Here is a 461,373-nt window from a genome sequence, read left to right as displayed (position 1 = left end):
CCGTGAAGAAAAAGCTCAATTGCTTGACAACATGGATCTGGAGCGTGAACGTGGTATTACCATAAAAAGTCACGCTATTCAAATGGAATACACTTACAAAGGTGAGGAATACATTTTGAATTTGATTGATACTCCTGGACACGTTGATTTCTCATACGAAGTTTCACGTTCAATTGCTGCCTGCGAAGGTGCACTTTTAATTGTTGATGCTGCGCAAAGTATTCAAGCACAAACTATTTCTAATTTGTACTTAGCATTAGAAAATGACTTAGAAATTATTCCGGTTTTAAACAAAGTAGATTTACCAAGTGCAAATCCTGAAGAAGTGAGCGATGATATTATCGATTTATTAGGATGCAAATTAGAAGATATTATTCATGCTTCTGGAAAAACAGGTTTTGGTGTTGAAAATATCTTGGCTGCAATTATCGAAAAAATTCCAGCTCCAAAAGGAAATCCTGACGAACCTCTACAAGCTTTGATTTTTGACTCGGTTTACAATCCGTTTCGTGGAATCGAGGTAATCTTTAGAGTTGTAAATGGTGAAATCAAAAAAGGGCAAAAAATTAAATTCATGGCCACCGGAAATGAATATTTTGCTGACGAAATTGGAACTTTAAAATTAAATCAGGTTCCGAAAAATGTAATTTCTTCAGGTGATGTTGGTTATTTAATTTCTGGAATTAAAGAAGCCAAAGAAGTAAAAGTTGGAGATACTCTAACTGATGCTAAAACGCCGACTACTAATATGATTACTGGTTTTGAGGATGTAAAACCAATGGTATTTGCAGGAATTTATCCAGTTGATACTGAAGATTACGAAGATTTGCGTTCTTCTATGGAGAAATTACAATTGAATGATGCTTCGTTAGTTTTTACACCTGAAAGTTCTGCCGCTTTAGGATTTGGTTTCCGTTGCGGATTCTTAGGAATGCTTCACATGGAAATTATTCAGGAACGTTTAGAGCGTGAGTTTGACATGACCGTAATTACTACGGTTCCTAACGTTTCGTATTTGGCTTATACCAAAAAAGATCCTGAAACTGCATTTGTTGTAAACAATCCTTCTGATTTACCTGAACCTTCTCGTTTAGACAGAGTTGAAGAACCATACATTAAAGCAACTATCATTACAAAAGCTGATTTCGTAGGTAACGTAATGAGTTTATGTATTGAAAAACGCGGTCAAATTACCAATCAAACATATTTAACTACAGAACGTGTTGAATTGAATTTTGATATGCCTTTGGCAGAAATCGTATTTGATTTTTACGATCGTTTAAAAACAGTATCAAAAGGTTATGCTTCTTTTGATTATTCTCCTATTGGAATGAGAACTTCAAAACTAGTAAAACTGGATGTTCTTTTAAATGCACAAACGGTTGATGCTCTTTCTGCTTTAATTCACGAAGATAACGCTTACAATATTGGTAAGAAAATGACCGAAAAATTACGTGAGCTGATTCCAAGGCAACAGTTTGATATTCCAATTCAGGCTGCAATTGGAGCTAAAATCATCGCTCGTGAAACCATTAAAGCACTTCGTAAAGATGTTACCGCAAAATGTTACGGTGGAGATATTTCGCGTAAGCGTAAACTTCTTGAAAAACAGAAAAAAGGTAAAAAGCGTATGCGTCAAGTAGGAAACGTTGAGATTCCACAAGAAGCGTTTATGGCTGTTTTGAAACTTAACGACTAGATTTTTTTATTTAGAAAAAAGAATAAAAAGAATAGAATATAGATAAAAACCCGATGACTTATGTTATCGGGTTTTTCTTTTATAGCAAAGTCATTATTAAAAACTAGTAATCAATTCATTACAAAAAAAGCAATTAAATCTAACTCAATTAATTATAAGTAAAAAACTACAAAAACAAAAACATTAACACCCTTTGCAGAATTTTGATGCAGTTCGTCGAATTTAACACGGAATTTAACACAAAAATTATAACTTGTAATCTTACAACTTTAAAACCAGATAATTATGAAAACTAAATTTTTTATTATTTTATCGATGTTAACTTTCTCATTCGTTAATGCTCAACAAGAAGAAGTTGAGTCAGAAATGAAAACTGCAAAAGGAATCACTTTTGCGCATGGGGATATGTTTGTAGAAGGTTCTATACAAATTAGCACTGGCGGCGACCAGGATTACTATGCTTTCAATCCTAAATTTGGATACTTCCTTAATAACAAATTTGCTGTTGGAGGTCAATTAAATTATTCAAGCAACAAATTTGAATCAACAAATACTAAAACAAACATCTTTGGTATTGGAGGATTTGCAAGATATTATGTGCTTGAATTAGATAAGAAACGCTTTAAAGCGTATGGTGAAGCAGGTTTAGGCTATGGCCGAAACAAAGTTGAAACAAGTGCAGGTTCTAACGACAGCAACAGTCTTACTGCCAATATTAATGTTGGTTTAAACTATTTTTTAACCAAAAATATTGCCGTTACATTTACCCTTGCTAACATTTTATCTTACAATAGTGTTTCTCCGGAAAATGGTCCATCATCAGATACTTTTCAATTAAACATCAACTTATTCGAAAACATCTTTGATCAACCAAAATTTGGACTTTTGTATAAATTTTAATTCGTTTCTACGATTTACCTATAAAAGCTGTCTCAATTTGGGACAGCTTTTTTATTTCTTTAAACATCAAACCTTTGTAACTTTGAACTTCTTAACCTTTGAACCAAAAAAAAATGCTCGACGAAACTCCTAAAAGATTTGACCGAATTGTGGCTATCCTAATTCAATTACAATCAAAAAAGATTGTAAAAGCACAAGAATTGGCAGATCGATTTGATGTGAGTTTAAGAACTATTTATAGAGACATTAGAACTCTTGAAGCATCTGGAGTTCCAATCTACAGCGAAGCCGGCGTAGGCTACGCTTTAATGGACGGCTACAGACTTCCGCCGGTTATGTTTACGCGCGAAGAAGTAAGCAGTTTTATTGCTGCCGAAAAACTAATGCAGAAATTTACTGATCCTGCTCTGGGAAATCATTACGCATCGGCAATGTATAAGCTGAAATCGGTTCTTCGAAGCACTGATAAGGACTGGCTTTCTAATATTGAATCTAAAGTTGTAATGCAGACTGCAGAACCAATGTTTAATGACAATTCTCCAAATACTTTAGCAGTTCTTTTTGAAAGTATTGCCGAGAAAAAACAAATTCTGCTTTCGTACAAAACTTTTGAAAGCGATCAAACTAATGAAAGAAATATTGAGCCTGTTGGTGTTTTTCACGATCATAATAATTGGTACTTTTTAGGCTATTGTCATTTGCGAAAGGATTATCGCCAATTTAGAACGGACAGAATTCAAAAAATTCAGAAAACGGACTCTAACTTTACAATCGAACATAATTCGCTCGATACTTATTTATCTAAAAATGAAACTATTCCAACTACAAAAGTCAGAATCCTAATTGACAAAAAAATCTCCCGCTATTTAGGAACCGAAAAAAAATATCATGGTTTTATTTCAGAAAAAGAAGTTGATGGAAAAATAGAAATGACGTTTATGTGCAAGGATATTGAAAGCGGGTTCCCGCGTTGGTTTTTAATGTTTGGGGATTATGCCGAAATACTAGAACCCGAAAGACTAAAAACAAGAGCTTTAGAATTATTAGAAATTAACAGACTAAGACTTTTATAAAAAAAAACTCCTGAAAGAAATCTTCAGGAGTTTTTTTATTTATTTCTGTTTAACAACGTTATAAAAATTATAATCTGTATTTGAAGCATCAGTAATTCCTATATTTCGCCCCATTGTAACAATCTGCCCTCTGTGGTAAGTACCATGATTGATAACCTGAAGTAAATAATCAGAAATTGGAAGTTTGCATTCAAACCACGGATTACTAATTTTAACTTCTTTAACCAAATCTTCTTCAGACAATGAATGGATAATGTTCTTCAACTTTGCAGATGAATTTAATAGTCCCGCAAATATTTCCTCTTTTGATAACTCCTTTTCTTCTTTCTTTTCTATTGGAGAAGTTTCAGAAATGATCGAAAACCAATATTCTTCAGTAGACCAAATATGATCCAATGTTTTCATAATATTTGAAAAACTCGAAGAAACTTCTGCATAAAGCAATTCATCAGATTTCGGCGAAAGCCAATTCACAAATTGTTGATTTACCCATAAATTATAATCTGCATAATTAGACATTATCTTTTTTAAACTCATTGCTGTCGTTTTTAGTTTTTTAAGTTAAACGAATTAAAAGTAATCTGATTATCTTTCCCAGAAAAGCGGCGGTTCAATATTTAAAGCTCTCAAATATACATAACCTTGCCCACGGTGATGCACTTCATTATCAATAAAATACAAAATATTATGAATAATTGGAAATTCATATTGTCCAAATAGATTAAAGTTTTCATTAAAATCTTCTATCGACAATTTCTCCCAATATTTATTAATTTCCTCCGTTGCCTCGTCCCATTTTTCAAGATACTGTGCTTTAAAAATCAATTTTTCAGTTCCTTCTGTATAAGGCTGAACGTCACGATTAACTATCGATTTAAGTGCTGGTGCAGCAATAGCCAAAAGTTCATCAGCTAATTTTGCAAAAGGACGCATACCCCCAATTGAAAATTCAAAAAAATCTTTTTCAGGAAAAGCTTCAATAACACGACGTGTAAGTGCTCGATGTCCTTGCCAATGTTTCAATAATTCTTCTGAAGTAATTACTTGTGCTTCTAATGTTTTCATGATTTTAAAGTTTTAATATTTCTATACTTCAAAAGTAAAATGAGCTGGTGACAACAGTTTGTCAGCAGGAAAAAATAATTTAAAAATTATTTTTTATCTAATTATAGAGATGCCCTTTAGTACATACAGCATACTAGAGATCTACACGTAATTTGTACACGAATGAGACGCACGGCAGTGCGCCTCTACAAAATAAACATGCTAGAAAAAAACTTAGAACCTTAGCCTCTCAGAATCTTAGTGTCTTTAGAAAAAACCTTTGTACCTTTGCACCTTACAAACTTTGGAACTTAAAAAAATGATCGAAGATAAAAATCCTCAACGTACCAGTATAGCGCAATTAGGCGAATTTGGCCTAATTGAACATTTAACCAAGAACTTTGATGTTACTCAAGAGTCTACTTTAAAAAGTATAGGCGATGACGCTGCTGTTCTTGATTTCAAGGCAAAAAAAGTGGTCGTTTCTACAGATTTATTAATTGAAGGTGTGCATTTTGATTTGGCTTATATGCCTTTAAAGCATTTAGGATACAAAGCTGTTGTAGTAAATGTATCTGATATTTGTGCTATGAATGCTAAACCAACGCAAATAACTGTTTCTGTTGCCGTTTCTAATCGTTTTCCATTAGAAGCCTTAGAAGAATTATTTGAAGGGATTACGCATGCCGCAAAAGAATATAAAGTAGACGTTATTGGCGGTGACACTACCTCATCACAAAAAGGATTAATTATCAGCATAACGGCTATTGGAGAAGCTGATGAAGAAGAAATTGTTTATCGAAATGGCGCTAAACAAACTGACTTATTAGTTGTAACCGGAGATATTGGTGCGGCATATATGGGATTGCAGGTTTTGGAACGCGAAAAACAGGTTTTCCAGGTAAACCCAAACAGCCAGCCAGATTTAGATCCTTATACTTATTTGGTCGAAAGACAACTAAAACCTGAAGCTCGCAAAGATGTTCGTACTCTTTTGCATGCGCTTGAAATAAAACCAACTTCGATGATTGATATTTCTGACGGATTATCTTCAGAGATTATTCATATCTGTAAGCAATCTAAAGTGGGCTGTAATTTATATGAAGATAAACTTCCTCTAGATCCTCAATTTATTTCGACTTGTGAAGAGTTTAATATCGACAGCACCACTGTTGCAATTAACGGCGGTGAAGATTATGAACTTCTTTTTACTATTGATATTAATGATTTTGACAAGATAAAAGGAAATCCAAACTTTTCAATTATTGGTCATATGGCTGATGAAAGCGAAGGAATTCATTTAGTAACTCGCGCTAATACAAAAATTGCCTTAAAAGCACGCGGCTGGGATGCTTTGAGTGAATAAATTTTAAAAAATCAAATAAAAAAATCCAAATTCCAATATGTTTTGAGCCATTGGAATTTGGATTTTTTTGCTTTGAAATTTTCTTTTTAAAAGAGTCCTTTGCTCTTTGCTTCTTTTACTAAATCATCATTTGAACCTGATTTTACTTTCAGAAGTTCCATTAAACCAACCCTGCGTCTTTGAATTTCATTTAAAGAAATAGCAATATAATGCGGCATTTCAGAAAGTTCTGTTCCTTTCGAAAAGTGAAACAAAATCTGTTTATCAAACTCATCAATTTCTATAGAATTGTGCGGTGATTGATTTAGCATTTTTACGACTGATTGGCTATAATACTTTTCGCATTTCATTACTTTATCAAATGCAAAAAGCAATTCATCAAAAGTTAAATCATTTTTTATAACTAATCCATTCGGATTAATTGTCCTGATAATGGTTTTGATTTTCAGCAATTCTGTATACATCGTCAGCAAAACGATTTTACAGTGCGGCATTTTTTTAATAATCAATTTTGCCAGATCTTCACCAGAAAAAAGATCCATTTCTTCATAAGCCGGCATACTAATATCTAAAAAAGCAATGTCAAACTCAGGTGTATGCTCATCTTGTAATAACTCGTACGCTGATTTACAATCGTGAGCCTGCGCAATTACAAACTCATATTCTTTGGGATTATAGCGAGTTATTGCATTGTTATATCCTTCAATAATAAAAGGATGATCATCGACAATTAATATATTGGGTTTTATTAATTCCGAAATTGGGGCATTGCTATCAGATGTCATTTTTATGTAGGTTAATTTTTTGATCTATTGGAACTTTAACAACTAGAAGTGTTCCTTCTCCTTTGGCAGATTTTATGGCAACAGTACCCTTGCATTCTGCGGCTCTATATTCTATATTATGCAAACCAATACCCTTTTTTTTACGTTTAGTATTAAATCCAACACCATCATCCATAATTGACAATATGAGATAATCTATTTCGCTTTTAAACTCGACTTTAATGGTTTCTGCATCTGCATACTTATTACAATTTTGAAGTGCTTCTTGAACAATTCTATACAAATTAATTTTAACCGTATTGTTTACGAGTTCCCATTTTATTTGAGAATCAAAAAAAGTAACCAATCTAGAATCGTATGTATTTCTTTGATTTTCAATTAGTTTATTCAAAATTAAAACAAAATTATTGACTAGTTCTGATTTCTCTCGATTTAAATCGTGCGATATTTCTCGAATATCTTCTTCAATACTTTTTAACTCGGCTAAATATTTTTTTCGCTTCGGAGCCGCAAGGCTTTCGTCTACTTTATCTAAACTATCCAAACTAATTCGAATTCCAAACATACGTCCTAAAACACCATCATGCAATTCCTGAGCAACATTTTTCTTTTCTCGAATTCGAGTTGCTTCTATCTCATTTTGCTGCGAAATCATGAGATTATAAATGTCTTCATTTGCCACTTGCTGCTGCTGTTTAAAAAGCAGCTCTCTATTTCTTGCCTGCTGGGTTTTATAAACATAAAAAAACAAACCTAGCAATGTACAAATACTAAAAACATACACTAAGGTTTTGTTTTTTTCTTGCAAGTTCGAATTCTGGTCTTTTATTTCATTGGTTTCATATTGAATACGAGAGAATTTTTCTCCCATTTTTCGCTCGGCTTTCAGCATTTTATCATTCAACCTGATATATTCCTTTGAATAAACCGAAGCATTGGCAGGATCAACAACAGCCAATTGTTTAAGTGCATCTAGCGTACTAATCAATTTTGTTGTACCTCGGGATGAATTTAACGCTTGTTTTGCAAATTGAACGGCTCTTAAAGTATCTTTTTTTAAAGCAAAGTATTCAGACAAATGTATTTTACTAGAAACAACTCCTGATGTAAGGCCTAAACTATCTCTAATTTTTAATGATTTATAAAACAAATCCGGCAAGCTGTCTAATTCTTTTAATTTGAATTTAGAATAACCTAAATTATCAAGTAAAATGGCATATAGACTTACCCTGTCTTTAAAAAGGTTTTCTTGGTTTAAACCTTTTTCAAAAAATCCTTTTGCTTGTTTGTAATTATTCCAATTTAAATATATAAACCCAATATTATTTAAGGAAGCCGCCTTATATTGAAACAATGTTGGGATTGATTTATCATCTAAAATCTTTAGAGCTTTATTTTGAAACTCTAAAGCTTTTGTATATTCACCTCTTTCGTTATACAATATTCCTAGCAAATTGTAACTTTCATAATACAATTCATTTACGTTTTGCTGTTTTTTTAAACTGCTTAAAGCTTTAAAAACCGCTATTTCACTTTCAAAAAAATCTCCCTCGTTATATTGCAGACTTGCTTTGTTTAAAATTGTTTTTGACAGATTAAAATTATCATTCAACTTCAGATAAATTTTTTCTGCTTTATAGTAATGCATGAAAGCACTATCCGAAACGGATTGAGAAGCATAATAATCTCCCAAATAGCTGTATGCTTTTGCCATATGGACAGAATCACCAGAATTAGCCGATCTTTCTAGGATTAATTTAGTAACTTCAAGATAAGATTTCCAGTCACTTACGTTATAATATCGATTTGCAACTTTAAAAAGATTTACTTTATTAAGAGAATCATCCTTCTGATTTAGAATTACATTTAACGCTTTCTCATTGTAACCCTTCTTAATATTCAAAGGAAGCTTATCTTCATTTGCTAATGATAGATATGTAGACAAACTATCTATTGTAGGAATTGCATTTTTATCAAATTCTGCTTTTTTGGAACATGCCATTAAAACAAAAAATAAAAACAATATTATTTTACGTTTTTTTTTCAATTGCGATTTAGAGTTTTACCAAAAATAGTAAAACTATAGACACAAAAAAAAAGCTGTCAAAAAATTGACAGCTTAAATATTTATTCTAAGTTTAATTAATCTAATTTTTTATCTGTTCCAATAGATTGATTAACACTTGCAAAATTTAGATGTGAATTACTTCTTACTTGATGAAAATCAGCTTTCTTTTGTCCTCCTGTAGCACCAGTTCCATCTGTATCCATTAATTGTTCTCTTACTTGATGAAAATCAGCTTTCTTCTGTCCGCCTGTAGCACCAGTTCCATCTGTCTCTCCATCTCTCTCTATTGTCTGATTTTGTGCCAATAGTACTGAATTTGTTTTTGGTGTTGCAAAAGAAGTTGCTACCATTACTAAAGAAAATAGTCCGAAAGTTAAAGCTGTTTTTTTCATGATTTGAGGTATTAATATTTTTATATGATTTTTTTTGGAGTTGTTCACTTAGTGTGAATCATGATGTAAAACTAACACCGTAATCAAAAAAAATTTATACGAAAAAACAGGTTTATGGTAGATCATGCCCAATTGATAGTCAATGAGCGTCAAATCAATGTAATCACTTAATTGTTAGACTTCTAAATAATTTCCGGCAGTAAAATCGGCAATAATTAAGTCGACATTTGATTTATAAGTTTTTGAAAAAGGGATCTTTTTCAATGAGTTTTTTATGTAACATACTGAGTGTCCGCTATGAATTCTTGCAATGTAATTTCTATTTATAATATAACTGTTGTGAATTCGAATAAACGGATACACTAAAACGTTCTCGAAATGCTTTAATGTCTTAAAAGCTGTTATCATTTCACCAGAATTTAAATAAATATCTGTTGAATTATTATCGGCTTGAAAATATGCAATATCATCGGCATTTATATAGCGATGATCTCCATATGATTTAATACAGATTATAAGTGGTCTATCAAATACTTGACCAGTTTTTGTATCTGAGGTAATTAACGTAGAAACTTCTTGTTTAAAAACTTTTAAGTTTAAATCTTCGGTTATTTTGTTCAGTTTCAAAACTGTTTTCAACAAGTCTACGGGTATTATTGGTTTTATTAAATAATCAAACACACCAAATTTGATCGCATTAAAAGCTTGTTCTGTTTTTAACGTGGTAATAACAATGTGAGGAATTGCATCTAAAAATCTGTGCAATTCATTAATAAAAGCAAGCGATAAATTACTTGAACTATCCTGAGGTTCAATTTCCAGAAAAACAACAGACGGCTTATGTTCTAAAACCAAATTTAAGCCATCTTGATAATTAGAAGCTGAAGCCACAAAAGACAACTCCGAAAAACCTTCAGCAATTGTTTTGGTTTTTGAAATACTCTCAGCATCATCATCAATAATTATATACGAATACTTATTCAAGATAGTTTATATTGCTTTTTCATTAATCCCTTGCAGCGCTTTCTATTTGAGATTAGAAAACAGTTTCATAAATACTTTTAGAAAAAATTATTATTTTTCATTTTATCCGCATTTAAAAATACGAATTTCAATATTTTAAGCATTTCATTGTTAATACATTACTTCAAAATGTTAACACATACTGATGAAATGCAAAAATATCCGATGAATTGCATTATTTAAAATTAAAAAAATCCCAAACTCCTGCTAAGGAATTTGGGATTTATATTATATAGTATCCTAAGATTACATCTTCATCAACCAATTTTTCATTGAAACTTCGTTTTCAATAATACCTCTTAATTCAGAAATTTTAACGCGATCTTGTTTCATTGTATCTCTATGACGAATTGTTACTGTTTCATCTTCTAAAGTTTGGTGATCAACAGTAATACAGAAAGGAGTTCCAAGAGCATCCTGTCTTCTGTAACGACGTCCTACTGCATCTTTTTCATCATAAGAAACATTGAAATCCCATTTTAGATCTTCTATAATCTTTTTTGAAATCTCAGGCAATCCATCTTTTTTAACTAATGGAAGTACTGCTGCTTTTGTTGGCGCTAAAACTGCTGGCAATTTTAAAACTGTTCTTGACGAACCGTCTTCTAATGTTTCTTCTTGTAATGATGTTGCAAATACAGCCAAGAACATACGATCTAAACCAACTGAAGTTTCTACTACATATGGCACATAGTTTTCATTCAATTCTGGATCAAAATATTGCAGTTTTCTACCAGAATATTGTTCATGTGCTTTTAAGTCAAAATCGGTACGAGAGTGAATTCCTTCTAATTCTTTAAATCCGAACGGAAAATTAAATTCAATATCTGCCGCAGCATTTGCGTAATGTGCTAATTTCTCGTGATCGTGAAAACGGTAATTATCTTTTCCTAAACCTAAAGATAAATGCCAGTTTAAACGTGTTTGTTTCCAATGTTCGTACCATTGCATTTCTTCTCCTGGACGCACAAAAAATTGCATTTCCATTTGTTCGAATTCACGCATACGGAAAATAAATTGTCTTGCAACGATTTCGTTTCTAAATGCTTTTCCTGTCTGTGCAATTCCAAAAGGAACTTTCATACGACCCGATTTCTGTACATTTAAAAAGTTTACAAAAATACCTTGCGCTGTTTCTGGACGTAAATACAAATCCATTGCAGACTCTGCAGAAGCTCCTAACTTAGTTCCGAACATTAAGTTGAACTGTTTAACTTCTGTCCAGTTTCTAGAACCAGTTTCAGGATCAGCAATTTCCAACTCTTCAATCAAAGCTTTTACATCTTCAAGATCACCATTTCCTAAAGAACGTCCTAAACGCTCTCTAATTTCTCTTTCTTTAGCCAAATATTCAATTACTCGAGCATTTGTAGTTACAAATTCTTCTTCATTGAAAGCGTCTCCAAAGCGAGCTTTCGCTTTTTCGATTTCTTTTTTAGCTTTTAGATTAATCTTTTCAGCATAATCTTCAACTAAAACATCGGCTCTATATCTTTTTTTAGAATCTTTATTATCAATTAATGGGTCATTGAAGGCATCAACGTGACCAGAAGCTTTCCAGGTCGTTGGGTGCATTAATATTGCCGCGTCTAAACCAACAATATTTTCATTCATTTGAACCATTGATTTCCACCAATATTCACGGATATTCTTTTTTAATTCGACACCATTTTGTGCGTAATCATACACTGCACTCAATCCATCGTATACTTCGCTTGACGGAAATATAAATCCGTACTCTTTTGCGTGCGAAACCACATTCTTAAATAAATCGTCTTGTTTTGCCATAGTAATGCAAAAATATAAAAAGTACTTATAAAAAAAAGAAAAATTAAAAAGATTGAAGTTCAAATTTCTTTATTTTTGTAACTAAATTCTTTCTATTTGTGTTTAAATTCATAATCGACCTCTTTTTCCCTAAAGTTTGCTCGGGATGCCGCTCTGTTTTAATGACTAACGAAACCGTTTTATGCACTCGTTGTCGTCATGAAATACCTCTAACTCAGTATTACCTAGACCCAAATAATGAAGCCGTAAAGAAATTTTACGGTAAGATTGAAATTGAACATGCATCAGCATTTGTGTACTTCAACAAAAAAGGAATCGTTCAGGAACTCATTCACAATTTAAAATACAAAGGCCATGAAGAAATTGGAGCAGTTCTAGGAGAATGGTATGTTGAAGATTTAAAAGAACTGCAATTAAAAACGCCTTTTGATATAATTATTCCAGTCCCGCTGCATCCAAAGAAATTTAAAGAACGCGGCTATAATCAAGTTACTTCTTTTGGAAAAGCACTTGCCGAAGGTTTAAAAATACCATATAACGATTCTATTTTATATCGAACTAAGTATTCCAAAACACAGTCAAAAAAGAATCTTTTAGGGCGATCCGAAAATATCGAAAATATATTTGATGTGATTTTAAAAGAAGAAAATCACAATAAGCATTTTTTAATTGTTGATGATGTGCTCACAACTGGAGCTACTCTCGAAGCTTGTTCTCGTGCTTTATTAAAAATTAAAGGAGCAAAAATCAGCATTGCATGTATGGCAATGGCAAATTCTTAAAAAAGAAATTCCAAATACTTTAATTGACGATTATTTTCTTAACCGTTCTTCTGTCTCCATCAATTACGGTAACGAGATAAATTCCAGCTGCTGCGTTTGGCAAGTGAATATTTTGATTGAAAATTCCGGAACTTTCAAAAGTGTTTTCGTAAACTTTTTTTCCTAAAATATCATGAACAAATACTTTACATCCTGCTGCTGACTCACTTTGAAACTGAATTGAAAAGCTGCCTTTATTTGGATTTGGATAAAGGGCAAAATCAATATTTTCGAAATCATCACGTCCTAAAGTAAAACTCTGCGTACAAATATTTACAGAAGCTGAATTAATGGTTCCAGACATTCCCGAAACGGCATCACGAACTCCAAATGTCCAGTTTCCTTCTGGATTTTCTCCATTAAAAACACTTAATTGATCTACAGGAATAACGATTTGTTCTGTTGTTTTACTGCAATCTAAAACAGCACCAGAATCATCAAATCGGAAAATTAAAGTTGAATTCAAACTTGGGCAGGATCTATTAAACAAACGAGCCACAGTTCCCTTTGGACTTACAATTTGAATTTCAAGGTCTGACATTCTTTCGTGTGTTACATTTACTGAAACATTTACATCTGATACTGCACCAGTGGCAGCAGGAACACTAACGGTTTTTGTCGTAAATGTAGTTCCACCCGGAATACTAAAGGAACTTCCAAAACTATAAGAAGTGCAAGTAGTTGATGGAGTATAGCCCACCGCAAAAGGCTTGCTGTTTACCGCATAAAAGATATTAGCCGTTGGCTCAATCAATAATCGGCAATTAGTTGATGAAGCAACACTTGTTGGAAGTATAATCGTTTCTGAACCATCATTTGGAGTATTTGCCGCAAGTACTATTGGAAAAGTTAAACCGCCATCTGTAGACAGTTTAATGTTTACCTGCGATGATCCCTGAAGCGTATTGGTATTATTAACATTCCAAGTTACCGTTTCACTTAAGCCCTGCCACCAGCTCACGTCAGTACCATTATGTGAAGAAATCGTAAATGGTCCTGCAGTAGAAACGACATTTACTACCATAGCATCTGTATTGGTTTGTCCTGAATCTAAAGTTGAATTATCTCTGCCTGTTAAAGTAAAATTTAATGTTCTCGGGATAGAAGAAACTGATTCCCAAGTTGTAGTTAGCCTATTGTCTAAAACATAACTCAACCTTGGCATATATCGAATTGGAGAACTATTAGGAATTACTGATCGAAACAAAGGCCCATCAGGTTTTGTTGGATAAGCAATACTTGTTGATCCTGAAGTTGTTACTGCGTTATCATTTTCTTCCCAATTGAAAGTAACGGTATCACCATCTGGGTCTGAACCACTGCCTTTTAAAATAAATGCCGTACTTATTGGAATGGTATAATCTAAACCAGCATCAATTACCGGTGGATTGTTAGTCAAACTTGTAGTAACAGGACAGCTTTTCCCTGCAAGGTTATTTTGAATCTGCAAAATACTTACGTAGGCAAAATAATCATCTGAATTATCTTGTATATCATAATCCCCGCTTACTCCTGCATAGCCCATTATTGTAGAACCACTTCCTGGTTCAACATTTACATTTGTTCTTTCGGTAGAATCGTATGAAAAAGTATGACTTGCTCCTAATTGATGACCAAATTCATGTATAACAAAATCAACATCAAAAGTATCTCCTTGAGGTTTCCCATCGCCTGGAGATGTATAAGCACTTCCTTTTGCCAAAGAATCACTAGAAGTTGGATTTGCACATACACAGCCTATACAACCTGCATTTCCGCCTCCGCCAGAAGCTCCAAACAAATGTCCTATATCGTAATTATTGTTACCTATTACACTTGTTAAAGTAGTTTGCACTTCTTTATTCCAAGCTCCTTTAACTCCTGTTGATGCAACAGAATAGGGATCTGTCGACGCATCTGTATAAATTACGGCGTCGTTATTTGCAATTAAAACCAATTTCACAGCGAGATCTTTATTCAAAATCCCATTAACTCTGGTCATCGTTGCATTCATTCCTTCTAAAGCTTTTGCCTTTGTACCGCCAAAATAGGCCGTATATTCTCCTGTACAAGACAATGCTAAACGCAGGGTTTTTAAAACTTTTGTGTTTGCTGCTGTTTTTGCAGTTTTACCAAAACTAGAATTGGCAGTAAGTTCGTCTGATGTTTTACAATCTAACTTAACTTTTGAAGTTTTATCTTTAGCCGTAAATAAAACATATTCGGTTTTATTCTCTGGATTTTCTTCTATAAACTCGGTAGCTTTATCTACTCTTAAAACCATTGTTTGTATTCCGCTTTCAGAAACACTAAAATGTACTTTAGCCGATTTATCATCTAATCCTCTTCCTCGATAAGCTCTAATTTCTGGATATTTGGCTTGTAATTCAGGTTCAAAATTGGAAGATTCCCAAACTTGAAACCGCTCTAAAACTCCATTTGAATTTGGAATTGTAATTTCTGCTGTATTATTTACTTCCGATTTTTCGGTTGTTTTTGCCAATTTTGAGGTTAAAAAACCAGCATTCAGCTTATAATAAAGTTTGCCTGAATCTAAAACAACTGTCTTTTTACTAAAAACTGAAGCAGTATTCACTTTTTGCCATAAGTCATCACTTTGAGCTTGTACTCCTGACCAACAAAAAAGTAAGAATAAAAAGAGTAGTGTTTTTTTCATGGCAAGTTGTTCTTTACTACATCAAAATTAAAGGAATTAAATCAAATTCTTACTTTTTAACGACATTTAATATTTTTTAATCGACAAGTCTCACTTTTTGTCGTCAAGGGAAACTTAATCTTCTTAAAAAAAATCAATTCCCCTAAGCCTAAAATTTAAAATAGATAGTATAAATTTGCAGCATCTTAAATTATTTGTTTTGAAGCTCTTTCATTCTATAAACGATTTTCATTCGACCAAGAAAACAATTTTAACTCTTGGTACTTTTGATGGTGTGCATATTGGTCATAAAAAAATTCTGGAACGAATTACTCAAAATACCGAAAATGGCAAATACGAAAGTTTGGTGCTTACCTTTTTTCCGCATCCAAGAATGGTTTTACAGGAAAAATCAGAAATAAAACTTTTAAACACAATTGCTGAAAAAACAAAACTTCTGGAAGCGACGGGAATCGAAAATTTAATCATTCATCCTTTCGACGAAAGTTTTTCGAGACTAACTGCTGAAGAATTTGTGCATTCGATTTTGGTAGATCAATTTCATATTCAAAAAATAATTATTGGTCACGATCATCGTTTTGGAAGAAATCGAACTGCCAATATTGATAATTTAATTGCTTATGGTGCTGAATATGGTTTTGAAGTTGAACAAATTTCAGCACAAGAAATTCAAGATGTCTCTGTAAGTTCTACTAAAATTAGAAAAGCTCTTACTGAAGGAAAAATGGATTTAGCCAATGAATATCTTGGTTACGACTATTTTTTGAGCGGTAAAATTGTAAAAGGAAAGCAGCTTGGAAGAACAATTGGTTTTCCAACAGCGAATATAGAAATTGAAGAGGATTATAAATTGATCCCTAAAACGGGCGTTTATGCCGTTAAAGCTCTTATCGATCAAAAGGAGATTTTTGGAATGATGAATATTGGTTTTAATCCAACTGTAAACGGTCAGAAACAAACTATCGAGGTAAATCTTTTTGATTTCGATGCTGATATTTATGACAAAGAGATCGAGGTTTCATTATTGCATTTCCTACGTGAAGAGCAAAAGTTTGGATCGATAGATTTACTAAAAGAACAATTAAATCAAGATCGAATAAATGCACTGGCATTTATAAATCAATTGTAAGCAAATCTTAAGATATACTTTTCTTTAATTTTAAACCATCGTAGTTATTTTTTTAGTAAATTTGATATACAACTCTGTTTATCAAAACTTTACTATTAACTTCTTTAAAAATAACCACTATGAAACTACCTAAAGAAATAACCAACGGTTTTTTGATATTCCTCGGAATTGGCATTTACTTTTTATTGATGAATGTATTGGGTTTAGCTGATTTGTTTTACCTGCGCGTTTTAAATGTATTTTTTATATTCTGGGGCGTAAACAGAACTATGCAAATGAATCTTCACGAGGGAGAAACGAATTTTGTATCTAATGCTGTTTCGGCAATGGCGACTTCAGTGGTTGGTGTTGCATTGAGCGTTTTTGGATTATTAGTATATAGTTACGCACGCGGCGGTGATGCTTATGTGAGTACACTCTCAAAAACTTTCATGTTTGGAGGAAATCCATCTGTTCCTACTTATTGCATCTGCCTTCTTTTTGAAGGGCTTGCTTCATCTGTAATTGTTACTTTATTGATGATGTTATACTGGAATAATAAATATGTTGCTGATTAATATATCAGAATAAAAACATTCATTCAAAAACACTCTAAAATCATAAAAGCTTTAATATGATGATTTTAGAGTGTTTCTTTTTTTTAAATACCCCGCAAACATTCTTTCCAGCATTCATTATTGTCGATTAGGACAATTTAATTACTTTTGAAGCTTCAAAAACAATGTATTCGATGAGCATTACAAAACACAACTGGACCAAAGACGAAATAATCGCAATCTATAATAAACCTTTAATGGATTTGCTTTATGAAGCAGCGACAATTCATAGACAACAACATGATCCGAATGTAGTTCAGGTATCTACCTTACTTTCGATCAAAACGGGCGGCTGTCCTGAAGATTGCGGCTATTGCCCGCAAGCTGCACGTTACAATACTGGTGTTGAAGGAAATGATTTAATGAGCGTGAGTCAGGTAAAAGCACAGGCTTTGCGTGCAAAATCAAGCGGATCTTCGCGTGTTTGTATGGGAGCAGCTTGGAGAAATGTTAAAGACGGTGAAGAATTTGATCAGGTTTTAGAAATGGTTCGTACTATTAATAAACTAGATATGGAAGTTTGCTGTACTTTGGGTATGATTACTGAAAATCAGGCTCAGCGCTTAGCCGAAGCTGGTTTATATGCCTACAATCACAACTTAGATACTTCTGAAGAATATTATAAAGACGTGATTTCTACACGTGGTTTTGAAGATCGTTTGCAGACTATCGAGAATGTTCGTAAAACAAATGTTACGGTTTGCAGCGGGGGAATTATTGGAATGGGAGAAAGTATTGATGACAGAGCTGGAATGCTAGTTGCTCTTTCTACATTAAATCCGCAGCCAGAATCTGTGCCAATTAATGCTTTGGTTGCTGTTGAAGGAACTCCAATGGAAGAAGAAAAACCGGTTGAAATTTGGGAAATGATTCGTATGGTAGCTACAACTCGAATTGTAATGCCGGAAACTCAAGTTCGTTTATCTGCTGGAAGAACTAATATGACTCGTGAAGGGCAGGCAATGTGCTTTTTTGCAGGTGCAAACTCAATTTTTGCAGGTGACAAATTACTTACTACGCCAAACCCTGATGTAAACGAAGATATGAAGATGTTTGAAACATTAGGAATGGTGCCTCAAAAACCTTTTATCAAAGTGATGCAGCCAAAAACTGTTGAAGCGGCTGATTCTCAATTTACTTCATTGGGTGAAAAACCGAAATGGTCAAGACCTGGACATACTATCGAAAAGAATATTGAAGCTTCAATTAAATCAAAAATTTAATCAACAGAACTCAAAATCTCAATAAATATTTTTAAATTGCTTATAACTTGTGTGTTATAAGCAATTTTTTTATTTAGAAGATGGAGTTAAAACAAATCGAAAGGGTAAAAAAAATCTCTAAGACCGATTTTATTTCCCAATATGTAAAAAAACAAATCCCTGTAGTTGTTGAAGAACTGACCGAAGATTGGCCAGCCTATAAAAATTGGAAGCTTTCTTATATAAAGAAAGTCGCAGGAGATTTAATTGTGCCTTTGTACGATAATAGACCCGTTAATCATGAAGACGGTTTTAATGAAGCTCACACTAAAATGAAAATGAGTGATTATATAAATCTTCTGGAACAAAAACCAACAAATTATCGCATCTTTCTTTATAATTTAATGAAAGAAGTTCCGGCACTAAATCAAGATTTTTTGTGGCCTGATATTGGCTTAAAACTTGTAAAGCAAATGCCTATGTTGTTTTTTGGCGGAGAAAACTCTAAAGTGTTCATGCATTTTGATATTGACTATTCAAATATTCTTCACTTTCATTTTAATGGCGAAAAACAATGTATGCTTTTTGCTCCTGACCAATCCAAATACATGTATAAAGTACCTCACGCTTTAATTTCGAGAGAAGATATAAATTTTGATGATCCTGATTACGAAAAATTTCCTGCTCTTAAAAATGCAAAAGGCTACATTACAAACTTAAAACATGGCGAAATGCTGTATATGCCAGAAGGTTATTGGCATTACATGAAATATTTAACTCCAGGATTTTCTATGAGCCTGCGCTCCTTTCCTAAAAACATAACCAATTTATCAAAAGCGGCTTATAATGTTTTTATTATGCGCTATTTTGATATTATGATGCGAAAGGTAAAGGGACAAAAATGGATTGATTATAAGAATAAAAAAGCAATTCAAAACACTCATGAAAAACTGCAAAAGACTTTTTAAGAAAAATCAATGAAAAACAATCTTTTGAGCTGCTGATTTTCCGCTGTCAAAAACTACATTAATCAATAATATCTGATCACTGGATTTGAAGTTTACAATCTGGTATTCTGTATTATTAATTGTTTTGGTATTGAATAACATTTTTCCTGAAACATCAAAAATTGATACTTCTTTCATAACATCTTTTGTCGAATTTAATATTATGTTTTTTCCTTTAACCGAAACGCAAAGCAAACTTTCTTGATTCTTAAATTGATCCGCTCCTAATGTTTCTATATTATACCGAATTACAAAACGATCTAAAAAAGTTCCTGCTGTGGTTGTAAATTTATAGCTGCTTTCTAGAAGATTATGCACAATATTTTCGGTTTTGTCTTCTAAATAAACAGTTTGTGCACTCAGATCGCCATCTGCATGATCAATTGCAATTGAAAATTCGCCGGCAATTGTTGAACTATATCCCAAAGCCACAAAATCTGATTCTGAAAAAGGCAAAGCACGCCCTTGAATTACAAGTTTTTTATCGTCAATTAAACTATAAAAATCAACAAATTGGTTTCCATCTAATGATTCTGCATCGTAGTTTAAATCGTAAGCGTTGGTAGCTTCATCCATATATCCAATTAAAATTTGTTTATAGGCTCCTTTTGAATTTTCAAAATTTAACCACAATCGATGCTTCTCTATTTTATTACTGCTTGTAAAATTTCCTGCTTTAGACGGTTTAAAAAAAGCATTATTATTTCCTAGTATCCTCATACTGTCATTAAACTCGATTGTACCGAAAGCATTACTTATAACAAAAAATGATTGCCCTGAAGCAATTTTTCCGTCAGGAATAATTTCATTTACCCCAGAATATGATGCTTCGGTATTGACTCCTCCAACCAGATTATAGGCTGCATAATCATCAGAATTATATTCAAAATTAGTTACTGGTGTATGATGCATCCAAAAGTAAAGTGCGCCTTTTGTTTTAAGGTTGTTTTTTTTCAAAAAAATTGCAGCATCTATTGCCGATGGATAGGGATTTCCGACTAAACCAAAACTATCTGTTTCTCCCAATTCTATTTCTACTTTTCCATTATTTGGAATTCCTTTAAAGACTGCTTCATAAACTGCTCTTGATGTTATTGAAAATTCCTGCGGTCCTCTTATTGCATATCCTTTACCTAACAGCATATTATTTAATCGTGGCTCTTCTTTCCAGCCTCCAGCGGTATCAAATGACAAATATTTATCAAACAAGGTATTGGGCGACACATCTATTAATTTTTGATTATCAACTGGTGAAGACCAAAACGTATAATCGTATCTTAAAATTGGTTTTGTTTTTCGAAAAAGGTTAATAATCCCAGTATTTACAACACTATCGTCTGATTGATACAAACTTGCTGTATCTTCTAAAACTAATGTTCCTAAACCTGAATAAGAAAATTCTATACCTAAAGTATTTCCGCTTAAAAGTGTAACTGTTTTGGCAGATTCAATTGTACAGCTGCAAATATTTGCTGAAATGAGATTTGGGAAATTTTCTTTAAAAAACACTTCTTTTCCACTGGACGGATAACCTTTTGTCCAAGAAAAGCCATCCCAAATTGTTGAATCTACACAAAGTTTTAATCGTGCTGCTCGATGTTTAGAAACTCCGTTGACCGAATTAAAATCACCCCCTATTAAAAGTCTATAATCGTTAGTAAAACTTAACGTTAAAAGATTTTTATTGAGTCTCGCATCAAATGAGTTATCAAAATCGCCCGTTTTCAAAAGCCTTATTAATCGCAATGCCTGACTGTTTTTATAGGTTCCTGAAAAGGCGCCTCCAACTAAAAGCTTATCATCTGGCTGCACCAAAATACACCGCACGTCGCCGTTACTAAAACCTGTTCCCGCAGAAAAACTATCGTCCAGACTTCCATTGGGATTTAAACGTATAATTCTTTTTTGTGAAGAGCCTTTAAATGTCAAAAATGTACCTCCAGCGATTATTTTCCCGTCTGATTGCATTGCAAGTGCATAAATGTGTTTATCGAATCCAATACCTATGTTAAAAGTTAAATCGATACTTCCGTCTTCATTTAAGCGAACTAAATGCGGATAGGGCTGTCCATTAAAAGTTGTGAATCTGCCTGCAGCCAATATTTTTCCATCTGGTTGAATCAAAACATCTTCGATAATAGCATCTGCACCGGTACCAACATTAAAAGTAACATCTCGTGATCCATCTGGCAATAATCTTACTATTCTAGCAGCAGATAAATCGTTATTGAACCGGGTGAAGTTACCGGCAGCAATAATTTTATTATCGGACTGTACTGCTAAAGCATAAACTTGAGCATTAAATCCAGTACCACTATTGAAAGTATTATCTAAAGTACCGTTTGATAATATTCTAGCAATTCTATTAGAAGCTGCGTCATTGTACTTGGTAAAATTTCCTCCAAAAACAATTTTCCCTCCTTCTTGAACCACAGCTGCTTTTATTAGTTTATCGGCTCCTGATTTGCCTGTATTAAAATCCAGATCAAGCGAGCCATCTTCCAAAAGTCGTGTAATTCGGTTAACTGGTAAATTATTGAATTTGCTGAAATTACCAAAAACCATTGTTTTTAAATTTGCTAATGGCAAAATCTTTAACACCGAATTATCAAAGCCAACTCCTGCTGACAGATAACCTGTATCTTGCTCTCCATTAGAATCTGTTTTAGCCAAACCTCCTTGATTTTGCCCATCAAAAACAGCAAATGAACCGCCAATAAACCATGATCCTTCTTGATCTTCTGCTAATGCAAAAACAGAAGCTGATCCTGGCCCTGAACCCAAATCAAAATCAGATTTTATAGTTCCATCGGCGTTTAAAAGTACTGCTCTATTTACATCATCATTTCCATATCTGATGGAAAAAGATCCTCCAACCATTATATTTCCCAAATGATCTTCTTTGATTATTTGTACTGAACCGTTATTAAAACCTAATCTTTGAAAACTTTGATCTAATGATCCATCTTCATAAATACGAATAATTCTATTTGCCGTATTTCCATTATAAAGTGTGAAATTACCTCCTAGAAGAATTTTTCCGTCTCGTTGAACAGCAATGGCATTTACATCATCATTAAATCCAGAACCAATATTAAAACTATTATCAACACTTCCGTCAGAATTCAAGCGAATAATCCTATTGCTTAGTGTTCCATTAAATGAAATAAAATTTCCTGTAATTAAAATTTTTCCATTTGATAGAATTCTAACATTAGTAATATTTGTAGAAGATCCTGTTCCTGTCGCAAATGTTCGATCTAATGAACCATTCGGAAGAATTCGTGCTATGCGATTTACAGTTACATTATTGTATTTTGTAAAGCTTCCTACGATTATAATTTTCCCATCTGATTGTTCTGCAATACTATAAATAATACCACTGCCGGCTCCCACAGAAGTGTCAAAAGTTGAATCACGGGAACCATCTGCATTCAACCGAATTAATCTTCCCGAACTTACCGCATTATAACTTGTAAATCCTCCGCCAACTATTATTTTCCCATCGAGCTGTAAATAAGCGGCATAAACTTTACCACTGAACCCTGAACCTACAGTAAAACTTTCATCGATTGTTCCATCTGGTTTTAAACGTACTAAAGATGGAGATGAAATTCCGTTTAGGCTGGAAAAATCACCCCCAACTATTAAATTATTATTGGGCTGCAAAAGCAAAGTTCTAACGGCACTGTCAAAACCATCACCCTTTGTACCATCATCAAATGTATTAAAAGTGGTATCCAATTTTCCTTGCTGCGCATTAACGAAAGTACAGGAGAGAAAAGAAACCCAAAACAGCTGGTAAAGTAGTTTTTTTATCAAAACTAGATGATTATTTAAAATTGTAAGAATTAACCGAAATTAAACTGTTCTGATTTTAAAAACAATACCCACTTTTAGTGATTTTTTATAATGCCCAAAAACGATTTTTTCGCTATGAGTATAAAAATTGAACACTCAAAAGTAAATTTTGAATCTTATAAACTGGGGGATTTATTTAAATTTGCTTTTGGTTTTATAGAAATTTCAAGAAAATGACTATTTGCAGCAATAACAGTTAAAAAGAAAGAAAAACACATGAATTCGACCTGTACTCCGAAAGAAGCCTTACAGAAACTAGAACACTTTTGTGCTTATCAGGAGCGTTGTCATGATGAAGTTGTATCAAAACTTTACAGTTTAAAAATGACTTCTGACGAAATAGATCTTATTATAGTTCAATTAATTGAAGGTAACTTCTTGAATGAAACACGTTTTGCATGCAGTTTTGCCAGAGGAAAACATCGCATTAAACATTGGGGAAAACTTAGAATTACAAATGAACTGAAGTTTCGAAATATTTCCAGCACAAATATAACTCTTGCTCTCAAAGAGATTTCGCAAGAAGAATATATGGAAACTTTTGAAGGCCTTTCTGAAAGATGTTGGAACGGTATACAGGAGAAAAATATATTAAAAAAACGCAAAAAGTTCTGCGACTATATGCTTCGAAGAGGGTATGAAAGTAATCTGGTTTATGAAAAAGTAAAAGATCTTGAAAACCTTTAAACTATTTTAAGCAAAGAGTTCTTAGATGTAAAAAATAAAAAATCCATTTATCACTAGGTAAATGGATTTTTTATTTTAAAGATTAAACTATGCCTTTTCGATTAAAATACTAACAGCATTTCCGCCAAAACCAACAGCATTAATCAAAACTTTTTTAATTGATCTGTCTTTAGTTATTGCTTTTGAAAAAGGAGTTTCGATAAAAATATCATGTTCCATCATTAAAAGCGCGAGCTCTACACTCAATATTCCAGAAGCCCCAAAAGTATGTCCGATTTTCCATTTATTAGTGGTCAGCAAAGGCTGTTTTGAACCAAAAACTTTTTCAATTGCACGAAGTTCTGTCAAATCTCCTTTAATTGTTCCAGGCGCATGCATTACAATAACATCAACGCTATCTAAATCGGTATCTTTTAAAGCCATTTTCATAGACTTTTGAAAACAATCAGCTTCGGCAGAAATTGAGATATTGTGTTCTAAAATTTCAGTTGCGTAACCCACTCCCGTAACGTAGGCAATAGCATTTTCTTTTTCACCAGATTCTAAGCAACATACTGCAGCACCTTCACCCAAAATCATGGTATTTTGTGTTTTCTCAAAATCAAAAGCAAGATTGGGCCAAAAATTATTTTCTTGATCGATGCGTGAATATATTTTTAACGCACGCATTTGTCCGATAGTAAAATCTGTTAAAGGTGCTTCGCTGCCTCCTACCAAAAACTTATCAGCCATTCCTGATTTTAACCATGCAACACCGTTCAAAAGTGAATGTAATGCTGTTGAACAAGTTATTGAATGCGAAATTTCTGGTCCTGCACTTTGCAAATCGTGTGCAATCCATGAAGAAATATTTCCTAAAGTTGTTGTAGGTGATGCTAAAGTCTGTGCTTTTCCTGTTTCAATATAGGCTGCATAATGTTTTTCAAACAAATCTGTTGCTCCTCTTGAAGACCCAATATTTATACCGAAAACATCTTCGGAATTCCAACCTGCATTTTGGACTGCTTTTCGTGAAGCTGCTAATGCAAATAAAACAGAATCGTCTAAAAATTTATATTTAGGATCTGATTCCCGTATTTGAGCAATCAATTGTTTTGAATTTGTACTTAAAGCTGCAACAAAAGTATCTTGTTGATCTAAAAATCGTTTAGTAAAACAATGTTTTCCGTTCAGATATTTATTCCAAACCTCGTCTTTATCGCTTCCTAAAGGAGAAATAGATGAAAAGGCTGTTATGGCAATTTTTTGTGTATTCACATTATTTTATTTAACCGCAAAGTTCGCAAAAGTTTATGCAAAGTTCAACGGGTTTTAGAGTAAAAAATAAAACGATATAAGTAATATATGTTACTAAAAATAAAAGCATTACTAATACAGATCTACAGAGCTAAACCATTTCAATGGCTTCTTCAATTGTTTTATATACTTTTTGAAGCTGTTCATTAGTCATGATATAAGGCGGCAAAATGTAAACAATATTTCCTACTGGGCGCAGAACTACTCCATTTTCTATGAAAAAATTATAAAGCTTTGTTCGCATCGACCCGTAATAACTTTCTTCTGAATCTGATTTAATTTCAACTGCAAAAATAACTCCCAATGTTCTAGCTGTAATTACTTTTGAATGGTTTTCGATTTTCTTTTGAAATTCTAAATGACTGGCATTAATTCTTTCAATATTAGCCTGCATTTCTGCAGTCTGCAATAAATCGATACTTGCCAGCACCGCAGCACAACCTGTTGGATTTGCTGTAAAAGTATGACCATGAAATAATGCTTTATTAATATCATCATCATAAAAGGCATCGAAAATATCCTGTGTAAAAGTTGTAATTGCCATAGGAATAGTTCCTCCTGTTAAGGCTTTAGACAAACAGATCATATCTGGCTTTTCAGAAACATAGTCCATTGCAAATGTTTTTCCAGTTTTACCAAAACCAGTCATAACTTCATCAGCAATTGTCAATACCTTATTTGCTGCACAAATCTGAATTAATTTTGCCAATGCTTCTGGCTCATACATCACCATTCCGGCTGCACCTTGCACCAATGGCTCAAATATAAAACCTGCGCAATTGTGATTTTGAATTACATTTGTCAAAGCGTCAAAACTTGCCTGTTCTTGTCCTTTTATCGGTACCGGAATTCGAACAACATCAATAAACATTCCCTGAAAAGCCTGCGTGTAAAAAGAGATTCCACTTGCCGCCATTGCTGCAAAAGTATCGCCATGAAAAGCATTTTCAAAAGCAATTATAGTGGTACGTTTTTCATTTTTATTAAAGAAATATTGCAAAGCTACTTTTATCGCAACCTCTACGGCGGTAGAACCATTATCAGAAAAAAAGATCTTCTGTTGGTTTTTGGGTAAAATTTCAATCAGCTTTTCCGCTACTTTTACAGCGGGTTCATGTGTAAAACCACCAAACAAAACATGTTCAAGAGTTGTCAATTGCTTATAAATAGCATCGGCAATAAATTTATTACTGTGTCCAAAAGGGTTTACCCACCACGACGCAATTGCATCGATATATTGTTTGCCATTTTCATCCCACAATAAAGCGCCTTCGCCTCTAGAAATTGCAATTGGAGTTTGAGATGTTTTGTGCTGTGTATAAGGATGCCAAAGATATTGGCTGTCTTTTTCTGTTAATGTCATTTTTAAGAAAATAGAAGAAAGAGAATAGAAAAAAGACTAAACTCAATTGTTTAAGCAAAGATAGGAAAGTCTATATTCTATTTTCTATAATCTTTGCTCTATAAATGAAGTAGATTTTCTCGAAACAAATCAGCGTATTCGCGAATTACATTCTGATCAAAATAAGGCTCTTCGTCGATTCTTCCAATTAACTTAATCCCTGTTCTTTCTAGAATTATACTTTCTGTTGCTTTATTTTCGCTTCCGCTGAAAATAATTCCAGCAGTTTCAAAACCTCGATTTTTAATTGCTTCAATCGTCAGTAAAGTATGATTGATGCTTCCTAGATAATGTCTTGAAACGATCACTATTTTATAATCAGGCTGAATTAAATCAATAATAGAATCTTTGTCGTTTAAAGGAACAAAAATACCTCCTGCACCTTCAATTACTAAATGATTATTGGTTTTAGGTTCTTGTATTTGTTTTAAATCGATCGTAATACCGTCAATCTCTGCAGCTAAATGCGGACTTGCAGGGGTATTTAATTTATAGCTGTTCTCGAAAATCTGAGTTTTATTATTCGAAATTTTTAGTTTGATTTTATGACTGTCTGAATTATCTAAATCTCCTGCCTGAACAGGCTTCCAATAATCGCCCTCTAAAGCTTCAACAATAATAGACGATGCAATTGTTTTTCCAACATCGGTTGAAATTCCTGTAACAAATATTTTCATAATGTTCTTTTTTCACAACTATTCTAAAAGCCATTTTATTTCTAAATACCTCTAGAATAATTTCCACAAAAATACCAATAAAAACAAAACCCATCATGGCGACGGGTTTTTTATTATTTCTTATTCTTCTTTTAATTCGTCTATTACTTTTCGGATTTCCTTAGCATATTTTCCATATAAGTGATGTACCCACCATTCTGTAAGCACGCCAATAAGTAAAATCGTGATTACAAAAACAAACATAATCAATCCTAATTTTTTGTTGGTAAAACCTTCATTTAAAATCTGCAGAAAATCAGGCATTTCATAAAGAATAAATCCAAAGAAATAAATTAGAAAAAAAGGTGATAACGAAAAAGCAAATGTCTTATAAAGCTGCATATTCAGCCTGATGTCAAGATACGTTTCATATAAACTGTCTTTAGTTTTCAATGCAGCCTTATCTAATCTTCTGTAAAACAAAAAAAGCTGTGTTAAATAATAAATGCAAATGGCAACCAAGATCCCAAATATAAAATAGTACGGCACTACTAAATTTGATGGAAATTTACTATGCAATGGCAAAAGACCAATAATCACCAAGGACAAAAACTGAATAAAGAATTCCATTCTTAAACTTTTTCTAATTCTATCCAAAGGCATGCTTGCCGATTGTATTTTCTCTAAATTATTAGGAACAACAACATTATCTGTCTTTTCGCTATTCCATGCGTTTTGTATATCGTTAAAATCCATATCCTTGATTTTTAATTATTTCTTTTAATTTTTCTTTTGCTCTGTTTAATTTCACTCTTGCATTCCCCTCTGATATTCCCAGATTCTCCCCTATTTCTTTATGAGAAAAACCTTCGAGCTGATAAAAAATGATGGCTTTATCAATTTTTTCTAGTTTTTGAACTGCTTTATAAAAATGATCTATCTGGCTTTCTTTGATATGGGAGTCGCCTTCATCTTCCTTAATGTTTTCTGAAGCGATTTCGTATTTATCCACCTTTCGTTTTTCTTTTTTCAAGAAAACAATTGCTGTATTTACGGCAACCCGATACATCCATGTCGAAAACTGACTTTCATTTCTAAAAGAATCATACGATTTCCAAAGCTGGCAAATAATCTCTTGAAACAAATCTTGTTGATCATCATGATTATCCATGTACATTTTAGAAACTTTGTATAGTATTCCTTTATGACTTTCGATCCGATTTAAAAATTCTTGTTCTTTTTCTTTCAAAATAATACTAATTCATTACTGGTTTTACTTTGTATCCTGCTTTTCTTAACAAATTAATTACTCCTTCTTCTCCAGCCAAATGTGCGGAACCAACTGCTACAAACAGTGCTTCATTTTTCATCATATCCTTCATTTTCTTCACCCAGTCACTATTTCTATCATCAAGAATGTGTTTTTTAGCTTTTTTACTCATTACCTCTTCATTGGCAATATCTCCATAAAGATCCATTATATTTTCATTTTTATAGTCCTTTACCATTTTTTTTGTTTGAGTTTTACTCGCATCACCTAATGATTTGATCAGTTCTGAATCTGTATAAGCATTAGAAAGCATATTCAACTGTCCTTTTACCGTTTCGAAACCACTTACACTTTTCTTTTCTTTCTGCGCCAAATCTGTAAAATCTGATTCGTATGATTTTAAGGTTTCACAATCAAACGTTTTAATAGTAATTAAACTCATAACTGTTGCTAAACTGTAATTGTCTACCTGCTGCACTTTTATACCTGTAGTTTTTTGTAAAATAGAATCTAATTCTGATAATTGTTCAGGCGTTAATTTTTTACTTAATAACTCTGGAGAAACTGCTAATTTTTGAGCGTCTGCCATTTCATTTGGATCAGAAAAATTGATTTCGACTATTAGTTTATCTGATTTTTGAAAAGCATTCTTCGTTTTTTCTGTCAAAAAATAATCTGTTGGACAAATAGAATGAATCGTTCCGTACAAATATGATGGTTTTGACAATCCATTTCCTGAAACTTCCCATAAAAGAGAGTTTTCAAGTTTTGCAGATTTTGTTTGGGCTTGTGTTGTTCCGCTAAAAAATAATGTGATTACTGCGATTGCTGATGTAAATAAATTTTTCATTTTTGATTGATTTTAAATTTTGATTGATTTTGAATGATTGAAACTCCTCTTTAATATTTATTATTTTTATTTCTCTTCCACCAAACTGCAGCTAAAAAAACTACCAAAATGATGCTGAGTACTTTTATTAAAAAGAAACTTATTAAACCTAAGATGAATCCTATTGAAGAAAAAAAGATAAAATCAAAGATTTTCCCGCTTATTGAAGTTGATGTTGTTTTCATAATTGTTTTGATTTATTTGATTACGACTCGTAAGTAATCAAACATTTAAAACGTTACAAAAAATTTTATTTTTTTTTAAAACATCAATAAAATAAAGGGATTGCAAACATAAAAAATTTAAAAAATGATTTCAATCAATCAAATTCAAACTTACATTTATTGCATTTATACCTGTGTTTTGAATAAATAGGAATCAAAACAAAAAGTAATGAAAGAACAAAAGCTAAAAGAGTTTTTAAATCTTTTATTGAAGTTACCATTTCTATTTCTTCGGCTCCGCAACGGGGGCATTTAATCAATTCATTATTTTCATTTAGAGAATAGGGACTGATTTCTGATAGAATTTTATTTGCTTTTTCAAAATCCTGACTTTTTACAAAAAGCTTGACACCACCTACTGCGTTACTCCAAATAGGATTTGAGTCTACAGTATTAATGTCTCTTAAATACACATCTACACCTTCTGACTCAAGCTTACTGCAAAAAACCTGAGCTTCGTATGAGTACTGGTAACTTCTTACTAATTTAAAATCATCTTCCATACTTAAAATATAAAACCGCTTAATAATTGCAGAACTTGATTAATTTCTTCTTCAGAATTATAACTATGTATACAGAAACGCAGACGCTCTTGTCCTTCAGGAACAGTAGGCGAGAGTATTGGCTTTACATCAAAACCTTTATCTTGAAGTTGTTTTGCCAATTTTTTCACATTTTCATTTCCTGGTACGATTGCCGATTGTATTGCCGATTTACTTCGAACAAACATTGGTTTTAAACCGAGTAAGTTTTTTTGCTGATTAAAAAAAACGATATTTTGACGTAGTTTTTCAATCGTTTCTTTTTCAACATTTAATTGCTGATAGGCGGTAAAAACCGTTGAAACAGAATGTGGAGATAATCCTGTGGTGTAAATAAAACTTCGGGCGAAGTTTATTAAATAATCTTTAAGATCTGTACTGCCTAAAACTGCCGCGCCATGACAGCCTAAACCTTTTCCGAAGGTCATAATTCGAGCAAAAATTCGATTATGCAATTGCAGGTATTGTGTTAGACCTTCACCTTTTTCGCCAAAAACACCTAAAGTATGTGCTTCATCAACTACTAAATAACAATTATACTTTTCCGACAATTCTACCAATTCTTCTAGATTTGGACTGTCACCATCCATAGAAAAAACCGTTTCGGTAACGATATAAATATTCGTATCGGGGAATTTCAAGATCAAACGTTCTAGATCTTCAAAATCATTATGATCGAATTTATACGATTTAGCATTCGACATAAGGATTCCGTCTCTAATAGAAGCATGACTTAATTCATCGTATAAAATAACATCATTTCGCTGCGGTACAGCGCTAAAAAAACCAACATTGGCATCGTAACCCGAATTAAAAATTAAAGCTGATTCAGCTTCATGAAACTGTGCTATAAAAGCTTCTGTAATTTGATATAAGGAATGATTTCCAGAAATCAATCTTGAACCCGTTGCACCGTTCTGAATAATCTCATTTTCGATTAAATAATGATGCGATAATTTAAAAATCGGCTCTGATTTTGAAAAACCAATATAATCATTTGACGAAAAATCGACAAGATTATTAAAACTTGGCAATTGTCGCAACGAATTATTCAGCCTTCTATTTTCAAGCTTTTGAACTAGATTTTTAGGTAATTTCATAAAAGCAAAGTTATAAAAATTGAAGTCGATTTTAAATAATCAGCGGGTTTGATACTGATTAAAGTTTATAATTTAAATTTCAAACAATTGTTAATTATTTTTTTGTCTAATTTCAAACTACGAACTAACTACCACTAATTTAATTATTTATTAAAAAGAAAAAAATGAAAACCATTTGCAAAAACTGTGAAACACCTAGTTACCCAGATTTTAATTATTGCCCTAATTGCAGTCAGAAAATCAATTTACATCGCATAAATCCCCATGAAATTTTTCATGAAGCCGTTCATTATTTTACACATGCCGACAAAGGCATTTTTCAACTCGTTAGAGATCTCACATTAAAAAGCGGCGTTGTAGCTAAAGAATATATAAATGGTAAAAGAAAAAAATACTTTGCACCGCTTAATTTTTTTCTGCTGGTAGCAGCTGTATTTGTTTTCATTTCCAATATCCCAAAAGAAACACCTGCTATCAATATCTCACAGGAAAACAAGGAACTCAGCACTATTTCTGATCCTATCCAAAAGGAAAAAATCATACATCTTTATGAAAGAAAAGAAAAAATGGTTCATTTCATGAAAAAATATTCAAATCTAATGGCGATGATGGCTTTACCACTTACAGCATTCTTTTTCTGGTTGTTTTACAAAAAAGAAAACTACAACTATACAGAGCATTTGGTTGCCGGAATGTATATGCTGGGTTTTTGTATATTGGTCAATACACTTTTAATTTTGCCTATTTCTTTATTATTTCATGTATCGCCTAATTATCAAGCTTTGCTTTTCCTGCTCTTTCAGCTCTTTTACTTTACGCTTTTTTATTACAAGTTTTTAAATAAAAGCACCAAACTTCAATTAGTAAAAGCCTTTTCTACAAGTGCTTTCGGAATTATCTCTTGGGGGATTATCTCAGGTTTTACTGTTAACATGTATGTTTCTACTGGTTTTTGGGGAATATTATAATAACCCATTGAGTGTATAATCTAACATATAGAAACATAGATTTTATATCTAAAAAAGGAGACAAAAAGAAACACGTTTCTTCCGCATAGTGCAGCTACATGTATTAAAAAGAAGTAAAAACGCTTAATTTTCAACTGCAAAAGCTTGTTTTTATGTGTTGAAAATAATTACAGCCAACGGGTTATAATAATATAAAATCATCAATCTAAACAAAAACAAAAAAGCCAAACATTTCTGTTTGGCTTTTTCTTTATTCAAAAATTGTCTTTAGTCAACTAAAACAATTACTTTATTGTCTTTCATCTCGATAGTACCCGACGTGATCTCTAAAGTATAAGTCTGATCGTTTACCTTCGTGAATTTACTCACTACTTCTTTAGAAAAGTTAAAACTTGGCGCTGCAATTTTTACAGTTCCCTTTTCTAGAATAGAAACAATAGGAGCGTGATTATTCAATATTTGAAAGCTTCCATCAACTCCCGGTACAGTAACTGCAGTTACTTCTCCCGAAAATAATTTTGCTTCTGGTGATACTATTTCTAAAATCATCTTTTTTTTAGTTAATAGTTGATGGTTGATGGTTGATGGTTGCTCTCTAACAACTAACAACTAACAACTGACAACCAATTATGCTTCAGCTAACATTTTTTCTCCAGCTTCGATTGCATCTTGAATAGAACCTTTCAAGTTGAAAGCAGCTTCTGGAAGGTGATCTAACTCACCATCGATAATCATGTTGAATCCTTTGATAGTATCTTTAATATCTACTAATACTCCAGGAATACCTGTAAATTGCTCTGCTACGTGGAACGGCTGAGACAAGAAACGTTGTACACGACGTGCTCTTGATACAGAAAGTTTATCTTCTTCAGATAACTCTTCCATACCTAAGATCGCAATAATATCTTGAAGTTGTTTGTATTTTTGAAGAATTTCTTTTACTCTTTGTGCGCAATCGTAGTGCTCATTTCCTAAAATTTGAGGAGTTAAAATTCTTGAAGTAGAATCTAACGGGTCAACCGCTGGATAAATACCAAGCTCAGCAATTTTACGAGACAATACTGTTGTAGCATCTAAGTGGGCGAAAGTTGTAGCCGGCGCCGGGTCAGTTAAGTCATCCGCAGGAACGTAAACCGCCTGTACAGATGTAATAGATCCTTTGTTTGTAGATGTAATACGCTCTTGCATAGCACCCATCTCTGTTGCCAAAGTTGGTTGGTAACCTACTGCAGATGGCATACGTCCTAAAAGTGCCGATACCTCAGAACCTGCTTGAGTAAAACGGAAGATATTATCAACGAAGAATAATACATCTTTACCTTGATCAGATCCAGCTCCATCACGGAAATACTCAGCGATAGATAATCCTGAAAGTGCCACACGTGCACGAGCTCCAGGTGGCTCATTCATTTGTCCGAAAACGAAAGTAGCTTTAGACTCTCTCATTCCTGGCATATCTACTTTAGATAAATCCCATCCTCCATTTTCCATAGAGTGCATGAAATCATCACCGTATTTAATAATTCCTGACTCTAACATCTCACGAAGTAAGTCATTTCCTTCACGTGTTCTTTCACCTACTCCTGCGAATACTGAAAGTCCACCGTGACCTTTTGCAATATTGTTGATCAACTCCTGAATCAATACTGTTTTACCAACACCGGCACCACCAAACAATCCAATTTTACCTCCTTTTGCATAAGGCTCGATCAAATCGATTACTTTAATACCTGTGAATAAAACTTCAGATGAAGTTGATAAATCTTCAAACTTAGGCGCTTGTCTGTGAATTGACAAACCGTTTTCTCCTGTTTTTGGCAAGTTTCCTAAACCATCAATTGCATCTCCAATTACATTGAATAATCTTCCATATACGTCTGGACCGATTGGCATTTGGATTGGATTACCAGTTCCAACTACTTCATATCCTCTGCTTAAACCGTCTGTTGAGTCCATAGAAATGGTACGAACAGTGTTTTCACCGATGTGAGATTGTACTTCTAGAACTAACAATGTTCCGTCTTTTTTAGTGATTTCTAGTGAATCATAAATTTTTGGAAGTTCAACATCCTTACCGTTGAAAACTACGTCAACTACTGGTCCAATGATTTGAGCAACTTTTCCTATTACTTTTGACATTACTTATGTGTTTATTAAATAGCTATTTAGGTTTATCGAAAATACCTCTTTTTTCAGAGCGCAAAGATAATTTTTTAAAATATAAAATCAATTTTTTTTTCATAAAAAATAGCATGATTTTGTTTGATTCTAAAAATGAGAGCTTCAAACTCCCATTTTAAGCATTTTTTACACTAACAAAAAAAGCCGCTGCTTTTAAAAAACAAACGGCTTTTTAATTAAAAAAAATGGTTTTATGGCAATACGGCAGGATATAAAACTGGGTAGTTACCCACATTTACTCCTTTTAAATTTGATCCGTATTTAGCATTAATTGCTTCAATGAATTTATTTGCTATAAATGCATATCCTCTTGGCGAAGGATGAACTCCATCTAAAGAAAAAGTCCCTCCAGTTACAAATGTCGATGTCATTGTAAAACTATTGGCAGAAATTCCTCCTTGATCAATTTGTTTCATAATTGCATTTGCATCTACAAAAGCTAAACCTTTAGATTCTGCAATCGATTTTATGGTTGCATTAAATGCATTTGTCGCCACTTCAAGTTCTGCAACTTCAGTTGGTATCAATACATATTTATCTTGCAAAGGATACGTAATTCCAAAATTATTCAAAGGAGCCGGCGGAGCCATCCCTATTCCTGAATTTTCAGCCGTAGGTGCTGTTCCAATAGCAGATTGTGTTGTTAAAAGAATTAAATCGGCCTTTGTTGCTTGACGCGCCTGACCAAAAACATTACCATAAAAAGTCGCTGTCTGAGCTCCAAGCGTAGGCGTAAAAGCTGCTGTTAATTGCGCAGACAAGTTGGGAAGCGATTCGTCTTTTATCAATAATGGATTTGCAGCAGTTGTTGACAGCAAATTAATTCTTGATCCCGCTCCAAAAGCCGTCAAAGCTTGTTTTAACGGACCGTACAATTGTGTATTCAATGCCGAAATAAGCGCAAGACCTTGAGCAGCATTACCTTTACCTATAGCAGAAGCTGTTAAAGGATTATAAGGAACTGTCTTAAAAAACGGGATTGAAGTTACATATGGTATATTTGCTACAACTCCTTTTGCTCCTCCTGATGTCAAAGTAGTTACTAAAGCTGCATATGTCCCATCAAAACCAACACCCGCAGCTCCAGAAGCTGGCGTAATTGGGTTCGTACCATCTCCTCCAGAAGTTGCATAACCTAAAACATCATTATTACCAATCCACAAAGAAAAAAATGTTGGAGTTTGACTCATTGCATATGCAAGAACAGAAGTTGTTCCGTTTGGAGCAAAACGTACATAATAAGGATTAGCAGTTCCGTTTGCTAAACCAGCCGCAGCTCCATAAGTTGGAGACAGCAAATGAAAACTTTTAGCACCAGGAACACCTGTATTATTATAAGGTCCGGCAGCCGCAATTGCAGGATTCATCACTTCTGTTGTTGGAGTCCCGCTTACTGGATCAACTGTCGAACTTGGATGAGTTGGAGAAACTGTAGTATTAAAATAAAGTCTAGGACCAAATGCCGGATTAGGCTGTCCGCCAAAAAGCAAACCTCCAATGTTATCATTAGTATAAGGAATTTTAAATTCTCCTCCTCCAACAAGTTTAAATTGCTGCGCCATTATATTGGTATACGCCCCTTCTTGTCCTTTCTTAAAAAGAGCTCCATCGCTAAAACCAGACGTTAAGGAATTTCCTAATGCAACATATTTAGAGAAATTAGCAGAACCAGATGTTAGAGGCAATCCGTCTGACGAATCAACAACAGTTACCGCATCGTCATCACTATTACAAGCCATAAAGGTCAAAGAAACCAATAAAAGCCATTTGAAATTTTTTATCATAATTTTTATATTTTAAAATTACCTGTTTCTAAATCGCATCTTCAGAAACATAAATAACGTGTTTGACCTATAGTTAATAATCGATTTATGGATTAATAGTCCATGAAACAAAATATTGCTGCCCAATTAATCCAGCTCCAATTACTTGATAGTACTCTTTACCACCAATATTAGCAGCTCCAAGTTTCACAACAGATTTCAATTTTGGAATTCCGTAATTTATCTGCGCATCTATTACGGTAGCAGATTTAATTGTGCCATCAGCGAAGCCTGATTGCCACTCATATTCACTATTCCATCTTCCGCTGACATTAAACCCAAAATTCTCGAACAATTTATCATTACCAACAGACAATTTAATTCTATGCTTTGGAGTATTAAATCCTGCTTCAAAACTTGGATCTTTTTCTTGATCAAAATCAAACTGAGCATAATTGTAGTTCAACCCTAATTCAAAATTTGAAATTATTTTTTTAGTAAGTCCAACTCCAAATCCTAATGAATGTATCTCTACATCTGAATTGGTATACAATTGATACACTCTATACTCTCCATTTTGAATCGCTCTTACTGATTGAAATCCTGGATCTGTAACTCCTGCCGCAAGATTTGGATTATCTTGAGCCGTTCCGTAATAAGGAGAAATTACATTTAAATTACCAATAAAGTTATTGTATATATTATAGTAACCATTAATATCGATTGACATCCCTTCAAAAACAGAACGATATCCTAACTCAAAAGCTTTTACTTCTTCAGGCTTAACAAGATTAGCTCTTGTTTTTGTTAACAATGCTGCCGCTGCAATAGGATTACTTCCTGCCATAGCTGAAAAAGCACTAACAGAACTTGCCAAATACGAATTATAATAAGCATCATTACCACTCATAACCTTAGTTGGGCCGCCGTTATACAGCTGTCCTTCTGCACTTAAATTAAAAGTTTCATTAAATCTTGTTAAGTTATCCGGGGCAGACCCAACCAATACCGCACTTCCAATATTAAATCCGATATATTGATCTTGAGTTGACGGGTTTCTGAAACCTGTTTGAAATGAAGCTCTAATATTATGATTTTTCTTTTCTCCTCCTGAATACACTAAAGATAAACGCGGCGAATAATTTCCGTCAAAGTTTTTAGATTTATCATAACGAAGAGAACCCGTAAACTTCAATCTATCTTCTAAGAATTTCTTCATTAACTGAGCATAAGCTCCGTACTCATTATAATCAATCGGGCCATTTGCATCTGTATAAATCCTGCCATGAGAATTAAGTTCATAAGCTCTAAACGAACCTCCAACTTGAATTTCGGCAAATTTTATCAAATCTCTAAAGTTATAATTTGCATCAGAATGATAAATTTTGGAATTATCTACCAATTTTGAACCCGTGCGAACATCTGGATCAGCTATAACCTGATTAAAAGCATTTTTAAACTCTGTTGTACCTGGCATAAAACGACCTGTATCAGCTGTAGCCCTTCCAACAGCATGCGCTTGCTGCGGTGTCATACCAGCTAACGTTCCTTGAATATAAGCTCCAGCATATTGACCAAACCAAGTATTATCATCTTTCCATTTTCTATTTACATTAAGACCTGTAAAAATCATATCATAAGATTGCCCTCCGTCTTCGGATGTTGTATAACCTCTAACAAAAAAGTTCTTCCCTTTAACTTCTAATTTATGCTGCTGCATAAAAAAATTATTCAGGTAATATCTATTTCCTCCTTGATAAACAGCATTACCCATACCAAATTTACTTTGCCAGATAATCTCTAATCTTTCATCTCCAAGCGGTCTGCCATGAAAAGAGAAATCAATTTTTGTGTTTCCCGCCTTATTGTTAGTCAAATCAATTTCATTATATCCAGTTCTACTTACATTTGAATCTGGCAAAAGATTAGACGCTCCTGCAGGAATTAAACCCATTGCTTCTAATTTTTTACCTACTCCTTTAATATTTGTCGCAGCTTCGTCACCATAAACATTAATACCATCATAACTCGGATTAGTTCTATCAATACCCGCTCTAGTTTTATCTTCATAATTTGTTGCATACCAATCCGTAGCCTCCATATAGGTAAAGTTAGCTTTGGCCGCAAAATATTTATTAAAAGCATGCGCGAATCGAATACCAAAATCATAATACCCATTTGTACCCGCGGCCTCTTGTGAAGTCACACCATATTTAAAATAAGTTGAAATACCTTGATAAGTAAATGGACTTTTACTATTCATAAACAAAATCCCATTGAAAGCATTTGCCCCATACAAAGCAGAAGATGCCCCCGGCAGCAGCTCAACACTCTGTACATCTATTTCAGAAACTCCAATCATGTTTCCTAGCACAAAATTCAACAACGGAGACGAGTTATCCATTCCATCTACTAATTGCATAAAACGTGTATTAGCAACTGAAGCGAATCCTCTAGTATTAATCGACTTAAAAGTCATACTACTGGTATTCATCTGCACCTCTTTTAAATTTTCTAATCCATCATAAAATGACGGCGAAGCCGTTTTTTTGATATCCTGAATACCCATTCTTTCGATAGTAACGGGAGACTCAAAAACACGCTCAGGTGTTCTAGAAGCAGAAACGACTATTTCATCAAGTTTAGTTTCTTCATCTTTTAAGATTACATTTACTTTTTGATTTGCCGATGTAACACTAATAATTTTCGTTTCAAATCCTACCGCAGAAACCTTTATAGAAAAAGGCAGTTTAGCTTTAGTAGTCAATTTAAACGATCCGTCAAAATCAGTAGAAGCACCACTGTTTTCTCCAGCAACAACAACATTAGCACCAGGAATAGATTGTTTGTTACCATCTGTAACCGAACCTGTTATTGTATTCTGCGCAAAAGATATTCCGCTGAACAACAACATAATTAGCAAGTAGACTCTCATTGGGTTAGTTTTTTCGTTAGTATATAGCCAAAATACACAAATATTTTAATATGCATAAAAAAACGTTAAAAAAAATTAATATTTATCACGTATTTATGCAATATTTTAACTATTTGCTAATTGAATTTATTAGAATAAAAACAAAGAAAACCTAAAGAAAAACTAATTTACTATGCATACATATTAATTTTTATCAAAAAATTGAAAAATTCACAAAAATACATACACTCAAAAAAAAATCTGACAATAAAAAAAAGCGAGACCTAAATCTCGCTTTTTTAACATTATTGATATTTTAAACTTTATTTAGAATCTGATTCCACTTTTTCTAATCTATTTTTTAAATCAATGATTTGCTTGTTTTGCTCAATCATATATAAAGTCATTTCCTCGATTTTTTGCAACAACTTTGCATTCATTTCACCTAGATTAATTCCGTTCTTTAAAACTTCGTCTTCACTTGGAATATTTTCTAAATGTCCTTTTTCAGCAATATGTTTTTCTACTTGTTCAAGCGTTGGCAAATTATACTCTTTTTTGAAAACAAAATCTGACCAGCCATTCATGTCGACTTTTACTTCTTTAGAATGGATTGTTCCATTTACATCTAGTTTATTTGTTGGAATTTTGACACCAATACCAACATTCCCATTTGACTTTATAGTCAATTTTACATCACTTGGAACTCCCGAAAATGTCGATGAGGATTTAAAAACTAAATCTCCATATTCATATCCATCAGAAGAGACAATCCAATTTCGCGAATCATTTTGACTATTTGTAGCTGAATTAAACCTTAATCCTCCTCCATCAGTCTCACTATTTATATTTACGACTCCATTAACGTCTAACTTAAATAATGGGTTTGATGTTCCAATACCAACATTACCATTGTCCATTAAGGTAAAACGATTAGAACATAACCCTCCACCTGCACAACCAAGATTGTCATAAGCCCAAAATTGCAAACTATTACCATAACCACCCGTCATGTTGAAAATATGCCAATTTTTTGCTATACCATTGGTTGTCTTTGATTGATTTTGTATAATTATTTCACCTCCAATATCTCCAGAAACAGAGCTAATGATTGCTCCTTCAAAAACACCATTCCCTCTCACGTCTAAAAGCTGAATTGGACTTGAAGTTCCTATACCAACACCTCCTACAGATGGAAAAGTATTCTGAGCAAAATTAATTTGCGAAATAAACAATGCAATCAATATTATTCTTTTCATAATGTTATCTATTTTCAAGATTCAAAATTCTATTTTCTAATTGTACTTGATTTTTCTTCATTAAATCGTTTTCATTTTTAATCTCTAGATTCTCTTTTTTCATTTCAATCATATACAAAGTCAACTCCTCAATTTTCTGCAATAACTTTGCATTCATTTCACCCAAATCAATTCCATTTTCTAAAACCTCTTTTTCACATGGAATATTTTCCAAATGACCTTTTTCAACAATGTGTTTTTCTACTTGTTCAAGCGTTGGCAAATTATACTCTTTTTTGAAAACAAAATCTGACCAGCCATTCATGTCTACTTTTACTTCTTTGGAATGGATTGTGCCGTTTACGTCTAGTTTATTTAAAGGATTTAAAACTCCAATACCAACATTACCACTTAAATTTACAACCATTTTTGCTGTATATTTTAATTCATCCGCAGAATTACATGCATCTGCCGTTTCAATCAACAAACCATTAACTCCTGTGTCTGTCCCAGAATAAAGCCTCACACCATATGATTGTGTTTGGTTTGTGTGAGTAATCATTTCCAATCCAGTTCGTCCATTTCCGTACTGACCTAATTTTACTTCTTCAAAATTATATACCCCCGGAATAGAAAGCTTAAAAATTCCTCCATTATTATATTCCCCTATTTGCAGTTTATACCTTGGATTATCTACTCCAATTCCAACATTACCATCAATATTTGTCATTAATAATTGCTGCCACTTTCCCCATTGAGAATCTAATGGATAAGCATTTCTATAGAATATTCCTCCATTATTAAAATTCAATTGATGATTAGCTCCTCCAGAGTTATCAGTATCTTCCCATTGCGCGATCGTTAAATTAGTTGAATACATACCACCTCCAGGCACACCTATTATGCTTCGGTCTTTAAAATCTGCTCTAATCGAATGTTCAATAAAGTTAGGAGCATCATTAACTGATCGTGTATCAGAAATCAATAGTGCCCCCGCCACTTGAGCATTAGAAATCAAAGTATATATAAATACTCCAAAAATTAAAGTAATCTTTTTCATTTTTGTTTACTATTAATCAATTCTGAAATTATTTTCTGAAATTCAATTTGATTATCTCTTAAAAGATTATTCTCTTTTTTCATTTCTATCATATACAAAGTTAACTCCTCAATTTTCTGCAAAAGTTTAGCATTCATTTCTCCCAGATTAATTCCATCTTTTAAAACTTCTTTTTCACTTGGAATATTTTCTAAATGTCCTTTTTCAACAATATGTTTTTCAACTTGTTCTAGAGTTGGTAAATTATACTCTTTTTTAAATACAAAATCTGACCAGCCATTCATGTCGACTTTTACTTCTTTTGAGTGAATTGTACCGTTTACATCTAGTTTGTTTTTTGGGTTTAGCTCTCCTATACCAACATTACCAAAGTTATTGATACGTATTCTCTCAATACCAGAAGTGTAGAATCTAACGTTGCTAGCCGCATTGAGAAACAATTCGCCAATAGCCGCATTAATTGCAAAATCATTAACTGTACCACCACCTGATGCACTGCCATTTGCATCACCCATATAACAGAATGGCGCACCATCAGTTTGGCGTAAGAATACACCATAATTGTTTGCAGGTATTGTACTTCTAAAATTGAAAAAGGTCCCAGAACTTATCGCTATTAATTTATCAGTGGTATAAATAGTCCCGTTTACTTGTAACTTATGTCCGCTATCATTTTCAGCAATAGTACCTATACCTACATTACCACTACTAAAAACTGTTAGTTTTGGGTTTTCAAAATTCCCTTTACTTACTATCCAAGAACTAGTATGTAAAGCTCCAAAATACCAATTATCTGTTCCGTTTAACATTTTTGTTTGAATTCCAGCTACAAACCCACCTTCATCAGTGTTTCTTTGTAGTATTAATTTTGGGGAATAATTTCTTATGGTTACATCTCCGCTTGTAGGATATTGATTTGTCTGGGCAATGGCAAAATTTGTAACAAATAGTAAAATAATTATTTCTGTGAATATTTTTTTCATTTGGTCTAAATTAGGAATTGGATATTAATAATATGTAAACTATTGTTTATGGATCCAAAAAAAATTAAATTTTACTAACCTTCTTTAACTTTTTTATTTCTTCTTCCTGAATTTTGTTTTTTATTTTCAATTCATTCATCTCTTTTTTGAAATCAATCATATAAAGAGTCATTTCTTCTATTTTTCGTAAAAGTTTAGCATTCATTTCACCCAAACTAATCCCGTTTTTCAAAACCTCTTTTTCACTTGGAATATTTTCTAAATGACCTTTTTCTTTAATATGTTTTTCTACTTGTTCTAGGGTTGGCAAATTATACTCTTTTTTAAATACAAAATCTGACCAGCCATTCATATCGACTTTTACTTCTTTAGAATGGATTGTTCCGTTTACGTCAAGTTTGTTTTTAGGATTTAGTTCTCCTATACCAACATTTCCACCTTTTCCGTTAAGAATTAAATTATAAAAAGCACTAGGATTATTAAAATCTTGGGGTTGAATCCATCCATAACTCTTTATATTCATTCCTAAATCTAAAACTTCACCTGCTCCATTTATCGAAGATTGTAATCTTAATATAGCTGTAGAATTCTGTCCATTTGTTAAACCTCCTTGGTCCACTACTGTTTGATCTCCAACAATTGTTAGTTTTTGTTTTGGAGCCGTAGTTCCAATTCCAACATTTCCATTTGATTGAAAAGTCATCTTTATTGAATTTTTAATTCCATTATCAAAATCTCCGAATGAAAGGTGTAATTTTCCTTCAGTTAAATTATTTGGCACCCAAGTAAAGCCTGAGTTTTGAATTCCAGAACCTCCAAAGCATAAACTTGCAGAAGACTGACCAGATATTGCGAAAGGTTCTCCGAAATAAATATGAGCAAAATTTTGATCAAGTTTTTTTATAATAGTCAAACTACTTGTTGGTGAAGTTGTTCCAATTCCTACATTATTACCATCAATGGGAAAAATACTTTGAGCAAAATTGATCTGTGCTGCAAATGCCACAAATAATAAAACACACCTTTTCATAATGCTATTTACTTTTAATTTGTTTCTCTAAATCTATTTGATTCTTTTTTATTAAATCATTCTCAAGTTTTATTCTTTCATTATCCTTTTTCATTTCAATCATATATAGCGTTAACTCCTCTATTTTCTGCAACAACTTTGCATTCATTTCACCAAGATTAATTCCATCTTTTAAAACCTCTTTCTCACTAGGAATATTTTCCAAATGTCCTTTTTCAACAATGTGTTTTTCTACTTGTTCAAGAGTTGGCAAATTATACTCTTTTTTGAAAACAAAATCTGACCAGCCATTCATGTCGACTTTTACTTCTTTGGAATGAATTGTACCATTGACGTCTAGTTTGTTTTGCGGACTTGTGGTACCTATACCTACATTACCATTTACATTTATTGCCATTTTAACACTTGAGTCTGTTGCAAAGTTTATTCCTCCATGAGCCCCTCCTGCGTGATTGTTTACAATATTAAGATCATAATAACTTCCTAAACGATGTCCAGCATTGCTGTATCCCGCATTTACTTCAAAATCACAAGTATTATGATAACCAAATCGTACTATACTACTTCCTCCAGTTCCAGTTCCAAACCTTGTAAGAGACGCAATAACTTCATTGTTATTTGTAATTAAGGAATTTGAAACTTCGAATTTAGCAGTAGGAGCTAATGTCCCGATACCAACATTCCCGTCCTCAGGAAAAATATTTTGACCAAAATTGATCTGAATAGTTAATAATGTAATGAATAAAACAAACTTCTTCATTATTTATTGATCTTTAGAGTTTTTATTATTTGATCTTGCATTTCAATTTTCTTATTCATCTCAATCATATACAAAGTCATTTCCTCAATTTTCTGCAACAACTTTGCATTCATTTCCCCAAGATTAATTCCATCTTTTAAAACCTCTTTCTCACTTGGAATATTTTCTAAATGTCCTTTTTCAGTAATATGTTTTTCTACTTGTTCTAGGGTTGGCAAATTATACTCTTTTTTGAAAACAAAATCTGACCAGCCATTCATGTCGACTTTTACTTCTTTTGAGTGAATTGCTCCATTTACATCTAATTTATTTGTCGGGCTTTTTACCCCTATGCCCACATTCCCTCCATAGGGTTGGAAAACCACATCACTTAACGTGGTAAAGGTCTTAGAGTATCCTTGAACAATGCCTACATTATCAGCAGATGTCCCTATAGCAACTCCATTGCTTAGATTATTACCACTAAAATGTGCTGCAAAAGTATCAATGATACTTTCTACTTTTAAATTATTAAGAGGATCCGCCGTAGAATTACTAAACGATGGTAAAGTAGAACAAACAATCCACCAATCTGTACCAGTTGATTTGTAAACATCAAATTCAGATTGACTCACAATTACGGAACTGTAATTAGTAAAATCATTTCCATCAAAAGTTTGATTAAAATAATTACCCTTAACAACTGCTTGTGGGTGCCAACTAGGATTAATTTTATTAGCATTATATTCAAGGCTATTTATACCATCCCATTTTATCATGTAAATAGAAAAACTTTTACCTGGATTTCTCGCAGCAACAATTGCATAACCTGTTGCCCTTGCATTCTGCATCTGTAATTCTGTTAATGATTGCGCATTTAAACTTACTATAGAAAATATAGTAATTACTAATGCATAAAATATTTTATTCATAATTTCAAATTATTTAAAAATCCTATTCTTAACTTCTTTTGTTTATTATCAGAACTTAAGCCACTCCGCAAACTCTCCTTCCTTTGCCCCTTGCTCCTGCACGAACCCTTTCGTGCGGCACATCCTATTAAATTCTCAGATATAAAATTTATAATTTCTACTCATCTTTAACCTTTTTATAAAAAAACTAGGCTTTGATGTGCATACTGCCACATGAAAGGATTCGTGCGGGAACGGGGATATAAACTTGAGCATTTACAAATAAAACTGAGGCAAATTTTAAAAGAAATACTACTTATATTTTCATAATTGTTTTATTATAGATGCTAATTTATTTTTGAGAATCACTATCTCTTCGTTCTGCTTTTCATTTTCCTCTCTCATTTCTATCATGTATAAAGCTAACTATTAAATTTTCTACAAAAGCATAGCATTCATTTCATCCAGATTATTTCCATTTTCTAAAACCTCTTTCTCACTTGAAATATTTTCTAAATGGCCTTTTTCAGTAATGTGTTTTTTCTAATTCTTCAAGAGTTAGCAAATTATACTCTTTTTTGAAAATAAAATCTTATCAGTCATTTATATTTACTTTTTTTAATTAATTATCCTGTTTTCTTCAAACATATAAATATATTTTTAATCCTACAAATTATATGTTAAAAAAACAAAAAGTAATACAAAAAAAGCGAGACCTAAATCTCGCTTTTTTAACATTTTTAATATTTTAAAATATACTTATTCTACTGTAACAGATTTTGCCAAGTTACGCGGCTGATCAACATTACAACCTCTCATAACTGCAATATAATAAGAAAGCAATTGCAATGGTATTGTAGTAATAAGCGGTGATAATGCATCTGAAGTTTCTGGAATTTCGATTACATAATCAGCCAATTCACGAACTTGTGTATCACCTTTAGTAACAACAGCAATAATTTTACCGCTTCGAGATTTAATCTCTTGAATGTTACTTACAATTTTATCGTAGTGACCTTGTTTAGGAGCAATTACAATAACCGGCATATGCTCATCGATTAAAGCAATTGGGCCGTGTTTCATTTCGGCTGCAGGATAACCTTCAGCATGGATATAAGAGATCTCCTTAAGCTTCAATGCTCCTTCTAGTGCTACTGGAAAATTATACCCTCTTCCTAAGTAAAGACAGTTTGGCGCATCTTTAAAAGCCGCAGCAATTTCTTTAGCACGATCATTAGTTTCTAAAGCTTCGCTTACCTTTTCAGGAATTAATTCTAATTCTTGCAAATAAGCATGGAAATCAGGATTTGACAAAGTTCCTTTTGCTTTTCCTAACTTCAAAGCAATCATTGTTAAAACCGTGATTTGAGTTGTAAATGCTTTCGTAGAAGCTACTCCAATTTCTGGTCCTGCATGTGTATAAGCACCCGCATGGCTTTCTCTAGAAATAGAAGAACCTACAACGTTACAAACTCCAAAAACAAAAGCGCCATTTTCTTTAGCCAGCTTAATAGCCGCCATAGTATCTGCCGTTTCTCCTGATTGAGAGATAGCAATTACAACGTCGTCTTTATTGATAATTGGGTTTCTGTATCTAAATTCAGAAGCATATTCTACCTCTACTGGAATTCTCGTAAATTCCTCAAAAATATATTCAGCCACTAAACCTGCGTGCCATGAAGTTCCGCAAGCAACGATTAAAATACGTTTTGCATTCAGGAATTTCTCTAAATTATCCTCAACACCAGCCATTTGAACAATTCCTTCATTGGCATGAAGTCTTCCTCTGTACGTATCTTTAATTACACTTGGCTGTTCGTAGATTTCTTTAAGCATGAAATGATCGTAACCCCCTTTTTCAATTTGCTCCAAATTCATTTGAAGTTCTTGAATATAAGGATCTACCAAAGAATCATCTTTAATTTTTCTGATTTTAAGAGGCTTGTGCAATCTGATATTTGCCATTTCACCATCTTCTAAATATACTGCATTTGAAGTATACTCAATAAACGGAGAAGCATCAGAAGCAATAAAATATTCTCCTTCACCTACTCCAATGGCCAATGGACTTCCTAGTCTTGCCGCAACAATTTCGTTTGGGTTCTTTTTATCAAAAACCGCTATCGCATAAGCTCCAACAACCTGATTCAAAGCCACCTGAACTGCTTTTCCAAGTTTTATATTCTCATTCTTTTGAACTTCCTCAATTAAGTTAACTAAAACTTCTGTATCAGTATCAGACTTAAAAGTATAACCTCTTTTAATCAGCTCTTCTTTTAAAGGAGCGTAATTCTCGATAATACCATTATGAATGATTACTAAATCGCCAGAATTAGAAGCATGAGGATGTGAGTTCACATCGTTTGGAACACCGTGAGTTGCCCAACGCGTATGTCCAATTCCAATATTTCCATTGATTGTAAAACCTTCTTTTGCTTTAGCTTCAAGATCTGAAACCTTACCCTTTGTTTTACAAATTTTAACTCCCGCCTCGTCATCGTATAACATAACGCCGGCACTATCATATCCTCTGTACTCAAGACGCTTTAATCCTTTTATAACAATAGGATAAGCATCTCTATGACCGATATACCCAACAATTCCACACATATATATTTATTAATTTGGTTTCGTGTAGTAAACCTCAAGCCTCAATCTTTTATCCTCTGGTACTGAAGACTTTCCTCCATATAAAATAGTTCCAAGCGGATTCATAACTGACGCTCTTGGCGCTTGAGAAATATTCTCATTCTTATTCTTTAAAAAATTCGAAGTCGAAATCGCTATACTCTCCGTTACAACCAATCCTAAATCAACATTTTTGGCTGTTTTATCTTTTATAAGATTACGGATATGTTCTGTAATTCTAATTTTATAATTTTTTCCTCGTTTATTATCATCAAGGTTAATCATGCCTCCATAAATATACTTAGCCGTTTTAGAATCTGATAATACAAGATTTCCACTTCCATCAGCAAGGTAATCTACAACTGGAACATTATTAGTTAAATCATACAAATAAACTCTTTTCGGCTCTCTAGCTCCTGTCATTTTATCTGCATCGATATTAAACACCAAATTAGCTTCGTTTACTTTCCAATTTTTAGCTCTGATTTCTTCTAGTTTTGCAGCAAAGTCATTAAGCCTAATAATAGCTAGAGAACCTTGACCACCTTTTACATAAAGCCTTTCGTCTCCTTCCGTTTTATTTATGTTTGCCGTTGTAATAGCATTTTGATAATTAGCCGACTTTACATCTTGAAGCAAATTGGCATTTGCACTAGAATTTGCAGGATTTACAATTGTCATTGTAATTGTTTTATCTTCTTTCTCTGTATCAGCATCTGTCGTACTTGCTGTTTTAGCTTTATAAGTAATTACAATTTTTCCTCCTGAGAAATCCAACAAAGCCATATTACCAGGGCTTCCATCTGCTTTTTCGACGCTAAAGTACAAACCTCTAAAATACTCCTGAAACAAATCTGGAGCAGAAAGTTTTGAAGCCGGAGCATTCAATATTTTTTGTTGAAAATAAGCGGTATCTAAATCCAAACGCATTTCTGGCGGAGTATAAGTTGTCGTTTCTTTTCCTGCCGCATCTGTCGTCTTATCCACATATTCTGCTGAACTAAAAAAGAATTGATCATTTTGCAACACGTTACTTGAATTATTCAAACGAGCACCAACTTTATATTGATTAAAAACATTGTTTTCATCTGTATAATAAAACTGTGGCAGCAAAACTCCATTGCTCACATAAGAACTGCGCATTTGAACACCAGATTCATAAACACTTAACTTAAGTTTTCCTTCTGCCGGCCCATAAATAGAATCTAAAGTATAAGTATGAGTTCCATCACTATTAGTCGTTTTCAGCTTCTTAAAATAAGGTATACTTAATCGCACACTTGTAATTACAGGCTCTTCACCAATAGTTACTGGATACGTAGTGCTTAAATCTACCTGTGTAGCAAAATTAGCTTTCGTTGTTCCAAAAACAGGATTATCATAAATACCTAATGCATTAACCGCTAAAACATTGGACTGTATAGGCGTAACCTCCTGATTAAAAGCTATAACATCATATTTTTCAGACTCAAGTCCAAAATGATCGTCACCAATTAAATCATCTCCAATTGCATTAAAATCTTTATCGCACGAATATAAAAGAACAACCGTAAGAGCTAAAAGTATTTTCTTAATAAAAGAAGTATTGTACATGTTTAATAATAAAGTTAAAATTTAAAGTCCCATTTCTTTATAGAAATTTGTATACGCTTCAGCGAATGCATCTTTCGTGGCGAAAGGTAAAAAAGGTTTTCCTGAAGATTCTATAAATTTTGTTAAACTTGGAGAAACGTTTTCTGAAGCAATAATTACAGCATCAGAATGCAATATACTAGCTTTTAAGATGTTCTCATAGTTAGGAACTTCTAGATCTGATACAGATTCATGCGGAACTCCGTCAAATTTTACTTTGTTAATCATCTCCATATCTAGATTCTCATCAAAAGACTGACCATAAACTGATGTTACAATTTTTGTTTCAGAGAATAAAGCTTCATTCTTATAATAGTGTTTCATATAGATTGGCAGCATAGATGCCAGCCAGCCATGTACATGAATAATATCAGGAACCCAGTTTAATTTTTTTACTGTTTCAACAACACCTTTAGCAAAAAATATGGCTCTTTCGTCATTATCAGGATACAAAACACCCTCTTCATCTGCAAAAGTTGCTTTGCGTTTAAAGTATTCATCATTATCGATAAAGTAAACCTGAATTCTCTCTTTAGGAATTGAAGCTACCTTAATAATCAATGGCATATCTAAATCATTCACTACCAAATTCATCCCTGAAAGTCTAATTACTTCGTGTAATTGATGTCTTCTCTCGTTGATATTTCCATATCTTGGCATGAAAATTCTTATCTGACCTCCTTGATCGTTAATCATTTTCGGAACGTCATAAGACATTAAAGAAACTTCATTTTCAGCCAAATAAGGCACGACTTCAGATGATACATATAATATCCTCTTATCTTTCATAAATAGTATTTTACTTAATTTTTGGTAATAAAAACGTTGCAAAATTACAAAAATTTATGCAGTTATTAACTAATATATTATGTTTGCACTAAATTTTAATAATACCGCCATGCATATTTTCTACGGCAAAGTAGCTCTGATAGCCTATTTAAAAACTATCAAAACCGCAAATTCAACTATCGGATTTGTACCAACAATGGGAGCTTTGCACCAAGGGCATCTGGCTTTAATGCAGCGATCGCTCAAAGAAAACGACGACACTGTTGTAAGCATTTTCGTAAATCCAACCCAATTCAACAATCCTGAAGATCTCGAAAAATACCCTCGAACTCTTGAAGAAGATGTAAAAAAAATGCGAGGATTAAGCGATAAAATAATTTTATACGCTCCTTCTGTCGACGATATTTATGAAGGACAAACCATTTCGCAGTCATTTGACTTTGACGGATTAGAGAATCAAATGGAAGGCAAGTTTAGACCTGGACATTTTAACGGAGTTGGAACCATAGTAAAACGCCTGTTCGAAATCGTCACTCCAACTAATGCTTATTTTGGAGAAAAAGATTTTCAGCAGCTGCAAATTGTTAAAAAACTAGTCGAAAAAAATGACCTGCCAGTAAACGTTATAGGATGCCCAATTTTCAGAGAAGATAATCTTCTTGCAATGAGTTCCAGAAATGAGCGACTGACTGCAGACGAAAGAAAAGAAGCGTCAATAATTTACAAAGTTCTTACTGAAGCTAAAGAAATCTTTCAAAATGGTACTCCCGAAGAAACCATCAAATTTGTCGAAGAATCTTTTAAAGAGAACAAAAGATTTGAACTCGAATATTTTGTCATTGCTGACGAATCTACATTATTATCAATCGATCATAAAATTAACGATAAAAAATACCGTGCGTTTATAGCAGTATTTGTTAATTCTATAAGGTTAATAGACACCATTTCATTTAATTAAATTACCTTTGCAACATGCAAATTCAAGTTATAAAATCAAAAATTCATCGAGTTAAAGTAACTGGAGCCGATTTAAATTACATTGGCAGTATTACTATTGATGAAACTTTACTAGAAGCTTCAAACATCATTGAAGGTGAAAAAGTAGCTATCGTTAACATTAATAATGGAGAACGTTTTGAAACTTATGCCATTAAAGGAGAAAAAAATTCAGGCGAAATTACACTGAATGGTCCAGCAGCTAGAAAAGTTCAAAAAGATGATATCATTATCATTATTTCATATGCAACCCTAGAATTTGAAGAAGCAAAAACCTTCAAACCATGGATTATTTTCCCTAATGAAAATGACAATTCACTAACTTAGGTTTCAACCTCAAATTATATCTTATTATACTATTTGTCAAAAATTTATTTTGAACGAATACGACTGCTTTTGCCCAAACCCAAACAAACGCAAAAGCACAAAGACTATTGCTTTTTTTTAAAATCCCAAATTAATAACAGAGCAAATAAAGTATTATATTGCCACACTATTTTCAATACTTTTTAATTCACTGAAATGCCACAAATCATGAAAAAAGTTTACCTACTAATTGCATTTATTTCCATTTCTGTTTTTTCGCAGAAAAAATTCGACAACATTCAATCCCTAAAACTTGGAGAAGAAAGAAGGATAACAATTGGACTTCCGGCTTCATACGAAGCTAAGCCTGACAAAAAATATCCAGTTTTATACCTTTTAGACGGTGATTATTTGTTCGATCCTTTTTCTGGAGCTGTAAGTTATGGTACGTATTGGGATGATATTCCCGAAATGATCATAATCGGGATTCATCAAAACAAAGACGGCGAACGTTATGACGACACAACAATTGATCAAAACGAGGGTCTGCCTTTTGAAAAAGGAGCAAAATTTTTTGAATTTATAGGAGCAGAATTAGTTCCTTATATTGAAAAAAAATACAGAACCTCGCCTTTTAGAATTATTGCAGGACATGATGTAACGGCGAGTTTTGCCAATTTTTATTTATATAAAGAAAACCCGCTTTTCAGTGCGTATATTTGTCTAAGTCCAGAATTGGCTCCAAAAATGGAAGTACGTATTGCAGAAAAGTTTGCCAAAATACAAAAACCAATATTCTACTATCTTTCTGCGGGAGAAGGTGACATAAAAAAAATTAAAGAACCAATAGAAAAATTAGACAACAATATTAAAATCGCAAATAATCCGTTAGTGAATTATAAATACGAGTTATTTAAAAATGCCACTCACTATACCGAAGTTTTGCATTCGATTCCGAGTGCTCTATATCAGATTTTTGAAGTATACAGACCGATAAATTCTGCAGAATATGCTAACAAAATAGCTGTGTTGGAAACGGGTTATGCAGATTATTTAGAAAAAAAATACAATACAATGTCTGAAGTTTTAGGCGTTCAAATTCCAGTTCGAATTAGCGACTTCAAAGTAATTGAAAATATAATCTTGAAAAAGAACGCATACGACGAACTAGGAAAGATGGCCGAAATTGGAAATGTAAATTATCCAAAAGCAATGCTGGGAGAATACGAACTAGGGTTAATGTACGAAAAAATGGGCGATGCAAAACATGCCTCAAAAAAATATCAAAATGCTTCTCAAATGGAACCTATCGGCGATTTGAACAAAGATTTAATGTATGAGAAGATGGACGAAATGAATGCACTTACTAAAAAAAGTAAATAATGTCAAAAGTTAAAACTTCCTTTTTCTGCCAAAATTGCGGCACCCAATATTCAAAATGGCAAGGCCAATGCAATGCGTGCAAAGAATGGAATACTATTGCCGAAGAAATCATTCAGAAACAGGAAAAAGTCGCCTGGAAAAGCGAACCAACTTCAACGGGCAAAGCGCCGAGACCTTTAAAAATAAACGAAATCGACTCGGCTCAGGAAATTCGCATGAACACTACTGATGGCGAATTAAATCGTGTTTTGGGTGGCGGAATCGTTCCTGGTTCTTTAACTCTTTTGGGCGGCGAGCCGGGAATAGGAAAAAGTACACTTTTACTTCAAATTTCACTAAAATTACCATATAAAACTTTATATGTTTCTGGAGAAGAAAGTCAGAAACAAATAAAAATGCGCGCCGAAAGGATAACACCAAACAGTGATAACTGTTATATCCTTACGGAAACAAAAACGCAGAATATCTTTAAACAAATTGAAGCGATTCAGCCAGAAATTGTAATCATCGATTCGATTCAGACTTTACACACCGATTATATCGAATCAACAGCGGGAAGTATTTCTCAAATTAGAGAAACCACTGCAGAATTGATCAAATTTGCTAAAGAAACCAACACTCCAGTTATTTTAATTGGACACATTACAAAAGACGGAAATATTGCCGGACCAAAAATTCTGGAACACATGGTGGATACCGTTCTTCAATTTGAAGGCGACAGAAATCACGTTTACCGAATTTTGCGTTCGCTTAAAAACCGTTTTGGTTCTACTGCCGAACTAGGAATTTATGAAATGCTGGGAAGCGGTTTGCGAGAAGTCAGCAATCCGTCAGAAATACTGATTTCACACAAAGATGAAGAATTATCAGGAACTGCAATTGCCACAACACTTGAAGGAATGCGTCCGTTAATGATCGAAATTCAATCTCTTGTAAGCACCGCAGTTTACGGAACTCCGCAAAGAAGCACAACAGGCTATAATGCTAAAAGACTAAATATGATTTTGGCTGTTTTAGAAAAAAGAGCTGGGTTTCGTTTAGGTGCAAAAGATGTTTTCTTAAATGTAACCGGCGGAATTTCTGTTGATGATCCTGCAATTGATCTTGCTGTTGTTGCTGCAATTTTATCTTCAAACGAAGATATTCCGGTTGGAAAGGGTTTTTGTTTTGCCGGCGAAGTTGGACTTTCAGGAGAAATTCGTCCCGTAAATCGTGTTGATCAGCGTATTCAGGAAGCCGAAAAACTAGGTTTTGATACTATTTTTGTCTCTAAATACAATAAAATTGCTTTAAAAAACACTGGAATTAAAATTGAACTTGTTGCTAAAATTGAAGATGTTGCCAGTATTCTCTTTGGTTGATTTCCGATAAAAATACCACTATGAATTTTCCAAAACAAAAAATATACAAAGCTCTAAAAATACTAGCCGTTATATTGGTTTTGCTTTGCATCGGATTGTACTTTTTTCGCAACTCGCTTCTAAAACAAGCGGTCGCCAAAGTTACCCACAAAATGGCTGTTGATTACAACAGTGATTTTTCTATAAAAGAAGCCTCTTTCAGCGGATTGTCCAGCATAAAACTAACGGATGTTGTCTTGGTTCCAAAAAACGCAGACACACTTTTAAAAATCAAAAACATCGAAACCAGCGTAAGTCTGAGTAATTTATTAATCGGAGATGTTCAAGTTGGCACCTTAAAAGTTAACAACGGCTACATTCAATTAGTTAAAAAAGGAAAGATTCGAAATTTTGATGCTTTTCTAAAAAGAAATCGTGACGATTCTGAGAAAAACGAAAAACGCAAATACGGTACTTTTGCTTATCGCATTATTTCAAAACTGCTAAATCTAGTTCCAACAGATATGAATTTGGAAAACTTCCAATTCAAGATTGATGACAACGGAAAAAAAACAGCTGTTGCCATTAACAAACTGGTTTTAAACAACAAACAGCTCGAAACCAATATTCATGTTCAAAGCAAAGATTTTGATCAACGTTGGAACTTAAAAGGTTTTGCTGATCCAAGAAATCAAAAGGCCGACATTCGTTTCTTTAATTTAGATACTGGAGCCATTCGCGTTCCTTATCTTGATGAACGCTACAATTTAAAAGCAAGCTTTGATTCGATCCGTTTAAATGTTCAAAACATTGACAAAAGCGGCAGCAAATTGCACATTGACGGCTTTACTTCTATCGTTAATCTGAAAATTAACCATCCAAAAATTGCCAGCAAAGATGTTATCATAAAAAATGCTCGTTTTGATTACCGATTTTTACTGGGCGATGATTTTATCTCAATTGACAGCACCTCGTCAATGCAGCTGAATAAGATTAAAGTAAAACCATACGTCTCTTACAGCACAGAAAAAGATACCGTTTATACTTTGAAGGTGAATATTCCAAAAATGAAAGCGCAAGATTTTATTGTATCGCTTCCTGATGGTTTATTTACGCATTTTCAGGGCATGCAGGCAACTGGAAATTTCGATTATAAACTCGATTTCAAATTCAACAAAAACAAACCCAATACGCTTGTTTTTGACAGTAAACTAAACAAAGAAGATTTACGAATTACTAAATATGGCGAAGCCGATTTAAATAAACTAAACGGTGAATTTGTATATCGTGCGATTATTCAAAATGTCTTGCAGCGTCCCGTTTTAGTTGGAAATGCAAATCCGAATTACACACCTTTAGATCAAATTTCGCCTTATTTACGAAAATGCGTTTTAACAACGGAGGATCCTTCTTTTTTCTCGCATCGCGGTTTTATAAATGAAGCTTTCAAACAGTCTATTCTTAAAAACATTAGAACTAAAAAGTTCTCACGCGGTGCCAGCACAATAAGCATGCAGCTGATTAAAAACGTATTCTTAACAAGAGAAAAAACGCTTTCGCGAAAACTTGAAGAAATCCTTTTGGTTTATATTCTAGAAAATAACCGAATAGTGAGTAAGGAAAGAATGCTGGAAGTTTATTTCAATATTATTGAATGGGGACCAAATGTATACGGAATTGGCGAAGCAAGTCATTTTTATTTCCAAAAAAGTCCTTCAGCTTTAAGCGTAGATGAATGCTTGTATTTAGCAACGATTATTCCGAAACCAAGAAAATTCATGTATCAATTTAATGACGAAGGAAACCTGAAAGATTTTGCCATTAAAAACCAGAAATTTTTAAAGAATTTAATGTTTCGCCGAGGTTTGTTAGTTCCAGAAGATACCCTTGGGCAATTACCAGTTTACATTTCTGGAAATGCGCGTTCATTAATACGAATCAAAGCTCCAGATTCTACTGCAGTTCCTGCGGACTCTTTATCTATCAGCGATGAATTTGATTTGTAATTATGAAACCCACTTATTTATTTAAAAGAGTTTTTGCCTTCGGAATTGACTTTATCATTTTAGCGCTGACAGTTAAAATACTATTTCCGTATATCTCTTATAAAAACAGCAGTGGTGAGAGCTACATTAAAACGGAAATTGGTCTTTTAATTTATTATCTCTTTTTTATTCTTCAGGATGTTTTTATGAGTAAAACTATTGGAAAATATATCTTCAAGCTGCAAATGACATTTGATCATCCTATGGAAATAAAAGGATACAAAAGATATTTTAGAATAATTATTAGACGAATTTTTGATCTGCTTGAATTAGTTTGTCCTTTCCTTTATTTAATAACAATTGTTTTGACAAAGAAGAATCAAAAATTAGGCGATTTAATCGCAAAAATAGTGGTAACACAAAAACCTAATAATTAAGACAGCTGCGCTTTTAGCTGTACTTCAAAAAAAACCACAAATTATCACGGATTAATCTGTGTTAATTTGTGGTTTTGTGTTTATTACAAAATCGAAATTAAGGCGCTGGATCAGGAATTATTGCCTGAACTTGATTAATTTCGGCGATAATTTCTTTTGAAAGCACCACATCAATTGTGGCGATATTTTCTTTTAATTGTTCTAAAGTTGTTGCACCAATAATTGCACTGGTTAAAAATGGCTGCTGCAACACAAATCCCATTGCTAATTCTGTCAAAGTTAAACCATGTTTTTTAGCAATTTCTAAATACAACTTTGTCGCTTGCGTACATTGCTCACTATTGTAACGCGTGTATTGAGGAAAAAGTTTTATTCTAGAATTTGGATGCGCTTCTCCTGTTAAAAATTTACCCGTTAAAACCCCAAATGCTAAAGGCGAATAAGCCAGCAATCCAACATTTTCATGCATTGAAACTTCGACTGAATTCACTTCAAAAAGACGATTTAATAATGAATATGGATTTTGAACAGTTTTAATTCTAGGCAGATTTTGATATTTACTTTCTTCCAAAAGACGCATCATTCCCCAAGAATTCTCATTTGAAACTCCAATATGTTTAATTTTCCCTTCTTTAATCAATCCATCAAACGTTTCTAAGATTTCTCTAAAGTTATCTTTCCATTCATCTTCAAAACCTGTAAACGCGCGGTGCCCAAAATTATTAGTTTTTCTTTCCGGCCAATGCATTTGATACAAATCAATATAATCTGTCTGCAAGCGCTTTAAACTGTTTTCTAAAGCATATTTAATACTTGCAGGCGAAAAATCTAATTTCTCACGCATATATCCAAAATTCGGATTTGGCCCAGCTATTTTAGAAGCTAAAACAACCTTATCACGATTCCCTGATTTTTTAAACCAAGTTCCTATAATTTTTTCAGTACTTCCGTAAGTTGCTTCACTTGCTGGAACCGAATACATCTCTGCAGTATCAAAAAAGTTCACGCCTTGTTCCAGTGCATAATCCATTTGAGCATGACCTTCTGCCTCTGTATTCTGCTGACCAAAAGTCATAGTTCCAAGATTGATTTTACTAACTTTTATATCGGTATTTGGTAATGTAGTGTATTTCATTTTTTTTCTAAGGTACTAAGGTTCTAAGAAACCAAGATTCTAAGGTTTCTTTTTTCGAATAATAAGCTTCAAAGATACGATGCTATTCTTCAAATGAAAATTTCGGAATAGTTAAAAAAACTACAAGTTTTTCTGAGGTACTTAGTTAAATTCAAAGCAATAAAAAAGGCTCAAAGCAAAACTTTGAACCTTTTAAAAAATCTTAGCACCTTAGTTCCTCAGAACCTCAGCTTCTTAATTTATACTATTAAGCATCTCTGCAATCTCGTCTAATCTTGGAGTTAAAATAATTTCGATTCTGCGGTTTTTAGCTTTTCCTTCTGGAGTAGCATTACTTGCCAAAGGAGAGAATTCACTTCTTCCAGCCGCAGTCAATTTTTGTTTGTTGATTTTAGCATTTTCACTTAAAATAGCTACAATTGCAGTTGCTCTTTTAGTAGACAAATCCCAGTTGTTTGCAATTGGTCCAGAACCAGCATATGGATCATCATCTGTATGTCCTTCAATAAGAACTGAAAGATCAGGATTGTCGCCTAGAACTTTTCCTAATTCGACAACAGCTTTTCTTCCCTCTGTTCCAACAGCCCAGCTTCCTGAATTGAAAAGCAGTTTATTCTCCATAGAAACATACACTTTTCCGTTCTTTTGCTCCACTGTCAAACCTTTACCTTCAAAACCATTTAAAGCTTTCGATAAAGTTTCTTTCAGTTTGCGCATTGATTCCTCTTTAGCGGCAATCATATCTTCAAGCTCTTTTAATCGGCTTGCTGTTTTATCAAGACTTGCTTGTTCTTCAGCCAGTTTTTTTGATTTTGCTTCTAATTGCGCTAACAATTCGCGGTTTTTATTCATATTTTTCTCCAATGCATCATTGCTGTTTTTTTCAAGAGCATTGTATGAATCTTGTAAAACCTTATATTTATTTTGCGCAGCAGCTAAATCAGCTTTTTGCTTTGCCAATTCATCTTTTGTGCTGTTCAAATCTTTGGTTAAATTGTCGCGTTCTAATTCCAACTGATTCTTAGACTTTTGCAAATCGGCATTTTGATCTGCAATCGAACGGTTTTCTTTTTTAAGATCTGAATACTTTGTTTCCAAATCATTATAAATCTTTTTAGACACACAAGAAGTCAGAGACAAAGCCAAAACCACTAATCCTATCGAAGCTTTCTTAATCATTTTATTTTCTATTTTTTTATTTCAAACGTATTATTAATTCCTGATTTAAACGATAATTCGAATAAAATCTAAATGAACTTTTCCTTTAAAATAAAAGCAAAATTCAATTTATCAGAATTTCCGAACCCCATTTCTCTCAACAAGAACAGTACCAAATTTTACTCAATCTCAACTAAAACCGGACAATGATCTGAATGCATCGCATCTGGAAGAATCACAGCACGTTTTAAACGATGTTCCATCGGAGCGCTTACTAAGTTATAATCGATACGCCAGCCTTTATTATTTCCTCTCGCTCCTGCACGATAACTCCACCACGAATAGTGATGGGGATCTTTATTAAAATGACGAAAACTGTCTATAAAACCAGATTTCATAAAAGCATCCAGCCACGCACGTTCAGCAGGTAAAAATCCTGAAACTGTTTTATTACGCACTGGATCATGGATATCTATTGCTTCGTGGCAAATGTTGTAGTCACCGCAAATAATTAGATTCGGAATTGCTAATTTCAATTCGTTAATATATGTTTGAAAATCATCCATAAACATAAATTTATGGTCTAACCTTTCAATATTTGTTCCTGACGGAAGGTATAAACTCATTACCGAAACATCATCAAAATCTGCACGCAGATTACGTCCTTCAAAATCCATATGATGAATTCCTGTACCGTAAACTACATTATTGGGTTTTGTTTTGGATAAAATTGCAACACCACTATAACCTTTTTTTGTTGCAGGATAATAATATTGATAAGGATAGCCTGCGGCCGTAATATCGTCAACCGGAATTTGATCCTGCGTAGCTTTGATTTCTTGAAGGCAGATTACATCAGGATTTGCCTGTTGCAGCCATTCGATAAAACCTTTGTTAATTGCAGCACGAATTCCGTTTACATTATAAGAAATAATTTTCATCAGATTGTATTTTTAAGGATTCCAAATGTAATAAAAAAGTGGAAAGTTTGCGTTTGAATAAACGAAAAGTAGAGTTTTTTGTTATCTTTGTTGGCTGCTCTAATAATTTAAAAATAGTACATGGGTTTAGTTACCGCGAAAGAAGTTGCAAAAGCAATAAATGTTGATAAGTACGGAGTATTTGGTACTTTTTCAGGCTGGATTCTTATGAAGGTCCTTAAGATCTCTACCCTAAATAAAATTTACGACCACAATAAACACTTAGAGGATGTTGCGTTTTTAAACGGGATTTTGGATGAAATGGAAATCAAATTTGAAATTCCTGAAGAAGATTTAAAACGTTTGCCTAAAGACGGCGCTTATATTACCATCTCAAACCACCCGCTTGGAGGAATTGATGGTATTTTACTTTTGAAATTAATGCTCGAAAGAGAACCAAATTTCAAGATTATCGCTAATTTTTTATTGCACCGAATTGTTCCTCTTAAAAAATACATCATGCCTGTAAATCCTTTTGAAAATCACAAGGATGTTAAATCAAGCGTGGTCGGAATCAAAGAAACTTTACGCCACTTAAGCGACGGAAAACCTTTAGGAATATTCCCAGCCGGTGAAGTTTCGACTTATAAAGACGGAAAATTAGTAGTTGACAAACCTTGGGAAGAAGGCGCTTTAAAATTAATTAGAAAAGCCAAAGTTCCTGTTGTACCCATTTATTTTCATGCTAAAAACAGTAAATTATTCTACTGGCTTTCTAAAATTGATGATACTTTGCGTACTGCAAAATTACCTTCGGAATTACTGACACAAAAAGATCGCGTGATTAAAGTTCGTATTGGAAAACCAATTTCGGTAAACGAACAAAACGAAATCGAATCGTTTGAAGAATATTCTGAGTTCTTGAGAAAGAAAACTTATATGCTGGCTAATCCATTTGAAAAAGACACCAAATTGATTGACACTGCTAGTTTAAAAATAGCAAAAGCACCTAAAAAAATTGTTACTCCGGCGAACGAATCAAAAATGATTGACGAAGTTAATGCGTTAAGAAATAGTGATTGCCGCCTGCTGCAAAGCAAAAATTACGAAGTATTTTTTGCACGTGCAAAATCGATTCCTAATATTCTGCATGAAATAGGTCGTCTGCGTGAAATTACCTTTAGAGAAGTAGGTGAAGGAACCAACGAATCTATTGACTTAGACGAATACGACAAGTATTATCACCATATGTTTTTATGGGATGATGAAACCAAAAAAATTGCAGGTGCTTACCGCATGGGATTAGGTTCTGAGATTTATCCAAAATATGGTATCGAAGGTTTCTACTTGACAGATCTTTTTAGATTTGAACCAGAACTTCACGATATGATGCATAAATCTATTGAAATGGGACGTGCTTTTATCATTCGTGAATATCAGCAAAAACCAATGCCTTTGTTTTTGTTATGGAAAGGAATTATTCACACTACTCTTCGCCATCCTGAACACAAATATTTATTAGGCGGCGTAAGTATCAGTAATCAATTTTCTGATTTCTCTAAATCGTTGATGATCGAGTTCATGAAATCAAATTATTACGACCCTTATATTGCACAATACATTCATCCGAAGAAAGCTTATAAAGTAAAATTAAAAGATGCAGATAAAGACTTTATCTTCGACGAAGCTGAATCTGATTTAAATAAATTTGATAAAATCATTGATGAATTAGAACCAGGAAATTTACGTTTACCTGTTTTAATCAAAAAATACATCAAACAAAATGCTCGTGTTGTTGCTTTCAACGTAGATCCTTTGTTTAATAACGCTGTTGACGGCTTAATGTACATCAGAATCGCTGATATTCCAGAAAGCACTATGAAACCCGTTATTGAAGAATTTCAAATAGAATTAGAGCGTAAATTATCTGAAAAAGAAGATTAGCTGTAATCTCTCAAAACTAAAAAAATCCCATTTGTAATTACAAATGGGATTTTTTTAGTTTCAACGCTTATTTAAAAACAAATTAGACTTTATTCTTTTCCAATTTCATCTAATTCTTCTAATCCATTTTTAGGATCTGCACCATATTGATTTGATCCTTTTTCACCTTCAGTAGCAAGTAATACGATATTGTAAATTGGAATAAGAATATACCAGCCGCTTTTACCAATATCATGCATTCTTCTAATTGCAACAGCAATTCCAGGAATTAAGACTGCTAAACTGTAAATAGTGCTTACGATTGTTAATTTAGGAGAAATAAAGCCTAAACCAAACAACAAACCATAACCTATTATAACATTCAACAAAAAGAACATCCAATATTCTCTTCTTCTGGCTCTTCCGTTAAAGTTTGCGTAGTTTTCCATAACTACTTTTTTGTACATTTCTAACATAATAAAATCTTTAAAATTGCCCTACTCTTTATGGATTTTCAGTTACTCCATTACTTCTTAACAAAGTTCAAGATTACTTACTTTTACAATTATTTAAAGAAACTAACCGACATTATAGTATCAAAAAAAGACATTTTTTTAAGACTGAGCTGCTTACAAACAAAAATCCCATTCATTACTGAATGGGATTTTTTACTATTTTATGCAAATTACTTTTATTTGACTTAAAAAACTAATTGAAAGAGTTATTAATTTTCATAATCAACTATAGATTTTTTAAAACCATCCCATTCTTCTTGAGATAATATCTTTTTTTTCTCTAGCTTTTTACCTTTTATATATTCTAAGATATATTTAGCTCTTGCTTCAGACTCTGGATGTGTACTTATCCAAGATAAAGCCCCTTCAAAATTTTTATCAAATGACATATCATAAAGAAAATCTGCAAATGGAGCTGGATCTATTTTTGCTTTCAACATATACTCTACACTCGTAATGTCTGCTTCTTTCTCAAGTGAACGATCATAAGCTGTAGATGACAATGTATGCATTATTTCTTTTATTATGCCTACATTATTATTGCCTGTTGTAATAGACATAAGAACAGAGAAACCAACTTCTTTAGATAATTTTTTCATAACATGATCGTTCTCAATATGAGCAATTTCATGACCTAACACTCCTATTAAGGCTTGCTCATTTTTTGAAGCTTCAATCAAACCTGAATACACTACCAAATGCCCGTCTGGCAAAGCAAATGCATTCACCTCATCTTTCTTAATGATATATACTTTAAGACTATCGCGAACTATTCCATTTTCTTTACATAATGGTTTTAGTAATTTATCTAGTGACTTGGCAATAGAATCATTTATGATTAAATCTTCTGTCATTTTAATTTGATCCCAAATTATATCGCCAACTCTTTTTTCGGTATCACTTTTAGCTTTATTAATTTTAAAGAAAGTTATATAATCTATCTGTGCCAATAAAAACCATATCCCAAAAAAAACTCCTACAATGGTTAATCCTCTAAATATTGTTTTCATTGGTTTTACAAATTAAATTAGTAATATCAGCAAAAAAATATATTTCGATATGATTTCCTTTTCTAGTCTGGCTTGCGAGATATAAGGTAAAAACGAACTCAACAAGATTAAAGCCTATTATAGTTAATATATAAGCAATGTATGTATTGGTAAATTCTCCCTCTTTGAATATAATCGAAATGGTCCACCAAAAACCTACTGTGTTAAAAAAGAACATTCCTAATTGCGCCAATAATGCTTGCGTGCAATGCCATTTAACAAAAGCTGTACTTTTTCTGTTTCCTAAATAAAAGAAAATAGATGCCAATAAATTCATAATAGGCAAAGGCAAACCTCCCAGCACAGCAACAAGTGACATCAAATAACTATTTGATGCTCTTTCTAACTCACTATCATAAGGCTTGTAATTAAACTTATTTAATGCGGTCATATTTGTTTGTTTATATTCCAAATCCAATTGATAATCACTAAAATAATCAATAGAATTGCAATTTTTCTTGTCCTAACTATTTTTTCTGTTTTAATGTAGAAATCGTAAAAGGATTGTCTTTTTGTGAAGTAATCAAACACAATCCAGCCTGGGGTGATAAGCATAATTCCCGTTACTATAATCCCGAATGGATTTAGATATAAAGAAGTGAGTATATTTCCTTTAAAAAAACTATCCACTGCTCGTGTAGTTCCACAAGAAGGGCAAGGAATAGTGGTTATTCTTTTAAAAAGACAGACCGTAAAATCATGATCAGATTCTAAATGTGATACAAAATCAAAAAAGAACAACCAACTATACCCCAAAAAACAAGCAATTAAAATTAATGCATACAGCTTGTTTTTTCTCATATTTTACAAAAATGTATTGTTAAATGCCATTGCATTTTTCTCTCTTGTTGCTCCTTGAATCAAAAACCAATCTACAATAGCCCAAATCATAAAACCTCCACAGGTAAGTAATTTACCAACTCCCATTCCTGTATCACCAATATAAAAACGGTCGATACCATATGCTCCTGCAAAAATAGAAATCAACAAAGCAGTCGTTGGGTCTTTAAATTGAGTTAATTGTAATCTTTGCCATTGACTCTCGTCTAAGCTTAAAAGTTTTTCCCTGATTGCACTTAAATGATGTCCTTCAAAATACTTCGCGTTCATCATCATGAACATATCGACTTTTTGTGTATCCATTATAAAATTTTGGTTTTGGTTGGTTCCTACTCTATTTGTGGATTTTCGGGTACTCCATTTTTTTGCAAATATAAAAATTACAAGAAATAACCTATTTTTTCTTGCTTTAACACTATGCCTTTAAAAATCAAAAAAAATCCCATTTGCGAATTGCGAATGGGACTATTTGTATTTTAGAACCAGCCTTTTTTACCAACTTGATACGTTTGATAAAAATCTTCATCAGTTTTAGTCAGATAGATTATTCCTTCTATAAGTCCTATTAGACTACCTAATCCACATAAAAGGTTAAGTAGTATTTGAATTATTCCTTCTTTTGTATAACCCAAATAGAATTTATGAATCCCTAAAGCTCCAACTAAAATTCCTAAAATTCCGGCAGTAACTTTTTTATTTTCTTCTCTTGGAGCTGATGGCGTATTCCACGCTTCTGGTTTTGTAGTTTCCATTTATATCTGTTTTAAGTTATTACACTATATTTTTTGTTAAAATCGCAACAATATTATCAAAAATTAATTTTATAAACTAATTATGACGCGAGTTTTTTCACAAGAAAAAACTCGTTATAAACTGTTAACTATTATAGTTGTCTTTCTTTACTTTTTATAAATGGCTTTTATTTTATCTACAATAACCTGCGCAAGGCGCTCATGGCTTTCAAAAGTCCATCCGGCAATGTGCGGTGTTAAGATTACTTTTCTTCCATCTAAAAGATATTGAAAAGCTTCTGGCGTATTTTTATCTTGAAAAAGTGTTTCAAAAGATAGTTTTTCATACTCTAAAACATCCAAACCTGCGCCAAGTACTTTTCCTAATTTCATTGTTGCGACCAAATCTGCCGTTACAATATTTTTTCCTCGTGAAGTATTAATGATCCATATTGGCTTTTTGAATTCATTAATAAATGCAGCATCAACCATTTTATCTGTTTCAGGAGTCCACGGAATATGCAAGCTCAACACATCGGTTTTTTCATGAAGTTCTTTTAATGACACTTGTCTAGCATTTTCATCGCCTACATTATCTTGAATGTCATAGCATAAAACTTCAACATCAAATCCTCTCAGTTTTTTTGCAAAAGCCTTACCCATATTTCCATATCCAATAATCCCAACGGTTTTACCATCAAGTTCATGACCGCGATTACTTTCTCTATTCCATTGACCAGAGCGAATTTCATAATCGGCAATATTCAATTTATTAAAAAGAGAGAGAATCATTCCTAAAGTATGTTCTGCCACGGCATTGCAATTCCCTTCAGGAGCAGCAATTAATTCGATATCCTTATCCAGAGCATAATCACAATCAATACTTTCTAGACCTGCTCCAACTCTTGCAATAAACTGCAAATTGACTGCCTTATCTAGAAATGTTTTGTCGATTTTGAATCGGCTGCGAATTACGATTCCATTATAATCTTGAATTTTCGCCTCAATTTCTTCTTTAGAAGAAGTAAAATCGGCATAATTTTCAAAACCAGCCTCTTCCAATTGCTTCCATAGAATTGGATGGTTACTATCGATATGTAGAATTTTTACACTCATTTTTATTTAATTTATTAAAACAAAAATACGGTTAATTCTCTTAGTTTTTTATTGATTTATTAATCCCATGAACGCTGACAACCTTAAAAAAACTCACCTATACTTTCAATAAATTAAAGAAATGCCTTTCAAACCAACTAAGAACTGCTTTAATCTTCACTTTATAATTACAAAAACAAATCACCGCAATAGTTAATCAATTAATTTTTATAATTTTATATACAACTGTTAATCAAACAAATAACAAAACATCACTTCATTCTTTCTTAACCTAAAAAACAGTTGATTAATCGTTTGAACAAATTGATTCTAAGTTCTAAATAAGCAATTTATATTTTAACCAATTAAACAGTAAAACAATTATGGCAACACAAGATTTAACCATTATTTTGGTTCACGGAGCGTGGGGAGATGGATCACATTGGCAATATGTAATTCCTGAACTGACAAAAAAAGGATACAAAGTACGCAGTGTTCAAAATCCTTTAACCTCTTTACAAGACGATATAAATAAAACAAAAGATTTAATTGATGCTCAAGACGGCAAGGTACTGCTGGTTGGGCATTCATACGGAGGTGCAGTAATTTCTGGAGCGGGAAATCACGACAAAGTTGCAGGCTTAGTTTATATTGCTGCTTTTGCACCAGATGCAGGAGACAGCTTAGGTGCTCTTTTAGGACGCAGAGCCGGCTCGGGAGGCGCCAGTATCTATCCTGATCCTAAAGGATTTTTGTGGATTAAGTATGATGAATTTCACAAATCATTTGGACAAGATTTAGACGAAGAAAGAGCTTTAGTTATGGCACTAGCTCAAAAACCAATACATGGTCAATGTTTTGGAGATCAAGCGGGCGAACCTGCTTGGAAAACTAAACCAAGCTGGTATCAAATTTCTAATCACGATAATATGATTCCTCCGGAAACTCAAAAAGAAATGGCAGAACAATTAAATGCTAAAAAAATCATTCATTTAGACACTGGACATGCATCTCTGGCATCAAAACCAAAAGAAGTAAGTTCTTTAATTCTAGAAGCTGCCGCTGCTCTCTAAAAAAATTTTAAAACCGCCAATTTTAGGCGGTTTTTTTATGGCTTTAGAAAAGAAATACTTCATTACAAAACTTCAGAATTTTTTATTGGTTATATTTTTTTTTAACTTTGAAAAACAGGAGTTAAAGAAAATTCTTTCTTTCTAAATTATTATACCCTTCAAATGAAACTAACCAAAACTTTTAAAGCCTTTTTTGAAAACGAAAAATCAGGCGGGCTGCTTCTATTATTTGTTACCATTGTTTCGTTGTATCTGGCTAACTCTTCTTATGCTGCTGAATATATCTCGTTTTGGGAAAAAGATTTCAATGGTCATTCTATTACGCATTGGATTAATGACGGTTTAATGACTATTTTCTTTTTATTAATTGGTTTAGAATTAGAGCGAGAAATTTATCATGGTGAATTGTCCAGTATAAAAAATGCTTCCCTTCCTATAATGGCCGCTTTTGGAGGAATGCTGGTTCCTGCCGCTATATTTCTAGCGTTAAACTTTGGAACAGCAACCCAAAATGGTGCAGGAATTCCGATGGCAACAGATATTGCTTTTGCAATTGGTATTCTTTCACTTTTAGGAAGCAAAGTGCCATCGTCTCTAAAAGTTTTTTTAACTGCTCTGGCAGTTATTGACGATTTAGGCGCTATAATAGTAATTGCAGTATTTTACACCACTTCGATTGCTTTTGTAAATCTTGCTATTGCATTAGGAATATGGATTTTCTTGTTTGTTTTGAATCGAATGAAAATTCACAATCTAATTCCATACCTAATTGGCGGAGTTGTTATGTGGTATTTTATGCTTAATTCTGGTGTTCATGCTACTATTACAGGTGTTATTCTCGCTTTTGTGATTCCGTTTGGTAATGGAGATGAGCAATCTTCTTCTTATAAACTGCAGCATTTTTTACACAAACCAGTTGCCTTTGTAATTTTACCTCTTTTTGCTGTTGCAAATACTTGTATCGCAATCGAATCTGACTGGCATGAAGGATTAAATCACCCAAATACTTTTGGAATTATTCTAGGATTGGTCGTTGGAAAACCATTAGGAATCTTACTTTTTTCGTCAATTGGTGTAAGTGCCGGATTATGTGCTTTACCTAAAAACTTAAAATGGGCGCATATTTTAGGAGCAGGAATGCTTGGAGGTATTGGTTTTACAATGTCTATTTTTATCACAATTCTTGCTTTTACAGATCCAGAAACTATTGTGTTTTCTAAAATAGCGATTTTAATTGCCTCTGTATTATCTGGTCTATTTGGTTTTGCTTACCTCAAATATGTTTTGGAAAAGAAAAAAGTCTAAAAATAAAAAATCCTAATTCCCAGCTTATCAAGTTTGGAATTAGGATTTTTAAAGATTGATTTTATTTATTCTCAGCCTTTAATTTGTTTCAAAGAAGTCTTAATTCCTTTTATCAATGATGAACTGAAACCATTGTGTTCCATTTCATTCAAACCAACAATTGTACAGCCTTGAGGCGTTGTTACGCGGTCGATTAATTGTTCTGGATGCACTTTTTCTTCTAATAACATCTTTGCCGCTCCTTTTACGGTTTGTGCAGCAATTGCTAAAGCTGTGTTTGAATCGAATCCAATTTCAATCCCTGCCTGCATAGAGGCACGAATGTAACGCAAAGCATATGCAGTACCACACGCACCTAAAACAGTCGCTGCATCCATTAATTTTTCATCAATTACCGGAGCTGTTCCTAAGTCTTGAAATAGATCAACAATTGGCAGTGCTTTTTCGCGGTCTTTTTCTGGAAAAGAAATACAGGTTGCCGATTCTCCAAACTGTGCCGCAATGTTGGGCATAATACGCACAACTGGGTATTCATTATTTGTTTTCGCTTGAAGAATATCTAAAGATAATCCGCTTACTGCAGAAGCAATAGTTTTATTTTGAATAACAGGCAGAATTTCAGCTAAAACGGTATCAACTTGATACGGTTTTATGGTTAAAATCACTACATCAGCTTCCTGAATATTATGTTTATTGTCATTAGAAACTGTAATTCCGTATTCAGATAAATATTGAATACTTGCAGTGTTTCTTCTTGTTACCGTAACTTGATTGTTTTTTGAAAATTTTGCAATTCCTAAGGCAATAGAAACGCCTAGGTTTCCTCCCCCTATAATATGTACTTTCATCCTGCTTGGTTTTAATTTATTGTTGGCTGATTAACAGCTCATTTTTCGGCATGTAAATTACGTAGATTTTCCCCATTTTAAATCACTGTAATCTATCAATTTGTGGCAAAAATCTAAAAGCCGAGAATCCTTTAGCGGCTGTAAAAACCCTAATTCAATGCAGTAAACAAACCTATTTTATTTTACAACAATTTCCCTTTTAAGAGTAAGGACGCAATTGTAAAGTAAATCACTAATCCGGTTACATCAACCAAAGTAGCAACAAAAGGTGCTGATGAAGTTGCGGGATCCAGCTTAAGTTTTTTCAACAAAAAGGGTATCATTGATCCTGAAAGCGTTCCCCACAAAACAATAAATACTAATGAAAGTGAAACTGTCATTCCTATCGCCAACCAATGCTCGCCATATTCATACAATCCGCTTTGCTGCCAAACTAAAATTCTAATAAAACCAACAATACCTAAGATTGCACCTAATAGAAATCCAGATGCAATTTCTTTTTTCATTACATACCACCAATCCTTTAAGGTAAGTTCCTTTAAGGCCATAGCACGAATAATCAAAGTTGCGGCTTGTGAACCAGAATTTCCTCCACTCGAAATAATAAGCGGTACAAATAAAGCTAGAACAACGGCTTTTTCGATTTCTCCTTCAAAAAATCCCATTGCCGAAGCGGTAAACATTTCACCAATAAACAGAACAACTAACCAAGTTGCTCTCTTTTTTACCATTTCACCAAGTCGGGTTTGAACGTAAGGAAGTTCTAACGCTTCAAGACCTCCAAACTTTTGAATATCTTCGGTATCTCTTTTTTCGATTTCATCTTTTATGACGTCGATAATATCATCAATTGTAATGCGTCCCACTAAACGTCCTAATTCATCTACTACAGGTATTGCTTCCAAGTCGTATTTATCCATTATTCGAGCAACCTCAACATCTGGTGTTTCAACATTTACAGAATACAATTTTCTAATGTATATGTCTGAAATTTGCGTTTTAGTAGATGTAGTCAGCAAATCCTTAAGTGATAATCTGCCTTTAAGACGATTTTCATCGTCGACCACATAAATAGAATGTACTCTTGAAACATTTTCGGCTTGAATACGCATTTCTTTCACACAAGTAAGAACGTTCCAGTTTTCATTAACTTTCACTAACTCTTTATGCATGATACCTCCGGCAGTATCTTCATCGTAACGAAGTAAGTCTACAATACTTTTTGCGTGCTCAACGTCTTGAAGTTCGGAAATTACTTCAGCCTTTCGATCTTTCGAAAGCTCACCAATAATATCTGCCGCATCATTTGTTTCAAGCTCATCAAGCTCTTCTGCAATTTCTTTTGGCGAAAGTCGGTTTAAGATTTTCTCACGTAAATCATCCTCTAATTCTAAAAGAATTTCAGCTGTTTTTTCACTGTCTAAAACCTTAAAAATATAAGTAGCATCTGCAATGTCAATTTCGTCAAGTATTTCGGCGAAATCAGCATGGTGCATGTCATTCAATAAAATCTCTAGCTCTTTATTGTTCTTAGCTTGAATAAGCTGTGCTATTTCCTTAATGAGCTCTTTACTGATTTTAAACTCCATCGGCTTCTATTTTTTGAGTCAAAACAATAAATTCCTCGACACTCAGCTGTTCCGGACGTTTATCAAAGATAGTGTCTTCTCGCAGATTATCAGATAAATTTAATGTTTTCAAACTGTTACGTAATGTTTTTCGTCTTTGCTGAAAAGCCGTTTTTACTACTGTAAAAAATAACTTTTCACCACAAGGAAGACTGTAATCTTCCTTTCGGGTCATTTTCATCACACCCGACTTGACCTTGGGCGGAGGAATAAAAACATTTTCATCTACCGTAAACAGATACTCAGTATCATAGAAAGCCTGTGCTAAAACAGATAAGATTCCATAGGCTTTGGAGCCTTTTTTCTCGCAGATTCGTTCTGCAACTTCTTTTTGAAACATTCCCGAAAACTCAGGAATCTGGTCTCTAAACTCTAATGTTCTAAAAACAATTTGAGTAGAGATATTATAAGGGAAATTTCCAATTATTGCAAATTGTTTATCTCCGTATACTTCATGTATATTGTATTTCAGAAAATCTTTAGAGATAATCTGATCTTTTAATTTTGGATAGTTCTCCCCTAAATACGCCACAGATTCGGTATCAATTTCGATCACGTGAGTATTAATTGGTTTCTCGAGCAAATACTTAGTAAGCACACCCATACCAGGTCCTATTTCTAAAACCTCTTCATATCCCTTTAAGCTCAAAGTATCGGCAATTGCTTTTGCGATGCTTTCGTCTTTAAGGAAATGTTGTCCTAAGTGTTTTTTGGCTTTTACTTTTTCCATTTTCTATCTTGTTTTGCCGCGAGGGCGCAAAAGTATTCTTTTTGCTGCAAAGGCTCAAACTTTTTTACTACTAAGACTCAAAGACACAAAGTTTTATTTAGTTTTTGTTCCGATTTTATAACTAAAAACGCAAAACCGAGATTAAAAACTCAAACTAGTGCTCTGAAATAAGCTCCAATTCTGTTCTAAAAGAGAGCATTTTATCAGCAAATAATTCTAATGCTTCTTGTCTTAATTTAGGCGCATCTTCAAGGTAATACTTTTCTAAAGTAGCCTTACTGTCTGTTATATATTGAACTGAATATGTAATACCTCCCATTTCCTCTTCAACTAAAACTCTAACAATTCTTGCCGATGAGAATTTTTGAGTTGCTAAAACTTCTGGTATGTGTTTTTCCTGCATCCATTTTAACCATTGGTCGTGAACGCTTTCGTGTATATTGGTTGTAACGTTGTAAATAATCATTTTTTCTAAAGATTCTGAGATTCTGAGGTATTAAGATGCTAAGTTTTTTCTTTTTAGACTCTTAATTCCTTATTGAATCATCGTATTATTAATTCTTTTCTTTGGGATTTGGAATTTATAAATTCTTATCCCCTCTTAACTCTCGGTATTTTTTTCTGGCATCAACAAAGTAAATACTATCCTGATGATTAAAAATTACCTTTTCATATAAAGGCTTTGCCTTTTCTATATCATGCAATTCGTCGTTGTAAATTTCTGCCGAAAAAAACAACGCTTCATCAACATAAATTCCATCACTGTGATGATCGATAATTTGCTGGTATTGGCTTAAAGCCGAATTGTAATCCTTCAAACTTTCGTAAATCTTACCTAAACGCAACATTGTAACAGCTTCGATTTCCTGCCCTTTATAAGCCTTTAATATACTTTGAAACTGTGCAATTGCTTCTTGTTTTTTATTCTGATAAATTAAAAAATCACCTTTTGCAAACTGTTTCAAAGCTGTTTGTGTCGAATCGGCAGCTTTATTATCGTTTATTAACAAAAAATACTCTAGAGCATCATTGGCAATCAATTGTGTGTTTGCCGATTTTAATGCTTTAAACTGTGTTAAAGCCCACTCAAAATCAGTTTTAAAATAACTTGTTTTAGCGGCTTTTAAACTTGCTTCATACACCATAACATCATTCTTTAGATCTAATTGAATCTGCGAATAATAAATTAATGCCTGATTGAATTTTTCTTCTAATAACAAAATATCTGCAAGTTCCATTTTGGCATCTGCCTGCTGATATGCATTCAAATTTAATTCCAGCGCTCTTTTTACAATTGCCTTAGCTTCTTCTGTCTTTTTTAAATTAAAAGCTAAAAAATGCGCTTGAATTAATTGCAAAGATAAGGTAAAAGGAGTTATTTCGTAAGTTGTGAGCAATTGCTGCAGCTCATTTGTAATTACGGGATAATCTTTTTCCTGCGCTTTATCGATTTTAATCTGCATCAAACGGGCGTTGCTCTCTACCAATAAATCTAAATCTTTGGTGTTTTGAAGAATGAAGTTCAATATTTCTTCTGCTGTATCTGTATCATCTTCATTTATGGCAAACTGACTTAGGTTTACAATGCTTATTAATGATTCTGGTTCGCGTTTGTAAATTGCTTTCTCTTGAATAAATGCTTTTCCAAATTCTTTTTGTTGTACATAAAACCAGCTTAGATAATGATTCCAAAAAACATCCTGATCTTTTTGTGTTTTTAAAATCAAAGCTTTTCGCATAGCATCTTTAAATGCTGTATTATCTGTTTCTCCATTCATAAAACGGGAAAGTTGCGTTTGTATCAAATTGGAGTTTTGGGGATTCTGATACGATTCTGTCAGCAGCATATCGATCATTAAATCTGTTTTCCCAAGCTGACCGTATAACATCCCGATTTGAAAGTTAAAATTATAATTGGGCTGAACCTGCATTCCCGTTTGATAGGCTTTCACGGCATATTCAAGCAGAACTTTTTTCTCAAAAGAATTGCCAATTCCGTAAACATCATTAGGACTTATTTTGATTTTATCGATTGCCTGTTCGTAGTACGATTTAGCCTTAGAATCATTTTTTTGTAACTGAAAATTATATCCTAATTCAACTAAAAAAACACCTTGCTTGTATTTGTTATAACGATCCTGAATCGTTTTTTCGGCAACATCATACATTTGCAGCTGTTGGTAACAGTCTACTGTTCTTAAAAAATACTGCGTATTAGAGGGAGAACCTTTTAAAAGCTCTTCATAAATCAGTTTAGCTTTCTCAAAATCGCCTTTCTCGTAATAATTATTTGCCAATTGCTCGTTTTGCGAAAACACAAAACCAGACCACAACAAAACGATATAGATAAAGATGTTTTTCATATTCAGCTTATTAAGTTGCAGCTTTTTGTTGCCTATAGTAGAATCTCAACACAGTAATTATCAAACTCCTGCGTAATCATTTTTTTGTCTTGATTTTAAAACAATCAAAATTATGCCAATAATTATAAAAGGAATACTCAATAATTGTCCCATATTAAAAAGCATATTATTCTCAAAACTTTCTTGATTTTCCTTAAAAAATTCAATTATAAATCTCGCTAAAAACAATAGTGTCAAAAAGGTTCCAAAAATCAATCCGTTGGCATTTCTAATCCTTTCTGATTTATACATTTTAAACAAAATTCCAAAAATCACTAAATAAGCAAATGCCTCATACAGTTGGGTTGGATGCCTTGGAATCATATCGTCTTTTTGAAAAACAACGCCCCAATTTCCGTTAGTAGCTTTTCCGTAGATTTCAGAATTCATAAAATTTCCAAACCTGATAAATGCTCCTGTTACCGGAACTCCAACTGCCATTTTATCTAAAAGCCACAAAAACTTTACATGATATTTTCGACAGTATAAAACCAATGCAATAAGAACACCAATTGATCCGCCGTGACTTGCTAAACCTTGATATCCAACGAACTTATAAACTCCTGCTGTTTCTTTTATCGGCAAAAGAATTTCTACCGGATGCTGCATAAAATATTCAGGCTCATAGAAAAAAACATGCCCTAATCTTGCACCCAAAATTGTTCCAACAATTACATAAACCAACAGACTGTCAAGATTCTCGACAGAAAGGTTTTCCTTTTTGTAAATATTCCTTACGATATAATATCCTAATAAAAGTCCGCAAGCAAAAAGCGCTCCGTAATACTTTAAAGGAAAACTATCAGTTATCCAATAAATAACAGGATCTACATTCCAATTTAACACTCCATTCATCCTCTTCAATTTTAATTATGCTGACTGTTACAATTAAGAAAACCTAACAAGTTTAAAAAAACCTGTTAGGTTTAACCCTAAATGTACGAAATTTTTAATTTATGATGTCAAAACCGCAGTAAGGACGTAAAACTTCTGGAATTACGATTCCTTCTGGTGTTTGATAATTTTCTATAATTCCTGCTAAAACTCTAGGCAAAGCCAATGAACTTCCGTTTAATGTGTGTGCCAATTGGTTTTTACCTTCTTTGTCTTTAAAACGCAGTTTTAAACGGTTTGCTTGAAAAGTTTCGAAGTTAGAAACTGAACTAATTTCTAACCAACGATCCTGCGCTGTAGAAAACACTTCAAAATCATAGGTTAAAGCTGATGTGAAACCCATATCACCTCCGCAAAGACGTAAAATTCTGTATGGCAATTTTAGTTCCTGCAAAATATTCTTTATATGCTCTACCATTCCGTCAAGCGCTTGGTATGAATTATCTGGATGTTCGATACGAACAATTTCAACTTTATCAAATTGGTGCAAACGGTTTAATCCGCGTACGTGCGCTCCATATGAACCTGCTTCACGACGGAAACATGGTGTATAAGCGGTGTGTAAAACTGGCAATTCGCTTTCGTTTAAAATAACGTCACGGAATAAATTGGTAACCGGCACCTCAGCTGTTGGAATCAAATATAAATCATCAACTCCAGCGTGATACATCTGCCCTTCTTTATCTGGCAATTGCCCAGTTCCGTAACCTGAAGCTTCGTTTACCAAATGCGGCACTTGAACTTCATTATATCCTGCTGCAGTATTTTTATCTAAAAAATAATTAATTAAAGCGCGTTGCAAACGAGCTCCTTTTCCTTTGTAAACAGGAAAACCAGCTCCAGTAATTTTTACACCCAATTCAAAATCAATGATATCGTATTTTTTAACCAATTCCCAATGCGGTTGTGCACCTTCGTGCAAAACTGGAATATCACCTTCTTGAAAAACATTCAAATTATCATCTGGAGTTTTTCCTTCAGGAACGATATCTGCCGGAAGATTTGGAAGCGTGTATAATTTATTAGTCAGTTCAACAGCCAAAGCTTCTGCTTTTTCGCCAAGTTCTTTACTTTTTTCTTTTAATGAAACGGTTTTTTCTTTTAAAATTGCGGCTTTCGATTTCTCTCCCGCTTTCATTAATTCGCCTATATCTTTGGACAATTTATTAGATTCAGATAAAATATTGTCTAGCTCAACTTGCGCAGCACGACGGTTTTCATCTAATTTCACCACCTCTTCAACAACGCTTTTAGCATCGATATTTCGTTTTGCTAAAGCCTTGATTACTTTCTCCTGATTTTCTCTAATAAATGCGATTTGTAACATAGCTTGTTTTTTATAACTATTGTATATTTTTTATAACGGAAGCAAATTTAAGCAAATGTTTCCTAAGATTATGACAAAGTTTTTGAGGAAAGAGATATTTCCCACAGATGCATGTGGTTTATCTAAAGGTTTATAAAGAAATTTTTAAATTTATTCTTTTATCATTTTAAAAGTTTGAACTGAACCGTCAATTGTGATCTTTAAAATATAAAATCCCGAAAGCAAACCCGAAACATTTATAGTTCCGTCGCTTGTTTTTCCTTTTAAAACGGATACAGACTCAAAGTTAAAAAACTCAAAATCATAGTTTTTAGCCTCTAAATTCTCAACCGTAATTGTGGCCACGGCTGGATTTGGAAAAACAAAAGGCTTGTTTTTTACGTCTTCTTTTGGCGGCGTTTTATTGCAAGCACTTTCTAAAAGCATATCGAGATCAAATTCATCATACGTTAAAGTATAATTAAGTTCTTTTGCTTTTGTAAACAACTTACAGGCATCATTATATTTTTTTTGATCTAGATAAATGATTCCAAGATTTTTCATCGCGTAGGAATTGTTTTTATCCATCTCCAGTGCCATTTTTAAATCGACAATTCCTTTGTCTGACTCTCCAAGTTTATGATAGATTAAACCTCTTGTTGTTCTTAAATCTCGTCCGCCGTATGCAATTGTTCTTTCGATAATCGCTTTTTCAGATACAAAAGCAAACATGATATTATCCATTGCTTTTTCATACTCGCCAATATCGCTGTACAATCTGGCAAGTCCCCATCTGGCATGTGCATGATCGGGTTTTGCTGCTATAATTTTCTCTAAATAATAACGCGCCAAATCATACGATTTTCGTTGCTGCAACAATGTTGCAAAATTATATAAAATGCGATAATCATTGGGTGCATTCTGGATTGCTTTAAAATAATAATGGAATGCAAAACTTTCCATTTCCATTGATCCATATATACTTGCCATACGATCATAAAGCTTACTGCGAAAGGCCGCCGTTTTCTTTTGGGCAGAATCTGATAAAACTAAATTCTTGTTTTTTGGATCTTTGTCGATCGCATATTCAACCTTTTTTAAATCCTCAATAGCCAATGTTGTATTGCCAAGACTGATTCTTAAAACCCCGCGATTATAGAGATCATTAATTCTTGTTGGGTTAAAATTGGTCTTTGTATTAATTTCTGTCAGCATTTTTAATGCTTTCTTGAGTGTTTCTTCCTGATCTTTATTAAAAGGAAGTTTATGATCAACTCTGCTCGTTAATTTTCCATGTAAAAAGTTCCATGTTACGAGTTTCTCTCCTTGTTTGTTGAGCTGATAACAATCTCCATTCTTTTTACCGTCTTTATCAAAATAAAAAACTTCATTAAGTTTCCCGCTTGAATAATAGGTTTTAGAACTGTCTGGCTTTTTATCGGCTCCATACCAAATCTCAATAGACACTACATGATCGTCATAAAAATACCGTGTCACATTATCAGACACTTCTCTTTGTTTATCTTGCGCCAACAAGAAAACAGGCAAAATCAGTAAAACAAAAAGTATTTTTTTTAGCATTTTTTTCAGCTTCTATAAAAACATAAAATTATAAAAATCGGTTTTGATCGTCTTTTTTAAACGAGTAGATTTTACCATTGTATCGCAGCCTTTGAAATTCTTTTTTAACTTTTAGATCATTCATTTTCTGAATATCATTTTCTAAATCTTCTTCGGCAGCGGCCTCGTATGAAAATATTTTTGAAACTAATAAATCATAAAATCCATTTGACTGAGCATCAGAAATACTAATACCGGTTTCGAGCGTTTCGATTTGATAAGTACCGCTGCCATCTGAATCTCCATTTACTGATCGAATTGGATATTCGTATAATAATTTCTTCATTTTATTTCCGTCGAAAGTCATGATCGTGAGCTTTTCCTCAGAATACACTACAACTCTGCTGTTTGAATACACTGCTGTGGTAAAAGCAATTGCCTGATTCTTTTCATCCAGTTTCAATAGATTTTTCAAAATATAGGTTTTACCAACTCTTAAACCTTTATTTTCATAATAACCAAGACTAGCATCAGATTCTTCTGCCAGAATTTTTCCGTCGCTGTTATTTACGAAAACATATTTTCTTTCGTAATAATTGCCGCGGTTTTCATCATTTGATTTTAATATGCTCTCTTTTCTAATAATACAAATCACAAAAAAAGTTGTTTGGTCATTGTATTTAATCGAGCTGACATCTTCTACCTTGACAGCATTGTAATTGATTTTCAAGTTTTCGGATGCTTTTTTGAGCAGACTTAAATCTAATTCGTCAGAAGAAATTATGTATTCACTATTCTTGAAAATCAGTTTTTCAACTGGTTTAGGTGTCTCTGTTTTTAGAGCCAGCGATAAAGCATTTTCCTCAATGATTTCTTTCTCTTTTTTTCCACAAGAGGATAAAAAAAGAAAAATGCCACTGAGAATTAAGTAGGTTTTAATTCTCATTGTTCTTGATTTTAATAATTAGGGGCTTCCAAATATAAAATAATCTGCTTACCCTTTTTAATTAAAATCACTTTTTTAAGAGAACTCTTAATTTAACCCACTAGGTATAATTACTTTCAACACATAGTCCCGATAGCTATCAGGGCAGCTTTTGTAATTTAAAATAAGGCGTTTCACTTTTTTAAAATACACATAGCTGCGCTATGCGAAAGAAACTTGTTTCTTTTTGTCTTCTTTTTTAGATATAAAATCTATGTTTCTATGAGTTTAATTATTTTTTTGCAGTTACCTCAGCGAGTTATTTTACTTATACTCTACAAGCAATTCTCTTAATTCATTTGTTTTCAAAAATACCGCAAAGCGTCCAGATAAAAGTAAAACATCTCTTTCCTGAGCCGTAATTCGCAATTTTGTTTCAACATGAGAAGCATATTCATACAGCAGTAATACCTCACTAGCAGTTAATTCTGGAAATTTATCTTTATCAAGTGTTGCCACTATTATTTCGCCATCTTTATCTTTTTTAAAGGCACTTTCGCCAAATCTAGTGACTAAATTTTCTTTAAAATTGGCAAAGAGCTTAATCCAACTGCTGGAATCATCGTTTGTTGCTTTCAATTCAGCAACTAAATCATTATAATCTTGATCTTTTTCCATTTTCAACAAATGGTCTCGAATTGTAGTAAAACCAATTATCTGATAATTCTTAACAGGAATTTTATATCTTTCAAAAGTACTTTCTACATCTTTATCAAAAGTCATATATCGTGTTTGAACGGTATAAAGTGACGCCGTTTCAAACAATGAAAGAAGACCAATTTTTGTATCGTTTATATAAGGTTCCTTTTTTCCTTGACCAAGACAGTCAATAAAAACAGCTTTTTTATTTTTATCATTTACTTTCAAATCGCTGTGTAGCACTTCCGCCAACGTTTTGTATCCCATATTATCCGAAGCGCCGCCGTCGATAATACACAAAATTTTACTTTGATCTTTGACGCCAAATTTAACCTTTGGCAAAACACCCGGAAAGGCAGAACTCGCCGTAATACCATACGTTACAGGGAAATTATATCCGTCATTAATTTCACTTTCGTTTAATGGCAAAGAGGCTCTATTTGGCGCAAGCGATGCATTAAGTTTTAATCCTTTAATAATATGCGGCATAAACGGAATTCGTTCTCCGTTATTAAAAGCTGTTCCGTTTGCAATAAACATTGGCATCAAAGGCACAACATTACTCTCTTTTGGAATAAAAAAATCAGACAGCAGCATTTGTTTTCCAAATTTATCTTTGTTGTCAGGATTTATCGCATCGTATTGCAAAATATCAGCATCTATGCGCTGTGTCATCGATACTCGATCTCCTTTTTCGTTACGACTGTTATTTAAAAGCGACAATATATTGGCCGATTTATCGACATAATCTTTGTAAGCATCTGCTTTTGAAAAATAAAACTCGTTGAAAGAGCAGTTGTCTTGAAATAATTTATTCTTGAGAATGGTTAAATAATATCCTGCCGAAAAACAGCCGCCGGAAACTGTCGAATAATAATCGATTTCATTCAAAAAATTGCGCTGCAGATTGTTTTCGCTAATTTCTTCAAGGCCAAGAAGAACGCCCATACTGAAAAACTGCGCTCTTGAACCACCGCCAGAAATACTTATGCCGAGTGCAATATTAGGATTCTGAAAACTGGGATCTCTTTCCTGAACCGATTTATAATCATTTAAAGAAACTGCAGGAATAGAGCTGTAATTAATTTCGGAAAAAAGATTGATTTTGTTTTGAGAAATTGCTGCTTGTACAAAAAGAACAAGCAAAATTTGGCAGTATTTATTTCTCATTTTGGGCCTTTTTAAAATCTGTAAAACACTCAAAGCGAAATTAATAAAGTTATTTCACAAAATAAGAGCAAGCCTGCGTAAAGATTTGTTAAGTTTTCTCAGTTGGATATAATTACTTTCAACACATAGAAACATAGCTTTGCAATCGAAAATTAGGCGTTTCACTTTTCCTAAATACACATAGCTCTGCTATGCGAAAGAAACATGTTTCTTTTTGTCTCCTTTTTTGGATATAAATCTATGTTTCTATGTGTTAAATTATTATTTTTTAGACAACTACAAACCAAAGAATTAAGCATTGCTCTTAGTAAGACCTTACTCTTTTAAAACAACAGTTTTAAAAAGAATAACTAATCACAAAACCTTTGAACCTTTACTACTCTGAACCTTTGAACCTAAAAAATTACGCTCTTTTTATTTCATGCCCAACAAATTCTTCTAAAACAGCAAATATCTCATCTACAGGAAGCACTTCAAAATCTGGATGATTTTTCAAGAAATTGGCATTTAGTTCTACCAAGTTTTCATCTAATTCAAAATAAGTATTGTTGTTGAGCAAGTCTCTTGTTGGGTTTACACCTTCAAACTTTCCTTTAAGAAATTTAGCAATTTTTACGCTGCTCAATAATTTGACTCTTTTAGCTTGTGCCTGAAATAACTCCAAATGTTTTTCGGCACCAATCAAAGTCAAACCTTCTTCAATCAATTCGTTTAATTCTTTGTTCCAACCAGAATTATAGACAAACTGCGAAAAATTTCCAGCTGCATACTGCGATGCATAATAATCTAAATAATAACTCAACAAAGCATCTTCATGAATCAAATCGTCATCTACTTTTTCTTCACGCATTAGGTTGATTACCGAAATATTAGAGTTGATAATATCCTGTGGATTTTCACTTTCCATTGCTGTTTCAGAAACTATAATTCTACCGAATTCCTCCATTTTGTTTTGTTTTGTGATTATTTTAAAATTAAAGACTTAAGAAATCTACTAAGTTAAACAGCGTCAGATTCGTCGTTCTTCTTCATTTCATTCATTTTCGCAACTAAAGCTTTCAATCGTAAAGCGCGTTCTCTTTTTTCTTCTTGAAGTTTAGCCTTTTTACGATTTAGTAATTTGGTATGTAAAGCCTTGTTTTTAGTATTCTTTTCGGGTCCTTTTGCCATGATTCACATCCTTACTGTTTTGCTTTGCAAATTTCGTCCAAATAATGATATAATCAACAATAATTTTTTGGGAGTTTCCTGTAAGCTATTTATTAGTATCTCTAATAAAAACAGCATTTATTCGAGTCATATTTTTTTGTAAGTTTATTACGAAATTAAAATATTGTCTATCTAAATCTTGAAACTGCCAATTATATGACTCTGCCAAAAAATCTAACCTTATTCTATGTCTCAGGAATTCTCTCTATTATTATTGGAATTATTTATGCTGTAATCCTTATAAACGGAAACTCTGCACCAGATGGATTAATGGGAATTTATATCTTGTTTTGGTTACTGCCCGTTTTTGCGGCTGTATTGATAGATCGTTTTTTGGTCAAGAAATTTGGAGCCCAAAAAGTCAATAAAGTTCAATTCTCTTTTTTGTTGTTTATTATACTTTTATGGATTATTAGAGCTATTGCTAATTTGTAAAAATCTTTTAACTGCATAAAACATGAACCCAATCTTCTTCCCAACCCCAGAAAAATTTAGAGCATGGTTAGAAAAAAATCATGATAAAGAAACCGAACTTATAGTAGGTTTCTATAAAATGAGCACCAAAAAACCATCAATGACCTGGTCAGAATCTGTAGATCAGGCGCTTTGTTTTGGCTGGATTGACAGCGTTAGAAAATCAATTGATGAAGAAAGTTATTCGAACAGATTTACACCCAGAAAAAAGTCAAGCAACTGGAGCGCCATCAACATCAAAAAAGTCGAAGAACTTACCAAGGCAGGACTTATGAGAGAAGCCGGATTAAAAGCTTTTGAATTAAGATCTGATGCAAAATCTGGAATTTATTCTTATGAAAAGGAACCTGAAATTCTCGATCCTGAATTTGAAAAACAATTTAAAGCCAATAAACCCGCTTGGGCATTTTTCGAAAATCAAGCGCCATCGTATAAAAAAGTTATGATTCACTGGATTATGAGTGCCAAACAAGAAAAAACCAGACTTTCGAGACTAGAAAAAGCAATAATCATAAGTGCTGAACAAAAACGAATGTTGTAAAAGCTGTTGTTTTCGTATTTTTTAAGCACTAACTTTATTCCGTCTAAAAAAGTGTAAGCTAAAAAGAAAAAGGAATGGAAGGAAGAAAAGCATTAGAATATTATGTTTTAGATGTATTCTCAAACGAAAGTTACAAAGGAAACCCGCTTTCAGTGGTTTTTACAAATGGTAATTTAGAACTAGAAACCTATCAAAACATCTCCAAAGAATTTGGCTATTCTGAAACTTCATTTGTTTATTATTCTCCAGCACAAAAAGCATTAAATGTGCGCTCGTTTACTCCAACCGGAATCGAAATTGACGGCGCAGGACATAATTTATTAGGAGCTGTCTGTGGAGCTTTATTAAAAGGAATATCCATATTTAAAGAACAAGACGAAAACGCACGTTTCGTAATCATGAAACACGCTGCAATTCCGTTAACCGTAAGTTTTGATCCAGTAAGCTTTTATCCAGTTGTACAAATGCATCAAAAATCGGCTGTTCTTAAACAAGAAATACCAACCTACAAATTAGCAGTTGCACTTGGTTTAAAAATTGAAGATTTAGACAGCAACGATTTTGTTCCTACAATCGTTAAAACTGAAGTTTCGCATACTATGGTTCCCATCAAAAACAGTCAGATCCTGAACGATTGTATTCCAGATCCTAAATTGTTGATTGAAATTTCGAAAGAATATCAATCTGAAGGTTTTTATTGCTTTACCATAAAAGGTCAAAATGAAGAGCATATTGCCGAAACTAGATTTTTTAATCCAATAATCGGAATTTATGAAGATCCCGCAACAGGAACTGCCGCAGGCCCATTAATTGGATTTTTAACTCAAAAAAAACAAGCAAAACTCAATCAAGAATATAAAATTCTGCAAGGCGTAAAATTAAATCAACCTTCGATTATCGAAGCCATGTGCCGTGAAAATGATATTTTAGTTGGTGGTTCATCCATAATTACAATGAAAGGGGAACTTTATCTATAAAACAAAAAAGCTGCATCTAGAAAATGCAGCTTTTTTTATATTCAAATTAGAAAAAATCTTAATTTGTTTTCATTGGAGGCAAATCGAATGCAACAGACTCGTGTTCGAAATTATTTCTGTGTCCGCCATCGCAAAATGGTTTGTTTGCAGATAATCCGCAACGGCAAAGACCAAGTGCAGATCTTCCTTGTAATCCGTATACAGCTCCTTCAGAATCCATGATTTCAAAATCACCTTCGATTTTGATTGATCCATTTTTATTGATGATTAATTTTGTCTTGCTCATAAACTTATTTTTTAGTTTTTTTTCGGAAGGCAAAGATTGCGAAATAAATCTTGAAGATTTTAGTGGCAACGCTAGTTTAAACTGGTTCTATTTTAATGGAGATTTACCACAAATATTGTCAGACTGAGCGAAGTCGAAGTCTCTCAAAGATTTTATATTTATTTACTCTGAAATAATCTCGCAAAGACGCGAAGTCGAAAAATTTCTTTCACACAATCTTGTCATTTCGACGTAAGGAGAAATCTTCGTGAGCAGCTCTACAAAGATTGGCGAATTTCTTGTGCAGATTTCTCTTTTGTCGCAATAAACAAACTTGCCTTTTTTTAGCCCCGATAGAAGTGAAAATCCTTTTGTGGCGGTCCCGATAGCTATCGGGAGCCACAAAAGATTGTAATGGATAGCGGGATTAACTCCTGAAAAAACTGCTAAGAAAAATCAAATCTTTATCGAGTTTCTAGTGTGATTTCTCGTTCCTCGAAATGACAAGCTTAAGTGTTTTTCTTTGCGAATGGCCACGTAATAACAAAATCTCAATTCTATTGCTTATTTTTGCACTCAATAAAATTGAGTTATGATACAAAATCCAAAGAGATATACTATTACAGCAGCGTTACCTTATACTAATGGACCAATCCATATTGGGCATTTGGCGGGGGTTTACGTGCCTGCAGATATATATTCTAGATACTTGCGTTTGCAAAATAAAGATGTTGCGTTTATTTGCGGAAGCGATGAACACGGTGTTGCCATTTCGATGAAAGCAAAAAAAGAAGGAGTTACGCCACAAGAAGTTATTGATAAATACGACGGAATCATCCGTAAATCATTTGCAGATTTCGGAATTTCATTTGATAATTATTCTAGAACATCGGCAAAAATTCATCATGATACGGCTTCAGAATTCTTTAGAACGTTGTATGATAAAGGCGATTTTATTGAAGAAGTTACGGAGCAATTGTACGATGCAAAAGCAAATCAGTTTTTAGCAGACCGTTTTGTAGTTGGAACTTGTCCTAAATGTGACAATCCAGAAGCTTACGGCGATCAGTGCGAAAAATGCGGATCGACTTTGAACGCTACTGATTTAATCAACCCAAAATCGACAATTACGGGTGAAACTCCAATTTTAAAAGAAACAAAACACTGGTTTTTACCTTTGGACAGATATTCTGATTTCTTGACTAAATGGATTTTAGAAGGTCATAAAAACGACTGGAAACCTAACGTTTACGGTCAAGTAAAATCTTGGATCGACGGCGGACTTGAACCTCGTGCGGTAACACGTGACTTAGATTGGGGAATTGACGTTCCTGTTGAAGGTGCAGAAGGAAAAAAATTATACGTTTGGTTTGATGCGCCAATTGGTTACATTTCTTCTACAAAAGAATGGGCTGCTCGCGAAGGAAAAGATTGGGAACCGTATTGGAAAGATGAAGAAACAAAACTGGTTCACTTTATCGGAAAAGACAATATCGTTTTTCACTGTATCATTTTCCCAGCGATGTTAAAAGCTGAAGGAAGTTATATTTTGCCAGACAATGTTCCTGCAAATGAGTTTTTGAATTTAGAAGGAAATAAACTTTCGACTTCAAAAAACTGGGCAGTTTGGTTACATGAATATTTAGAAGAATTTCCAGATAAGCAGGATGTTTTACGTTATGCATTAACATCAAACGCGCCGGAAACAAAAGATAACGATTTTACTTGGAAAGATTTCCAAGCTAGAAATAATAACGAATTGGTTGCTATTTTTGGAAACTTCATTAATCGTGTTGTGGTTTTAACCAACAAATATTATGATGGTGTTATTCCAACGCCAAATGAATTTAGCGAAGTTGATGAAGCTGTTTTAGCAGAATTAAAAGCATATCCAGCTGTAATTTCAAGTTCAGTTGAACGTTACAGATTCCGTGAAGCTTTAGGCGAATTAATGAATGTTGCTCGTTTAGGAAACAAATATCTTGCTGACGAAGAGCCTTGGAAAGTAATGAAAGACAATCCAGAGCGTGTAAAAACTCAAATGTATGTAGCCCTTCAAATTGCTGCGGCGTTGAGCGTTTTGGCCGAACCGTTTTTACCTTTTACAGCGGCTAAATTATCTAAAATCTTGAATTTAGGTGATCTTAAAGAACATTTTGAAGGATTCAGCAAATTCTTGAAAGAGAAAAATCGTGATGCAAAAGACATCATTTTGGATAAAACATTAGGTTGGAATGATATTACTGAAAATTCAGATTTAATTCCTGCTGGACATAAAATTGGCGAAGCTGAATTGCTTTTTGCTAAAATCGAAGACGAAGAAATACAAAAACAAATAGATAAATTGGAAGCAACAAAAACGGCTAATCTTGCTGAAAGCAAACAACCTGAACCACAAAAAGATTTAATTCAGTTTGAAGATTTTGCAAAAATGGATATCCGTATAGGAACTATTCTAGAAGCTGAAAAAATGCCAAAAGCAAATAAACTTCTAGTTCTTAAAGTGGATACAGGAATTGACGTTCGTACAATTGTTTCAGGAATTGCCGAGAGTTTTTCTCCAGAAGAAATCATTGGAAAACGTGTTTCTGTTTTAGCTAATTTAGCGCCAAGAGCTTTACGCGGTGTTGAAAGCCAGGGAATGATTTTAATGACAACAAATGCCGAAGGAAAACTGGTTTTTGTAAATCCTGATGCTGACGCTCCAAACGGATCGACTGTAAACTAAAGATTTATATAGTTATATAAATTGCGTGAGTCGATTATTTTTAATTTGATTCACGCAATTTTCTTTTTATCTATAAGCCTAAAAACAAACAATAATGAAACTCACCAAACCAAGATTAGCCCTAATCTGCGGTATACTCTGCATCTCGATTTTCCCAATATTGGTTAAATTACGTTTAACATCAGGATTAATTTCGGCTTTCTACCGAATGTTCTTTGCTGTTATTCTGCTTTTGCCTTATGTGCTTTTAAGCAAAAACTTTAAACTTCCGAGTTTAAAACTTACGCTTTTGGCAATGCTTTGTGGAATTTTATTTTCATCAGATGTTGCTGTTTGGAATATCGCTATTCAGGATTCGAGTGCCACGCAGGCTTCATTGCTTACAAACTTATCGCCGGTTTGGGTAGGAATTGGTTCCTTTTTATTTCTAAAATCAAAACCTGCGACAAATTTCTGGATTGGAACAATTGTTTCTTTATTCGGAATGGTAACTTTGGTTGGTTTTGAATTCTTTATCGATCTCAATTTCAATCAAGCCTTTCTATTTGCTGTTTTATCAGGAATCTTATATTCGATTTATCTTTTAGTCAGCAAAAATGTATTATCAGAAGTTGATGTACTTTCCTTTATGACAATCAGTTTATTTACATCGAGTATCTATTTAGGAATTCTATGTTATTCTTTAAATGAACCTTTTACAGGATTTTCAAATACAGGCTGGTTTGTATTAGTACTTCAAGCAGTAATATGCCAATTGTGTGCGTGGCTTTCGATTAGTTATGCCACACAGCATATGCGCGCAACAAGAGTATCACTGAGTTTATTAAGTCAAGCAGTAATAACATCAATTTTAGCTTGGTTGTTTTTAGAAGAAAAAATAACTTTACAAATGGTTTTTGGTGGTATTATTTTACTTTTCGGAATTAGAATTACATTTTATGATAAAACCATTTCTTTAAAGAAACTGTTTGCTAAAAATTAAATAAGAAATGTTTCACGCAGATTCTACAGATTTAAACAGACAAAAATTGATTTTTCTAAATCGTTAAAATCACTTTATCCCAATACCTATTGGCAGCGGCAAAAACCTGAAACCTGAAACAACAAAAAACCTAAAACAAAAATACTATGTTACATAAAAGCAAAATACCAAACTTAAAGGTAATCGCATTTGATGCCGATGATACTTTATTTGTAAATGAACCTTATTTTCAAGAAACAGAACATAAATTTTGTGCTTTGATGGAAGATTATCTTTCACATCAAGGTATTTCGCAGGAGTTATTTAAAATTGAAATAGAGAATTTATCTCTATATGGATACGGAATCAAAGGCTACATTCTTTCGATGATTGAAGCGGCGATGAACATTTCAAACAATACAATTCCAATTGAAGTTATCGAAAAGATCATTCAATACGGAAAAGAATTACTTGAAAAACCAATCGAACTTCTAGACGGAGTTGAAGAAACTTTGCAAGCGCTTCACGGAAAATACAAACTAGTTGTTGCGACAAAAGGCGATCTTAAAGATCAGCACAGCAAATTGCATCGTTCTGGTTTGGGTCATTATTTTCACCATATCGAAGTAATGTCGGACAAACAAAATATCGATTACCAAAAACTGCTTGGCCGTTTAGACATTCAATCTCACGAATTTCTAATGATAGGGAACTCATTAAAATCAGATGTTCTGCCCGTTTTAGAAATTGGAGGATATGCCGTTCATATCCCCTTTCATACCACTTGGGAACACGAAAAAATTAATCATAAAATAGAACACGAACATTTTAGTTCATTCGAAAATATAACTGAAGTCCTTCAGAACTTACTATAATGAAAACACTTTTAGATCTAGAAAACTGGAACAGAAAAGAACATTTTGCGCACTTTAAACAAATGGAAGAACCATTTTTTGGTGTAACTCTTGAAATTGATTGTACAAAAGCGTATCAAACAGCAAAAGAATTAAATGTTTCTTTTTTTATTTACTACTTACACAAGACATTAGCTGCTGTAAATTCAGTAGAAAATTTTAAATATAGAATTGCCGATGATAAAATTTACATCAATGATCGCATTGATGCTTCGGCAACAATTGGAAGAGAAGACGGCACTTTCGGATTTTCATTAATTGAATACCATCCAGATTTTAATTTGTTCAAACAAAATGCTTTGACCGAAATTGAACGTATTCAAAATACCAGCGGTCTTTTTACAAGATCATTTGACGACGACAATTTGATCCATTTCTCGGCTATTCCGTGGATAAATTTTACTTCGATTTCACACGCCAGAAGTTACACGTTTCCAGACAGCTGCCCTAAAATTTCTTTTGGAAAAATGACAACTTCTGAAACTGGAAAACGAATAATTCCAATGTCCGTGCATGTTCATCACGCTTTAATGGATGGTTTACATGTAGGGAAATTTATAGATCACTTTGAAGAGGAAATGAATAAAAAATAGTCTTTCTCTCACATTTTTTTACCTTATTCTGTTATTATTATAACTTTTAGTGGCGCCCCAAAATGCTCATAAATTTGTTGGTTTGAGGAAAATTTAAAACTCAAATTACAATGAAAAAAATTGTTATAACTCTGGCATTTGCTTTAGGGTTAATTCATGTAAATGCACAAACAGAAAACACTGCAAACAACTACAATAAGTGGTCTGTAGAATTTGCGGGAGGATTAACTAAACCTCAACGACCATTCTCTTCAGGTTATTCAACAGATACTCCAAGCCCATGGGTTGGAGATTTAGGAGTTCGTTATATGTTTAACAACAAATTTGGTTTGAAAGCTGATTTTGGTTACAACAGTTTTACTTCAAAAAGTAATTCTATCGATTTTGATTCAAAATACTACAGAGTAGATTTACAAGCGGTTGCTAACTTGGGCCGCATCATGAACTTTGAAACTTGGACTAACACTTTTGGTTTATTAGGACATGCTGGTTTTGGTTATGCTCAATTAAGAAGCGACAGTTTTAAAGGTGCTGATGAAGTGGGTAATTTTATTGCTGGTATAACAGGGCAAATTAGATTATCTAACAGAGTTGCTTTAACTGGAGATTTCTCTACTATTTTAAACGCATCGCAAGATCGCGCTTTTAATGGCGCATATCTTGAAGGCAACAGAGGTTTTTCTGGATTACTTTTCAATGGTACTGTTGGTTTAAATATTTACTTAGGTAAAAATACTAAACATGCAGACTGGACAGTAATTTCTGAAAATGTAGACCTTAGAGCTTACGATGAGAAAATCGCTAATCTTGAAAATCAAATCAAGAACATGCCTTCTAAACAAGTTATCGTAGAAAAACCAGTTACAACAACTGTTGTAAACGATAAAGACGTTGTAAAAGAAATGATAAACGATAAATACTATAGTGTTTATTTCGATTTCAACAAATCAACTCCAATCGAAAATTCAACGGCTGCAATTGATGTTGTTTTATCTTATTTAAGAAAAAACCCATCAGCTACACTTGACATTTTAGGATATGCTGATCAGGTTGGAAAATCTGAATACAACGAAAAACTATCAAACACAAGAGCTGTAAATGTTAAAACTATTCTTGAAAAAGCAGGTGTTGCATCTTCAAGATTAAATGTAGTTGCTCAAGGTGCTGATACTTCAATTCAAAAAGACTCTGAAGAAGCTAGAAGATTAGCAAGAAGAGTTACTTTTAGAGTAAAATAACCACTCTTAACTAAACTTAAAAAGTCCTAAGAAAATTTCCTTAGGGCTTTTTTTTATCTTCCTAAAAAGAAAAAGCATAAGTATTAAAGATCATTTTGGTTTCGGAACAGAAAATTTATTTCACTAAATTTGGAATGATTTTTGTCACAAAATACTCATGAAAAAAATAGTACTTTTCCTTGTTTTACTCCATAATTCAATACTGCTAAGTCAAACAGTATTAAATAGCTTTCCGTTAAATTTAAGTAATCCGCTAGAAAATGGTCAAAGCTTAAATATAGAGGATGTAAAAACTAATGAAATATATGTATTTGCCTCAGACAATAGCAATATCAATATTTTAAAATACAATAAATCCCTATTTCTAAGAGGTCAGTATACTGATTCTATAAAAAGTGCCAAAAATGGAATTTTGCTGGGAAGCAGTTTAAGCGAAGACGGAAATCCATCGCTGTATTGGAGCTCTCCTGACTATAAAAACTTAAGAATTATTAAGTATTACTTTGATACAAAAGCTTCCAAAACTTTAAGTTTTGATTTTGGTTCTTACAATTCTTATGTTATAAGCCATTTTCAAAAAGACAACTCGTTTTATGTTTTAGCAAAGGAAATAAAAGAGCCGCATTTACTTCTTTTTATATTTAATAATGGAAAATGCGAAATAAAAATGTTTGATTTCTCAGGGATTTTATTTCAAAATAAAAATGACCAGCGTTTTTCTTTCAGCACAATTCTCCAGTATTTTCCAATAGAAAAAATGGAACATGACAACTTTAATCCGCTCGATAAAAGCGTAAGCAAAAACAAAATGTATGTTTTAGACAATCACATTCTTTTAACTTTAGATTATAATACAAAAAAAACACAAGTTTTAGATCTTAATCTGGAAACTCAGGAAGTAACTGAGAAAAACTACGATCAGCCTATATCTAAAAAGCCTTCTAAAACTTCAAATTCTTTTTACAACGACAATAAACTATTTCAAATCAGCACCAATAACGACGAATTTTTATTTGATGTAAAGGACTTGTCTACCGGCAAATCTGTTAAAACAGTTTCTATTTCAAAAAAAGACACCATAAATTTCAAGAACTCCCCGCTGTTTATTCAAAATAACGGATACAAACCGCAGGAAATTAATACAACAGCTAAATTTCTAAAACAATTATCTGCTTTAAATGTTGGAGTTACGGTTTTTAAAAACAAAGAAAATAGTTTTATCACCTTCGGCGGATTTCTAGAATATCAAATCTCACGGGCACCAAGTTTTAACTACAGTCAAAACGATGCTTTCTTTGGATTTGAAGACTACAATGCTTATCCTGCTTACACACAAAGCCGAATGGTTTACTTTGATTCGATGCTGAATCCTGATTATGAGTTTATAAATAACCAACAAACTGAACCTTTGGCTATTGACAATATATTTTATTTTTTAGGAAAAAGTAAAAACATTATCCTGGAAAACATCATCAAACTAAAAGACTATTCGCTTTTAGGTTATTACGATCTGGGAACAAAACAATATGTTATTCGTAAATTTACTGATGGCTTTACGCGTGAAGATGCAGGAAATCCTATTAGCAATAAAGCTGTTTTTTCGAAAAATTTCCCTGTAAATAAGCCATAATTCTATTGTGAATTAATCCAAATGCGCCATGTTTTCTTGGTTTCGAAAAAATGGAATGAATTATTTTTTCTAACTTTACAAAAAAGACATCATTATGCTATCAAAAAATATTGAAACGGCTTTAAACAAGCAAATTCGCATAGAAGCAGAATCTTCGCAAACTTATCTTTCTATGGCTTGTTGGGCTGAAGTACACGGATTAGAGGGAATCGCTCAATTTATGTACACACAATCAGACGAAGAGCGTGCACATATGCTAAAATTAGTAAAATATGTAAACGAACGCGGAGGACACGCTCATATAACAGATCTAAAAGCGCCAAAAACAAGCTATTCTACTTTTAAAGAAATGTTTGAGGAGCTTTATAATCATGAACTTTTTGTTTCAAAATCGATCAACGAATTAGTACACATAACTTTTGAAGAAAAAGATTATGCAACACATAATTTCTTACAATGGTATGTTTCTGAACAAATCGAGGAAGAAGCAACTGCTAAATCAATTTTAGATAAAATAAACTTAATTGGAGACGATAAAGGCGGACTTTACTTGTTTGATCGTGATATTCAGCAATTAACAGTTACAAGCTCGATTGCAATCAATCCAAAATAAAAAAAGTTAAAGTTTATTTAGAATACTTAAAAATAACTTTTTTGATATATATTTGCTACTGTTTTTATAATACAGAGGAAAATTGGGCAAGAAAGAAAAAGACAAGGACAAGAAAAAGGATAAAAAGAAAAAGAAGAATAAAGCTATCCTTGAAAACATTAAGAAGTTAGAAAACTGTAAATCTTCTTGTTGTGAGAAATACAAAAAAAGTGAAAAGAAACGTTGTTCACGTTGTCCTATGTTTGATTTATTCAAAAAAACTGCTTAACGATATATAGAAAACCCACCAATAGATTTGGTGGGTTTTTAATTTTAAAGTAAATTCATCATCTGATTTTAAAAAACGCTTTCATAACTAAATATGGAAAATCACATAACTATACCCAAATCCAGCCTTGATTTTTTGTCTCAACTTAAAGAAAACAATAATAAACCTTGGTTTGATGCGCATAAACCGGAATACTTAAAAGAATTAAATCACATTGAAACTTTTGCGGGCACATTATTACAAGAACTTTCTAAAACTGATCTTATAGAAACAGCCTCCGGCAAAAAAAGTGTGTACAGGATTTATCGAGATATTCGTTTTTCTAAAGACAAAACTCCTTTTAAAACCTTTTGGGGCGGCAGTTTTACGCGAGCAACAACTGAAAGACGAGGCGGTTATTATTTTCATATCGAAAAAGGAAATACTTTTGTCGGCGGCGGCTTTTGGGGACCCAATGCAACAGATTTAAAACGTATAAGAAGCGAATTTGGTCACGATTCAGAATCGTTTAGAACAATCTTGAACTCTAAATCTTTTGTTTCTACCTTTGGAACTTTACAAGGCGAACAACTTAAAACAGCACCAAAAGGTTTTGACACAACTCACGAAGCAATTGACTTACTGCGTTACAAACAGTTTTTAGTTCTTAAACGCTTTACAGATGAAGAAGTGTTGAGTACTCAGTTTTTAGAACAGGCTTTAGAAACTTTCAAGAACATGAGACCTTTTTTAGATTATATGAGCGAAGTATTAACAACGGATACAAATGGAGTTTCGATTCTATAAATTTCATAAAAAAACCTAACAAGTTTCTAGATCCTGTTAGGTTTAATTTAATTGCAAAAATCAAAAATTATTTACTAAGTAATAAAATCTCATTTACAACAACTTCAGTAATAAATCTTTTCTCCCCGTTTTTATCATCATAACTTCTGTGCGTTAATTTGCCATCTATAGCAACCTCTTTTCCTTTTACAACAAACTTTTCAATGATTTCGGCTGTTTTCCCCCACGCTGTTACTCGATGCCATTCTGTTTTTTCTACTTTATCGCCTTTCTCATTTTTATAAATCTCATTTGTAGCGATAGTTAAATGGGCTAATTTTTTACCTGTTTCTAACGTTTTAATTTCTGGATCATTTCCTACGTTACCAATTAATTGTACTCTGTTTTTCATTGCATTCATGGCTTTTACTTTTTTTAATGTTCATATAAAGAATTCATTGATCAAATTCAACAAGGCAAAGATGCGATCGACCGCAAAAAATATTCGGTTATAAACTACTTACTTTCGGTTGTAAGTACTTGTAAGCGTTTGTAAATGGAAATCTTTTTGTATATTTGAGATAAATCCTACGATATGCAAGCAGAAATCAAAAAAGTAGAACTACGAAATTTAGCTCTTGAAGATTACAAACAATTGAAAAACTCAATGGTTGAAGCGTATCCTGAAATGGCCAATTCGTATTGGAGATCTAGCGATATCAAAAAATTACTTTCGATATTTCCCGAAGGACAATTAGTCATCCTTGTTGATGGTGTAGTTGTTGGATCGGCATTATCGCTTATTGTTGATGAAAAACTAGTCGATAAAAGACATAACTACAAACAAATTATTGGCGATTATACTTTTTCAACTCACAATCCTAATGGAGAAATTTTGTACGGAATTGATGTTTTTATTCATCCCAACTATCGAGGTCTTCGTTTGGGCCGACGTCTTTATGACGCACGAAAGGAACTTTGCGAACAACTTAATCTAAAAGCCATCGTTTTTGCGGGAAGAATTCCAAACTACAATCAATACGCTAAAAAATTATCTCCAAAAAACTATATCGAAAAGGTTAAAGATAAGGAACTGCACGATCCTGTACTTTCTTTTCAGCTCAGCAATGATTTTCATGTATTGAGAATCATCAAAAATTATTTAGAAGGCGACGAAGAATCAAAAGAATTTGCGGTTCTATTAGAATGGAATAATGTCTATTATGATGAAAGTCCTAAACTTATAAATCTAGAAAAAAGCGTTATCAGATTAGGATTGATTCAATGGCAGATGCGTCAGTTAAACAATGTAGAAGCCCTTTTTGAGCAGGCCGAATTTTTTATAGATGTCGTTTCTGGTTATGGAAGTGATTTTGCACTATTTCCAGAACTTTTTATTGCTCCTTTAATGGCCGATTTCAATCATTTATCCGAAGCCGAAGCAATTAGAGAACTAGCACGCCATTCAGATCCAATTAGAAAGCGTTTTCAAGAATTTGCTATTTCGTATAATATCAATATTATAACTGGAAGTATGCCGCATTTGGAAAATGGTAATTTATACAATGTTGGTTTTTTATGTAAAAGAGATGGTACTTCAGAGATGTATTCAAAAATTCATATCACTCCAAATGAAGTACAGCATTGGGGAATGAAAGGCGGTTCTGAGTTTAAAACCTACGATACGGATTGCGGTAAAATTGGTATTTTAATTTGTTATGATGTCGAATTCCCAGAACTTTCAAGGTTATTGGCAGATGAAGGAATGAATATTTTATTTGTTCCCTTTTTAACGGACACTCAAAATGCGTACACGCGTGTAAAACACTGTTCGCAAGCACGTGCAATCGAAAATGAATGCTATGTTGCTATTGCCGGTTGTGTTGGCAATCTTCCAAAGGTAAACAACATGGATATTCAATATGCGCAGGCATCTGTCTTTACGCCTTCAGATTTTGCTTTTCCTAGTAATGGAATTAAAGCGGAAGCAACGCCGAACACGGAAATGACATTGATTGTAGATGTTGATTTAAATCTGCTCAAAGAACTTCATGAACACGGAAGCGTTCGAATTCTAAAAGACAGAAGAACAGATTTGTATGAAACTAAAAAAATAAATTAATGAAAACATGCCTCGAATGTTCAGAAAAACTTGTTGGCAGAGAAGACAAAAAATTCTGCTCAGACAGCTGCCGAAATGCCTACAACAATAAAATAAATAAAGACAGTAACAATTATATGCGTAATGTAAACAATAAATTACGAAAAAATTACCGTATTTTGTCTGAGTTAAATACTGATGGGAAATCAAAAGCAACAAAAGATAAAATGATTAATAAAGGCTTTGATTTTGATTTCTTTACCAATATCTTGCTGACCAAAACAGGAAATACCTACTATTTCCTATACGACCAAGGATATCGCTCTTTGGACAATGATTATTATATGCTTGTTAAAAAAGAAATTTAGTTTAATACTCATCATGAAAAAAAACCCAGCCTCAATTCTGGCAGTAGTCTGCATTTTAACCCTATTAGGCATTATTTATGCCGCTATGATGCCGCAATGGCTGTCAAAAAATGATGAAGCACTCGCTGATTTTTCGACTGAAAGAGCCTTCAACCAAGTGCAGATTATCGCTCAGAAACCACATTATGTTGGGTCAACAAATCATGAATTAGTAGCAAACTATCTTAAACTTGAGCTTAATCGAATTGGTTTAGAAACTAGTGTTCAAGAAGGTTTTACACTAAACGACAAAGGTCTTTTAGTAAAATCAAAAAACATTTTAGCCCGTATCAAGGGTACTAATAATACTAAAGCACTTTTACTTTTATCGCATTACGATAGTGCTCCGCACTCTTTCTCAAAAGGTGCAAGTGATGATGCTTCCGGCGTAGCCACAATTCTAGAAGGAATTCGTGCTTTCTTATACGCTAAACAGCCTCAAAAAAATGATATTATTATTCTTTTTTCAGATGCTGAAGAATTGGGTTTAAATGGTGCTGCACTTTTTGTAAACAAACATCCATGGGCAAAAGACGTTGGTTTAGTTTTAAACTTTGAAGCCAGAGGAACTTCGGGACCAAGTTATATGTTAATGGAAACAAACAAAGGCAATCAAGCACTTGTTCAAGAATTTTCGAAGGCAAAAACAGCTTATCCCGTTTCTAACTCATTAATGTACAGCATCTATAAAATGCTGCCAAATGATACTGATTTAACTGTTTTTAGAGAACAGGGAAACATTCAAGGATTCAACTTTGCTTTTATCGACGGACATTACAATTATCATACGCAGCAAGACGATATTCACCATTTAAGCAAAACTACACTGGCGCATCAAGGATCTTATTTAATGCCTTTGCTAAAATATTTTGCCAATACAGACTTGAACAAAACTTCATCAACAGAAGATAATGTCTATTTCAATATTCCATTCTCATTTATAAGCTATCCGTTTTCATGGGTTGCTCCAATGACTCTTATTGCTTTTGGTTTATTAGTTATTCTTATTTTTATTGGAAAAGCAAAACGAATAATTACTTTCAGAGAGATATTCAAAGGTTTTGTTCCGCTTTTAGGATCTATAATTACTGCTGGATTAGTTACTTTTTTAGGTTGGAAAATTATCTTAGAAATCTATCCGCAATATTCTGACTTACTAAACGGATTTACCTATAATGGTCATGCTTATATTGGAGCGTTTGTAACACTGAGTATTGCCATTTGTTTTGCCTTTTATCATCATTTTTCAGATGCAAAAGCAACTATGAATCATTTTGCAGCTCCTTTACTGCTTTGGATTATTATAAATGCTTTTTTAGCAAACAGCTTAACTGGCGCAGGATTTTTAATCATTCCGGTTTATTTTGGAATAGTACTATTTGCAATCTACGTTTTTTCTCAGTATTCTGGTTTAGGCTTAAATCTGATTTTTAGCATTCCAGCATTGGCAATTGTAGCTCCATTCATTGTAATGTTTCCAATTGGTTTGGGCTTAAAAATACTTTTTGGAAGTGCAGTTTTAACCGTTTTGCTTTTCGGATTATTGCTTCCGGTTTTTAACTCTTTCATAAAAAAAGGCGTTTGGCTTATCGTTTTCTTTGCCTGCTCAATAGGATTTTTTGTTTATGCGGGTTATCACTCAGGGTATGAACCTGGAAAGGCAAAATCAAATAGTTTATTATACATCTACAATGCAAATTCAAACTCAGCAATTTGGGCTACTTACGATACAAATCTAGATGATTGGACAAAAGCTTATCTAGGAGAAAAAAATCAAAAAGCACCGGGATTAAATAATCTACCGCTGAGTAGTAAATACAGCTCAGGTTTTACATACAGTGCAATTGCTCCAGTTGTAGATGTGCCTAAACCAACTATCTCTTTTATTAAAGACAGCGTTGTGGGCAATAATCGCTATTTAAAAATTAAAATTACTCCTAATCGAAAAGTAAATCGATACGATATTTATGCTAACCCAAAAATGACATTTTACAACTTTAAAGCAAATGGAGTTTCAACTTCTGGAGAAAAAGGGAATCGTTTAGAGCGAGAAGGAATGCGTCTTTTATGTTACTATGTTGTAGGCAATGAACCTCTTGTTTTGGATTTCTATATTAACAAATCGTCTATTTTTGATATGGATTTAATCGAAAGTTCTTTTGATTTATTATCCAATCCGTTACTTAAAATCAAACCTAGAAGCGACTGGATGATGCCGACACCTTTTGTTTTAAATGATGCGGTTTTAATTCAACAAAAAATAAAACGATATACGCCGCCGGCACCAGTTTTACCGCCTGCTGCAACTGTAAAAGACTCTGCAATTATTGCAAAAGACAGTTTAAAACCAGTCATTAAACTAGAATAGTTTATTATGACGGCAAATAGTTCAAGAAAAATCTCAAAAGTGATAAAAATCCAATACTTCAAAGCTTAAAAACTTTAATCGAAAATTAAATCTCAGGACAGACTTTTAAATTAAGTGCTGTCCTGTTTTTTTTGAAATCATCTCCGTTAAATACTTAGTTGTTCCTGTAAACATTCTGCAACAGTCATGAAAAAGTCTTTTATAAGCTTTAACTTTGAGCTTTTTCAACATTGAATCTTTACACGAAAATGGCAAAAATAAGCATACTGGGCTGTGGGTGGCTGGGATTACCTCTGGCTAAAAAACTAATTGAAACAGGAAATTCGATAAAAGGATCAACAACTTCTGAACATAAACTTTCTATTTTAAAAAATGCTGGCATAAATCCTTTTTTAATTTCGATTGAGAGCGACGGAATTTCAGAAAGTATAAACGGTTTTCTAAACGGAAGTGAAACTTTAATTATTGATATTCCGCCCAAACTAAGAGAAAATGCTTCAACATCTTCCGATGCCGTTTTTGTCAAAAAAATCGAAAATCTAATTTCTTTTATAGAAAATGCAGCGATCAAAAAAGTACTTTTTATAAGCTCAACTTCTGTATATGGCGATGAAAACGATTTAATTACAGAAGAAACTAACCCAAATCCAGAAACCGAAAGCGGTCGTCAATTGCGTCTGGTGGAACAGATTCTTCAAAAAAATCAAAATTTTAAAACTACAATACTTCGTTTTGGCGGTTTAATTGGAACAGATCGACAACCTGTTAAATTCTTAGCCGGAAAAGAAAATCTTAAAAATCCAGATGCGCCGGTAAATCTTATTCATCAAAATGACTGCATTGGCATAATTGAAGCAATAATCACACAATCAAAATGGAATGAAGTTTTTAATGCCGCAGCTCCTTTTCACCCTTCGCGAAAAGAATATTACACTGAAAAAGCAAAAGAATTGAATTTAGCTTTGCCAATATTTAGTTCTGAAAAATCAGATATAAAAAAGACTATTTCAAGCGAAAAAATTCAAAACCAATTAAACTATCAATTTAAACTGGAGAATTATTAAGTGACATAAGCTCATTTAACTTAAAGCTGTTACGATTTGTACCAATTTTATGCTGTTTATCTTAAAACACAAGGCTTAAATTTCTTATATCACTTATATGGTTTAACTTTGTTTAACATTTTTTGCAATAAATTATGGAAACAGTTTACATCAATTCACCATTAGGAATCACCAAAATTATTGGAGACGAAAATGGCATTTCAGTAATTTCAGTTTCAGATGTTGGCACAAATGAGGTTTCTGAAACAATTCCTGCCGTTTTGCAAGAAGCCGTTTTGCAGCTTCAAGAATATTTTGAGGGCAAAAGGACCGATTTTGATTTGAAACTAAATCCAAAAGGCACCGAGTTCCAGCAAAAAGTGTGGAAATCATTACTTGAAATTCCGTATGGAAAAACAGTGAGTTATATGGATCAAACCAAAAAATTGGGCGATATAAAAGCAATTCGTGCAGTCGCTTCGGCAAATGGAAAAAACCCGCTCTGGATTGTAGTTCCCTGTCATCGTGTTATTGGCACAAATGGTTCTTTAACGGGTTATGCCGGCGGATTATCTCGCAAAAAATGGCTTTTGGAACATGAAAGTCCGAGTACACAACAAAGTTTGTTTTAAAAAAAATAGGTTAATTCTTATATAACGATTGGTTTTTGTACTTTTATAAATCTAAGATGTCTAAATAATGATTGAAAAAATAAACCTCAACAACATACTCTTTCTCGATATAGAAACTGTTCCTGAAGAAGAAAATTTCAATTCGCTTGATGCAGAAATGCAGTTGCTTTGGGATCATAAAACGCAATATCAGCGAAAAGACGATTTTACTGCAGAAGAATTTTACGATCGTGCCGGAATTTGGGCCGAATTTGGAAAAATTGTCTGTATATCTGTCGGTTATTTTACCATTAAAGGCGACATCCGTAATTTTAGAGTGACCTCTTTTTTTGGAGAAGAGAAAAAGATACTAAAGGACTTTAACAATCTACTGAACAATCATTTCAATCAACCGCAGCATCTTTTATGCGGGCATAATGCAAAAGAATTTGACATTCCGTTTCTAGCCCGCCGAATGATAATCAATCAAATTGCAATTCCAGACAAACTAAATTTGTTTGGCAAAAAACCTTGGGAAATTGCGCATTTAGACACTTTAGAATTATGGAAATTTGGCGACTATAAACATTTTACATCCTTAAAATTACTAACTAAAATTCTAGGCGTTCCATCTCCAAAAGGAGATATTGATGGCAGTCAAGTGGCTCATGTATTTTATGTTGAAAAAGATATTGATCGAATTGTAACGTATTGCGAAAAAGATACGATTGCCGTTGCACAGATTTTTCTTCGTCTGCGTCGTGAAGATTTATTAATTGAGGAAGAAATTATTCATGTCTAATTTTTTAAGGTTCATAGACACAAAGGTGCAGAGGTGCAAAGTTTAAATTTATTAGAATTTTGATATTTTAAAAATGACACATTCGGAAATTTCACATCATCGTCTTGTTTCTCAAAAATTGCATAAAACAACTAAATGTTCTCCACAAGAAATTGTACACTATTTAGGTGCGATGCAAGCCCAAGATTATGCTATGGCAAAATGGGCTGTGGGATCTCGATGCGATGCATCTGAAACAAAAATTGAAGAAGCTGTAAATTCTGGCAAGATTATCAGAACCCATATTTTAAGACCGACTTGGCATTTTGTTTCAGCAGATGATATTTATTGGATGCTTGATCTTTCAGCACCGCAAGTAAAAAAATTCACTGCTTCAGCGGCAAAAAAATATGGTTTTGATTCTAAAAAACTAGATCAGATTAATACTTCGATTGAAAAATTATTGGCTAGAAACAATCATTTGACACGAGATGAAATAATGCAGGAACTAGACATTAAAAAAACTTCGAAAGAAGATTTTCTAAGTGCCGCAATTATGATGAATGCAGAACTCGATGGTTTGGTTTGTAATGGAAAAATGAATGGCAAACAAATTACGTATGCACTTCTTGAAGAACGTGTTAAACGGCCAAATACTAAACTTACAAAAGAAGAGGGATTGGCAAAATTAGCAAAACGTTATTTCGAAAGTCATGGCCCGGCAACGTTACTTGATTTTTCGTGGTGGTCTGGTTTTTCGCCTACAGTTTGCAAACTTGCAATTCATTCAATTGTATCAGAATTGAATTCGGTCGAAATTGAAAATCAAACTTATTGGTTTGGTTCTGATGTTTCTAATGAGAATATCTTTCGCGAAAGCGTACATTTTCTTCCTGCTTTTGATGAAATTCTCATTTCGTATAAAACTCGTGAAGCTTCAATTTTATTAGAACATCAAGCTAAAGCCTTTACCAATAACGGCATTTTTAAGCCCATAATTATGGAAAACGGAAAGGTTATTGGAACGTGGAAAAGAACGATCAAAAAAGATCACGCAAAAATTGAAACACAGTTTTTTAGTGAAATCAAAAGCGCTAAAAAAGAACTGCTTTTTAAAGAAATTAAAGCTTTTGAAAATTACCTGGAGACCAAAATTGTCATTGAATAAATCAAAATTTCACTAAATTAGTATTACTTGTGCGAGATACTTCATGTTTCGATTATAAAATCTTTGCGCATATTATCCCTAAATAATTACATTTACAAAAAAAAGCAGCATTATGGTATTAAGCAGATTCTGGTTAGTGATTTTTATTTCTTCGATTGTCTTTATTGTAGTCAGTTTATTTACTGCCAATACTTATACTATTGATTCTGTCTTGAACGGAAAGAAAGATGATCCGATTTTAGTTTCAGAAAAATACATTGAACAACTTCCTGCTTTTATCAAGGACAGTATTAAAAAAGCACCAGATCAAACGATGATTATCAATCGTGATACGCTTAATGCTGACACAACTTATGTTTATAAAAACAAAACGGTAAAAATTTTCAGCGGTCTTCAAAAATCGGATGGTTTACTTCCAACTTGTAAAACTACTTTACTTGATTTAATTCTGCCGCTTATGGCATATCTGGCCTTTTTCTGCGGATTAATGGAGCTTTTAATTGTTTCTGGAGCATCTGGAAGACTGGCTAAGGTATTAAGTCCGGTATTTGTAAAGGTATTTCCAAGTATTCCTAAAAATCATCCCTCAATATCTTATATGACTTTAAACTTTGCTGCTAATTTCTTAGGATTAGATTCGGCCGCAACTCCATTTGGACTTAAGGCTATGGAAAGTTTACAGGAAATAAACCCTGACAAAGACAAAGCGAGCGATGCTCAAATTATGTTTATGTGTCTTCATGCTTCTGGGTTAACATTAATTGCGACTTCTATTATTGGATATCGTGCAGCAGCTAATGCAACAAATCCAGCCGATGTTATGCTGCCTTGTATTATTACATCTTTCATTGGTACAATTGCAGCCTTTTTGATTGTTGGAATTAAACAAAAAATCAATTTTAAAAGCGCTTCTCTTCTTATCGTATTAATGGGATTAATTGCTGCTATTGTTGGCTTGCTGATGTATGTAAATCATTTAGATTTAATTGGAAAAAACTACTTTACTTCTAACCTTTCAGGCTTGATATTGATTGCAATTATTGCTTTTACTTTGATTTTCTCATTTATTCACGAGAAAAAATTTACGGATGCCAATACAACTGTTTTTGAAACATTTGTAGTTGGTGCAAACAATGGTGTAAAAACTGGTGTTACTATTTTTCCTTATGTACTGGGTATGTTAGTTGCTATTTCTTTATTTAGAAACAGTGGTTTATTTGAAATTATAAGTAATGGAATTGCCTTTGTATTCTCGAATATGGGCGTGAGTAAAGAAATCACAAATGCTCTGCCTGTAGCAATGCTTCGTCCATTTAGCTCAGCAGGATCTCGAGGATTTTTGATTGATTCGATGAATACTTTTGGAGCAGATTCATTGACGGCTAGATTAAGCAGTATTTTTCAATGCAGCGCCGAAAGTACTTTTTACGTAATTGCCGTTTACTTTGGGTCTGTAAATATCAAAAACACTCGCTATGCTTTGGGGACAATGCTTTTGGTTGATTTGATTTGTGTAATTACAGCGATTTTTGTAGCTACTTGGTTTTTTTAATTCTCCTTTAATCAAATTAATATAAGTATGTTTAAAAGATTCTTCAGCAAAAAAAAGGAAATTGAAACTATCGAAAAAAATAAGCCCGAAGAGGTTAAAACTACAGAAGAAATTAAAATTGAAGAGAATAAATTCGAACCCAATAAAATTGATTGGCTGATAAACGATTCTATACTGACTTTTATGCCACGTGAATTGTATATGCATTATTGGGATAATAATACTGAGAAAAATCTTCAAGATCCTTCTTGGCAAAATCAGGGTATCTTTTTTTGGGATAACAATGAACCTTTCGAAAAAAAATCTCTACCTGATTTTTTTGAGAATTTTGAAAAAAAACAATTTATCTTTAATACTGTTCCAGATTATATTTCGATGGTATCTGCAAAAGCAATTCCATGGTTTGGGATGCCTGGTGGAGGTGATAAACTTTCTCTACGATATGAAGATAATTCAATTACGCTTGAAGAAGCTCATAAACTGAACATTATAAATTATATTGAAATTATAGAATTAAATTATGAAAATCTAAGCGTTCTTAATGATCGCGACAATTATTATTTTCTAATTAATCCTAATGAAGTTAAATTCCAAAATCAACTTTTTTACCTCAACGCAGAAGTTATTTCGTTAGCTGAACTTTATCAAAAAAAGAAATTATTCGTTATAGCCCTAAAATAATATCGATCTAAAATAATGAAACCACAAGCTCTTTTATTTTTACTGCTTTTAATAAGCTGTCAAAAACCAAAACCTGAAACGCAACTTACAAGCACAACTGCAGAACCTAAGACAGAAACAACTGCTGCAAAAGAACATTTTTTAAAAACAGATACCATTTCAATTTCTGAAGGAGAAGAAAACTCAAAAACCAATTATATTTTAGCTCATCTATTAAATCAAACGGCAGATAAAGACAGCATTGTTACTTCAAAATACCGACTTGATTTCTATGTAAATAAAACTAAAATCACCAATTCAAAAATTTCAATTAAAGGCGTTGATAAAGGATCTGAATGGGGAGCAACATATGGATTAAATTCTACCGCTTCCAAAAATTCTCCTTTTGTTCAAATTACTTTTGGTTATCCTGCCTGCGGTTATAGCCAAAATAATTATTTGTTTTATTTAAAAAACAGCGATTTACAATTGGTTCATGAATGGGATTCTATGCTCGATGGCGGTTGGGGAAGCTGGGTTGAGTTTGACAATCCCAATGCAAAATCTAATCCTGAATCTTTTTATTGTAAAACCGTAACCTATTTTCCTGAAGACGATAATGAAGACATGGGAACTGTTTCTCATTCTGACTCTATTGCTTTTCGTTTAACTGGAAATCATTGGAAAAAACAATTAGTTTCTGCCAAAGACAAGGTTTATTTCGAGAAAAAAGTATCGTTTGACGAATTTCACAAACGAGAATAAACACTCAAAAACAAGTCTTATTCAAATTCTTTCTTAGGTAAATAATTTCTAACTTTGTAAAAAACAAAGCAATGATTGATTTTATATACCAAGATCCTTATCCTATTTTAAAGGATGATACGCAATACCGCAAAATCACTTCTGATTTTGTAAAAGTGGAGCAATTTGGAGAACGTGAAGTTCTTACCGTTGACCCAAAAGGTCTAGAATTATTGGCTGAAGAAGCTTTAACTGATGTTTCGTTTATGCTTAGAACGACTCATTTACAGAAATTAAGAAAAATCCTTGACGATCCTGAAGCGACAGATAATGATCGTTTTGTAGCTTACAATTTACTTCAAAATGCTTCAGTTGCTGCCGAAGGACAATTACCTAGCTGCCAAGATACCGGAACTGCTATTGTAATGGCAAAAAAAGGTGAAAGCATTTTTACCGGTGTTGATGATGCAGAATGGTTGAGTAAAGGGATTTTTAATACCTATCAAAAACGTAACTTACGTTATTCGCAGATCGTTCCAATTTCGATGTTTGAAGAAAAGAATTCAGGTTCAAATCTTCCAGCTCAAATTGATATTTATGCTAAAAAAGGAGCTTCTTACGAGTTCTTATTTATGGCAAAAGGCGGAGGTTCTGCAAATAAAACGTATCTATACCAACAAACTAAATCTTTATTAAACGATAAATCTTTAGATGCTTTTATCCGCACTAAGATTAAGGATTTAGGGACTTCGGCTTGTCCGCCATACCATTTAGCTTTGGTTATTGGAGGAACTTCTGCTGAAGCGAATTTAAGTGCAGTTAAAAAAGCTTCTGCCGGCTATTATGACCATTTACCAACTTCAGGAAACATGGCTGGTCAGGCGTTTCGTGATCACGAATGGGAAGAACGTGTACAGCAAATTTGTCAGGAAAGTGCAATTGGCGCTCAATTTGGAGGAAAATATTTTACACATGACGTTCGTGTAATTCGTTTACCTCGTCACGCTGCTTCTTGCCCGGTTGGATTAGGAGTTTCTTGTTCAGCCGATAGAAATATCAAAGGAAAAATTACGAAAGACGGAATTTTTGTTGAGCAATTAGAAGTGAACCCAAAACAATTTTTACCCGAAACAGCTCCGCATTTAGAAGCGCCGGTTGAAATTGACTTAAATCAGCCAATGGCAGATATGCTGGCAAAACTATCTCAATACCCTATTAAAACACGTTTAAAATTAAACGGAACTGTAATTGTAGCACGTGATATTGCACATGCTAAAATTAAAGAAATGCTTGAAGAGGGAAAACCAATGCCGGAATACTTTAAAAACCACCCTGTTTATTATGCGGGACCAGCAAAAACCCCAGAAGGAATGCCTTCAGGAAGTTTTGGTCCAACTACGGCTGGTCGTATGGACGTTTATGTTGATGAATTTCAAAAACATGGCGGAAGCATGATTATGCTTGCAAAAGGAAATCGTACTAAACAAGTTACTGATGCTTGTCATAAATACGGCGGATTCTATTTAGGTTCTATCGGCGGGCCGGCAGCTATTTTGGCTCAAGATAACATTCTAAAAGTTGAAGTTGTTGATTTTGAAGAATTAGGAATGGAAGCAGTTAGAAAAATCACCGTTAAAGATTTCCCGGCATTTATTATCACTGATGATAAAGGAAATGACTTCTTTGAAAATTTATAGTTTTTTTAGATGCTAAGGAACTAAGGTTCTGAGCCGCTAAGATTTTAAATAAAGAACCGCCAATTGGCGGTTTCTTTTTTACTATAACTTAAAAGTATGTACCTTTTTATGATTTTCCTTTGTGACTCTGAGCCTTTACAACTTTGGACTTTTGAACCTAAAACTAAGCACTTTTATCTTCTTTTTCAAAAGCTATAAAATGAGAAATTTTGCCTTTTAGATTATAAATAGGTATTGCATCAATGTTGCATTTGTAAACTTTTCCGTCTTTTTTATAGTTTTTAAGGGTTTTATTGAATGGAACTTGCTGTTGTATTGCTTCTCTTATTTCATTTAAAACCACTTTTGATGTAGCCGGCCCTTGAAACATTTTTGGTGTTTTTCCTAAAACTTCATCTTCTGTATATCCTGTCATTTTTTTAATTCCATTTGAAGCGAAAATGATTTTCAAATTCAAATCTGTAACCAAAACAACTTCCTTTGTAATACGTTCTTCGATATCAAAGTTTTCCTGATTCCAAACGAACTGATTGGAGATTTTATTCATTCTTTTTAAGTCTGCAAGAAATGCTTTGAGCTCTCTAAAATACTCACAATGAAAATCCCACGCCAAAATAGGAACTGAATTACGATCCGAAATCTCCTCAGATAAGTTTGTTTTCATGCTCAGATATTTAATTTTATCTAAATTTCAACTCAAATATAAGAAGAAAATTCATCACAAATAAAGAAACGAAAACAATTTTAATCAATTGTTAATCTTCTCAAAAAGAAAACTTTAACTGTACAACAACTGCTTTTTTCTCTTCTGTGTTTAAATTATTTAAAGAAATACCGAGCAGTCGAACCGAATCTTTCATTTTTTCCTGATATAGTAATTCTTCAACAATTTCGATAATCAAACTTTTATCAGAAATAAAATAAGGCATCGTTTTACTTCTTGTCTGCTGTGTAAAATCGCTGTATTTTATTTTAAGTGTAACTGTTTTTCCCGAAATATTATGTTTTTTTAACCGTCTTTCTAGTGAAGATGCAATTTTATCAAGCTGCTCCAACATAAAAATCTCCGACGATAAATTAACATCAAAAGTATGTTCTGCCGCCACTGACTTAGTAATACGATGTGCTTTTACTTCGCTGTTATGAATTCCTCTAACAACATTGTAATAAAAAGCCCCAGACTTGCCAAAATGCTTCTCCAGAAACTCCAGCGATTTGCTTTTTAAATCTGATCCTGTAAAAATGCCCAATTGGTACATTTTTTCTGTTGTGACCTTTCCCACACCATAAAACTTTCGAATCGGCAGTTGTTCTAAAAAATCCAAAATTTCATCTGGATTCACCGTTTTCTGTCCGTTTGGCTTGTTGACATCACTGGCAATTTTAGCAACAAATTTATTAACCGAAATTCCAGCCGAAGCAGTTAGACCAACTTCATTTAAAATCCTAAATCGGATTTCTTGTGCCAATAAACTTGCGCTGGGATTTCCTTTTTTATTTTGAGTAACATCCAGATAAGCTTCATCCAGTGAAAGTGGTTCAACTAAATCTGTATATTCATGAAAGATCTTATGAATTTTACTAGAGATTTCTCTATATCGATCAAATCTAGGGCGGACAAAGATAATTTCTGGACAGTATTTTTTAGCTAAAACTCCGCTTATTGCACTTCTAACTCCATACTTTCGAGCTTCATAACTTGCCGCAGAAACTACTCCTCTATTCTCTGAACCACCAACTGCAACAGGTTTTCCTCTCAGCATTGGATTGTCCATCTGCTCAACAGAAGCATAAAAAGCATCCATATCAATATGAATAATTTTTCGATATGTTGGCAAGTCTGACATGATGCAAATTTAAACAGGAAACCTATAACTAGAGAGCTTCTACTGTTATAAATAGTATCAATTTTTAAAGATTAACAACTAAATGATTCCAAACAAATCATTTTATTTATTTTTGTAGTTAATACCCGAAATTTTTAAAAATGCGAACATTTGTTATAGGCGACATACACGGAGGATTACTCGCACTTGAGCAAGTGATTAAAAAAGTTCAAGTTACTACAAAAGATACTCTTATATTTTTAGGTGATTATGTTGATGGCTGGAGTCAGTCAGCAGAAGTGATCGATTATTTGATCGACTTAAAAAGCAAACAAAACTGCATCTGCATTAGAGGAAATCACGATCAATTAGCTTTAGAATGGCTTGAAAACAGACATGATGACCTTGATGAAGAAATGTGGTATAAACATGGCGGAAGGGCAACCGTTGAAGGCTACGCTAAAGTATCTGAAGAAAAAAAGAAAACACATATTGCTTTTTTAGAAACACTTAAAGATTATTATTTAGATGATCAAAATCGTCTATTTGTACATGCCGGTTTTACTAATTTAAATGGTGTTGTTTGGGAATACTTTCCAAAACTGTTTTATTGGGATAGAACATTGTGGGAAACCGCGCTTTCGTTAGATCCAAACTTAAAACCAGATGATTTATACTATCCGAAACGTTTTACGGTTTATAAAGAAATCTATATTGGGCATACGCCTGTTACCAGAATTGGACAGACTGTACCTGTACAAAGGGCTTGTGTCTGGAATGTTGACACTGGCGCTGCTTTTAAAGGCCCGTTGACAATTATGGATATTGATACTAAAGAGTTCTGGCAGAGTGATCCATTGAACGAATTATATTCCGACGAAAAAGGTAGGAATTAGCGTCTAATAAATTAAATTTGCACTCAATAATTAATATTTAAGTTTTATGAAAAAGGTTATTACATTTTTGTTTTTAGTAACAGTTAGTTTTACTCAGGCGCAGCAGGCATTTAAAGGAAAAGGTGATATAAAAGTAAACGTTGGTGCTAATATACAAGATGGAGGTTCTGGAATTCAAGGGTCTGTAGATTTTGGTTTAGGAGAAAATTTCTCTTTTGGGTTTGTTGCTAATTATTTATTAGGTGTAGATAATTTTACTGGTTTTTACAATAACAATCCTTACAACGATTACAAACCAGATTTTGGTGACCGTTTTGATGCCAAAGCAAGAATTAATGCCAATTTAAGCAGTGTTATTGGTGTAGAGCAATTAGATGTTTATCCTGGTTTAAGTTTAGGATTACATAATTTTGGAGGTCACATTGGAGGACGTTATTTCTTTACAGATGGTTTTGGAGTTTTTACTGAAATTGGATTTCCAATTGCAAAATACGGAAGTAATAATGGTGTTTTTGATCACTTAAACAACCAAACAACTTTTAGCTTAGGAGCTTCTTTTAATTTAGATTAAGCTTTTAAGTTCCAAAGGCTCAAAGGCTCAAAGGGACAAAGTTTTTAAAAAGAAAAAAAACCGCCAGTAAGGCGGTTTTTGTGTTTTATATCTAAATTTCTGACACTAGTCTAAGTTTTCTTTTTAACATAAAAATAAAATCATTTAATGTAGTGGAGTAGTCTTCATTTGAATCCTCATCAATCAAAAATCCGGAAAGGTCTTTTTTTCGATGATAAATCAATAAGGAAGAGTAATTTACACCTATACTCGGAGCCCAATTTACAAATGACATCAGAAAGAAATAGAATAGCAAAACTCTAATAAAAACAAAGAACTTCCGAAAACCTTTACTTAAACCATTTTCATTATTTTCTCTAAAAGCTTTAATGGTAAAATAAAGCAGTTGAATTATAAAAATCGGTATAAGAATGTTCGACAGATATAATAAACTCCGAACATCTATCAAAAACATTAACAATGCTATAAAAAGCGTGCTTGCCGTATATATGATGAAGAAATAACTTCCCCATTTAATATCTATTTCAAACTTTTCCAAATTTGCGTGTTTTTTAAGTCAGAGCAAATGTAAATAAAAGATTACACTCTATTAATGCCCTCTCGGAAATAAAAAAAGAACCTTCATTCAAGAAAGTTCTCTTTATCTAAATCACTCTTTGCACCTTTGTGCCTCTGAGTCTTTGAGCCTAAAAATCAAATCGCCATTTCTGGAATTTCTCCTTCAATAATCAAATTGGCTTCAGTTGAAGCGATGATATGCTCAACAGAAACGCCTGGCGCTCGTTCTAAGAGCTTAAAACCTTTTTCTGTTACTTCGAGAACTGCAAGCTCGGTTACAACCTTTTTAACGCATCCTACGCCAGTTAATGGCAAAGTGCATTTTTTTAATATTTTTGATTCGCCTGCTTTATTTACATGCATCATAGCAACGATGATGTTTTCGGCAGAAGCCACTAAATCCATTGCACCTCCCATTCCTTTTACCATTTTACCTGGAATTTTCCAGTTGGCAATATCTCCATTTTCTGAAACTTCCATTGCGCCAAGAATGGTTAAATCTACTTTTTGACTGCGTATCATTCCGAAGCTAAAAGCCGAATCGAAAAAACTCGCACCCGGAAGCGTTGTTATAGTTTGTTTTCCTGCATTGATAATATCTGCATCTTCTTCGCCGGCAAAAGGAAAAGATCCCATACCAAGAACTCCGTTTTCGCTTTGAAATTCAACTGCAATATCTTCTCTGACATAATTTGCAACCAAGGTTGGAATCCCAATTCCTAGATTCACAAAATACCTGTCTTTTACTTCTTTCGCAATTCGTTTTGCGATATCTTCTTTACTAAGTCCCATATTTTAATGTATCGATTAGAGAATTTGATAATTAGATAATCCTAAATAATTATCTAATTGCCACATTATCTCAATTATCTAATTTCTAGTTCTAACAGTACGCTGCTCGATTCTTTTTTCAAATTTTTCTCCTTGAAAGATACGCTGTACCATAATTCCAGGAATATGAATTTGATTTGGGTCTAAAGTTCCAACTGGAACTAATTCTTCAACCTCAGCAATTGTAATTTTACCCGCACCCGCCATACAAGCATTGAAGTTTCTGGCAGTTCCTTTAAAAATCAAATTTCCAGCTTCGTCGCCTTTCCATGCTTTTACAATAGCAAAATCGGCTTTAAAAGCTTGCTCCATAATATGCATTTTACCATTAAATTCGCGTACTTCTTTTCCTTCGGCAACTTCGGTTCCGTAACCAGCAGGTGTAAAGAAAGCTGGAATTCCAGCTTGTGCCGCACGACAGCGTTCTGCTAAAGTTCCTTGAGGTGTCAATTCAACTTCCAGCTCTCCTGAAAGCATCTGGCGTTCGAACTCAGCATTTTCTCCCACATAAGATGAGATCATCTTTTTGATTTGTTTTTTTTGCAAAAGCAATCCTAAACCAAAATCATCAACACCGGCATTGTTCGAAATACAAGTTAAATCTGAAATTGTAGTTTCTACTAAAGCCGCAATGGTATTTTCAGGAATACCGCATAGACCAAAACCGCCAAACATAATTGTCATTCCAGTTTTTATTCCATCAATTGCTTCCTGAACATTATTTACTTTTTTTGTTATCATAACAAAGGGTCTTTATTATCGTATATTTTTGATAAAAATAAGATTTTTAGATTAATTTATATCGATTTCGTAAAAAATAAAATCAACCAATGCAAAAAAAATATCCTTTTGCGTTTTTCAAATCTGAAAGCCGCAAAAGGATATTTTATATTTTAAAAAGAGACTAAATTACAACTCGAATTCGTCTGTATTTTGTTCTGTTTGTGTTGTGTCTTTTACAACAGCAGGTCTGCTGTAACAATCTACTTTTATAGAAAGATTTGCTGGACGTTCAAATTCTGATTTAGAAATTTGAAGTCCTGGATCTGCATAACAAAGTTTCATGAAATAACCCCAAATTGGTAATGCTGCTGTAGCTCCTTGTCCGTAGGTTAAACTTTTAAAACGAGCCGAACGATCTTCGCAACCTACCCAAACTCCAGTTACTAAATTCGGAACCATTCCCATAAACCATCCATCTGACTGATTTTGTGTTGTTCCGGTTTTACCTGCAATTGGATTTTTGAACATATACGGATATCCTGTCCATCTATTATCACCACTTCCTCCGCCTTGCGTACGCAAACGAGCACCAGAACCAGTTTCTGTAACCCCTTCTAACAATTTGATTACGGCAAAAGCAATATCTTTATTTAAAACGTCATGAGATTCTGGAATTGGTTCGTAAATAACCTCACCGCTTTTATTTTCGATACGACTTAAAAATTGTGGTTTTACATATACTCCTTGATTGGCAAATGTACTGTAAGCAGCCACCATATCTTCAACTGTAATATCAACAGCTCCAAGAGCAATCGACGGTTGTGCAGGAATTTCGGTTTTGACACCTAATTTATGTGTTAATTCCACAACAGCTTCTGGACCAGTTCTGTCAATTAATTTTGCTGAAATCGTATTGATGGAATTTGCTAAACCTTGTTTTAAAGTAACCATTCCGCGGTATCTGTTGTCAGAGTTTCTTGGCTCCCAATCTGCTGTAACATTATGACGTCCTTTATGAATCATAAATGGTCCATCAAGAATTGAATCACAAGGAGACATATTTAATTGTTCAATAGCGGTTGCGTAAACAAATGGTTTAAAAGTAGAACCAACTTGTCTTGCTCCTTGCCCAACGTGATCGTATTGGAAATATTTATAATTAATTCCTCCAACCCACGCTTTAATATTTCCAGTTTGCGGCTCCATAGCCATCATACCAGATTGTAAAAAATGCTTGAAATAACGAATAGAATCTAATGGCGTCATTACAGTATCTCGTTCTCCTTTCCAAGTAAAGATGCGCATTTTTGTTTTTACTTTGAATGAAGCAATAATATCATCTTCGCTCTTATCCATGTCTTTCATCTGAGCCCAGCGAACAGAGTTTTTCATTGCCTGCATCATAATACGATCAGTCTCAGCTTGCGTAATGTTTACGAAAGGCGCATTTTTATTGGTTTTCATTTCAATAAAAAATTGCTGTTGCAGATTTTTCATGTGCTCAGAAACTGCTTCTTCCGCATGTGCCTGCATTCTTGAATCGATCGTAGTATATATTTTTAAACCATCTTTGTAAATATCATAATCTGACCCGTCTGGTTTCTTGTTTTCAGCAACCCATTTTTTCATATAATCACGAAGATATTCTCTAAAATAAGTAGCGGTTCCTTCACGGTGGCTTTCTAATTTGAATTTTAAAGCAATTGGCAAAGCTTGTAATCTTAACTTTTCAGCTTCAGTAATCATTTTTGCTTTTTCCATTTGAGAAAGCACTACGTTACGACGATTTTTTACTCCTTCTGGATTACGAACTGGGTTGTATAATCCTGAGTTTTTGAACATTCCGACTAAAATAGCCGATTCGTCCATAGTTAAATCTTTTGGATCTTTTGAGAAATAGGTTTGAGCAGCAGAACTAACTCCAACTGAATAATTTCCGAAATCATAAACGTTGCAATACATTGCCAAAATTTCGTTTTTGGTATATTGTCGTTCCAAACGAATGGCGATAATCCATTCTTTTATTTTTTGTACAATTCTAAAAGGGAGAAATTTAGAACCTTCTCCATGAAATAATTGTTTTGCAAGCTGTTGTGTTAATGTACTTGCTCCTCCATTTGTTCCTAAACTAAATACCGCTCTTAAAGTTCCTCGCCCGTCGATTCCCGAATGTTCATAAAAACGAGCATCTTCGGTTGCAACCAAAGCTTCAACCAAACTTTTTGGCAAATCTGAATATTTAAGTTGTGATCTATTGGTTTTAAAATACTTACCAATTACAACTCCATCAGAAGAAATAATCTCGGTTGCCAAATTAGAATCTGGATTTTCCAAATCTTCAAATGAAGGCATCGAGCCAAAAAGTCCCCAAGAAGCAAATAAAAAGAAAGCCAGAATACCTAATAAGGAATAGGCAAAAATTCTCCAGAACTTCTTTTTATAATAATTAATATCCTTAACGCTATTTGTTTGATTGTTTTTCTTAGCAGCCATAACTATTTTCTAATCTTTTTGTTCTATTCTAAAACCTACATCTGTAATACCATCTAAAGCTTCAACACCAGGTATTTTTCCTGATTCTCTTACGGCTTGTTTAATATGAACTTTGTAGGTTCCTTTAAACTTTACATCTTCTTTGTAAAAAAGTTTACTTTCTTTAATGTCGCTAAAACCGTTTCCTAAAAGAGTTCCGTCAGGATTTGCCATTTGATATTCTAAAGTATCTACTTTTGTAAAACCACTTGGTGTTTCTAAAGCTACAATTAAGAACAGATTATTAAACGGATAATTGTTGTTGTCTCTCAAATTTACAAACAAATTGTATTTTTTGGTAGAATCTAAAACTGGCAGATCAAAAGTTATAATACTGTCTTTGTGCCAAGCACTTCCAACAGATTTATACTCATCGAACACTCTTTTTTTATCGCACGAAAAAAGGAGTATCGCTGCCAAAAAAAGAATTCCGCTATTTTTTATTCTCATTTTTTGTAATAATTATAGGTTTTCTAGGTTCAGCCGTTTTATTTTCATTTGAATTTGGCTTATTCGAATTGTTTCCTTTATTTGGATTTTGCTGCTTATTCTGATTATTTGGCTTATTCGAATTATTTCCTTTATTTGGCTTATTCGAATTTCCTCCAGCAGGTTTGTTATTTGCTTGCTGTGCTTTTTCAGGAGCTGCAACAATCGCATTTTCAGCATTTGGCTTACGCTTGCGATTTGGTTTTTTCTTTCTTTTAGGCTGATCAAAACGAGTTAAACTTTCTTGACCCATTGCATTATTAAAGTCTTTTTCAGGTTCTGAAGTCACTTCGATTGCAAAATCTTCTAATGAAGAAACTTTGTTTTTTTGTTTATTTTCAGCTATAATTTCTTTTACCTGATCAATTTTTAAAACGTGCCAATTTGCAAAATTATTGGTATAAGCAAACCACATTAATCCTTTAAAAATATCTTGTTTTTGACAGATTGCATCTCCTTTTTCAGTCACTAATTTAGTGTCGTAATCTGGAAAATCTTTCAACGCGTCCATGTAAGTATCTAACTCATAGTTTAAACAGCATTTTAGTTTACCACATTGCCCCGCCAATTTCTGCGGATTCAATGAAAGCTGCTGATAACGTGCTGCCGATGTATTGACACTTCTAAAATCTGTTAACCAAGTTGAACAGCAAAGTTCTCTTCCGCAAGATCCAATTCCGCCCAAACGAGCAGCCTCTTGACGAAAACCAACTTGTTTCATCTCGACTCTTGTACTGAATTCTTTTGCAAAATCTTTAATCAAAAGTCTAAAATCGACTCTGTCATTTGCCGTGTAATAAAAAGTCGCTTTTGATCCGTCTCCTTGAAATTCAATATCTGAGATTTTCATCTCTAATTTATGCTGAATTGCCAATTCACGTGCACGAACTTTCATTGGTTCTTCACGATCACGCGCTACAGACCAAATATCAATATCTTTTTGAGATGCTTTTCTATAAATCTTAGGAACTTCGTTACTATCTGGATTTACTCCTTTTTTCTTCATTTGAATTTTTACCAATTCTCCTGTCAAAGTAACAATTCCTATATCATGTCCTGGTGATGCAACAGTTGCTACAATATCACCTATGCTTAACGTTAATTTTTCTGAATTTCTAAAAAACTCTTTACGTCCGTTCTTAAAACGAACCTCAACACAATCAAAAATCAACTCTCCATTAGACGGGCTCATGTTCGAAAGCCAATCAAAAACCGTCAATTTATTGCAGCTGTCGGTGCCGCAAGTCCCATTATTTTTACAACCCTTTGGTGCGCCGCCATCAGAGGTTGAACAACTTGTACATGCCATAATTATATATGTAGTGCTGCTAAAACGCAGCTTAAGTTCATAAACGTTTGATCGGTAAAGATAGTATTTTTTTTATTTTGCTTTTTATAGATTAATTCTAAAGGGTTGTTAAATAAAAAAGACATCTTTTTTTGTCTTATTCTGCTATTTATTTGTCTTGATGACCTTTTATCCTCTTTATTCACTTATATATTTTTGATTTCTAATAAAATAAACATATTCATTCAAACATTTTTTAAACTAAGAATGTTAAATAGTCGGATAAAATTAGTCTTAACACTCTTCATTTCACTAGTGTTATTTATTAAATGCACAAAACAGGACAATCCATCAAAACAGGGTGAGTTACTTACTTTGGAGCAAATTAAATCGCTTAAAGATGATCAACAATGGAATGGAAAATTAATTGAGATTGAAGGTTATCCTGCATTTTGCAGCATGTTTACGAATATAAGATTAGGTGAGAAAAATAAAATTGAAATTTGGACAAAACAAGATTGCAGAGGAGAAATACTTATTGAGGCAAATCTATCTTTTGGAGGAGATAAAGTAATGCTTTTTGATCAAAAGGAAAGAAATGTTGTCCTCGCCCAAAAAAACTTTTCTAATAAAACATTAAAATTCTGCACAGATGATTATCAGGAGCTGCCTAACGGCAAATTCAAATTTAGCGGAACATTAATTTACATAAATAATAGCTTCTATTTAGACAATGTAACTATTCATAAATAACCCTTTAAATTAAAAAATTATGCAAAGTAAAGCAGCAAAAATCATTTTTATTTTTCTTTTAGTATTAGTAGGTTCAGGTGCATTCTGGATGTACAAATTTGGACCAGAATCATTTACTCATAATGAAACCCGAAAAAAATACGAGACTTATGTTCAAACCGAGGGCACCATTTTAACCAAAGAACAAAGAGGCAGCGCTATTAAAAAGAATACCATTTGGACAGTTCAATTTAAAGACAAAGAGGACAAATTACAAACTGTAAAAATATTTGACAATACAACGACAGGAAAAGAGATTGGCGAAAAGATTACGGTATATTACAATCCATCTGATCCGTCTGAATGTATTGATGAAAAAGAATACACTGAGATAATGTAAATAAATTTCTCCAGGACAATCGTTTTGTTTATCAAATTTAAAAAGTATTCATACAATTACCAATCAAAACGTGATCTATAAAACATTAAAAAAGTCTAAATTAAAAAACCTGTCTATTTAACACAAAACAGGTTTTTTTTAAGCTTTTTTTAGGCTGAATATATCTATGTCTCTTTTACTGTAATAATCTTAACTGGACAAGCTTTGGCCGCTAATTCGCAGCTTTCAGCAATACTATGATTTGGAGATTTTAATGTAAAAAAGCCTTTTGCATTTACAGAATGAATCAAAACCGATTTTCCATCTTTTTTTGACATTTGAAAATGAACTGGATCCATTTCTACGCAATAATTGCAGCCAATGCATTTATCTCTTTGTAAAGTTACGATAACCATTACGCCTCAACAATTTTATATAATTTGTCAGACATTCTGATTCTAAATGGAAGTTTAAAAGTACAATCGTCTCCTTTTGTTGCTTTTTCTGCCGTTAAATCATTCACAAACATTTCGTCGATAATCATTTCCTGGGCTCCTGTACTTGGACCTGTCACTAAAATTTTATCACCGATTTTAATGTCATAAGCTTCAATCTTAAACTGCCCTACTTCTGCTTTTGGGAAATAATGTGTTCCTCTTCCAACATAAACCTTTTTTTGTGTTGCTGCAGATCCCGGAATATCGCTCCACTCACCTAATTCCTGTCCCAGATAATATCCTGACCAGAATCCACGATTGTAAACTGTTTCTAAAGCTTTCATCCAAACTGCGGTTTTTTCTTTCGAAAAAGTTCCATCATAATAAGCATCAATCGCTTCACGATACGTTTTGGTTACCGTTGCCACGTATTCTGGCGCACGGCCTCGTCCTTCAATTTTTAAAACTTTAATTCCAGAATCGATAACCTGATCTAAAAAATCAAGTGTACATAAATCTTTAGGCGACATCATGTATTCGTTATCCAATTCAATTTCAAAACCTGTTTCCTGATCGATTACGGTATATTTTTTTCGACAGTTTTGTTTACATGCACCACGATTCGCAGACGAATTATGCGAATGTAAACTCAAATAACATTTTCCTGAAACCGCCATACATAAAGCGCCGTGACCAAAAATTTCAATTTCGATTAAGTTTCCATTTGGACCTTTAATCTGTTCTTTTTCAATCTGATCTGTGATATTTTTTACTTGACGCAAACTCAATTCACGGCTTAAAACCATAGTATCGGCAAATAAGCTGTAGAATTTTATAGTTTCAATATTCGTTACATTCAGCTGTGTTGAAATATGAACTTCCATTCCAATTGATCTTGCCATAGCAATTACGGCTTGGTCAGAAGCAATTACTGCCGTAATGTTTGCTTCTTTGGCTTTGGTCAATAATGTTTTTACGACTGATAAATCGTGATCGTAAATAATGGTATTTAAAGTAAGATAGCTTCGAACGCTTTTGGCTTCGCATCGATTTGCAATTTCTTTTAAATCATCAATTGTAAAGTTCACCGTCGAACGTGCTCGCATATTCAGCTGTTCAACTCCAAAATATACGGAATCACAACCATTATCTAAAGCAGCTTGAAGTGACTCAAAGTTCCCTGCGGGAGCCATGAGTTCAATTTTGTTGGTAAGTGTCATTTTGATTTATTATTCAAATGACAAAAATAATGCGGGTATAGATTAGATTCCTATGATTTATATCATAGTCTATATTTTAAAAATTATTTGTAACACATTAATATAGCCCACGATTGAAACCATGGACTATATTTATATTAATTTTTGGTGGCCAAAATGGCATGAATCCATAATTTGGTAAAATATGGCTGCGCCATTTTAAATTAGGATTTTAAAAATCGCTAATTTAAAACTTTATACAATTTATCTGACAATCTAATTCTAAAAGGAACCTCAAAAGTAACTTTATCACCAATTTTAGCCGTTTCAGTTTCGGCTCCGTCAACAATTAATTTTTCTAAAATCATTTCCTGATTACCTGTTGTTGGTCCCGAAATTAAGATTTTATCTCCGCTGTTTAACTCTTGGTTTTCAATAGTAAATTGTCCTACTTGCGCTTTAACATAATAATGTTCTGCTTTTCCAAGAAGCACTTTTTTCACTTTTACTTTCTGGCGAATATCAACTGGTTTTTCTGCTGCACCCAAAGCTGAATTCGGTAATTCTCCTGAATGCTTGAACTTTAGATTTTCAGATTTTCCTTTTCTAAACACTTTGTTTCCAACTTGTTTTCCAGTTCTTAAACGAACTTGGTCTACTAAAGGCATATGAATAATCTCTAAACATTCTGTAGAACAACAGTTTTCCATAGCAGTTTTACAATCATCACATTGAATAAACAATAAATGACAGCCGTCATTTTCGCAGTTTGTGTGATTGTCGCAAGGTTTTCCGCATTGGTGGCATTGTGAGATAATATCATCCGTAATTCTTTCCCCAAGACGATTATCAAATACAAAGTTTTTTCCAATGAATTTGCTTTCTAAACCTTCTGCTTCAATTTGTTTAGCGTAATTGATAATTCCGCCTTCTAACTGAAACACATTTTTAAAACCTTGGTGCTTAAAGTATGCACTAGCTTTTTCGCAACGAATTCCTCCGGTACAATACATTACCAGATTTTTATCTTCTTTATGGTTTTGAAGTTGATCGTTGATTATTGGCAGACTTTCTCTAAAAGTCTCAACATCTGGAGTAATGGCGTTTTTAAAATGTCCAACTTCGCTCTCATAATGATTTCTAAAATCAACAACTATCGTATTTGGATCATCAAGAATGTCATTGAATTCTTTGGCTTTCAAGTGAACGCCTATATTAGTAACATCAAAAGTATCATCATTTAAACCGTCGGCAACGATTTTATGACGAACTTTAATAGTTAATTTTAAAAAGGAATGGTCATCATGTTCTACAGCTTCATTTAAACGAATGCCTTTCATGAAATCGTAAACTTCAAGAGTTGCTCTAAAAGCCTCCAAATTTTCTTCAGGAATACTCATTTGAGCATTAATTCCTTCGTTGGCAACGTAAATTCGACCTAAAGCGTCAAGTGCGTTCCAGGCTAGAAATAAATCATCGCGAAATTTTTTGGGATCTTCAATTTTTGCATACGCATAGAAAGACAACGTAAGACGTTGTTTACCTGCATCATCGATCATGATAGCTCTTTCTTCTGCGCTCAAAGTGTTGTACAGTTGCATGCTATAAACAGTTTTAAGTTAAGAATATATGTGATTTTTAAAATCTGCTGCAAAAATAAGGTTTATTTTCAGATTAAAAATTCTATTAACATTTTATCTATTTTTTTTGATTAAAGAATTGGGGTAATTCATGCATTTTCTCTTTACTATTCATCAAAACCTCCGTAATTACTGATTATCAAACAAATACAGTCTTTACAAAGTGAGGTAAAATGAAATATACTTTTTTCACTTTTTTATTAAAAAAATGTTAACTTAGCTATGGACTTAATTGGTTTTTAATTAGTTGAATATTAATGCATCTTAATATAAATTAAAAATGAACAAAATTTACCTCTCGGCAATTCTATCCCTTTTCTTTCTTTCAGCCTGCAAAAAAGAAACTCCGCCAGCGCCCAAACCATTAGAAATCTCAATCCTTACAGTTTTGAATCAGGATGTAAAAGTTGAATCTGAATACACTGGACAAACTTACGGGCAATCAGATATTCAAATAAATCCGCGAGTCGATGGCATAATTACAAGCTTAAATTTTAAAGAAGGTGGTTTTGTAACCAAAGGTCAGTTATTGTACAGCATTGATCCGTTACCATATAAAGCAAAAGTTGCCGAAGCCGAAGGAACATTGGCAGAATCGCAAGCACGTTTGGCAAAAACCAAAGCCGACTTAGATATGATTGCACCTTTAGCTAAAATAAATGCTGTTAGTCAGAGGGAATTAATTTCGGCAAAATCTGCCAATAGTGCTTCTCAGGCACAAATTAAAGCATCACAAGCTTCTTTAGAAAATTCAAAAATTGAATTGGGTTACTGCCAAATTCTTGCTCCAATTTCTGGCTTAATTGGAATATCTAAAGTAAGAGTGGGCGATTATGTAAGACCTGGCGCTGCATCCGTTTTAAATACAATTTCTGATCTAGGCGATGTAAGAGTTCGATTTACAATGAGCGAACAGGAATTTCTTCGTCTTTTTAGAGAATTCAGTAAACCTGATTCTCCTTTAAAAGGATCCGGTGCAATAGTTTCTCTAAAATTATCAGATGGATCAACTTATCCAGAAACAGGTCGAGTTAGTTTTGCCGACAGACAAATAGATCCTTCTACTGGTGCCATAACATTTGAAGCTTCATTTGCAAACCCTGATAAATTATTGCGTCCAGGACAATATGTAAAAATTGGTTTGCTTACAGATGTTCGCAAAAATGCAATCGTGATTCCACAGCGCGCAGTAATAGAGGTACAAGGTATTTACCAAGTTTATGTTCTAGGAAAAGACAATAAAGTCAACATGCAGATTGTAAAACCAGGTCCATCGGTAAAAGATGGATACGTTATTGAAGACGGATTAAAACCTGGAGATAAAATTGCCATGGGAGGCACTTCGTTATTAAAAAACGGAAGTGTTATTACACCAAAAATAGTGCAATGGGAATTAGGTCAGACTGGGGCTGGAGCAGCTAAATAATTTATACAACACAGTATTATGGGAGAATTTTTCGTTCGCAGACCAATCGTTGCTATTGTAATAAGTATTATTATTGTGATACTTGGATTACTGGCATTACAAAAAACGCCTATTTCACAATACCCAGACATCAATCCGCCTGTTGTAAAAATTACTACAAGTTTTACAGGAGCTAATGCGTTGAATGTTGAACAAGCTGTTGCTACACCAATTGAACAAAAGGTAAATGGTGTAGAAAACATGCTGTACATGAAATCTACTAATACTTCTGATGGAGCTTGTACCATTGAGGTAACTTTTGATGTAGGAACCAATTTGGACAATGCCAATATGCTTACGCAAAATAGGCAGAATCAATCTTCGCCTTTTATGCCTTCAAGTGTAAAACAACAAGGTGTTGTAGTAAAAAAGTCCCTTTCATTCCCAATGATGTTGTTTACAGTAACATCAAACAATCCAAAATACGATGCTAAATTTTTAAATAATTATGCCAGTATTAATATTGTAGATCAATTGGCACGTATTAAAGGTGTTGGAGAAGTTTCACTTTTTGGAGGAAGTGATTATTCAATGCGTATTTGGCTAAAAGCAGATGTAATGAGCAAACTAGGCGTAACGGTTGACGATGTGAAAAATGCCTTGAATGCTCAAAACATGATTAGCCCTGGTGGGAAATTTGGGGCTGAGCCTGCACCGCCAGGTACTGAATTTACTTATGGTGTTACACTTCAAGATCGTTTAGTTACTGAAAAGCAATTTGGAGAAATCGTTGTTCGAAGTAAAAAAGACGGTGCTCAAGTTTTACTAAGCGACATTTCTAGAATTGAGCTGGGAACTGAAAATTATAGTTCGTCTGCTCGTCGTAACAGCTCTCCAAGTGCAGTAATGGCTGTTTATCAAATGCCCGGCAGTAATGCCCTAGAGGTAGCTAAACTAGCCAAAAGCACAATGAAAGACTTGTCAGAAAAATTCCCAAAAGATATAGAATATCAAGAATCTTTAGACACAACTCTTGCCATTACAGCGGGAGTTGATGACATTGTTCATACACTTTTTGAAGCTATTATACTGGTAATTTTAGTGGTTTTTATTTTCCTTCAAAACTGGCGTGCGACATTAATTCCTTTAATAACAGTTCCTGTTTCTTTAATAGGCACAATTGCCGTTTTCCCGTTATTAGGATTCTCTATCAATACACTTTCACTTTTAGGATTAGTATTAGCTATTGGTATTGTAGTCGATGACGCCATTGTTGTCGTAGAAGCTGTAATTCATCATATCGAAAAAGGAAAAAATCCGAGAGAAGCAACAATCCAAGCAATGCGCGAAGTATCAGGCCCTGTAATAGCAATTGCCTTAATTTTGATTGCTGTATTTGTACCAGTTGCAATGACTCCAGGAATTACAGGCCGTTTTTATCAGCAATTTGCCATAACCATTGCCGTCTCTGTAGCATTCTCTGCATTCAGTGCCTTATCTTTAAGTCCCGCTTTATGTGCCATGCTGTTAAAACCAACAAAACCTATCGAAGAACAAACAGGCTGGTTAGCCAAGTTTTTTACTGGATTTAATAGAATCTTCGAAAAAGTAACAGGCCGATACATAAAAGGAGCTACTTTCTTTGCTAAAAAATCAATGCGAATTGTTGTATTACTGGCGGTTATTCTAGCAGCAGTTGTTTTACTAGGTAAAAAAATTCCGTTAGGATTCATTCCTGAAGAAGATCAAGGTTATGTATTAGTCAATATGTCTTTGCCACCGGCATCTTCATTACAGCGTACCGATGAAGTATCTAGAAAAGTGGATAGTTTTTTAAAAGAAGAAAAATCAATACTGTCTTATACTACCATAAACGGGTTTAGTATGCTTACGAATTCTTACCAGCCTAATAGTGCATTTGTTTTCATTTCATTAAAACCATGGGAAGAAAGAGAAGAAACCTCTAAACAATTTGTAGACAGAATAAACAAAAAATTTGCAACTCAAATAACTACCGCTTCTGTATTTGGGTTTGGCCCTCCTGCAATTCAAGGTCTAGGTGCATCTGCCGGTTTTAGTTTAATGCTGCAAGATAAAGGCGGTAATACGCCACAATATTTAGCCGAGCAAACTCAGGCTTTTATAGCGGCAGCTCAGCAGCGTCCCGAAATAAAACGTATTTACACCACCTTTAATGCGGGTTCTCCGCAAATTAAACTTGATATTGATAATGATAAAGCCATGAAACTGGGCGTACCCGTCTCGAAAGTTACAGAAGCTTTAGGAGCATTTTTAGGAGGAAGTTATGTAAATGACTTTAACCGTTTTGGGCGTCAATATAAGGTTTTCATACAAGGCGAAGCTGTAAATAGAGTAAAACCAGAAGATTTAAATTTAATATATATCAAAAATAATGATGGCGATATGCTTCCAATATCTACATTAGTTACAGCAACAAAAGTTATGGGGCCTGATTTCACCAATCGTCTAAATCTATTTAGATCTGCCGAAATTGGAGGAAGCCCTAGTGATGGTTACAGTAGTGCCCAAGCCTTAGCCGCTCTTGAAGAAGTTGCCAAACAAACCCTGCCTTCAGATATGGGCTTTGATTATATCAACCTTTCGTATCAAGAAAAACATTCTCCCGGCGGGGGTTCAGTATTTATAATGGCATTAGTTTTTGTGTTTCTAATTCTAGCCGCACAATACGAAAGCTGGAAACTTCCATTTAGTGTGCTGCTTGGCGCCCCTTTTGCCGTTTTTGGGGCATTTTTAGGACTGCTTTTAGCGAGAATTGGAAGTGATGCATATGTAAATAACGTTTTTGCGCAAATTGGACTAGTACTGTTAATTGGATTAGTTGCCAAAAATGCCATTCTTATTGTCGAGTTTGCCAAAGAAGAATATGAAAAAGGAAAACCACTTTATGAATCAGCGATGGTGGCAGCAAAACTTCGTTTTCGACCAATTCTAATGACTGCCTTTGCTTTTATACTGGGTGTTGTTCCGCTTTTAACTGCTACAGGAGCTGGCTCTCAAGCTCGTATCGTAATGGGAATGGCCGTATTTAGCGGTATGTTAATCGCAACCGTTCTAGGTGTGTTAATTGTACCCGGCTTATTTGTTATGATTGAAAACATCGGTAAGAAGAAAGATGACGAGGTGACAACCACTGAAAATAATATGGACTCAAATACTACAGACCATGATTAAGAAATATAAAATAATCGTAGTTATATTTATACTTTCACTACTACCGGTGGGCTGTATGGTGGGACCAAAATATACTAAACCAGAACAGCAAAAGTCAGATTCTTATAAAAACGAAAGAAATTTAGATACACTGGCTTCTGTAACCAACTTAAAATGGTTTGATCTATTTAATGATGATGTTTTAAAAGATTTGATCACAAAAGGGCTTCAAAATAATTATGATTTAAAAATTGCAGTCGCTAGAATTGATCAGCTTAGAGCAGAATTAGGATACTCTAAAACAAATTTATTGCCTTCATTTCAATATGGAGCAACAATAAACAGCAATGAGAAAAACTTAACACCATCGAATGCTGGAGCTAGTATGTCATGGGAAATTGATTTTTGGGGAAGATATCGTCATGAAAATAATGCTGTACAAAACGAACTTCTTGCGACAGAAGAAGCTCGAAAAGTTGTTCTATCTGATATTGTAAGCAGTATTGCTACAGCTTATTTTCAGATGCGAAACTTTGACGATCAATTGGAAATTGCAAAACATACTCTTTCTACTAGAGAAAAGTACTATGAAATTATAAGCAAACGATTTGAAAGCGGATATATCTCTGAGGTCGATAAAGTTCAAATTGAACAACAGGTTGCCATAGCGCAAGCCGCTATTCCTAATATCAAAAGGCAGATTACCTATCAGGAAAATATTATTTCTCTTCTTACGGGTCAACTTCCATCTGAAATTCCGCGAGGAAAATCTAACACAGAACTGCGAGTTGTAAATGAAATACCATTATCAATTCCTTCTTCTTTGTTAGAAAACAGACCAGATGTAAAAGCCGCTGAACTAAAGTACAAAGCTTCTAATGAAAGAATTGGAACTGCGCAGACTATGCGCTTTCCTTCTCTAAACCTTGCTGCAATTGCAGGATTTGCGAGTGCAGATTTAAGCAATTTATTTTTAGGAAGTTCTTATTCTCAGAATGCATCAGCTGGAATTGCCGGACCAATATTTGCTTTTGGAAGAAACAAACGAAGAGTTGAAATATACAGACAACAGGCAGAAGAACTCAAATTTTCCTATCAAAAAACCTATATTTCTGCTGTTACCGAAGTAGAACAATCTATTCAAAACATTAAAACCTACAAAGAAGAGTGGGAAGCGCGCAACAGACAGGTAAAAGCGGCTTTAATAAATTTTAACCTTTCTCGCGAAAGATACGACAGCGGCTACGTTTCTTACCTAGAAGTTTTAGATGTAGAAACTAATTTGTTTAATGCTCAATTAAGCTTAGCACAATTATCTGAAAGACAATTAAGCTCAATGGTGGAGCTATATAAAGCACTTGGCGGGGGATGGAGCCTTTAAAGGTTCTGAGTTGCTAAGATTCTAAGGTTTTAAAAACGTTATAAAACAACAAAAGCACTATACTTCTATAGTGCTTTTGTTGTTAATCTTTGTGCCTATTTATCTTTGTCACTTTGAGCCTAAAACCTTAGAACCTCAGCAACTCAGAACCTTAGTCCCTTAAATTAGCAAAACTCGTTAAACGCATCTTGCAAATTCTCAGCGATCATTTCAGCTGGACGACCTTCAATGTGGTGACGCTCTAACATGTGAACCAATTCTCCGTTTTTGAACAAAGCCATAGATGGCGATGATGGAGGAAATGGAAACATATGTTGTCTTGCAGCATCAACAGCTTCTTTGTCTACACCAGCAAAAACTGTAATAAGATGATCTGGTTTTTTAGCACCTTCTAAACTCATTTTTGCTCCCGGACGTGCATTTCTTGCAGCACAACCACAAACAGAGTTTACAACAACTAAAGTGGTACCTTCAGCTTTGATAGCATTATCTACAGCCTCAGCACTATGTAAATCTTGAAAACCTCCAGCAGTTAATTCAGCTTGCATTGGTTTTACCATTTCTTCTGGATACATATTTCTTATTTTTAAATTTTACTTTTGAACTGCAAAGTTACAAAGTTTACTCGCAACTACTTAATTTGAAGTATAAAGTTTTGTTATAGTTCGATTGATTTAGTCAAAAGTTGTAAAGTCATAAAGTCGAAAATCAAAACCAAATTGAAAAACAACCCTTTTTTTTTAAAATAAAACACATAATAAACTTGATTACAATGACATAATCTTATTTACTGAATTTCTTTTGGTACGGATAGGTTTCATAAACAGTATTGTCTTCGTTAATCGAAAATCCTTTCGCAGCATCCTCTCTAGCAATACCTACTAAAGCCACAACTTCTTCTCTTGGTTTACCTTGTTTCAGCCAGCAAATCGCTTTGTAATACTTTGCGTCTGAAAATTCAGGATAGATTTTAATCGCCTTATCAAAAATAGCAATTGCTTCATCCCACTTTTTAAGTTCATATTTTGCAATTCCAAGATAAAAATAAGCTGTCGGATGCTCTAATTGTTGTCTGTTTTTATAAATATCATTTACATAATCATCAAAAAGATGTTCTGCTTTTTCATAGTTATTTAATTGAAGGTAACAGATTCCTTTATAAAAATTAAACGAATGATCCATAACATAACTGTTTCCATACAATTTTATCGCTTCATCAAAATCTATAATAGCGTCTTTATAGTCATGCGAAAAAATACATTTCATAAAAGCGCGATAAGACAACCAGCGTTCTTTATTGTAAAAAACAGCTTTATTTAAATATTGCATTCCAACTTCATATTTTTTACACTTAAAATACGGCATTGCTTTTTGCTGCCAGAGATAGGCAACAGTACTGTCTTTTTTTAATCCCTGATCAAGACAATCCTGCCATTCAGCCATTTCAAAAACATAATTGTGTTTTTCGGCACAATTGGTTAAAAACTCTTCCACAATAGCATCATGCGCTTTATTTGTAGAAACTTGTCCGAATGATAAAAGGGTAAAAAAGAAAGAAATTCCTAAAGTAATATTTTTCAAAAGTTATTGGTTTTGGTTAATTTTATTTGAGAGAAAAATCACCCTAAATAACGCTTTAATAAATGGGAATTTTGGACACTTTAAAATAACTTTAACATCTTCAAAAAAACTCGTTTCTTCGTCTAAGAACTTAAAAATCAATTGAGGATTTCCTTTTCTAAATAAAGAAGAAAAAATAGAACTTCCTAATTCATTATAACGATACAAAATATCTAAAAGCAATAAATCATAAAACCAGAATCGGTTTCTCTTGTGAAAATCTTTCATTTTGAAATTCTCATTTTGAAGAAAATCAACTAATTCCGAAGATTTTTTATCCGAATTTTTAAAGGTATAACCTGTACTTGCTTTTGTCCATCCGCCTGCAGTCCCAATATTTAAAACCCTTTTCGTGTTTTTATTCCAAAAAGGATAACAAGTCATTGGGATACTTCCCTGCTCTTTTTCCTGAATTTCATATTTCTGAATTCCGAGCTTTTCCAAATAAACTTGAATTTCACTTTCGTATTCTTCTGTTGAAAGTCTTTTTTCTGAAAACAAAGTATATTCGACCAAAGCTTCAGTTGTAGAAGCAGGTAAAACATACATAAATCGAGTATTTCCTTTTTGTTCTACCGAAAAATCCATAAAAGTGACTTTCTCAGAATTAAAAATTTCAGTTTCTGTTTTCACAAACCAGCCCACAAAATGCTGTTGTAAAACTGGAAATTTATTCTGACTTTCGGCAAAGGTCTTTGTATAGATACTGTTGAATAAATAATTTCCCGTATAACGATTTTCTTCTGTACCCACAAAAACATGAGTTTCAAGTTCGTTTATATCTGTAATTTTCTCGTTCGAAAAAGTAATATTCGGCTGATCTGAAATCCTTTCAAAAATGAAATTGTAAAAATCTAATCCACTGATTTTATTATATGTATATGGTTCTAATTCAAGATCTCGTTTAAAATCTTTATTAGCAAAAAAAGCTAAATCCCATTTTTTAGAAATGACAGGATTCCAAATCGAATCTTCTTTTTCCCAAAAGCACCAAGTTCTATCATTTCTTTTCTTTGAATCCTGATCTAAAAGCAAAATAGATTTATCTGAGAATTTTTCAGCTAAAATCATTTTGTAAACTGTCATTAAAGCAGCCAGCCCAGTTCCTGTAAAAATGTAATCGAAGTGTTTGATTTGCGAAGAATTCATTCTCAAAAATAAGAAAAATTTATTCTTCCAGTTTCGCTAAAAGAAGTTTAAAATCTTTCGGACTTAAATAGTTGCTATACTGAAGAATGATTTCATAATTCTCATTCAAAATACACAAAACTGGATATACAATTTGATTGTTAATAGTTCCAAGCTGCAAAGCCAGTTCATGAACGCCAACATTGTTTCCTGAAGGCTTGAATTTAAATATCTGATTGTTAAAAGCAATATTGCGTTTTTCTTCGGCATTAAAATCAATGAAATAGAAATTTGAATTCAATGTTTCAATGATTTCTTTATTCTTGAAAGTTGTTGCTTTCATTCTTTGACAAAATTGACACCAATCGGTATGAATGAAAACGATGATTTTCCGTTTTTGAATTTGCTGCAAACTATCCACTTCTTCAAAAGTTCTGCTCTTTAACTGGCAGAATCCTGTTGAAGAGGTTCCGAAGATGATTATTAATAGTATTAGCCTTTTCACTGTTTTGTTTTGTTTTGTTTTTGCCACTCCCGATAGCTATCGGGATCACAGATTAAAAGGATTTCTTTTAATATGATTGATTAGTAATTGTCAGACTGAGCGAAGTCGAAGCCCCGCTCTAATCTGGTAAGTCCTTCGACTTCGCTCAGGGTGACAATCAGAAAAAATTACCTCAAAGTATATCGTAATCCTATAAAACCTCGAATAGTTTGGTTTTGCCCGTAAACATAAGTCGTATCAAAAGTTAAACCGTATGGATTATCAGGTGTAACCAATACTTTTCCAGCCGCATCATATTGTACATTTTTATCGAAAGGATCGTTTGCTCGCGAAATCAAAAATGGATTATTCTGCATTGGAGTAAAATTAAGCAGATTTTTTACACCGCCGTAAAGTTCAAAATTTTTCCATCCTGTATAAGTAAACTGAATATTTTGAATGCTGTACCAAGGTGAGTTCGGATTTCTTGGATCATATTCGTTCAATAAAGGCAGTTTCATTGGACTGTAAACGTTTCCTGTATAATCCAATAATAAGTTCCAAGGTTCAATTTTATACGAAATACTCCAAGTTCCAGTAAAATTCTCTGTTAAAAAAGGCCGTGCAGCAATTCCATCTTCAACATTTTTATTATCCAAAAAAGTCGCACCAAGAATAAATTTCACTCCATTAGTAAAATTCACATCAATGTTCGTACTAATTCCTTGACTTATGGCATATCCATCAATATTATCATAAATAATTTTGTTAGGATCAGTCTCATAATCTGAAATTATTTTATTACTGAAACGTGTATAAAAAGCAGTCGTTTCGATCCCCATAAATGTTCCATTTCCGAAATTAATTTTCTGAATATAATTCAAATTAACATTTACAGATTTTTCTGGTTTCAAATCATTCTGAATCACAACATCTCGAGAACCAGTAAGCGCTGCGTGATCTTCGGTGAATAAATTCACCACTCGAAATCCTGTTCCGGCATTCAATCTAAAAATAGTATTTTCATTTGCTTTTAGGCGATAAGCAAATCTTGGTGTAAAAATCGAACCATGAATGGAGTTATAATCATATCGTGCTCCTAACAAAACTTGGCTTTTTGGCGAAATCGTAATTTCATCCTGAACAAAAATTCCCGGCAGCCAAGTACTTTCAGCTTCTTTTGTTGCCGTTGTGTTATCATCATAATAAGAATATCGAGTGGCAATTCCCGCAAGGAAATCATTTCTGCCTATTTTTTTATCCCAAGTCAATTGCAGGAAACCAATTTTTTGATTGGCGATATACGAAGTTGTTCCGTAACGACTGTCCTGATAATGCACATTTCCAGAGAAAGAAAGCATTAATTTCTCCTCAAACGGTAATTGATAACTTCCTATCAACTCTCCTCTTTTTGTATAAATACTTTCGCCGTAAATTTCATCGCCGCCTCTATATTTTTTCTCCCATCTAACATCTCCGCCCCAGCGATCTTCGTACATTCCACGTGCTGCAATGGTAAACAAACGATTATTATTTCGACGAAAACTCCATTTATTAAAAACCGAAATACGATCAGAAAGCGTTACATCTGTAAAATTATCCTTGTCTTTATCAATAACCTGATCGTAATTGAAGTAATTAACTCCTAAAAGTGAAGTTGCTTTTTTTCCAACATTAAATTTCATTCCCAAATCAAGATTATTCTCTAAATAAGTTGTTGTAAAATAATCTGCAGAAAACATTGGTGCATTTGTTGGGTTTTTAGTGATAATATTGATTAAACCGCCAACCGCTTCGCTTCCGTAAAGAGAAGAAGCTGGACCTTTTACAATTTCAATTCGCTCAACCAATGAATTTGGTATTCCTGACAAACCATATACCGTCGAAAGACTGCTTACAATGGGCATTCCATCAATCAAAACCAAAGTATAAGGTCCTTCTAAACCGTTTATATGAATATCACCCGTATTGCAAACGCCGCAATTAAGCTGAGGACGAACGCCATTTACATTTTGAAGCGCATCGTAAATACTTGGTGTTGGGTTTTTCTTGAAGAAAACAGGCGAATAAACCTCAACTGGAACGGCGCTTTCTAATCGCTTTACGGCTTTTAAAGTCCCAGAAACCACAACTTCATTAAGCTGATTCTCGTTATCGGTTAATTCAAAATCATAAGATTGAATTGAATCTTTAGTCACTTCAATTTTCTTTTTCAAAGTCTGGAATCCCATTTGAGAAATCTGAATAGTGTAATTCCCAAAAGCAACATTCTCGAATGCATAAAATCCCAAACTATCCGAAACAGTTTTTTGCTTTGAACCTAGTAAATGAACATTTGCGGCGTGTATTTTTCTTCCTTCGCCAGATATAAAACCCGATACTTTCGTCGTTTCTTGTGCAAAAGAAAAGTGTAAATTAAATAATATCAATATCCAAATTGAATTTTTCATCGTGGTAAAATTAAATTTAGACAAAACTAAAAATTAAATTTGACAAACAATAACTTTAAGTTTGTAATTTTTCAACTCAAGTCATACCAATATGTTATATTTTTATTTTTAGCCCATTAAAGGCAAAAACCGCAAAGTTATTTTTTATTGCATTCTCTTTATTAAATCTCGCAAAGCCGCGAAGACGCCAAGTTTTTTCATCTCAAGTTTTTTTAATACAACTTAGCGGCTTTGCAAAAGATTTTCGACACATCAATTAAAAATCCTCATCAATAAGTTCCTTATTAATTACAACACCAGCAAATGATCCTGTCGAAACTGCCATTGCAACAGACCGCATTTGAGTTGTGCAATCTCCGCTTGCATAAATACCAGCAATATTCGTTTTTTGCATTGCATCTACTTTTAGTAAACCTTGTTCGCTCAAATCACAGCCTAATACTTCTGGCAAAGCGCAGTGTTGTTTAAAAGGCGGTTTCATATAAACAGCCTTTACAGCCGTTTTTTCACCGTTTTTGAAGATAATATACTCCACATATCCATTTGTATGCTCAAAAGTCTCAATTTCATCCTCAAATAGGGTAACACCGTGTTTTTTTAAAGCCTCAACTTGATCTAAAGTCAAAGTTGATTTTCCATTAGTGCATAATCTAAGATCTTTTGTCCAATTCGAAATTAGCTTTGCATATTCAAAAGCCATTTCACCATTTGCAATAATGGCCGTTTTTTCGTTCTTAACTTCATAACCATGACAATACGGACAATGTAAAACTGAAATTCCCCAGCAATCTCCAAAACCTTTAATTTCAGGGAGTAGATCTTTAACACCAGTTGCAAACAAAATTTTTCTAGCACTGAAAACTTCGCCAGATTTAGTTGAGATTTCAAATCCGTTTTCTCTCTTAACTGCTTCTACCGCAAGTCCATTATAAAAATGAATTGTTTTATAAAGAGCAACCTGCAATTTGGCTTTCGCCGAAATAGCAGCTGGTTTTTCACCGTCCTGCGTAATAAAATTATGAGAATATGGCGTTTGTCTGTTACAAGGCAAACCACTGTCGATAACCAAAACCTCACGCAGCGAGCGTCCTAAACTCATTGCCGCTGACAAACCGCTATAACTGCCGCCAACGATAATCACATCAAAATTTTTCTGTTTCATAACAATACTTTTTAATGATTTTGTTTTTTGTGTAATTTGTAATTGATCAAATGCCCGATAATCATTCCGATTCCTCCTAAATAAATTAAATCTGAATGTACTTCTAGCAATAACTCACTTAAAATGCTTATCCAGATCAACATCATTGAAACAACAAGAATTGTTGAGACCAAAAGAGCAGATTTTTTAATAATTTTGAAGATGGCAAATAAACCTATTGAAGCAAATAATAAATCGATAATTGGATTGTGACTTAAGCCTAAAGGCAGAATGGTTAAAAGCGGAAAAATTAAGCAATGAACCAGACAAATAGTTGCACTCGAAATTCCTAAAATATCGTAAAAGGATGTTGTTGTTTTCTTCATTTCTTGTATTTTTGCTTAATGCAATTTTGTTGCAAATATACACATTAAAATCAATTGCAACATTGTTGCGTTAATTTTTTAATTTATAAATAGAATGAAAACCACGCGCACTACTACAGCAAAGACGGCCGTTTTAGAGATTTTTGAGAAATCTAAAACGGCTTTGTCTCATACCGAAATTCAAAAACAATTGAACGATACCTGTGATCGTGTTACAACTTATAGAATTTTAGATCGTTTAGTTAACGATGATATTATTCATAAAATTTCAAATCTAGACGGCACTGTAAAATATGCAAAATGCAATCATTCACATCAGCGAGTACACATTCATAATCATGCGCATTTTAGCTGTGAAAACTGCCATGAAATTACGTGTCTCGAAAATGTAAAGCCAAGTTATATTATGCCGCATAATTATAAAGTAAACGAGATAAATTTTACATTATCAGGTTTATGTCCAAATTGTTTGAATTCTAACATCTAATATTTAGACTCGCCTAAAAATATTGTTCTACGAATATAATTTATACCTATATTTGTTAAAACAATACTTTTAAAATGACCAAATCTTTAGAAGAGGTAAACCAATCGGTTGCGACAGAGCATAAAAAAACAGGTTTCAGAAAAATATTAGCCTTTCTAGGCCCCGCATATCTAGTAAGTGTTGGATATATGGATCCTGGAAACTGGGCAACAGATATCGCCGGAGGAAGTCAATTTGGTTACACTTTAGTCTGGGTTTTATTAATGAGTAACTTAATGGCTTTGCTGCTGCAAAGCTTAAGTGCGCGTTTGGGAATTGTAACGCAGCGTGATCTTGCACAAGCTTCGAGAGAAACCTATTCAAAATACATAAATTACATATTATATTTTCTGGCAGAAATTGCCATTGCTGCCTGTGATCTTGCCGAAGTTCTTGGAATGGCAATTGGAATTAATTTATTGTTTGGAATTCCGCTTTTTGAAGGCGTTTTAATAACTGTATTAGATACTTTTCTTCTATTATTCTTAATCAATAAAGGAATTCGAAAAATGGAAGCTTTTATAATTGTTTTGGTCGCAATTATTGGTCTCTCTTTCATTTTTGAAATGATTTTTGCACAACCCGAAGTTCCAAAAATCCTTGCAGGTCTTATTCCGTCAATTCCAAATTCGGCAGCTTTATACATCGCTATCGGAATTATTGGAGCTACCGTAATGCCGCACAATTTATATTTGCATTCTTCTTTAGTACAAACTAGAAAATTTGACCGTAGTCCAGCGGGTATAAAACAAGCTTTAAAATACAATTTGATCGATTCTACGATCGCCTTAAATTTAGCTTTCTTCGTAAACGCCGCAATTTTAATTCTCGCCGCTGCAACTTTTCATAAAAATGGAATGTTTGAGGTTGCCGAAATTCAAGATGCTCATCAATTTCTAGAACCATTATTAGGAACTAAATGGGCTCCAATTTTATTTGCTGTTGCTCTTATTGCTGCAGGACAAAGCTCTACTGTAACGGGAACTCTTGCCGGACAGATTGTAATGGAAGGCTATTTGCATTTGCGTATTCAGCCTTGGGTTCGTCGTATTTTAACCCGTTTAATTGCTATTGTTCCCGCATTAATTGTTATATCTATTTATGGCGAAAGTGTTACTGGAAAATTGTTAATCTTAAGTCAGGTAATTTTAAGTCTTCAGCTTGGCTTTGCCATTATTCCTCTTATTCATTTTGTGAGCGACAAATCTAAAATGAATGGCTTTCATATTTCTAAAACTACTCAAGCCGTTTCTTGGATCATCGCCGCAATCATCGTTTCATTAAATGCTAAATTAGTTTATGACGAAATAACTACTTGGCTTGCAACTTCAGCGCATCCTGCAATAATATGGTTTACTGTTGTTCCGCTTGCTTTTGGTTTTTTAGCCTTGCTGCTTTATATCATTGTAAAACCATTTATTGCCAGAGCAAAATCAAACATCGAGAATCACTCTCCACACCATCTTAAATTACAATATGTTCAAAAGGAGATTTACAACAAGAAAAACATAGCCATTTCTGTAGATTTTTCTAAAGCTGATGAAGCGGCGCTCAACAATGCGTTTGAGCTGGGCGGAATTAATGCTCAGTACACTTTAATTCATATTGTTGAAACGGTAGGAGCACTAATGTACGGAGGGAATATTGCTGACCATGAAACTACTATAGACGGAAAATTATTACTGGAATATAAAGATATGCTTTCGCAAAAAGGGTTTAAAATCGAAACAGAACTTGGTTTTGGGAAACCTAATACTGTAATTCCAAACATTATTAATCAAGGAAATTTTGATGTTTTAGTTATGGGAACTCACGGCCACACAGGATTAAAAGATATTCTTTTTGGCACCACAGTAGACAAACTCAGACACAAAATTTCGATACCTTTGTTGATTGTTAAATAAAGGTGCTCAGACACTGAGGCTCTAAGATTCTAAGGTTTCATAAAAGCCGCAAAAGAAAACTTAGAACCTTAGCATCTTAGAACCTCAGAACCTCAAAAAAATGACCTTTTCAGAAGAAAATTACCTTAAATCTATATATCACCTTACAGCTTCTCTTGAAACTGAGGTGAGCACGAATGCCATTGCAGAAATGATGGAAACTAAAGCTTCATCTGTTACTGATATGCTTAAAAAATTAGCCGAGAAAGATTTGGTTAATTATAAAAAATACCAAGGCGTTTCGTTAACTGAAAATGGAAAACTGGCGGCAAAAATGATTGTTAGAAAGCATCGTTTATGGGAAGTTTTTCTTGTTGAAAAACTAAATTTCAGCTGGGATGAGGTTCATGATATTGCAGAACAATTAGAACACATAAAATCGGAGCAGCTAATAAATCGTTTGGATGATTTTCTTGGAAATCCGACTGAAGATCCGCACGGAGATCCAATTCCAGATGCAAATGGCCGAATTATTAAAATAGAGAAACAACTGCTTTCTGAATTGTCAGAAAATCAAACTGGCATTTGTGTAGGGGTAAAAGATACTTCGTCAGAATTTCTAAAATATTTAGACAAGCAAGGAATTGCTTTGGGGTCTAAAATAGAATTTCTTTCTAAAGAATCTTTCGATTTATCAGTAAAAATCAAGGTTGACAATAAGGAATTATCGATTTCGAATAAAATTGCTTCTAATTTGTTCGTAAAATTAGTGTAGAACTATTTATCAATTAGAAATCTAAGTTTGTAAATCGCATTTCTAAACTGCGAATTAAATTATTAGTTCTTTCTAAATTAAAAAGATTAATAACAATCTGTTTTTTCTTACTGGAATTTGTAATTATATAAAGCATAGAATTAGTAATTCTATAGCCTTTTATTTCATTGTATGCCAATTTTTGGGCACCAAATATGTTTCTCGAAATAATAGAATCATTTGTAAATATGACTCTTCTTATAAAAACATTAATTAATAAAATTAGGGCAGAAATAATAATCACAAGAGCTGATAAGACCACCAAGATATTCAAATAAATCGAAGAACAACAGAAATTATACAGCTCTAAAAGACGGGAATTGGAAGGTAAATCAATAAACGGAACTAATAATAAGCTTCCAAACATCAATATTAGTACTACTGAGAAAAAGAAAATAAAAGCTTTCAACCGGCCTGACACTCTATAAACATTCATCTGCAATTATTTTTAATCTGAAAATCACAGCTAAAATAAAGTATTTTTCTTACGAAATAAAAAAAAGCACTAATTTTAACTATTTTAAACAATCCCTTTTTCAATCATCTCCAGCATTACCGGTGAAGCATTTTTAAATGTCGGCTGTTGTTCAATAATACTTCCAGCATTCTTTTTATTTACTTTAAAAGTAACGTCATTGTCTGTTGTAAATAACAAAGCTGTTAAAAACGGATTTTTAATATAGGTCCCTAACACTAATAAGGCTTCGTCTAAAGTGTGAATACTTTCAACTTCTTCTGTTTTATAACGTGTCGTTAATGAAATCGAAAAAGTATTGTCTTCATTTAAAACCAAACGAAAGTAGATGTTTTTAATTTCTGTATCTCCCATTGTTTTGGCCAAAGTAAGTTTCGCAAAAGTTCCATTTTGAATACTTTCTCTAACACGCTCGCAAAAAAGAGCAAATATTGGTTCGTACATTTTTTTAAGGTTCTAAGGTTCTGAGATGCTAAGGTTCTAAGTTTTTAAAAACCTTTGTCTGTTGTTATTTAACCGCAAAGTTCGCTAAGATTTACGCAAAGAACGCAAGAAAAATTAAAAATTTTCTCCCTATAGCTGTCGGGATTACGTAAATCTAAGCGAACATTGCAATTAAGAAAAATTATTTTCCTGTAAATTCAGCTTTACGCTTTTCTAAAAATGCTGTTGTGCCTTCTTTAAAATCTTGTGTTCCAAAACACTTTCCAAACGATTTTATTTCAGTATCAAACCCATTCTTTCCATCGGTAAAGTTCGCATTGATTGCTTTAATCGCTTTACTTATTGCAAATGGAGCATTTTTAATTATTTTTTGCGCGATACCGTTTGCAAACGGTAAAAGTTCTTCTTGAGTAACAACATGATTCACCAAACCGTATTGTTTTGCTTCTTCAGCAGAAATCATTGCTGCGGTCATGATCATTTCCATTGCGCGTCCTTTTCCAACTAATTGAGGTAAACGCTGTGTTCCTCCATAACCCGGAATTAATCCTAAAGTTACTTCAGGCAATCCCATTTTAGCATTATCAGATGCTACTCTAAAATGACAAGCCATTGCTAATTCTAATCCGCCTCCTAATGCAAAACCATTTACAGCTGCAATAACCGGTTTTTTAAGGTTTTCGATAAAATCAAATAGTGATTCCTGACCTTCAGCTGCTAATTGTGCACCTTCTATGATGGTGTAGTTTGCAAATTCTGAAATATCGGCTCCAGCCACAAATGCTTTTTCTCCGCTTCCTGTTAAAATAATAACACGAACATCGTCGTTTTTTCCCAATAATTTAATCGCTTTACTAAGATCGCTGATGGTTGCCTTATTTAAAGCATTCAGTTTTGCAGGTCTGTTAATCGTAACAGTCGCGATTTTTTCCTCAATCGAAATTAAAAGATTTTCGTAGTTCATGACCTTGAATTTATGAGTTTGTTATTGGTAAAGAAACTCTAAAAGTGGTTCCTTTCCCGTATGTTGATTCAAAGGTAATTGTTCCTTTGTAATTTTCGATAATGTTTTTTATAATTCCTAATCCAAGCCCCATCCCGCTGGTTTTAGTGGTAAATTTTGGCTCAAATATTCGGCTTATATCTTGTTTCTGAATTCCAATTCCATTGTCCTTTACGGCAATTTCAACATTATTGTTTCGTCTTTTCACCTTTACAACAATCGATTTATGAAACTGGCTTTCTGGAATTGCTTGTGTTGCATTTTTAACCAAATTGGTAATTACACGTATTAATTGCGTGCGATCCATCTTGGAAATGATCTCTTCTTCATCACTTTCAAAAGAAATATAATCTTCATTAAAAATATCCAATGCCAGTTCTACAACCTCAACAACATTTAAAGTCTCATTTTGCTGTGCAGGCATTGAAGCGAAATTCGAGAATGCCGAAGCAACGGCTGTCATGGTATCGATTTGCTGAATTAAAGTTTCTGAATAATCATTCATCTTCTGCTTTACATCAGGATCGTTCGGGTCGAATTTTCGCTGAAAACTCTGAACGGTTAATCGCATTGGGGTAAGCGGATTTTTTATTTCATGCGCCACTTGTTTTGCCATTTCACGCCAAGCTTCCTCTCGCTCGCTTTGGGCTAGTTTTATGGCGCTGGTTTCAAGTTTATCCACCATTCCATTGTAAGCCTTAATCAAGAAATTTACTTCCTTACTAGTGGCTTCTATTACGATTTTTTCGTTTTTCTGATCTAAATTGGTTTCTTCTAATTTATCAGAAATTGTTTTTAATGATTTTGTAATATAAGTAGAAAGAAAATATGCCAGCGCAAAAGCAACAAGCAGCATAAAAGAATATACTTGGCTTAAGCGGATTAAAAATGTATTCAGCTCGTTATCATAATAACCGTCATCTTCTAAATACGGAAGATTTAAAATTCCGAGTGGCTTGAATTTTTCGTCTTTAATTAAACTGTATGATGATCTATTTTTAACGCCGTCAATGGTTTTAATATCCACAAAACGTTTTTCGATTGATGAACGAACTAATTTCAGAATATATTCAGGAATTGGCGGTGATATTTTATCGACTGCAAAGGATTCTTTTGAGGATTTTAGCAGCTTTCCGTCGAGACTGTAAATATTGATTTCAATTTTATGAATCTGTGCAAGTTCATGAATTTTATCTTTGAAAATTAAATCTAGATTTTGAGTTTTCAAAGGATAAGTGGTTGTAGAAAGCACATAATTAATATGCTCTTTTACGGCATTTTCTTTGCGTTCCAGCCGCTCTTGATGGTATTCTTTTGCTTCGGTTTTGAACTGTATAATAGAAATCGAAGCCAATAAAAAAGATGCCACAACAATCAATACAATCATCGAAAGGAAAATCCTGGTACGAAGTGAAAGCATCGACATTTTGAAGTTGTTAAACATAGTTTTTTGATTTGTTTCTTTGTTTCAGGTTTCAAGTTTCAGGTTATCGACCGCGACAAAATCTGAAACTTGAAACCTGAAACAAAAAACTATTTCTTCTCTCTAATTCTTTTATAAAACCTAAATCCAAGCATAATTAAAACCGAGAATAAAATAATTCCGATTACACCAAAAATCCAATTAATGGCACTTTTTAAAACTACTAAAAAAACAACCGCAAATAGTATAATTGTTGCGCCTTCATTCCATAAACGCATAAAATTATTGGTATATTTTACTTCGTCGTTTTGCAGTTGTTTAAAAATCTGATGGCATTTTCCGTGATATAAATATAACAGAAAAACGAAGCATAATTTTACATGCATCCAAGGCATTTTGATCCAAACGCTTCCGGCATCTGTAAAAAACAGCATCCAAAAAGCAAAAATACTCGCTAAAACTGCCGACGGCCACGTAATAATGTACCACAAACGGTAGGCCATTATTTTGTATTGTGCCTGCAGAATCTCTTTTTCTGGCGATCGTTTTTCGTTTGCCTCAATTTGATAAACAAACAAACGTACAATATAAAACAAACCAGCAAACCAAGTGATTACAAATATAAGATGCAGTGATTTTAGATAATTGTAATATTCCATAAAGTCTTTTTCTTTACTCTTACTTCTATTCTCTATTTAGCCCAATCGTTTATCCAATTTCCAACGGTCTCGCACCATTCGTCATCATCATTCAAACATGGAATTGCCAAGAATTCTTCTCCTCCATTTGCTTCAAAATCTTCTTTGGCACGCATTGCGATTTCCTCCAGAGTTTCTAAACAATCTGAAACGAAAGCTGGTGTTACAACTGCTAATTTTTTAATTCCTTTTGCCGGCATGTTATCAATTTCAACATCAGTATAAGGTTCTAACCATTTGTCTCCCGCTAAACGCGATTGAAATGTTAAACTATATTTATCTTCAGGAAGTCCTAATAGCTTAATAACTTGTCTTGTTGTTTCATAACATTGGTGACGGTAACAAAAATCGTGTGCTGGAGATGGCGTATTACAACAAGAACCGTCAATTTTGCAATGTGATTTGGTTACATCTGTTTTACGAATATGACGCTCTGGAATCCCGTGGTACGAAAACAATAAATGATCATAATCAAACCCAACTAAATGCTTCTGAATCGAATCGGCCAAATTCTTGATATAATCTGGTTTGTTGTAAAATGCCGGAACATCTGTAAAAGTTATATGTGGGAATTTCTTCTTGCGAATTTCTTCTGCTTTCACCAAAATCGTCAAAGTTGAAGCCATTGCATATTGCGGATAAAGTGGAAATAGTAAAACTTCTGTAACACCTTTATCACTCAATTCCTGAAGTCCTTTTTCGATAGTCATGCTTCCGTAACGCATTGCTAAAGAAACAGGAACATTTACTAAAGGCTGTACTTTTTTCTGCATTCTTTCAGAAAGAACCACTAAAGGAGAGCCTTCTTCCCACCAAATTTTTGCATAAGCATGTGCTGATTCTTCTGGTCTTTTTCTTAAAATAATACCGCGAACTAATAATGCTCTCAACAAATACGGAACGTCAATCACGTATTTATCCATTAAAAATTCATCTAAATAAGGTTTTACATCTTTTGTCGTTGGACTGTCTGGAGATCCTAGATTTACTAATAATACGCCTTTCATTATTTTTTTGCTTTAGGCTTTAAGCGCTAGGCTCTAAGCTTTTTATTTGTTTTTAAAAATTTCGTCAAAAGTATTACTTGTAACTTTTTAGAAATATGATATTTATTACTTTTTAATTATTGTGGAATACCCAAAATCAATATTGCTGCAATTTTTCAGGCAGATTTCGCAGATCTTATAGGTTTTTAATTCGTGCTAATTTGTGAAATTAGGGGCAAAAAAAATTCTAAACATTCGCATTAATCGACATTAAATACTTTTTCGGAGTTGTCGCAAATTTTTTCTTGAACGCCGCTATAAAATGACTTCCCGTACTGTAGCCAATTTTTAGTCCAACTTCGTTTACATTATAAGATCCGCTGTCTAAAAGCTTTCTCGCGAAATCCATTTTATAGTCAAATAGAAAACCATAAACTGTATCGCCGTAAATTTGTTTGAAACCCATTTTCAGTTTCTTCAAATTCAAACCAATTTCGTCTGCCAATTCTTGTAATCCCGGCGGTTCAGCCATATTAGCAATGATAATTTCTTTGGCTCTTCGAATTTTCAACACGTTATCTTCATCAATCAAAAACGGACATTGTTCTGCGTTTGGATCTTCGGTTCTATTGAAATACAAACTCAATAATTCGTATCCTTTTCCTTTGTAATAAAGATTTTTTATGGAGGGATGAAGATTATAATGAAACAATTGACTTAAAACAATTGCCATTGACGGACTAATATTTCCTTCGTTATAATACTTTTTATCCTTATTATCAGGACTTAAAAAAGTAATATAATCAGCTTCGGCAGAAAATAACGCGTGAAATTTTTTAATAGAGACAATTACAGAAATCACCCAAGAGTTTGGAGCTAATTCTAAATTCAGCGGTAATTCTTTTTGTGGATTGTACAAAAGCAGCGATTTTTCTTCTTTCAATTCTAAAGCATAATTACCTTGATTGAACAAAAATTTAGCGTTACCTTTTATCCCGAAGTGAAACTGTATCAGTCCACTACCTACTTCATGCTGCCCAAAAAAGGGTTCTGAACTGTCGTTTTGAAAACGGATCAGCGTAAAGTCGTCTTCAATTTTTATAATTTCTTGAGAACTCATAGCGATGTTTTTTAGAAAAAAAAATCAAAGTAAATCCAAAATGTTATTTAGAACGACTCTAAACAAATCATTTCAAACGACTTGATTTTGCTACAAAAGTACTTCTTTTTGCATAAAAACAGTCGTTTACAATCAAAAAAACACATAGCGATACAAAAAGTACTTTAAGCGTTACTTTTATAAACACTATAGTAATAATTTTGTTGCACTTTTATGAAAGTGAATTTATGGAAAACAATAACGTACCGAAACACCTTTATTTTTACTCAGTTGGTCTGAGTTATAAAAAAGCTGATGCTGAGGTCAGAGGTCAATTTAGTTTGGATGCTGTTGCAAAAACTCGTTTGCTGGAACAAGCTAAAAATGATGGAATAGAAAGTTTAATTGTTACTTCAACCTGCAACAGAACCGAAATCTATGGTTTTGCAGAACATCCTTTTCAATTAATCAAACTTATTTGCGACAACAGCAACGGTTCTGTTGATGCTTTTCAAAAAGTTGGTTTTGTTTACAAAAACCAAGAAGCAATTAATCATATGTTTCGCGTAGGAACTGGTTTAGATAGTCAGATTCTAGGCGATTTTGAAATTATATCTCAAATTAAAACCAGTTTTGCCCATTCAAAATCATTAGGATTAGCAAATGCTTTTTTAGAACGATTGGTTAATGCGGTAATTCAGGCAAGTAAAAGAATCAAAAACGAAACAGAAATCAGTTCTGGTGCAACTTCGGTTTCTTTTGCTTCGGTTCAGTACATTCTTAAAAATGTAGAAGACATCAGCAATAAAAACATTTTGCTTTTTGGAACTGGAAAAATTGGCAGAAACACTTGCGAGAATTTAGTAAAACATACTAAAAACGAACATATTACTTTAATCAACCGAACGAAAGACAAAGCGGAGAAATTAGCTGGAAAACTAAATCTGATTGTTAAAGATTACTCTGAATTACATTTAGAACTTCAAAAAGCCGATGTTGTAGTTGTTGCAACAGGCGCTCAAAACCCAACAGTTGACAAAGCAATCTTAAATCTTAAAAAACCTTTGTTGATTTTGGATTTGTCTATTCCGAAAAACGTAAATGAAAACGTAGAGGAATTAGACGGTGTAACTTTGATTCACATGGATTATTTGTCTCAATTGACAGATGAAACTTTGGAAAACAGAAAATTACACATTCCGGCTGCGGAAGCGATCATTGAAGAAATCAAAGAAGAATTTGTAATTTGGATGAAAGGCCGAAAGTTTGCTCCAACAATTAACGCCTTAAAAGAAAAATTAAACGCAATAAAAGCTTCAGAATTAGATTTTCAAAGCAAAAAAATTGCTGATTTTAATGAAGAGCAAGCTGAAATCATCAGCAATAGAATCATCCAAAAAATTACTACTCATTTTGCCAATCATTTAAAAGACGACGATACCATGGTCGATGAAAGCATCGAATGGATCGAAAAAGTCTTCAAAATAAAAGCATCTTAAATAAAATTTTAAACCATATAAGTTATATAAGTTCATTTAATCGCAACGCTTAATTGTTGTCTTTAAGTTCAAACTGCTTAAATTACCTTATATAACTTATATGGTGAAATTCAACAAAATGGCTGAAAAAACAATCAGAATTGGAACACGTGACAGCGAATTGGCTCTTTGGCAGGCACACACTGTCGAAAAGAAATTAAACGACTTAGGTTATAAAACCTCAATTGTTGCTGTAAAATCTCAAGGTGATATTATTCTGGACAAACCTCTTTACGAATTAGGGATTACAGGAATTTTTACAAAAACGCTGGATATTGCCATGATTAATGGTGATATAGATATTGCGGTTCATTCTATGAAAGATGTTCCAACGGCTTTACCAAAAGGAATTGTTCAGGCAGCTGTTTTAGAAAGAGCAAACGTTCTTGATATTTTAGTTCATAAAGGAAATCCTGATTTTACGAATCCAAGTACAATTGCAACTGGCAGTTTACGTCGTCAGGCGCAATGGTTCAACAAATACCCAAATCATACTGTAGTTGATTTACGCGGAAATGTAAATACGCGTATGCAAAAACTAAAAGACAATGATTGGGATGGAGCTGTTTTTGCAGCTGCAGGCTTGGAACGAATTAACTTAAAACCTGAAAATTTCATCAATTTAGATTGGATGATTCCCGCGCCGGCACAAGGAGCAATGCTTGTTGTGGCAATGGAGAATGACAATTATACCTTAGATGCACTTTCGCAGCTAAATCATATCGAAACTGAAATTTGCACCTATATTGAACGTCAATTTTTAAGAACGCTTGAAGGTGGCTGTACGGCGCCAATCGGGGCTTTGGTAAACTATAATGAAAACGAGGATACGCTTCATTTTCAAGGTGTTTTACTTTCTATTGACGGAAAACAGAAATTAGAAATCAACAAAACAGTTGATATTTCAGAATGGAAAAAATTAGGTTTTCATTCAGCTCAGGAAATCTTAAATAATGGAGGAGCAGAATTAATGCAGAAGATTAAAGAATCCCTGAAAAAATAATGACAAAATCAATCCAGATATTATCTACTAAAATATTATCTCCTGTACAAAAACAAGAGTTAACAAAAGTTGGTATCGAAGTAATCGAAGCCGATTTTATCAAAACCGAAAACAAACCTTTTGAACTTAAAAACCTCAACGAAAGTTTGATTTTTACCAGTCAAAATGCCGTTCGAAGTGTTTTATCCAATCCAAAATCAGAAGAATTAAAAAGTAAAAACGTGTATTGCGTTGGCTTAAAAACAAAAATTCTTTTATCTGAAAACGGATTCAACGTTGTAGCTTATACAGGCTATGCGGCTGATTTAGCCGAAATTATCACTTTAATTTACCGCAATGAAAGTTATACTTTCTTCAGTGGAAATCTTAGAAGAGATACTTTACCAACAGCTTTAAAAGAAGCTGAAATAAAACTGAACGAAATTCAAGTTTACGAAACTTCATTACAGCCTCAAAAAATAAAAGCTTCCATTGATGCAATTTTATTTTACAGTCCGTCTGGTGTTGAAAGTTATTTAAAAGAGAATACAATCAAGAAAGAAATCTGTTTTTGCATTGGGGAAACCACCGCAGAAGCTTTACATAAAATTACCAAAAATATCATTATTGCTGATCAGCCAACGGTTGAAGATGTAATTGAAGATGTAATTAACGAATACAAATAAAAACCTTTGCAACTTTGTCCCTTTGCGGCTTTGCAACTAAAATAAAAAAACAATGTTAAAAAACGACCTATTTTTAAGAGCATTAAAAGGAGAAACAGTTCAACGCCCGCCGGTATGGATGATGCGTCAGGCAGGAAGATATTTACCTGAATTTAGAGAACTGCGTGACAAATACGACTTTTTTACACGTTGTGAAACTCCTGAGTTAGCTGCTGAAATTACGGTACAGCCTATTCGCAGAATTGCTCCAGATGCCGCTATTTTGTTCTCGGATATTTTAGTAGTTCCTCGTGCAATGGGAATTCACGTAGAATTGAAAGATAATTTGGGTCCGATTATTCCAAATCCAATTCGTTCTTTGGCAGATGTACACAAAGTTTTTGTTCCAGATGTAAATGAAAGTTTAGGTTATGTTTTTGATGCTGTAAAATTGACTAAGGAAATGCTGAACGACGAAGTGCCGTTAATTGGTTTTGCTGGTTCTCCTTGGACAATTTTCTGCTATGCTGTTGAAGGAAAAGGTTCTAAAAGTTTTGATACTGCAAAAGGATTCTGTTTTTCAAATCCAGCCGCAGCGCATACTTTGTTACAAAAAATCACAGATACGACTATTTTATACTTAAAAGAAAAAGTAAAATCGGGAGTAAATGCCGTTCAGATTTTTGATTCTTGGGGAGGAATGCTTTCTCCTGTTGATTATCAGGAATTTTCATGGAAATATATTAACCAGATTGTTGATGCTTTAGCTGATATTACTCCGGTTATTGTTTTTGGAAAAGGTTGTTGGTTTGCTCTTGGCGAAATGGGTAAAAGCAAAGCTTCTGCATTAGGAGTTGACTGGACTTGTTCGGCTAGAAATGCTCGTTATTTGTCTGGCGGAAACATCACTTTACAAGGAAACTTTGATCCGTCAAGATTACTTTCTCCAATTCCGACTATCAAGAAAATGGTTCACGAAATGATCGACGAGTTCGGAAAAGATAAATATATTGTAAATTTAGGTCACGGAATTTTACCAAATATACCTGTAGATCACGCAAAAGCGTTTGTTGACGCTGTGAAGGAATACGGAAATTAATAAGTTAATAGTTTATGGTTGATAGTTGTTGGATATAAATACTATCAACCATAAACCAACAACTCAAAAATATGCTTGCAAACCTAAATCTCAACAGAAACTCACCATTTTCATTTATCGAATACGGATTTCAGGCTTATTACGCCTATGTGTTTTTGATGGTTTGGACGCATCCAGAATTACATCCAGTTAGCCTTATAAATGACTTAGCTGTTTTGATGGCTTTTGAGTTTATAATGGTCCATTCAGGAGTTTTCATGGCGGTTATGCCAAAAAAGTGGTCGCTTTTTGTGTTTTTCCCGCTCTATGGATTATTTGCCTACTCTTTTAATGAATCGGTAGTTAATACTAACATTCTGTATATTTATCTTCTGACAGTTTTAAACAGAATGAGGTTTGCCTTTTCAAATGTAGCGCCAGAAATCAGAGTATATCAAATGGGAAAATCTGCAGCAAAAGCGGTTTTCTACTTTTTCCTAATCCTAGCGGTTTGCATTGGAAATTCTATAGTCCCTCCATTCGGATTGACAAACGAGTTTTTAGAAAAATCACATTATTTCCAAACCGTTAAATCAAGCGGACTGTTTATAGAAAAACCATATGTTCCAATCTGTATGGGATTTATTTATTACGCTTTACCCGTTTTATATTTTGTTTATCGAATAATAAAAAGCGTTGGAAAAAAGCAGTCTTCCCAAAATGAAAAGTTAATTTTCAGCCGAACAACTGTCAAATCGAATAAATTCTAAATTATGTTGAACAAAGGCTTGCGAGACGAAGAAAAAATAAGAGTTGACAATGTTTTAAAAACGTTGCGAACTCTTGTTTTTGTGCCTTATCCTTTAAATGATTTACAAAAAACAGAAATTGAGAATCAACTGAAAGAATTTGGTTTAAACATTGAAACTTTAGCCGATTATTCAAATGAAGATTTAATCACGTTGTTAATCCGTCTTCATTTTGATTGGGATCAATTAGAACAATTTACTGATATTTTAATTGAATTTTCTAAAATAGAAAGTTATAATTTTACGGGAAAAGCATTAGCCGTTTATCAATATATTCAACAAGAAAGCAAAGTTTTTTCTTTTGTGATAAATACTAAAATTGCATCTTTAAAAAACAATCAATTATGAGTTTTACAGACTGGAAAACAGAGCGAATTGAAAGTATTCTTCCCGAGGAGTTTTACGCGCTTATTGAAAAGAATGCAAAACACATCGAAAAAACTTTTCCAGTTACTTTATCTCATTGCTTAGATTTAGAAAAAACCAAAAATTTCATTGCTTATAATCAAGATAAAGAGAACCATAAAGAAGGATACTATTTTTATCCCAGAGACATACAAACCAATGCATTAATTGGTTATTTATGTATCAAAAGCATTGATAATCGTATTTCTAAATGTGAATTGGGTTATTTTGTTGATGAAGATTATCAAGGAAAAGGAATTACCTCAAAACTGGTTTCAGAAACATTAGATTTTTGTTTTAATACTTTAAAAATGAATAAGGTTTTTATCTGTACTTCAAAAATCAATAAAGCAAGTCAGCAAATTGCATTAAAACATCATTTTAAACAAGAAGGAATATTAAGAGACGAATTTAAAGGCGGCGACGGAACATTTGAAGATGTCGTTTATTTTGGATTACTCAAATCAGAATATAAGCAACATGAAAGATAAATTTTACGCATACATACAACAATTACAAGACCAAATCTGTGCTGGATTAGAAGCTGTTGACGGAACTACAAAATTCCGAGAAGATTTGTGGAAACGTCCTGAAGGCGGCGGCGGAAGAACACGTGTTATTGAAAACGGAAATGTTTTTGAAAAAGGCGGGGTAAACATTTCGGCTGTTCACGGAAAACTTCCTGAAACAATGCAAAAAATGTTTGGCGTTGGTGAAGCTGATTTCTTTGCCTGTGGATTGAGTTTGGTTTTACATCCGAAAAACCCAATGGTTCCTACGGTTCATGCAAATTGGCGTTATTTTGAAATGTATGACGAAAAAGGTAATGTTATCGAACAATGGTTCGGCGGCGGACAAGATTTAACGCCATATTATTTGTTTGAGGAAGATGCAAAACACTTTCACCAAACTTGTAAAACGGCTTGCGATAAGCATAATCCAAAATTTTATCCAAAATATAAAAAACAATGCGATTCTTATTTTTGGAATGCTCATAGAAATGAAGCCCGCGGAATTGGCGGTTTATTCTTTGATTATTGCAAAGCAAATGAGCAAATGTCGATGGAAAACTGGTATAATTTTGTAACCGAAGTTGGTAATAGTTTCCTTGAAGCTTATGTACCGATTGTGGAAAAAAGAAAAAATTTAGAATACACTCCAGAAAACAGAACGTGGCAGGAAATCCGTCGCGGCCGCTATGTTGAATTTAATTTGGTTCATGATAAAGGCACTTTGTTCGGTTTAAAAACAAACGGAAGAATCGAAAGTATTTTAATGAGTTTACCTCCGCATGTACAATGGGTTTACGATCATCATCCAGAAGCGGGAAGCGATGAGGAAAAATTGATCAATATATTAGAAAACCCAATTGAGTGGATTTAATCATCTTGATTTAAAAATTTATTCAACACATAGAAACATAGATTTAATTATCTTAGAGGTGATTTTAGAAAATCATGATTTTTTCACAGTGTGCTATGTGGCTCATTTTGAGTGAAACGTCTTTTAAATTATCTAAAAACTATGTCTCTATGTGTTTAAAATTGATTTACATAGCATTTTTCACCAGTATTCTTGGGTGTTTTGCTCAAAACGATACTTTACAAAATCGTTATTTTAAATCATATAATGATAAAATTACGGCAAGTATTTATTATTTAGATACTTCCAATAGTTTTCAAATTGCCTCAGATGGTCAAAATCCGAAAACATTTGTTAATCTAATTCCGAATCGCAGAGAACAGATTGGTTTTAATCTGAATTACAAAATCATCGATGTTACTCTAGGTTTCGCGCCCAAATTTCTTGGCGGCAACAAAGGCGATTCTAATTCCAAGCATTTTAATTTTAATACCCGTTTTTATTATAAAAAATGGATGCAGTCGTTTACTTTCATCAACCAAAAAGGGTTTTACGTTAGTGATGACATTATAAATGCTCAATTGCCAAGAATGAGAACCACTAAAATCGGCGGATCGACAGCTTATGTTTTTAATGACAAATTCTCGTTTAAAACGCTGGTAAGCCAAAATGAATGGCAGACTAAAAGTTCGGGGAGTTTTATTCCGACTTTTTCATTTTATTACACCAATATAGATTTGAATACGCCCGATTCTTCTCCTGCAGATATTTACGTATTTACGATTGCACCTTCCTACTTTTACAATTTTGTAATCAGCGATCGTGTTTTAATTGGAGCTGGAATTGCTTTAGGAGCTGGAATTAATGATGTTGACGGAGATACATCAGCCTTATATCAAGCAGATCTTAATTTTAAAATAGCCTACAATAATGACCGTTTCTTTGCTTTTGCAAGTCTCAATTCGGTAAGTTTTGCTCAAGACGACAAAGTCGATCCTAGATTAAATGACAATATAGGTACTTTAAAAATTTCTGTCGGTTATCGATTTGATCCTCCAAAAAAAGTAAAAGAAGTTTACGATAAAGTCAATGAAAAAATTGGACTGTAAAAAACGCTCTTTCAATAAGTTCTAAAAAATGCTTAAATTAACGGGAATTTATTCCACCTAAAATTCAGTATTATGGCAAATATGAACAATGAACAATTAAATCGCATGCATTCTGGAAAGGGTTTTATTGCTGCTTTAGATCAAAGCGGCGGCAGTACTCCAAAAGCATTAGCACAATATGGAATACAAGAAAGTAGTTTTTCAAATGACGAAGAAATGTATACTCTGGTGCATGAAATGAGGACGAGAATTATAAAAAGTCCAGCATTTGACAGCGAATATATTCTAGGCGCTATTTTGTTTGAAAATACAATGGATCGTAAAATTGACGGTCTATGGACTGCTGACTATTTGTGGGAGAAAAAACAGATTGTACCTTTTCTAAAAGTAGACAAAGGTCTTGCTGATCTTGCAAATGGTGTACAGTTGATGAAACCTATTTCTAATTTGGATGAATTATTGACACGAGCGGTTGAACGAAACGTTTTTGGAACTAAAATGCGTTCTGTTATTAAAGAGGCAAATGCGGCGGGTATTCGTGAAGTTGTTGAACAGCAATTTGCAGTAGGTATTCAAATTTTTAAAAAAGGGCTTATTCCTATTATTGAGCCTGAAGTTGATATTTATAGTGCTGATAAGGAAAAATCAGAAGAAATTCTAAAAGTAGAAATCTTAAAACAACTAAAATCGTTAGACAAAGATGTAAAAGTAATGTTGAAATTATCAATTCCAACGGTTAATGATTTTTACAAAGAATTAATGTCTAACCCAAATGTCGTTAGAGTTGTGGCTCTTTCTGGCGGATATTCTAGAGAAGATGCCAATGACAGGCTTGCACAAAATAGCGGATTGATTGCAAGTTTCTCACGAGCATTATCTGAAGGACTTAGTGCAGACCAATCTGATAATGATTTTAACAATACGCTAAAACATACGATAAAAGCTATTTATGATGCTTCAATCACCTAATAAATATTTTTTAGAATTAAAAAAAATCCCCGAAATTAATTTTTCGGGGATTTCTATTTTATAAATTATTTAGAAGTCATTTCGTCGGCTAAATCTAGTGTCTGTAAAATGATGTTTTTATCTGATTTTAAAGCATTCAATTTAACTGCAAAAATCAATTTATTATTGATTAGTTTTTTAGGAGACTCAAAAGTAATATCTGAAAATTGCTTCGAAATCTTATTAAATTTCTCAAAATCGGATGTATTCGTGTTTTCTGATTTAGCAAAGACATTTATTGTCTCACCAATATTCAGCTTTCCGAACATATAATTTTTCTTTAAATCTTTTTTTGCTTCAACCAGAAATGATCCTTTTCCTTTACTAAAATAATCAAGCGTATTTGCTACGACAACAACATCTTTGTCTTTGATAATAAACAAATCACCATACTCTTTTGTTCCTTCTATCAGGAAAGTACTTCCGTTTTGAGTTAGAAATTGTTTACGAACACCTAACTGTAAAAGCTTATCACCAAATGTTGGATGTGTAGAGGTAAAAATTACAGCGAAAAGCGGCACCGTTTTCTTAATTTTTTCTTCTTTTTCTATCGGCTCAAAATTTTCATCGTAGTCGTACGATTTAGAAACTACCTCAACTTTCTTGCTGTCGTATAAAAACAAGCTCAAATCACCGTCAAAAAGCTTTGCTGTTGCCTCTTCATCGACAATTGTAGAAATTAAATCCGTAACCACTACCACATCATCTTTCTTTAATGCCGGACTATTAAACAAATCTGTCATTAAAGACGGAATGTTTTCAAGCGCTGCTTGGGTATTGATATGATAAGACATATATCCCAAAGGTTTATTTGCAGGGAAGTAATTAAATATATTTTTATTGATTTTTCTATTGCTGATTTTCCCTACAACTTCTGCAATCTGTTCTGAATATTCGATAACTTCTTCTATTCGTGCATTATTGCTGTCGAAATAAAAATCGAGATTTATCCCTTTTACAAAATTGCCCAAATTTTTCTGGTTTGGTAAAAATTTATCATAACCTCCAAAAATTGCCATCGGATAGGAATAAGAAGAATATAAACCAGTCATGATAGCACCATAATTTACCCATGATGAAATATCTGCAAGTACATTTATTTTATCCGATACTGGCGCTGTAAAACCATTCGCAAACAATGCTTTTATCATCAGGTTTTGCTGTTCGGCCAATTTTTGATTAAAATCATCTTCTTCTTTGGTGTATTCAGCATAATATTCATGGCTGTAGGAATCGTTTTCAGCTGCAGATTCTTCTACAGCTGCTGGATTATCAGTCGCTGCCGGCACTTCAATTGATAAATCTTTATAAGGTTCATCTATCGCAATTGAATCTTGGAGTGTGTCTGCAGCTGGAATATCATATCGGTTGGAGTAAAATTTCTTTGTTAATTTTAATATTACCAAATAATTATCGTTCCATGCAAATGATTCTTTTTCATTTTTTGAAGTAAGAATGCTGAAATTTCCAAAATCTTGAACAATCGGAGCTATAACCGAATCTGTATTTTTATTCAGACTGTATTCTCGCAGTAAAAACTGTCTTGCGGCTTCTTTATTCTTTATCGGAATAGTGATTTGACAATACGGAATGCTGTCTGTAAAATTTCCATGAACGGTTAATTGTTTGTCTAAATAAAAAAGGGATGTGTATTTGCTGATATCAAAACCTGAATTTCCCTCTTTGTACTTATTCAATACAGGATGATTCAACACCTCATCGATGTTTACTTTTTTTGAAAGCTGATTTCCGTTAAATTGTACAAAATAGTCGTATTTATTTTGATTGTTTTGACCAAAGGTCAGATAGGTGGCGAATACTAAAAATAAAGTGCAGAATTGCTTCATAAATCAGGGCGTTAATTGAATTGTATTGTTCATTAATGTCGATTTTTTAAGTACGCTGTACATACTCTGTTTTAAAAAAACCGTCTTTTTGTTTTTGGATATTTTACTATTACTATTTTCTACTGATAAAATGTCTTTGTCGAAAGTATAAATCGCAGTTATACTGGCTTCTTCAAGATCTTTCTTTTTCTTTGGGTCCTTAATTACTTTTTCGGGAACTGGATAGGATGCAATTCTTTCAAAATTTTTAGCATTACTGCTAAAGTGAATCTGATCGCGCTGATTGTTAATTGTATTTACTACAGCGTTTAGAGCTTTTATATTGGCGTAATTAAGTTTGATGATGAAAATATAATTGTCAAAATCTGTTTTAGTTGTAACGTTTGAAATTCCTGCAATTTTTGAAGCTTTGACTTTGAAGTCTTCTAACTTTTGTGAAATTTCCTGTTCATTTGGGATTTTAACTCCATCTACTTCTTCTAAAAAAATAGCCGATTTGGTTTTAAACCATGATTTCGAAAAATCGATCATCAATGTATATTCACCACTTTGGTCGTCGTGGTGTTTGATTCTTTCTGTTATCTCAAAACAACTCGTCAAGAGCAAACAGCAGCAGAAAGCAAGAATTTTCTTCATTTCGCAAATTTATGCGAAATATTTTAAAAACCTATCGCAAAGGTTTCTTAAAATTCAACTTATAAAAGCATCAATTTTTAGATAATATTAACGGATTCTGCACGGGTCTAAACTCCTTATTCTGTTGATTTTTGATTAACTTTGCGCTACTTGTTAAAAAAGTAAAATAATCTTCAAAAAAATAAAAAAACAACTGCACTTTTAGAAACAAAGATGAATCAATCTGTTTTCGAAGAAATCAGGTTTAAAGTCTGAAATCTAAAATCTAAAAATCTAAAATTATATGTTCCCATTACAAAGAAACCGTCGTTTGAGAACCAATGAATCAATTCGTTCTTTAGTACGTGAAACTAGTTTAAGTCCGCAGGATTTTATGCTTCCAATGTTTGTTGCTGAAGGAAAAGATGTAAAAGCAGCTATTCCGTCAATGCCGGGAATTTACCGTCATTCGTTAGATAATACAATTAAAGAAGTAAAAGAAGCTTGGGATCTAGGAATAAAAGCGGTAAATATCTATGTAAAAGTCAGCGATAATTTAAAAGACAACAAAGGAACTGAAGCTTGGAATAAAGACGGCTTGATGCAGCAAACTATTCGTGCGATAAAAGACGCTGTTCCAGAAATGATCGTTATGCCGGATGTAGCTTTAGATCCGTATTCAATCTATGGTCATGACGGAATTATTGAAAATGGTCAATTAATAAATGATGCAACTGTAGACGCTTTAACTCGAATGAGTTTAAGTCATGCAGAAGCTGGAGCTGATTTTGTTGCTCCAAGTGATATGATGGATGGAAGAGTTTTGTCTATCAGAAAGGCTTTAGAAGAAAACGGACATCATAATGTTGGAATTATGAGTTATAGTGCTAAATATGCTTCGGCATTTTATGGTCCTTTTCGTGATGCTTTGGATTCTGCTCCCGTAGATTCTCAAAATATTCCGAAAGACAAGAAAACATATCAAATGGATTATGCTAACCGAATTGAAGGAATTCGCGAAGCATTATTAGATGTTGAAGAAGGTGCTGATATTGTTATGGTAAAACCAGGAATGGCTTATTTAGACATTGTTCGTGAGGTAAAAAATGCTGTTCATGTTCCTGTTGCTGTTTACCAAGTATCTGGTGAGTACGCTATGGTAAAGGCCGCAGCCGAAAGAGGATGGTTGGATCACGATAAAATTATGATAGAGCAACTTTATTGCATTAAGCGTGCAGGCGCTAGTATTATCTCTACTTATTTTGCAAAAGAAGCTGCCGTAATTTTAAATAAATAGCATGAAAAAAGCATTATTCTTATCTGCCGTTTTAGCATTTGCTTCATGCAAAAAAGAAGTGGCTGAAAACCCAAATCATAATCCAACTGAAACATATACTGAAGGAGAATCTGCAGAAGCCAAAACACCAGAAGCTTTAGGAAAAGAGATTTTTGAAGGAAGAGGAAACTGTACTTCTTGTCATCAAGTAGATCAAAAAGTAATTGGACCAAGTATTAAAGAAATCGCACAGATTTACAAAGATAAAAATGCTGATATCGTTACTTTTTTAAAAGGAAAAGCGGAACCAATTGTTGACCCAAGTCAATTTGCGGTTATGAAAACTAATATTCCAATAACACAGGCAATGTCTGATGAAGAATTAAAAGCTATTGAAACGTATATCTATAGTCAATTAAAATAATCTGAAAGTTTTATTTTATTGCTGACATACTGTTGTCACCACTGCGATTTAGATTTGTGCCTTAATAGCTAATTTTTTAAATATGAGCATTCAACAATTTAATGTAATTGGTATTTCGGTAAGAACTACAAACGAAAATGGTCAATCAGCTCAGGATATTCCTGCGCTTTGGAACAAATTTATGACAGAAGGAATTCAGCAAAAAATTCCAGGTAAAATTTCAGAAGAGATTTTTTGCATTTATACCGATTATGAAAAAGATCACACTAAACCTTACACCACTATTTTAGGATGTAAAGTTGAAAGTTTAGATTTCGTACCTGAAAACATGGTTGGTAAAACAATTGAATCAGCTGATTATGAAAAAATTATTGCCAAAGGAAATTTGACCGAAGGTATTGTTTATAATAAATGGCTGGAGATTTGGAATTCGGATCTAGATCGAATTTTTACAGCAGATTTTGAAGTTTATGGAGAAAAAGTCCAAAACCCAAAAAATGCAGAAGTTGATATTTACATTGCAATTCGATAAAACATAAAAACAAAAACGGCGCTGAATCAGCGCCGTTTTTTTATGGATTTTATTTTTACCAGATTTTAACTCTCTTAGCAGGATCGATATACATTTTATCTCCTTTTTTAATATCAAAAGCTTGATAAAAAGCATCTACGTTTTGAATTGGCACAACTGCTCTGTACATTCCAGGAGAATGCGGATCAGTTTTAACCTGACTTTTAATTGCCTCGTCTCTAGATTTTGTTCTCCAAACGGTAGCCCAAGAAATAAAGAAACGCTGTTCTGGCGTAAAGCCGTCAATTAAACCAGGATTTCCGTTTGCTTTTAAATACAATTGTAATCCGTCATAAGCAGCATTGATTCCGCCTAAATCTCCAATGTTCTCTCCTAAAGTAAATTTACCATCTACGTGAATTCCAGGTAAAGGCTCTAAAGCGCTGTATTGATCTGCCAAAGCAGTTCCAAGAGTTGTAAACTGTTTTAGATCTTCTGGTGTCCACCAGTCAACAAGATTTCCATCAGCATTGTAACGTGCTCCAGAATCATCAAAACCATGAGAAATTTCGTGACCAATAACAGCACCAATTCCACCATAATTAACTGCTTCATCAGCTTGATAATTGTAGAAAGGCGGTTGTAAGATTGCAGCCGGGAACACAATTTCGTTATACGATGGATTAAAATAAGCATTCACCGTTTGAGGTGACATTCCCCACTCTGTTTTATCAACTGGTTTACCCAATTTCGCTAAACTTTCTGCGTAAGACCATTTTGATATGTTTTTCATATTATCAAAATAAGTTCCGCCTTCGTTAACGTTTTTAAGTTCTAGTTTAGAATAATCTTTCCATTTATCAGGATATCCAATTTTAATGGTAAGTCTCTTTAGTTTTTCAATTGCTTTTGCCTTTGTTGGCGCAGACATCCAAGGCAATGCATTGATTCTGTTTTCGTAAGCTAACATTACATTAGCAATCATATTCTTTGCTTTGTCTTTTGCTTCAGCAGGAAATAATTTTTCTACATATAGTTTTCCTAAAGCTTCTCCAGTAGCACCATTAATTACTTGTAATGCCATTTCTTCACGAGGACGTTGTTTTAAAGCTCCAGTAAGTGTTTTTCCGTAGAAATCAAAATTTGCTTTTTCAATATCTGTAGTCAACGTTGAAGCATTTCTGTTCAATAAAGACCATTTTAAATACTCTTTCCATGCTTCTACTTTCTTTTCAGAAAGTGTTTTTTCTAAAGCAATCATATAGCGTGGCTGCGCTACATTTACTGAATCTAATTTCGTCATTCCGATTCCAGTGAAATATTTCTCCCATTGAATAGAAGGTGTGTTTTTCTTTAAATCAGCAATCGCAGTTGGATTGTATTGTTTTCTGCGGTCTCTTCTTTCAACACGGTCTAATCTTGGAGCAGAAAGTTCAATTTCTAAAGCTAAAATTTGTTTTGCACTTTCTTTTGCTTTTGCAGGAGATTCTCCAATATATTGTAACATTCTCGCAACGTGTACTTCGTATTTTTCACGTTTTTCTTTTGAATCTTTATCGTCTGAATTGTAATAATCCTTATCAGATAATCCTAAACCTCCCGGTCCTAGGTTAACGGTGTTTTTGTTGCTATTTTTAGCATCAGCTCCAACATATACTCCAAAAAAACCAATACCTCCTTGCGGCTGCATTTCGATAAAGAAATTCTGAAGATCGGTAACATTTTTAATAGCATCGATTTTCTTCAAAACAGGCTGAAGCGGTGTAATTCCGTTTTTATTACGACCAACAGTATCCATAATCGTGTTAAACAAAGCAATTGCTTTACCTTGATCTGTATTTGATTTATATTTAGGATCTTTTGATGCTTCTTTTAGAATAGCAAGAGCGTCATTATCAGTCTTCTGACGTAATTCGTTAAAACTTCCCCATGAATTTCTATCACTTGGAATTTCTGTTTTGTCCAGCCAAGCTCCATTTACGTAACGAAAAAAATCATTTTTTGGACTCACTTTCGTGTCCATATTAGAAAGATTGATACCCGGTTCTTTCTTTTTTGCGTCTTGTGCCTGAGCTGCAGTAATTGTAATCATTGCAGAAACAACACAAAACAGCGGTTTTCTAAACTGTTTAATCATTTTTATTTATAGTTTTTAGTATATACACAAACATATTGCAATTATTCTAAACTATTTGTTAAATACACTAAATAATTAATTTGATACTTTATACAAACAAAAACGGCGCTGAATCAGCGCCGTTTTTTATGGTTTCGTATTATCTTACCAAATTTTTACTCTTTTATCTGGACTTACAAACATTTTATCACCGCTTTTAATTCCAAAAGTAGTGTAAAAAACGTCCATGTTTTGAATTGGAACATAAGCTCTGTACATTCCTGGAGAGTGCGGATCTGTTTTTACTTGATTTTTTATCGCTTCGTCTCTTGATTTTGTTCTCCAAACTGTTGCCCAAGAAATAAAGAATCTCTGTTCTGGTGTAAAACCGTCAATTAAACCAGGATTTCCGTTTTTCTTTAAATACAACTGCAATCCATCATAAGCTGCATTTATTCCACCTAAATCTCCAATGTTTTCACCCAATGTAAATTTACCATCTACATGAATTCCCAGCAAAGGCTCTAAGGCGCTGTATTGATCTGCTAATTTATCGCCAAGTGCTGTAAATTGTTTTAAATCTTCAGGCGTCCACCAGTCTACAAGATTTCCTTCGGCATTATAACGTGCTCCAGAATCATCAAAACCATGTGAAATTTCATGCCCGATTACAGCTCCGATTCCGCCATAATTTACAGCTTCGTCGGCTTGATAATTGTAAAACGGCGGCTGTAAAATTGCTGCTGGAAAAACAATTTCGTTGTAAGATGGATTGTAATACGCATTTACCGTTTGCGGTGACATTCCCCATTCTGTTTTATCAACTGGTTTGTTTAATTTTTCAATTCCTTTTTTGAAGTTCCATTTTGCTATATTGCGTGAATTATCGAAGTAACTTCCGCCTTCTGCAATACTTTTAATTTCAAGCGCTGAGTAATCTTTCCATTTATCAGGATAACCTACTTTAATGGTGATTTTGTTTAATTTTTCAATTGCTTTTACTTTCGTTTCTGCAGACATCCAAGTTAAGTTGTTGATACGATTTTGGTATGCTGTGATTACATTTTGAATCATATCTAAAGCTTTGGTTTTAGCTTCAGCTGGAAAAACTTTCTCAACGTACAATTTACCAAGTGCTTCACCAACACTATTATTTACAATTTGCAATGCTTTTTCTTCTCGCGGCAATTGTTTTATTGCTCCTCTTAAAGTTTTGCTGTAGAAATCGAAATTAGCCGTTTCAACATCTGTTGATAATTTCGTTGCATAAGTATGGATTAAATCCCATTTTAAATACTCTTTCCATTGTCCAACTTTGTTAGCTGTAAAAACAGTTTGAAGCGCTTTCATGTATTTAGGCTCCATAACTACAACTGTATCAAGCTTTGCTAAACCTATTCCAGTAAAATAAGCTTCCCATTTTATAGCTGGTGTTAATTTTTGAAGTTCAGCAATTGTCATTGGATTATACTGCAAACGGCTGTCTCTGCTTTCAACACGATTTAATCTTGGTTTTGACAATTCTGTTTCTAAAGCTAAAATAGCTGAAGCACTTTGTTTTGATTTCTCTGGAGATTCGCCAATAAACTGCATCATCTTTGCAACATGCAATAGGTATTTTGCACGTTTTTCTTTAGAATCTTTATCTTCTGAAATATAATAATCTTTATCTGGTAACCCCAATTGGTTAACTCCAAGATATACCGAATTTTTAGAACTGTTTTTTTCATCTGAACCCACATAAGTTCCGAAAAAACCAGCTGCTCCTTCTTGCTCAACTTCGGTCAGATATTTTTGAAGATCGGCTACGCTTTTAATCGCATCAATTTTTTTCAAATAGGATTGTAAAGGTGCAATTCCTTGTTTGTTTCTTCCTACTGTATCAAGAACTGTTGCAAATAAATTTATTGCTTTTCCTTGATCAGTATCTGATTTGTACTTTGGGTTTTTTGATGCTTCTTTTAGGATAGACATTGCATCTTTGTCTGTTCTCTTAATCAATTCATTGAAACTTCCCCAAGTTGTACGATCACTTGGAATTTCGGTTTTACTTAACCAAGTTCCGTTTACATATTGAAAAAAGTCCTGACCTGGACTAACTTTGGTATTCATGTAGGAAACATTAATACCAGGCTCTTTTGGAGCTGCGTTTTGTGCTTTAACTGCAGTTAATGAAAACATTACAGAAAAGACACAAAATAAAGGTTTTGTAAATTGTTTGTTCATTTTCGAGTGTGATTTTTGTGTTAATACAAAAATATTGTTAATATTTGGAACTTTGTGTTAAAATCAAAGCAATAATTAGCGGCAGTATTTTAGTAAAAAGTATAACCTCCGCCATTTCTGCTTTTTAAGATTTAAACCACATAGAATTTCTAGAAAGTAAGTTTCGGCAGTATGTGCATTTAAATTATAAAATCTGTAAAATCTACATGAAACAAAAAGCACTGCACACTTTATAAGATTAAAAAATCAAAGCTGTTAAAAAGCGTTATAGTTGTGCCTTTTAAAGTGCTCTTTTCGTATTTTTGCGCCAAATTGTTTTTATGAAATCGCTTCTATACAAATACCGCAAATTCTTTATTGTATTAATTGTCTTTTCGGTTGTCACTATATCTTTATTTTATTCGGCTTTAAAACCACAAAAAACACTGCCTATTTTTAATCCTGCCGATGTTAATCCAGAATTAGTCGACAGCACTGTTCAATACAAAAGTAAATACCATACAATTGCTGATTTTTCGTTTGTAAATCAAAATGGAGACACAATTACTCAAAAAAACTACGAAGGAAAAATTTATGTTGCTGATTTTTTCTTTACAACCTGCGGTTCTATTTGTCCAAAAATGACAACAAACCTTGAAGAGGTTCAAAAAGCCGTTTTAAACAATCCAAAAGTAATGCTGCTTTCGCATACAGTTTTTCCAGAAGTGGACAGCATTCCTGTTTTGAAAGCTTATGCTGTAAAACATGGTGTTGTAGACAGCAAATGGAATTTGGTTACGGGCGACAAAAAAGAAATCTATACGATGGCCAGAAAATCGTATTTAGCGGTAAAATTAGGTCGACCTGATCAATTGTACGATATGGTTCATACCGAAAATTTTGTTTTGGTTGATCAAAAAAGACGTGTTCGCGGTTTTTATGACGGAACGAATAAAGAAGAAATTAAACGTCTGCTGGAAGACATCGATTTCTTGTGTAAGGAGTAAAATCCTCAATTTTTAGAAAGATTTAGCATTTTCAAGTGTGTTAAATGCCTTGAAATAAAGAATTATTGCCTATTTTTGCAATCTAAACTCAATCTAAATAAGCTTGCAAAATACAATCCATACCCTGAAAAAAGGCGATAAAGCCATTATCAAAGATTTTGATATCGATTTGATTCCTTTAAAATTGTTAGAGATGGGTTGTTTGCCGGGCAGCTTAGTCGAATTGCTTCAAATTGCTCCTTTTGGAGATCCTTTATATTTAGATATAAATGGTTCGCACGTAGCGATACGTGTTGAAACTGCTCGTGAAATTGAAGTTGAACTTATCAAAAACAATTTGTAATGAGCATTCAAAATATCAATGTTGCCCTTATTGGGAATCCAAATACTGGAAAGACTTCTGTTTTTAATCAACTTACTGGTTTAAATCAACAAGTGGGGAATTATCCCGGAATTACGGTTGAGAAAAAAATAGGTTTCTGTAAATTACCGCATAACATCAAAGCTAATATTCTGGATTTGCCAGGAACGTACAGTTTGAATGCAAGTTCGATGGACGAAAGTGTTGTTATTGAACTTTTGCTGAACAAAAACGACAAATTGTATCCAGATGTGGCTGTAGTAGTTACTGATGTTGAAAACCTGAAACGAAATTTACTGATTTACACTCAGATAAAAGATCTTGAAATTCCGACGATTCTAGTTATTAATATGTCTGATCGTATGGAAAGCAAGGGAATTAGTTTGGATATTCCATATTTAGAAGAAAAACTAAAAACTAAAATTGCTTTAGTAAGTTCTCGTAAAGGTTTAGGAATTGATTACTTAAAAGAATTAATTGTTTCGTACAAAACAATTCCGCACGAACCTTGTTTAAATGCTTCTGTGATTGATCCTGAATATTTTGAAAATTTACAAAAAGCATTTCCAAATCAATTAATGTACAAATTGTGGCTGGTAATTACGCAGGATGTTAATTTCTCGAATTTAGATCGAAATGAAATTCGAAGCACTTTTACCAAATCACATTCAGAATTAAAACGTCTGCAGCAAAAAGAAACTATTAAAAGGTATCAGTTTATAAATGATGTTTTAAAGGAAGGTTTAAAAGTCGATGCCTCGATAGCAAAAGATTTTAGAGCAAAACTAGATCGTGTTTTAACTCATAAATTTTGGGGTTATGCCATTTTTCTAGGCATTTTGTTTATCATTTTCCAGTCTATTTTCAGCTGGTCGACAATACCAATGGATTTCATTGACAGCTCTTTTGCATCATTGAGCAGCTGGGTTGCTGCTGAACTGCCAAGTGGTATTTTGACCGATTTACTTTCGCAGGGAATTATTCCAGGAATTGGCGGAGTTATTATTTTTATTCCTCAAATTGCCTTCTTGTTTTTATTTATTTCGATTCTGGAAGAGAGTGGTTATATGAGTCGTGTTGTTTTTTTAATGGATAAAATCATGCGCAAATTCGGGCTTTCAGGAAAAAGTGTTGTGCCGTTAATTTCAGGAACAGCTTGTGCGATTCCGGCAATTATGGCGACAAGAAACATCGAAAACTGGAAAGAACGTTTAATTACTATTTTGGTAACGCCATTTACAACTTGTTCTGCAAGATTACCTGTTTATGCCATCATGATTTCGTTAGTGATTCCTAACAAACGCGTTTTAGGAATTTTCAATTTGCAGGGATTGTCTTTGATGTTTTTGTATTTACTAGGATTTATTGCGGCTATACTTTCGGCATATGTTTTAAATAAGGTTTTAAAACTAAACTCAAAATCGTATTTTGTTGTTGAGATGCCAAGTTACAAATTACCGCTTTTAAAGAATGTTGGAATCAATGTTGTCGAAAAAACAAAAGCTTTTGTTCTTGGTGCTGGTAAAATTATCTTAGCAATATCTGTTATTTTATGGTTTTTAGCTTCTTTTGGCCCTGGAAAAGATTTTAACGATGCGGAAAACATTGTAAAGGAAAGATTCGCAAATACGACTTTAAATGAAGTTCAATTTGAAAATGAAGTAGCTTCTCAAAAAATAGAGAATTCTTATATCGGGATTATGGGTAAAGCTATCGAACCTGTAATTTCTCCTTTGGGTTATGATTGGAAAATTGGAATAGCTATTATCAGTTCTTTTGCCGCTCGTGAAGTTTTGGTGGGAACTTTAGCAACAATTTACAGTGTTGGAGACAGTGATAATGAATCGACAATTAAAAGCAAAATGCAAAAGGAAGTTAATCCTGAAACAGGCGAAAAGATATTCAATTTTGCCAGCGGTATTTCATTGCTGCTATTTTATGCTTTTGCGATGCAGTGTGCCAGTACATTAGCAATTACAAAAAAAGAGACAAATTCATGGAAATGGCCTGTTGCACAGCTTTTCTTTATGACGGGACTGGCTTATTTTACGGCTCTTTTGGCTTATCAATTTTTAAAATAAAACACCATGATACAAGAAATAATTGCTTTTGGAATCCTTTTTATCGCGGTCGCTTTTTTGATCAAAAAGTTTTTTTGGAAGTCTAAAAAGAAAAAAGACTGTGGTGATGGTAATTGCGGGTGTTCATAGGAAAAAGGTTCTGAGCTGCTGAGGTTCTAAGGTTCTAAGGCTAAAAAACAGTTTCACAGAGATGCTCAAAGTAAAAACACAAAGCCTCGCAAAGATTTAATTCTCTGCGAGGCTTTGTGTTTCTATTACCGTGTCTTTGTGAATAAAAAACTTACTTCACTCCTTCCCACTCTGCATAAAACTGAGCTAGAAATGTTTCCATAAAACGATGTCTTTCTGCCGCAATTTGTTTTCCTTTTTCGGTATTCATTTTATCTTTTAGGAGTAAAAGCTTTTCGTAAAAATGATTTATTGTTGGCGCACTATTTTTCTTGTACTCTTCTTTTGTCATGTTTGTCACGGGCGCAATTTCGGGATTGTGCAAGGCTCTATTTTTGAATCCTCCGTAATTAAATGCTCTTGCAACTCCAATTGCTCCAATAGCATCTAAGCGATCAGCATCCTGAACAACATCTAATTCTATGGAAGAGAACTTTTTTTCGAAATTTCCGCCTTTATAAGAGATGTTTTCAATGATATTAACAACGTGCTGTATAATTTCTTCTGAAACATTTTCTGACTCTAAAAACAACCGTGCTGTTTTGGGGCCAATTGTCTCGTCTCCGTTATGAAACTTACTATCGGCAATATCATGAAGTAAAGCTCCTAATTGAACAACAGTAAGATCACAATTGGTATCATTTGCAATTAAAAGTGCATTCTTGTAAACACGTTCGATATGAAACCAGTCGTGTCCGCCTTCGGCATCATTTAATTTCTCTTTTACAAAAGTGATTGTTTTGGTTATAAGTTCAGAATTATTCATAAGTGTATTTAGTTTGTAATAAAAGCATTCTGATTAAACAGATTTATATTCGCTTTTATATTTAAAATAAAAAAGTTGATTGTTAAAGCTTTAAGACTATAACAATCAACAATGTTTTCAATATCAATTGCAAAAATCAATTTTAAATCTAAAATCAGTACTCTGCAATCTAAAATCTATAATCTCGCTGGTTCAACCCATTTAAAGATATGTCCTTCAGCAGGAATTACTAATCTTTCAGAAATTCTAGCCATACGAGCTGGTAATTTCATTAAGTAATCACGTGCTTTTTCTGCTTCATCAGTCAAATTAGTAACTTTGTCAATTTCCCATTTGTTAATTAATTTCTGCATAATATCAACATAATCGTTAGCGGTATAAACGCCAATACGTTGTGCTGAATCTGAGAATTGCTCAAAAGCAGTACTTATTTTTTGACCTGATTCTCTTAAAAAGTGAGCCGGCATAACAATTTTCTGCTTCATCATGTATTGAAAAGCCAGCATCATTTCGCTTGGATCAACTTGGAAAATTCTGGTAACAAATTCGCTGTAAGCATGATGATGACGCATTTCGTCACCTGCAATCATTTTACACATTTTAGACAACTTGTTATCACCAAATTTCTTAGCGATCTGCGCTACTCTATTGTGGGAAACATAAGTTGCTAATTCCTGAAAACTAGTGTATACAAAGTTTTTGTACGGATCAGTTCCTGTTCCAATATCAAAACCGTCGTTAATTAAATGCTGTGTTGTCATTTCGATTTCACGCATATTTACACGACCAGACAAATACAAGTATTTATTTAAAAGATCACCATGACGGTTCTCTTCTCCTGTCCATTGTCTAATCCATTTAGACCAGCCATTACCACCATTTTCAACTTGGTTTATACCTTCTACATCCATTAACCAAGATTCATATGTTGGCAAAGCTTCTTCGGTAATTGTATCACCTACAAGCGTTACCCAGAAATCGTATGGCAGTTCTTTGGCAATTTCACGCAATTCTTTTACCTCTTCAAAAAAGTTTTCACCTTCAGAATTAGGCAAAAAATCAGACGGCTGCCAAATTTTTTCCACAGGAATTAAATACTGTTCAACGAAGCTGTCAACGTTTTTTTCCAAAAACTGCATCACTTCTAATCTAATGTTTTTTATAGACATTACTTATTTTAAATTTGGATTTAAGTTTAGCTTTTTACTAAAATTAAATCTGTTTATACTCGTTTACTCCTTCTACAACTGCCTTTTCAGTCAAAGCCATTAGTTCTGCAAAATCATACTCTTTTACAGCCATTGCTTTATGCACTGTAAAGGTAAGGCGATTTCCTAAACCAACAGGAAACATTCCATAACGCACCATTTTCCATGAATTGTTAATACTTACTGGCACAACATACGCTGAAGGCGCATATTTACATAGAATTTTTAAACCGCTTTGGGCAAATTCTTTTGGTTTTCCAGTTTTGCTGCGAGTTCCTTCTGGAAAAATCACAGCAGATCTAGTGTTTTTTTCGATATATTCAGACAAGCCTTTGATTACTGGAATCGCTTGTTTAGGGTCTTTACGGTCAATTAGTACAGATCCTCCGTGGCGTAAATTAAAAGATACACTCGGAATTCCGCTTCCTAACTCCTTCTTACTTACAAATTTACAATGAAAACGTCTAAAGTACCAAATCATTGTCACGATATCGTACATACTTTGATGATTTGAGACGAAAATAAGCGGTACTCCTTTAGGAATTGTGTCTACTCCTTCAATTTTATAGGTTGTTCCAACTAGATTTGTACATTTTAAAAGGCAAAAGTTCAAGTAATCAACGCTTTTTTTATGCGCCTGATAACCAAAAAGGTTTAAACAAACCCATTGTATCGGATGAAAAACCGCTAAGCATAATCCAAAACATAAATAATAAATTACAGATATAGGATACGAAATTACCTTTTGCATGCTTCTAAAAATTAAAGGCCAAAAGTAATAAATATATTTTTAGCGGTATAAAAATTAAAAACAATAACCATTTTTATGCTTTAATTGTACCTTTGTACCAAAATTTGCAAATTTTTTCTGAATTAAATGAACTTTACTTACCCTAAAAATGAACGCTTAAAGAGCAAAACGACAATTGGTTTACTGTTTTCTGAAGGAAAATCGGTTTCAAAATACCCGCTTCGTTTGGTTTATTGTCCAGTGGGAGAAAATTCAGAAGAAAAAACAAAAATTGGAGTTTCGGTATCTAAAAAATATTTTAAAAAAGCGGTTGATCGAAATTATTTCAAAAGGGTTTTAAGAGAAACCTATCGTTTAAACAAACATTTACTTTTAGATAATCTGGATCAGCCTTATTCTTTCATGTTTTTTTATCAAACAAAAGACCGATTATCGTTTGAAGAAATCAATACCAAAACGATTCAATTGTTTGAAAAATTCATACTTCAAATTAAGAAAACTCAGGAATCTGAAAATAAAACAGAGTTGTAGACCTCAAAACTCATTTTGTATCTTAATTTAGACAAAAAATTATAAAAAAATTGTAGTTTTAGCTCTAAATTGAAACTTTATGCGATATATTTTCTTTTTAACATGTTGTTTTTTAGTTCTTTCTGGCTGCAATAAAACTAATTCGCATCCTGAAGATCTTGCTGTAAGCAGTGTAGAAATGTCGTCACCGCCGCCGCCAGCAGGTGCAAGTGAATCTGAAGCAAAAGACAAAGTTTCAAATTTAGCTTCACCCGAAATTCCGCAGAAAATTATCAAACAAGCTTCGCTTCGATTTGAAACTAATGATTTAGAAAAAACTTTCGATCAAATCAAAACGGCTATAACGGCTAATAAAGGAACTATTCTAAGTGATTCTGAAGGAAAAGATTATAATAGTATTTTTAGAAATTTAACGGTAAAAGTTCCAAGTCAAAATTTTGATCCTTTTTTAAGTTCGGTCTCAAAAGGCGTTTCGTATTTTGAACGCAAGGATATTTCAGCAGAAGATGTTACAGAACAATATATTGATCTGAATTCGCGATTAAAAACAAAACAAAAACTGGAAGAGCGTTACCTTCAAATTCTGCAAAAAGCAACTAAAATTAGTGAGATTTTAGAAATTGAAAAGCAAATTTCGGCGATTCGTGAAGAAATTGAAGCGAAACAAGGACAACTAAAATATTTGGAAAGCCGAGTTTCTGAAAGTACCGTTACTATTGAATTTTACAAAACAATTGCAGAACAAGAAGGCGTTAAAACGTCATACGGTTCTAAAATCTGGACGGCATTTAAATCTGGATTTTTTGGCTTGTCGAGTTTTTTCATTTGGCTTTTAAGTGTATGGCCATTTGTACTAATAGTTTGTGCGGCGGTTTATTTTATTAGAAGAAGATTTAAAAGAAAAAAACAATAATCATGTATCCTTATTTCAAAAAGAAATTTATCATACCAGCTGTTGCGGCAGCGTTTTTATTTGTTGGAACCAGTTTTAAAGAAGATTTCTTTGAAATTGCCAAGCAAATAGAAATTTTTACGACTCTATTTAAAGCGGTTAACACTAATTATGTAGATGAAACGAATCCTGGCGATTTGATGGATAAAGCCATTAAAAGTATGCTTGGAAGTTTAGATCCTTACACGGTTTACTTTAACGAACAAGATGTTGTTAATTTTAAAATTAATAATACTGGCGAATATACTGGAATTGGCGCAATGATAGCGCGTAAAAAAGACCGTTTAATTGTTCGTGAGCCTTATAAAAATTATCCAGCTGATAAAGCAGGATTGAAAGCGGGCGATGAAATCATACAAATTGGTGATGTTTTAATTGCCGATTTTAAAGATGATGCTTCGCAGCTTTTAAAGGGTGCAAAAAACACCAAAATAGCTATAAAATACCTTCGTCAGGGAAAAATGTTTACTACTGAATTAGTTCTAGACGAAGTTGATATTAAATCGGTTCCTTTTTATGGCAAGATTGACAGCAAAACGGGCTATATAGTGCTGTCTCACTTTAGCCGAAAAGCTTCTGCTGAAGTTAAAGAGGCGCTGGAGAAGTTAAAAGCCGATGGAGCAACACAAATTGTTCTTGATTTAAGGGGAAATCCTGGAGGTTTACTGAACGAAGCTATTGATATTTGTAATTTGTTTGTTCCAAAAAATGAAGTTATTGTAACTACTAAATCGAGAATTGAGAAACACAATAATACTTATAAAACGACCAAAGAACCTGTTGATACTGAAATTCCTTTGGCTATTTTGGTAAACGGACGGAGTGCCTCGGCTTCTGAAATTGTTTCTGGAGCTTTGCAGGATTTAGATCGTGCTGTTATTTTAGGAAGCCGCAGTTTTGGTAAAGGTTTGGTGCAGCGCTCTGTAGATCTTACTTACGGAACGCAGTTAAAAGTGACTATTTCTAGATATTACACTCCGTCTGGAAGATGTATTCAGGCTTTGGATTATGCACATAAAGACAAAAATGGCGTAGCGCAAAAAACGGATGCTAAAAATTTTAATGCTTTTAAAACGAGAAAAGGAAGAACGGTTTATGACGGCGGCGGGGTTTTGCCGGATATTGAATTGGACGAGGCAAAAATGAGTCCGATAACAGCTGCTCTTTTAAAAAATGATGGAATTTTTGATTATGCAACGTCATACTATTACAAGAATCCAAATTTAGGGGACAAAATTCCTGTAATTACTGATGCTGATTACGGCAGTTTTAAACAATATTTAAAATCGAACAAAATTAGTTTTGACACTGAAACTGAAATTGCTCTTAAAAATACTTTGGCCGCTGCCAAAAATGAAAAAATTGACGAAACAATTGCTCCTGAATATCAGCAGTTAATTGCAGCTTTGGAAAAAAGTGAAAACACTTTATTAGATAAAAATCAAAAAGAAATTAAAAATCTAATTCAGGAAGAACTTATAAAAAGATACCAATATCAGGAAGGTTTATATCAATTTTACATCAAAAATAATTCGGAGATAAAAAAAGCTGTTAATGTATTAAATAATCAAACCGAATATAAAACGATTCTAAAAATGTAATGAATGAAACTTTATAGAGCCCTATTTCTGTTTTTAATTTACAATGTATCGGCACAGCAAAAACCTATCGAAACGGTTTATTTTGATTTCGATAAATTTGATCTTACCAGCCAACAGATTGAAGTTGTAAAGAATTTTATTAAAACAATAGATACCTCTAAAGTTGAGTCTATACAAATTTACGGCTACTGCGATGATCGAGGCAGCGATGATTATAATTTTCGACTGTCTCATGACCGGGTAAATACAATTCAAGACTTGCTGCTCGCTTCTGGATTTAATCAAACTAAAATTGTTGTTTTAGAAGGAAAGGGCCGTGTGGTCCTTCGACCAGATACGGTCGAAAATTTATACGAAACGAGATCTAGAAATCGGCGGGTTGATTTAATTGTTGTCAAACGCAATAGTTTTGGCAAAGGTGTTTATTCTTCGTTTAAAGATAAATTAAAGGTTGGTGACAGGATTTATTTAGACAATATTCTTTTTGATCTTGGAAGTGCGAAGCTTACAAATAATTCTAAAAAGGAATTAGACAAAATTGCCGTCCTTTTGCAAAAGCAAAAAAACATACAGTTCGAAGTTAGGGGTCACGTTTGCTGTACTCCGGAAATCTATAGTGACGGAATTGACAAGGACACAAAGGAAAGGCGCTTGTCTTGGAACCGCGCCAAAACCGTTTTTTATTATTTAAGCTCTAAAAAAGTCTCTAAAAACAGAATGACTTATAAAGGCTGCGGCAATAAATTTCCTTTAAAAAAGGGAGACAATTATGATCGCCGTGTTGAGTTTTTGATTACTAGGATTTGATGAAATGAAGTAAAAACTACTGTCTTAACAGAAACTAAAAGAATGCTACTTAAAAAACTTGGCGATTTTGCAAGATTAAATCACAAAATCGCCAAGTTTTTTACTTTCAATAAAGTATCATCTTTATTATTCTCTAATCATTTCAATATGCGGAATATCATCTTCTAAATACATTTCGCTCGATTGTACAAAACCGTGACTTTCGTAAAATTTCTTTAAATACAATTGTGCGCCAATGGTAATCTTTTCTTTATTGAAGTTTGATTTTATTGCAGAAATTGCTTCACGCATTAAATCGTGTCCCCATTTTCTATCACGATAATCGGCATCAACCACTACTCGGCCTATTGAAGCGTTATCAAAACTGATTCCCGCATCAAATAAACGTACATAGGCAACAATTTTATTGTCATACTCACCAATTAGGTGTAATGCTTTCTTGTCTTTGCCGTCAAGATCTAAATAAACGCAGTTTTGCTCTACTACAAAGATCTCACTTCTTAATTTGAGCAAATCATACAGCTCGTTTACATTTAGTGCCTCAAAAGGCTTTATTTTCCATTTTAATTCCATTCTTCCTTATTTTTTGCCACAAAGGCACGAAGGCGCTAAGTTATATAATTTTTGAGCTGCGCTAAAATTTCTTATAGAAATTGCAAAGACACAAAGTTACATCTCCTAGAATAAAACTTTGTGTCTTTGCGCCTATGTTTCTTTATACCTAAAATAGAAAATTACTTTTTCTTCATTATGATTTCCATGCTTTTATATTCTTCTCCGTTTTTCATGTCGAACATTTCCATTTTTCGGGTCTTAGGATCTACAATAGTATAAATTTCTCTGTAAGGTGTTTTAATACCGTTCATTGGATTTACCATATCGCCTTTCAATTCCATACTTTTTGTTTTTTCGTCGTATTTACCAAATCCTACCATCATTCCAGTTCCCATATTATCAATAAAAGTACTGGTGAATTCTTTGCTGGCATTATTGTAGGCTAATGTGCTTTTGCCTTCAAATGGCTGTCCCATCATGGTTCCAATATAAATAGCTTCTTGATAACGTCCGCCAAGAATCATTTTTACATTGGCGGTTGAAGTGGCTTTTTCAGGTTTTCCATTTGGTTCAGACCAAAAAGTCATTTCACAATTCCAAGTTCCAACTTCATCGGCCATTAATTTATGCTCATTTCCTGGAGTTGCATAAGCTGCCCAAGCTTTCATTTGTGCCGCTGAGTCTAAAGGCTGTTCTGCAGCTGGTTCTTCTACTGCAACGCTGTCTTTGATCGTTTTTTCAGCATCTTCTGTTTTTGCTTCTTTTTTACAAGAGGTAAAACACAGTACTGCTAGTAATAATGTTGTGGTTAAATTTTTCATAAGTCTTTGTTTTATTGTTTGTTATAAAACAAAAATAAGAAATATATTAACTGTAGAGGTTTTAAGTTTAAGGTTTCAATGTTTCATGTTTTACATTGTGCAGTTTAACCAAAAAGTTTACGAAAGGATATAGTATTAAAAACTTTCTGATTAGAAAACCTAAAACAAATTTTTATCGTTTATCAATTTTTACCGATTTTATGATGGCTTCTAGTTCTAACATTAAATCTCGTTCTTGATTGGATGGGGAATAACAGAATCCTTCTATAACTAAAATTCTATTATAAACTGGATCGACGATTGCGTAATTGATAAATGGTCCTGCCATGAAATCATTTTTGAGCTCCCAGGTTCCTTTTGTTTCAAAGGCTTCCTTTTGGTCTAAAGTTGTGTTTGAGAAATATGGTGCATAAGCCTCACCGGTAATCATACGTGTATTGGGTTCACGTCCTTTGATGTAATAACCAATTGAATCTCTCATTTTGATTATATTACCAACGACATTTCCTTTGGTTTTAAAGTTGTGAAGTGGTATTTGGTAAATAAGTAAACTTGTATTTCCGCTTATAATGTCTTTTTTAAGCCAAATGAAGTTCTTTTTATGCAGCATGTATTCATATCCGGTTGGAATCTGGAGATCGATATGAAATTTGTTTTTTATAACTGCCGGGTTTAATAGTGATTTGCTGTTGTCATCTTGAATTTTTTGGATTTCGGCATCGCGAATCATTTTGATTATTTGCGCTGAATTTAATTCGATACTGCAAATAATATCATCAACGGATTTTCCGTAAATACGAAATGTATTATGCGGCAGGGCTTTGCTGCGGGTAATTTCAAATTTATCTATTGCAGCTTTTTTTACTACAATTATACTGCGGCTGTCTGTCACAAAACCTTCAAGCAGTCTGGCAGGATATTGATTTATTGTAAATAAGGGTTCTTCTTGGGTAAGGCCCAAAACTGGTGAAGCAAATTTGTTTCTAATACTGTCGCCTACTTCTCCATACCACAATTGATCGTCGATAATGATAGAAATAGTATTCGTTTTTCCAGAAACTGGCTCTGACTGCTTATCTGTCTTTAAACAAGACAACAGTAAAAATGGGATTAACAGCAATAAAAAATGGGTTTTATTCATTTTCTTAATTTATGAAATAAAACCCAAATTTAAATAAGATTTTTTATTATCCGTTTATTTTAAGTTTCATTCCGGGTTTAATGTCTTCATCTTTAATACCATTCCATTTTTTAATATCCGAGATTGTTACTCCTGGATATTTTTTAGAAATACTATATAAAGAATCTCCTTTTTTTACGTAATAATCTTCACCCAAACTTTTTGCAGATGGTGCTTTTTTCTTGAAAGAATCAACAGAATTAAGTGCTATTGCAGTTGATGCCGGCTCTTCGATTTCAGAAACTGTTTTAGAAACTATTAATGTTTTTCCTAAAGCAATTGTATTTGAATTTAGATTATTCAGTTCTTTTAAGTCCGCAATAGTCGTACCGAATTTTTTAGCAATGTTTCCTAAATTATCTCCAGCTGCAACGGTGTACTCTTGAGTTTGCACAGCATTTTTATCTTTGTCGTCAGCAACGGCAATAGCTTCTTCTGAATTTCTTTCGATAACTACCGGATTTTTAGGCTCTTTTATATTTTTAGAAACTGTTTCTGCTTCTGATTTTATTTTTAATGTTCTTCCAAATGCAACTGCATTAGATTTAAGGTTATTCCATTTTTTTAAATCAGAAACATTTACGTTATACTTATCTGCGATTGCGCCTAAGTTGTCTCCTTTTCTAACTTTATAAAACTGAATATCTTTTGATGTTGTTACGGCTTCTCTAGTTACCGCTGGTTTTACTTTTGGCGCCACTTTCATTGCTAATTGTGTCGACATTGTTTTAAATCCAGATTGGTACTTAACGTAGGCATAAATTTTATCTTCGTTTGACACGAAGGTGGCAATCTTATCCTTTGGTAAACGAAGGAAATGCTGCTCTCCTTGATAATAAGGCACTACATTTAACTTATAAGAAGGGTTTAGGAGCTGAATCTGCGATTGCGGCATATCAAGTAAATCAGCAATCTGTTTGAATGACATTTGATTTTTTATTGCAATTGTGTCTGTTTCAAAATTTTTAACGACTGCTCTTTCTGGATTAATTCCGTGCTCTTTATGGTATTCGAAAAGGTACATTGTAGCGTAAAATGCTGGAACATATCCTTGAGTTTCTTTTGGAAGGTGATTACGAATATCCCAATAGTTTGTTTTACCGCCAGAACGACGAATTGCTTTTGTTACGTTTCCTGGTCCTGAGTTGTATGAAGCTAAAACTAGTTCCCAATCATTAAAAACGTTAAACATTCTGGTCATGTAATCTGAAGCTGCGGCTGTAGCTTTAAGAGCATCGCTTCGTTCATCAACATAAGAATCGATTTTTAAAGCGTATTGTTTTCCGGTTCCGTACATAAACTGCCAAAGTCCGGTAGCGCCCATTTTAGAAACTGCTTTAGGATTTAAAGCAGATTCTACAACGGCTAAATATTTAATTTCCAAAGGAATTTTTTCTTTGGCAAACGTTTCCTCAAAAATTGGAAAGTAATATTCAGATAAAGCCATTAATCGAGAAAACGATTTTTTACGATTCTTAAGAAATGACTTTATTATATTTTCTAAACCTTGATTGTATTGAATATCAAATGGTGATTTTTCATTCATTGCGTGCAGACGCTGTTTTAGAAGTTCTGTTGGCAGTTCTTCATCTACTGTAACATCTGAGTTAATGCTTTGAATATCTTTTGTTAAATCGTCATAAATATCTAGACTTACTAACTCATTCATCCAAAGACTGTCAACACGAGTTGCCATGTCATCTTTTTTGAAAGTGCTTTTTATTGAATCTAAATATGATAACTTAACAACTGGCTTAAGTTCTAATTCGGTTTTTGCAGTTTCCTGCGCAAACATCGACATCGAAAAAAGGACAGATACCGCTAGTGAGATTTTTTTTACAATCATATAACATCTTTTTTAAACCCTTATAATTCAAATAATTATAAGACCTCGTTTTTGCAAAAATAAATGGTTTAACGAAGAAAACTATGCAAAAAAATGTTAAATGTGATATTTTAGTCTAAAATCGCAGCGATTCCAGGTAAAGTTCTTCCCTCTAACATTTCAAGCATTGCCCCGCCACCAGTAGAAACATAGCTCATTTTGTCTTCAAAACCGAATTGTTTTACGGCTGCAACTGAATCACCGCCTCCAACTAATGAAAATGCTCCATTTTGTGTTGCTTCGGCAATATAATCACCTAAAGCTATAGTTCCTTTAGAGAATGTTTCCATTTCGAAAACGCCTAATGGACCATTCCATAGGATTGTTTTTGACTCTAAAATTACTTTTTTAAAGTTTTCTAAAGATTTTGGTCCTGCATCAAGTCCTTGCCATCCGTCAGGAATTGCTGTTACATCTACAATTTGTGTATTTGCTGTGTTTGAAAAGTCATCAGCAGCAACTACATCAACTGGAATGTGAACTTGTACATTTTTCTCTTTTGCTAATCTTAAAATTTCAAGTGCTAAATCTAGTTTGTCATCTTCGCAGATTGACTCACCAATTTTACCGCCTTGTGCTTTAACGAAAGTGAAAGTCATTCCTCCACCAATAATCATGTGATCAACTTTGTCAAGGATATTTTCGATAACGGTAATTTTAGAAGAAACTTTTGAACCTCCTAAAACTGCTGTTACAGGTTTTTCGCTGTTTTTAAGTACTTTATTTAAGCTTTCAATTTCTTTTGCCAATAATGTTCCAAAACATTTTTCGTTTGGAAAAAACTGTGCAATAATTGTTGTTGATGCATGCGCTCTATGTGCTGTACCAAATGCATCATTTACGTAAATATCTCCTAGAGATGCTAATTCCTTTGCGAAAGCAACGTCACCAGCTTCTTCTTCAGCATGAAAACGTAAATTTTCAAGTAATAAAACTTCTCCTGGTTTTAAATTTTTAGCTGCTGTTTGTGCTGGTTCTCCAATACAGTTTTCAGCAAACTTAACCTCAACTCCTAAAATTTGAGAAGCTGTTTTTAAAATATGTTTTAACGAATATTTTTCTTCTGCTCCTTTTGGTCTTCCTAAGTGCGACATTAAAATTACGCTTCCGCCTTGTGCTAAAATCGCATCAATTGTTGGTTTTGCTGCATCAATACGTGTCGTATCGGTTACATTAAAATTCTCGTCTAACGGCACATTAAAATCAACACGGATAATTGCCTTTTTATTTTTAAAATCGAAATCGTTTAAAGTTTTCATTTTATAATTTTTTAGTTTTTTTGAAAGAAAAACAAATATAGAACTTTTACAGTTGTATTAAATTCGAAAAAAACAAAAATAACTGATGATTAACAACGAAAACGATGTAAATTATGAAATAAAACAAAAAATGTTTTAATCTATAAATTTTTACTTCGGTTCTAATTAATCGTGTACTGGACTTTGTGTACAAGGACAGTTACTGATTGATGAGAAGAAATCAAAACCAATTGTAATTGAATGTGTACCGGTATTGTAATTTCCTAAATCATTAAACATTACTTGGTATGAATATCCAAAATAGAATTTTGATTTCATGAAACCAACCATTGGCCCTACTGAAAGCGGTTTTGGAAATTGATCGTTTAAGAAACGGTATGAAACTCCAATCCAATAATAATCTTCGTAACGATTATAACGTCTGTACTTAAAGTTGAAATCGGTTGTTGAACGCTTATCGCTGGCAAAATACTGGTAGTAAATCGATGGTTCGTATTCTATACGTCTGTTTTCGCCATCATTAAATATAAAACCTGTATAGACTTGATAGTTTGAAAGCAAACTAGGCTCTACACCACGATATTTATCTGTGTTCTTTTTTAAAACGTTATTGGCATTAAAACTTACATAAAAACCTTTATTACGGTATAATGCACTAATATCGAAGTTACTATTTGTTGTATAACGGTTATCTGTAACGGCTGGATCCAGAATTGGATGTTCTATCGTATTATTAAACTCATCAATATCAATTCTAAACGTATTGAAGTTGTATGAAAGTCCAAAAGATAAATATTGTTTGGAATAATAATCAAGAATCAAATGGTGTGCAAATGAAACTTTTGCTCCTGTTTGTCTGGTATATCCATTTTTATCATTGTAAACATTTAAACCAACTCCTGAACGGTCTAGAATTCTAAAATCGGCATACAGCGATTGATTATCGGGTGCATCTTTAATCCCAACCCATTGCGTTAGGCCGTTGGCACGAATTCTAAGATTATCACCAATTCCTGCAAATGCTGGTGAAATTACAAAAGGATTATCTGCCAAATACTGGGTAAATACTGGTAGGTTTAACTCTTGGCTGTAACTTGTTGTTACAGCCATGAGTACTAAGGATAAAATAAACTTTTTCATTGTAATAATTTTTTTAGACAACATCATAGGGGGCATTTATTTTGTTATCTGTATAAAGTGAAATGTCCAACAAACTCTCTTGCATCATTCTCGTCATTTAGTTTAAGAACATACCAGTAATCACCAGATGGTAATTCAGCACCGTTGTATCTACCATCCCATTTTTGACCATAGTGATATTTAGCAATTATACGACCGTATCTGTCAAATATTGAGAACTCCAGTTTGTCATAGATATTAGTACATCCAGGTCCCCAAGTGTCGTAAACGCCGTCTCCGTTTGGTGTAAAGTAATTGTCGAGACAAACATCAATATACTTAATGTAGTAATCTTGAGAAACTGTACAGCCATTTTTATCTCTTACGGTTATGGTGTAAGTACCTGTTTTGTAAATTTTGAACTCATTTTTAGTACTAAAGTTTACGCCATCGATACTGTATTCGTAATCACCTCCACCACCAGTTGCAGTTGCTTTAATGATGTTCCATACTCCTTTGTCTTCGGCTAATGTTAATGCTAAAGGCTCATATGATACAATCTCGAAACTTGCTGTTTGCTTTTCACATCCATTTATATGTCTTACTGTAATTGTGTGAGTCCCTGGAGAAACATTTGTGAAAACGTTACTTACCTGAACTGCACCACCATCAAGAGCGTAAATCACATCGGCAATATCATTGCTGTCATCAATTTTTACAACTACCATGTTTGCTTGTGCATTGTTGACACAGTGGTAAGATACCTCAGTAATTGGGTCAAGAGTTACTGGCAATGGCATATTAATTTCTACCAAAGCTGTACATCCGTTAGCATCTTTAATATACACTATATGTTTACCTCCGGTTAGACCAATGTACTCTTTGATATTTCCAGTTACCAAATTGAAAATTCCTTTTTCATTATCAAGACTTTCAGTATACGGAGCTGTTCCGCCTTTAATCTCAATTTTGAACTCTCCATCTTTATCACCAGCGCAAATCTCTGGAATCATAGAACCAGCTACTTCAGCCGCAATTAAAGGATTTGGTTGTTTAACCTCAACTTCTTCAACAATATAACAACCGTTTTGATCTTGTGCAATTACAGTGTATTTACCTGCTGCTAATTTTTCGAATGTATTCGTAAAATCAAACTGGTTCAAATCTGGTGAAATAGCATACTTAATTGTACCTGTACCGCCACTAGCTGTAACCACTATTTTACCGTTTTTCTCTCCAAAACAAGAAACTGGTGTTGGTGTAAATGTTGCTTGAATAGCGGTTGCAGGTTCTTTAATGTCAACTGTTTTTAACACAGCGTCACAATCAGCACTTACCACTTTTACAACATAAACTCCTGTAGCAAGGTTTTCAAATCTTCCGCTTGGCTGACCAGGCATGATTTCTACACCTGCAGTGTTTTCTAAACTATATACATAGTTTCCTAAACCACCTTTTGCTTCTGCAACGATAACTCCCGTTGCTTCGCCCATACATTTAATTACTGCATTGCTAATATCTAAATCTAAGGTTAACGGCTCTAAAGCATCAATTTTAATTTCATCAGAAATCGCAGCGATACAACCATTAGCATCTTTTACATAGTATTGGTATTTACCAACCGGTACTGAGAAAGTAACAGAAGATGTAAATGGTGTACTTGTTGCAAAACCTCTATCAGCACTGTAAGTATATGGTGGATTTCCTCCCACTGCACTTAATGTAAGTGTTGACTGCGTATCGCAAGTTTGCGATGATGCCAGCACTAAACTAGGTTTAATCTCTGTTGGCTCTGCGATAACTACATTCGCAGATGTTGCAGCACAATTATATCCGTCTGTAACTGTTATGCTATACGTTCCAGCAGGCAGCCCTGTGAAAATTGGGTCTCTCTGCGGACCAGATGAAATAACTGGTGTTACTGAAAGCATATTTAAAGTGTACATATAATTACTTCCTTGTCCTCCTGTTGGAAGATCTACAGTAATAATACCTGATCTATCTCCGAAACAAGACAATACAGATGCATTTGCTGCAGCAGTAACTACTATTGGGTCTGGAATTTTTAATACCTCGACTGCTGTATCAATACATCCTTTACCATCTCTCACATTTACAGTATAGTTACCCACACCTAAATTTGGAAACTCAGATTGACTAGAGTAATCTACTAATACTGCTCCGTTTAACAACAATTGGTATTCGTAATTATTATCCCATCCTCCTTCTGCAGAAGCATAGATAACACCATCTTTATTACCTGCAGCACAAGTAATCTCTGATTTTCTCAATGTTACTTTAAGAGCTGCGCTAGGCTGACCTATTGAGAAAATAGTTTCGACTGTACAGAAAGGTTTACCTTTTAACGTAGCCGTAACAGTATATTGACCTGCTTTTAATCCCGAAATACTAAGCGGACCAGCATCTGTTGATGTTCCTGAACTTGGAATTGGACCCGTAATGACATAATCAAAAATACCTGCCTCGTTACTTGGAACCAATTGACGATCTACAAAAGTTAAATCTACACTGCCATCTGAAGTACCATAACACACTTCTGAAACAATTGGTGTTGCTTTAATCTCAAATGTATTAGGATCATACACACGATGAACTGCTTGAATTGTACAACCAGTACTAGGGTTTACTACTGTAATAATATATTCGCCTATACCTAATCCTGTAAAAGTACCTGAATTATTTGCTGGATTACCCAGAACCACCGCTCCAGAAGAATAAGCAATAGAGTAGTTTAAAACTACTGGTACCCCAGGTGTTCCTCCTGTAGTTACCACTATAGCTGTTATATCTTCCTTATCTGGGCAAGTGATTGCTTTATCTACTCTTACCGATACTTCATCTAGACGAATGAACGGTTCAACATTAAAAATTCCAGTCGCTGAACCTACACAACCATTTCGGTCGTAAACATTTATTACAAATGCACCTCCTAAGTAATCTGTCAATGTATACACATTTCTAAGACCTTTATAAACTTGTGTTCCATCTTTAATAAACTCATAAGTATAAGCTCCTGTACCGCCTGTCACACCAGTAACGGTAATTGTAGCAAAATTGCTCGTGTTTCCTGTAAGACAAGCATAAGGAACTACAGTAACATTAAGAGCTGGAACTATAATTGGATCCGGTTTACCAACTGTAACCGTTTTTTCATCTGAACATCCTCTCTCAGAAACCACTTTAACCAAATAATCTCCTGCAGTTAATCCTGTAAAGTATGGACTTTCTTGAGGCGTTCCTCCGTCTATGCTGTACATATACTTCGGATTATCGTTTATTCCAGCACTTATTGGTTCTAAACTTGCCGTAATTGTTCCGTCACTTCCGCCATCACAAGATACCGGAGTTGTTTTTGCATCAAACTTTGTAATAGGAGTTGCTTTTTCTAACTCAAATTTAAGTTCGTCTGTACAATTTCCATCATTTACAATTATGATATGTGGGCCTGATGAAAGTTTATCAAACACCATAGGAGCTGTAACTGGAGCTGTCACCGCTACACCATCGATTGTATAAGTATAAGTACCTGTACCACCGGTTGTTGTAACACTAACGATTCCATCTCCTTCTTTACAACTTGGATATACTTGAGTAACAAGACCGCTTACATCTAATGGCTGCAAAATAGTCGCAATTGCCTTAAATTCAAATTCACAACCAAATTTATCTCTAACTATTAGATTGTATTCTTTAGCAACCTTCACCGTAAATGAAGTGCCAGGCTGGAATCCGTTTCCGATACTATATTCGAAAGGTTTCATACCTGTTCCTTCAGTAACAACAATCTCGTAATTACCATTACTATCAGCACAATGTGATGTAACAGTAGCTGTAAATCCAGCAGGTAAAGGATCTGTTGTGATATCTATCTTTAATGGTAAAGAAAGACAACCGTTATCATCTTTTGCATATACATACCAAGATGGTGTCAATGGGTCTAATATTGCAGTATTGCTGCGATCAAATGTACCTGGTGTCGCTGTAGGACTAAATGGAACAAATGAATAAGTATAATTTCCACTTCCTCCTTTTCCTAAAACGGTAACTTTTGCATCGGCACCACAATTTGCATTAATGTTACCTGTTACATCTACTTCAACAATACTTGGTTGTTTTACCGTTACAGCATGAACTGCAGGGCAAGTTGTAATGTCGTCAACAACACTAATTTCAAATTTACCGAAACCTAAGTTTGTTAAAGGAATAGTAGCTGCATTAGTCGAAGTTGGCCCATCAATAACAGTTCCGTCTTTTGTAATAGTGTAGGTGTAATTTCCAGCGAAATTAGAAACTTCAAAAGTTACTTTTCCGTCATTTGTGGTATTACAAGACATATCAGTTAAAACTGTATGCGCTGCCAAAATTTTGGTCACATCATGCACCGTCATCACTTCTTCAAACGAACATCTATTACTATCCGTAACTCTAAACTTATAATTACCAACAGCTAATCCTGTGAAAGTTGCCGAAACTGTGTTATCTAAAACTTTAATTGGCAAATATGCCGGCACAGGTGCTGCGCCATTGAATTCAATAATTTCAAAAGTTAATTCTCCTACACCATTTGTCGCCTTAACCGTTACATCGCTAACATCTTTTCCAGGTGCACATGTAATTGCTGTTGGCGTAAATGTTAGACCGTTTGGTTTGTTTAATGCGTTAACAACTACACTTTGAACGGCTGTTTCGCAATCATTTGCGTCTTTTACTGTATAAGTAACTGTTTGTGGTAAACCATCATTATTATCATAAACTGTAAATGTATCGGTTGTGTCATAACCACGACCATTAAAGTTATAATAGTATTTTCCTGGGGTTATTGGTGTACCATCGTGACCTGTTACCGTAATAATAGTCTCTACACTACAAGATGTATTTGGCGAAAGCGCATGATCAGCCCAAAGTTTTACCGGTTCAATAATCGTAACTGGTATAGATGCAGAAACACATCCTTTTTTATCTGTCACCACTACAGAATACGTACCTGCTTCTAACCCAGTATAAGTACCTGAAATGTCTCCTGTTGTATTTCCAGGCGCCCCTGTAAGCACAAACGTGTAAGGTGCTAACCCACCAGAAGGTGTGATAGTCAAACTGCCATTTGTATCGTCAGCACATTTTAAATCAATATGCTTTTCGATACCGCTTGGTGTTGCAGTTAGCGGATCATTTACTTTTACAGTATTTGTTGTTACAGAACAAGCTGGTGAATTGCTATCTGTAATTACAAAATAATAATCTCCAAAATTAGGAACTGATACTGTAAAATTACCTGTTGCACTCTGCGGTAAACCAGATGGCGCACTGTTAAAATACATTTGATACGTATAAGTACCCTTTCCTCCTGAAATCTTAACATCAATTGTTGCATCTACAGTACCTGTACAATATAAGTCTTTACTTACATCTGCAGTTGCAATTAATTGCTTCTCGACAATATAATCTACAAAAGCTTCACAGTTATTATCATCTTTTAAACCAATTTTGTAAGTTCCTTCAGTAGCAAATGTTGCTATAGAACCATTTATTGGTAATCCGTTTACTGTAAAATATTTTACTCCATTGTAAGTTGTAGAAATAGCTGGAATATTCAAATCTACCGTAAAACTGCTAACAAAACACTGCTGTACCGGCGCTATTAAAATTGGCGCTGCATCATGAGTGATTGATATGGTTTTCTTAGCAAAACATCCTTTGCTGTCTGCTACATAAACATCCCAATCTAAATTGGTTAAAGCTGTATTTACTTTTATTACAGCTGCGCCTACAAATGCTGTTAGAGCTGGCATTGTAGCATTTTTTACTACTACAGCATAAGTATAATTTCCATTTCCGCCTACCACATTTGCGATTGTTATGTCAGTTTCTGATCTGTCACAAAATACCTTAGTTCCTGCAGCATCAAATACAATTGGAGCCGGCATAGAAATTACAACATCTGCAGTTTTAGAACAATTTGTTTTTTTATCTGTTACTGTTACTGTATAAGTTCCTTCTCTAAGACCCGTTACTGTAATAATATCATTTGCAACTGTTGGAAGATCAAATGGTAATGCAAGCGGGGTGCTTGCTACTGCAATATCATAGTTACCAGATGTACTGAAATCAGATACTGTGAAAGTTGCTGTTCCGTTATTATTCGTTCCGTTTGCTGTATTACAACTTACATTTGTCGATGAGGTTTTAAAGACATTAATTTTCGTTAAATTCTCAACTTTGTATGGTCTTTCTATAGAACATCCTCTAGCATCTGTTATTCTGAACGTATAAGTACCTGCAGCTAAACCAGTAAATACAGGTGAAGCTAAATTGTCACGTGATATTGGAGAAATTATTTCATATTTATCAATTGCATAACCTCCAACTGCCGTTAGCGTAACGTCTGTTAATTCTGTTGGACAAGTTGGGTCAGATGGACTAAAATCAATACCCGTTAATTGCTTGAAAGGAGCAACAGTTACGGTACCATTTGCTTTACAACCATTAGCATCGATTACATAATAATCTACTGTATGAGAATTTCCATCATTTGGAATAATCACTTTATTAACATCGTAATACGTTGATCCTCCATCAAAATTGTATTGATATGGACTAGTAGCTGTAGTTGTTCCTCCAGTACCCTGAACTGTTACTGAAGCCTCATAAGGGTTATTACCTGACGTACATCCAAAATCTACAACAGTATGACCAACCTTTAAATCATCCGCTGGTTCATCAACCTGATAATCTTTAAACAGAGAACATAATCTCTTAGAAGTAACTGTAATTCTATAATTCTCTTTTGGAAGATTAGAAAATACATTGTCATTCTGTACAATTCCTACTGGTAATGGTAAACCTGATACTAATGAAATAGCATATGTATAGGCTGGATCATTGTTACCTGGTAACAAGTTTACTGTAATCGTTCCGTTCGCATCACCTTTACAAAGTGCATTGGTAACTACGGCATCAAAAGTAACAGCTGTTCCTTTTTCTAATTTAAATTCTGCAGTAGTAAAACAACCTGTATTGGTATTATCACTCAACGTTAAAGTATACGGAATATCTTCCTTAAGACCTTTAATTGTCTTATTAATAGCATCTATTATAATGCTCGGGCTAGCCGGGCTAATACTATAACCATAATTACCTGAACCACCTGTCGCAACAAATGATATCTCTCCGTTGCTAACACCACAGTCAGGAAGAGCAGTTGGAGTTGGCACAATTTTAAGAGGGGTATCTATATTAATAGTCTGCTCGTTTTCGCAATCATTTTTGTCTTTGATTGTAATTTTATGACTTCCTGAATGGAAACCTGATAATGTAGCAGGGAAAGTTCCTGTATAATCTACAAAAAGACCATTATCAATCTTGATAGCATATGGAGCTACTCCTGCAGTAGTTAAGTTAACCACTATTTGAAAATTGTCTTCAACAACACATTTGTTAGCTACTGATAAAGCAATTATCGGACTAGGGTCTTTAGCTATAATCTGACCAATCTCGAACGGACATCCTTGCGCATCTTTTACTACGATCTTCCAAAATGTAGCTGTGAAAGGGATCTCCAACACATTATCATCTCCGAACGAAACTGGAGCTGAGGCTACAGCAGGATCATAAAAACCATAAGTATACGGTCCTGTACCTCCACCTGCAATTACTGTTACAAATGCACCGTCATTGCAATTTGCAGGTACAACATTCTTAACTGTAGCTTTAAGTGCAGAAGCTGGTTGTTTAATTTGGAATGGGGTAGTTGTTGAACATTTAGTTCCACCAAATTCTTTTACATAAAGTATATAATTACCTGGTTCCAAACCTGTAATTGTTCCGGTATATGGAGCCGTAGTTGTAGTTAAATCTATAAATCCAGATTTAGGATTTGCAATTGGCGAATTGGTTAGATTATCTCTTACCTCATAATCAAGTCGAGTAGTTCCTATTCCTACATCTTTTACTTCAAAACTTAATTCACCATTAGCCGCATTAAAACAAGTTACATTTTTTGGAGTAACATCTGCAGTAATGTCTGAAATCTTAGGTGTTTTATAGTCATAATAAGAAGGACAACCATTTGCATCTACTACCATAAAAGTATATGTAGTGTTTTGTTCTAATTTGTCAAAAGTATATTCTCTGTCTGGTATAGAACCAGAACTAGTACCTATTCCGTAGATAGAATATATGAAATTTGGAACACCTGAAAGACCAGTTAGCTCTAATTTAACAGAAATCCCATCATCACAAGTTGCACCAACCGTTTGCGCACTAAAATCTAAATAAGGAGGCGGTGCAATTCTTATGGCAGCACTTTCAATCTTACATCCATTTACATCTACTACATTTACAAAATAGTCGCCAAAATCTAATCCAGGGAAATTATGTATCAAAAGTGCATCTGCTCTTGTACTAGCAATATGAGTCGCTTTTACTGTCATTGTATTATCATACAAATAGAATGTAAATGGCGCAGTACCACCAGAAGTTGTTTCAAGTTTTACATCCATACTTCCAGGTTGTGTACTATTACATGTAATTCCGTGCGCAAATGTGTATAACACAATTGGATCCGGAGCTACTACATTTGCAGTACCCGTAACCTCACAACCTTTGCTGTCTCGTACTATGTAAGGATAAGGTCCAGCTGCTAAGCCTCCGAAGAAAAATTTATCACCAAAAGGGTTACCATTAAAACTAAATGTAAATGGTCCCTCTCCTGCTGTCGCTTCAAGTCTTACTGATCCATCTTTGTCATAATTACAAGTTGGGTGAACAACTGCTGCACTTGCAGTTACTAACTCAGGATCTTTAACGTCAACTACAACTGTTTCTTTACTACAGTTATTTTTATCTGTAATTTCGAACTGATATGTACCCGCTGCTGTTACTGGGTAATCAAAAAACGTTCCCGTAAAGTCTGTTCCTGTAGCTGGGTAAGAACCACCATTTATTTTTACTTTATAACTGAAATCAGCTTTTCCTCCTGTTACAACTGTAACTCTGATATTTGCATCAGTAGTACCAGATGCCGGACATGTAAGTTCTTTAGTTAATTCTGCATCGACAACTAAGGCATCATAAACGGTAACTACTGTCGTTGCTGGACATCCGTTAGCATCTTTAACCGTAATTGTATATGTTCCTGCACCAACCGTAAATGTATCTGACGGACTTGGTGCAACACCTGTATTAATCGTATAAGTGTATGGTGCAACACCTCCTGTTGTAGAGGCTACAATTTTGAAGTTATTTCCTGAAACACCACATTGATTTGTAACTGATGCTGAAACAACTGGTGCGCTGTCTACTGCAATTGGTACATCTATTTTATAAGTACAGTCATTACCATCTTTTACCCAAACATCCCAATCTGGAGTCGCAGGGTTCAAATCAGCACTTGCGGCTGTTTTAAAGTCAGTATCTGCTGGAGTTACATTATTAGGTTTGAATGCATATTTATAATCTAGTGTTCCTCCTGTAGCATGAACAGTCACTTTTGAAGTTGCTTTTCCGCAATTTGCATTTACATTAGAATCTAAAATTAAATCTAAAGGGTCTGTTGGCTCGTTAATTGTAATTGATCTTGTAACTGTACATTTTGTAGTTTCATCTGTAAATTCTACATCATATATTCCTGCTCCAAGATTAGACAATGTAAATGTAGATAAGTTCTGATTTTCAATAGGTGCCGCTCCATTTACTGAGTAGCTATAAGTACTTACAAAATTTCCTACATCGTATCTAATGTTTCCTGATTTTTCTTTTGGAGTAGTTAAGCAATAAACATCATTCAGTTTAGTTGCCACTGCCGTAATTGAAACTAGTGGAGGAATATTCACAAAGAAATCATCATAACAGCCATTAGCCGATGTTGCTCTAAAAGTATAATTACCTGAATCTAGTCCATCGAAAATTCCAGTTATCGCACCTGTAGTATTGGTTTGTCCAGAAATAATTTCATATAAAGTTGCTGTAACACCATTATTAACTAAAGTAATTGTAGCTGTACTTTTTTGACTTGTGCTAGGTTGGCAGTAGATAGGTGTAACCTCAACTTTTTCAATTTCGATAGAAACAAGAGGATTTACAGTTAATGTTCCACCAACTTCACAACCATTTCCATCCTTCACAGAATACGTAATTGTTTGAACCTTTCCATTATCTGATACCTCTAAAGTATTACCAGTAGAACTATAAGAACCTCCGTTAAAACTATAAGAATAAGGCAAGGTTCCTCCAATTGCCGTTATAGTAACATCTTTAGGTTCTATAGTATTTGATGTGTTACAAGTAAAGGCATCAATCTTCGCGTCAGCTTTTAGTTCTGTCGGCTGTATGATAATCTCTTGCGCTGTACCTTCACATCCTAACGCATCTTTAACCACAATATCATAAGTTCCTTCAATTAAACCTGAAGGATTATTTGTTGTATATTCTGTAGCTGGTGTTCCAACTCTTTTTATAGAGTATGTAAATGGTGCTTTTCCTGAAGTTGGCGTAACTAAAATACTTCCAGTAGAACCATTGTAGCATTTTACATCTGTATGACCTGTATTAAGTGTTAAAACAGTTGATTTAAGTGTTACTGGAATATCTGCTGTATATGCATAACAAACTGGGTTTGCACTATCATTAACTCTAAATCTATAGGTCCCAGCTGCAGTAGCTGTATATGGACTTGTAACTGTTGTATAAGTAGTCCCTCCGTCAGTTGAAACGGCGTAAGTATGAGTACCTATTCCTCCAGTAGAAGATAAACTAATTTTTGTATCTGTAGTACAAGTAATATCTGGCACTACTGTTGGAGTAATTGTTAATTTCTCTGGAACGATATAATCGATAGAAGCAGGACAGCCAAAACCGTCTTTTACGTATAATTTATATATTCCTGGAGTCAAGTTAAAAGTATCCGATGGTCCATAAAAAATACCATCTTTACTAAAACTTGGTGTTCCTGAAAATCTTCCTGTAATCTTGACAACAACAGGTGTACCTGTATAACATTGTGCCGGAATTGGGTCAATTTCTGGTAAATCTTCTGTTAAAATATCAACTGTTTCCATTGCAAAACAATCCTTGGTATCTTTAACATAAACATCAATTTTTGTGCTTAAAGCATTCGTATCAACATCCAAACTAGAGCCATAACCTGTAGTTGGTCCTGTTGACGGACTTGCCGCATAAGCATAAGAATAGCCAGGGCTTCCGCCTCCTAAACCTGTTATAGTAAGTGTTGTAATTTTGTTATCACAACTAATTTTTGATCCAGCAACCGAGAAAACAATTTTTGTTGCTGCTACAATAGTAACCTCAGCAGTATTTGATGTACATCCTGTTGTCTTATCTTTTACTGATAACGTATATTTTCCTGCTGTTAATCCTGTAACCTTAACATCATCACCTGTTACAGTAACTGTAGCAGAAGGTGGTGTTAAAGTATAATCAAAATTACCTGTACTGCTTGCTCCAGCAACTGTAAAAGTTGCTGTACCATTACTGTCTCCAAAACAAACTTCATCTGTTTTTGAACCCGAAACCGAAATTGTCGCAGCTCCATCGATAACAGTTGAACCTACTGCGGTACAACCATTAGCATCTGTTACTTTGAATGAATAATTTCCTGGCAATAATCCTGTAAATACTCCATCGGTATTAGGGGTTCCTGTTACAGGACCAGCTGTAATTTCGTATGTATATGGTGCAACACCATTAACTGTTGTTACAGTAATACTAGTTGTTGTAATATTACATGTTACTGCGTCAGGCGTTGAAAAACTAAGTGCCGTTGGCGGGTTAAACGCTGGTATCTTAATAGTTTTAGTATCAATACATCCTTTAGAATCTTTTACAGAATAAGTGATATCCTGTTCCACTTTTTTATTTGTAACTAATAAAGTATTTTCTGTAGAATAATTTATACTTCCGTCAAAATTGTAGGTATAAAGTCCAGAACCTCCGTTACCTGTTATGGTAACCAAAGTTGTTGTACTACACGTTGTATTAGGATCAAAAGCAGCTGAAGCAACTACTTTTGTTGGATTATTTAAAGTAATTGTATAAACTGGTGAAAGACAACCTTTACTGTCTTTTACCTGATAAGTATAATCTTTAGTCTGAGCTGTCGCTGTGAAAGCATCTAAGCCTTTAATCGTTGCATCTGAACCAAAAGTTGTACTTCCGTTAAAACTATAAGTATATGGAGCGCCCGAACCACCAGCTGCGAAAACCGTAAATTGACCATTTGCATCATTATTACAACTAGGGTCTTCGCTACTTGCTGTTGCCGTTGGTGTTAATTTAGCATTTACAGTAGTTGCAGTAGTAACTACAGAACAACCATTAGAATCAGTCACTTTAAAAATATAACTGCCTGCTTTATCCGCTTTATGAACATTACCTGTCATTGGAACAAAGGTAGTACCGCCATCTGTAGATACTGCATACGTGTATGGAGCAACTCCCTCATAAGCAGTAACTGTAATTTCGGCATCAGGATTTGCTGTACAATCTAACAATTTTGTCACCTCTGCATCTGCTTTTAATTCCTTACCTATTACAATTCCAGTAATGGCATCTGCCACACATCCGTTTGCATCTGTTACCACAATAGTATGTGTACCAGATCCAACATTAGTAAATTTATTCTCAGTTTGACTATCCTGACCATCCAAACTATAATTGTATGGAGCCTTACCTCCCGTTGCTGTAACAATTAAAGTTGAACCGTTTACAGCATCATAACATAGGTCAGATAATGGATCTAGAGATGCTGATGGTTTACCAGGAAGAACCACAGAAACAGGATCTGAAGCTGGTGACGAACAATCACTAGCGTCTTGTATATACACTATATAATCTCCCTCTGGAACATTTGTAAATGTATCTAATGCTTGAAAAGCAGTTACAAGAGTTCCGTCGCTTTTTCTAAGCTCGTATTTATAATTTGGCGTGCCGCCTTCAGCCTTAGCAAATATAGAAGCCCCCAAAATACAAGTTGGCTGAACTGTTATGCTGGCAACTACAGTAAGAGCCAAAGGAGCTCCAATTGTTTTGTCAAAAGAGCTAGAACATAAACCAGCATCATCATTTTTAACAATAATTTTATAATTTCCTGCGGCTAAAGACGAAATAATAAGTGGAGAACTTGTACCTGTACTCCAATTTGCTCCACCGTCTATAGAATATTTAAAACCATTTACAGTATCAAAATTTTCTACAGTAATTGTAATCTTTCCATCATTTTTGTCGCTGCAACTAGCATCGTCAATAATTGGTTCTGAAACTTTAAATGCTTTATCACTGTCAACAATAACTGTATAATCTTTTTCAGCTCCGCAAGTTTCTGGAATTTGACGTACCCAGATATCGTCTATTGCTAAATCGTTCCCTTGAATTACTTGACTATGGGATAAAATAACAAAGTCTAATGACGTATTGTCCCCTGGATTTAATTTTAATACTTGACCATTTCCTAAATCAGTACTATTGTGCCATTGCTCATCTCTAGTAATTTCAGGAGTATCTTTAAAAGCTCCTGGTATTGGCACTCCATTTTTTTGAAGTTGAATCGTTAATTTAGGTGAAGGTAAATTGTTTGTTTTACTCAATAAATTAACCATATAAAGTGAAACCTCTATATCTTGATTTGGTATTACATCATTAATAGTTTTTTTGTATAAAACTCCTCCAGGAGGTACGACACCGCCCACATTAACTGCTAAAAATCTACCATCTGTAATTTTTGGTGTACTATTAATAACCGCAGTATTGTCTTTTGGCAGCCACCATCTAAAATCAGGTGCATGTGCAGGAAGTAATCCTTGAGTTACTACATATTCGCCATCATTTAAAAGTATTGGTCCCCAAGGATTTCCAACATTACAGTCTATTACATCATCTTGTCGTTCCCAACAATAATTGGGGTGGATTCCTGCAATTTTAACGTCTGGTCCTCTTCCAAAATCTTCTCTTAATAAATTACTGTAAGTAGGCACTTTAGTTACTTTATACTTAACTGTAATCGTGTGAGTTCCTGCTGGAACGTTAGTAAACACATTATTTGTAATAGGTGTATTCGCTGTTCCATTTATATAATACTCATACGTATAACTCGTATCTGAAGGATTTGTAACTGTAACTGTTGTAGATGCTTTACCATCACAAGTAAATACAGGATCGGCAACATCAATTGTTGGATCATCAGGTTTAGGTTCTAAAATAATTTGATATGGAATCTCAAAAATACAGCCTAAAGCATCTTTAACTTGTAGAATAAAACTACCTGGCAGAACATCTTTTTCATTACTTGTCTGCCAATTTGCACCTCCGTCAAAACTATATTCATAATCTGGTGTTCCGCCTTCTACATTATTGATTCGCAATTTACCTCCTTGTTTTATGCCATCAACATCTGGTAATGTACAACCTGCTAAAGCCGCAACACCTGCTGATGCTGATATTGCAGAAGCTGGTCCAGTAATCGTAATTTCTTGCGAAGGATCAAAGCAATCTTTTGTTGCAGTATTTGGCCAAACTGGTATAGGATATGTCATACTATACTTAACCTTAACCTTATAAACACCTGGCTGTAAATTAGAAAATACAGGATTAGACTGATAACTTGCTCCATCATTAATACTATAGCCCATAGTATATCCATTCGAAGTTCCAATTAATTTTACTTCAATTTTCGAACTTCCATCGTAACAATTACTATTAGTATGTTCGATCTCATAAGTAGGTTTTGGATTGTCTGGAACTGTGATCGTTCTCGTTATTGTACAGTTGTTTTTATCTACAATTTTAATCGTATAAAGACCTGACTTAGTTACAACAAACTCATTTTCAGTTTGAAAATCAGTTTCGCTGTTTATAAAATAATTATATGGTGAGTTACCTCCTTCTGGTGTAATTTTAACTTTTCCATCGCTGCAAGCTGTTAATGGTTCTATTAAAGCTACTTCTGCTTTGAACTCATTCCAAACTTGATCTATATGGATTTTCTTAGTGTCCGTACAACCATCACTTGTAAGAATCTCTAAAATATAGTCCTGATTAGTCGCTAATTTATCAAATTCGTACTCTGCTGCATCAATTGGTCCTACATTGTATAATACTGATCCGTTACTAGACAGTTTATAATAATATTGAGGATTAGCATCATTTACGGCTACTCTAATATTACCTTTCTCTCCATAACATAAAGGTTGTGTTACTTCGGCCTTTACATTAAAATCTCTCTCTCTAATTTGAATATTAGGAACAGTAAAAATACAAGGGTTTTGTGTTACACCTGTTTGTTTAATATAAATAGTATATAGCCCCGCAGTGGTAACATCAAAACTATTACTCGTATTATAATTTATACCATCAATACTATAAACGTATCCTGCTGGCACATCTCCAATTGTAATATTACCTGGTTTACCACAGATAATATCTTTATGCTTTTCGGTAGGATTTAAATCATTGGTAAAAACATTAAAATAAAAACGATTAAAACATCCATCTTTATAGTTTAATGTTAGTCTATACTGTCCTGCTATTTTAGCATCATAATCTGGGCCTTCTGCAACTTTACTCCAATTACAAGCATCCCCTTCGTTAGCACAATTTGCACTACTTGGAGGTGCGCAGCTTGCTAGGTCTAATTTTTCCCAAACGATAGTAGAACCATCTGAAATATTTGTTTTAATAGGTCGCGAATCATTAGCGCCACATAAGAAAAGATTAGGAAGTTCTTTACCGTCATTTGGACAAATCAAAACTTCTCCTTTATAAGGAGCTTTCGCATAAGGAATTACCGGATTGGTATTATTACTTCCAAATCTTGTAACTGTAAAAGCTTGATAAATTGATCTACATGGCGCTGCTGCAAGGTTATAAACATAATATGTTCCTGGCTGCTTCACATTTAAAATCTGTCCAGTACCTATTTGTTTTGTACGAGCTTCATCACTATACCAGGTATATGAAGTATAACCATTAGCCGCTACTAAGTCTACATCGTCTTTACATAAAATAATACTTTCAGTATACTTACATCCATCAACACCAATTAAAAAGTTAGTTGCTTTTGGAGTTAATAAACACCCTGTATTTGTATTAACACTAGGATCATCAGAAATTACAAAATCTGTATTTAAAGTTCCTCTATAAGTTGCATAAGCAGAGTTATCAATACTATTAGAACATGCTTCGCTCAAAGATTTACAATCTGGAACAACTTGAACTTTAAAACTTATCGTTTTTTCGAGCAATGTGTTCGCTTTTACTACAGAATCATCCACTTTAAAAACAATACTCCTAGTAGCTGCATCATATGATTGTACGGTTACTCCGGCAGGCAGCGGGTTTAAATCAGCATCGTGATTATAGATAATATTAATAGGCAGCTGATCTCTAATTGTCAGCCCCTTTGCATCATCATTTCCTGTATTTCTAAAACCAATTTCATAATTTAACTGCTGGCCTAATACTACATTCTGACCACCTATATTAGCACCTGCTGAGTTTTTTACAATTTTGGTAAGTACAATATTGGGTTCAATAATGTCTACTGCAAAGGCATTAAAATAGTAAAAATAAACATCTTGTGTACTTCCTAATCTAATACTGGCCGAAGTTGCATTATTATCTATAACTATACCTCCTGGATGTTCTTTTGTTGCAGGGTTATTAATGTTTAAAATTCCGGCATCATACCCCAGCGTATTTTTACTGTCAGGCCTCCTACTAAAAAAGTTTTCTGTTTTGTCGGTAGCTGGATCAACATAAGTTACACTACTATTAAAAAAATTGTCTTTTGCTCTAATTGTATTATTGGAAGCATTTGTTGCACTAATAGTTGTTCCATTAATTTGCAAATAATCTCCATCAATCGGTTGATCACCTTCTAGTGCGGCAAAAGCAAATTTTACACGCACTGGGCCTGTAGGAATGGTTTTAAAACCAGAAACGGGAATATCTAAAGTCGTTTTCCCTCCAATTCCGCTGAAGCCATCAAATGATGTAATAAACTTTGCCGGCAGTGTAGGGTCTTCATAAACAATAAAAATGGACCATCCTGCAGATAAACCTGTACCGCCATTAGAGCCTTGACTCGACAAAACATTTGCCACGGTATATTCTCCTTGTGCATCAGCTTGTCCAGCTACTAGGTCGGTAATATCAGCGTAACAGGCATATGCTTTGTTATTATCACTTCCAATTGGTGCGGCTGCGGCATCATAAACAATTTCACCTTTGATTTTATTATAACCTCCTTTCGGAAGCTTAAGCATTACATCTTCAATACCTGTTCTACTGTCTCTCTGTAAAATGGCTCCCCAGTATAAACCAGCATGAACTATTTTGTAACAGGCAGGTTTAGGTATCTTTAAGGTTGCACTGCTAGAACTGAATGTATTAGGATCACCATCGATATCAATATATCTCATATCAAAATCAGAGTTGTACCCTCCTCTATCATAAGCATCCTCTGGGTCTCTCTCATCTGTATCCCGATTTAAAATATTATTGCCTATCAGCAACATATCTCCTTTTAATCGTCTGTCAAATCTTGGGCTAAATCCCTTAAGATTTTGAGAAATTACAATGCAGCTTTGAAGAAAGATCAAAGCCAATAAAATCAATCTTAGGTTAGTAGGTTTTTTCATAATTATTCTGTTGTTTCACTTGCATTCTATTTTTAGAGGGGCGTCTAAAAACAAAACAATTGGTACTCTAAAACATTTAATTTATACTGTTTTACTCTTAAAATCTAAGAGTAAAACAATGCTATTTATTCTTTATTCTTATTAATTCTCCACTTTTACGATAGCCATTTTCCCGTTGTATGGTTTAGATCCTTTAGCTTCTAATGCTTTAGTTGCTTCCGGTAATCCATCGAACTTATCGTAATAGATGTAATATTTACTTGTTGTAACATTGTAAAAGAAATTAACATCTGTGCGTCCAGCCGCTACGGCTTTTCTTAAGAATTCATCTCTCTTTTCAACACTGTTATGAACCGCAATAATTAAATAATAACCATTATCAGAATTTTTAATATTCTTAATAATCTGCATATTCGACTGGTCTTCTCCAAAATCAAAATCACTTGCCTTCAATGGTGTGCTGCTTAATTTTGTGGTCTCTTTTATACGTTTAAGAGCGGCAACGTCCTGTGCATATCTTCCTTGATCGTTTTCATATGCTGCACGTTTAATTCTACGTTTTTTCTCAATCTCCGTTTCGGTCTTAATACGCTCTAAATTCGAAAGCAGAACCGCACTGTCTTGCTCCATTTTTAACTGTGCTGCTTTTAACTCATTTATCTTATCTAAATAAGCTTTATTCAAAGCATCATTTTTATTTGGAACTTTTTTAAGTCTTTCGTTATACAAATTAGTCAGTTTTGCAATCTCTTCTTTTTGCATTCTGCTCGCATCTGCAAGTTGTCCTTTTAAGGCCTCTAACTGACTATTTTCTGCGGCAACACTTTTAAATGGTTTTGGCTCTTTATAAATACCTTTTTCACTTAAATCATTCAAATCCCTTTGTTTATTAGCTACTGTTGTATTAAACTGAGATAATAAATCTTTCTGTACTTTACTTGAATTTTCTAACGACTGTGTTAAGTTTTCAATAGCTTTAGCAGTATCGTCTTTTGGAGTTGCTGCTGCTTTTGCCGCAGCTTCAGCAGCTAATCTTGCCTGAAGCGCTTCTGCATCAGCTTTCGCTTTAGCGTCTGCCAGTAATTTTGCCTCACGTGCTTCTTCTGCTAATCTTAACTGTCTCGTTTCTTCCTCCGCTTTCATTTTTTCAGTCGCTTCTGCATCAGCTTTAGCTTTGGCATCTGCTAATAATTTAGCCTGAGCCGCCTCCATATCTGCTTTTGCTTTTGCATCCGCAGCAAGTTTTGCTTGGCGAGCTTCTGCATCAGCTTTTGCTTTTTCTTCCGCTGCTTGTTTTACTCTAAGAGCTTCGGCATCTGCTTTCGCTTTAGCGTCTGCGGCTAATTTTGCTTGAAGTGCTTCTGCATCAGCCTTAGCTTTTGCATCGGCTGCAAGTTTCGCCTGTAATGCCTCTGCATCCGCTTTAGCTTTCGCATCTGCTGCAAGTTTAGCTTGAAGTGCATCTGCTTTTGCTTTTTCTTCAGCCGCTTGTTTTGCTTTAAGAGCTTCCGCATCGGCTTTCGCTTTTGCTTCTGCAGCTAATTTAGCCAAGCGAGCTTCTTCAGCTTGTTGTAATTGTTTAGCTTCAGCGTCTGCCTTTGCTTTCGCGGTTGCTTCTGCATCAGCTTTAACTCTTGCATCTGCAATTAGTTTCGCTTGTAATGCCGCCATATCGGCTTTTGCTTTAGCTTCTGCTGCCAATCTCGCTTGTTCCGCTTCTGCATCAGCTTTCACTTTAGCTTCAGCTGCCAGTTTCGCTTGTAATGCTTCTGCATCGGCTTTTGCTTTAGCCTCAGCAGCCAGCTTAGCTTGGGCATCGGCTTTTGCTTTGGCATCGGCTACTAATTTTGCTTGAAGTGCTTCAGCATCGGCTTTCGCTTTTGCTTCTGCGGCAAGTTTTGCTTGTGCTTCAGCATCTGCTTTAGCTTTGGCATCTGCAGCCAATTTAATTTTTAAAGCTTCTGCATCCGCTTTCGCTTTTGCTTCTGCTGCTATTAATGCTTGTCTTGCTTCAGCATCGGCTTTTGCTTTTGCATCGGCAGCTAATTTTTCTTTTAAGGCCGCATCTGCAGCTGCTTTTGCTTTTGCATCTGACGCAAGTTTTGCCTTATTTGCAGCATCAATTGAAGCTTTAGTTTTGGCTTCGGCAGCAGCTTTTGCTTTTGCTTCGGCTGCTAACTTAGCTTGCAATGCATCAGAATCTGCTTTTGCTTTTGCATCCGCAGCTAGTATCGATTGTAAATCTGCTTCTTCGGCTTTGGCCTTAGCTTCTGCTTTTCGTTTTGCTTCTGCAGCATCCGCCTTAGCTTTATTGTCTGCAGCTAATTTTATTCTTAATGCTTCGGCATCTGTTTTCGCTTTAGCATCCGCCGCAAGTTTAACTTTAAGAGCCTCAGCGTCTGCTTTTGCTTTATCAGCAGCTAATTGCGCTTGTGTTTTTTGTGGAGCTGCGTTAGCAGCTGCTGGTTTATTTGCAATTGCTTGTGCTCTCGCTGCCGCAGCTGCATCAACTCTTGCTTTATTATCTGCGGCTAGTTTAATTCTGCGCGCTTCAGCATCGGCTCTGGCTTTATCAGCGGCCAATTGTGTTTGTGTTTTTTGTGTTGTGGCAACTGCTCTATTTGCTGTTGCAGTTTGTGCTCTTGCACTGGCAGCGGCATCAGCTTTAGCCTTAGCATCGGCTGCTAATTTTATCTTAATAGCTTCAGCATCTGCTTTCGCTTTATTATCTGCTTCTAATTTTGCTTTTGCAGCAGCTTCGGCATCAGCCTTCACTTTTTCTGCAGCAGCAAGTCTTGCTTGTTTTGCTTCTGCATCAGCAACAGCTTTAGCTTCAGCTGCTAATCTAGCTGTTTCGGCACCACTCACTCTCGTAACTGGAGCACTTGTAGTTTTCTTTGCCATTACTGGTTTTGGTTTTGCAGGATCTATTAATGATCCTTCTTCATCTTCACCGTAATAGTAATTTTTACTTTTGAATTTATATGCAATTGCAAACTCATGAGAACCTCCCATATTGGTGAAATTTCCCATTCCTCTTTCATAGTTATACTCGATAGAAATGCTAGGCGAAATATTAACACCTAAACCAGCCGAAATTCCGTATAAAGTATTATATCCTGCCTGTGCCCAAACTCCTTGCGGAATAGCAAGCATGGCAAGTCCTGAAATAACTGTTTTATCTTTTTTAATCTCTGTTTTTACAAGTCCAGAAAATTTACTTCTGTCAAAAAAACCAAAACTATCCAAATAACCCGTGTACATTCCGTGCAGTTGTATCGCTCTTTCTGGATCATCCTTTACCATTCCTGAACCAAAATTGTAAAGCACTAAGTTGTTTATCGATAATCCGAAATCTAGAAAAGCGGTTCCATAATTAATACCTGGATTAACCGTTAATAAAGTATTTGAAGGATACTCTCCGTTTAAAACTTCAATATCATCCGTAATGATTTTACCTCTGTCTAATCCGCTTTTATAAACTCCTACATTCAAACCAAATGTTAAATTGCTGTCTTCTTGTAAAACGATGTTGTGAGCGAAATTTCCAACTCCGCCAAAAACAGTCATTAAGCCATAATTTTGTTGAAATAAACCAAAAGCAAATGCTTCGTTTTCTCTAAAACGACCTGAATAACTCGCCAAATAAGTTTGCGGCGCATTATCAAATTGTACCCATTGTCTTTTATTATAAAAACTTGCATAAGCACTTGTTTCTCGAACAAAACTAAACGCAGGGTTAATTAAGTATCTGTTGAACTTTAAAGAATTTCTTATAGGCATTGAAAACGAAACAACTCCATTCTCATTTTGATCCTGAGAATAGAGTGCATTTGAAAAACCGTAAAATAAACTTATGAATAGTAAAATTTTCTTCATCTTATTTAATCACAGTTATTGATCCTTTTTTTTCACCGGTGTCTGATTGAATGACATAGTAATATACTGGATTTACATTTTTAAAATCTATTGCTGTCTGCGGCCAATCACCTTGATAGTTGTAAACATCAAGAACTTTTTCGCCGTTTGAACTTAGAATAATTACTTTAGTATTTGCGTTTTTGTAAGCATCTGGAATATTCCAATACGGATTTGCACTGCTTAGCCTAAGTATATTTTGAATCACTGTAGAAGGTGCTGATGGGCCTGTAACTTTAAAACTAAACTCTTGAGATGATATACATCCTGTTGTCTGCGAAATTTTTGCTTTATAATTACCTGGTGCAGCTACCAAGTATGATCTTGATGTCGCTCCTGCAATTACATTTCCATTTAATGACCACTCAAACTCAGGATTAGCAGCATCTGTAGTAAGACTGACATTAACAGTTTCGCCTTCATTAAGAGAAGTAGTATCTGCAACATCTATACTTGCTGTAAATCCGTTACTTTTAAGATCAATAGATCCTGAAGCACTGCAGCCTCCAAAATCAACATCAACTGAATAAATACCGGATTCATTTGTCGCATAAGAACGACCTACAGCATCTTTTATAGCAACTCCATTCTTTTTCCATTGATACTTGTTTCCTGCGGTTGCTGTTAAAATTGTACCAGTACCATTTGCACAGAAAGGATTTCCTAAATTTGAATCGATTGTAACAGCAGAACCTGATCCAGAGCCAGATGAAGTAACTGTTACACGATTAGAACTATAGTTAACATCAGAACATAAACCATAATCAATCTCGACGTAGTACTTTCCAGCAGAATTTACAACTAGATCCTTAGAACTTTGTCCTGCAATTGCAACATCATCCTTATACCATTTGTATTTAAGCTTTGGGAAATTTAATGGTGATGAACCAGGAACAGTTGGTGTATCATTATTAATTGAAAGTGTAATACTGCCGCCTGCACAAAACATTGCAGTATCATTTTTATTATTAATAAAAAAAGCTCCTTCATACTCTTTGTAGTAAGCAGGGAATGAAGTATTGCTCAATGAGCTTTTAAACTTTGGGCTTATAACACCTGTAGAGCTCTTGACTCTTAAACCATAAGAATCAGAACCAGCTAAATTAGTTGGTACAGCGTATTTTATAGTTTGCTGTGTAGCAGAAATATCAAAAGGCTGTATTAAAGTTGTTGCAATAGGATTGTTTGACCCATCTAAAAGTTCTACAACAAAAGTAGTTCCAGCAGGAAAATCAATATAACTAAATGTCGCATTAAATTCATTAAACGAGCTACCTGCACAAAGTTTTTCTAACCCATCAAAGGACTGTGGAACAATAGTCTGCCCATAAGAACTCGATTTAGTAAATAGAATTATGCTAAATAAAATAAGTAATCTGGTAAAAGAAAAAGTAATTTTTTGAATCATATAGTACGCGTTCTAGATAAGTCTATACGTTCAAAAAATAAGATGTCTATGAATGTTTCTGAAAAATCATATTTATAGTTCTCAATAATATCTTTTGCAAGAATTGAAGTTGCACTAATTAATGAATTTTCATTACAGTCTGCACTTAGATCTTTCATTTCAGTTGCAATAGTAAGGCTGTCCTTGGGGGTGGACAGCCCTGCTATAAACTGATTAGAATTCTCTAATTGACTGATCCTTTTAGCAGGATCATTTTTTTGGTTTGTCGCTTTAAACGAAGTCAAACTACACTGTGCTTCAACAGAAACTATAGCTTCTGATGTTGCAGCACTTTGTGCATATAGACTTAACGATATAGGCGAAAACAAAAATATTGTATATAAAAAATACTTTTTTGTAGATTGAGCCATTATGTCTTGATCTTTATTTGGTCCGGTTGAGACGATACATAAATTGTGTCTGGGGACTTTATTAATAAAATTTACGCGTTGAAATAAAAATCGAAATCTATTTATCTATTGCCGCTTGAAGCTGTGATTTTTCCTAGTTGTAATCTAAAATCTGGTTTTTTAGCGTTGAAAATATCAATAAATGTTTCTTTGTTGCTGCTTTGAGAATAAACGTTAAAAAACACGCTGTTTCCATACCAGCTCTCTAAATCTTCATTGTTAGAATTGTACTCTGTAAAGATATTTCCTTTACATAGGTTGAAGTACATTTCTTCAAATTTGATTTTTTTAAGGTTAGCATCATTGATCTCTGTTTTACTGTCTAACAATACAGCAGGATTAAATCCAGAGATTACACTTCTTTTCATTTCAAGAGAAGCATTTTCAGCCACATAAACAGCCTCTTTTACTAAACCTGATTGAATATCAGCATTGATGTTTTCGCTGTCGTTAAGCATTGTGATGTTTGTAGCAACAACAAGAGTTTGTTTTTTAGTAAAATCTGTTTCACTTTTCTTTTCATATGATTTTACTTCCATGCAACGAGATCCGTCTTTGTTACTAGATAAATAAGATGATCTAACAGCTAATGAATTGTATAAACGACATTGAACTCCTTGAGTAAATTTATAATCGTCGTTGATTGATTTATAAGAAACAAATTTTGTAGCATTTACATCACCTCCAAAAAAAGCAAATGAATCTCCTCCAGAGTAACTTACCATTACATTTTCTAAGATTGTTTTATTACCAACTCCAGCGATAGTCAATCCGTTGAAAGTATCAACACCTTTCACTTTTTTTCCAGCAAATTCGATTCTAACAAATCGCATAATACCAGAATTTGAAGCTGTATTATCACCTCCATAAGTAGTAAGAGTTGGGTCTAAGTCTAGGTTATAAGAACCTACATTTCCAAATTTATTAATTGGAGCATCTCCAAGAATAACTACTCCACCCCAGTCTCCTGCTTTTTTCAGGCTTCTGTTAGAAGTAAACACAATTGGATCAGTTTCTAAACCATCAGCCATAATTTGTGCACCTTTAGTAACTACCAATGTTCCTTTTGTTTCAAAATCACCAATAATTAAAGTTCCTGGTTCAATTGTTAAAACTGCATTATTAGTAACATACACGTTACCTTGCAAAACATAAATATTCCTTTTCAGCAATTTTGTGTTAACAGAAATATTTCCTGCTAAAATTTGGTTTGCTTCTCCGTAATCTACTTTGTTAGGCTTAAATTCGGTCCAGTTGTTTAACCAATTGGTGTAGCCCATAATTCCTTTCTCTTGTTGAGCACTCATACTTGTGACTGTCAAAAAGATACAGATCAATAGAGTAATTTTTTTCATGATAAGGGGGGGTATTGGGGGTTAATAATAATTTGGGTATGCGTAAATGAAAAAACTCATCTCGAGATTTTCTGGTGGTATTCAGAACACATCGAGAACGAGTTAATTTTCTTTTTTCTTTTAAAATACTGTGAGAGTTTAAAGCTGTTCACGCATCAAAAAAGAGATTTAAAATATTTTTATAAAAATTACATTTCGTTCAAATCGTTGAATTCGTGTAAAGATTTCAATGTACTTTCGTAAAATAAAATAGCTGCGATTAAGTTTCCTTTATCTGAATATGGCATCATTTTTCTTTGAAATTCTACTGTAGTATCTAAGAAATTTGATGTACCAACAGCCTGAGCATCTAAAACTTTTTTGTGTTCATTATCGTCTGGAATACCTAAGTCTGCCATTGTAACACCCGGTTTTGTAACCAACGCAATATAAGGGAGAGTTTTTACTAATACTTTAATTCGCTCAATGTATAATTCTAACAATTCCCCTTTTTGCATACCACTCAATTCTTTTTGATCGTGATATTTACGAATAAGAGCTGTCGTACTAATTATACTTCTTGGAGCGTTCTTTGCCTGAGCTGAAGCAACAGCAGTTGTCAAGATAAAAAATGCACTTAATAAAATAATTTTCCCTTTCATAAATTCTTATTAAATAATTGGTTGTTGATGAAAACAAAAATATAGAAATTAACTTAAATTGCAACTTTATTGATTTGTTTTTTCAAAAAAAAAGCTTAAAAAAAGCTTAAAAACCAGCGTTATGTCGAGAAAATGTGCGTTTTAACGTGCTTTCTGTTAAAATTGTTAAAATCCAAACCGTAAGATTTAAGCCATAAAACCTAGAGTAAAATCTACTCTAAATAACCAAAAAAAGCATACGATTGTCGTTTTTTCAAAAAAAATATTAACAAAAAAGTCTTTATATTTACTAACATGAACAATTTTATTAACAAAAGTTCGTTAGCAAACCGCAAATATTTCTATAAAAATCCATCAGAATCTCATAAATTAAAGCTGCCGTATAAACTTTATCTGGAAAATTTTTGACTACATCATTTTCTTCTATCTTTGCCTCATGCAATTTTCACAAATTTTAGGTCAGGATTACATCAAAAGCCATTTAATAAAAAGCGCATCTTCTGGACGAATTCCGCATGCTCAATTATTCATCGGCCCTGAAGGAAGCGGTACGTTATCGACTGCAATTGCTTATGCGCAGTATATTTTGTGTAATAACACTGGGAACGAAAATGAAAACGGGAACGATTCCTGCAACTTAAAATTTCAAAACATCTCGCATCCCGATCTGCATTTTATTTACCCAACGGTTACTACCGAAGATGTAAAAACAAAACCAAAAAGCTTAGATTTTATTCAAGATTGGCGAACTTTCATTCACGAAATGCCATACGGCGGTTTATTTGACTGGTATAAAATTCTTGGTGTTCAAAACAAACAAGGAGAAATAAGAGTCGAAGATGCACAGGAAGTTTTAAAATCACTTTCGCTAAAATCATACGAAGGCGGTTATAAAATTATGATTATCTGGATGGCAGATAAGATGAATATTGCGGCTTCAAACAAGCTGTTAAAGCTTCTAGAAGAACCTTCAGACAAAACAATTTTTATCTTAATTTCTGAAAACGAAGAAGATATTATACAAACCATACGTTCTCGTTGTCAAGTAATTCACTTTAACGGACTTCCTGAAAAAGTAATTGCCGAAGCTTTAATTTCAAAAGAAAATCTCGACGAAAAATCAGCTTTTAAAATTGCACATCAAGCGCAGGGAAATTTCAATAAAGCACTTCATCTCCTCAAAGAAGATGACTCTGAATATCCATTTGAACAATGGTTTGTCAATTGGGTTCGCGCCGCTTTTAGAGCAAAAGGAAATGCTGCGGCAATTCAAGATTTAATTTCCTGGAGCGAAGAAATTGCAGGACTTGGACGCGAAAGCCAAAAGAAATTTATTCAGTTTTGTATTGAAATGTTTCGTCAAGCACTTTTACTTAACTATCAGGCTCCAACTTTGGTTTATATTGAACCTAAAGTAGACAAATTTAAATTGGAGAATTTTGCGCCTTTTGTAAACGGCAATAATATTCATGAAATTTTCAAAGAACTTTCAGATGCGATGTATCACATTGAAAGAAACGGAAATGCAAAAATAATCTTAACCGATTTATCTATAAAACTGACTCGTTTAATTCACAAAAAATAATTTTCAGATGAATAATGCCGCCTCTATTTTATTACTAGCATTTTTAGCCATAACTTTTTTACAATCAGGTTATGAAAAGATTTTTTATTGGAAAGATAATGTTGAATGGCTTAAAGGTCATTTTGCCAAAACACCTCTAAAAAATCAAGTTCCTCTTGCCTTATTTCATTTATTACTATTAGAATTAATTTCTGGTGTTTTATGTGTAGTTGGAGCAATTCAATTATTAACAAACAGCGGCCGAGAATATGGCTTTTATGGCGCTATTTTCTCTTGTATTTGTTTGTTAATGATGCTTTTCGGACAGCGATTAGCAAAAGATTATGATGGTGCAAGAACCATCGTAATTTATTTTATTCCTGCTGTAATGGCAGTTTATTGGTTGAATTAATCGACCGCAATTTTTAAAAAAATAAGCCCAATTTAAAAGGTTTTTTAATCTGAAAACGGTGGCAAGAAAATAAAATTTTATCAAAAAATGAATGCAAAACATCCTTCAGAATCCCTAACTATTTTAACCGATTTAGTTTTACCAAGTGAAACAAATCCTTTAAACAATCTATTTGGCGGCGAATTACTTGCCCGTATGGATCGTGCAGCAAGTATTGCGGCACGCAGACATTCTCGCCGAATTGTAGTAACGGCATCTGTAAATCACGTTGCTTTCAATAGAGCTATTTCATTAGGAAGTGTTGTAACTGTTGAAGCAAAAGTATCAAGATCTTTCAAGAGTTCTATGGAGGTTTTTATAGATGTTTGGGTAGAAGATCGTGAATCTGGCAGCAGAACAAAAGCAAACGAAGCCATTTATACTTTTGTTGCTGTTGATGATACAGGAAGACCTGTTGAAGTACCGCCAATCGTACCAGAAACCGAACTTGAAATACAACGATTTGATGCGGCTTTGCGTCGTAAACAACTGAGTTTAGTTCTTGCTGGAAAAATGAAACCGTCTGATGCCACAGAATTAAAGGCTTTATTTTTATAATAAAATTTGTTACAATTTGTGACAATCTGAGTCACTCAAACTTCAAAAAAAAGAAGTATTTTTACCAAATTACAAGCCTAAAAAAATAAAAATCAGGACGCCGTTTACTCTTTTTGATTTTTATTAAAAAGAAACAAAATAACAATTTTAGACAAAAGAAAAAGATGAGTTCAGACAAAGAAGCCAAATTAAAAGCGCTGCAATTAACGCTTGATAAACTTGACAAAACCTACGGAAAAGGAACCGTAATGAAAATGGGCGATAAAGCCATCGTGGAGGTAGAAACGATTTCTTCTGGCTCACTTGGTGTTGATTTAGCTCTTGGAGTTAATGGGTATCCAAAAGGAAGAATTATTGAAATATACGGGCCAGAATCTTCTGGTAAGACTACTTTAACATTACATGCAATTGCCGAAGCTCAAAAAGCGGGCGGAATTGCTGCTTTTATAGATGCTGAACATGCTTTTGATAGAAACTATGCTGAAAAATTAGGTGTAGATATCGAAAACCTAATCATCTCACAACCAGACAACGGAGAGCAGGCTTTAGAAATTGCCGAAAATTTAATTCGTTCTGGAGCTATAGACATAGTTGTTATTGACTCTGTTGCAGCCTTAACTCCAAAAAGTGAAATTGAAGGTGAAATGGGAGATTCGAAAATGGGTCTTCACGCACGTTTAATGTCGCAGGCTTTAAGAAAATTAACTGGAACAATCAGTAAAACAAACTGTACTGTTTTCTTCATCAACCAGCTGCGTGAAAAAATTGGTGTAATGTTCGGGAATCCTGAAACTACAACTGGTGGTAACGCTTTAAAATTCTATGCTTCAGTTCGTTTAGATATTCGTCGTTCTTCTCAAATTAAAGACGGTGAGAACGTTATTGGAAACAGAACTAAAGTTAAAATCGTCAAAAACAAAGTAGCTCCGCCTTTTAAAACTGCCGAATTCGACATTATGTACGGAGAAGGTGTTTCTAAAACTGGTGAAATTCTTGACTTAGCGGTTGAATTTGAAATCGTTAAAAAAGCTGGATCTTGGTTTAGTTACGGAGACACAAAATTAGGACAAGGACGCGATGCTGTAAAAGCCTTAATTAAAGATAATCCAGAACTAGCTGATGAATTAGAAGTAAAAATTAAAGCGCATATCAAAGAATTAGCAAACGCTTAAATAATTAAAAATCTGTAATTTAAAGATTTAATAAATACCACCCGACGAGTTAACTTGTCGGGTTTTTTATTTATAAAACAAATTATATACTTAATCTAACTAACTATGCTAAACAACATCCACAAATTTTTTGATAATTTTAATACCCTCTTTTATTGGTTATTAATACTCACAACTTGGTTGCTTGCGGGAGATATTTCGGGAAATTTATTCTTAAACAAACCACTAAGCATTATTCTAGAAACAGTAAAAATTGATGATTTACTAGTCATTTTTGTATCTCAAATTGTATTTATTCTAACCTCTTTGATTATTTATGAAATGATAAAAATTACAGCCTTACTTATCTCAAAAAATTCACCAGAAAACACTAAAGATGATATTTCTAGGGAATTCATGAGCTATGATGAATTAATTAATACAGCAGTAAAAAATAACAATCAAACAATGTATAATTATTCTAAAGATTTTCAGAATGAAATTAAGCACTTTCAAAATCAAAAACATTTATGTTTTACCATTATTCTATTGATAATCATAAGTTTGTTTCTTGAAAAAAGCATTATAAATATAATTTCGGAAAATTTTAATAATTATAGTTTCTCGAAAAGAACATTTCTATCTTTAATTATAGTTTTTGATCTTCTTGGACTATTGTTTTTCTTTACCAAAAACATGAAAATATCAGTTATTAGACGTAAAAATCAAGATTCTTCGGGTTTCGATAAGTTATGAAATAACTAAAAAAGAATAGTTTACGGCTTCTCAATTAAAACCCGACACACTTATAAACCTTTCCGTTTTTTTATTTTCAAAAAAAACAAAAAAACAACGCAACCATTTTCAAATAAACTCATCTAATAAATAAAATTAATATTGGGGCAGGTATTTGCCATAAATACCTATTCAATGGTTTTTAGAATAAATTTGGTTGGTTAAGGTACAAATCCGTTAGTTTTAGGCTGACGGATTTTATCCTTTTTGTTTTTTTTCATTCCTTCACGCAACCTTTTTCATTTTTTACTATCTACTATTATGTGACGTTAACTGAGTTTTAAACTCTTTATTACCAACCTTATAATATTTTAACCATGAAAGAGAAAATAGAAGTGTTGTACAGTAAAAACCGAAAAAAAACCAAATTGAAATTTAAAAAAGTGCTCCGTTTTATCTCAGAAAAAATAATTCATAGATAAACTTCTTTAAATACAAAAGGACGTTTTTAATTCAAAAAGAAAACCCGATATTCTTAAAGCTGGAATATCGGGTTTTGTATATATTTATTTCTTAGAATCTTTTTTATCAAACTCTAACAGTTCCTTATAAATCAATTGTCTGACTTTATCTCTGAGCTCTTTTCGGTTTTCAGAAGTCAGTCCGCTTGTTTCAACAAAAGGCAAAACTTTTACTCTCATTTTTCCTGGACTCCCGCTAAAAAAAGTATACGAAAAACGTTCTTTATTGTCAGGATAAACGATTGGAACAATCGGAATTTGATGGTCAATAGCCAGTCTAAAAGCACCGTCTTTAAACTCATCCAGTAAAACACTTTCGTCATCTGGAACACCGCCTTCAGGAAAAATACAAATACTTAAACCTTGATTTAAACGACTCTGAGCACGTTTAAAAACCTCATTTTTGCTTCGAGAAGAATTTCTGTCTACTAAAATACAAGTTCTTTTATAGAAAAAACCAAACAACGGAATTTTTACAAGCTCTTTTTTTCCCACAAAAACAAAAGGATTTTTTATGATCGCAAGCGTCAGCATGATATCTGTCATCGAAGTATGATTAGCAACAATCATGTAGCTTTTGTGCTTAATGAGTTTCTGTTCACGTTTTACTTTGTAATAAAACCCCATGCCGTAAAGAATGAATTTAGCCCAAATGCGGGCCATTTTAAAGAAATAGGGATAACCTTTCTCTGAGAGAATAGAAATCACTAAAAACGGCAGCATAATCACTATCGGAATGGCCATTAAAACATAAAACCAAATACGCCATAAAATCCAAAAAACAATTTTAAATCCTTTCATGGTTTCAAATGTAAGAAAACAGAAGTGAATTTAGATTTTTAGAGTATTAGATTTTTAGAATATTAGACTTTTCTAAAAAATAAAACTTTAAAATAGCCCATATCTTCAATAAACTTTGCGGACATTGCGAAAAACTTTGCGAACTTTGCGGTTAAAAAAAATAAACTTGCAATCTTTGTGGTTGAAAGAATAAGAAAAAACTAGAATGGCAAAAATACTTACTGGTGTTCAGAGTACTGGAACGCCACACTTAGGCAATTTATTGGGAGCGATTATCCCTGCAGTTGAGTTATCGAATAATCCAGCAAACGAATCTTATTTGTTTATAGCTGATTTACATTCAATTACACAAATTAAAGATGGTAAAACTTTAAGAGAAAACACATATAGTACTGCAGCAGCTTGGCTTGCCTGCGGTTTAAATCCTGATAAAGTTACCTTTTACAGACAATCTGATGTGACTCAAACAACTGAATTGACTTGGTATTTAAGCTGTTTTTTTCCTTTTCAACGTTTAACTTTAGCACATTCTTTTAAAGACAAAGCAGATCGTTTAGATGATGTAAACGCTGGACTTTTTACATATCCGATGTTAATGGCGGCTGATATTTTACTTTATGATGCAGAATTTGTTCCAGTTGGAAAAGATCAGATGCAGCATTTAGAAATCACTCGCGACGTTGCTTCTCGTTTCAATCATCAAATGGGAGAAACATTTGTTATTCCAGAAGTTAAAATTCAAGAAAACAGTATGTTAATTCCTGGAACAAATGGCGGAAAAATGAGTAAATCTGCTAATAACATCATCAATATTTTCCTTGATGATAAAGTTTTACGCAAACAAGTTATGAGTATTGAAACCGACAGTACTCCGCTTGAAGATCCTAAAAATCCAGATACTTGTAATGCCTTTGCAATCTATTCGTTATTAGGAACAGAAGAACAAATTGCCGAAATGAGAGCCAATTATTTAGGCGGAAACTACGGTTATGGTCATGCCAAACAAGCTTTGTTTGAATTGATTACAGAAAAATTCAAAACAGAAAGAGAAAAATACAATTACTACATAAACAATCTTGATGAAGTTGATGCGCTATTGAAAAAAGGCGCTGCAAAAGCTTCTGTTATTGCTGATGGCGTTTTGGCCAAAGTAAGAGATGTTCTTGGGTTTCAAAAATAATTTATCAAGCCCGACAGGTTTTAAAAACCTGTCGCGCTGATTTAATTTAAAAACTCACAAAAAAATTGCGTAAATAACTAGACCAAAAAATCATTGTAACCATAAAAATACAAGTCATGATGACAGAAATTAAAAAGAAGCAATCATGATAAAAAAAATTACAACATTATTTCTCTTTTTGTTTTTATTAAATAGTTGCAGTGTTATGCAAAAGACTGCAAAAAAAGAATTGATAGACGATTATTATACTCAGAAAACAAATAAGGAAAAACAACAAGTATACGCTGATATAATTGATGATACAGTACGTATTTACGCAACAAAACAAATTAAAAACGTTTTAAAAGTAGATACTACACAAACACCGAAAGTATTTTTACCATTGCAAAACAACAAAGACAATTTGGGGTTTTTACTTTCGAAAACAAGTTTAGACATAGATTTTCTAACAATTCCTTTAAAATATAGATTTTCTAAAAAAAATGTTCAACCTCAGTTAAATACAAATCTTAATGGAGCTTTATATTTAGGGTATAGAACAGATCGATATTTTATAACTTATAAATCAAATCCCTTACAAAAATCTGAAAGAAAAACTACTCATATTGGATATTCAGTCGGCATTTTTTCAGGATTTGGTAATACCTTAATGTCGCCTACTAATACAAATGATAAGTTACTGCAAGAATATGACGGTTTAATTTGGAGCAAAGGAATAGCAGCTATATTTGGTGTCAATAGTTTTACCGTAGGCCTTTCTATTGGTTATGACAACTTAATGGATCGCAACAAAAATATTTGGATTTACGAAAACGAACCTTGGTTAGGATTAGCTTTTGGATTAAACTTGAATTAAAAGTTATCTAAACCAGCTAAAATTCTACCAAATAACTATCCATAATTTTACTACTCAAAATATAAATTTACAAAACATCGATTTTAATTTTTCAAACAGCTTCAAACAATTTACCAGGCAAAGGCCTTACTACGCCTTTAAGTTCCATGTTTAAAAGCGTTCCAGATAATCTAAATAGTGGCAGATCACATTCGATCGCAATTATATCCAGCAATTCCTTACCATTTTTAAGCAAGAAGTCATAAATCCTCTGTTCACAATCATCTAAATCTACAAACAATTGTTTTTGTACTGTTTTTGGCTTGTTTTCGACGTCCCAGTTCAAAATATAAACCAAATCGGCAGCAGAGGTTAAAACGTTTGCTTTTTGCGTTTTTATGAGGTTATTACAGCCTTGACTGTATTTATCAGTTACACGTCCTGGAACAGCAAATACATCTCGATTATAATCGTTGGCTAAATTGGCCGTAATAAGTGATCCTCCCTTATCTGCAGATTCTATCACAATTGTAGCTTCACTCATTCCTGCAACAATGCGGTTTCGGCGAACAAAATTTTCTTTATCAGGATTTGATGAACTCCAAAATTCAGTAATAAAACCGCCATTTTCCTCCATTTTGGTCATGTACTTTTTATGTGTCTTCGGATAAACTTGGTTTAAACCGTGAGCTAAAACTCCAATTGTCTGCAAATTGTTTTCGATTGCCAACTGATGCGCCACAATATCAACACCATACGCAAACCCGCTAACAATTACAGGATCTAAAGGCACGAGATCTTCAATCAGCTTTCGACAAAATTCAGTTCCATATGATGTAATCTGACGTGTGCCTACTATGCTGATAATCTTTCTGTTTTTTAAATTTATATTACCAGAAGAAAAAATCAAAACCGGAGAATCAATACAATGCTTAAGTCTATCTGGATAATCATCATCTTGAAAAAAAGAAACTTTTAAACCATCTGCGTTTATAAATTCAAGTTCTTTACTCGCTTTTTCAAATATTGTTTTGTCTTTCAAATTTTTCATTAAAATGCTTCCAACTCCATCGATAACAGCAATTTGATTTGATTTTGCTTTAAAAACAGCTTCAGCATTTCCAAAATTAGAAAGCAGTTTTTTAGCCATTATATCCCCTACACCATCCACCTTCATTAAGGCTAATAAATAAAACAATTCTTGGTCTGACATTTTCTTAAAACATTATGTAAAATAGAAACAAAAACTAAAGCAATTTAATCGTACAAATATGAATAAAATAAAGTAATTTCCTAATAAATAATTAAATTTAACTTTTGGCGGTTTCAATAAAAAGACAACGAAAACTTTTAAATTATTGAAAACTAATTGTCTATAAAAAAAGCCGAATTGTTAATAAAAATTGTGAATAAAATTTTGATAACTATATTCATTACCTAACTTTGTTTCTATGAAAATCGAAACTTACATCGCACAGTTATTGTATCGTTATCAGTGTGTAACGGTTCCAGGGTTTGGAGCATTTTTAACCGAAATTCAATCGGCGCAGCTTAATGAAAGCACAAATTCATTTTTTCCACCAAAGAAAATGATCTCTTTCAACAGCCATCTTAAAAATAATGATGGACTATTGGCCAATCATATATCACATGCAGAAAGTACAACATATGGTTTTGCTGTAAATGCGATTGCATCTGAAGTTCAGAGTTGGAAAAAAACACTGGAAGAAAACGGAGTTATAAGTTTAAAAAACATTGGTGAAATCCGTCTTAATTCTGAAAGCAATATCATTTTTACACCAAATGATCAAACTAACTTTTTAACAACATCGTTTGGATTAAGTCCGTTTGTTTCTCCATTGATTAAAAAGGAAAATTTCGAGCAAAATCTAGAACAGCTGGAAAAAGAAAGCATTTCTTTGTATGAAAATGAAGAAGGAAGATCATCAAGAACTTTCTTAAGATATGCTGCTATTTTTGTTCTTGGTCTAGGAATTACTGGAAGTATTGGATACCCGCTTTATCAAAACCAAATTGCTGCTCAAACTCTTGTTGTAGAAGGTGTTGTTCAGAAAAAAGTTCAAAGCAAAATACAAGAAGCAACTTTTTTTATTGAAAATCCTTTACCAGCTGTAACCCTTGCAGTTGATTCGGCAAAAGTAGAAACTGCTGCAGAAAAAACAATGCCTTATCATATTATGGCCGGCGCTTTTAGAAGCGAACAAAATGCAAGAAAAGCTTACAATCAATTGATTAAAGATGGTTATGAAGCTAGAATGCTTGGAGAAAATAAACATGGCTTATTCCCTGTTTTATATGGAAGTTATGCTACCATGAATGAAGCTCAAAAAGCTCAAAAAGAAATACAAAAAGGCGAAAATCCTGATGCCTGGATACTAGTCGAAAATTTATAAAAACAAAAAAAAACTATTCTCACCGAATAGTTTTTTTTTGTTTAACGTGAAACAATTTTTGCATTTTGAGAAAGAATCACTTTATCTCCCTGATAAATTGTTAATCTTGCTGGCGGAGAATCTTTTTCACCTAAAAGAATTATAGCACATTCATAAACAAACTTATCTTTTTTAAACTCATACTGGTGATTTCCGCCACTTCCTTCTAAAACCAAATTTCCACCATATAGTATTAAATCAGGCTTTTCGGTCATTTTTTTATTAATTGACCATGACACATAACGATAATTATTCTTCCCCAGATCATCAATTCGAATTCTAAACTTAGTTGTTTCTAAAATACAGATTGGCGTTTGAAAAAATGCAATACTAGAATCCAGCTCTTTCTTTTGTGCGGCAATTAATTTCTTTTTTAAATCTATTTCAAACTTTGATTGATAATTTACAGCCATCAAATTTCCATCGATATCCAGCCAAATACTTCCTTGATTTAGCATTAAACCTCGCCAGCCCATATCCGACCAATCTTTTTGGGCATCAGATTTAATAATTTCATTTTTTAAAACGGCATCAAATATTTCTGAATAACGTTTTAAAAATTCTTCCTTATTTTCAATATCTGGTATAGGATATTCACGCTTAAGCGGATAAGAGACACATGCAGCAAGAGCCTCTTTATTGTCGTTTTTTACATTGGTAATAAATCTATTTACAAAAACCTGCAATTCTGGTTTAATGTCTTGCGAATGAACAAAACCAATGCAAAAAAACATTAATACAACAAATACATTTACTGTTTTCATGTTCAATTTTCTTTTTAATTAATTATAAATACGGTAGTTACAATCAATTATAAAAATAGTTAATTTATGCTGGCTTTAAACATTTTAAGTTCATCCCAGCTAAATTCATCGCCATGTTTTTCTTTCAAACCATTAAGCGATTCTTCTTGATAAAACTCAAAAGCATCGCGCAGCGCAAGTATTTTATCGTAAGGAAGAACATCAGAAATATCAACTTTCTTAGTCTGTATCAATTTTACCAAATGCATTTCGACCGTTTGAACTGTCAATTTTCTAAGTCTCGCAATATCTTCAACAGAATTTTTTTCCAGCCATAGTTCGTGGGTTTCTTCTACAGTAGTCTTTTTTGGGCCTTTTTCGGCTGTTTTATCCACTTTTTTAGAACTATAACGTGTTACTGGCTCCTCGACCTGGAACATGTCTGTATTCGCCATTTTAAACTCTTCTTTGATTCTCGAAACTTTATCTGTTTTATAATTCTTTATCGCTGGCGAAGTTAATTTCTCTTTGCAAATTGTTTCACGGGAAACGACTACTTCGATCAGTAATTTTGCTTTCATCAAACGCAGAACTGCTTTTGTTTGTAAATCATCCAGCAGTGCTAATTCTTCATAAAATTCTTTTACCTTTTTAAATTTCTGAATTTCAGCCATTTTACTCAAAAGATCCGTAACTAATTTATCCATCGGTTTAAAAAAGTAATCATAAGCCGCTGTAACTCTTTCCTGCACAAATAATAAATCAACAGTTTCTTTACTGAATATTTTATTAAGCTGCTGTACAAATTTTTCTGACGGATTAATAAGAGAATCTATTGTTTCTAAACGCTTATGAGCCCATGCAGAATGTTTAGATTTTTCGGAACTGGCTGCATTTTCATTATAACTAAAACGATGATTACGCCATTCTTGCGCTAAATCTGCCCAATTAAAACTATTAATCAAATAGTTATGAATAAAATTTTTAGTTTCAAAATGAAGAGAATTCTTCAAAACATCTTCTGTTGCTTTGTTCAAAGAATAATCCATCACATCCTGATCGTTGGAAAGACCATTCATTTGTATCGGAGAAAGCAAAATAAGCCCATTTAAGGACGTTAATCGCGATAATGCTACATATGCTTGTCCAGGCAGAAAAACTTGCGATACATCAAGCGCTGCTTTCTCAAAAGTTAATCCCTGACTTTTATGCACGGTAATTGCCCAAGCCAATTTTAAAGGATAATGTGCAAATGTGCCTAAAACTTCTTCTTCAATTTCTTTTGTGAGTTCGTTTACTTTGTATCGAATATTTTTCCATTCGTACTTTTCAACTTCAATAGTTTTGTTTTCCTCTGGAAAATGAACAAAGATTTCTTCGGGCGAAAGTGACTTTATAACGCCCATTTTTCCATTGAAATAACGTTTTTCAAAAGACAAATCATTCTTAACAAACATTACCTGTGCTCCCACTTTAAGTTTTAGAGTTTCTTCTACAGGAAATATTTTTTCAGGAAAATCTCCAACTACAAAAGGCCGATAGGTAAACTCATTTCCTGATAAATCACTGATTGCCTGCTCGTTAATAGTATCTGCCTTTGCATTATGTGTTGTAAGTGTTATAAAACCAGGATTGTTTTTTAAATCAAAATCAGGCTTAACATATTGATTTAGAACTTGTACATCTTCTTTTGTAATTTGATTATTACGCAGATTATTTAAAACCGAAATAAAAACATCATCACTTTGACGATAAATTTTAGATAATTCAATATATAATGGCGGATTCTGTGTAATAACGTGAGAATGAAAAAAGAATTTTCCTTTGTAATAATTGCGAAGTGTGCGCCATTCTTCATCTCGAATTACAGGCGGTAATTGCAGTAAATCTCCAATAAAAAGTACTTGAACTCCACCAAAAGCCTTGGTATTTTTACGAACTGTCTGCATCATAAAATCGATAGCATCCAGTAAATCAGCCCGTAACATACTTACTTCATCAATAATCAACAATTCCATATTCCGAATCACGTTTCGCTTAACGTTATTCATCTTAAAATGTCTTCGCAGAGATTCTTTATTTTCAAACTTTACCGTTTCTGTAAACTGAGAACTTTCTTGATAAGTGGGCAAGAAAGCCGAAAACGGCAGTTGAAACATGGAATGAATTGTTACACCGCCGGCATTAAGCGCAGCAATTCCTGTTGGAGCCACAACAACAGTGTTTTTATGTGTAGTCGCAATAATTTCGCGCAATAAAGTCGTTTTTCCTGTACCGGCTTTACCAGTTAAGAATATCGATTTTTGCGTTTGATTTATAAATTGCAAGGTGTAAGCTGCAGCTTCTGAAACGTTTTGCATTAGGCGGGTATTAAAGGTCAAAAATATCGCATTTTTACAAAAGAAAAAAACCTAAATCAACTGGTGATTTAGGTTTTTCAATTTAGTTAGTTAGTTTGGCAGTTTATTTTTTAGCCTCTTCTTTTACAGCTGGTTTATCTTCTGCTTTAGGAGATGCTTTGTATTTATCATTCAAAGCTTTAACAACTTCTTTTGTAATGTCGTACTTGTCTTCAGCATACAATATTGACGCTGCATCACCAGTACCATAGATATAAGAATATCCATTTTTCTTACCGTAATCTTTAATAAATTTTTTAACTCCGCTTACTAGAGAATCCATTTCTACACCGCTTTCTTGCTGCAATTGCTGCGATAATGCTTGTTGAGCATAACCTAATTGCTGCTCTCTTTTTTGCAATTCAGCACCTCTTTGTTGCGCCCATTGCTGACCATTAGCTTGTGCTTGACTTTGAAAATTAGCAGCGTCTTGTTTAAAACGAGTAATTTCAGCTTGAAGTTGTCTTCCCTTTTCTTCGGCTTGAGCTTTGTATTTAGCTTCAAGGTCTTTTGCTTCAGTGTACTCTTTCATTAAAACTGAAGTATCTACGTAAGCTGTTTTTACTTCCTTAACTTCGGCTGCTTTATCACATGAAACAACAAAAATTGAAAGTGCGATAATTACTAATGCTTTTTTCATTTCTAAATTTCTATTTTTTTTAAAGTATTAAAGACAAAAATATAAAAAAATAAATAGCATCCACATAAAGTTTAAAAAATGCTAAAATTTTATGATATTGGTTTTATTTATCGAGTTAAAAGCTACTATAAAATATCACTATTAAAAGTGGCTTTCATATCTTTTTCTAGAGGGATTATCTCAAAAAAGACAATACAAACCCTCAATTATCCTCTAAAAACGCCTTAAATACGCTTATTTTGCGTTTTAGTTGTTTTTTAGTACATAAATATGCGATGAATACTCTTTTGTACTTGACGCTTTTAAATTTGATCGCAATCCGATAAAAAATGCACTAATAAAATTCATTTTTCCAGTTTTGTATTTTTCTGATAAAAGACTCACATAAAATGAATCAAATTTCATTGGCAATACCTTTTCCAATTTCATGTCTACTTTTTCAAAAAGCGATTGAATCGATTTTTTTGAAAAATGCCAGAAATGAATTGGCACATCATAAGCTGCCCAAAAAGATTTGTAATATTCTGCATCAAAAGATTTGAAGTTTGGAACCGCAACAATTAATGTTCCAGTTGGTTTCAATAATCGCTTCAATTCTTGAATTTGAAGTTCTAAATTTGGCACATGTTCTAAAACATGCCACATTGTTACAATATCAAAAGAATGACTTTCGAGATCACTGATTTCATGCACAAACGAAATCCCTTTTTGAATTGCAATATTTTTTGCTCTTTCGCTCGGCTCTACTCCAACAGTTTCCCAACCATCATTTTTTGCCGTCAATAAAAAATCACCCGTTCCAGCACCAATATCCAAAATTCTTCCTTTATGAATTTGTTCAGCATTGATTAAATTTAGTTTGTTTTTTAAAGCAATATTTTTTACAAAATGATATGCTTTTTCAAACAACGAACGTTTATTGTCTGTATGCGAAATATAATCTTCGCTTTCGTAGTATCTTCCTAAATTTTCTAAATCCGGCTGCGGCGAAGTTATCAGCATATCCAGATTCTCATCATAATATAAATCGAAAATTTCTTTTGAAACAGAATGGTCTTTTACAGTAAGAAAATGTTTTTTGTTTAAAACGTCCATTTTTTAAATTAATAGTTTTTAGTAGGTGCGTATATTTTAGATAAACCGAAGTTCAGCTAAACTTAATTTAATATAATTGCAAAAGATGGACAGTTGTCCATATTTCTGCAATTGTATGTTTTTTTCTTTCTTCTTAAACGAAATCTTTTTAGAAATAGTTTCACGTGGAACAAATTTAAAATTGTCTCAAGTTTACTTTGTTTCAAGTACCAAGTTCATTTTGTTCAAAAAACAAAATTTCAGATTCCAATAATAACTTGAAACCTGAAACTTGAAACAACTTTTCTATCGTCCCATATAAATCAAAAGCACAGAAATATCACTTGGCGACACTCCGCTGATTCTTGAAGCTTGCGAAATTGTAACTGGTCGAATTTTGCCCAATTTTTGTTTTGCTTCAATCGACATTGACTTAATTTTATTATAATCGAAATTCTCTGGAATTTTCACTTCTTCTAAACGAGTTAACTTATCCGCGTTATTTCTTTCCTTTTCGATATAACCAGAATACTTAACTTGAATTTCGGCTTGTTCTAATATTTCTCTGTCTAGATCATTCTCCTCAACATACGCTTTTACTTTTTCAAATTTCAGCATATCATCTAAATCAATCTGCGGACGAGAGAAAACTTTAAACATTTTATCACCTTGTGTAATTGGTGCAGTTTCTTTTGCTTCTAAAATTGGATTTGTTTCAGCAACCGAAACACTTGTTTCTCTAAAAAAAGCAACCATCTTTTCAGACTCGTTTAATTTCTTTTCCATTCTTCGCAAACGAGCTTCCGATGCAAGACCAATTTCATGAGACATTGGCGTTAATCTAAAATCGGCATTATCTTGACGCAATAAAGTTCTGTACTCCGCTCTTGATGTAAACATACGATATGGTTCTTCTGTTCCTTTCGTAATTAAATCGTCAATCAATACTCCAATATATGCTTCGTCACGTTTTAAAATTAAAGGTGCTTTTTCATGCACTTTTAAATGCGCATTTATTCCTGCCATTAAACCTTGTGATGCCGCTTCTTCATATCCTGTCGTTCCATTAATTTGTCCAGCAAAATATAATCCCTCAACCAACTTCGTTTCTAAAGTATGTTTCAATTGTGTCGGCGGGAAATAATCATATTCGATTGCATAACCTGGACGAAAGAATTTCACTTTCTCAAAACCAGCAACAGAACTCAACGCTTTAAATTGAATATCCTCTGGAAGCGAAGTCGAAAATCCGTTTACATAAACTTCACAAGTATTCCATCCTTCTGGCTCAACAAAAAGTTGATGACGTTCTTTATCTGCAAAACGATTAATTTTATCTTCAATCGACGGACAGTATCTCGGACCTAAACTTTTGATTCTTCCGTTAAACATTGGCGAACGATCAAAACCTTCTCTCAAAATATCATGAACTTCAAGCGACGTGTATGTCATATGACAAGATCTCTGATTCGTTAACGGAACGGTTAAATCCGAATAAGAAAACTTATCCGGTTTTGCATCTCCTTTTTCTTCATTCATTTTCGAATAATCCAAAGAACGTCCATCAACTCGCGGCGGCGTTCCTGTTTTCATTCTTCCAGCTTCGAATCCAGCTTTCACTAAATCTTCAGTAATTCCAGTTGCAGCACTTTCACCTGCTCTTCCTCCACCGAATTGTTTTTCTCCAATATGAATCAGTCCATTCAAAAAAGTTCCATTTGTCAACACTACCGATTTCGAACGAATCTCAACTCCAAGCGAAGTTTTAATTCCTTTTATTTTTCCGTCCTCAATAATCAACCCTTTTACCATTTCTTGGTAAAAATCTAAATTTGGAGTTCCCTCCAACATCATTCTCCATTCTTCAGCAAAACGCATTCGATCACTTTGAACTCTTGGCGACCACATTGCAGGTCCTTTTGACTTGTTCAACATCTTAAACTGAATTGCAGTTCGATCTGAAACAATTCCCGAGTAACCTCCAAGCGCATCGATCTCACGAACGATTTGTCCTTTTGCAATTCCTCCCATTGCAGGATTACATGACATCTGAGCTATGTTCTGCAAACTCATTGTAACCAATAAAGTTTTGGATCCCAAATTTGCGGCCGCTGCCGCGGCTTCAGATCCTGCATGACCAGCACCAACTACAATAACATCGTATTCTTCTAAAAACATTTTGTTTTATTATTCTCTGCAAACCGTTTAAGGCGATTCTCAGAATTAACTTTATTTACTTTGTTCCACGTGGAACGGGATTTTTTGTTTCAGGTTTCAGGTTTCAGGCTTCAAATCAAACTTAAAAGTTCCACGTGGAACGTCTTTGATTTCTTCTAAATTCAAAACTAAAAACTAAACGTTCCACGTGAAACATTTTACTTCTTTTTTCTGTTCAGAATTAAATTTCACGTGTTCCACGTGAAACAACTTATCAGGCTTAAATCAATTTTTCGTACTCCACGAGAGACACTTTTTAAAATCGTTTTCAAAATAGAAACGTTTCACGTGGAACATAAAATACTTTTCTTTAAAAACATATTCCACGTGAAACATGTTTTCTTGGTTTCTTTTTAGATTTTTAATTACTGTTCCACGTGAAACATCGCAATCTTTTCGTCTTCTTTAGAACGCATAAATTCCGCTTCTGTATCACTTTTGTCTTTATACCCACAGTAATGTAATATACCGTGAGCAAGTACACGTTTTAGTTCCTCCTCAAAAGAGACATTAAAATCTTTTGCGTTATCCTCTACTCTTTCAATAGAAACAAATATATCTCCGTTCAATTCGTTACCAACTGTATAATCAAAACTGATAATATCAGTTAATGTGTCGTGATCTAGATACTCTACATTAATCTTATGAAGATATTCATCATCACAAAAAATATAATTTATTTCTCCTTCGTTTTTATTTTCAGAAACTATTACAGCACTTAACCAATCAGAAAAGGCTTGTTCGTTGTCTAAAATAAATTCTGTTTCGTAATTAAAATTGATCATTTTGTATTAAAATATTCTTGAACCTTTTGATTAAAATTCGAGCGCAAAGGTAGTGATTGTCTGTTTAATATCTCTACACTGTTTAAATAATCCGTCAACGAACTTGGTAAAGCATTCGAACGATTAGAAAATTCAGCTTTATTTGTTTCAGATTGACGCTTAGTATCTTGCCCTTGCTCCTGAACAGCATTATTTAATTTTAACAATTCTTGCTGAATATTCAAAATACGCTGCAGGTTTTCATTCTTGAAACCTTTATTCAAAATCTGTTTTTCTGATGCTTTCATCTGATCAATAACTGATTTACCTTGCATATCTAAACCTTGTTTTGCCAATTCTTTTTGCAATGCTTCACGAAGTTTAACTTGCTCTTTGTATATTTCCATTATCTTTTCAGCATCACCTTCCCCATCATTCTCATCACTTTCTTTCTCTCCTTTATTGTTTCCTTGACCATTTTTGCCATCGCCGGTTTTCCCTTGTCCAGTTTTTCCCTGACCCTCTTTGCTTTGATTTTGCTTTCCTTGTCCTTCCTTGCCATCTCCATTATCGCCTTGTTGGCTTGTACCTGGTTTACCGCCCTGCTTCATTCCATCTTTCATTTTATCCGCAAGACCTTTTTGTTTTTGAATAATATCTGGCAGCTGCATGCCTTGACCATCTCCAGGTTTTGGTTTTCCAGCTCCCGGTTTAGACATAGACATTTGCATATTATTTAATAAATCACTCAAAAAATCAGCCAGCTTATTCGCAGAAGAAACTGAATATTGCTGATGTGAAACTCCTTTTGGAATCTGAACATCGGTTAAAGTTTCAATTGCTTTATCCATATTATACTGCACATTTCCAATTTCCTTCGTTACCTCTTCAGCAACTTTTGGGTTTCTAAGCGATAATGCAAACAAACTATCATCAATATGACGGAACTGCTGCTTTAAATTTTGCTGTATTTTTATGTTCTTTGTATAGGCAGAAGAACCTAATTTCATCGATTTAAACTGTTTCATAACATCTTCTTGAGACAATGAAAATGCCAAAAGATTATCCAGAATCTGACGAAGCATTGCAACATCTTCATGCAATTGTTCTTGCTCTCCTGCTTCCATAGTAGATTGCATTTGCTCTGCCATAGACTTCATTTTCTTAGAAGCATTCTTTTGCTTTGGCTTAGCTGATTCTGTGTTCTTTTTTCCAAGTTCTTCAGAAGCTTTATTCAAATCATTCTCTACCTCTTTTTCTTTTGAGGCATCCTTAGGAATATCTAAAGGAGATTTTAATGAGTTATTCTCTTGTTTCAAATCTTTTAAATCTTCCTGAATTTTATCAAAAGACTTATTAATTTCATCTTGTTTCTCTTTGTTGTTTTCTTTACTATTTGAAAGCTGTTCTTGCTTATCAGCCAATTTATTCAACTTTTCAGCAACCTGCTCCGCTTTCTTCTCTACATAAAAACGCTTTGTTAATTCAACTAATTGTTCTAAATTACGAGATTGATTCTTACTGATTTGTTTGAACTTTTCCATCTTATCAAACAACTCTTCACTGTTTAATTTATCATTTAGGTTCTTCAACTCGTCCATTAATTTCTGATTTTTCTCTAAATCTTTCTCTGCATTGTCTAAACGTTTTTGCAAATCATCGGCAGTTTTGTCTTTCTTTTCAGATTGAAATTTATCCAGATTTTTGTTCATCTTTTCAGCAAACTGTTTCATCAACTCGTCCTGCTGCTTTTGACGTTTAATAAAATCATTAATCTTTTGCTGATCTTTAAACTCTAAATTATCCTTTTCTTTTCCTGTATTTTTTAGTTTATCCATTTCAGAAAACTGCTTTTGCTGATTCTTTAATGACTTAGATAAACTATTAATATTTGCATTTTGCTGCTGTAGTTCTGCATCATGAATTTCATCAGTTGTCGAAACACGATCTGAAAACGTAGATGACTTCGTACTTTTAAATCCGTGTAAAGCATCATTGTCAAAAATCTCAAAATAATATTCATAAGATACTCCTTCTTCAACAGCAAGATTACTAGGGAAATTAAAAACAAACTGATCAAATACTCCCGCCTTTACCGGAATAGTTCCACGTTTAGCAGTGTTAGGTTTTCCGTGCTCGTAGTAAACAACCTGTAACTTTGACAATCCATAATCATCACCTAATCTTCCTAAAACATAACTTTTATCAAGCTTTAAACTATCAGGAGCAGGCGAAACAGCGATCGTTGGAAACTGATCTTTGATAACTGACAGCTGATAATCTAATTTTTCATAGTTTTTAACCTTATTATTTGAAGTAAGAATTTGATAATCTGTGTTTTGACTAATATTCTTAGCCAATTTAAACTCATTTTCAGCTTTATTAAACTTAAAAATTGAGTTTTCGTCTTTCCATACTACTTCTTGAGTTGATTGGGTTTTCATTTTCCAAGTTACCACTGTTCCTTCAGGTACAATTGCATTTCCTGTTCCTTGAATTACCTCGGATTTCTTTTTTAAATAAGATGGAAAATTCAAAACCATTTCGAAGTTCGCAATTGATGGAACTGTAATAACTTTTAATTCATATTCATGTGATGAAACTGAATTACCTTCAAAAGAAAACTGAACATCAGTTGTTGGCTTTTCGATCTTAAATTCGAACTTTCCTGTTTGAGACGATTCCATAAAATAGCTTTCATTCCCAATATGAATCATTACATTTTCAGGAACAACGTTACCTTCTGTCTCAACTTTTACAATAAAATCTTTGTTTTGTTCAGTCTGCAGATTGCTATTTAAAACCACAAATTTGAATGGAGCAGGCGGTAAAAATGAAGCATTGAAATGCACTACTCTATTAAAACTCTGCGAAATTATATTGCTGTTTCCAGAAACAAAAAAGACTGCAAACAGCAAAACTGGAATTAAAGCTAGTGGTAAAAACTTTTTATTTGATTTAAAATTGATAGCATTTCCAAACGGAATTGGCTGCAATGAATTTGCTTTTTGCTCAATCGAAGCCAGCATTAATTCTGAACTTTCAGCTGAATTTTCACTTGAAGAAAGCTGTAAAAAGTTTGTCAGCTTATCACTTACTTCTGTAAAATGATTGCCGATAATAGCTGAAGCCTGATTATAATCGATTCCTTTTTGAAATTTAAAAAGTTTAAAGATTGGAAATAAAATAAATCGAAACAATAAAAAAACTTCTACGGCAATAAATAACCAAAACAAAAGTGTTCTTCCTGCAGGTTTTAACCAAAGAAAATACTCAACAAAAAGGGTAAAAAGAAAATACAATAAACCAAAACCAATAAAAAGAAGTGCTCCTTTTATCAATTCATTCATATAATATTTCTTTATAAATCCTTCTAACTTCTGATATATTGCAGATGACGTTTTCAATGTGAATCTATTTTATTTATAACCCATAAAAGTACTAATTATAACGATAAGTCTGAAAGTCAAAAGTCGAAAGTCAAAAGTTTAGCACACAGCTAAAAACCTTTCAGACTTTCGACTTTTGGCTTTTGACTAATATCGTATCTTTGCAACAAAATTTAAACAAATGTCAAAGCAAGTTCGTGTGCGTTTTGCACCAAGTCCAACTGGACCATTACATATTGGCGGAGTTCGTACTGCCCTATTTAATTATTTATTTGCAAAAAAACATAACGGTGTTTTTTATCTGAGAATTGAAGATACAGATCAGACTCGTTTTGTTCCAGGTGCGGAAGCTTATATCATGGAAGCTTTGGAATGGTTAGGAATTTCTCCTGAAGAAACTGTTGGAAAAAATGAAAAATTTGGCCCGTACAGACAAAGTGATCGTAAAGATTTATACCAAAAATATGCAGATCAATTAATCAATTCAGGTTGGGCATATTACGCTTTTGATACTCCAGAATCTCTTGATACTTTGAGAAAAGAACAGGAAGCGGAAGGAAAAACATTCATTTATAATCATACAAATCGTGAAAAGTTAGATACATCTTTGGTAATTTCATCTGACGAAACTGCTAAAAGAATTGCAAATGGAGAGCATTTTGTAATTCGTTTTAAAACTCCGGTTGATGAAACTTTACATTTAAAAGATATTATTCGTGGTGATGTGAAATTTGAAACGAGTTTACTTGATGATAAAGTTCTTTTCAAAAGTGACGGAATACCAACTTACCATTTAGCTAATATTGTTGATGATCATTTGATGGAAACTTCACATGTAATTCGCGGTGAAGAATGGCTTCCATCTATGCCTCTTCACGTTTTGTTATACAGAGCTTTTGGCTGGGATGCTCCAGAATTTGCACATTTACCACTGATTTTAAAACCTGTTGGAAATGGAAAATTATCTAAAAGAGATGGTGATAAACTAGGATTTCCTGTTTTTCCACTCGAATGGAAAACCGAAGAAGGCGTTTCATCTGGATATAGAGAGAAAGGATTTTTCCCAGAAGCTGTTGTAAACTTTCTTGCTTTGTTAGGTTGGAATGATGGAACAGATAAAGAATTATATTCTTTAGAAGAATTAGTAGAGGCTTTTGACTTAAACAGAGTTCATAAAGCGGGAGCAAAATTTGATCCTGAAAAGAATAAATGGTTCAATCACCAATATTTAATCAAACAAAATGATGCTGATTTAGCGAAAAGCTTCTCTCCTATTTTAGAAGAAAAAGGCTTCACGACTCCGCTCGAAGTGACAACTCGTATTGTATCACTTATCAAGGAAAGAGCAAATTTTGTTTCAGAATTTTGGGATTTAACTGATTTCTTTTTCCAAGCTCCAACATCATATGATGAAAAAGCAAGTAAAAACTGGAAGGAAGAAACTCCAGCTTTAATGCAGGAATTGATTTCGGTTTTAGAAAATATTGAAGATTTTACTTCAGCAAATATTGAAACTATTGTGAAAGATTGGTTAACTAAAAACGAAATCGGAATGGGTAAAGTTATGCAGCCTTTCCGTTTAAGTTTAGTTGGAGCGCTTAAAGGTCCTCACCTATTTGACATTGTTGAAATCATCGGAAAAGAGGAAACTATTTCAAGAATTCATAAAGCAATCGAAACTTTATAATAAAATTTCAATTCAAAATAGAAACGCTAAGAAACATCTAACAAATGTTCTTAGCGTTTTTTTAATGCTTAAAAACCATATTTTAGAAGAATTTTCGTAAATTCCCAAAATCATAAACATAAATTAAAAACCATGAGTACAGCATTTATTATCTTATTAGTATTGGCATTCTTCATTTTCATGTCGTCTTTCTTTACTGTAAAACAACAAAGTTCAGTTGTTATTGAGAGATTTGGAAAATTTCACAGCGTGAGAAATTCGGGATTGCAATTAAAAATTCCAGTTGTTGATAGATTGGCCGGACGTGTAAATCTTAAAATTCAGCAATTAGATGTTATTATTGAGACTAAAACGAAAGACAACGTTTTCATAAAAATGAAAGTTTCGGTTCAGTTTAAAGTAATTCAAGATAAAGTATATGATGCTTTTTATAAATTAGAATATCCTCACGATCAAATTACTGCTTATGTATTTGACGTTGTTCGTGCTGAAGTTCCTAAACTAAAATTAGATGATGTTTTTGAAAGAAAAGACGATATCGCAATTGCAGTAAAAAGAGAATTAAATGAAGCAATGACTACTTACGGATACGATATTATCAATACATTGGTTACTGATATTGATCCAGATATTCAGGTGAAAAATGCAATGAACAGAATCAACGCTGCTGACAGAGAAAAAACTGCTGCTGAATTTGAAGCTGAAAGTTCAAGAATTAGAATTGTTGCAAAAGCAAAAGCCGAAGCTGAAAGTAAACGTTTACAAGGTCAAGGTATTGCAGATCAACGTCGTGAAATTGCAAGAGGTTTAGTAGAAAGTGTTGAAGTTTTAAACAATGTTGGTATTAACTCTCAAGAAGCTTCTGCTTTAATTGTTGTTACGCAGCATTATGATACATTACAAGCAATTGGAGCTGATGCAAATTCAAACTTAATATTGCTTCCAAATTCACCACAAGCTGGAAGTGATATGTTAAACAATATGGTTGCTTCTTTCACAGCATCAAATCAAGTTGGTGAAATGATGAAGAAAACTAATAAAAAGATTGAAAAACCAAAACCAATTCAACCACAATCTGGTTATGAAGATGATATTCAACCTGAAGTTAAATAACTAACTAAAAGAAAAAAGAGGCTTAATTGCCTCTTTTTCTATTTATAAACCAACCTATTATGTACGGTAAAACAGATTGAAGTATCTTGGTATAAGAATTTGAAAAATAATCTGTGTAAGATGAAATAAAACCGTTTACAATATTTTGCGGTGTTATACTTTCTTTTGTTTTTTGAACGTTTAAAACTAACTTTTGATAATTAATATCTTTTTCTAATTTTAAAATTTCTAAATCTCTGTCGATTTCAGCGTATGAAGAGTACTTTTTTGTTTCCATAACTTATTCATTAAAAAATATTTCTGAAAATTTCTCTAAAATTGGCCCCTCTACAAATTTATCTTTTACAAAGAAAAGTAAAACTGTAAAGACCAAATAGATCCCTCCTACTGCTAAGAATCCTAAAGCAATACTTTCGAATAAAGCACCAAAAGCATAAGCTGCAGCAAAAGATCCAAAAAGTAAAACCATACTAAAACACAATAAAATCAATGTAAACTTAAAAATTAAAGTGGTTGATTTCATTGCAACTTTAAAACCCCAGAGTTTATAGTATGCTAAATGACTATCAATGTAAACTTTAGCCTGATCCTGAATTTTTTCTGTATTTTCCTTTAATTCTTCAAAAGCCATAATTGTAGTTTTAATTAAAAAAAGAAGCACAAAATACACTTTGAAAAAAACTGTATTTAGCTGCTACTTAAAATTAAGTAAAATAAACCAAAATACAATTATAAAAATCCAAGTGAACTTTGTGCTCCCTAAATATTATTTCTGAAGTTTAGCGTTGTGCGCTTTTAAATCAGCAAGTTTAGATTCTAGAAAAGTAATTACTTCCTCTGTTTTATAACTCATATTCGAAAGTAACTCATCATAAGTTCCGTCAAGATTACCTTTTGCATGAGCAAACTTTTCGCGCAATACCTCAGAACTAGCTGAAAGAGAATCTTTTAAATTATGCCTGGCATCATCTAAACCTTCTTTTAATTTTGCGCGTGTTTTTGATCCTTTATCTGGAGCAAATAATATTCCGATTGCTGCACCAGCAGCTGCACCAGCCAAGATAGCTGCTACTGTATTTAAGTTCTTTGACATAATAATAAAATTTAAGTGATTAATAAAGGTACTCTTTTTTTAAAATATAAATTATTGAACAAATGATATTTACTAAAATTTAACACTAAAATTAATACGCGTAAGCTACTGCTTCATATTTACCGTTTCCTTTCTCAACAATACTTACAAACGGATATCCATTTGAAGCTGACTTACTTTTGATTCTCATAGCAGTTTGATTCTTATTGGCAATTGGCGGTTCACCTTTTGTCCTTGTCGAGACACCTGTAAATGAAGCCACTTCTTTCAGTCCTATTGTCTTTTCTTGAGGCAGAACTGTTACCATTTTATAATCATCTTTTGAATCTACTATTATTTTATCTGATATTTTTTGTGTTTGATTGGTTTGTTTATTGGTTAATTGAGAAACAGCATACTTACTAATTTTAACTTCTTCAGAACTTCCGTTTAAAGAATAATAAATTAAACCATTTTCGTTTTTAATAAAATTTACATCAAGTTGCTCACCATTGTGTTTTGTAATTTGATGTGTTTGCGAAATTGCAATGTTTGCAAATAAAACTGCCGATAATGTAAAAAATAAATTTTTCATAACATTTAAAATTTAAGGATTAAAAATTCTTAGTTCAAAATGAAAATCAAAATTTCGATACGTGTAAAACTAACTTCATGAAATTTACAAATTATAAATGCTTTCAAAAAATACTTACATCGTAAATGTATTATCAAAAACAAATTACAACTATAAACTGACCATAAAATCAATTTTTAAAATTCAGGTTTAGAATTAACTCTAAAACTAAAAATGAAAATTTTTAAATTTTAGAAAAACTCCAATTCGATTCTTAAAACGCCAATTTTTGAAATTCTAAAATTTCATACTTGAGCTTTTGATAAAAATAGCAACTTTATAAACAATTGTGTGTTAACAACCCGTTAAACTAAGAAAAATTAGGCTAAAAACTAAAATAAAGATCGTAAAACAACAAAAAAACAAAAGTTAATTATTGATATTAAAGAAGTAAAAACGGCGCTTAAAATTAATTTATGAAGGTCATTTTTACTTAAATCTATCTATTAAAATTATAAAAACAATAAATAAAACAAATAATAATTAAAATCATTTAAAAACCAAAAAAACATAATTAAAATTGATATTTTAAAAACAGCAATTTAGAAATTGACGAAACTAAAAAAACAAATTATAATTCTCCTCAAAAAAGGGAATCTCCAATTTCAAAAATAATTTCTACTCAAAAAGACGTAAAAAAACATAAAACAAAATCAAAAATTAAAATAAAGGCTTCTGTTTTACTGTTTTTAAAAATAGGATAATTGACATGGAAGAAATGAAAAAATAACTTAAAATCAATTTATGAAAGTCATTTTTAATCTATAAAAATTATAAAACATTAAGTATTAATAGAAAAAATAAATAATAAAAAAAAGCGCTTATAAAAAGCGCTTTCCATAGATTATAATTATTTTACTGCTTTACCATCTCGGTAAGAATTTCTATTTCTTTTTCCGATGCATTTTTTGGAGGATTTAAATGCAGTTTTGAAATTTGGTCTTCAAACTGATTTCTTAAATTTTCGTTTTCAATATTTTTTAAATTTAAAAGAGCTCTATATCTAACATAAGTCGATTCACTTCTCAAAGACATAGTATATAATTTTTTAATATCCTCTTCTTCAAAATCTGAAGACTTCCAATTTGAATATTTCAAAATAAATAGAGCAAACAACAATGAAGCCTTATTATTGTTGATATTCTTTTTTAATGAATTCTGCAAAAGTGAAAAACTTGAAATAGTGGCTATGTTCTCGCCTATTGCATCTCGAATTGCCAAACGTTCAGCTAAATTTTCTAATTTAAAATATTTATTAATATCTTTTAAAGAATTATTGATACTATTTTCTTCTTTTTTACCTTTTTCTTCCCAAGCATCTTTCAATCCTACAGTCTTGTTAAACACTAATTTTGAAGGAGTTGAATCTTTATCAACAGTAAAATATCCTAAACGTTGAAACTGAAATTTGTCTTCATTTTTAGCTGTTGCTAAACTTGGTTCAACAAATCCAGTTACAATTTCTAATGAATTTGGATTCACAAAATCTAAGAAATTTTTCTCTTTATAACTGTCTGGAGCTTCATCTGTAAACAAACGATCGTACAAACGAACTTCTGCTTCAACAGCATGAGGAATAGAAACCCAATGCAGCGTTCCAGACACTTTTCTTTGACTTGCTTCTGTCCCGCTTCCGCTTAAAGAATCAGTATCATAAGTAACATGAATTTCTGTAATATTACCTTCAGAATCTTTTACAACAGATTCTCCTTTAATAATATACGCATTTTTAAGACGTACTTCTTTTCCTAAAGTCAAACGGAAATATTTAGCTGGAGCTTCTTCTAAAAAGTCTTCTCTTTCTATGTATAATTCACGAGAAAAAGGTACTTTTCTAAATCCTGCATTCTCATCCTCCTGATTATTTTCGGCTTCTAACAACTCTTCTTTTCCTTCAGGATAATTTGTAATTATCACTTTTACCGGATCTAAAACTGCCATTACACGAGGTGCAATTTTGTTTAAATCTTCACGAATACAGAATTCTAAAACCGATACATTTATTAAATTATCACGTTTTGCAATACCAATTGTATTAGCAAAATTACGTAAAGATGCAGCGGTATAACCTCTTCTTCTTAACCCAGAAATAGTTGACATTCTAGGATCATCCCAACCGTTAACATGCTTTTCTTTAACTAGTTGCTGTAATTTTCTTTTACTAACAACGGTATGTGATAAATTACGTCTTGCAAATTCTCTTTGCTTCGGACGTAGTTTATTTTCGTCTAAAATCTGATCTAAAAACCAATCGTATAATTCACGGTGAGGTAAAAATTCCAGCGTACAAAATGAATGTGAGATTTCTTCTAAATAATCACTTTGTCCGTGTGCCCAATCGTACATTGGATAAATTTTCCAGGCATCACCAGTTCTATGATGATGTTTGTGTAAAATTCTGTACATAATAGGATCACGCATCAACATATTAGTCGATTTCATGTCAATTTTTGCACGAAGAATATGTGTACCAGCCTCAAATTCACCGTTTTTCATCCTTTCGAATAAATCTAAGTTTTCTTCAACAGAACGATTTCTGTACGGACTATCTGTTCCAACTGTAGATGGAGTTCCTTTTTGAATTGCCATATCTTCAGAAGACTGACTGTCAACATAAGCTTTATCCTTTTTAATTAATAAAACTGCCCAATCGTATAATTGTTGAAAGTAATCAGAAGCGTAACGTTCTTCAGCCCATTTGTAACCCAACCATTCAACATCTTTTTTAATAGCATCAACAAATTCCTGTTCTTCTTTTTCAGGGTTTGTATCGTCAAAACGTAAATTTACAGGAGACTGATAATCAATTCCTAAACCAAAATTTAATGCAATAGAACTTGCATGACCAATGTGTAAATAACCGTTTGGTTCTGGTGGAAAACGAAAATGAAGTTTACTTTGTGAAAGACCTGATTTTAGATCTTCCTCTATGATTTGTTCAATAAAATTGAGTGATTTCTCTTCTGATGCCATTATTTTATAGTAATTTTAGCAAAGATAAAAAAAAGGTTTCAGGTTTCAGGTTTAAAGTTGTTTAAGTCGCACAAAACCTGAAACTTTAAACGTGAAACAATAAAAAAATGGGAGTTATAAAACTGAAAAATATCCGTACTTTTTCATACCACGGATGTTTAATTGAAGAAGGAAAAATAGGATCAGATTATATTGTTGATCTAAAAATTAAAGCAAATTTACAACAATCAGCACAAAGCGATCATCTTGCTGACACAGTTGACTATGTTCATTTGAATAAAATTGTTGCTGAAGAAATGGCAATTCGTTCGCATTTATTAGAACATGTGGCAAAAAGAATCATAATTCGTGTATTGGCAGAAATTGAATCTGTAGAAAAAACGACTGTTTGGGTTTCAAAAGTAAATCCTCCTATTGGCGGTGATGTTGAAACAGTTACTATAAAAATGACTGAAAAAAGAAAGTAATTCTTTCTACATAAAATCTAATTTTTTAAAATAGTTTACATTAAACTTTTGAAATTTAAAGATTTTAGTTACTTTTGCCATCCGTTCAAGTAATGGCGTCGTGGCCGAGCGGCTAGGCTGGGCTCTGCAAAAGCTCCTACTCCGGTTCGAATCCGGACGATGCCTCAAAAACCTCTAAAGAAATTTAGAGGTTTTTTTTATGCTTAATTTTTAGAAAAAATTAATTAAATATATTGGTTCGAATCCAAACGATGATTCAAAACCTTCAAAGTAATTTAGAATATTTTTTATGTTTAATTTTTAGAAAAAATTGAATAAAAATAGTAGTTCGAATCCTAACGATGATTCAAAACCTTCAAAGTAATTTAGAGTATTTTATGCTTAATTTTTAGAAAAGATTAATTAAATATATTAGTTCGAATCCGGACAATGATTCATAACCTTCAAAGCAATTTGGAAGTTCTTTTTATGCTTAATTTTTTAGAAAAAAGTAATTAAAAATAGTGGTTCGAATCCAAACGACAACTCAAAAATATTCTCAGAAATTAGGAGGTTTTTATAATCTAATTTTCCACAATCTTGTCATTTCGAGGAACGAGAAATCACACTAGGGATTCTACAAAGATTGGCAACATACTGCACGGAATTTCTAGTGTGATTTCTCCTTACGTCGAAATGACAAAATAGACTTAAAAAACTTCTTTAAAAGTTCCAAACAAACATTATAAACATAAAAAAAACCTCTGAAATTCAGAGGCTTAATTTTATAATTTTGGGTTATTAACAAACTACTTTTCAATATTCTCAAAAGCATTTTTAACCATTTCTTTTTCTTTTGGAAACCATCCCTGAATCATTAAAACAAAACCAAAAACCATCAAAACTACACTAATTCCTTTTTTAATTTTTAGAATATTAGTTGGTGTCATTTTAGATTTTAATTGTTTGGCTAATAGAATTTTAATACAATCAACTAATAAATAAGTAATAATTACAGAGGTAAAAAAAGTAAACATTCTTGAATTTTGCATTTCTAATTTTGGTCCTACAGAAATAATAACTGCAAGCCAAAAACCAAGAACTCCAATGTTAATAACGTTCAGTAAAAATCCTTTTACAAACAAACTTCCGTAGTTTCTTTTTAAGATATCTCGATCAATTTCTTCATCATTAATTTTCTCTTCTTTCTTCAGTTTTACAAAAGAAATAATACCATAGGAAAGCATAATTATACCTCCAAAAATAAAAAGTGCCGGCTTGTCTTTTAAACTTGAAATCAGTCTGTAACTTCCTAAATACGCAATGGCAATAAAAAATATATCACCTAATACTACTCCAAAATCAAATACAATTGCAGCTCTAAATCCTTTTGTAATACTGGTTTCTAATAAAACAAAAAATACCGGACCTACCATAAAGCTTAGAACAAGTCCCCATGGCAGTCCAGCCAGAATATCATTTATCATCAAAAATTATTTTACTTCTTCAATTTTACCACCAAAAACCGTTTTTTGGTTAATTTGCTTTGGTTTTCCATAAATGTAAATAGAGCCTCCTGCGCTCACTTTTGCATCGACAAGGGTTGATGCATTCACATCTGCTTTTCCGCCCGCAGAAACGCTTACTTTCGTCTGAGAAGTAGCTAATTTACTTGCCAGCAAATAACCGCCTGCTCCAAGACTTGCATCTTGATTTGAAGCTTTGCCAGTTAATGTTATTGAACCTCCTGAAACTGAGCTTACATTAAGTTTATCAACATCTAAATCAACATTTATTTTTCCGCCTTCCTGTGCACTAACTTTAAAAACAGTTGCTTTTATAGGATCTTTACTTGAAACATAAGCCCCTTCATTTACATCAATAAGCTCTATATTTCTGTAATACAAAGTAATATCAAGATCATCACCAGATAATAGTTTAGGAAAAGGCATTCTTAATTTTAATAAACCTTTCTTGTTAACAACTTCAACTTCTGCTTCTCTTGCTCCTTTAATAACAATTTTGTTTTCAGAAGATTGAACTAATTTAACACTTAATTTATCAAAAACTTTAACCGAATCAAAATCTCCCAGTTCTTTAGTAACTTGACCAAAAGACATTTGTACAAATAAAATTGCTGCTCCAATAATTAGCTTTCTCATACTTTTATTTTTTTAATTAATAATTATTCTGCTCTTCGTAGAAAATGAAAATCAAGTTGTTTTTTAACTAAATCGGCATTTTTTACTTTAACATAAATTTCGTCTCCTAATTGTAAAATGCTGTTTGAAGTAGCTCCAACCAAAGCATATTGTTTTTCATCAAAAGTATAGTAATCATCTTTTATTTCTCTGATTCTTACCATTCCTTCGCATTTATTAGAAACGATTTCAACATAAATTCCCCATTCAGTAACACCAGAAATAACTCCAAGGAATTCTTCGTCTTGATGATCCTGCATGTATTTAACCTGCATGTATTTAATACTGTCACGTTCAGCGTTTGTAGCTAAACCTTCCATATTTGAACAATGCAAACATTTAGTTTCATAAGTTTCTTCATCTACAGAAACTCCTCCATCCAGATAATACTGCAGCAAACGATGTACCATAACGTCAGGATAACGACGAATTGGCGATGTAAAATGACTGTAATAATCAAATGCTAAACCATAATGGCCAATATTATCTGTCGAATATTTGGCTTTACTCATACTTCTAATTGCAAGAGTATCAATTAAATTTTGTTCTTTTTTACCATTTACTTCTTCCATCAAAGCATTCAATGATTTCGAAATATCACCTTTGTTACGGAAATCTATTTTATAACCAAACTTAGCAATTACACCTTGCATTGCAATTAATTTATCTTCGTTTGGTTCATCGTGAATACGGTAAACAAACGTTTTCTTTTGTTTACCAATGTATTCAGCCACTTTTCTATTAGCTAAAAGCATGAATTCTTCAATCAAATGATTGGCATCTTTTGAAACTTTAAAGTAAACTCCTTCTGGTTCTCCTTCTGCATCAAGATTGAATTTTACTTCAACTTTATCAAAAGAAATAGCACCATTTTGCATTCTTTTCTTTCTTAGAATCTTTGCTAATTCATCTAATTTTAAAGTCGCTTCTACAATTTCATCTGAAACTACATAAGAATCTCCAGTTATAGAAATATCAACCGGAATAGTATTGTCTTTTGTTTCAATGATATATTGTGCTTCTTCATAGGCAAAACGCTGATCTGAATAGATTACAGTTCTACCAAACCATTGGTTAATAACTTGTGCATTTGGAGAAATTTCAAAAACAGCAGAGAATGTATATTTCTCTTCATTTGGGCGAAGTGAACAAGCGAAATTAGACAAAACTTCAGGAAGCATTGGCACTACTCTATCTACTAAATAAACCGAAGTTGCTCTTTGATAAGCTTCATCATCTAAGATTGTTCCTTCTTCAAGATAATACGAAACATCGGCAATGTGAATACCTATTTCAAAATTTCCATTCTCTAACTTTTTGAAAGACAAGGCATCATCAAAATCTTTTGCATCTTTTGGATCTATCGTGTACGTAAGTGTACCACGCATATCACGACGTTTTGCAATTTCAGATTCCTGAATTGAGGTATCTAATTTTTGTGCATAAACCTCTACTTCTACCGGAAAATCTGCTGGTAAACCGTATTCGGCTAAAATAGCATGAATCTCTGTATTGTGTTCTCCAGGTTTTCCTAAAACTCTAATTACAGATCCAAACGGACTATCGGCTCTTTTTGGCCAATCTTCTATTTTTACTAAAACTACATCTCCATTTTCAGCTTCACCTATTTTATCCTTTGGAATAAAAATATCGGTATACATTTTTGGGTTTGCAGTCGAAACAAAAGCAAAATTTGCCTGAATATCAATAACTCCAACAAACTCTGTTTTATCTCTTTCTAAAACTTCAATTACTTCACCTTCAGGTCTTTTTCCTTTTCTTCTATTATAAACATAGACTTTAACTTTGTCTTTATCTAAAGCACGATTTAAATTATTAGTCGGAATAAAAACATCTTCTGCAAAATCAGGACAAATAAAATAAGCCGTTTTTCTGCTCGTCATATCAATTGTTCCTTCGTAATAATCCTGACTGATTGCTTTTATTAAATACTTACCAGGTTCAGATTCTATAATCTTTTTTGAAGCAGCGAGAATTTTCAAATCCTTAATAATTTGATTTCTGCTTTTAGTATCGTCAAGTTCGAGCTTTGCTCCTATTTGCTTATAATTGAATGGTTTATTAGGGCTTTGCGATAAAATTTTTATTATTTTTCCAGAGAAATCCTTCTCATTTTTTATCGGCTTTCTAATTTTCTTACTCATATATCTTTTCTTATAAGGCTTAAAATTACAAATAAGATATTAGATAATACTTTTTAACAATTAGAATTATTAAAAATATAACTTTTCGTACATTTACAAAAAGACCTAAAATGGAAAGCTTTCAAACCATCGCTATATTCAATTATCAGCACGAAACGGTAGTTCTCAAACACTTATTGGAACAAGAAGAAATTCCATATTTTTTTGAAAACGAAATGACCCTTTCAGTTGTCCCAATGTACTCGGCTGCACTTGGCGGAATCAAACTCAAAGTTCATCCAAACGATTTCGAACAAGTTCAAGAAATTCTAGACAACTTAAACAATCCTCTTAAAATCGTTTAAACAGTTTCTTTTTTTCAAACTAAATTCATTTTTTTTCTTTTTAAACTTTTTTAGTTTTCAACATATATTAAATACAACAAAAAAGATTTTTAAAAATTTAAAAAAATTTGGTTGTTATTATAGTGTGTTAATATGTCGAATAAATTTATTTTTAAAAGTATTGAAATGAAGTTTCTCTTAGTTATCTTGAGTTATCAACATAGTTATTTTGGGTTAAAAGTTTAATTTTTAAGACTTTTTGTATTTTAATTAACAACGGTTGACAACCGAAAATGAATTCATTTTGTAGATAAGTTCATATGTTGGTATTTGTTGAAAATGGCATTTTTGATATTGATAACTTTTCTAAAAATTCCTGAAACTTTTCTTGCATTTTAAATTCCAGTTTTGGATTAAGCATTTTTTTGACACGACCAAAAAAAACTTCTAATTTTCTTTTCCAACTTATTAACAAATAATGTTAACTTAAAGTTAATTGAATATCAACGAATTACGAATTGCTATTAACACTTTAAAATTTTAACAAAAAAGCTGTTTATTCTTTATTGATAATGAGATACTTATAGAGTTATTAAAATTGTTGATAACTGATAAGGATTTGATAGTAAGATAGTTGTAAAATAAAGGTTTCAGCTTACGAATTTCTAAAATAGAGCTTACAATTATGATTATTGTTTTTTAAAGTTAATAAGTATAAAATTTGTGAAAATTAGTGAAATTCATGGCAAACATTTATTAATTGAGTAAATTTGCACAACACAACTTAATAGTATTAAAAATGAAAATTTCGATAGGAAACGACCACGCAGGACCAGAGTATAAAAAAGCAATTGTTGAAATGCTTAAAGCAAAAGGATATGAAGTAACTAATTATGGAACTGATTCTGAGGATTCTGTAGATTATCCTGATTTTGGACACCCGGTTGCAAATGATGTATCTGAAGGAAAAGCTGATTTTGGAATTGTTATTTGCGGAAGCGGTAACGGAATTGCAATGACTGTTAATAAACATCCTAAAGTAAGAGCTGGTTTATGCTGGACTAAAGAAATTGCGTATTTAACACGTTTACACAACGATGCTAATATTGTGAGTATTCCAGCAAGATTTACTTCTATTCCACAGGCTGTAGAAATTGTTGAAACGTTTTTAGCAACAGCTTTTGAAGGCGGAAGACATCAAAATAGAGTAAATAAGATTGCTTGTTCGTAAAACAGAAAAAAGGGGTGCTTCGCACCAATATATAATAAACACACCGGGTGGATTTTTTAAATTTATCCGGTTTTTTAGTTTCTTAAACTACTGTATTTCAGTTTTATATTTCTATTTTTTAAGGTTATCAACATTGTTAATATCTATATTTTATTATTTACTATTAGGTAAATTAAAACGGCTTGAAGAATAAAAATTATTGAGAATTTTATAATAAATGACATTTTACTCGTTTTATGTCTAAAGATTAACATTGCTGTTAATAAACCAATTGTTCCGCCAATTGCTTCGAGTAAAAAAAGTGTATTTTCGGGAACTCTTTGTTTGTTTTTTCGAGCTTGATATTTATCATATCCAGCAAGAATAAAAACAATGATATTTACAAATAAAAAATACAGTAATAAAATCTCCATTGGTATAAAATTAAAAACAAAGATATTATTTTAGCCAAATCATTGGTAGTTTATTAATTTTATTTAACAAGTAAATTATATCAATTTATAATTAAGAATTTATTTCATTAAAAGTATGACTAATATTCAATTCATTGCCAAGTCTGTACAAACAGCAGCAATTAATATTCAAAATACCGTTAAATTATTAGAGGAAGATTGTACGATTCCGTTCATTTCTCGTTACCGAAAAGACACTACAGGAAATCTTGACGAAGTTGTAATTGAGCAGATTGCAAAGCTTCAAAAAGAATATGAAACGCTTACAAAACGTAAAGAAGCTGTTTTAAAATCAATTGAAGAACAAAAAGCGCTTACGCCAGAATTAAAACAAAAAATAGAACAGAGTTTTGATTTACAGGAAATTGAAGATTTTTATCTTCCATACAAAAAGAAGAAAAAAACAAAAGCTGATGTTGCACGTGAGTTTGGTTTAGAACCATTGGCAAAGATAATAATGTCTGAAAATGATGTTGATGTCGATTTTATTTCGACACAATACATTAATGAAAATGTTGTTAACGAAGAAGCTGCTATGCAGGGTGCACGAGATATCGTTGCAGAATGGATTAACGAAAATATTTACGTTCGTAAACAGCTTCGTAGATTATATCAGCGAAAAGCAACTATTGGAACTAAAGTTGTAAAAAAGAAAGCCGAAGAAGAAGGAGCACAAAAATTCAGTCAGTATTTTGATTGGGAAGAACCTTTGACTAAGACACCTTCGCATAGATTATTAGCTATGCTTCGTGCTGAAAATGAAGGTTTTGTTAAAATGAAAATTGATGTTGATATCGATGATGCTTACGATGTTATTGATGAAATTATCATTAAAAAACAAAATAGTACAACAGCTCATTTGCAATTAGCGATTGAAGACAGTTATAAACGTTTATTGAATCCAGCAATAGGAAACGAAACGTTACAAGAAGCAAAAGCAAAAGCTGATGCTAATTCTATTCAGGTTTTTGCTAATAATTTAGGTCAGTTATTATTGGCTCCGCCTTTAGGCGAAAAACGAATTCTGGCAATCGATCCAGGATTTAGAAGTGGTTGTAAAGTAGTTTGTCTGGATGAAAAAGGCGATTTATTATATAATGAAACCATTTATCCGCACGCGCCGCAGAATGAGGAAACAATGGCAATCAAGAAAATTCGTTCGATGGTAAATGCCTATCAAATAGATGCGATTTCTATTGGGAACGGAACAGCTTCTCGTGAAACAGAATTTTTTATCAAAAAAATCGCGTTCGACAAACCGATTCAGGTTTTTATTGTTTCTGAGGCTGGGGCTTCGGTTTATTCGGCATCAAAAATCGCGAGAGAAGAATTTCCTAATTATGATGTAACAGTTCGTGGTTCAGTTTCTATTGGGCGTCGACTTTCAGATCCGTTGGCTGAACTGGTTAAAATTGACCCAAAGGCAATTGGAGTAGGACAATATCAACACGACGTTGATCAAACGAAATTAAAAGAAGAATTAGACAATACTGTAATTCGCTGCGTAAACTCGGTTGGAATTAATATTAATACTGCAAGTAAACATTTACTGAGTTATGTGAGTGGAATAGGAGAGAAGCTGGCAGAAAACATTGTACAATATCGATCAGAAAATGGTCCTTTTGAAGATAGAAAGCAATTGAAGAAAGTGCCGCGTTTGGGTGATAAAGCCTATCAACAAGGTGCGGCATTTATTAGAATTTCGAATGCTAAAAATCCATTAGATAATTCTGCGGTACATCCAGAGGCTTATCCAGTTGTTGAAAAGATGGCAAAAGATTTGAAACTTTCAGTAAATGACTTAATAGCAAACAAAGAGAAAACAGCGCTTATTAAAGCCGAAAATTATATTACTCCTGAAATTGGTTTACTTACGCTGAAAGACATCATAAAAGAGCTTGAAAAGCCTGGATTAGACCCGAGAAAGTCGGCTAAGGTTTTTGAATTTGATGCAAATGTAAAATCAATTAAAGATTTGAAAACTGGAATGATTTTACCAGGAATTGTCAATAACATTACCAATTTTGGCTGTTTTGTAGATATCGGAATCAAAGAAAGCGGATTAGTTCATATATCACAATTGAAAGCTGGTTTTGTAAGCGACGTAAACGAAGTGGTAAAATTACATCAGCATGTTGATGTAAAAGTTACTGAGGTCGATGAGGATAGAAAGAGAATTCAGCTGACAATGATTTTATAAAATTTCAAAAAAGAGAATTAAACAAAAAAATCCCAAGCTACAATTGTAACTTGGGATTTTTTAATAAGGTTGTAAATGCTTATTTAGTTTCTTCCTCTTCTTTTTTAGGTGCTGTTTGATCATCTTTAGCAGCGTTCTTAAATTCTTTAATTCCGCTTCCTAAACCTTTCATTAATTCTGGAATTTTTTTACCTCCAAAAAGTAATATCACAATACCTACTATAACAAGGATTTCTGTAAGACCTAATCTTCCCATGATTGTATAATTAATGCCGAAGCAAATTGATTTTCAAATTCTACCGCAAAGGTATATAGAATATACGAACAACAAGAGTTTTTGGTTTAAAATATTTGTTACTTACTGCGTTAAATATTCTATAAAATATTTAAATTGCTGTGTTTGCTCATTTTTGTCAGACAGCAGCAATACGATTAATTACTATATTTGCTTGTATAATTAACCAAATGACTAAGAAAAAATTCAATTTTAGAAAAAATTTGTTCATCAAAAACCGCTTGGTAATCTTGAATGAAGAAACTTTTGAAGAAATTTTTTCATTTAAACTCAATTTAATGAACGTTTTTGTAACGTTTACTCTAGGCGGTATATTTTTAATATTAGTAACCACTTTTATTATTGCTTTTACGCCTTTACGCGAATTTATTCCAGGATATTCTTCATCGCAATTGAAAAGGAATGCGACAGAACTCGCAATAAAATCAGATTCATTAGAAAGAGCTTTGAGGAAAAATGAAGCTTATATAAAAGGGGTTCAGAAAGTATTGAAAGGGGAATTAGAATATGCAAAATTCAATAAAGATTCCATATTAGCAGACGTCGATGAACCTTCTGATGTAAATATGAAAACAACCGAAGAAGAAAATAAGCTTAGAGAAGAAGTTGCAAAAATGGAGAAGGAGTCTATCAATTCTAAAGCTGTTAAAAATAAAAAAGAAAAGAAATAATACCATTAAGAATGTCTATTAAATCAGTAGCAGCAAAACTATTTGCGAGCAAAATATACCATAAAACACAGGCTTGGGCCAATAAACCGGTAGAAACTCAAAGTAAAGTATTTGAGAGTTTAATCAGTGATGCAAAAGAAACAGTGTTTGGAAAAGACCATCATTTTAAAAAGATAAAAACAGTTGGTGACTTTCAAAAGAATCTTCCTGTTCGAGATTATGAAGATTTAAAATTGTATATCGATAGAGTAAAGGAGGGGGAAGAGAATATTCTCTGGAAAGGAAAACCAATTTATTTTGCAAAAACTTCCGGCACAACCTCTGGCGCAAAATATATTCCGCTTACAAAAGAGTCAATGCCATCTCATATAAAAGCCTCTCGAAATGCGATTTTGCATTATATCTATGAAACGGGAAATGCTGATTTTGTTGATGGAAAAATGATTTTCCTGCAGGGAAGTCCAATTTTAGTTGAAAAATACGGAATCAAATTTGGAAGATTATCCGGAATTGGAGCTCATTTTGTACCAAAATATCTGCAGAAAAATCGAATGCCCTCTTGGGAAACCAATTGTATTGAAGATTGGGATACTAAAGTAAATGCAATTGTAGACGAAACGATCAATCAAGATATGACCATAATTTCGGGAATTCCGTCTTGGGTACAAATGTATTTTGAGCGTTTAGAAGAAAAAAGCGGTGGTAAGAAAATAGGAGAGTTATTTAAAAACTTTAATTTGTTTATTTACGGCGGAGTTAATTACGAACCCTATCGTGCAAAGTTCGAGAATATGATTGGTCGCAAAGTAGACAGCATCGAATTGTTTCCAGCGTCTGAAGGATTTTTTGCCTATCAGGATTCTCAAAAAGAAAAGGGAATGCTTTTGCTTTTGAATTCGGGAATTTTCTACGAGTTTATTAAAGCCGATGAATTCTTTACCGAAAATCCAAAAAGTTATACGATTGGCGAAGTAGAAATGGGTATTAATTATGCCTTAATAGTTTCTACAAATGCCGGGCTTTGGCGCTATAATATTGGCGATACCGTTCAGTTTACCTCTTTATTTCCGCATAGAGTTATTGTTTCAGGACGTATCAAACATTATATTTCTGCTTTTGGAGAACACGTTATTGCCAATGAAGTCGAAAATGCGATGAAAGAAGCAACAGCAGGAACAAATATTGTAATAAACGAATTTACCGTAGCACCTCAAATTACGCCATCAAGCGGATTACCATATCATGAATGGTTTATCGAATTTGAAAATGAACCAGAAAATATGGAAACTTTTGCGGCAGCAATTGACGATTCAATGCGAAAACAAAACATTTATTACGACGATTTAATTACCGGAAATGTGTTGCAAAAAGTTGTTGTAACCAAAGTTTCGAAAAATGGATTTCAGGAATACATGAAATCGCAGGGAAAATTAGGCGGGCAAAATAAAATTCCGAGATTATCAAATAATAGAGATATTGCGGATAATTTGAAATAAAGGTTATTAAATATGAAGTTAGGCAGATTTCAAGCAAATTAACATTTATAATCCCTAATTTAGTTTAATAAAATACCACATTTATCTTCTAAAGTAAGAAGATTTTAAAATAAAAAACATGAAAGAAACTAAACATATATCAAGATCAAGAGCTCAGGAATCATCTGCAGCGATAGAAAAAATGTACATTACAATGCGTCACTTATTCAACCGTGGTTTTTATAAACCAATGGGAGTTTCTGGTGATAGTTTAAGAGAATCATTATTGGCTTTACGCCCAGAAATTTATGGGAATATTGCCGAAGAAAAAGTAGAATTAAACGGACTTTTGTACGTTATAGAACGTTTACCAATAGGAATTGAACAATGCAGATTCATCAATTTAACTTCAGACGAAGGCTATTCTAAATCGCATTTTCAGCCAATTGTTCCTCCAAAAAGAAGAAGAAACTGTTATAGAATCGATGAGGAACAAATGAATGTTGAAATCACGCGTGGACGTTCTGATATTTATGATATTCTAACGCATTTGACTTTTATTTTTATCGAATCGCATAAAATTAAAAATAGAGTTCTATTAGATGACGGCGGAGAGGTTTCTCGCGATTGGCTTAAATTAGAACAAGCTGTAATGCAGACTAAAAAGCTGGCGCAGATTGAAAAAGAAAAAGCGATTTCGCACGTTGCAAACATTTTAGGCCGAACTTTTGAAGAGGTTTTGGACATTTATGACGCTTTTGGTTCTGAAAATGCACCTGATCGTTTTCTGCACGTTATTTATTGGTTAGGAAAATTAGCAATCGAAGAAATTGTCGAAAACAATAAACGAACAATTACTTTCAGTCCTGTTTTACGCGAACGTTTAGGGCATCACATTCATGGAGAAATCTGGGCTACAAATATCAAAGAAGTTCTAAAAGCAAATGACCTTTTAAAACGACCAATTCACGTAATTAGTGCTAATATGCACAGTGTGATGAACTCGATTTTTGCAACGCCTTTACTGAAAACAAAATTTAAAGGAAAAACAGATTTCTTTATATATGAAGAATTAAGCAACTCAGGATCAAAAGAAATTAGAGGTCATGTTGAAGAGTTGGCTTTGAAAAACGGAATGATTTCACTTCCTGATACTTCAGGAACTAACATTGATGTTCAAATTTTTGATACGGCAAAAATCGACTGGTCAAAAACAGCATTTTCTGAAGCGAAAATCGACGACGAAAAACCGGTAATTATTGTAATGGATTATGCTTTTGGTGAGCAGGCTTATGAAACTATCGATGAGCTTTTAAAACCGTTTAAAAAAGAAACGTTATTAAACGTAAAATCAGTTTCTATAATGGGTAAAGCTGGAATTCTTGAAGGCGGAAAAGGTGATATCATGATTCCTACAGCACATATAAATGAAGGAACGGCTGATAATTATTTCTTCGAAAATGAATTAACAGGCGCCATGTTTGAAGGAAATGATATTGCCGTTTTTGAAGGTGCGATGGTTACTGTTTTAGGAACATCTTTGCAAAACAGAGATTTATTGAAATTTTTCCACGAATCGACTTGGGGCGTAATTGGTCTTGAAATGGAAGGATCATATTACCAAAAAGCAATTCAATCGGCATCAAAAATTAGAAAAAGTGTACCGCACGATATAAAAGTTCGTTATGCCTATTACGCTTCAGATAATCCATTAGAAACAGGAAGTACTTTGGCTTCTGGCGGACTTGGAACAACGGGGGTAAAACCAACTTATTTGATTACTATTAAAATTTTAGAACAAATTTTCAACGTAAAATAAAAAGCGTAAATGAGTACAAAAGTACCCCAAAACAACTCAGATCAGGAAATTGATATTTTTGATTTATCGAAAACAATTGGGAATTTTTTCGACAGAATAAATGCCTTACTTTTTAGATCAATTCAGTTTTTTATTCGAAACTGGATAATTATATTGGTTTTGATCGTTCTTGGATTTGGTTTGGGGTGGTTTTTGGATTCAAACAAAAAGACGTTTCAAAATGAGGTTATTGTAACGCCCAATTTTGGCAGTGTAGATTATTTATATTCTAAAATAGATTTAATCGAGTCTAAAATTGTTTCTGGAGATACTGTTTTCTTAAAAACGGTTGTTGGAATTTCGAATCCAAAAGCAATCAAAAAAATCGAAATTAAACCAATTGCCGACGTTTATAAATTTATTGAAGACAAAGAACAAAACTTTGAACTCATAAAATTAATGGCAGAGGTTGGTGAAGTAAAGAAAGTTTTAGAAGATAATATAACGAGCAAAAACTATACTTTTCATACTATTTCGTTTGTATCAAATAAAGAAGTAAATGACAAAGAAATAGTTGCACCATTAATACAGTATTTAAACAGCTCACAATATTTTAGTGCGCTTCAAAAAATAGGATATAAAAATCTAGAGCAGCAAATTGTCAAAAATGATACTATTATTGCTCAAATTGACGATGTTTTAAATGGTTTTTCGAATACGGTTAAAAATGGACCAAAAAATGATAAATTGGTTTATTACAATGAGAATACGCAGCTTAATGATTTGATTAAAACCAAGCAAACTTTAATAGTTGACCAAGGAAGAAACAGATTAAAGTTAGTGAATTACGATAAAGCAATAAAAGAAATAAATACTACATTAAATATAAATATTGTAAAGCTTACAAATGGCAATTTTAAAATTTTGCTTCCTCTAATTTTTATTTTCCTTTTTGTTTTTATGTACTTATTCAAAAAGTTCTACAACAGTCAGCTTTTAAAATCTCAAATTAAATAACGATGCATTGAAAACGAACAAAATCTTTCAAAGAATTTCGCAAAATGCATTTTTAAAACAAAGTCTTAGTACTTTGTTTTTGAGGATTTTTGGAGTTGTTTTACTTTTTGGATTCACCATATTTCTAACAAAATGTTACAGTCCTAAATTAGTTGGGCAGTATGATTTTGCACGTTCTTTTCTCTTAGCCATTGGAAGCATATGTTTATTGGGTTTCGATCAGTCAATTTTATATTTCAAAGGAAGATTGGCGGGTACGGGAGGACTTGAACAATTGAAAAAAATCTACTTTAAAATGGTTGCAATGTTGTTTGCAACTTCAATTGCAGCAATTGTTATTGTTGCCTTAATTAGTAAGGAATTAATAAATAATTACTTTTCAGATAATGAGGTATATTCTATTTTATTAAAAGGTACAGCAACATTGTTTTTCTACGGAATCTCGACTTTAAACACAGAATTGTTTAGAGCCTTAGATAAATTGTATGCAGCAGAATTGTTTAGAAACATTGTTAAGTATGTTCCTTTAATTGTAGGTTCAATATTTTTATTTTACTGGCACAAAGAGACCTATTTAGTCGATGTTTTTTTAATTGGTTTTGTTTTGCTTTCCATCATTAGCTCTGTGTATGTTTTTAGCTACTTTAAGGAACTTGGAGCTATAGAAGGTGATGAAGGTTTCTCGCATAAAGAAGTATTCTTAAAATCGTATCCAATTGCTATAAGCGGAATGGCAATGTTTCTTTTAATGAGTTTTGATATTATGTTTTTAAAGAAGTATCGAAATGACGAAACGGTCGCTTTTTATTCCGTTGGTTTTAAAGTAATGACCATCGTTTCGGTTATAATTTTGACAATTAATATTACTGTTTCAGCAAAAATTGCAGAGTTTTTTTCTAAAGGAGATAAAGCAGAATTAAAAAGAATTTTACGAAATAGTGTTCGTTTAATCTTCGGAATCACGTTTCCTGTAATAGTTATAATCAGCCTGTGTTCTGAGCATGTATTGTCTTTTTTTGGACATCAATATGTTGTTGCAAAAGAAGCTTTTTTAATTTTAATAATTGGTCAAGGAGTTTGTTCCGCGTTTGGGTCTGCGCCAGTTTATTTGAATATGACGGGAAGACAGCATATTTTTCAGATTGTTTTAATTGCGGCTGTTGTAATTAATTTTCTTTTAAACCGATTTTTAATTCCAGAATATGGAATGGTTGGCGGCGCGATTGCATTTGTTTCAAGCTCTATTTTCTGGAATAGTGTCGTAGCCTTAATTATTTATCGAAAAGATAAAATAGTGATTTTTTTACATTAAGAAATGACAATTTTTATATGAAAATAGAAAAAAGCAAAGCAGCATTTTTACTTATTGCAACAGCCAATCTAGCAGTTGCAGCAGTTGCTTTTTTTATTTTGCCTCCCAAGTTTTTTTATGATGCAGCAATTATTGCATACGATAAAGGAAATGAAATAGGATATATTGGGAGTTATCCAGTTTCGATTTTGTTGTATAAAATTTCTGGACTGCGTTACTTACCTTTTCCAGTCATTGCTTTAATTCAGTTTCCTGTTTTAATGTATGTTTTGTACAAAATAGGTATTCCAGATCGTTTTGAAAAGCTCAATGTCAAGAACATTTTGGTTTATATGGCATTTTTTATGATTGCCATTTTTGTTTCAATGCCGTCAAAAGAGTTTATAACCTTTTTGTATCTCTCTCCAATCGTTTTTATGTGCTTAAATGAACAAATTTCGTTGAAAAGAATAATTATATACACAGTACTTTTATTGTTGATTTTTGGAGTGTTTTTTCGTCCCTATTATCTTTTAATTCCAGTTATTGGCGGCGGGATGTATTTAGTAAGCTTAGTGAGTTTTAAAAGTAAAACCATCACAACCCTGTTTTATGGTTTACTGATAGCAGTTTTTTTATCTTTTAGTCATGGCGTTTTAAAAGGAAAATATCTTTCAGAAATAAGCCGAGAAGTGGTAAACAATGAACGTATAGGTTCTGCTGATGCCAATTCTATTATTATTTCTCCCGTTAAAACAGATACGTGGTACGGAGAAGCTATTGGGATTTTTTACGGATTTTTTACAGTCAATATTCCAATAAACGGTTTAAAACACCTATTATCACCACAAATAATTATATTTATAATCTGGCAGTTATTGTTGTTTTATATTCTATTAGTTCGGTTTGCAAAATGCTTAGCAGATCGAAAAACATATTCGAAAGAACTTTTAATACTGCTTATTATCTTTTCTTTTTTTATTGTACAAGGAGTTTTTGAGCCCGATTTAGGCACCGCAGTACGACATAAAATGGGTGTTTTTCCACTAATTTATTTTGCATTATACTATGAATCTTTCAGAAAAAAACTTCAATAAAATATTTCATGTTTTTTTGTGTCTGATTGCAATTGCAATGATATTCAGAAAACCATGTTCACTGCTTATTATTTTGTTTAGTGTTTTTAGTTTGATCTATGTAAAAAAGCTAAAATTCAGCAAAACAGCTTGGATTTTGGTTGTTTGTATTGCTTCACCGCTTTTGTTAGAATTATTGTTTTTCTGGAACAATGATTCTTTATCAAAAGGATTAAAAGCGGTTGAAAAGAGTACTTCGTTGTTATTATTTCCAATCTTTATTATTGGCCATTATCAGCGTGTAAAATTTTTAAAATTAGCCGAGACTTATAGTATTGCAACAACAATGATGATGTTGTTTTTTTTAACTAGATTTTATGTGGTTTATCCTGATTTAGTAAATAAATATCTAAGCAGAATTGATCTTTGGGAAATGGGTTATAAGTTTGCAGAGAGCATTGGTATTCATGCACCGGCTTTAAATATGCATTTGGCATTTGTTTCTATTTGTGCCTTCTATTTTGTGTTTTACAGCTTTCAGAATAAAGAAAAAAGTACTTTTAAAATACTTCGAATCATTGTTTTTCTACTCTCGTTTTTCTTTGTCCTTTTAGTAAATACCAGAATGGCGTTGCTTAATGCTTTGATTGGTTTTTTAGTTGTTTTCATTTTCGAAATAAAATCAAGATTCAGCATAAAAAAAATGATCCTAACAGCAATAACAGTTTTACTCGTATTAGGCAGTATTTTGTTCGCTTTCATACAGAAAAACCCCTATATGAAGGAGAAATACTCTACAGTAACTTTTGCCTATATGGATAAAGTGGGGAAATTGGATGAAATTGATCATCCAGAAATTTATGCTTTCAATTCATTAGCAACAAGACTTTCAGTTTGGAAATCAGCTTGGGAATTATCCGTTAAAAATCTTCCTTTTGGAGTAGGAGCTTCTGATGGAAAACCAGAATTAAATAAATATTTTAAAGCAACCAATCAGCAGTTTTTAGCTAAATATGAATTTCCAACCCACAACCAGTTTTTAGATTTTTTACTAAAATTTGGAATCCTTGGTCCCTTAGTGGCAGCATTTTATATTTTCAGTATTGGATATATAGGATATGATTTGAAAAATGCGATAATAATTTCATTTTTCATCCTCTTTTTTACTTCAAATTTAACCGATGATTTTTTGCTTAGATTTGATGGAATTGCCTTTAGCGGATTTTGGTTTTCTGTTTTTTCAAGTTATTGGCTGCAGCAAAAAGCTATTCTTGATATAAATCAAAAAGCTGTTTAAAGTTTTTATTTTTATCAAATAGATCCTTGCATCTAGTTAATGCATTTTCTCCAAAAACAGTTCTTGTTTTTGGATCTTTTAAAGCATTAAAGTAACTTTCTAATTCATTAATTTCGTTGAAAAGAAATCCGGTTTTATTAGGAACAACAATGTCTTTATTGCCAATAATATTGGTGGCAATTACTGGTTTTTGTAACGCCATCGCTTCTAGAACCGCAATAGGCAGGCCTTCCCAAAGCGAAGTCTGCAGATAAATATCAATAGAATTTAATGTTTTAAAAACAGTATTTTTATCTAAAACCCAACCCGTAATCTGAATATTTGGCGCTGTAATCAAATGGTTTAGTTCTCCATCACCAATCCAGATAAAATTAAAATCAGGAAATTGTAAAGCAATCTCATTAAATAATTTAGGATTTCTTGCCTCAGTTATTCTGCCCAATATGCCAATGGTTAGTTTTGTGTTTTGATGAGGTAAAAAGTATTGACGAATTTCATTTATATCAACACCGTTTCTAATAAGTTTTGAAGGACCAATATTTTTAGCGATTCCAAATTCAGTATCACCACAGGCAACAATTGTTCCTCTAAATAGATATTGAAAGCTTTTTTCTATAACAGAATAAAACCTTTTTGTGCGATTTGAGATATCAGTTCTTAAAAAAGCATAGCCATGTGGAGAATAAAAAAGTTTTGTTTTTTTGAATAGAAGAAAGGAAGAAATTCGGCCTAAAACCCCAGCTTTTGATGAATGAAGATGAATAATGTCAGGATTAATTTTTTTAAGTTCTTGGATAAGTTTGACTATAGATTTTAAGTCTTTCGCAAGAGAAATTTCGCGAACCATATCTAGGTGTATTAAGTTAATACCTTTCGAGAACTCAGCGTTAACCTTTTGAGTACTAACACCATTTCTATTACTGCTGTAAATAATAGTAGTTTCGATGTTTTTGCTTATTTCTTCATCACCAAAGTAAGCTGACAAATCTTTAAAATAAGTATAAACACCGCCTTCTAGTGCCTCAACAATATGTACAACTTTCAAAACATTTAGAATTTAGAATCGTAAAAATAGAATAAACCAGTTTAATATCGACTTAAAAAAGCTAAATCTCATTTTTAGTAAAAATTTTAGTCAATTTAAAAGGCCGGATATTTTATTACATTTGTGCATATTTACAGCCAATATCAAAACAAAAGGTTCAATAAAATCATTATGAAAAGAATACTTATTACCGGAGCAGCGGGTTTTTTAGGATCACATTTGTGCGATCGATTTATCAAAGAAGGCTATTTTGTTATAGGAATGGATAATTTGATTACCGGCGATCTTAAAAACATTGAGCATTTATTCAAATTAGAACATTTTGAATTCTACCATCACGACATTACAAAATTTGTTCATATACCAGGCGATTTAGATTATATTTTACATTTTGCATCGCCGGCAAGTCCAATAGATTATTTAAAAATTCCAATCCAGACCTTAAAAGTTGGCTCTTTAGGAACACATAATTTATTAGGATTAGCAAGAGTTAAAAAAGCTAGAATATTAATCGCTTCAACTTCTGAAGTATACGGAGATCCTTTAGTACATCCTCAAACAGAAGAATATTATGGAAACGTAAATACAATTGGACCAAGAGGAGTTTATGACGAAGCCAAACGTTTTCAGGAATCAATAACAATGGCGTATCATACTTTTCACGGTGTTGAAACCAGAATTGTACGTATTTTTAATACGTATGGTCCAAGAATGCGATTGAATGACGGACGTGTAATTCCTGCTTTTATTGGTCAAGCTTTGCGTGGTGAAGATTTAACGATTTTTGGTGATGGTATGCAGACTCGTTCATTTTGTTATGTTGACGATCAAGTAGAAGGTATTTTTAGATTGCTGCACTCGGATTATGTATATCCAGTAAATATTGGAAATCCAGACGAGATTACCATAAAAGATTTTGCCGAAGAAATTATAAAACTTACTGGAACAAATCAAAAAGTAGTTTATCATCCATTGCCTATAAATGATCCTTTACAACGTCAGCCAGACACAACCAAAGCAAAAGAACTGCTGGGTTGGGAAGCAAAAGTAAGCCGCTCCGAGGGTATGAAAATTACATATGATTATTTTAGATCACTTTCTAAAGAAGAACTTTCTAAAGAAGAACACAAAGATTTTTCGGGTTATATTAGATAAACGGTAAACGGAATTATTTTGAACATAATAAATTTTGATAAAAAGGCATAGAGGAATTATTTATGATGGCATTTCACACAGGAAGATATTCAAAATATATTAGGCCAATAAGTATTTTAATCGACCTGACTATGATTTCTATACTCAGTTTTTTCATTTTTTTTAATGAACTGGGTTCATCAAATATTTGGATTTTAATATTTTATCAAATTATCGCTTGGGGAATAGTTGCCTTTTCTGTTAAATTTTATGATGTTTATCGTTTTACAACTCCAATTGTTATTACATCAAAAATAATCAAACAAGGAATTTTATTTCTCTTAACCGTTATTGCATTTTTTCCATTTTCTAGACAAGCTATTTTTAACGAATCAAAGATTTTTTTGTTTCTAATTTTGGTTTTAATAGTGGTTACGATTTTTAAATTTGCTTGGTTTTTTTATCTAAAAGAATATAGAATAATAACAGGCAATAATTATCGGAATGCTGTTATTATTGGGTTTACACCAGAAGCCATAAATCTTAAAGATCTTTTTGAAACTAGAAAAGATTATGGATATAGATTTTTAGGATATTTTTCAGATAAAAAAACAGATCATAACATAACGGGGAAATTAGTTGATTTAAAGCCATTTGTGATCGAAAATGAAGTCGATGAAATTTATTGTTCTTTGAACGAAATATCAAACAACAGCCTAAAAGATCTAATTGATTTTGCAGATGAAAATAACAAAACGATAAAGTTTATTCCTGATACAAAGGAGATTTTCTCAAAAAATCTAAAGATAGATTACTACGATTTTTTCCCAGTACTGTCATTAAAACAAACCGTACTTAATGAGCCTGCAATAAAATTTATGAAACGTTTGTTTGATGTTTTATTCTCTCTTTTAGTAATCGTTTTTTTATTGTCATGGTTGATTCCTCTATTAGCCATATTAATCAAATTAGAATCAAAAGGTCCCGTTTTTTTCAAACAGGGCAGACCCGGAATAGATGAGAACGAATTTGTATGTTACAAATTGCGTTCTATGTATATCAATAAAACAACTGAAAAAGAAGCCTCAAAAGATGATCCTCGTGTAACAGGAATGGGGCGTTTTATGAGAAAAACAAGTATAGACGAATTGCCGCAATTTATAAATGTTCTGTTCGGCGATATGTCCGTTGTTGGACCCAGACCTCATTTGTGGTCTCAGAATAAAGAATATGGCAGCAAAGTAAAAAAATACATGATTCGTCATTGTGTAAAGCCCGGAATTACTGGTTTGGCACAAGTAAGCGGTTTTAGAGGCGAAATAACGATAGAAAGAGACATGATAAACCGAATAAAGTTTGATGTTTTTTATATCGAAAACTGGTCTTTAATTTTAGATTTAAAAATAATTCTTCAAACCGTTATTAATATTTTTAAAGGCGATCAAAAGGCATATTAATGAAGGATTTAGTTTCAATTTTAACTCCAACATTTAATGCTGAAAAATTCATTAGAGCCACTATAAAATCAGTTCAAGAGCAGACTTATGAGAACTGGGAAATGATTTTGGTTGATGATGCTTCTACAGATAATACGGTTTCAATAATTGAAGATTTTGCTCAGCGAGATAATCGTATTAAACTATTTAAGTTTTCAGAAAATAGAGGAAATGGTTTTGCTAGAAATGCAGCTTTAGATAAAGCGACAGGAAAATATATTGCGTATTTAGATGCTGATGATTTATGGTTTCCCTCTAAATTGGAGAAGCAAATACAGTTTTTAAATGCAAACAATTTGCATTTCACTTTTAGTTATTACGATTCTATTGATGAAGAAGGAAATAATTTAAACAGAAGAGTTGAATCGCCAAATCCGCTAATTTATAAACAATTGTTTTTCTGCAATTATGTAGGTAATTTGACAGCCATTTATGATGCTGATTATTTTGGGAAAATTATTCTTGAAACTTCGCAAAAAAGACAAGATTGGCGATTATGGCTTACTATTTTAAAACAAATAAAAACGGCGGAAGCCATTCCAGAATCATTAGCTTTTTATAGAATTAGAAAAGATTCTATTTCATCATCAAAATTCAAATTGATCAAACACAACTTTGGTGTTTATAGGGAATTTCACAGATATAATTTTATGTCTTCTGTTTTGTTGATGATGAGATTTTTATTTATTCAATTGATAATCAAACCAAAATATATAAAGAAGATTTAAAATTCAATTTGAAGTCGCAATTTGCGACTTCAAGTTTCAAGGTCACAAATTGTGACCTTGAAGAATTTAGTATAGAATTGGAGGTTGTAATTTGTGACCTCCAATTTTTTTCAAACCTTGATACAAATAACAAACTTGATGTCACAATTTGTGATCTTAAAGAATTATTTTTTATAGCCAATTTTTACTCTTTCAGATTCATTTTCTTTCTTTTCAGTCAATTCATCTAAATAAGAAAAAACCAGTTCAATATTTTTATCGTGATTTTCTAACTTCTTCTGGATGTGAAGTATATCAACCTTAATTTCGGTTGTATCCAAAAGCATTTGTCTCACTTTTGTGAAAATCCGCATGATTTGAATATTGGTTTGAATTGCTTTGTCACTTTTCAAAACACTTGAAAGCATTAAAACACCATGTTCTGTAAAAGCAAAAGGTAGATATTTTTGATATTTACCTCTTCCTTTCTCTAAGGTCACAAATTGTGACCTTAGAGAATCATATTCGATTTTAGTGAGTTCAAACATGAAATCTTGTGGAAATCGAGATAAATTTCTTTTAACGGCTTGTTTTAATACTTTAGTTTCTATTCCATAAAGTAACGCTAAATCGCTATCAAGCATCACTTTTTGGCCACGTATAAAATATATTTTATTAGAAATTGTTTCTTCAGAAAGTAAAGATTGATCTTCCATAAGTTTTTAATTATAAAAACAAATGTAAGATTTTATTTATATTTATAAATACGATTTAAACTGTTTTAGTTTTCCGCGATTGGTTCTTTCTAAAACTGTTTTTCTTGTAAAACTGAAGTTTAAATTGGGCTCTAAATACAAATCGATGACGCTTTTTATTTTTTGAATTTGTTCTGAAACTAATGCTGCATCAGCAACATATTCAATTTCAAAAGTATCCAATTTGGTTTGTTTGATGATAAATTCTTTTACTTTTCCGTCGTCTTCAATGATGCTTTTGGTTACATAATAAAACGTCAAACCAGGCGATTTTTTTCCGCTTGGAAGAATTGCAATATCATTTGTTCTGCCAATAAGTTTTTTGAGAATTGGTTTTTGTGGTGTGCTTTTTTCGTCTAAAACTCCAATGTCGCCAATTTCATATCGGATAAATGGATTTGCTTTATTGAAAAGCGAAGTAATGACAATCTTTCCTTCTTTCCCGTAAGGGAGAGCATTATTATTTTCATCTAAAATTTCTACAAAAAGTGTTTCCGCATTTACCTGCCATTCGTCTTGCGGATTTTTAAAAGCAATTAAATCCAGTTCTGAAGCGCCGTATTCATTGATAATTGGAATGCCGAATTGTTTTTCTAATATTTTTTTATCCATTTCGAAAAGCATTTCTGAAGTAACAAAACAAGCTTTTAATGTTGGACAAATTTTATTTAAAACGATATTTTTCTGCTCTAGAAACTTAGCAAACAGAACAATAGAACTTGTATATCCGTTGATGTAATCGAATTTTTTAGTTTTGAATTTTTTCAAAAATTTAGCCAAAACATCATCTGATAAATCAAACACTGGGAATCGAACCCGGCAACTCAAAAAATCTTTGAAACGTTCTTTTTGGTAGCCAATAAAATCCATCGGAATTCCATAAAAACGCGCTTGATAGGAATGATTAAAATCAATGCCAAACCAGCCAAAACGCATAATATTTGATGCCCAAGTTAAGGAGTGTGAATATTTATCTTTGGCAAAAATTAAAAGAGTTCCGCTTGATCCTGATGTTTTGTTGAGGTAAATGTTTTTTTTAGAATAGCCTTTTGAAAGTCTTTCTTGCAGTGGATTTTGAAGATTCTGTTTATTTAAAATCGGTAAATCTTCCCAATTTTTAAAAGTTTTATCTCCAACTAATGCCGCATAAAAAGAGTTGTTTTTTAAGTGAAAATCAACAATTTCTTTCTTTTTGTTTTCAAGAAATGAAGCAAATTCTTCTTCAGAAAAATGAACAATTTTGTCCAATTCTGCTTTGGCTTTCTTTATCGGAAAACCATTTAACTGAAGAGAAAGATCAAAAAGGCGAATCATTTTTCTTATAATTTTAGTCAAAAGTAATATTTAGCAATTATGAACAGTGAAGAATCAATAAGTTTTTAAGATTTAATTATTTTTTACGTGCAAAAGCAATTATTTTTGCACCACAACTAAATACAACTATACCATGACAATTTTATTATTGGGATCAGGCGGAAGAGAGCATGCTTTTGCGTGGAAAATGATTCAGAGTCCGCTTTGCGAAAAACTTTTTGTTGCACCAGGAAATGCAGGAACAGCTGCAATTGCTACAAATGTTGCAATGTCTCCAACCGATTTTGATGCTATTAAAACATTTGTACTTCAAGAAAAAGTAAGTATGGTTGTTGTAGGTCCCGAAGATCCTTTAGTAAAAGGAATCTATGATTATTTTAAAAACGACGAAAGTTTAAAACATATCCCAGTAATTGGACCATCAAAATTAGGTGCGCAATTAGAAGGAAGTAAAGAATTTGCAAAAGAGTTCTTGATGAAACACAATATTCCAACAGCAGCGTACGACAGTTTTACTGCCGAAACAGTTGAAGAAGGATGTAAATTTCTTGAAACATTACAGCCTCCATACGTTTTAAAAGCGGATGGACTAGCAGCTGGAAAAGGAGTTTTGATTATTCAAGATCTTGAAGAGGCTAAAACGGAATTAAGAAATATGCTTGTTCATTCAAAATTTGGAGCAGCGAGTTCAAAAGTTGTTATCGAAGAATTTTTGGACGGAATTGAATTAAGCTGTTTTGTTTTGACTGACGGTAAAAGCTATAAAATTCTTCCAACGGCAAAAGATTACAAACGAATTGGCGAAGGCGATACAGGACTAAATACAGGCGGAATGGGAGCAGTTTCTCCAGTTCCTTATGTTGATGCTGTTTTGATGGAAAAAATTGAAACTCGTATCGTAAAACCAACAATCGAAGGTTTCCAAAAAGACGGAATCGAATATAAAGGTTTTGTGTTCATTGGTTTGATTAATGTAAAAAACGAACCAATTGTTATTGAATACAATGTGAGAATGGGTGATCCTGAAACTGAAGTTGTGGTTCCAAGATTAAAATCTGATTTGGTTGAGTTGTTTCTTTCGGTTGCCAATCAAAAATTAGACGATTTTACTTTAGAAGTTGATCCAAGAAGTGCAACTACAATTATGGTGGTTTCTGGCGGATATCCTGAAGATTTTGAAAAAGGAAAAGTAATTACTGGTTTAGAAAATATTACAGATTCTATAATTTTTCACGCAGGAACAAAATTAGATAACGAAAATGTCGTTACTAATGGAGGACGTGTTTTGACTGTAACATCATATGGAGATGATTTCCAGCAGGCCATAAAAAAATCTTATCAAAACATAGATAAACTAAGCTTTGATAAGATGTATTTTAGAAAAGATATTGGCTTCGATTTAATTTAAAAATAAATTAACCAGCCCTTTTTAATTAAAGGGTTTGGTTTTTATTTTAAAAATGAATGAGCTGTTGTATCTTGGTTTTCTGTTCCGGCATCATCAAAAATGCGTAATTGCTTAATCCAATAAACGATTGCACATGCACAGATGATCATGAAAATCCAGTTAATTGTGTTTGCACCAAACCAAGTAATTAGTTCTAAATGACGTAAAAAGTCAAGTGGAGCAAACAAAATGTTAACGAATAAGTATTGAATTCCTTCGAAAAAAGCTGTCATAATTTATAAAATTATATGTTATTATTGTTTTTAACGCATTGAATTAAAATTCAAAAAAGAATCTTTTTCAACTTGTTGGTTTTTCCTTTTAAACAAGTATTATATTTACAGTCACAAAAGTATAAAATATCCTTATGATAACAAGTGTTTTTAAAAAATCTACGCCATTAAATTATTCATTGGTTGTAATTTTGATACTGGTTTTCTTTTTTATGTTTCAAATTCGAGAAACGTCTTGGATAAATTCATATTTTACAATATTCCAAAAATTGAGTTTATTGTGCTTTATTTTGGCTTCTTTTTTCATGATTAATTTCATTGTTAAAAAGAATGGCCTCAGTAAAGACAATGGATACGCGATATTTTTCTATTTATTATTTATATTATTTTTCCCTACAATATTTAATAATCCGGATGTAATTTATGCTAATTTTTTCATCTTATTAGCACTTCGAAGATTGGTTTCACTTCAGTCTCTCAAAGCATCAAAAGAAAAAATATTCGATGCTTCTTTTTGGATTTTTGTAGCTTCTTTATTTCAATTTTGGTGTGTCTTATTCCTAATTTTGGTTTTTATATCGATAGTTTTTCACGTTTCGAGAGATTATAGAAACTGGGTTTTACCTTTTATTGCACTTTTGGCAGTAGCCTTAGTGTTTACAATGATATCCTTAATGTTCAATATTGATGCGATTGATTTTTTTCAAAAACGCGCAGTAATCGATTTTAGAATAGATTATTTTAAGAACAATTATGAAAACGGAGCACTTTCAATATATGTTGCAGTTGCTTTATTCTTTGTAGTTTCAATGATTACAACATTATCAAACAGGCCTCAGATTGTTCATGCTTCTTACAAAAAAGTGGTGGCCTGTTTCTTTATTGCCGCTCTTGTTTTTATTGTCTCACCAGATAAAAGCAATGATTTATTACTGTTTAGCATCGCACCGCTTACTATTATGGCAGCGAGTCATATAGAGTATGTACAACAGAAACTTAATAACGAAATTGTATTTTATGTACTGATTTTGTGCAGTTTATTTACGTTTTTCTCGCAATTATAATTTACTTCCAAAAGCAAGATCACCTGCATCACCAAGTCCAGGAATAATATAGTTTTTCTCGTTTAGTTTTTCGTCTAACGAAGCAACCCATAAATGACAGTTTTCAGGAAGGTTTTTTTCTAGATAAGCAATTCCTTCTGGAGCAGCGATAACTACTACAATGTGAATTTCTTCTGGAGTTGCATTTTCAACTAGTTTTTCATGAACCGCAACAATCGATTGGCCAGTTGCCAGCATTGGATCAAGCAGTAAAACGGTTTTATTATTGATATTTGAAACGGCTTGATATTCAACTCTAATTTCAAATTCGTGATCATTATTAGGATGATATCTGCAGGCTGAAACAAAACTGTTTTCGGCATTATCAAAATAATTTAAAAAGCCGGTATGTAGAGGTAATCCAGCTCTTAAAATCGAACATAAAACCAAATCGGCAGCTATTTCTGTTGTGTTTTTTATGCCAAGCGGAGTCTGAATTTCGACGTTTTTATAAGTAAGATTTTTACTCAATTCATACGCCATAATTTCGCCTATTCGTTCTATATTTCGTCGAAAACGCATACTGTCATTTTGAACGTCTATATTTCGGATTTGACCTAAAAAATGATTTAAAATGCTGTTATTTTCAGATATATAATGAATTTTCATAGTTAAATTTTAAAATTATAAATTTGGTAAAAATACGAGAACAAAAAATTACTCGTTATTATTCGCACCATAAAAGTATAAAAAGTATCTTTGTAACTCTAACAAATAAAGACATGTTTTCAAAATTAGCATATTCTGTTTTCGAACAAAGCATCAAAGATTATCATAAATTTGATAATGTAGATCAACCTATAAACAATCCATATCCAAAGGATAAATTCGAACATTTATTATATCTAAAAAATTGGATTGACACTGTTCAATGGCATTTTGAAGATATTATTCGCGATCCGCAAATTGATCCAGTGGCGGCTCTTACTTTAAAAAGAAGAATCGATGCATCTAATCAGGAACGTACTGATATGGTAGAATATATCGATAGCTACTTTTTGCAAAAATACAGCAATGTAAAAGTAAAAGACGGTGCAAAAATAAACTCTGAAAGTCCAGCATGGGCATTTGACAGATTATCGATTTTGGCATTAAAAATTTATCATATGCATGAAGAAGCTACTCGCGCAGAAGCTACACAAGAACATAGAGATAAATGTCAGGAAAAATTAAATGTTCTATTAGAACAAAGATCAGATTTGTCAACTGCAATTGATGATTTATTGACTGACATCGAAAATGGTGATAAATTCATGAAAGTATACAAACAAATGAAAATGTATAACGACGATGAATTGAATCCTGTTTTATACCAAAATAAAAAATAATTGGCAAAATTGTCCAATAAAATTAAGCATATAGCCGTCATGAGACTATCCGCAATGGGAGATGTCGCCATGACGGTTCCTGTTTTACGTGCTTTTGTAAAACAATATCCAGAGGTAAAATTGACGGTTATTTCGCGTCCTTTTTTTAAACCTTTTTTTGATGGAATTCCGAATTTGGATTTTTTTGCTTTTGATGAAAAAGAAAGGCATAAAGGTTTTCTAGGACTTGTACGATTATTTAAAGACGTAAGTAAATTGAAAGTCGATGCTTTTGCAGATCTTCATAACGTTTTGCGATCTAAGGTTGTGAGTTCGCTTTTCGCTTTAAGCGGAAAAAAAAGAGCAACTGTTGATAAAGGCCGCGAAGGGAAAAAAGAATTGACGAGAGCCGAAAATAAGATTTTTGCACCATTAGCAACAATGTTTGAAAGACACGTAAAAGTGTTTGAAGAACTTGGTTTTTCTTTAGATTTATCTAACCCTCAATTCCCAGAAAAGGCAATTTTAAGCGAGGATATTTTAGAAATTATCGGAAACGAAAATCAAAAATTAATTGGTATTGCACCTTTTGCACAATACGATTCTAAGGTTTATCCGTTAGATTTAATGAAAGAAGTTGTTGCAAAATTAGCAGAGAATTCATCCTATAAAATTTTGCTATTTGGAGGAGGAAAAAAAGAAATCGAGATTTTAGATTCAATCGCGCAACCTTTTGAAAATGTAATTAATATGGCTGGAAAAATTAAATTTCAGCAGGAATTACAGTTAATCAGTAATCTTGACGTAATGCTTTCTATGGATTCTGGAAATGCACATATTGCCGCTATGCTGGGCGTAAAAGTAATAACGCTTTGGGGAGCAACGCATCCGTATGCAGGATTTTTGCCTTTTAATCAAAGTTTTGAAAATGCTCTAACTTCTGACAGGAATCAATACCCGCAACTGCCAACATCTGTTTATGGAAATAAAACAGTTGAAGGTTATCAAGATGCGATGAGAAGTATTTCTCCTAATGAAATCGTTCAAAAAATACAGTTAAGCGTATAATCCATTCAAATCATAAAGAAAATATCCAATTGTTTTCTTTTTGTTTCTATTGGCTACAATTACAACAAAATGATTCTCTTTTTCTGTAGAGAGTAAAATGTGTTCAAAGTTCTCTGTTGAATTTCTATAGACTTTATGCACCAATTGAGACTCTTTGATTTTATGTGAGAGTATTTTAGCTGTTTTTAATTTACTAACGTAAGGCCAGATGTTAAAAATATTTTGGTCAGAGACTTTAATTTCAGTCATTTTCCCAATCATTGTTGAGTTGTATTTTTCTGAGGTAAGTAATTTGGGTCCTTTTTTATTTCGTTGTTTTTTAATTATAAAGTAAATACAAAAAAGAGCTGTTACTACAAAAATTGCGATAAATGATAAGCGAAGGAAATGATGTATTGTCATGATATTTAATGTTTAAATGTGTTGACAAATTGGGTTTAGCGCTGTAAATCTATTATAAGAGTATCAGATTATGAGTGCTTTAATTTTACCTCTAATTTAATTAAAAATCAGTAATATTTTAGCTAAAAAATGTTTTTATTGTAATTCCAGCTGTGTTAATTTTTTTCAATCACTACAACCACTGTAAATATTAAAAAACAAAAAAAATCCAAATCCCAATTGTAAAGTTGGAATTTGGATTTTATATTTTAGAATTTAATATAGACTATACGTCGTCGTAATCAACATAAATAGTTTCAGATGTTGGATGTGCCTGACAAGTTAAAATTAAACCTTCTGCAATTTCACTATCTGTTAAAATAGAATTTTTTGTCATTTCAGCAGAACCTGCAGTTACACGTCCTAGACAACTGCTGCAAATACCGCCTTGACAAGAATAAGGAGCGTCAACACCTTGTTTTAAAGCCGCATCAAGAATAGTTTGTTTTTGAGACATCTCAAAAGTAACTTCTTCATCATCAACTAGAACTGTAATTTTTGTATGTCCTTCTAACGAAGTTTTGATTTCATTTTCTTTTGTAGAAGAAGTAAAAAGCTCAAACTTAATAGCAGATTCTTTTACGTTTTTCTCTTTCAAAACGTTAGAAACAGTGTTGATCATTTCTTCAGGTCCACACAAGAAAAATTTGTCAAACTCTAATTCTTTGTGTTTGTTATTTAAAACAAAATTCACTGCCGATTTTTCGATTCGGCCAAATAATGCATTTTCAACTTTTGCCTGGCTGTAAACATAATGTACAAAAAAACGTCCTACGTATTGCAATTGTAAGTCATGTAATTCCTGATGAAAAATAGTTTCTTCAGGAGTTTTGTTTCCGTAAACTAATACAAATGAGCTTTTTGGTTCGCTTTTTAAAACTGATTTTATAATAGACAAAACAGGAGTTATACCGCTTCCTGCCGCAAAAGCCACATAGTTTTTTTGTCTTTCAGCATCAGGTTCAAAGGTAAATTTACCTTCTGGATGACCAACTTCAAGTACATCTCCCGCTTTAAGTTTTGTATTTGCAAATTGCGAGAATAAACCATTTTTAACCGCTTTTACCGCAATTCGTAATTCACCGCTTTCTGGCGCAGAACAAATTGAATAAGCACGACGAATTTCTTGATTATCAAGTGTTAACTTTAAATTTATGTATTGTCCAGCTATAAATTTATAATCTGGTTTAAGTTCTTCAGGAACATTAAAAAGAACAGAAACAGCGTCGGCAGTTTCACGTTTTACCTCTTTAATTATTAGTTTTAAGAATGAAGGCATGATTAATTTTTTATGCAAAAGTAGCAAAGACTAAGTAATTGACACTTACTAAAATATTTTTTTTAACTTTTTTTGTAACGTTTTCCTACATTTGATCTCTTACTACCAAAATCAAAACAAATTAACGATGATTAAAAAGTTTATTTACCTTGAATGGAAAGCCTTTGCCAGATCTGCATCATTTGGTAAAAATTTGGCGATGAAGATTTTACTGGGGTTTTTAATGATATATTTTTCATTAATTTTTATAGGAGCGGGTGTTGGAGTATTTTATGCTCTTAAAAAAATGAATCTCGATCCGTTGCAAACCGTCAATAAATTTTTAATTTATTATTTTTTGTTCGATTTAGTTATTCGATTATTAGTACAGTCTATTCCAGTTTTAAACATTAAACCTTTATTGGTTTTACCTTTTAAAAAATCAGTTATTGTTCATTTCTCTCTGGGAAAAACAATGCTGTCATTTTTCAATTGGGTTCATGCTTTGTTTTTTATTCCGTTTTCGGTAGTACTGATTTTAAATGGATATGATCTTATCGAAATTATTTTTTGGCATTTAGCCATACTCTCTTTAGTATATATCAATAATTTTCTAAATATTATTTTAAGCAACATCGATAAATTGTTTGTTGTTTTTATTGGAATAATTTTAGTTTTGGCGGGTGCTCAGTATTATAAATTATTTGATATTACGACGTTTACAACACCTGTTTTTCAAGGATTTTATGATATTGACGGACTATTTTTAATTCCGGTTTGGGTATTAGCAGGTTTATATCTTTTTACTTTTAAATATTTCAAAAAGAATTTATATCTAGATGCTGGACTTTCAGTAAAACAGGATATTGCCACAACTGAGAATCTTTCGTGGTTGAATCAATTTGGAACTGTTGGAACGTTTCTAAAGAATGATATTAAACTTATTAAAAGAAACAAAAGATCAAAAACAACGATTTTTTTGAGTGTTGTTTTCTTGTTTTACGGCCTGCTCTTTTTTGGAAACTCAAGTCAGCCGCAAGTAATGCAAATTTTTGGAGGAATATTTGTTTCGGGCGGTTTTTTATTTGTTTTTGGTCAGTTTGTACCAAGCTGGGATAGTTCTTATTACCAATTGATGATGACACAAAATATTCCGTATCGCGGATACATTACTTCAAAATGGTGGCTGATTGTTATTGCTACTTTTGTTTCAACCGTTTTGGCTTCATTTTATCTTTTTTACGGATGGGAAGTTTATTTAACCATTGTTGTTGGTGCCATTTATAATATTGGTGTAAACTCTCATTTAGTGCTTTTAGGAGGAGCATTTACAAAAACACCTATTGATTTAAGTAGTGCAGGAGGAGCTTTTGGAGACAAAAAAGCTTTTAATGTAAGTGCAATGCTGCTTTCGCTGCCAAAAATATTTTTGCCGTTGTTATTATATTGGCTTGGACTTCATTTTGCTGATAAAACGGTTGCATTAGCTTTGGTTGCCACGGCAGGAGTTTTAGGTTTAGTCTTTAAAGAAAAAGTGTTTTCAGTAATCGAAAAGAGATACAAAATAGAAAAGTATAGTACGATAAGTGCTTACAAACAAAAGAATTAACGTAATTAGAAAATGTGCCAATTCGATAATTAGATAATTTTTATCTGATTGACAATCAAAGAAGAAATAGATCTTTTAATCTAAAATCTAAAAGTAAAATGATACAAGCAAATCAACTTTCAAAAAAATATAACGGAACTACAGTTTTAAATATTAATAATCTTGAAATCCCAAAAGGACAAAGTTTTGGATTAGTAGGGAACAACGGAGCAGGTAAAACAACTTTTTTTAGTCTGCTTTTAGATTTGGTTCAGCCGTCAACAGGATCTATAAAAAATAATGATATTCAGGTAAATACAAGCGAAAATTGGAAATCATTTACAGGTTCATTTCTTGACGAGAGTTTTTTAATTGGATATTTAACTCCAGAGGAATATTTTTATTTTATTGGTGATTTACGTCATCAGAATAAAGCTGATGTTGATGCTTTGTTAGCAGAACATGAGGAATTCTTTAACGGAGAAATATTAAATAATAAAAAGTATCTGCGTGATTTATCTAAAGGAAACCAAAAAAAGGTAGGTATTATAGCGACTTTAATTGGTAATCCTGAAGTTGTTATTTTAGATGAGCCTTTTGCAAATTTAGATCCAACTACAGTAAGCCGATTAAAGAAAATCATCAGAGAACTGGCAGATAATCCAAATGTAACTGTTTTGGTTTCAAGTCACGATTTACAGCATACAGTAGAGGTTTGCGATCGTATTGTGGCGCTTAACAAAGGCGAAATTGTAAAAGATATTCAAACATCAAAAGAAACCCTGCAAGAGCTTGAATCGTTTTTTGCCGTATAAGTTTCTATATTTCAAAAAGAAGCGTATTTTTACAAGTCTTTATACTAAAAATGCTTTTTGGTAGTTTATGCTTTAAAATCAGTTCTATTGAAAAAGAATACTCTTAAATATAGTTTTTTTCTTGTTTTTTTATTCCTTTTGATAGCTTGTTCTACCAAAAATAACAGCTTTGTGTCGAGGAATTCACATGCTTTAAGTACAAAATATAACATTTTGTATAATGGCGGGATAGGCCTCGATAAAGGTTTACAATCGATATATGCGAATAATCAGGACAACTTTTGGAAAATACTTCCAATAGAAAAAATGCAGTTTGATGAAAATTTTTCTGATGACGAAAAAGCAAAAAATCCTGATTTTGAATTAGCCGAAACAAAAGCTACAAAAGCAATTCAAAAGCATTCGATGAATATTGGAGGACGAGAAAGAAACTCTCAAATTGATGAAGCTTATTTAATGCTTGGAAAAGCCAGATATTACGATCAGCGTTTTATACCAGCTTTAGAAGCATTCAATTATATTTTATACAAATACCCAAACAGCAGTAATATTTATACTGCAAAAATCTGGCGTGAGAAAACCAATATGCGTTTAGGAAATGATGCAATTGTTGTAAAAAACATCAACCTATTATTAAAAAATACAGATTTAAACAAACAGACTTTTTCAGATGCTAACGCACTTTTGGCAGAAGCATTTTTAAATTTAGAACAAAGAGACAGTGCAGTAACAAAGCTTAAAATTGCTGAAAAATTTACCAAAATAAATGAAGATCGTGCCAGATACCGTTTTATTTTAGGACAGATGTATCAAGAGGCTGGAAAAAAAGATAGTGCAAACTATTTTTACGATGGGGTAATTGATATGAATCGTAAAGCCGATCGAAAATATATGATGCATGCTTATGCAAAAAAAGCACAGATGTACGATTACGCAAGCGGTAACGATACTATTTTCTTAAAAACATACAATAAACTAGTTGCAGATCGTGAAAACAGACCTTATTATGATGTTTTGTTTTATGAAATGGCGGTTTATTATGACAAAAAGAAAGATACTGAAAATGCGCTGAAATTTTATAATAAATCATTAGGCAGAAAATCCAAAGACCCATATTTGATGGCATCGGCTTATCGAAACATTGGAAATATGTATTTTAAAAATACAGATTATTCAATGGCTGCTAAATATTATGACAGTACATTAACGAAGTTAAACCCAAAAACCAGAGAGTTTGCTTTTATTGAAAAAAACAGAAAAAATCTGGATAACGTTATTAAGTACGAAGCGATTGCAAAAACTAATGATAGTATAATTAAGGTATATAAACTGCCAGAAGCTGAAAGAAAAACCTACTTTGAAAATTATATTGCTGAACTGAAAAAGAAAGATGAAGCAAAACGAATTTTAGAAGAAAGAGAAAAAGAGAAGCTGGCAAATATTGATCGAAATACGAATGCTTCAAATGCTCCAACAGCAATTAATCCGAATTCATTAGGGAAACCTGTTGATTTTGACGGCGGATTAAAACCTCAATCAGGAAATGATGTTGCAAGTACTTTTTATTTCTATAATCCAACCACAGTTGCCTATGGAAAATTGCAATTTAAGAAAATGTGGGGCAATAGAACAATGGGCGGAAATTGGAGATTGGCAGCTATAAAATCTGCAAATAATGCCGCAATGAATGATACAATAAATAATCTGGAAAATGCAAATGCATTAAAAGATACTGTTGTTGTCGAAAAATATACTACTGCTTTTTATGAAAATAAGCTTCCTAAATCGCAAACGGCTATTGATAGTATTAGTAAAGACCGCAATTTTGCGTACTATCAGTTAGGGCTTATATATAAAGAAAAGTTTAATGAATATACTTTAGCAAGTGATAAGCTCGAACAATTATTAAAAAACAATCCAGAAGAAAAATTGGTATTGCCGGCAATGTACAATTTGTATAAAATTTATCAAATTACTGATCCAGCAAAGGCACAAGCGATAAAAGCAAACATTATAGCAACATATCCGAACTCGCGATATGCTCAAATTTTAAATAATGTAAAAACAGACGACCTTTCGTCGCCAGATAAAGAATATCAAAAATGGTTCAAACTGTATCAAGAAGAGCAGTTTAATGTTGTTTTAGATAATATTGATAATTTAATTAATCAGTATTCAGGAGATGAAATAGTTTCTAAATATGAATTGCTTAAAGCAAATACATTAGGAAAGGTTAACGGATTGGAAGCGTATAAAAAAGGTTTAGAAACAGTTGCAGATAATTATCCAAATAGTGAAGAGGGTAAAAATGCAAGAGAGATTCTAGAAAAGCAAGTTCCAGTTTTAGAACGTCTTAATTTTACAACAGAAGACAATAAAAATTGGAAAATAATATATCCAATTGCGAGTAATGACAGTAAAACAGCTAAACATATCGAAGATGTGATTAAAAGCTTTTTGGCTGTTGAAAATTATCAGCGTCTGACAACTTCAGTAGATAAATACAATAAGACCGAAAGTTTTGTTGTTATTCACGGAGTAAAATCTGAAGCTTATGCTAAAGATGTGGCTGGCGTTTTAAGAGATGATAAAAGATTTAAAATCGCTCAACCTGCAGTAATTATATCGAGCGATAATTACAAGGTGGTTCAAATCAAGAAAAATCTCGAAGTCTATTTGACCCCAAAAACCCCATAATAATGTTTGATAAAGTAAAAAAAAACGGAACAGAACTTCTAGGAAAAACAAATCGAATTGTTGAAGGAACCTCTATAATAGGAGATATTGTTTCAAAAGCTGATTTTAGGCTTGACGGCGAATTGATTGGAAATTTCACATCTGAAGGAAAATTAGTCATTGGAGCAAGCGGTGTTGTAAAAGGAGAGATCATTTGTAACAACGCTGATATTGAAGGCGAGTTTCGTGGAAAAATTAAAGTTCTAGAAATTCTTAATATTAAAGAATCTGCACAAATTCACGGCGAAGTTGCCGTTGGAAAACTTTCTATAGAACCTGGAGCTGAATTTACAGCAACTTGTACCATGATAACTAACAATAAGGAAGTAACCCTAAAAGATGGATAAGGATCCGAATAATAAACAAAATAACAAATGGATTGCACTTATAAATATCCCCTTTCAAATGGGGATAATTATTTTTTTATTTAGTTACTTTGGCATCTGGTTAGACGAAAAGTATTCTAACGGAGGATCGCTTTGGACAATTGTTCTTTCTTTATTCTCTGTTTTTTTAGCACTTTATAATGTCATCAGACAAGTTAAAAATTTAAATAAGTAATGAATAGAACTGTAGATTTCCTAAAGTATTTTATCCCTTTTTCAATTGTGTTGTTTACTGCTCAGTATTTTATAATGCAGTCTTTGTCTGATAAGTATAACTTTTTTTATGCTGCGTGGAGTATTTATTTGTTCAATATTTTGGCCACTTTTTTAGTGTATCTTTTACTTATTTACATCAATAAAAACTTCTCCACTTATACAGGTTTTACTTTTCTTGGTGCTAGTTTTTTTAGAATGATGGCAGCCGTTGTTTTCCTAATTCCGTTTATAAAGTCTGGCGTTGCTGATCCTATAGTAGATGTAAGTGCGTTTTTTATCCCTTATTTTTTGTTTTTACTTTTTGAGACAGTCTTTACAATTAGGCTTATAAACAAGGGTTAATAGTCTCATTATTAAATATATCGCATTTTGAAACGGAAATTTTAAAAATTATATCGATATATTTTCAGTTTTAAATTAAAAATGTACCTTTGCAAAAAATTTTTGAAACCTAAAATTAGATACAGTTTTAATAATGATAATTTCCAATAAACCAGTTCAGTACTTATTAGTTACCTTATTAGCACTTACTTCGTCGATAAATTTCGCATCAACGCCTGTTGACAGTACTTCAGCTGCACACGAAAATGTCGAATTAGCAGAAGGAAGTCATGCAGAGACAAATGGCCACGGAGAAACTGTTGCTCATAAAATCGAAGAAGAATTTAATGCTAGTGAATTAATCAATTCTCATATTGGAGATGCTCACGATTTTCATATTGCTGACTGGGATGGTCATCCAATCTCTTTTAGTCTTCCAGTTATTTTATGGACTGCAAATGGTTTAGAGATTTTTTCATCTGCAAAATTTCACCACGACAATTCAGGAGAACATGTTGTTGATATCAACGGTCAAAAATTTGTTCGTTATAAAGAAATAATTTTTTACGCTGACAAATTTGAAGGATTGTCACAAGAGGTAAAAGATAACGGAGCTTTTGCTTTTGATGCAAGACCTTTAGATTTCTCTATTACAAAGAATGTTTTCTCTATGTTGATGTCGGCAATAATTTTGTTCCTTGTATTTTTTGCAGTTGCAAGATCATACAAGAAAAACGACAAAGCACCAACAGGATTGGCTGGATTTTTAGAGCCGCTTGTAACTTTTGTTAGAGACGAAATTGCTATTCCTAATATAGGTACAAAAAAGTACGCGAAATACATGCCGTATCTTTTAACTATCTTTTTCTTTATTTGGATTAATAACCTTATTGGTTTAATTCCATTCTTCCCATTCAGTTCAAACTTAACAGGAAATATTTACTTTACATTTGTAATGGCATTTATCACTTTTGTAGTTACAACTTTAAGCGGAAACAAAAATTATTGGGGACACATTTTTAATACACCAGGAGTTCCTGTGTGGTTGGCTCCAATTATGATTCCTGTAGAAATCATTGGAATGCTTACTAAGCCATTCGCTTTAATGATTCGTTTATTTGCAAACATTACTGCAGGGCATATTATTATCTTGAGTTTAGTTTCTTTAATCTTCATATTTAAATCAGTTGCAATTGGACCAGTTTCTGGAGCATTTGTATTGTTCATGAGTGTATTAGAGATGTTAGTTGCTGCATTACAAGCATATGTATTTACATTGCTTTCAGCATTATTTATTGGTCAAGCTGTTGAAGAGCACGATCATCATTAATCAGAGTTTTTTTAATTATTAACTATATAAATTTATTATTATGATATTAGCTGGAATCGGAGCTGGATTAGCTGTAATTGGTGCAGGTATTGGTATTGGAAAAATTGGTGGTTCTGCAATGGACGCTATTGCTCGTCAGCCAGAAGCTGCTGGAAAAATCCAGACTGCTATGATTATTGCTGCTGCACTTATTGAAGGGGTTGCTCTTTTCGCAGTAGTTGTTGCGTTAATCGCAAAATAATTAAAACTTAAAACTTCCTGCAGCGGTTGGCTCCAGGAAGTTTTTTTAAAAAAAACGACAAACAATTTTTAAACATATAATGTTATGCAATTAACTTCACCGGAAAGTTTAATTTTTTGGACAACAATTATCTTTATTGTTTTCTTTATTCTTTTAGCAAAATTTGCTTGGAAACCAATTTTAGGAGCTGTAAAAAGCCGTGAGGAATCTATCAACAATGCTTTAGCTTCAGCAGAAGCTGCTCGCAGAGAAATGGAAAACTTAACTGCAGATAATGAGCGTATTTTAAAAGAAGCTCGTGCAGAACGTGATGCTATGTTGAAAGAAGCACGTGAAATGAGAGAGCAAATTATTGCTGATTCTAAAAACGATGCACAAGAGCAAGGTCAAAAATTAATTGAGCAAGCTAAAGCGGCTATCGAAAGTGAAAAAAATGCTGCAATGGCAGAATTGAAATCACAAGTTTCAAGTCTATCTTTAAGCATCGCTGAAAAATTATTGAAAGAAGAATTATCTAACAAAGAATCTCAAACTAAATTAGTTGAGAAAATGTTAGGTGACGTAAAGTTAAACTAAGATTATGGCAAGTACAAGAGCAGCAATTCGTTATGCAAAAGCAATTCTAGACTTAGCAAACTCTAAAGGTGTTGCCGAAGCTGTAAATAACGATATGAAATCAATTGCATCTGCGATTGAAAATAATTCAGAATTAAGCGCATTTATTCAAAACCAAACTACAAAAGTTGAAGTTAAAGAAAGTGCTCTTTTAGAAGTTTTTGCAAATGTAAATGGTGTAACTAAAGGTTTATTTCATTTATTATTCGAAAACAAAAGATTTGAAATTCTAGATGCAATTGCAGTAGAATACAATAAATTATTTGACGAAAGCAACGGAGTTGAAACGGCAAAAGTTACAACTGCAATTCCAATGGATGCTGCATTAGAAGCTAAGGTTTTAGCTAAAATCGCAACTTTGTCAGACAAGAAAATTACAATTGAAAATATAGTAGATCCTTCAATTATTGGTGGATTTATTTTAAGAATAGGAGATAATCAATACAATGCATCTGTTGCAAACAGATTACAAGTATTAAAAAGAGAGTTAAGTAATTAGTTTTATTACACATAAAAGTGTCTAAATTATAAATTAAGATGGCGGAAATCAAACCTGCTGAAATTTCAGCAATATTAAGAAAGCAAGTAGAAGGTTTTGAATCTGGTGCTACGCTGGAGGAAGTAGGAACAGTACTTCAAGTTGGAGATGGTATTGCTCGTGTTTACGGGCTGTCTAATGTTCAATATGGTGAGTTAGTAGAATTTGATAACGGTATGGAAGGTATCGTATTGAATCTTGAAGAGGACAATGTTGGTGTGGTACTTTTAGGACCATCAACAGGAATTAAAGAAGGATCTACTGCAAAAAGAACTCAACGTATTGCTTCTCTTAAAGTAGGTGAGCAAATGGTAGGACGTGTAGTGAACACTCTTGGTTTTCCAATTGACGGAAAAGGACCAATTGGTGGGACATTATATGAAATGCCTTTAGAAAGAAAAGCACCTGGTGTTGTATTTCGTCAGCCAGTAACTGAGCCATTACAAACTGGTGTAAAAGCAGTAGATGCTATGATCCCAGTAGGTCGTGGACAACGTGAGCTTGTAATTGGTGACCGTCAAACAGGTAAATCAACTGTTTGTATCGATACAATCTTAAATCAAAAAGAATTTTACGATGCAGGAAAACCTGTATTCTGTATATATGTTGCAATTGGGCAAAAAGCTTCAACTGTAGCAGGAATCGCAAAAATGTTAGAAGAAAAAGGCGCAATGGCTTATACAGTTATCGTTGCTGCAAATGCTTCTGATCCAGCTCCAATGCAAGTTTATGCTCCTTTCGCAGGTGCTGCAATTGGTGAATATTTTAGAGATTCAGGTCGTCCAGCACTTATTGTGTATGATGATTTATCTAAACAAGCTGTTGCTTACCGTGAGGTTTCTCTTTTATTAAGAAGACCACCGGGACGTGAGGCATATCCTGGAGACGTTTTCTACTTACACTCTCGTTTATTAGAGCGTGCTTGTAAAGTAATTGCTGATGATGGTATTGCTAAAAGCATGAACGATTTACCAGATTCTATCAAGTCTATCGTAAAAGGTGGTGGTTCATTAACTGCATTGCCAATTATCGAAACTCAGGCTGGTGACGTTTCTGCATATATCCCAACAAACGTAATTTCGATTACAGATGGTCAGATTTTCCTTGATGGAGATTTGTTCAACTCTGGAGTTCGTCCTGCAATTAACGTAGGTATCTCTGTATCTCGTGTTGGAGGTAATGCTCAGATTAAATCAATGAAAAAAGTTTCTGGAACTTTAAAATTAGACCAAGCTCAATTCCGTGAATTAGAAGCTTTCGCTAAATTTGGTTCTGATCTTGATTCTGTTACTTTAAACGTAATTGAAAAAGGAAAAAGAAACGTTGAAATCTTGAAACAAGGTCTTAACGATCCTTATACAGTAGAAAATCAAGTAGCTATTATTTACGCAGGTTCTAAAAACTTATTAAGAAACGTTCCTGTAAATAAAGTAAAAGAATTTGAAGCAGATTTCTTAGCTTACTTAAACAGTAAACATAAAGATACGCTTAACGCGTTGAAAGCTGGAAAATTAGATGACAACATTACTGATGTTATCGAAAAAGCAGCAAAAGAAATTTCAGCAAAATATATCTAATTAGAGAATTCGTAAATTAGATAATTAGAAAACATCTTAGGAGACTTTCTAATTATCTAATTTTCAAATTGTCACATTTTTTTAATCGACAAATGGCAAATTTAAAGGAAATCCGTAATAGAATTACTTCCGTTTCATCGACGATGCAAATTACATCGGCAATGAAAATGGTTTCTGCAGCAAAGCTTAAGAAAGCACAAGATGCAATCACTGCGATGCGCCCTTATGCCGAGAAATTAACGGAGTTGCTGCAAAATCTTTCTGCTACACTTGATGGTGAAGTTGGAGGAGATTATACAACACAACGTGAAGTAAAAAAAGTATTACTTGTTGCTATAACTTCAAATAGAGGTTTATGTGGAGCATTCAATGCAAATATTATTAAAGAAGTTAAAAATCGTGCTGCTTTTTATGCTGGAAAACAAGTAGATGTTTTTCCTATTGGTAAAAAAGGAAATGATGTACTAAGTAAATCTTTTAAAGCACACGGTCACCATAATGCAATTTTTGACCATTTAACTTTTGATAATGTTGCTGGAATTGCTGATAATTTGACTGAGAAATTTTTATCAGGAGAATATGACAGAATCGAATTAATCTACAATCAGTTTAAAAATGCTGCAACACAAATCGTTCAGACAGAACAATTTTTACCGCTTGCTCCAATTAAATCTGATGCGCCAGTTTCTGCTGGAGATTATATTTTCGAACCTTCAAAAGAAGAAATTGTTTTGACTTTAATTCCTAAGTCTTTAAAAACACAATTATACAAAGGTATTCGCGATTCATTTGCTTCAGAGCACGGAGCACGTATGACAGCTATGCACAAAGCAACTGACAACGCAACAGAATTAAGAAACCAATTAAAATTAACGTACAACAAAGCACGTCAAGCTGCTATTACAAACGAAATCTTAGAGATCGTTGGTGGAGCAGAAGCTTTGAACGGATAATTTGATATTCAAATACGAAAAGAGCCGACAATTAATTGTCGGCTCTTTTTTTGTATAATAGTTTTGTATTTTCTAGTCAACTTATAAAATGGTGATTCTCAATTTACCCTAAAAATTGAGAACCATTACCATTTTATAAAATTATTGAACAGATTTATCACCTCTGTCAGCTTTGTCTTTTATGGGAACAAACTAGCTTTATTAGTCCCAGTGCTTTGCTTTTTTAGGGTTGTATTGTAGCTTTTCTCATTCCCTATGACACAAAGTTATCAAGAAGGTTCCTAGAAAAATTACAAAATTTTTTCTCTTTATTATAGATTTAACATGTTTGCTTTTTATCTTATTATACAGAGAGCAAAAAAAATAAGTATTTTTGAAGTCTATTTTTATATTATGAATCTACAAATACGTGAGCTTACTTCGATTGAAGAAATGTTGGACCAAATCGACACAATGAGATTTCTATACCCAATGATTACGGTAGAAAAGTATAAATCGTTTCTCCTTGAAATGGTGCCTCATAATTATATTCAAGTTGGTGTTTTTCAAGATGAAACTTGTGTAGGACTTACGGGCTGTTGGTCTGCCACTAAACTGTGGACTGGAAAATATCTAGAGATAGACAATTTTGTTGTAACTCCAGAATATCGTTCTAAAGGGATTGGTAAATTATTAACTGATTTTATTGAACAGAAAGCGATAGCTTTAGGATGCAGCAGTATAGTTCTGGATGCTTTTACGGGAAATTTTGGAGCTCATCGTTTTTATTATAACCAAGGATACAATCCAAAAGGGTTTCATTTTGTAAAAATCTTAGATGAAAGTAAAATAACTAAATAAAATAATAGTTAAGCTTTTATTGAACCTTCAAAAGCATTATTAAACCAAAGAATTGGTTATTTTTGTTTCACGAACTTTATTACAAACTATTTTGGGATTATATAAAAATCTATTCAAACAAACTGCGATTTATGGACTGGCAACGGTTTTACCCCGAATGCTTAGTTTTTTACTGGTCAGATTATATACAGGTATTTTGCCAACGGCTGAATATGGTGAGGTTTCGATTGTTTTGTCTTGGATGGTTTTCTTTAATGTAGTACTTTCCTACGGAATGGAAACGGCTTTTTTTAGATTTTACAGCGCAGAAGAAGATAAGAAAAATGTAATTGCAACATCTACAATATCAATATTTTGGTCGTCAATAATCTTTTTATTTGCTGCTTTAATATTTAGAAATACCTTGGCTGCCTGGGCAGAAGTAGACGTACAGTATATTACCTATTCTGTTTGGATTTTAGTTTTAGATGCTTTGGTTTTAGTACCATTTTCTAAGTTAAGAGCCAATCAGCGTCCAATGATGTATGCGGCTATTAAAATTGGAAATGTCATCGTTAATTTGGTGCTGAATATTTTCTTTTTGATGTATTTACCAAAACTGGCGACTTCAAATCCAAATTCAGTTTGGGATAATTTATATGTAGAAAACTTCCAGATTGCTTATATTTTCATTGCCAATCTGCTCGCAAGTTTGGCCACTTTTGTAGTGCTTTCTCCAAATTATATGTCGCTTGGTCGAAAATTTGATCCTGTACTTTGGAAAAAAATGATGAAATACGGTCTGCCAATATTGGTTGCCGGTTTAGCATTTGCTGTTAATGAGCATTTTGATAAAATTTTGTTGGGCTATTTATTACCTGAGAATTTAGCAAAATCTGAAGTTGGAGCTTATTCTGCATGTTATAAATTAGGCTTGTTTATGGTTTTATTTGCAACAGCTTTTAGATTAGGAATTGAACCATTCTTTTTTAGCCATGCAAAAAATGCTAATGCTCCTCAAACATATGCAGTTATTACAAAATACTTTGTGATTTTGGGCTCATTGATTTTGCTAGGTGTAATTGTTTTTGCAGATGTTTTAAAATATCTTCTATTAGATAACAAATCCTATTGGGAAGCCATGAAAGTGGTGCCCTTAATTATTTTGGCAAATTTCTTTTTAGGAATCTATAACAATTTATCAGTTTGGTATAAACTTACAGATAAAACAAAAATTGGTGCCTACATTTCGATAGTTGGCGCAATCGTAACATTAGTTTTAAACTACTTTTTAATTCCAAAATACAGTTATTACGGATCAGCAATTGCTACCATTTCAGCATACGGAAGCATGATGTTAATTTCCTATGTTTTAGGAAATAAATATTACCCAATACCATATGATATGAATAAGATATCTGCTTATTTAGGAATTTCGATTGTGTTTTCGGCAATTTCTTTCTATGGCTTTAGAGAAAATTATTTCGTTGGCATCCCGCTGCTTTTAGGCTTTATGTACTTTGTTTATCATAATGAAAAAGAGACTATTAAAGGAATCATGAAAAAGTAGAAATTACTTTTTTAATTATTTAAAATATAAAATGAAAATACAAATTATCAATAAATCACAGCACGATTTACCTAATTATGAAACTATTGCTTCTGCAGGAATGGATTTACGTGCTAATTTAACAGAGTCAATTACATTAAAACCTTTAGAAAGAACTATTGTAAAAACAGGACTTTTTATCGAATTGCCAATTGGCTGCGAAGCGCAGGTAAGACCAAGAAGCGGACTAGCTGCTAAAAAAGGAATTACAGTTTTAAATTCTCCAGGAACGGTTGATGCAGATTATAGAGGAGAAATAGGGGTAATTTTAGTAAATTTATCAAATGAAGAATTTGTAATCGAAAACGGAGAACGAATTGCACAATTAATTATTGCGAAACACGAAAGAGCTGAATGGATTGAAGTCGAAGAACTTTCTGAAACTTCAAGAGGTGAAGGCGGTTTTGGCAGTACAGGAGTAAAATAGTTTTTAGTTTTACATTATATAATCTAGAAGCATATTAATTTCTAGCACTTTTAAAGTGAAATGAAAAATCTTAGTAAAGAATCTTCATAGGCTTTATCAAAAAAAATCAAACCAAATCAATGAAGATTTAAATCTTCTCGAAACAAATAAAAACAAAAATGAAAATAATCGTTCCAATGGCTGGCCGAGGATCTAGACTTAGGCCACATACTTTAACAGTTCCAAAACCATTAATTCCAGTTGCAGGAAAATCAATCGTGCATCGTTTAGTGGAGGATATTGCTAAAATTTTAAAAGAACCTATCGAAGAAGTCGCTTTTATATTAGGAGACCCTGCTTTTTTTGGAGATGATCTTGTAGCAAGTTTAGAAGATTTAGCAAAAGGATTAGGAGCAAAAGCATCTATTTATCGACAAGATTTGCCTTTAGGAACAGGTCACGCTATTATGTGTGCAAAAGAATCTCTTTCAGGACCTGCGGTTATTGCTTATGCTGATACTTTAATCAGAGCCGATTTTGAATTAGATCCTGAAGCAGATGCTGTAATTTGGGTAAAACAAGTAGAACAGCCAGAAGCTTTTGGTGTAGTAAAACTAAATGCAAACAACGAAATTATAGAATTGGTTGAAAAACCAAAAGAGTTTGTAAGCGATTTGGCGGTTATTGGAATTTACTATTTCAAAGAAGTTGGCGATTTGAAAAAGGAATTACAAGGCGTTTTAGATAATAACATTCAAAACGGCGGAGAATATCAAATCAATGACGGTATCAAATCAATGATGGCCAACGGAAAAGTTTTTAAAACTGGAAGCGTTGACGAATGGATGGATTGCGGAAACAAAGATGTAACCGTTGAAACAAATACCAGAATGTTAGGATTTTTACATAACGATGGTGAACATTTAGTTGATTACGATGTAAAACTAGAAAACTCAACCATTATTCCACCTTGTTATATTGGTGAAAATGTAGTACTTAAAAATGCAACAGTTGGTCCAAACGTTTCAATTGGTAAAGGTTGTCACGTAACTGATAGTTCGATTAAAAACAGTTTAGTACAGACTTATTCTCAAATAAAAAATGCAAATTTAGACAATGCAATGATTGGAAATCATGTAAGTTATGATGGTAAATTTACCAGCATCAGCATTGGAGATTATTCTGTTTTAGAATAAAAATAGGTTTCAACAGATTCTTTTTGGTTTAAAAATGAAAATATAAAAAGAATGAAAAAAGGTGTTTTAATAATTTTATTTTTCGTTTTGCTTGGCAATTCAAACTCGGTTTTGGCTCAAACTGAACCAGAGGATATTGCTATGGCAACAGATGATTATCAAGATGCTTTTTATGAATCTTTAAAACAAAAAGGAATCGAAAATTATGATAAAGCAATTGTATCATTAGAGAAATGTATTAAACTAAAACCTAATGATGCGGTTGCCTATTTTGAATTGGGGAAAAATTACTTGGCACTGAAAAATTATAAAAATGCTCAAGACGCATTTGAAAAAGCCACTCAATTAAACCCGAAAAACAAATGGTACTGGTTAGGAATTTACGATGTAAGTTATGAAACCAAAAATTATCCGCTGGCAATCGAAACGATTCAGAAAATTATGGTTTTTGATGAAGAGTATAAAGACGATTTAATATCGTTGTATATGATCACAAACCAATTTGATAAAGCTTTGACTGCCATTAATGAAATGAACGATAAGTTTGGAAAATCTGAAGATCGCGAAAGATATAAAATACAGATTTTATCGCAGGGAAAATATCAGGATGCTGCCATTACCAATTTAATAGATCAGATTAAGAAAAATCCAAAAGAAGAATCCAATTACGTTAATTTGATTTTTTTATATTCAAAAGCTGAGGAAACAGATAAGGCATTAGATATAGCAAAACAATTATCAAAAGAAATTCCAGATTCAGAATGGGCACAGGTAAGTTTATTCAAAGTATATCTGGATGCCAATCAAGCAGATAAAGCGATAAAGGCGATGAATATAGTTTTGTCAAGTTCAAAAATTGACTCAAAAATGAAACATCGCACGTTAAATGAATTTTTGATTTATGTGACTAAAAATCCTCAGTATGGACCTGATTTAGAAAAGGCAATTGCATATTTTGATAACGATAAAGAAATTGATGTAGCAAAAGAAATTGGCAAATTTTATCATGGAAAAGGACAATTTGAAAATGCTATTAAATATTACGAGAAAGATCTAAGAACAAATTCAGAGACAGATCGTGAGACTAATTTGCTTTTGCTTGATGCTTATGCGCAGGCAAAACAATTTGAGCCAATGACAAAAAGAGCGATGAGTATGATAGAAGTTTATCCGAGTCAGCCTCAATTTTACTATTATGCAGGACTGGGAAATAATCAGTTAAAGCAATTTAAGAACGCAAAAACCGTTTTAGAAATGGGACTTGATTATGTTGTTGATGATAAAAAGCTCGAAGCAAATTTTAATATTCAACTTGGTGAGGCTTACAATGGATTGGGAGATGCTAAGAAAAAAGAGGAATACTTTTTGAAAGCAAATGAGTTATTAAAACAAAAATAATAAGGAGAATAAAATGAAAAAATATATTGTATTAGTATTGATGTCCGTTTTTGTGATTTCTTGTAAATCAAAACAGACAGCAGTACAAAACAACACTGTAGTCGAAACGATTACAAAAAAAGATAAAAAGGCAATAGAGAAGCATTACGAAAACAAACTTGATTTTTCGACTCTCTATATAAAAGCTGCTGCGAGATATGTAGATGATAAACAAAGTCAAAATGTAACTGCTGAAATAAAAATTGAAAAGGACAAACAGATTTTAGTAAGCGTTCGATTTTTAGGAATTACAATGGCAAAAGCCTTGATTACGCCAACTGCAGTAAGCTATTACGAAAAAATAAACAGTACTTATTATGAAGGTGATTTTAGCAGTTTGAGCAAATGGCTTGGAACGGAATTAGATTATAATAAAGTACAGAATTTATTAATTGGAGAAGCTTTTGATGATTTAAGAAAAGGAGAGTATACGCAGACAATTGTAGAAAATCTTTTTCGTTTAGAAGATGAAAAGGATGAAAATATAAAAAAGGCATTCTATTTAGATCCTGAAAAATATTTACTGCAGAAAGAAGAAATCACACAAGCATCTGAAAACAGAAAGTTAGAAATTAATTATTCTGACAGTAAAACTTTTGCTCAAGGAACAATTCCAACAACACTTACAATTAATGCTGTACAGCCAAAAGGAACAACTAACATTAATTTAAATTATAACAATATTTCGTTTAACGAGGAACTTTCTTTTCCGTATAGTGTACCAAGCGGTTATAAAAAAGTTTTAATTAAGTAAATTTGCAAAAAGAAAAAAGAAACATGCCGAAATTTCTCCTCAGCCTAATTTTTATTTGTGCCACAACTTTTATGTGGGCGCAAGATTCACAGCAAGAAAAACTTGAACAGCGTAAAGCGCAGATTCAGCAGGAAATTAGAGATAATGAAAAAATGCTCCAATCCGTAAAGAAAAAAGAAAAATCGGCTGTAAATGTATTTTTAATTCAGGCGAATAAAATCAAATTAAAAGAGAAATTAATCAATACTACCGCAAAGCAGGAAAAACTGCTGAGTAATGATATGTATATTAATCAAGTTAAGGTTAATAAATTAAAAAAGGAGCTGGAAGTTTTAAAAGCAGATTATGCTAAGATGATTTTAAAATCGTACAAAAGCCGTTCTGAGCAAAGTAGAGCAATGTTTATTTTGTCTTCAGAAAGTTTTTTGCAAGCTTATAAACGAGCTCAATATTTAAAACAATATACTAATTTTAGAAAAAATCAAGGTTTAGAAATAGAGTCTAAAACGGCACAATTAGTTGATTTTAATGCAAAGTTGGACGGGCAGAGACAGGTTAAGAAAAAAATTATTGCTGAGAACGAAAAGGAAAAACAAAGTTTAGAAGTTGAGAAAAAAGAACAACAAAAATTAGTTAACTCAATTAAAAAAGACAAGAATAAAATTATTGCTGATACAAGAGCAAAACAGCAAGAATCAAGAAGAATTGACGCTAAAATTAAAGAACTTATTCGTGAACAAATTAGATTAGCGAATCAAAGAGCCGAAGAAGAGAGACGCAGAAGAATCGCAGAAGGTAAAGCCAGCGAAGCAGAGAAAGCAGAGGCAGCAGCACCTAAAAGTTATTCATCAGACAGAATTGCATTAACGCCGGAAGGTAAAATTTTAGCTGCCGATTTTAAAGCAAACAGAGGAAAATTGCCTTGGCCGGTAGAGAAAGGATTCATATCTCTTGGTTACGGAGATCAACCGCATCCATTGTATCCGTCATTGACTGTTCATAATTCAGGAGTAGAGATTACTACTGAACAGGGAGCAAGCGCACGTGCGGTGTTTGAAGGAGTGGTTTCGAAAGTGATTGCCTTATCTCCTGTAAACAGAGCCGTTTTTATTCAGCATGGAGATTTCTTTACCGTATACCAAAATCTAAGTTCTGTATCTGTTGAACAAGGTGATAAAGTAAAAGTAAAACAAGTTATTGGAAAAGTTAGAACTAGTGGAGACACAGGTAAAACAATTATCAAATTCTTGATTCTTCAAAATACATCAAATAACAATCCAGAAGGATGGCTGCAAAATAGATAATACAGCAATTAAAAATTTTAGAATGTAAAATTTCCTAAAGGATTAAGCTTAAAAAAGTCCTTTTCATCGACATACTGATGAAAAGGACTTTTTTATTGTTTGCATTATCTAGATTTTAAAGTAAAGCAGAATTCTGTATCTAGATCATAATTAAAGGATTTTGAATAAGAAACTCTTTTTTTGTGGCTTTCATTCACTTTAATCATATTGTTCTAAAAAATATTTAATAACATCAGTTGTAGTTACAATTCCTTTCAGTTCTCCATTGTCTACAACAGGCAGAGCATGAAAATCTTCTTTTGCAAAAACTTCCGCTAAATCTTTAATAATGGTATCAGAAGGTAGAGTTTTTGGTTTCGAAGTCATAACTTGCGAAATGCTTAGCATATCTAAGATCGCTTCATCTACACCTTCTTGTCCGTCAAATAAAGCGCCAAAAGTCAGTCGATTAACATCAGTTCGGCTTATAATACCAACGACCACTTTGCCATTAACAACTGGAATATGTCTAATCGAATTCGATTTTAGTTTTTCTACTACTTTTCTTAAATCGTCATTTTGATTTACAGTCACTACGCTTTTAGTCATAATGTGACTAATTGGTTCTCTTTTTTTCATAATAGATAAGTGTTAAATTTATATCAAATATGTAAAATAATTCCGATAATATTTGTGACATTTATCAGCTTTTAAATCAAAACAAATGATTACCTATAATAGTTGAAATTTGAGAATATTGTGAAAATGAATACTAAAAGTGAGAGCTTTTTGAGAAATAGATTTGTAAATTCATTCTTAAGTTAATTTGAAATTGCATCGATTGAAATTAAAAATAGTATTTTTGCACTATGGAAACAAATAGACAGAAAAAAATAGGCAGTGTAATCCAGAAAGATCTGGTTGATATTTTGCAAGGTGAAGTGAGAAAAAATGGAATTAGCAACTTAGTAATTTCAGTATCCAAAGTTAGTGTTACTTCAGATTTATCTGTGGCGACAGTATATTTAAGTATTTTTCCACAAGAAAAAGCCAAAGAAACTTTAGAAGGAATAAAATCAAATACTACCTTAATCAAACATGATTTATCACAGCGCGTTCGTTTGCAATTACGCCGTGTGCCAAATCTAGTTTTCTTTATTGATGATTCTTTAGACTATATCGAGAAAATAGACAACGCTTTGGCAAACAGAGAAAATCCAATTGAAAACCGTGATCTACTAGAAAAAAGAAGAAAATCATAAATTGAATTTCCCCCTTTACATAGCCAAACGATATATTTTCAGCCGAAGTAAAAATAACGCTATCAATATTATCAATCGTATTGCCAGCATGGGAATTGTTGTTGGCACAATGGCTTTGTTTGTGGTGTTGTCCGTTTTTAGCGGATTAAAAGTATTTAGTCTTTCGTTTACAAACGAAATAGATCCCGATTTGAAAATGACTAGTACTTTAGGAAAATCATTTTTTATTTCTAAAGAACAAGAAAATCAGCTCAAAAAAATTGAAGGAGTTGCTTCTTACACCAAAATTATCGAAGAACGTGTTTTGTTCTTATTCAAAGATAAACAGCATGTTACCTATTTAAAAGGTGTAGACAGTGTTTATCCTGTAGTAAACGATATCAAGAAAAAACTATTTAATGGGCAGTGGCTTAGAAGAGACTCTTATCAGGTAGTAATTGGATATAGAATGGCACAGGATTTCTCGATGGGAATTCTTGATTTTGAAAATCCGCTGCAGATATTTGCACCAAAACCAGGAACAGGAGCAATCGAAAATCCAAATGAAGCCTTTACAAAAACAGATGTATTGCCTGTTGGAGTTTACTCAATCAGTGAAGATTTAGATTCAAAATATGTATTTGCTGATTTAGGTCTTACTCAGGAATTGTTGATGTATAAACCCAATCAGATTTCAGGTATCGAATTTAAACTGAAACCAAATGCAGACGAAAATGCCATTACAAATCAACTAAAAAAGATTTTCGATAACAAAGTCACTTTAAAAAACAGAGCACAGCTTAACGAGTCTTTATACAGAATGCTTAATACTGAGAATATTGTAGTTTATTTGATTTTCACTCTTGTAATTGTTGTAGCACTTTTTAATTTAGTCGGTGCTTTGATTATGATGATTTTAGAGAAAAAAGGAAATCTAAAAACCCTTTTTAATCTTGGAACAGAAATCAACAGCCTTCGAAAAATATTTTTACTTCAAGGAACGCTGCTAAGTATTTTTGGAGGATTATTGGGTCTCGCTTTAGGTATTATTCTAGTAGTGCTGCAGCAAAAGTATGAGCTCATTATGCTTACCGCAACTTTGGCCTATCCAGTAGTATTTACAGTAGAAAACGTACTTATTGTTTTAGGTACAATTGTTTCTCTTGGTTTTGTAGCTTCATTAATTGCCAGCAGCCGTGTAAGCAAAAAGTTGTTGGATTAATATATTTCTCTAAAAAATATTACTTACATTTATTGCTTTAAAAATCTACAGCATATGATTGTTTCTGCCTAATCCTAATTTTATTTTTTTAGAATAATTAGGATACTTACGTTTTACTCTCTTAGTTCAGATTATTACATCTGGGCAAATTTTATCATTTATCCTAAATATCATGACAGAAACAGTTATAAAGAAAAGTTTATTTTCTAAAATTTTCACCACCCTAAAACAAGCCTTACAAGGCGACGAATCATTCGATTATACCTCTGGAAGCATTAAGAAAGCCGTAATTCTATTAGCCATACCAATGGTTTTAGAAATGATGATGGAATCGGTTTTTGCTTTAGTCGATTTGTATTTTGTTGGTCACTTAGAACACAGCAGTTTTGCAATTCAAACAGTTGGATTAACAGAGTCTGTTTTAACAATTATATATTCTCTAGACATTGGATTAAGTATGGCAGCGACCGCAGTTGTAGCAAGACGTATTGGAGAAAAAGATCCTGTAGCTGCTGCAAAAGCCGGTATGCAGGCTATAATTATTGCATTTGTACTAAGTGTTTTTATGAGCATTTTTGGAATCATCTATGCCAAAGACATTCTTTTATTCATGGGAGCTTCTGTTGAAGCTGCTGAACATGGGTTTAGATACACTCAAATTATGATTGGCTCAAGTTTATGCATTACATTTTTATTCTTGATAAACGGAATTTTTCGCGGTGCTGGGAATGCTGCAATCGCAATGAAAAGCCTTTGGATTGCCAATATTTGTAATATTATTTTATGTCCAATTTTAATTAATGGTTTCGGATCAATTCCTGCTTTCGGATTAGTTGGTGCTGCTATTGCCACAACTTTAGGAAGAAGCATTGGGGTTTTGTATCAAATTTATCATCTGTTTTATGGAAATGGAGTTTTAAAAATTAAAATCTCTTATTTGATTCCAGATTTCAAGCAGATAAAAGCTTTAGTCAAAATTGCTGCTCCGGGAGTTTTACAATTTGTAATCGCTTCATGCAGTTGGATCTTCTTGGCACAATTAGTAGCTACAACAGGAGGCGATCATGGTTCTGCAGGCTATCAAACGGCATTGCGAATTATGATGTTTTTTATTCTGCCTGCTTGGGGATTGAGTAATGCTGCAGCAACTTTGGTTGGGCAGAATTTAGGAGCTAAACAAATTGAGCGCGCCGAAAAATCAGTTTTTACGACTGCAAAATACAATTTGGTTTTTATGGCTTCTATTACAATTATAACATTAGTTTTTGGACAGTATATAATTTCATTTTTCACCAATGACGAAATAGTAAAAACGGTTGCAGTAGAAGCTTTGCAGATCATGTGCATTGGTTTTGTCTTTTATGGAATAGGAATGGTTTTAATAAATACCTTTAATGGAGCAGGAGATACTTGGACACCAACAGGAATTAATTTCTTCGGATTCTGGTTGTTTCAAATACCATTAGCGTACATACTTGCCAAACATTTTAATATGGGACCAACAGGAGTTTTCATTGCAATTTCAGTTGCTGAGACCGCAATAACATTGGCTGGAATCTTTTTTTATAAAAGAGGAAAGTGGAAAAGAGTTCAGGTGTAAAATTTATTTGTATACTTTTTCTTAAAAAAAGACGTTAAAATTTAGTAACCAAAAACTATATTATGAAAAATCGAATTAAATTTTCAGCGCTTTTAGGAATTTTAGGACTAGTAGTGATTTTTTCGTTTAAGCCATTAGAGGAGAAAAAAACAATTGTAATTGATGCCGGTCATGGAGGAAAAGATCTTGGTGCCGACATGTATGGATTTCAAGAAAAATTGATTACGGAAACAATCGCAAAAAAAATTAAAGCATTAAATAAGGATAGTAACCTTGAAATTATTTTACTTCGAGATAGTGATCGTGAGATAGAATTGAGCGAGAGAGTTTCTATAATCAATAATTTAAAACCAGATTTAGTTGTTTCTCTGCATGTTAACGCAAATATGAATATGAGTGCAAATGGAGTAGAAGCCTATGTTCCATCAAATGAGAAGTTTCATGAAAAATCAAAAGAAAGCGCAATTTTTGTAATTGATAAAATGACTGAAGCTGGAAATCTCAAAAAAAGAAGAGTTTCTGAAGCACCTTTTTATATACTAAAAAATGCCAGCTGTCCTGTTATGACATTGCAAATTGGATTTTTATCAAATGAAAAAGATCGCGATTACATTACCAGCGAAAAAGGACAGACAGAAATTGCATTAAATATTTTAGAAGCTGTAAAGTAAAAAATGATTATATAATCAAAATAAAAGACCTTCAATATTGAAGGTCTTTTTTTATATATCAGATTTTTATCAGAGTTGAAAACTTTGACAAAGATTATATTTTAAACAAATTCATATCCTGCGTAAACCTGCTCAATTTCTTTCATAATTGCGAATAAATCTTCAGGAGCATCAGTAGTAACCAGTTTTTGTTTGAATTCTTTAAAAGAATGAATTCCTTTAAAATAGTTGGTATAATGACGACGCATTTCTACAATTCCTAAACGCTCGCCTTTCCAATCCATAGACCATTGTAAATGATTTCTCGCCGCTTCAACACGGTCAATAACCGTTGGAGCAGGTAAGTGTTCACCTGTTTTAAAATAATGTTTAATTTCATTAAAAATCCACGGATAACCAATTGCAGCACGACCAATCATAATACCGTCAATTCCGTATTCATTTTTATATTTTAAAGCCTTTTCAGGATTATCAATATCTCCGTTTCCAAAAATAGGCATTGTGATTCTTGGATTGTTTTTTACACGAGCAATATGCGACCAGTCAGAGTGGCCTTTGTACATTTGAGCACGAGTTCTGGCGTGAATTGTTAAAGCTTGAACACCAATATCCTGAAGTCTTTCAGCAACTTCATCAATATTAATCGAGTTTTCGTCCCAGCCCAAACGCGTTTTTACCGTTACAGGCAAATCAGTACTTCTAATAACCGCTTTTGTTAAACGAACCATTAAATCAACATCTTTCAAAACACCCGCTCCAGCACCTTTACAAACTACTTTTTTTACAGGACACCCAAAATTAATATCGACTAAATCAGGTTTTACCGTAGAAACAATTTTAGACGAAAGCGCCATTGCTTCCTCATCGCCGCCAAAAATCTGAATTCCAACAGGACGTTCGTAATCAAAAATATCCAACTTCATTCTACTTTTGATAGCATCACGAATCAATCCTTCTGATGAGATAAATTCCGAATACATCATGTCAGCACCGTGCGTTTTGCATAATCTACGAAACGGCGGATCACTCACATCTTCCATCGGAGCAAGCAGTAAAGGAAATTCGGGTAATTCTATGTTGCCAATCTTGACCATCTTCATAATTTTTTGCAAAATTACAACATTTAGTTCAATTTGTGCCAAATTGAGGTTCAAAGGTTCAGAGAAGCAAAGGTTCAAAGGTTTTTTTATCAGACAATTAGATAAACCTTTGTCTCTCTGAACCTTTGCAACTTTGCACCTCTATTAAGTTCTATAGTCAAAAAAACGAATTGGTTTACGGCTCATTGGGTTAAAAACCAAAGGGTTTAAAGTTTCTTTTGAGGCGAATTCTATTTTTGGAGTTACTCTTAATTTAGCTCTAAAATGATCTTTTATTTCCTGCAAAAATTCTGGAGTTTGATTTTTTACAGCAATTTTTATCACGATTTCATCCGTGCCTAAATCGTTTGTTGAAATTTCAATAATATGATTTTCGATATTATCAAAACCACTTAAAACATCGTTCATTGCCGGCGGATAAAGCGTTGTACCCTTATATTTTATCATTTGTTTCTTGCGTCCTAAAACAGGACCAACACGCAAAGTATGTCGCCCGCAGGCACAAGGTTCATTATGAAGCTGTACAACATCGCCCGTTTTAAAACGCAGTAAAGGCATCGCTTCAATACCTAAAGTAGTAAAAGTGAGTTCGCCTGTTTCACCATTTTTTACTGGCAGATTATTTTCGTCCAAAACTTCAACAATGATTAATTCTGGATGATGATGACCGCCTTTTCCATGTTCACATTCTGTAAAAGCCGTACTCATTTCAGTAGAAGCATAAGTCGAAAATAACTTAATATTCCATTTATCCGTGATTTTTTTAGACAAAGTATTCATCGAAAAATCTTGGTCTCTCAGCGATTCTCCAATGCAAATGGCGCCTTTTACACTCGAATTATTATAATCGATTCCGTGAATTTCGGCATATTCAATTAACTTCAATAAAAACGAAGGAACAGTAATTAAATAACTCGGATTGTATTTTAAAATCGAATCCCATTGCATTTCTGGAATACCAGCACCAACTCGAATAACGCCTACTTTTAGTTTTCTAAGTCCCAGAAAATAAGCCAAACCAGCCATAAATTTTCTGTCAATTGTAGTCATCAACTGTACTACATCACCTTCAGCAATTCCTGCGCAGGCAAAAGAAATCGCTTCATTATAAGCCAATCGATCTAAATCAGAATCAGTTAAACCAAAAGTTACAGGATCTCCTAAAGTACCAGAAGTAGAGGCGTAGTCGATAATTTTATTTTGCGGCACGCATACAAAATCATCATTATATTGTTGTAAATCTTCTTTTGTAGTAACAGGCAAAAATTGTAAATCTTCGAGCTTTTTAATTTTCGAAATGTCGATATTCTGCCCAGCAAAAAGTCTTTTGTAAAAAGGTGAATTTTGACTGATATATTCTAAAAGTTCGGTAAGTTTTTTTTCTTGAAAAATTTTAATTTCTTCTAAAGAATCTTTTTCTATTGCTGGAATCATTGTAGTTTTCTTTTGATCTTTTTTAAATATTTTTCAATTTTTTCTTTTTCGGGTGCAGTGGTGATTTCTTTTGTCAAAGCTTTTTCAAAATTAAGCTTTGCCTGATTAAAATCTTTTATTTGGTAAAAGTACAATCCTGGCTTATAATATACAACCCAATAATCAGGGTTTAAGGATTGGTAATTTTGTATAAATGCAGCCGAAATACTTTCTTTTTTTTCAAGTAGAGCATCTATTTTATGATCTTCAATTCTAAATTTTTTATAATTCTCGTAAGCTGTAGTTTTAAGAAAAGGATCTTTGGCAATATTTAAATTTTCTATTTGAAACGAAACCAGAGTATTTGTTTTTCGATTATTAAAAACAGCATCTAAATCGTAGCAGACAAATTCGCCTAATTGATACGGATTTGCAGACACCCAGACTAATTTTTCTTTGGGTTTAAAAATAATTCCATGATGCGCAATAAGCTGATTTAGTGCTTTTTCAGATCCGTAACCAAGCGGAATATTTTTTAAACCGTTTTTATTTCGAAGAATTTCAGAAGCAATTTCAGGATTTATTTTTGGGTTTTCAGATAAAAGTTCCTGCATTCTTTCAAATCGATATTCAGAATGACTGTTGGTAATTTGTGCTTGATTTCTTTTGTCATTTTTAAAGGCATCACCTTGAAAATGATTCGAACAAATTAATTCATTGCTGTTTGAAACATCGAAAACATCCATTTTTTTTGGAGAAACTTCGATTAAAACTGCTTTGTTATCATTTGCACTTCCTACCATTATAGATTCAGAAACAAATACTTTTCTTTTTTTGGCAATTGCAACAGCTTCGTCAATAGTTGCGGCGTGCTGTAAAATTTCTCGAGTAAGAATCGAAATTGGCGTTTTGGCAATTAACGGAATTTTTGATTTTGATGCATTAATCGTAATCGTTAAACCTTCTTGATTCATTCCAGAAACTGCACCAACCATTCCCGGCCAGGTAATCATCATGAATTTATGACCTTCTTTCGGATTTATGAATGCGATAATTTTGTTTTCGGCGAAAGCATCATTTACATAGAAATCAAAATTTCTCCCAAGAATTAAACTTCCATCTTCCGATTTTTCATTCCAAGCAGCAAAAGAAGAACAGCCAACTAAAGCTAAATCTTGAAGGGCGTGACCAATATCGTGTGCAGCGTGTAAATACAAGCCGCGTTGATACTTGGATGCAATATTGTCGAACTCATGCGAAGTATATTCTGAAACTCCAAAAATTTCAGTTTGATATTCCTCAGGAACATTCAAATATAATTTTCGATTGTACCATTTTAAAAAATGACGAAGCATTTTCTGCTCAAAATTTGACGGAATTAGATCGGTTATTTTAGAGAAAAAAATCTGTTGTTGTTTTTTTAAAAGTGAATCTGTCAACGCACCGGTGTTTAAACCAATTTCAAGCGGATCGCCTTCGGTATATAATTCCCAAAGACCTTGTTTATTTTTTAAAAGTGAATTTTTTCCTGAAGTAAAAACAGAGTCAGAAATTTTTTTAACAACCGGTTTTTCTGAATTATATCCCGAAATTTCGGGTTGATGGTGCATTGATTTTGATGTTCCGCAAGAAACAAGCGATAGTAGAAAACCGATAAATAAAAAAAATGAGATTCGGTTATTCATGATTCTTTATTCAGATTCTTTGTTGATTTTGGTAACCAAATATTCTTTACCAATAATTTCAGAGCAGGTCGAAACGGCACCAATTGTGACCCCCAATACTCCGTGCATGTTTATACTTTGACCCGTAAGGTACAAATTATCTAATTTGGTTTTTGCGGGGATCAGCGTTTTCATCGGATTATTAGAATCTTTAACATATCCGTACATATTTCCGTTGTAACCGCCAATATAATCGCGATAAGAAAGCGGTGTCGAGGAATGAATCGATTTTATACAATCTTTAATTCCTGGAAATTTCAGCTCAATTTCATCTAAAAATTTTGCCGTTTTTCTCGCTTTAAATTCTTCATAACTTTCCCCTCGATCGCTTTTTTCGGCAGTTGTATTAAAAGTATCGCTCCAAGGAGCCATATCTTCATATTTCATATAGGTAATAAACGTCATTCCGTCAGCCCAGATTTCATCTTTTTTTGAGGCATTCATCGAAGCCATAAAACCTTTTGGCCAAGAATCATCATCATAATCATGCGCAGTCCATACTTCGCTGCTTTTTTTGAAATGATAAAAATTATGATTGACATATTTAAAAGTTTGAGGTTTAAAAACCAAATACAAACTAAAAGCCGAAATGACACCTTCAAGACTATGAACTCTATTAACAAATGCTTTTCTAAAGTTTTCCTCACCAGCCATTTTCAAAGTTGTTTTGGGTTCAATATTTGAAATAAACCTTGAGCCAAAAACTTTTGTTCCGTTTTTTAATTCAACATATTCAACTTTGTTGTTTTCGACATGAAATCGAGTAACTTCTTTGTATTTGTAAAATTCGCCGCCGTATTTTTTAAGCTGTTTTAAAAGTTGTTTTGTAATCTGGCTTCCGCCGTTAATGCATCGCCATGAACTTTGAATGTATGAGTTTATCGAAAGAGCATGAACGTAAAATGGCGACTTGTCTGGAATTCCGGCATACAAAAAATTAGAGCCGGCAAGAACCGCTTTTAATTTTTCATTCTGCGTGCATTCATCAATTGTTTCTTTGGCGTTAAGCGCAAGAATTTCGTTTTCATATTTTCCTTCCCAGTTTAAATTGTAAAGCGGAAAAGCGTCGCAGATTGCCTTTAGTTTTTCGCAGTATTTATCAATATTGGCTTTTTCTTCAGGAAAAAAGGCAGTCAGCTGTTTGGTGAAATTGTCATATCCCTGCGCATGCGGGTATTCGTTTGGATCATCTTCAAAAGAAATCATATCGTAACAGTTATCATCTAATTTTTTCAAATTTAGATGCTTCATAATACCGATATAATTAAAATATTTATAGAGATTTTCGCCTTTATCTAAGCCTCCGATATAATGAATTCCCGTATCAAAAATAGTTTTATCACGAACAAAAGTCTGCAGATTTCCGCCGTATTGATTGTTTTTTTCGAGCACACAAACGCTGTAGCCTTCTTTAGCCAAAATTATAGACGAAACCAATCCGCCTAAACCGCTGCCAACAATTACTACATCGTAATGCTCTTTCATCCTATTTTTTCTTTAATACAGTTATAGCATTCTCTTCAGCAGCAATTTCAAAACCAGCAGCAATCAGTTTAGCTTTTAAATCTGGACAGCTGATTAAAATTATTGCCGTGCTTAAAATGATTTTTTCAAAAGCAGCAGCATAGCTTTCATCAGAAATTAAAAGAATTTCATGTTGATTTTCAAATGCAGGTTCTATTTGATCAGAATAGAGTATTTTTCTCTTTTTAAGGAAATAATTCGTTTTTGCAACAGCCAATTTTTCTTCATCATTTATAAATGAAAACACCTTTCGCTGCGGTTCCTGCAAAGTCAATAAAACATCGAGCTGCCCGTAATCATTTGTAAGATGAAGTACTTTGGCTTTAGAATCAATGTATTTATTTAAATTATAATACGTTTCTAAATTTTGACTTAGATCTTTTTTTACACTTTTGCCAATTTCAAGTTCTTTATAATCATAGCTGTTAACAAGCATTGACTTGAAATAAGCAGGACCTTCAAGCTGTTCGCGAATTTTACGATATTCAGCTTTAAAGAAAGAACTGATTTGTTTTGTACGTTCAGCATAATTATTTCCGAAAGAATTATTTTCAGGAGTAATTCGCTCTAAAATTGAAACGGTAAGGTTGCTGCGATGAATTACAAAATCGCCTTTTGGAATCGCTTCTGAGGCACCATGAATTACAACGGGAATAATGTCTAAGTTAAATTCTTGAGCAAGAAAGAAGGCTCCTTTATGAAATCTTTTTACAACATTGTTTTCAGAACGGGTTCCTTCTGGAAATACCATTAAAGAGTAACCTTCGTCTACTTTTTTTCTTAGATGTTCCACACCGCCTTCAAGACCTTCAGAAACAGGATAAAAACCTGCTTTTCTAACTGTTCCGCCAAATATAGGAGAGTTGTAAACCCAGTCGCTTACTAAAAAAATAATTTTTGGACTCAGCATTCCCATAGCAAGAATATCTATAAACGAAGAATGATTTGCGATTATAACAGCTGGTTTATCAAACGTTTCATTAAAATTATTGACAACTTTTTTGTGTATAAATGGGTTTGAATACAATACAGATTTCATGAATTTTGAAATCACATATCTAAAACCTTTCATTTTTGTTTTTTTGCTCAGCGGTAAAATCGGCATTATCGTAAAACTGAAAATCGACATTAAAATGCCGCCCATGCCATAATAGAAAAACGAAATTACACCATGAATAAAAGTGCGCAATTGAAAAGGAGGATTTCCGTTTTTAGGCCTATTCGACAAAAATAATTTGAACAGTATAGGATAAAAAATAAACGTGATAATTAAAGCTGCAAAAACTCCAATTAAGGAAACAGAAGAAATAGATCGCAATGCTGGATGTTTTGCAAAAATCATCGCGCCAATTCCTAAAATAGTTGTAATTACCGCCAGAATAATTGAAGTTCTGTAAATGGCAATTTCATTTTTTCCTGACGAATATTCTTTTTGTAAAGCGCTTGTCATGAAAATACTAAAATCAACACCATGACCAAAAATCAAGGTGCAGACAATCATGCTGAAAATATTCATTTGAATACCAAAAATGCCCATAATTCCAGCCGTAACAATTCCCGTTAAAGCAATAGGAATACAACTGATAATCACTAACTCGATTCTTCGGAAGAAGAAAAATAAAATTAAAATTACGGCAATAAAAGAATAATTTACAAGCGAATTAAAATCGGTTTTTAGTGTACTGAAAAAGGTTTCATTCATTTGCTGACGATCAATTGCAATGATGTTGTCTTTGGCAGAAGTTGATTTTACAAAAATATCACGTTGTTTTGGGGTAACTTTTACTAAAGTTGAAATCGTATAAAAACCATTTTTTTCGGTTACAAATTCTTTCAGTTGCAGCGCTTGAACTTTTAAATAATCTGAAATAGATATCGGCTTAAAATCAAAATCTAAATGATCAAAAAAGATCGAATACGTTGTTGGTTTAAAGCCAAGTTTTGAACCTTCGGAAATCAATTGTGATTTTAAATTTTCTTTTTTCTCAGCATTCCAAAATGAATTCCATTTTTCAATTTTCTCTTTTTGCGCTTCTTGCGAAAGCACAATACCGCCAATTGAACTGAAATTCAATATTTTGTTTTGTTCTTTTTCATTCGATAAATCTCCAAAAAGTTTGTTGTTGTTTTGTAACACTTGCTCCATACTTTTTCCGTACGAGGCAACATAAATGGTTTTTGAAGTTAAACTTGTGCTTTCTTCTAATTGTTTTTCGGCTGCTTTAATGTCTTTTGGAACAAAATTTAACTGAGATAAATCGTTATTGAAGCCAACATTATTATAAGTAAAACAACAAACGATTGTAATTATAACACAAAGACCAATCAGGATTTTATTATTATGAAAGGAGAAATGTGCGAGTTTATCAATCGCATTTTTTTTATGTTCGAAATTGTCTTGTTTTGGATTATACAAATGCGGAATAATCAAAAGCGAGAAAATTCCAGTTGCTATAACGATAACAGCTGCAAAAATCCCGAGATCATTTAAGGCATCAGATTTTACAAAAAGCAGACATAAAAAAGCAACGGCAGTTGTTGAACTGCTCATAATTACAGGCATCGTAATGTCCTTGTATAATGTTTTAATATCGCTGTTGTGCTTGTAATGTGTAAGAATGTGAAGCGAATAATCAATCGTAATTCCTAACAAGATTGATCCAATTCCGAGTGAAATAGCTGAAATTTGTTCTTTTACGAAGTATAAAAAGGCAATGGCAAATAAAGCTCCAAAAACGGTTGGGAGAAAAATAATAAGCGGAATTAAAATTTTTCTATAAAACAATATCAGAATCAACATTAAGGTAAACATCGCGATTGATGTTGTTAAAACAATATCGCTTTTAATTTGTTTTGCATTGGCAGCCGCAATTAAAGCGGAACCAAAATAACTCACAGAAGTTTTTCCTTTAAATTGCTGATTTAAGTTTTCCTGAATTGATTTAAGTTTTTCGGCAAAAATGGAATTTTTTTCAGTTTCGCTTGAAGAAATATCCGAGGTTATAAAAAGCAGTAAATTCTTTTTATCCTTTGTCATTACAAAACCATTATCGAGTGTAAAATCGTCGCCAACATTTAATTGCTGTAATTTTTTTAAAGCGATAAAAGAAATTCCAAGCGGATCTTGCAGAATAAAATCTTTGGTAATAAATCCAGATGGAGAAATAATCGATTTGTAATTTCCTTGTACAGTGACCGCAATACTGTCTTTTTGGAGCTTGTTTTGAATAACAGCATAATCGTTATCATCAAGAAAAAGAGGCAGATTATTGTAAACAAAATCAATGGTTTCCTGAATGTTTTCTTCGTCTATTTTTCCTTGAATTCCAGTAATGTACGGTTTACAGGATTTAGAAACGCTGTCTGAAAAAACAGCAGCCATTTCTTTTAAATCATCTTGCGAACCGTTTTTTTCGAGTTTAAAAATAACGGTTGTTTTATCAGCAAAATTCAATTGTTTTAAAACTTTTGCAGTTGCATCGGCTTTTTCATTTGCCGGGATAAGTTTGCTGATGTCTTCTTCAAACTTAATTTGTGAAGCAAAAAAGCCAAATACTAAAAGCATCAAAACGGCCAAAAGTACCGATAAAGATTTTCGTCGGTTTACAAATAAATGAATGGCGTAAAAGTATTGATGCATTATTTTTATTTTTAGCCACAGATTAAAAGGATTAAAAGGATTCTAATCTGTGTTGGTTTGCCGCGAATTTCACGAACTAGCACAAATTAATTCGTGAAATTCGCGAAAAAAAATCTGTTTAATCCTTTTAATCTGTGGCAAAACATTTTAATTATTGTATTTTTTTCTTAGAACTAAAAGTGCTTAAAAGCAAATAACTTATAAAGCCAGCTGATAGTGCCGAAACGGATGCTAAAATAAGACTTCCTGCGATATATTGCGTAGCATTTTTTTGAATATCATCAAACGTGACAGAACTATCTAAAACTAAAGTGTTATCTCCCGCTACAAAAAAACTCCCCATTTTTAAGGAACCATAGATGACAAACGGAATGAAAGGCGGGAAACTTACATTTGAAGCTAGATAGGCAATGACTTTGTTGAGCCTGAGTAAGGCTGCAAAAGTAAAAAGCAGTACGGTTTGAAAACCCCAAAATGGCGAGATACCAATAAAAACTCCCAAAGCAATTGATGCCGATTTTATGAAATTAGAATCGTTGCTTTCTAAAATATCTTCAAGAAAGAATTTTTTAAAACCTTTTTTTTTTGCTCTTCTAAAAAAATCTCTCGGTTTAATGTACAAAAGAGCGTTAATTACCAAAACGGTATTTAAAATACTAATTCGGGTAAAATCTCTAAAGGGGCGAAAATGTGAAACACGTTCTGCAGGATCATATAAAACTTGAATTGGAATATTTTTAACTACAATTCCTTTCCAAGCGGAACGAACAATTACTTCAATTTCAAACTCAAATTTATTGGTGTAAAATTGCTTCGGAATTAATTTTAAAGGATATAATCTAAAGCCAGATTGAGTATCTTCAAGCTTAATACCCGTTTCAAACTTAAACCAGAAATTTGAAAATTTATTTCCAAAACTGCTTTTCTTTGGAACATTTTCCTGAGTCATGTTTCGGCTTCCAATTAAAAGTGAATTGGGTTCTTCTTGAATTGCTGCAATAAAAATGGGAATATCAGAAGCAAAATGCTGTCCGTCAGAATCAATCGTAATGGCGTATTCAAAATTTTGTTCGATTGCTTTTCTAAAACCATTACGCAGTGCTCTACCTTTTCCTAGATTTTTAGGATGATGAATTTGAGTTAGGTGATGATATTGTTTTAGAATTTCGTTTGTCTGGTCAGTCGAACCATCATTAACAATAATGACATTTGAAGTGAAATCTAAAATAGAATCCAGCACTTTTTTCAATGTTTTTTGATTATTGTAAGTGGGTACAATAACACAAAAAGAAGTTGAACTGAGCAGATCTTGCTGAGATAATATAGGTTTCATTGGGAGTTGTTCTTGAGCTTATTTTACAAACTGCTTCTCTTTATCAGAGAAACTTTTAGATTGTAAAACAAAGTCTTTTAGATATAGTTTTAAAGCAGTATTTTGCTCTGCATAGTGAGCGGTAATAAAAGCTTTATCTTCTTTAATATTTTTTTTGTAGCCGGTAATTCCAGGAACATCTTCCTGAATACTTAAGCGAATCATTCTAATTTCGATATTGTTTGGATCACTTTTTAACGTCGCTTCCAGTAATTTGGCGCCTTCCTTAAAACGATCCATTTTGTCTCTTAGTTTTTTCTCGAATTTTGAATCTAATAAAATAGATGCCGCTTTGTAAGCTACCAAAATTTTATCATCGTCATTAGAAACGCCAGAAAGTTTCTGTGTAAATTCTTTTGCATTAGTTTCTGATTTTGCAACATCAGAATACATTTTTCGGATAGAAGCCAGATCAGGAGTTCCAACAAAATTTATCCACAGAAGCAATGATATAAGTAATTTCATAATTATAATTTTTTATACGCATTGCTCAATTTCAGCGCAACGGTATCATTAAAATAAGTGGTGTTTTTCACCTTTACCAAATCATCCTCTGTGACAGTTATATCAAGTTCTAAGCGTAACTCAGGATTTGTCTCAGGATTTATTAATGCCATGAATTTTACATTTGTCAAGGTTTGAATCATCAACGAACTTTTGGTAATAGATTCTGTAAGTTCTTTAATAATTTGAATCATGCAAACGCCTGGCATTATTGGGTTTCCAGGAAAATGACCTTTAAAAACCTCATGATTGGCATTAACTAATATACGAATATTATATTTAGCGTCGCCCGTTTTCTCTTCTGAAAGTACTTTATAGAAGTCTTGTAAAACCATAATTTTATTTTTTTCCAAATGTATATGCAACACCAAATTGAAACACTAAGTTATTGCTGTCACGACTTTCATCATAATAATTTGTAAAAGCATTAGTCAGTCCTTTTTTTACTCTTGCTTCAAATGCAATACCATTTTTTAGACCGTATCCTAATCCTCCAATAATTCCCAAATCGATATCATCACCTTTGTTAAAATTATATTCTTTAGCCTTAGGATTGGCTTTAATATCATCAGCAATCAAAATATCTATAAAAGGTCCTGCCAGAGCATAAAAACTTTCACTAAAATTAAATTTATTTATTGTAACTGCCGAAAGATATTGTAATGAAACATCTACAGTCCCTGTTTCTTGCACATTCATGCTTGAGTTTGTTTCCGGATTATAAGTATAGACGACACCCATACCTGTTGTGCCTTTTCCTCCTTGTCTCGAATAGGTTAATTCAGGTTGAAGTGTATAAATTCTGCCGAGTTTTAAAGCACCAAAACCGCCAATATAAAAATCTGTTTTGCTGTTAAGATCAGTATTTGTCATTTTAGCAATATTAACTCCGGCTTGAATTCCTGGTTTAAAAGTTACCTGAGCTTGTATTTTTCCTATTGCCAAAAAAAGTAATGCAATAATTGATAAATTTTTAATATTCATATTTTATTTAACGTTAAAAGAGTAAGAAACACCTATTTGGAAATTGACATTAGTATTATAATCACCAAAAAGATAATGACTATTAGAATTGTTATAATAGTAATCGCTGTCTAAAACGTCTAAAAGTCCTTTTTTAAATCGAAATTCAAAAGCTAGTCCAGAAGGCATTTTATAAGCAAGACCTGTTACAAATGAAAGATCATTATATGTTTTTCTAAAAGCCAAATTATCGTTTAAAAGAACATCTAAAGCCGGCCCAAATTGTATTTGAAAACCTTGCCCAAATGTAAATTTGTTAATCACAGCGATAGACAAATAACTCATTTGTAAATCTTGATAAACGATTTTTTCTGTTTGTGTATTGGGATCAATAAAATTTCGTGCAACATTATTAGATCCTTGTCGGATATAATTTATTTCAGGCTGCAGCGCATAACGTTTCGTTAGATTTATTTCGCCAAAACCGCCTATATAAAAGTCGGGTCTGTAATCTGCATGCATTTCTGAAATTGTCGAAAGGCTTAAACCAGCACGTAAACCTGGTTTAAAGGAGGCTTGTGCTTGAATGTTTATAACTGCAAAAAAGAGTAAAAGGACAGCTGCTAATTTCTTTTTATACATCTATTTTACTTTAAAAGTGTAACTAATACCAATTTGAAAAACCTGATTTAAGATAACATCATTATAGTAATAATCGTTATTATCGTAATCAATTCCGTCGTAACCATAAATATCAATTAATCCTTGTTTAATTCTAGCTTCAAATGTTAATCCGTTTGGTAATGTATAACCAACTCCGCCAACAATGGCAAGGTCAAAACCTTCGGGATTACTGTTGATATAATTATCAGAAACTTTTAAATCTAAAGACGGACCGCCCAAAATGTGAAAGCCTTTACCGCCAATGTTAAATTTTGCAACCGCACCAAGTGTTAAATAATTTAATTCATACTTTTCAGAATAATAACGACCATTTTCAAAGTATCTTCCTTCATCACCTTGTCTAGAATACGTTATTTCAGGCTGCAACGAAAAATATTTGTTAAATTTAATATTCACTAATCCACCAACATAGAAATCTGTTTTAGATTGATTATCATCAATATTGGTTAATGTTGACACATTTAAACCGCCTCGAAGCCCAGGGCTAACTTTTACTTGTGCTTGAGATGATTGAATTCCGATACATAAAACGAATGCAAGTAAGGCTATTTTTTTCATTATTGGATAAGTTTAGTTTTAGGATAAGTTTAAATTTTCTATTCTGATTTAAAATAATTAAGCTCAATTTTCAGCTTAATATTTTGATGGATAATTTGGATTTTCTCGGCAAAAATATTGTTTTCTGAATTGAAATACAGCGTAAATTTTTCTTTTGTTTTAGAGGCGTGAACTATCTTTTCTAATTTTTGATCTTTTTTAGAGATATAAATATAATTGTCTCGTTTGCCGTCTGCCGATTTATAAATGTCATTTGATTCGTTTTCAAATTGCTCTTGAATCAAATATTGTTTTTTTAAAAGCAGTCTAAAATCTTCTTTTAATGTATTGATCAATATTTTTCGATTTAATTCTGAAACAATAGAATTGACTTTAAAATCAGTTTCAGAAATTTCGAAATCCATTAATTTATTTCCAAATTCTGTTGTAAAAACAATTCGGTGGGTAGTATCGTTTATTTTTTTCGCAATGAAAATCCCTGATAACTCATTTCCGTAAACACTTATGTTGGTTTTATAAACATAATCTATTTTTGAATCTGAAAAATACGGAACGTCATAAGACGTTTTGTCTAGTTTTTTGGGCGTATAGTTTTTTGTGACCGAGCCGCACGAAACTAAAACAATTGCCAGAAAGCAATTAATTAGTAAAAACTGAATCGTCGATTTTTGCATTGATTACTTTATTTTTAAGTACAATTCTAGTATAATCTTCAGATGATTCTAACAATTTTACCTGAACAACAGTTGCCTCTTCTTTGTCAAAAGTCAGTTCAATTTGTTTGATGTATTTTTTCAGCGCAGCATCTTTCGGAATAAATTTTGCCAGATTCTGACCTTTCAATTTAAAGTATGAAATCGTAAATTCTTTGTCGTCAAACATATTTCCGCTTACACTTCCCACAATTAATTTATTAATTCTTGCAAAGATTTTGCTGTTGCCAATATCAACGGCACTTTTCTTTCCTTCGTCATTAATGAGGATTTTTCCGTTTTTGAAAGTAATGCTGTAGTTGTATGGTTTTTTATACTGCCATTGAAGCAAAGCAGGTTCTTTAAAAACCATTTTTCCAGAAGTTTCAATGTCTTTTGATAAAAAATCCAAATGTTTGTATTGAACAAAATCGGTACTTAAAGTTTTGATTTTTTTCGCGACAATATTTACGTCTTCTTTAAATTGAGTGATTTCTGCAGTAGTCATTTTTTGCTCTTGTGCAAACAAACTGCTTGAAATAAAAAGAATTACTAATGCTATTTTAGTTTTCATGTTTTTTAAATTGTACTTTAATTTTTTTGCCACGAATTGCACCAATTTTCACCAATTTTCGATTTAATAAAATCCGTTTTTTCCGCGTTTTCGCGATAGCGAATTTGTTTCATCTGCGTTCAATTTTTATAAGCCTTTAGATTTAAAAGTTCTTCGATTGAAACGACCTGATAATTATTTTGTTGTAAAAATTGCAAAAACTGTTCCAATACCAAAACAGAATGTGAACCAGTATCGTGCAAAAGTACAATTCCGCCGGGAGAAACTCGTTTTATAATTCGGTTGAAGATTAATTCCACATTTGTTGTCCCTCCGTCAAGCGATCGAATATTCCAGCCAATTGTTTTATGTCCCGTAATTTTTAAGGCTCTTCGAATGGATGGTGTCGTAACTCCGTAAGGCGGACGAAAGAAGTTTATTTTTTTTGAAGTATATTTTTTCAGAAGTGAATCTGTTTTTTCGATTTCTTCTTTTATTTGTTTGGCATTATAAAAATCAAAAAATTTAGAATGGGAATAAGAGTGATTTCCTACCAAGTGACCTTCGGCAATAATTTGTTTTACGATTTCAGGATGTGTTTCTACATTTTTTCCAATGCAGAAAAAAGTCGCTTTGGCATTGTATTTTTTTAAAAGCGTTAAAACTTCCAAAGTAAATTCACTTGGTCCATCATCAAAAGTGAGCGCAATTTTTTTCTCTGTTTCTAATGGATTATTGCAGAAAGCTTTTACATGATAATTAGATGAAATTCTCGAAGAACCAAAAGCGTTTATTCCGATCCAAAGAAAAATTACAGCAAAAAAACACCATATACTTATTGCGATATAGACATTCAAAAGAAGCAGTAAAAGCAATAAAAAGATAAAAAATATCGAGATGTTTTTATGCGTTATCATTTTGAAAGTAACGTAAAACTATGATTTTTTCCGCTTAATTGATTGTATAATAAAATGGTTTTGTAAGCGGGTTTCGTAACCGAATTTACTTTTATAATTTCTGGAATTTCCTGCGTTTTTAAAATTTTAGAAGCCATCCAAAAAGCAAATGCCGAAGCTGTATCATATTCTCCGCTCAAATGTTTGTAATACAAAATAGGCGTTTTTGCGAAAGTATTTTCAGCCAGATTGCTGTAATAATTTTCAAAGTCAATATTTCCATCAAAACCTAAAACTATAGCATCGATATCTGAAATCTCTAAATTATTGGATTTCAAAAATGATGTAATTTTAGTTTCAATTTCGTTTTGTTCCAGTGTATTTACAATAACAACATCTAGAAGTTCAGCGTAAGTAGTATCTTTTCTTTCGTTTTCTAAAACAAAAAAGCTCGCACCTTCGCCATAAACGGCACCGCTGGTTGCAGCATTTAAAACATCGTATGGAGCAGAATTATCTGCTTTAATACGTCCGTTTAATTTGAAAAGCGAAGTAGTATATTCTCCGTTTTCGTCAACACCGCCTACTAAAATCGAATTGGCTTCGTCTTCTTCAATCTGCATTTTGGCATCCAAAAGTGCCGATTCAAAAGAAACCGCACCATTTACATACGTAAAATTATAACCTTTACATTGCTGTAAAAGTGCAATTTGTGCACCAACTGTATTATGAGTAGATTGAATAAAAGAAGTTGGCGTTAAAAACTCTTCTTTATTATCTAAAATGCTTTTCAGGAATTTTTCAGAATCTTCGATGCAGCCTAAACCAGTTCCAGTTATGATTGCATCAACATTTTCAACATTGGCATCTTTCATAGCCAAAGCCGAAGCTACGATTCCGTTTTTTACACCTTTTGCCATGCGTCGGCTGGCAGCTGGCGAAATATATTCTTTGTATGCCGGCGGAACTATCGCCAGTACATTTTCATCATGATTTACAACAGCTTCTTCTAAAAAAACAGTATCAAATGTTTTTTGAGTCGAAATACAGCCTACTCCATTTATATATGTTTTTTTCATTTTAGCTTTTTGAAAATATAAGAGTTGAACAATTTCCTCCAAACCCAAAAGAGTTAGATAAAACGTGTTCGATGTTTTTATTTTTTAAAGTAGTCTGCGGTGTCAAATTAAATTCTTCCATCTGCGATTCAAAATTTAAATTCGGATAAACGACATTATTCTGAATCGCCAAAACGCTGTAAACAGCTTCAATTGCCGCTGCAGCTGCTAAAGTATGACCTGTAAATGGTTTTGTTGAACTAAAATCGGGAACTTTTTCCTCTTCATAAATGCGGCGTAAAGCTCTTCCTTCAGATAAATCGTTATTTGGAGTAGCAGTTCCGTGAACGTTGATATAATCTATTTCAGAAGGTTTTAAACCCGAAACTTCAAATGCTTTTTTCATTGCTAGAAAAGCGCCGTCTCCGTTTTCTGAAGAAGCCGTTTGGTGAAAAGCGTCATTTGCATTTCCGTAACCCGAAACTCTTGCCAGTACTTTCTTATTTTGTTTGGCAACAATTTCATCCGATTCTAAAACCAAAAAAGCAGCAGCTTCTCCAAGATTCAATCCTTTTCTGTTATTGTCAAAAGGTTTGTTGTAATCGTCGGATAAAATCATTAAAGTTTTAAATCCGTTGATGGTGAATTTTGCCAAAGCATCGGCACCGCCAACAATAACGCGGTCTAATTTTCCAGTTTTAATCAATCTTGCACCAACCATAATTGAATTTGCTGCAGAAGAACAAGCAGTACTTATGGTTGTAACCATTCCTTTTAAACCCAGTTCTTCAGCAATTTTTTCAGCAACATCGCCGCCGTCGTGACAGGTAATATATTTAATCAATTCAGGTTTTTCGAAATAATCGTAATAATGTGTCTCTGTCATGTCCATTCCGCCTACACTAGTAGCCGAAATAAGTCCGGTTCTAAATTCATTTATAGCCGTGATGCCTGCATTTTCAACAGCTTGTTTTGCCGCCAAAGTACCAATCATAGCAGTTCTCGAAAAATTATTATCGTTGTTTAATTCCAGTTCGCTGATAAGCTCATTGTTGGTTTTTTTGATTTCACCTACTTTAATAACATCTGCATGAACTGTAGAAATATTTGAGATACGAGAAATTCCGATTTTATTTTCGATTAACGAATGATAATTTTCTTCAACCGAATTTCCGATCGAAGAGATAATTCCCATTCCTGTTATTGCAACACCTCTTGCCATTTTAGATTTTAGATTCTTAGAACTTTGTCAAAGTTTCAAACTTTGACAAAGTTGACGGATTTTTAAACATTTAAAATTTTAGATTTCAGCACGAAATCTAAAATCTATTTAGTTCTGTTAGCGCTGATGTAAGCTGCCATAGTTTCGATAGACTGGAAAATTGTTTTTCCTTCTTTCGGATCTACTAATTTAATTCCGTAATCTTTATCTAAAATCACGATCAATTCAAGTGCATCAATTGAGTCCAAACCTAAACCATCTCCAAACAAAGGATCGTTATCAGCAATATCTTCAACGGCAATATCTTCAAGGTTTAGAGTTGTGATAATTTTGTTTTTCAATTCTTCTTTTAATGCTTCCATGATTATTTATTGTATAATGTATTGATAGTTTCGTTTGTATATTTTGCGTTTTCTTCTTTGCTTATAATGCAGAGAAAAGCGTTGTAATTGTCGTTAAAATATTCTACCCAGCCGCACAAAACTAAATCTGCTTTATTCGTATTCAGAAGAATATCCGAATAATTCGACATGAATTCTGTGTTAAAGGCATCAAATATAAAGAAAGAATTCTCACTTTTAAGCTGATGACGAATACTTATTTCGCCCAGACAAATATTTGGCAGTGTATAAACAAAAACCGCTGGACTTGGGTAATAGTTTTCTTTGTCTGAAATAGATTCCTGATATTTTACATCCGTATCTAAACTCGACGATTTATTGGCTAAAACCAAAGCGATATTATTTTCCTGATCCGTTGAGGTAATCGGACTCAAAAGCAATTCTGATCCTAAAAAAGCCAGTTTACTCAAAGTATCCATTTTAAAAAACTTTGGATATTGTATTTCAAAATTACGATACGCTTGTTTCGAAAAATCAGCAAAATCTGTTGGTTCAATTTTGAATACAGAATTTCCGTTCAAAACAATTTCGTTGTTTTGAATGGTGATGTAGGATTGTATGTTGGTTTTGTTGTGAGCCATTTTATTTTATATAATCTTCTGCTTGATAAGCATCAATAGGAAAATTTTCTTCTGTTATTGATTTATAAAAGAAAGTTCCAATACTCATTTTTAGATCAATGTAAACGTTATTTAAATCGTCAATATTTTCTTCTTCCCAAAGAATGTCATGAAAAACATATCCAATATTCAGTGTTTTAGTATTTATAACAATTGGATCACCATTTGCACCTGAACCAATTATAAGTAAATCTTTTTTATAGATTTCTTTGTTCTCTTCTTCAAGATTTTCTATTCTAATTCTATTTACACAATTAAAATATACACTTCCAAAAACGATGTCTTCTCTAAAGGAAAATGCTTTAAAAAAAGTTATTAAATCTTTAGATAGATTTAAGCTTTCAAGAAATTCAATAATTTTATCCGTTACTTTTATTACATCATTTTTGAAATCAAAACCTTGAATTTTTAAACCTTTTTTAAAAAGTGATTGATCTAAGTCCATTTGTTTAAATTTTGAACTTTCAAGTAAAACTTGAAAGCTATTTTTGAACTGTTCGGAATTTCCGAACAGTTCAAATTATTTTATTTTCTCGAAAACAACCGCCGTATTACAACCGCCAAATCCAGAAGCCGTTTTTAGGAAATATTCAATATTCTTTTCTTCATTTTTTTCAATCACATTGATAACTTCACTAACCCCAATTTCATCAAAACCTTTCGATTCAAAAAGCCTATTTTGATTGGCAGATTCTATCGCAATTACTGTTTCCAATAATCCTGAAGCACCTAATGTATGACCATAAAATCCTTTTAAACTATTTACAGGGACATTTTGTAAATCTAAACGAGTTAAAGCAATCGCTTCCATTTCGTCGTTATAAGGAGTGGCGGTTCCATGTGCTGAAATATAATCTAATTTGTTCGTTTCAATTTGAGCTTCTTTTAAAGCATTTTGAATGCTTCTGAACAAACCTTCACCCGTTCTTGATGGACCCGAAATATGATTCGCATCGTTTATCGAACTGTCGCCAATTACTTTTATTTTAGCTTTTTTGGTTTCCGCCGAAACTAAAACAGCTGCCGTTGCTTCGCCTAAACTTACTCCAGTTCTGTTTTTTGAATACGGTTTACAAGGCAGATCGCTCATGGCTTGAAAGGCATTAAAACCAGACAAAACAAATTCTGAAACTTCGTCGCCAGCGACTACAAAAACATTGTCGTAAAGCTCGGACTGAATCATTCTTTTGGCAACTGAAACTGCCAGAATTCCAGAAACGCAGGCATTTGAAACTACAATTGGTTGTGTTTTAAATCCGAAGAAATCTGAAATATTTTTAGCTAAAACATCTAAATGTGCATTATTGAAATTTTCTTTTGAATCATTTTTTAATGCCGTAACATTTCCTTTTGTGGTAGAAAGGATAAAAGCAGTTTTTGAATTGAATTGAATTCCTGAGTTTTTGATAATCGGCTCTAAAGCCAAAATCATCATTTTCTCTAAACGAGAATATTTGGTTTCAGTGCTGATTTTTGAAAAAGCACTGCTTATTTTTTCATCAGAAATAATTGAAGCATAAAACGGATTTGGCATTAAAGAAATATCATTGTGAAGCTGAATTCCAGAATCGCCGCGAAGAATCGCTTCAACATTTGATTCGACATCAAAACCCAAAGGTGTGATACAATTCGTTTGTGTAATGTATGTTTCTCTTAACATTTTATGATTTTCAATTTTTAAAGTTTCACGCAGATTGATATTGATTTAAGCAGATTTAAAAAGATTTTTTTAATTCGTGCTAATTCGTGAAATTAGTGGCTAAAACTTTATTTCAACAGCCCGACTTTCCTTTTCCATTCTTCATAAAAAGGAGGATTCGTCAGCATTAAATTACCTGCTGCATCTAAAAAAACTTGAACGGTTTCGCCTGTGCAAGCTGTTTCACCTTTATCATCAATAATTTTAAAACGGTAAATCATTTTGGCGGCAGGAGTGTCTACAACTGTTGTTTCAATTGTTACGACATCGCCGTAGCGCAAAGACAATTTATGTTCGCATTTAGATTTTACAATTGGCGTTGTATACCCCGTTTTTGCAATATCTAAATAGGTAAGTCCGTGTTCGCGACCAAATGCTTCGCGTCCATCTTCAAAATACGTGATATAATTGCCGTGCCAAACGATTCCAAGCGGATCAGTTTCGTTAAAACGAATTCTGATTTCGTGAGAAACGGTTAAATCTGTGGCTTCGTTAAACTGTTCTTTTCTTTTTGTCATAAAATAAGGCAATGGATGTTGTAATAATAAAGAACAAAAATAACAAACTTATTTTTGGGATGATTTCCAGGAATGAAACGCTGCGTAATAAAACATCATAAAAAGCTTCTAATCCCCAGTTCATAGGTGATGATTTGGCAATGATCTGCATGATTTTCGGCATGGCAAAAACAGGAACCCAAACACCGCCAATTGCAGCGAGAATAATAACGCTTGTTGCTCCAAATGGAGCTGATTGTTCTTGTGTACTGGCAACGGTTCCTAACAAAATTCCGAATCCAATGGCGGCGAAACCTGAAAATAAGGCAACGACACTCATTAATGCTAAATGTCCTTCGATGTTTAAAGAAGGCAATCCGATGGATGGAAATAAAAATACGGCAACGGCAACCATCATATAAAACTGAATCATACAGATGATCGAGTAGGTAATGGTTTTTCCTATTATTACAACTAAATTAGAAACTGGATTGGTTCTTAATCGAACGAAAGTTCCTTGCGATTTTTCTTTTACAATATTAATGGATAAAGGAATTACGATAAAAAATATCGCAAAAAGTGTCCAAGCCGGAACGTTATGCTGTACAGAATTTGGACGAACTTCTTTGTTGTTAATTCTCGGAATTATTTCTTTGAAAGAAATAAAGCTTTTTTGCTCAAAGTCGGCATTTCCTCCTAATTGATTCTGAAAAGTGGTATAAATAGATTTGGTTTCGATTTGCGAAATCATTTTGTCGATCGAATTCATGACCGCATTTTTGAAACTCATTTGAACCGCTGGATCAAAATACAGCTTTACTTCTTTTTCTTTTATTATTCGCTGCGGTTCGCTCGCTGCAGTACTATCAGTCATGCTTAAACTGCTGACAATTTTCTCGACATTTTGATCTACTTTGGCTTGTAAATCAGAACTTAAATCTTTTGGAATTACAATAGCCAGTTGAAATTTTCCTTTGTAAACATTTTCTCTGGCAATATCTTCTGTAATCGTTTTATTATCGATTTGTGTAACAACGCTGAATAAATCACTTTTTTCTAAATTATCGTAAACGGTTTTTGATACAGAACCTTTATCATTATCGACTAATAAAATCGGAATTTTAGAATCGCTGACTTTTTTAAAAGTACTGTCTTGAATTAATGTAACAGTAATAACCAAAACCAATGGCATTATAAATAGAATAATCAAACCGCCTAAATCTCGTTTAAGGAGTAAAAATTCTTTTACGACCGACATCCAAATTTTATACATCATCTCTCAAGTCTTTACCAGTTAATGAAATAAAAACGTCTTCGAGATTTCGAGCATCTTTTGTCGATTCAATTAGAATTGAAGGTGTATTTTGTGCATAAATTTGACCTTGATCTAAAATAGCAATGTTGGTGCAGAAATCTTCGGCTTCAGCCAAATGATGAGAGGTATAAATAATAGTTGTTCCATTTTGGTTCAACACTTTCAGATATTCTATAATAGCATTTTTAGAATGAACATCAACTCCAACGGTTGGTTCATCTAGAAATAAAACTTTTGGTTTATGCAGAATCCCGGCAATTAAATTGACACGGCGTTTCATTCCGCCAGAGAAAGTTTCAACTCGTTTATCGGCAAATTTTAATAAACCCAAGAGATCTAAAGTTTCGATTACTTTATCTTTTAAATCAGAGCCTTTTAAACCGTACATACTTCCAAAATAATGAAGATTTTCTCTCGCCGTAAGAGTAGGATATAGGGCATATTCCTGAGGAACAACGCCTATAATCTTTTTAATTTTTGAAGAATGATGTTGATAGTCTAAATCATCAATTGTAAAATGTCCCGAAGTTGGTTTTATCAATCCGCAGAGCATTGAAATTAAGGTTGTTTTTCCAGCACCGTTTGGACCTAGTAAACCAAAAATCTCGCCTTCATTTATGGCCAGCGAAACATTGTTCAAAGAATACTGGTCGGCATCTTTGTACTTTTTCGAAAGGGATTCTATTTTAATTATAGATTGCAAAATATCTTAGCTGATGGCTTTTTTTAATTTTTTGAAAAAGATTTCTTCTCTATTGGCAATGTCTAGAAGTTCGTCGGCAATAGTATTGTAAGCGTCTTCTTTGGCACTTCTGTTTTTATAAATTCGTGAAGCTTCAACGGCAAAATCTCGCCATGAATCGCCAATTTTTGTCATTTCTTTAGAAAGTGTTTTCAGTTCTTCGTTATTTAAAATAACTGAAGCTTCTTGTAAAAATGCGGCATAAATAAAACGGAAACCTCCGCCGCCGGTTCCAATTTCTTCCTGCATGCGAACCATTTGCGCCAAGTAGTGATTGGCTTTTTTGGTTCCGTGTTTTACAGGCCATTTTCTAATTTGCTTAGATACGAATTTGATTCCGCGAACACCCACAATTGGCATTGGCGCAAGCATATCTCTGCAAGTGTTTTTTATTCCTTTAATGATGGCGCTTTTTAAATCGACTTCATTTGGAATTTGAATTGGATAATACATTTGTCCGCGCGGTGCAAAAGCTCCTTTTGCAAAACGTACTTTGTCTAATTCTTCGTGCGTTAAAGTCGTAACGGTTTCCATAACAGGATCGCTGATCAAATAGTCTTTATCAGTTTTTCCGTAAACCACTAAATTGTGTGCATTGAAATGAAAACGGTATTCGTCAGGGAAATAACTTAAATTATAAACGCCAACTTGTAACCCCGTTGGGATATTATTTTTTAAATTTTCGTCAAGTGCTTTATTTGCATTTGCTGTTGATGAAAATTTTTGTCTTTTTATTTTAAGATTTAAACGGGTTGCCACTTTATTAAAAATTTGCCCCGGCAAAGTTCTATAGCTGATCGCTGGTGCGTAATTGACTTTTATAAATGGTAAATACACAAAGAAAAGTCCCGAACCGATACCAAAAACCATTGGTTCGCTTATGTTGAGTCCGTTATTTTTTAACAGATTCGATGCTACTCCATTTTCACAGTGAGCAGATTGGTGATGTGTAAAAGTGACTTGCATTAATCTGTTTTAAAGTTTTTTAATTCGGATACTGAAATACTAAAGGCATCAGCATATTTTTTCAAAATAGAATCGCTTAATTTGGTAAAAACAACGGGTTTAAAATGTCTTTTGACACGCCATTTCCACATACCAACATAACTTGACAAAATCGTAAGATCCATTTTATTGAGTTCCATATAATAAGAAATCGGACTTACTTCGCCATTTTTAACTTGTTGTTTTGCTTCGGCAATTCGTTCGTTTATTTCGTCGATAGAATTTGATAATGCAATTGTTTTGGGTTCCCAACCTGTACTTAAGGTTGTGGTATAATTGCCGTTTTCATCAGTCGCGTATAAAAGCTCTTTTACGTTGTTTTTTGTTAAGTTGCTTTTATCTTGTGGTACATTTTCTTTTTCCATGACATTTATCGTTTCTATTGGGATTTATTCTGGAACCGAAATTGTTTTTTGAATGAATAAATTAATTTCGCATTCTAAAAGCAGCTGCTCGCTAAGTAAACTTTTGCAGCTCATTGTGCACAAAGTATAATCGTCGCCGGCAAATTTAGAAATTAAATTTGCTCTGGTAATTATAGTGTCGCCGGCTTTTGGCAGTGAATGAATTTTTGCATTTTTTAAAGCACTGATAAATCCAATTACATTTACGTTTTCATTTTCTGTTCCGTCCTCTTCAAAAAAATATTTTTTCCCTACAATTGCAGAGCAGGTTTGTGCTGTGTTTTCGATTAAACCAGCTTCGGTAAAAATACTATTGGCAACAAAAATATTGTCTTCTTTTATCAAAAAAGTGGTTTCTACAAAGTTGGCATCTATATCCAAAATCAAATCTACCATAAGCATTGGTGCTCGGTGGGGCAGGTAATTTTGTATGTCAACTCCAGTATTCAATTTTTATATTATTTAGCTAAAACGGTTTTCATTTGTCCGTTTGCAATTTCTTCATTATTTAATTTGGTAACAATATTCACTAAGGTGATTCCTGCAAATTCTTGTAAAATGGTAACTTCAGATTGAATTGAATCGTTAATTTCGGGCAATTTTTTAATTTCAATTTCTTTAATTGAACCAATATATCCAGTTGGCGCAGTTTCATTTTTTAAAAAAAACTGATAACCAGTATGTAAGGCAACAGATTGTGCCATGTGTTCAATTAAACCTGCTTCTAGAAAAATATTGTTTTCGGTAAAAATATTATCGTTCTGAATTGTTAAACCCGAAATCAAAGAAGTTTCGGTATAAGAATACATGACATCAACCATTACAAAAGGAAACTTTTGAGGCAATAAATTTTTGACCGTTTCTTTTTCTAAAAGTGCTGTTGTTTCCATTAGCAAACTGTTAAATAAGCGTAGGCAAAAGAGAATCTTCCGCTTTCTGGAACTGATAAAAGAATTTTGTCTCCTTTTTTCAAGTTACCTGAATTCATTAATTCTTCTAAAGCTAAATATATTGAGGCAGAACCTACGTTACCAACTCTAGAAAGATTCATGAACCATTTATCATCATTCATTCCGATACCTCTATCATTTAATCCTTTTTTTAATCCTTCAACAAAAAAGTTAGAAGAAACGTGAGGAATAAAATACGTAATATCGTCAGATTTAATATTGTTTTTATCCATGGCATTTTTCATGCTTTCTGCGCCTTTAGAAAGAATAAATTCGTCCAGTAATTTTACATCTTGTTTGATGGCAAAAACAGATTCGTTCAACCATTGTTCAGGTGCGTAATCGCTCCATGATTTGATTTCGCCGTTTTCTAATTTATCACCTCCAGCATACATGCAGGTTTCTAGTTCGTGTGCATACGAAAAAGCCTCCATCCATTCTATTTTTAAAGAAATTGGACCTCTTGGTTTATTTTCTAATAAAAAAGCGCCGGCACCGTCAGACAGCATCCATCTTAAAAAGTCTTTTTTGAAAGCTATGATGGGCTGTTCTTCTAGATTTTTTAAGTTTTCGGCTTCGTGATTGTATTTTTGGGCATTCAGCCAGGTTGAAACTTTTTCTGATCCTGTACAGATTGCATTTTTTGAATTTCCAGATTTTATAGAAAGAAAACCAAATTTTAATGAATTCATTCCGGCACAGCAGACTCCTGTTGAAGAGTTTAGTTCTACCGATTTGTTTTTTAAGAGACCATGAACCATCGCAGCGTGCGAAGGCAGGAATATATCAGGAGTTGAGGTTCCGCACGAAAGTACTTCTAGATCCTGAGATGTAAAGTTTTCGTCGAACAACGGTAAAATAGCATTTCGTGTTAATTCGGCATTACTATGTGTACTTTTTCCTGTTTTATCAACAGCGTAATAACGGCTTGTAATTTTGTTGTTGCGCAAAATAATACGTCTTGCTTTTGAGGCAGTATCGTTGATAAGGCCTAAATAGGCTTCCATTTCATCATTCGAAACAGCTTCGTTTGGCAAATATTTTGCAGCTTTAGTGATATATACTTCAAACATAATCTAATTTAGTATGCTAAACTCCTTGATAATATTGAGTTTCTCTTTTTATGGTTTTTAACTTAAATGGGTAGGAAATAAGGTGCAATATATACACTATTGGCGAGATTAACCAGATCGCAAGGAATAAATAAACATTAAATACTTTTAGAAGCAGTTTTCGGTTTTTTTGATTTTTATAAATGAGGTTTGACCATTTATTAAAAATTTTATTAGCGGTTTTGTCTACGGTCACTAAATAAGGACTGATTTTTACGGCGCCGTTTGCGACTAATTTTGGTTGTAGATCATTCAAATTGTTCGTTTTTAGATCTGTAAGTATTATTTCTCCAAACTTTGGAGATTCCTGAATGTCTTTTTCTGAAACTCCTGGAAGCGGAAAAATTCCTAAGTATTTTTTCTTAACACCAGAGAACATCCATTCTACGATTGTGATAACGCTGATTAGGTTACCAACACGATCTACAAGAGCAACGTTTCCTACTAATTGTGCATTGGCTTCTTTAAGCAAGGTTTTGATTTTTTCCTGTGCCATTATCCACATATTTCGTGAACCGCTGATGGTGATTACGGGTGTATTGTTTAGAATTTTTTTTGCTTCGCCGCTTTTCAAAAAAGAGTTAATAGGAATGGAAGGCGATAAATACCAAACTTGATAATTGAAAAGCACCAAGTCGAATTTTGTATTTAGAATATCTTCTGGAACTGGTTTTAGAGCGGTTGGAATCTGTAAAAATGATTCCGGAAAGGCATCAAAAAACGAATCCTTATTCCAAGGAAAAGGAAAAGGTTTTTCTAATTGTATTTGATAAAAAGTTACATCTATTTCCTCTGAATCTAAAAATGGTTTTGCAATGTTTTGTGCAATGTTTTCTAATTGTCCGGATTGAGTATAGTAAATAACGAGAACTTTTTTCATTTGGGTTTGCTGGCTAAGGTTGCGAACAAAAATAAGTAAATTTATTTAAACGAATTTTCTTGTTTAATGTTTCGTTTTATAAGTTTTTTTGAATGTAGATTTATGGCGGGTTTTTAATCTCGCAGAAAACTTTAAAGCACAGTTTATCATTTCGACGAAGGAGAAATCTTAGCAAGTAGCTCCGTTCCTATAAGCCCATCTTTGTAGAGCTCTTCGTGGAGATTTGCTTTGCCTGTTCGCTGTCGTTCGGGTCTCCTTCGTTGAAATGACAAAAACGAGAAAAAACTTGTGTGATTTTTTACAAATTATGGGAAATCATTCCAAAAATCGAAATAATTAAACCATTGAAGCGGATATTTTTTTAAGATATTTTCTACGCTGGTTACGTATTCTTTCAGCAGTGCTTTTTCGTCACGATGTTTAACTGTGGCTTCTCTTGCGTATAAATGATAATGCAGATTTGGCTCTTTCATAACATAAACAAATACTACAGGAACTTTTAGTCTTGAAGCGATTAAAAATGGTCCTGCAGGAAAGCTGGTTTCTTTACCTAAAATGTTTTCTGAAAGCGATTTTGTTCCTTCAAAGTAGCGATCTCCCGTAAAGCAGACTAATTCGTTATTGGCCAAAGCGGCATTAATCTCAAAAATATGAGACAAATCGTCTTTAATGATGATGAATTTTACGGTTGGTTTTTGAGTAACGCTTGCTAAATAATTTTTAATAGCAGAATGTTCTAAGTCTGTTGTGACTAAATTAATTTGGAAATTAAGATCAATGTCGCCTAGAAAATGTTCTGCGATTTCAAAATTTCCAACATGAGCGCTGATTAAAACACCGCCTTTTTTTTCGGCTAAAAGTTTTTTCAGCGTTTCGATTCCGTCAAACTCATAGGTGAATTTGTTTCGCATTCCTGCCGAAATGGAAATTTTATCAATAATGGTTTGTCCAAAAGTATAGTAACTTTTGAAAACCATTTTTTTTGATTTAAAATAAGAATAGTTGAGTCTTTCTTTAAAGTAATAAAAAATAGCACGATTGCTTTTTCTTAAAAACAGAAAGTAATAAGAGGCAACAAAATAAAGCAGGACATAAGCAGACTTTATACCCGCTTTTTGTATTAAAAAAACGAATATTCTATAGCCTAAAACAGTTCCTTTTGATTTGCCATCCCATTGACTCATTAAGCTGTTTTGGCTTTTAATTTGGTTTCAATAAGGTCGTAGAAACTTTGAAAATCAGAAATTCCAACAAAATCTGCCTCCACTAGTTTTACACCAAAGTTAGATTCTATCGAAACTACTAAATCAACATAATCCAGACTGTCTAACCCAAGTGTATTTTTTAAATTAGCATTTGGTTCAATGTCGTCATTGTCAACTTCAAATTCATCAACTAAAAAACCATTTATTCTTGCTATAATCTCTTCTTTATTCATTGTTTAATTTAAACTTTTTAACCACCAACGCAGAGTTGGTTCCTCCGAAACCGAAAGAATTGGACAAAAATATGTCAAATTTTTTGTTTAACGTAGTTTTAACTAAATTTAATTTAGAAGCATCTTCATCAGGGTTGTCTAAATTGATGTTTGGCGCAATAAAATCGTGCTGCATCATTATGATAGAATAAATGACTTCACTCGCTCCAGCCATCCAGCATTCGTGACCTGTCATTGATTTTGTAGAACTTACGTATGGGTTTTTCTCACCAAAAACTTCAAAGATGGCTTTTGCTTCATTTGCATCTCCAACTGGAGTTGAGGTTGCGTGTGCATTGATATACTCAATATCTGATGCTTTTAGTTGTGCATCGTCAAGAGCTCTTTGCATTGCTGTGGCAGGCCCTTCGACATTTGGAGTCGAAATATGTCCTCCGTTTGATGAAAAACCGTAACCCGAAACTTCGGCAATAATGTTTGCGCCGCGTGCGATCGCAGATTCGTAACTTTCTAGAATTAAAGTGGCACCGCCGCCACTTGGAATTAATCCGTCACGATCTTTGTCGAAAGGCCGTGAAGCTTTTTCGGGATCATTTTCTCTATTCGAAAAAACGCCTAATCCGTCAAAACTGCTCATGGCATATTTATTAATTTCTTGTGCACCGCCGGTAATAATAATATCTTGGAAACCGCTTTTTATTAAAAAATAAGCCAGACCGATAGAATGGGAGCCGCTCGCACAAGCTGCACTAACGGTTAAATTAATACCTCGCAGTTTAAAAATCGTTGAAAGATTCATGGTAACAGTAGAATTCATCGATTTAAAAATTGCTCCAGAACCAATTAAAGCGGTGTCTTTTTTCTCGCGAACAATATCTGTAGCATCAATAACAGCTTTAGAAACGCTGTCATTTCCGTACATAATTCCAACCTCACGATTTTCAAAAAAAGCATCGTCAATATTAGCATTTTTCAATGCTTCGATAGTCGCCATATAAGCATATTCGGTTTCTTCACCAATGCTCATGCGCTGCCTGCGTGTCAATAAATTTTTTAAATCAGCTTTAGGAACCATTCCTGTTAAGGCTGATTGAAAACCAAATTCTTTTCGGTCAGAATCAAATTGAATACCTGATTTTCCGCTATATAATGATTCCTTCACTTCATTTAAAGAAGTTCCGATACAAGAATAAATTCCCATTCCAGTAATTACAACTCTCTTATTCATCGTCTTTCAAAGTAATTTTTTAAGAATATATCCCTCCGTTTATATTGATAATTTCGCCGGTAATATAACTTGATTTTTTTGAAATCAAAAAGCTTACCAAATCTGCTACTTCTTCGGCTTCGCCAAAACGATTTACAGGAATTAGTTTTAATAATTCTTTTTCGTCCAGTTCGCTCGTCATGTCAGTTCTAATGAATCCCGGCGCAACAGCATTTACGGTAATGTTACGTTTTGCTACTTCTTGTGCCAATGCTTTTGTGGCAGCAACAATTGCACCTTTTGCTGCGGAATAATTGGTTTGTCCTGCTGTTCCTTTTACACCAGAAACCGAAACCATATTTACGATTCGGCCATATTTATTACGGAGCATTTTCTGAATGAAAAACTGCGTTACATTAAAAAATCCGTTTAAACTTGTGTTTACAACACCGTTCCAGTCTTCGGGAGTCATCCACATAAAAAGACCATCTTTTGTAATTCCAGCATTGTTTACAATAGCTTCTACAATAGCTTCAGGGTTAGTTTCCTGCCATTTTGTTAAAACATCTTTTACTTGTTCAAAATTAGCAACATCAAAACCTAAGATTTCTCCTGTTGCTCCTAATTTTTGTATTTCCTGAAGTGTTTCTTCAGCAGCGGTTTGGTTTGAATGGTAATTGATCAAAATATGATAATTAGATTCAACAGCTAATTTTTTACAAATAGCACTTCCAATTCCCCTAGAACCGCCTGTTACTAATACACATTTCATAAGTGAAATTTATTTCTTTTTCTTAGCTGCTGGTTTCGGTGTCGATTTAGCAGCAGGTTTTGTTGTTTTTGTTTCTTGTTTTGGAGCTTCAGCGGGAGCTGCAACTGGCTGAGGTTTTTCTGCAGATTTTGAAAATAGTTCAGCATTTTCAAACCATTGATTGCTTAATACTGTTCCGTCTGGTTTAAGAAAACCCCATTTTCCTTCGTTTTTTACTCTTGCAACGCCATCTATAAAACCTTTGTCTTGTTGGGTAAACATAGCAATAATTGCATTTGCGGTAATGCCGTATTGGGTTGGAATAATCAGTTTTCCAGATTCATTAATAAATCCCCAATTGCTTTCTTTAACTGGAGCTAAACCATTTGCACTAAAAACTTCGGCATCGTTGTAAGTTGGTTCAATTACAAATTCTGCTTTTGGATTAATGTATCCCCATTTTTTTCCAACTAAAACGGGCGCTAAATTTTTAGAAAAAGCTTTTCCTTTATCATATATTGGTAAAATGGTCCAGTTTCCTTTTAAGTCAATGTATCCAATTTTTCCATTCTTTTTAGCAAACGTCAAATCTTGTGTTTCAAAATCCCAAATTTTTTCGGCTCCATCAACTGGAATAAATTTACCAGCGCTTACAAGCCCAAAAGTTTTGTCTTTTCTAGCCCAAGTTGTGTTTTTAAAATAGTTTCCAATTTCGGCATAAGCCGGCTCAACTACTTCTTTTCCTTCAGCATTTATAATTCCCCAGTTTTTATTCAGTTCCACTCTTGCAAAACCATTTTCAAAAGGTTTGATCTGATCGTATTTTGGTTCTAAAACAATTGCCATTTTATTGTTGATCAATCCAACTTTATTGTTTTGTCTGAAAAAAGCAACTCCATTATTAAAATCGAACAATTTATCTGATGCAGGATTTTTTTGAATTTCTCCTTTTTTATCAATATAAACCCATTCCTTATCTTTTTGTACTATAGCAATTCCGTTGTTAAAATCTTTAGCATCTTTAAAATCAGCCGGAATTACCCATTCTCCTTTTGTATCAATAAAACCCCATTTTCCGCCATTTTCTACTGCGGCCAAACCTTCAGAGAAACTTTTGGCAGATTTGTACTGCGGTTCAATTTTAAAAGATCCGTCTTTAGAAATATATCCAATTTTGGAATTCTTTTTGACTAATGCCAATTCTTGACTATTAACAACTTGAATAAATACAAGCAACAAAAAAATAAATGGTTTTTTCATGATTTTAAGATTCAATATTAATAATGTAAAACATGTTTTAATTGTTGATCAAATGATCTTTCACTTTTTGAACGAAAGGATACATCACCTGATCTTCTTTAAAAGTAGGAATTATGTTTCGAATTTCATCGTACCATTTTTTAGAAATCGATGAGATTTTATCTTTTTGCTCTAAATAATCAATTGCTTGAACAATGGTAATCATTTCGATAGCTAAAACTTCAAAAGCATTTTCGATTACTTTTGAGGTAATAACAGCAGCATTTGTTCCCATACTTACAATATCCTGATTATCGTTGTTGTTCGGGATACTGTGAACATACATAGGGTTTGATAACATTTGACTTTCGGCAGTTGTTGAGGTTGCAGTAAACTGAACGCCCTGCATTCCGAAATTAAAACCTAATGTTCCTAAATTTACAAACGGAGGCAGCAATTCGTTGATTTTTGAATTTAATAAATAATTCAATTGACGTTCTGCAAGCATCGTTAATTTTGTAATAACGATTTTCAATTTGTCCATTTCAAGGGAAATATAATCTCCATGGAAATTTCCTCCGTGGTACACGTGTTTATTTTTTACGTCGATAATTGGGTTATCGTTTGCCGAGTTAAATTCGTCTTCTAGAATTGAAGCAACGTTATTAATGGTTTCTAAAACCGGTCCAAGAATTTGAGGAACGCATCTTAATGAATAGTATTCCTGTACTTTTTCTTTGAAGATTTCTTCGGTATTTTCACCAGAATATAAATGGTCTTCTCTTTTACGGATTAAAGTACTGTCTGAAAGATTTTGACGCATTTTCGCCGCCACTTCCTGTTGTCCTTTATGACGTTTTGTTTGGTTTAATTCTTCTGAGAAATGATCGTCATAAGCTTGAACTAGCTCGTTGATCGCACATGAAGATTTTAATGACCAATCTAATAATTTTTTAGCGTGATATACATTTACAACACCAATTCCGGTCATAACCGAAGTTCCGTTGATTAATGCTAAGCCTTCTCTAATTTCTACTTGAATTGGTTTTAAGCCTTCGATTTCAAAAACTTCTGGAGTTGGTCTTCTTTCGCCTTTGTAAAAAACTTCGCCTTCACCAATTAAAACTAAAGCTAAATGTGATAATTGTACTAAGTCACCGCTGGCACCAACACCGCCGTGTTCAAAGATTAATGGCGTAATATCTCTATTAATAAGTTCAGACATTAGGTTTATTACTGACGGATGAACGCCTGAGTTTCCTAATGAAAGTGTATTTAATCGTGCTAGAATTGCTGCTTTTGCACAAATTGGACTTAAAGGTTTTCCGGTTCCAGATGAGTGGCTTCGGATTAAATTATATTGAAGCTGAATTTGATCAGATTCTTTAATTCTATATTGCGCCATTGGACCAAAGCCGGTATTTACACCGTAAATTACTTTGTTTCCAGAAAATTCTTTTAGGAAATTAAAGCTTTCATTTACTCGGTTTAGAACGACATCGCTGATTGCAACTTTATTATTTCCAAATATAATAGATTCGAATTCTGCTAAACTTAAATATTCATTAATTGTATTCATTAAATCGGTTTTGATTGTGCTAATTTAATTTTATTAATCAAAATAAATGTAGTTATTTTGATGATGGCAAATGTAAGGTAATAATTGATAATATTTTTATTATGACAAAGGAGTTTGTAGATGTTTTAGTGATAGGCGCCGGACCCTCTGGATGCGTATCGGCATCGTATCTTCATAAAAACAATGTTAAGGTAAAAGTTGTTGAAAAACAAAGGTTTCCGAGACTTGTTGTTGGCGAAAGCTTAATTCCTAGAGTAATGGATCATTTTGCTGAGGCAGAATTGTTTGACGCTCTTAATGCAATGAATTTTGAAAAGAAGCTGGGAGCACGTTTTATTAGAGGTGAAGAAATTTGTGTTTTTGATTTCAGCAAGAAATTTGGAGAAGGCTGGGATTGGACCTGGCAGGTTCCGCGTGCTGATTTTGATAATACAATGGCTCAGGAAGTTGTTCGTAAAGGTGTGGATCTGGAATTTGAAACAGAGGTTTTGGAAGTTTCTTTTGAAGGGAAAAATTCTAAAACTATTGTAAAAGATAAGGACGGGAATTTAAAAGAAATTCACGCGAAGTTTATTATTGATTCAAGCGGTTACGGACGTGTTTTACCAAGACTTTTGGATTTAGATACACCTTCGAAATTAGATCCGCATTCTTCAATATTTACACACGTAAAAGATATTAATAGAGAAGAAGGAGAGGAAGGAACTCAAATTTCATTTGATATTCTAGAAACCCAAGTATGGTTATGGGTAATTCCGTTTTCTAACGGAAATACAAGTTTAGGTGTTGTAGGGCCGACTGATTTTATCAATTCTCTTTCTGAAAATAAAGATAATGCTGAGGCTTTGAAAAATGCTATTCAGCTGTCAGACTTTTATATTAAAAGATTTCAGGGAACTGAGTTTTTGTTTGAGCCTGTAAAATTGGAGAATTATTCTCGAGCGGTAAAAAAAATGTATGGCGACGGTTTTGCTTTAACGGGAAACAGTTCAGAATTTTTAGATCCTGTTTTCTCGTCAGGGGTAGCTTTTGCAACTGAATCTGGAATGCTGGCAGCAAAATTATATTTGAAAGAAGCACAAGGAACTCCTGTTGATTGGGAAGTCGAGTTTACACAATATATGAAACGAGGAATAGCAGTTTTTACAACATATGTACAAGAATGGTACACCGGAAATCTGCAGACTTTATTTTTCCATCAGCCGGAAAATCCTGAAGTAAAAGAAAAAATATGCGCTGTTTTGGCGGGTTATGTTTGGAACGAAGAAAATTCGTTTGTTAAAAAGCATGATCACGTAATTGCAAATATGGCGTATTTACTGAATATGCAAAAAGAACAAAGCTCGGAATAATCTGGTTTTTTCTATTGTTGCACTGTAATAAAAAAGAGGATTCTAAATTTAGAATCCTCTTTTTTAATTAATATTATTTTGTAAAATTTTGTTACCAGAACTTCACATATAATGCTACAATAATCAATAATGTAATAACGATTAACACAGTAGTTTGTGGTTTAACTTTAAACATTTCAGAATCAATTTCAAATGCTTTAGGGTTTACTTTAGGTCCAGCAAAACTGATTGCAATCATTGCCAACATTGTAAAGAAGAATGATAATCCCATACAAATATGGAACGGAATTTCGAATGCGCCTTTTCCATTAGAATAAGCAGTATATAATAAGGTTTCATTTCCGAAAAGCATTGGAGCGTATTCATTGAATAAAACTGATAATACAAATCCTAAAATTACACCCACAATTGCTGCAGTTCCAGTTGTTCTTTTCCAGAACATTCCAAGGAAGAACATGGCAAAAACTCCAGGGCTAATAAAGCCAGTATATTTTTGAATATAAGTAAATCCACCAACACCGCCAATTCCTAATATATCATTCCATGTAAACAATACGGCTAAAAGCATAGCAGCAAAAACAGCATATCTTCCGATATTTACTTGGTGTCTGTCACTCGCATTTTTTTGAATGTATTTTTTATGAACGTCTAAAGTGTAGATTGTCGAAATACTATTTACTTTACCAGCTAATGATGCTACGATAGCAGCAGTTAACGCTGCGACAGATAATCCTTTTAAACCTGTTGGAAGGAAAGTTAACATTGCCGAGTAAGCTCCGTCTTTTCCGCCAATCAATTGTGGTAAACCGCCATTTTGATATAAAACATAAGCAGCAATACCAGGCAGCATAACAATAAGAGGCATTAATAATTTTAAGAATCCTGCAAATAAAATACCATTACGAGCAGTTTGTAAATCGGCACCTAAAGCTCTTTGTGTGATATATTGGTTACATCCCCAATAGTTAAGGTTAATAATCCAGATACCTGCTAGATAAGACATTAAACCAGGGAAAGTTAAATATTTATCAATTTCAAGTTGAGATGAAGCAGCAGTAGGCCTTTCAATTATCATTTTGAAATGTTCAGGTGCTTTTTCCATTAATAGATTGAAACCTGCAAGGGCATCTTTTCCAAAACCAAAATGATCAGATACTACAGTCAAAGCGATATAAGTCGTGACCAACCCTCCAATGATTAAAACTGCTACCTGAATTACATCGGTATAAGCAACAACTTTCATTCCTCCTAAAGAGATAATTAATGCAAAAACAGCTAAGCCTATCATAATGGCATGAAGATATTCTCCGCCAGCAAGACCATTAATAGCAACTGCTCCTAAATATAGAATAGAAGTAAGGTTTACAAATACATACAAAAACAACCAAAAAACCGCCATGATTAAAGCAGTCGATTCATTATAACGTGTTTTTAAGAACTGAGGCATCGTGTAAATCTTATTCTTAAGATATACAGGAATAAACCAAACTGCAACAATAATCAAAGCAATAGCAGCAATCCATTCATAAGCAGCAACTGCAATTCCTAAGAAGAAACCTTCACCGCTCATCCCGATAAATTGTTCTGCCGAAATGTTTGATGCAATTAATGAAGCTCCAATTGCCCACCATGTAAGTGTTCCTTCGGCAAGGAAATAAGCCTTGGCATCGTGTTCATTTTTTTCGCGTTTGCGATAAATCGTATATCCATAGATAGATACTACGAGAAAATAGATAATAAATACTGCATAATCTGCAAGAGCGAGGTTCTGGTTCATTGATAATGGTATATTAGATAATTAGTATAGCGATTGTTTTTTGTGGTTTTGTATGGTTTAATTTGTTTAAAAAATGAAAAATGTGTTTTTATTCTGTTATTTTTTTACTAAAAAAAGAACGGAAGCCAAATTTAAAATAAAAAGTTATATATCTATCATTGTAAATGTATTATTTACATTTATAAATAAATTATTATGTTAAATTTTCGATTCAATACTTATTTTATAAGAAAAATTCAGCCAATTTTTATTTATAATGAACGTCTGATTGTTGCCTTAAAATTTCAGCGCTTTTTTCGGGTGTAATGTCTCTTTGTGATTCTCCCATCATTTCATAGCCGACCATGAATTTTTTTACAGTTGCTGAACGAAGCAGCGGTGGATAAAAATGCATATGAAAATGCCATTCTGGATGATCAAAATTATCTGTTGGTGCTTGATGAATTCCTGAAGAATAAGGGAATGATGTACTGAACAGATTATCGTACTTAATGGTAAGCTGCTTTAAAATTTTGGCATAAGCGGTAACTTCTTCGGCATTAAAATCTGTGATTTTACTAATTGGATTTTTGCTCACAATCATAGTTTCATAAGGCCAGATTGCCCAAAACGGAACTAATGCAACAAAATGGTCGTTTTCGATTACAATTCGGCTGTCAACTCTCAATTCAGCCTTCACATAATCTTCAAGAAGTGTTCTTTGATTTTTGTCGTAATACGCTTTTAAGCTTTTGTGTGTTTTTTCAACTTGAGTAGGTAATGATGACTGCGCCCAGATCTGCCCATGCGGATGCGGATTACTGCATCCCATAACGCTTCCTTTATTTTCAAAAATCTGAACGTGGTTAATGTATTTAATGCTCCCTAAATCAGCATATTCTTTTTGCCAAGTTTTAATAATATTCTCAATATCGGCAACTTCCATTTCAGGAATTGTTAGGTCGTGTCTTGGTGAAAAACAAACTACTCTCGAAATCCCTTGTTCTGGTTCTGCCTTAAAAAAGGTGTGTTTAATATCTTCTTCAAAAATGATTTCATCTTGTTTTAAAGCAGCAAAATCATTGTCGAATACAAAACTGTTTTTGTATACAGGATTACTTACTCCGTTTGCACGAACATTTCCCGGACACAAATAACAAGTTGGGTCATGTTTAGGAAGTTTCTCAGTCGAAATGGTTTCGTTTTGACCCTGCCAAGGACGTTTCGCACGATGAGGTGAAACTAAAACCCATTCATTGAGTAAAGGATTAAAACGTCTGTGAGGATCTTCGTTAATGTCAAAATTTTTCATTTTTTCGGTGTGGTATTTAAAGTAATGTTGTTCCGTTTGAGATTTTTACGTCGTAAAATTTTAATTCAATCCCAAATGTATTTAAATAAAGATTTGAAAACTTACTTTTTACCTCATTTTCATGACCTTTTTTTATTAAATTAATGGTGCAGCCGCCAAAACCGCCGCCCATTAAGCGAGAACCAATTATAGCATTATCTGCTTTTGCCGTATCAACAAGCATATCCAATTCGGCGCAGCTTACTTCGTATTCCTGAGATAAACCATGATGTGTTTCAAAGAGCAATTGTCCTAATTCTTCTATATTTCCTTTGTCCAGCGCTTCGCAGGCTTTTATAACACGGTTAATTTCTTTTACTACATAATGAACTCTTTTAAAAACAGTTTCATCTATTTTGTCTTGAATACTTAAAAGTTGTTCCTCGGTACAATTTCTAAAACTTTTTACCTCAGGAAAATGGCTTTTAATTATCGATAATCCTTGTTCACATTCTATTCTGCGTGTATTGTATTCAGATGTAAAAAGAGAATGTTTAACATTGCTGTCGAATAAAACCAAAGAATAATCTTTAAAATCAGCATTGTGATAATGATAATCTAATGTGTTGCAGTCTAATTGAATAACTTTGTTTTCAAGACCAAGTACACTTGAAAACTGATCCATTATACCACAATTAATTCCTACCCAGTGTTCAGCCTTTTGTCCTAATAATGCTATGTCTACTTTCTCAATTTTTAAATCGAAAAGCTGTTGAATCCCGAAAATCATTCCACATTCTAAAGCGGCAGATGATGATAAACCCGAACCAACAGGAATATTACTGCTGAAAACACAATTGAAACCTTCAAAAGAAAAGTCATTATCCTTCAACTGTTTAATAACGCCTCGAATATAATTTGTCCAGACAATATCGTTTAATTTTACTTCCTGAGTCAAATCAATTTCAAATTCCTCGTTTAAGTCGATGGCAATTATTTTTGATTTTTTGGAATTGTTTTTTTCTAAAGCAAAACAAATTACTTTGTCAATTGCTGCAGGTAAAACATAACCGTCATTATAGTCAATATGTTCGCCAATAATGTTGATTCTTCCTGGAGAAAGCACTATTTTTTCTGGTTTAGTCCCAAAAGATTTTTCAAAAAAAGCAGTAGTGTTTTGTATTAAAATGTCATTCATTATACTGTAATTAGTGTACCGTTTTTAGTTTAAAATTTCAAATTTATAAACGGTTTCTTGATTATATATTTCACCTTTCCTTAAAACTGAATTAGGAAAATGTGCTTGGTTGGGAGCATCTGGAAAGTTTTGAGTTTCAAAGCAAATTCCGCTCGTTTTATGGTAAACAGTTTCGTTTTTTCCTCTTAAAATGTCAAAACAATTACCGCCTACATATATATGTACACTTGGCTGATCCGTATAAACGTTCATTTTTAAATTGTTTTTTGAACTAAATAAAGATGCTGAAGGATTATTGGTTTTATTGATAACAAAAGAATTGTCGATCGAAATCGGACAATTTTTTTCAGTTCTAAAATCAAATTCATGGTTGCTAAGATCAATAAATTTTCCAGTTGGAATATTCTCTTGATTAGTTTCCAGCATTTTTTCGGCATCAATAAAAACTTTTTGATCCAGAACACTGCCATCGTGACCATCAAGATTAAAATAACTATGATGCGTTAAATTTATAATAGTATCTTCTGTTGAAATTGCTTTATAATTTAATTTTAGCTCATTATCTTCTGTCAGCGTGTAAGTTAAGTCAACTTGTAATTCTCCAGGATAATTTTCATCAAGATCTTCACTTAAAAGACGAAATGTTATCGACGGATTTTCATTAGAAGTTTGATTGGTAACGTTCCATATTTTTTTTCCAAAACCAATATTTCCGCCGTGTAAAGAGTTTCCGTTATTGTTTTTTGTTAATTGGTATGTTTTTCCATTTAAAGAAAAAAGTCCTTTATGAATTCGCCCCGCATAACGCCCAACCGTTGTTCCAAAATAAGGAGCGCTTGGTAAATTATAAGATTCTAAATAAGACTTCGGAGAGTCAAATCCCAAAACAACATCAACGATTTTACCTTCAGAAATTGGAATTTGAATGGAACTAATAGTTGCACCGTAATTTAAAATCTGAACCTTCATTCCGTTTTTATTCGATAATTCGAAAGGACGAATTTTTTCGATCTCTGGTCCAAAATCAGAAAAATCGGTATTAGAAGCTTCGTTACTGTGTGATTTGTTTATTGTTTTCATTAAAAATTTAGAAAAATGAAAGTCAAAAATAAAAACATTCTTTATTTTTGCATACCGGTACCTACCAGTTTTTGTGTAAATTTTAAAAGATCTTTATTTTATATGAACATAATTTCGATTCAAAACAACATTGGTCTGCCAAAATATAAGCAGATTATTCTTTCAATTGAAAAAGCAATTGAAGACGAAAAACTGGTTAAAGGAGATAGATTGCCCTCTGTAAATAAAGTTTGTCTGGCATTTTCATTATCCCGAGATACCGTTTTGTTAGGATACGAAGAACTCAAAAAAAGAGGTATTATTTATGCTATTCCCGGAAAAGGATACTACGTTAAGAGTGTAGAAATCACGATTAAGCAGAAGATTTTTTTGTTGTTTGATGAATTGAATATTTTCAAGGAAGATATCTACAACTCCTTTTTAAATAATATTGGGAAAAATGTTCAGGTTGATATTTACTTTCACCATTTTAATAATGTTGTTTTTCAGAAACTGATTAATGACAGTATTGGGAATTATACGAAATACATTTTAATGCCGACAAATTTAAAAGATATAGTTGGCTCTATAAAAACCCTACCAGTGGGTGATGTTATTATACTGGATCAGACAAACGCTGACTTAAAATCGTATCCTGCAATTTATCAGAATCATCAAAAGGATATTTTTGAAGGATTAGAGAAGGGAAAAGAAAGGCTGGCTAAATATGAGAAATTGATTTTGATTTTTCCAGGTTTTCGAGAGCCAATAGGAATGAAAATGGGTTTTGAAGATTTTTGTACGGCACATAATTTTGAATCTGAAATTATTGCTGAATTTACAAATAGAAAGATAAACGCAGGAGATTTGTACATTATACCAAATGACCGTGATTTGGTTCGAGTAATAGAAAGCGCGAGAGATCAAAATTTAAAGCTGGGAACAGATTTTGGAATCATTTCTTATAATGAAACACCTTTGAAAAAAGTGGTAGCCAACGGAATTACTACAATTTCTACCCATTTTGAAGCGATGGGAAAGATTTTGGCAGAAATGGTTTTAAAGGGAAAAAAGGAACAAATCGAAAACAAGTCCTCGTTAATAATGCGAAATTCTTTGTAGTAATTTAGTAAAGAATTTAACATGCAGTTATTCATACTATAGTTAAATCCTTATTTGATTAAAAACTCTCTTGTTTATTAATAAAAAAAATAAAGATGATATTTTTTGTTTTTGAAGAATTATTTTGCTTACATTTGCAAATGTAAATTTTACACTTATTAATGTTTTAGCAGTTAGTGTTCATAATAACAGCTAAATACATAGGTTAAAAGATAATAATTTTGTTTATTTTTTTTAATAGTAGTTTTATTGAAGAAAAAACCCTGAAAATTGTGGAATTTCAGGGTTTTGTTTTTTTATAAATTCAGTACGAAATCATTTAGTAACTTCTCTTCGTATTTTTCTTTATTAAAAGTGTACAAATACGATCCTTTTCTGGACGACTGCATGTCTTTTTCTTCAAGTTTATTTAAAATCTCAAGAGAGTTTATTTTACTAATGAAATTTCTTTTATCTAACTCTTTACTTAAAATAGCTTCGTATAATTCTAAAAGCTGACGCATGGTGAATTTTTCCGGCAGCAATTCAAATCCAATTGGTTTTATCGAAGTTTTATATCGCAGTCTTTTTATTGCATTTTGAACCATTTCATTATGGTCAAAAATTAAATTTGGCGCATCATTTATAGGGAACCATTCAGCATGATAATTTTTAATTAGTTCAGCATTGTGGTTTTCGATATTAATCAAGGCAAAATAAGAAACAGAAATGGTTCTTTCGACAGGATCACGATCAATTTCGCTGTAAGCATACAGCTGCTCCATATAAATATCGTTTAAACCAGTATACGTATTTAATATTCTAATAGCTGCATTATCTAAAACTTCATCACGCTTTAAAAACCCTCCAATCAAGGACCATTTTCCTTTTTCAGGTTCAAAATCTCTTTTGATTAAAAGTATTTTTAGACCTTCACTGTCGAATCCAAAAATAATACAATCTACCGCTAGTAAAACCTTATCAGCAGAGCTATAACTGTTTAGCATATATAATAATTTATTGGTAAAGATATAAACTTCCTAAATTGTTTCATAACTTATTAATGTAACATTTACACTTATGTGAAAATAGCAATAAAAATATGAAGCGGCAATAATTTATTTCGGCATCTGTAAATAGAATATAATTTTTCTATTTATTATTCTTTTTATTACCAAAATCAGGATCAAAGGTAAAAACATTTTTAAAAGAGAATTCGTATCAAGATGGATATTTTATTTTTAAAAAATCAAACCGTCAAAAAAAGCTGCAAACTCCCAGTATTTATTAGTTTTTTGTAGAATTTATAATTTTTAAACTTTTTACGAAAGCTGAATTAAAGTTAAAAAGCTGTTTGTACAAGATAGTTTTCAAAATCATAATTACGAAATCTATTTTTTGCAACCAGTTGTTTTAGAGTTTTAATTTGTTTTTAAGACTTTTTTTTATTTAAATTTACAAATGTTAAAGAAACACTTATTTAGAGTTTGAAGTGAAAAAAAATTAAAACTACAATGATTTTGATTGTAAACGAAGAAGAAGGAGAAATCAATTTTCCTGTCTTTTTAAGTTTTGGTTTGAGAATAAAAGTAAGTTAAGAAAGAAAAAAATCAGATAAAATAGAGTTAGAAAATCAGGTTGTGTTTTGCAGTTTTAGATGATAAGATGAGATAATCGCAATAGAATAAATGTTATTTAAACATTTATTTTGTCTTTTTCTTATAAAGAACTGTTTTAGTGCAATATCTGTAAAAAAAGACTGTGCCTTTTTTATTAAGTGTTTTTTGTACACTTATAAATATTTATAAGTATATTTGTCACCATTAAAAATAAATTTCGAATGAAAAATTACGTAATAGGATTAGACTATGGAACAGATTCTGTTCGAGCGGTGCTTATAGATGCCGAAAATGGGCAGGAATTAGCATCGAATGTTTCTCATTACAAAAGATGGAAGAATAAGCAATATTGCGACGCGGCTATAAATCAATTTCGTCAGCATCCTTTAGATCATATTGAAGGATTGGAAATCACGATTCAAACGGTTATAAAAGAAAGTAAAGTTGATCCTTCATTAGTGAAAGGAATTTGTATAGATACAACAGGATCGTCTCCAGTTCCTGTAACAAAAGATGGAATTCCGTTAGCATTGACAAAAGGTTTTGAAGAAAACCCAAATGCAATGATGGTTTTATGGAAAGATCATACTTCGATAAATGAAGCAAACGAAATTAACGAACTGGCAGTAAGCTGGGGCGGAGAAGACGTTACAAAATATGTTGGGGGAATTTATTCATCAGAATGGTTTTGGGCAAAAATTCTTCATATAGCAAGACAAGACGAGGCTGTTAGAAATGCAGCACACACTTGGATGGAACACTGCGATTTAATGACCTATTTATTAATAGAAGACAAAGATTTAAAAACCTTTAAAAGAAGCCGTTGCGCAGCAGGACACAAAGCAATGTGGCACACAGACTGGAACGGATTGCCGCCAGTTGAATTTTTAGAAAAATTACATCCTTATTTAGCACAGCTTCGTGGTAATTTATATGATGAAACCTATACATCTGATTTAGCAGCAGGAAACTTGAGCAAAGAATGGGCAGACCGTTTAGGACTTTCAACAGATACAGTTGTAGCCGTTGGAACTTTTGATGCACATTCTGGAGCTGTTGGTGCTAAAATTGGAGAAAACACTTTAGTTCGCGTTATGGGAACATCAACTTGTGATATTCTAGTGGGTTCGTATGATGAAGTAGGAACAAAAACCGTTCGCGGAATCTGCGGACAAGTTGACGGTTCAGTTATTCCAGGATTTATTGGTCTTGAGGCAGGACAATCTGCTTTTGGAGATTTATTGGCTTGGTACAAAGAATTATTGCTTTGGCCTACAGATCATTTATTAGGTTCTTCATCTGTTTTAAATGATGCTCAAAAAGAACAATTAAGAGAAGAATTCAGCGATAAATTAATTGTTGAATTAACGAAAGAAGCGGAGAAAATTCCAGTTTCAGAAAGTCTTCCAATTGCTTTGGATTGGATCAACGGTAGGAGAACTCCAGATGCTAATCAGGAATTAAAAAGCGCCATTTCAAACCTTTCTTTAGGAACAAAAGCCCCTCATATTTTTAAAGCTTTAGTAAACGCAATCTGTTTTGGAGCGAAGAAAATTGTAGATCGTTTTGAAGAAGAAGGTGTAAAAATCGACAGCGTTATCGGAATTGGCGGTGTTGCTAGAAAATCTCCTTTTATCATGCAGACATTGGCCAATGTTTTAAATAAGCCAATTAAAATTGCAGCTTCAGACCAAACTCCGGCTTTAGGAGCCGCAATTTATGCAGCAGTTGCAGCGGGAATTTATCCAAATGTAATTGAAGCAAGTCAAAAAATCGGAAGTGATTTTGACGGAGAATATTTCCCTCAATTAGATAAAGTTGCCGCTTACAACAAATTGCTTATTGCTTACGATCAATTAAGTGCTTTTGAAGATCCATCTATTAAAATTAAAGAAAATGAGTTCTCAATATAAAGATTTAAAACAGGAATGTTACGAGGCCAATATGCAGTTAAATGCATTGAATTTGGTGGTGTACACTTTTGGAAATGTAAGTGCCGTTGATAGAGAAAATGGTGTTTTTGCCATTAAGCCAAGCGGCGTTCCTTACGAAGATTTAAAACCAGAAGATATCGTAATTGTCGATTTTGATAATAACGTTATTGAAGGAACTATGCGTCCGTCATCAGACACTAAAACGCATGCTTATTTATACAAACATTGGCCAAATATTGGAGGCGTTGCGCATACACACGCAACATATTCAGTTGCCTGGGCGCAATCTCAGCAAGATATACCAATCTTCGGAACAACACATGCCGATCATTTAACGGCAGATATTCCATGCGCTCCGCCAATGGCAGATTCTCTTATCGAAGGAAACTACGAACACAATACTGGAATTCAGATTCTGGATTGTTTCAAAGAAAAAAATCTTTCGTACGAAGAAGTAGAAATGATTTTGATTGGAAATCACGGTCCGTTTGCTTGGGGAAAAAACGCAGCAAAAGCGGTTTACAATAGTAAAGTTCTTGAAGTAGTTGCTGAAATGGCATACCTGACTTTACAAATAAACCCAAACGCACCAAGATTAAAAGGTTCATTAATAAAGAAACATTACAATCGTAAACACGGAAAAGATTCGTATTACGGGCAATAATTGTTTAATCGGTGAATCGGTAAATCGTTTAATCGGTTCCGTTTTTCACGATTAAACGATTCAACAAATAAACAGTTCAACAAATAAACGATTAAACACAATGATAGACATTTCTCAAAAAGAAGTATGGTTTGTAGTAGGAAGCCAGGAATTATACGGTGAAGAAACACTTAGAAAAGTAGCAGAACATTCTCAGATAATTGCAAAAGGATTAGACGCTTCATCTTCAATTCCAGTAAAAGTAGTTTACAAAGATGTGGTGAAATCACCTTCGCAGATTTTAGATGTTTGTTTGGCTGCGAATTCAGAAAAAAACTGTATCGGAATTATTGCTTGGATGCACACTTTTTCACCTGCAAAAATGTGGATTGGCGGTTTGAGTATTTTGAAAAAACCATTATGTCATTTACATACACAATACAATGCTGAAATTCCATGGGGATCTATCGACATGGATTTCATGAACCTGAATCAATCGGCTCACGGAGATCGTGAATTCGGTTTCATCATGTCTAGATTGCGTAAAAAGCGTAAAGTTGTAGTTGGGCATTGGGAAGATGAAAGAGTTCATAAAAAAATAGGAATTTGGTCAAGAGTAGTTCTTGGATGGGACGAACTTCAGAACCTAAAAGTAGCTCGTATTGGAGACAATATGCGTGAAGTTGCCGTTACAGATGGTGATAAAGTAGAAGCTCAGATTCGTTTCGGAATGTCGGTAAATGGATACGATTCTTCAGATGTGACAAAACATATCGAAAAAATAACAGACAAAGAATTAGCTGATTTATTAGCGGTTTACGAACAATCATATACTTTGACGGATTCTTTAAAAGAGGGCGGAGCACAAAGAAGTTCTTTGGTTGAAGCAGCAAAAATCGAATTAGGTTTGAGAGCTTTCCTTGAAGAAGGAGGTTTCGGTGCCTTTACGGATACGTTTGAAAATCTTGGAGCTTGGAAACAATTACCAGGAATTGCAACACAAAGATTAATGGCCGACGGTTATGGCTTTGGCGGTGAAGGAGATTGGAAAACAGCTGCAATGGTTAGAGCTTTAAAAGTAATGAACATTGGTCTTGAAGGCGGAACTTCTTTCATGGAAGATTACACATACCATTTCACTCCGCAAAAATCATATGTTTTAGGATCGCATATGTTGGAAATTTGTCCATCTATTGCTGATGGAAAGCCTTCTTGCGAAGTGCATCCTTTAGGAATTGGTGGAAAAGAAGACCCAGCTCGTTTGGTATTTAATTCGCCTGCTGGAGATGCAATTAATGTTTCTTTGGTAGATATGGGAACTCGTTTTCGTTTAATTGTAAACGAAGTGGAAGCGGTTAAACCATTGGCTGAATTACCAAAATTACCAGTTGCCAGAGTTTTATGGGATTGTAAGCCAAACCTTGATATTGCGGCAACAGCTTGGATTTTAGCAGGAGGAGCTCATCACACCGTTTACAGCCAATCGATAACAACTGAATATATGGAAGATTTTGCAGATATTGCTGGAATCGAATTATTGGTTATTGATGAAAAAACAACTGTTAGAGAGTTTAAAGATAAGATTAATGCGAATGAAGCTTATTTTCATTCGTTTCAACATGGACTTTAATTAAAGGTACAAGGTTCAAAGAGGCAAAGGTTCAGAGGTTTTAATTTTGTCGCTTTTGATTTTTTCATATCTTACATTTCACTTTTTACAATTAAAAATATTATTTATGAATGTATTAAAACGTTGTGTTTTTGGAATCGGCCTGTTAAGTCTGGCTTTAGTTTCAGTTCAATGCAAAAGCGATAAAAAAATGGATGCTACAGTTTCAGATCAAAAAGCAGCAGTAACGATCGAAAAATCGGCTTACGGAACAACTGCAAAAGGAGAAAAAATCGACAGTTATAAGTTGAAAAATCAAAACGGAATGGAGGTAGATATTATCACTTTTGGTGGTATTATTACTGATTTGAAAGTTCCCAATAAAGAAGGTGTTTCTGAAAATGTTGTAATCGGATTTAATTCTTTGGCACAATACGAAAAAGAGAATCCGTTTTTTGGAGCTTTAATTGGAAGATACGGAAATCGCATTGCGAAAGGAAAATTTTCTTTGGATGGAAAAGAGTATCAATTGGCTATAAATAATGCGCCAAATGCTTTGCACGGAGGACCGAACGGTTTTTTTAAAGTGGTTTGGAAAGCAGATGAGGTTAAATCTGGAGAAACAGCTTCTTTGAAATTATCATATTTAAGTAAAGATATGGAAGAAGGTTATCCGGGAAATTTACAAGTTTTTGTGACTTATACATTGACAAATGATAATCAATTAGAAGTTTTATATGAAGCAGCAACAGACAAGAAAACAGTTGTGAATTTAACGCAGCATTCGTATTTCAATTTATCTGGAGATTTTTCTAAAACAATCTTAGATCACGAATTGACTTTAAATGCGGATAAAATTGTTCCAGTTGACGCGACTTTAATTCCAACAGGAAAATTAGAGGATGTTGCCAATACACCTTTTGATTTTAGAACACCAAAATTGGTTGGTAAAGACATCGAAGCTAAAAACGAACAACTAGAAAGAGGAAAAGGTTACGACCATTGCTGGGTATTGAACAATCCCGAAAAAGGAAAAACAATCATCGCAAAAGTATATCACGCACCAAGCGGAAGAGTTTTAGAAATGACTACTGATGAACCTGGAATTCAGTTTTACTCAGGAAATTTCCTTGATGGAACTTTGCCAACACGCGACGGAAAAACATACGGACACAGAACGGGATTATGTCTGGAAACAGAACATTATCCAGATTCTCCAAATCAGAAAAATTTCCCAACAACGGTTTTAAACCCGGGAGAAAATTATAAAACTAAAACTACTTTTAAATTTTCAGTAAAGAAATAGTTTTGGAATTTGTTAATTAGTTCAGTTCTCTAAAAACCTCGAAAGTATTGCTTTCGAGGTTTTTTTATGAAAGCACCAATAGAAATAAAGAATTTGCTCATTTTTGTCATTTCGACGAAGGAGAAATCTTCGCGAGTAACTCGATAAAGATTTGAGAATTCCTATGTGGAGCTTCTGGTGAAGATTTCTCCTTCGTCGAAATGACAAGATTGCGGACAAAACTTTACGACTTTGCCAGATTAATTGATTCGAAAAAGAAAAAACTTAATTTAGCAATAAAAAGAAAAATGAAACATTTATTCAAAGCAGAATTAAATTGGACTTCAAAAAAAGAAGAAAATCCAACTTCAAAAACTTACAGCAAAAGTCATCAAATAAAAATTGAAGGCAAGCCAGTTTTGGATGTTTCGGCGGCAAAAGCATTCAAAGGAGATCCCGCATTATATAATCCAGAAGATTTATTGTTAAGCAGTTTAGTTTCCTGCCATATGATGTCCTATTTATATGTATGTTCTCAAAACGGAATAGAAGTTCTCGAATATGCAGATAATGCCGAAGCAGTACTTGAAGTTTCTACAGATGGAAGAGGGCGTTTTGTTGAGGTTAGGTTAAATCCAAAAGTAAAAATTTCAAATCCAGATCAAATTGAATTGGCTCTGGAATTACATTTTAAAGCAAACCAATTGTGTTTTATAGCAAATTCGTGCAACTTTCCTGTTTTGCATGATGCGAGTTGTGAAGCTTAATAATGTGTTTTATTGTTTTAAATTGATTAAGGTATGTTTTTCCGTAATATCTTAAAGATATTATTAGGGTTATTTGTACTGCAAAGACTTTATTAAGTTTTGCGAAATAATTTTATAACTTTAAAAATAATTAAATTATGGAAACAATCCAAGCAATTAAGCCCGGTCCAAAACCTAAAACACCAGACGGGACACCAGATGAAAGAAGAAGGGTTACACCACCAAATCAACCAAAACATCCAATTTTAAAACCTCATATCCATAAACCAAAGGATTAGAGTTAGGAGTATTGATTTAGTATAAAACAAAAAAACCTCTTCATTGCTGAAGAGGTTTTACGTACCCGGAGCCGGAGTCCGTTAATACTTTAGTTATTTTTACCTGTCTTTAGTGTTCTTTTTATTGCTATATTTGAGATAGATATAGTGCGGAAAGGATTTTTTTCTTAGTTTTTTCAACTTTTAAAATCAAAATAAACCACCTTTTTAGCCACCCTTTATTATAATTTAATCCGTTTTAGCTAGAATGAAAGTGATTTTTGAACTAAGGAAAGAGAAAATAACATCAAATGGACTAATCCCAATTCAGTTTGTTGTTAGAGCTGAAGGAATTAGAATAAGAAAGAATGTAGGGGTTAGTACCAAAGAAATCTATTGGACAGGCTCTAGAATAAAACCTAATCTAAAAAAAGAAGAGTCTAATAATTATCAATTCATTAATGATGAATTACAAAGAATTGAATCGAAAGTAAATGATATTTTTTTCTTTTTCAGGGCAAATAAGATACCTTTCTCAAAAGAAAATTTCTTGGAGCAGTATGAATCTAAAGAAACCAAAATAAACTCTGAATTTGATTTTTTTGAATGTTTTGATGAATATTTATTATCGGGTTCATTATCCAAAGCCTATAACACAATAAAGGCGCAGAAAACAATAAAAGGTTATTTACAATCTTTTCAGAATGAAACAGGGTTCAATATTTCATTTAATAAAATTGATAATATTTTTTATGAAGAATTAATGAAATATTCTTTTTTCGAGAAGAAGATTAAGAATAACTATTTCGCAAAGATAATAGCCGTTTTAAAATCCTTTTTAAAGTGGTGTACAGACAAAGGTTACAACAATCTTAGAGAATTCGAGAAGTTTAAAGGAATAGAGCATGATGTAGATATTATTTATCTTACGCATGATGAATTAATGCAGTTGTATAATTATGACTTTGAAAATTCAAGACTAAACCACACTAAAGACTTTTATTGTATGGGTTGCTTTACTGGACTTCGATTTTCCGATTTGTCGCAGTTACATCAAGCAAATATTACAGAAACTCATATTAATATCTCAATTCAAAAGACAAAAACTCAAAACCACATTATAAGACTGAATAAGTTTTCTAAAGAGATATTAGATAAATATCAAGGAACAATCTATGAACCATTGCCCTCTATATCAATGCAAAAATTTAATGATTACATTAAAGAATGTTGTCAGATAGTTGGAATTGATAAACCGACAACAATAACAGGATTCGTAGGAACAAAGAAAATTCAGAATACCTTACCAAAATATCAGTTGATTACTAGTCATACTGCACGAAAGACATTTATAACCAACTCTTTATTACTTGGTATGGAGCCAAAAGCAATTAAAAAGATTGCAAATATTAAAAAAGACGCTGTTTTAGATAAGTATCTGAAAATTACCGAAGAATACACTGATGAACAAATGGACAAATGGAACAAGTAAGACAATCCTTCTTTTTTAATCACGCTATAAAAGACAATTCTTTTATGGAAAGTTTTGATTCTTATTCTTCAAAATTTCCCGAAGATATTAGGCAATTAAATTTTTATATAGACAATACTTTTTTAGATCCATATTCAAGGGTATTTCTACTTATAAGGATATATGAGCAATTTATTCAAAAACATAAAGAATTACTTTCTGAAAAGGACAAGCATATAAAATCTGTTTTTTATGAAATACTCAAAATCGGTAATTTTGGTTTTAGATATAAAATAAAAAGCGAAAAAGATTTAATCGTATTACTAAATATTAGTATTCCTTTGTTTATAAATTATCAATTGCGCTCAATCGTTCAAAGGAAGGAGTTGTCAAAACTATTATATGGTACAATTCAACCACTTAATAATCAATGCTTTTTAATTAATGATTTTGAATTATTATGCTTGTCTCATTTTATTTTGACCTCTCACCAATTAGAGACTATTTTAATTAACGATATTACGAATATTAACAAGGAACTTTCAGAGCATGAGTACAAAGAGAAAGTAACAGATTCTTCCATATTATTGATAAAGCTTGAAGCTAGTGAGAGAGAAGCATCAATAAGAACTAATATCGATGTTTTTTGTATTTATTATATGGACTATTATATGGGGCGCTTTATGAGCAGTTCTATTGATTCTTGTTGGGATACTGATTGGAATGGTGATTGGGGAAATTATGACGCCGAGTATGAAGACAAATTCCATGATAAAGAATTAACTTATGATAATTCATATGAACAACAAATTCCGGAGTTATTTCAAACCTATTTTTTAAATAGAGGGAAAATAGACGAATTAGATCACAGGTTTGTTATCGATATTCCTAAAATAATCGGTACTAAAAGTGAAGAAAAACAAAAAAACGTGTTTTTAGAATCTGAAATATTTAAAAAATCAATCCAATCTAAAATTACGATTCATTCAACTTTCAAGTTAGCAGATAAAATATTTAAGAAATACTTCGAGCTTAATTTACCGAAGAATAGATATAAAGTAATCTATCCTAATTTTAGATATTTTTTAAAAGAATTGTTTAATAATGATATTATAAATAAGGATTTAAAAAAAGTTGAATTAGATGAATTAGAAGTGAAAAACTTAATTGGCTTTTTCAGCGAGTATAAATCAACTAATACTGCTACAAATTTATTCACCTATGAAGTGATTAATCTAATAACTTTTCTAGAACACATTACAGGATTAGAAGCTAAAATTTCTACATGGGATAAAGCACATAGAGATAAAAAAAGTAAACTAAATAAAGATTGTAAAAGAGAGATAAACACCATTTTGGATCAATATCCGAGAGATAAAAAATGGTAATTTATAACCAATTAATAGTCAGCTTACTACAAGTGATTTAAATCCGTTTTTTAGCGGATTTTTTTTTGCCCTATTGCTTTTCTGAATTTTACAGTATTAAAAAAATCGTTAATACTAACTAAAAATAAGTAAAGCTATGTCGGTACTATTGTATTCCCACAGTAAACAAGATTTAGAAAAAGTTGTAGAAATAATCCTTAGTAAAGTACAGAATTTTCAACTTTCGAAATCTTCAAATGAGTCTCAAAAAGAAGATTTAATTTCTCAACAAGAAGCCTGTAAATTTTTACAAAAGTCTCTTCCAACTATTATTACCTGGAGAAAAGAGAAAGGGTTACCTCATTATGACTTTAATGGACGCTTTTTCTATTCTAAGAAAGAACTTCTGGAATATGGAAAAAAGCATAATCACAAATAAATATTTACTCGCTAATCATTTTTTATGGATACTAAAACAATCAAATTATCAGTACTTGTAAGCGTATTTCTTTCACTTGCAATAGTTCAAATTTTCTTCTTGTTTAACTATGAATATAAGCCTTTTCCCTTAGTGCCAGCATTTGTAATGCTTCTGAACTGTATTGTTATTATTCTTTACGGAAAAGCTATCACGAGAAATTTAGAAAACCAGTAAAAGTAAAAAAGACGTAAAAACACCTCGCTAAAAGCTTTTTACGTCTATGATAATTTTCTAATTGAAGACGATGCAAATTTACGCAAAGTTTTCCATATAAACATATTACAATGGAAAATAAACAGGAAGAACCCAAAGAATTTGTACAGAATATATTTGATATGACAGAAATATATTTAGCCAAAAGATATATTTTTCGATACAATGAAATTGCACTAGAAATTGAATGTAAAAAAATAAACTCTGGCAAATGGGGAGCACTAAACGAGAATTCGTTATACATCGAGTTACAGAAAAAAGGAATAAAAATTTCTATAAATAATCTCTTAGCAATTTTACGCAGTGATTTCGTAACAAACTTTAATCCTATAAAAGAATATTTTTTATCACTGCCTAAATGGGATGGAACACCTCATATCGAGAAATTAGCGAGCTATCTAACAACTCTAGATAAAAAACAATTCGAATATCATTTTGTAAAATGGTGTGTACGAAGTGTGAAATGTGTATTCTTAGACGATTATTTTAACAAGCAGGCTTTTATACTGGTTCACAAAGGACAAAGTAGTGGAAAGTCAACTTTTTGTCGGTTTATGTGTCCTCCTGCATTGGCAAATTATATAGCTGAAGATATTAGTAGTGACAAAGATGCTAGAATTCTATTAGCTAAAAACTTTCTTCTAAATTTAGATGAATTAGCGGTTTTAAGTCGAAAAGAAATAAATCAACTAAAATCATATTTCTCAAAAACACATATTAACGAAAGACTTCCTTATGACCGTAAAAACAGCATCTTGTCGCGAGTATGCTCGTTTATTGGTTCAACCAATATGGCAACATTTTTAAACGATGAAACTGGGAGTGTTCGCTGGCTCTGTTTTGAACTCATAAAGCCAATAAACTTTGCCTATAAAACAGAAGTTGATATAAATGCCGTTTGGGCGCAAGCATATGCCTTGGCAATGAGTGATTTTGATTGCGAACTCACATTTCAAGATGTACAAGAGAATGAAAAGAGAAATTCTAAATACACAACATTGTCAGTAGAATACGAAATTATTAGTAAATATTTTCTAATTCCAGAAAAGAGTTCAGAAGAACAGTTCATGACTTCGAGCGATATCATGCATTATTTGTCTATAAAGTATCAGCGTTTAAATCATATTAACATTGGTAAGGCTATGATTTCTTTAGGTTTTGAGCGCATTAAAGATAAAGAAAGACGTGTTTACGGATATGCAGTTTCGGTTTTGCCATTATTTCCAACAAACTAAGAAAAATAGAAAAACTTGATTTCTTCTTACCTACTTACCCAAACTATTAAGAGCACCTTAAATCATTGATGTTTTCTTGGGTAACTTAAAATATAGATGTTCTTACCTAAAGTTACCCATCTTACCCAAACAAGATAAATTGAATATAATCAACAGCTTATAAGTTTTACGGGTAAGATAGGTAAGAAGAAAATAGATAGAAAAATACATTACCCTCCTTGCTATTACTGGGCTGGGTAAGTAGGTAAGATGAAATCGCAAAAAACAGTTTAGATTTTTTGCTTATGAAAAGAAAAAGACAAACTAAAATCAGTTTAACTCATAAAAAATACAGTTATGAATGCAATACAAGCCAGGGAAATTTCAATAGAAAAAGTACTTCAAAATTTAGGCTGTAAGCCTTTAAAATCAAACGAAAATGAATCTTGGTATCTAAGTCCGTTTAGGGTTGAGAAAACAGCTTCTTTTCACCTAAATAGAAAAATCAACCGATGGTTTGATCATGGCGAACAAAAAGGCGGAAATGTTATAGATTTTGTCATTGCAAAATTCGGATTTAATGTTACTGAAGCTTTGAGTTATCTAGAAAAATTTGATTCTTTTTTTTCTTTTCAAAAGCAAATTTTTGAAACGCCAGTTAAGGAGCAAAATAATGAGAACCATATCGAAAAAATAATACCAATTCAACATTTGGCATTAATCCAATATTTGAAAAGTAGAGGTATTGCCAAGGTTCAAACAGAGAGCAATTTAAAAGAGGTTCATTATACTATCAAGGATAAAAAATATTTTGCGATAGGATTTGAAAATAGAAGTGGTGGATTTGAGATTCGCTCTAAGTATGCGAAAATCTGTTTAGGCAAAAAAGATATCACTATTATTTCAAACCAATCTCAAAGATTAAGGGTGTATGAAGGCTATTTCGATTATCTCTCATTTATTCAAATCAGAGATAATAAAAAGCTGAACCAATCGGATTATCTCATTTTAAATTCTGTCTCATTGATTACTAAAAATATATCAGTTTTAGAAAACTACCAAACAATTGAATTGTATTTAGATAATGACACAACAGGAAATAAATACACAGAAATTATCAAAGAAGCTTTTCCAAATTCAATTGATTGTAGAGTAAAATATAAAGGATACAAAGACCTGAATGAGTGGTTTTCAATATGTGAATTAGAAATCAAATATTAGAAAAAATGGAACTAGCGAACATAAATATTTACATCCAAACTTTATTGATTGAGAATCTAAACTTCACGAATGAGGGGCTCAAAAACAATGAGAAATTGATTCGATTTGCTAATGATGTAATGAGGGATGACTTTTTAAAATTTATTATTGATGTGCAATGTACTGTCGATGAAAAAGCAATTGAAAACCCCGCTGGATATTTCATTGGAGCTATAAAAAATGAACTAAACCGAAGAGGTTTTCCAAAAGGAAAATAATCTAATTCCAAGATTTGACCGAATTTATATGCACATAGTGATATACGCAAAGTTTAGAATTTCAAGATTTGACCGAATTTATATGCACATAGTGATATACGCAAAGTTTAGAATTTCGAGAGGTGTTTTCCGCTATCGCTACAAACATTTCTCGCATTTTATCCCGATGGTCTCAAATGAAAAACACAACAATTAAAAATTATAATTATGAGTCAAGCAAGAACAAAAATTATAATGTTCAGAACTACAATTATTGAGAAAAAAATCATAGAAAAAAAAGCGAAAAACAGAAAAATGAATACCGCTAGTTTCTGTAGAATGGTAGCCTTAGAACGTAAAAACAAATCTGTTTTTACAGAAGATGAATTAAAAGCTTTTGAGAATCTGCATTACATACGAAATGCTTTTATCAAAATCAATAATCTTCTAAAAGATAAATCTTCTTTGTTTGCATCTGAAGTAATGAAAACGGTTAAAGAAACCGACTCAGTTTTAAAAATTTTTAGTGATGGTAGGAAAAGCTAAAAGTATAGCTCATACATCTAATGCTGTTAATTATGGAAAAGACAAACTGAATGCAGAAGAAATTTCAAGGCATAATGTAATTGGTAGTACTGGATTAGAAATTGAAAATGAATTTAAAGTCTATCAAAATCTAAATTTAAATACCAAAATGAATACTATTTCTATTGTATTAAGTCCATCTCCTGAAGACGGACGAAAACTCTCAAGAGAAGAATTTAAAGCTATTTCTGATGATTATTTAAAAAAAATGAATTTACAAGATCATCAACATGTTGCTTACGTTCATCGAGACACAGACCACACTCACATTCATTTGTATGTCAATAGAATAAATTCAAAAGGAGTAGCTTATAACGATTCATTTATCTCAAAAAGAACTCAGCAAAAGACTCATGAAATAGCTAAAGAAAGAGGTTTGGTATCTGCGAAAGAAGTTATGGCTTCAAATGATTTATTAAAGTCCAAAATTTTTGAAAAACATCTGGAAGTTTTAAAACAGCAACCTCAAAGTTTTCAAGATTATATCAAACAAATGGATTTGAAAGGATTAGAAGTAAAACCAACCATAAATAGACAAGGGCAGATTCAAGGATTTCGCGTGAGAGATTTAAATACTAACAAAGACTTTAAAGCCAGTGAGTGTCACAGGTCGATGAGCGCCAGTAATTTATTAAAAATAGGGATAAATAATGACCTTGGCTATAATGTCGATACTACTCTTAAACGCGCACAGGGTAAGCAGATATCAAAAAATCATTCCAATAAAAACTTAAGTAATATAATTCCAAAAGAAATTAAAAACCAAGTAAATCAATTAAGCAGGAACGGAACTAAATCAGTTGCTCAAGTGTTAGGAAAGCAAAAAATCACTAAAGAGGAATTCAAATATATAAAAGCTGTACAGAATCCACTGATAAAAGTCGAGATGAAAAATACTGAAAAAGAACGTTTAGACTCAGTTTCAAAAGACATTGAATACGCAAAAAACCTTCAAAAACTTGAAGATTCTTTAATTGAAAAACCAAACAATAATTTAAAACTAGAACAAGACTTCGGGATATGAGTAAAAACACAGAAATCATGATTGAAATCATGTCAGACAATACAGAGAAATTACAAAAAATGATTATTGAACAATCCAGTTTGACTAAAGAGCTTTCTCTGCAAATAGAAAAACTTGAAAAAATTGAAATACAACCAAGAACTGAGCGCCTTGAGGAAATAATATTGCACTGGAATAATCTTTTTACAGCTCAAAAAAATCAAATTCAAGAGTTGCAAAATAATCAAAATAACGAAAGTAAAAAGCAAAGATTAGGAACATACCTTTTATTGATTTTGGCAGTAATCTTAATGCTTTCAGTACTGCTAATATTAATATTTAAAAGAATATAATTATGAGTCATGGACCAACCGTTGGAGAAATGAATACTGAAATTGGTATTCTTCTCCGTATTTTAAAATTCATCTTACTTTTTACTATAATATCAACAGTAATACTTTTAGAAACTCATCTGCTTGTGTTTTCCGTAACTAATTTGTTTGTTGATTCTTATGATTTTCAGTTAAAAGAATTGAAGGGGCACTATATTCAAAATGGGTATAACAACTTTTTGTATCTATTTTCAAAATTCATAGCTAGTAAGATGCCATATTGGGCAAACTTTGGAGCAATTTCCCTTATTATTTCGGTAGTTTATGTTTCATTTTATCATGCTAAACAAAAACGATTCCCTAGAGTAATTATCAGTATAATAATTAACAATATTCTTATAGTTTTATTAATTGCCTTGTTAGGAAAATTATTAAGCGCTCTTATTGGAGATTTTGGGGTAATAATCTGTATAACTCCTATTCTTTATGCAGTTTATCTATTAAAGTTTAAGAACAGAAAGAAACCATCCCAAACCGAGAAATTCACTAAAGTTAAAGAAAAGTCTGAAAAAGAAGATGACGGTTTCACTTTTAAAACAAATAAGGGCTTAATAAGCTTAGATAATGCCTATAGAGGAATTTATGTGCAGGGAGGGGCTGGCTCTGGAAAAAGTGCTTCAATATTTGAAAGAATTATATTGCAATTATCGGAAAAACTATTTACGGGAATATGCTACGATTTTAAAGGGGACTTGACAGAAAAAGTTTACTTGAGCTATGAAAATTCTAGCATAAAAGTCAAAACCATTGATTTTAAAAATCCTTTACTCTCAGACAGGGTAAATGCTATACACCCCCAATATTTAACTAAATCAGCTATTGCAATAGAATATGCGCATGTAATCATTTCAAACCTATTGCCTGATAGCATCAAAAAGCAAGATTTTTGGAGCAATAATTCAAAAATGATTCTTGCAGGTGTAATATGGTATCTTCGAAATGAGCACCCAAAATGCTGCACTTTAGCACATACAATTTCATTGATTTTACATAATTCAGCTGATGATTTAATTCAAAAAGTGAGTCAAGATTATGAAGCAGGCGGAATGGTTGCCTCTTTGAGAGAAAGTATTACTAGAGGAGCCGAGCGTCAAGTGGCCGGAGTTTTATCGACCTTGCAAAATGCATTATCTACCCTTAATACCCCCGATATCTATTGGATTCTCTCAAGTAATGATGTTGACTTACATTTAAACAACAAGAAAAACCCTTCTTTTTTATGCATTATTAACGACAGTACATTGCCTACCGTCTACACTCCTGCAATATCGCTTATTATTTCGGTAGCACTTAGGCAAATGAATCAACCTAATCAGCAAAAATCAGTTGTATTGTTGGATGAGGCGCCCACGGTCTTTTTGCCCAATATTGAGCAACTCCCTGCCACTGCAAGAAGTAGTAAAATCGCTACAATATTTGGAGTACAGGATTACGCACAATTAGTTCAAAAGTATGGGGAAGATATATCGCAGGTAATAATTTCAAACTTAGGGAATCAATTCTTCGGAAGAACTACGAATTACAAAACTGCTGAAATGGTTCAAAATCTATTCAGTAAAAAAGATGAAGTATTTACATCTAAGAGTACAGGTGATGGTACAAGTGGAAAGTTTGTGCATTTAGGAAGTAATACCAGTTCAGGAACTAGCGAAAATATACAGGAACGAAATCGTGTAAAAATTAGCGACATAGTCAATTTAGCGCAAGGAGAATTCTATGGCATCATAGCGGAAGGAAATCCAAGAGAATTTTTAAAAACGAAGTTCTTAAAGGACGAGATAAAAGGAAAATATATCAATCAGAAAATCCCAATAAGCGAAAGTATGATGCAAGAGAATTACTTTAAAATCATTGCAGAATGCAAAGAAATTATATCAAGCTAAAAATAAGTATTCAAATCAATTTTTATAAATTAAAATCAATTACAAATGAAAAAAACTAAATTATTTCTTGGGGTATTATTACTATCAGCTTTTTCGAAAGGCTATTCTCAAAACTACAAAAATGCTTTTGGTGTTAGCATTGGAGCAACACAGGACGGTTATGGTGTTATGCTTAGTCATAATTATTTCATCAACGACAGAAATTCAATTTCGGCTTCTATTCTTGCAACCGATGCTAAATACAAAGTCGGAGAAGATAAAATAGGTTACAACGACATAACACTTTTGTTGGGCTATTCTATGCCCATATATCTTACTCAAAACAGAAAATTTGGGATTGTCTTCGGTAGCGGTGTAGTACTTGGCTACGAAATAGTCAACGATAATAAAGAGATGAATTTAAGCAATGGCAGTTTGATTTTGGACGAATCAAAATTCATTTACGGGGCTTATGCGGGATTAGACTTTGACTACCTTATTAATGATAGAACAACGCTTTTCATAAAAGTAAACGAGTATTATCATGCTAATTCAGATTTAGGAAAATTTGTTCCGTTTGCAGGAATTGGATTAAGATATTATACCAATTAAATAGATTAAATAAACAATATAATTATATATAATAAAGATGAAAAAAAATATTAGAAAAATCGGAATGTTAATGATAATATTTTCTTTAATGGCTTGCACCAAAGAAGTAGATGTTTTAGAGCCAAAACTAGCAGGCTCTTACAAAATTAAATCAATTATAACAGATTTACCTGTTGATTTAGACAACGATGGAGTTGCTAATACAGATATGAGTAAAGAAAAAGACCGTGGCTATTGTCGTTTTGATGATACTTTTTCATTTAACAATGGTAACAAAGGAATTTGGGCTGATGGTTCTGATATTTGTAGTAATGCCTTAGAGCCTTCCGACGATTATTTTAATTACATTTTTGACAAGATAAAGAAAACTATTTCTATGGAAATTTTTCCCGATAAAGGACAAAAAGAACCTGAGCGTTTAGAACTTACAGATGTTTTTATCAGCTACATGGACGGAAAACAAACACTTAAATTTAGTTTCTACGACGAACGCTATACTAACAGAATAGTAACGTACTATCTTGTATCTGAATAAATAAACGTACATAAACAATTAAAAACATGGATTTATACTTTGTAAAAATATTAGACCAACAAAAAATAAAAGTTGGTATTTCAGAGAATGCAAAAAAAAGAATAGTGACTATTCAAAATGCTGGAGGCTATCTTGATAATCAGATTTATTCAAATATTTTTCATGATTCTGGTCAATTTGAAAGCACTTTAAAAGTGTTGTTCAAGGACTATCAAATCAAAGGAGAGTGGTTTGAATACAAAGGGCTTGTAGAATTTTTTCATAAAAAAATTCAGTTTGAAAATAAAATAGATTTGAATATGATTCGCACTCTGCCAAAAAAGTTCCTCAATTCAATAGATTTTAATTTAGATAAAGAAAGTCAGAAAATTGAAAAAACTATACAAAAACAACAATCTGACAAAGGAATATTGGTAATAAAAGGCGATATTATTAATTTATCAAAAGAGGAACTAGAAATGATAAAAAAAGGAGAAACAGTATATTTATATGACAATTTTGTTGACTTCTTTAACGGAAAGACTTTTATTACTTGGGAGTTTGAAGATAAACGGCATATTGTACAAGCTTTTTTAAAAAAACTAGGCGTAGAGTTTAAACGGCTGTAAGGAAAGGGATTCTCTGAATATTGCAATATTTAGAGAATCCTAAATCTAATTTTTTTGACACTTTACACATTAAAAAAAATAATTAATTCTGTAAAAAAAGGAACTATGAGTAGTATCACATTAACAAAGCTTTACGATTTATTAACTGAAAAGGTAGGAAAAGAAACAGCTTTAAGTTTGACTTCTTACATTGAACGAAAAATAGACAAAGAAGCAGAGCAAAATAGGAGCGACTTAATAGCTAAGAAAGATTTAGAAAAACGATCAAGATGGATGCTAGGCATATTTATTATCCTTTCATTAATGATATTTGGTTTATTTATTGCCATTTTATTAAAATAAAATTTAAAGTCCTGCTTCGGTAGGATTTTTTTGCTTGAACTACTAATTTTTAAAGTAATTAAAAAAAAATAATTTATGAAATGGGAAACAATAGAAACCAAAGAAAATTACAATAAAGCTGTAATACGAGCTATTGAGATTTTTCACGCTGAACCAAATAGACCTGAAGATGATGAACTAGGAATTTTATGCTTATTAATTAAAGATTATGAAGACAGACATTATCTAATACTTGAATTAGATGTTCTAGAAAATATTAAAAATGGATTGGAGGAAATGAAACAATCTAAAAAAGGTAATTTGAAAACTACTCCTGCTAAAGATTTTTTGAATGAGTTATGAAACTGGGCAATCCTTAAAACTGAAAAAGATGTTAAATAAAGAATTTGAAGTAGCTGAAAAAAGAATGAATGAGATATTAAACATAGCTACTCAAAAAGGTGGTTTTGCTTTTTTAACCCCTAATGAAGATTTAGAATTGGATACGGTTTCTAGTATAGTTAAGAGTTACGAAGACGTACATTTTATTATTGGTACACCTCAAACAATGTATAATAAAAGCAAACCAAACATTGCATTTATTGAAATAGGTAATGATGGAACTTATAGCGTGTATATTGAAAATAGCACATTAAATTATGGAATTCATGGAAATGGTAAAACAGTAAAAGAAGCTCTAGAAGATTTCTTTAATTCATATAAGGAAATGAAAGAATTTTACAGTGAAAAGGGAAAGGAATTTATCGAAGCTACTTTTGAGTTTAAGTACGATGTGGCTTCTTTTCTAGAGTATTATGGAAAAAAATGTTAAGCTGGATAACTAAATAACGTGAAAAGCTATTCCGGATCTTTTCTTCAGGAAGGCAAAATGACGTGAAAACAAGAACCAGGAACGAGCTGCAGAAACCCAAAATAACGTGAAAATTAAAACTTGCACATTTGCACTTGTAGAATTAGAGAAGATGATAACGAATGAATATTATATATAAATAATTAGTATATATGATATAATTACATTGTTTTAAGTAATATTTAATTATGAAAATAGGAGATAAAGCCATTGTAGATCCAAAATTAACAGGGTTGGATGTATGGATTGAAGGAGAGGTAATTGACGTTGAAAATAACCCTTTCAAAGGAATTGTTATCGCTATTAAGGACAAATTAGGTCGTATTTTTTTTGGAGAAGAGAAATATTTTAAATTAGCCTAATTATGTTTGCAATAAGTTTTGATATGGTTATTGTTGACATTAAAAAAAATACAGAAACTCTTATAATAATGTTTATTTTGAAATAGGTAAAGCATTAAGGAAGTATGATTTTTTTAGTACGAGGAAGTGTTTACTTATCTACAAATACCGATATGGCGAATTTACTTCGAGCAATGAATGAATTAAAATTCTATATTTGATTCTTAAACGATAACACAACGAATTAAATTAAGCCTCTTTTAGAAAAGTATCCTTATTGCTTTTAAAATACCGATTATCGCCTAGAAATTACCATTTATTGCTTTGCAAATAAAAAAATAAATTAAACATTTAATTTTTAATTAAATTTCCTCTTTTTTTAATTTAAATTTAAAGGATAAATCTTATATTTGGAAAACATTAACACATAAATCTTACATAATTATGAAAAAACTAGAATTGCAAAAAATGGAAAATTTAATTGGAGGTGCATACACTAATACTCTTGATCAAGAAGCGCCAGATCAAGACGAGCGCGGAGGTGGTTGTACTGGCGCAAATGTAGTAGGTTGTTTCTCAGATGTATACTCAAATCATGGCTGGGCGTCACTTGCTGCAGGTATAACAAGTGCATTTATCCCACAAACCGCAGTAGCATTTGCACTAGCTTGCGCGGCAAAAAATGGATGTTAAATCCTTATACTATATACTAATATTTTAAATATTCTAAAATGAAAAATTTAGCCATCTATTATTTTCAAATTTTAATACCAATTCCATTATTATATTTTAGTGCAAAAGAAAAAGATTACATTTTGTTCTGCACACTAATGGTTTTCTATTATATCTACCGAATTTTTACCGATTATTATAGATTATCCAAAAAAGATGTCCTTAAGAAAAATGATTATTTACTTTTTATATTTCCTTTATGGAATATAAAATATTTTAAAGAATTATACTTTGAAAAGTAAAAGTCAATAACAATATTTCTAATAAATTATTCTGAATTTAGAAAAGCATTATTCATCTATGAATAGTGCTTTTTTTACAAAAAAAAGTATAGCAGTGAAAAACACTTTTCTTAGGTATATCTTACTTTCTTTTTTCTATGTTTTTATTACAGAAATAACAAATAAGATAATCAATTTAACAGATCTTGTTCGTCATTTTCTAGTTGACTTTCTAAGTATAAATCAAGTAAATAGTTACTTAGAATTTCAAGATGAGTGGCATTGGTTATCGTACTTATATATTCCTTTAATAATTTTAGTTAAAACTTCACTAATGGCTACTATTTTATACATTGGATTATTCTTATCTGGTAGAGAAATAAAATATAATTCAACATGGAATGTAGCTCTAAAAGCAGAATTTATCTTTTTGTTAGTTCCCCTTTTTAAAGTTATTTGGTTTGTTTTTTTTCAAGTAAAATATGATTTAAATGATGTTCAAAATTTTTATCCTTTATCAGCATTAAACATTACAGGTTACAAAGAGCTAGAAGTTTGGTTTATTTATCCGTTTCAGGTACTTAACTTATTTGAACTATTCTACATAATTTATTTAGGTTTTGAAATTGGCAAACTAACCAAAACCAATACAGATTATGGGTTAAAAATTGTAGGCTTAAGTTATATACCGGCACTATTATTATGGGTTGCAACAGTTATGTTTTTTACACTTAATTATTCTTAGAATGTCTAAAATTCAAAAACTTTTCTCATCATCTGCTGCTGCAGTATAATCATTATTCACGCAGTCATCTATTTTTTCTACAAAGAAGATTACATTCAAGCTGGACTAGGATCAATATCGATGGTTTGCTTAATCATGTCCTTACTTTTAAACAGAAAACAAAAACAATGAAAAAATCATTAAAAACAATTATTGTATCACTATTTATTGGTGCTCTATTCTTTCTTGGTTATCAAATAACATCTAAAATAAACCATAAAAAAGAAATTCTTCAAAACATCAAAACTATTCCCAATTTTTCTTATCAAACAATAAATGGAGAAACTTTTACAAATGAAAATCTTAAAAAGGATATTGCAACAATTTTTATCTATTTCAATACTGAATGTGACTACTGTGATGCAGAAACACAAATGATAAAAAAAAACATGGAAAAATTTAAGGACGTTCAGCTCATTTTTATATCCTTTGAAGAACCCTTACAAATTAAGAAATTTGCTAAAAAACATCAATTAACAGCTTATGATAATGTTCGTTTTTTACATGACAACAAAGTCTCATTCGCTGCTACTTTTGATGTTAATTCATTGCCTAGTATAGTATTATATGATAAAAATCAAAATTTAATCGAGAAAATAAAAGGTCAAATAAACCCTGCCATTTTGATTAGAAAATTAAATATCGACTAATCGCAATGAATTTAAAACATATCCGTAAAACCCATTCTTTACAATTAGATCAATCAGATTGTGGCGCAGCATGTTTGCTATCGATTATAAAGTTTTACTATGGTAATACTTCTTTAGAAAAAATAAGAGAATTAAGCGGCACAACCAAACAAGGGACAACAATGTTAGGATTGTATCAGGCAGCTAATCAATTAGACTTTAATGCTGATGGCTGCGAAGCTGATATGCATGCATTGATTGATCATAAACAACCCCTTATTTTACATGCTTTAATTGATAATCGATTAAACCACTATATCATTTGCTATGGCTACAGTGAAAAAGATGGATTTCTGATTGGAGATCCTGCGAAAGGAATTGCTTTTTTATCAATCCAAGAACTAGACAAAGTTTGGATTTCAAAATCTTGCCTGACTTTAGAGCCAAATAAAAATTTCGTTACAGAAGAAGCAGAAAAAAACATTAAATTAAAATGGTTTTTAGATATACTAAAAGAAGATTATAAACTTATTTGGATTTCTATACTGCTCGGTGTTTTTGTTGCTGGTTTAGGGTTGGCAATGGCTCTTTTTTCTCAAAAACTTATTGATGATATACTTCCATCAAACAACATCAATAAATTAATTTCTGGAATTATCCTGTTGACTATTTTACTTTCTGCTCGTGTTGGAATATCTGTTTTAAGACAGCATTTTACAATTCGACAATCTAAAGATTTTAATAACCGTATTAATAATACATTTTTCTCGTCCTTGCTTCAACTTCCTAAATTCTTTTTTGACACTAGAAAAACAGGAGAACTTGTCTCAAGACTAAACGATACACAACGAGTGCAAAATGTCATCAAAATATTAGCTAACACATTAATTATAGACATTCTTGCAGTTATAATCTCATCTGTTTTCTTGCTAACTTATTCATTGAAGTTGGGAATAATTTGTATTCTCAGCCTGCCTGTATACTTCTTTATAATCTACCGTCACAATAAAAAAATCATGCTTTCTCAAAAAGAAGTAATGGAAAGTTCAGCTGTTAATGAAAGTAATTTCATTAATACAATTCAAGGTATATCTACTATTAAAAATGACAATAAACAAGCTGTATTCAATCAATTAAATCAATTTATTTTCGCTAACTATCAAGAAAAAATAGTTAACCTCGGAAAAATTAACATTAGCTTATCTTGGCAATCTGGCTTGGCAAGCGTAATATTTGTTATTGGAATCTTAATCTATACTTCTATTCAGGTATTTAATAAAGAAATTAAAATTGGAGAATTAATGGCTATTTTAGGAATTGTCGGCTCATTATTGCCTTCAATTGCAAGTTTGGCTTTAATTTCGATTCCAATAAATGAAGCAAAAATAGCTTTTAACAGAATGTATGAATTTGCATCTATTAAAAAAGAAAATGAAGAAGGACTTAAAATCCTTGAAATTAATAAAATTTGTATTCAAAATCTGTTATTTCGGTTTGCAGGTCGAAGCAAACTTTTCCATAACGTAAATATCGAAATCGAAAAAGGTAAATTCATTGCAATAGTAGGTGAAAGCGGATCTGGAAAAAGCACTTTGGGACAAATTTTACAGCGTTTCTATCCATTCGAAAAGGGGAGTATTATTTTAAATAATAATCATCAACTTCAAGAGATTGAACTTAAAAGTTATAGAGATTTGTTGGGAGTCATTCCTCAAGAGATTACCATTTTCAACGGAAATGTTATTGATAACATCCTGCTTGGAACGATAGACACACCAGAAAATGTAATGCAGTTTATTAAAGAATATGAATTTGGACATTTCTTCAATCAATTGCCACAAGGATTAGAAACTATTCTTGGTGAACAGGGGATAAATTTAAGCGGAGGTCAAAAGCAGATTATCGCGCTGGCACGAGCCTTATATAAAAAACCACAGTTTTTAATTTTGGATGAAGCAACATCAGCCATGGACAGAAACACCGAAAAATTTACACTGCAATTACTGCAAAAAATAAAACTAGATTGTGCTGTACTATTCATTTCGCATCGCTTAAATAAATTAAAAACTATTGCTGATACTATTTATATTTTAGAAAATCAAACTATAACACAGTTTGGCAATCATGAGGAATTAATGCAAACGTATAATTTTTATAGTGCGTACTGGAAAGAAAATAATTAAAAGATCATTAAATCTAAAGGGTAGTGTCTCACAAACTGTGGAAATTAACATTGCGTCTGCCAATTACTTATGATTTACAAGAGTCTAAAAAGATAAATTTATGCTGTCTTTTTTTAGGTTTAACTCTATTTTGCCAACAATTTCGCCAATGCTCGTTTTTTCAACATCCTTGTATAGAATGCAATTAAATCCAAATGATTGATAAAAAGGAATAAGCAAATTAAAATTATTAGAATATGAACTTGAAAGTTCGCCTGTGATACTTGTATATTTTTGCTCCAATCCGTTTTTTATTACAAAATCCATAAGCACTCTACCATATCCTTTTCCTTTTATTTTTGACATAAAGCCTGTTATATGAATTTCTTTTCCACGCTTTGTGAACTCTATTTCAGAATCACAATCTTTATTATTTCCACTTTCACCAAATAATTCTATAGTGTCAAATATTTCCTTTTTTGAATATGAAATAACAACTAACTCGTTTTTTTTAGTTATTGCAAGCTCATAGGTTTTATTTCTATCGTTTTTTATAATTTCTCTGAATCTATTGAATCTTGTTATTAAAGCATTGTTTTCAGTAAAGATATTTTCTTTTTCCTTTTTTAACAGATCAAATTTTTTATTTAATACGGATAAGGAATCTTGTTTTTGTTTTATCTCGTTTTTTAAAATAAATCGTGACATTTTTTTCAGCATCTCATGTAATATTATAAACAGTAATCTGAACGGAACCAACAATAAGGAGTCTTTAATTTTCATAATCCAAATATATAATAAAAAAATCAGCCACCTTTTTGACCACCCTAAAAAGAAAAAGCCTCTGAAAATCAATAGATTTCAGAGGCTTTAAGTACCCGGAGCCGGAGTCGAACCGGCACGGTTTCCCACAGGTGTTTGAGACCAGCGCGTCTACCAATTCCGCCATCCGGGCTTAGCAGACGAAAAAACAACTAATAAATCAATTGTTTTAACGCAATAGAATGAAGTCATAAATGGCGTCATTCCTTTAACACGGTGCAAATGTAAAAAATAAATTTAAACCAACTACTAAAAATACTTAAATTTTTCCTTTCAGTGTCCAATAAATTTTATAAATTTGCACCTCGTTAAAACGACGCACACACAACTAACTACACCCGAGGCATTTATGCAGGTTTTGCTTTACCTAAAATGATAAAGCTGAATTGTGCAGAGTGCAGCGGAGCAAAAACAACAAATTATAATGTCGCACCTAGAACCAGAAGCTAAAATTTTTGCTTGTTCACAAAGTGTTTATCTTGCAGAAAAAATTGCAGAACAATACGGAATTCCGTTAGGAAAAGTAACGATGTCAACGTACAGTGATGGTGAATTTCAACCGTCTTACGAAGAGTCAATTAGAGGATTACGCGTTTTTATCGTGTGCTCAACATTTCCAACTGCTGATAATTTGATGGAATTGTTATTAATGATTGATGCTGCAAAACGTGCATCAGCAAGACACATTACAGCTGTTATGCCTTATTTTGGTTGGGCAAGACAAGATAGAAAAGATAAACCAAGAGTTCCGATTGGAGCTAAGTTAGTAGCTAATTTATTAGATGCTGCAGGAGCGACAAGAGTAATGACAATGGATTTGCATGCAGATCAGATCCAAGGATTTTTTGAAAAACCAGTAGATCATTTATTCGCATCTACTATCTTTTTACCATACGTAGAAAGTTTAAAATTAGAAAACCTAACAATTGCATCTCCAGATATGGGAGGTTCAAAAAGAGCATATGCTTACTCTAAGTTTTTAGAATCAGATGTAGTAATCTGTTACAAACAAAGAAAAGCAGCCAACGTTATCGACACTATGGAATTGATTGGTGAGGTAAAAGGTCGTAACGTAATATTAGTAGACGACATGATCGATACAGGAGGAACTTTAGCAAAAGCTGCAGACCTAATGATCGAAAAAGGAGCGCTAAGTGTTAGAGCAATTTGTACACATGCTATATTATCTGGCAGTGCGTATGAGAAAATTGAAAATTCAAAATTGACAGAATTAATCGTTACAGATTCAATTCCGTTAAAGAAAGAATCAAAGAAAATAAAAGTAGTGAGTTGTGCACCGCTTTTTGCAGAAGTTATGCACATGGTGCACCACAACAATTCCATTAGTGGAAAATTTATAATGTAGGAAGCAGTAGGCTTTAGGCTATAAACCGTAAGCAATGTTACTCATTTTAAAAAAAGCTTAAAGCGTATTGCTTAAAGCTTACAGCAAAATAGAATATTTTATTAATAACTATATTTTTTTACAATGAAATCGATTACAATTAAAGGATCAGAAAGAGAAAGCGTGGGCAAAGTGTCAACTAAAGCCTTACGTAATGCTGGACAGGTTCCTTGCGTTTTATACGGAGGAAATCAGGCAGTACACTTCTCAGCAGACGTTACAGCATTCAAAAACTTGGTTTACACTCCAAACGCTCACACAGTTGTGATCGAACTTGGAAAAGGAAAATCATTCAATGCAATTTTACAAGACATTCAGGTTCACCCTGTATCTGACAAAATTTTACACATTGACTTCTTTCAATTATTTGATGAGAAAGAAATCACTATGGAAGTTCCAGTAAAAATTGTTGGTACATCTAAAGGTGTTCTTGCAGGTGGTGTTTTACGTTTAAACCAACGTAAATTAAAAGTTAAAGCTTTACCAGCAAATCTTCCTGATTTTGTTGAAGCTGACATCACTCCACTTGAAATGGGTAACAAATTATATGTTACTAAAGTTGGTGCTCCAGAATACAAAATTATGCACCCAGACAACACAGTTGTTGCTCAAGTAAGAATTTCTCGTGCTGCTATGAAAGCTGCTCAAGAAGCTGCAAAAGCTGCAAAAGCTCCTGCAAAAGGAAAGAAAAAATAATTTTTTTTCAAATCAATACAAAAAGCCTCAATCATGCGATTGGGGCTTTTTTTTGAAAGGTTCTGAGGTACTAGGTTCTAAGTTTTTTAATATGAGAGGGCTTCGACTTCGCTTAGGATGACATAAGAGTAGCATAAAATAAAATCAGTGTAAGCCTGTTTAATCTGCGTCATACGCACCATTCTTAGCGATCTTTACGGTTAAATCATCACCAACAGGCAATTATCTAATTGTCACATTCACAAATTATCTAATTAACCAATTGCCACATTCTCTAATTAATCTTACTTTTGTGAACATGATAAAATGGATAACAAAACTGTTTTCATCAACACCAAAAGAAGAGAACACAGAAGGCAATATGGAACTGGAGGTTCACGAACACCCAAAAAATAGTATAAAAAGCGTGAGTAAAAAATATTTAATAGTAGGTTTAGGAAATATCGGAGCCGAATACGTAAACACAAGACATAATATCGGATTTAAAGTATTAGACTTTTTAGCTAAAAAAGAAGGTCTTTCATTTGAAACTGTAAAATTAGGAGCGTTAGCAGAATATAAATTTAAAGGAAGGACATTTTTGCTTCTTAAGCCAAATACCTACATGAATTTGAGCGGAAAAGCAGTAAAATATTGGATGGATAAAGAAAATATTCCGTTAGAAAATATTTTGGTAATTACTGACGACTTAAACCTGTCATTTGGAACGATCCGAATTAAGCCAAAAGGAAGTGATGGAGGTCATAACGGACTAAAAAATATCAATCTTGTTTTGAATACGCAGCAATATACCCGCTTTAGATTTGGAATCAGCGATCAGTTTAAAAAAGGGCAGCAGGTTGATTATGTTTTGGGAGAATGGGATGAAGAAGAAAAAGCAAAATTGACAGAACGTTTAGAGGTTGCATCGGAAATTATAAAATCTTTTGGTACAGCCGGTCTTGAAAACACCATGACAACCTTTAATGGAAAATAAAGAGTATCAGGTATTTGACTTGAATGAAAATCAATTTATCAATTAATTAAATTGAATTATAACGAAATACTATTTTCAATTCCAAAGTTAAATGTCTAAATTTGGAATAAATTATTTATAAACCATAAAAATCATAATACCATGGCTTTTGAATTACCACAATTACCTTATGCATATGATGCATTAGAACCACATATTGATGCACGTACAATGGAAATTCACCATTCAAAACATCATAATGCATACACTACAAATCTTAATGCTGCTATTGCAGGTACAGATTTAGAAGGAAAAACAATCGAAAATATCTTAATTAACCTAGATAAAACTAATGCAGCTGTTCGTAACAATGGTGGAGGTTTTTACAACCACAATTTATTTTGGACAGTAATGGCTCCAAATGGAGGCGGATTGCCAACTGGTGATTTATTAGCTGCTATCGAAGCTTCTTTTGGAACTTTTGAAGAGTTTAAAGCAAAGTTTGCTAAAGCTGGTGCAACACAATTTGGTTCAGGATGGGCTTGGTTATGTGTACACAAAGGAGGTAAATTAGACGTTTGCGGAACTCCAAACCAGGACAATCCATTAATGCCAGAAGTTGGCTGCGGTGGAACTCCAATTTTAGGAATGGACGTTTGGGAGCACGCTTACTACTTAAACTACCAAAACAGAAGACCAGATTATATTGAGGCTTTTTTCAGCGTAATCAACTGGACAGAAGTTGCTAGAAGATTTGCTTTAGACAAATAAGAGGTTAGAGTAAAGAATATAGAAAAAAGACGGATGCGCAAGTGTCCGTCTTTTTTTTTATTTAGTATCATCTATTCCCTTTGTTCTATATTCTTTCTTCTAAAAAAAAAGTAAAATAAAAAAGGCGGAATCTCTTCCACCTTTTTTGCCCCAAATCTACCATAAACTTAACCTACTAATGTTATGGTTCAGTAAATGTATGGCAGTTATTCTTGTGAAAAAAACTTTCTAGTTGAATGGTAAATATATCCGACAAAAAGCTGTAAATGTCTGTTTTTTAGATGTTTAAATTTATTTTAATAAAAAAGGCGGAATCTCTTCCGCCTTTTTTGCCCCAAATCTACCATAAACTTAACCTACTAATGTTATGGTTCAGTAAATGTATGGCAGTTATTATTGTGAAAAAAACTTTTTAGTTGAATGGCAAATATATTCGACAAAATGGAATAAAAGGTGCAAGTAGAGATATTTGAGTTTACTCCAATAAAAAAGGTGGAATTGCTTCCACCCTTTTTGCCCCAAATCTACCATAAACTTAACCTACTAATGTTATGGTAGTTCAAAAGTATTATAGCTTTTCATTTTTACCAAACAAACAGGATAAACGGCAAAAAAAACCGATGAAATGCACGAATTAACTTTTTGTTAGTATTTTATTAATAAGCTCTTGCATCTTTTCCTTCATAGAAATTCATGAAAGCTCTGTTTACAACTCGATTTCCTCCAGGAGTTGGGTAATCTCCTGTAAAGTACCAGTCACCCAGGTTTTTAGGACATGCAATGTGTAAATCTTCTACTTTTTGGAAAATAATTTTAACTTCGGCGTTAATCTCTGGTGAGCTTAACATTTCAGCAATTTTATCTGAAACTTCTTCAGGAGTAAATTGATCGTAAATTGCAGTTACATAATTAACAACATCTTTATCTTCAAAATTTTCCTGCGCTTTGCATTTAGCATAAACTTCATCAACGATATGATATAAGTTTCTTTCTTTTAGTAAAGTTAATGCTGCTCTAAAAGCAACAAGACCTTCTAGTTTCGCCATATCAATTCCGTAACAATCAGGATAACGAATTTGCGGAGCTGATGAAACAATAACGATTCGTTTTGGATTTAAACGATCCATCATTTTTATGATGCTCATTTTTAAAGTTGTACCACGAACAATACTGTCATCAATAATAACTAAATTGTCTTCTGGTTTAATTACGCCGTAAGTAACATCATAAACGTGAGCTACTAAGTCATCACGACTGCTGTCTTCGGTAATAAAGGTTCTAAGTTTAGCATCTTTAATAGCAACTTTTTCCGTACGGATTTTTACTGCTAATAGTTCTTGCAATGTTTCAGCAGTAAGTGTGTTTCTGTTTGCTAAAATATAATTGTTTTTTCTCTGATTTAAGAAATCCTGAGCAGCTTCGACTAAACCATAAAATGATGTTTCGGCTGTATTTGGAATATACGAGAAAACAGTGTTATCTGTATCGCTGTCAATAGCTTTAAGAACAGCTGGTAAAATTAGTTTTCCTAAGTTTTTACGTTCTTGGTAAATTTCAGCATCACTTCCTCTTGAGAAATAAATTCTTTCAAAAGAACACGCTTTTTTAACGGTTGGTTCTAAGATTTGGTTCATAGAAACTGTTCCGTTTTTCTTGATAATCAAAGCATTTCCTGGATCGATTTCCTGAACGCTCTCAAAAGGAACATTAAACACAGTTTGAATAACTGGTCGCTCCGAAGCTACAACAACAACTTCATCATCTTGATAGAAGTATGCCGGACGAATTCCAGCTGGATCTCTAAAAACAAATGCGTCACCATGTCCTAACAAACCTGCCATTGCATAACCGCCATCTAAGTTTTTAGCAGAGCGAGTTAAGATTTTTGCAATATCTAATCTTTCAGCAATTACTGGCGAAGCTTCTCTTTTTGAATAACCTTCGGTTTTGCAGTCTTGGTATAATTGCATTACCTCTTTATCTAAAAAGTGACCAATTTTTTCCATTACAGTAACAGTATCCGCCATTTCTTTTGGATGTTGTCCAAGCTCAACTAGATTTTCGAAAAGTTCTTTAACATTTGTCATGTTAAAGTTTCCTGCTAAAATCAAATTACGGTGCATCCAGTTACTTTGACGTAAAAATGGATGAACACTTTCGATGCTGTTTTTTCCAAAAGTTCCGTAACGAACGTGTCCTAAGAACAATTCGCCAACATATGGGATTTGTGATTTTATTTTATCAACATCGTCACCAATTTCAGGATTCGCTTTTAATTCTTCGCTGATTCTCTCATTGATTTGTTTAAAAACATCTTGTATTGGCTGCGAATGATTTGAACGAACTCTGCTTATGTAGCGTTGTCCTGGCTCAACATCAAGTTTAATGCTTGCAAAACCAGCTCCGTCTTGACCACGGTTGTGCTGTTTTTCCATCATTAAATACATTTTCTGAATTCCGTAAAATGCAGTTCCGTATTTTTCTTTATAATATTCAAGCGGTTTAAGAAGTCTAACTAAGGCTATACCACATTCGTGTTTTAAAGCGTCGCTCATTGTTTTTGTATTTTGTGTTGTTGTAAGTTGTGTGTATTAACGTAATAAAAAAAGCCCCGTTTTATCGAGGCTCTTAGGCATTATATTTCTATGTCAAACTGAGTTAACGACTTAAATTGTTGTAATCGAATCGCTACTTCGGCTTTGCTTAATGTTTCCATCCTTTCAGTTCCAAATTTCTCTACACAAAATGAAGCTAAATTCGAACCGTAAATAATTGCATTTTTCAAGTTGTTAAACGAAATATTTTCGCTTTGTGCAATGAATCCTGAAAATCCACCTGCAAAAGTGTCTCCAGCTCCAGTTGGGTCAAAAACATCTTCTAAAGGTAAAGCTGGTGCAAAAAATACTTCTCTGTTGTGGAATAAAAGTGCGCCGTGTTCTCCTTTTTTGATCACCACATATTTTGGTCCCATATCTTGGATTTTAGCCGCTGCTTTTACTAATGAATATTCACCAGAAAGTTGTCTTGCTTCTTCGTCATTGATTGTAATAACATCTACACGTTTAATAACGTCTAATAATTCTGGAAGAGCGCAGTCCATCCAAAAGTTCATAGTGTCTAAAACTACTAATTTTGGTTTTTTCTCCATTTGGTCTAAAACACTGCTTTGTACTAACGGATGTAAGTTTCCTAACATCACAACATCAGCATCTTTGTAGTTTTGAGGAACTTTTGGCTGAAAATCAGCTAAAACGTTCAACTCAGTTACTAATGTATCTCTAGAATTTAAATCGTTGTGATACAATCCGCTCCAGAAAAAGGTTTTTCCGCCTTTTACAATTTCGATACCAGAGATATCAATATTTTTTGAAGTTAAAAGATCTAAATGTTCTTGAGGAAAATCGTCACCAACTACAGAAACTATGGCCGATTGCAAGTTAAAAAAGGATGCTGATAAACCAATGTACGTTGCAGCACCACCTAATATTTTATCTGTTTTTCCGAAAGGAGTTTCAATCGCGTCGAAAGCAACTGTTCCAACAATCAATAATTTATTCATTTTATGAATTTCGAATTAGGGTGCAAAGATACTTCATAAGTTGCAATATTGCAATGGTTTAAGTTCTCAAAATTTTCATAAAAAATTGAGGACGATTTCGAGCTTAAAACTATTGGGAATGAGTAAATTATCTAAGGTTCTTTTGAGTGCTCAAAATATCATTTTCAGAATTAAATTGCAATATATATTTTGGAAAAAACGCTGTATATTTTTATTAGATTTGTTTAAACCTCAAATCTCATTTATGAAGAAAATTATAACCTTATTAATGTTGATCTGTTTTTTGATTTCCTGCGAAAGAAAAGAACCTAATTTTTCTGATGAAATGATTGATAAAATTGCTAGAGAATATGATAAAGATGATAAAATCATTGTAATTAAATTATATTCTCTTTTGGATTTATATATCAAAACAAATGAGAATGAGGTTTTTACAACTAATGCAAATTATTTGTTTGAATGTTATAAACGTCATTATTCAAAAAAGTATAAAACTTTTAAAATTTTCTTGGAAGTAATCTTAGATAAAGATTATGTATTTGATAAATCAAATCAAATAATAACACTTTCTCCTTATTATAAATTAAGTCCAAAAATCGAAAAAGAGTATTCTACTTTAGAATTTGATAATTTTTTTAGAAAATACTCAAAACAATCACTTAGAAAAGATGAGCTTGAACTTAATACATCTAATCTAAAAACGAATGAATATTTTACAGTTAAATATCTGCTATATATAAACAAATACGATGTAAGTTCTGACTGTTATCTAGGAGTTGATTATATTCGAAAAAGAGAAGATTCTTTTAAATAAAAACTACAGATGATGCTTCTTCTCAAAAGATTTTTTTAGAAAGCTCAAGATATATTGCATTGGCTTAAGATTGTCTTTATTTATGATTCTTTAATTTATCTAAATTTTTAATCCAATTGATTGCATCTTTCATAGGTTCTTGATTGTCTGAAAATGCTGTGTTGTGTCCTAATTCTGGAAATAATTTATATTCATAAGGTTTTCCCGTGGATTTTAATTTATCAAGATATTCGATAGATAGCTTTACAGGAACTTGAATGTCTTTGCCTCCAAAAATCCAGATTCCTGGAATTGATAATTTAGAAAGAACATCATTGGGATTTGTGTCAACAAACTGATATTTGTCTGGGTCATTGAATATGTGTTTTCTTGCCTCTTCTTCGGAGTGTGTATCCCAAAATTTGTTGTCTCCATTTGTGTAAAATTGGAATCTCAATTGTTCTTTAACGGTTATAAGCGCTCCGCTAAATATGGTCATAAATTTGACTTTCTTGTTTTTCTCTGCGGCCATTGGAATTATCCATCCAGCTTGACTGCCTCCTATTAAACCTATTGCTATTTGATCATTTTGTAAATCCTTGGACAAAGTATTTACAGCGGCACTTGCATCTAAAGACAAAAGATTTAGATTATAGAAATCAACATTGTTAGTCCCAACTTCAGGTCCGGCATATACGCCAGCTGATTCTCCGACGCCGCGTTTATCATATGTTAAAACTGCAATTCCATTGTTGGCTAGATTTGCTGCAAAGTCTATCATTCTTTTTTCTTGCCCTGATCCGTGAACAATCACAACGGCAGCCTGTATATTGTTAGGTGTAAAAACAGTTCCCGCGAGTGAGATTCCTTCGCTAACAAATTTTATTTCCTTAGTAGTAAAGTTTGGTGGAACTGCTGATGTGTAATTAGTAACAAATACTAACAACAATAGTAAGATAGAATGGGAGTGTGTGTTTGTTGCTCTTAGAACGGGTTTAAAAAATGATTTTTTATTTTTCATCTTTAAATTTATAGTTGATATTTTTTATCAAAATAATTTTTTAAAATCCCAACCTGAACTAAAACCATAAAAGGAACAATTAAAACAGCATACAGTGTGGTTTTAGAAAGATGAATTCCTGAGAATGCATTTCCAATTTTGTCCGTATATAATTTTCCAATTTCCAGATTATTTTCTGAAACTGAAAAAAGAGATATGTAAATAATCAAAGCAACTATTGCAGTTCCTATGAAAAACCAAACAGGTTTAGAAATCAATGGTTGGTATGTTTTGATTTTTTTTTCTTCTAATAAATGAACTTCAGCCATTATTTTAGAAGTAAAATCGAATGATGGTGACTGCAGTTTTTCTTCAGCCATCATTTTATCAATAAGTTGTTCTATATTTTTATCGCTCTCTTTCATAACATTCTATTATTTCTGGTTCTAGCTGCTTTCTCAAAATTACGGCTAATTTTTGTCTGCTTCTAAATAATTTTACTTTCGCATTATTTGCTGATATATTCATGATTTTTCCAATTTCTTCTAAATTTTGATCGTCAAAATAAAATAAAGTCAAAAGGAAATTTTCGTCATTGGGTAATAAGTTTAAACATTTCTGAATCGTATGCTTTCGTTCTTTTTCTTCTAAAACACTTAATGCATTATCCATGGTTTTGATTAAATGAGAAGAAAAATCATCAATCGAAATGTTTAGATCTTCTTTTTTGTTTTTCTTCAATCTGTCTAAACAAGTATTATAAGCAATCTTGTAAATCCAGGTCGAAAATTTAGAATCACCTTTGAATTTATTCAGCGAACTAAAAACTTTAATAAAGGTGTCTTGTGCAACTTCTTCTGCTTCTTCTCGATTTTTTACCATTTTGAGCGCCAATGTAAAGATCATATCTTTATAACGATCAACAAGTATGGCAAAAGCATTTGTCTCGCCATGCAAAATTTTATCGATATAATGTTGATCATTTAGTGTGCTCATATTATATAGGACGACAGTTTGTTTATTTAGGTTACAACATTTTAAAAATAAATTCTAAATATGAAAAGGAAATTCCAATTGCAGTATTGAATTTTGTCAAAGTTTTAAACTTTGACAAAGTTTGTCTCGTGAAAAATATATTCAAAATTAACTGATTATCAGTAATTTTTGGAGTTTGGAATTTAATTTTTGAAAGTTTTTACAAAAACTTGTAACCTCAATTTAAAAAGCCTCGTCATATGGGTATATCAATCAATTAAAAACATAAAACATCATGGACGAAAAAATTTTAATTCCAATTAGTCTTTTCTTAATGATCTTCGGGATCGTTTATTTAATCTTTTCAACAAGAAATAGAGAGCGTTTGGCTCTTATAGAAAAAGGAGTAGATGCCAGTATCTTTTTGCAGGGAAAAGGAAGCGGCGTTCCAGTTTGGAAAATTTTTGTGGTAAATTTTGCTTTCTTATTAATAGGAAGCGGTGTTGGAATTTTTCTTGCGTTACTTATAACTACTTATACTTCTCTTCAGGACGGAGCGGTTTACCCTTCAATTATTTTTATAATGGCAGGAATCGGACTTTTGACAGGATTTAAAACAGCAAAAGATTTAGATAAAGAGTAAGCAGGAAATTAAGTTAGTACAAAAAAAGCATCAATTATATGATGCTTTTTTTTATTCCTTAGAACCTATGGTTTCATAATAAACATCTACCGAGAGTTTGGGCTGCATAGAAGCCATAACGGCCAGTTGGTCACAACGCTCATTTTGAGGGTGATTGTTGTGTCCTTTAATCCATTTAAAATCGACTTGGTGTTTTCGGTAAGCAACTAAAAAGCGTTTCCATAAATCAGGATTTTTTCTGCCGGCAAATTTCTTTTTTTCCCAGCCTAGCACCCATTTCTTTTCAACAGAATCTACTACATATTTAGAATCTGAAATTACAAGAACTTTCATGTTTGGCTTTTTTAGTTTTTCAAGACCGACAATTACTGCTAAAAGCTCCATTCGGTTATTAGTCGTAAGGCGAAAACCCTCATAAAACTCTTTTTTGTGCGGTGTTCCCACTAATTCCATCACTACGCCATAACCGCCGTTTCCTGGATTTCCTTTGGCGGCACCATCAGTATATATATGTACTTCGTGTTGGGTCATTTTAATTTTTGATTAACCATATAAGTAATATAAGTTCATTTAAAATACTGTCTTATATTTCTTTGTTAATATAGCGATAGTTATTTAAGCATCAAACTTATACATTCTTATATGACTTATATGGTTTAAATATTAGAGTTTGAATCTTCTAAAACAGTCTGAATTATTTCCGGAAAGTGTTTTTGTTCCAATTCGTGAATCTTTTCGGCTACTGTTTCTGGAGTATCCTCTTCGGTTAATGCTACATTTGCTTGAAAAATAATAGCTCCTTCGTCGTAGTTTTCATTTACATAATGAATAGAAATTCCAGTTTCTTTTTCTTTATTATTTACTATTGCTCTATGTATGTGCATTCCATACATTCCCTTGCCTCCATAATTTGGCAAAAGAGCAGGGTGGATATTTATTATTTTATTTGGATAGTGTTCAATTATGTTTTCAGGGAATTTCAATAAAAAGCCAGCAAGAATTATCAAATCCGGGTCGATTTTTTGTATTTTTTGTAATACGTTTCTCTCTAAAAGTTCATTTTTTGAGAAGATTTCGACTGGAATTTGATGATTTTTTGCTCTTTCAATAACTTTTGCAGAGGCATTATTGGTAAAAACCGAAACAACTTTTGCAATTTCAGTATTTGCAAAATGTTTTATAATGTTTTCTGCATTAGTTCCTGATCCTGAGGCAAAAACGATAATTTTTTTCATAATAGTGCTTATTTTGAGAATGCAAAAAACGGAATAAAAAACGAAAATAAATAGCTTTAAAAGACCTTTCTTGAAATTAATTTTATAAATTAGTGTCACATTTATAAACTAAATAGTTGTTTTAAAATAAAGTTTTTTATTTTTGCCAACAAATTAAATTCTAAAATTAAAGATTATGTCAGACATTGCATCAAGAGTAAAAGCGATTATCGTAGACAAATTAGGTGTTGACGAAAACGAAGTTGTAACAGAAGCAAGCTTCACTAATGATTTGGGAGCTGACTCATTAGACACTGTTGAGCTTATTATGGAATTCGAAAAAGAATTTGATATTCAAATTCCAGACGATCAAGCAGAAAACATTGCTACTGTAGGTCAAGCTATTTCTTATATCGAAGAAGCTAAAAAATAATAATACCACACCCGATTTCTAAAAATCCCAATTTTTGAAATTCCAAATTCCAATTGGAATTTGATTTTTGAAATTTGAAATTTTTAAGAGTCGGGTGTTATTATTTTTTTAAAATTTAAATTTCGATTGATTTTCAATCAAAAAGATATATTTATATTGTAATGCCCATGGCTCTTAAGTAACAAAACTGTTAAGAAAGCGTGGGTTTTATTTGTTTAAAGTACAAAATACATATTTATGGCATTAAGGCGAGTTGTTGTAACAGGATTAGGTGCACTTACTCCTATCGGGAATAATATCCAGGAATATTGGAATGCACTTGTGAATGGGGTTAGCGGAGCGGCTCCTATAACATATTATGATACAGAAAAGCATAAAACGAAATTTGCCTGTGAAGTAAAAAACTTCAATATTGAAGATTTTATGGATCGTAAAGAATCTCGAAGATTAGATAAATTTGCTCAGTATGCTGTTGCTGCTAGTGACGAGGCTATTAAAGATGCCGGACTTACTGATGATAATATCGACAAACAAAGAGTTGGTGTTATTTGGGGTGCAGGAATTGGCGGTTTAGAGACTTTTCAAGATGAAGTAATTTATTATGCTAAAGGTGACGGAACTCCAAAATTCAATCCGTTTTTTATTCCAAAAATGATTGCCGATATCGCTCCTGCGCATATTTCTATGCGTAATGGGTATATGGGGCCAAATTATACTACTGTTTCTGCATGTGCATCTTCTGCAAATGCATTAATCGATGCTTTTAATTACATTCGTTTAGGAATGTGTGATGTTATTGTATCAGGTGGTTCTGAAGCTGCTGTTACCATTGCTGGTATGGGTGGTTTTAGCTCAATGCACGCTTTGTCTACAAGAAACGAAAGTCCAGAAACAGCTTCAAGACCTTTTGACGCTACTAGAGATGGTTTTGTTTTAGGAGAAGGAGCAGGAGCGTTAGTTCTTGAAGATTACGAACATGCAAAAGCCAGAGGCGCAAAAATTTATTGCGAAATTGGGGGAGGCGGAATGTCATCTGACGCTTATCACTTAACTGCGCCACATCCGGAAGGAATTGGAGTTATTGCAGTTATGAAAAATACTTTAAGAGATGCTGGAATGAATCCAGAAGATGTTGATCATATCAATACTCACGGAACTTCTACTCCATTAGGAGATGTTGCTGAATTAAAAGCGATTAGCGCTGTATTTGGTGAACATGCAAAAAATATCAATATCAACTCAACGAAATCAATGACAGGACATTTACTTGGTGCTGCTGGAGCTATCGAAGCAATCGCTTCAATTTTAGCAATGCAACATGGTATTGTTCCTCCAACAATTAACCATACTGTGGTTGATGAAAACATTGATCCATCATTGAACCTTACTTTAAACAAACCTCAAAAAAGAGAAGTAAATGTTGCTATGAGTAACACTTTTGGTTTTGGCGGACACAATGCTTGTGTATTGTTTAAAAAATTAGCTGACTAATTTTCGTATATGAATATTATCAAAAAAATATTTTCTAAATCCCGTTCTCTAGAAGACGGGATTTTTTTTGACACTATTCAAAAAATAGTTGGTTTTCAGCCTGTTACGATCGGTTTTTATAAGAAAGCGTTTACGCACAGATCTTCAAATAAACTAGATGAATCAGGAAATCCGATCAATTATGAACGTTTAGAATTTCTTGGAGATGCCATGTTAAGTGCCGTAATTGCTGCACATTTATTTAATAAAGCGCCAAATGGAGATGAAGGATATTTGACTAAAATGCGTTCGAAAATCGTGAGCCGAGAGCACTTGAATGAATTAGGTAAAGATCTGAATTTAGTACAATTTGTTGAAAGCAAAGTACCTGTACAGCATTTTGGAGAGAACATTCACGGAAACATTTTTGAATCACTTGTTGGTGCAATATATTTGGATAAAGGATATTCGTATTGTGAGAGATTTATTCAAAAAAGAGTAATTACTCCTTATGTTGATATTGCTCGATTAGAAGGAAAAGTAATTAGTTATAAAAGCTTGGTTATTGAATGGTGCCAAAAAGAAAAGAGAATCTTTCATTACGACATTTTTGAAGATAATGGTATTGACGGACAACGCTTGTTTGGTGTCAAATTAAGCATTGATGATAAAGTAATCGCAAGAGCGCGAGCAACTTCAAAAAAGAAAGCAGAAGAGAAAGCTTCCCAAAGAGCCTATTTTGCATTTCAAGAAAAAATTGACAAGAAATGATTACAAAGTCGCTGTAGTTTTCTTAAAGCTAAATCGTTTTCGTTTATAAATTAACAAAAACAAGCGACACATAAGTATAGATGCTCCGATAGAAGTAGTATATTTACAACTTGATTTTTCATGACATGGCTATTCATAGATTGGATTTAGACGAATTTGACGAAATTGATTATTATTTAATGGCTATTCATACTTCATTAGAAGATTATAGATTGGCTTATTTTATCAATAAAAACCTTCCGATTAACTTAAGTAAGAGCAAAAACGAGATCCATGCTCAAACTAAAGAAGGCGAGGCAAATTTTTCGAGATTTTATTATTATGATTCTGAAAAGGTTGTTTCATGGAATTTGATTCAGAATAAAAATGAGATCATTTCTGTGAGTACAAATGATTTCCAGAATTTGTTTTCTAATGAAACAAGTGAGGTTTCTACGACAATTCATTTACTTCCTGAATTCAAGAAAGTAGATTTTTTCCTGAAAATTGAAAACAGCGAGGAGGCTGTCGATTTTTCAGAAATTCAACAACATTTAAACTCAATAGAAAGTATTGCAGCAGTTTATGCTGTGGATACCAATAAAATAAAATCAAAAAACAATCTAATTTTTTAAAAAAAATGTTAACAAATAAGAAAACCAAAATTGTTGCTACACTTGGACCTGCATGTAGTACAAGAGAGATTATCAAGGATATGATCGATGCGGGGGTTAATGTGTTTAGAATCAATTTTTCGCATGCTGATTACGAAGGAGTAAAAGAGAAAATTAATATTATTAGAGGACTTAACGAAGAGTTTGGTTATACTACAGCAATTCTTGGAGACTTGCAGGGACCAAAACTTAGAGTAGGTGTAATGGAAGAAGGAACTGTTGTACATGATGGTGACGAAATTACTTTCACTACAGCAGAAGATATTATCGGAAATGCAAAAAAAGCATTCATGAAATATCAAAATTTCCCAAATGATGTAAATGTTGGAGAGCGTATCTTGCTTGATGATGGTAAACTTATTTTCGAAATTGTTTCTACAGATAAAAAAACAGAAGTAGTTGCTAAAGTTATTCAAGGTGGAGAATTAAAATCTAAGAAAGGTGTAAATCTTCCAAATACAAAAATTTCTTTACCAGCTTTAACTGAAAAAGATATTGCCGATGCGATTTTTGCAATCGAGCAAAAAGTAGATTGGATCGCACTTTCATTCGTGAAAACACCACGTGATTTACAAGATTTACAAGAATTAATCGCTAAACATTCAGAAGTTAAAATTCCAATTATTGCTAAAATTGAAATGCCGGAAGCTCTTGAGAACATGGATAAAATTGTAGCATATTGCGATGGTTTAATGGTGGCTCGTGGAGATCTTGGAGTTGAACTTCCTGCACACGAAGTACCATTAGTTCAAAAAGATTTAATTCGCAGAGCTAAAACAGCTAGAATTCCTGTTATCGTTGCTACACAAATGATGGAAACAATGATTACAAGTTTAACACCAACAAGAGCCGAAGTAAATGACGTTGCTAACTCAGTAATGGACGGAGCAGATGCTGTAATGTTGTCTGGAGAAACTGCAACAGGAAATTACCCAGTTCAGGTAATTCAAAGAATGACTCAAATTTGTGAGGCAGTAGAAAATTCAGAACTTATTCACGTTCCACAAAATACACCTCAAATTAAAACAAAACGTTTCGTTACTAAAACAGTTTGTCACCAAGCGGCTTTACTAGCAAATGAAATCGAGGCAAAAGCAATTTGTACTTTAACAAACAGTGGTTATACAGCTTTCCAAATTTCGGCTTGGAGACCTTCAACTGCTCACATTTTAGTATTTACTTCAAACAGAAGAATCCTAACACAATTGAATTTATTATGGGGAGTTAAATCATTCTTTTATGATAATGAAGAAAGTACAGATGATACTGTTACAGATGTAAATCAAATAGCTGTAGAAAAAGGATATGCTGCAAAAGGTGATTATTTGATTAATCTTGCTGCTATGCCAATTAAAGATAAAGGAATGGTGAACACCATGAGAGTTTCTGAAATCGAATAGTTTTTAAAACATACTATATATAATTAAGCCATCATTTTGATGGCTTTTTTTTTGTGCAAAACTTTCGTATTCGTAGTTTTTCTAGAATATTAAATCAAGAAAAGGCAATTTTAAGTAGGGTTTTATCTTTTAAAATTAAAGATGTAACAATAAGTAAATTAATTAAATGAAGTTTTTTCTTTCAGATTGATGTTGCAAAATAGACTACTTGAACTGAAAATAGTTACTTTTTTGACGAAATCGACTTAGAATTTATATTATTTCAAAGTTTTTTAATCTAAAAATGTATGAAATTTAGGCCCTTTTTTTTGAGACTGATTTAAAAGAATAACATTCTAACAGCTTCATTAAGCACTTTTTTGGAAGTTGCAATCTATAATTTGAAACAAATAGTAGCAGATTAAAACAGTTTTGATGTTGCAAGTTATAAAATGAAACGAAGTAAAACCGTACAAACACAAACATCTCGTGTTTTATTGCATAAATTTGAAATGCTTAATAAAAAGTTAAAAAAATATTGTTGCAAATTCCCCCACGCACAATAATTTAAAAAACTTGACTGATACTAATAAACATTTTTTTTTCTGATTAATTTTTATAAATAATTTTTGTACGAATTTATTTAATCTTCTTGACAAGCATAATTATTAACGAATTCAATTACCATGAAACAAATCAAGTTTAAAAGTCAATTTAAAAATGCAATGACATTGTTTGCATTTACATGCTTTGCAGCTGTTCAGATAAATGCGCAAAGCAGTAAAAAGCCCAATATTTTAGTGCTCTGGGGTGATGATATTGGGACTACCAATATTAGCGCCTACAGCGACGGATTGATGGGATATACTACACCAAATATTGATCGTTTGGCAAACGAGGGAATACGTTTTCTGCACTATTATGGAGAACAAAGCTGTACTGCAGGACGTGCCGCGTTTTTAACTGGACAGCATGGTCTTAGAACAGGACTAACTAAAGTAGGTTTTCCGGGAGCGCCAATGGGTATGAGCCAGTTAGATCCATCTGTTGGAGGAATTATGAAACAATTGGGATATGTAACAGGTCAGTTTGGTAAAAATCACGTTGGAGATCGTAATGAAAGTTTACCAACTGTAAACGGTTTTGATGAATTTTTTGGAAATCTGTATCATTTAAATGCGGAGGAAGAACCAGAATTGCCGGATTATCCTAAAGATCCAGAATATTTGAAAAAATTTGGCCCGAGAGGAGTTTTAAAATGTACAGCAACAAATGTTGATGATGCAACTACAGATCCTCGTTTTGGAAGAGTTGGAAAACAAAGAATTGAAGATACGGGACCTCTTACTAAAAAGAGAATGGAAACCGTTGATGATGAAACTTCTGCAGCAGCAATTGATTTTATTAAAAGACAAAATGCGGCAGGAAAACCATTTTTCTGCTGGTTCAATGCTACTCGTATGCACCTTCGTACACACGTAAGAGCAGAGCATAGAGGAAGATATACACATGGAGACAGTGAATATATTGATGGTATGATCGAACACGATGAAACTATCGGAAGTATTTTGAAAGCTTTAGATGATTTAGGAATTGCTGATAATACTATTGTAGTGTATTCAACAGATAACGGACCACATATGAACACATGGCCAGATGGTGCTATGACGCCATTCCGTTCAGAGAAAAACACGAACTGGGAGGGAGCTTTCCGTGTACCATGTATTGTGCGTTGGCCAGGTGTTATCAAACCAGGAACTGTAACTACTGAATTAATGAGTCATAACGACTGGATACCAACTTTTGCTTCAATTGCAGGAGAGCCGGATATCGTTAATAAACTTTTAAAAGGTTACAATGCAAACGGTAAAACCTATAAAGTGCATTTAGATGGTTTTGATCAAAGTAAATTTTTAGAAGGCAAAACACAAAAAAGTGCCAGAGATAAATTCTTTTACACAGACGATGATGGTCTTTTGGTTGGTCTGAGAGAAGGAGATTATAAGTATGTTTTTGCAGAGCAGCGTTTGGGAGGTACAATGGGAGTTTGGGCGGAACCATTTACGAAATTGCGTTTGCAAAAGATATTCAATTTATACCAAGACCCTTTTGAAAGAGCTGATATAACATCTAATACTTTTTGGGATTGGCAGATGAATCACGTACAGTTAATGTATGGAGCTATACAAGATGTTGTTGTATTTGCAGAAACGTTTAAAGAATATCCTCCAAGATCAATCCCGCCAAGTTTCTCTGCGTATACTATTATGGAAGAAGCTATGAAAGATATCAAAGCACAAAAGTATATAGAGAAAAACGTTCTTCCTAAGGTAAAAGAAGAGGTTCAAGACACATCTAAAAAGAAAAAATAAAGTAATAATCTTAAGTAAAGCCTGAGTTATTCTTATAATTTGGGCTTTGCTATTTAATGACTCACATTATGTATAGAAAATTATATCTCGCAGCTCTATTTTTATTTTTGTTTGTTTCTTGTAAAAATAAATCAGAAGAAAATACAACTGCAAATCCAAAAGAGAGTACTGAAACTATTGCGACTAGCGGTGATCCATTGCCAAGTTGGAATGATGGAACTTTAAAGAAAGACATCATTGCGTATGTTGAAAAAGTAACCAAAGAAGGAAGTCCAGATTTTATTCCGATAGAAAACAGAATTGCCACATTTGATAACGATGGAACACTTTGGGCTGAAAAACCATATGTTCAGGAATTATTCGCTTTTTATCGCGTGAAAAAAATGGTTGAAGCTAATCCGGCTTTAGCCCAAAAACAGCCTTTTAAGGCCGTAGTAGAAAAAGATAAAACTTTCTTCGAAAAAGGAGGAGATAAGGCTCTTATTGAGTTAGTTGCTGCAACTCATACAGGTATGACCGAAGATGAGTTTGAAGCATCAACAAAAGAGTTTTTTGCTGGTGCCCAATATCCTGGTAAAAATGTTCCGCTAAAACAAATCAGATACCAGCCACAATTGGAGCTTTTAAATTATTTGCGTGCAAATGGTTTCAAAACTTTCATTGTAACAGGTGGAACGGTTGAAGTTGTTAGAGCAATATCTCAGGATTTTTATGGGATTCCAAAAGATCAAGTTGTTGGAACTTCTTTCAAATATAAATTTGATGATGCTAAAAATGCAGTTTTAAGAGAACCAGCTTTAGATCATTTTAATGATAAAGAAGGAAAACCTGTTGGTATACAATTACACATTGGTCAACGACCTGTTTTTGCCTGTGGAAATGAAGGCGGAGCCGGCGATCTTGCGATGCTTAGATATTCTTCAGGAAATAAATACCCCTCTTTTCAATTAATTGTAAATCATAATGATTCTATTAGAGAATACAATTATAAGGAAAAAGATAATTTGTCATTAAATACCGCTGCAAAATACAAATATCATGTTATAAGCATGAAAGACGATTGGAAAAAAGTTTTTGCAGACAAATAAAATTGGTTTTGGTTGGTTTTTAAAAAGCATACAGCTTTTTTGTTTAAAAGCTGTATGCTTTTCTGAATGATTAAAAATCTTTTTAAAAGAAATACCACTATGAAATCTATAATCTCATATAACACGACTAAAATAGTATTCAGTGCTATTTTTTTTCTTTCAACTTTAGCTGTATCTGCACAAGAAGAACCTAAGGCAGGAGCGAGTGCACAGGAACTTGCTGATAAATTAGCAAACCCGGTAGCAAGTTTAATTAGTGTACCATTACAAAATAATCTTACTTATGGGATTGGTCCTTACAATGGATCAAAATATCAGATCAATATACAGCCCGTTGTTCCTTTTAAATTGAGTGATAATCTAAATTTAATTACCCGTTATATTCTTCCAGTTGTAGATCAGCAAGATGTTACGGGAGAAAATACACATGAATTTGGTTTAAGCGATGCTACTGTAACCGCATTTTTTGCTCCTAAAACTAAAGGAATTATCTTAGGAGTTGGTCCTGCTTTTTTAGTGCCAACTGCTACAGAAAAATTTTTAGGAACAGAAAAATTCGGCATAGGCCCAAGCGTTTTGGTAATGCATCAAGGAAAAGGGCTTTCTATAGGTTTTTTAGCCAATCAAATTTGGTCTGTAGCAGGAAATGCTGATAGAGCAGATTTCAATCAGTTTTATACACAAATATTCCTGACACATAGTTATAAAAGTGGTGCAAGTTTAGGGATCACTTCAGAAATTACACAAAACTGGGAGGGAAAAACAACCCTTATTACAGTTAGCCCAAATGTGGGTGCGATTACAAAATTAGGAGGGCAGACGATGCAATTTGCGGTTATGCCTTTAATACCAATTGTGGGCCATTCAAACATAAGACCAGATTGGGGATTAAGAGCGGTGGTGGCTTTTGTATTTCCAGGATCTTAAATTCTTTGGTTTTTACTTTTGATTCATATTTGAATTGAATTCTTATTTGTTGTGAGATGTAAAAATAAAACTTTGAGATATTAATACTGGTGCGTTTGTATTGAAATAAAATTTAAACCATTTTATGACCGAAAATACAGTAGATAACAACGAGAACTTATTTGATCCTTTGGCATCAAAAGCAGAACGCTACGATAAGGGAACGGCGATCAGAAAAGACGTGCCTCGTTCTTCTCATCAAGAATGGTCAGCTCCTGAAGATCGAGAAGATCCTATTGCTATTTTAATAAAAACCAGCATTGGTCGAATTGAAGATTTATTGCCCATTCGATATCGAAGAATGATTGAATCTCCCTTTGCATTTTACAGAGGAGCGGCGGCAATTATGGCCGCAGATTTAGTTAATACCCCAAATACTGGAATACATTTACAGCTTTGCGGTGATTGTCATTTAATGAATTTTGGCGGTTTTGCAACTCCAGAACGTAAATTAGTTTTTGATATTAATGATTTTGATGAAACTTTTCCTGGTCCTTGGGAATGGGATGTTAAAAGACTCGCTGCAAGTTTTGCAATAGCAGGAAAATGGAGGAAATTTTCAAATAAAATAAGTAAAGAATTTGCTTGGCATGTTGCAGACAGTTATAAAAGACACATGCTTGAATACAGTAAATTATCGGCACTTCAAATTTGGTATGCCGATATTGATTTGGCAGAACTTATTGAATTAGGAAAAGATGAAGAGTTAAAAGAGTTTCAGCAAAAACGAATAAAAAAAGCAGCTGAATCTACAGCACATGAAAAAGAGTTTGCAAAAATGACTTATCTAGATGGAGTTAGGGCAAAAATAAAAGATGATCCGCCATTGATTTATCATCCGTCTGGAACAGATCAAAATTATACTTTAAGAGAAGCAAAATTAATTCATAAACGATATGTAGAATCGCTTCCTGAAGATAAACAGGTTTTATTAAGCCGATATACAATACATGATTTTGCGATAAAAGTAGTTGGTGTGGGAAGTGTTGGAACACTTTGCGGAATCAGTTTATTAATGTCCGCAACTGGAGAACCTATTTTTTTACAATTTAAAGAAGCCAGACAAAGTGTTTTGGAACCCAATGTAAAAATTAAAGGAAAATACAAGCATCAGGGAGAGCGAATTGTAATGGGACAAAAGTTAATGCAGTCGGCTTCAGATATGTTTTTAGGATGGACAAATGATGATAGAGGCAGGTTTTTTTATATTCGTCAGCTTAGAGATGCCAAAATAAAACCTGTTATCGAAATAATGAAAGCAGAAAACATGGCCGATTATGCAAAAGCCTGCGGATGGGCGCTTGCAAGAGCTCATGCGCGATCAGGAGATCCGTCAATATTGTCGGGATATATAGGAAACAAAGATGAATTTGCGAATGCAATTTCAAAATTTTCGATTACATATGCCCATCAAAACGAATTGGATTATAATAAATTGGTTGAAGCAGTAAAAGAAGGAAGATTGCCTATTTCGGCAGAAATATAATTTTCGTTAATTAAATAATTGTATAGGTATGAGTAAAAAAATCATGTTTTTAATCGGTTTTGCTATTATAACAATTACAATGCAAAGCCAGACAGCAAGAATTGATTCTGCGGCAGTTTATATTTTACATCGAACGACAGAATCATTACAATACATAAAATCATGCAGTTTTAAATCGATAATGACTTATGATATTTCTAACGAAAGTCTGGGATTAATTAAGCATTCGATAAATGAAAAAGTTTCGATCAAATTTCCAGATAAAATGAAAATTACTTCAACTGGAGATAAAGGAAACAGAAGTTTATGGTATAATGGCAAGAGTTTATATTATTATTCTTTTGATAATAATACTTATGCAACTGCTGCAGCACCAAAAACGGTTATAGAAACGATTGATGAAACCAGCAAAAAATTTGGAATTGAATTTCCTGCAGCCGATTTTTTCTACGAAACATTCTTAGATGATCTTAAGGCAGAAAAGGGAAATCTAATTTATTTAGGCAAAACTATTATTGACGACAAGGAATGTTTTCATATTGCAGGAGCAGATAAAAACAAAAGTTTTCAATTCTGGATTGGAAGCGATGATTTTTTCCTGCCTGTAAAAATGGGAATAGTTTATAGTAATGACAAAGACAAACCTCAATATGAAGCAGTATACAAAGATTGGGTTGTAAATCCAGATTTTCCCGATTATATGTTTGAGTTTGCAGCTCCGCCAAAGGCAGTAAAAGTTCCCCTTAAGGAAAGAGAGACGAAAAAATAATCATCTAAAATTCTACCATTATGAAATTAGATTTACTAAAACATATAAAAGTATTTGTTGTTGCTGTAATATTTGTAATAATGCTGATTGTTCCAGAATCTGCAAATGCACAACGATTTGGTCATTTTACACCTCATGCAGTGATGCCGAGACCAATGCCCATACATCCGCCATCACCACGGCCAATACCTCCAACGCCGAGACCAATACCTCCAGGGCCGCGTCCAATTCCGCCCGGACCTCGACCAATACCTCCACATCCTTATCCTAGGCCATTGCCTCCGCCGCCGTTTCACCCTTATCCGGTGCCGTATCCTTACATATATCATCCGTTTGTTCCTTATTATTGGGGGCCAACATGGTATCCGATTGGTTTTTTTGCAGCCACATTAACTACAGCGGCAATTGTGATTTCGGTTGAGGATAATCAATACAATTATGATGATGGAGTTTATTATGTAAAAGATTCAGGCGGTTACAAAGTTGTTCCAGCACCATTGGGAGCAACTATTTCAGAATTGCCCAAAGGCTATGTAACCATTAATGTGTCTGGTGTTGACTACTATTACTATGGAGGAACTTATTATACTAAAGATACTTCAAAATATAAAGTAGTAAATGCGCCGGTGGGAGCTATAGTCACGCATTTGCCAGAAGGATCTGAAGAGAAAACAATAGACGGGCAAAAATATATGATTTATAATAATGTTTACTATCAGCCAATTTCAAAAGACGGCCAAGATAGTTATGTAGTTGTACAAGGTAAATAGAAAAGGTTCAACTGCTAATTTAATTTGTTTTAGAAAATGAACGTTTGGCGAAAATAAGTAAGAATATTTTGCAAACAATTATGTTAAATTAAATAAAATAATTTATCTTTGAGAGTGTAAAAATAAGCTGTTTACGAAAAATTAATATTGGTAACATACAGTTTAAGAGTTATATAGACGTTCATTCTCAGATTTTTCGGAATTTTAATAATTTGAAGTTAAACTAATTTAATCATTAATTTAAATACCACACTATGAATATTAAAAGAACAAATCTTCGCATAATCCCAATGATAGTATTGGGCTTACTTTATAGCTGCTCCCCAACAGTAAAAGTTACAACCGATTATGATCATGCCGCAAATTTTAGTGAATATAAAACTTTTGCAGTTTATGATTTAAAAACACAACAAGGTCAAGTAAACCAACTAAATATTGACCGAGTTACGAAAGCAATTCGTGCTGAAATGATCTCAAAAGGATTTACTGAAAGTTCAAATCCTGACTTAAAAGTAAATGCTGTTTCAATCTTAAAAAATAAAACCTCAGTTTCTGCTAATACAGATTTTTATGGATATGGCGGAATGTATCGTCCATATGGATATTGGGGAGGCGGTGCAATGATGGGCGGCGCAAACACAACATTTAATAGTTATGATTATGTTGACGGCTCATTAGTCATTGATATAGTTTCTACAAAAACAGACAAACTGGTTTGGCAAGGTATAGGAAATGCCGAAATAGACAATAAACCAGATAATCCTGAAGAATTTATTAATAGTTCTATTAAAAAAATATTAGCAGGATTTCCTCCCGGCTTAGCAAAAAAATAGCTTTAAATTTTATTTTTTATAACAGCTGTACTTTTCATTTAGGACAAGTACAGCTGTTATGAAAATGTAAACTGTAACCCTTTTTCAGTATTTAGATACGCAAGAAAAAAGGAAGATATTCATTATATTAAGCTTAAAACGTATGGCCGATATAGTACTTTCAATTTTCTTTTTTATAGCAGCAATAGTTGGTTTTGCAACCTCTTTTATGGTTCTGTTTTCAAAGAAAAACTACTCAAAAAGTTTTTTCTTAGGATTGTTTTTGTTCAGCCTGACCGTTGTCAGTATTTACAATTTCTATTTATCGGCAAATATTTTTAAAGCCTTTCCAGATTTATTTATGATTACAAAATCATTTATTTTTCTGGCTGCTCCCAGTGCATTTTTATATGTTAGGAGTATATTGTTTCCAGAGATCGTTTTTAAAAAATTTGACTGGCTTCATTTTGTGCCATTTGTCGTTTACTTTTTGCTGACAGTTTTAGTGTGGATAGGAAATTATAGTGATAGTAATTTTATTGTTTATGTTTCTGCCAAAGTCAACAGTCCTTTCTCAATCTTGAGTTTAGGTACTTGGTTGATGTATGCTTTTTGTCAGACCATGATGATTTTAAATTATGACTTAGAAAAATTTAAAGGCAATCATCTTCATAAAATAAAGACCTTAAAATGGATCAGAATTTATAATTTGATGATCTTGTTTTTGTTTTCAACTCTTTTCGTGCATTTCTTTTTGATTAATAAGGCAGGTACTATCGATTTTCATGTTGTGTTTTAATTTCATTGGTTCTTCTTTTTACTGTTGGGTGGCTTTATTTTACACCTCATATTTTTTATGATAAAAATACAGTTGATACTCTTAATTTTGTTGAGGATGGTTTAATTACTGTTGCATCTCGAGAAGTAAAAAACACATTGCCTATTGTTAAGGAGTTAACGCCAGAAAAAAAACAAATCTATATAACTAAATTAGAAAGCATATTTGATTCGAAAAAACTCTTTTTGAAAAAAGATTTAGTGATTCGTGATGTTGCTGATGAAACAGGAATTTCAGTTAACAATCTTTCTAATTTAATTAACTCAGAATTTAATCTTCATTTTCAAGACTACATTAATTTAAAAAGAATTGAGTTTTTTAAAGAAAAAATCAATGACTCTGACTGGAAGGGTTTGTCATTAGAAGGAATGGCATGGGCTTCAGGATTTAAATCCCGAACAACTTGTTTTAGAGCTTTTATTAAGCATACCGGAAAATCTCCTTCTGAATATTTTAGAGTTATCAGAATTAGTCCTGAAAAGTCACCTTCCTATTTTTTAAAACAGTCTCCAAACTAAAAAGAATTATCTGCCTAGATTGAATTTGAAGAAGTACTAAATTTAAATTAAGAGATTATGACAACGAAATTTAATAGTTACACACAAATAAAATCGACACTGACATTACTTCTTTTATTTGTTTCTTTTTTAGGGTATTCACAACTAAAAGGCGGACATATACTAGGATCATCAGGATTACAGTCTGGTACTCAGGCTCCAGCTAATACTTTGAGTTTGTATGTCCCAGGGTATTTTTATGAAGCCGGCTCCTTAAGAAATTCTGATGGTGATAAATCAATTGCAAATCCAGATATCAATATGTTTTTAACAGGTGTTGGAGCTAATTATGTAAGTGATTTTAAAATTTTAGGAGCTAATTACGGAGCAACAATTTTAGTAGCTTTTGCATCAAATACTATTCAGGGCAGTTATGTCGACTCAAAAAGTCCTTTTGCATTTACAGATATGCTTGTACAGCCAATTCAATTAGGCTGGCATAATAAAAGAGCAGATTTTGTTTTTAGTTATCAATTATATCTTCCAACAGGAAAATATGAACTAGGAGCAAGTGATAATAGCGGACTTGGAATGTTTATGAATGAACTTTCGGCAGGAACAACCTTGTTTTTTAATGATAAAAAAACATTTCATTTTTCAGCTTTAGCGGCTTACGAAATGAATGGTAAGAAGAAAGACACTAACATAAAAACAGGAGATATTTTAAGTATTGAAGGCGGTTTAGGCAAAACATTTTATATGATGAATGCAGAAAAAACTGCTCCAAAAGGAATACTTAATGCGGGATTAATTTATTATTTACAGTATAAAGTATCACATGATGAAATTCCAGTCGGAACACTGCTGCTTGAACCAAGCAAAGACAGAGTTGGAGCAATAGGTGCCGAGGTAAATTATTTTCATATTGGCTGTAAAACTACAGCAGGATTACGATGGGTTTCAGAGATTGGTGCTGTAAATAGATTTCAAGGAAATACATTTTTCCTAACATTGGCTCATGTCTTCAGCTTTGCAAAAGAATAGTTTAAAAAACTAATTGCAGGTTAAATGATTGATGCTTTTTTATAAAATCGATAATCTTAAAATTAATTTAAATGAAAAAAAACTATTCAGATTCAGTGATAAAAAACAGAGTTTTTTTTCAGAAATTAATTTTCATTTTTACATTTTGTCTTTTTTCGTGTCATACAATCATGGGACAAAAACAGCATATAAGTGTAAAAGATTCTCTAGATGGAGCTTTTGATTTGAGCGATTATATAATTTATGCACATGGTTTTATTGTAGTACCAACTGTTATTACCGAACCCGCTTTGGGTGGAATAGGAGGAGCATTAGTGCCAATTTTTCTTAAAAAACGCCCGCCGGTAATTGATGAAAACGGTAAAAAGAGATTTATAAATCCAGATATAACAGGAGGAATTGGTATGTATACTGGAAATAAAAGCTGGATGGCAGGAGCTTTTCGTTCAGGTACATTAGTTGACTCTCGAATATTATACCGCGTTATGGCAGGTTACGGCGATATGAATTTATCGTTTTACGAAAACAATCTGCCAAATGGAAAAGATCAGGAATTCAAGCTTAATTTTAGATCCACTATTTTTTATACACAGTGGTTAAAGCAGTTTAAAAATGCGAAATGGAGTGCAGGTCCGCAGTATCTTTTTTTAAATTCTAAAATAAATTTACCAGACATAAATATTCCTCCGCCATTTGTTCAGCCTGGAGATATTAAAAGTACCGTAAGTCAGCTTGGAGCAGCCATTCAGTTTGATGGACGCGATAATATCTTTACACCAGATAAAGGGATTAGACTGCAGTCAGACTTTTTTTGGTCAGATGATGCAATAGGCAGCGATTATGATGCTTGGCGCGTTAATTTATCGGCAATAGGTTATTATCCTTTAACTAAAAAATTAATTGGCGGGCTTAGGATAGAAGGAGAGCAGGCGTTTGGAAGTCCGCCTTTTTATCTTCGTCCCGGTATTAATTTAAGAGGAATTCCTGCCGCTCGATATCAAGGAAAAACCAGCATTGTAACCGAAGGAGAATTACGATGGGATTTATACCGAAGATGGAGTTTAATGGGATTTGGAGGCGTAGCCAGTGCATTTAATGATTGGGATAAAGCTTTTGCTAAACCAGTAGTGTATAGTTACGGAACTGGTTTTAGATATTTGATCGCCAGAAAGTTTAAGCTCAGAATGGGAGTTGATGTTGCAAGAGGTCCAGAAGATTGGGCCTACTATATTGTTTTTGGCAGTAATTGGTTAAGATAAAAATATATGTAAGAAGTTACTTTTTAAAAATTTAATACAAAAGCCTCTGTAGACATCCCTATAGAGGCTTTTTGTAATAAATACTTTGATAATAAGAGATATTAAGAAAAAATTAACAGTTGTGTTTCGCACAAATACTTTAATATTTAATTGTTTTGTAACAAAAATATAATACAGGCTACTAATTAGTCAACTATTTAAATCATTGATTATGTATAAAATTACGATGAAATCAGTTTTCGTTGCATCAGCATTTTTGGTTGGTGTGAGCAGCTGTTTTGCACAAGACATTTTGGTAAATTCATTAAAGCTGAATGCAAGTGATAAAAGTAAAGAGAACTTTAAATTCACTGAAGTAATTAACTTAGGAACAACTTCTGTAAAATCTCAAGGATCATCTGGAACTTGCTGGAGTTACTCAACAAACTCATTTTTAGAATCAGAAATGATTCGTTTAGGAAAACAACCAGTAGAGTTGTCGCAAATTTTTTCTGCAAGAAATGTTTACGTAGAAAAAGGAGTGAATTATGTTCGTATGCATGGAGCGATTTCTTTAGGTGATGGTGGTGCTTTGCACGATGTAATCAATATGTATAAAAAATACGGAACTGTTCCAAGAGAAGTTTATACAGGATTAAACTACGGTACAGACAAAAATAAATTTGGTGAAATGGGAGCTTTAATCGAAGCAGTTCTTGCAGCGGTAGTTAAAAACCCAAATGGCGAATTAACACCAAACTGGCAAAAAGCGTATGCAGCTGTTATTGATTCTTATTTAGGAAAAGTGCCGGATAATTTTAATTATAAAGGAAAAAATTACACACCACAATCTTTTGCAAAAGAAGTAGTTGGAATTAATCCAGATGAGTATATCGAAATGTCATCATTTACAACATCTCCATATTACCAAAAAACAACTATGATGGTGCCAGACAACTGGTCATTAGATCAAGTTTACAACGTAAAAGTAAACGATATGACAGATGTAATTGATAATGCTTTGAAAAAAGGATATACAGTTGCATGGGCGACAGATGTGAGCGAGAAAAGTTTCAGCTGGAAAAATGGTGTAGCATACGTTGCAACAAAGAAATTTGATGACATGACAGCCGAAGAAAAAGCAGATATGTTTAACGGACCAAAAGCAGAACCGGAAATCACTCCAGAAATGCGTCAAACAGCGTTCGACAACTACACAACTACAGACGACCACGGAATGCACATTATTGGTCTTGCAAAAGATCAAACAGGAAAAGAATATTATATCGTAAAAAATTCTTGGGGAGAAACAAATGATTATAAAGGTTTCTTATTTGTAACTAAGAATTTTGTAAAATATAAAACTACTGCCTTAATGGTAAATAAAGGTGGAATTCCAACTGACATTGCTAAGAAATTAGGGGTGTAAGTTTAATTCAAACTTTTGAAAAATAAGAAAGCGCTGCAATAGAATTTGCAGCGCTTTTTTTTGTACTATTTTGTTGCTGCTTTTGGGCGTGATTCTGCATTTGAACGTTTTTTGACGTAGTTTGTAGTTATATTAAAGTAAAAAGTTTGTAATGCGGTACCTTTATATAGTATTACGACCTTTTTAATCAAAATCAATTCGTCATGAAAACAAATGCAGTGCTTTTTAGAGTAATTGTATGCGTTTTTTCTTTTAGTTGTTACGCTCAGTCTATAGAGCAGACTATTGCTCATGCTGGAACTGGAAAAACGCAGTCAAAAGTAGATAGCAAATCAAATGAAGATCTTGTTATTGATTCTTATTTGGTTGTCGAAGTAATAAATATGCCGTTTGGAAAAAGAACAACTAAATATGAAGTCTCAAAGCTTGATATGGTATATACAAACGATCTAGGGCCAAATAACACAAGAACCGTTACTCCAATATACAAAAAGGCAAAAGTTAGAAAAACAGAGATGATTTTGCCTTCGAAAGCTATTGTTGATACTATGTCTCAAAAAATTAAACCAATAAAAGTTGAGGTAATTACGCCAGCCTATACTGAGAACTCGGCAAACATAAATATTTTAAATACTTATGCCCATGTTTTAGACAAAGGATACAAATCTGTAGATATGCTTAAAAAAGTGGCTGATAAGTTTTATTTTGAAGATAATTATGAGGAAGCGGCCAAGTACTATTCTAAGCTAATTGATCTTGAGGCAAATTTAGAGGCAGTATTTTATTTTAGATATGCCCAGTCTTTGAAAGCAATAAGTGAAATAGAAAAAGCTGAAGAAATGATGAAGTTGTTTGAAAGTAAAAACGGAACAGTGAAATAGCTAAAAAATAAAGTATAAGGTATTGAAACAAAAAAAAAGACGATCATTTTGATCGTCTTTTTTTTAAGCTCCCCCTCTTGGGCTCGAACCAAGGATGGTTGCGCTAGTATAGTCAAGACTTTACGTTATTTTACTTTTTTATGTTACCGAATTGTATGCCTTATAATTAATATTTTTAGTGATTTTATTTCTTGTCTTTAAGCTTATCATTTAAGTCTTTCCAAAATTTAGTAGTTTTTTTGTTAAGTTATAAGATTTTTTGATCCAATTTTTTATTGTTGTCGAATTCTGGAGGTTTAATCATTAATCAATTTGTGAATTGTTTGGAAGCAAGAAAAAGAATAAAAAACAACAGTACTATAAGATATTTAGTAATCATCTAATAAGTAAAGATATAATATACCCAGTTTACCATTAACACATTGACTTCGTTATAAAAAACCTGCTCATTATATACTTGCGCAGGTTCTAGAAAATTATCTGATATTATTAATAAAAAGCATAATCTCCTATTACTCTGACAACAACCCATTTTTCCTGTTGTTTTTCCATAACGACAGTAGAATATTTTCCGCCACCCGCGGCAGATGCTTCACCATAATAAAACATAATATATTTTCTATCCATATAATACATGGGTTCCGAAATCACTATAGCTTCATATTGTAATCCAGTATTCATATACTTAATCATAAAATCGTATTTAAATGCCCCTGCATCATTTTCAAGGATAAAATTATATTCAGGAAAATCTTCTTTTTTCCAGTATCTTTTTATGGTATCATGCGCGTATTCTTCATACATTTTTTTCCAATGTTTTTCTACAAATAAACCATCTGTATGATCTATATAATTCTTTGGGTCTATAATATGATCAGGTCCATTGCCTCCATTAAAAATCCTTAAAGCCTCTCTATTTAAAGCCTTATTAGCTTGCAGTATGTGTTTTTTGCTCTTGTTAATTTTTTGAGTTTCTAAAAACACATTGATAGCCTCATAATTTCCTATATCTTGTGCACTGACACACGATAAAGAAAATAAAGAAATGATTACGAATAATTTATTTAATTGTTTCATAATTTTATTTTTTACAAGGTGTTCCTAATGGTGTATTTATGCCATAAACAGAACCTAGTTTTTCAGTATTAATTCTAGCCATAATTCTTTCCCGATCTTTATAGTTTTTATGATTAGGATCATTAGGATAATTTTCATTAAATATCTTTGTTTTATCAAGCCCTCCCCAAGCCATATCCAAATAAACCTGATGAGGAAAACCTGAAGTAACTTGTTGTCCAGTATGAAATTCTTGAATAGTAGAGGCTATTGCATTTACATACTTTTCAGACATTAATCTATGATGTTCATCAGGAAGTATGCTTGGATCTTTTGTGATTTGATATTGAACGTAGGCCTCGTAAATAGTTGGAAAATCGTAAATTACTGAAGCTCCAAGAGTATTATTTTCTTGAAGAATACTAAGCAAATAAGCATGTATAATTTCATGTGCCATTGTAGTGGCAACAGATAAATCTGTGGGAGGATTTGCATTATCTTTTCCATTAATATAATCCGCATTAAAAACCATAGTAACGATACCAGTCTCTTTATTTATTTTAGTTTGTGCCCAAACGTTAGGATCTTTTTTTTCTACTTCACCTGTCGACATCTTTGTAGCATAAATAGATCCATCGTTACTAAATCGCTTTAGCATTTCTGCAATATCTCCGTTTCCTAAATTTTTTAATTTATTTAATATATCCTTAGTGCAGGCATCAAGTTCCGTATCATCAATATAGTCCTCTATAGCTTGTGTCGTTTCTACTTGTCCACCTTCGCCACCGCCATCTGGAGGTACTTGCTCATTATTTCCTCCTCCGCTATCACCATCACACTCCCACCATGTATTCACTAATCTTTCTGCCCCAGTTTCTCGATCTGTCGCATAAGTTCCCCAAAGAATACAGCCTTTTGATTTATTGGTTAATGTATTTTTTTTATTTTTAATTGGTTTTCTGCCATTATCTGAAGTTAATGTATTCTCCACATTATATAAATGATAGCGATTTATATGCAAACTCATCGCATCAGAAGAGAATTCCACTTTTAAACTATAATCAAAAGAGTTGTCATCTTTTTTCTTAATAAGTACATATGAGTTAAAATATAGAGGTTTATCCCAATTATTTATATCCATTACAGACGAAGAACTATCAGATGTTAAGGACACTAGTATAGTGTCATTTTTAAAGCTTGCATTCTTCCAATCTGGTGTGCCGGAAAAATATATATTATCCTTTATTTTAACTTCATTTTTATTAAAATATTCTTCAGCTTGATTTACTCTAATACTATTTTCATTGTTTTCATTCTTTAAATCCTCCGTAGAACATGAACTAACTAAAAATGAGACAAGAACACAAGTTAATATTAACTTATAAAAAGTTTTAATCATAATTATTTAAGATTTTAGCATGGTTTTAAATCAAATGTAATACATTTCTTAAAAAAAACAAAATAGATGTAATCGAAAAATTAAAATGTATAAAAAAATAGTTAAAAAGGCTTCACATGTTATGAAGCCTGCTTAATGGTATTTAATATTTAATTTGATATATATTATTTAAATAAAAAGACGGCTTTAAACCGTCTTTAAATATTACGAATATTTCCATAAAAATCCCTTGGAACTTGTTCGTTCGCCTCTACAGCATCTTGATATACAAGTTTTAGAAACTCTAGTTACTTTCGATGCTTCTGAAACAGAAGTAAACTGACAGACAAAACTACCATCCAAACGATATTGCGTCACCCCTTTCTTTCTATTATCCATTTTGGGAGTAAATGGTTCTTTATAAGAGTAACTCCAAAAAAAGCCTCCTAAGGTTTTATTTACGCTCCAACATGCTCTACTTATATCCTGTTTCCTAACTGAAATAGCTTTGGCAGCAAGAGATAAATCTTCAAATGTATGATTTAAAGATCCATCTAAATTATATTGATAGACTATTTTTTTAAATCCTCCACCTTTGTCTGCATTATAGCCGTTTGCGTTTGAATCATACTCGGCTATATATTTAATCTCCTTAGACGCTAATTCATTGTTATCCGAAGCAGTATCAATTTGTTCCCAAGTAAAAGCATCCGTTCCAAAAGTTCCAAGTGCTTCTTGAAAATAACTGCCAACTTTTTTACGAGATTTTTGAAGGTGGTCTAGTTTTCTTTCTTCAATGGATTTAGTAGTAGCACCTATATATGTTTCATTGGTTTTTTGATTAGTAACTTTATATATTATTTTCATCTCCAGTTTCATTATTTAATTCATTTCTTGCTTTTAATTTAAACTCATATTTTTTACCAGTTTTCTTATCAATATACTCCAATCCAAACTCCGAAGCATATAATTTGAGCCACTTAGTAAGTTTATGAGAAGTAATATCCCTTAAAGTCGGATAGCTTTTTTTAAATTCAGTCAAAAGTTCAGCTTTTTCTATCCATTTTTCAGATGGTATCGAATTGCTAGATGTAAATTCAAGAAATTCTGGCGAAGTTAGGTGTGTTAATTTGTTGACTTTTATATTCAAAGGCATAGGTTCAAGTAGTCCAGCTTTTAAAAAAAGCTGTATACAGTCAATCATAAAACTAAAAAAGCAATTCCATTCATTGTCATCCCACTCATCAAAAAATAAATTTTTATAGACCATTTTAGGTGTTAATTTGTCAGAAAAATAATTAGCAACTTCAAATTCATGTCTTCTTCTTGCATCAGAACTTCCCCCAGAACCATTAACAAAATAATTAGTTGAAATCAAGATTTTTGGAGATTCTTCAGGTTTAAGTATTAACTCATCTTTCCCTTTTTTTTCAATTACAAACCCTGAGGTTGCCATAGAATAAACGATTTCTAGTGAAAATTTGGAATCTACGTCATCAAAACATACTATATCTGTTGTGTGATTTATTCTTTGATTATTAAATCTGGACTCTCGTTTCATATTTTTTCCGTCCATTAAAACAGTTTCCACGCAATGTGAGAGCGCTTTGGCTAGTAAACTTTTTCCCGTACCACCATTAGTTTGACCTCCCTTAGTCGCATTTTCATCCATAAAAATAGCTATCTTAACTACAGCTGGATTATTATGTCGATGTAATAAATAACCAAGTAATGTTTTAAGAACATTAAATCTCGTTACATCTTTTTTTGATAATTTGAAGCAAAAATCTTTGAATTGTCCATTTGTAAAATCAATCAAATTAAAATCTTTGTCAATTATTCGATTTTTCCATATTTTATGAGGTAAGTCGGGATAAGAAACTAATACGATTTTATTTTCTGTAACTTTTACTGCTACGTTTTTGAAATATAACCATGCACAGTCTATGGGATCCTTGTCGATTAGACCTTGCACTTTTGGAAGTAATTCATATTTTCTTTTGTTTAAGTAACTACCGATCCCTTTTACAAAAGCTTCTAGCACATCTTTTTCATCAAGAGAAATTAGGTAATCTTTAATAAACCATGACAAATCACTTTCATTCACTTCACTGACAATATTGTTTTGAATTCTCACCAGTTTTGTAGTACCGCCAATTCTCATGTTCGCAAATCCATTTTCCCCTAGAAAATTGATTAATTCCGAATGAACAATCTTATACAAACCATTTTCGAAATAGTAAAATTCTTTTTTTTCCTCCTTCATTTATCTCTTCTTTTATAAACCCACTTAATGATTAAGTTGTCTCGTTGGGTCTTTACGATTTCAACGAAGCAAAGTTATTTAAAGAAGTATTTTGTTGTGGGTGTAAATATTCACCCCCAAAAGAATCAAAAGTTTATTCTGGATTAAAAAAGTCTTTGTTTGTAAAAATAGTTTTAAGTCCCTTAAGTGTTTTTTCAGGAGATTTTTCAGAAGTTTGTTTGGTTTTGTTTGTAAAAAATTCATCAACTACTTTTTTGGATCTAGTAATTTCTTTAAATTCCTTACTATTGGAGTCAAAATATAGAAAATTAGATTCTATAAATCGATGTAAATCATTAGAAGACATGCCTTTAATGAGTCCATTTCTCTGCATTAATTCAAAAAAAACTGATATTTGACTCTTTTTTAAATTGAATTTTATCTTTTCATTATTCGTATTTCCTTGAAAATATCTAGTATTCAGATGATAATAAAGTTCGAATATTTCGTGATGAATTTTCGTTCTAAAGTAAGAATCAAGATGCTTTGCATTTTTGACTTGCTTTAATAATTTGTCGATACTTCGTTGCTTCTCAATAATTTCATTTTTTATTGCTATGTCACCCTTGTAGTAAATCTTACCAATAGATTCGTTAATTTTTTCTTTTAAATATTCTATTTGACTCTTTATTTTAGGGAGCAGATAATCATTATAAAAATTTAAGGAAATTTCTATATACTCGTTACGATTATCACATGAATGATTTTCTGCATAAATATAAAATTCAAACTGATCTGTTGTAATCTTGTTTCTAAGTACAGTAATATCTTCTTTAGTGGTATCAACAGGTAGTGCAAGAGATTCCATTGTATTAATCATGGAGCCGTACTGCATGTCTTGAAGTAGGAACTCTTTTTTTAGTTTAAAAAAACTCTCCTTGTTTAAAATTTGACTGAATGAGATTTTTTCCATTTTGTAGTATATAATTAATGAATGCAGTAAATGTGTTTTCTACTGCATTCAAATGTAATAATTGTAATTCTATTTTATTGTTTTTACGTGCTAAGATGTGAAGTTCGAAAACAATTTCATTTAACAAAAAACGGCTTTTTAATAGCTATTCTGTAATGTCCTCAATAATAATTTCAAAAGAGTGGTAATAATAAGCATTCTCATTTATTATAAAGATTGTCTTTAATTCTATCGTTACTTTAACCTCGCTTACCAATACTAATTGTCCTTTGCGTAGCATTCCAACATTAGTCAATACTTTAGCTTTAAAAGGACAATAAAGTATTTTGAGCCTATTGTAATAAGTCACTATATACAGTTCTTTAGAAGAGCAGTATTTAAGTATGTTTGCTAATTCGTTATCCTCCATAATTTTTTTCCTCTGTCTGTTCCGCAAAGATTATTTGTAGATTAATTAGCTATTATATATAATGTAGTAACCAATTGGGAGATTTGTTTTCCAGAGATTTGCCAAGGTTATTGATTAGTTCGTATGCGTTGACATTACGTTCTAGGTTATTATCGATATATGAAGACTTATTTGCTTCAGTTAATAGATTATAGAGATTCCAGAAACTAATTGAGCCGTCTGAACTTCTTGCAAAGTTTGGACAATGATAATAATCTTTTACTATACTATTAATTTGGCTATCATTTAGTCCGACTGGAAAAATAGTCTTTTGAGTGTTTTTGTCTAAATGCTGGTACATCCTTAATTTTCCAATAAAATGAGCAAATTGAACTTCAGATATTTTAAACCCAACCATCTTCTTCATCATATTTATATGATTTTCTCTTTTGTAATTTGAAAAGAGCTCAATCATTTTGTCTTCTAATTCATTAATTGAAGAAATCCTAATTTCATTAGAAAATCCATCAGTACTAATGCACAAATTTGTACATACCTTATTTTTGAAACCAATAAACATTTTGAATTTTTCCATTGATTTCTTGCTATAAAGGTTCTCCTGATTATAAGCTCTTACTCCACCAATACTTAATGTTAGCTCATTTCCATTAACATTTTGCTTTGTCGATGGTAGATCTATAATGAAGGCACATCGTTCATAATAAATGGTCTTTTCGTGCTCTTCCAAATCCTTTGCAGGTTTTCCAATAGCAGATGGAATTCTTCCTTTTACAACATGGCTTACTCGTATTTCAGGTTCTTTTTGAAATACACCAGGCAATAATTTCTGAATTATTTTTTGGCAATTATCTATAAATTGAAAATGACTGATTGTTGTCTCATTATCCTTTGAGAATACAGGGATTATGCAATCTTTTTTCAAATGTTCTAATGTTACCATTTCAGTATTGGCTTCAATAAAACTGGTAGAAGGCTTACTTATAATGTTGCCTTCGTCAATTAAATGTTCGTTTATGCTACTGTTAAGTACTAATTCCATGGTTTTCTTGAGTTAATGGTTGTATAATTTCTTTTTCATCGATTACATGATTAAAGATGTTTTCTATTTGATTTTTTCTGTTCAAAATGGCATTGTGGATTTGTTTCTGAAGGGAAGGGTATTTTGAATAAACGTGCTTTAATCCTTCAAGATTCTCGCAAGCATTAATTTCAGACATAGCTTTCTCGACTGAAATTCCAAGATTACACCATTCGATTAGTTTTTGCCCTGTAGATGAATTAATTACAAATTCAGGTCTTCCTGAAAATATCCCAGTTCTATCTTTAGAAGCAGTTACAAGATGGTTATCGTTAATGATTTCGAAGTTTACTGTTAATTCATATTCAAATCCCTCTCGAGTAATTTCTTTAGTTCCTAATTTCATTACTTTGGTTTTGCCATTGCCATCTTTGTCAAGACTATAATCCATCTTACGTCGTACAGTAGTAATTATGTGAGAGTTTGAATTAAGGATTTTATCAATAAAAGCTTGATGTCGTGGCGTTATTTTAGCCCAATCTTGAAATCTTCCTCCAAGTTGTTCGTGCAATTCTAAACAACCTCCTTTTCCAGACCATTCATGTGTAATGCTGTCAACGATAATTACTTCAATTTCTTCTTTCTCACAGATATCAATAGCTTGAATATAACGCTCTGGAGAGTAAGGCTCATTTAATGAGAGAACATTAAAATCCCCTAAATGAGAGTATAAGCTTGCACTATTGTTTTCAGTATCGATTATTGCTATTTTAGTCCAATCGTTGGTAATTCCGTATGCTAATAGTAAAGCTGAATATGATTTTCCAAATCCACTTGCTCCACTTAAACCAAGTCTTAGTTTCACTTGGCTTCTTTCTGCTTTTTGTAGTTTCATACTATAGTTATTTGATGTTATAAATTTGATTAGTTCGTATAACAAATTATTGTTATAATAAAAAAGGAACTCCTTTTGAGAGTTCCTTAATTCTTTAGTTATGTGCACTAATACACCATTTCTTTTTTTAGAACATGTTGTTCTATTATGCTTTCTTCTTCCGATAAATATTCATATCGATGATTCAGTTGCATTGTTTCTGCAGTTTGCGGATCGACATATTCATAGGGTTCAACTTCTACTTTTTTTATGCTACCAGATATTTGAGTGCCAATTAAAGCTTTGCATGTCATTTCATTAAATGTGCATGAAACTTTTGCGGATCTAGTTGTAAAATAATTTCTGCCTGTTTCTTTGCTTTTAACCAATTCAATACCTCCTTGTACTTCAAGAGTATAAAAAGCTTCACCATTTTCTCTTTGATATTTTTTGTAATCTACAATTGTAACCATAGTTTTTATAATTTTAAGATTAAACATTGACGGGTATATCCCAAAATTTAAAAGGCGTATGGTAAAGTCTTGTTTATAAAAGGCGTGACAAAAAAAATTAAAAATTGCTGTTAAAAATACTGTCTTTTTTTAATTTTTCTTTTTTGAGTTTCTTAAGTTCAATATTTCGTTTCGCTGCCTCTTTTTTTTGTCTCTCACTTTCCATTTTATCTGTGTGATTATTGTCTTTGATTCGTTTTTGTTGATCTGAAAGTTCTTGGTAAAAAATTGTCGTTTGAATGAACTCCTCAGAATGGTCACATAGTATATTACAAGGAACTTTAGCTTCACCTGAGTGAACTAATTGGTATAAATTATTATGTTCCTCCAACTCGATTAATATTCCGTCTTTTATCCATGTTGCTCCTTGACTTGTTATGTTTTTAAATTGCTCATCTTTATCTTCGTATTCACCTATTGGCTGTCCATATCTTCCTTGTAGAATTTTGAAGTAGAATCCATAATAATATTTCGGATTATATGAATTGGGGTTTTTATTGAATTCCAATACATTTTGGAGGTGTATTATTTTTAATTGATTATTTTCTAATCTATGGGTAATTTTAAAGTTACAACCTTTTTCTAGATTTAGGTAAAGAGTGTCTTTGGAGAGTTTCATTATTCCCTCTTTAATGTTTTTTTTTGTAGCGCTATCAAATTGAGCTTCTGTCATATTTAAGTAATAATTCATAAAAAGTATTTGATTTTTCTTAGGGGTAGATTTTGACTTTAATATGAATTCAGTAGTTTTAGGATAAGAATCAAGAAAGGATACGGGATTTTTTTCTTCATTCCCATGTTGTTTACAACATGATAGGGTTGTTATTAATAGAAGCAAGATTATGATTTTCATTTTGATGTGATTTAAAATTTTAAAAGATATTATTCTTTTATTTATTTGCTTTTTTTAATTCTAATAGAGGGATTTGATTGGTCACTAATATAATTTTGCAATAATTTCATCTACATCTTTGCTACATTCAAAGAAGTACATTGTATGGCTTTTAAATTCAGTAATAACAAATACTGATTTGTTAGAATTAAAGTTAGTCGAATCAAAATAAATAATTTGAAGACCTTCTTTTTTTGTCATGAATATTAAATATGGTATTTCTGCGAAGACGGTGTATTTAGTAGTTGCCTTTCCTCCAACAATTAAGTCAGATTTGATATAAACTTCCTTATCAATTGAATTTGCACCAACAACAAAAGTTATTGATTCATTTTCAAAATTGATGTATGCTTGTCGGTTAAAATCTAAGCCACCATTAATTTGAATTCGGGTCCAGTTTTCTCTATCACCCATGAAATAAGGCCCTTTATTGTAAACCGCTATGTCTCCTTTGACTATTTGCGCATTTAGATTATTGAGTAAAAGGAGAATACTTAATAAATGGTATATTTTTTTCATGATTAAGATGCTTTAATCTATTTTAGAGTTAGTTAATTGTTAAAAAAGGGGACGCTTTATTGTTGTTTGTGGTTGTCTAATTGTAATAAAAAAAACATAGTTCAAAAAGTCTAATATAAAAAGGGGGGGGGTATTGTAGTTTTTTGCTTACACAATGGAAGCATGTGGCCTCAAATTACCTGCCAAATGTCTTGTATAGCCAGTAGGTAAATACGCCTACCGCAATAAAAGAAATAGAGGCTTTAAGACTGTCTTGAATACCTTCTATAAAGCTACCACCATGGATCATTCCTGATAAACCCCAAATAGGTAATATAAATACTAGTATAATTGATACAATGCCAATGTTTGCGCATCCGCTATTTTTTTTCTTTTCTTCTTTCATAAATTATTTAATTGTTTTAATGAGTAAAACTTCTTTCTTTGATAATGTGTTAGTGATTTATCCAAAAGACATTGAATATAAACAGATTTGATTAGAGTTTTTTTATTTGATAAAAATAGTTTTGTTTTTGACTTTCAAATATAGGCAAATATGCTTAGCAAATAATAATTTAATTCCTCGAATTTTATTTCGTGGACAATAAAGAAAAAAAGCTCATTTTAATTGAACTTGGAAAGACTCTTAGAGAAATACGTTTGTCTAAGGGCTTTACGCAGGAACAACTTGCGAATGAGCTTGGTATTGAGATCTCCCAAATAAGTAGAATTGAAAGAGGGGTTATAAGTACTTCTGTTGTCACACTGTATCAAATTGCTAAAGTTTTAAAAGTTAATGTTTCGCAGTTGTTTCTTTTTGAGAATTTGTAATTTAGAGATAGCAAATTTAAACTTCCTAGAAAGTGTTTTTTTACGGATTACCGTAAGGATCTAGTTTAAAATTAGATTTAAAAAAAAACTTTTACTCTCTTGCTTGCAAACGAATAGTTCTGTGTATTTAAAATTAGGAACTTTTTTCAATTTTTATTTTTAACCTTTTCATTTCTTCACTTACTTTCTTTTGAACTACTTTGCCATAATGTTCCTGCGTAATAATTAAATTAGAGTGTCCTAGAAGTTCAGAGACAATTTCCATAGGAACATCATTATACAATAATACTGTAGATGCAAATGTTTTTCGTGCAGTATGATGAGTTACTCTCTTTTCTACTTCTAAAATTTCAGTGATTTCTTTTAGATAAGAATTAAATTTTTGATTTGTAATAGCTGGAAATGCTTTTTTTTCTATTGTGCTGTACTTGTCTATTATTGTCTGAGCTTTTGGAAGAATCGGTATGAAAAGTTGTCGTTGTGTTTTTTCTCTTTTGACCTGAATCCAGTTATTGCCATCAAATCCAATTTGAATATGTTTCTTTTCTAAATTAGTCATTTCATTAAAGGCTAAACCTGTGTAACAACAAAAAATGAATAAATCCTGAACACGTTGTAATCGTCTTGGTTTTAATTCTAATTTTTCAAAGTTTTTCAATTCATTTGTTGAGAGAAAGATTACTTCTTTAATTACCTTTTTGGATTTGTATAAAATAAATGGATCTCGATCTAAGAATCCTTCAGAAATTGCTTGTTTAATTGGTGTTCTAAGTCTTTGAATTGTTTTGTTGATTGTAATTTGTTTTTGAAGTTTTACAGTCTTTAGATAGTATTCAAAATCATGCAGGAATTGCAGATTTAAATCTTTCAGAGGGTAATCTGTTTTTTTAAATTTCCATTTTATAAAAGCCTCTAAGTGTTTGCTGACATATAGGAATTTATTATAGGTGGCTTGTTTGATTTCTAATCCTATTAGTTTTTGGATTTTAATCAAGAATTGGCTATAATAAGAATTGAAGTGTTGTTCTTTTTTGATGTCAACACCAATATATTTATTATAGATGTCATCAATTGTAAATGGATCGTTTTGCAGTTTTAAAATTCCAAAAATCGTATTGATTTTAGATTGTGTGTTTTCAAGCAAGGAATTGTGTAATATTGCTGATTTGTGATTCTTGTCTACAATTTGCTTTTTTGAATTCCAAAATTCAGGTTCAATATTAATTCCAGTGCTAAATTGTTTTCTGTTTCCATCTAAAGTAATTCTACAATACAATGGTGATTGATTTCTTTTGTTAGCTCTATTTTTGACTTGAACAAATAAGATGCTTAAATTTTTTGTTGTCATAACTTTTGTTTGTGTATGACATACAGTTAGTTACGTTGAAAAAAGTGTTACCTTTGAAAAAAAGATATGTTACCGAATGGTCTACCTTTTTTTCAAATAAACTTGTCAAATGACAAATTTTAGTTTTTTCGAAAGAACATTGTTAAGTATTGATTTTACTTGGTTTAGGTTTAAATAAAAAAAAGACCATCATTTCTGATAGTCTTTTTTGCTCCCTTTGATGTTGTTTTATCGAACCGATTCAAAACTGATTTGGAAAAACTATATACGCTTAGTCTGGAATTTAAAAAGTATTTTGAAGTATTGATTTGATTTTCAATTATAAAAAATAAATACCCTTATTGTTGATTAATCGAACTTAATTTATTGAAGATTAAGTTTAATACTTTCAAAATAAAATATGATTCTAATCGAACAAATATATCATCTAATTATGGTTTTCCATAATATGAAAACAATTTTGTTTATGTTATTTGTGGAAATGTATAGACTATTAATAAGTCTTATAAAAAATATTTAATTAAAACATTTATTATGGAAAAAATCCAAGCAATTAAGCCAGGCCCCAAACCAAAAACACCAGATGGTACACCAGATGAAAGAAGGCGAGTTACACCACCAAATCAGCCGAAGCATCCAATTTTGAAACCTCACATCCATAAGCCAAAGGATTAAATGTAGTAAATTTTGGAGATGTTAGAACCCAAAAAACCTCTTCATAACTGAAGAGGTTTTTTGGGTTACCCTTTACCGTTGAATTGTCGAACTTATTTATTGAGGATTTAAAGAAATTAGCTTATGCTTATAAACTATTGATAAGTATATTAAATATACAAAAGGACTAATTTATAAGTTAAAATTCCCTGTTATTTCTGATATTTGATTTTTATATCCTTAACTTTTAAAATAGAATCGACTTTTACAATTGAAATAGAATCGAGCTTTTTATTAGTTGCTCGGTCTATTTTATACTCTTTTTTTTCAAAATTTGTAAGAGTATTGAAGCCTATAAAACAAACAAAGATTAATAAAGTAACAGGGATATATGCGACCCATTTTTTATATAAGTCTCTGGTTGAAAACAAAATTAAAGTAATAAAGATAGCTAATGCAGTAGCTAATGATAACATAAATAAAAGTGCTTCATAGACACTAGAAACGAATTTGTATGTTGGAATTGATGATAATACAAAAGTTATTATAGCCGTAAAAATGCTTATAATTTCAATTGATTTAAAATCTTTTTTATCAAGCTCTTTGTTTAATTCTTCTATTTTTTGAATTTCCTTTTTAAAATATTTACCAGTATCTACAAATAGGATTAATTTGTCATAATCTTCTTTTACTTTTACATAGTCATTTTCAATTTGATTGTTTGAAGGAGGTAATACAAAAGAAGAAGCATAAAAAATGTTATCAAGACCTCTAACAGAAGAGGGAACTAAAGACTCTTCGAAAGGTAAAATAAAGACATAATTAAAATTTAGTTTTGACCATTCTTTTTTTAAAAAATATGAGTCAAATTCTTCTTTACAATGCCCTTTAATTATTTCATCATATGTTTTAATGAATTGAATTTTATCTTCATCATTTATTTTACGGATTAAAAAATCTGTGATGTAATTAAGATACTTGTATTCAGGAAAAAAGTTGTTTATTTCTCCTTTTATTCTCTTTTTGACTTCAATATATTTGTTTTTTATTGCACGATTATCTTTGTTGTCTATTAAAAAAAGAGAGAAAGAATTATTCAATGAATAATTAGTTCCAATTATATTTACATATTGGTTGTAGTTGCTTAAGTTTTCTTGTATTTTATTTTCAAAAAAATTAGAAATTTCATGAAGCTTAGTATAATTAGGCTTAACGTCCTTATAGTATTTTATAAGTTGATGAAGTTGTAAAACATTTAAATCATCTAACTTGCTATTTTTATATGGCTTTATTCTAGATTCTAAAGTATGAACCCAACTTCTAGAAATAAGCTCATATTGAGTCTGAATAATTTCGCACCACTCTTTTAATTTTTCATTTTCATCCTTAAAATCTTCAACCGCTTTTATACTCCCGTCAGACAAGTAAAGATGAGCACTAGGATTTTCGCTAACTTTTCTTTGTTTCCATTTATGTTGTAAAAACTTAATTTTAACTAAAACATCTTTGGTTAAGTCGCTAAACTCTTGTGTTTTAAGGTTTGTTATTCTTTTTTCTAAATCAAATAAATTCGTTATATAATCATTTTCATTAGAAGGACAATGGTCAATATGATTGACTCCTAATAAGCAAAAGAAATAATCCGTAATAGAATCAAGTTTTTCCGACAGATTACTTTCTTTTAGAATACTTTCAAATCGATTGTTTTCAGAAAAGAGGAAGTCTATTCTGTCTGAAGAATATTTATTAGATATATCTTGTGTAAAAATTTTATACCCTCCAACTACTATATTTATTGCGGAAGAATATTCAAATATTTTGGTTTGAATATCGTCGGATAAAAAATCTGTATTTGTTATTGAGGTTTTTACTTTTTCATCAACTAAATTTAGACTTTCTATTAAGTTTTTAACAGATACATATTCTCCTGAAAGTAATGAATAGCAAAATAATTTTATAATTTCTATTGTTGATTTTTCAATTTCTTGTAAAAATATCTCATTTTTTAGTTCTTCGGCTTTTCGAGTTTCTTCGGTTTCCTGACCATCTTCAGTAGTAGCTTCTAGAGTTGTTTGAGCCTCTTCAGTAGTTATAGTTTCTGGAATTTCTATAGTATCTTCAGCTCTTTGGGTATCTTCCGTTTCTTCAATGGGACTTAATTCTCTATCTAATGAATTAAAGTCTTTATATTTTTGTTCAAAATCATCAATACTTGAAAGAATCTGGTTAATGTAATTTTCCATAAATAATTAAACTCTAAAATTACAAATGGAAAAATTTTTGTTCAGATTTAATGATTTCGTTTGGAATTAGTTCACTGTATGCTCCCTTATTTCGAGCTTTAGTAATGTAGAATTTCCAAGAATACCAAGTATGGCTTAATTCTACGAGCTCAAAAGGGCTCATAGTTATTAGTTTGATATTCTCTTGTTTTAATTTTTGAATAGAAAAATCAATTTTGTTTTTTAAGTCTCCGTCAGGATAGTTAATGATATTTACAAAAGTTGCAGAAGAATTTGTTATTTTTAAATTAGGAAGTTGATTATTTCGTATTATACTATATATGTCACTTTCAACATGACCATAAGGCATGGCATAAAATGTATTAAAAGGAGCATCAAGCAAGGTGTTGTTTTGACCTTTTTCAGTTCCAACTGCAGAAGCAAAAAATAATAATTTTAGTACTTTTAAAGTACTGAAATCATTATTTTTACTGTCTTCAATAACTTCTTGATACCATTCAAGCAGTCTAGAAACAAAATATTCAAATGCTAAATTTTTATTCATAATGAGTTGTAAAAGTTTGCAAATGTAATTATTTTATAGTGCACTATAAGATATATTATTATATAATCTAAAGTTAATCATTTTTATTTTATTAAATATGTTTTATGGTTTATTGCGGATAATGCAAAATGCCGTTTTTTAGATATTTAAGCCATTTTGATTTTTTTTCTTTCACCTCGAATTCTTTAATTTCAGGCATATTAGTTATAAACTTTTTATCGAACGGAAATCTATTTGAATTCCATTCTAAATGAAACCATTCTCTGTCTGGAAAATTTTTGATAATACTTTCGTGCCAATCTTTACGATTATCCAATCACTCTGTACGAAAGCCACTTACTGTAATTATTGCTGGATAATTTCCATCTTTATGCTTAGTTATTTTAAATCTATCTGTAGAGTCCACTAACCACTGCTCCTTTATAATGTTAGAATTATATATTTTGTCTATTATCGTTTTATATTCGGTAATGCAATCTATTTTCATTTTTTGACTATTATAAATTTTAAATATAAGGTTTTTACCTTCTAAACTGTTGATATACCTTCTTCAACATATAATTCTTTACTATATTTCCAAATTCTTTATCATTCATCATTTTGGTGAAAATATCTTGATTTTGTTCCATTCTGCTTATGGTTGTGTCTAAAAATTTGTCTTCAAATCCAAATTTGAAATTTTCCATAGTATTAGATTGAGCTTGAAGAGCCAGATTATCGTCTGCTATTAATTCTTCATAAATCTGGTCAAAATATAGCTTATCAGCGGTGCTGAATTCTGTTCCGAATCTTTTGTTTAATACATTGATAATTTCAGACAAAGCAGTTTCTTCCTCTTGAGTCATTCTTATTCCGGCCGAACCACCGCCTTCTAATTCATAAACAGCTCGGTCTTCCATTACGATATTGTTCTCGGCAATTTTTTGAAGTCTGTAATATTCTAAAGAAACTTCGTCACCTAATTTAAATTTTTCATCTTGATTGGTTCGAGGCAATTTCTTTATTAAGTAGCGAGTGTAAGTAAACAGTTTTTCTAAATCTATATCTGAAAAAGGCATGATTTGAGTTAAAAACGAATACGTTCTAGTAAAAACTTGCAAAGTGTTTTTTAAATCTTCTTGGGTTATCTCTGTACCAATGGTGTTCTCTTTTGAATGTTCTTGTGGTAATTTTTTAAATCGTTCTATGGCTGGGTCAATAAAAGAATATAATTTCTTTTGGTCTGAAACAGTAAGTGTTTTAACTGATTTAAAATATACGTTGCAAAAATTATCAACTTCAGATTGCCAAATTATTTGTGACGAATCTATTTGTGCTTTTAAGTCATATAAATGATTAGGGTCTGAATTTTCTACGATTGATGTTGCTTCATAATACGGTTGAAATGAATCTAAAATATCATCTGTATCATTGGCAAAATCAAGTACAAAAGTATCTTCTTTACCAGCACACATTCTGTTTAATCTGGATAATGTTTGTACTGCTTTAACTCCAGATAATTTCTTATCTACATACATTGTATGCAATAAAGGTTGGTCAAATCCTGTCTGATATTTATCAGCAACTAACAATAATTGGTATTCATCGGATGCAAATTTCTTTGGCAACATTTTTTCAGAGAAACCATTTAATTCTACTTCCGTTACTCCTTCAGGTGAAGAATCATGCATTACTTTACCTGAAAATGCAACTATGGTTTTTACATCTTTATATCCTTTATCTGAAATGTATTTATCAAATTCTTCTTTGTAGCGTACGGCATGAAGTCTTGAACTACTTACAACCATTGCTTTGGCTTTTCCTCCAATCTTTTTTGAAACCACTTGTCTAAAGTGTTCTACCATCACTTCGGTTTTTTGAGCTAGATTGTGCGGATGCAATGACATAAAACGTCCGATTGCCCTGGTCGCTTTTTTCTTATTTACTTTAGGGTCATCTTCTATTTCTTTGGATAATTTGAAATATGTTTTGTAAGTGGTATAATTCTTCAACACATCGAGAATAAATCCTTCTTCAATCGCTTGTTTCATCGAATACAAATGAAATGGCTCAGGTTTTCCATTGCTTCCTTTTACTCCAAATACTTCAATTGTTTTTGGTTTAGGAGTTGCTGTAAAACCAAAGAAGCTTAAGTTATCTTGTTTACCACGAGCTAACATTGATTTTCTGATTTCGTCTTCTGCATCTTCTTCTAAACCAGAGTAAGCTTCATCCTTTTCAGCTTGTTCTAGCGATTTTGCAGATAAAACTTCTTTTAATTTCTTAGTTGCTTCACCGCCTTGTGAAGAGTGAGCTTCATCAATAATGACTGCATACTTTCTAGCTGGAATTTCGCCAATTTTTTCTAATATAAACGGAAACTTTTGTAGTGTCGTTATGATGATATTGGAGCCAGCAGTTAAGGCATCTGCCAACTGTTGAGAGTCTTTATCTATTTTATGAACAACACCTTCTTTATGTTCAAACTGATAAATAGTGTTTTGTAATTGTGAATCCAATACTTTACGGTCAGTGATTACAATAACTGAATCAAAAATTCGAATATTGTTTTCATCATGTAAACTTGATAAACGATAGCTTAGCCAAGCAATTGAATTTGATTTTCCTGAACCAGCAGAATGTTGAATAAGATAATTTTTTCCTGCTCCATGGAATCTAGCATCTTCAGTTGCTTTTCGAACAACTTGCATTTGATGAAAACGAGGAAAAATAATAGTTTCCTTCTTCTTTTTTACACCATTCAATTCAAATTCTTCCACACTTAAATGCAAGAATTTACCAATAATATCCATGAAGCTATTTTTTGTCCAAACTCCAGCATTTCCATTGGGAAGTTTGTCCCACAAATAGGAAGTACGATAACCTTCTTTATTTACTGGATTCCCAGCACCATTATTGTATCCTAAGTTAAAAGGTAAATATCTTGTGCGATTTCCATCTAATTTGGTAGTCATAAAACATTCATCTGCATCAACAGCGAAATGAACTAAACTTCTTTTCTTAAATTGAAAGATAGGCTCGTTTGGTTCTCGGTCATATACATATTGTTTTTTGGCATTTTCTACAGATTGTCCAGAAAACTGATTTTTAAGCTCTATTGTTGCAACTGGCAAGCCGTTTAGAGACAAAACCATATCAAGTGAATTTTTACCTACACGCTCGTAATAAACCTGTCTGGTAACAGATAGGCTATTAGTATTATATAGTGCTTCAGCATCTGGATTAAGTGTGCTTTCCGGCTTAAAATAAGCCATTTGAAACTTTACTCCATAGTCAGTAAAACCATTACGAATAACATCTAGAATACCACGAAGTTCAATTTCTTTGATTAAGCGAGAAATTACTTTTTTATCAACTTCGTCTTTATGAATATTGGCAATTTTACTCCATAAAAGTGGTTGAGATTCTTTTAAGAAATTGATTATATATCTAGGGAATAATCCTGTTTGTGCATCAAAATCTTCTGAGAATCCTTTAGTATAACCACCATTTTTTAGTAAAGCTTCTTCAATTGCTCTTTCAAAAGTTAGTTCTGTATGTATTCCTTTTGCCATAGTTTTTATTATGCTAAACGTTTCTTAGTTTCTTCTTGGTTACCTTCTTTTAGTTTCTTTCACGGTTATCTTCTCGAGTATGCTTTGCTTTTTGTTGCTCCGTTTCTTCTTAATTGTCTTCTTAGTTACTTTCTTAGTTACCTTCGTTAGTTTCTTTCACGGTTATCTTCTCGAGTATGCTTTGCTTTTCGTTGCTCCGTTTCTTCTTAATTGTCTTCTTAGTTACTTTCTTAGTTACCTTCGTTAGTTTCTTTACGGTTATCTTCTCGAGTATGTTTTGCTTTTCGTTGCTCCGTTTCTTCTTAATCATCTTTCTTGGTTACTTTCTTAGTTACCTTCGTTAGTTACCTTCGTTAGTTTCTTTCACGGTTATGTTCTCGAGTGTACTTTGTTTTTCGTTGTCCGTTTCTTCGAGTACCTTTCTTAGTGACTTCTATTAATTGCCTTTTTCTAATGAAGATAATAATACGTTACCTTTCTCTGTAGTGATATATTTTTGATTTCTATCTTTCGGGCTATCTTTAATAGTATATTCAATCAAGTCTTGTTCAAGTAAAGGCAATACATTGGTGTTGAAATTTTTCGTCTGATTGGTAATGCCGATATAATCTAATATCTCCGCTCTAGATTTAGATACTTTACAATATTCTAATATTTTAATTGATTGTGGTGTTATAGCTTCTTCTGGAATATCAGAGTCTACTGTAAATACAGGATGTATTGGTATTTCAATTATAAAATATCTTCTATCAGGTTCATCAGTATCGAATTTCGGTTTTGGTGACCCATTTTCACGTAATGCTCTAGTAATAGTAGGAATACCCGTAGCTCTTCCTTCTGTTAGCCTTAATTCTTTTAAAAACTCACCAATCCTTCTATTTCTATATCTTCTGGCTCTTACGATACCTCTTGTAAAGTCTCTTTGTTTTAATGATGGGTCAGCGCCACTATAGCTAATTATTTCAATTGCATCAGGTAATATACGTACTTCTATCGGGTCTTGTAGTTCGTAATTTCTATGATAAACAGCATTAGATAAAGCTTCTTCTATTGCTTCATAAGGATAATTATAGACTCTGTCTGATTGTTCTCTATCACTAAACTTTGTGATTTTTTCTTTTATGATATTTGATTTGAAATAAGATAATACATCAATTAATTGTTGTTGAATTGTACCTTCAAATGTTATCTCATTAAAGTTTTTACCATCAACTCCTTCGGGAAATTCCACCAAATCAATTTTTGCTCCTTTAAAATATTTTTGAGGAGCTGAACTAAACATCAGTAATCCTACATTTTTTGGAAACAAATGTTCATTGGCGCCTTGACTTAAGTTCATTTGCTGTGCCAACTCTTCCACACTCATTCTAGCACTTTCATCAAAAAGTTTGCTCCTCGTTTTTTCCAAATGCTCACGCATCAAAGCAAAGCTTAAATCACTGATTTTAGCTTGTTGGTTTACTCTATCATCAAACGGGATTTTTGCCGTAAGTTGTATTAATTCTATTTCTTGTTCTTGACTTGGGACTATAGTACTGGAATATTGACGTATGCGGTAATGATACGTTTTGGTTCTAGATAAAACATCGTCGGGTACTTTGTAAGGGCGATTAGTTCCTGCCGAAACCCATATTGCTAAAACATGTTTGCCGTCAATTTCTTCTAAAGAAAGCACAGGAAAATAAGTAGGTTGAATTTGATTGCAATAATTTATCATATCCCTTTGGACAGTTTCGAATAAATTTGGGTCAAACCCTAGTACCGGCCTAATTGGTTTACCGTCTTTTTCTTCAACACCAACAATAATATAACCGCTTCCTTCATTTTCGAAATCATTGGCAAAAGCACAAACAGTTCGCATTATAGGAGTTGGATTCCAGCCTTGTTTAAACTCCATGCGAGAACCTTCGACAATAGCTCCCGAAAGCAAATCTTCTATGTTGACTAATAAACTCATATATATTAAATTAAATGAATTGTATCTGTTAATTTTGAATCAGTTTCTAATTTTAAAAAATAAAAACCAGTAAATTCTTTCCAATTGAAACTGTAATTACCGTCTATTTGAATACTTACTTCAAAGCCTCCAATTGCTGTATTTTTTATAACACTTCCTGAAATCTCACTTCCGTGGGAAATATCATAATCCCAATATTTCCCATTCTTTTTTACAGGAAAAACAGCATTTTTAAAATCTGTCATTACTAACATTATCCCCTTCAGGAAATTTTCTTTTTTTGAATACGATTCGAGTAATTCTATATCAGCATGAACATCTTTAAAAAAAATATCTAAAGCTCCACGTTTCCCACCACTGGATGCAAATTCTTTATAACACTTCATTTCAATTGGAAGATAAAAGATATTATCTGCTTTTTCAATTTTAATTACAATATCACATTCTTTAGTTTTACCGTTAATAGGTATAGTAGTTTCTAGTTCTATTATAATTTTTTCATCTTCATGATGAATGGCTAAATCAATTGTATTTTTAAGAAGGTAAGCAAAGTTCAATTGCATTGAAGCTTCCTTGTTGATTTCGATTAATCCACAACCAATTTTTGCCGAAAAACTTCCCCAACAAATTTCTATAATATCATTCACCCTTTTTATTAACGCTTCCATATTTCTGAATTAGCATTGTATAATATTTTTCCTTGTCTGCTATCGAAGCATTATGAAATGGAACTTCAAATATTTCTGTATTTTTCCATTGACCAATTTTTCGGTATCTGTTACTGTTAAATTGAATTTCTGAGGCAAAATTTCTAAAAGCTTCTCCTACCTTACTATGCATTAAGCATAATTTTGAAACTTCTCTTATTTTTAAGATGTCCATAATTCGCTTCACATCTTTTGAGGTAACTTCTACATTTATGCTTTTGGCTTTAACTATTTTTCTATTAAGGTCAGTAACTCCAATTGACCAATTTTTAAAATTTATCTTCGTACAGCCAAAAACCGTTTCATCACCTTCCAATTTATTTAAAATAGGTTGGGTTATTATTCCTGAGCGAAATAATAAATTCCAAAATGATAAATTATTAGTAAACCAATGAGCATTCTTATTTGAATTTTCAGGTACATTTAATGCAACGAACAAAATTTCCGTTTTTGGATGTATATATTCTGATAAGTTTACTTTTTTATCCATCTTCATCTAATTCAAAATAACATTTCTTACATCGACTTTACCTGTAATAACCTCACTAATCAAAGCTGTTTTGTATTCTTTTAATAACTCGATTTCTTGTTGAGCTTTTAATATGATTTTATCTATTTCTGATGTTTTGGTTTTTAGAAATTCTGCTATTTTAGTTTGTTCATTCAAGGGAACTTTTAAAGCATACGTATTCATTAAATCATTCATGTAAATTCCACTTTGAGCACTTGTTTTAGCTAAACTGATTAGTAAGTTTTGATAAATAGACGATTGTACATAAAATTTATAATAGTGAGGATTCATATTTTCATTAAATCGGATGAATGTAACACTTCTTTGAAAAGCAATTGATTCCTCTTTGTCATAAACAAAGGTTCTACCTATTGTTCCTACACAAGTTATTAATAAATCATTTTTTTTAGGAAATCCATTTTTTGTTATTTCTATAAAGTCTTTTTCACTAATCAAACTTTCTGTTTCAGAAATTTTTAAGCCATCGTTATAAACGTTTTTAGCACTTAAAAAAGGATAACCTTCTGGTAATCTTTGAAAGGTGCCATGTGTGCCATCTTTAATTCTTGCAATTACTCTCTTAAATAAAATCACTTCCCAATGCTTAGGAATTTCTCCCAACCATTCAATACTTGAATTTTTCATTTTTACCTTTGGGTTTAAACCTTTGATAACGGCTTGGTTAATTAGTGCAGTGCGTTCTTCTTGTAACAAAGTAATGAACTGTTCTTTTTTAGCAATTAAAGTATTTATTTGAGTGGTTTTGTGTATTAGGTATTTGGCGATTTTGTTTTGTTCTGATAGTGGAGGAAAAGGATATTCAAACTCATTAAAGACATTTTGATATAAATGTTGTATAGTTGAACCAGATTTATTATAATCATAAAAAGTTTTAAAAACTTCTGAAAATAGTATCCAATACATAAATTCTTGGCTGTATTCGCCGTTATATGGTCTTGTCAAAAAAACACCACTATTTAAAGTAGCTATTTTAGGCATATCTCTAACGAGTGCAATCTTTCCAATTGTTCCATCTTTAGTAATAAGTAAATCCTCATTCTTTAACTTAATAAAAGGGTCATCTTCATATCTATCAAGAGGGACTTGATAACACGTTTCCCATTTTATTCTCCCATTTTTAAAATCAGTTCCTGTAACCACATAGCTATCTGATAGTTCTAGAAATTCATCTGAACGTAATCCTTTCCAGCCAATCCTGCCTTTAACGTAAGTTGTATGTTTTATTTTTTTTAAATTCCAATGTTCAGGGATTTTACCTATCCATTCAATACCAGAATCTTTGTATTTATCGTATGTATTCATCATGGTAATAATGAGTTAGTAGAAGTTTCTAAAGTATCATTTATATACTTAACTGTTTTATATACAATCCCAGATTCTTTATTCATAAAGAATTTATCTAACACTTTGGTAAAAGCTTCTTTAAAACTTTCTCCTTCCTTTATAAAATTGTGTTCCGAAAATATGGCAATATGAGTTCTGCTCTTGGAGTTATCTTGATTACCACATTTAATTCTTGAATCGATTAAATTGAAATCTTGATATAAACTTTTTAATTTAGTTTTATCGAGGTTTCTATCGGTTTGGTTTCTGGTTTCAAAACAAAACCAAAGTGAATTATTTAAAAGTATAGTTTTGGAATCATGTACCCAAAAATAAATATCTTCATGTAAATCGTTATTTTTAAACCATATTTTATCTTTATAAAAATCGTAGGATTCAAATACTTCTATTATTTCAGAGTCAAGGAATTTTATAGCGTTATCAACTTTTTCTAAAATTGCTCGTGTGTTTTCGCCTTGTTTAACGATTCCTTTTACAACTTCATTCATTTTGGGCTCATCAATTATTGATTTATAATGCGATTCAATATTTTTAATATATTCTTTTAGATATAAAAGACTAGTCTCATTTGTTTTTGAACCAAAAATTAAATTCTTTTGAACTCTGTTAATTAGTTCCTTGTGGGTAATATTTATGTATTTGATTTTATCATTGATAACACATTCTTTTCGAGTATGTTCACGAATAGACAAAACAACACCTAAAACATTTGAACCAAACTTTTTTTCAGCATGTACCCAATATGTTTCTAAGGGATTATTGAGAATGTGATTTATTTTATTCTCTATAATGATGCACCAATTTTCCCCTTCAATACTTAAATCAATTCTTTTTTGTTTTTGATTTTCATCTTCTGCATGAAAAGTTTGGTCTTCCGTAATAATTCTAAAATTACCGTCAAAACTTTCTAAATCAACATTTGCTCCATCGTGTTTTTTTTCATTGATAAGCTCTTTCAATGAGTCAAAAAATAAATTATGAAATTGATGTTCTTCATTTGGGTCTAAAAAATACGCTAAAATCCTTGAATTTATAGTTTCTTTTCTTTGAACTCCTAAAATATCGTAAAGGTTTTTTTTAGCTTTCGATGGCAAATTAGGCAAACGTATTGCTATACTCTCAATCTGTTCTTCTAATACTATCATTACCCTATAACTTCTTTAAGTAAACCGTCTGTTTCTTGCCCAATAGCCAAAATATCGTTTCTGATTTCTTCTAAAGAACGTAAAGGTTTGTATTGGTAGAAATATTTGGTAAAATTCACTTCATAACCAATATTAGTTTTGCTCTCGTCTATCCAAGCATCAGGAATGTGAGGTAATACTTCTTTTTGCATGTATTCTTCAAAATTCATCGTCAACGGAATATTCTCGGTGTCTCGCAAAGAAGAATCGGGTTTAGGATTTCCTTTTTTATCGGTAACTACTTCACCTTTCGCACTGCGTTCTGGTCTTTCTACTGTGACTTTTGCATAACCAAAATCCTTGTTATTGAATATTTTAGAGTATTCGTTGGGTTTGAAATTACCATAGATTTCGGTAATCTCCGCAATCTGTTTTTTGGTTATTTCATTTCGTTTATTGCCTAATGATTTACTCATTTTCTTAAAGAAATCAACCGCATTTATCAGCTGAACTTTTCCTTTACGTTCCTTAGGTTTATTATTAGATATTACCCAAACATAAGTTGAGATTCCAGTATTATAAAACAATTGGTTAGGTAGTGCAATTACTGCTTCTAGCAGGTCGTTTTCGATAATCCATTGACGAATACTGCTTTCGTTTTTAGTTTTACTAGGAGAACCAGAGAATAAAGGAGAACCATTGAAAACTAATGCAAGACGAGAACCACCTTCTTCAGGATGTTTCATTTTAGACATTAGGTGCATCAAAAACAAAAACGAACCATCACTAACTGATGGTAGTCCAGCTCCAAATCTTCCGCCATGACCTTGTTGCTCATGTTCTGCTTTTACAGATTTAGCGTATTTTTCCCATTTCACCCCAAAAGGTGGGTTGGTAATTAAATAATCAAATTTTTCGTTGGATAGTTTGTCTTCAGAAATCGAATTACCTTTTTTAATATTAGATGCATTTTGTCCTTTAATCAATAAATCTGATTTGCATATTGCATACGATTCTGGATTTAATTCTTGTCCAAAAACTTCCAATCGTGCATCTGGATTTAGCTCATTTAGATACTCTTCGGCTACAGACAACATACCGCCAGTACCGGCACAGCAATCATAAATTGTCTTGGTAATTCCTTTTTTGGTTAAAATATCTCTGTCGTTCAAGAATAAGATGTTCACCATCAATTTGATTACTTCACGGGGCGTAAAATGCTCTCCAGCTGTTTCGTTTGAAATCTCAGCAAATTTTCGAATCAATTCTTCAAACATATAACCCATTTCCATACTTGAAATACGGTTTGGGTGAAGGTCAATTTCCTGGAAACGCTTTACCACAATAAACAATAAATTGGCATCATCCATTTTGTTTATTTGGTTTTCAAACTCAAACTGCTCAATGATTTCTCTTGCATCTTCAGAAAATCCGTTGATGTAGTTTCTTAAGTTTAAGGCAATATTATTAGGGTCGGCAACGAGTTTGTCAAACGTAAAATTACTATGATTATGGAATTTAAATCCTGAAGCTTTATTCAGCAAGATGTCTAAGTCTTCAATTCCACTTGTTTTTAATTGGTCATATTTCTTTAATACAGTGTCTTTTGTGCCCTCTAAAACGCAATCTAATCTTCTTAATACTGTTAGTGGAAGTATCACTTTTCCATAATCACTTTGTCTGTAGTCACCTCTTAGCAAGTCTGCAATCGCCCATATAAAATTTGCTGATTCTTTAACGTTCTTCATTTTTGTTTTGGATTGAAATAGTTTTAACGTTCATTTATACATTGATTAATGTATTTTACAACGAAAAAAGTTCATTGATTAATGAAACTTTTGGCTAAAAGTAATCAAAATATATTGTTTGAAAACGGTATTTATACCTGAAAAACCAGAAAAAAACGTACAAATTCTATTTTTGGCATTAAGTGAATTTGATTAAATATCTAAATCTGCAGAAATGTCTGTAAATAAGGCCTTGTATAGTTTATATTTTGAAGATATTGATTTTTAATAAGTGTTATTGGCAAAAGATATTGATAAAGACAGATTTAATAATATAGTCTCTCGAATTAATAAAGAATTAAATATCGTAAATAATGAAATTGAAATTCTGGGATTAAAAACGGATTCAATTAAGTCGGATATTGAATCAGGACTTGAATTGCTTATGAATTTACAAGAGTTCTTAGTGAATAGCAATTATGAAGGGAAAAGAATATTGGCAGGTGCTGTATTTTCTGAAAAACTAATTTTTGGAAATGAAAATTGTCGAACCACTAAAGTGAATGAGGTAATTGAGGTTTTGACTAGGGATATCAAGGCTTCAGAAGGTATTAAAAAACGAAAAGCCGTTAAAAATGACAGCTTTTCCGTTAATGTACCCTTTACCGTTGAATTGTCGAATTTATTTGTTGAAGATTTGAAGAAATTATCCATGCATATAAAAAGCTAATTAAACATTATTTGGATTAATAATCATTTATTTAAGTTGGGCATGTTTTTATCAATCATGCTTTTATCAATTAATATTGTTTTCAAACTATCTATTGTTTTTTGATTTTTCTCAATTTTTTCATCTTTATGTTTAGAATCCCATGAAACATAAACTCCTAAAAGCGCAATTATTAAAATGATAATTGTATTTAGTCTATTAGCAAAGGTTTTAGTTTTTGTCCAGATTTTATTTTTCTTTATTAAAATATCTTCTCCACAATAACCCCCTCTCTCTAAAAATAATAACCCCGAAAATGTTATTCTGCAAAAATAAGGGGGGGATAGTTTAGAATTTGATATGTTTTCTAGTATTTTTTTTTCAATATTATTATCTAGAAAAAGTTTATTTACAATCGGAGTAAGTTCTTCAGGTATGATTTCTCCTTTAACATCTTCAAAAAGCATCTTAGAGCTAATAAAATCTTTATTTTTGGCTATAGTTTTTAGAAGGAGGTCTAATTTTTCAGAATTTTTCATTTTCTAAATTGTCGAATATTATTGGTCAGTAATCTATATTCTCTTTTTAACAGTTCATTATTTTTGCAATAATATAATTGAACATAAGTAATATAAAACAGCAAATCGGTTGAAAAGTCTTTTATTGATTGTCATTTAAAAAAGTAAAAAGAGTAGGGAAATCGGTTTTGATTAATTCAGCTATTTGAGTGTTAAGTCTTGCAATGATATTTATTCAATGTTAATGAAAAAAGGGATAACTGATATTCATGTTATCCTTTTTTTGCTTTATTTTTTTAATTTACTAAAATCTCCACTTTGAGGTGTGAATTTTGCTTTGAAGGTATCTCGTAATTTTACTTTTTTTAAACAATCCATATCCATATGTCCAAAACTCCAAAGTCCTTTATTTTTTTCTTTTTGCAGTACAAAGTCAAAATTTAGTGGTAAAGTAATTGTTTCTTTATTCAGTATTTCATCGTTGATATTGTATGGAATGAAAATCTGTAAGCGATGAAAGCCATATGCAAATATAAAAGTATATTCAGGTACATCATTTTTGATGTAATCGTTTTTTCTTTTCATCAGAATAGCAATTGGTTTTATCAATGGGGGTCTGCCTTCATTATGAATTAATAACAATGGTGTGAAGTTTTCAGCTTGACTTTCAGGATTTTTTAACCATTCAATAGTTTTAGAAAAGTTCTGCAAATCTTCTTTTGGTAACATTGAAATGGCAAACTTTGTTAATGACTTGTATACGTATAGCGGGATGAATGATTGTGTAACTGATTCAATATTAATAAAACCGTTTTCGTGTTTGATAAAATCTGAATTTCCTTCCACTCGCAATAGTGTTTTGTTATCTCCTTGAAATTGGTTAGTAAAGCCATTTTTAGTATCCTTAAATTTTGGAAATTGTTTTTTGCCTTTTATAGGTATAAATGTATTATGTATACCACTGAATGCACTCAGATGAGTTTCATATAGACCAAACTTATTATTACAGTCATCACATTCATTATAGCAAAATACGTCGTTGTTTCCCGTAAATTCAGGTATTAAATGTGCCCTAGACCTAAACTTCTTCGCATCAGTAGTATTACAGTACCGACAGATATGATATTCATCTTTAGAATAAGTATATTTTACAGACGAATTATGAATTTCATATACTTTATAAAATTCCTCAGGGTCGAGTTGATAGCCAATGGTCATAATATATTTTGTTTATAAACTTCTAGAGGTACAATAAAAGCTACTCTTAATCAGAGTAGTTTTTATCTTATAAATTTAAATTAAAAGTTTATTCAGGTAGAAGTGGAGTTAATTCAAAATTAAATATTTCACTTGGAGGAACATCTAATGCTCTGGCAATTTTGAATATAGTACTAACAGTAGGATTAATTCTTACTGTCTCAATTCTGGCAATTTGTGACAACGTTATTTCTGAACGATATGCTAGTTCTTCCTGTGATAAACCCTTTTCAGAGCGTATTTCTTTTAGTCGCTTAGCGAGCAACTGTAATCCTTCTTGGTCGAAGATTAGTTTTCGGGTTTTAGTATCATCTTTTTTCACTTCATCAAAATGAAGGTATAAAGAGCAGAATTATTATAGCACTTGTGCTATAATTTATATATTTGTAAAAAATAACACCAAAAAATCTAAAAACTAAATTACTACCAATGAAAAAAAGGAATTCAATTTTTATCTTCTCATTTTTTATTGCATTGCTTTTTTCGGCTTGCAAAAACACGGAAAGCCAATATGATAATGACTTAGCAAAAGCTAAATTAAAAGGAAAGGTTAAATCCATTTCGACCAGAGACACTAATGGATTTTTCTACAGTAACATAACCTATAATCAAAATGGTTATGAAATTGAGACCGATATTAAAGAATCAGACTTTCCATTGCATACAATATATAAGCGGGATGAAAAAAATAATGTAATTGAAAAAGTAGAAGAGGGAAGCTCTGAGGGGAATAAATTTAAAGAATTATCAACGTTTAAATATGACGTCAATAATAATTTGTTGGAAACTAAAAAATATAATCTTGAAGGTGGTGTTGAGGGGGTTTATGAATTTAAATATGATGCAAAAAATAATGTAATTGAGGAAATCACTCCTTCTTATACTTGGAAGTATGAGTATAAATACGATAAAAATTCTAATGTAATAGAAAAGAGAAACCTGAGTGTACTTGAACCTCATAATCCAAATAAACTTATTTATAAATATGATAATAACAATAATCTGATTTTCCAACAACAAACTCAAAAAGATGGTAAAAGAGTTTCTACGGAAATTTTTAAATACGATGAGCGAAATAATAAAATCGAAGAAGCTAATTGCTATGATTTAAAAGCGAACCAGTTTCAGATGAATTATTTCGTGTATGATGAAAATGATAATTTAATCCAAGAGAGTGCCAGAAATCTGGATGGTTCTGAATATTACAAAATCAATTATAAATATGATTTTGATAATCATGGGAACTGGATTAGAAGAACAAGTGACAAAAATGGGGACTATCCAGGCTATATTGTAGAGCGTACTATTGAGTACTACGGGGAGAATGAGACCGAGACTGCACCACAAAAGGTTTCAAAAATCGATACACTATCCCAATCACAGCCAGAGACTCCAACTGTTCCAAATAAAGAGGTTTGGAACGGACAGGAATTAGGGGCTAATGAAAAGATAATAACCCTGCAATGGGATAATAAGACCAAAACGGGGATGTGGAAAAGGAGCAATATGGTCGGCAATATCAACAGATGGTGTTCAGATGAAATGACTGTTCCGTACGGGAAAATATGGGTCTTACTGTACGGTACGTTAGAAGAGCAAATGCACGAAGGCGATGATATTAAAGAATATTACGGGGCAGAAATTAAAATTAACAACGGCAGAAATGAGCCACAAATATTCCAATTACATGAGCAAGACATGGATATTCCATTCTCAGAAGCAAAGGATAGAAAAATGAGAATTTACGCAGGGTCAAAAGTCACGGGATATATTCCGGGTATAGAAGGTAAATTTTTCTATGTAAAAGGAAATGTTTATTTCTTAGAAATAGATGCCAATTAAAATATAAAAATCCAATCCTAAAACCAAAAACACAAATGAGAAAAGTATTTTTAGAAGAAAGAAATCGAGCAGTAGATTACAAGATGTTTTATAGATTTTTCATAATCCTGATAGTTTCTATTTTATCAGTTAATTGCAGCGACCTTCCAACGGATTTGAAACTTACGAAGAAAGCCAATAATATTCAATATGACAGATTATTAGTTCAGGAAGACACTGCAAAGACTACTAATGATTTTGAGAGATTAATGACAGATTACACTAAATTGAGTAAGGACATCGATAACTTTAACAGTGACTGTCAAAAAAGAGGTTTACGAAGCAGAGACAAAAATATACATGAAGTATTAAGCAGAATGGCAAATATCAAGCAGATATTAACTACTGCAAGCCGATATGACTTTGACTCATCATCATCAAGCGGTGGTTCGTCATCATCAAGCAAAAGCTGTTCATGGTGCGGAAAATCTTTCAGTGGGTCACATTATACACATCTTGGCAAAATGTCAGATTGTTATAGTACAGATTCTTCCACTTCAATAGGAATATATTGCTCCAAGAAATGCTGTAGTGAAGCCAGAAAAAGCTCCTGCCCAACCTGTAGGTAATCATCCGAAACTAGTTATAAAAAATAAAGCAACTCGATACTGGGTTGCTTTTATTTTTTTATATAAATATCATTATATCAGCCTATTTTCTAAAAAAAATACCAAAAAATCGATGGAAACACGAATCAGTTCATTTGTTTTTGCTAAAGCCTCAATAAAATTAGGCTCTGGCAAGCGTATTGGATATCGCCATACGTGTGCGACAGGCTGGATTTAAGTGCATTAATTGTACATATCATCTGTTAAACCTGCTATTTTAACCCCATTTTTTTTAAAATTTTATGAACGGCTTCATGCCCTTTGTAGGAGCAAATTGGGGATACCCCCCGTGGGAGGGAGGTAACAAGGGATTTCACCCCCTTCCCCCGTTATTAAAATGGATGCAAGTCCCTCTCTACTGATTTATATCTCAGGGTCTAGGATATAACTTTCCATTACATAAGGAGCGGACGTGTTCAGTATATCGTAAATCTTCAAAACACGGTCTGTAAGAACGTAATCTTTACTATATGTTATATCGGCTACCACAAAATTTAACTGCTCTCCATTTTGTATTTTCGCCAGAAGTTCATTTTTAATTCGGTAGCCATAATTGATAAGTCGGGCATTAATTTGTAAAGAGGCTGTTGTTTGCTCTATGGTCTGGTTAGGGCTAATAATGGCATCAAAATCCAACTTGTTTTCGTTTAATTGGGCTACAATTGGATTGTATTTTTTACCGTTAGATAGCTTTGCTGTGGTCTGTACGTCATAATCCTGAATAACGGCATCCATAACCTTCTTTACCCTTTGGGCTTGTTTTGGATGGCAGAATAAAGCGTCATAAACGTATCCAACATAGATGCTTTCCTGATTTAGTTGCTGTGTAACATGGGTCATGATTTCGACTTCTTTGGCAAATAACCTGCGAGAGGTAATCCTGTGACCGTATTGGCTTTTGTGTTTCTCATTTATGATATTTTCCAGCATTTTTGGCTCATTTTGCTTGTAATACTCAAACAGTGGGGACTGTTTCATTTGCCAGACCTTTTTATTGAAAAACGATAAATGTTCGATTTTAACTTCATTAGCGTCAATTTTTAAAGCCAGACCGATATCGCCATGGGTCAAATTGGATTTCGAACCACCGTATAGCGCAATAGCTATATTAGGGTGCAGACAGCTGTAATCACATTCGATGTGCTGTTTTCCTTTTACCTTGATTAGTCTACGAATCCAGCTCGGCATAAGCGTAAAGGAATCCACAATCCTGCCACCGCTTTTATCACTGCCAACACTTGGAATCATTAGGCCGTTATCGGTCAGATAGGAGAAAATTGCAATAGAATCCTCCACAAAGGAAAGGTTCTCAGGATTCTTAAAATAAGCTCTGCTGTGTTTGTTTAGTTTGGTCAGCCGTTTTCCTTTTTTAGTGATGTATTCCAATTTAATCAAGCGATTGGCTTCTTTCTTTATCTGTTCTAGGGTTGGCAGGGTAACATCCGCATAGAACTGCAATAGGTTTTCACATATTGGATTCTTTTGCGCTTCTTCGAGCTTGTTATTATAATATTTGTCTAAAAGGATTTTAGCTTCTCTTGTTTTGAGTTCATAATTAACGATTCCTTTACCAATATAAGGCTTGCCCAATCTATAGTAATAGTTCTTTTCTCCAATGATACTCTCTAGGTCACATTCTAAGATAGCACCTTTGGTTAATGGATATTGTAATGCCGTAATTACCCTTTTATAGGTCATTGGATGAAGGCTTAGGAAGTTACGTAGGTATTTTGCTTTAAGGGATTTCCAGCCCTCTGGATTACTCCCATCGAGTATACCAAAATAGGTTGAGCTTAGTTGGCTCGTGAACAGTAGGCACAATTCGATAGCGACATCTATATCAGAGTGGATTTCCTTTAAAACCTTACGCGATATGTATTTTCTAATAACATATTCTACTTTGCTTGGAATCTTTATACGGTCTTTATTGATAAAGAATAGCGGTAATTGAGCATGAATATCAGTAGTAATATTGTCATCATTATGGGCTGTAAGCCTTGTTATATATAGTGTTCTTTCTTCATTTAAAGGAGGTCTGTTTACTACATCATATATGAAGAAGTAATTAGAAGATGAAATAGATAATAATGAATTAAAAGAACTATAATTATAGTAAGGATTATGGAATATAGTATTCTGAAAGGGTTGGTTAGTTGGGTTTAATCCTTGTAAAGAAGGATTGATTAGTGATTGGACTGATTGGTAAAGTTGCATGTTTCATATTATTCTGCTTTTTATGTTAGGTTCTGCTTTTTTTCTGGGGCAGAAGCTGGGGGTAATCACATCCCCAGCACCCAGAACACTGCCAAAGGCGGTATTGTTTTAAATATACTGTAGTATCAAAACAGAGTCAATAGGTTTTCGAGATTTTCTTTCAAAAAAGTTCTTAAATATTTTAATAGCGCATTTTGCGCAGGTCTTGTAATTTATAAGAAGTTCTAATGTGATAGGTTTTGTTTGTCATATAATCAACACGAAGTGTTGATCTATGACAAAACCATATTGCTTATACAATGCATTTTGCTTAAACCTCTTTCAAGCCCTGGAAATCCAGGATTTATCTTGCGTGAAGAATTCCGGGTCTTTACATTTGTGATGTAATAAATCATAAACGACCGTTTAACATTTATTACATCCTTTAAATATTAGATATGAAAAAGTTTGTTGCCTATTATCGTGTAAGTAGAAAAGAGCAAGGTACATCTGGATTAGGATTGTCGGCTCAAAGAAGTTCAGTAGTGAAATATGTGGATTCTCAAGCAGGAGTTATAATCGAAGAATTTACGGAAATTGAGACGGGAACGAATAAGCGTATTAGGATTGAAATCCAAAAAGCAATTCAATTGGCTAAAAATGAAGGGGCGGTACTAGTAATTGCGAAATTAGACAGATTAGCCAGAAACGTAAATTTCGTGACTTCTCTTATGGATGCAGGTATCGAATTTTTAGCAGTGGATATGCCAACTGCAAATAATTTTACAATACATATTTTTTCAGCTCTTGCAGAACAGGAAGCCAAATTAATTAGTTCTAGAACAAAACTTGCTTTGGATGAATTAAAAAAGAAAAACGTTGTACTTGGTACTCCAAAAAATCTAACTGATGAAGCTAGAGCGAAAGGTCTTTTGAAAATTAAAGAAAATGCAATGACTAATGATAATAATAGACAAGCCAAATCAATTATTGCCAATTGCAGAGAAAAAGGTATGAGTTACAGAAAAATTGCGGGATATCTCAACGAATTGAATTTTAAAACTCGGTACGGAAATCAGTTTTTAGCTCCAACGGTGCAACAACTATATAATAGAATTTAATTTATTGATAGGTTGTTTATGTTAGATTTTCGTAGTATTTTTGAGTAAATGGGTATAGAATAGGGGTTTACTCCTGTTTTAAATTAATTGAAATTAATAATTTAACTGATAGCTAGAGTTAAATTCATGTTGCGTCATTCTTGTTCTAAGAAAGTCTGCTGATATTCAAAATTAACATTTTTATTGGACTTGATAGTCCGAATTGTGAAACCATTTCTGATTTCACGCAATGAACGTATCGCAATGGTTTTGTGATGTGAAGGGTTTGGTATGTCCAAATTGTAATCTTCCGCCCGATTAAAAAGAATGAGATGGGTGTCTGAGATAGAAAAGTGTTAAGTATAACTGAATGTAAAAAAGTATTAAATCGAAAAGGTGCTTCATATAAAGATGAAGAAATAGAAAAAATAAGAGAAGCGTTGTATAGAATCGCGGAAATTATGTATAAACAAAAAAACAATTAAGATTTATGGTAAAACTAAATGTAATCACTTACGGAAGAGTAAGTACAGAAGAGCAAAAAGAAAATGGTTTTAGCTTAAATCATCAAAAAGAAATGTTGAAAAGATACTGTGATATTAAAGAATATAAGATTCTTAAGCATTATGTTGAGGACTATTCCGCAAAGACTTTTAACCGTCCAGAATGGAAAATATTGAGGGATTATGTTAAAAAGAATAAAAACTCTATAGATATGATTTTGGTCACTAAATGGGACAGATTCTCAAGAAATGCAGAAGGTGCGATGGCTGTTTTAAGAGAGTTTCAAAAGATGGGAATAATTATAAATGCAATTGAACAGCCATTGGATATGACAATTCCGGAAAACAAGTTAATATTAGCAATGTATCTTGTAATTCCCGAAATAGAAAATGATAAGATTGCTCAAAGGACTAAAGATGGTATGCGCAGAGCGAAGAAAGAAGGATGCTTTATGGGGAAAGCCCCTTTCGGTTATTCTAACGCTAAAGTCATGGATAAAACGTCTCTGGAGCCAAATTCAGATTCAAGTATGGTGTTTAAAGCATTTACGGAAGTGGCAAAAGGAATAGAGCCAGTTGAGGTAATTAGAAAAAAAATACGAGATGAATATGGATTAAAACTGGAGAAGCAACAATTTTATAATATGCTCAGAAACGTTACTTACTCGGGTATGATTATAATTCCAGAATACAAAAAAGAAAAAGAAGAAATTACTAAGGCGATTCATCAGCCAATTATTGATTTGAAGCTATTTGAAAAAGTACAAAATGTTTTAGATGGTAGAAAGAATACTGATGCGAAGTTTCCGACTAGTGTAAACGATTTATTTCCATTAAGGGGTAATTTCGTTTGTCCTAACTGTGGTAAACAAATAACAGCAAGTAAGTCTAAAGGAAACGGTGGTTCTTATGAATATTATCATTGTAAATCATCATGCAAGATTCGAATAAAAAAAGAAGTTGTACATGATAGGGTTAAGGAATTACTTAATGAGATTTCATTAGATGAAAATGTAAAAGAGTTGTTTAAAGGTGTTTTAAGTGATGTTATTAAGTCAAACACTATAGATGCCAAAGCTCGTATTAAAGAGCTTAAATTAGAGCAAAAATCATTTGAAACAATGCTAGAAAATACAGAAGATAAGTATTTGTTGGATGGGTTGACGCCAGAGGAATATCTTAAGATTAAGAATAGGTATTCTGATAGAATCAATGAAATTGAGAATCGTATTGATTCAATAAGAGAAAATGATACTGATTTGATGAAATATGTGGATAATTCGGTTGAATTATTATGTCAGTTGGGAAATGTGTTCAACCACTTGGAAAATAAGGAAAAAGGTTCGTTTTTAAGAGTTATTTACCCAGAGAATATAATATTGGAAAAAGAGTGTTTTCGAACCAATTCTGAGAATAGCTTGGTGGAGCTTATGACTATAAATTACAGGGGTTTGCAAAATGTAGGAATGAAAAAAGCCACTCTTTCGAATGGCTTTTCCAATGAAGCTCCCCCTCTTGGGCTCGAACCAAGGACCCTCTGATTAACAGTCAGATGCTCTAACCAACTGAGCTAAGGAGGAATCACCTTAAAGGTAAATATGTTTGCTAAAAAAAGTTGCTCCCCCTCTTGGGCTCGAACCAAGGACCCTCTGATTAACAGTCAGATGCTCTAACCAACTGAGCTAAGGAGGAAGTTGTTGCTCTTTTTAGCGAGTGCAAATATAATCGATTTTTTAGTTTCTCAAAAATATTTTAACTCTTTTTCTCAATTTTTTTTTCTACTTCATAATTGCCTTATAAATATCGTTTCCGTTTGCGAACAAAAGTAATGCTATAAGTAGTACGAAGCCAACCATTTGGGCGTTTTCAAGGAATTTATCACTCGGTTTTTTACCACTAATCATTTCGTATAATAAAAACATCACATGACCGCCATCAAGTGCCGGAATTGGCAATAAATTCATTACTCCAAGCATAATTGACAATAAAGCTGTGATTGACCAGAAAGTTTCCCAGCTCCAATAACTTGGGAAAATGTTATAAATAGCCGCAAAACCACCTACTTGTTTGTATGCTTTTGTTTCAGGATTAAAAATCATTTTCAATTGTTTTCCGTAACCTACTAATTGATCTTTTCCTTTTTCAATTCCTACAGGAATAGATTCTAAGAAACCATATTCTTTAGTGCTTACTTTATAATATCCAAGTTTTTCCAATGATTTCATGTCTAAACCACCAACCAATACGTCTAATGTTCCTTTGTCCGAAACTTTAACACTAATAGGTGTTTCTTTTAAATCTCTTAAAACAACAGCAGGAATTGTTTTTCCTTTGTTTATTTCTAAAATTGCTTTTACTTCGTCAAAATATTTAATTTTTTGTCCGTTAAGAGAAAGAAATAAATCTTTTGGTTTTAAATTTTGATTAGCAGAATCCTCAGTTACTTTTCCTACTGCAAAAGGTCTTCTTATATCAACAAGGAATCCTTTTTCTGTTTTAGAAAGCTGATCTACAAAATCAGTAGGCATTGTAATCGTTTGTTGTTTCCCGTCTCTTTCAATCAAGATATGTTTTGCCATGATGATATTCATGTTCATATCCTTGTCAAAATTCTCAACAGTTTTTCCATCAATAGAAATAATTTTGTCACCAGTTTTAAAACCAGCTTTAATCATTGCAGGATTTTCAACTGCCACACCATCTTTTAAGTCTGAATTAGCAATATAAGTATCGCCGTATGCAAAAGCCATTCCTATATAGATGATAAATGCCAGGATAAAGTTTACTGTAACACCGCCAAGCATAATAATCAAACGCTGCCAAGCCGGCTTAGAACGAAATTCCCAAGGTTGTGGAGGCAAAGCCATTTGTTCCTTGTCCATACTTTCGTCGATCATACCAGAGATTTTTACATAACCTCCAAGCGGTAACCATCCAATTCCGTATTCCGTTTCGCCAATTTTCTTTTTTAAAAGCGAATATTTAACATCAAAAAATAAGTAAAATTTTTCGACTCTTGTTTTAAACAATTTTGCAGGGATAAAATGCCCTAATTCATGAAGAATAATAAGTAAAGATAAACTCAATAGAAATTGAGAGAGTTTGATAACTATATCCATTTTTTATTTTTAGTTCGTATTTAACGCACAAAAGTAGCGTTTTCTATTTTAATTTAAGACCGCAAGATAATGTTTAAGGTTTTAAATGTTTGTTAATAAACAAACATTTAAATTTCTCATTTTAACAAGATGCCGTAACTTTACGTTTTATGATGCTGTCATTTTAATTGGTAGCACAAAACCATTAAAAGTTACAAATATGGCATCACAATTATTTTCTCCTTTAATTATTAAAAGTATAACCTTAAAAAACAGAATTGCGATTTCGCCAATGTGCCAGTATTCGGCTGTTGATGGGTTTGCAAACGATTGGCATTTGGTTCATTTAGGAAGCCGTGCCAGCGGAGGTGCTGGATTGATTATTCAGGAAGCTACAGCAGTTTCACCAGAAGCTAGAATTTCTCCTGCTGATCTTGGAATTTGGAAAGAGGAACATATTGGTAAACTAAAGAAAATTACGGAATTTATTAGTTCTCAAAATTCGGTTCCAGGAATTCAATTGGCGCATGCAGGACGAAAAGCAAGTGTTTCGGCTCCGTGGCTTGGCAATAAAAAATTAAATTTCGATCAAGACGGATGGCAGACTGTTGCACCAAGCGCGATTCCGTATCATGATAATGAACCATTTCTTCCAGAAGCTTTAGACCAAAACGGAATTCAAAAAGTTATTACTGATTTTAAGACCGCAACAAAAAGAGCTGTTGAAGCAGGATATAAAGTTTTAGAAATTCATGCAGCACACGGATATTTACTGCATCAGTTTTTATCGCCTTTAACAAATGTTAGAACTGATGAATATGGCGGGAGTTTTGAAAATAGAATCCGTTTTACACTTGAAATTTTAGAAGCTGTTCAAACTGAATGGCCAAAAGATTTTCCTTTAATCGTTAGAATTTCGGCAACAGATTGGGCAGATGGCGGCTGGAATATTGAAGAGTCTATAAAACTTTCAAAAATTTTAAAAGAAAAAGGAGTAGATTTAATCGATGTTTCATCGGGAGGATTGGTTTCACATCAAAAAATTCCAGTTGGCCCAGGTTATCAAGTTCATTTTGCTGAAAAAGTTAAAAATGAAACAGACATCCTTACAGGTGCTGTAGGTTTAATTACTGAAGCAAAACAAGCCGAAGAAATTCTTAATAAAGAACAAGCCGATTTAATTTTATTTGCTAGAGCATCATTAAGAAATCCTAACTTGCCTTTAGATTTTGCTGCAGCATTAAACGACGATATTCATTGGCCAAAACAATACGAAAGAGCTAAACTATAATTTATTTAGCCGCAGATTACACAGATTGAAAGGATTTTTTTGAGTTTTTTTCGCCACGAATTTCACGAATATGCACAAATCGGTGCGTTCGAAAGCTTAAAATAATTCGTGATAATTCGTGAAATTCGTGGCGAAAAAAAATCACATTAATCTGTGGCAAAAAAACTAAAACAACATGCAAAAAATTAAAACAGCACTATTATCATACGGAATGTCAGGGAAGGTTTTTCATGCCCCATTTTTAGATATTCATCCCGGTTTTGAGTTATTGGGATCTTGGGAAAGAAGTAAAAAACTCATTCAGGCAGATTATCCTGAAGTAAAAAGTTATCCTTCAATAGACGATTTGTTAGCAGATGATGTCGATTTAGTAATTGTAAACACACCCGTTGGAACGCATTACGAGTATGCCAAAAAAGTGCTTTTAGCGGGTAAACACGCAGTCGTAGAAAAAGCATTTACAACAACTGTTGCCGAAGCCGAAGAACTTGCTGCGCTTGCAAAAGAAAAGGGATTAAAACTTGCCGTTTTTCAAAACAGAAGATGGGACAGCGATTTTAAAACCGTTCAAAAAATAATTCATGACGGCGTTTTAGGAGAGTTGGTAGAAGCCGAAATTCATTTTGATAGATACAATCCTTTATTAAGCCCAAAAGCGCATAAAGAAACTGCTAATGACGGAGCCGGAGTTCTAAAAGATTTAGGCCCGCATATTATAGATCAAGCTGTTTGTTTATTTGGTTCTCCAAAATCAGTTTTTGGAGATATCAGAATTACAAGAGAGAACTCTTTAGTAGATGACTGGATTGATTTATTATTGATATATGAAGATTTTAGAGTGCGTTTAAAAGCAGGATTTTTTGTTAGAGAAGCTAATCCAGCATACACAATTCATGGAAAAAAAGGGAGTTTTTTAAAACCTCGCGGTGATGTTCAGGAAGATGAATTAAAAATTGGCAAGAAGCCGAATTTAGAAACATGGGGAACTGAATCTGAAGATTTACAAGGAATACTTCATACAGAAATTAACGAAAAAGTGATTCGAGAAAAAGTACCAACTCTTCAAGGAAATTATTTCTCTTTTTTTGATGGCGTTTTTAATTCAATATCAAATGATACAATAGAGCCTGTCACAGCACAAGACGGTGTAAAAGTAATGCAGATCATCGAAGCAGCAATTGCAAGTAATGCCGAGAGAAAAGCGATTAACTTATAAGATTTAATCTAATTTGTAAATATACTAAACACATAGAAACATTGATTTCTATGTCTAAAAAGGAGGCAAAAAGAAACATGTTTCTTTCACATAAATAATTATGTGTTTTTTAAACAAGCGAAACGCCTTTTTTAAAGTAACAAATCTATGTTTCTATTGTGTTAAAAATAATTATACCCAACGGGTTAAGTTTTAATGCATCGAATCTTGTTTTTGTGTGTAGTAAAAATGAATGTTTTTATGTGTTAAAAATATTTTATAGCATCAACTTATAAAACTACAACGTTATAACTTGTAGAACTAGTAGGTTTTGGCAGTCAATAAAATCTCTTTTTTGTACTTTTATACTGTCAAACCTTAAAAAGTATCCATTTTGATAAATTTCAATCCATTACAATTATTCCAGACAAAAGGAAAAATCAAGAAAGTTTTTAGAGAAGCAAAAGCTTCTTACTTGAACCGAATTCGTTTTGCTGTTGGAATGTTTTATTTTGGAATGGGATTAAGTTTTGCAACCTGGGCAAGCAGAATTCCAGATATTAAAACCGCTTTACACTTAACCGAAGGTGATTTAGGTTCTATTCTTTTTGCCTTACCAATGGGGCAGTTAATAATCATGCCATTTTCTGGTAAAATGGTTACTAAATTTGGGAGCCATCGTGTTTTGGTATTCTCGTTAATTATGTATGTTTTATGTTTGGCTAATTTAGGGTTGGCGACATCAGCTTTGCAATTATCGTTAGGTTTATTTTTGTTTGGTTTATTCGGAAACTTAGCAAACATTGCCGTTAATACTCAAGGAGTTTATACCGAAGTTCTTTTTAAAAAAACAATCATGTCTTCGTTTCATGGCATGTGGAGTTTTGCTGGATTTACCGGAGCATTAGTAGGGTTAGGAATGTTAGCCTTAAATTTAACGCCTTTACATCATTTTCTCATTGTGGGAGTCGTAGTACTTTTAATGGTCGCTTTTAATTTTAAATTTTTGGTCAAAGCCAAAGAAAAAATCAAACATACTGCCGAAAAGAAAAAGCTGTTTACAAAACCAGACAGCGCATTAATTTGGCTTGGTGTTATTGGATTTTGCAGTATGGCAAGTGAAGGAGTAATGTTTGACTGGAGTGGTGTTTACTTTAAAGATATAGTAAAAGCACCGGGACCATTGGTTATTTTAGGATATACTTCATTTATGATTATGATGGCGGGAGGAAGATTTTTAGGCGACGGATTAATCAATAAATTTGGTCGTGAACGTGTAATGCAAATTAGCGGAATCTTGATTTCTGCGGGACTTTTTACTGCGGTTTTCCTTCCTTATATTATTCCGTGCACCATCGCTTTTATGGCAGTTGGTTTAGGTGTTGCAACTATTGTTCCTACAGTTTATAGTATGGCTGGAAAAAATCCGACCGTTCCGCCGGGAGAAGCATTAACAATCGTTTCGAGTGTTAGTTTTTTAGGTTTCTTAATGGGGCCGCCAGTTATTGGGCATATTGCTCAAAATTTCGGGCTTCAGTTTTCTTTTGCTTTTATCGGAATCTTTGGTGTTCTTATTGCCTTCATGGTTTCTAAAATTAGAACTACAGCTTAATATTTTTACCAGCAGACAGCACAAATTAATAGGTGTTTTTTAATATTGTAAGAATTTATTTGTTATTGCAATAATTTATCTATATTTGAGGGCTAAGTTGTTTGTATTAACAACAAGACAAAACTCTTTTCCAAAAACCAATTTTATTTTTTGAATAGGATTAATATCCGAAAATAATTTTCAAAGTAAATTGGAATTTTTAATGGTAAAAAAATACATTGTCTTTTTTATTTTATGGCCTTTTAGTTTTGCTTTTGCGCAAGAAACAATTTTTAGAGGAGTTGTTATTGATGCCAAAACGCAAAATCCTCTTGAGAATGTTGTAGTCAGCATTCAGAATTCTTCTATAACAAAACTTACTTCAAAAAGCGGCAAATTTGAACTGCATTCTTCTATAGAGGGAGAGCAGCTGCTTTTAATTCACAGCCAAGACTGCAAAGACTTGCTTCTGAAAATTCATTCGAATTTTGGTCAGATTATATATCTCGGCGTATTACAATTAGAAGATATTTATTCAGATGAAGTTCCAGCCGCATTGATAACTTTATTAGACAGTGATTTGTCTGATGATAGCAGCTCATCTGAAATGACTTCGGGGCTTTTGCAATTTTCAAAAGATGCTTTTATGCAGGCTTCGGCATTTAATTGGAGTCAGGCAAGATTTAGGATTCGCGGCCTAGACAGCGAAAATGGCACAATGATGCTAAACGGAATGACAATGAATAAAATCTACGACGGCAGACCGCAATGGAATAATTGGGGCGGATTAAATAATGTCCTACGCAATCAGGATTTTTCGATTGGAACAGCAGCTTCAAATTATACTTTTGGAGGTATTCTAGGAACGCAGCAGATTTTTACACGAGCTTCTCTTTATCGAAAAGGATCACAGCTTACCTTTTCAGGAAGTAATACAACTTATAGTTTACGAGCAATTGCAACGTATGCTTCAGGAATGAGTACTTCGGGCTGGGCTTATGTGGTTTCAGCAGGTAAAAGATGGGCGGACGAAGGCTATTTTGAAGGAACAAATTTTGATGCCGATTCTTTTTTTATGAGTGTCGAAAAGAAATTAAACAATAAGCATTCTCTCAATTTTACAGGGTTTTATACGCCAAATTCCCGCGGGAAAAATTCGCCAAATACAGCAGAAGTAACTAGTTTAATGGGAGAAACATACAATTCGTATTGGGGATTTCAGAATGGAAAAAAACGAAATGCAAGAGTGAAAAAGGTTGAAGAACCTCTTTTTATGCTTAATCATTATTTTAAAATAGATGAAAAAACAAACCTGAATTCGAGCCTAATGTATCAATTTGGGAAAGTTGGAAACAGTACAATTGATTATCAAAATGCAGATAGTCCCGATCCAGTTTATTATAGAAAAATGCCAAGTTATTTTAGTTCACTTTATGCAAAAGATAAAGGAGAGTTTTCAGGCGAATTTACTCCAGATTATGAAAATGCAGAGAAAAGTAAAAACATATTTTTGACAAATTCCCAAATAGATTGGAATACCATTTATTTGGCAAATCAAAAACTAGGACAAAATGGTTATGAGTCAGCGCAAAGTCATTATATTCTATACGAAGACAGAACAGATGATAAAACTTTTGCAGCAAATTCTAACCTAAATACCCAGATTACTCCAAATATTTCTTTTGATGGAGGAGTTACGTACCGAAATTTAAAATCGCATAATTTTCAATATTTACTAGATCTTCTCGGCGGAAAATATTTTGAAGATATTGATCCATTTTACAAAGGAGATTTTTCTCAATCTGATTTACAGAACCCAAATAGACAGGTAAAAGAGGGAGATGTTTTTGGTTACAATTATAATTTTTTAGCCAATACAATCGATGCTTTTACACAGTTTAAATTTTCTTATAATAAAACTGAGTTTTATTTGGCACAATCGTATTCAGTGTCTAATTATCAAAGAGAAGGATTGTATCAAAACGGAATTTATGCAACTGCATCTTTAGGAAAAAGTGAGAAAATAAATTTTGAGAATTTTGGTTTCAAAGGAGGTTTCACCTATAAAATTTCGGGAAAACAATGGCTGTTTTTTAATGGAGCACATCTTACAAGAGCGCCGTCTCTTCGAAATACATTTTCAAATTCACGTTTAAATAATAATATAGTAAATGGAATAGAAAGTGAGAATATAAGCAGTGCCGAAGCTAATTATGTGTATAGTTCTCCAAAGCTTAAAATGCGGTTAACGGCTTATTATACTTTAATTAAAAACACGTCAAAAACGTCTTTTTTTTATGCCGAAGGAATTTTTGATAATGGCGCAGGTTATGATGCAACAGATGCTTTTGTAAGTCAGACTTTAACACATTTAGATAAGAAAAATACTGGAGCAGAACTGAGTTTTGAATATCAAATCTCATCAACATTAAAAACAACTTTAAGTGCTGCTTACGGTAATTATATTTACAGCAGTAATCCAGATGTATCGATTACAAATGATGCAAATGCAGCAAAAGATGGTGCACAAACTACTTTTGACTTTGGTTCCGCCTATCTTAAAAATTACAAACAATCTGGAACGCCTCAAAGCGCCTTTTCAGTTGGTTTAGAATATCGTGATCCTAAATTCTGGTGGATTGGAACTAATATAAATTATTTGACAGATAATTATATTGATGTTTCTCCAATTTCTCGAACTTCTCAGTTCTATATTAATCCCGCAAATGGATTTCCTTTTCCCGAAGCAACATCAGGAAGAGGGAATGAATTATTAAAACAAGAAAAGTTTGATCCTGTAAGCTTATTAAATATTAATGGCGGAAAATCTTGGAGGGTTCATAAAAAATATATCGGACTTTTTGCCAGCATTAATAATGTTTTGAATTCAATGTATAAAACGGGCGGTTTTGAGCAGGCACGGAATGCAAACTTTAGAGCCTTAAATCAGGATGTATCCAGTGAAACACCTTCTTTTGGACCAAAATATTATTATGGTTACGGCAGAACTTATTTCTTAAATCTCACAATCGGTTTATAAACGAAAATTTATTTATCATGAAAAATATAATCCTAAACTCATTTTTTGCGTCATTATCGCTGTTTGTTTTTGGCTGCAGCACCGAAGTTGAAACCCCAAAACTAGTTTGTACACAGCCTGATTTTACAGTAAATAAAACAGTCGAAAAAGTGTACGAACTTTCAAGCAGTGCGGCAAAGCAATATTTGTATGATGATATTATTGAAGCTTATGTAGTATCGAGTGACGAAGGAGGGAACTTTTTTAAAACCATTTCACTGCAAACAAAAGCAACAGCTAACAGCCCTGCAGTGGGGTTTAGTGTTCCAGTTGATGTTTCGAATACTTATATTGATTACCGTTTGGGGAACAAAGTTTATGTCAAACTCAAAAATCAATTCACGGATTTGTATTATGGAGGTTTAAGAATAGGAAGTTTATATGTTAGCAATTCAGGAGATCCTGCCATTGGCAGAATTTCTCAGAATGACTTTAAGAATGTATTAAATGCCTCGTGTACTATAATTGATGAAAACCAATTAGTAGAGTCACTTTCTATAGAAGAGTCACTTGTGGATAGTAAATTAAATACACTAATAGAGTTCAACGATGTAGAATTTACAGAAGCAGCTCTTGATCGACATTATTTTGAAGAATCAAATAATGTAGGAGGGGCAACAAATTGGAACTTGCGTGATAAAACTGGAAATCAAATTATTTTTAGAACAAGCAGTTATGCAAAATTTGCAGATCATTTTGTGCCAGAAGGAAGTGGGAAGGTTAGAGGAATTTTAACCAAATTTGGTTCAGATTATCAATTAATGGTACGATCTGAAAATGATGTTGTAATGAATGGGAAAAGAAATACTCCGTTTTTTTCAGAAGATTTCCAAACAGTTAAAAACAATGTCAATTTTGCACTTCCGGGTTGGAGTAATATTGTAGAAAAAGCAACAAAATTATGGAAAAGTATCGTTTATGCAGGAAATGGCTATGCCGAATTTAATACCACAAGCACAACAGCTGCAGAAAATATTGCCTGGTTGGTTTCTCCAAAAATTAATTTAACAGGATATAAGAATGCAATATTGTCTTTTAGAAGTGCACAACATGATTTAAAAGTGGATTCGCCGTTAAATACACTCGAAGTTTACGTTTCAACAAATTTTGATGGTTCGAATGTAACCAAAGCAAAATGGACGAAACTGGATGCAAAGGTTCCTGCGCTTTCAACTCCTGCGCGACAATTTATAAGTTCAGGCGGTATCGATTTATCATCTTATTCAGGAAATATCCATATCGGTTTTAGATATGTGGGATCAGGAAAAGATAAAACACTTAATGGTGCTTTTATGGTTGATGATGTAAAGATTTTTGGAGAAAAGTAAAATAGAGTTCAAAATTCAGTTTTAATCTGTTGTAGAGCATTTTGACCTTTTTTAAGCTTTAAAGTGTTAAATTTTGATAGAATTTTGTATTTTGGTCATCCCAAATCAATACAAAAACAAAATGAAAATCTACTTTATTGCCATCATATTGATGGTATTTCCTCTCTTAGCACATAGCCAGGACGATATTCCTGTGAAATTAAAGCAAATTAATATTGTAAAAACAAATTACCAGAACTCAAAAGACGGTGAAATTGTAAACAAGACAGTTGCATTTAAAGATGGAAAACTTCAAACAATTACCACTTCAGACGTTATTCAGCATTTTTTTTATAATAAAAATGGTCTGCTTGATATGACTGTTAAAGACAAAGTGGGCAGCGACTGGAAAGAAGTTATTAATTACACTTATAATGCCGATAATAACATTACTAAATTTGTAAAAAAATATCAGGAAGGACCTGACTATATAACTAAAGTGGTCACTTTTGTATACGAAGGAGCTCGAGTTAAAGTGACTACTAAAAAAAGTACCAATCACCAAAACTTAGTTGATGATATCGAATATATAGTAGAAAATGGAATTATCGTAAGACGTACTTCTCGCGACAGAAACAAAGCAATCATTGGGAAAATCGAATATGTTTACGTAAACGATAATGTATCTAAACATAAAGGATTAGTTGGAGATAAAATTTCTAAATCATTCACTTATGATGATAAAAAATCTGTAGATCAGCTAATTGTTCAAAGTCTTTTTGGGGACAATTATAAAGTAATTGTTCCAATGATTTCTTATCATGAAGATGAATTTAGTTTTGAGTCGATTTCATATAACAACGAAATGAATTTTAGCCCGTCGTCGACTGTATTAGTTGCCGTAAGCAGAAAATATAAATACAACAAATTAAATTTTCCAATTTCGTGTTCGCAAATTGAAGAAAACGGAATCGTAAAAACAGAGAAAACCTTTATTTACGAATAAATACGTTTTAAATCGTTTTTAAGCCATTTGTAAACAAGTTTTATAAAAGAAAATTCTTTGTAAAACATAGTTTATAAATGGCTTATCTTTTTAAATACAATTTAAAAACCTAATTCTATAATTGTAAGTAGCAGGCAAATCATTAAATTTGCAACTTATTCAAAGCTATGTTAGAAAAAGAAGTTATAAATTTTGAGAGAACCGCCATTGTTGGTATTATAACTCAAAATCAAAGTGAGGAAAAACTTAACGAATATTTGGACGAATTAGAGTTTTTGACTTTTACCGCTGGTGGTGAAGTTATAAAACGTTTTTCGCAAAAAATGGAGCGTCCAAATCCCAAGACATTTGTAGGTACAGGAAAAATAGACGAAATCCATCTTTTTGTAAAAGAAAACAATATATCGACTTTAATTTTTGATGACGAATTATCGCCGTCTCAACAAAAGAATATTTCAAGAATTATTGATTGTAAAATTCTTGACAGAACCAATTTGATTCTGGATATTTTTGCACAGAGAGCTGAAACTTCGTACGCAAGAACCCAGGTAGAGTTGGCGCAATGCCAATATTTATTACCAAGACTTTCTGGTTTATGGACGCACCTTGAGCGTCAAAAAGGAGGAATTGGAATGCGTGGTCCTGGTGAAACAGAGATTGAAACAGATAGACGTATTGTACGTGACCGAATTTCACTTTTGAAGGATAAGATTAAAACGATCGACAAACAAATGAGTATTCAAAGAAGTAATCGCGGAGCAATGGTTCGTGTGGCTTTAGTTGGATATACAAACGTTGGAAAATCGACTTTGATGAATGCCATTGGTAAAAGTGATGTTTTTGTCGAAAACAAATTGTTTGCAACTTTAGATACAACGGTTAGAAAAGTGGTAATTAAAAATTTACCATTTTTACTTTCTGATACCGTTGGTTTCATCAGAAAATTGCCAACACAATTAGTAGATTCTTTCAAAAGTACACTTGATGAGGTTCGTGAGGCCGATTTACTTTTGCATGTTGTAGATATTTCGCATCCAGATTTTGAAGATCATATCGAATCTGTAAATCAAACTTTGCAGGAAATCAAAAGTAATGATAAACCAACGATTATGGTTTTTAATAAAATTGATGCTTACAAACATTTGACTATCGATGAAGATGATTTGATTACCGAAAGAACCAGAAAACATTATACACTAGAGGAATGGAAACAAACTTGGATGAGTAATGTTGGAGAAAATAATACTTTGTTTATTTCGGCAACACAAAAACAAAATTTTGAAGAATTTAGAGAAATGGTATATGAAGCCGTTCGCCAGATTCATATAACGAGATTTCCGTATAACAAATTTTTGTATCCAGATTATAAGGATGCAGTTGAAAAAGAAGAACAAGAATAAGTTAATTTTACTGTAAAGAACACAAAGATTCTTATAAACGGTCTTTTATTAAAACACAAAGTTCGCAAAGCTAAATCTATATAGCTTTGCGAACTTTGTGTTTTTTGAGATACTTTAGTCAGCGCTCTCTGTGGTAAAATTAGGCGGTTTGCAGTTTAAATTAAAAACCAAAATTAACTCCTAAACCAAATACTTCTCTAGTTTGAAATCCTTGAAAAGCATTATCATCATAAATCGCTTGGAAAGATAAGTTTGCCGATAGGAATTTATTAATTTTCATAACAATATTCAGCGAGTAATTGATGTCTACATTTTGTGGATCTTCTAAATAATTAGAGTAAAGATTTAAAGTATTTTCGGCAGTTACATTGGTCATGATTGCCAGCTTATAGTAAACAGAGGCATAAAAACCTAATTCGTAACGCATACTTTTGTTAGCATCTACACCAAAATAAGCACCATCAACATAAGGTAATCCTGTTGCTTGATCTATTCCAGAAGTATATGCGCTGTCAACAAATGTAAATTTTGATGTTAAAGGAGCGAAGTTTATTTTAAGATTATCGTCTTTTGTCCAGTAAATTCCGGGACCTGTAGTAAGATAACCAGGAGACATAAATTTAGTGTTTTCGGTTCTAATTTCTTTTCCGTTAGCATCTTGTCCATAAACATAGCCAGTTGTAAATTGTGTTCTGAAATTTAGGAAATAAGAGTAGTACCATTCTCCAAAAGCTCGTTTTCCGACAATGGAATTAAATTCCAATCGGTCATCTGTCTTTTTTCCAAAATCGGCATTTTTGGTTTGTAAAAGCCCGTATGAAGCTAAAACTTTATTGTCCCAAGTTAAGTCCTCTTTTTTGTAATTGAAATCATAATTGATTCCCAAAGTTCCAGAAAAGCTGTCTTCTCCTCCGGCAATCCAATTGTTAAAGCTTGACTGATTCAGCAAAAGAGACACAGTTCCTTTTGCCTTCCAGCCATCTTCCTCAATAGTATCGTTTATTTTTTTTACCGCTTTTTCGGTATTTTGAATTAATTCTTTTTCTGAATTTTGTGCCTGAACAAAAGTAAAGTTCGCTAAAATGAAGAGTAATAACGTCAGCTTTCTCATGGTTATTTAGTTTAAGTGTATTAACAAATATACTAAAAACGCTTAAAAGGTTAAGGCATAATTGATCGAAAAAGCAAGTTATTTCTTAGATTCCTTGTACAAAGGGACTGCAGAGCAAGCTTCGCCGTACATTATACTTCGGGCAAAGGATTGAAGGTTGTTTGCTGCTAAAATATAAGCTCGCATTGGTACTGGTTTTCTTGAGCAGCCTTTTACAATGACAGGTTTGTTCTTGTAAACCGAATAATCGATTTTACTTAAGATTTCTTCATATAAGCTAGCATCTAAATCTTCGATAGTTCCATTGACTACTTTTTTTGCATAAGGCGCTAAATGGAGGCCTACTAAAATTAAAGCCCAAGCCGGAACGATAGCGTCTGTACTACAATGCACAGCAACATATTGATCTTGGTATTGTGACCAATCGTGATTTTTAAGGTATTCTCTAAAGTCTTTTTCTTTCAATAAAAATCCTTCCAAAAGCCATTGCGAAATGTCAATTTGCGTACGGATTCCTTTTGGATAATAATCCTCAAGATCAAAAACTTCTAAAGCACTATTGGCAACTTTATTAATGATTTCTTCCATTCTGTAAGTCTTAAAGTCGAGTGTCGAAAGTCGTAAAGTCCTTTATTTTAGACTTTATGACTTTCAACTTTATGACTATTTTTTAAAGCATTCCTAATTCTAATTTTGCTTCTTCGCTCATTAAATCTTTACTCCAAGGCGGATCAAAAGTAATTTCTACATCAACATCTTTGATGTTTTCGATAGTTTTTACTTTTTCTTCTACCTCTCTTGGTAAGCTTTCTGCAACTGGGCAGTTTGGAGATGTAAGTGTCATTAAGATTTTTACTTCGTAATCTGTGTTTACCATTACATCGTAAATTAATCCTAATTCATAAATATCAACAGGAATCTCAGGATCGTAAATTCCTTTTAAAACTTTTACGATTGATTCTCCTAATTCGTTTGTGTCTATTTCTTGTTCCATTTTGTTATTTGTTTTTTCGCCACGAATTTCACAAATTTCCCGAATTTAAAAATTAGTGTCAATTCGTGAAATTCGTGGCAAAAGAAATTTAATTTTTATTTTTTGCGTCAAAAGCCAAAGCGTACATTTTGATGTTTTTGATCATCGAAACCAAACCGTTGGCACGTGTTGCTGATAAATGTTCTTTTAAACCAATTTCGTCAATAAAATCAGTATCTGCATTTATAATATCTTCTGCTTTTTGATTGGAGAAAGCGCGAATTAAAATCGCAATTATTCCTTTTGTTAAAATAGCATCACTATCAGCCGTAAAAATAATTTTGTCATCTTTTTGTTCGCCTTGAAGCCAAACTTTAGATTGACATCCTTTGATTAAATTCTCGTCGGTTTTGTATTCTTCTTTAATTAACGGAAGACTTTTTCCTAGTTCAATGATGTATTCATAACGCTGCATCCAGTCGTCGAACATCGAAAATTCGTCTATTATTTCGTTTTGAATTTCTTTAATTGTCATAATTATTCTTTAGCAAAATCAACCAGCAAATTTACCAGTTTTTCTATTTCCTTTGGAGGAAAACCATTGTCGAAACCTTTTGTTTCGTAGGTTTTTTGATTTTGAGTTACTTTTAAATTTCCAATCGCGGCACCATCGTAAAAACGTTTTTCTGTTGGAGCTTTTAAATTTGGAATATTTTCTAAATTTATTTTCGAAAATTCAGCGACAATTTGTTTCCATTTTGCCTCATCAATTTTAGTTTCTACCGTTTCCGCATTTCTGCCATTGGTAACGGCTGCTGTTTTATTTTGAACAATTATCTTTTTGTAAATTCCTCTTGAAACGGCAGTGTATTCCAATTGTGTTTTGGTCATATCTGCTTTTTTTTGACTGGAACAGCTCGTTCCAATAAAAAGAGTTAAGAGTAATAAAGATAATATTCTCATATAAAAGGTTTTTAGCTCAGCATTGTTTGGGCTTTCTTAACTGCATCAACCATTAGATCAATTTCTTCTTTGGTGTTGTAAAAAGAAAAAGAAGCACGAATTGTTCCCGGAATGCAGAAAAAATTCATAATTGGCTGTGCGCAATGATGTCCAGTTCTAACTGCAATTCCTAATTTGTCGATAATTGAACCAATATCGTATGGATGAATTCCATCAATATTAAATGAAACCACAGAAGCTTTATTCTTTCCAGTTCCGTAGATTCTTAAACCTTCAATTTCAGATAAACGCTTTGTAGCGTACTCTAAAAGTTCGTGCTCATATTCCTGAATATTTTCGAAACCAATATTGTTTAAATAATCAATCGCAGTTCCTAAAACAATTCCGCCCGCGATATTTGGAGTTCCGGCTTCGAATTTATGAGGTAAATCTGCGTAAGTTGTCTTTTCGAAAGTCACTTCTTTAATCATTTCGCCGCCGCCTTGATAAGGAGGAAGTTTGTTCAGCCATTCTTCTTTTCCGTACAAAATTCCAGTTCCAGTTGGACCGCACATTTTATGTCCTGAAAAAGCATAAAAATCACAATCTAATTCCTGAACATTTGGTTTTAAATGCGGAACTGCCTGTGCGCCATCAATCAAAACTGCAGCACCAACATTGTGAGCTTTGTCAATAATATATTTGATAGGATTGATGATTCCGAGTGCATTCGAAATATGATTTACCGTAACCACTTTTGTTTTTTCTGAAAGGAGAGCATCAAATTCATCGATGATTAATTCTCCATTTTCATTCATCGGAATCACTTTCAAAACAGCGCCGGTTTTTTCACATAACATTTGCCAAGGCACAATATTGCTATGATGCTCTAGTGAAGAAACAATTACTTCGTCGCCAGGTTTCAAGATTGAAGCAAAACCATTTGTAACTAAGTTGATTCCGTGTGTAGTTCCCGAAGTAAAAAGTACTTCGTGAGCGTGTTTTGCATTTATGTGGTCTTTTACTTTGCCACGAGAAATCTCGTAAGCATCAGTAGCTAATTGGCTTAAAGTGTGAACGCCACGATGAATATTGGCATTAATTTCTTGATAATATTTTACTTCGGCATCAATCACAATTTGTGGTTTTTGCGAAGTAGCTCCGTTGTCGAAATATACTAATGGCTTTCCGTTTACAGTTTGCGAAAGTATTGGGAAATCAGCTCTTATTTTTTGAATATCTAGCATGTCTTATTTAGAAAAAATCTATTTACAAAAGTACTAAAACTAAATTTGTTTATACAGCAATTCTATAATTTCCTTTTATAGCGCCATTGTCAGCTGTTGTAAATATTGATTCCGTAAAAAATAATTCTGTTTTTTGAATTATCCGAAACAGATTTGTAAATTGAGCTCTAAAATCGTGAGCATAAATTATTTATATTGCAATAAAAATATCTAAATAGTCATGAAAAAGTTTCTCAAAGTATTTCTGCTTGTTTTGGTTCTTGCCTTTTTGTATTTCGGATTTACAACTTATCCGAAACTTGATTTGATTTCTGGTTTCTCGGCCAAAAGTGTCGCGTCAGGACATTTTATAGATAATCGTCCATTGGATTTAATTGAAAAAACAGACAATGATATCGATATGATTGATTTGGCTAAAAATTCCATTGATGATGCTGGAAAATTTGCAGTTTCATCTGTTTATGGATTAAAAGAAAGAAAAGCAATCTATAGAGAAGGTTTGGGAGCTTTATTAATTAATGATGATTTTGATATTTCGGAACCGTACCTGCTTCCAAAAAGAACAAAATTGATTAATAATCTTCCTTTTCCTTACGGAAATAATGAACCAAAAGATTCTGCTTTCGCAAATGTCGACTATGTAAAATTGAAGAAAGCTGTTGATGATTCTTTTGATAAAGATGGTGGGAAAAAGAAAAGAACTCGCGCTGTTGTTGTTCTATATAAAGACAGATTAATTGCCGAAAAATATGACACAGGTTTTAATAAAGACAGTAAAATTCTGGGTTGGTCGATGACAAAAAGTATCACAAGTTCGGCTTTTGGAGTTTTGGCAAAACAAGGAAAAATTGACATTTATAAACCAGCTCCGATTAAAGAATGGCAAAATGATGAGCGTAAAAATATTACGGTTAACGATTTGCTTCACATGAATTCTGGTTTAGAATGGGAAGAGAATTACAGTACGATTTGCGATGCCACTCAAATGCTTTTTCAGTCTGAAGACATGGGGAAAGTGCAAATGGATAAGCCCGCGAAGTATAAACCAAACACACATTGGTATTATTCATCAGGAACAACCAATTTATTATCCCGAATTTTAAGAAGCCAATTTAAAACCCAACAAGAATATCTTGATTTCTGGTACAGCGCCGTAATTGATAAAATCGGAATGAACTCGATGATTGTCGAACAAGATATGTCTGGAACTTTTGTAGGTTCATCTTACGGATGGGCAACGCCAAGAGATTGGTCAAAATTTGGATTATTGTATCTTCATAAAGGAAACTGGAACGGCGAACAAATTCTGGATGAAAGTTGGGTAAAATATACAGCAACACCAACCAATACTTCTGAAGGAAAATATGGAGCTCAATTTTGGTTGAACGCGGGAGGAAAATTCCCAGATGTTCCTCGTGATATGTTTTATTGCAGTGGTTATCAAGGTCAAATGGTGGCGATTATTCCGTCTTTGGATATGGTAATTGTGAGAATGGGAGTGAAGGAAGAAGAGCCTGGATTTGATTTTAATGGGTTTTTGAAGGGGATTATTGAGAGTGTGAAGAAATAAACAATAGTTATGATAAAGAACAAAGTTTTACAGTCGGTTTTAATGATAATTGGAGGTTGGTTTTCAATCGGCTTAGGCTATTCTACTAATCTTGGTTATTCGATAATAAATACATTTTGTTTTTTAGGAGGTATTGTATTGTTTTTTATTGGAATTCTAATGTTTATTATTGCAGTAAGAGATTAAAATTTTAATAGCAAAGAGCGCAAGGAATAAAAGCGCAAAGTTCGCAAAGTTTAAAATAAACCTTTGCGAACTTTGCGAAACCTTTATGTCTTTGCGGTAAAACCTGACTACAAATCAAATCCTAAATTCACGCCTAATTTAGTAGCAATGATTTTAGTAATTCTTTGTTTTAATTCTGGTATTTTGATGCTTTCGATAACGGCATTTGAGAATGCGTACATCAATAAAGCTTTTGCTTCTTTTTGAGGAATACCACGAGATTGCATGTAGAACATTGCTGTTTCATCCAATTGTCCAACTGTACAACCGTGAGAACATTTTACGTCATCAGCAAAAATCTCCAATTGTGGTTTTGCGTTGATAGTTGCTTTGTCACTCAATAAAATATTGTTGCTTTTTTGGAAAGCGTTTGTTTTTTGAGCTTCTTTTTCTACCAATACTTTTCCGTTGAAAACTCCTGTTGAACGATCAGAAAAAATTCCTTTATAATCCTGGAAACTCTCGCAATTTGGCGTTGCGTGGTTTACCAAAGTATAATGATCAACGTGTTGTTTATCGTTTAAGATTGAAATTCCGTTTAACGTACTTGTTAATCTTTCACCAAAGTGATAAAAGTTTAAGTTGTTACGAGTTAAATTTCCACCAAAAGAGAAAGTGTGTACATAAGCATGACTTTCCTGTTGTTGTGAAACGTAAGTGTTGTCAATTAAATTGGCTTCACTGTTATCGTTTTGAATCTTATAAAAGTCAACAATAGCACGTTTTTGAGCGAAAATCTCAGTAACAGAGTTTGTTAAAACAGGATTTTCATTCAAACTTTGGTGACGCTCGATAATTTGAACATGTGAATTTTCACCCACAATAATCAAATTTCTAGGTTGAACCAATAAAGCTGCTTCATTTCCAGTTGAGAAATACATGATTTCAATTGGCTTATCGGCTACTTTCTTTTGTGGAATATTGATAAAAGCACCTTCCATTGCAAATGCAGTATTTAATGACGTTAAGCTGTCATCTTTACTTGCAATTTGATTGAAGTATTTATCAATAATCATTTTATATTTTGGTTTGGTTAATGCTGATGACATCAAGCAAACATCGATTCCGTCATGTGTTGTAGAAGACAAATGCGAACTAAATACGCCATCGACAAATACTAATTTATAAGTATCTATTTCGTGTAAAAAGTATTTTTTTACCTGACTGAATTCGATTGCATTTTCCTGCTTTGGAAAAACCGAAAAGTCATTTTTTAAGATGGCATTTAGCGAGGTATATTTCCAAGCTTCTTCTTTTTTGGTTGGGAAACCTTTATTTTCGAAGTTTTTTAAAGCATTTGTGCGTATGTCGTGTAAATCTGAATGTACATCGACACGCTCTTCAAAAGCCATAAAAGACGATACTAATTTTTCTTTTAAATCCATTTTCGTTGTTGTTTCCTTCGGTGTTTCAGGTTTCAAGTTTCAGGTTGCCTGTTGGAACTTAATTCCTTATGAATCCGTATTTTTCAGGTTTAATGTTTCATGTTTTTCTACTGAAACTTATTTCCTTTGAAATCTTTTTTATTTAGGTAAGTGATAAAGTTTTTTATTTTACCGCTTAAATTTTCATAATCCTTTTTTAAAGCTTCGAATTTTTCTTCTGAAATATATTCAAAATCAAAAACGCGATATAATTGAGATCTTGTTTCTCCGGCTGAACCTTTAGCAATCGATAAAAATTGTCGAAACTCTAAATTTCCATCTCTTTCAAAACCTTCTGCAATATTGTCCATTACAGAACCCGAAGAATCTTTTATTTGATTTTTAAATCTGAGATCTGATCTTAACTCTGTATGAACTGCAATAAGATGAATTTCTTTCGCTAAACGTCGAGCTTCTTTCCAGATTTCTAAATCTTCAAATCGAGTTATTGTCGCCATAATTTCTGTTTAAAAAATTTAAGTTTAAACTTACAAAATGTAATTCAACTTGAAACTAAAAAAACATGAAACCTGAAACAAATTTTAATTCTCTGCCTTGATCCAGTCGTATCCTTTTTCTTCTAATTCGTAAGCTAATTCTTTTCCTCCAGATTTTACGATTCTTCCGTTGTAAAGAACGTGAACGAAATCAGGAACGATATAATCTAACAAACGTTGGTAGTGTGTGATAACAATAATAGCGTTTTTGTCGCTTTTTAATTTGTTTACACCATTTGCAACAATTCTTAACGCATCGATATCAAGACCAGAATCGGTTTCATCAAGGATAGCTAATTTTGGCTCCAACATTGCCATTTGGAAAATTTCGTTTCTTTTTTTCTCTCCTCCAGAAAAACCTTCGTTTAAAGAACGAGATAAAAATTTACGATCGATTTCTAATAATTCAGATTTCTCACGAATTACTTTCAACATCTCGTTTGCCGGCATTTCTTCTTGACCGTTTGCTTTACGAGTTTCGTTGATTGCAGTTTTCATAAAGTTAGTTACACTAACTCCAGGAATTTCTACAGGATATTGAAACGAAAGGAAAACTCCTTTGTGTGCTCTTTCTTCTGGAGCTAAATCTGCAAGATCTTCTCCGTCAAGGAAAACTTCTCCGTCTGTAACTTCGTAGTTTTCGTTTCCTGCAATAACCGCAGAAAGTGTACTTTTTCCAGAACCGTTTGGTCCCATGATAGCGTGTACTTCGCCAGCTTTAACTTCTATATTAATTCCTTTTAGGATTTCTTTATCACCAATTGAGGCGTGAAGGTTTTTTATTGATAACATTGTTTTTTATTTTATATAAATGTCAATTCTATTTTTGTTTGTTGGTTTAGGATGTTGGCATTAAAATGCGCGTGACCTAAATATTCCATGCCTAAATAATCGGCTGTTTTTTGAAACGGAATGTAGAAACTTTCTTCTATTTCATTATCGTGTGAATTTGATATCACACCAATTTTCTTTCCTCTTAGTTTTCTTCCGGTTTCTTTTTCAATTCGGATTAAATCTGAAAACCGATCAAAAAAGACCTTCATAATTCCGCTCATATTATACCAATAAATGGGCGTTGCAAAAATGAAAGTATCATGATTTTCGATAATCTTTTTAATCAAAGGCAAAAAATCATCTTCTATATTTTTGCTTTCGTAATCATAATATGAAATATTATAATCACTTAGATTTACTACATCAATATGGTGTTCTTTCGCAATTTCGTCCACAATTTTTGTTGTGTTGCCGTTTTTTCGGGAAGAACCTAAAATGATGATTTTTTTATTTTCCATCTTCAAATTATCCTACAGAACCTTCTAAAGAAATCTCTAACAATTTTTGAGCTTCAACAGCAAATTCCATCGGAAGTTTGTTCAATACATCTTTACTGAAACCGTTTACAATTAAGGCAATCGCTTTTTCAGTCGGGATACCTCTTTGGTTGCAATAAAAAACCTGATCTTCTCCAATTTTACTTGTGGTTGCTTCGTGCTCAATTTTAGCCGATGGATTTTTACTTTCGATATAAGGGAAAGTATGTGCACCACAATTGTTACCCATTAACAATGAATCACATTGAGAAAAGTTTCTTGCGTTCTCTGCTCTTGGCGAAATTTGCACTAAACCACGGTAACTGTTTTGTGATTTTCCAGCTGAAATACCTTTAGAAATAATAGTCGATTTAGTGTTTTTTCCTAAATGGATCATTTTAGTTCCCGTATCAGCTTGTTGGTAATTATTGGTAACAGCAATTGAATAAAATTCTCCAACCGAATTATCTCCTTTAAGTACGCAAGAAGGATATTTCCAAGTTACAGCAGAACCTGTTTCAACCTGTGTCCAAGAAATTTTAGCGTTTGTTTCGCATAAACCTCTTTTCGTTACAAAGTTGTAAACCCCACCTTTTCCTTCTTTGTTTCCTGGGAACCAGTTTTGAACGGTCGAATATTTAATTTCAGCATCATCCAAAGCGATTAATTCAACCACAGCAGCGTGTAATTGATTTTCGTCGCGACTAGGAGCTGTACATCCTTCTAAATAAGAAACGTAACTTCCTGCATCTGCAATAACAAGCGTTCTTTCAAATTGCCCTGTTCCTGCCTGATTAATTCTGAAATAAGTTGAAAGTTCCATTGGGCAGCGAACGCCTTTTGGAATATAACAGAAACTTCCGTCAGAGAAAACTGCTGAGTTTAATGCTGCATAGAAGTTGTCTTTTTGAGGTACAACAGTTCCTAAATATTTTTTTACCAATTCAGGATGTTCTTTGATAGCTTCAGAAATTGGACAGAAAATAATTCCTTTTTCGGCCAATGTTTTCTTGAAAGTTGTTGCTACAGAAACAGAATCGACAACAATATCCATAGCGACATTGTTCATCATTTTTTGCTCATCAACAGAAATTCCAAGTTTTTTGTACATCTCTAATAATTCTGGATCAACATCGTCCAAAGTTTTATTAGGATCTACTTGTTTTGGAGCTGAATAATAAGAAATGGCCTGAAAGTCTGGTTTTTCATAACGAACATTTGCCCATTCTGGCTCAATCATTTCTTTCCAAGCACGGAAAGCCTCGATGCGCCATTCGGTCATCCATTCAGGTTCTTCTTTTTTAAGAGAAATAGCTCTTACGATGTCTTCGTTTAAGCCAATAGGAAACGTTTCAGATTCTATATTGGTATAAAATCCGTATTCGTATTCTTTAGTTTCGAGTTCGATTTTTAAATCGTCTTCAGTGTATTTGCTCATTATATTTTTATTGTCTAAAAAGTTTGAAAGTCCAAAGATTGAAAGTCAATCGAAGTCTTTATGACTTTACGACTTTCTGCTTTGACTAAAGAGAGAATGATTCTCCGCATCCGCAAGTTCTGCTTGCATTTGGGTTATTGAAAACAAATCCTTTTCCGTTTAATCCGCCTGAAAATTCAAGAATTGTTCCAGCTAAATATAGGAATGATTTTTTTTCAACTGCTATTTGTATATCATTATCTACGAATACTTTATCATCGTCGCCTTTGGTTTTGTCAAATTTTAAATCATAAGACAAACCAGAGCATCCACCACTTTTTACGCCTACTCTTACATAGTCGTTTGCGGCGTCGAAACCATCATCAGTCATCAAATCGATGATTTTCTTTTTGGCTGTATCAGAAACCTTTATCATTGTTTATGGTATTTGTTTTTAAAAGATCATTTAAAATCGCATCTAAATAGTAATCAAAATATTACATTAAATAAAATGCCAATTTCTCTGTTCAAATGAAATTGTCTGCAAAGATACGACTTAAAAACCTTTTTCCATAGCGGTTCACATTATTATAACAAATGTTAAAATAGATAGAATTTATTTTGCTGAAAATGGGGCAAAAATGTATCTCTTTTTTTTTACAGTGATTTTGTTTGTTGAACGAAAAGTTTGATAATTTTTGAAAGTTTTTGCGATTCTCTTATTTTAATGGCATATAAAACTAAAAACCGTATTTATACTTACTGCAACTGCTATTATATTGTTATTTTTGCAATAAATTGTGAGTAATTATGAAAAAACAGTATATGAATAAGTGGGTAAAAGCACTTTTTGCAGTATTTTTTGTTTTTGGAATAGGAGCTACATTCTTTATTTTTAGCAGTGAATTAAAGGAAAGTACCAAAGATGATGTGACTCCTTCGATTACAAATAATCTTGCAGAGTCAAGTAAGGAATCTACAGCACAAAAAAACATTATAGACTCTTTGAATGTTTTAAAACAGCAATATGATTTGGCGATTTTAGAAAAGACTTCGTTATCGCAGCAATTGGAGCTTGAACGAAAAAATGTCGAGAATTTAATGGAAATTATAAAAGCTTCAAAAAATCCTTCGATTACTCAGATTCAAATTTATAGAAAACAACTTTTAGATTTAAAAACGACACTAGAATCTAAAGGTTTAGAAATTAAAAGTCTCAAATCTCAAAATAAAAACTTACTTAGCGAAATTGAGTCTCAGAATGTTGTGATGTATCAGCAAAAGGCGCAAAATGATACTTTGATTTTGAAACAAAAAAAACTAGAATCGACTATAAAGGACGCTTCGAGATTGTCTTTGACTAATTTTAAAGTTATTGCATTGCGTGAGAAAAAATCAGGGACAGAACTTGAGACTGATAAAGCTAAAAACACAAAAAAACTTAAAGTCAGTTTTTCTATAAATGGAAATTCAGTGGCCAAAACGGGAAAAAGAATTTTTTACATTCAGGTTTTAGATCAAAAAAACACAGTTTTAGGAGAAGATAAATTAATTGAATTTGGAAATGATAAAGCTTTGGTTTATAGTTTTATTGTAGCAGTAGATTTTCAAGGAAAACCTGCCAATGTTTACGGCATTTTAAATGCTGATGAAAATGATTTTAAAAAAGGAACTTATTTTGTTAACTTTTTTGATAAGCAAGAAATCATGGGAAGTACTTCGATTACTTTAGAATAAGGGGTTAGGAGTTTTTAATTAGAATTTGTAGTATATAGGAAATTGATTTCCTAGCTTTGTTTTCTTATTAGAAATTTATACTCATGAAACTTTACCCAATAGAATCAGGAAATTTTAAGTTAGACGGCGGTGCAATGTTTGGTGTTGTGCCAAAAACAATTTGGAACAAAACCAATCCTGCAGATGATAATAATCTTATTGATATAGCCGCACGTTGTTTGTTGATTGAAGATGGAAATCGTTTGATTTTAATTGATACTGGAATGGGAGATAAACAATCAGAAAAGTTTTTTGGTTATTACTCACTTTGGGGATCTCATTCGATTGATAAATCTTTAGCAAAACATGGTTTTCACAGAGATGATATTACGGATGTTTTTATGACGCATTTGCATTTTGATCATTGTGGAGGAAGTGTTCAATGGAATTCTGATAAAACTTTTTATGAGCCGGCATTTAAGAATGCAAAGTTTTGGACAAATGAAAATCATTGGGAATGGGCTACAAAACCAAATGCGCGTGAAAAAGCTTCTTTTCTTTCGGAAAATATTTTACCAATGCAGGAAAGCGGTCAGTTGAATTTTATAAAACGTCCTGAAAGTGACTTTGCATTCTCTGAAGAAATGAATTTTGGTATTTATTACGTTGATGGGCATACCGAAAAACAGATGATTCCGCATATCCAATATCAGAATAAAACCATCGTTTTTTGCGCTGATTTATTGGCTACGGCTGGACATATTCCGTTACCATATGTAATGGGTTACGATACGCGACCGTTATTGACAATGCCTGAAAAATCAAAATTTTTAAATGCGGCGGCAGATAATAATTATTATTTGTTTTTAGAACACGATGCGCATAATCAAATTATAACGGTTGAACATACTGAGAAAGGCGTGCGACTGAAAGACGTTTTTACTTGCGAAGAGATTCTTTAAGATAAACTTTAAAGCATAAAAAATCCCATTTTCTTTTGATTGAGAATGGGATTTTTTAGTTTAAAAAAAACATGATTTATTCTACAATTACTTTTTTTGCAGAAGCAGCATCTCCGTTGATTAAGTATATGTAGTAAACTCCTTTTGGTAAACCAGATAAATTTATAGTATTATCTGTGTTTGTATTGTTTAGAGTAAATGATTTTACTAATTGCCCTAGTGAGTTGTAAACTGTTGCTTTTTCTAATACAATATTATTGAGGTGAATTTCTCCTTTTGTTGGGTTTGGATAGATAACAACTTTATCAAACACTGAATCTTCGATACTCAGATTCTTACAGGTATTTGAATAAGTTGCAGTAGGTTCTTTGATTTTTGACCATTTTAAATTAGAAAATTCGACATTATCAACCTGAATACAAGAGAGATTTTTATTATTTAAAAAACTGCAGGCATCGATAGCAGCCGTGTTTTTATTTGTAGCATTTGCAGGAGGCAATATGAAGTTTTTGTTATTACCATTCTGAAGATTTAATGTTGTTATTGGGTTAAATTCGATAAAAACAAGTTCTAAAAGAGGATTATGTGATAAATCTAAAGTTGTTAATTGGTTCCAAGTTACATTTATTCTTTTTAATAATGGGTTGTTGCTTAGATCTAAAGTGGTTAATTGAGCATTGTTAAAATACAAATCTTCCAATTTTTTGTTTGAAGAAACATCTAGTTTTGAAATTGTTGTATTAGTGCAGTTCAATTGCAAAAGATTAGGTTGGTTTGATACATCCAATGTTGTGAAATTGTTACTGCCGCAATATAGAGATTCAAGCACAGTATTTGATGAAATGTCAAGACTGCTTAATGAATTTCTATCTACAGTTAAATGTATAAGAGCTTTATTTTGAGATAAATCAATTGTAGAAATTTGATTTTGGGAGAGCATTAAATTAACTAAACGAGGATTTTGGGTGACATCTATACTGGTTAGTTTGTTATCGTGTAAAGCTAGTTTCATTAGTAATTTGTTATTACTGGTATCTATGCTGCTTATTTTGTTAAAGTTACAATCCAGATATGTTAATGAAACAAAATCTTCGATACCTGTTAAGTTTGAAATATTACTATATGAAAGATCAAGATAGGTAACTTTATTAGCAACTGAGGTAAGGATTTTACCATTTTTACCATCTGTATCTATTTCTAAAGCAATTAATTTATCTTCAAAAATTGGGTCAGGAATTAACGTATATGCATTACAGTCAATGTTGTAGCTTGCGGTTTCGTCTTTAAGTGTTTGCCAATTGTTTGTAGATAAAATGGCATCATCAACCTGAATACAATTTAAATTTGGATTGTTTTTAAAATTTGAGCTAAGATTAAAATTCGCATTGTTGCCATTCTTTAAATTTAGAGTCAATAATTTGTTGTTACTGCTATTTACTAAGGTTAAAGTACTATTTTTAGAAAGATCTAAAGATGTTAGTAGATTACTCGAACAGTTTAAATTAGTTAGACTGGTAAAGCCGGTTATTCCGGTTATGTCTTTTATAGAACTTGATGCAATATCCAAAGATAAAAGGTTTGCAATACTACTGTTTAAAACAGTTCCGTTTTTACCATCGGTATCAATATTCAATGCGATTAATTTATCTTCGAAAGCAGGATCAGGAATAGCGGTAACCTGAGAGCAATCGACAATAGAATATGATGCGGAAACATCTTTGAAACTTCCCCATTTTTCATTAGAAAAAAGAGCATTATCTACGAGAATACATGTTAAAGATGGGTTTTTTGTAAAATCTATAGCATAGGAAGTTTGTTGTATATAACGGTTGTTGCCATTTTTTATATTTACTTTGGTAAGTAATTTGTTATCTGCACATAGTATAGAACTTAAAAGAGGATTTTGAGAAAGATCTAAAGTTGTAAATTGATTTGAAGGCCCCCAAAACGCAGTTAGTTTTTTATTGTTCGAAACATCAATGTTAGTTAATTTGTTTGTTCCACAGGATAAAAGACTTAATTCAGTATTTTGAGAAAGATCAAGACTTGTTATTTCGTTACTAGAGAGTGATAAATATTGTAAAGAAATATTATTTGAAGTATTTAAAGTAGTTAGTTTGTTGTAGGGAAGACTTAAATTAGTTAAAGCTAAATTTTGTGAAATATCTATAGTTGTTAGTTTGTTAGACATAACACTTAAATTTGTTAAAGACGCAAAATCTTGTATTCCGGTTAAATCAGAAATATTACTATTGTAAAGATCTATTTTTGTGATTGAAGAAATATTTGATGTCAAAACTTGTCCATCAGGAGTTCCTGAGTCAAATCCTAAGGCGATTAATTTATTTTCAAAATTTACATCGGGAATGATTGTAAACATTGGACAATTATCTGAAAATTTTGTTGTTGTATCAACATTTTTTGACCAATTTGTAGTTGAATAAACAGCATCGTCAACTTGAATACATGTTAAGTCAGGGTTTTTTGTAGCGTAAAGGTAGTTGTTTAAGGAAGTATTGTTTCCATTTTTTAAATCCAAATATTTTAGTTGATTATTAGTACAAGATATTTCTGTTAATTTGATGTTTTTTGATAAATCTAGCTTGGTTATACTATTATTATCACAGTGAAATTTACTTAAATTATTATGTTTTGTAACATTAATGGAAGTAATAGCATTATCTGAAAAGTACAAATGCTCAAGTAGGGTATTTTTTGAAATATCTAAAGATGTTAATTGATTTGCGCTAGCGTTTAAGTATTTTAATTTTGTGTTTTTTAAAAGATCTAAGGAAGTTATTTTGTTAAATTGACAACCTAAACTTTCTAAATTTATATTCTTTGAAGTAATTAGAGAATTCAATTGATTGTTTGGAATACTTAGAGATTCTAAGGCTTTATTTTCAGATACATTTAAAGTTGTTAATTCATTATTTCCGGCCTGCAGGGTTTCTAGGTTTATGTTTTTAGAGATGTTTAAGTCAGTTAATTTGTTTTCGGTTACATCTAAAAATGTTAAATTAGTGTTGCCTGATACATCTAAATTTGAAATTAAGTTATTGTTACAAACTAGAGTTGTTAATGAAGTACTTTTTGGAACATTCAGATTAGTCAATTTATTACGGCTGACATCAATTCTAATTAAATTGGTGTTCTTAGATAGGTCAAGAGTGGTGAGAGAATTATTAGTGAAGTAAAATTCAAGCAATGAAGTGAAATCCTGGATTCCAGTGAAATCCGAGATCGGAACTCCTGTTAGATTTAATGATAGGACAGTGCTAATATTATCAGTTAGCACCTTACCGTCAACAATGCCAGAATCGTACCCAAGCTGGATAAGTTTATTTTCGAAATTTGGATCTGGTATAAGGGTGTAAAGTGTACAATCAATATTGTAGTTTGCCGAAGAATCTTTAGATGCTGGCAGCCAATTAGTATTAGAATAAGCGACATCATCTACAACAATACATGTTAAATTAGGATTATCTCTTAAATTAAGCTGCGTTTTATTTATTTTAGTATTGTTGCCATTCTTTAAATTCAATTTTGTTAAATTGTTTGAAACACATGTAAAATCAACTAAATTAATATTTGTAGAAAGGTCTAGCTTTGCTATTTTGTTTGAATCACAATATAGAGAAACTAAAGCTGTGTTTTTTGATAGATTTAAAGTTGTCAATTGATTTTCCCAGCACGTTAAGCTGTTTAATTGTGTGTTTTGAGATAAATTCAGGGATGTAATTTGATTTTTACTGCAGGAAAGTATTTTTAATATAGTATTGGCGTTAGTATTTATAAAAGGTAAATTGTTAGAATCACAATGTAGATTTTCTAGCAAAATTGCGCCGCTTAGAGCTAAAACTTCTATTGAATTGCTGTTACATTGTAATTCTTTTAACTTTGCATTGTTAGTAAAAGATAAATTTTTCAGTTTATTATTAGAACAATAAAAGTATTTCAGGTCTCTATTTTGAGAAATATTTAGATTCGTTAATAAGTTATTTGAACAATTAAAAGTTGATAAATAGCTATTTTGTGAAATATTTAAACTAGTTATTTCATTGTTGTTACACTTTAGAATCTCTAAATCAGAAAAATTTTCTATTCCGGTTAGATCTTTGATAGAGCTATATGAGACATCTAGTGAGATCAAACTTGATATTTTGGAGGTTAATACTTTTCCATCAGCTATGCCGCTATCAATTCCTAAAGCAATCAGTTTATTTTCAAAATTAACATCTGGAATTTCTGTGTATTGTGCATAAATAGAAAAATTTACAAGCAACAGTAATAAAAGTAGTTTTGTTTTCATAAAGTAGGTTTAGGGTTAGGATATACAATTTTACGCAATTTATATTACTTTTTCTTACGGGAATGCGTAAAAAAAAGCAATTTATAAGGATAAATGGTTTTAAAATAAATAGTTATAAGAATGGGTAAGGTTTTCTTTTTAGAAAAAAATCCCGTTTTCAATAAAATGAATTCGGGATTCTTAGTTTAACTAATTGTGATTATTTAAGTGTTAGTTAGTTTTAAATTTCCAAACCTGACCAACAGTTTCACCTCCTTTGTTGTCTTTTACGACAACTTTCCAGAAGTATTCTTTTGTAGCTTCTAATGTAACATCAAATGATGAAGCGCTTGTGTTCTCGGTAACTTTTGCTGTTGGAGGATTAGTTGTTCCAAAATACACATCGTAAGTTAGAATATCACTTGCGTCAACATCAGATGCTTTCCATTTTAAAGCAGCCGTTGCTGTACTTAAAGCAGAATTTATTGCGGGCTGAATTAACTCTGGAGCAAATGGTAAATGATTTACAACAGCCGTTCCCGCAGTATAAAACTTGAAAGTTGCAGAGTAAGCACTAGATAAACCTTTGCTGTCTGCGGCTTGTACTCTCCAATAATATGCTGTATTTTTCTCTAACGAAAGAGAAGAACTAACGGTTGAGTTGTTAAGTGTATTAACAATTTGAGTAAATCCGTTATCTTTTGCAACTTGAATTTGGTAGACAATTGGATCTTTTTCAGTATCAGTAGATTGATTCCATTGTAAAGAAACAGTATTGTCTAAACATAATTTACCGTCAGTTGGAGATACTAATACTGGAACTGTAGGTGCCGTATTTGTAACTGGAGGAGTAACAGGATCGTCTCCGCCCCCGCCTCCGCATGCAGCAAACAAAAAACTAATGATTGATAGGTATATAAAATTCTTCATTTTTATTTTTTTATAATTTTAATGTATTCTGGAGTTTCTAAATAGATTTTCGCGGCATAAATTCCCGAAGCTTGGTTTTCAAGACTTAACTGCGCTTTTCCATTTTCGATAGAATATGTTTTAGTCGAAACTAATTGTCCAGCAAAATTGTACAATTCGATTTTAACTTCTTTTTGACCAGTTGGAATTTCAATTTCAAAACTTCCAGAAGTTGGATTTGGGTAAGCAGATAATGTTCCTAAAAGATCCATTGTGGCTACTTTTTTAGAAAAAATACCTTCACAAGCTTTAGCAGTTGCTACTTCAATTAAACCGCCTTTTTCTAAACTTAAATTAAAGTTAGAATCTGTTGTTTGAAATTGCTGAGTTCCATCAACAAACACAGTAAAAGGAGCCGTTCCTTCAGTAATTTCTACTGCTACATTTTTAGAAGTTACGCTTGATTTTCCTGCAATGTTTGCGGCTTTTGGAATAGTTACGGTAAAGTTTTGTTCGAATATCATTTCCGGAATTGTGATCTTGATTTTGTAAGTTCCCGGAGTTAAACTAGTAACTTTTAAACTGTTGTTTGTAAAAGTGTACGATTTGTCATTTATTGCTGCTGTATATGCAAATGAATTTTTACCAACAATACTAATCTCGCCATTGTTTTCTCCTGTACAAGATTCCCCTTTAGTTTCAACAGTAAAATTGTCTGCAGGTAAATTTAGTTGTCCTGTACATTCTGTATTGTAAGTTGCAATTGCATCTTTTTTAGAAGGCCAATTTGCAGTTGCATAGTTAACATCATCAACTTGAATACAATATAGTTTTGGGTTTGAAAAAAATGAAACATAATTGTTGTTTAATAATGTATTTTTTCCATTTTTAAGGTTTAAGCTCGTTAATTGATTTGAGTTTACCATCAAACTGGTTAATAGAGGGTTTTTTGAGACATCGATTGTTACAATTTTATTCTCGTTAACCTCAAGACCATTTAGGAAAACATTATTTGAAACATCAATAGTTGTTAATTGACATTTTTTGGCATTTAAATAAGTTAGAGCTTTATTTTGAGAAACATCTAAAGTTGTTAATTCATTTGAAAAAACACTTAAACTAGTTAAAGCTGTATTTTTAGAAGTATTTAAAGCTGTTATTTTGTTTCCGTAAACGCTTAGTGTTTTTAAGGCTGAATTGGCAGTTACATCAATAGTTGTAATTTGATTTGAAGCAACTTCTAATCGAGTTAATGCTGTATTTTTAGACACATTAATCTCTGTTAGTTTATTATTATCAGCAACTAAAGTTTGTAAAGATAAATTGTTCGAAACATTCAATTCTGTCAATTTATTAGTACCGCAATTTAGAGATTCTAAAGTAGTATTTTTAGAAAGATCTAATGTTGTAATTTGATTATCTGCGATGTCTAAAAGTTTTAATTTTAGGTTTCTGGAAACATCTATTTTAGTAAGAGCGCCATGATAACAATAAAGACTTTCTAATGATTTAAAATCTTCAATTCCTGTTAAGTCTGTTGTTTTATTTGTTAAGTCAGTAGCTGATAATGATTTAATATTTTCAATTTTTGAAGTCAAAACTTTTCCGTCAATTTCTCCAGAATCATAACCTTGAGCGATTAATCTTCTTTCAAAGTTTGGATCAGGAATTAAAGTGTATTGAAAGTTTGGTGCACATGGCTCAGATGAATAGCTTGCTGTTGCATCTTTAGCAATCCATTTTTCTGTAGAGAAAGCAGCATCGTCAACCTGAATACAACGCAAGTTTGGATTTTCAGTAAAGTTTCCAAAAATCATATTTTGCATGTTAGCATTGTTGCCATTCTTTAGGTTTAAGGTATATAAATTGTTACCTGCACAATCAAATTCCTTTAACTTTATATTTTTAGAAACATCTAAATCTCTCAATTTATTAAAGCTAACGCTTAAAGAGGTAAGGTTAGTGAAATAAGATAAATCAAGAGTTGCGAACTCATTATGGCTGATGTTTAGATTTGTTAGTGAAGTGCTTGCTCTAAAAGACGAAGTACTTAGTTTGTTTTTACTTATATTTAAACTTGTAAGTGATTTGTATTTTAGCGCATCAAAAACAGTCAATTGATTGTTACTACAGTCTAAAGATGTTAATGAAGAGAAATCTTGTAATCCTGTTAAATCTGTAATCTCACTATTTGAGATGTTTAAGCTAGTTAGAAATACAATATTCATTGTAGCAACTTTTCCATTTTTTCCATCCTTGTCGATACCAAGACTTATAAGTTTCGCCTCAAATTTTGGATCTGGAATTAATGTATAAGGTACTGTAACTGGGCAAGCTTCTGCTGAAAAAACAGCAGTTTCATCTTTTTTGCTTTTCCAATTCGTGTTAGAGTATGCAGCATCATCAACTTGAATACAGGTTAAATCAGGATTGGCTGTAAAATTTAGATTAGTTAATAAAGTATTTGCCCCATTTTTGATGTTAAGGTTTGCTAATTTATTTCCAGAAATAGCAATCGAAGTTAATTTTGGATTTTTTGATAAATCTAATACTCTAAGTTGGTTTTCATAGGCGTTAAATTCAGCCAATTCTGTGTTTTTTGACAGATCTAAAGTAATTAATTCTCCACGATATGCACTAAAACGAATTAGTTTAGTGTTTTGACTTAAATCTAACGTTTTTAGTTTGTTGTCAAAGATGTCCAAAGAAGTTAAATTAACATTTTTTGAAAGATTTAAAGTTGTGAACGGTGATGATCCTAAACGTAAAGTCGTTAAATTAACATTTTTTGAAAGATCAATACTCTGAATAGAAGTTGCATTGGCCGATAAATAAGTTAAAGCTTGATTTTTAGAAAGATCTAAGGTTGTCAAAGGATTGTTAGAAACATCTAACTGAGTTAAAGATGTAAAACCTTCAATACCTTTTAGGTCTTTAATGTTTCGGTTTGCCAACTCATTCATGGTTCTAACCTGTACAATATTTTCGGTTTTTACTTTTCCGTTTTTACCATCTCTGTCGATTTTTTGAGCAATAAGAAAATCTTCGAAGTTTGAATCCGGAATAAGTGTATAAACTTCACAATCTAAACTAAAACTTGCAGATGGATCTTTGGTAACACTCCAATTTTCTGTAGCCGTAATATCAGCAACCCTAATACAAGTTAAGGCACTGTTACTCGATGCGTTTAAAGTTTTCAATGCACTATTTTTAGACAAATCAACTTTGGTAATTAAATTGTTAGAAATGTTTAAAGTTTGTAAAGCTGCAAAGCCTTCAAGACCTGTAAAATTTTTAATCGCGCTGTTAGATACATCTAATGAAGTAACATTGCTGATACTGGAGTTTAAGATTGCACCATTTCTACCATCAGTATCGATTCCAAGACTGATTAATTTGTCTTCGAATGCTAAATCAGCAATGGTGGTTGCAAGACTGCAATTCAATGCATTATAGTTTACTTCTGGATCTTTTATTTCGGACCAGTTAATATTAGAATACTCAATATTATCAACTTGAATACAGCTTAAGTTTGCATTTCCTCTAAAATCAGGGTAATAGGTAGATCCTGATTTTCCGTCTATATTTGTAAAATAGATCCCTACATTTTTTACGAAGTTTGAATTGTTTCCATTCTGTAAATTCAGGCTTGTCAAATTGTTATTCCCACAGCTTACAAAAGTCAAAGCGGTATTCTTGCTTAAATCCAATGAAGGTATTTGATTTGAAGAACAGCTTAAAGTTTTTAATAGTTTGTTATTGCTGACATCAAGAGATGTTAATTTATTACCGCCAATTAGAGCCACTTCTAGTGCTGTGTTTTTCGACAAGTCTAAAGTGCTTATGCTACTGCTTTGAAATTTCAACATTTTTAATGCAGTATTTTGGCTCAAATTCAGTTCTTCCATTTTAACCTGCCAAATGTCTAATTCTAAAAGCTTAGTGTTTTTTGAAAGATCTAAAGATTTTAAAATGCTGGCACTTCCGTTAGCACCCGCAACTAAATACTCAAGTGCAGTATTTGAAGAAGTATCAAACGTCGTTAAGTTATTGCTTACACAATCTAAAAATGTCAATTTAGTATTAGCCTTTAAGTTTAAATTGGTAAGCGAATTGTAGCCAACATTTAACTTCTCTAAAGCTAAATTATTACTTACATCTAAGGTTGTCAATTCGTTACTGCTGCAATTTAAAATTGTTAAAGATGTGTTTTGAGTTACATCTAAGCTTTTAAGTGGATTTGAATTTATTTTTAAGGATTCTAAAGCCGTGTTTTTAGTAAAACTTATAGTTTTAAGTTGGTTGCTGGAAGCATCTAACGATTTTAAGTTTAAATTGTTTGAAACGTCTAATGTTGTTAATTTGTTTCTATCAACTTGTAAACTAGTAAGAGATTTATTTGCAGATACTTCTAAAGCCGTCAAGTTGTTATTAGAGGCTGAAACTTGTGTTAACTTCGTGCTTTTTGATATATTCAGTACGTTCAATTTGTTTCCGTAAACTGATAAGTCAGTTAGCTCAGTATTTTTTGAAAGATCTAAATTTTCAATCTCATTAAAATAGCATTTTAAGCTGGTCAAAGCTGTAAAGTCTTCAATACCAGATAGATTTTTAATATTTGCACTTGAGACATCTAAAATTGTAACTCCTTCAATGCTTTCGGTATTTACTTTTCCATTTTTACCATCTTTATCAATACGCAGCGCTATAAGCTTATCTTCAAAGTTTGAATCTGGAATTAAAGTAAAAGTGTCACAATTTAAATTAAAACTTGCTGTTTCATCTTTAGTCGTTGCCCATTTTAAAGCTGCTTCAACATCTGTAACTTGTATGCATTTTAAAGAAGAATTATTAGAGCAATTTAAAGTATTCAAAAATTTATTTTGAGAAACATTTAATCGTTTTAATAAATTACCAGAACAATTTAATGTTGTTAAAGAAGTAAAACCTTCAATTCCGGTAAGCTTTGTAAGTGAACTATTAGAAACATCTAAAGTGGTTATTGCAGCAATACTAGAGTTTAAAACAGCCCCGTTTTTACCATCTGTGTCAATTTTTAAAGCGATCAGCTTATCTTCAAAAGCAGTATCTAAAACTGTCATTGAACCACATTCAAAAGGATAAAAATTGGACTCAGCATCTTTAGTTGTCCATGTCGTTTTTGCATATTCTACATCATCTACAGCAATACAATAAAGTTTTGGATTATATCGAAGATAAACGCTATTTGCTTTTAGAAGGGAGTTATTGCCATTTTTCAGGTTTAAAGTTGAAAGCTGGTTTGATTCGCAGGTTAAATAATTTAAAGCAATGTTTTTGCTTAAATCAAGACTAGTTAATTTATTGTCACGGGCAAACAATTTGGATAATTTTGTATTGCTCGAAAGATCAAGTGAAGTTAACTGATTGTCATAGCAATAAATTTCCTGTACGTTTATATTTTGTGATAAGTCAAGAGAGGTTAATTTATTACCTTGAATTAATAATGAATTTAGCGCTTTATTGTTAGATAAGTTTAAACTAGTAAGTTGATTATTCTCGCAGCTTAAAGTAGTTAATTGCAAGTTTTTACTAAGGTTAAGACTTTTTAGTTTTCCATTACCTCCTGTTTGAGACGAATAGGTTGAACCTTTACAAAACAAACTTTGTAATGCTGTAAAGTCTTGTATTCCTGTTAAGTCAGAAACCAGTGTGCCATCTACAGTAATCGTTTTTACGGTGTTAACATTCGAAGTCACAACTTTGCCATCGACAGTTCCAGAATCAATTCCTAAAGAAATAAGAGCCTTTTCAAACTCGACATCAGGAATAAGAGTATACTGTTCCGTTCCTGCAACATAAACTTTAACATCATCAATTAGGACATCAAAAGCCTGGCCGTCAAAACTAAAAGTTGAAATAGATAAATCATAAGAAAGGTTGGCATCTGGTGTAAAACTAGATTCAACCTCAGTCCATAAATTATTTACAGCAAAAGAACTTTTTGATAATGTAGTACCGCTTCCTGTCTTTGAGATATTCAACGCTATAGGATGGCTTCCGCTATAATTATTAGTGAGATATTTATACTTAAATTTTACAGTATAAGTAACTCCCGCTTTTAATGGAACTAGATTGTTAATTTTAGGGGATAGTGTTACGTACTTTAATCGGATACTGTAATCTCCCTGAATAGCTTCAAAACTTTGGGAAAAAGAATTTTGATCTGACCAATAGGCCGGAAAATTTCCTGTCCAGCTTTCAAAGCCGCCATTCGGAACTAAGTTGGTTTGTGCGTAAATAGAAAAATTTGCCAGTAACAGCAATAAGAGTAGTTTTGTTTTCATAGATTCGGTTTAGAATTCAGTCGCGCAAGGATAACTATTTTAAACGGACTTTCCTTACGGGAAGACGTAAAGAGAAAAAGTTTTTTTTTAATCTAAAGAAAGAGCATACAAATTAGAATATTTTTTTCCAATCAAATTGAGCAAAATCATTTGAAACGAAGTGGGTTAGCATGTGTTTTTATGTTTTTAAAAAATCATAACACAGTGTTAATGGTTAGTTTTTTGTAACAAAAAATCATAATTTAGTCCCATCTTTTAACTATACATTATTTTTAGATACATGAGT

The 461,373-nt window shown here is 32.7% G+C and carries 415 protein-coding genes and 4 tRNA genes (2 of these 419 only partly in view); 201 read left to right on the top strand and 218 right to left on the bottom strand.

The features are described 5' to 3' along the window. From lepA to ACHRVL_RS04285, 3 genes are all read left to right on the top strand, one after another. Window positions 1–1,699, top strand: partial view of a translation elongation factor 4 gene (gene lepA / locus ACHRVL_RS04295; protein WP_099717971.1) — the 3' portion only. It extends 98 nt beyond the left edge of the window; only the last 1,699 of its 1,797 coding nucleotides appear in the window; the start codon falls outside the window, past its left edge; its stop codon occupies window positions 1,697–1,699. 285 nt (window positions 1,700–1,984) lie between these two features. Next, window positions 1,985–2,599 (top strand): outer membrane beta-barrel protein, encoded by a 615-nt coding sequence (locus tag ACHRVL_RS04290; protein WP_395410603.1) that lies wholly within the window; start codon window positions 1,985–1,987, stop codon window positions 2,597–2,599. A gap of 113 nt (window positions 2,600–2,712) precedes the next feature. Continuing rightward, complete coding sequence (locus ACHRVL_RS04285) at window positions 2,713–3,672, top strand: helix-turn-helix transcriptional regulator (protein ID WP_395410602.1); 960 nt, start codon at window positions 2,713–2,715, stop codon at window positions 3,670–3,672. Between the two features lie 39 nt (window positions 3,673–3,711). On the opposite strand, the gene ACHRVL_RS04280 is transcribed toward ACHRVL_RS04285, so the two are convergent. Then, on the bottom strand, window positions 3,712–4,209 hold the full coding sequence (locus tag ACHRVL_RS04280; RefSeq protein ID WP_395410600.1) for a DinB family protein: 498 nt from the start codon (window positions 4,207–4,209) through the stop codon (window positions 3,712–3,714). A 48-nt stretch (window positions 4,210–4,257) separates the two neighbouring features. After that, a complete protein-coding gene (locus ACHRVL_RS04275; protein WP_395410597.1) occupies window positions 4,258–4,737 on the bottom strand; it encodes a DinB family protein in 480 nt (159 codons plus the stop codon). Window positions 4,738–5,035: 298 nt separating this feature from the next. Between ACHRVL_RS04275 and thiL the strand changes: the two genes are divergently transcribed. After that, window positions 5,036–6,082, top strand: a complete 1,047-nt coding sequence (gene thiL, locus ACHRVL_RS04270) for a thiamine-phosphate kinase (protein WP_395410595.1) — start codon at window positions 5,036–5,038, stop codon at window positions 6,080–6,082. 86 nt (window positions 6,083–6,168) lie between these two features. Here thiL and ACHRVL_RS04265 read toward each other — a convergent pair whose 3' ends face one another. The 5 genes from ACHRVL_RS04265 to ACHRVL_RS04245 form a co-directional block, all read right to left on the bottom strand. Next, window positions 6,169–6,867: a response regulator transcription factor gene (locus tag ACHRVL_RS04265; RefSeq protein ID WP_395410592.1), complete on the bottom strand. Its 699-nt coding sequence runs from the start codon at window positions 6,865–6,867 to the stop codon at window positions 6,169–6,171. Next, window positions 6,857–8,869: an ATP-binding protein gene (locus ACHRVL_RS04260; protein ID WP_395410590.1), complete on the bottom strand. Its 2,013-nt coding sequence runs from the start codon at window positions 8,867–8,869 to the stop codon at window positions 6,857–6,859. The genes ACHRVL_RS04265 and ACHRVL_RS04260 overlap by 11 nt, the downstream gene beginning before the upstream one ends. Before the next feature lie 140 nt (window positions 8,870–9,009). Further along, complete coding sequence (locus ACHRVL_RS04255; RefSeq protein ID WP_129023688.1) at window positions 9,010–9,327, bottom strand: hypothetical protein; 318 nt, start codon at window positions 9,325–9,327, stop codon at window positions 9,010–9,012. A 174-nt stretch (window positions 9,328–9,501) separates the two neighbouring features. Further along, entirely contained in the window at window positions 9,502–10,311 is an 810-nt protein-coding gene (locus ACHRVL_RS04250; protein ID WP_395410588.1) for a LytR/AlgR family response regulator transcription factor, read from the bottom strand. 285 nt (window positions 10,312–10,596) lie between these two features. Further along, on the bottom strand, window positions 10,597–12,138 hold the full coding sequence (locus ACHRVL_RS04245) for a glycine--tRNA ligase (protein ID WP_395410586.1): 1,542 nt from the start codon (window positions 12,136–12,138) through the stop codon (window positions 10,597–10,599). A 161-nt stretch (window positions 12,139–12,299) separates the two neighbouring features. On the opposite strand from ACHRVL_RS04245, the gene ACHRVL_RS04240 reads away from it, so the two are divergent. Further along, window positions 12,300–12,920: a ComF family protein gene (locus ACHRVL_RS04240; protein WP_395411080.1), complete on the top strand. Its 621-nt coding sequence runs from the start codon at window positions 12,300–12,302 to the stop codon at window positions 12,918–12,920. A gap of 19 nt (window positions 12,921–12,939) precedes the next feature. Here ACHRVL_RS04240 and ACHRVL_RS04235 read toward each other — a convergent pair whose 3' ends face one another. Then, complete coding sequence (locus ACHRVL_RS04235) at window positions 12,940–15,615, bottom strand: reprolysin-like metallopeptidase (protein WP_395410584.1); 2,676 nt, start codon at window positions 15,613–15,615, stop codon at window positions 12,940–12,942. A gap of 199 nt (window positions 15,616–15,814) precedes the next feature. Here ACHRVL_RS04235 and ACHRVL_RS04230 point away from each other — a divergent pair, with 199 nt between their 5' ends. From ACHRVL_RS04230 to ACHRVL_RS04215, 4 genes are all read left to right on the top strand, one after another. Further along, complete coding sequence (locus ACHRVL_RS04230; protein ID WP_395410583.1) at window positions 15,815–16,744, top strand: bifunctional riboflavin kinase/FAD synthetase; 930 nt, start codon at window positions 15,815–15,817, stop codon at window positions 16,742–16,744. Between the two features lie 119 nt (window positions 16,745–16,863). Further along, complete coding sequence (locus ACHRVL_RS04225; protein ID WP_089053350.1) at window positions 16,864–17,301, top strand: hypothetical protein; 438 nt, start codon at window positions 16,864–16,866, stop codon at window positions 17,299–17,301. Window positions 17,302–17,474: 173 nt separating this feature from the next. After that, on the top strand, window positions 17,475–18,563 hold the full coding sequence (bioB, locus tag ACHRVL_RS04220) for a biotin synthase BioB (RefSeq protein ID WP_129053345.1): 1,089 nt from the start codon (window positions 17,475–17,477) through the stop codon (window positions 18,561–18,563). Between the two features lie 80 nt (window positions 18,564–18,643). After that, window positions 18,644–19,510 (top strand): cupin-like domain-containing protein, encoded by an 867-nt coding sequence (locus ACHRVL_RS04215; RefSeq protein WP_395410580.1) that lies wholly within the window; start codon window positions 18,644–18,646, stop codon window positions 19,508–19,510. 6 nt (window positions 19,511–19,516) lie between these two features. On the opposite strand, the gene ACHRVL_RS04210 is transcribed toward ACHRVL_RS04215, so the two are convergent. Next, window positions 19,517–23,371 carry a T9SS sorting signal type C domain-containing protein gene (locus ACHRVL_RS04210; RefSeq protein WP_395410579.1) on the bottom strand — a complete coding sequence of 1,285 codons (3,855 nt, stop codon included), beginning with the start codon at window positions 23,369–23,371 and terminating at the stop codon, window positions 19,517–19,519. A 255-nt stretch (window positions 23,372–23,626) separates the two neighbouring features. Here ACHRVL_RS04210 and ACHRVL_RS04205 point away from each other — a divergent pair, with 255 nt between their 5' ends. Next, window positions 23,627–24,097, top strand: coding sequence for a regulatory protein RecX (locus ACHRVL_RS04205; protein WP_395410577.1), 471 nt, complete (start codon window positions 23,627–23,629; stop codon window positions 24,095–24,097). Between the two features lie 87 nt (window positions 24,098–24,184). Here the strand turns inward: ACHRVL_RS04205 and ACHRVL_RS04200 are convergent, their stop codons facing one another. The 6 genes from ACHRVL_RS04200 to ACHRVL_RS04175 form a co-directional block, all read right to left on the bottom strand. Next, window positions 24,185–25,354, bottom strand: coding sequence for a beta-ketoacyl synthase N-terminal-like domain-containing protein (locus ACHRVL_RS04200; RefSeq protein WP_395410575.1), 1,170 nt, complete (start codon window positions 25,352–25,354; stop codon window positions 24,185–24,187). Window positions 25,355–25,484: 130 nt separating this feature from the next. Then, window positions 25,485–26,756 carry an adenosylmethionine--8-amino-7-oxononanoate transaminase gene (gene bioA, locus ACHRVL_RS04195; RefSeq protein WP_395410573.1) on the bottom strand — a complete coding sequence of 424 codons (1,272 nt, stop codon included), beginning with the start codon at window positions 26,754–26,756 and terminating at the stop codon, window positions 25,485–25,487. Between the two features lie 98 nt (window positions 26,757–26,854). After that, complete coding sequence (bioD, locus tag ACHRVL_RS04190; RefSeq protein WP_395410571.1) at window positions 26,855–27,472, bottom strand: dethiobiotin synthase; 618 nt, start codon at window positions 27,470–27,472, stop codon at window positions 26,855–26,857. A gap of 120 nt (window positions 27,473–27,592) precedes the next feature. Continuing rightward, window positions 27,593–28,207: a hypothetical protein gene (locus tag ACHRVL_RS04185; RefSeq protein ID WP_395410569.1), complete on the bottom strand. Its 615-nt coding sequence runs from the start codon at window positions 28,205–28,207 to the stop codon at window positions 27,593–27,595. Then, complete coding sequence (locus ACHRVL_RS04180; RefSeq protein WP_089053358.1) at window positions 28,197–28,700, bottom strand: RNA polymerase sigma factor; 504 nt, start codon at window positions 28,698–28,700, stop codon at window positions 28,197–28,199. Before ACHRVL_RS04180 ends, ACHRVL_RS04185 begins: the two co-directional genes overlap by 11 nt. Window positions 28,701–28,707: 7 nt before the next feature. Then, complete coding sequence (locus tag ACHRVL_RS04175; RefSeq protein ID WP_395410567.1) at window positions 28,708–29,571, bottom strand: TraB/GumN family protein; 864 nt, start codon at window positions 29,569–29,571, stop codon at window positions 28,708–28,710. Window positions 29,572–29,679: 108 nt separating this feature from the next. On the opposite strand from ACHRVL_RS04175, the gene ACHRVL_RS04170 reads away from it, so the two are divergent. Further along, the gene (locus ACHRVL_RS04170) at window positions 29,680–29,832 is read left to right on the top strand and encodes a hypothetical protein (protein WP_395410565.1); all 153 of its coding nucleotides are present in this window, start codon (window positions 29,680–29,682) and stop codon (window positions 29,830–29,832) included. Window positions 29,833–29,929: 97 nt separating this feature from the next. On the opposite strand, the gene ACHRVL_RS04165 is transcribed toward ACHRVL_RS04170, so the two are convergent. Continuing rightward, window positions 29,930–30,337, bottom strand: a complete 408-nt coding sequence (locus ACHRVL_RS04165; protein ID WP_395410564.1) for a DUF2007 domain-containing protein — start codon at window positions 30,335–30,337, stop codon at window positions 29,930–29,932. A gap of 2 nt (window positions 30,338–30,339) precedes the next feature. Then, window positions 30,340–31,476: an aminotransferase class I/II-fold pyridoxal phosphate-dependent enzyme gene (locus ACHRVL_RS04160; protein ID WP_395410563.1), complete on the bottom strand. Its 1,137-nt coding sequence runs from the start codon at window positions 31,474–31,476 to the stop codon at window positions 30,340–30,342. 164 nt (window positions 31,477–31,640) lie between these two features. Here ACHRVL_RS04160 and ACHRVL_RS04155 point away from each other — a divergent pair, with 164 nt between their 5' ends. Beyond that, on the top strand, window positions 31,641–32,444 hold the full coding sequence (locus ACHRVL_RS04155) for a DUF3667 domain-containing protein (RefSeq protein WP_395410561.1): 804 nt from the start codon (window positions 31,641–31,643) through the stop codon (window positions 32,442–32,444). Window positions 32,445–32,711: 267 nt separating this feature from the next. On the opposite strand, the gene ACHRVL_RS04150 is transcribed toward ACHRVL_RS04155, so the two are convergent. From ACHRVL_RS04150 to ACHRVL_RS04090, 13 genes are all read right to left on the bottom strand, one after another. Continuing rightward, entirely contained in the window at window positions 32,712–32,993 is a 282-nt protein-coding gene (locus ACHRVL_RS04150) for a F0F1 ATP synthase subunit epsilon (RefSeq protein ID WP_089053363.1), read from the bottom strand. Between the two features lie 78 nt (window positions 32,994–33,071). Further along, window positions 33,072–34,583, bottom strand: a complete 1,512-nt coding sequence (gene atpD, locus ACHRVL_RS04145) for a F0F1 ATP synthase subunit beta (protein WP_089053364.1) — start codon at window positions 34,581–34,583, stop codon at window positions 33,072–33,074. 233 nt (window positions 34,584–34,816) lie between these two features. Continuing rightward, entirely contained in the window at window positions 34,817–36,409 is a 1,593-nt protein-coding gene (locus ACHRVL_RS04140) for a G-D-S-L family lipolytic protein (protein WP_395410559.1), read from the bottom strand. A gap of 85 nt (window positions 36,410–36,494) precedes the next feature. Next, window positions 36,495–39,323, bottom strand: a complete 2,829-nt coding sequence (locus ACHRVL_RS04135) for a TonB-dependent receptor domain-containing protein (protein ID WP_395410557.1) — start codon at window positions 39,321–39,323, stop codon at window positions 36,495–36,497. A 302-nt stretch (window positions 39,324–39,625) separates the two neighbouring features. Beyond that, window positions 39,626–40,561 (bottom strand): hypothetical protein, encoded by a 936-nt coding sequence (locus ACHRVL_RS04130; RefSeq protein WP_395410555.1) that lies wholly within the window; start codon window positions 40,559–40,561, stop codon window positions 39,626–39,628. Window positions 40,562–40,565: 4 nt separating this feature from the next. Next, the gene (locus ACHRVL_RS04125) at window positions 40,566–41,600 is read right to left on the bottom strand and encodes a cell wall anchor protein (RefSeq protein ID WP_395410553.1); all 1,035 of its coding nucleotides are present in this window, start codon (window positions 41,598–41,600) and stop codon (window positions 40,566–40,568) included. Next, window positions 41,597–42,583, bottom strand: coding sequence for a hypothetical protein (locus ACHRVL_RS04120; RefSeq protein WP_395410551.1), 987 nt, complete (start codon window positions 42,581–42,583; stop codon window positions 41,597–41,599). Before ACHRVL_RS04120 ends, ACHRVL_RS04125 begins: the two co-directional genes overlap by 4 nt. Before the next feature lie 64 nt (window positions 42,584–42,647). Next, complete coding sequence (locus tag ACHRVL_RS04115; protein WP_395410549.1) at window positions 42,648–43,613, bottom strand: hypothetical protein; 966 nt, start codon at window positions 43,611–43,613, stop codon at window positions 42,648–42,650. A 4-nt stretch (window positions 43,614–43,617) separates the two neighbouring features. After that, window positions 43,618–44,373 carry a hypothetical protein gene (locus ACHRVL_RS04110; RefSeq protein ID WP_395410548.1) on the bottom strand — a complete coding sequence of 252 codons (756 nt, stop codon included), beginning with the start codon at window positions 44,371–44,373 and terminating at the stop codon, window positions 43,618–43,620. Beyond that, window positions 44,373–45,284: a hypothetical protein gene (locus tag ACHRVL_RS04105; RefSeq protein ID WP_395410546.1), complete on the bottom strand. Its 912-nt coding sequence runs from the start codon at window positions 45,282–45,284 to the stop codon at window positions 44,373–44,375. Before ACHRVL_RS04105 ends, ACHRVL_RS04110 begins: the two co-directional genes overlap by 1 nt. Before the next feature lie 738 nt (window positions 45,285–46,022). Continuing rightward, window positions 46,023–47,873, bottom strand: a complete 1,851-nt coding sequence (gene glmS / locus ACHRVL_RS04100; protein WP_395410544.1) for a glutamine--fructose-6-phosphate transaminase (isomerizing) — start codon at window positions 47,871–47,873, stop codon at window positions 46,023–46,025. Between the two features lie 9 nt (window positions 47,874–47,882). Continuing rightward, on the bottom strand, window positions 47,883–49,484 hold the full coding sequence (locus tag ACHRVL_RS04095) for a DUF4270 domain-containing protein (RefSeq protein ID WP_395410542.1): 1,602 nt from the start codon (window positions 49,482–49,484) through the stop codon (window positions 47,883–47,885). Between the two features lie 21 nt (window positions 49,485–49,505). Beyond that, window positions 49,506–50,312: a glycogen/starch synthase gene (locus tag ACHRVL_RS04090; RefSeq protein ID WP_089053369.1), complete on the bottom strand. Its 807-nt coding sequence runs from the start codon at window positions 50,310–50,312 to the stop codon at window positions 49,506–49,508. Window positions 50,313–50,391: 79 nt separating this feature from the next. Here ACHRVL_RS04090 and panC point away from each other — a divergent pair, with 79 nt between their 5' ends. From panC to ACHRVL_RS04060, 6 genes are all read left to right on the top strand, one after another. Further along, window positions 50,392–51,270 carry a pantoate--beta-alanine ligase gene (gene panC, locus ACHRVL_RS04085; protein WP_395410540.1) on the top strand — a complete coding sequence of 293 codons (879 nt, stop codon included), beginning with the start codon at window positions 50,392–50,394 and terminating at the stop codon, window positions 51,268–51,270. Window positions 51,271–51,284: 14 nt separating this feature from the next. Then, window positions 51,285–51,635, top strand: a complete 351-nt coding sequence (gene panD, locus ACHRVL_RS04080) for an aspartate 1-decarboxylase (RefSeq protein WP_017495920.1) — start codon at window positions 51,285–51,287, stop codon at window positions 51,633–51,635. Window positions 51,636–51,842: 207 nt separating this feature from the next. Beyond that, a complete protein-coding gene (locus ACHRVL_RS04075) occupies window positions 51,843–52,997 on the top strand; it encodes an alpha/beta hydrolase (protein ID WP_395410538.1) in 1,155 nt (384 codons plus the stop codon). Then, complete coding sequence (radA, locus tag ACHRVL_RS04070) at window positions 52,997–54,358, top strand: DNA repair protein RadA (protein WP_395410536.1); 1,362 nt, start codon at window positions 52,997–52,999, stop codon at window positions 54,356–54,358. Before ACHRVL_RS04075 ends, radA begins: the two co-directional genes overlap by 1 nt. 20 nt (window positions 54,359–54,378) lie before the next feature. After that, a complete protein-coding gene (locus ACHRVL_RS04065; protein ID WP_395410535.1) occupies window positions 54,379–56,343 on the top strand; it encodes a transglycosylase domain-containing protein in 1,965 nt (654 codons plus the stop codon). A 2-nt stretch (window positions 56,344–56,345) separates the two neighbouring features. Then, the gene (locus tag ACHRVL_RS04060) at window positions 56,346–56,759 is read left to right on the top strand and encodes an RDD family protein (protein ID WP_395410533.1); all 414 of its coding nucleotides are present in this window, start codon (window positions 56,346–56,348) and stop codon (window positions 56,757–56,759) included. A 97-nt stretch (window positions 56,760–56,856) separates the two neighbouring features. Here ACHRVL_RS04060 and ACHRVL_RS04055 read toward each other — a convergent pair whose 3' ends face one another. From ACHRVL_RS04055 to ACHRVL_RS04045, 3 genes are all read right to left on the bottom strand, one after another. After that, window positions 56,857–57,894, bottom strand: coding sequence for an aldo/keto reductase (locus ACHRVL_RS04055; protein WP_395410531.1), 1,038 nt, complete (start codon window positions 57,892–57,894; stop codon window positions 56,857–56,859). Between the two features lie 234 nt (window positions 57,895–58,128). Then, window positions 58,129–59,073, bottom strand: coding sequence for an OmpA family protein (locus ACHRVL_RS04050; RefSeq protein WP_395410528.1), 945 nt, complete (start codon window positions 59,071–59,073; stop codon window positions 58,129–58,131). A gap of 158 nt (window positions 59,074–59,231) precedes the next feature. Further along, window positions 59,232–59,993 (bottom strand): exodeoxyribonuclease III, encoded by a 762-nt coding sequence (locus ACHRVL_RS04045; RefSeq protein ID WP_395410525.1) that lies wholly within the window; start codon window positions 59,991–59,993, stop codon window positions 59,232–59,234. Window positions 59,994–60,113: 120 nt separating this feature from the next. Between ACHRVL_RS04045 and ACHRVL_RS04040 the strand changes: the two genes are divergently transcribed. Then, window positions 60,114–61,916 (top strand): lysophospholipid acyltransferase family protein, encoded by a 1,803-nt coding sequence (locus tag ACHRVL_RS04040; RefSeq protein ID WP_129023717.1) that lies wholly within the window; start codon window positions 60,114–60,116, stop codon window positions 61,914–61,916. Window positions 61,917–62,005: 89 nt separating this feature from the next. Here the strand turns inward: ACHRVL_RS04040 and ACHRVL_RS04035 are convergent, their stop codons facing one another. The 7 genes from ACHRVL_RS04035 to ACHRVL_RS04005 all read right to left on the bottom strand — a co-directional run bounded on the left by ACHRVL_RS04035 (window position 62,006) and on the right by ACHRVL_RS04005 (window position 66,146). Continuing rightward, the gene (locus tag ACHRVL_RS04035; RefSeq protein WP_395410523.1) at window positions 62,006–62,371 is read right to left on the bottom strand and encodes a DUF805 domain-containing protein; all 366 of its coding nucleotides are present in this window, start codon (window positions 62,369–62,371) and stop codon (window positions 62,006–62,008) included. A gap of 248 nt (window positions 62,372–62,619) precedes the next feature. Continuing rightward, a complete protein-coding gene (locus ACHRVL_RS04030) occupies window positions 62,620–63,420 on the bottom strand; it encodes a M48 family metallopeptidase (protein ID WP_395410521.1) in 801 nt (266 codons plus the stop codon). Next, window positions 63,404–63,850, bottom strand: coding sequence for a hypothetical protein (locus ACHRVL_RS04025; RefSeq protein WP_395410518.1), 447 nt, complete (start codon window positions 63,848–63,850; stop codon window positions 63,404–63,406). The genes ACHRVL_RS04030 and ACHRVL_RS04025 overlap by 17 nt, the downstream gene beginning before the upstream one ends. Further along, window positions 63,847–64,260 carry a DUF2752 domain-containing protein gene (locus ACHRVL_RS04020; protein WP_395410516.1) on the bottom strand — a complete coding sequence of 138 codons (414 nt, stop codon included), beginning with the start codon at window positions 64,258–64,260 and terminating at the stop codon, window positions 63,847–63,849. The genes ACHRVL_RS04025 and ACHRVL_RS04020 overlap by 4 nt, the downstream gene beginning before the upstream one ends. 3 nt (window positions 64,261–64,263) lie before the next feature. Beyond that, window positions 64,264–64,602 carry a TM2 domain-containing protein gene (locus ACHRVL_RS04015; RefSeq protein WP_395410514.1) on the bottom strand — a complete coding sequence of 113 codons (339 nt, stop codon included), beginning with the start codon at window positions 64,600–64,602 and terminating at the stop codon, window positions 64,264–64,266. Window positions 64,603–64,775: 173 nt separating this feature from the next. Further along, the gene (locus ACHRVL_RS04010) at window positions 64,776–65,051 is read right to left on the bottom strand and encodes a TM2 domain-containing protein (protein WP_395410512.1); all 276 of its coding nucleotides are present in this window, start codon (window positions 65,049–65,051) and stop codon (window positions 64,776–64,778) included. Between the two features lie 147 nt (window positions 65,052–65,198). Continuing rightward, a complete protein-coding gene (locus ACHRVL_RS04005; protein ID WP_089053383.1) occupies window positions 65,199–66,146 on the bottom strand; it encodes a 2-hydroxyacid dehydrogenase in 948 nt (315 codons plus the stop codon). Between the two features lie 362 nt (window positions 66,147–66,508). On the opposite strand from ACHRVL_RS04005, the gene ACHRVL_RS04000 reads away from it, so the two are divergent. Together ACHRVL_RS04000 and nhaA are read left to right on the top strand one after the other, a co-directional pair. Then, window positions 66,509–67,198: an alpha/beta hydrolase gene (locus tag ACHRVL_RS04000; protein WP_395410509.1), complete on the top strand. Its 690-nt coding sequence runs from the start codon at window positions 66,509–66,511 to the stop codon at window positions 67,196–67,198. 162 nt (window positions 67,199–67,360) lie between these two features. Beyond that, on the top strand, window positions 67,361–68,503 hold the full coding sequence (gene nhaA, locus ACHRVL_RS03995) for a Na+/H+ antiporter NhaA (RefSeq protein ID WP_395410506.1): 1,143 nt from the start codon (window positions 67,361–67,363) through the stop codon (window positions 68,501–68,503). Window positions 68,504–68,574: 71 nt separating this feature from the next. Here the strand turns inward: nhaA and proC are convergent, their stop codons facing one another. The 12 genes from proC to ACHRVL_RS03935 form a co-directional block, all read right to left on the bottom strand. Further along, window positions 68,575–69,351, bottom strand: a complete 777-nt coding sequence (gene proC / locus ACHRVL_RS03990) for a pyrroline-5-carboxylate reductase (RefSeq protein WP_395410503.1) — start codon at window positions 69,349–69,351, stop codon at window positions 68,575–68,577. Window positions 69,352–69,533: 182 nt separating this feature from the next. Further along, entirely contained in the window at window positions 69,534–70,940 is a 1,407-nt protein-coding gene (gene mgtE, locus ACHRVL_RS03985) for a magnesium transporter (RefSeq protein ID WP_395410501.1), read from the bottom strand. After that, entirely contained in the window at window positions 70,930–71,709 is a 780-nt protein-coding gene (gene rsmA, locus ACHRVL_RS03980) for a 16S rRNA (adenine(1518)-N(6)/adenine(1519)-N(6))-dimethyltransferase RsmA (protein ID WP_089053388.1), read from the bottom strand. The genes mgtE and rsmA overlap by 11 nt, the downstream gene beginning before the upstream one ends. Before the next feature lie 154 nt (window positions 71,710–71,863). After that, entirely contained in the window at window positions 71,864–72,175 is a 312-nt protein-coding gene (locus tag ACHRVL_RS03975; protein ID WP_089053389.1) for a DUF4286 family protein, read from the bottom strand. 115 nt (window positions 72,176–72,290) lie between these two features. After that, complete coding sequence (locus ACHRVL_RS03970) at window positions 72,291–74,072, bottom strand: tetratricopeptide repeat protein (RefSeq protein WP_395410499.1); 1,782 nt, start codon at window positions 74,070–74,072, stop codon at window positions 72,291–72,293. 60 nt (window positions 74,073–74,132) lie between these two features. Next, entirely contained in the window at window positions 74,133–74,966 is an 834-nt protein-coding gene (gene lgt / locus ACHRVL_RS03965) for a prolipoprotein diacylglyceryl transferase (RefSeq protein ID WP_395410496.1), read from the bottom strand. A 94-nt stretch (window positions 74,967–75,060) separates the two neighbouring features. Further along, on the bottom strand, window positions 75,061–76,332 hold the full coding sequence (gene serS, locus ACHRVL_RS03960; protein WP_395410494.1) for a serine--tRNA ligase: 1,272 nt from the start codon (window positions 76,330–76,332) through the stop codon (window positions 75,061–75,063). 150 nt (window positions 76,333–76,482) lie between these two features. Beyond that, window positions 76,483–77,892, bottom strand: coding sequence for a tetratricopeptide repeat protein (locus ACHRVL_RS03955; protein ID WP_395410491.1), 1,410 nt, complete (start codon window positions 77,890–77,892; stop codon window positions 76,483–76,485). Window positions 77,893–77,920: 28 nt separating this feature from the next. Continuing rightward, window positions 77,921–78,817, bottom strand: coding sequence for a hypothetical protein (locus ACHRVL_RS03950; protein WP_395410489.1), 897 nt, complete (start codon window positions 78,815–78,817; stop codon window positions 77,921–77,923). 303 nt (window positions 78,818–79,120) lie between these two features. Further along, entirely contained in the window at window positions 79,121–80,665 is a 1,545-nt protein-coding gene (locus ACHRVL_RS03945) for a patatin-like phospholipase family protein (RefSeq protein WP_395410487.1), read from the bottom strand. A 403-nt stretch (window positions 80,666–81,068) separates the two neighbouring features. Then, window positions 81,069–81,611, bottom strand: coding sequence for a hypothetical protein (locus ACHRVL_RS03940; protein ID WP_089053396.1), 543 nt, complete (start codon window positions 81,609–81,611; stop codon window positions 81,069–81,071). 53 nt (window positions 81,612–81,664) lie between these two features. Further along, entirely contained in the window at window positions 81,665–81,835 is a 171-nt protein-coding gene (locus tag ACHRVL_RS03935; RefSeq protein ID WP_164975015.1) for a hypothetical protein, read from the bottom strand. Between the two features lie 195 nt (window positions 81,836–82,030). On the opposite strand from ACHRVL_RS03935, the gene ACHRVL_RS03930 reads away from it, so the two are divergent. The 3 genes from ACHRVL_RS03930 to ACHRVL_RS03920 all read left to right on the top strand — a co-directional run bounded on the left by ACHRVL_RS03930 (window position 82,031) and on the right by ACHRVL_RS03920 (window position 83,866). Then, complete coding sequence (locus ACHRVL_RS03930) at window positions 82,031–82,309, top strand: hypothetical protein (protein ID WP_395410483.1); 279 nt, start codon at window positions 82,031–82,033, stop codon at window positions 82,307–82,309. A 22-nt stretch (window positions 82,310–82,331) separates the two neighbouring features. Then, window positions 82,332–82,889 carry a YdeI family protein gene (locus tag ACHRVL_RS03925; RefSeq protein WP_395410480.1) on the top strand — a complete coding sequence of 186 codons (558 nt, stop codon included), beginning with the start codon at window positions 82,332–82,334 and terminating at the stop codon, window positions 82,887–82,889. A 74-nt stretch (window positions 82,890–82,963) separates the two neighbouring features. Further along, window positions 82,964–83,866 carry a PhzF family phenazine biosynthesis protein gene (locus ACHRVL_RS03920; protein WP_395410479.1) on the top strand — a complete coding sequence of 301 codons (903 nt, stop codon included), beginning with the start codon at window positions 82,964–82,966 and terminating at the stop codon, window positions 83,864–83,866. Window positions 83,867–83,924: 58 nt separating this feature from the next. Here ACHRVL_RS03920 and ACHRVL_RS03915 read toward each other — a convergent pair whose 3' ends face one another. Next, window positions 83,925–84,152, bottom strand: a complete 228-nt coding sequence (locus ACHRVL_RS03915; protein ID WP_089053402.1) for a CDGSH iron-sulfur domain-containing protein — start codon at window positions 84,150–84,152, stop codon at window positions 83,925–83,927. A gap of 571 nt (window positions 84,153–84,723) precedes the next feature. Here ACHRVL_RS03915 and metG point away from each other — a divergent pair. The 9 genes from metG (at window position 84,724) to ACHRVL_RS03870 (ending at window position 93,862) form a co-directional block, all read left to right on the top strand. After that, window positions 84,724–86,859, top strand: a complete 2,136-nt coding sequence (gene metG, locus ACHRVL_RS03910) for a methionine--tRNA ligase (protein WP_395410477.1) — start codon at window positions 84,724–84,726, stop codon at window positions 86,857–86,859. Between the two features lie 94 nt (window positions 86,860–86,953). After that, window positions 86,954–87,841, top strand: coding sequence for a DMT family transporter (locus tag ACHRVL_RS03905; RefSeq protein WP_395410474.1), 888 nt, complete (start codon window positions 86,954–86,956; stop codon window positions 87,839–87,841). Window positions 87,842–87,987: 146 nt separating this feature from the next. Beyond that, window positions 87,988–88,695: an HAD family hydrolase gene (locus ACHRVL_RS03900; RefSeq protein ID WP_395410471.1), complete on the top strand. Its 708-nt coding sequence runs from the start codon at window positions 87,988–87,990 to the stop codon at window positions 88,693–88,695. Further along, window positions 88,695–89,327 (top strand): CatA-like O-acetyltransferase, encoded by a 633-nt coding sequence (locus ACHRVL_RS03895; protein ID WP_395410468.1) that lies wholly within the window; start codon window positions 88,695–88,697, stop codon window positions 89,325–89,327. Before ACHRVL_RS03900 ends, ACHRVL_RS03895 begins: the two co-directional genes overlap by 1 nt. A gap of 110 nt (window positions 89,328–89,437) precedes the next feature. Beyond that, a complete protein-coding gene (locus ACHRVL_RS03890; RefSeq protein WP_395410466.1) occupies window positions 89,438–90,565 on the top strand; it encodes an OmpA family protein in 1,128 nt (375 codons plus the stop codon). Window positions 90,566–90,722: 157 nt separating this feature from the next. Then, on the top strand, window positions 90,723–92,195 hold the full coding sequence (locus ACHRVL_RS03885) for a hypothetical protein (protein WP_395410465.1): 1,473 nt from the start codon (window positions 90,723–90,725) through the stop codon (window positions 92,193–92,195). 94 nt (window positions 92,196–92,289) lie between these two features. Then, window positions 92,290–92,808, top strand: coding sequence for a ferritin (locus ACHRVL_RS03880; protein ID WP_089053408.1), 519 nt, complete (start codon window positions 92,290–92,292; stop codon window positions 92,806–92,808). Between the two features lie 82 nt (window positions 92,809–92,890). Then, entirely contained in the window at window positions 92,891–93,076 is a 186-nt protein-coding gene (locus tag ACHRVL_RS03875; protein WP_083692280.1) for a hypothetical protein, read from the top strand. 93 nt (window positions 93,077–93,169) lie between these two features. Beyond that, on the top strand, window positions 93,170–93,862 hold the full coding sequence (locus tag ACHRVL_RS03870) for a DUF2461 domain-containing protein (RefSeq protein WP_395410462.1): 693 nt from the start codon (window positions 93,170–93,172) through the stop codon (window positions 93,860–93,862). A 67-nt stretch (window positions 93,863–93,929) separates the two neighbouring features. Here ACHRVL_RS03870 and ACHRVL_RS03865 read toward each other — a convergent pair whose 3' ends face one another. Continuing rightward, entirely contained in the window at window positions 93,930–94,262 is a 333-nt protein-coding gene (locus ACHRVL_RS03865; RefSeq protein WP_129022650.1) for a single-stranded DNA-binding protein, read from the bottom strand. 174 nt (window positions 94,263–94,436) lie between these two features. Between ACHRVL_RS03865 and ACHRVL_RS03860 the strand changes: the two genes are divergently transcribed. The 11 genes from ACHRVL_RS03860 (at window position 94,437) to ACHRVL_RS03810 (ending at window position 106,973) form a co-directional block, all read left to right on the top strand. Beyond that, entirely contained in the window at window positions 94,437–95,963 is a 1,527-nt protein-coding gene (locus ACHRVL_RS03860; RefSeq protein WP_129022651.1) for a bifunctional GNAT family N-acetyltransferase/carbon-nitrogen hydrolase family protein, read from the top strand. After that, window positions 95,963–96,310: a hypothetical protein gene (locus tag ACHRVL_RS03855; RefSeq protein WP_089053412.1), complete on the top strand. Its 348-nt coding sequence runs from the start codon at window positions 95,963–95,965 to the stop codon at window positions 96,308–96,310. The genes ACHRVL_RS03860 and ACHRVL_RS03855 overlap by 1 nt, the downstream gene beginning before the upstream one ends. Before the next feature lie 13 nt (window positions 96,311–96,323). Next, entirely contained in the window at window positions 96,324–98,717 is a 2,394-nt protein-coding gene (locus tag ACHRVL_RS03850; protein ID WP_395410460.1) for a M28 family peptidase, read from the top strand. A 248-nt stretch (window positions 98,718–98,965) separates the two neighbouring features. After that, the gene (locus ACHRVL_RS03845; RefSeq protein WP_395410458.1) at window positions 98,966–99,781 is read left to right on the top strand and encodes an SDR family oxidoreductase; all 816 of its coding nucleotides are present in this window, start codon (window positions 98,966–98,968) and stop codon (window positions 99,779–99,781) included. A 134-nt stretch (window positions 99,782–99,915) separates the two neighbouring features. Next, a complete protein-coding gene (locus tag ACHRVL_RS03840) occupies window positions 99,916–100,392 on the top strand; it encodes a methylated-DNA--[protein]-cysteine S-methyltransferase (protein WP_395410457.1) in 477 nt (158 codons plus the stop codon). A 67-nt stretch (window positions 100,393–100,459) separates the two neighbouring features. Continuing rightward, a complete protein-coding gene (locus ACHRVL_RS03835) occupies window positions 100,460–101,173 on the top strand; it encodes a 3'-5' exonuclease (RefSeq protein ID WP_395410455.1) in 714 nt (237 codons plus the stop codon). Window positions 101,174–101,246: 73 nt separating this feature from the next. After that, the gene (locus ACHRVL_RS03830; protein ID WP_395410453.1) at window positions 101,247–102,320 is read left to right on the top strand and encodes a winged helix DNA-binding domain-containing protein; all 1,074 of its coding nucleotides are present in this window, start codon (window positions 101,247–101,249) and stop codon (window positions 102,318–102,320) included. Between the two features lie 112 nt (window positions 102,321–102,432). Beyond that, the gene (locus ACHRVL_RS03825; protein WP_395410451.1) at window positions 102,433–103,872 is read left to right on the top strand and encodes a nucleoside recognition domain-containing protein; all 1,440 of its coding nucleotides are present in this window, start codon (window positions 102,433–102,435) and stop codon (window positions 103,870–103,872) included. Between the two features lie 27 nt (window positions 103,873–103,899). After that, the gene (locus ACHRVL_RS03820) at window positions 103,900–104,553 is read left to right on the top strand and encodes a hypothetical protein (RefSeq protein ID WP_395410448.1); all 654 of its coding nucleotides are present in this window, start codon (window positions 103,900–103,902) and stop codon (window positions 104,551–104,553) included. A gap of 15 nt (window positions 104,554–104,568) precedes the next feature. Then, entirely contained in the window at window positions 104,569–105,297 is a 729-nt protein-coding gene (locus ACHRVL_RS03815; RefSeq protein WP_395410446.1) for a hypothetical protein, read from the top strand. Window positions 105,298–105,368: 71 nt separating this feature from the next. After that, window positions 105,369–106,973, top strand: a complete 1,605-nt coding sequence (locus ACHRVL_RS03810) for a fumarate hydratase (RefSeq protein ID WP_129022660.1) — start codon at window positions 105,369–105,371, stop codon at window positions 106,971–106,973. A gap of 163 nt (window positions 106,974–107,136) precedes the next feature. Here the strand turns inward: ACHRVL_RS03810 and ACHRVL_RS03805 are convergent, their stop codons facing one another. Beyond that, a complete protein-coding gene (locus ACHRVL_RS03805) occupies window positions 107,137–107,637 on the bottom strand; it encodes a PAS domain-containing protein (protein ID WP_395410444.1) in 501 nt (166 codons plus the stop codon). Between the two features lie 100 nt (window positions 107,638–107,737). Next, entirely contained in the window at window positions 107,738–108,820 is a 1,083-nt protein-coding gene (gene dinB, locus ACHRVL_RS03800) for a DNA polymerase IV (protein WP_395410442.1), read from the bottom strand. 140 nt (window positions 108,821–108,960) lie between these two features. Here dinB and ACHRVL_RS03795 point away from each other — a divergent pair, with 140 nt between their 5' ends. Then, entirely contained in the window at window positions 108,961–109,695 is a 735-nt protein-coding gene (locus ACHRVL_RS03795; RefSeq protein WP_395410440.1) for a metallophosphoesterase family protein, read from the top strand. Window positions 109,696–109,741: 46 nt separating this feature from the next. Continuing rightward, window positions 109,742–110,266, top strand: coding sequence for a DUF6646 family protein (locus ACHRVL_RS03790; protein WP_395410437.1), 525 nt, complete (start codon window positions 109,742–109,744; stop codon window positions 110,264–110,266). 693 nt (window positions 110,267–110,959) lie between these two features. Here ACHRVL_RS03790 and ACHRVL_RS03785 read toward each other — a convergent pair. The 5 genes from ACHRVL_RS03785 to ACHRVL_RS03765 form a co-directional block, all read right to left on the bottom strand. Continuing rightward, window positions 110,960–111,616: a 3-oxoacid CoA-transferase subunit B gene (locus ACHRVL_RS03785; RefSeq protein WP_395410435.1), complete on the bottom strand. Its 657-nt coding sequence runs from the start codon at window positions 111,614–111,616 to the stop codon at window positions 110,960–110,962. A gap of 78 nt (window positions 111,617–111,694) precedes the next feature. Then, the gene (locus tag ACHRVL_RS03780; protein WP_395410434.1) at window positions 111,695–112,396 is read right to left on the bottom strand and encodes a CoA transferase subunit A; all 702 of its coding nucleotides are present in this window, start codon (window positions 112,394–112,396) and stop codon (window positions 111,695–111,697) included. Window positions 112,397–112,564: 168 nt separating this feature from the next. After that, window positions 112,565–114,871, bottom strand: a complete 2,307-nt coding sequence (locus ACHRVL_RS03775; RefSeq protein ID WP_395410431.1) for a penicillin-binding protein 1A — start codon at window positions 114,869–114,871, stop codon at window positions 112,565–112,567. 9 nt (window positions 114,872–114,880) lie between these two features. Then, window positions 114,881–115,360: a gliding motility lipoprotein GldH gene (locus ACHRVL_RS03770; RefSeq protein WP_129022666.1), complete on the bottom strand. Its 480-nt coding sequence runs from the start codon at window positions 115,358–115,360 to the stop codon at window positions 114,881–114,883. Further along, on the bottom strand, window positions 115,344–116,708 hold the full coding sequence (locus ACHRVL_RS03765) for a stage 0 sporulation family protein (RefSeq protein ID WP_395410429.1): 1,365 nt from the start codon (window positions 116,706–116,708) through the stop codon (window positions 115,344–115,346). Before ACHRVL_RS03765 ends, ACHRVL_RS03770 begins: the two co-directional genes overlap by 17 nt. A 354-nt stretch (window positions 116,709–117,062) precedes the next feature. Here ACHRVL_RS03765 and ACHRVL_RS03760 point away from each other — a divergent pair, with 354 nt between their 5' ends. Both ACHRVL_RS03760 and ACHRVL_RS03755 read left to right on the top strand, forming a co-directional pair. Then, window positions 117,063–117,440, top strand: a complete 378-nt coding sequence (locus ACHRVL_RS03760) for a hypothetical protein (protein ID WP_395410427.1) — start codon at window positions 117,063–117,065, stop codon at window positions 117,438–117,440. A gap of 19 nt (window positions 117,441–117,459) precedes the next feature. Then, complete coding sequence (locus tag ACHRVL_RS03755) at window positions 117,460–117,819, top strand: DUF3592 domain-containing protein (RefSeq protein WP_395410425.1); 360 nt, start codon at window positions 117,460–117,462, stop codon at window positions 117,817–117,819. Between the two features lie 164 nt (window positions 117,820–117,983). Here ACHRVL_RS03755 and ACHRVL_RS03750 read toward each other — a convergent pair whose 3' ends face one another. The 3 genes from ACHRVL_RS03750 to ACHRVL_RS03740 all read right to left on the bottom strand — a co-directional run bounded on the left by ACHRVL_RS03750 (window position 117,984) and on the right by ACHRVL_RS03740 (window position 121,035). Next, complete coding sequence (locus tag ACHRVL_RS03750; protein ID WP_395410422.1) at window positions 117,984–118,214, bottom strand: ferredoxin; 231 nt, start codon at window positions 118,212–118,214, stop codon at window positions 117,984–117,986. After that, a complete protein-coding gene (locus ACHRVL_RS03745) occupies window positions 118,214–119,455 on the bottom strand; it encodes a peptidase U32 family protein (RefSeq protein ID WP_395410421.1) in 1,242 nt (413 codons plus the stop codon). Before ACHRVL_RS03745 ends, ACHRVL_RS03750 begins: the two co-directional genes overlap by 1 nt. A 221-nt stretch (window positions 119,456–119,676) precedes the next feature. Beyond that, on the bottom strand, window positions 119,677–121,035 hold the full coding sequence (locus ACHRVL_RS03740) for a rhodanese-related sulfurtransferase (protein WP_395410418.1): 1,359 nt from the start codon (window positions 121,033–121,035) through the stop codon (window positions 119,677–119,679). 319 nt (window positions 121,036–121,354) lie between these two features. Between ACHRVL_RS03740 and ACHRVL_RS03735 the strand changes: the two genes are divergently transcribed. Genes ACHRVL_RS03735 through ACHRVL_RS03725 form a run of 3 tightly spaced genes read left to right on the top strand, consistent with a single transcriptional unit; the run spans window position 121,355 to window position 127,052 of the window. Beyond that, on the top strand, window positions 121,355–122,500 hold the full coding sequence (locus ACHRVL_RS03735) for an efflux RND transporter periplasmic adaptor subunit (RefSeq protein ID WP_395410417.1): 1,146 nt from the start codon (window positions 121,355–121,357) through the stop codon (window positions 122,498–122,500). An 18-nt stretch (window positions 122,501–122,518) separates the two neighbouring features. Then, window positions 122,519–125,692: an efflux RND transporter permease subunit gene (locus tag ACHRVL_RS03730; RefSeq protein ID WP_395410415.1), complete on the top strand. Its 3,174-nt coding sequence runs from the start codon at window positions 122,519–122,521 to the stop codon at window positions 125,690–125,692. Beyond that, window positions 125,685–127,052 (top strand): efflux transporter outer membrane subunit, encoded by a 1,368-nt coding sequence (locus ACHRVL_RS03725; protein ID WP_395410413.1) that lies wholly within the window; start codon window positions 125,685–125,687, stop codon window positions 127,050–127,052. The genes ACHRVL_RS03730 and ACHRVL_RS03725 overlap by 8 nt, the downstream gene beginning before the upstream one ends. Before the next feature lie 164 nt (window positions 127,053–127,216). On the opposite strand, the gene ACHRVL_RS03720 is transcribed toward ACHRVL_RS03725, so the two are convergent. The 7 genes from ACHRVL_RS03720 to ACHRVL_RS03690 form a co-directional block, all read right to left on the bottom strand. Then, complete coding sequence (locus tag ACHRVL_RS03720) at window positions 127,217–127,627, bottom strand: BrxA/BrxB family bacilliredoxin (RefSeq protein ID WP_395410411.1); 411 nt, start codon at window positions 127,625–127,627, stop codon at window positions 127,217–127,219. 208 nt (window positions 127,628–127,835) lie between these two features. Continuing rightward, the gene (locus ACHRVL_RS03715) at window positions 127,836–128,633 is read right to left on the bottom strand and encodes a tetratricopeptide repeat protein (protein WP_395410410.1); all 798 of its coding nucleotides are present in this window, start codon (window positions 128,631–128,633) and stop codon (window positions 127,836–127,838) included. Between the two features lie 3 nt (window positions 128,634–128,636). Then, window positions 128,637–129,821, bottom strand: a complete 1,185-nt coding sequence (locus tag ACHRVL_RS03710; RefSeq protein WP_395410408.1) for a lycopene cyclase family protein — start codon at window positions 129,819–129,821, stop codon at window positions 128,637–128,639. Window positions 129,822–129,840: 19 nt separating this feature from the next. Next, window positions 129,841–130,305, bottom strand: a complete 465-nt coding sequence (locus ACHRVL_RS03705; protein WP_395410407.1) for a thioredoxin family protein — start codon at window positions 130,303–130,305, stop codon at window positions 129,841–129,843. Between the two features lie 167 nt (window positions 130,306–130,472). Beyond that, window positions 130,473–132,734 carry a TonB-dependent receptor domain-containing protein gene (locus ACHRVL_RS03700; RefSeq protein ID WP_395410404.1) on the bottom strand — a complete coding sequence of 754 codons (2,262 nt, stop codon included), beginning with the start codon at window positions 132,732–132,734 and terminating at the stop codon, window positions 130,473–130,475. A gap of 256 nt (window positions 132,735–132,990) precedes the next feature. Beyond that, window positions 132,991–133,896, bottom strand: a complete 906-nt coding sequence (locus ACHRVL_RS03695; protein WP_395410402.1) for an NAD(P)/FAD-dependent oxidoreductase — start codon at window positions 133,894–133,896, stop codon at window positions 132,991–132,993. Window positions 133,897–133,907: 11 nt separating this feature from the next. Next, the gene (locus tag ACHRVL_RS03690) at window positions 133,908–134,261 is read right to left on the bottom strand and encodes a MerC domain-containing protein (RefSeq protein WP_395410400.1); all 354 of its coding nucleotides are present in this window, start codon (window positions 134,259–134,261) and stop codon (window positions 133,908–133,910) included. Between the two features lie 94 nt (window positions 134,262–134,355). On the opposite strand from ACHRVL_RS03690, the gene ACHRVL_RS03685 reads away from it, so the two are divergent. From ACHRVL_RS03685 to ACHRVL_RS03675, 3 genes are all read left to right on the top strand, one after another. Further along, a complete protein-coding gene (locus ACHRVL_RS03685; RefSeq protein WP_395410398.1) occupies window positions 134,356–134,748 on the top strand; it encodes a Fur family transcriptional regulator in 393 nt (130 codons plus the stop codon). Between the two features lie 74 nt (window positions 134,749–134,822). Next, window positions 134,823–136,691 carry an Nramp family divalent metal transporter gene (locus ACHRVL_RS03680; RefSeq protein ID WP_395410396.1) on the top strand — a complete coding sequence of 623 codons (1,869 nt, stop codon included), beginning with the start codon at window positions 134,823–134,825 and terminating at the stop codon, window positions 136,689–136,691. Window positions 136,692–136,791: 100 nt separating this feature from the next. Then, complete coding sequence (locus ACHRVL_RS03675; protein ID WP_395410395.1) at window positions 136,792–137,445, top strand: metal-dependent transcriptional regulator; 654 nt, start codon at window positions 136,792–136,794, stop codon at window positions 137,443–137,445. Between the two features lie 13 nt (window positions 137,446–137,458). Here ACHRVL_RS03675 and ACHRVL_RS03670 read toward each other — a convergent pair whose 3' ends face one another. The 7 genes from ACHRVL_RS03670 to ACHRVL_RS03640 form a co-directional block, all read right to left on the bottom strand. Then, entirely contained in the window at window positions 137,459–137,920 is a 462-nt protein-coding gene (locus tag ACHRVL_RS03670; protein WP_395410393.1) for a hypothetical protein, read from the bottom strand. Between the two features lie 84 nt (window positions 137,921–138,004). Continuing rightward, complete coding sequence (locus ACHRVL_RS03665) at window positions 138,005–138,403, bottom strand: hypothetical protein (RefSeq protein WP_395410390.1); 399 nt, start codon at window positions 138,401–138,403, stop codon at window positions 138,005–138,007. Between the two features lie 181 nt (window positions 138,404–138,584). Next, window positions 138,585–139,367 carry an enoyl-CoA hydratase/isomerase family protein gene (locus ACHRVL_RS03660; protein WP_395410389.1) on the bottom strand — a complete coding sequence of 261 codons (783 nt, stop codon included), beginning with the start codon at window positions 139,365–139,367 and terminating at the stop codon, window positions 138,585–138,587. 10 nt (window positions 139,368–139,377) lie between these two features. Then, window positions 139,378–140,793 (bottom strand): sensor histidine kinase, encoded by a 1,416-nt coding sequence (locus tag ACHRVL_RS03655; protein ID WP_395411078.1) that lies wholly within the window; start codon window positions 140,791–140,793, stop codon window positions 139,378–139,380. A 146-nt stretch (window positions 140,794–140,939) separates the two neighbouring features. Then, window positions 140,940–141,488: a CopD family protein gene (locus tag ACHRVL_RS03650; RefSeq protein ID WP_395410387.1), complete on the bottom strand. Its 549-nt coding sequence runs from the start codon at window positions 141,486–141,488 to the stop codon at window positions 140,940–140,942. 32 nt (window positions 141,489–141,520) lie between these two features. Next, window positions 141,521–142,534, bottom strand: coding sequence for a ferrochelatase (gene hemH / locus ACHRVL_RS03645; protein WP_089053458.1), 1,014 nt, complete (start codon window positions 142,532–142,534; stop codon window positions 141,521–141,523). 226 nt (window positions 142,535–142,760) lie between these two features. Then, window positions 142,761–143,633, bottom strand: a complete 873-nt coding sequence (locus ACHRVL_RS03640) for an AraC family transcriptional regulator (protein ID WP_089053460.1) — start codon at window positions 143,631–143,633, stop codon at window positions 142,761–142,763. Between the two features lie 227 nt (window positions 143,634–143,860). On the opposite strand from ACHRVL_RS03640, the gene hemA reads away from it, so the two are divergent. The 10 genes from hemA to ACHRVL_RS03590 all read left to right on the top strand — a co-directional run bounded on the left by hemA (window position 143,861) and on the right by ACHRVL_RS03590 (window position 152,529). Next, the gene (gene hemA, locus ACHRVL_RS03635) at window positions 143,861–145,111 is read left to right on the top strand and encodes a glutamyl-tRNA reductase (RefSeq protein WP_395410384.1); all 1,251 of its coding nucleotides are present in this window, start codon (window positions 143,861–143,863) and stop codon (window positions 145,109–145,111) included. A 118-nt stretch (window positions 145,112–145,229) separates the two neighbouring features. Next, window positions 145,230–146,153, top strand: coding sequence for a hydroxymethylbilane synthase (hemC, locus tag ACHRVL_RS03630; protein ID WP_395410382.1), 924 nt, complete (start codon window positions 145,230–145,232; stop codon window positions 146,151–146,153). After that, window positions 146,153–146,818, top strand: a complete 666-nt coding sequence (locus ACHRVL_RS03625; protein WP_395410381.1) for a uroporphyrinogen-III synthase — start codon at window positions 146,153–146,155, stop codon at window positions 146,816–146,818. Before hemC ends, ACHRVL_RS03625 begins: the two co-directional genes overlap by 1 nt. A 52-nt stretch (window positions 146,819–146,870) precedes the next feature. Next, window positions 146,871–147,896: a uroporphyrinogen decarboxylase gene (gene hemE, locus ACHRVL_RS03620; RefSeq protein WP_395410380.1), complete on the top strand. Its 1,026-nt coding sequence runs from the start codon at window positions 146,871–146,873 to the stop codon at window positions 147,894–147,896. 71 nt (window positions 147,897–147,967) lie between these two features. Beyond that, entirely contained in the window at window positions 147,968–148,645 is a 678-nt protein-coding gene (locus tag ACHRVL_RS03615; RefSeq protein WP_395410379.1) for a hypothetical protein, read from the top strand. A gap of 3 nt (window positions 148,646–148,648) precedes the next feature. Then, window positions 148,649–149,032: a hypothetical protein gene (locus ACHRVL_RS03610; RefSeq protein WP_395410377.1), complete on the top strand. Its 384-nt coding sequence runs from the start codon at window positions 148,649–148,651 to the stop codon at window positions 149,030–149,032. Further along, entirely contained in the window at window positions 149,029–149,580 is a 552-nt protein-coding gene (locus ACHRVL_RS03605; RefSeq protein WP_395410376.1) for a GNAT family N-acetyltransferase, read from the top strand. The genes ACHRVL_RS03610 and ACHRVL_RS03605 overlap by 4 nt, the downstream gene beginning before the upstream one ends. After that, window positions 149,570–150,472, top strand: a complete 903-nt coding sequence (gene hemF, locus ACHRVL_RS03600) for an oxygen-dependent coproporphyrinogen oxidase (protein WP_395410374.1) — start codon at window positions 149,570–149,572, stop codon at window positions 150,470–150,472. The genes ACHRVL_RS03605 and hemF overlap by 11 nt, the downstream gene beginning before the upstream one ends. Window positions 150,473–150,621: 149 nt before the next feature. Continuing rightward, entirely contained in the window at window positions 150,622–151,560 is a 939-nt protein-coding gene (locus tag ACHRVL_RS03595) for a DUF4421 family protein (RefSeq protein WP_395410373.1), read from the top strand. A gap of 81 nt (window positions 151,561–151,641) precedes the next feature. Then, on the top strand, window positions 151,642–152,529 hold the full coding sequence (locus ACHRVL_RS03590) for a fructose bisphosphate aldolase (protein WP_395411076.1): 888 nt from the start codon (window positions 151,642–151,644) through the stop codon (window positions 152,527–152,529). Between the two features lie 65 nt (window positions 152,530–152,594). On the opposite strand, the gene ACHRVL_RS03585 is transcribed toward ACHRVL_RS03590, so the two are convergent. Both ACHRVL_RS03585 and ACHRVL_RS03580 read right to left on the bottom strand, forming a co-directional pair. After that, window positions 152,595–154,415 (bottom strand): hypothetical protein, encoded by a 1,821-nt coding sequence (locus ACHRVL_RS03585; RefSeq protein ID WP_395410371.1) that lies wholly within the window; start codon window positions 154,413–154,415, stop codon window positions 152,595–152,597. 3 nt (window positions 154,416–154,418) lie between these two features. Next, window positions 154,419–155,051: a hypothetical protein gene (locus tag ACHRVL_RS03580; protein WP_395410369.1), complete on the bottom strand. Its 633-nt coding sequence runs from the start codon at window positions 155,049–155,051 to the stop codon at window positions 154,419–154,421. 283 nt (window positions 155,052–155,334) lie between these two features. On the opposite strand from ACHRVL_RS03580, the gene hemB reads away from it, so the two are divergent. The 3 genes from hemB (at window position 155,335) to ACHRVL_RS03565 (ending at window position 157,262) form a co-directional block, all read left to right on the top strand. Then, on the top strand, window positions 155,335–156,327 hold the full coding sequence (gene hemB, locus ACHRVL_RS03575) for a porphobilinogen synthase (protein ID WP_395410366.1): 993 nt from the start codon (window positions 155,335–155,337) through the stop codon (window positions 156,325–156,327). A gap of 1 nt (window position 156,328) precedes the next feature. Further along, complete coding sequence (locus tag ACHRVL_RS03570; RefSeq protein ID WP_395410365.1) at window positions 156,329–156,730, top strand: c-type cytochrome; 402 nt, start codon at window positions 156,329–156,331, stop codon at window positions 156,728–156,730. 82 nt (window positions 156,731–156,812) lie between these two features. Beyond that, window positions 156,813–157,262 (top strand): GyrI-like domain-containing protein, encoded by a 450-nt coding sequence (locus tag ACHRVL_RS03565; RefSeq protein ID WP_395410363.1) that lies wholly within the window; start codon window positions 156,813–156,815, stop codon window positions 157,260–157,262. 55 nt (window positions 157,263–157,317) lie between these two features. Here ACHRVL_RS03565 and ACHRVL_RS03560 read toward each other — a convergent pair whose 3' ends face one another. Together ACHRVL_RS03560 and ACHRVL_RS03555 are read right to left on the bottom strand one after the other, a co-directional pair. Next, a complete protein-coding gene (locus tag ACHRVL_RS03560) occupies window positions 157,318–159,378 on the bottom strand; it encodes a M13 family metallopeptidase (protein ID WP_395410362.1) in 2,061 nt (686 codons plus the stop codon). Window positions 159,379–159,522: 144 nt separating this feature from the next. Beyond that, on the bottom strand, window positions 159,523–161,583 hold the full coding sequence (locus ACHRVL_RS03555) for a M13 family metallopeptidase (RefSeq protein WP_395410359.1): 2,061 nt from the start codon (window positions 161,581–161,583) through the stop codon (window positions 159,523–159,525). Window positions 161,584–161,903: 320 nt separating this feature from the next. Between ACHRVL_RS03555 and ACHRVL_RS03550 the strand changes: the two genes are divergently transcribed. The 4 genes from ACHRVL_RS03550 (at window position 161,904) to ACHRVL_RS03535 (ending at window position 165,140) form a co-directional block, all read left to right on the top strand. Then, on the top strand, window positions 161,904–162,569 hold the full coding sequence (locus ACHRVL_RS03550; protein WP_089053477.1) for an SCO family protein: 666 nt from the start codon (window positions 161,904–161,906) through the stop codon (window positions 162,567–162,569). A 103-nt stretch (window positions 162,570–162,672) separates the two neighbouring features. Beyond that, a complete protein-coding gene (locus ACHRVL_RS03545) occupies window positions 162,673–162,912 on the top strand; it encodes a FeoA family protein (RefSeq protein WP_071635705.1) in 240 nt (79 codons plus the stop codon). Next, on the top strand, window positions 162,912–165,011 hold the full coding sequence (feoB, locus tag ACHRVL_RS03540; RefSeq protein ID WP_395410357.1) for a ferrous iron transport protein B: 2,100 nt from the start codon (window positions 162,912–162,914) through the stop codon (window positions 165,009–165,011). Before ACHRVL_RS03545 ends, feoB begins: the two co-directional genes overlap by 1 nt. Before the next feature lie 6 nt (window positions 165,012–165,017). Then, the gene (locus tag ACHRVL_RS03535; RefSeq protein ID WP_089053480.1) at window positions 165,018–165,140 is read left to right on the top strand and encodes a FeoB-associated Cys-rich membrane protein; all 123 of its coding nucleotides are present in this window, start codon (window positions 165,018–165,020) and stop codon (window positions 165,138–165,140) included. A gap of 151 nt (window positions 165,141–165,291) precedes the next feature. Here ACHRVL_RS03535 and ACHRVL_RS03530 read toward each other — a convergent pair whose 3' ends face one another. The 3 genes from ACHRVL_RS03530 to ACHRVL_RS03520 all read right to left on the bottom strand — a co-directional run bounded on the left by ACHRVL_RS03530 (window position 165,292) and on the right by ACHRVL_RS03520 (window position 167,904). Continuing rightward, window positions 165,292–165,945 (bottom strand): HD domain-containing protein, encoded by a 654-nt coding sequence (locus tag ACHRVL_RS03530; protein ID WP_370431295.1) that lies wholly within the window; start codon window positions 165,943–165,945, stop codon window positions 165,292–165,294. A gap of 176 nt (window positions 165,946–166,121) precedes the next feature. After that, a complete protein-coding gene (locus ACHRVL_RS03525) occupies window positions 166,122–167,114 on the bottom strand; it encodes an acyl-ACP desaturase (protein WP_089053482.1) in 993 nt (330 codons plus the stop codon). Window positions 167,115–167,157: 43 nt separating this feature from the next. Continuing rightward, window positions 167,158–167,904 carry a 1-acyl-sn-glycerol-3-phosphate acyltransferase gene (locus ACHRVL_RS03520; protein ID WP_129053436.1) on the bottom strand — a complete coding sequence of 249 codons (747 nt, stop codon included), beginning with the start codon at window positions 167,902–167,904 and terminating at the stop codon, window positions 167,158–167,160. Between the two features lie 126 nt (window positions 167,905–168,030). Here ACHRVL_RS03520 and rnpA point away from each other — a divergent pair, with 126 nt between their 5' ends. From rnpA to ACHRVL_RS03500, 4 genes are all read left to right on the top strand, one after another. Further along, window positions 168,031–168,435: a ribonuclease P protein component gene (rnpA, locus tag ACHRVL_RS03515; RefSeq protein WP_395410355.1), complete on the top strand. Its 405-nt coding sequence runs from the start codon at window positions 168,031–168,033 to the stop codon at window positions 168,433–168,435. A 79-nt stretch (window positions 168,436–168,514) separates the two neighbouring features. Next, window positions 168,515–169,348, top strand: coding sequence for a DUF4349 domain-containing protein (locus ACHRVL_RS03510; protein WP_395410353.1), 834 nt, complete (start codon window positions 168,515–168,517; stop codon window positions 169,346–169,348). Between the two features lie 2 nt (window positions 169,349–169,350). Next, window positions 169,351–170,988 (top strand): S41 family peptidase, encoded by a 1,638-nt coding sequence (locus ACHRVL_RS03505; RefSeq protein WP_395410351.1) that lies wholly within the window; start codon window positions 169,351–169,353, stop codon window positions 170,986–170,988. 3 nt (window positions 170,989–170,991) lie between these two features. Further along, entirely contained in the window at window positions 170,992–171,795 is an 804-nt protein-coding gene (locus tag ACHRVL_RS03500) for an OmpA family protein (protein ID WP_395410349.1), read from the top strand. Window positions 171,796–171,921: 126 nt separating this feature from the next. On the opposite strand, the gene ACHRVL_RS03495 is transcribed toward ACHRVL_RS03500, so the two are convergent. The 12 genes from ACHRVL_RS03495 to ACHRVL_RS03440 all read right to left on the bottom strand — a co-directional run bounded on the left by ACHRVL_RS03495 (window position 171,922) and on the right by ACHRVL_RS03440 (window position 204,054). Further along, window positions 171,922–172,368 (bottom strand): GNAT family N-acetyltransferase, encoded by a 447-nt coding sequence (locus tag ACHRVL_RS03495; RefSeq protein ID WP_395410348.1) that lies wholly within the window; start codon window positions 172,366–172,368, stop codon window positions 171,922–171,924. Window positions 172,369–172,529: 161 nt separating this feature from the next. Beyond that, a complete protein-coding gene (locus ACHRVL_RS03490; RefSeq protein ID WP_395410345.1) occupies window positions 172,530–173,171 on the bottom strand; it encodes a DUF1579 domain-containing protein in 642 nt (213 codons plus the stop codon). A 172-nt stretch (window positions 173,172–173,343) separates the two neighbouring features. Then, window positions 173,344–174,312 carry a DUF4837 family protein gene (locus ACHRVL_RS03485; protein WP_395410344.1) on the bottom strand — a complete coding sequence of 323 codons (969 nt, stop codon included), beginning with the start codon at window positions 174,310–174,312 and terminating at the stop codon, window positions 173,344–173,346. Window positions 174,313–174,358: 46 nt separating this feature from the next. Then, entirely contained in the window at window positions 174,359–176,197 is a 1,839-nt protein-coding gene (locus tag ACHRVL_RS03480; RefSeq protein WP_395410342.1) for a LysM peptidoglycan-binding domain-containing protein, read from the bottom strand. 110 nt (window positions 176,198–176,307) lie between these two features. Beyond that, window positions 176,308–177,495: a phosphoglycerate kinase gene (locus tag ACHRVL_RS03475; RefSeq protein ID WP_395410340.1), complete on the bottom strand. Its 1,188-nt coding sequence runs from the start codon at window positions 177,493–177,495 to the stop codon at window positions 176,308–176,310. Window positions 177,496–177,660: 165 nt separating this feature from the next. After that, entirely contained in the window at window positions 177,661–178,635 is a 975-nt protein-coding gene (locus tag ACHRVL_RS03470) for a type IX secretion system membrane protein PorP/SprF (protein WP_395410339.1), read from the bottom strand. Between the two features lie 44 nt (window positions 178,636–178,679). Beyond that, entirely contained in the window at window positions 178,680–196,283 is a 17,604-nt protein-coding gene (locus ACHRVL_RS03465) for a T9SS type B sorting domain-containing protein (protein ID WP_395410336.1), read from the bottom strand. 141 nt (window positions 196,284–196,424) lie between these two features. After that, window positions 196,425–200,162, bottom strand: a complete 3,738-nt coding sequence (locus ACHRVL_RS03460) for a PorP/SprF family type IX secretion system membrane protein (RefSeq protein ID WP_395410334.1) — start codon at window positions 200,160–200,162, stop codon at window positions 196,425–196,427. A gap of 1 nt (window position 200,163) precedes the next feature. Further along, on the bottom strand, window positions 200,164–201,609 hold the full coding sequence (gene sprC, locus ACHRVL_RS03455) for a gliding motility protein SprC (protein WP_395410331.1): 1,446 nt from the start codon (window positions 201,607–201,609) through the stop codon (window positions 200,164–200,166). After that, complete coding sequence (locus ACHRVL_RS03450) at window positions 201,606–202,019, bottom strand: hypothetical protein (RefSeq protein ID WP_395410329.1); 414 nt, start codon at window positions 202,017–202,019, stop codon at window positions 201,606–201,608. Before ACHRVL_RS03450 ends, sprC begins: the two co-directional genes overlap by 4 nt. A gap of 101 nt (window positions 202,020–202,120) precedes the next feature. Then, entirely contained in the window at window positions 202,121–203,413 is a 1,293-nt protein-coding gene (locus ACHRVL_RS03445) for a hypothetical protein (protein WP_395410326.1), read from the bottom strand. Window positions 203,414–203,601: 188 nt separating this feature from the next. After that, window positions 203,602–204,054 carry a hypothetical protein gene (locus ACHRVL_RS03440; RefSeq protein ID WP_395410324.1) on the bottom strand — a complete coding sequence of 151 codons (453 nt, stop codon included), beginning with the start codon at window positions 204,052–204,054 and terminating at the stop codon, window positions 203,602–203,604. A gap of 436 nt (window positions 204,055–204,490) precedes the next feature. On the opposite strand from ACHRVL_RS03440, the gene ACHRVL_RS03435 reads away from it, so the two are divergent. The 5 genes from ACHRVL_RS03435 to ACHRVL_RS03415 all read left to right on the top strand — a co-directional run bounded on the left by ACHRVL_RS03435 (window position 204,491) and on the right by ACHRVL_RS03415 (window position 208,534). Continuing rightward, complete coding sequence (locus ACHRVL_RS03435; protein WP_395410322.1) at window positions 204,491–205,639, top strand: ATP-binding protein; 1,149 nt, start codon at window positions 204,491–204,493, stop codon at window positions 205,637–205,639. 7 nt (window positions 205,640–205,646) lie between these two features. Continuing rightward, entirely contained in the window at window positions 205,647–206,030 is a 384-nt protein-coding gene (locus tag ACHRVL_RS03430) for a DoxX family protein (RefSeq protein ID WP_395410320.1), read from the top strand. A gap of 87 nt (window positions 206,031–206,117) precedes the next feature. After that, a complete protein-coding gene (locus tag ACHRVL_RS03425; RefSeq protein WP_395410318.1) occupies window positions 206,118–206,627 on the top strand; it encodes an acyl-CoA thioesterase in 510 nt (169 codons plus the stop codon). A gap of 164 nt (window positions 206,628–206,791) precedes the next feature. Beyond that, window positions 206,792–207,799, top strand: a complete 1,008-nt coding sequence (gene recA / locus ACHRVL_RS03420) for a recombinase RecA (RefSeq protein WP_089053501.1) — start codon at window positions 206,792–206,794, stop codon at window positions 207,797–207,799. Window positions 207,800–207,904: 105 nt separating this feature from the next. Further along, window positions 207,905–208,534 carry a hypothetical protein gene (locus ACHRVL_RS03415; RefSeq protein WP_395410317.1) on the top strand — a complete coding sequence of 210 codons (630 nt, stop codon included), beginning with the start codon at window positions 207,905–207,907 and terminating at the stop codon, window positions 208,532–208,534. 545 nt (window positions 208,535–209,079) lie between these two features. Here the strand turns inward: ACHRVL_RS03415 and ACHRVL_RS03410 are convergent. Next, a complete protein-coding gene (locus tag ACHRVL_RS03410) occupies window positions 209,080–209,835 on the bottom strand; it encodes a lysophospholipid acyltransferase family protein (RefSeq protein WP_395410315.1) in 756 nt (251 codons plus the stop codon). Window positions 209,836–210,040: 205 nt separating this feature from the next. On the opposite strand from ACHRVL_RS03410, the gene trpS reads away from it, so the two are divergent. Both trpS and ACHRVL_RS03400 read left to right on the top strand, forming a co-directional pair. Continuing rightward, complete coding sequence (gene trpS / locus ACHRVL_RS03405) at window positions 210,041–211,015, top strand: tryptophan--tRNA ligase (protein WP_395410314.1); 975 nt, start codon at window positions 210,041–210,043, stop codon at window positions 211,013–211,015. A gap of 145 nt (window positions 211,016–211,160) precedes the next feature. Further along, complete coding sequence (locus ACHRVL_RS03400) at window positions 211,161–211,871, top strand: hypothetical protein (protein WP_395410313.1); 711 nt, start codon at window positions 211,161–211,163, stop codon at window positions 211,869–211,871. A 91-nt stretch (window positions 211,872–211,962) separates the two neighbouring features. Here the strand turns inward: ACHRVL_RS03400 and dprA are convergent, their stop codons facing one another. Continuing rightward, a complete protein-coding gene (gene dprA / locus ACHRVL_RS03395; RefSeq protein WP_395410311.1) occupies window positions 211,963–213,063 on the bottom strand; it encodes a DNA-processing protein DprA in 1,101 nt (366 codons plus the stop codon). A 238-nt stretch (window positions 213,064–213,301) separates the two neighbouring features. On the opposite strand from dprA, the gene ACHRVL_RS03390 reads away from it, so the two are divergent. Beyond that, on the top strand, window positions 213,302–214,264 hold the full coding sequence (locus ACHRVL_RS03390) for an SPOR domain-containing protein (protein WP_395410309.1): 963 nt from the start codon (window positions 213,302–213,304) through the stop codon (window positions 214,262–214,264). Between the two features lie 41 nt (window positions 214,265–214,305). On the opposite strand, the gene ACHRVL_RS03385 is transcribed toward ACHRVL_RS03390, so the two are convergent. The 7 genes from ACHRVL_RS03385 to ACHRVL_RS03355 all read right to left on the bottom strand — a co-directional run bounded on the left by ACHRVL_RS03385 (window position 214,306) and on the right by ACHRVL_RS03355 (window position 225,547). Beyond that, complete coding sequence (locus ACHRVL_RS03385; RefSeq protein WP_395410307.1) at window positions 214,306–215,067, bottom strand: hypothetical protein; 762 nt, start codon at window positions 215,065–215,067, stop codon at window positions 214,306–214,308. A 59-nt stretch (window positions 215,068–215,126) separates the two neighbouring features. Further along, on the bottom strand, window positions 215,127–217,406 hold the full coding sequence (locus ACHRVL_RS03380) for a helix-turn-helix domain-containing protein (protein ID WP_395410305.1): 2,280 nt from the start codon (window positions 217,404–217,406) through the stop codon (window positions 215,127–215,129). A gap of 103 nt (window positions 217,407–217,509) precedes the next feature. Further along, window positions 217,510–218,085: an OmpH family outer membrane protein gene (locus ACHRVL_RS03375; protein WP_089053508.1), complete on the bottom strand. Its 576-nt coding sequence runs from the start codon at window positions 218,083–218,085 to the stop codon at window positions 217,510–217,512. A gap of 246 nt (window positions 218,086–218,331) precedes the next feature. Then, complete coding sequence (locus ACHRVL_RS03370; protein ID WP_395410303.1) at window positions 218,332–219,180, bottom strand: class I SAM-dependent methyltransferase; 849 nt, start codon at window positions 219,178–219,180, stop codon at window positions 218,332–218,334. A 285-nt stretch (window positions 219,181–219,465) separates the two neighbouring features. Next, window positions 219,466–221,337 (bottom strand): tRNA uridine-5-carboxymethylaminomethyl(34) synthesis enzyme MnmG, encoded by a 1,872-nt coding sequence (gene mnmG / locus ACHRVL_RS03365; protein WP_395410302.1) that lies wholly within the window; start codon window positions 221,335–221,337, stop codon window positions 219,466–219,468. Window positions 221,338–221,741: 404 nt separating this feature from the next. Then, complete coding sequence (gene ybeY / locus ACHRVL_RS03360; RefSeq protein WP_395410301.1) at window positions 221,742–222,161, bottom strand: rRNA maturation RNase YbeY; 420 nt, start codon at window positions 222,159–222,161, stop codon at window positions 221,742–221,744. Continuing rightward, a complete protein-coding gene (locus ACHRVL_RS03355; protein ID WP_395410300.1) occupies window positions 222,158–225,547 on the bottom strand; it encodes a hypothetical protein in 3,390 nt (1,129 codons plus the stop codon). Before ACHRVL_RS03355 ends, ybeY begins: the two co-directional genes overlap by 4 nt. Window positions 225,548–225,710: 163 nt before the next feature. Here ACHRVL_RS03355 and gltX point away from each other — a divergent pair, with 163 nt between their 5' ends. After that, entirely contained in the window at window positions 225,711–227,216 is a 1,506-nt protein-coding gene (gene gltX / locus ACHRVL_RS03350; protein WP_395410298.1) for a glutamate--tRNA ligase, read from the top strand. Between the two features lie 132 nt (window positions 227,217–227,348). Further along, complete coding sequence (locus ACHRVL_RS03345; protein ID WP_395410296.1) at window positions 227,349–228,329, top strand: SPFH domain-containing protein; 981 nt, start codon at window positions 227,349–227,351, stop codon at window positions 228,327–228,329. A 22-nt stretch (window positions 228,330–228,351) separates the two neighbouring features. Here ACHRVL_RS03345 and ACHRVL_RS03340 read toward each other — a convergent pair whose 3' ends face one another. From ACHRVL_RS03340 to ACHRVL_RS03320, 5 genes are all read right to left on the bottom strand, one after another. Further along, window positions 228,352–228,606, bottom strand: a complete 255-nt coding sequence (locus ACHRVL_RS03340; RefSeq protein WP_089053515.1) for a DUF6327 family protein — start codon at window positions 228,604–228,606, stop codon at window positions 228,352–228,354. A 3-nt stretch (window positions 228,607–228,609) separates the two neighbouring features. Beyond that, entirely contained in the window at window positions 228,610–228,960 is a 351-nt protein-coding gene (locus ACHRVL_RS03335) for a competence protein (RefSeq protein ID WP_395410294.1), read from the bottom strand. Window positions 228,961–229,095: 135 nt separating this feature from the next. Continuing rightward, on the bottom strand, window positions 229,096–229,422 hold the full coding sequence (locus tag ACHRVL_RS03330; RefSeq protein WP_099717854.1) for a YtxH domain-containing protein: 327 nt from the start codon (window positions 229,420–229,422) through the stop codon (window positions 229,096–229,098). Window positions 229,423–229,513: 91 nt separating this feature from the next. Continuing rightward, window positions 229,514–229,996, bottom strand: a complete 483-nt coding sequence (locus ACHRVL_RS03325; protein ID WP_089053518.1) for a hypothetical protein — start codon at window positions 229,994–229,996, stop codon at window positions 229,514–229,516. Window positions 229,997–230,890: 894 nt separating this feature from the next. Continuing rightward, window positions 230,891–233,008, bottom strand: coding sequence for a glutamine--tRNA ligase/YqeY domain fusion protein (locus tag ACHRVL_RS03320; protein ID WP_395410291.1), 2,118 nt, complete (start codon window positions 233,006–233,008; stop codon window positions 230,891–230,893). Between the two features lie 107 nt (window positions 233,009–233,115). On the opposite strand from ACHRVL_RS03320, the gene folB reads away from it, so the two are divergent. Then, window positions 233,116–233,475 (top strand): dihydroneopterin aldolase, encoded by a 360-nt coding sequence (folB, locus tag ACHRVL_RS03315; RefSeq protein ID WP_089053520.1) that lies wholly within the window; start codon window positions 233,116–233,118, stop codon window positions 233,473–233,475. Window positions 233,476–233,569: 94 nt separating this feature from the next. After that, window positions 233,570–233,640 (top strand) — tRNA-Cys (locus tag ACHRVL_RS03310). 623 nt (window positions 233,641–234,263) lie between these two features. Here the strand turns inward: ACHRVL_RS03310 and ACHRVL_RS03305 are convergent. From ACHRVL_RS03305 to rnr, 3 genes are read right to left on the bottom strand one after another with little or no spacing between them, the layout of a single operon-like run. Next, a complete protein-coding gene (locus ACHRVL_RS03305) occupies window positions 234,264–234,941 on the bottom strand; it encodes a LysE family translocator (protein ID WP_395410289.1) in 678 nt (225 codons plus the stop codon). Window positions 234,942–234,947: 6 nt separating this feature from the next. Then, window positions 234,948–235,616: a head GIN domain-containing protein gene (locus ACHRVL_RS03300; RefSeq protein WP_370431316.1), complete on the bottom strand. Its 669-nt coding sequence runs from the start codon at window positions 235,614–235,616 to the stop codon at window positions 234,948–234,950. 23 nt (window positions 235,617–235,639) lie between these two features. Continuing rightward, window positions 235,640–237,820 carry a ribonuclease R gene (rnr, locus tag ACHRVL_RS03295; protein ID WP_395410287.1) on the bottom strand — a complete coding sequence of 727 codons (2,181 nt, stop codon included), beginning with the start codon at window positions 237,818–237,820 and terminating at the stop codon, window positions 235,640–235,642. Window positions 237,821–237,930: 110 nt separating this feature from the next. On the opposite strand from rnr, the gene ACHRVL_RS03290 reads away from it, so the two are divergent. Together ACHRVL_RS03290 and rpiB are read left to right on the top strand one after the other, a co-directional pair. After that, window positions 237,931–238,164: a DUF2007 domain-containing protein gene (locus tag ACHRVL_RS03290; RefSeq protein WP_089053524.1), complete on the top strand. Its 234-nt coding sequence runs from the start codon at window positions 237,931–237,933 to the stop codon at window positions 238,162–238,164. Between the two features lie 778 nt (window positions 238,165–238,942). Then, window positions 238,943–239,374: a ribose 5-phosphate isomerase B gene (gene rpiB / locus ACHRVL_RS03285; protein WP_089053525.1), complete on the top strand. Its 432-nt coding sequence runs from the start codon at window positions 238,943–238,945 to the stop codon at window positions 239,372–239,374. 143 nt (window positions 239,375–239,517) lie between these two features. Here the strand turns inward: rpiB and ACHRVL_RS03280 are convergent, their stop codons facing one another. Continuing rightward, window positions 239,518–239,787 (bottom strand): DUF1294 domain-containing protein, encoded by a 270-nt coding sequence (locus ACHRVL_RS03280; RefSeq protein ID WP_395410285.1) that lies wholly within the window; start codon window positions 239,785–239,787, stop codon window positions 239,518–239,520. Window positions 239,788–239,902: 115 nt separating this feature from the next. Here ACHRVL_RS03280 and ACHRVL_RS03275 point away from each other — a divergent pair, with 115 nt between their 5' ends. After that, entirely contained in the window at window positions 239,903–242,026 is a 2,124-nt protein-coding gene (locus ACHRVL_RS03275; RefSeq protein ID WP_395410283.1) for a Tex family protein, read from the top strand. 79 nt (window positions 242,027–242,105) lie between these two features. Here ACHRVL_RS03275 and ACHRVL_RS03270 read toward each other — a convergent pair whose 3' ends face one another. Then, window positions 242,106–242,282: a twin-arginine translocase TatA/TatE family subunit gene (locus ACHRVL_RS03270; protein ID WP_089053528.1), complete on the bottom strand. Its 177-nt coding sequence runs from the start codon at window positions 242,280–242,282 to the stop codon at window positions 242,106–242,108. A gap of 209 nt (window positions 242,283–242,491) precedes the next feature. Here ACHRVL_RS03270 and ACHRVL_RS03265 point away from each other — a divergent pair, with 209 nt between their 5' ends. The 7 genes from ACHRVL_RS03265 (at window position 242,492) to ACHRVL_RS03235 (ending at window position 250,946) form a co-directional block, all read left to right on the top strand. Further along, a complete protein-coding gene (locus ACHRVL_RS03265; protein ID WP_395410281.1) occupies window positions 242,492–242,992 on the top strand; it encodes a peptidase in 501 nt (166 codons plus the stop codon). A gap of 11 nt (window positions 242,993–243,003) precedes the next feature. Then, complete coding sequence (locus tag ACHRVL_RS03260) at window positions 243,004–244,488, top strand: GH3 auxin-responsive promoter family protein (RefSeq protein ID WP_395410278.1); 1,485 nt, start codon at window positions 243,004–243,006, stop codon at window positions 244,486–244,488. 118 nt (window positions 244,489–244,606) lie between these two features. Next, complete coding sequence (locus tag ACHRVL_RS03255) at window positions 244,607–246,286, top strand: DUF6909 family protein (protein WP_129023337.1); 1,680 nt, start codon at window positions 244,607–244,609, stop codon at window positions 246,284–246,286. Window positions 246,287–246,295: 9 nt separating this feature from the next. Beyond that, a complete protein-coding gene (locus tag ACHRVL_RS03250) occupies window positions 246,296–247,282 on the top strand; it encodes a hypothetical protein (RefSeq protein WP_395410276.1) in 987 nt (328 codons plus the stop codon). A 7-nt stretch (window positions 247,283–247,289) separates the two neighbouring features. Then, on the top strand, window positions 247,290–248,594 hold the full coding sequence (locus ACHRVL_RS03245) for an MATE family efflux transporter (RefSeq protein WP_395410273.1): 1,305 nt from the start codon (window positions 247,290–247,292) through the stop codon (window positions 248,592–248,594). Window positions 248,595–248,611: 17 nt separating this feature from the next. Then, window positions 248,612–249,670: a hypothetical protein gene (locus ACHRVL_RS03240; protein WP_395410271.1), complete on the top strand. Its 1,059-nt coding sequence runs from the start codon at window positions 248,612–248,614 to the stop codon at window positions 249,668–249,670. Window positions 249,671–249,707: 37 nt separating this feature from the next. Beyond that, complete coding sequence (locus tag ACHRVL_RS03235; RefSeq protein ID WP_395410269.1) at window positions 249,708–250,946, top strand: O-antigen ligase family protein; 1,239 nt, start codon at window positions 249,708–249,710, stop codon at window positions 250,944–250,946. On the opposite strand, the gene ACHRVL_RS03230 is transcribed toward ACHRVL_RS03235, so the two are convergent. Further along, window positions 250,915–251,991: a glycosyltransferase gene (locus ACHRVL_RS03230; RefSeq protein ID WP_395410267.1), complete on the bottom strand. Its 1,077-nt coding sequence runs from the start codon at window positions 251,989–251,991 to the stop codon at window positions 250,915–250,917. The genes ACHRVL_RS03235 and ACHRVL_RS03230 overlap by 32 nt on opposite strands. A 171-nt stretch (window positions 251,992–252,162) precedes the next feature. Here ACHRVL_RS03230 and ACHRVL_RS03225 point away from each other — a divergent pair, with 171 nt between their 5' ends. From ACHRVL_RS03225 to ACHRVL_RS03215, 3 genes are all read left to right on the top strand, one after another. Next, complete coding sequence (locus ACHRVL_RS03225; RefSeq protein ID WP_089053537.1) at window positions 252,163–253,146, top strand: UDP-glucuronic acid decarboxylase family protein; 984 nt, start codon at window positions 252,163–252,165, stop codon at window positions 253,144–253,146. A gap of 62 nt (window positions 253,147–253,208) precedes the next feature. Further along, window positions 253,209–254,582 (top strand): undecaprenyl-phosphate glucose phosphotransferase, encoded by a 1,374-nt coding sequence (locus ACHRVL_RS03220; protein WP_395410266.1) that lies wholly within the window; start codon window positions 253,209–253,211, stop codon window positions 254,580–254,582. Then, window positions 254,582–255,349, top strand: coding sequence for a glycosyltransferase family 2 protein (locus tag ACHRVL_RS03215; protein ID WP_395410264.1), 768 nt, complete (start codon window positions 254,582–254,584; stop codon window positions 255,347–255,349). The genes ACHRVL_RS03220 and ACHRVL_RS03215 overlap by 1 nt, the downstream gene beginning before the upstream one ends. 164 nt (window positions 255,350–255,513) lie before the next feature. Here ACHRVL_RS03215 and ACHRVL_RS03210 read toward each other — a convergent pair whose 3' ends face one another. Together ACHRVL_RS03210 and ACHRVL_RS03205 are read right to left on the bottom strand one after the other, a co-directional pair. After that, window positions 255,514–256,044, bottom strand: a complete 531-nt coding sequence (locus ACHRVL_RS03210) for an ORF6N domain-containing protein (protein WP_395410262.1) — start codon at window positions 256,042–256,044, stop codon at window positions 255,514–255,516. A 42-nt stretch (window positions 256,045–256,086) separates the two neighbouring features. Further along, window positions 256,087–257,397, bottom strand: a complete 1,311-nt coding sequence (locus tag ACHRVL_RS03205) for a phenylacetate--CoA ligase family protein (RefSeq protein WP_395410260.1) — start codon at window positions 257,395–257,397, stop codon at window positions 256,087–256,089. 133 nt (window positions 257,398–257,530) lie between these two features. Between ACHRVL_RS03205 and purD the strand changes: the two genes are divergently transcribed. Continuing rightward, window positions 257,531–258,805 (top strand): phosphoribosylamine--glycine ligase, encoded by a 1,275-nt coding sequence (gene purD / locus ACHRVL_RS03200; protein WP_395410259.1) that lies wholly within the window; start codon window positions 257,531–257,533, stop codon window positions 258,803–258,805. A 41-nt stretch (window positions 258,806–258,846) separates the two neighbouring features. On the opposite strand, the gene ACHRVL_RS03195 is transcribed toward purD, so the two are convergent. Then, a complete protein-coding gene (locus ACHRVL_RS03195; RefSeq protein WP_041519835.1) occupies window positions 258,847–259,077 on the bottom strand; it encodes a hypothetical protein in 231 nt (76 codons plus the stop codon). A gap of 134 nt (window positions 259,078–259,211) precedes the next feature. On the opposite strand from ACHRVL_RS03195, the gene ACHRVL_RS03190 reads away from it, so the two are divergent. After that, a complete protein-coding gene (locus ACHRVL_RS03190) occupies window positions 259,212–260,141 on the top strand; it encodes a DUF6427 family protein (RefSeq protein ID WP_395410257.1) in 930 nt (309 codons plus the stop codon). Here ACHRVL_RS03190 and upp read toward each other — a convergent pair. Then, window positions 260,136–260,789, bottom strand: coding sequence for a uracil phosphoribosyltransferase (upp, locus tag ACHRVL_RS03185; protein ID WP_370431338.1), 654 nt, complete (start codon window positions 260,787–260,789; stop codon window positions 260,136–260,138). The two genes, ACHRVL_RS03190 and upp, sit on opposite strands and share 6 nt — an antisense overlap. A 113-nt stretch (window positions 260,790–260,902) precedes the next feature. Here upp and ACHRVL_RS03180 point away from each other — a divergent pair, with 113 nt between their 5' ends. Together ACHRVL_RS03180 and ACHRVL_RS03175 are read left to right on the top strand one after the other, a co-directional pair. Continuing rightward, complete coding sequence (locus ACHRVL_RS03180; RefSeq protein WP_089053545.1) at window positions 260,903–261,508, top strand: DUF4254 domain-containing protein; 606 nt, start codon at window positions 260,903–260,905, stop codon at window positions 261,506–261,508. A gap of 39 nt (window positions 261,509–261,547) precedes the next feature. After that, a complete protein-coding gene (locus ACHRVL_RS03175) occupies window positions 261,548–262,555 on the top strand; it encodes a glycosyltransferase family 9 protein (protein ID WP_395410255.1) in 1,008 nt (335 codons plus the stop codon). On the opposite strand, the gene ACHRVL_RS03170 is transcribed toward ACHRVL_RS03175, so the two are convergent. Both ACHRVL_RS03170 and ACHRVL_RS03165 read right to left on the bottom strand, forming a co-directional pair. After that, the gene (locus tag ACHRVL_RS03170) at window positions 262,544–262,957 is read right to left on the bottom strand and encodes a hypothetical protein (protein ID WP_395410253.1); all 414 of its coding nucleotides are present in this window, start codon (window positions 262,955–262,957) and stop codon (window positions 262,544–262,546) included. The two genes, ACHRVL_RS03175 and ACHRVL_RS03170, sit on opposite strands and share 12 nt — an antisense overlap. A 265-nt stretch (window positions 262,958–263,222) precedes the next feature. Further along, a complete protein-coding gene (locus tag ACHRVL_RS03165; protein ID WP_395410251.1) occupies window positions 263,223–264,275 on the bottom strand; it encodes a 2Fe-2S iron-sulfur cluster-binding protein in 1,053 nt (350 codons plus the stop codon). A 127-nt stretch (window positions 264,276–264,402) separates the two neighbouring features. On the opposite strand from ACHRVL_RS03165, the gene ACHRVL_RS03160 reads away from it, so the two are divergent. The 19 genes from ACHRVL_RS03160 to ACHRVL_RS03070 all read left to right on the top strand — a co-directional run bounded on the left by ACHRVL_RS03160 (window position 264,403) and on the right by ACHRVL_RS03070 (window position 283,095). Continuing rightward, complete coding sequence (locus ACHRVL_RS03160; protein WP_395410250.1) at window positions 264,403–265,863, top strand: DUF5687 family protein; 1,461 nt, start codon at window positions 264,403–264,405, stop codon at window positions 265,861–265,863. Between the two features lie 98 nt (window positions 265,864–265,961). Continuing rightward, window positions 265,962–266,657: an ABC transporter ATP-binding protein gene (locus ACHRVL_RS03155; protein WP_395410248.1), complete on the top strand. Its 696-nt coding sequence runs from the start codon at window positions 265,962–265,964 to the stop codon at window positions 266,655–266,657. Between the two features lie 87 nt (window positions 266,658–266,744). Continuing rightward, on the top strand, window positions 266,745–269,354 hold the full coding sequence (locus ACHRVL_RS03150) for a tetratricopeptide repeat protein (RefSeq protein ID WP_395410245.1): 2,610 nt from the start codon (window positions 266,745–266,747) through the stop codon (window positions 269,352–269,354). Window positions 269,355–269,356: 2 nt separating this feature from the next. Further along, complete coding sequence (locus tag ACHRVL_RS03145; protein WP_089053551.1) at window positions 269,357–269,740, top strand: polymer-forming cytoskeletal protein; 384 nt, start codon at window positions 269,357–269,359, stop codon at window positions 269,738–269,740. After that, window positions 269,733–269,954, top strand: a complete 222-nt coding sequence (locus ACHRVL_RS03140; protein ID WP_129023318.1) for an AtpZ/AtpI family protein — start codon at window positions 269,733–269,735, stop codon at window positions 269,952–269,954. The genes ACHRVL_RS03145 and ACHRVL_RS03140 overlap by 8 nt, the downstream gene beginning before the upstream one ends. After that, complete coding sequence (locus ACHRVL_RS03135; RefSeq protein ID WP_395410242.1) at window positions 269,954–270,337, top strand: hypothetical protein; 384 nt, start codon at window positions 269,954–269,956, stop codon at window positions 270,335–270,337. The genes ACHRVL_RS03140 and ACHRVL_RS03135 overlap by 1 nt, the downstream gene beginning before the upstream one ends. Before the next feature lie 133 nt (window positions 270,338–270,470). Next, complete coding sequence (gene atpB / locus ACHRVL_RS03130; protein WP_395410239.1) at window positions 270,471–271,646, top strand: F0F1 ATP synthase subunit A; 1,176 nt, start codon at window positions 270,471–270,473, stop codon at window positions 271,644–271,646. Window positions 271,647–271,686: 40 nt separating this feature from the next. Beyond that, window positions 271,687–271,887, top strand: coding sequence for an ATP synthase F0 subunit C (gene atpE, locus ACHRVL_RS03125; protein WP_111422948.1), 201 nt, complete (start codon window positions 271,687–271,689; stop codon window positions 271,885–271,887). Window positions 271,888–271,971: 84 nt separating this feature from the next. Next, entirely contained in the window at window positions 271,972–272,463 is a 492-nt protein-coding gene (locus ACHRVL_RS03120; protein WP_089053556.1) for a F0F1 ATP synthase subunit B, read from the top strand. Window positions 272,464–272,467: 4 nt separating this feature from the next. After that, window positions 272,468–273,001 carry an ATP synthase F1 subunit delta gene (gene atpH / locus ACHRVL_RS03115; RefSeq protein WP_089053557.1) on the top strand — a complete coding sequence of 178 codons (534 nt, stop codon included), beginning with the start codon at window positions 272,468–272,470 and terminating at the stop codon, window positions 272,999–273,001. A 38-nt stretch (window positions 273,002–273,039) separates the two neighbouring features. Beyond that, on the top strand, window positions 273,040–274,617 hold the full coding sequence (gene atpA, locus ACHRVL_RS03110) for a F0F1 ATP synthase subunit alpha (RefSeq protein ID WP_089053558.1): 1,578 nt from the start codon (window positions 273,040–273,042) through the stop codon (window positions 274,615–274,617). A gap of 92 nt (window positions 274,618–274,709) precedes the next feature. Continuing rightward, complete coding sequence (atpG, locus tag ACHRVL_RS03105; protein ID WP_089053559.1) at window positions 274,710–275,570, top strand: ATP synthase F1 subunit gamma; 861 nt, start codon at window positions 274,710–274,712, stop codon at window positions 275,568–275,570. A 393-nt stretch (window positions 275,571–275,963) separates the two neighbouring features. Further along, window positions 275,964–276,410 (top strand): GNAT family N-acetyltransferase, encoded by a 447-nt coding sequence (locus ACHRVL_RS03100; protein WP_395410235.1) that lies wholly within the window; start codon window positions 275,964–275,966, stop codon window positions 276,408–276,410. A gap of 91 nt (window positions 276,411–276,501) precedes the next feature. After that, entirely contained in the window at window positions 276,502–277,959 is a 1,458-nt protein-coding gene (locus ACHRVL_RS03095) for a lipopolysaccharide biosynthesis protein (RefSeq protein ID WP_395410233.1), read from the top strand. A 31-nt stretch (window positions 277,960–277,990) separates the two neighbouring features. After that, window positions 277,991–278,425: a dUTP diphosphatase gene (dut, locus tag ACHRVL_RS03090; protein ID WP_129023311.1), complete on the top strand. Its 435-nt coding sequence runs from the start codon at window positions 277,991–277,993 to the stop codon at window positions 278,423–278,425. A 158-nt stretch (window positions 278,426–278,583) separates the two neighbouring features. Continuing rightward, window positions 278,584–279,600 (top strand): sugar phosphate nucleotidyltransferase, encoded by a 1,017-nt coding sequence (locus ACHRVL_RS03085; RefSeq protein WP_395410231.1) that lies wholly within the window; start codon window positions 278,584–278,586, stop codon window positions 279,598–279,600. Window positions 279,601–279,651: 51 nt separating this feature from the next. Next, entirely contained in the window at window positions 279,652–280,998 is a 1,347-nt protein-coding gene (locus tag ACHRVL_RS03080; RefSeq protein ID WP_395410229.1) for a tetratricopeptide repeat protein, read from the top strand. A 13-nt stretch (window positions 280,999–281,011) separates the two neighbouring features. Then, on the top strand, window positions 281,012–281,791 hold the full coding sequence (locus ACHRVL_RS03075; RefSeq protein WP_395410227.1) for a DUF4292 domain-containing protein: 780 nt from the start codon (window positions 281,012–281,014) through the stop codon (window positions 281,789–281,791). 23 nt (window positions 281,792–281,814) lie between these two features. Continuing rightward, complete coding sequence (locus ACHRVL_RS03070; protein WP_089053563.1) at window positions 281,815–283,095, top strand: murein hydrolase activator EnvC; 1,281 nt, start codon at window positions 281,815–281,817, stop codon at window positions 283,093–283,095. 198 nt (window positions 283,096–283,293) lie between these two features. On the opposite strand, the gene ACHRVL_RS03065 is transcribed toward ACHRVL_RS03070, so the two are convergent. Beyond that, a complete protein-coding gene (locus ACHRVL_RS03065; protein ID WP_089053564.1) occupies window positions 283,294–283,713 on the bottom strand; it encodes a CBS domain-containing protein in 420 nt (139 codons plus the stop codon). A gap of 230 nt (window positions 283,714–283,943) precedes the next feature. On the opposite strand from ACHRVL_RS03065, the gene rbfA reads away from it, so the two are divergent. From rbfA to ACHRVL_RS03045, 4 genes are all read left to right on the top strand, one after another. Next, the gene (gene rbfA / locus ACHRVL_RS03060; RefSeq protein ID WP_089053565.1) at window positions 283,944–284,336 is read left to right on the top strand and encodes a 30S ribosome-binding factor RbfA; all 393 of its coding nucleotides are present in this window, start codon (window positions 283,944–283,946) and stop codon (window positions 284,334–284,336) included. Window position 284,337: 1 nt separating this feature from the next. Then, a complete protein-coding gene (locus ACHRVL_RS03055; protein WP_395410225.1) occupies window positions 284,338–285,537 on the top strand; it encodes an ABC transporter permease in 1,200 nt (399 codons plus the stop codon). Window positions 285,538–285,709: 172 nt separating this feature from the next. Next, window positions 285,710–287,137: an MATE family efflux transporter gene (locus tag ACHRVL_RS03050; RefSeq protein WP_395410223.1), complete on the top strand. Its 1,428-nt coding sequence runs from the start codon at window positions 285,710–285,712 to the stop codon at window positions 287,135–287,137. 62 nt (window positions 287,138–287,199) lie between these two features. Then, the gene (locus tag ACHRVL_RS03045) at window positions 287,200–287,808 is read left to right on the top strand and encodes an N-acetylmuramoyl-L-alanine amidase (protein WP_395410221.1); all 609 of its coding nucleotides are present in this window, start codon (window positions 287,200–287,202) and stop codon (window positions 287,806–287,808) included. Window positions 287,809–287,909: 101 nt separating this feature from the next. Here the strand turns inward: ACHRVL_RS03045 and dusB are convergent, their stop codons facing one another. From dusB to hutH, 35 genes are all read right to left on the bottom strand, one after another. Next, the gene (gene dusB, locus ACHRVL_RS03040) at window positions 287,910–288,902 is read right to left on the bottom strand and encodes a tRNA dihydrouridine synthase DusB (RefSeq protein ID WP_089058965.1); all 993 of its coding nucleotides are present in this window, start codon (window positions 288,900–288,902) and stop codon (window positions 287,910–287,912) included. A gap of 150 nt (window positions 288,903–289,052) precedes the next feature. Beyond that, the gene (locus ACHRVL_RS03035; RefSeq protein WP_395410219.1) at window positions 289,053–290,342 is read right to left on the bottom strand and encodes a phenylacetate--CoA ligase family protein; all 1,290 of its coding nucleotides are present in this window, start codon (window positions 290,340–290,342) and stop codon (window positions 289,053–289,055) included. After that, entirely contained in the window at window positions 290,339–292,006 is a 1,668-nt protein-coding gene (locus ACHRVL_RS03030; protein WP_395410217.1) for a C45 family autoproteolytic acyltransferase/hydolase, read from the bottom strand. The genes ACHRVL_RS03035 and ACHRVL_RS03030 overlap by 4 nt, the downstream gene beginning before the upstream one ends. 6 nt (window positions 292,007–292,012) lie before the next feature. Continuing rightward, complete coding sequence (locus ACHRVL_RS03025; protein ID WP_395410214.1) at window positions 292,013–293,530, bottom strand: phytoene desaturase family protein; 1,518 nt, start codon at window positions 293,528–293,530, stop codon at window positions 292,013–292,015. Window position 293,531: 1 nt separating this feature from the next. Further along, window positions 293,532–297,209 (bottom strand): 1-acyl-sn-glycerol-3-phosphate acyltransferase, encoded by a 3,678-nt coding sequence (locus tag ACHRVL_RS03020; RefSeq protein ID WP_395410212.1) that lies wholly within the window; start codon window positions 297,207–297,209, stop codon window positions 293,532–293,534. A 151-nt stretch (window positions 297,210–297,360) separates the two neighbouring features. After that, entirely contained in the window at window positions 297,361–298,542 is a 1,182-nt protein-coding gene (locus ACHRVL_RS03015; protein ID WP_395410211.1) for a DUF2062 domain-containing protein, read from the bottom strand. A gap of 18 nt (window positions 298,543–298,560) precedes the next feature. Beyond that, window positions 298,561–299,046 carry a hypothetical protein gene (locus ACHRVL_RS03010; RefSeq protein WP_395410209.1) on the bottom strand — a complete coding sequence of 162 codons (486 nt, stop codon included), beginning with the start codon at window positions 299,044–299,046 and terminating at the stop codon, window positions 298,561–298,563. A 2-nt stretch (window positions 299,047–299,048) separates the two neighbouring features. Continuing rightward, window positions 299,049–299,420, bottom strand: a complete 372-nt coding sequence (locus ACHRVL_RS03005) for a 3-hydroxyacyl-ACP dehydratase (RefSeq protein WP_395410207.1) — start codon at window positions 299,418–299,420, stop codon at window positions 299,049–299,051. A 4-nt stretch (window positions 299,421–299,424) separates the two neighbouring features. Then, window positions 299,425–300,069 (bottom strand): outer membrane beta-barrel protein, encoded by a 645-nt coding sequence (locus ACHRVL_RS03000; RefSeq protein WP_395410206.1) that lies wholly within the window; start codon window positions 300,067–300,069, stop codon window positions 299,425–299,427. Between the two features lie 3 nt (window positions 300,070–300,072). After that, the gene (locus tag ACHRVL_RS02995) at window positions 300,073–300,690 is read right to left on the bottom strand and encodes an outer membrane beta-barrel protein (RefSeq protein ID WP_395410204.1); all 618 of its coding nucleotides are present in this window, start codon (window positions 300,688–300,690) and stop codon (window positions 300,073–300,075) included. Next, window positions 300,691–301,290 (bottom strand): porin family protein, encoded by a 600-nt coding sequence (locus tag ACHRVL_RS02990; protein ID WP_395410203.1) that lies wholly within the window; start codon window positions 301,288–301,290, stop codon window positions 300,691–300,693. A gap of 38 nt (window positions 301,291–301,328) precedes the next feature. Beyond that, window positions 301,329–301,964 (bottom strand): hypothetical protein, encoded by a 636-nt coding sequence (locus ACHRVL_RS02985; RefSeq protein WP_395410201.1) that lies wholly within the window; start codon window positions 301,962–301,964, stop codon window positions 301,329–301,331. Continuing rightward, window positions 301,930–302,556 (bottom strand): outer membrane lipoprotein carrier protein LolA, encoded by a 627-nt coding sequence (locus ACHRVL_RS02980; protein ID WP_395410199.1) that lies wholly within the window; start codon window positions 302,554–302,556, stop codon window positions 301,930–301,932. The genes ACHRVL_RS02985 and ACHRVL_RS02980 overlap by 35 nt, the downstream gene beginning before the upstream one ends. 119 nt (window positions 302,557–302,675) lie before the next feature. Beyond that, window positions 302,676–303,452 (bottom strand): polysaccharide deacetylase family protein, encoded by a 777-nt coding sequence (locus ACHRVL_RS02975; protein ID WP_395410197.1) that lies wholly within the window; start codon window positions 303,450–303,452, stop codon window positions 302,676–302,678. Continuing rightward, window positions 303,449–304,510 carry a beta-ketoacyl synthase N-terminal-like domain-containing protein gene (locus ACHRVL_RS02970; RefSeq protein WP_395410196.1) on the bottom strand — a complete coding sequence of 354 codons (1,062 nt, stop codon included), beginning with the start codon at window positions 304,508–304,510 and terminating at the stop codon, window positions 303,449–303,451. Before ACHRVL_RS02970 ends, ACHRVL_RS02975 begins: the two co-directional genes overlap by 4 nt. Window position 304,511: 1 nt before the next feature. Next, window positions 304,512–305,711: a beta-ketoacyl-[acyl-carrier-protein] synthase family protein gene (locus ACHRVL_RS02965; RefSeq protein WP_395410194.1), complete on the bottom strand. Its 1,200-nt coding sequence runs from the start codon at window positions 305,709–305,711 to the stop codon at window positions 304,512–304,514. Between the two features lie 104 nt (window positions 305,712–305,815). Beyond that, complete coding sequence (locus ACHRVL_RS02960; RefSeq protein ID WP_068841663.1) at window positions 305,816–306,073, bottom strand: phosphopantetheine-binding protein; 258 nt, start codon at window positions 306,071–306,073, stop codon at window positions 305,816–305,818. A gap of 2 nt (window positions 306,074–306,075) precedes the next feature. Continuing rightward, the gene (locus ACHRVL_RS02955; RefSeq protein WP_395410192.1) at window positions 306,076–306,693 is read right to left on the bottom strand and encodes a 3-oxoacyl-ACP synthase; all 618 of its coding nucleotides are present in this window, start codon (window positions 306,691–306,693) and stop codon (window positions 306,076–306,078) included. 1 nt (window position 306,694) lies between these two features. Next, the gene (locus ACHRVL_RS02950; protein ID WP_395410190.1) at window positions 306,695–307,177 is read right to left on the bottom strand and encodes a hypothetical protein; all 483 of its coding nucleotides are present in this window, start codon (window positions 307,175–307,177) and stop codon (window positions 306,695–306,697) included. Between the two features lie 75 nt (window positions 307,178–307,252). After that, window positions 307,253–308,392 carry a beta-ketoacyl-[acyl-carrier-protein] synthase family protein gene (locus tag ACHRVL_RS02945; protein WP_395410188.1) on the bottom strand — a complete coding sequence of 380 codons (1,140 nt, stop codon included), beginning with the start codon at window positions 308,390–308,392 and terminating at the stop codon, window positions 307,253–307,255. 107 nt (window positions 308,393–308,499) lie between these two features. Beyond that, a complete protein-coding gene (locus tag ACHRVL_RS02940; RefSeq protein WP_395410186.1) occupies window positions 308,500–308,949 on the bottom strand; it encodes an acyl-CoA thioesterase in 450 nt (149 codons plus the stop codon). Then, window positions 308,924–310,204 carry an ABC transporter permease gene (locus ACHRVL_RS02935; RefSeq protein WP_395410185.1) on the bottom strand — a complete coding sequence of 427 codons (1,281 nt, stop codon included), beginning with the start codon at window positions 310,202–310,204 and terminating at the stop codon, window positions 308,924–308,926. The genes ACHRVL_RS02940 and ACHRVL_RS02935 overlap by 26 nt, the downstream gene beginning before the upstream one ends. Continuing rightward, window positions 310,194–310,946: an ABC transporter ATP-binding protein gene (locus ACHRVL_RS02930; protein WP_395410183.1), complete on the bottom strand. Its 753-nt coding sequence runs from the start codon at window positions 310,944–310,946 to the stop codon at window positions 310,194–310,196. The genes ACHRVL_RS02935 and ACHRVL_RS02930 overlap by 11 nt, the downstream gene beginning before the upstream one ends. Window positions 310,947–310,952: 6 nt before the next feature. Next, window positions 310,953–311,951, bottom strand: coding sequence for a BtrH N-terminal domain-containing protein (locus tag ACHRVL_RS02925; RefSeq protein ID WP_395410181.1), 999 nt, complete (start codon window positions 311,949–311,951; stop codon window positions 310,953–310,955). Further along, a complete protein-coding gene (locus ACHRVL_RS02920; RefSeq protein ID WP_395410179.1) occupies window positions 311,951–312,355 on the bottom strand; it encodes a hypothetical protein in 405 nt (134 codons plus the stop codon). Before ACHRVL_RS02920 ends, ACHRVL_RS02925 begins: the two co-directional genes overlap by 1 nt. 24 nt (window positions 312,356–312,379) lie before the next feature. Further along, on the bottom strand, window positions 312,380–312,844 hold the full coding sequence (locus tag ACHRVL_RS02915; protein ID WP_395410177.1) for an ABC transporter permease: 465 nt from the start codon (window positions 312,842–312,844) through the stop codon (window positions 312,380–312,382). An 8-nt stretch (window positions 312,845–312,852) separates the two neighbouring features. Beyond that, a complete protein-coding gene (locus ACHRVL_RS02910) occupies window positions 312,853–313,284 on the bottom strand; it encodes a hypothetical protein (RefSeq protein ID WP_395410176.1) in 432 nt (143 codons plus the stop codon). After that, window positions 313,284–314,417, bottom strand: a complete 1,134-nt coding sequence (locus ACHRVL_RS02905) for a beta-ketoacyl-ACP synthase III (protein ID WP_395410174.1) — start codon at window positions 314,415–314,417, stop codon at window positions 313,284–313,286. Before ACHRVL_RS02905 ends, ACHRVL_RS02910 begins: the two co-directional genes overlap by 1 nt. 16 nt (window positions 314,418–314,433) lie before the next feature. Then, window positions 314,434–315,336 carry a dialkylrecorsinol condensing enzyme DarA gene (locus ACHRVL_RS02900; protein WP_395410173.1) on the bottom strand — a complete coding sequence of 301 codons (903 nt, stop codon included), beginning with the start codon at window positions 315,334–315,336 and terminating at the stop codon, window positions 314,434–314,436. A 305-nt stretch (window positions 315,337–315,641) separates the two neighbouring features. Next, window positions 315,642–316,520, bottom strand: a complete 879-nt coding sequence (locus ACHRVL_RS02895) for a lipid A biosynthesis acyltransferase (protein WP_395410171.1) — start codon at window positions 316,518–316,520, stop codon at window positions 315,642–315,644. Then, a complete protein-coding gene (locus tag ACHRVL_RS02890) occupies window positions 316,520–316,774 on the bottom strand; it encodes an acyl carrier protein (protein ID WP_089053595.1) in 255 nt (84 codons plus the stop codon). Before ACHRVL_RS02890 ends, ACHRVL_RS02895 begins: the two co-directional genes overlap by 1 nt. After that, complete coding sequence (locus tag ACHRVL_RS02885) at window positions 316,767–318,002, bottom strand: beta-ketoacyl-[acyl-carrier-protein] synthase family protein (RefSeq protein ID WP_395410169.1); 1,236 nt, start codon at window positions 318,000–318,002, stop codon at window positions 316,767–316,769. The genes ACHRVL_RS02890 and ACHRVL_RS02885 overlap by 8 nt, the downstream gene beginning before the upstream one ends. Window positions 318,003–318,021: 19 nt before the next feature. After that, window positions 318,022–318,753 (bottom strand): 3-oxoacyl-ACP reductase FabG, encoded by a 732-nt coding sequence (fabG, locus tag ACHRVL_RS02880; protein ID WP_395410168.1) that lies wholly within the window; start codon window positions 318,751–318,753, stop codon window positions 318,022–318,024. A 9-nt stretch (window positions 318,754–318,762) separates the two neighbouring features. Continuing rightward, complete coding sequence (locus ACHRVL_RS02875; RefSeq protein WP_395410166.1) at window positions 318,763–319,992, bottom strand: WG repeat-containing protein; 1,230 nt, start codon at window positions 319,990–319,992, stop codon at window positions 318,763–318,765. A gap of 37 nt (window positions 319,993–320,029) precedes the next feature. Beyond that, window positions 320,030–321,550, bottom strand: a complete 1,521-nt coding sequence (hutH, locus tag ACHRVL_RS02870) for a histidine ammonia-lyase (protein ID WP_395410164.1) — start codon at window positions 321,548–321,550, stop codon at window positions 320,030–320,032. Window positions 321,551–321,651: 101 nt separating this feature from the next. Here hutH and ACHRVL_RS02865 point away from each other — a divergent pair, with 101 nt between their 5' ends. Further along, complete coding sequence (locus ACHRVL_RS02865) at window positions 321,652–322,902, top strand: NAD(P)/FAD-dependent oxidoreductase (RefSeq protein WP_395410162.1); 1,251 nt, start codon at window positions 321,652–321,654, stop codon at window positions 322,900–322,902. 91 nt (window positions 322,903–322,993) lie between these two features. On the opposite strand, the gene ACHRVL_RS02860 is transcribed toward ACHRVL_RS02865, so the two are convergent. From ACHRVL_RS02860 to ACHRVL_RS02845, 4 genes are all read right to left on the bottom strand, one after another. Then, window positions 322,994–324,679 carry a sodium/sugar symporter gene (locus ACHRVL_RS02860; RefSeq protein WP_395410161.1) on the bottom strand — a complete coding sequence of 562 codons (1,686 nt, stop codon included), beginning with the start codon at window positions 324,677–324,679 and terminating at the stop codon, window positions 322,994–322,996. Window positions 324,680–324,926: 247 nt separating this feature from the next. Next, a complete protein-coding gene (locus ACHRVL_RS02855) occupies window positions 324,927–325,970 on the bottom strand; it encodes a UDP-glucose--hexose-1-phosphate uridylyltransferase (RefSeq protein WP_395410158.1) in 1,044 nt (347 codons plus the stop codon). A gap of 16 nt (window positions 325,971–325,986) precedes the next feature. Further along, window positions 325,987–327,147, bottom strand: coding sequence for a galactokinase (gene galK / locus ACHRVL_RS02850; protein ID WP_395410156.1), 1,161 nt, complete (start codon window positions 327,145–327,147; stop codon window positions 325,987–325,989). Window positions 327,148–327,171: 24 nt separating this feature from the next. Next, complete coding sequence (locus ACHRVL_RS02845) at window positions 327,172–328,227, bottom strand: aldose epimerase family protein (RefSeq protein WP_395410154.1); 1,056 nt, start codon at window positions 328,225–328,227, stop codon at window positions 327,172–327,174. 102 nt (window positions 328,228–328,329) lie between these two features. Here ACHRVL_RS02845 and ACHRVL_RS02840 point away from each other — a divergent pair, with 102 nt between their 5' ends. Beyond that, window positions 328,330–329,328, top strand: coding sequence for a substrate-binding domain-containing protein (locus ACHRVL_RS02840; RefSeq protein ID WP_395410153.1), 999 nt, complete (start codon window positions 328,330–328,332; stop codon window positions 329,326–329,328). Window positions 329,329–329,624: 296 nt separating this feature from the next. Here the strand turns inward: ACHRVL_RS02840 and ACHRVL_RS02835 are convergent, their stop codons facing one another. Further along, window positions 329,625–330,314, bottom strand: coding sequence for an NUDIX domain-containing protein (locus ACHRVL_RS02835; RefSeq protein WP_089053606.1), 690 nt, complete (start codon window positions 330,312–330,314; stop codon window positions 329,625–329,627). An 833-nt stretch (window positions 330,315–331,147) separates the two neighbouring features. Here ACHRVL_RS02835 and ACHRVL_RS02830 point away from each other — a divergent pair. From ACHRVL_RS02830 to ACHRVL_RS02695, 28 genes are all read left to right on the top strand, one after another. After that, window positions 331,148–332,839, top strand: coding sequence for a ribulokinase (locus ACHRVL_RS02830; RefSeq protein ID WP_395410151.1), 1,692 nt, complete (start codon window positions 331,148–331,150; stop codon window positions 332,837–332,839). Beyond that, window positions 332,823–333,524: an L-ribulose-5-phosphate 4-epimerase gene (locus ACHRVL_RS02825; RefSeq protein WP_395410149.1), complete on the top strand. Its 702-nt coding sequence runs from the start codon at window positions 332,823–332,825 to the stop codon at window positions 333,522–333,524. The genes ACHRVL_RS02830 and ACHRVL_RS02825 overlap by 17 nt, the downstream gene beginning before the upstream one ends. Before the next feature lie 100 nt (window positions 333,525–333,624). Continuing rightward, window positions 333,625–335,133, top strand: coding sequence for an L-arabinose isomerase (gene araA, locus ACHRVL_RS02820; protein ID WP_395410147.1), 1,509 nt, complete (start codon window positions 333,625–333,627; stop codon window positions 335,131–335,133). Window positions 335,134–335,239: 106 nt separating this feature from the next. Continuing rightward, the gene (locus ACHRVL_RS02815) at window positions 335,240–336,418 is read left to right on the top strand and encodes an aldose epimerase family protein (protein WP_395410145.1); all 1,179 of its coding nucleotides are present in this window, start codon (window positions 335,240–335,242) and stop codon (window positions 336,416–336,418) included. Window positions 336,419–336,705: 287 nt separating this feature from the next. Continuing rightward, a complete protein-coding gene (locus ACHRVL_RS02810; RefSeq protein WP_395410143.1) occupies window positions 336,706–337,164 on the top strand; it encodes an OsmC family protein in 459 nt (152 codons plus the stop codon). Between the two features lie 137 nt (window positions 337,165–337,301). Further along, window positions 337,302–337,442 carry a hypothetical protein gene (locus tag ACHRVL_RS02805; RefSeq protein WP_164973707.1) on the top strand — a complete coding sequence of 47 codons (141 nt, stop codon included), beginning with the start codon at window positions 337,302–337,304 and terminating at the stop codon, window positions 337,440–337,442. A gap of 247 nt (window positions 337,443–337,689) precedes the next feature. Continuing rightward, window positions 337,690–338,913 carry a site-specific integrase gene (locus ACHRVL_RS02800; protein WP_257683178.1) on the top strand — a complete coding sequence of 408 codons (1,224 nt, stop codon included), beginning with the start codon at window positions 337,690–337,692 and terminating at the stop codon, window positions 338,911–338,913. Beyond that, on the top strand, window positions 338,901–340,280 hold the full coding sequence (locus ACHRVL_RS02795; RefSeq protein ID WP_395410140.1) for a hypothetical protein: 1,380 nt from the start codon (window positions 338,901–338,903) through the stop codon (window positions 340,278–340,280). The genes ACHRVL_RS02800 and ACHRVL_RS02795 overlap by 13 nt, the downstream gene beginning before the upstream one ends. A 136-nt stretch (window positions 340,281–340,416) precedes the next feature. Next, the gene (locus ACHRVL_RS02790) at window positions 340,417–340,698 is read left to right on the top strand and encodes a helix-turn-helix domain-containing protein (RefSeq protein WP_257683180.1); all 282 of its coding nucleotides are present in this window, start codon (window positions 340,417–340,419) and stop codon (window positions 340,696–340,698) included. A 326-nt stretch (window positions 340,699–341,024) separates the two neighbouring features. Further along, entirely contained in the window at window positions 341,025–342,188 is a 1,164-nt protein-coding gene (locus ACHRVL_RS02785) for a virulence-associated E family protein (RefSeq protein ID WP_257683181.1), read from the top strand. 336 nt (window positions 342,189–342,524) lie between these two features. Further along, complete coding sequence (locus ACHRVL_RS02780) at window positions 342,525–343,388, top strand: toprim domain-containing protein (protein ID WP_257683182.1); 864 nt, start codon at window positions 342,525–342,527, stop codon at window positions 343,386–343,388. Window positions 343,389–343,393: 5 nt separating this feature from the next. After that, the gene (locus tag ACHRVL_RS02775; RefSeq protein ID WP_257683183.1) at window positions 343,394–343,645 is read left to right on the top strand and encodes a hypothetical protein; all 252 of its coding nucleotides are present in this window, start codon (window positions 343,394–343,396) and stop codon (window positions 343,643–343,645) included. Between the two features lie 207 nt (window positions 343,646–343,852). Further along, complete coding sequence (locus tag ACHRVL_RS02770) at window positions 343,853–344,170, top strand: plasmid mobilization protein (RefSeq protein ID WP_257683184.1); 318 nt, start codon at window positions 343,853–343,855, stop codon at window positions 344,168–344,170. Beyond that, entirely contained in the window at window positions 344,154–345,233 is a 1,080-nt protein-coding gene (locus ACHRVL_RS02765) for a relaxase/mobilization nuclease domain-containing protein (protein WP_257683185.1), read from the top strand. Before ACHRVL_RS02770 ends, ACHRVL_RS02765 begins: the two co-directional genes overlap by 17 nt. Next, on the top strand, window positions 345,230–345,565 hold the full coding sequence (locus ACHRVL_RS02760; protein ID WP_257683186.1) for a hypothetical protein: 336 nt from the start codon (window positions 345,230–345,232) through the stop codon (window positions 345,563–345,565). The genes ACHRVL_RS02765 and ACHRVL_RS02760 overlap by 4 nt, the downstream gene beginning before the upstream one ends. 2 nt (window positions 345,566–345,567) lie before the next feature. Next, the gene (locus ACHRVL_RS02755) at window positions 345,568–347,487 is read left to right on the top strand and encodes a type IV secretory system conjugative DNA transfer family protein (protein ID WP_257683187.1); all 1,920 of its coding nucleotides are present in this window, start codon (window positions 345,568–345,570) and stop codon (window positions 347,485–347,487) included. 45 nt (window positions 347,488–347,532) lie between these two features. Continuing rightward, window positions 347,533–348,078, top strand: coding sequence for a conjugal transfer protein TraO (locus tag ACHRVL_RS02750; protein ID WP_257683188.1), 546 nt, complete (start codon window positions 347,533–347,535; stop codon window positions 348,076–348,078). A 37-nt stretch (window positions 348,079–348,115) separates the two neighbouring features. Then, a complete protein-coding gene (locus ACHRVL_RS02745) occupies window positions 348,116–348,613 on the top strand; it encodes a hypothetical protein (protein ID WP_257683189.1) in 498 nt (165 codons plus the stop codon). A 26-nt stretch (window positions 348,614–348,639) separates the two neighbouring features. Further along, a complete protein-coding gene (locus tag ACHRVL_RS02740) occupies window positions 348,640–349,221 on the top strand; it encodes a GIY-YIG nuclease family protein (protein ID WP_257683190.1) in 582 nt (193 codons plus the stop codon). A 105-nt stretch (window positions 349,222–349,326) separates the two neighbouring features. Then, window positions 349,327–349,563, top strand: a complete 237-nt coding sequence (locus ACHRVL_RS02735) for a hypothetical protein (RefSeq protein WP_131474525.1) — start codon at window positions 349,327–349,329, stop codon at window positions 349,561–349,563. A 75-nt stretch (window positions 349,564–349,638) separates the two neighbouring features. After that, window positions 349,639–349,905 (top strand): hypothetical protein, encoded by a 267-nt coding sequence (locus tag ACHRVL_RS02730; protein ID WP_257683191.1) that lies wholly within the window; start codon window positions 349,639–349,641, stop codon window positions 349,903–349,905. Window positions 349,906–349,933: 28 nt separating this feature from the next. Next, window positions 349,934–350,374, top strand: coding sequence for a hypothetical protein (locus ACHRVL_RS02725; RefSeq protein WP_264522480.1), 441 nt, complete (start codon window positions 349,934–349,936; stop codon window positions 350,372–350,374). A gap of 227 nt (window positions 350,375–350,601) precedes the next feature. Then, window positions 350,602–350,775, top strand: coding sequence for a hypothetical protein (locus ACHRVL_RS02720; protein WP_165572138.1), 174 nt, complete (start codon window positions 350,602–350,604; stop codon window positions 350,773–350,775). A 438-nt stretch (window positions 350,776–351,213) separates the two neighbouring features. Continuing rightward, window positions 351,214–351,447 carry a hypothetical protein gene (locus ACHRVL_RS02715; protein ID WP_395381725.1) on the top strand — a complete coding sequence of 78 codons (234 nt, stop codon included), beginning with the start codon at window positions 351,214–351,216 and terminating at the stop codon, window positions 351,445–351,447. Window positions 351,448–351,485: 38 nt separating this feature from the next. Next, window positions 351,486–351,728, top strand: a complete 243-nt coding sequence (locus ACHRVL_RS02710) for a hypothetical protein (protein ID WP_257683194.1) — start codon at window positions 351,486–351,488, stop codon at window positions 351,726–351,728. A gap of 313 nt (window positions 351,729–352,041) precedes the next feature. Beyond that, window positions 352,042–352,452: a hypothetical protein gene (locus ACHRVL_RS02705; RefSeq protein WP_257683195.1), complete on the top strand. Its 411-nt coding sequence runs from the start codon at window positions 352,042–352,044 to the stop codon at window positions 352,450–352,452. Between the two features lie 167 nt (window positions 352,453–352,619). Continuing rightward, window positions 352,620–353,141 (top strand): redoxin domain-containing protein, encoded by a 522-nt coding sequence (locus ACHRVL_RS02700; protein ID WP_257683196.1) that lies wholly within the window; start codon window positions 352,620–352,622, stop codon window positions 353,139–353,141. A 5-nt stretch (window positions 353,142–353,146) separates the two neighbouring features. Next, entirely contained in the window at window positions 353,147–355,303 is a 2,157-nt protein-coding gene (locus ACHRVL_RS02695) for a peptidase domain-containing ABC transporter (protein WP_395410138.1), read from the top strand. Between the two features lie 84 nt (window positions 355,304–355,387). Here the strand turns inward: ACHRVL_RS02695 and ACHRVL_RS02690 are convergent, their stop codons facing one another. Further along, window positions 355,388–356,065 carry a GNAT family N-acetyltransferase gene (locus ACHRVL_RS02690; RefSeq protein WP_257683198.1) on the bottom strand — a complete coding sequence of 226 codons (678 nt, stop codon included), beginning with the start codon at window positions 356,063–356,065 and terminating at the stop codon, window positions 355,388–355,390. A gap of 92 nt (window positions 356,066–356,157) precedes the next feature. Continuing rightward, a tRNA-Leu gene (locus ACHRVL_RS02685) sits at window positions 356,158–356,237 on the bottom strand. A 291-nt stretch (window positions 356,238–356,528) separates the two neighbouring features. Here ACHRVL_RS02685 and ACHRVL_RS02680 point away from each other — a divergent pair. The 4 genes from ACHRVL_RS02680 to ACHRVL_RS02665 all read left to right on the top strand — a co-directional run bounded on the left by ACHRVL_RS02680 (window position 356,529) and on the right by ACHRVL_RS02665 (window position 359,931). Continuing rightward, entirely contained in the window at window positions 356,529–357,470 is a 942-nt protein-coding gene (locus tag ACHRVL_RS02680) for a ribose-phosphate pyrophosphokinase (protein WP_089053799.1), read from the top strand. A gap of 123 nt (window positions 357,471–357,593) precedes the next feature. Further along, complete coding sequence (locus ACHRVL_RS02675) at window positions 357,594–358,205, top strand: 50S ribosomal protein L25/general stress protein Ctc (RefSeq protein WP_089053611.1); 612 nt, start codon at window positions 357,594–357,596, stop codon at window positions 358,203–358,205. 298 nt (window positions 358,206–358,503) lie between these two features. Then, entirely contained in the window at window positions 358,504–359,181 is a 678-nt protein-coding gene (gene pth / locus ACHRVL_RS02670; protein ID WP_395410136.1) for an aminoacyl-tRNA hydrolase, read from the top strand. Between the two features lie 141 nt (window positions 359,182–359,322). Beyond that, entirely contained in the window at window positions 359,323–359,931 is a 609-nt protein-coding gene (locus tag ACHRVL_RS02665; RefSeq protein WP_129023512.1) for a superoxide dismutase, read from the top strand. A 656-nt stretch (window positions 359,932–360,587) separates the two neighbouring features. Here the strand turns inward: ACHRVL_RS02665 and ACHRVL_RS02660 are convergent. Both ACHRVL_RS02660 and ACHRVL_RS02655 read right to left on the bottom strand, forming a co-directional pair. Next, window positions 360,588–362,486, bottom strand: a complete 1,899-nt coding sequence (locus tag ACHRVL_RS02660; RefSeq protein WP_395410135.1) for an amidophosphoribosyltransferase — start codon at window positions 362,484–362,486, stop codon at window positions 360,588–360,590. Window positions 362,487–362,566: 80 nt separating this feature from the next. Further along, complete coding sequence (locus ACHRVL_RS02655; protein ID WP_089053615.1) at window positions 362,567–363,490, bottom strand: PfkB family carbohydrate kinase; 924 nt, start codon at window positions 363,488–363,490, stop codon at window positions 362,567–362,569. A gap of 244 nt (window positions 363,491–363,734) precedes the next feature. On the opposite strand from ACHRVL_RS02655, the gene ACHRVL_RS02650 reads away from it, so the two are divergent. Further along, window positions 363,735–364,304 (top strand): hypothetical protein, encoded by a 570-nt coding sequence (locus tag ACHRVL_RS02650; RefSeq protein WP_395410133.1) that lies wholly within the window; start codon window positions 363,735–363,737, stop codon window positions 364,302–364,304. A gap of 76 nt (window positions 364,305–364,380) precedes the next feature. Here the strand turns inward: ACHRVL_RS02650 and ACHRVL_RS02645 are convergent, their stop codons facing one another. The 3 genes from ACHRVL_RS02645 to ACHRVL_RS02635 are packed head-to-tail and all read right to left on the bottom strand — an operon-like array spanning window position 364,381 to window position 366,279. Beyond that, window positions 364,381–365,304 carry an alpha/beta hydrolase family protein gene (locus tag ACHRVL_RS02645; protein ID WP_395410131.1) on the bottom strand — a complete coding sequence of 308 codons (924 nt, stop codon included), beginning with the start codon at window positions 365,302–365,304 and terminating at the stop codon, window positions 364,381–364,383. 8 nt (window positions 365,305–365,312) lie between these two features. Then, window positions 365,313–365,708: a hypothetical protein gene (locus ACHRVL_RS02640; protein ID WP_395410129.1), complete on the bottom strand. Its 396-nt coding sequence runs from the start codon at window positions 365,706–365,708 to the stop codon at window positions 365,313–365,315. Continuing rightward, window positions 365,692–366,279, bottom strand: a complete 588-nt coding sequence (locus tag ACHRVL_RS02635; protein ID WP_395410127.1) for an RNA polymerase sigma factor — start codon at window positions 366,277–366,279, stop codon at window positions 365,692–365,694. Before ACHRVL_RS02635 ends, ACHRVL_RS02640 begins: the two co-directional genes overlap by 17 nt. 274 nt (window positions 366,280–366,553) lie before the next feature. Here ACHRVL_RS02635 and ACHRVL_RS02630 point away from each other — a divergent pair, with 274 nt between their 5' ends. Next, window positions 366,554–366,901 (top strand): DUF6249 domain-containing protein, encoded by a 348-nt coding sequence (locus ACHRVL_RS02630; RefSeq protein WP_089053620.1) that lies wholly within the window; start codon window positions 366,554–366,556, stop codon window positions 366,899–366,901. A gap of 51 nt (window positions 366,902–366,952) precedes the next feature. Here ACHRVL_RS02630 and rnhA read toward each other — a convergent pair whose 3' ends face one another. Both rnhA and purN read right to left on the bottom strand, forming a co-directional pair. Continuing rightward, entirely contained in the window at window positions 366,953–367,432 is a 480-nt protein-coding gene (rnhA, locus tag ACHRVL_RS02625; RefSeq protein WP_089058930.1) for a ribonuclease HI, read from the bottom strand. Window positions 367,433–367,557: 125 nt separating this feature from the next. Next, the gene (gene purN, locus ACHRVL_RS02620; RefSeq protein ID WP_395410124.1) at window positions 367,558–368,136 is read right to left on the bottom strand and encodes a phosphoribosylglycinamide formyltransferase; all 579 of its coding nucleotides are present in this window, start codon (window positions 368,134–368,136) and stop codon (window positions 367,558–367,560) included. 175 nt (window positions 368,137–368,311) lie between these two features. On the opposite strand from purN, the gene ACHRVL_RS02615 reads away from it, so the two are divergent. The 18 genes from ACHRVL_RS02615 (at window position 368,312) to ACHRVL_RS02530 (ending at window position 387,011) form a co-directional block, all read left to right on the top strand. Beyond that, window positions 368,312–368,548 (top strand): acyl carrier protein, encoded by a 237-nt coding sequence (locus ACHRVL_RS02615; protein WP_007137004.1) that lies wholly within the window; start codon window positions 368,312–368,314, stop codon window positions 368,546–368,548. A gap of 237 nt (window positions 368,549–368,785) precedes the next feature. Beyond that, complete coding sequence (gene fabF / locus ACHRVL_RS02610) at window positions 368,786–370,039, top strand: beta-ketoacyl-ACP synthase II (protein ID WP_129023503.1); 1,254 nt, start codon at window positions 368,786–368,788, stop codon at window positions 370,037–370,039. Window positions 370,040–370,048: 9 nt separating this feature from the next. Next, on the top strand, window positions 370,049–370,789 hold the full coding sequence (rnc, locus tag ACHRVL_RS02605; RefSeq protein ID WP_089058932.1) for a ribonuclease III: 741 nt from the start codon (window positions 370,049–370,051) through the stop codon (window positions 370,787–370,789). 125 nt (window positions 370,790–370,914) lie between these two features. Continuing rightward, the gene (locus ACHRVL_RS02600; RefSeq protein WP_395410121.1) at window positions 370,915–371,403 is read left to right on the top strand and encodes an IPExxxVDY family protein; all 489 of its coding nucleotides are present in this window, start codon (window positions 370,915–370,917) and stop codon (window positions 371,401–371,403) included. 5 nt (window positions 371,404–371,408) lie between these two features. Continuing rightward, window positions 371,409–372,842: a pyruvate kinase gene (gene pyk, locus ACHRVL_RS02595; RefSeq protein ID WP_395410119.1), complete on the top strand. Its 1,434-nt coding sequence runs from the start codon at window positions 371,409–371,411 to the stop codon at window positions 372,840–372,842. Between the two features lie 665 nt (window positions 372,843–373,507). Next, entirely contained in the window at window positions 373,508–375,193 is a 1,686-nt protein-coding gene (locus ACHRVL_RS02590; protein WP_395410117.1) for an arylsulfatase, read from the top strand. A 68-nt stretch (window positions 375,194–375,261) separates the two neighbouring features. Further along, window positions 375,262–376,281 (top strand): HAD family hydrolase, encoded by a 1,020-nt coding sequence (locus ACHRVL_RS02585; RefSeq protein WP_395410115.1) that lies wholly within the window; start codon window positions 375,262–375,264, stop codon window positions 376,279–376,281. Between the two features lie 99 nt (window positions 376,282–376,380). Further along, window positions 376,381–377,208: a hypothetical protein gene (locus ACHRVL_RS02580; RefSeq protein WP_395410113.1), complete on the top strand. Its 828-nt coding sequence runs from the start codon at window positions 376,381–376,383 to the stop codon at window positions 377,206–377,208. Between the two features lie 124 nt (window positions 377,209–377,332). Then, window positions 377,333–378,733 carry a DUF2252 domain-containing protein gene (locus ACHRVL_RS02575; RefSeq protein WP_395410111.1) on the top strand — a complete coding sequence of 467 codons (1,401 nt, stop codon included), beginning with the start codon at window positions 377,333–377,335 and terminating at the stop codon, window positions 378,731–378,733. Between the two features lie 28 nt (window positions 378,734–378,761). Further along, window positions 378,762–379,502, top strand: a complete 741-nt coding sequence (locus ACHRVL_RS02570; RefSeq protein ID WP_395410110.1) for a DUF2092 domain-containing protein — start codon at window positions 378,762–378,764, stop codon at window positions 379,500–379,502. Between the two features lie 20 nt (window positions 379,503–379,522). After that, window positions 379,523–380,272: a DUF6515 family protein gene (locus ACHRVL_RS02565; protein WP_395410108.1), complete on the top strand. Its 750-nt coding sequence runs from the start codon at window positions 379,523–379,525 to the stop codon at window positions 380,270–380,272. A 254-nt stretch (window positions 380,273–380,526) separates the two neighbouring features. Continuing rightward, a complete protein-coding gene (locus ACHRVL_RS02560) occupies window positions 380,527–381,105 on the top strand; it encodes a DUF4136 domain-containing protein (protein WP_089053634.1) in 579 nt (192 codons plus the stop codon). Between the two features lie 142 nt (window positions 381,106–381,247). Then, on the top strand, window positions 381,248–381,883 hold the full coding sequence (locus ACHRVL_RS02555) for a hypothetical protein (RefSeq protein WP_395410106.1): 636 nt from the start codon (window positions 381,248–381,250) through the stop codon (window positions 381,881–381,883). Between the two features lie 5 nt (window positions 381,884–381,888). Next, window positions 381,889–382,440 (top strand): helix-turn-helix domain-containing protein, encoded by a 552-nt coding sequence (locus ACHRVL_RS02550; protein ID WP_395410105.1) that lies wholly within the window; start codon window positions 381,889–381,891, stop codon window positions 382,438–382,440. A gap of 57 nt (window positions 382,441–382,497) precedes the next feature. Beyond that, window positions 382,498–383,463: a transporter gene (locus tag ACHRVL_RS02545; protein WP_395410103.1), complete on the top strand. Its 966-nt coding sequence runs from the start codon at window positions 382,498–382,500 to the stop codon at window positions 383,461–383,463. A gap of 71 nt (window positions 383,464–383,534) precedes the next feature. Then, window positions 383,535–384,722 carry a BamA/TamA family outer membrane protein gene (locus ACHRVL_RS02540; protein ID WP_395410101.1) on the top strand — a complete coding sequence of 396 codons (1,188 nt, stop codon included), beginning with the start codon at window positions 383,535–383,537 and terminating at the stop codon, window positions 384,720–384,722. A gap of 211 nt (window positions 384,723–384,933) precedes the next feature. Beyond that, window positions 384,934–386,130 carry an aminopeptidase C gene (locus ACHRVL_RS02535; protein ID WP_089053638.1) on the top strand — a complete coding sequence of 399 codons (1,197 nt, stop codon included), beginning with the start codon at window positions 384,934–384,936 and terminating at the stop codon, window positions 386,128–386,130. Window positions 386,131–386,333: 203 nt separating this feature from the next. After that, complete coding sequence (locus ACHRVL_RS02530; protein ID WP_395410098.1) at window positions 386,334–387,011, top strand: hypothetical protein; 678 nt, start codon at window positions 386,334–386,336, stop codon at window positions 387,009–387,011. Window positions 387,012–387,500: 489 nt separating this feature from the next. Here the strand turns inward: ACHRVL_RS02530 and ACHRVL_RS02525 are convergent, their stop codons facing one another. From ACHRVL_RS02525 to ACHRVL_RS02470, 12 genes are all read right to left on the bottom strand, one after another. Further along, the gene (locus ACHRVL_RS02525; RefSeq protein ID WP_395410096.1) at window positions 387,501–388,088 is read right to left on the bottom strand and encodes a hypothetical protein; all 588 of its coding nucleotides are present in this window, start codon (window positions 388,086–388,088) and stop codon (window positions 387,501–387,503) included. Between the two features lie 4 nt (window positions 388,089–388,092). Beyond that, on the bottom strand, window positions 388,093–389,241 hold the full coding sequence (locus ACHRVL_RS02520) for a hypothetical protein (RefSeq protein WP_395410093.1): 1,149 nt from the start codon (window positions 389,239–389,241) through the stop codon (window positions 388,093–388,095). A 429-nt stretch (window positions 389,242–389,670) separates the two neighbouring features. After that, complete coding sequence (locus ACHRVL_RS02515) at window positions 389,671–390,312, bottom strand: NUMOD1 domain-containing DNA-binding protein (RefSeq protein WP_395410091.1); 642 nt, start codon at window positions 390,310–390,312, stop codon at window positions 389,671–389,673. Further along, window positions 390,296–391,711: a primase-helicase family protein gene (locus ACHRVL_RS02510; RefSeq protein ID WP_395410089.1), complete on the bottom strand. Its 1,416-nt coding sequence runs from the start codon at window positions 391,709–391,711 to the stop codon at window positions 390,296–390,298. Before ACHRVL_RS02510 ends, ACHRVL_RS02515 begins: the two co-directional genes overlap by 17 nt. A gap of 133 nt (window positions 391,712–391,844) precedes the next feature. Beyond that, window positions 391,845–392,663 (bottom strand): hypothetical protein, encoded by an 819-nt coding sequence (locus tag ACHRVL_RS02505; protein WP_395410087.1) that lies wholly within the window; start codon window positions 392,661–392,663, stop codon window positions 391,845–391,847. A 145-nt stretch (window positions 392,664–392,808) separates the two neighbouring features. Further along, window positions 392,809–392,943: a hypothetical protein gene (locus ACHRVL_RS02500; protein WP_395410085.1), complete on the bottom strand. Its 135-nt coding sequence runs from the start codon at window positions 392,941–392,943 to the stop codon at window positions 392,809–392,811. Between the two features lie 181 nt (window positions 392,944–393,124). Then, a complete protein-coding gene (locus tag ACHRVL_RS02495) occupies window positions 393,125–394,111 on the bottom strand; it encodes a DUF3871 family protein (protein ID WP_395410084.1) in 987 nt (328 codons plus the stop codon). Beyond that, complete coding sequence (locus ACHRVL_RS02490; RefSeq protein ID WP_395410082.1) at window positions 394,095–394,985, bottom strand: AAA family ATPase; 891 nt, start codon at window positions 394,983–394,985, stop codon at window positions 394,095–394,097. The genes ACHRVL_RS02495 and ACHRVL_RS02490 overlap by 17 nt, the downstream gene beginning before the upstream one ends. 107 nt (window positions 394,986–395,092) lie before the next feature. Beyond that, the gene (locus tag ACHRVL_RS02485; protein ID WP_395410081.1) at window positions 395,093–395,437 is read right to left on the bottom strand and encodes a hypothetical protein; all 345 of its coding nucleotides are present in this window, start codon (window positions 395,435–395,437) and stop codon (window positions 395,093–395,095) included. A 97-nt stretch (window positions 395,438–395,534) separates the two neighbouring features. Beyond that, window positions 395,535–396,329, bottom strand: coding sequence for a hypothetical protein (locus ACHRVL_RS02480; protein WP_395410080.1), 795 nt, complete (start codon window positions 396,327–396,329; stop codon window positions 395,535–395,537). Between the two features lie 84 nt (window positions 396,330–396,413). Continuing rightward, the gene (locus tag ACHRVL_RS02475; RefSeq protein ID WP_395410078.1) at window positions 396,414–396,887 is read right to left on the bottom strand and encodes a hypothetical protein; all 474 of its coding nucleotides are present in this window, start codon (window positions 396,885–396,887) and stop codon (window positions 396,414–396,416) included. Between the two features lie 175 nt (window positions 396,888–397,062). Next, window positions 397,063–397,272, bottom strand: a complete 210-nt coding sequence (locus tag ACHRVL_RS02470) for a hypothetical protein (protein WP_395410076.1) — start codon at window positions 397,270–397,272, stop codon at window positions 397,063–397,065. A 191-nt stretch (window positions 397,273–397,463) separates the two neighbouring features. Here ACHRVL_RS02470 and ACHRVL_RS02465 point away from each other — a divergent pair, with 191 nt between their 5' ends. After that, a complete protein-coding gene (locus ACHRVL_RS02465) occupies window positions 397,464–397,697 on the top strand; it encodes a helix-turn-helix domain-containing protein (protein ID WP_395410073.1) in 234 nt (77 codons plus the stop codon). A gap of 133 nt (window positions 397,698–397,830) precedes the next feature. Here ACHRVL_RS02465 and ACHRVL_RS02460 read toward each other — a convergent pair whose 3' ends face one another. Then, window positions 397,831–399,045 (bottom strand): phage integrase SAM-like domain-containing protein, encoded by a 1,215-nt coding sequence (locus ACHRVL_RS02460; RefSeq protein WP_395410071.1) that lies wholly within the window; start codon window positions 399,043–399,045, stop codon window positions 397,831–397,833. Window positions 399,046–399,579: 534 nt separating this feature from the next. On the opposite strand from ACHRVL_RS02460, the gene ACHRVL_RS02455 reads away from it, so the two are divergent. Next, the gene (locus ACHRVL_RS02455) at window positions 399,580–399,720 is read left to right on the top strand and encodes a hypothetical protein (protein WP_194640663.1); all 141 of its coding nucleotides are present in this window, start codon (window positions 399,580–399,582) and stop codon (window positions 399,718–399,720) included. Window positions 399,721–399,911: 191 nt separating this feature from the next. On the opposite strand, the gene ACHRVL_RS02450 is transcribed toward ACHRVL_RS02455, so the two are convergent. The 10 genes from ACHRVL_RS02450 to ACHRVL_RS02405 form a co-directional block, all read right to left on the bottom strand. Continuing rightward, on the bottom strand, window positions 399,912–401,942 hold the full coding sequence (locus tag ACHRVL_RS02450) for a hypothetical protein (protein WP_395410069.1): 2,031 nt from the start codon (window positions 401,940–401,942) through the stop codon (window positions 399,912–399,914). Window positions 401,943–401,961: 19 nt separating this feature from the next. After that, a complete protein-coding gene (locus tag ACHRVL_RS02445; RefSeq protein WP_395410068.1) occupies window positions 401,962–402,486 on the bottom strand; it encodes a hypothetical protein in 525 nt (174 codons plus the stop codon). 109 nt (window positions 402,487–402,595) lie between these two features. Next, window positions 402,596–402,802, bottom strand: coding sequence for a hypothetical protein (locus ACHRVL_RS02440; protein WP_395410066.1), 207 nt, complete (start codon window positions 402,800–402,802; stop codon window positions 402,596–402,598). A gap of 205 nt (window positions 402,803–403,007) precedes the next feature. Continuing rightward, on the bottom strand, window positions 403,008–406,040 hold the full coding sequence (locus ACHRVL_RS02435; RefSeq protein ID WP_395410065.1) for a type I restriction endonuclease subunit R: 3,033 nt from the start codon (window positions 406,038–406,040) through the stop codon (window positions 403,008–403,010). A 436-nt stretch (window positions 406,041–406,476) separates the two neighbouring features. Then, window positions 406,477–407,997 carry an RNA-binding domain-containing protein gene (locus tag ACHRVL_RS02430; RefSeq protein ID WP_395410062.1) on the bottom strand — a complete coding sequence of 507 codons (1,521 nt, stop codon included), beginning with the start codon at window positions 407,995–407,997 and terminating at the stop codon, window positions 406,477–406,479. Between the two features lie 5 nt (window positions 407,998–408,002). Continuing rightward, window positions 408,003–408,665, bottom strand: coding sequence for a hypothetical protein (locus ACHRVL_RS02425; RefSeq protein WP_395410061.1), 663 nt, complete (start codon window positions 408,663–408,665; stop codon window positions 408,003–408,005). After that, window positions 408,637–409,194: a hypothetical protein gene (locus ACHRVL_RS02420; protein ID WP_395410060.1), complete on the bottom strand. Its 558-nt coding sequence runs from the start codon at window positions 409,192–409,194 to the stop codon at window positions 408,637–408,639. Before ACHRVL_RS02420 ends, ACHRVL_RS02425 begins: the two co-directional genes overlap by 29 nt. Window positions 409,195–409,200: 6 nt before the next feature. Next, window positions 409,201–410,541, bottom strand: coding sequence for a restriction endonuclease subunit S (locus tag ACHRVL_RS02415; RefSeq protein ID WP_395410058.1), 1,341 nt, complete (start codon window positions 410,539–410,541; stop codon window positions 409,201–409,203). Beyond that, entirely contained in the window at window positions 410,538–411,725 is a 1,188-nt protein-coding gene (locus ACHRVL_RS02410; protein WP_395410056.1) for a PD-(D/E)XK nuclease family protein, read from the bottom strand. Before ACHRVL_RS02410 ends, ACHRVL_RS02415 begins: the two co-directional genes overlap by 4 nt. Then, entirely contained in the window at window positions 411,725–413,452 is a 1,728-nt protein-coding gene (locus ACHRVL_RS02405) for an N-6 DNA methylase (protein ID WP_395410054.1), read from the bottom strand. Before ACHRVL_RS02405 ends, ACHRVL_RS02410 begins: the two co-directional genes overlap by 1 nt. Before the next feature lie 277 nt (window positions 413,453–413,729). Here ACHRVL_RS02405 and ACHRVL_RS02400 point away from each other — a divergent pair, with 277 nt between their 5' ends. Continuing rightward, complete coding sequence (locus ACHRVL_RS02400; protein ID WP_395410052.1) at window positions 413,730–414,161, top strand: hypothetical protein; 432 nt, start codon at window positions 413,730–413,732, stop codon at window positions 414,159–414,161. Window positions 414,162–414,184: 23 nt separating this feature from the next. Here the strand turns inward: ACHRVL_RS02400 and ACHRVL_RS02395 are convergent, their stop codons facing one another. From ACHRVL_RS02395 to ACHRVL_RS02385, 3 genes are all read right to left on the bottom strand, one after another. Next, window positions 414,185–414,679 (bottom strand): hypothetical protein, encoded by a 495-nt coding sequence (locus ACHRVL_RS02395; RefSeq protein ID WP_395410051.1) that lies wholly within the window; start codon window positions 414,677–414,679, stop codon window positions 414,185–414,187. 267 nt (window positions 414,680–414,946) lie between these two features. Continuing rightward, the gene (locus ACHRVL_RS02390; RefSeq protein WP_395410049.1) at window positions 414,947–415,876 is read right to left on the bottom strand and encodes an HNH endonuclease; all 930 of its coding nucleotides are present in this window, start codon (window positions 415,874–415,876) and stop codon (window positions 414,947–414,949) included. An 88-nt stretch (window positions 415,877–415,964) separates the two neighbouring features. After that, complete coding sequence (locus ACHRVL_RS02385; protein ID WP_395410047.1) at window positions 415,965–416,237, bottom strand: helix-turn-helix transcriptional regulator; 273 nt, start codon at window positions 416,235–416,237, stop codon at window positions 415,965–415,967. Between the two features lie 107 nt (window positions 416,238–416,344). Here ACHRVL_RS02385 and ACHRVL_RS02380 point away from each other — a divergent pair, with 107 nt between their 5' ends. Genes ACHRVL_RS02380 through ACHRVL_RS02370 form a run of 3 tightly spaced genes read left to right on the top strand, consistent with a single transcriptional unit; the run spans window position 416,345 to window position 418,582 of the window. Continuing rightward, window positions 416,345–417,757 (top strand): RHS repeat domain-containing protein, encoded by a 1,413-nt coding sequence (locus ACHRVL_RS02380; protein WP_395410046.1) that lies wholly within the window; start codon window positions 416,345–416,347, stop codon window positions 417,755–417,757. Between the two features lie 35 nt (window positions 417,758–417,792). Then, window positions 417,793–418,365, top strand: a complete 573-nt coding sequence (locus tag ACHRVL_RS02375) for a hypothetical protein (protein ID WP_395410045.1) — start codon at window positions 417,793–417,795, stop codon at window positions 418,363–418,365. Beyond that, window positions 418,328–418,582, top strand: coding sequence for a hypothetical protein (locus tag ACHRVL_RS02370; protein ID WP_395410043.1), 255 nt, complete (start codon window positions 418,328–418,330; stop codon window positions 418,580–418,582). Before ACHRVL_RS02375 ends, ACHRVL_RS02370 begins: the two co-directional genes overlap by 38 nt. 185 nt (window positions 418,583–418,767) lie before the next feature. Here ACHRVL_RS02370 and ACHRVL_RS02365 read toward each other — a convergent pair whose 3' ends face one another. Continuing rightward, window positions 418,768–420,618: a hypothetical protein gene (locus tag ACHRVL_RS02365; RefSeq protein ID WP_395410042.1), complete on the bottom strand. Its 1,851-nt coding sequence runs from the start codon at window positions 420,616–420,618 to the stop codon at window positions 418,768–418,770. A 437-nt stretch (window positions 420,619–421,055) separates the two neighbouring features. On the opposite strand from ACHRVL_RS02365, the gene ACHRVL_RS02360 reads away from it, so the two are divergent. Together ACHRVL_RS02360 and ACHRVL_RS02355 are read left to right on the top strand one after the other, a co-directional pair. Next, window positions 421,056–421,718, top strand: a complete 663-nt coding sequence (locus ACHRVL_RS02360) for a recombinase family protein (protein ID WP_395410041.1) — start codon at window positions 421,056–421,058, stop codon at window positions 421,716–421,718. Between the two features lie 469 nt (window positions 421,719–422,187). Next, entirely contained in the window at window positions 422,188–423,741 is a 1,554-nt protein-coding gene (locus ACHRVL_RS02355) for a recombinase family protein (protein ID WP_395410039.1), read from the top strand. Here ACHRVL_RS02355 and ACHRVL_RS02350 read toward each other — a convergent pair. The 3 genes from ACHRVL_RS02350 to rseP all read right to left on the bottom strand — a co-directional run bounded on the left by ACHRVL_RS02350 (window position 423,707) and on the right by rseP (window position 425,319). Beyond that, window positions 423,707–423,780: transfer RNA gene (locus tag ACHRVL_RS02350), tRNA-Asn, on the bottom strand. The genes ACHRVL_RS02355 and ACHRVL_RS02350 overlap by 35 nt on opposite strands. Before the next feature lie 38 nt (window positions 423,781–423,818). Next, window positions 423,819–423,892, bottom strand: a tRNA-Asn gene (locus ACHRVL_RS02345). 86 nt (window positions 423,893–423,978) lie between these two features. Continuing rightward, window positions 423,979–425,319 (bottom strand): RIP metalloprotease RseP, encoded by a 1,341-nt coding sequence (rseP, locus tag ACHRVL_RS02340; RefSeq protein ID WP_395410036.1) that lies wholly within the window; start codon window positions 425,317–425,319, stop codon window positions 423,979–423,981. A 199-nt stretch (window positions 425,320–425,518) separates the two neighbouring features. Here rseP and ACHRVL_RS02335 point away from each other — a divergent pair, with 199 nt between their 5' ends. The 7 genes from ACHRVL_RS02335 to hflX all read left to right on the top strand — a co-directional run bounded on the left by ACHRVL_RS02335 (window position 425,519) and on the right by hflX (window position 436,167). Next, complete coding sequence (locus ACHRVL_RS02335) at window positions 425,519–426,589, top strand: NADH:flavin oxidoreductase/NADH oxidase (RefSeq protein WP_395410034.1); 1,071 nt, start codon at window positions 425,519–425,521, stop codon at window positions 426,587–426,589. A 175-nt stretch (window positions 426,590–426,764) separates the two neighbouring features. Continuing rightward, complete coding sequence (locus ACHRVL_RS02330) at window positions 426,765–427,805, top strand: Gfo/Idh/MocA family oxidoreductase (RefSeq protein WP_395410032.1); 1,041 nt, start codon at window positions 426,765–426,767, stop codon at window positions 427,803–427,805. Between the two features lie 373 nt (window positions 427,806–428,178). Then, window positions 428,179–429,396 carry an MFS transporter gene (locus ACHRVL_RS02325; protein ID WP_129023482.1) on the top strand — a complete coding sequence of 406 codons (1,218 nt, stop codon included), beginning with the start codon at window positions 428,179–428,181 and terminating at the stop codon, window positions 429,394–429,396. A gap of 202 nt (window positions 429,397–429,598) precedes the next feature. After that, window positions 429,599–432,415 (top strand): TonB-dependent receptor, encoded by a 2,817-nt coding sequence (locus tag ACHRVL_RS02320; protein WP_395410030.1) that lies wholly within the window; start codon window positions 429,599–429,601, stop codon window positions 432,413–432,415. Between the two features lie 17 nt (window positions 432,416–432,432). Further along, window positions 432,433–433,782: a DUF5689 domain-containing protein gene (locus ACHRVL_RS02315; RefSeq protein WP_395410028.1), complete on the top strand. Its 1,350-nt coding sequence runs from the start codon at window positions 432,433–432,435 to the stop codon at window positions 433,780–433,782. A gap of 121 nt (window positions 433,783–433,903) precedes the next feature. Continuing rightward, entirely contained in the window at window positions 433,904–434,767 is an 864-nt protein-coding gene (locus ACHRVL_RS02310) for a hypothetical protein (RefSeq protein WP_395410026.1), read from the top strand. Between the two features lie 167 nt (window positions 434,768–434,934). Further along, complete coding sequence (gene hflX / locus ACHRVL_RS02305; RefSeq protein ID WP_129023478.1) at window positions 434,935–436,167, top strand: GTPase HflX; 1,233 nt, start codon at window positions 434,935–434,937, stop codon at window positions 436,165–436,167. A 160-nt stretch (window positions 436,168–436,327) separates the two neighbouring features. Here the strand turns inward: hflX and ACHRVL_RS02300 are convergent, their stop codons facing one another. The 6 genes from ACHRVL_RS02300 to ACHRVL_RS02275 form a co-directional block, all read right to left on the bottom strand. Then, the gene (locus ACHRVL_RS02300; protein ID WP_370431410.1) at window positions 436,328–437,278 is read right to left on the bottom strand and encodes a DUF3078 domain-containing protein; all 951 of its coding nucleotides are present in this window, start codon (window positions 437,276–437,278) and stop codon (window positions 436,328–436,330) included. A gap of 78 nt (window positions 437,279–437,356) precedes the next feature. Further along, complete coding sequence (locus ACHRVL_RS02295; protein ID WP_395410023.1) at window positions 437,357–437,866, bottom strand: DUF2480 family protein; 510 nt, start codon at window positions 437,864–437,866, stop codon at window positions 437,357–437,359. 82 nt (window positions 437,867–437,948) lie between these two features. Next, window positions 437,949–438,272 (bottom strand): SUF system Fe-S cluster assembly protein, encoded by a 324-nt coding sequence (locus ACHRVL_RS02290; protein WP_017494560.1) that lies wholly within the window; start codon window positions 438,270–438,272, stop codon window positions 437,949–437,951. A gap of 88 nt (window positions 438,273–438,360) precedes the next feature. Further along, window positions 438,361–438,786 carry a SufE family protein gene (locus ACHRVL_RS02285; RefSeq protein WP_395410022.1) on the bottom strand — a complete coding sequence of 142 codons (426 nt, stop codon included), beginning with the start codon at window positions 438,784–438,786 and terminating at the stop codon, window positions 438,361–438,363. A gap of 2 nt (window positions 438,787–438,788) precedes the next feature. Then, the gene (locus ACHRVL_RS02280; protein ID WP_395410021.1) at window positions 438,789–439,214 is read right to left on the bottom strand and encodes a hypothetical protein; all 426 of its coding nucleotides are present in this window, start codon (window positions 439,212–439,214) and stop codon (window positions 438,789–438,791) included. An 11-nt stretch (window positions 439,215–439,225) separates the two neighbouring features. Continuing rightward, window positions 439,226–440,440 carry an aminotransferase class V-fold PLP-dependent enzyme gene (locus ACHRVL_RS02275; protein ID WP_395410019.1) on the bottom strand — a complete coding sequence of 405 codons (1,215 nt, stop codon included), beginning with the start codon at window positions 440,438–440,440 and terminating at the stop codon, window positions 439,226–439,228. 220 nt (window positions 440,441–440,660) lie between these two features. Here ACHRVL_RS02275 and ACHRVL_RS02270 point away from each other — a divergent pair, with 220 nt between their 5' ends. Together ACHRVL_RS02270 and ACHRVL_RS02265 are read left to right on the top strand one after the other, a co-directional pair. Beyond that, window positions 440,661–442,010, top strand: coding sequence for a serine hydrolase domain-containing protein (locus tag ACHRVL_RS02270; RefSeq protein ID WP_395410017.1), 1,350 nt, complete (start codon window positions 440,661–440,663; stop codon window positions 442,008–442,010). Between the two features lie 9 nt (window positions 442,011–442,019). Next, a complete protein-coding gene (locus ACHRVL_RS02265) occupies window positions 442,020–442,196 on the top strand; it encodes a hypothetical protein (protein WP_395410015.1) in 177 nt (58 codons plus the stop codon). A gap of 107 nt (window positions 442,197–442,303) precedes the next feature. Here ACHRVL_RS02265 and sufD read toward each other — a convergent pair whose 3' ends face one another. From sufD to ACHRVL_RS02235, 6 genes are all read right to left on the bottom strand, one after another. Continuing rightward, a complete protein-coding gene (gene sufD / locus ACHRVL_RS02260; RefSeq protein WP_395410013.1) occupies window positions 442,304–443,620 on the bottom strand; it encodes a Fe-S cluster assembly protein SufD in 1,317 nt (438 codons plus the stop codon). Window positions 443,621–443,727: 107 nt separating this feature from the next. Further along, the gene (locus tag ACHRVL_RS02255) at window positions 443,728–444,117 is read right to left on the bottom strand and encodes a four helix bundle protein (protein WP_395410011.1); all 390 of its coding nucleotides are present in this window, start codon (window positions 444,115–444,117) and stop codon (window positions 443,728–443,730) included. An 84-nt stretch (window positions 444,118–444,201) separates the two neighbouring features. Next, complete coding sequence (gene sufC / locus ACHRVL_RS02250) at window positions 444,202–444,948, bottom strand: Fe-S cluster assembly ATPase SufC (RefSeq protein ID WP_089053659.1); 747 nt, start codon at window positions 444,946–444,948, stop codon at window positions 444,202–444,204. A gap of 11 nt (window positions 444,949–444,959) precedes the next feature. Next, window positions 444,960–445,448, bottom strand: coding sequence for a flavodoxin family protein (locus tag ACHRVL_RS02245; protein ID WP_395410009.1), 489 nt, complete (start codon window positions 445,446–445,448; stop codon window positions 444,960–444,962). A gap of 7 nt (window positions 445,449–445,455) precedes the next feature. Then, window positions 445,456–446,904, bottom strand: coding sequence for a Fe-S cluster assembly protein SufB (gene sufB / locus ACHRVL_RS02240; RefSeq protein ID WP_395410007.1), 1,449 nt, complete (start codon window positions 446,902–446,904; stop codon window positions 445,456–445,458). 85 nt (window positions 446,905–446,989) lie between these two features. After that, window positions 446,990–447,319, bottom strand: a complete 330-nt coding sequence (locus tag ACHRVL_RS02235; protein ID WP_073483816.1) for an iron-sulfur cluster assembly accessory protein — start codon at window positions 447,317–447,319, stop codon at window positions 446,990–446,992. 374 nt (window positions 447,320–447,693) lie between these two features. On the opposite strand from ACHRVL_RS02235, the gene ACHRVL_RS02230 reads away from it, so the two are divergent. Further along, window positions 447,694–448,620 (top strand): hypothetical protein, encoded by a 927-nt coding sequence (locus ACHRVL_RS02230; RefSeq protein ID WP_395410005.1) that lies wholly within the window; start codon window positions 447,694–447,696, stop codon window positions 448,618–448,620. Between the two features lie 83 nt (window positions 448,621–448,703). Beyond that, the gene (locus ACHRVL_RS02225) at window positions 448,704–449,561 is read left to right on the top strand and encodes an MBL fold metallo-hydrolase (protein ID WP_395410004.1); all 858 of its coding nucleotides are present in this window, start codon (window positions 448,704–448,706) and stop codon (window positions 449,559–449,561) included. Window positions 449,562–449,637: 76 nt separating this feature from the next. Here the strand turns inward: ACHRVL_RS02225 and ACHRVL_RS02220 are convergent, their stop codons facing one another. From ACHRVL_RS02220 to ACHRVL_RS02210, 3 genes are all read right to left on the bottom strand, one after another. Continuing rightward, complete coding sequence (locus ACHRVL_RS02220; protein ID WP_395410002.1) at window positions 449,638–453,873, bottom strand: T9SS type A sorting domain-containing protein; 4,236 nt, start codon at window positions 453,871–453,873, stop codon at window positions 449,638–449,640. A 210-nt stretch (window positions 453,874–454,083) separates the two neighbouring features. After that, window positions 454,084–454,782, bottom strand: coding sequence for a hypothetical protein (locus tag ACHRVL_RS02215; RefSeq protein ID WP_395409999.1), 699 nt, complete (start codon window positions 454,780–454,782; stop codon window positions 454,084–454,086). Window positions 454,783–454,784: 2 nt separating this feature from the next. After that, window positions 454,785–461,087: a T9SS type A sorting domain-containing protein gene (locus ACHRVL_RS02210; protein ID WP_395409997.1), complete on the bottom strand. Its 6,303-nt coding sequence runs from the start codon at window positions 461,085–461,087 to the stop codon at window positions 454,785–454,787. Window positions 461,088–461,367: 280 nt separating this feature from the next. On the opposite strand from ACHRVL_RS02210, the gene ACHRVL_RS02205 reads away from it, so the two are divergent. Further along, window positions 461,368–461,373, top strand: the start of a protein-coding gene (locus ACHRVL_RS02205) for a S8 family peptidase (RefSeq protein ID WP_395409995.1). Its footprint extends 1,629 nt past the window's final position; the window shows 6 of its 1,635 coding nt (coding positions 1–6); its start codon is at window positions 461,368–461,370; the stop codon falls past the right edge of the window.

Source organism: Flavobacterium sp. FlaQc-28 (genome assembly GCF_044007415.1).
In the GTDB taxonomy this organism is placed as follows: domain Bacteria; phylum Bacteroidota; class Bacteroidia; order Flavobacteriales; family Flavobacteriaceae; genus Flavobacterium.
Note: the sequence above shows the minus strand (reverse complement) of the source record. Positions and strands in the feature narration are given on the sequence as shown.

What these genes read in the sequence shown, in the direction of transcription:
- ACHRVL_RS04290 (WP_395410603.1), top strand. Translation starts at nt 1,985, where the DNA reads ATGAAAACTAAATTTTTTATTATTTTATCGATGTTAACTTTCTCATTC.
- ACHRVL_RS04285 (WP_395410602.1), top strand. Translation starts at nt 2,713, where the DNA reads ATGCTCGACGAAACTCCTAAAAGATTTGACCGAATTGTGGCTATCCTA.
- ACHRVL_RS04280 (WP_395410600.1), bottom strand. Translation starts at nt 4,209, where the DNA reads ATGAGTTTAAAAAAGATAATGTCTAATTATGCAGATTATAATTTATGG.
- ACHRVL_RS04275 (WP_395410597.1), bottom strand. Translation starts at nt 4,737, where the DNA reads ATGAAAACATTAGAAGCACAAGTAATTACTTCAGAAGAATTATTGAAA.
- thiL (WP_395410595.1), top strand. Translation starts at nt 5,036, where the DNA reads ATGATCGAAGATAAAAATCCTCAACGTACCAGTATAGCGCAATTAGGC.
- ACHRVL_RS04265 (WP_395410592.1), bottom strand. Translation starts at nt 6,867, where the DNA reads ATGACATCTGATAGCAATGCCCCAATTTCGGAATTAATAAAACCCAAT.
- ACHRVL_RS04260 (WP_395410590.1), bottom strand. Translation starts at nt 8,869, where the DNA reads ATGGCATGTTCCAAAAAAGCAGAATTTGATAAAAATGCAATTCCTACA.
- ACHRVL_RS04255 (WP_129023688.1), bottom strand. Translation starts at nt 9,327, where the DNA reads ATGAAAAAAACAGCTTTAACTTTCGGACTATTTTCTTTAGTAATGGTA.
- ACHRVL_RS04245 (WP_395410586.1), bottom strand. Translation starts at nt 12,138, where the DNA reads ATGGCAAAACAAGACGATTTATTTAAGAATGTGGTTTCGCACGCAAAA.
- ACHRVL_RS04240 (WP_395411080.1), top strand. Translation starts at nt 12,300, where the DNA reads ATGACTAACGAAACCGTTTTATGCACTCGTTGTCGTCATGAAATACCT.
- ACHRVL_RS04235 (WP_395410584.1), bottom strand. Translation starts at nt 15,615, where the DNA reads ATGAAAAAAACACTACTCTTTTTATTCTTACTTTTTTGTTGGTCAGGA.
- ACHRVL_RS04225 (WP_089053350.1), top strand. Translation starts at nt 16,864, where the DNA reads ATGAAACTACCTAAAGAAATAACCAACGGTTTTTTGATATTCCTCGGA.
- bioB (WP_129053345.1), top strand. Translation starts at nt 17,475, where the DNA reads ATGAGCATTACAAAACACAACTGGACCAAAGACGAAATAATCGCAATC.
- ACHRVL_RS04215 (WP_395410580.1), top strand. Translation starts at nt 18,644, where the DNA reads ATGGAGTTAAAACAAATCGAAAGGGTAAAAAAAATCTCTAAGACCGAT.
- ACHRVL_RS04205 (WP_395410577.1), top strand. Translation starts at nt 23,627, where the DNA reads ATGAATTCGACCTGTACTCCGAAAGAAGCCTTACAGAAACTAGAACAC.
- bioA (WP_395410573.1), bottom strand. Translation starts at nt 26,756, where the DNA reads ATGACATTAACAGAAAAAGACAGCCAATATCTTTGGCATCCTTATACA.
- bioD (WP_395410571.1), bottom strand. Translation starts at nt 27,472, where the DNA reads ATGAAAATATTTGTTACAGGAATTTCAACCGATGTTGGAAAAACAATT.
- ACHRVL_RS04185 (WP_395410569.1), bottom strand. Translation starts at nt 28,207, where the DNA reads ATGGATTTTAACGATATACAAAACGCATGGAATAGCGAAAAGACAGAT.
- ACHRVL_RS04175 (WP_395410567.1), bottom strand. Translation starts at nt 29,571, where the DNA reads ATGAAAAATTTATTTACATCAGCAATCGCAGTAATCACATTATTTTTT.
- ACHRVL_RS04170 (WP_395410565.1), top strand. Translation starts at nt 29,680, where the DNA reads ATGATGCTGAGTACTTTTATTAAAAAGAAACTTATTAAACCTAAGATG.
- ACHRVL_RS04165 (WP_395410564.1), bottom strand. Translation starts at nt 30,337, where the DNA reads ATGGAAGATGATTTTAAATTAGTAAGAAGTTACCAGTACTCATACGAA.
- ACHRVL_RS04160 (WP_395410563.1), bottom strand. Translation starts at nt 31,476, where the DNA reads ATGAAATTACCTAAAAATCTAGTTCAAAAGCTTGAAAATAGAAGGCTG.
- ACHRVL_RS04155 (WP_395410561.1), top strand. Translation starts at nt 31,641, where the DNA reads ATGAAAACCATTTGCAAAAACTGTGAAACACCTAGTTACCCAGATTTT.
- ACHRVL_RS04150 (WP_089053363.1), bottom strand. Translation starts at nt 32,993, where the DNA reads ATGATTTTAGAAATAGTATCACCAGAAGCAAAATTATTTTCGGGAGAA.
- atpD (WP_089053364.1), bottom strand. Translation starts at nt 34,583, where the DNA reads ATGTCAAAAGTAATAGGAAAAGTTGCTCAAATCATTGGACCAGTAGTT.
- ACHRVL_RS04140 (WP_395410559.1), bottom strand. Translation starts at nt 36,409, where the DNA reads ATGATAAAAAATTTCAAATGGCTTTTATTGGTTTCTTTGACCTTTATG.
- ACHRVL_RS04135 (WP_395410557.1), bottom strand. Translation starts at nt 39,323, where the DNA reads ATGAGAGTCTACTTGCTAATTATGTTGTTGTTCAGCGGAATATCTTTT.
- ACHRVL_RS04130 (WP_395410555.1), bottom strand. Translation starts at nt 40,561, where the DNA reads ATGAAAAGAATAATATTGATTGCATTGTTTATTTCGCAAATTAATTTT.
- ACHRVL_RS04125 (WP_395410553.1), bottom strand. Translation starts at nt 41,600, where the DNA reads ATGAAAAAGATTACTTTAATTTTTGGAGTATTTATATATACTTTGATT.
- ACHRVL_RS04120 (WP_395410551.1), bottom strand. Translation starts at nt 42,583, where the DNA reads ATGAAAAAAATATTCACAGAAATAATTATTTTACTATTTGTTACAAAT.
- ACHRVL_RS04115 (WP_395410549.1), bottom strand. Translation starts at nt 43,613, where the DNA reads ATGAAAAGGTGTGTTTTATTATTTGTGGCATTTGCAGCACAGATCAAT.
- ACHRVL_RS04110 (WP_395410548.1), bottom strand. Translation starts at nt 44,373, where the DNA reads ATGAAGAAGTTTGTTTTATTCATTACATTATTAACTATTCAGATCAAT.
- ACHRVL_RS04105 (WP_395410546.1), bottom strand. Translation starts at nt 45,284, where the DNA reads ATGAATAAAATATTTTATGCATTAGTAATTACTATATTTTCTATAGTA.
- glmS (WP_395410544.1), bottom strand. Translation starts at nt 47,873, where the DNA reads ATGTGTGGAATTGTTGGGTATATCGGTCATAGAGATGCTTATCCTATT.
- ACHRVL_RS04095 (WP_395410542.1), bottom strand. Translation starts at nt 49,484, where the DNA reads ATGTACAATACTTCTTTTATTAAGAAAATACTTTTAGCTCTTACGGTT.
- ACHRVL_RS04090 (WP_089053369.1), bottom strand. Translation starts at nt 50,312, where the DNA reads ATGAAAGATAAGAGGATATTATATGTATCATCTGAAGTCGTGCCTTAT.
- panC (WP_395410540.1), top strand. Translation starts at nt 50,392, where the DNA reads ATGTTTGCACTAAATTTTAATAATACCGCCATGCATATTTTCTACGGC.
- panD (WP_017495920.1), top strand. Translation starts at nt 51,285, where the DNA reads ATGCAAATTCAAGTTATAAAATCAAAAATTCATCGAGTTAAAGTAACT.
- ACHRVL_RS04075 (WP_395410538.1), top strand. Translation starts at nt 51,843, where the DNA reads ATGAAAAAAGTTTACCTACTAATTGCATTTATTTCCATTTCTGTTTTT.
- radA (WP_395410536.1), top strand. Translation starts at nt 52,997, where the DNA reads ATGTCAAAAGTTAAAACTTCCTTTTTCTGCCAAAATTGCGGCACCCAA.
- ACHRVL_RS04065 (WP_395410535.1), top strand. Translation starts at nt 54,379, where the DNA reads ATGAATTTTCCAAAACAAAAAATATACAAAGCTCTAAAAATACTAGCC.
- ACHRVL_RS04060 (WP_395410533.1), top strand. Translation starts at nt 56,346, where the DNA reads ATGAAACCCACTTATTTATTTAAAAGAGTTTTTGCCTTCGGAATTGAC.
- ACHRVL_RS04055 (WP_395410531.1), bottom strand. Translation starts at nt 57,894, where the DNA reads ATGAAATACACTACATTACCAAATACCGATATAAAAGTTAGTAAAATC.
- ACHRVL_RS04050 (WP_395410528.1), bottom strand. Translation starts at nt 59,073, where the DNA reads ATGATTAAGAAAGCTTCGATAGGATTAGTGGTTTTGGCTTTGTCTCTG.
- ACHRVL_RS04045 (WP_395410525.1), bottom strand. Translation starts at nt 59,993, where the DNA reads ATGAAAATTATTTCTTATAATGTAAACGGAATTCGTGCTGCAATTAAC.
- ACHRVL_RS04040 (WP_129023717.1), top strand. Translation starts at nt 60,114, where the DNA reads ATGGGTTTAGTTACCGCGAAAGAAGTTGCAAAAGCAATAAATGTTGAT.
- ACHRVL_RS04035 (WP_395410523.1), bottom strand. Translation starts at nt 62,371, where the DNA reads ATGTTAGAAATGTACAAAAAAGTAGTTATGGAAAACTACGCAAACTTT.
- ACHRVL_RS04030 (WP_395410521.1), bottom strand. Translation starts at nt 63,420, where the DNA reads ATGAAAACAATATTTAGAGGATTAACCATTGTAGGAGTTTTTTTTGGG.
- ACHRVL_RS04025 (WP_395410518.1), bottom strand. Translation starts at nt 63,850, where the DNA reads ATGACCGCATTAAATAAGTTTAATTACAAGCCTTATGATAGTGAGTTA.
- ACHRVL_RS04020 (WP_395410516.1), bottom strand. Translation starts at nt 64,260, where the DNA reads ATGAGAAAAAACAAGCTGTATGCATTAATTTTAATTGCTTGTTTTTTG.
- ACHRVL_RS04015 (WP_395410514.1), bottom strand. Translation starts at nt 64,602, where the DNA reads ATGGATACACAAAAAGTCGATATGTTCATGATGATGAACGCGAAGTAT.
- ACHRVL_RS04010 (WP_395410512.1), bottom strand. Translation starts at nt 65,051, where the DNA reads ATGGAAACTACAAAACCAGAAGCGTGGAATACGCCATCAGCTCCAAGA.
- ACHRVL_RS04005 (WP_089053383.1), bottom strand. Translation starts at nt 66,146, where the DNA reads ATGAGTGTAAAAATTCTACATATCGATAGTAACCATCCAATTCTATGG.
- ACHRVL_RS04000 (WP_395410509.1), top strand. Translation starts at nt 66,509, where the DNA reads ATGGCAACACAAGATTTAACCATTATTTTGGTTCACGGAGCGTGGGGA.
- nhaA (WP_395410506.1), top strand. Translation starts at nt 67,361, where the DNA reads ATGAAACTAACCAAAACTTTTAAAGCCTTTTTTGAAAACGAAAAATCA.
- proC (WP_395410503.1), bottom strand. Translation starts at nt 69,351, where the DNA reads ATGAAAGTACATATTATAGGGGGAGGAAACCTAGGCGTTTCTATTGCC.
- mgtE (WP_395410501.1), bottom strand. Translation starts at nt 70,940, where the DNA reads ATGGAGTTTAAAATCAGTAAAGAGCTCATTAAGGAAATAGCACAGCTT.
- rsmA (WP_089053388.1), bottom strand. Translation starts at nt 71,709, where the DNA reads ATGGAAAAAGTAAAAGCCAAAAAACACTTAGGACAACATTTCCTTAAA.
- ACHRVL_RS03975 (WP_089053389.1), bottom strand. Translation starts at nt 72,175, where the DNA reads ATGATTATTTACAACGTTACAACCAATATACACGAAAGCGTTCACGAC.
- ACHRVL_RS03970 (WP_395410499.1), bottom strand. Translation starts at nt 74,072, where the DNA reads ATGAAAAACATCTTTATCTATATCGTTTTGTTGTGGTCTGGTTTTGTG.
- lgt (WP_395410496.1), bottom strand. Translation starts at nt 74,966, where the DNA reads ATGAATGGAGTGTTAAATTGGAATGTAGATCCTGTTATTTATTGGATA.
- serS (WP_395410494.1), bottom strand. Translation starts at nt 76,332, where the DNA reads ATGTTACAAATCGCATTTATTAGAGAAAATCAGGAGAAAGTAATCAAG.
- ACHRVL_RS03955 (WP_395410491.1), bottom strand. Translation starts at nt 77,892, where the DNA reads ATGCTAAAAAAAATACTTTTTGTTTTACTGATTTTGCCTGTTTTCTTG.
- ACHRVL_RS03950 (WP_395410489.1), bottom strand. Translation starts at nt 78,817, where the DNA reads ATGAGAATTAAAACCTACTTAATTCTCAGTGGCATTTTTCTTTTTTTA.
- ACHRVL_RS03945 (WP_395410487.1), bottom strand. Translation starts at nt 80,665, where the DNA reads ATGAGAAATAAATACTGCCAAATTTTGCTTGTTCTTTTTGTACAAGCA.
- ACHRVL_RS03940 (WP_089053396.1), bottom strand. Translation starts at nt 81,611, where the DNA reads ATGGAGGAATTCGGTAGAATTATAGTTTCTGAAACAGCAATGGAAAGT.
- ACHRVL_RS03935 (WP_164975015.1), bottom strand. Translation starts at nt 81,835, where the DNA reads ATGGCAAAAGGACCCGAAAAGAATACTAAAAACAAGGCTTTACATACC.
- ACHRVL_RS03930 (WP_395410483.1), top strand. Translation starts at nt 82,031, where the DNA reads ATGACTCTGCCAAAAAATCTAACCTTATTCTATGTCTCAGGAATTCTC.
- ACHRVL_RS03925 (WP_395410480.1), top strand. Translation starts at nt 82,332, where the DNA reads ATGAACCCAATCTTCTTCCCAACCCCAGAAAAATTTAGAGCATGGTTA.
- ACHRVL_RS03920 (WP_395410479.1), top strand. Translation starts at nt 82,964, where the DNA reads ATGGAAGGAAGAAAAGCATTAGAATATTATGTTTTAGATGTATTCTCA.
- ACHRVL_RS03915 (WP_089053402.1), bottom strand. Translation starts at nt 84,152, where the DNA reads ATGAGCAAGACAAAATTAATCATCAATAAAAATGGATCAATCAAAATC.
- metG (WP_395410477.1), top strand. Translation starts at nt 84,724, where the DNA reads ATGATACAAAATCCAAAGAGATATACTATTACAGCAGCGTTACCTTAT.
- ACHRVL_RS03905 (WP_395410474.1), top strand. Translation starts at nt 86,954, where the DNA reads ATGAAACTCACCAAACCAAGATTAGCCCTAATCTGCGGTATACTCTGC.
- ACHRVL_RS03900 (WP_395410471.1), top strand. Translation starts at nt 87,988, where the DNA reads ATGTTACATAAAAGCAAAATACCAAACTTAAAGGTAATCGCATTTGAT.
- ACHRVL_RS03895 (WP_395410468.1), top strand. Translation starts at nt 88,695, where the DNA reads ATGAAAACACTTTTAGATCTAGAAAACTGGAACAGAAAAGAACATTTT.
- ACHRVL_RS03890 (WP_395410466.1), top strand. Translation starts at nt 89,438, where the DNA reads ATGAAAAAAATTGTTATAACTCTGGCATTTGCTTTAGGGTTAATTCAT.
- ACHRVL_RS03885 (WP_395410465.1), top strand. Translation starts at nt 90,723, where the DNA reads ATGAAAAAAATAGTACTTTTCCTTGTTTTACTCCATAATTCAATACTG.
- ACHRVL_RS03880 (WP_089053408.1), top strand. Translation starts at nt 92,290, where the DNA reads ATGCTATCAAAAAATATTGAAACGGCTTTAAACAAGCAAATTCGCATA.
- ACHRVL_RS03870 (WP_395410462.1), top strand. Translation starts at nt 93,170, where the DNA reads ATGGAAAATCACATAACTATACCCAAATCCAGCCTTGATTTTTTGTCT.
- ACHRVL_RS03865 (WP_129022650.1), bottom strand. Translation starts at nt 94,262, where the DNA reads ATGAATGCAATGAAAAACAGAGTACAATTAATTGGTAACGTAGGAAAT.
- ACHRVL_RS03860 (WP_129022651.1), top strand. Translation starts at nt 94,437, where the DNA reads ATGCAAGCAGAAATCAAAAAAGTAGAACTACGAAATTTAGCTCTTGAA.
- ACHRVL_RS03855 (WP_089053412.1), top strand. Translation starts at nt 95,963, where the DNA reads ATGAAAACATGCCTCGAATGTTCAGAAAAACTTGTTGGCAGAGAAGAC.
- ACHRVL_RS03850 (WP_395410460.1), top strand. Translation starts at nt 96,324, where the DNA reads ATGAAAAAAAACCCAGCCTCAATTCTGGCAGTAGTCTGCATTTTAACC.
- ACHRVL_RS03845 (WP_395410458.1), top strand. Translation starts at nt 98,966, where the DNA reads ATGGCAAAAATAAGCATACTGGGCTGTGGGTGGCTGGGATTACCTCTG.
- ACHRVL_RS03840 (WP_395410457.1), top strand. Translation starts at nt 99,916, where the DNA reads ATGGAAACAGTTTACATCAATTCACCATTAGGAATCACCAAAATTATT.
- ACHRVL_RS03835 (WP_395410455.1), top strand. Translation starts at nt 100,460, where the DNA reads ATGATTGAAAAAATAAACCTCAACAACATACTCTTTCTCGATATAGAA.
- ACHRVL_RS03830 (WP_395410453.1), top strand. Translation starts at nt 101,247, where the DNA reads ATGACACATTCGGAAATTTCACATCATCGTCTTGTTTCTCAAAAATTG.
- ACHRVL_RS03825 (WP_395410451.1), top strand. Translation starts at nt 102,433, where the DNA reads ATGGTATTAAGCAGATTCTGGTTAGTGATTTTTATTTCTTCGATTGTC.
- ACHRVL_RS03820 (WP_395410448.1), top strand. Translation starts at nt 103,900, where the DNA reads ATGTTTAAAAGATTCTTCAGCAAAAAAAAGGAAATTGAAACTATCGAA.
- ACHRVL_RS03815 (WP_395410446.1), top strand. Translation starts at nt 104,569, where the DNA reads ATGAAACCACAAGCTCTTTTATTTTTACTGCTTTTAATAAGCTGTCAA.
- ACHRVL_RS03810 (WP_129022660.1), top strand. Translation starts at nt 105,369, where the DNA reads ATGATTGATTTTATATACCAAGATCCTTATCCTATTTTAAAGGATGAT.
- ACHRVL_RS03805 (WP_395410444.1), bottom strand. Translation starts at nt 107,637, where the DNA reads ATGAAAACAAACTTATCTGAGGAGATTTCGGATCGTAATTCAGTTCCT.
- dinB (WP_395410442.1), bottom strand. Translation starts at nt 108,820, where the DNA reads ATGTCAGACTTGCCAACATATCGAAAAATTATTCATATTGATATGGAT.
- ACHRVL_RS03795 (WP_395410440.1), top strand. Translation starts at nt 108,961, where the DNA reads ATGCGAACATTTGTTATAGGCGACATACACGGAGGATTACTCGCACTT.
- ACHRVL_RS03790 (WP_395410437.1), top strand. Translation starts at nt 109,742, where the DNA reads ATGAAAAAGGTTATTACATTTTTGTTTTTAGTAACAGTTAGTTTTACT.
- ACHRVL_RS03785 (WP_395410435.1), bottom strand. Translation starts at nt 111,616, where the DNA reads ATGGGACTTAGTAAAGAAGATATCGCAAAACGAATTGCGAAAGAAGTA.
- ACHRVL_RS03780 (WP_395410434.1), bottom strand. Translation starts at nt 112,396, where the DNA reads ATGATAACAAAAAAAGTAAATAATGTTCAGGAAGCAATTGATGGAATA.
- ACHRVL_RS03775 (WP_395410431.1), bottom strand. Translation starts at nt 114,871, where the DNA reads ATGGCTGCTAAGAAAAACAATCAAACAAATAGCGTTAAGGATATTAAT.
- ACHRVL_RS03770 (WP_129022666.1), bottom strand. Translation starts at nt 115,360, where the DNA reads ATGAGAATAAAAAATAGCGGAATTCTTTTTTTGGCAGCGATACTCCTT.
- ACHRVL_RS03765 (WP_395410429.1), bottom strand. Translation starts at nt 116,708, where the DNA reads ATGGCATGTACAAGTTGTTCAACCTCTGATGGCGGCGCACCAAAGGGT.
- ACHRVL_RS03755 (WP_395410425.1), top strand. Translation starts at nt 117,460, where the DNA reads ATGCAAAGTAAAGCAGCAAAAATCATTTTTATTTTTCTTTTAGTATTA.
- ACHRVL_RS03750 (WP_395410422.1), bottom strand. Translation starts at nt 118,214, where the DNA reads ATGGTTATCGTAACTTTACAAAGAGATAAATGCATTGGCTGCAATTAT.
- ACHRVL_RS03745 (WP_395410421.1), bottom strand. Translation starts at nt 119,455, where the DNA reads ATGACACTTACCAACAAAATTGAACTCATGGCTCCCGCAGGGAACTTT.
- ACHRVL_RS03740 (WP_395410418.1), bottom strand. Translation starts at nt 121,035, where the DNA reads ATGCAACTGTACAACACTTTGAGCGCAGAAGAAAGAGCTATCATGATC.
- ACHRVL_RS03735 (WP_395410417.1), top strand. Translation starts at nt 121,355, where the DNA reads ATGAACAAAATTTACCTCTCGGCAATTCTATCCCTTTTCTTTCTTTCA.
- ACHRVL_RS03730 (WP_395410415.1), top strand. Translation starts at nt 122,519, where the DNA reads ATGGGAGAATTTTTCGTTCGCAGACCAATCGTTGCTATTGTAATAAGT.
- ACHRVL_RS03725 (WP_395410413.1), top strand. Translation starts at nt 125,685, where the DNA reads ATGATTAAGAAATATAAAATAATCGTAGTTATATTTATACTTTCACTA.
- ACHRVL_RS03720 (WP_395410411.1), bottom strand. Translation starts at nt 127,627, where the DNA reads ATGTATCCAGAAGAAATGGTAAAACCAATGCAAGCTGAATTAACTGCT.
- ACHRVL_RS03710 (WP_395410408.1), bottom strand. Translation starts at nt 129,821, where the DNA reads ATGAATTCTTCGCAAATCAAACACTTCGATTACATTTTTACAGGAACT.
- ACHRVL_RS03700 (WP_395410404.1), bottom strand. Translation starts at nt 132,734, where the DNA reads ATGAAAAATTCAATTTGGATATTGATATTATTTAATTTACACTTTTCT.
- ACHRVL_RS03695 (WP_395410402.1), bottom strand. Translation starts at nt 133,896, where the DNA reads ATGAAACAGAAAAATTTTGATGTGATTATCGTTGGCGGCAGTTATAGC.
- ACHRVL_RS03690 (WP_395410400.1), bottom strand. Translation starts at nt 134,261, where the DNA reads ATGAAGAAAACAACAACATCCTTTTACGATATTTTAGGAATTTCGAGT.
- ACHRVL_RS03685 (WP_395410398.1), top strand. Translation starts at nt 134,356, where the DNA reads ATGAAAACCACGCGCACTACTACAGCAAAGACGGCCGTTTTAGAGATT.
- ACHRVL_RS03680 (WP_395410396.1), top strand. Translation starts at nt 134,823, where the DNA reads ATGACCAAATCTTTAGAAGAGGTAAACCAATCGGTTGCGACAGAGCAT.
- ACHRVL_RS03675 (WP_395410395.1), top strand. Translation starts at nt 136,792, where the DNA reads ATGACCTTTTCAGAAGAAAATTACCTTAAATCTATATATCACCTTACA.
- ACHRVL_RS03670 (WP_395410393.1), bottom strand. Translation starts at nt 137,920, where the DNA reads ATGAATGTTTATAGAGTGTCAGGCCGGTTGAAAGCTTTTATTTTCTTT.
- ACHRVL_RS03665 (WP_395410390.1), bottom strand. Translation starts at nt 138,403, where the DNA reads ATGTACGAACCAATATTTGCTCTTTTTTGCGAGCGTGTTAGAGAAAGT.
- ACHRVL_RS03660 (WP_395410389.1), bottom strand. Translation starts at nt 139,367, where the DNA reads ATGAACTACGAAAATCTTTTAATTTCGATTGAGGAAAAAATCGCGACT.
- ACHRVL_RS03655 (WP_395411078.1), bottom strand. Translation starts at nt 140,793, where the DNA reads ATGATTGTATTGATTGTTGTGGCATCTTTTTTATTGGCTTCGATTTCT.
- ACHRVL_RS03650 (WP_395410387.1), bottom strand. Translation starts at nt 141,488, where the DNA reads ATGGAATATTACAATTATCTAAAATCACTGCATCTTATATTTGTAATC.
- hemH (WP_089053458.1), bottom strand. Translation starts at nt 142,534, where the DNA reads ATGAAAGGCGTATTATTAGTAAATCTAGGATCTCCAGACAGTCCAACG.
- ACHRVL_RS03640 (WP_089053460.1), bottom strand. Translation starts at nt 143,633, where the DNA reads ATGAGTTCTCAAGAAATTATAAAAATTGAAGACGACTTTACGCTGATC.
- hemA (WP_395410384.1), top strand. Translation starts at nt 143,861, where the DNA reads ATGGAAAACAATAACGTACCGAAACACCTTTATTTTTACTCAGTTGGT.
- hemC (WP_395410382.1), top strand. Translation starts at nt 145,230, where the DNA reads ATGGCTGAAAAAACAATCAGAATTGGAACACGTGACAGCGAATTGGCT.
- ACHRVL_RS03625 (WP_395410381.1), top strand. Translation starts at nt 146,153, where the DNA reads ATGACAAAATCAATCCAGATATTATCTACTAAAATATTATCTCCTGTA.
- hemE (WP_395410380.1), top strand. Translation starts at nt 146,871, where the DNA reads ATGTTAAAAAACGACCTATTTTTAAGAGCATTAAAAGGAGAAACAGTT.
- ACHRVL_RS03615 (WP_395410379.1), top strand. Translation starts at nt 147,968, where the DNA reads ATGCTTGCAAACCTAAATCTCAACAGAAACTCACCATTTTCATTTATC.
- ACHRVL_RS03610 (WP_395410377.1), top strand. Translation starts at nt 148,649, where the DNA reads ATGTTGAACAAAGGCTTGCGAGACGAAGAAAAAATAAGAGTTGACAAT.
- ACHRVL_RS03605 (WP_395410376.1), top strand. Translation starts at nt 149,029, where the DNA reads ATGAGTTTTACAGACTGGAAAACAGAGCGAATTGAAAGTATTCTTCCC.
- hemF (WP_395410374.1), top strand. Translation starts at nt 149,570, where the DNA reads ATGAAAGATAAATTTTACGCATACATACAACAATTACAAGACCAAATC.
- ACHRVL_RS03595 (WP_395410373.1), top strand. Translation starts at nt 150,622, where the DNA reads ATGTGTTTAAAATTGATTTACATAGCATTTTTCACCAGTATTCTTGGG.
- ACHRVL_RS03590 (WP_395411076.1), top strand. Translation starts at nt 151,642, where the DNA reads ATGAACAATGAACAATTAAATCGCATGCATTCTGGAAAGGGTTTTATT.
- ACHRVL_RS03585 (WP_395410371.1), bottom strand. Translation starts at nt 154,415, where the DNA reads ATGAAGCAATTCTGCACTTTATTTTTAGTATTCGCCACCTATCTGACC.
- ACHRVL_RS03580 (WP_395410369.1), bottom strand. Translation starts at nt 155,051, where the DNA reads ATGAAGAAAATTCTTGCTTTCTGCTGCTGTTTGCTCTTGACGAGTTGT.
- hemB (WP_395410366.1), top strand. Translation starts at nt 155,335, where the DNA reads ATGTTCCCATTACAAAGAAACCGTCGTTTGAGAACCAATGAATCAATT.
- ACHRVL_RS03570 (WP_395410365.1), top strand. Translation starts at nt 156,329, where the DNA reads ATGAAAAAAGCATTATTCTTATCTGCCGTTTTAGCATTTGCTTCATGC.
- ACHRVL_RS03565 (WP_395410363.1), top strand. Translation starts at nt 156,813, where the DNA reads ATGAGCATTCAACAATTTAATGTAATTGGTATTTCGGTAAGAACTACA.
- ACHRVL_RS03560 (WP_395410362.1), bottom strand. Translation starts at nt 159,378, where the DNA reads ATGATTAAACAGTTTAGAAAACCGCTGTTTTGTGTTGTTTCTGCAATG.
- ACHRVL_RS03555 (WP_395410359.1), bottom strand. Translation starts at nt 161,583, where the DNA reads ATGAACAAACAATTTACAAAACCTTTATTTTGTGTCTTTTCTGTAATG.
- ACHRVL_RS03550 (WP_089053477.1), top strand. Translation starts at nt 161,904, where the DNA reads ATGAAATCGCTTCTATACAAATACCGCAAATTCTTTATTGTATTAATT.
- feoB (WP_395410357.1), top strand. Translation starts at nt 162,912, where the DNA reads ATGAGCATTCAAAATATCAATGTTGCCCTTATTGGGAATCCAAATACT.
- ACHRVL_RS03535 (WP_089053480.1), top strand. Translation starts at nt 165,018, where the DNA reads ATGATACAAGAAATAATTGCTTTTGGAATCCTTTTTATCGCGGTCGCT.
- ACHRVL_RS03530 (WP_370431295.1), bottom strand. Translation starts at nt 165,945, where the DNA reads ATGAATAATTCTGAACTTATAACCAAAACAATCACTTTTGTAAAAGAG.
- ACHRVL_RS03525 (WP_089053482.1), bottom strand. Translation starts at nt 167,114, where the DNA reads ATGTCTATAAAAAACATTAGATTAGAAGTGATGCAGTTTTTGGAAAAA.
- ACHRVL_RS03520 (WP_129053436.1), bottom strand. Translation starts at nt 167,904, where the DNA reads ATGCAAAAGGTAATTTCGTATCCTATATCTGTAATTTATTATTTATGT.
- rnpA (WP_395410355.1), top strand. Translation starts at nt 168,031, where the DNA reads ATGAACTTTACTTACCCTAAAAATGAACGCTTAAAGAGCAAAACGACA.
- ACHRVL_RS03510 (WP_395410353.1), top strand. Translation starts at nt 168,515, where the DNA reads ATGCGATATATTTTCTTTTTAACATGTTGTTTTTTAGTTCTTTCTGGC.
- ACHRVL_RS03505 (WP_395410351.1), top strand. Translation starts at nt 169,351, where the DNA reads ATGTATCCTTATTTCAAAAAGAAATTTATCATACCAGCTGTTGCGGCA.
- ACHRVL_RS03500 (WP_395410349.1), top strand. Translation starts at nt 170,992, where the DNA reads ATGAAACTTTATAGAGCCCTATTTCTGTTTTTAATTTACAATGTATCG.
- ACHRVL_RS03495 (WP_395410348.1), bottom strand. Translation starts at nt 172,368, where the DNA reads ATGGAATTAAAATGGAAAATAAAGCCTTTTGAGGCACTAAATGTAAAC.
- ACHRVL_RS03490 (WP_395410345.1), bottom strand. Translation starts at nt 173,171, where the DNA reads ATGAAAAATTTAACCACAACATTATTACTAGCAGTACTGTGTTTTACC.
- ACHRVL_RS03485 (WP_395410344.1), bottom strand. Translation starts at nt 174,312, where the DNA reads ATGAATAAAACCCATTTTTTATTGCTGTTAATCCCATTTTTACTGTTG.
- ACHRVL_RS03480 (WP_395410342.1), bottom strand. Translation starts at nt 176,197, where the DNA reads ATGATTGTAAAAAAAATCTCACTAGCGGTATCTGTCCTTTTTTCGATG.
- ACHRVL_RS03475 (WP_395410340.1), bottom strand. Translation starts at nt 177,495, where the DNA reads ATGAAAACTTTAAACGATTTCGATTTTAAAAATAAAAAGGCAATTATC.
- ACHRVL_RS03470 (WP_395410339.1), bottom strand. Translation starts at nt 178,635, where the DNA reads ATGAAAAAGTTTATTTTATCCTTAGTACTCATGGCTGTAACAACAAGT.
- ACHRVL_RS03465 (WP_395410336.1), bottom strand. Translation starts at nt 196,283, where the DNA reads ATGAAAAAACCTACTAACCTAAGATTGATTTTATTGGCTTTGATCTTT.
- ACHRVL_RS03460 (WP_395410334.1), bottom strand. Translation starts at nt 200,162, where the DNA reads ATGAAGAAAATTTTACTATTCATAAGTTTATTTTACGGTTTTTCAAAT.
- sprC (WP_395410331.1), bottom strand. Translation starts at nt 201,609, where the DNA reads ATGATTCAAAAAATTACTTTTTCTTTTACCAGATTACTTATTTTATTT.
- ACHRVL_RS03450 (WP_395410329.1), bottom strand. Translation starts at nt 202,019, where the DNA reads ATGGCTCAATCTACAAAAAAGTATTTTTTATATACAATATTTTTGTTT.
- ACHRVL_RS03445 (WP_395410326.1), bottom strand. Translation starts at nt 203,413, where the DNA reads ATGAAAAAAATTACTCTATTGATCTGTATCTTTTTGACAGTCACAAGT.
- ACHRVL_RS03440 (WP_395410324.1), bottom strand. Translation starts at nt 204,054, where the DNA reads ATGAAAGGGAAAATTATTTTATTAAGTGCATTTTTTATCTTGACAACT.
- ACHRVL_RS03435 (WP_395410322.1), top strand. Translation starts at nt 204,491, where the DNA reads ATGCAATTTTCACAAATTTTAGGTCAGGATTACATCAAAAGCCATTTA.
- ACHRVL_RS03430 (WP_395410320.1), top strand. Translation starts at nt 205,647, where the DNA reads ATGAATAATGCCGCCTCTATTTTATTACTAGCATTTTTAGCCATAACT.
- ACHRVL_RS03425 (WP_395410318.1), top strand. Translation starts at nt 206,118, where the DNA reads ATGAATGCAAAACATCCTTCAGAATCCCTAACTATTTTAACCGATTTA.
- recA (WP_089053501.1), top strand. Translation starts at nt 206,792, where the DNA reads ATGAGTTCAGACAAAGAAGCCAAATTAAAAGCGCTGCAATTAACGCTT.
- ACHRVL_RS03415 (WP_395410317.1), top strand. Translation starts at nt 207,905, where the DNA reads ATGCTAAACAACATCCACAAATTTTTTGATAATTTTAATACCCTCTTT.
- ACHRVL_RS03410 (WP_395410315.1), bottom strand. Translation starts at nt 209,835, where the DNA reads ATGAAAGGATTTAAAATTGTTTTTTGGATTTTATGGCGTATTTGGTTT.
- trpS (WP_395410314.1), top strand. Translation starts at nt 210,041, where the DNA reads ATGGCAAAAATACTTACTGGTGTTCAGAGTACTGGAACGCCACACTTA.
- ACHRVL_RS03400 (WP_395410313.1), top strand. Translation starts at nt 211,161, where the DNA reads ATGATAAAAAAAATTACAACATTATTTCTCTTTTTGTTTTTATTAAAT.
- dprA (WP_395410311.1), bottom strand. Translation starts at nt 213,063, where the DNA reads ATGTCAGACCAAGAATTGTTTTATTTATTAGCCTTAATGAAGGTGGAT.
- ACHRVL_RS03390 (WP_395410309.1), top strand. Translation starts at nt 213,302, where the DNA reads ATGAAAATCGAAACTTACATCGCACAGTTATTGTATCGTTATCAGTGT.
- ACHRVL_RS03385 (WP_395410307.1), bottom strand. Translation starts at nt 215,067, where the DNA reads ATGAAAACAGTAAATGTATTTGTTGTATTAATGTTTTTTTGCATTGGT.
- ACHRVL_RS03380 (WP_395410305.1), bottom strand. Translation starts at nt 217,406, where the DNA reads ATGCAAAACGTTTCAGAAGCTGCAGCTTACACCTTGCAATTTATAAAT.
- ACHRVL_RS03375 (WP_089053508.1), bottom strand. Translation starts at nt 218,085, where the DNA reads ATGAAAAAAGCATTAGTAATTATCGCACTTTCAATTTTTGTTGTTTCA.
- ACHRVL_RS03370 (WP_395410303.1), bottom strand. Translation starts at nt 219,180, where the DNA reads ATGGACGTTTTAAACAAAAAACATTTTCTTACTGTAAAAGACCATTCT.
- mnmG (WP_395410302.1), bottom strand. Translation starts at nt 221,337, where the DNA reads ATGTTTTTAGAAGAATACGATGTTATTGTAGTTGGTGCTGGTCATGCA.
- ybeY (WP_395410301.1), bottom strand. Translation starts at nt 222,161, where the DNA reads ATGATCAATTTTAATTACGAAACAGAATTTATTTTAGACAACGAACAA.
- gltX (WP_395410298.1), top strand. Translation starts at nt 225,711, where the DNA reads ATGTCAAAGCAAGTTCGTGTGCGTTTTGCACCAAGTCCAACTGGACCA.
- ACHRVL_RS03345 (WP_395410296.1), top strand. Translation starts at nt 227,349, where the DNA reads ATGAGTACAGCATTTATTATCTTATTAGTATTGGCATTCTTCATTTTC.
- ACHRVL_RS03340 (WP_089053515.1), bottom strand. Translation starts at nt 228,606, where the DNA reads ATGGAAACAAAAAAGTACTCTTCATACGCTGAAATCGACAGAGATTTA.
- ACHRVL_RS03335 (WP_395410294.1), bottom strand. Translation starts at nt 228,960, where the DNA reads ATGGCTTTTGAAGAATTAAAGGAAAATACAGAAAAAATTCAGGATCAG.
- ACHRVL_RS03330 (WP_099717854.1), bottom strand. Translation starts at nt 229,422, where the DNA reads ATGTCAAAGAACTTAAATACAGTAGCAGCTATCTTGGCTGGTGCAGCT.
- ACHRVL_RS03325 (WP_089053518.1), bottom strand. Translation starts at nt 229,996, where the DNA reads ATGAAAAATTTATTTTTTACATTATCGGCAGTTTTATTTGCAAACATT.
- ACHRVL_RS03320 (WP_395410291.1), bottom strand. Translation starts at nt 233,008, where the DNA reads ATGGCATCAGAAGAGAAATCACTCAATTTTATTGAACAAATCATAGAG.
- folB (WP_089053520.1), top strand. Translation starts at nt 233,116, where the DNA reads ATGGGAGTTATAAAACTGAAAAATATCCGTACTTTTTCATACCACGGA.
- ACHRVL_RS03305 (WP_395410289.1), bottom strand. Translation starts at nt 234,941, where the DNA reads ATGATAAATGATATTCTGGCTGGACTGCCATGGGGACTTGTTCTAAGC.
- ACHRVL_RS03300 (WP_370431316.1), bottom strand. Translation starts at nt 235,616, where the DNA reads ATGAGAAAGCTAATTATTGGAGCAGCAATTTTATTTGTACAAATGTCT.
- rnr (WP_395410287.1), bottom strand. Translation starts at nt 237,820, where the DNA reads ATGAGTAAGAAAATTAGAAAGCCGATAAAAAATGAGAAGGATTTCTCT.
- ACHRVL_RS03290 (WP_089053524.1), top strand. Translation starts at nt 237,931, where the DNA reads ATGGAAAGCTTTCAAACCATCGCTATATTCAATTATCAGCACGAAACG.
- rpiB (WP_089053525.1), top strand. Translation starts at nt 238,943, where the DNA reads ATGAAAATTTCGATAGGAAACGACCACGCAGGACCAGAGTATAAAAAA.
- ACHRVL_RS03280 (WP_395410285.1), bottom strand. Translation starts at nt 239,787, where the DNA reads ATGGAGATTTTATTACTGTATTTTTTATTTGTAAATATCATTGTTTTT.
- ACHRVL_RS03275 (WP_395410283.1), top strand. Translation starts at nt 239,903, where the DNA reads ATGACTAATATTCAATTCATTGCCAAGTCTGTACAAACAGCAGCAATT.
- ACHRVL_RS03270 (WP_089053528.1), bottom strand. Translation starts at nt 242,282, where the DNA reads ATGGGAAGATTAGGTCTTACAGAAATCCTTGTTATAGTAGGTATTGTG.
- ACHRVL_RS03265 (WP_395410281.1), top strand. Translation starts at nt 242,492, where the DNA reads ATGACTAAGAAAAAATTCAATTTTAGAAAAAATTTGTTCATCAAAAAC.
- ACHRVL_RS03260 (WP_395410278.1), top strand. Translation starts at nt 243,004, where the DNA reads ATGTCTATTAAATCAGTAGCAGCAAAACTATTTGCGAGCAAAATATAC.
- ACHRVL_RS03255 (WP_129023337.1), top strand. Translation starts at nt 244,607, where the DNA reads ATGAAAGAAACTAAACATATATCAAGATCAAGAGCTCAGGAATCATCT.
- ACHRVL_RS03250 (WP_395410276.1), top strand. Translation starts at nt 246,296, where the DNA reads ATGAGTACAAAAGTACCCCAAAACAACTCAGATCAGGAAATTGATATT.
- ACHRVL_RS03240 (WP_395410271.1), top strand. Translation starts at nt 248,612, where the DNA reads ATGAAAATAGAAAAAAGCAAAGCAGCATTTTTACTTATTGCAACAGCC.
- ACHRVL_RS03235 (WP_395410269.1), top strand. Translation starts at nt 249,708, where the DNA reads ATGATATTCAGAAAACCATGTTCACTGCTTATTATTTTGTTTAGTGTT.
- ACHRVL_RS03225 (WP_089053537.1), top strand. Translation starts at nt 252,163, where the DNA reads ATGAAAAGAATACTTATTACCGGAGCAGCGGGTTTTTTAGGATCACAT.
- ACHRVL_RS03220 (WP_395410266.1), top strand. Translation starts at nt 253,209, where the DNA reads ATGATGGCATTTCACACAGGAAGATATTCAAAATATATTAGGCCAATA.
- ACHRVL_RS03215 (WP_395410264.1), top strand. Translation starts at nt 254,582, where the DNA reads ATGAAGGATTTAGTTTCAATTTTAACTCCAACATTTAATGCTGAAAAA.
- ACHRVL_RS03210 (WP_395410262.1), bottom strand. Translation starts at nt 256,044, where the DNA reads ATGGAAGATCAATCTTTACTTTCTGAAGAAACAATTTCTAATAAAATA.
- ACHRVL_RS03205 (WP_395410260.1), bottom strand. Translation starts at nt 257,397, where the DNA reads ATGATTCGCCTTTTTGATCTTTCTCTTCAGTTAAATGGTTTTCCGATA.
- purD (WP_395410259.1), top strand. Translation starts at nt 257,531, where the DNA reads ATGACAATTTTATTATTGGGATCAGGCGGAAGAGAGCATGCTTTTGCG.
- ACHRVL_RS03195 (WP_041519835.1), bottom strand. Translation starts at nt 259,077, where the DNA reads ATGACAGCTTTTTTCGAAGGAATTCAATACTTATTCGTTAACATTTTG.
- ACHRVL_RS03190 (WP_395410257.1), top strand. Translation starts at nt 259,212, where the DNA reads ATGATAACAAGTGTTTTTAAAAAATCTACGCCATTAAATTATTCATTG.
- upp (WP_370431338.1), bottom strand. Translation starts at nt 260,789, where the DNA reads ATGAAAATTCATTATATATCTGAAAATAACAGCATTTTAAATCATTTT.
- ACHRVL_RS03180 (WP_089053545.1), top strand. Translation starts at nt 260,903, where the DNA reads ATGTTTTCAAAATTAGCATATTCTGTTTTCGAACAAAGCATCAAAGAT.
- ACHRVL_RS03175 (WP_395410255.1), top strand. Translation starts at nt 261,548, where the DNA reads ATGAGACTATCCGCAATGGGAGATGTCGCCATGACGGTTCCTGTTTTA.
- ACHRVL_RS03170 (WP_395410253.1), bottom strand. Translation starts at nt 262,957, where the DNA reads ATGACAATACATCATTTCCTTCGCTTATCATTTATCGCAATTTTTGTA.
- ACHRVL_RS03165 (WP_395410251.1), bottom strand. Translation starts at nt 264,275, where the DNA reads ATGCCTTCATTCTTAAAACTAATAATTAAAGAGGTAAAACGTGAAACT.
- ACHRVL_RS03160 (WP_395410250.1), top strand. Translation starts at nt 264,403, where the DNA reads ATGATTAAAAAGTTTATTTACCTTGAATGGAAAGCCTTTGCCAGATCT.
- ACHRVL_RS03155 (WP_395410248.1), top strand. Translation starts at nt 265,962, where the DNA reads ATGATACAAGCAAATCAACTTTCAAAAAAATATAACGGAACTACAGTT.
- ACHRVL_RS03145 (WP_089053551.1), top strand. Translation starts at nt 269,357, where the DNA reads ATGTTTGATAAAGTAAAAAAAAACGGAACAGAACTTCTAGGAAAAACA.
- ACHRVL_RS03140 (WP_129023318.1), top strand. Translation starts at nt 269,733, where the DNA reads ATGGATAAGGATCCGAATAATAAACAAAATAACAAATGGATTGCACTT.
- ACHRVL_RS03135 (WP_395410242.1), top strand. Translation starts at nt 269,954, where the DNA reads ATGAATAGAACTGTAGATTTCCTAAAGTATTTTATCCCTTTTTCAATT.
- atpB (WP_395410239.1), top strand. Translation starts at nt 270,471, where the DNA reads ATGATAATTTCCAATAAACCAGTTCAGTACTTATTAGTTACCTTATTA.
- atpE (WP_111422948.1), top strand. Translation starts at nt 271,687, where the DNA reads ATGATATTAGCTGGAATCGGAGCTGGATTAGCTGTAATTGGTGCAGGT.
- ACHRVL_RS03120 (WP_089053556.1), top strand. Translation starts at nt 271,972, where the DNA reads ATGCAATTAACTTCACCGGAAAGTTTAATTTTTTGGACAACAATTATC.
- atpH (WP_089053557.1), top strand. Translation starts at nt 272,468, where the DNA reads ATGGCAAGTACAAGAGCAGCAATTCGTTATGCAAAAGCAATTCTAGAC.
- atpA (WP_089053558.1), top strand. Translation starts at nt 273,040, where the DNA reads ATGGCGGAAATCAAACCTGCTGAAATTTCAGCAATATTAAGAAAGCAA.
- atpG (WP_089053559.1), top strand. Translation starts at nt 274,710, where the DNA reads ATGGCAAATTTAAAGGAAATCCGTAATAGAATTACTTCCGTTTCATCG.
- ACHRVL_RS03100 (WP_395410235.1), top strand. Translation starts at nt 275,964, where the DNA reads ATGAATCTACAAATACGTGAGCTTACTTCGATTGAAGAAATGTTGGAC.
- dut (WP_129023311.1), top strand. Translation starts at nt 277,991, where the DNA reads ATGAAAATACAAATTATCAATAAATCACAGCACGATTTACCTAATTAT.
- ACHRVL_RS03085 (WP_395410231.1), top strand. Translation starts at nt 278,584, where the DNA reads ATGAAAATAATCGTTCCAATGGCTGGCCGAGGATCTAGACTTAGGCCA.
- ACHRVL_RS03080 (WP_395410229.1), top strand. Translation starts at nt 279,652, where the DNA reads ATGAAAAAAGGTGTTTTAATAATTTTATTTTTCGTTTTGCTTGGCAAT.
- ACHRVL_RS03075 (WP_395410227.1), top strand. Translation starts at nt 281,012, where the DNA reads ATGAAAAAATATATTGTATTAGTATTGATGTCCGTTTTTGTGATTTCT.
- ACHRVL_RS03070 (WP_089053563.1), top strand. Translation starts at nt 281,815, where the DNA reads ATGCCGAAATTTCTCCTCAGCCTAATTTTTATTTGTGCCACAACTTTT.
- ACHRVL_RS03065 (WP_089053564.1), bottom strand. Translation starts at nt 283,713, where the DNA reads ATGAAAAAAAGAGAACCAATTAGTCACATTATGACTAAAAGCGTAGTG.
- rbfA (WP_089053565.1), top strand. Translation starts at nt 283,944, where the DNA reads ATGGAAACAAATAGACAGAAAAAAATAGGCAGTGTAATCCAGAAAGAT.
- ACHRVL_RS03050 (WP_395410223.1), top strand. Translation starts at nt 285,710, where the DNA reads ATGACAGAAACAGTTATAAAGAAAAGTTTATTTTCTAAAATTTTCACC.
- ACHRVL_RS03045 (WP_395410221.1), top strand. Translation starts at nt 287,200, where the DNA reads ATGAAAAATCGAATTAAATTTTCAGCGCTTTTAGGAATTTTAGGACTA.
- dusB (WP_089058965.1), bottom strand. Translation starts at nt 288,902, where the DNA reads ATGGTCAAGATTGGCAACATAGAATTACCCGAATTTCCTTTACTGCTT.
- ACHRVL_RS03035 (WP_395410219.1), bottom strand. Translation starts at nt 290,342, where the DNA reads ATGATTCCAGCAATAGAAAAAGATTCTTTAGAAGAAATTAAAATTTTT.
- ACHRVL_RS03030 (WP_395410217.1), bottom strand. Translation starts at nt 292,006, where the DNA reads ATGAATAACCGAATCTCATTTTTTTTATTTATCGGTTTTCTACTATCG.
- ACHRVL_RS03025 (WP_395410214.1), bottom strand. Translation starts at nt 293,530, where the DNA reads ATGAAAGAGCATTACGATGTAGTAATTGTTGGCAGCGGTTTAGGCGGA.
- ACHRVL_RS03020 (WP_395410212.1), bottom strand. Translation starts at nt 297,209, where the DNA reads ATGCATCAATACTTTTACGCCATTCATTTATTTGTAAACCGACGAAAA.
- ACHRVL_RS03015 (WP_395410211.1), bottom strand. Translation starts at nt 298,542, where the DNA reads ATGAAACCTATATTATCTCAGCAAGATCTGCTCAGTTCAACTTCTTTT.
- ACHRVL_RS03010 (WP_395410209.1), bottom strand. Translation starts at nt 299,046, where the DNA reads ATGAAATTACTTATATCATTGCTTCTGTGGATAAATTTTGTTGGAACT.
- ACHRVL_RS03005 (WP_395410207.1), bottom strand. Translation starts at nt 299,420, where the DNA reads ATGGTTTTACAAGACTTCTATAAAGTACTTTCAGAAGAGAAAACGGGC.
- ACHRVL_RS03000 (WP_395410206.1), bottom strand. Translation starts at nt 300,069, where the DNA reads ATGAATATTAAAAATTTATCAATTATTGCATTACTTTTTTTGGCAATA.
- ACHRVL_RS02995 (WP_395410204.1), bottom strand. Translation starts at nt 300,690, where the DNA reads ATGTATAAAAAGAAATTAGCAGCTGTCCTTTTACTCTTTTTTGCAGTT.
- ACHRVL_RS02990 (WP_395410203.1), bottom strand. Translation starts at nt 301,290, where the DNA reads ATGAAAAAAATAGCCTTACTTGCATTCGTTTTATGTATCGGAATTCAA.
- ACHRVL_RS02985 (WP_395410201.1), bottom strand. Translation starts at nt 301,964, where the DNA reads ATGCAAAAATCGACGATTCAGTTTTTACTAATTAATTGCTTTCTGGCA.
- ACHRVL_RS02980 (WP_395410199.1), bottom strand. Translation starts at nt 302,556, where the DNA reads ATGAAAACTAAAATAGCATTAGTAATTCTTTTTATTTCAAGCAGTTTG.
- ACHRVL_RS02975 (WP_395410197.1), bottom strand. Translation starts at nt 303,452, where the DNA reads ATGATAACGCATAAAAACATCTCGATATTTTTTATCTTTTTATTGCTT.
- ACHRVL_RS02970 (WP_395410196.1), bottom strand. Translation starts at nt 304,510, where the DNA reads ATGAAAAAAACATATATAAATGGAGTAGGCTGTATTTCGACTCAAAAA.
- ACHRVL_RS02965 (WP_395410194.1), bottom strand. Translation starts at nt 305,711, where the DNA reads ATGGCAAGAGGTGTTGCAATAACAGGAATGGGAATTATCTCTTCGATC.
- ACHRVL_RS02960 (WP_068841663.1), bottom strand. Translation starts at nt 306,073, where the DNA reads ATGGAAGCATTAAAAGAAGAATTGAAAAACAAAATTATCACAACTCTA.
- ACHRVL_RS02955 (WP_395410192.1), bottom strand. Translation starts at nt 306,693, where the DNA reads ATGGCTCACAACAAAACCAACATACAATCCTACATCACCATTCAAAAC.
- ACHRVL_RS02950 (WP_395410190.1), bottom strand. Translation starts at nt 307,177, where the DNA reads ATGGACTTAGATCAATCACTTTTTAAAAAAGGTTTAAAAATTCAAGGT.
- ACHRVL_RS02945 (WP_395410188.1), bottom strand. Translation starts at nt 308,392, where the DNA reads ATGTTAAGAGAAACATACATTACACAAACGAATTGTATCACACCTTTG.
- ACHRVL_RS02940 (WP_395410186.1), bottom strand. Translation starts at nt 308,949, where the DNA reads ATGACAAAAAGAAAAGAACAGTTTAACGAAGCCACAGATTTAACCGTT.
- ACHRVL_RS02935 (WP_395410185.1), bottom strand. Translation starts at nt 310,204, where the DNA reads ATGATGTATAAAATTTGGATGTCGGTCGTAAAAGAATTTTTACTCCTT.
- ACHRVL_RS02925 (WP_395410181.1), bottom strand. Translation starts at nt 311,951, where the DNA reads ATGCAAGTCACTTTTACACATCACCAATCTGCTCACTGTGAAAATGGA.
- ACHRVL_RS02920 (WP_395410179.1), bottom strand. Translation starts at nt 312,355, where the DNA reads ATGGAAAAAGAAAATGTACCACAAGATAAAAGCAACTTAACAAAAAAC.
- ACHRVL_RS02910 (WP_395410176.1), bottom strand. Translation starts at nt 313,284, where the DNA reads ATGGAAACAACAGCACTTTTAGAAAAAGAAACGGTCAAAAATTTATTG.
- ACHRVL_RS02905 (WP_395410174.1), bottom strand. Translation starts at nt 314,417, where the DNA reads ATGTTTGAAGTATATATCACTAAAGCTGCAAAATATTTGCCAAACGAA.
- ACHRVL_RS02900 (WP_395410173.1), bottom strand. Translation starts at nt 315,336, where the DNA reads ATGAAAAAAGTTCTCGTTATTTACTATACTCAATCCGGACAATTAGAA.
- ACHRVL_RS02895 (WP_395410171.1), bottom strand. Translation starts at nt 316,520, where the DNA reads ATGAGTCAATGGGATGGCAAATCAAAAGGAACTGTTTTAGGCTATAGA.
- ACHRVL_RS02890 (WP_089053595.1), bottom strand. Translation starts at nt 316,774, where the DNA reads ATGAATAAAGAAGAGATTATAGCAAGAATAAATGGTTTTTTAGTTGAT.
- ACHRVL_RS02885 (WP_395410169.1), bottom strand. Translation starts at nt 318,002, where the DNA reads ATGAATAAGAGAGTTGTAATTACTGGAATGGGAATTTATTCTTGTATC.
- fabG (WP_395410168.1), bottom strand. Translation starts at nt 318,753, where the DNA reads ATGAAATGTGTATTAGTAACAGGCGGTTCTAGGGGAATTGGAAGTGCT.
- ACHRVL_RS02875 (WP_395410166.1), bottom strand. Translation starts at nt 319,992, where the DNA reads ATGAAAAAACCATTTATTTTTTTGTTGCTTGTATTTATTCAAGTTGTT.
- hutH (WP_395410164.1), bottom strand. Translation starts at nt 321,550, where the DNA reads ATGAATACAATTAATGAATATTTAAGTTTAGCAGAATTCGAATCTATT.
- ACHRVL_RS02865 (WP_395410162.1), top strand. Translation starts at nt 321,652, where the DNA reads ATGACAAAGGAGTTTGTAGATGTTTTAGTGATAGGCGCCGGACCCTCT.
- ACHRVL_RS02860 (WP_395410161.1), bottom strand. Translation starts at nt 324,679, where the DNA reads ATGAACCAGAACCTCGCTCTTGCAGATTATGCAGTATTTATTATCTAT.
- ACHRVL_RS02855 (WP_395410158.1), bottom strand. Translation starts at nt 325,970, where the DNA reads ATGAAAAATTTTGACATTAACGAAGATCCTCACAGACGTTTTAATCCT.
- galK (WP_395410156.1), bottom strand. Translation starts at nt 327,147, where the DNA reads ATGAATGACATTTTAATACAAAACACTACTGCTTTTTTTGAAAAATCT.
- ACHRVL_RS02845 (WP_395410154.1), bottom strand. Translation starts at nt 328,227, where the DNA reads ATGAAAACAATAAACAAATCACACAGTAACGAAGCTTCTAATACCGAT.
- ACHRVL_RS02840 (WP_395410153.1), top strand. Translation starts at nt 328,330, where the DNA reads ATGAACATAATTTCGATTCAAAACAACATTGGTCTGCCAAAATATAAG.
- ACHRVL_RS02835 (WP_089053606.1), bottom strand. Translation starts at nt 330,314, where the DNA reads ATGCTAAACAGTTATAGCTCTGCTGATAAGGTTTTACTAGCGGTAGAT.
- ACHRVL_RS02830 (WP_395410151.1), top strand. Translation starts at nt 331,148, where the DNA reads ATGAAAAATTACGTAATAGGATTAGACTATGGAACAGATTCTGTTCGA.
- ACHRVL_RS02825 (WP_395410149.1), top strand. Translation starts at nt 332,823, where the DNA reads ATGAGTTCTCAATATAAAGATTTAAAACAGGAATGTTACGAGGCCAAT.
- araA (WP_395410147.1), top strand. Translation starts at nt 333,625, where the DNA reads ATGATAGACATTTCTCAAAAAGAAGTATGGTTTGTAGTAGGAAGCCAG.
- ACHRVL_RS02815 (WP_395410145.1), top strand. Translation starts at nt 335,240, where the DNA reads ATGAATGTATTAAAACGTTGTGTTTTTGGAATCGGCCTGTTAAGTCTG.
- ACHRVL_RS02810 (WP_395410143.1), top strand. Translation starts at nt 336,706, where the DNA reads ATGAAACATTTATTCAAAGCAGAATTAAATTGGACTTCAAAAAAAGAA.
- ACHRVL_RS02805 (WP_164973707.1), top strand. Translation starts at nt 337,302, where the DNA reads ATGGAAACAATCCAAGCAATTAAGCCCGGTCCAAAACCTAAAACACCA.
- ACHRVL_RS02800 (WP_257683178.1), top strand. Translation starts at nt 337,690, where the DNA reads ATGAAAGTGATTTTTGAACTAAGGAAAGAGAAAATAACATCAAATGGA.
- ACHRVL_RS02795 (WP_395410140.1), top strand. Translation starts at nt 338,901, where the DNA reads ATGGAACAAGTAAGACAATCCTTCTTTTTTAATCACGCTATAAAAGAC.
- ACHRVL_RS02790 (WP_257683180.1), top strand. Translation starts at nt 340,417, where the DNA reads ATGTCGGTACTATTGTATTCCCACAGTAAACAAGATTTAGAAAAAGTT.
- ACHRVL_RS02785 (WP_257683181.1), top strand. Translation starts at nt 341,025, where the DNA reads ATGGAAAATAAACAGGAAGAACCCAAAGAATTTGTACAGAATATATTT.
- ACHRVL_RS02780 (WP_257683182.1), top strand. Translation starts at nt 342,525, where the DNA reads ATGAATGCAATACAAGCCAGGGAAATTTCAATAGAAAAAGTACTTCAA.
- ACHRVL_RS02775 (WP_257683183.1), top strand. Translation starts at nt 343,394, where the DNA reads ATGGAACTAGCGAACATAAATATTTACATCCAAACTTTATTGATTGAG.
- ACHRVL_RS02770 (WP_257683184.1), top strand. Translation starts at nt 343,853, where the DNA reads ATGAGTCAAGCAAGAACAAAAATTATAATGTTCAGAACTACAATTATT.
- ACHRVL_RS02765 (WP_257683185.1), top strand. Translation starts at nt 344,154, where the DNA reads ATGGTAGGAAAAGCTAAAAGTATAGCTCATACATCTAATGCTGTTAAT.
- ACHRVL_RS02760 (WP_257683186.1), top strand. Translation starts at nt 345,230, where the DNA reads ATGAGTAAAAACACAGAAATCATGATTGAAATCATGTCAGACAATACA.
- ACHRVL_RS02755 (WP_257683187.1), top strand. Translation starts at nt 345,568, where the DNA reads ATGAGTCATGGACCAACCGTTGGAGAAATGAATACTGAAATTGGTATT.
- ACHRVL_RS02750 (WP_257683188.1), top strand. Translation starts at nt 347,533, where the DNA reads ATGAAAAAAACTAAATTATTTCTTGGGGTATTATTACTATCAGCTTTT.
- ACHRVL_RS02745 (WP_257683189.1), top strand. Translation starts at nt 348,116, where the DNA reads ATGAAAAAAAATATTAGAAAAATCGGAATGTTAATGATAATATTTTCT.
- ACHRVL_RS02740 (WP_257683190.1), top strand. Translation starts at nt 348,640, where the DNA reads ATGGATTTATACTTTGTAAAAATATTAGACCAACAAAAAATAAAAGTT.
- ACHRVL_RS02735 (WP_131474525.1), top strand. Translation starts at nt 349,327, where the DNA reads ATGAGTAGTATCACATTAACAAAGCTTTACGATTTATTAACTGAAAAG.
- ACHRVL_RS02730 (WP_257683191.1), top strand. Translation starts at nt 349,639, where the DNA reads ATGAAATGGGAAACAATAGAAACCAAAGAAAATTACAATAAAGCTGTA.
- ACHRVL_RS02725 (WP_264522480.1), top strand. Translation starts at nt 349,934, where the DNA reads ATGTTAAATAAAGAATTTGAAGTAGCTGAAAAAAGAATGAATGAGATA.
- ACHRVL_RS02720 (WP_165572138.1), top strand. Translation starts at nt 350,602, where the DNA reads ATGAAAATAGGAGATAAAGCCATTGTAGATCCAAAATTAACAGGGTTG.
- ACHRVL_RS02710 (WP_257683194.1), top strand. Translation starts at nt 351,486, where the DNA reads ATGAAAAATTTAGCCATCTATTATTTTCAAATTTTAATACCAATTCCA.
- ACHRVL_RS02705 (WP_257683195.1), top strand. Translation starts at nt 352,042, where the DNA reads ATGGCTACTATTTTATACATTGGATTATTCTTATCTGGTAGAGAAATA.
- ACHRVL_RS02700 (WP_257683196.1), top strand. Translation starts at nt 352,620, where the DNA reads ATGAAAAAATCATTAAAAACAATTATTGTATCACTATTTATTGGTGCT.
- ACHRVL_RS02695 (WP_395410138.1), top strand. Translation starts at nt 353,147, where the DNA reads ATGAATTTAAAACATATCCGTAAAACCCATTCTTTACAATTAGATCAA.
- ACHRVL_RS02690 (WP_257683198.1), bottom strand. Translation starts at nt 356,065, where the DNA reads ATGAAAATTAAAGACTCCTTATTGTTGGTTCCGTTCAGATTACTGTTT.
- ACHRVL_RS02680 (WP_089053799.1), top strand. Translation starts at nt 356,529, where the DNA reads ATGTCGCACCTAGAACCAGAAGCTAAAATTTTTGCTTGTTCACAAAGT.
- ACHRVL_RS02675 (WP_089053611.1), top strand. Translation starts at nt 357,594, where the DNA reads ATGAAATCGATTACAATTAAAGGATCAGAAAGAGAAAGCGTGGGCAAA.
- pth (WP_395410136.1), top strand. Translation starts at nt 358,504, where the DNA reads ATGATAAAATGGATAACAAAACTGTTTTCATCAACACCAAAAGAAGAG.
- ACHRVL_RS02665 (WP_129023512.1), top strand. Translation starts at nt 359,323, where the DNA reads ATGGCTTTTGAATTACCACAATTACCTTATGCATATGATGCATTAGAA.
- ACHRVL_RS02660 (WP_395410135.1), bottom strand. Translation starts at nt 362,486, where the DNA reads ATGAGCGACGCTTTAAAACACGAATGTGGTATAGCCTTAGTTAGACTT.
- ACHRVL_RS02655 (WP_089053615.1), bottom strand. Translation starts at nt 363,490, where the DNA reads ATGAATAAATTATTGATTGTTGGAACAGTTGCTTTCGACGCGATTGAA.
- ACHRVL_RS02650 (WP_395410133.1), top strand. Translation starts at nt 363,735, where the DNA reads ATGAAGAAAATTATAACCTTATTAATGTTGATCTGTTTTTTGATTTCC.
- ACHRVL_RS02645 (WP_395410131.1), bottom strand. Translation starts at nt 365,304, where the DNA reads ATGAAAAATAAAAAATCATTTTTTAAACCCGTTCTAAGAGCAACAAAC.
- ACHRVL_RS02640 (WP_395410129.1), bottom strand. Translation starts at nt 365,708, where the DNA reads ATGAAAGAGAGCGATAAAAATATAGAACAACTTATTGATAAAATGATG.
- ACHRVL_RS02635 (WP_395410127.1), bottom strand. Translation starts at nt 366,279, where the DNA reads ATGAGCACACTAAATGATCAACATTATATCGATAAAATTTTGCATGGC.
- ACHRVL_RS02630 (WP_089053620.1), top strand. Translation starts at nt 366,554, where the DNA reads ATGGACGAAAAAATTTTAATTCCAATTAGTCTTTTCTTAATGATCTTC.
- rnhA (WP_089058930.1), bottom strand. Translation starts at nt 367,432, where the DNA reads ATGACCCAACACGAAGTACATATATATACTGATGGTGCCGCCAAAGGA.
- purN (WP_395410124.1), bottom strand. Translation starts at nt 368,136, where the DNA reads ATGAAAAAAATTATCGTTTTTGCCTCAGGATCAGGAACTAATGCAGAA.
- ACHRVL_RS02615 (WP_007137004.1), top strand. Translation starts at nt 368,312, where the DNA reads ATGTCAGACATTGCATCAAGAGTAAAAGCGATTATCGTAGACAAATTA.
- fabF (WP_129023503.1), top strand. Translation starts at nt 368,786, where the DNA reads ATGGCATTAAGGCGAGTTGTTGTAACAGGATTAGGTGCACTTACTCCT.
- rnc (WP_089058932.1), top strand. Translation starts at nt 370,049, where the DNA reads ATGAATATTATCAAAAAAATATTTTCTAAATCCCGTTCTCTAGAAGAC.
- ACHRVL_RS02600 (WP_395410121.1), top strand. Translation starts at nt 370,915, where the DNA reads ATGGCTATTCATAGATTGGATTTAGACGAATTTGACGAAATTGATTAT.
- pyk (WP_395410119.1), top strand. Translation starts at nt 371,409, where the DNA reads ATGTTAACAAATAAGAAAACCAAAATTGTTGCTACACTTGGACCTGCA.
- ACHRVL_RS02590 (WP_395410117.1), top strand. Translation starts at nt 373,508, where the DNA reads ATGAAACAAATCAAGTTTAAAAGTCAATTTAAAAATGCAATGACATTG.
- ACHRVL_RS02585 (WP_395410115.1), top strand. Translation starts at nt 375,262, where the DNA reads ATGTATAGAAAATTATATCTCGCAGCTCTATTTTTATTTTTGTTTGTT.
- ACHRVL_RS02580 (WP_395410113.1), top strand. Translation starts at nt 376,381, where the DNA reads ATGAAATCTATAATCTCATATAACACGACTAAAATAGTATTCAGTGCT.
- ACHRVL_RS02575 (WP_395410111.1), top strand. Translation starts at nt 377,333, where the DNA reads ATGACCGAAAATACAGTAGATAACAACGAGAACTTATTTGATCCTTTG.
- ACHRVL_RS02570 (WP_395410110.1), top strand. Translation starts at nt 378,762, where the DNA reads ATGAGTAAAAAAATCATGTTTTTAATCGGTTTTGCTATTATAACAATT.
- ACHRVL_RS02565 (WP_395410108.1), top strand. Translation starts at nt 379,523, where the DNA reads ATGAAATTAGATTTACTAAAACATATAAAAGTATTTGTTGTTGCTGTA.
- ACHRVL_RS02560 (WP_089053634.1), top strand. Translation starts at nt 380,527, where the DNA reads ATGAATATTAAAAGAACAAATCTTCGCATAATCCCAATGATAGTATTG.
- ACHRVL_RS02555 (WP_395410106.1), top strand. Translation starts at nt 381,248, where the DNA reads ATGGCCGATATAGTACTTTCAATTTTCTTTTTTATAGCAGCAATAGTT.
- ACHRVL_RS02545 (WP_395410103.1), top strand. Translation starts at nt 382,498, where the DNA reads ATGACAACGAAATTTAATAGTTACACACAAATAAAATCGACACTGACA.
- ACHRVL_RS02540 (WP_395410101.1), top strand. Translation starts at nt 383,535, where the DNA reads ATGAAAAAAAACTATTCAGATTCAGTGATAAAAAACAGAGTTTTTTTT.
- ACHRVL_RS02535 (WP_089053638.1), top strand. Translation starts at nt 384,934, where the DNA reads ATGTATAAAATTACGATGAAATCAGTTTTCGTTGCATCAGCATTTTTG.
- ACHRVL_RS02530 (WP_395410098.1), top strand. Translation starts at nt 386,334, where the DNA reads ATGAAAACAAATGCAGTGCTTTTTAGAGTAATTGTATGCGTTTTTTCT.
- ACHRVL_RS02525 (WP_395410096.1), bottom strand. Translation starts at nt 388,088, where the DNA reads ATGAAACAATTAAATAAATTATTCGTAATCATTTCTTTATTTTCTTTA.
- ACHRVL_RS02515 (WP_395410091.1), bottom strand. Translation starts at nt 390,312, where the DNA reads ATGAAAATAATATATAAAGTTACTAATCAAAAAACCAATGAAACATAT.
- ACHRVL_RS02510 (WP_395410089.1), bottom strand. Translation starts at nt 391,711, where the DNA reads ATGAAGGAGGAAAAAAAAGAATTTTACTATTTCGAAAATGGTTTGTAT.
- ACHRVL_RS02505 (WP_395410087.1), bottom strand. Translation starts at nt 392,663, where the DNA reads ATGGAAAAAATCTCATTCAGTCAAATTTTAAACAAGGAGAGTTTTTTT.
- ACHRVL_RS02500 (WP_395410085.1), bottom strand. Translation starts at nt 392,943, where the DNA reads ATGCTACGCAAAGGACAATTAGTATTGGTAAGCGAGGTTAAAGTAACG.
- ACHRVL_RS02495 (WP_395410084.1), bottom strand. Translation starts at nt 394,111, where the DNA reads ATGGAATTAGTACTTAACAGTAGCATAAACGAACATTTAATTGACGAA.
- ACHRVL_RS02490 (WP_395410082.1), bottom strand. Translation starts at nt 394,985, where the DNA reads ATGAAACTACAAAAAGCAGAAAGAAGCCAAGTGAAACTAAGACTTGGT.
- ACHRVL_RS02485 (WP_395410081.1), bottom strand. Translation starts at nt 395,437, where the DNA reads ATGGTTACAATTGTAGATTACAAAAAATATCAAAGAGAAAATGGTGAA.
- ACHRVL_RS02480 (WP_395410080.1), bottom strand. Translation starts at nt 396,329, where the DNA reads ATGAAAATCATAATCTTGCTTCTATTAATAACAACCCTATCATGTTGT.
- ACHRVL_RS02475 (WP_395410078.1), bottom strand. Translation starts at nt 396,887, where the DNA reads ATGAAAAAAATATACCATTTATTAAGTATTCTCCTTTTACTCAATAAT.
- ACHRVL_RS02470 (WP_395410076.1), bottom strand. Translation starts at nt 397,272, where the DNA reads ATGAAAGAAGAAAAGAAAAAAAATAGCGGATGCGCAAACATTGGCATT.
- ACHRVL_RS02460 (WP_395410071.1), bottom strand. Translation starts at nt 399,045, where the DNA reads ATGACAACAAAAAATTTAAGCATCTTATTTGTTCAAGTCAAAAATAGA.
- ACHRVL_RS02455 (WP_194640663.1), top strand. Translation starts at nt 399,580, where the DNA reads ATGGAAAAAATCCAAGCAATTAAGCCAGGCCCCAAACCAAAAACACCA.
- ACHRVL_RS02450 (WP_395410069.1), bottom strand. Translation starts at nt 401,942, where the DNA reads ATGGAAAATTACATTAACCAGATTCTTTCAAGTATTGATGATTTTGAA.
- ACHRVL_RS02445 (WP_395410068.1), bottom strand. Translation starts at nt 402,486, where the DNA reads ATGAATAAAAATTTAGCATTTGAATATTTTGTTTCTAGACTGCTTGAA.
- ACHRVL_RS02435 (WP_395410065.1), bottom strand. Translation starts at nt 406,040, where the DNA reads ATGGCAAAAGGAATACATACAGAACTAACTTTTGAAAGAGCAATTGAA.
- ACHRVL_RS02430 (WP_395410062.1), bottom strand. Translation starts at nt 407,997, where the DNA reads ATGAGTTTATTAGTCAACATAGAAGATTTGCTTTCGGGAGCTATTGTC.
- ACHRVL_RS02425 (WP_395410061.1), bottom strand. Translation starts at nt 408,665, where the DNA reads ATGGAAGCGTTAATAAAAAGGGTGAATGATATTATAGAAATTTGTTGG.
- ACHRVL_RS02420 (WP_395410060.1), bottom strand. Translation starts at nt 409,194, where the DNA reads ATGGATAAAAAAGTAAACTTATCAGAATATATACATCCAAAAACGGAA.
- ACHRVL_RS02415 (WP_395410058.1), bottom strand. Translation starts at nt 410,541, where the DNA reads ATGATGAATACATACGATAAATACAAAGATTCTGGTATTGAATGGATA.
- ACHRVL_RS02410 (WP_395410056.1), bottom strand. Translation starts at nt 411,725, where the DNA reads ATGATAGTATTAGAAGAACAGATTGAGAGTATAGCAATACGTTTGCCT.
- ACHRVL_RS02405 (WP_395410054.1), bottom strand. Translation starts at nt 413,452, where the DNA reads ATGAAGAACGTTAAAGAATCAGCAAATTTTATATGGGCGATTGCAGAC.
- ACHRVL_RS02395 (WP_395410051.1), bottom strand. Translation starts at nt 414,679, where the DNA reads ATGAAAAATTCTGAAAAATTAGACCTCCTTCTAAAAACTATAGCCAAA.
- ACHRVL_RS02390 (WP_395410049.1), bottom strand. Translation starts at nt 415,876, where the DNA reads ATGACCATTGGCTATCAACTCGACCCTGAGGAATTTTATAAAGTATAT.
- ACHRVL_RS02380 (WP_395410046.1), top strand. Translation starts at nt 416,345, where the DNA reads ATGAAAAAAAGGAATTCAATTTTTATCTTCTCATTTTTTATTGCATTG.
- ACHRVL_RS02375 (WP_395410045.1), top strand. Translation starts at nt 417,793, where the DNA reads ATGAGAAAAGTATTTTTAGAAGAAAGAAATCGAGCAGTAGATTACAAG.
- ACHRVL_RS02365 (WP_395410042.1), bottom strand. Translation starts at nt 420,618, where the DNA reads ATGCAACTTTACCAATCAGTCCAATCACTAATCAATCCTTCTTTACAA.
- ACHRVL_RS02360 (WP_395410041.1), top strand. Translation starts at nt 421,056, where the DNA reads ATGAAAAAGTTTGTTGCCTATTATCGTGTAAGTAGAAAAGAGCAAGGT.
- ACHRVL_RS02355 (WP_395410039.1), top strand. Translation starts at nt 422,188, where the DNA reads ATGGTAAAACTAAATGTAATCACTTACGGAAGAGTAAGTACAGAAGAG.
- rseP (WP_395410036.1), bottom strand. Translation starts at nt 425,319, where the DNA reads ATGGATATAGTTATCAAACTCTCTCAATTTCTATTGAGTTTATCTTTA.
- ACHRVL_RS02335 (WP_395410034.1), top strand. Translation starts at nt 425,519, where the DNA reads ATGGCATCACAATTATTTTCTCCTTTAATTATTAAAAGTATAACCTTA.
- ACHRVL_RS02330 (WP_395410032.1), top strand. Translation starts at nt 426,765, where the DNA reads ATGCAAAAAATTAAAACAGCACTATTATCATACGGAATGTCAGGGAAG.
- ACHRVL_RS02320 (WP_395410030.1), top strand. Translation starts at nt 429,599, where the DNA reads ATGGTAAAAAAATACATTGTCTTTTTTATTTTATGGCCTTTTAGTTTT.
- ACHRVL_RS02315 (WP_395410028.1), top strand. Translation starts at nt 432,433, where the DNA reads ATGAAAAATATAATCCTAAACTCATTTTTTGCGTCATTATCGCTGTTT.
- ACHRVL_RS02310 (WP_395410026.1), top strand. Translation starts at nt 433,904, where the DNA reads ATGAAAATCTACTTTATTGCCATCATATTGATGGTATTTCCTCTCTTA.
- hflX (WP_129023478.1), top strand. Translation starts at nt 434,935, where the DNA reads ATGTTAGAAAAAGAAGTTATAAATTTTGAGAGAACCGCCATTGTTGGT.
- ACHRVL_RS02300 (WP_370431410.1), bottom strand. Translation starts at nt 437,278, where the DNA reads ATGAGAAAGCTGACGTTATTACTCTTCATTTTAGCGAACTTTACTTTT.
- ACHRVL_RS02295 (WP_395410023.1), bottom strand. Translation starts at nt 437,866, where the DNA reads ATGGAAGAAATCATTAATAAAGTTGCCAATAGTGCTTTAGAAGTTTTT.
- ACHRVL_RS02290 (WP_017494560.1), bottom strand. Translation starts at nt 438,272, where the DNA reads ATGGAACAAGAAATAGACACAAACGAATTAGGAGAATCAATCGTAAAA.
- ACHRVL_RS02285 (WP_395410022.1), bottom strand. Translation starts at nt 438,786, where the DNA reads ATGACAATTAAAGAAATTCAAAACGAAATAATAGACGAATTTTCGATG.
- ACHRVL_RS02280 (WP_395410021.1), bottom strand. Translation starts at nt 439,214, where the DNA reads ATGAGAATATTATCTTTATTACTCTTAACTCTTTTTATTGGAACGAGC.
- ACHRVL_RS02275 (WP_395410019.1), bottom strand. Translation starts at nt 440,440, where the DNA reads ATGCTAGATATTCAAAAAATAAGAGCTGATTTCCCAATACTTTCGCAA.
- ACHRVL_RS02270 (WP_395410017.1), top strand. Translation starts at nt 440,661, where the DNA reads ATGAAAAAGTTTCTCAAAGTATTTCTGCTTGTTTTGGTTCTTGCCTTT.
- ACHRVL_RS02265 (WP_395410015.1), top strand. Translation starts at nt 442,020, where the DNA reads ATGATAAAGAACAAAGTTTTACAGTCGGTTTTAATGATAATTGGAGGT.
- sufD (WP_395410013.1), bottom strand. Translation starts at nt 443,620, where the DNA reads ATGGATTTAAAAGAAAAATTAGTATCGTCTTTTATGGCTTTTGAAGAG.
- ACHRVL_RS02255 (WP_395410011.1), bottom strand. Translation starts at nt 444,117, where the DNA reads ATGGCGACAATAACTCGATTTGAAGATTTAGAAATCTGGAAAGAAGCT.
- sufC (WP_089053659.1), bottom strand. Translation starts at nt 444,948, where the DNA reads ATGTTATCAATAAAAAACCTTCACGCCTCAATTGGTGATAAAGAAATC.
- ACHRVL_RS02245 (WP_395410009.1), bottom strand. Translation starts at nt 445,448, where the DNA reads ATGGAAAATAAAAAAATCATCATTTTAGGTTCTTCCCGAAAAAACGGC.
- sufB (WP_395410007.1), bottom strand. Translation starts at nt 446,904, where the DNA reads ATGAGCAAATACACTGAAGACGATTTAAAAATCGAACTCGAAACTAAA.
- ACHRVL_RS02235 (WP_073483816.1), bottom strand. Translation starts at nt 447,319, where the DNA reads ATGATAAAGGTTTCTGATACAGCCAAAAAGAAAATCATCGATTTGATG.
- ACHRVL_RS02230 (WP_395410005.1), top strand. Translation starts at nt 447,694, where the DNA reads ATGAAAAAACAGTATATGAATAAGTGGGTAAAAGCACTTTTTGCAGTA.
- ACHRVL_RS02225 (WP_395410004.1), top strand. Translation starts at nt 448,704, where the DNA reads ATGAAACTTTACCCAATAGAATCAGGAAATTTTAAGTTAGACGGCGGT.
- ACHRVL_RS02220 (WP_395410002.1), bottom strand. Translation starts at nt 453,873, where the DNA reads ATGAAAACAAAACTACTTTTATTACTGTTGCTTGTAAATTTTTCTATT.
- ACHRVL_RS02215 (WP_395409999.1), bottom strand. Translation starts at nt 454,782, where the DNA reads ATGAAGAATTTTATATACCTATCAATCATTAGTTTTTTGTTTGCTGCA.
- ACHRVL_RS02210 (WP_395409997.1), bottom strand. Translation starts at nt 461,087, where the DNA reads ATGAAAACAAAACTACTCTTATTGCTGTTACTGGCAAATTTTTCTATT.